This is a genomic window from Stenotrophomonas sp. YJH_SMC_131 (genome assembly GCF_059367975.1).
The window spans coordinates 342229-798072 of record NZ_JCAFRJ010000002.1 but is presented as its reverse complement, the minus strand read 5'-3'; the positions used below and the strand labels follow the sequence as shown (position 1 = coordinate 798072).

405 protein-coding genes, 10 tRNA genes and 2 pseudogenes (2 of these 417 cut by a window edge) are annotated in these 455844 nt (G+C 67.2%); 184 read left to right on the top strand and 233 right to left on the bottom strand.

What is annotated here, in order from left to right; genetic code table 11:
* The 4 genes from hutG to AC5P56_RS07425 all read left to right on the top strand — a co-directional run.
* Window positions 1-528: the 3' portion of an N-formylglutamate deformylase gene (gene hutG / locus AC5P56_RS07440; protein ID WP_495231519.1), read on the top strand. 327 nt of this gene lie to the left of the window's left edge; 528 of the gene's 855 nt are visible here — the last part of the coding sequence; the start codon falls outside the window, past its left edge; it ends in the stop codon at window positions 526-528.
* The gene (gene hutU / locus AC5P56_RS07435) at window positions 525-2192 is read left to right on the top strand and encodes a urocanate hydratase (protein WP_169411395.1); all 1668 of its coding nucleotides are present in this window, start codon (window positions 525-527) and stop codon (window positions 2190-2192) included. Before hutG ends, hutU begins: the two co-directional genes overlap by 4 nt.
* 148 nt (window positions 2193-2340) lie before the next feature.
* Window positions 2341-3777, top strand: a complete 1437-nt coding sequence (locus AC5P56_RS07430) for a serine hydrolase domain-containing protein (RefSeq protein WP_495231518.1) — start codon at window positions 2341-2343, stop codon at window positions 3775-3777.
* Window positions 3778-3971: 194 nt separating this feature from the next.
* A complete protein-coding gene (locus AC5P56_RS07425; RefSeq protein ID WP_288496554.1) occupies window positions 3972-6083 on the top strand; it encodes a TonB-dependent receptor family protein in 2112 nt (703 codons plus the stop codon).
* Between the two features lie 46 nt (window positions 6084-6129).
* On the opposite strand, the gene AC5P56_RS07420 is transcribed toward AC5P56_RS07425, so the two are convergent.
* Both AC5P56_RS07420 and AC5P56_RS07415 read right to left on the bottom strand, forming a co-directional pair.
* A complete protein-coding gene (locus AC5P56_RS07420; protein ID WP_014647630.1) occupies window positions 6130-6648 on the bottom strand; it encodes a hypothetical protein in 519 nt (172 codons plus the stop codon).
* Between the two features lie 142 nt (window positions 6649-6790).
* Window positions 6791-7335 (bottom strand): annotated as a pseudogene (locus AC5P56_RS07415) (hypothetical protein).
* A 205-nt stretch (window positions 7336-7540) separates the two neighbouring features.
* On the opposite strand from AC5P56_RS07415, the gene AC5P56_RS07410 reads away from it, so the two are divergent.
* On the top strand, window positions 7541-7864 hold the full coding sequence (locus AC5P56_RS07410; RefSeq protein ID WP_495231517.1) for a hypothetical protein: 324 nt from the start codon (window positions 7541-7543) through the stop codon (window positions 7862-7864).
* 34 nt (window positions 7865-7898) lie between these two features.
* On the opposite strand, the gene AC5P56_RS07405 is transcribed toward AC5P56_RS07410, so the two are convergent.
* The gene (locus AC5P56_RS07405) at window positions 7899-8474 is read right to left on the bottom strand and encodes a TetR/AcrR family transcriptional regulator (protein ID WP_049442476.1); all 576 of its coding nucleotides are present in this window, start codon (window positions 8472-8474) and stop codon (window positions 7899-7901) included.
* A gap of 69 nt (window positions 8475-8543) precedes the next feature.
* Here AC5P56_RS07405 and AC5P56_RS07400 point away from each other — a divergent pair, with 69 nt between their 5' ends.
* Window positions 8544-9089 carry a thioesterase family protein gene (locus AC5P56_RS07400; protein WP_046431478.1) on the top strand — a complete coding sequence of 182 codons (546 nt, stop codon included), beginning with the start codon at window positions 8544-8546 and terminating at the stop codon, window positions 9087-9089.
* Window positions 9090-9092: 3 nt separating this feature from the next.
* On the opposite strand, the gene AC5P56_RS07395 is transcribed toward AC5P56_RS07400, so the two are convergent.
* The 3 genes from AC5P56_RS07395 to AC5P56_RS07385 form a co-directional block, all read right to left on the bottom strand.
* Window positions 9093-9770: a hypothetical protein gene (locus tag AC5P56_RS07395; protein ID WP_169411406.1), complete on the bottom strand. Its 678-nt coding sequence runs from the start codon at window positions 9768-9770 to the stop codon at window positions 9093-9095.
* 141 nt (window positions 9771-9911) lie between these two features.
* On the bottom strand, window positions 9912-10694 hold the full coding sequence (locus tag AC5P56_RS07390; RefSeq protein WP_014647636.1) for an SGNH/GDSL hydrolase family protein: 783 nt from the start codon (window positions 10692-10694) through the stop codon (window positions 9912-9914).
* A 49-nt stretch (window positions 10695-10743) separates the two neighbouring features.
* Window positions 10744-11709: a DUF2268 domain-containing protein gene (locus AC5P56_RS07385; RefSeq protein WP_262224708.1), complete on the bottom strand. Its 966-nt coding sequence runs from the start codon at window positions 11707-11709 to the stop codon at window positions 10744-10746.
* Window positions 11710-11847: 138 nt separating this feature from the next.
* On the opposite strand from AC5P56_RS07385, the gene AC5P56_RS07380 reads away from it, so the two are divergent.
* Window positions 11848-12831, top strand: coding sequence for a membrane protein (locus AC5P56_RS07380; RefSeq protein WP_049442512.1), 984 nt, complete (start codon window positions 11848-11850; stop codon window positions 12829-12831).
* Between the two features lie 13 nt (window positions 12832-12844).
* Here AC5P56_RS07380 and AC5P56_RS07375 read toward each other — a convergent pair whose 3' ends face one another.
* The 4 genes from AC5P56_RS07375 to AC5P56_RS07360 all read right to left on the bottom strand — a co-directional run bounded on the left by AC5P56_RS07375 (window position 12845) and on the right by AC5P56_RS07360 (window position 17112).
* A complete protein-coding gene (locus tag AC5P56_RS07375; RefSeq protein WP_227863919.1) occupies window positions 12845-13165 on the bottom strand; it encodes a hypothetical protein in 321 nt (106 codons plus the stop codon).
* Between the two features lie 118 nt (window positions 13166-13283).
* On the bottom strand, window positions 13284-14096 hold the full coding sequence (locus tag AC5P56_RS07370) for a hypothetical protein (RefSeq protein ID WP_229653710.1): 813 nt from the start codon (window positions 14094-14096) through the stop codon (window positions 13284-13286).
* 55 nt (window positions 14097-14151) lie between these two features.
* Window positions 14152-16614, bottom strand: coding sequence for a S9 family peptidase (locus AC5P56_RS07365; RefSeq protein WP_111207043.1), 2463 nt, complete (start codon window positions 16612-16614; stop codon window positions 14152-14154).
* Window positions 16615-16782: 168 nt separating this feature from the next.
* Window positions 16783-17112, bottom strand: a complete 330-nt coding sequence (locus tag AC5P56_RS07360) for a hypothetical protein (protein WP_014647641.1) — start codon at window positions 17110-17112, stop codon at window positions 16783-16785.
* Window positions 17113-17579: 467 nt separating this feature from the next.
* On the opposite strand from AC5P56_RS07360, the gene AC5P56_RS07355 reads away from it, so the two are divergent.
* Together AC5P56_RS07355 and AC5P56_RS07350 are read left to right on the top strand one after the other, a co-directional pair.
* A complete protein-coding gene (locus tag AC5P56_RS07355; protein WP_046431494.1) occupies window positions 17580-18356 on the top strand; it encodes a HipA family kinase in 777 nt (258 codons plus the stop codon).
* On the top strand, window positions 18334-18726 hold the full coding sequence (locus tag AC5P56_RS07350; protein WP_014647643.1) for a DUF3037 domain-containing protein: 393 nt from the start codon (window positions 18334-18336) through the stop codon (window positions 18724-18726). The genes AC5P56_RS07355 and AC5P56_RS07350 overlap by 23 nt, the downstream gene beginning before the upstream one ends.
* A gap of 16 nt (window positions 18727-18742) precedes the next feature.
* Here AC5P56_RS07350 and AC5P56_RS07345 read toward each other — a convergent pair whose 3' ends face one another.
* The 3 genes from AC5P56_RS07345 to AC5P56_RS07335 all read right to left on the bottom strand — a co-directional run bounded on the left by AC5P56_RS07345 (window position 18743) and on the right by AC5P56_RS07335 (window position 21700).
* The gene (locus AC5P56_RS07345) at window positions 18743-20119 is read right to left on the bottom strand and encodes a serine hydrolase domain-containing protein (RefSeq protein WP_227863943.1); all 1377 of its coding nucleotides are present in this window, start codon (window positions 20117-20119) and stop codon (window positions 18743-18745) included.
* Window positions 20040-20732, bottom strand: coding sequence for a DUF4952 domain-containing protein (locus tag AC5P56_RS07340; RefSeq protein WP_227863922.1), 693 nt, complete (start codon window positions 20730-20732; stop codon window positions 20040-20042). Before AC5P56_RS07340 ends, AC5P56_RS07345 begins: the two co-directional genes overlap by 80 nt.
* Window positions 20733-20794: 62 nt before the next feature.
* Entirely contained in the window at window positions 20795-21700 is a 906-nt protein-coding gene (locus AC5P56_RS07335; RefSeq protein ID WP_495231516.1) for a LysR family transcriptional regulator, read from the bottom strand.
* A 119-nt stretch (window positions 21701-21819) separates the two neighbouring features.
* Between AC5P56_RS07335 and AC5P56_RS07330 the strand changes: the two genes are divergently transcribed.
* The gene (locus AC5P56_RS07330; protein WP_495231515.1) at window positions 21820-22809 is read left to right on the top strand and encodes a zinc-dependent alcohol dehydrogenase family protein; all 990 of its coding nucleotides are present in this window, start codon (window positions 21820-21822) and stop codon (window positions 22807-22809) included.
* 51 nt (window positions 22810-22860) lie between these two features.
* Here AC5P56_RS07330 and AC5P56_RS07325 read toward each other — a convergent pair whose 3' ends face one another.
* The 9 genes from AC5P56_RS07325 to ligA form a co-directional block, all read right to left on the bottom strand.
* Window positions 22861-24492: a peptidoglycan-binding domain-containing protein gene (locus AC5P56_RS07325; RefSeq protein WP_495231514.1), complete on the bottom strand. Its 1632-nt coding sequence runs from the start codon at window positions 24490-24492 to the stop codon at window positions 22861-22863.
* A gap of 47 nt (window positions 24493-24539) precedes the next feature.
* Window positions 24540-25628, bottom strand: coding sequence for a lysozyme inhibitor LprI family protein (locus tag AC5P56_RS07320; RefSeq protein ID WP_142234952.1), 1089 nt, complete (start codon window positions 25626-25628; stop codon window positions 24540-24542).
* Window positions 25629-25752: 124 nt separating this feature from the next.
* On the bottom strand, window positions 25753-28281 hold the full coding sequence (locus tag AC5P56_RS07315; protein ID WP_495231513.1) for a membrane-bound PQQ-dependent dehydrogenase, glucose/quinate/shikimate family: 2529 nt from the start codon (window positions 28279-28281) through the stop codon (window positions 25753-25755).
* Between the two features lie 131 nt (window positions 28282-28412).
* The gene (gene gyrA, locus AC5P56_RS07310; protein ID WP_495231512.1) at window positions 28413-31133 is read right to left on the bottom strand and encodes a DNA gyrase subunit A; all 2721 of its coding nucleotides are present in this window, start codon (window positions 31131-31133) and stop codon (window positions 28413-28415) included.
* A 297-nt stretch (window positions 31134-31430) separates the two neighbouring features.
* A complete protein-coding gene (mtnA, locus tag AC5P56_RS07305; protein ID WP_014647652.1) occupies window positions 31431-32495 on the bottom strand; it encodes an S-methyl-5-thioribose-1-phosphate isomerase in 1065 nt (354 codons plus the stop codon).
* 47 nt (window positions 32496-32542) lie between these two features.
* Window positions 32543-33274 carry a DUF3011 domain-containing protein gene (locus AC5P56_RS07300; RefSeq protein ID WP_014647653.1) on the bottom strand — a complete coding sequence of 244 codons (732 nt, stop codon included), beginning with the start codon at window positions 33272-33274 and terminating at the stop codon, window positions 32543-32545.
* A gap of 138 nt (window positions 33275-33412) precedes the next feature.
* Window positions 33413-34369: an EF-P lysine aminoacylase EpmA gene (epmA, locus tag AC5P56_RS07295; RefSeq protein WP_014647654.1), complete on the bottom strand. Its 957-nt coding sequence runs from the start codon at window positions 34367-34369 to the stop codon at window positions 33413-33415.
* Complete coding sequence (locus AC5P56_RS07290) at window positions 34366-34851, bottom strand: GNAT family N-acetyltransferase (protein ID WP_010480482.1); 486 nt, start codon at window positions 34849-34851, stop codon at window positions 34366-34368. The genes epmA and AC5P56_RS07290 overlap by 4 nt, the downstream gene beginning before the upstream one ends.
* A 48-nt stretch (window positions 34852-34899) precedes the next feature.
* On the bottom strand, window positions 34900-37371 hold the full coding sequence (gene ligA, locus AC5P56_RS07285; RefSeq protein ID WP_185741890.1) for an NAD-dependent DNA ligase LigA: 2472 nt from the start codon (window positions 37369-37371) through the stop codon (window positions 34900-34902).
* 224 nt (window positions 37372-37595) lie between these two features.
* On the opposite strand from ligA, the gene AC5P56_RS07280 reads away from it, so the two are divergent.
* Window positions 37596-38720, top strand: a complete 1125-nt coding sequence (locus tag AC5P56_RS07280; protein WP_142234956.1) for a pyridoxal phosphate-dependent aminotransferase — start codon at window positions 37596-37598, stop codon at window positions 38718-38720.
* 113 nt (window positions 38721-38833) lie between these two features.
* Here AC5P56_RS07280 and zipA read toward each other — a convergent pair whose 3' ends face one another.
* From zipA to AC5P56_RS07245, 7 genes are all read right to left on the bottom strand, one after another.
* On the bottom strand, window positions 38834-39571 hold the full coding sequence (gene zipA, locus AC5P56_RS07275; protein ID WP_014647658.1) for a cell division protein ZipA: 738 nt from the start codon (window positions 39569-39571) through the stop codon (window positions 38834-38836).
* A 46-nt stretch (window positions 39572-39617) separates the two neighbouring features.
* Window positions 39618-43121, bottom strand: coding sequence for a chromosome segregation protein SMC (gene smc / locus AC5P56_RS07270; protein ID WP_142234957.1), 3504 nt, complete (start codon window positions 43119-43121; stop codon window positions 39618-39620).
* A gap of 259 nt (window positions 43122-43380) precedes the next feature.
* Complete coding sequence (rplI, locus tag AC5P56_RS07265) at window positions 43381-43830, bottom strand: 50S ribosomal protein L9 (protein WP_014647660.1); 450 nt, start codon at window positions 43828-43830, stop codon at window positions 43381-43383.
* Window positions 43831-43935: 105 nt separating this feature from the next.
* The gene (gene rpsR, locus AC5P56_RS07260; protein WP_002804494.1) at window positions 43936-44166 is read right to left on the bottom strand and encodes a 30S ribosomal protein S18; all 231 of its coding nucleotides are present in this window, start codon (window positions 44164-44166) and stop codon (window positions 43936-43938) included.
* Window positions 44167-44177: 11 nt separating this feature from the next.
* Entirely contained in the window at window positions 44178-44615 is a 438-nt protein-coding gene (gene rpsF / locus AC5P56_RS07255; protein WP_006452997.1) for a 30S ribosomal protein S6, read from the bottom strand.
* Between the two features lie 186 nt (window positions 44616-44801).
* Window positions 44802-45344, bottom strand: coding sequence for a CbrC family protein (locus AC5P56_RS07250; protein ID WP_046431540.1), 543 nt, complete (start codon window positions 45342-45344; stop codon window positions 44802-44804).
* Between the two features lie 94 nt (window positions 45345-45438).
* On the bottom strand, window positions 45439-45777 hold the full coding sequence (locus AC5P56_RS07245; protein WP_046431542.1) for a HesB/IscA family protein: 339 nt from the start codon (window positions 45775-45777) through the stop codon (window positions 45439-45441).
* Window positions 45778-45905: 128 nt separating this feature from the next.
* Here AC5P56_RS07245 and asnS point away from each other — a divergent pair, with 128 nt between their 5' ends.
* The 12 genes from asnS (at window position 45906) to AC5P56_RS07185 (ending at window position 56447) form a co-directional block, all read left to right on the top strand.
* Window positions 45906-47300, top strand: a complete 1395-nt coding sequence (gene asnS / locus AC5P56_RS07240; protein ID WP_111207034.1) for an asparagine--tRNA ligase — start codon at window positions 45906-45908, stop codon at window positions 47298-47300.
* Window positions 47301-47330: 30 nt separating this feature from the next.
* Entirely contained in the window at window positions 47331-47630 is a 300-nt protein-coding gene (locus AC5P56_RS07235) for a hypothetical protein (RefSeq protein WP_005410232.1), read from the top strand.
* A 7-nt stretch (window positions 47631-47637) separates the two neighbouring features.
* Window positions 47638-47952, top strand: coding sequence for a hypothetical protein (locus AC5P56_RS07230; protein ID WP_006453002.1), 315 nt, complete (start codon window positions 47638-47640; stop codon window positions 47950-47952).
* Window positions 47953-47959: 7 nt separating this feature from the next.
* On the top strand, window positions 47960-48598 hold the full coding sequence (locus tag AC5P56_RS07225; protein WP_197606236.1) for an FMN-binding negative transcriptional regulator: 639 nt from the start codon (window positions 47960-47962) through the stop codon (window positions 48596-48598).
* A 72-nt stretch (window positions 48599-48670) separates the two neighbouring features.
* On the top strand, window positions 48671-49333 hold the full coding sequence (gene can, locus AC5P56_RS07220) for a carbonate dehydratase (protein WP_010480460.1): 663 nt from the start codon (window positions 48671-48673) through the stop codon (window positions 49331-49333).
* Window positions 49334-49352: 19 nt separating this feature from the next.
* Entirely contained in the window at window positions 49353-49874 is a 522-nt protein-coding gene (locus AC5P56_RS07215; RefSeq protein ID WP_041864228.1) for a 3-hydroxyanthranilate 3,4-dioxygenase, read from the top strand.
* A 203-nt stretch (window positions 49875-50077) separates the two neighbouring features.
* Complete coding sequence (gene kynU / locus AC5P56_RS07210) at window positions 50078-51352, top strand: kynureninase (protein WP_014647667.1); 1275 nt, start codon at window positions 50078-50080, stop codon at window positions 51350-51352.
* A gap of 31 nt (window positions 51353-51383) precedes the next feature.
* Window positions 51384-52751 carry an FAD-dependent oxidoreductase gene (locus tag AC5P56_RS07205; protein ID WP_014647668.1) on the top strand — a complete coding sequence of 456 codons (1368 nt, stop codon included), beginning with the start codon at window positions 51384-51386 and terminating at the stop codon, window positions 52749-52751.
* The gene (gene sbcB / locus AC5P56_RS07200) at window positions 52751-54190 is read left to right on the top strand and encodes an exodeoxyribonuclease I (protein WP_495227826.1); all 1440 of its coding nucleotides are present in this window, start codon (window positions 52751-52753) and stop codon (window positions 54188-54190) included. The genes AC5P56_RS07205 and sbcB overlap by 1 nt, the downstream gene beginning before the upstream one ends.
* A complete protein-coding gene (locus tag AC5P56_RS07195) occupies window positions 54187-54873 on the top strand; it encodes a DUF2461 domain-containing protein (protein ID WP_032962055.1) in 687 nt (228 codons plus the stop codon). Before sbcB ends, AC5P56_RS07195 begins: the two co-directional genes overlap by 4 nt.
* On the top strand, window positions 54873-55853 hold the full coding sequence (locus AC5P56_RS07190) for an aldo/keto reductase (protein ID WP_014647671.1): 981 nt from the start codon (window positions 54873-54875) through the stop codon (window positions 55851-55853). The genes AC5P56_RS07195 and AC5P56_RS07190 overlap by 1 nt, the downstream gene beginning before the upstream one ends.
* 42 nt (window positions 55854-55895) lie before the next feature.
* Window positions 55896-56447, top strand: coding sequence for a DUF2939 domain-containing protein (locus AC5P56_RS07185; RefSeq protein WP_111207031.1), 552 nt, complete (start codon window positions 55896-55898; stop codon window positions 56445-56447).
* A gap of 204 nt (window positions 56448-56651) precedes the next feature.
* Here the strand turns inward: AC5P56_RS07185 and AC5P56_RS07180 are convergent, their stop codons facing one another.
* The 3 genes from AC5P56_RS07180 to AC5P56_RS07170 form a co-directional block, all read right to left on the bottom strand.
* On the bottom strand, window positions 56652-57596 hold the full coding sequence (locus AC5P56_RS07180) for a 5'-nucleotidase (protein WP_005410242.1): 945 nt from the start codon (window positions 57594-57596) through the stop codon (window positions 56652-56654).
* Between the two features lie 47 nt (window positions 57597-57643).
* Window positions 57644-58417 (bottom strand): NAD kinase, encoded by a 774-nt coding sequence (locus tag AC5P56_RS07175; protein WP_032962058.1) that lies wholly within the window; start codon window positions 58415-58417, stop codon window positions 57644-57646.
* A 281-nt stretch (window positions 58418-58698) separates the two neighbouring features.
* A complete protein-coding gene (locus AC5P56_RS07170) occupies window positions 58699-63675 on the bottom strand; it encodes an NAD-glutamate dehydrogenase (RefSeq protein WP_046431556.1) in 4977 nt (1658 codons plus the stop codon).
* Window positions 63676-63925: 250 nt separating this feature from the next.
* On the opposite strand from AC5P56_RS07170, the gene AC5P56_RS07165 reads away from it, so the two are divergent.
* Genes AC5P56_RS07165 through AC5P56_RS07155 form a run of 3 tightly spaced genes read left to right on the top strand, consistent with a single transcriptional unit; the run spans window position 63926 to window position 69039 of the window.
* Window positions 63926-64582 (top strand): TetR/AcrR family transcriptional regulator, encoded by a 657-nt coding sequence (locus tag AC5P56_RS07165; RefSeq protein ID WP_046431559.1) that lies wholly within the window; start codon window positions 63926-63928, stop codon window positions 64580-64582.
* Window positions 64582-65850, top strand: coding sequence for an efflux RND transporter periplasmic adaptor subunit (locus AC5P56_RS07160; protein ID WP_197606701.1), 1269 nt, complete (start codon window positions 64582-64584; stop codon window positions 65848-65850). The genes AC5P56_RS07165 and AC5P56_RS07160 overlap by 1 nt, the downstream gene beginning before the upstream one ends.
* A 15-nt stretch (window positions 65851-65865) precedes the next feature.
* On the top strand, window positions 65866-69039 hold the full coding sequence (locus tag AC5P56_RS07155; RefSeq protein ID WP_046431562.1) for a multidrug efflux RND transporter permease subunit: 3174 nt from the start codon (window positions 65866-65868) through the stop codon (window positions 69037-69039).
* 151 nt (window positions 69040-69190) lie between these two features.
* On the opposite strand, the gene AC5P56_RS07150 is transcribed toward AC5P56_RS07155, so the two are convergent.
* Both AC5P56_RS07150 and AC5P56_RS07145 read right to left on the bottom strand, forming a co-directional pair.
* Window positions 69191-69478 carry a hypothetical protein gene (locus tag AC5P56_RS07150; protein ID WP_046431564.1) on the bottom strand — a complete coding sequence of 96 codons (288 nt, stop codon included), beginning with the start codon at window positions 69476-69478 and terminating at the stop codon, window positions 69191-69193.
* A 130-nt stretch (window positions 69479-69608) separates the two neighbouring features.
* Complete coding sequence (locus tag AC5P56_RS07145; RefSeq protein ID WP_014647680.1) at window positions 69609-70757, bottom strand: acyl-CoA dehydrogenase family protein; 1149 nt, start codon at window positions 70755-70757, stop codon at window positions 69609-69611.
* A gap of 153 nt (window positions 70758-70910) precedes the next feature.
* Between AC5P56_RS07145 and AC5P56_RS07140 the strand changes: the two genes are divergently transcribed.
* The 4 genes from AC5P56_RS07140 (at window position 70911) to AC5P56_RS07125 (ending at window position 76958) form a co-directional block, all read left to right on the top strand.
* Window positions 70911-71840, top strand: a complete 930-nt coding sequence (locus AC5P56_RS07140) for an ArsR/SmtB family transcription factor (RefSeq protein WP_014037755.1) — start codon at window positions 70911-70913, stop codon at window positions 71838-71840.
* A 13-nt stretch (window positions 71841-71853) separates the two neighbouring features.
* Window positions 71854-72945 (top strand): homocysteine S-methyltransferase family protein, encoded by a 1092-nt coding sequence (locus AC5P56_RS07135; protein ID WP_262224719.1) that lies wholly within the window; start codon window positions 71854-71856, stop codon window positions 72943-72945.
* A 57-nt stretch (window positions 72946-73002) separates the two neighbouring features.
* A complete protein-coding gene (metH, locus tag AC5P56_RS07130; protein WP_014647682.1) occupies window positions 73003-75687 on the top strand; it encodes a methionine synthase in 2685 nt (894 codons plus the stop codon).
* An 86-nt stretch (window positions 75688-75773) separates the two neighbouring features.
* The gene (locus AC5P56_RS07125; RefSeq protein WP_241887796.1) at window positions 75774-76958 is read left to right on the top strand and encodes an MFS transporter; all 1185 of its coding nucleotides are present in this window, start codon (window positions 75774-75776) and stop codon (window positions 76956-76958) included.
* A gap of 12 nt (window positions 76959-76970) precedes the next feature.
* On the opposite strand, the gene AC5P56_RS07120 is transcribed toward AC5P56_RS07125, so the two are convergent.
* The 6 genes from AC5P56_RS07120 to AC5P56_RS07095 all read right to left on the bottom strand — a co-directional run bounded on the left by AC5P56_RS07120 (window position 76971) and on the right by AC5P56_RS07095 (window position 83052).
* Window positions 76971-79043 (bottom strand): acyltransferase family protein, encoded by a 2073-nt coding sequence (locus AC5P56_RS07120; RefSeq protein ID WP_241887795.1) that lies wholly within the window; start codon window positions 79041-79043, stop codon window positions 76971-76973.
* A 48-nt stretch (window positions 79044-79091) separates the two neighbouring features.
* The gene (locus AC5P56_RS07115) at window positions 79092-79772 is read right to left on the bottom strand and encodes a DUF2058 domain-containing protein (RefSeq protein ID WP_495231511.1); all 681 of its coding nucleotides are present in this window, start codon (window positions 79770-79772) and stop codon (window positions 79092-79094) included.
* A 10-nt stretch (window positions 79773-79782) separates the two neighbouring features.
* Window positions 79783-80025: a SlyX family protein gene (locus AC5P56_RS07110; RefSeq protein ID WP_005410256.1), complete on the bottom strand. Its 243-nt coding sequence runs from the start codon at window positions 80023-80025 to the stop codon at window positions 79783-79785.
* On the bottom strand, window positions 80018-81367 hold the full coding sequence (locus AC5P56_RS07105; RefSeq protein WP_014647687.1) for a UDP-glucose dehydrogenase family protein: 1350 nt from the start codon (window positions 81365-81367) through the stop codon (window positions 80018-80020). The genes AC5P56_RS07110 and AC5P56_RS07105 overlap by 8 nt, the downstream gene beginning before the upstream one ends.
* A gap of 23 nt (window positions 81368-81390) precedes the next feature.
* Window positions 81391-82368: an FKBP-type peptidyl-prolyl cis-trans isomerase gene (locus tag AC5P56_RS07100; RefSeq protein ID WP_032962085.1), complete on the bottom strand. Its 978-nt coding sequence runs from the start codon at window positions 82366-82368 to the stop codon at window positions 81391-81393.
* Window positions 82369-82464: 96 nt separating this feature from the next.
* Complete coding sequence (locus AC5P56_RS07095; RefSeq protein ID WP_014647689.1) at window positions 82465-83052, bottom strand: glutathione peroxidase; 588 nt, start codon at window positions 83050-83052, stop codon at window positions 82465-82467.
* Window positions 83053-83417: 365 nt separating this feature from the next.
* Here AC5P56_RS07095 and AC5P56_RS07090 point away from each other — a divergent pair, with 365 nt between their 5' ends.
* From AC5P56_RS07090 to AC5P56_RS07060, 7 genes are all read left to right on the top strand, one after another.
* Entirely contained in the window at window positions 83418-83654 is a 237-nt protein-coding gene (locus AC5P56_RS07090) for a hypothetical protein (protein ID WP_111207022.1), read from the top strand.
* Window positions 83655-83656: 2 nt separating this feature from the next.
* A complete protein-coding gene (locus tag AC5P56_RS07085; RefSeq protein WP_005410261.1) occupies window positions 83657-84016 on the top strand; it encodes a GntR family transcriptional regulator in 360 nt (119 codons plus the stop codon).
* Window positions 84016-84891, top strand: a complete 876-nt coding sequence (locus AC5P56_RS07080; RefSeq protein ID WP_014647691.1) for an ABC transporter ATP-binding protein — start codon at window positions 84016-84018, stop codon at window positions 84889-84891. Before AC5P56_RS07085 ends, AC5P56_RS07080 begins: the two co-directional genes overlap by 1 nt.
* Window positions 84888-85916: an ABC-2 transporter permease gene (locus AC5P56_RS07075; RefSeq protein WP_014647692.1), complete on the top strand. Its 1029-nt coding sequence runs from the start codon at window positions 84888-84890 to the stop codon at window positions 85914-85916. Before AC5P56_RS07080 ends, AC5P56_RS07075 begins: the two co-directional genes overlap by 4 nt.
* A 26-nt stretch (window positions 85917-85942) precedes the next feature.
* Entirely contained in the window at window positions 85943-86830 is an 888-nt protein-coding gene (locus AC5P56_RS07070; protein WP_014647693.1) for a GIN domain-containing protein, read from the top strand.
* 30 nt (window positions 86831-86860) lie between these two features.
* Window positions 86861-87466, top strand: coding sequence for a YggN family protein (locus AC5P56_RS07065; RefSeq protein ID WP_049442450.1), 606 nt, complete (start codon window positions 86861-86863; stop codon window positions 87464-87466).
* Between the two features lie 106 nt (window positions 87467-87572).
* Window positions 87573-87998, top strand: coding sequence for a hypothetical protein (locus tag AC5P56_RS07060; RefSeq protein ID WP_014647695.1), 426 nt, complete (start codon window positions 87573-87575; stop codon window positions 87996-87998).
* Window positions 87999-88102: 104 nt separating this feature from the next.
* Here the strand turns inward: AC5P56_RS07060 and AC5P56_RS07055 are convergent, their stop codons facing one another.
* On the bottom strand, window positions 88103-89530 hold the full coding sequence (locus AC5P56_RS07055; RefSeq protein ID WP_032962093.1) for a class II fumarate hydratase: 1428 nt from the start codon (window positions 89528-89530) through the stop codon (window positions 88103-88105).
* A 292-nt stretch (window positions 89531-89822) separates the two neighbouring features.
* On the opposite strand from AC5P56_RS07055, the gene purB reads away from it, so the two are divergent.
* The 6 genes from purB to lpdA all read left to right on the top strand — a co-directional run bounded on the left by purB (window position 89823) and on the right by lpdA (window position 100010).
* Complete coding sequence (purB, locus tag AC5P56_RS07050; protein ID WP_111207021.1) at window positions 89823-91190, top strand: adenylosuccinate lyase; 1368 nt, start codon at window positions 89823-89825, stop codon at window positions 91188-91190.
* A gap of 752 nt (window positions 91191-91942) precedes the next feature.
* The gene (locus AC5P56_RS07045) at window positions 91943-93355 is read left to right on the top strand and encodes a ribosomal protein uL16 3-hydroxylase (RefSeq protein WP_495231510.1); all 1413 of its coding nucleotides are present in this window, start codon (window positions 91943-91945) and stop codon (window positions 93353-93355) included.
* A gap of 9 nt (window positions 93356-93364) precedes the next feature.
* Window positions 93365-94261 carry a GNAT family N-acetyltransferase gene (locus AC5P56_RS07040; RefSeq protein WP_069118377.1) on the top strand — a complete coding sequence of 299 codons (897 nt, stop codon included), beginning with the start codon at window positions 93365-93367 and terminating at the stop codon, window positions 94259-94261.
* A gap of 186 nt (window positions 94262-94447) precedes the next feature.
* Complete coding sequence (locus tag AC5P56_RS07035; protein ID WP_014647701.1) at window positions 94448-97279, top strand: 2-oxoglutarate dehydrogenase E1 component; 2832 nt, start codon at window positions 94448-94450, stop codon at window positions 97277-97279.
* A gap of 40 nt (window positions 97280-97319) precedes the next feature.
* Entirely contained in the window at window positions 97320-98510 is a 1191-nt protein-coding gene (gene sucB, locus AC5P56_RS07030; protein WP_180835898.1) for a dihydrolipoyllysine-residue succinyltransferase, read from the top strand.
* Window positions 98511-98573: 63 nt separating this feature from the next.
* Window positions 98574-100010, top strand: a complete 1437-nt coding sequence (gene lpdA / locus AC5P56_RS07025; protein ID WP_014647703.1) for a dihydrolipoyl dehydrogenase — start codon at window positions 98574-98576, stop codon at window positions 100008-100010.
* 148 nt (window positions 100011-100158) lie between these two features.
* On the opposite strand, the gene AC5P56_RS07020 is transcribed toward lpdA, so the two are convergent.
* The 11 genes from AC5P56_RS07020 to AC5P56_RS06970 form a co-directional block, all read right to left on the bottom strand.
* Entirely contained in the window at window positions 100159-100407 is a 249-nt protein-coding gene (locus AC5P56_RS07020) for a hypothetical protein (RefSeq protein WP_053495588.1), read from the bottom strand.
* Window positions 100404-100616: a hypothetical protein gene (locus AC5P56_RS07015; protein WP_032958903.1), complete on the bottom strand. Its 213-nt coding sequence runs from the start codon at window positions 100614-100616 to the stop codon at window positions 100404-100406. Before AC5P56_RS07015 ends, AC5P56_RS07020 begins: the two co-directional genes overlap by 4 nt.
* Before the next feature lie 210 nt (window positions 100617-100826).
* A complete protein-coding gene (locus AC5P56_RS07010) occupies window positions 100827-102419 on the bottom strand; it encodes an alkaline phosphatase D family protein (RefSeq protein WP_126411157.1) in 1593 nt (530 codons plus the stop codon).
* Window positions 102419-104656 (bottom strand): TonB-dependent receptor family protein, encoded by a 2238-nt coding sequence (locus AC5P56_RS07005; RefSeq protein ID WP_126411158.1) that lies wholly within the window; start codon window positions 104654-104656, stop codon window positions 102419-102421. Before AC5P56_RS07005 ends, AC5P56_RS07010 begins: the two co-directional genes overlap by 1 nt.
* 173 nt (window positions 104657-104829) lie before the next feature.
* The gene (locus AC5P56_RS07000; protein ID WP_014647708.1) at window positions 104830-106260 is read right to left on the bottom strand and encodes a replicative DNA helicase; all 1431 of its coding nucleotides are present in this window, start codon (window positions 106258-106260) and stop codon (window positions 104830-104832) included.
* A 298-nt stretch (window positions 106261-106558) separates the two neighbouring features.
* On the bottom strand, window positions 106559-107119 hold the full coding sequence (locus AC5P56_RS06995; protein WP_014647710.1) for an NADPH-dependent FMN reductase: 561 nt from the start codon (window positions 107117-107119) through the stop codon (window positions 106559-106561).
* A 66-nt stretch (window positions 107120-107185) separates the two neighbouring features.
* Window positions 107186-109129 (bottom strand): asparagine synthase (glutamine-hydrolyzing), encoded by a 1944-nt coding sequence (gene asnB, locus AC5P56_RS06990; RefSeq protein ID WP_049442440.1) that lies wholly within the window; start codon window positions 109127-109129, stop codon window positions 107186-107188.
* 3 nt (window positions 109130-109132) lie between these two features.
* Window positions 109133-111412: a thiamine pyrophosphate-dependent enzyme gene (locus AC5P56_RS06985; RefSeq protein ID WP_046431612.1), complete on the bottom strand. Its 2280-nt coding sequence runs from the start codon at window positions 111410-111412 to the stop codon at window positions 109133-109135.
* A 78-nt stretch (window positions 111413-111490) separates the two neighbouring features.
* Window positions 111491-112147 (bottom strand): glutathione S-transferase family protein, encoded by a 657-nt coding sequence (locus AC5P56_RS06980; protein ID WP_046431688.1) that lies wholly within the window; start codon window positions 112145-112147, stop codon window positions 111491-111493.
* A 176-nt stretch (window positions 112148-112323) separates the two neighbouring features.
* Window positions 112324-112866, bottom strand: a complete 543-nt coding sequence (locus AC5P56_RS06975) for a GNAT family N-acetyltransferase (RefSeq protein WP_053495598.1) — start codon at window positions 112864-112866, stop codon at window positions 112324-112326.
* 126 nt (window positions 112867-112992) lie between these two features.
* Complete coding sequence (locus AC5P56_RS06970) at window positions 112993-113838, bottom strand: glycine zipper 2TM domain-containing protein (protein ID WP_046431690.1); 846 nt, start codon at window positions 113836-113838, stop codon at window positions 112993-112995.
* Window positions 113839-114001: 163 nt separating this feature from the next.
* On the opposite strand from AC5P56_RS06970, the gene AC5P56_RS06965 reads away from it, so the two are divergent.
* Window positions 114002-114217: a DUF6116 family protein gene (locus AC5P56_RS06965; protein ID WP_014647716.1), complete on the top strand. Its 216-nt coding sequence runs from the start codon at window positions 114002-114004 to the stop codon at window positions 114215-114217.
* Window positions 114214-114987 (top strand): TatD family hydrolase, encoded by a 774-nt coding sequence (locus tag AC5P56_RS06960; protein ID WP_046431615.1) that lies wholly within the window; start codon window positions 114214-114216, stop codon window positions 114985-114987. The genes AC5P56_RS06965 and AC5P56_RS06960 overlap by 4 nt, the downstream gene beginning before the upstream one ends.
* 34 nt (window positions 114988-115021) lie before the next feature.
* Here AC5P56_RS06960 and AC5P56_RS06955 read toward each other — a convergent pair whose 3' ends face one another.
* The gene (locus tag AC5P56_RS06955) at window positions 115022-115846 is read right to left on the bottom strand and encodes a tRNA threonylcarbamoyladenosine dehydratase (protein WP_495231509.1); all 825 of its coding nucleotides are present in this window, start codon (window positions 115844-115846) and stop codon (window positions 115022-115024) included.
* A gap of 79 nt (window positions 115847-115925) precedes the next feature.
* On the opposite strand from AC5P56_RS06955, the gene AC5P56_RS06950 reads away from it, so the two are divergent.
* Both AC5P56_RS06950 and AC5P56_RS06945 read left to right on the top strand, forming a co-directional pair.
* Entirely contained in the window at window positions 115926-116360 is a 435-nt protein-coding gene (locus AC5P56_RS06950) for a cytochrome c (protein WP_014647719.1), read from the top strand.
* Window positions 116361-116496: 136 nt separating this feature from the next.
* Window positions 116497-116991: a glycine zipper 2TM domain-containing protein gene (locus tag AC5P56_RS06945; RefSeq protein ID WP_005417545.1), complete on the top strand. Its 495-nt coding sequence runs from the start codon at window positions 116497-116499 to the stop codon at window positions 116989-116991.
* A gap of 72 nt (window positions 116992-117063) precedes the next feature.
* Here the strand turns inward: AC5P56_RS06945 and AC5P56_RS06940 are convergent, their stop codons facing one another.
* Window positions 117064-117273 (bottom strand): cold-shock protein, encoded by a 210-nt coding sequence (locus tag AC5P56_RS06940; protein ID WP_014647720.1) that lies wholly within the window; start codon window positions 117271-117273, stop codon window positions 117064-117066.
* 235 nt (window positions 117274-117508) lie between these two features.
* Between AC5P56_RS06940 and AC5P56_RS06935 the strand changes: the two genes are divergently transcribed.
* The 3 genes from AC5P56_RS06935 to arsC all read left to right on the top strand — a co-directional run bounded on the left by AC5P56_RS06935 (window position 117509) and on the right by arsC (window position 119608).
* Window positions 117509-117994 (top strand): DUF456 domain-containing protein, encoded by a 486-nt coding sequence (locus AC5P56_RS06935; RefSeq protein ID WP_032958895.1) that lies wholly within the window; start codon window positions 117509-117511, stop codon window positions 117992-117994.
* A gap of 118 nt (window positions 117995-118112) precedes the next feature.
* Entirely contained in the window at window positions 118113-119267 is a 1155-nt protein-coding gene (locus AC5P56_RS06930; RefSeq protein ID WP_032958894.1) for a phospholipase A, read from the top strand.
* Window positions 119267-119608 (top strand): arsenate reductase (glutaredoxin), encoded by a 342-nt coding sequence (gene arsC / locus AC5P56_RS06925; RefSeq protein WP_014647723.1) that lies wholly within the window; start codon window positions 119267-119269, stop codon window positions 119606-119608. The genes AC5P56_RS06930 and arsC overlap by 1 nt, the downstream gene beginning before the upstream one ends.
* A gap of 71 nt (window positions 119609-119679) precedes the next feature.
* On the opposite strand, the gene AC5P56_RS06920 is transcribed toward arsC, so the two are convergent.
* The 3 genes from AC5P56_RS06920 to AC5P56_RS06910 all read right to left on the bottom strand — a co-directional run bounded on the left by AC5P56_RS06920 (window position 119680) and on the right by AC5P56_RS06910 (window position 122354).
* The gene (locus tag AC5P56_RS06920) at window positions 119680-120315 is read right to left on the bottom strand and encodes a glutathione S-transferase family protein (protein ID WP_329912822.1); all 636 of its coding nucleotides are present in this window, start codon (window positions 120313-120315) and stop codon (window positions 119680-119682) included.
* 57 nt (window positions 120316-120372) lie between these two features.
* The gene (locus AC5P56_RS06915; protein WP_014647725.1) at window positions 120373-120711 is read right to left on the bottom strand and encodes a hypothetical protein; all 339 of its coding nucleotides are present in this window, start codon (window positions 120709-120711) and stop codon (window positions 120373-120375) included.
* A gap of 125 nt (window positions 120712-120836) precedes the next feature.
* A complete protein-coding gene (locus AC5P56_RS06910) occupies window positions 120837-122354 on the bottom strand; it encodes a fumarate hydratase (RefSeq protein WP_014647726.1) in 1518 nt (505 codons plus the stop codon).
* 146 nt (window positions 122355-122500) lie between these two features.
* Here AC5P56_RS06910 and AC5P56_RS06905 point away from each other — a divergent pair, with 146 nt between their 5' ends.
* From AC5P56_RS06905 to AC5P56_RS06885, 5 genes are all read left to right on the top strand, one after another.
* Entirely contained in the window at window positions 122501-123385 is an 885-nt protein-coding gene (locus tag AC5P56_RS06905) for an RNA polymerase sigma-70 factor (protein ID WP_227864536.1), read from the top strand.
* Between the two features lie 57 nt (window positions 123386-123442).
* Window positions 123443-123907: a hypothetical protein gene (locus AC5P56_RS06900; RefSeq protein WP_227864535.1), complete on the top strand. Its 465-nt coding sequence runs from the start codon at window positions 123443-123445 to the stop codon at window positions 123905-123907.
* A 174-nt stretch (window positions 123908-124081) separates the two neighbouring features.
* On the top strand, window positions 124082-124534 hold the full coding sequence (locus AC5P56_RS06895) for a carboxymuconolactone decarboxylase family protein (RefSeq protein WP_134809081.1): 453 nt from the start codon (window positions 124082-124084) through the stop codon (window positions 124532-124534).
* Between the two features lie 188 nt (window positions 124535-124722).
* A complete protein-coding gene (locus AC5P56_RS06890) occupies window positions 124723-126594 on the top strand; it encodes an ABC transporter ATP-binding protein (RefSeq protein ID WP_049442434.1) in 1872 nt (623 codons plus the stop codon).
* 80 nt (window positions 126595-126674) lie between these two features.
* On the top strand, window positions 126675-127454 hold the full coding sequence (locus AC5P56_RS06885; protein WP_005417572.1) for a ferredoxin--NADP reductase: 780 nt from the start codon (window positions 126675-126677) through the stop codon (window positions 127452-127454).
* Between the two features lie 75 nt (window positions 127455-127529).
* Here the strand turns inward: AC5P56_RS06885 and AC5P56_RS06880 are convergent, their stop codons facing one another.
* Window positions 127530-128009: a glutathione peroxidase gene (locus AC5P56_RS06880; RefSeq protein ID WP_049439382.1), complete on the bottom strand. Its 480-nt coding sequence runs from the start codon at window positions 128007-128009 to the stop codon at window positions 127530-127532.
* A 130-nt stretch (window positions 128010-128139) separates the two neighbouring features.
* Here AC5P56_RS06880 and AC5P56_RS06875 point away from each other — a divergent pair, with 130 nt between their 5' ends.
* Entirely contained in the window at window positions 128140-130308 is a 2169-nt protein-coding gene (locus AC5P56_RS06875; protein WP_495231508.1) for a M3 family metallopeptidase, read from the top strand.
* A gap of 151 nt (window positions 130309-130459) precedes the next feature.
* Here the strand turns inward: AC5P56_RS06875 and cfa are convergent, their stop codons facing one another.
* From cfa to AC5P56_RS06860, 3 genes are read right to left on the bottom strand one after another with little or no spacing between them, the layout of a single operon-like run.
* A complete protein-coding gene (gene cfa / locus AC5P56_RS06870) occupies window positions 130460-131575 on the bottom strand; it encodes a cyclopropane fatty acyl phospholipid synthase (RefSeq protein ID WP_126411165.1) in 1116 nt (371 codons plus the stop codon).
* 19 nt (window positions 131576-131594) lie between these two features.
* Entirely contained in the window at window positions 131595-132476 is an 882-nt protein-coding gene (locus AC5P56_RS06865; RefSeq protein ID WP_134809088.1) for a DUF3298 and DUF4163 domain-containing protein, read from the bottom strand.
* 37 nt (window positions 132477-132513) lie between these two features.
* Entirely contained in the window at window positions 132514-132816 is a 303-nt protein-coding gene (locus AC5P56_RS06860) for a GNAT family N-acetyltransferase (protein ID WP_006455911.1), read from the bottom strand.
* 208 nt (window positions 132817-133024) lie between these two features.
* Between AC5P56_RS06860 and AC5P56_RS06855 the strand changes: the two genes are divergently transcribed.
* Entirely contained in the window at window positions 133025-133186 is a 162-nt protein-coding gene (locus AC5P56_RS06855) for a hypothetical protein (RefSeq protein ID WP_288496565.1), read from the top strand.
* Between the two features lie 43 nt (window positions 133187-133229).
* Here the strand turns inward: AC5P56_RS06855 and AC5P56_RS06850 are convergent, their stop codons facing one another.
* Both AC5P56_RS06850 and AC5P56_RS06845 read right to left on the bottom strand, forming a co-directional pair.
* On the bottom strand, window positions 133230-133856 hold the full coding sequence (locus AC5P56_RS06850; protein WP_014647735.1) for a rhomboid family intramembrane serine protease: 627 nt from the start codon (window positions 133854-133856) through the stop codon (window positions 133230-133232).
* Window positions 133857-133863: 7 nt separating this feature from the next.
* Window positions 133864-135429 carry a POT-type proton-dependent oligopeptide transporter gene (locus tag AC5P56_RS06845; RefSeq protein ID WP_014647736.1) on the bottom strand — a complete coding sequence of 522 codons (1566 nt, stop codon included), beginning with the start codon at window positions 135427-135429 and terminating at the stop codon, window positions 133864-133866.
* A gap of 162 nt (window positions 135430-135591) precedes the next feature.
* Here AC5P56_RS06845 and AC5P56_RS06840 point away from each other — a divergent pair, with 162 nt between their 5' ends.
* On the top strand, window positions 135592-136440 hold the full coding sequence (locus AC5P56_RS06840) for an endonuclease/exonuclease/phosphatase family protein (RefSeq protein ID WP_049405898.1): 849 nt from the start codon (window positions 135592-135594) through the stop codon (window positions 136438-136440).
* Window positions 136441-136571: 131 nt separating this feature from the next.
* On the opposite strand, the gene AC5P56_RS06835 is transcribed toward AC5P56_RS06840, so the two are convergent.
* A complete protein-coding gene (locus AC5P56_RS06835; protein ID WP_005410310.1) occupies window positions 136572-137183 on the bottom strand; it encodes a superoxide dismutase in 612 nt (203 codons plus the stop codon).
* 219 nt (window positions 137184-137402) lie between these two features.
* Between AC5P56_RS06835 and AC5P56_RS06830 the strand changes: the two genes are divergently transcribed.
* Window positions 137403-137855, top strand: a complete 453-nt coding sequence (locus AC5P56_RS06830; RefSeq protein ID WP_041863621.1) for a guanyl-specific ribonuclease — start codon at window positions 137403-137405, stop codon at window positions 137853-137855.
* Window positions 137855-138268: a barstar family protein gene (locus AC5P56_RS06825; RefSeq protein WP_014647739.1), complete on the top strand. Its 414-nt coding sequence runs from the start codon at window positions 137855-137857 to the stop codon at window positions 138266-138268. The genes AC5P56_RS06830 and AC5P56_RS06825 overlap by 1 nt, the downstream gene beginning before the upstream one ends.
* Before the next feature lie 83 nt (window positions 138269-138351).
* On the opposite strand, the gene AC5P56_RS06820 is transcribed toward AC5P56_RS06825, so the two are convergent.
* Entirely contained in the window at window positions 138352-140112 is a 1761-nt protein-coding gene (locus AC5P56_RS06820; protein WP_495231507.1) for a hypothetical protein, read from the bottom strand.
* 10 nt (window positions 140113-140122) lie between these two features.
* On the bottom strand, window positions 140123-140722 hold the full coding sequence (locus AC5P56_RS06815; RefSeq protein WP_014037813.1) for an NfuA family Fe-S biogenesis protein: 600 nt from the start codon (window positions 140720-140722) through the stop codon (window positions 140123-140125).
* 90 nt (window positions 140723-140812) lie between these two features.
* On the opposite strand from AC5P56_RS06815, the gene AC5P56_RS06810 reads away from it, so the two are divergent.
* The 3 genes from AC5P56_RS06810 (at window position 140813) to zupT (ending at window position 142484) form a co-directional block, all read left to right on the top strand.
* Window positions 140813-141163, top strand: coding sequence for a 4a-hydroxytetrahydrobiopterin dehydratase (locus AC5P56_RS06810; RefSeq protein ID WP_014647741.1), 351 nt, complete (start codon window positions 140813-140815; stop codon window positions 141161-141163).
* The gene (locus tag AC5P56_RS06805) at window positions 141160-141576 is read left to right on the top strand and encodes an energy transducer TonB (RefSeq protein ID WP_014647742.1); all 417 of its coding nucleotides are present in this window, start codon (window positions 141160-141162) and stop codon (window positions 141574-141576) included. Before AC5P56_RS06810 ends, AC5P56_RS06805 begins: the two co-directional genes overlap by 4 nt.
* Window positions 141577-141674: 98 nt before the next feature.
* Window positions 141675-142484: a zinc transporter ZupT gene (gene zupT / locus AC5P56_RS06800; RefSeq protein WP_014647743.1), complete on the top strand. Its 810-nt coding sequence runs from the start codon at window positions 141675-141677 to the stop codon at window positions 142482-142484.
* A 102-nt stretch (window positions 142485-142586) separates the two neighbouring features.
* Here the strand turns inward: zupT and AC5P56_RS06795 are convergent, their stop codons facing one another.
* A complete protein-coding gene (locus tag AC5P56_RS06795) occupies window positions 142587-143561 on the bottom strand; it encodes an RluA family pseudouridine synthase (RefSeq protein WP_495231506.1) in 975 nt (324 codons plus the stop codon).
* 407 nt (window positions 143562-143968) lie between these two features.
* Between AC5P56_RS06795 and rne the strand changes: the two genes are divergently transcribed.
* Window positions 143969-147241, top strand: a complete 3273-nt coding sequence (gene rne, locus AC5P56_RS06790) for a ribonuclease E (RefSeq protein WP_495231505.1) — start codon at window positions 143969-143971, stop codon at window positions 147239-147241.
* A gap of 169 nt (window positions 147242-147410) precedes the next feature.
* Here rne and AC5P56_RS06785 read toward each other — a convergent pair whose 3' ends face one another.
* The 10 genes from AC5P56_RS06785 to AC5P56_RS06740 all read right to left on the bottom strand — a co-directional run bounded on the left by AC5P56_RS06785 (window position 147411) and on the right by AC5P56_RS06740 (window position 161261).
* Window positions 147411-148298, bottom strand: coding sequence for an endonuclease/exonuclease/phosphatase family protein (locus AC5P56_RS06785; protein ID WP_495231504.1), 888 nt, complete (start codon window positions 148296-148298; stop codon window positions 147411-147413).
* Between the two features lie 2 nt (window positions 148299-148300).
* Complete coding sequence (locus AC5P56_RS06780; RefSeq protein ID WP_288496568.1) at window positions 148301-151468, bottom strand: discoidin domain-containing protein; 3168 nt, start codon at window positions 151466-151468, stop codon at window positions 148301-148303.
* The gene (locus AC5P56_RS06775; protein WP_006456347.1) at window positions 151465-152301 is read right to left on the bottom strand and encodes a carbohydrate ABC transporter permease; all 837 of its coding nucleotides are present in this window, start codon (window positions 152299-152301) and stop codon (window positions 151465-151467) included. The genes AC5P56_RS06780 and AC5P56_RS06775 overlap by 4 nt, the downstream gene beginning before the upstream one ends.
* A complete protein-coding gene (locus AC5P56_RS06770; protein WP_005410323.1) occupies window positions 152298-153179 on the bottom strand; it encodes a carbohydrate ABC transporter permease in 882 nt (293 codons plus the stop codon). The genes AC5P56_RS06775 and AC5P56_RS06770 overlap by 4 nt, the downstream gene beginning before the upstream one ends.
* The gene (locus AC5P56_RS06765) at window positions 153176-154516 is read right to left on the bottom strand and encodes a sugar ABC transporter substrate-binding protein (protein ID WP_495231503.1); all 1341 of its coding nucleotides are present in this window, start codon (window positions 154514-154516) and stop codon (window positions 153176-153178) included. The genes AC5P56_RS06770 and AC5P56_RS06765 overlap by 4 nt, the downstream gene beginning before the upstream one ends.
* A 4-nt stretch (window positions 154517-154520) precedes the next feature.
* Window positions 154521-156125 carry a glucoamylase family protein gene (locus tag AC5P56_RS06760; RefSeq protein WP_014647750.1) on the bottom strand — a complete coding sequence of 535 codons (1605 nt, stop codon included), beginning with the start codon at window positions 156123-156125 and terminating at the stop codon, window positions 154521-154523.
* Window positions 156126-156368: 243 nt separating this feature from the next.
* Window positions 156369-159425: a TonB-dependent receptor gene (locus AC5P56_RS06755; protein ID WP_032960107.1), complete on the bottom strand. Its 3057-nt coding sequence runs from the start codon at window positions 159423-159425 to the stop codon at window positions 156369-156371.
* Between the two features lie 78 nt (window positions 159426-159503).
* Entirely contained in the window at window positions 159504-160541 is a 1038-nt protein-coding gene (locus AC5P56_RS06750) for a LacI family DNA-binding transcriptional regulator (protein WP_049442422.1), read from the bottom strand.
* A 148-nt stretch (window positions 160542-160689) separates the two neighbouring features.
* Window positions 160690-160965 (bottom strand): BolA family protein, encoded by a 276-nt coding sequence (locus tag AC5P56_RS06745; RefSeq protein WP_014647753.1) that lies wholly within the window; start codon window positions 160963-160965, stop codon window positions 160690-160692.
* The gene (locus tag AC5P56_RS06740; protein WP_014037825.1) at window positions 160962-161261 is read right to left on the bottom strand and encodes a YciI family protein; all 300 of its coding nucleotides are present in this window, start codon (window positions 161259-161261) and stop codon (window positions 160962-160964) included. Before AC5P56_RS06740 ends, AC5P56_RS06745 begins: the two co-directional genes overlap by 4 nt.
* Before the next feature lie 375 nt (window positions 161262-161636).
* On the opposite strand from AC5P56_RS06740, the gene AC5P56_RS06735 reads away from it, so the two are divergent.
* Genes AC5P56_RS06735 through AC5P56_RS06725 form a run of 3 tightly spaced genes read left to right on the top strand, consistent with a single transcriptional unit; the run spans window position 161637 to window position 165064 of the window.
* Window positions 161637-162545: a segregation and condensation protein A gene (locus AC5P56_RS06735; protein ID WP_014647754.1), complete on the top strand. Its 909-nt coding sequence runs from the start codon at window positions 161637-161639 to the stop codon at window positions 162543-162545.
* 13 nt (window positions 162546-162558) lie between these two features.
* Window positions 162559-163434, top strand: a complete 876-nt coding sequence (gene scpB, locus AC5P56_RS06730) for an SMC-Scp complex subunit ScpB (protein ID WP_014647755.1) — start codon at window positions 162559-162561, stop codon at window positions 163432-163434.
* Window positions 163427-165064, top strand: coding sequence for a pseudouridine synthase (locus AC5P56_RS06725; protein ID WP_126411172.1), 1638 nt, complete (start codon window positions 163427-163429; stop codon window positions 165062-165064). The genes scpB and AC5P56_RS06725 overlap by 8 nt, the downstream gene beginning before the upstream one ends.
* 115 nt (window positions 165065-165179) lie before the next feature.
* Here AC5P56_RS06725 and AC5P56_RS06720 read toward each other — a convergent pair whose 3' ends face one another.
* Complete coding sequence (locus AC5P56_RS06720) at window positions 165180-165968, bottom strand: AraC family transcriptional regulator (RefSeq protein WP_241887532.1); 789 nt, start codon at window positions 165966-165968, stop codon at window positions 165180-165182.
* Window positions 165969-166058: 90 nt separating this feature from the next.
* On the opposite strand from AC5P56_RS06720, the gene AC5P56_RS06715 reads away from it, so the two are divergent.
* Window positions 166059-167189, top strand: coding sequence for an MFS transporter (locus tag AC5P56_RS06715; protein ID WP_241887530.1), 1131 nt, complete (start codon window positions 166059-166061; stop codon window positions 167187-167189).
* On the opposite strand, the gene AC5P56_RS06710 is transcribed toward AC5P56_RS06715, so the two are convergent.
* The 3 genes from AC5P56_RS06710 to AC5P56_RS06700 all read right to left on the bottom strand — a co-directional run bounded on the left by AC5P56_RS06710 (window position 167176) and on the right by AC5P56_RS06700 (window position 169691).
* Window positions 167176-167610 (bottom strand): hypothetical protein, encoded by a 435-nt coding sequence (locus AC5P56_RS06710; protein ID WP_241887528.1) that lies wholly within the window; start codon window positions 167608-167610, stop codon window positions 167176-167178. The genes AC5P56_RS06715 and AC5P56_RS06710 overlap by 14 nt on opposite strands.
* A 111-nt stretch (window positions 167611-167721) precedes the next feature.
* On the bottom strand, window positions 167722-168528 hold the full coding sequence (locus tag AC5P56_RS06705; protein WP_241887527.1) for an amidohydrolase: 807 nt from the start codon (window positions 168526-168528) through the stop codon (window positions 167722-167724).
* A 14-nt stretch (window positions 168529-168542) separates the two neighbouring features.
* Window positions 168543-169691: a pyridoxal phosphate-dependent aminotransferase gene (locus tag AC5P56_RS06700; protein ID WP_032960092.1), complete on the bottom strand. Its 1149-nt coding sequence runs from the start codon at window positions 169689-169691 to the stop codon at window positions 168543-168545.
* Between AC5P56_RS06700 and ccmA the strand changes: the two genes are divergently transcribed.
* The 11 genes from ccmA (at window position 169645) to AC5P56_RS06645 (ending at window position 178269) form a co-directional block, all read left to right on the top strand.
* Window positions 169645-170499: a heme ABC exporter ATP-binding protein CcmA gene (ccmA, locus tag AC5P56_RS06695; RefSeq protein ID WP_495202394.1), complete on the top strand. Its 855-nt coding sequence runs from the start codon at window positions 169645-169647 to the stop codon at window positions 170497-170499. The genes AC5P56_RS06700 and ccmA overlap by 47 nt on opposite strands.
* On the top strand, window positions 170496-171191 hold the full coding sequence (gene ccmB, locus AC5P56_RS06690) for a heme exporter protein CcmB (RefSeq protein ID WP_006456616.1): 696 nt from the start codon (window positions 170496-170498) through the stop codon (window positions 171189-171191). Before ccmA ends, ccmB begins: the two co-directional genes overlap by 4 nt.
* Window positions 171192-171234: 43 nt before the next feature.
* Entirely contained in the window at window positions 171235-172005 is a 771-nt protein-coding gene (gene ccmC / locus AC5P56_RS06685) for a heme ABC transporter permease CcmC (RefSeq protein WP_032960090.1), read from the top strand.
* On the top strand, window positions 172002-172190 hold the full coding sequence (gene ccmD, locus AC5P56_RS06680) for a heme exporter protein CcmD (protein ID WP_019660476.1): 189 nt from the start codon (window positions 172002-172004) through the stop codon (window positions 172188-172190). Before ccmC ends, ccmD begins: the two co-directional genes overlap by 4 nt.
* Window positions 172187-172648, top strand: a complete 462-nt coding sequence (gene ccmE, locus AC5P56_RS06675; RefSeq protein ID WP_075076334.1) for a cytochrome c maturation protein CcmE — start codon at window positions 172187-172189, stop codon at window positions 172646-172648. The genes ccmD and ccmE overlap by 4 nt, the downstream gene beginning before the upstream one ends.
* Window positions 172649-174568 (top strand): heme lyase CcmF/NrfE family subunit, encoded by a 1920-nt coding sequence (locus AC5P56_RS06670; protein WP_495231502.1) that lies wholly within the window; start codon window positions 172649-172651, stop codon window positions 174566-174568. It begins immediately after the preceding gene.
* An 8-nt stretch (window positions 174569-174576) separates the two neighbouring features.
* Window positions 174577-175194, top strand: a complete 618-nt coding sequence (locus AC5P56_RS06665) for a DsbE family thiol:disulfide interchange protein (RefSeq protein ID WP_014647766.1) — start codon at window positions 174577-174579, stop codon at window positions 175192-175194.
* Window positions 175195-175198: 4 nt separating this feature from the next.
* Window positions 175199-175648, top strand: a complete 450-nt coding sequence (locus tag AC5P56_RS06660) for a cytochrome c-type biogenesis protein (RefSeq protein ID WP_005417657.1) — start codon at window positions 175199-175201, stop codon at window positions 175646-175648.
* A complete protein-coding gene (locus AC5P56_RS06655; protein WP_495231501.1) occupies window positions 175642-176631 on the top strand; it encodes a tetratricopeptide repeat protein in 990 nt (329 codons plus the stop codon). The genes AC5P56_RS06660 and AC5P56_RS06655 overlap by 7 nt, the downstream gene beginning before the upstream one ends.
* A gap of 180 nt (window positions 176632-176811) precedes the next feature.
* Window positions 176812-177924, top strand: a complete 1113-nt coding sequence (gene metX / locus AC5P56_RS06650; RefSeq protein WP_032958152.1) for a homoserine O-acetyltransferase MetX — start codon at window positions 176812-176814, stop codon at window positions 177922-177924.
* On the top strand, window positions 177925-178269 hold the full coding sequence (locus AC5P56_RS06645; RefSeq protein ID WP_014647770.1) for a DUF1294 domain-containing protein: 345 nt from the start codon (window positions 177925-177927) through the stop codon (window positions 178267-178269).
* A gap of 112 nt (window positions 178270-178381) precedes the next feature.
* Here AC5P56_RS06645 and cydC read toward each other — a convergent pair whose 3' ends face one another.
* Window positions 178382-180061 carry a thiol reductant ABC exporter subunit CydC gene (gene cydC / locus AC5P56_RS06640; RefSeq protein ID WP_049442417.1) on the bottom strand — a complete coding sequence of 560 codons (1680 nt, stop codon included), beginning with the start codon at window positions 180059-180061 and terminating at the stop codon, window positions 178382-178384.
* Window positions 180058-181803: a thiol reductant ABC exporter subunit CydD gene (gene cydD, locus AC5P56_RS06635; RefSeq protein WP_049442416.1), complete on the bottom strand. Its 1746-nt coding sequence runs from the start codon at window positions 181801-181803 to the stop codon at window positions 180058-180060. The genes cydC and cydD overlap by 4 nt, the downstream gene beginning before the upstream one ends.
* Before the next feature lie 228 nt (window positions 181804-182031).
* Here cydD and AC5P56_RS06630 point away from each other — a divergent pair, with 228 nt between their 5' ends.
* The 10 genes from AC5P56_RS06630 (at window position 182032) to pgaD (ending at window position 192721) form a co-directional block, all read left to right on the top strand.
* Window positions 182032-183621, top strand: a complete 1590-nt coding sequence (locus AC5P56_RS06630) for a cytochrome ubiquinol oxidase subunit I (protein ID WP_005410352.1) — start codon at window positions 182032-182034, stop codon at window positions 183619-183621.
* Between the two features lie 15 nt (window positions 183622-183636).
* On the top strand, window positions 183637-184788 hold the full coding sequence (gene cydB, locus AC5P56_RS06625) for a cytochrome d ubiquinol oxidase subunit II (protein ID WP_014647773.1): 1152 nt from the start codon (window positions 183637-183639) through the stop codon (window positions 184786-184788).
* A gap of 58 nt (window positions 184789-184846) precedes the next feature.
* A complete protein-coding gene (gene cydX, locus AC5P56_RS06620) occupies window positions 184847-184963 on the top strand; it encodes a cytochrome bd-I oxidase subunit CydX (protein ID WP_005410354.1) in 117 nt (38 codons plus the stop codon).
* 55 nt (window positions 184964-185018) lie between these two features.
* A tRNA-Pro gene (locus AC5P56_RS06615) sits at window positions 185019-185095 on the top strand.
* A 140-nt stretch (window positions 185096-185235) separates the two neighbouring features.
* Window positions 185236-185312: transfer RNA gene (locus AC5P56_RS06610), tRNA-Pro, on the top strand.
* A gap of 221 nt (window positions 185313-185533) precedes the next feature.
* Entirely contained in the window at window positions 185534-186739 is a 1206-nt protein-coding gene (locus AC5P56_RS06605) for a CynX/NimT family MFS transporter (RefSeq protein WP_032956113.1), read from the top strand.
* Between the two features lie 341 nt (window positions 186740-187080).
* Window positions 187081-189108 carry a poly-beta-1,6 N-acetyl-D-glucosamine export porin PgaA gene (gene pgaA / locus AC5P56_RS06600; RefSeq protein ID WP_032956114.1) on the top strand — a complete coding sequence of 676 codons (2028 nt, stop codon included), beginning with the start codon at window positions 187081-187083 and terminating at the stop codon, window positions 189106-189108.
* Between the two features lies 1 nt (window position 189109).
* Entirely contained in the window at window positions 189110-190996 is a 1887-nt protein-coding gene (pgaB, locus tag AC5P56_RS06595; RefSeq protein ID WP_075076327.1) for a poly-beta-1,6-N-acetyl-D-glucosamine N-deacetylase PgaB, read from the top strand.
* Between the two features lie 7 nt (window positions 190997-191003).
* Window positions 191004-192254, top strand: a complete 1251-nt coding sequence (gene pgaC / locus AC5P56_RS06590; protein WP_172412062.1) for a poly-beta-1,6-N-acetyl-D-glucosamine synthase — start codon at window positions 191004-191006, stop codon at window positions 192252-192254.
* On the top strand, window positions 192251-192721 hold the full coding sequence (gene pgaD / locus AC5P56_RS06585; RefSeq protein ID WP_014647778.1) for a poly-beta-1,6-N-acetyl-D-glucosamine biosynthesis protein PgaD: 471 nt from the start codon (window positions 192251-192253) through the stop codon (window positions 192719-192721). Before pgaC ends, pgaD begins: the two co-directional genes overlap by 4 nt.
* Before the next feature lie 145 nt (window positions 192722-192866).
* Here the strand turns inward: pgaD and AC5P56_RS06580 are convergent, their stop codons facing one another.
* From AC5P56_RS06580 to AC5P56_RS06530, 11 genes are all read right to left on the bottom strand, one after another.
* Window positions 192867-194138, bottom strand: a complete 1272-nt coding sequence (locus tag AC5P56_RS06580) for a glutamate-5-semialdehyde dehydrogenase (RefSeq protein ID WP_014647779.1) — start codon at window positions 194136-194138, stop codon at window positions 192867-192869.
* Entirely contained in the window at window positions 194135-195292 is a 1158-nt protein-coding gene (proB, locus tag AC5P56_RS06575) for a glutamate 5-kinase (RefSeq protein WP_014647780.1), read from the bottom strand. Before proB ends, AC5P56_RS06580 begins: the two co-directional genes overlap by 4 nt.
* Window positions 195293-195303: 11 nt before the next feature.
* Complete coding sequence (locus AC5P56_RS06570) at window positions 195304-195567, bottom strand: YciI family protein (RefSeq protein ID WP_014647781.1); 264 nt, start codon at window positions 195565-195567, stop codon at window positions 195304-195306.
* Complete coding sequence (gene argH, locus AC5P56_RS06565) at window positions 195567-196862, bottom strand: argininosuccinate lyase (RefSeq protein WP_014647782.1); 1296 nt, start codon at window positions 196860-196862, stop codon at window positions 195567-195569. The genes AC5P56_RS06570 and argH overlap by 1 nt, the downstream gene beginning before the upstream one ends.
* 20 nt (window positions 196863-196882) lie before the next feature.
* On the bottom strand, window positions 196883-197836 hold the full coding sequence (argC, locus tag AC5P56_RS06560; RefSeq protein ID WP_046431732.1) for an N-acetyl-gamma-glutamyl-phosphate reductase: 954 nt from the start codon (window positions 197834-197836) through the stop codon (window positions 196883-196885).
* The gene (locus tag AC5P56_RS06555) at window positions 197833-198432 is read right to left on the bottom strand and encodes a GNAT family N-acetyltransferase (RefSeq protein WP_014647784.1); all 600 of its coding nucleotides are present in this window, start codon (window positions 198430-198432) and stop codon (window positions 197833-197835) included. The genes argC and AC5P56_RS06555 overlap by 4 nt, the downstream gene beginning before the upstream one ends.
* A 4-nt stretch (window positions 198433-198436) precedes the next feature.
* A complete protein-coding gene (locus tag AC5P56_RS06550; RefSeq protein WP_049406136.1) occupies window positions 198437-199765 on the bottom strand; it encodes an acetylglutamate kinase in 1329 nt (442 codons plus the stop codon).
* Window positions 199766-199840: 75 nt separating this feature from the next.
* Window positions 199841-200929 (bottom strand): acetylornithine deacetylase, encoded by a 1089-nt coding sequence (locus tag AC5P56_RS06545; protein WP_014647786.1) that lies wholly within the window; start codon window positions 200927-200929, stop codon window positions 199841-199843.
* A 151-nt stretch (window positions 200930-201080) separates the two neighbouring features.
* Window positions 201081-202277 carry an argininosuccinate synthase gene (locus tag AC5P56_RS06540; protein ID WP_014647787.1) on the bottom strand — a complete coding sequence of 399 codons (1197 nt, stop codon included), beginning with the start codon at window positions 202275-202277 and terminating at the stop codon, window positions 201081-201083.
* Window positions 202278-202396: 119 nt separating this feature from the next.
* The gene (locus tag AC5P56_RS06535) at window positions 202397-203407 is read right to left on the bottom strand and encodes an N-acetylornithine carbamoyltransferase (RefSeq protein WP_014647788.1); all 1011 of its coding nucleotides are present in this window, start codon (window positions 203405-203407) and stop codon (window positions 202397-202399) included.
* A 331-nt stretch (window positions 203408-203738) separates the two neighbouring features.
* Window positions 203739-204302 (bottom strand): glycine zipper 2TM domain-containing protein, encoded by a 564-nt coding sequence (locus tag AC5P56_RS06530; protein WP_014647790.1) that lies wholly within the window; start codon window positions 204300-204302, stop codon window positions 203739-203741.
* A 188-nt stretch (window positions 204303-204490) separates the two neighbouring features.
* Between AC5P56_RS06530 and cysS the strand changes: the two genes are divergently transcribed.
* From cysS to AC5P56_RS06515, 3 genes are read left to right on the top strand one after another with little or no spacing between them, the layout of a single operon-like run.
* A complete protein-coding gene (gene cysS, locus AC5P56_RS06525; protein ID WP_014647791.1) occupies window positions 204491-205867 on the top strand; it encodes a cysteine--tRNA ligase in 1377 nt (458 codons plus the stop codon).
* A 54-nt stretch (window positions 205868-205921) separates the two neighbouring features.
* On the top strand, window positions 205922-206374 hold the full coding sequence (locus tag AC5P56_RS06520; RefSeq protein WP_014647792.1) for a SufE family protein: 453 nt from the start codon (window positions 205922-205924) through the stop codon (window positions 206372-206374).
* A complete protein-coding gene (locus tag AC5P56_RS06515; protein WP_032956128.1) occupies window positions 206371-207618 on the top strand; it encodes an MFS transporter in 1248 nt (415 codons plus the stop codon). Before AC5P56_RS06520 ends, AC5P56_RS06515 begins: the two co-directional genes overlap by 4 nt.
* Before the next feature lie 546 nt (window positions 207619-208164).
* Here AC5P56_RS06515 and dksA read toward each other — a convergent pair.
* Window positions 208165-209391, bottom strand: a complete 1227-nt coding sequence (dksA, locus tag AC5P56_RS06510) for an RNA polymerase-binding protein DksA (RefSeq protein WP_014647794.1) — start codon at window positions 209389-209391, stop codon at window positions 208165-208167.
* Between the two features lie 271 nt (window positions 209392-209662).
* Here dksA and yidD point away from each other — a divergent pair, with 271 nt between their 5' ends.
* The 3 genes from yidD to AC5P56_RS06495 are packed head-to-tail and all read left to right on the top strand — an operon-like array spanning window position 209663 to window position 212110.
* On the top strand, window positions 209663-209917 hold the full coding sequence (yidD, locus tag AC5P56_RS06505; protein ID WP_014037867.1) for a membrane protein insertion efficiency factor YidD: 255 nt from the start codon (window positions 209663-209665) through the stop codon (window positions 209915-209917).
* Between the two features lies 1 nt (window position 209918).
* On the top strand, window positions 209919-211265 hold the full coding sequence (locus tag AC5P56_RS06500; protein ID WP_481443476.1) for a dihydroorotase: 1347 nt from the start codon (window positions 209919-209921) through the stop codon (window positions 211263-211265).
* Window positions 211265-212110: a M23 family metallopeptidase gene (locus AC5P56_RS06495; protein ID WP_014647797.1), complete on the top strand. Its 846-nt coding sequence runs from the start codon at window positions 211265-211267 to the stop codon at window positions 212108-212110. The genes AC5P56_RS06500 and AC5P56_RS06495 overlap by 1 nt, the downstream gene beginning before the upstream one ends.
* An 89-nt stretch (window positions 212111-212199) precedes the next feature.
* Here AC5P56_RS06495 and AC5P56_RS06490 read toward each other — a convergent pair whose 3' ends face one another.
* The 5 genes from AC5P56_RS06490 to efp form a co-directional block, all read right to left on the bottom strand.
* Complete coding sequence (locus AC5P56_RS06490) at window positions 212200-212904, bottom strand: squalene/phytoene synthase family protein (RefSeq protein ID WP_049442410.1); 705 nt, start codon at window positions 212902-212904, stop codon at window positions 212200-212202.
* Between the two features lie 11 nt (window positions 212905-212915).
* Complete coding sequence (locus tag AC5P56_RS06485) at window positions 212916-213611, bottom strand: phosphoglycolate phosphatase (RefSeq protein WP_197605046.1); 696 nt, start codon at window positions 213609-213611, stop codon at window positions 212916-212918.
* A complete protein-coding gene (gene ubiG / locus AC5P56_RS06480) occupies window positions 213608-214324 on the bottom strand; it encodes a bifunctional 2-polyprenyl-6-hydroxyphenol methylase/3-demethylubiquinol 3-O-methyltransferase UbiG (protein ID WP_014647800.1) in 717 nt (238 codons plus the stop codon). The genes AC5P56_RS06485 and ubiG overlap by 4 nt, the downstream gene beginning before the upstream one ends.
* 26 nt (window positions 214325-214350) lie before the next feature.
* Window positions 214351-215694, bottom strand: coding sequence for a TRZ/ATZ family hydrolase (locus AC5P56_RS06475; protein WP_495231500.1), 1344 nt, complete (start codon window positions 215692-215694; stop codon window positions 214351-214353).
* 206 nt (window positions 215695-215900) lie between these two features.
* Window positions 215901-216467 carry an elongation factor P gene (efp, locus tag AC5P56_RS06470; RefSeq protein WP_005410381.1) on the bottom strand — a complete coding sequence of 189 codons (567 nt, stop codon included), beginning with the start codon at window positions 216465-216467 and terminating at the stop codon, window positions 215901-215903.
* Between the two features lie 96 nt (window positions 216468-216563).
* Between efp and epmB the strand changes: the two genes are divergently transcribed.
* The gene (epmB, locus tag AC5P56_RS06465; protein ID WP_087948696.1) at window positions 216564-217604 is read left to right on the top strand and encodes an EF-P beta-lysylation protein EpmB; all 1041 of its coding nucleotides are present in this window, start codon (window positions 216564-216566) and stop codon (window positions 217602-217604) included.
* Window positions 217605-217671: 67 nt separating this feature from the next.
* Here the strand turns inward: epmB and AC5P56_RS06460 are convergent, their stop codons facing one another.
* From AC5P56_RS06460 to AC5P56_RS06450, 3 genes are all read right to left on the bottom strand, one after another.
* The gene (locus tag AC5P56_RS06460; protein WP_014647803.1) at window positions 217672-219798 is read right to left on the bottom strand and encodes a putative bifunctional diguanylate cyclase/phosphodiesterase; all 2127 of its coding nucleotides are present in this window, start codon (window positions 219796-219798) and stop codon (window positions 217672-217674) included.
* On the bottom strand, window positions 219795-220670 hold the full coding sequence (locus AC5P56_RS06455; protein ID WP_227864238.1) for a phosphate/phosphite/phosphonate ABC transporter substrate-binding protein: 876 nt from the start codon (window positions 220668-220670) through the stop codon (window positions 219795-219797). Before AC5P56_RS06455 ends, AC5P56_RS06460 begins: the two co-directional genes overlap by 4 nt.
* Before the next feature lie 103 nt (window positions 220671-220773).
* Window positions 220774-221544, bottom strand: a complete 771-nt coding sequence (locus tag AC5P56_RS06450) for an RNA methyltransferase (RefSeq protein WP_032956141.1) — start codon at window positions 221542-221544, stop codon at window positions 220774-220776.
* A 120-nt stretch (window positions 221545-221664) separates the two neighbouring features.
* On the opposite strand from AC5P56_RS06450, the gene AC5P56_RS06445 reads away from it, so the two are divergent.
* Complete coding sequence (locus tag AC5P56_RS06445; protein ID WP_005417749.1) at window positions 221665-222492, top strand: inositol monophosphatase family protein; 828 nt, start codon at window positions 221665-221667, stop codon at window positions 222490-222492.
* Between the two features lie 666 nt (window positions 222493-223158).
* Here the strand turns inward: AC5P56_RS06445 and htpX are convergent.
* Complete coding sequence (gene htpX / locus AC5P56_RS06440) at window positions 223159-224025, bottom strand: protease HtpX (RefSeq protein WP_014647806.1); 867 nt, start codon at window positions 224023-224025, stop codon at window positions 223159-223161.
* 93 nt (window positions 224026-224118) lie between these two features.
* On the opposite strand from htpX, the gene gluQRS reads away from it, so the two are divergent.
* From gluQRS to phaR, 3 genes are all read left to right on the top strand, one after another.
* On the top strand, window positions 224119-225039 hold the full coding sequence (gluQRS, locus tag AC5P56_RS06435) for a tRNA glutamyl-Q(34) synthetase GluQRS (protein ID WP_495231499.1): 921 nt from the start codon (window positions 224119-224121) through the stop codon (window positions 225037-225039).
* 17 nt (window positions 225040-225056) lie between these two features.
* On the top strand, window positions 225057-225797 hold the full coding sequence (locus AC5P56_RS06430) for a beta-ketoacyl-ACP reductase (RefSeq protein ID WP_014647808.1): 741 nt from the start codon (window positions 225057-225059) through the stop codon (window positions 225795-225797).
* A 182-nt stretch (window positions 225798-225979) separates the two neighbouring features.
* A complete protein-coding gene (phaR, locus tag AC5P56_RS06425) occupies window positions 225980-226513 on the top strand; it encodes a polyhydroxyalkanoate synthesis repressor PhaR (RefSeq protein ID WP_041864232.1) in 534 nt (177 codons plus the stop codon).
* A 74-nt stretch (window positions 226514-226587) separates the two neighbouring features.
* On the opposite strand, the gene AC5P56_RS06420 is transcribed toward phaR, so the two are convergent.
* From AC5P56_RS06420 to AC5P56_RS06395, 6 genes are all read right to left on the bottom strand, one after another.
* Complete coding sequence (locus AC5P56_RS06420; RefSeq protein ID WP_329768320.1) at window positions 226588-227550, bottom strand: TraB/GumN family protein; 963 nt, start codon at window positions 227548-227550, stop codon at window positions 226588-226590.
* Window positions 227551-227552: 2 nt separating this feature from the next.
* Entirely contained in the window at window positions 227553-228482 is a 930-nt protein-coding gene (locus AC5P56_RS06415) for a DUF1684 domain-containing protein (RefSeq protein WP_014647811.1), read from the bottom strand.
* An 11-nt stretch (window positions 228483-228493) separates the two neighbouring features.
* Entirely contained in the window at window positions 228494-230398 is a 1905-nt protein-coding gene (gene mutL, locus AC5P56_RS06410; protein ID WP_445391805.1) for a DNA mismatch repair endonuclease MutL, read from the bottom strand.
* Window positions 230399-230544: 146 nt separating this feature from the next.
* Complete coding sequence (locus AC5P56_RS06405; RefSeq protein WP_046431749.1) at window positions 230545-232113, bottom strand: N-acetylmuramoyl-L-alanine amidase; 1569 nt, start codon at window positions 232111-232113, stop codon at window positions 230545-230547.
* Window positions 232114-232195: 82 nt separating this feature from the next.
* On the bottom strand, window positions 232196-232678 hold the full coding sequence (tsaE, locus tag AC5P56_RS06400) for a tRNA (adenosine(37)-N6)-threonylcarbamoyltransferase complex ATPase subunit type 1 TsaE (RefSeq protein WP_049405932.1): 483 nt from the start codon (window positions 232676-232678) through the stop codon (window positions 232196-232198).
* Window positions 232675-234159 (bottom strand): NAD(P)H-hydrate dehydratase, encoded by a 1485-nt coding sequence (locus AC5P56_RS06395; RefSeq protein ID WP_262093558.1) that lies wholly within the window; start codon window positions 234157-234159, stop codon window positions 232675-232677. The genes tsaE and AC5P56_RS06395 overlap by 4 nt, the downstream gene beginning before the upstream one ends.
* A 23-nt stretch (window positions 234160-234182) precedes the next feature.
* Here AC5P56_RS06395 and queG point away from each other — a divergent pair, with 23 nt between their 5' ends.
* Together queG and xseA are read left to right on the top strand one after the other, a co-directional pair.
* Entirely contained in the window at window positions 234183-235253 is a 1071-nt protein-coding gene (gene queG / locus AC5P56_RS06390) for a tRNA epoxyqueuosine(34) reductase QueG (RefSeq protein ID WP_014647816.1), read from the top strand.
* 44 nt (window positions 235254-235297) lie between these two features.
* Complete coding sequence (xseA, locus tag AC5P56_RS06385) at window positions 235298-236629, top strand: exodeoxyribonuclease VII large subunit (RefSeq protein ID WP_046431756.1); 1332 nt, start codon at window positions 235298-235300, stop codon at window positions 236627-236629.
* A 628-nt stretch (window positions 236630-237257) separates the two neighbouring features.
* Here xseA and AC5P56_RS06380 read toward each other — a convergent pair.
* The gene (locus AC5P56_RS06380; RefSeq protein WP_495231498.1) at window positions 237258-238154 is read right to left on the bottom strand and encodes a M48 family metallopeptidase; all 897 of its coding nucleotides are present in this window, start codon (window positions 238152-238154) and stop codon (window positions 237258-237260) included.
* Between the two features lie 84 nt (window positions 238155-238238).
* Complete coding sequence (locus tag AC5P56_RS06375) at window positions 238239-240125, bottom strand: formylglycine-generating enzyme family protein (RefSeq protein WP_329768322.1); 1887 nt, start codon at window positions 240123-240125, stop codon at window positions 238239-238241.
* An 84-nt stretch (window positions 240126-240209) separates the two neighbouring features.
* Here AC5P56_RS06375 and rnd point away from each other — a divergent pair, with 84 nt between their 5' ends.
* Both rnd and AC5P56_RS06365 read left to right on the top strand, forming a co-directional pair.
* The gene (gene rnd / locus AC5P56_RS06370; RefSeq protein ID WP_014647819.1) at window positions 240210-241289 is read left to right on the top strand and encodes a ribonuclease D; all 1080 of its coding nucleotides are present in this window, start codon (window positions 240210-240212) and stop codon (window positions 241287-241289) included.
* Window positions 241290-241378: 89 nt separating this feature from the next.
* The gene (locus AC5P56_RS06365) at window positions 241379-242452 is read left to right on the top strand and encodes a hypothetical protein (protein WP_495231497.1); all 1074 of its coding nucleotides are present in this window, start codon (window positions 241379-241381) and stop codon (window positions 242450-242452) included.
* Window positions 242453-242523: 71 nt separating this feature from the next.
* Here the strand turns inward: AC5P56_RS06365 and AC5P56_RS06360 are convergent, their stop codons facing one another.
* Window positions 242524-244854, bottom strand: a complete 2331-nt coding sequence (locus AC5P56_RS06360) for a TonB-dependent receptor (RefSeq protein ID WP_046431763.1) — start codon at window positions 244852-244854, stop codon at window positions 242524-242526.
* Between the two features lie 231 nt (window positions 244855-245085).
* Between AC5P56_RS06360 and AC5P56_RS06355 the strand changes: the two genes are divergently transcribed.
* A tRNA-Ala gene (locus AC5P56_RS06355) sits at window positions 245086-245161 on the top strand.
* 61 nt (window positions 245162-245222) lie between these two features.
* On the opposite strand, the gene AC5P56_RS06350 is transcribed toward AC5P56_RS06355, so the two are convergent.
* Window positions 245223-245396 carry a hypothetical protein gene (locus AC5P56_RS06350; RefSeq protein WP_006457496.1) on the bottom strand — a complete coding sequence of 58 codons (174 nt, stop codon included), beginning with the start codon at window positions 245394-245396 and terminating at the stop codon, window positions 245223-245225.
* A 158-nt stretch (window positions 245397-245554) separates the two neighbouring features.
* Between AC5P56_RS06350 and AC5P56_RS06345 the strand changes: the two genes are divergently transcribed.
* Entirely contained in the window at window positions 245555-246040 is a 486-nt protein-coding gene (locus tag AC5P56_RS06345) for a hypothetical protein (protein WP_075076317.1), read from the top strand.
* Between the two features lie 6 nt (window positions 246041-246046).
* Here AC5P56_RS06345 and AC5P56_RS06340 read toward each other — a convergent pair whose 3' ends face one another.
* Window positions 246047-246808 carry an SDR family oxidoreductase gene (locus AC5P56_RS06340; protein ID WP_014647822.1) on the bottom strand — a complete coding sequence of 254 codons (762 nt, stop codon included), beginning with the start codon at window positions 246806-246808 and terminating at the stop codon, window positions 246047-246049.
* 132 nt (window positions 246809-246940) lie between these two features.
* Here AC5P56_RS06340 and AC5P56_RS06335 point away from each other — a divergent pair, with 132 nt between their 5' ends.
* On the top strand, window positions 246941-247783 hold the full coding sequence (locus tag AC5P56_RS06335; RefSeq protein ID WP_495231496.1) for a bifunctional transcriptional activator/DNA repair enzyme AdaA: 843 nt from the start codon (window positions 246941-246943) through the stop codon (window positions 247781-247783).
* 46 nt (window positions 247784-247829) lie between these two features.
* Here the strand turns inward: AC5P56_RS06335 and curA are convergent, their stop codons facing one another.
* The gene (curA, locus tag AC5P56_RS06330) at window positions 247830-248855 is read right to left on the bottom strand and encodes an NADPH-dependent curcumin/dihydrocurcumin reductase (protein WP_049442393.1); all 1026 of its coding nucleotides are present in this window, start codon (window positions 248853-248855) and stop codon (window positions 247830-247832) included.
* A gap of 334 nt (window positions 248856-249189) precedes the next feature.
* On the opposite strand from curA, the gene AC5P56_RS06325 reads away from it, so the two are divergent.
* From AC5P56_RS06325 to dxs, 7 genes are all read left to right on the top strand, one after another.
* Window positions 249190-249265, top strand: a tRNA-Phe gene (locus tag AC5P56_RS06325).
* Between the two features lie 72 nt (window positions 249266-249337).
* Window positions 249338-249413 (top strand) — tRNA-Phe (locus tag AC5P56_RS06320).
* A 142-nt stretch (window positions 249414-249555) separates the two neighbouring features.
* Complete coding sequence (locus AC5P56_RS06315) at window positions 249556-250107, top strand: lipocalin family protein (protein WP_049405026.1); 552 nt, start codon at window positions 249556-249558, stop codon at window positions 250105-250107.
* Window positions 250108-250272: 165 nt separating this feature from the next.
* Complete coding sequence (locus tag AC5P56_RS06310) at window positions 250273-250749, top strand: LEA/WHy family protein (protein ID WP_049442392.1); 477 nt, start codon at window positions 250273-250275, stop codon at window positions 250747-250749.
* 64 nt (window positions 250750-250813) lie between these two features.
* Window positions 250814-252604, top strand: a complete 1791-nt coding sequence (locus AC5P56_RS06305) for an acyl-CoA dehydrogenase C-terminal domain-containing protein (RefSeq protein ID WP_495231495.1) — start codon at window positions 250814-250816, stop codon at window positions 252602-252604.
* Between the two features lie 476 nt (window positions 252605-253080).
* Window positions 253081-253746 (top strand): HNH endonuclease, encoded by a 666-nt coding sequence (locus AC5P56_RS06300; RefSeq protein ID WP_032956174.1) that lies wholly within the window; start codon window positions 253081-253083, stop codon window positions 253744-253746.
* Window positions 253747-253851: 105 nt separating this feature from the next.
* Window positions 253852-255759, top strand: coding sequence for a 1-deoxy-D-xylulose-5-phosphate synthase (gene dxs, locus AC5P56_RS06295; RefSeq protein ID WP_032956193.1), 1908 nt, complete (start codon window positions 253852-253854; stop codon window positions 255757-255759).
* A gap of 139 nt (window positions 255760-255898) precedes the next feature.
* On the opposite strand, the gene AC5P56_RS06290 is transcribed toward dxs, so the two are convergent.
* The 3 genes from AC5P56_RS06290 to AC5P56_RS06280 form a co-directional block, all read right to left on the bottom strand.
* On the bottom strand, window positions 255899-256102 hold the full coding sequence (locus AC5P56_RS06290) for a hypothetical protein (RefSeq protein WP_005417823.1): 204 nt from the start codon (window positions 256100-256102) through the stop codon (window positions 255899-255901).
* Window positions 256103-256276: 174 nt separating this feature from the next.
* The gene (locus AC5P56_RS06285; RefSeq protein ID WP_032956176.1) at window positions 256277-256840 is read right to left on the bottom strand and encodes a DUF3011 domain-containing protein; all 564 of its coding nucleotides are present in this window, start codon (window positions 256838-256840) and stop codon (window positions 256277-256279) included.
* A 131-nt stretch (window positions 256841-256971) separates the two neighbouring features.
* A complete protein-coding gene (locus tag AC5P56_RS06280) occupies window positions 256972-257178 on the bottom strand; it encodes a hypothetical protein (protein WP_046431774.1) in 207 nt (68 codons plus the stop codon).
* 401 nt (window positions 257179-257579) lie between these two features.
* On the opposite strand from AC5P56_RS06280, the gene AC5P56_RS06275 reads away from it, so the two are divergent.
* The 4 genes from AC5P56_RS06275 to AC5P56_RS06260 all read left to right on the top strand — a co-directional run bounded on the left by AC5P56_RS06275 (window position 257580) and on the right by AC5P56_RS06260 (window position 259117).
* Window positions 257580-257861 (top strand): hypothetical protein, encoded by a 282-nt coding sequence (locus tag AC5P56_RS06275; protein WP_014647838.1) that lies wholly within the window; start codon window positions 257580-257582, stop codon window positions 257859-257861.
* 12 nt (window positions 257862-257873) lie between these two features.
* Window positions 257874-258107: a DUF1653 domain-containing protein gene (locus AC5P56_RS06270; protein ID WP_014647839.1), complete on the top strand. Its 234-nt coding sequence runs from the start codon at window positions 257874-257876 to the stop codon at window positions 258105-258107.
* 91 nt (window positions 258108-258198) lie between these two features.
* Window positions 258199-258771, top strand: a complete 573-nt coding sequence (locus AC5P56_RS06265) for a TetR/AcrR family transcriptional regulator (RefSeq protein ID WP_495231494.1) — start codon at window positions 258199-258201, stop codon at window positions 258769-258771.
* A 13-nt stretch (window positions 258772-258784) separates the two neighbouring features.
* Window positions 258785-259117, top strand: coding sequence for an SMR family transporter (locus AC5P56_RS06260; RefSeq protein WP_014647841.1), 333 nt, complete (start codon window positions 258785-258787; stop codon window positions 259115-259117).
* Window positions 259118-259139: 22 nt separating this feature from the next.
* Here the strand turns inward: AC5P56_RS06260 and AC5P56_RS06255 are convergent, their stop codons facing one another.
* Window positions 259140-259313 carry a DUF1328 domain-containing protein gene (locus tag AC5P56_RS06255; RefSeq protein ID WP_005417836.1) on the bottom strand — a complete coding sequence of 58 codons (174 nt, stop codon included), beginning with the start codon at window positions 259311-259313 and terminating at the stop codon, window positions 259140-259142.
* 94 nt (window positions 259314-259407) lie between these two features.
* On the bottom strand, window positions 259408-260049 hold the full coding sequence (locus AC5P56_RS06250) for a LysE family translocator (protein WP_032956184.1): 642 nt from the start codon (window positions 260047-260049) through the stop codon (window positions 259408-259410).
* 162 nt (window positions 260050-260211) lie between these two features.
* Here AC5P56_RS06250 and AC5P56_RS06245 point away from each other — a divergent pair, with 162 nt between their 5' ends.
* Complete coding sequence (locus tag AC5P56_RS06245; protein WP_032956186.1) at window positions 260212-260904, top strand: aspartate/glutamate racemase family protein; 693 nt, start codon at window positions 260212-260214, stop codon at window positions 260902-260904.
* Between the two features lie 12 nt (window positions 260905-260916).
* On the opposite strand, the gene AC5P56_RS06240 is transcribed toward AC5P56_RS06245, so the two are convergent.
* Window positions 260917-261312, bottom strand: a complete 396-nt coding sequence (locus AC5P56_RS06240) for a hypothetical protein (RefSeq protein ID WP_049442389.1) — start codon at window positions 261310-261312, stop codon at window positions 260917-260919.
* 241 nt (window positions 261313-261553) lie between these two features.
* On the opposite strand from AC5P56_RS06240, the gene AC5P56_RS06235 reads away from it, so the two are divergent.
* Both AC5P56_RS06235 and AC5P56_RS06230 read left to right on the top strand, forming a co-directional pair.
* Window positions 261554-262069, top strand: a complete 516-nt coding sequence (locus tag AC5P56_RS06235; RefSeq protein WP_046431780.1) for a DUF3011 domain-containing protein — start codon at window positions 261554-261556, stop codon at window positions 262067-262069.
* A gap of 86 nt (window positions 262070-262155) precedes the next feature.
* Complete coding sequence (locus AC5P56_RS06230; protein ID WP_049442388.1) at window positions 262156-262605, top strand: GNAT family N-acetyltransferase; 450 nt, start codon at window positions 262156-262158, stop codon at window positions 262603-262605.
* Here the strand turns inward: AC5P56_RS06230 and AC5P56_RS06225 are convergent.
* The 11 genes from AC5P56_RS06225 to thrS all read right to left on the bottom strand — a co-directional run bounded on the left by AC5P56_RS06225 (window position 262584) and on the right by thrS (window position 271033).
* The gene (locus AC5P56_RS06225) at window positions 262584-262925 is read right to left on the bottom strand and encodes a low molecular weight protein tyrosine phosphatase family protein (protein ID WP_049442387.1); all 342 of its coding nucleotides are present in this window, start codon (window positions 262923-262925) and stop codon (window positions 262584-262586) included. The genes AC5P56_RS06230 and AC5P56_RS06225 overlap by 22 nt on opposite strands.
* Window positions 262922-263122 (bottom strand): hypothetical protein, encoded by a 201-nt coding sequence (locus tag AC5P56_RS06220; protein WP_049442386.1) that lies wholly within the window; start codon window positions 263120-263122, stop codon window positions 262922-262924. The genes AC5P56_RS06225 and AC5P56_RS06220 overlap by 4 nt, the downstream gene beginning before the upstream one ends.
* Window positions 263123-263239: 117 nt before the next feature.
* A tRNA-Pro gene (locus AC5P56_RS06215) sits at window positions 263240-263316 on the bottom strand.
* 68 nt (window positions 263317-263384) lie between these two features.
* The gene (locus AC5P56_RS06210) at window positions 263385-263741 is read right to left on the bottom strand and encodes a MerR family transcriptional regulator (RefSeq protein ID WP_005410431.1); all 357 of its coding nucleotides are present in this window, start codon (window positions 263739-263741) and stop codon (window positions 263385-263387) included.
* Window positions 263722-264021, bottom strand: a complete 300-nt coding sequence (locus AC5P56_RS06205; RefSeq protein WP_005410432.1) for an integration host factor subunit alpha — start codon at window positions 264019-264021, stop codon at window positions 263722-263724. The genes AC5P56_RS06210 and AC5P56_RS06205 overlap by 20 nt, the downstream gene beginning before the upstream one ends.
* 27 nt (window positions 264022-264048) lie before the next feature.
* On the bottom strand, window positions 264049-266430 hold the full coding sequence (gene pheT, locus AC5P56_RS06200; protein ID WP_049442385.1) for a phenylalanine--tRNA ligase subunit beta: 2382 nt from the start codon (window positions 266428-266430) through the stop codon (window positions 264049-264051).
* A gap of 87 nt (window positions 266431-266517) precedes the next feature.
* Entirely contained in the window at window positions 266518-267513 is a 996-nt protein-coding gene (locus AC5P56_RS06195) for a phenylalanine--tRNA ligase subunit alpha (RefSeq protein WP_005417865.1), read from the bottom strand.
* A 193-nt stretch (window positions 267514-267706) separates the two neighbouring features.
* Window positions 267707-268066, bottom strand: coding sequence for a 50S ribosomal protein L20 (gene rplT / locus AC5P56_RS06190; RefSeq protein ID WP_005410435.1), 360 nt, complete (start codon window positions 268064-268066; stop codon window positions 267707-267709).
* An 11-nt stretch (window positions 268067-268077) separates the two neighbouring features.
* On the bottom strand, window positions 268078-268275 hold the full coding sequence (gene rpmI, locus AC5P56_RS06185; protein WP_005410436.1) for a 50S ribosomal protein L35: 198 nt from the start codon (window positions 268273-268275) through the stop codon (window positions 268078-268080).
* A gap of 265 nt (window positions 268276-268540) precedes the next feature.
* Window positions 268541-269083, bottom strand: a complete 543-nt coding sequence (infC, locus tag AC5P56_RS06180; protein ID WP_079222586.1) for a translation initiation factor IF-3 — start codon at window positions 269081-269083, stop codon at window positions 268541-268543.
* Between the two features lie 48 nt (window positions 269084-269131).
* Complete coding sequence (gene thrS / locus AC5P56_RS06175) at window positions 269132-271033, bottom strand: threonine--tRNA ligase (RefSeq protein ID WP_032957627.1); 1902 nt, start codon at window positions 271031-271033, stop codon at window positions 269132-269134.
* Between the two features lie 429 nt (window positions 271034-271462).
* Between thrS and AC5P56_RS06170 the strand changes: the two genes are divergently transcribed.
* The 3 genes from AC5P56_RS06170 to AC5P56_RS06160 are packed head-to-tail and all read left to right on the top strand — an operon-like array spanning window position 271463 to window position 273592.
* Entirely contained in the window at window positions 271463-271759 is a 297-nt protein-coding gene (locus AC5P56_RS06170; RefSeq protein WP_005410439.1) for a hypothetical protein, read from the top strand.
* A complete protein-coding gene (locus AC5P56_RS06165; RefSeq protein WP_032957460.1) occupies window positions 271759-272022 on the top strand; it encodes a hypothetical protein in 264 nt (87 codons plus the stop codon). The genes AC5P56_RS06170 and AC5P56_RS06165 overlap by 1 nt, the downstream gene beginning before the upstream one ends.
* Before the next feature lie 10 nt (window positions 272023-272032).
* Window positions 272033-273592, top strand: a complete 1560-nt coding sequence (locus AC5P56_RS06160) for a PepSY-associated TM helix domain-containing protein (RefSeq protein ID WP_049442384.1) — start codon at window positions 272033-272035, stop codon at window positions 273590-273592.
* A 24-nt stretch (window positions 273593-273616) separates the two neighbouring features.
* Here the strand turns inward: AC5P56_RS06160 and AC5P56_RS06155 are convergent, their stop codons facing one another.
* The 29 genes from AC5P56_RS06155 to AC5P56_RS06015 all read right to left on the bottom strand — a co-directional run bounded on the left by AC5P56_RS06155 (window position 273617) and on the right by AC5P56_RS06015 (window position 303507).
* The gene (locus AC5P56_RS06155) at window positions 273617-274021 is read right to left on the bottom strand and encodes a VOC family protein (RefSeq protein ID WP_032957457.1); all 405 of its coding nucleotides are present in this window, start codon (window positions 274019-274021) and stop codon (window positions 273617-273619) included.
* A 97-nt stretch (window positions 274022-274118) separates the two neighbouring features.
* A complete protein-coding gene (locus tag AC5P56_RS06150; RefSeq protein WP_049405013.1) occupies window positions 274119-275309 on the bottom strand; it encodes a glycoside hydrolase family 18 protein in 1191 nt (396 codons plus the stop codon).
* Between the two features lie 280 nt (window positions 275310-275589).
* The gene (pnp, locus tag AC5P56_RS06145) at window positions 275590-277698 is read right to left on the bottom strand and encodes a polyribonucleotide nucleotidyltransferase (RefSeq protein WP_046431803.1); all 2109 of its coding nucleotides are present in this window, start codon (window positions 277696-277698) and stop codon (window positions 275590-275592) included.
* 151 nt (window positions 277699-277849) lie between these two features.
* Window positions 277850-278110, bottom strand: coding sequence for a 30S ribosomal protein S15 (gene rpsO / locus AC5P56_RS06140; protein ID WP_005417886.1), 261 nt, complete (start codon window positions 278108-278110; stop codon window positions 277850-277852).
* A 173-nt stretch (window positions 278111-278283) separates the two neighbouring features.
* Window positions 278284-279192: a tRNA pseudouridine(55) synthase TruB gene (gene truB / locus AC5P56_RS06135; RefSeq protein ID WP_014647857.1), complete on the bottom strand. Its 909-nt coding sequence runs from the start codon at window positions 279190-279192 to the stop codon at window positions 278284-278286.
* 107 nt (window positions 279193-279299) lie between these two features.
* Entirely contained in the window at window positions 279300-279683 is a 384-nt protein-coding gene (rbfA, locus tag AC5P56_RS06130; protein WP_005410447.1) for a 30S ribosome-binding factor RbfA, read from the bottom strand.
* Between the two features lie 132 nt (window positions 279684-279815).
* Window positions 279816-282461: a translation initiation factor IF-2 gene (gene infB / locus AC5P56_RS06125; RefSeq protein WP_014647858.1), complete on the bottom strand. Its 2646-nt coding sequence runs from the start codon at window positions 282459-282461 to the stop codon at window positions 279816-279818.
* Between the two features lie 92 nt (window positions 282462-282553).
* Complete coding sequence (gene nusA / locus AC5P56_RS06120; RefSeq protein WP_014647859.1) at window positions 282554-284065, bottom strand: transcription termination factor NusA; 1512 nt, start codon at window positions 284063-284065, stop codon at window positions 282554-282556.
* Between the two features lie 4 nt (window positions 284066-284069).
* Entirely contained in the window at window positions 284070-284660 is a 591-nt protein-coding gene (gene rimP, locus AC5P56_RS06115) for a ribosome maturation factor RimP (protein WP_014647860.1), read from the bottom strand.
* Between the two features lie 366 nt (window positions 284661-285026).
* A tRNA-Met gene (locus AC5P56_RS06110) sits at window positions 285027-285103 on the bottom strand.
* Between the two features lie 82 nt (window positions 285104-285185).
* Window positions 285186-285262, bottom strand: a tRNA-Met gene (locus AC5P56_RS06105).
* A gap of 127 nt (window positions 285263-285389) precedes the next feature.
* Window positions 285390-286850, bottom strand: a complete 1461-nt coding sequence (gene nuoN / locus AC5P56_RS06100) for an NADH-quinone oxidoreductase subunit NuoN (protein ID WP_032957446.1) — start codon at window positions 286848-286850, stop codon at window positions 285390-285392.
* Window positions 286851-286865: 15 nt separating this feature from the next.
* Window positions 286866-288374, bottom strand: a complete 1509-nt coding sequence (locus AC5P56_RS06095) for an NADH-quinone oxidoreductase subunit M (protein ID WP_019660580.1) — start codon at window positions 288372-288374, stop codon at window positions 286866-286868.
* 23 nt (window positions 288375-288397) lie between these two features.
* Complete coding sequence (gene nuoL / locus AC5P56_RS06090; protein WP_134809121.1) at window positions 288398-290572, bottom strand: NADH-quinone oxidoreductase subunit L; 2175 nt, start codon at window positions 290570-290572, stop codon at window positions 288398-288400.
* A gap of 7 nt (window positions 290573-290579) precedes the next feature.
* Window positions 290580-290885 carry an NADH-quinone oxidoreductase subunit NuoK gene (gene nuoK, locus AC5P56_RS06085; protein WP_005417921.1) on the bottom strand — a complete coding sequence of 102 codons (306 nt, stop codon included), beginning with the start codon at window positions 290883-290885 and terminating at the stop codon, window positions 290580-290582.
* Window positions 290882-291538 carry an NADH-quinone oxidoreductase subunit J gene (locus AC5P56_RS06080; RefSeq protein WP_014647864.1) on the bottom strand — a complete coding sequence of 219 codons (657 nt, stop codon included), beginning with the start codon at window positions 291536-291538 and terminating at the stop codon, window positions 290882-290884. The genes nuoK and AC5P56_RS06080 overlap by 4 nt, the downstream gene beginning before the upstream one ends.
* Window positions 291539-291547: 9 nt before the next feature.
* Window positions 291548-292036: an NADH-quinone oxidoreductase subunit NuoI gene (nuoI, locus tag AC5P56_RS06075; protein ID WP_005410456.1), complete on the bottom strand. Its 489-nt coding sequence runs from the start codon at window positions 292034-292036 to the stop codon at window positions 291548-291550.
* A 4-nt stretch (window positions 292037-292040) separates the two neighbouring features.
* Window positions 292041-293135, bottom strand: coding sequence for an NADH-quinone oxidoreductase subunit NuoH (nuoH, locus tag AC5P56_RS06070; protein ID WP_014037948.1), 1095 nt, complete (start codon window positions 293133-293135; stop codon window positions 292041-292043).
* Window positions 293132-295366 (bottom strand): NADH-quinone oxidoreductase subunit NuoG, encoded by a 2235-nt coding sequence (gene nuoG, locus AC5P56_RS06065; protein WP_049442381.1) that lies wholly within the window; start codon window positions 295364-295366, stop codon window positions 293132-293134. Before nuoG ends, nuoH begins: the two co-directional genes overlap by 4 nt.
* On the bottom strand, window positions 295363-296703 hold the full coding sequence (gene nuoF, locus AC5P56_RS06060; RefSeq protein ID WP_014647866.1) for an NADH-quinone oxidoreductase subunit NuoF: 1341 nt from the start codon (window positions 296701-296703) through the stop codon (window positions 295363-295365). The genes nuoG and nuoF overlap by 4 nt, the downstream gene beginning before the upstream one ends.
* Before the next feature lie 4 nt (window positions 296704-296707).
* Complete coding sequence (gene nuoE / locus AC5P56_RS06055) at window positions 296708-297235, bottom strand: NADH-quinone oxidoreductase subunit NuoE (RefSeq protein ID WP_014647867.1); 528 nt, start codon at window positions 297233-297235, stop codon at window positions 296708-296710.
* Between the two features lie 97 nt (window positions 297236-297332).
* A complete protein-coding gene (locus AC5P56_RS06050) occupies window positions 297333-298640 on the bottom strand; it encodes an NADH-quinone oxidoreductase subunit D (protein WP_014647868.1) in 1308 nt (435 codons plus the stop codon).
* Window positions 298637-299386: an NADH-quinone oxidoreductase subunit C gene (locus tag AC5P56_RS06045; RefSeq protein ID WP_014647869.1), complete on the bottom strand. Its 750-nt coding sequence runs from the start codon at window positions 299384-299386 to the stop codon at window positions 298637-298639. The genes AC5P56_RS06050 and AC5P56_RS06045 overlap by 4 nt, the downstream gene beginning before the upstream one ends.
* Before the next feature lie 33 nt (window positions 299387-299419).
* Window positions 299420-299974, bottom strand: a complete 555-nt coding sequence (locus AC5P56_RS06040) for a NuoB/complex I 20 kDa subunit family protein (RefSeq protein WP_005417936.1) — start codon at window positions 299972-299974, stop codon at window positions 299420-299422.
* Entirely contained in the window at window positions 299965-300321 is a 357-nt protein-coding gene (locus tag AC5P56_RS06035; protein ID WP_008265012.1) for an NADH-quinone oxidoreductase subunit A, read from the bottom strand. Before AC5P56_RS06035 ends, AC5P56_RS06040 begins: the two co-directional genes overlap by 10 nt.
* 111 nt (window positions 300322-300432) lie before the next feature.
* Window positions 300433-300517, bottom strand: a tRNA-Leu gene (locus AC5P56_RS06030).
* Window positions 300518-300568: 51 nt separating this feature from the next.
* A complete protein-coding gene (gene secG, locus AC5P56_RS06025; RefSeq protein ID WP_014647871.1) occupies window positions 300569-301006 on the bottom strand; it encodes a preprotein translocase subunit SecG in 438 nt (145 codons plus the stop codon).
* Window positions 301007-301037: 31 nt separating this feature from the next.
* The gene (tpiA, locus tag AC5P56_RS06020; RefSeq protein WP_445391812.1) at window positions 301038-301793 is read right to left on the bottom strand and encodes a triose-phosphate isomerase; all 756 of its coding nucleotides are present in this window, start codon (window positions 301791-301793) and stop codon (window positions 301038-301040) included.
* Between the two features lie 778 nt (window positions 301794-302571).
* Window positions 302572-303507, bottom strand: coding sequence for an isopenicillin N synthase family dioxygenase (locus AC5P56_RS06015; RefSeq protein WP_014647873.1), 936 nt, complete (start codon window positions 303505-303507; stop codon window positions 302572-302574).
* 194 nt (window positions 303508-303701) lie between these two features.
* On the opposite strand from AC5P56_RS06015, the gene AC5P56_RS06010 reads away from it, so the two are divergent.
* From AC5P56_RS06010 to AC5P56_RS06000, 3 genes are read left to right on the top strand one after another with little or no spacing between them, the layout of a single operon-like run.
* The gene (locus AC5P56_RS06010) at window positions 303702-305579 is read left to right on the top strand and encodes a DUF3413 domain-containing protein (protein WP_197575503.1); all 1878 of its coding nucleotides are present in this window, start codon (window positions 303702-303704) and stop codon (window positions 305577-305579) included.
* Between the two features lie 20 nt (window positions 305580-305599).
* Window positions 305600-306745: a glycosyltransferase family 4 protein gene (locus AC5P56_RS06005; protein WP_014647875.1), complete on the top strand. Its 1146-nt coding sequence runs from the start codon at window positions 305600-305602 to the stop codon at window positions 306743-306745.
* The gene (locus AC5P56_RS06000) at window positions 306738-307595 is read left to right on the top strand and encodes a polysaccharide deacetylase family protein (protein WP_049407821.1); all 858 of its coding nucleotides are present in this window, start codon (window positions 306738-306740) and stop codon (window positions 307593-307595) included. The genes AC5P56_RS06005 and AC5P56_RS06000 overlap by 8 nt, the downstream gene beginning before the upstream one ends.
* 78 nt (window positions 307596-307673) lie before the next feature.
* Here the strand turns inward: AC5P56_RS06000 and glmM are convergent, their stop codons facing one another.
* From glmM to trpB, 5 genes are all read right to left on the bottom strand, one after another.
* Window positions 307674-309035, bottom strand: coding sequence for a phosphoglucosamine mutase (gene glmM / locus AC5P56_RS05995; RefSeq protein ID WP_014647877.1), 1362 nt, complete (start codon window positions 309033-309035; stop codon window positions 307674-307676).
* Window positions 309035-309910: an acetyl-CoA carboxylase, carboxyltransferase subunit beta gene (gene accD, locus AC5P56_RS05990; RefSeq protein ID WP_005410473.1), complete on the bottom strand. Its 876-nt coding sequence runs from the start codon at window positions 309908-309910 to the stop codon at window positions 309035-309037. Before accD ends, glmM begins: the two co-directional genes overlap by 1 nt.
* 260 nt (window positions 309911-310170) lie before the next feature.
* Window positions 310171-310980, bottom strand: coding sequence for a tryptophan synthase subunit alpha (gene trpA, locus AC5P56_RS05985; RefSeq protein WP_014647878.1), 810 nt, complete (start codon window positions 310978-310980; stop codon window positions 310171-310173).
* A 1-nt stretch (window position 310981) separates the two neighbouring features.
* Window positions 310982-311662, bottom strand: coding sequence for a hypothetical protein (locus AC5P56_RS05980; RefSeq protein WP_014647879.1), 681 nt, complete (start codon window positions 311660-311662; stop codon window positions 310982-310984).
* The gene (gene trpB / locus AC5P56_RS05975; protein ID WP_032957499.1) at window positions 311659-312876 is read right to left on the bottom strand and encodes a tryptophan synthase subunit beta; all 1218 of its coding nucleotides are present in this window, start codon (window positions 312874-312876) and stop codon (window positions 311659-311661) included. Before trpB ends, AC5P56_RS05980 begins: the two co-directional genes overlap by 4 nt.
* Before the next feature lie 97 nt (window positions 312877-312973).
* Between trpB and AC5P56_RS05970 the strand changes: the two genes are divergently transcribed.
* Window positions 312974-313861, top strand: a complete 888-nt coding sequence (locus AC5P56_RS05970) for a LysR family transcriptional regulator (protein WP_032957497.1) — start codon at window positions 312974-312976, stop codon at window positions 313859-313861.
* A 71-nt stretch (window positions 313862-313932) separates the two neighbouring features.
* Here AC5P56_RS05970 and AC5P56_RS05965 read toward each other — a convergent pair whose 3' ends face one another.
* The 13 genes from AC5P56_RS05965 to prmB form a co-directional block, all read right to left on the bottom strand.
* Window positions 313933-315042, bottom strand: coding sequence for a toxic anion resistance protein (locus AC5P56_RS05965; RefSeq protein WP_014647882.1), 1110 nt, complete (start codon window positions 315040-315042; stop codon window positions 313933-313935).
* A gap of 44 nt (window positions 315043-315086) precedes the next feature.
* On the bottom strand, window positions 315087-315788 hold the full coding sequence (locus AC5P56_RS05960; RefSeq protein ID WP_495231493.1) for a hypothetical protein: 702 nt from the start codon (window positions 315786-315788) through the stop codon (window positions 315087-315089).
* A gap of 2 nt (window positions 315789-315790) precedes the next feature.
* Window positions 315791-321178 carry a DNA repair ATPase gene (locus AC5P56_RS05955; protein ID WP_495231492.1) on the bottom strand — a complete coding sequence of 1796 codons (5388 nt, stop codon included), beginning with the start codon at window positions 321176-321178 and terminating at the stop codon, window positions 315791-315793.
* A gap of 85 nt (window positions 321179-321263) precedes the next feature.
* Window positions 321264-323282, bottom strand: coding sequence for a hypothetical protein (locus AC5P56_RS05950; protein WP_014647885.1), 2019 nt, complete (start codon window positions 323280-323282; stop codon window positions 321264-321266).
* Window positions 323279-323953: a hypothetical protein gene (locus tag AC5P56_RS05945; RefSeq protein ID WP_014647886.1), complete on the bottom strand. Its 675-nt coding sequence runs from the start codon at window positions 323951-323953 to the stop codon at window positions 323279-323281. The genes AC5P56_RS05950 and AC5P56_RS05945 overlap by 4 nt, the downstream gene beginning before the upstream one ends.
* A 168-nt stretch (window positions 323954-324121) precedes the next feature.
* Complete coding sequence (locus AC5P56_RS05940) at window positions 324122-324778, bottom strand: phosphoribosylanthranilate isomerase (RefSeq protein WP_014647887.1); 657 nt, start codon at window positions 324776-324778, stop codon at window positions 324122-324124.
* A complete protein-coding gene (gene truA / locus AC5P56_RS05935) occupies window positions 324775-325545 on the bottom strand; it encodes a tRNA pseudouridine(38-40) synthase TruA (protein ID WP_014647888.1) in 771 nt (256 codons plus the stop codon). Before truA ends, AC5P56_RS05940 begins: the two co-directional genes overlap by 4 nt.
* Before the next feature lie 32 nt (window positions 325546-325577).
* Window positions 325578-325940: a VOC family protein gene (locus AC5P56_RS05930; RefSeq protein WP_014647889.1), complete on the bottom strand. Its 363-nt coding sequence runs from the start codon at window positions 325938-325940 to the stop codon at window positions 325578-325580.
* 26 nt (window positions 325941-325966) lie between these two features.
* A complete protein-coding gene (locus AC5P56_RS05925) occupies window positions 325967-327979 on the bottom strand; it encodes a FimV/HubP family polar landmark protein (RefSeq protein WP_046431834.1) in 2013 nt (670 codons plus the stop codon).
* A gap of 145 nt (window positions 327980-328124) precedes the next feature.
* Entirely contained in the window at window positions 328125-329153 is a 1029-nt protein-coding gene (locus AC5P56_RS05920; RefSeq protein WP_014647891.1) for an aspartate-semialdehyde dehydrogenase, read from the bottom strand.
* Window positions 329154-329243: 90 nt separating this feature from the next.
* Window positions 329244-330281, bottom strand: coding sequence for a 2-hydroxyacid dehydrogenase (locus tag AC5P56_RS05915; RefSeq protein WP_197605854.1), 1038 nt, complete (start codon window positions 330279-330281; stop codon window positions 329244-329246).
* Window positions 330274-331377, bottom strand: a complete 1104-nt coding sequence (gene aroC, locus AC5P56_RS05910; protein WP_014647893.1) for a chorismate synthase — start codon at window positions 331375-331377, stop codon at window positions 330274-330276. The genes AC5P56_RS05915 and aroC overlap by 8 nt, the downstream gene beginning before the upstream one ends.
* The gene (gene prmB / locus AC5P56_RS05905) at window positions 331374-332303 is read right to left on the bottom strand and encodes a 50S ribosomal protein L3 N(5)-glutamine methyltransferase (protein WP_014647894.1); all 930 of its coding nucleotides are present in this window, start codon (window positions 332301-332303) and stop codon (window positions 331374-331376) included. Before prmB ends, aroC begins: the two co-directional genes overlap by 4 nt.
* Window positions 332304-332426: 123 nt before the next feature.
* On the opposite strand from prmB, the gene AC5P56_RS05900 reads away from it, so the two are divergent.
* Both AC5P56_RS05900 and asd read left to right on the top strand, forming a co-directional pair.
* Window positions 332427-333077 carry an SCO family protein gene (locus AC5P56_RS05900; protein ID WP_014647895.1) on the top strand — a complete coding sequence of 217 codons (651 nt, stop codon included), beginning with the start codon at window positions 332427-332429 and terminating at the stop codon, window positions 333075-333077.
* Complete coding sequence (gene asd, locus AC5P56_RS05895) at window positions 333074-333916, top strand: archaetidylserine decarboxylase (protein WP_126411216.1); 843 nt, start codon at window positions 333074-333076, stop codon at window positions 333914-333916. Before AC5P56_RS05900 ends, asd begins: the two co-directional genes overlap by 4 nt.
* A gap of 111 nt (window positions 333917-334027) precedes the next feature.
* On the opposite strand, the gene AC5P56_RS05890 is transcribed toward asd, so the two are convergent.
* Together AC5P56_RS05890 and AC5P56_RS05885 are read right to left on the bottom strand one after the other, a co-directional pair.
* Entirely contained in the window at window positions 334028-334375 is a 348-nt protein-coding gene (locus AC5P56_RS05890) for a ribonuclease E inhibitor RraB (RefSeq protein WP_046431838.1), read from the bottom strand.
* A 23-nt stretch (window positions 334376-334398) separates the two neighbouring features.
* Window positions 334399-336009, bottom strand: a complete 1611-nt coding sequence (locus AC5P56_RS05885; protein WP_014647898.1) for a transglycosylase SLT domain-containing protein — start codon at window positions 336007-336009, stop codon at window positions 334399-334401.
* Window positions 336010-336131: 122 nt separating this feature from the next.
* Here AC5P56_RS05885 and AC5P56_RS05880 point away from each other — a divergent pair, with 122 nt between their 5' ends.
* A complete protein-coding gene (locus tag AC5P56_RS05880; RefSeq protein WP_046431840.1) occupies window positions 336132-337637 on the top strand; it encodes a helicase HerA-like domain-containing protein in 1506 nt (501 codons plus the stop codon).
* Window positions 337638-337762: 125 nt separating this feature from the next.
* A complete protein-coding gene (gene greB, locus AC5P56_RS05875; protein WP_014647900.1) occupies window positions 337763-338269 on the top strand; it encodes a transcription elongation factor GreB in 507 nt (168 codons plus the stop codon).
* 87 nt (window positions 338270-338356) lie between these two features.
* Here the strand turns inward: greB and AC5P56_RS05870 are convergent, their stop codons facing one another.
* The 11 genes from AC5P56_RS05870 to AC5P56_RS05820 all read right to left on the bottom strand — a co-directional run bounded on the left by AC5P56_RS05870 (window position 338357) and on the right by AC5P56_RS05820 (window position 354036).
* Complete coding sequence (locus AC5P56_RS05870) at window positions 338357-339181, bottom strand: DUF3025 domain-containing protein (RefSeq protein WP_197605850.1); 825 nt, start codon at window positions 339179-339181, stop codon at window positions 338357-338359.
* A complete protein-coding gene (rimO, locus tag AC5P56_RS05865; protein WP_495231491.1) occupies window positions 339178-340539 on the bottom strand; it encodes a 30S ribosomal protein S12 methylthiotransferase RimO in 1362 nt (453 codons plus the stop codon). The genes AC5P56_RS05870 and rimO overlap by 4 nt, the downstream gene beginning before the upstream one ends.
* Before the next feature lie 188 nt (window positions 340540-340727).
* Window positions 340728-340943, bottom strand: coding sequence for a hypothetical protein (locus tag AC5P56_RS05860; protein ID WP_069116148.1), 216 nt, complete (start codon window positions 340941-340943; stop codon window positions 340728-340730).
* A gap of 87 nt (window positions 340944-341030) precedes the next feature.
* Window positions 341031-349307, bottom strand: coding sequence for a host specificity factor TipJ family phage tail protein (locus AC5P56_RS05855; protein WP_495231490.1), 8277 nt, complete (start codon window positions 349305-349307; stop codon window positions 341031-341033).
* Window positions 349298-349693, bottom strand: a complete 396-nt coding sequence (locus tag AC5P56_RS05850) for a hypothetical protein (RefSeq protein WP_014647904.1) — start codon at window positions 349691-349693, stop codon at window positions 349298-349300. Before AC5P56_RS05850 ends, AC5P56_RS05855 begins: the two co-directional genes overlap by 10 nt.
* Window positions 349693-350154 carry a DUF1833 family protein gene (locus AC5P56_RS05845; protein WP_014037987.1) on the bottom strand — a complete coding sequence of 154 codons (462 nt, stop codon included), beginning with the start codon at window positions 350152-350154 and terminating at the stop codon, window positions 349693-349695. Before AC5P56_RS05845 ends, AC5P56_RS05850 begins: the two co-directional genes overlap by 1 nt.
* A complete protein-coding gene (locus AC5P56_RS05840; protein WP_014647906.1) occupies window positions 350151-350504 on the bottom strand; it encodes a hypothetical protein in 354 nt (117 codons plus the stop codon). Before AC5P56_RS05840 ends, AC5P56_RS05845 begins: the two co-directional genes overlap by 4 nt.
* Window positions 350501-352816 carry a phage tail tape measure protein gene (locus AC5P56_RS05835; protein ID WP_069116152.1) on the bottom strand — a complete coding sequence of 772 codons (2316 nt, stop codon included), beginning with the start codon at window positions 352814-352816 and terminating at the stop codon, window positions 350501-350503. Before AC5P56_RS05835 ends, AC5P56_RS05840 begins: the two co-directional genes overlap by 4 nt.
* A gap of 94 nt (window positions 352817-352910) precedes the next feature.
* On the bottom strand, window positions 352911-353153 hold the full coding sequence (locus AC5P56_RS05830) for a phage tail assembly protein T (protein ID WP_495231489.1): 243 nt from the start codon (window positions 353151-353153) through the stop codon (window positions 352911-352913).
* A gap of 80 nt (window positions 353154-353233) precedes the next feature.
* Window positions 353234-353578 (bottom strand): hypothetical protein, encoded by a 345-nt coding sequence (locus AC5P56_RS05825; RefSeq protein WP_014647908.1) that lies wholly within the window; start codon window positions 353576-353578, stop codon window positions 353234-353236.
* The gene (locus AC5P56_RS05820) at window positions 353578-354036 is read right to left on the bottom strand and encodes a hypothetical protein (RefSeq protein WP_014037992.1); all 459 of its coding nucleotides are present in this window, start codon (window positions 354034-354036) and stop codon (window positions 353578-353580) included. The genes AC5P56_RS05825 and AC5P56_RS05820 overlap by 1 nt, the downstream gene beginning before the upstream one ends.
* Before the next feature lie 365 nt (window positions 354037-354401).
* Between AC5P56_RS05820 and AC5P56_RS05815 the strand changes: the two genes are divergently transcribed.
* The 3 genes from AC5P56_RS05815 to AC5P56_RS05805 are packed head-to-tail and all read left to right on the top strand — an operon-like array spanning window position 354402 to window position 355675.
* On the top strand, window positions 354402-355073 hold the full coding sequence (locus tag AC5P56_RS05815) for a dienelactone hydrolase family protein (RefSeq protein WP_495231488.1): 672 nt from the start codon (window positions 354402-354404) through the stop codon (window positions 355071-355073).
* Window positions 355070-355492, top strand: a complete 423-nt coding sequence (locus AC5P56_RS05810) for an HIT domain-containing protein (protein WP_014647910.1) — start codon at window positions 355070-355072, stop codon at window positions 355490-355492. Before AC5P56_RS05815 ends, AC5P56_RS05810 begins: the two co-directional genes overlap by 4 nt.
* Before the next feature lie 15 nt (window positions 355493-355507).
* A complete protein-coding gene (locus tag AC5P56_RS05805) occupies window positions 355508-355675 on the top strand; it encodes a LiaI-LiaF-like domain-containing protein (protein WP_005418011.1) in 168 nt (55 codons plus the stop codon).
* A 106-nt stretch (window positions 355676-355781) separates the two neighbouring features.
* Here the strand turns inward: AC5P56_RS05805 and dcd are convergent, their stop codons facing one another.
* Window positions 355782-356354, bottom strand: a complete 573-nt coding sequence (gene dcd, locus AC5P56_RS05800) for a dCTP deaminase (RefSeq protein WP_014037995.1) — start codon at window positions 356352-356354, stop codon at window positions 355782-355784.
* 78 nt (window positions 356355-356432) lie between these two features.
* Entirely contained in the window at window positions 356433-357287 is an 855-nt protein-coding gene (apbC, locus tag AC5P56_RS05795; RefSeq protein WP_014647911.1) for an iron-sulfur cluster carrier protein ApbC, read from the bottom strand.
* A 213-nt stretch (window positions 357288-357500) separates the two neighbouring features.
* Between apbC and AC5P56_RS05790 the strand changes: the two genes are divergently transcribed.
* The 7 genes from AC5P56_RS05790 to AC5P56_RS05760 all read left to right on the top strand — a co-directional run bounded on the left by AC5P56_RS05790 (window position 357501) and on the right by AC5P56_RS05760 (window position 372553).
* On the top strand, window positions 357501-360290 hold the full coding sequence (locus AC5P56_RS05790) for a TonB-dependent receptor plug domain-containing protein (protein ID WP_014647912.1): 2790 nt from the start codon (window positions 357501-357503) through the stop codon (window positions 360288-360290).
* A gap of 387 nt (window positions 360291-360677) precedes the next feature.
* On the top strand, window positions 360678-363656 hold the full coding sequence (locus AC5P56_RS05785; protein WP_014647913.1) for a TonB-dependent receptor plug domain-containing protein: 2979 nt from the start codon (window positions 360678-360680) through the stop codon (window positions 363654-363656).
* Between the two features lie 94 nt (window positions 363657-363750).
* Window positions 363751-365778 (top strand): alpha/beta hydrolase family protein, encoded by a 2028-nt coding sequence (locus AC5P56_RS05780; protein WP_014647914.1) that lies wholly within the window; start codon window positions 363751-363753, stop codon window positions 365776-365778.
* 172 nt (window positions 365779-365950) lie between these two features.
* Window positions 365951-368053, top strand: coding sequence for a M13 family metallopeptidase (locus AC5P56_RS05775; protein ID WP_032957470.1), 2103 nt, complete (start codon window positions 365951-365953; stop codon window positions 368051-368053).
* A gap of 215 nt (window positions 368054-368268) precedes the next feature.
* Entirely contained in the window at window positions 368269-370275 is a 2007-nt protein-coding gene (locus tag AC5P56_RS05770) for a M13 family metallopeptidase (protein WP_032957468.1), read from the top strand.
* A gap of 123 nt (window positions 370276-370398) precedes the next feature.
* Complete coding sequence (locus AC5P56_RS05765; protein ID WP_049442362.1) at window positions 370399-370893, top strand: VOC family protein; 495 nt, start codon at window positions 370399-370401, stop codon at window positions 370891-370893.
* 76 nt (window positions 370894-370969) lie between these two features.
* Window positions 370970-372553 carry a phytoene desaturase family protein gene (locus tag AC5P56_RS05760; protein ID WP_014647918.1) on the top strand — a complete coding sequence of 528 codons (1584 nt, stop codon included), beginning with the start codon at window positions 370970-370972 and terminating at the stop codon, window positions 372551-372553.
* Between the two features lie 140 nt (window positions 372554-372693).
* On the opposite strand, the gene AC5P56_RS05755 is transcribed toward AC5P56_RS05760, so the two are convergent.
* The 7 genes and pseudogenes from AC5P56_RS05755 to AC5P56_RS05725 all read right to left on the bottom strand — a co-directional run bounded on the left by AC5P56_RS05755 (window position 372694) and on the right by AC5P56_RS05725 (window position 378244).
* On the bottom strand, window positions 372694-373365 hold the full coding sequence (locus AC5P56_RS05755; RefSeq protein WP_126411223.1) for a rhomboid family intramembrane serine protease: 672 nt from the start codon (window positions 373363-373365) through the stop codon (window positions 372694-372696).
* 93 nt (window positions 373366-373458) lie between these two features.
* A complete protein-coding gene (locus AC5P56_RS05750) occupies window positions 373459-373887 on the bottom strand; it encodes an MGMT family protein (protein ID WP_401730001.1) in 429 nt (142 codons plus the stop codon).
* A complete protein-coding gene (locus AC5P56_RS05745) occupies window positions 373794-374714 on the bottom strand; it encodes a DMT family transporter (RefSeq protein WP_134809142.1) in 921 nt (306 codons plus the stop codon). Before AC5P56_RS05745 ends, AC5P56_RS05750 begins: the two co-directional genes overlap by 94 nt.
* A gap of 160 nt (window positions 374715-374874) precedes the next feature.
* Window positions 374875-376233 (bottom strand): glutathione-disulfide reductase, encoded by a 1359-nt coding sequence (gene gorA / locus AC5P56_RS05740; protein WP_049442360.1) that lies wholly within the window; start codon window positions 376231-376233, stop codon window positions 374875-374877.
* Window positions 376230-376391 (bottom strand): annotated as a pseudogene (locus AC5P56_RS05735) (amino acid dehydrogenase); the annotation flags it as partial. The gene gorA and the pseudogene AC5P56_RS05735, both read right to left, overlap by 4 nt.
* A gap of 26 nt (window positions 376392-376417) precedes the next feature.
* Window positions 376418-377662, bottom strand: a complete 1245-nt coding sequence (locus AC5P56_RS05730; RefSeq protein ID WP_288496722.1) for a DUF418 domain-containing protein — start codon at window positions 377660-377662, stop codon at window positions 376418-376420.
* Window positions 377663-377761: 99 nt separating this feature from the next.
* Window positions 377762-378244 carry an FKBP-type peptidyl-prolyl cis-trans isomerase gene (locus AC5P56_RS05725; RefSeq protein WP_014647924.1) on the bottom strand — a complete coding sequence of 161 codons (483 nt, stop codon included), beginning with the start codon at window positions 378242-378244 and terminating at the stop codon, window positions 377762-377764.
* Between the two features lie 111 nt (window positions 378245-378355).
* Here AC5P56_RS05725 and AC5P56_RS05720 point away from each other — a divergent pair, with 111 nt between their 5' ends.
* Window positions 378356-378895 carry a C40 family peptidase gene (locus AC5P56_RS05720; RefSeq protein ID WP_026347086.1) on the top strand — a complete coding sequence of 180 codons (540 nt, stop codon included), beginning with the start codon at window positions 378356-378358 and terminating at the stop codon, window positions 378893-378895.
* A gap of 130 nt (window positions 378896-379025) precedes the next feature.
* Entirely contained in the window at window positions 379026-379799 is a 774-nt protein-coding gene (locus AC5P56_RS05715; RefSeq protein ID WP_005414115.1) for a C40 family peptidase, read from the top strand.
* A gap of 216 nt (window positions 379800-380015) precedes the next feature.
* On the opposite strand, the gene AC5P56_RS05710 is transcribed toward AC5P56_RS05715, so the two are convergent.
* On the bottom strand, window positions 380016-381350 hold the full coding sequence (locus tag AC5P56_RS05710) for a dicarboxylate/amino acid:cation symporter (RefSeq protein ID WP_014647927.1): 1335 nt from the start codon (window positions 381348-381350) through the stop codon (window positions 380016-380018).
* Window positions 381351-381504: 154 nt separating this feature from the next.
* Here AC5P56_RS05710 and AC5P56_RS05705 point away from each other — a divergent pair, with 154 nt between their 5' ends.
* From AC5P56_RS05705 to AC5P56_RS05685, 5 genes are all read left to right on the top strand, one after another.
* Window positions 381505-383211 (top strand): alkaline phosphatase, encoded by a 1707-nt coding sequence (locus AC5P56_RS05705; protein WP_046431863.1) that lies wholly within the window; start codon window positions 381505-381507, stop codon window positions 383209-383211.
* Window positions 383208-383747, top strand: a complete 540-nt coding sequence (locus AC5P56_RS05700) for a WG repeat-containing protein (RefSeq protein WP_495231487.1) — start codon at window positions 383208-383210, stop codon at window positions 383745-383747. The genes AC5P56_RS05705 and AC5P56_RS05700 overlap by 4 nt, the downstream gene beginning before the upstream one ends.
* 554 nt (window positions 383748-384301) lie before the next feature.
* Window positions 384302-385588, top strand: coding sequence for a tRNA lysidine(34) synthetase TilS (gene tilS, locus AC5P56_RS05695; protein WP_288496723.1), 1287 nt, complete (start codon window positions 384302-384304; stop codon window positions 385586-385588).
* 36 nt (window positions 385589-385624) lie between these two features.
* Window positions 385625-385885, top strand: coding sequence for an exodeoxyribonuclease VII small subunit (locus AC5P56_RS05690; RefSeq protein ID WP_014647931.1), 261 nt, complete (start codon window positions 385625-385627; stop codon window positions 385883-385885).
* The gene (locus AC5P56_RS05685) at window positions 385875-386753 is read left to right on the top strand and encodes a polyprenyl synthetase family protein (protein WP_014647932.1); all 879 of its coding nucleotides are present in this window, start codon (window positions 385875-385877) and stop codon (window positions 386751-386753) included. Before AC5P56_RS05690 ends, AC5P56_RS05685 begins: the two co-directional genes overlap by 11 nt.
* Before the next feature lie 76 nt (window positions 386754-386829).
* Here the strand turns inward: AC5P56_RS05685 and AC5P56_RS05680 are convergent, their stop codons facing one another.
* Both AC5P56_RS05680 and pmbA read right to left on the bottom strand, forming a co-directional pair.
* Entirely contained in the window at window positions 386830-387201 is a 372-nt protein-coding gene (locus AC5P56_RS05680; RefSeq protein WP_014647933.1) for a DUF4870 domain-containing protein, read from the bottom strand.
* Between the two features lie 87 nt (window positions 387202-387288).
* The gene (gene pmbA / locus AC5P56_RS05675; protein ID WP_288496724.1) at window positions 387289-388656 is read right to left on the bottom strand and encodes a metalloprotease PmbA; all 1368 of its coding nucleotides are present in this window, start codon (window positions 388654-388656) and stop codon (window positions 387289-387291) included.
* Between the two features lie 68 nt (window positions 388657-388724).
* Between pmbA and yjgA the strand changes: the two genes are divergently transcribed.
* Window positions 388725-389312, top strand: coding sequence for a ribosome biogenesis factor YjgA (yjgA, locus tag AC5P56_RS05670; RefSeq protein ID WP_014647935.1), 588 nt, complete (start codon window positions 388725-388727; stop codon window positions 389310-389312).
* A 41-nt stretch (window positions 389313-389353) separates the two neighbouring features.
* On the opposite strand, the gene tldD is transcribed toward yjgA, so the two are convergent.
* From tldD to AC5P56_RS05650, 4 genes are read right to left on the bottom strand one after another with little or no spacing between them, the layout of a single operon-like run.
* On the bottom strand, window positions 389354-390799 hold the full coding sequence (gene tldD, locus AC5P56_RS05665) for a metalloprotease TldD (RefSeq protein ID WP_014647936.1): 1446 nt from the start codon (window positions 390797-390799) through the stop codon (window positions 389354-389356).
* Window positions 390800-390857: 58 nt separating this feature from the next.
* Entirely contained in the window at window positions 390858-394715 is a 3858-nt protein-coding gene (locus AC5P56_RS05660; RefSeq protein WP_288496725.1) for a YhdP family protein, read from the bottom strand.
* A gap of 30 nt (window positions 394716-394745) precedes the next feature.
* Complete coding sequence (gene rng, locus AC5P56_RS05655) at window positions 394746-396233, bottom strand: ribonuclease G (protein ID WP_005418079.1); 1488 nt, start codon at window positions 396231-396233, stop codon at window positions 394746-394748.
* The gene (locus AC5P56_RS05650) at window positions 396226-396834 is read right to left on the bottom strand and encodes a Maf family nucleotide pyrophosphatase (RefSeq protein WP_032961948.1); all 609 of its coding nucleotides are present in this window, start codon (window positions 396832-396834) and stop codon (window positions 396226-396228) included. The genes rng and AC5P56_RS05650 overlap by 8 nt, the downstream gene beginning before the upstream one ends.
* 129 nt (window positions 396835-396963) lie before the next feature.
* Between AC5P56_RS05650 and AC5P56_RS05645 the strand changes: the two genes are divergently transcribed.
* The 4 genes from AC5P56_RS05645 to arcD all read left to right on the top strand — a co-directional run bounded on the left by AC5P56_RS05645 (window position 396964) and on the right by arcD (window position 403152).
* Window positions 396964-397701 carry an SIMPL domain-containing protein gene (locus AC5P56_RS05645; RefSeq protein WP_046431870.1) on the top strand — a complete coding sequence of 246 codons (738 nt, stop codon included), beginning with the start codon at window positions 396964-396966 and terminating at the stop codon, window positions 397699-397701.
* Between the two features lie 218 nt (window positions 397702-397919).
* Window positions 397920-398570: an energy transducer TonB gene (locus tag AC5P56_RS05640; RefSeq protein WP_014647940.1), complete on the top strand. Its 651-nt coding sequence runs from the start codon at window positions 397920-397922 to the stop codon at window positions 398568-398570.
* Between the two features lie 197 nt (window positions 398571-398767).
* On the top strand, window positions 398768-401563 hold the full coding sequence (locus AC5P56_RS05635; RefSeq protein ID WP_014647941.1) for a TonB-dependent receptor: 2796 nt from the start codon (window positions 398768-398770) through the stop codon (window positions 401561-401563).
* A 167-nt stretch (window positions 401564-401730) separates the two neighbouring features.
* The gene (gene arcD / locus AC5P56_RS05630; protein WP_049442504.1) at window positions 401731-403152 is read left to right on the top strand and encodes an arginine-ornithine antiporter; all 1422 of its coding nucleotides are present in this window, start codon (window positions 401731-401733) and stop codon (window positions 403150-403152) included.
* Between the two features lie 49 nt (window positions 403153-403201).
* Here the strand turns inward: arcD and AC5P56_RS05625 are convergent, their stop codons facing one another.
* From AC5P56_RS05625 to AC5P56_RS05585, 9 genes are all read right to left on the bottom strand, one after another.
* Complete coding sequence (locus AC5P56_RS05625; protein ID WP_288496727.1) at window positions 403202-404167, bottom strand: alpha/beta hydrolase; 966 nt, start codon at window positions 404165-404167, stop codon at window positions 403202-403204.
* A 77-nt stretch (window positions 404168-404244) separates the two neighbouring features.
* A tRNA-Asn gene (locus AC5P56_RS05620) sits at window positions 404245-404321 on the bottom strand.
* 22 nt (window positions 404322-404343) lie between these two features.
* Window positions 404344-404814 carry a 23S rRNA (pseudouridine(1915)-N(3))-methyltransferase RlmH gene (gene rlmH / locus AC5P56_RS05615; RefSeq protein WP_005418108.1) on the bottom strand — a complete coding sequence of 157 codons (471 nt, stop codon included), beginning with the start codon at window positions 404812-404814 and terminating at the stop codon, window positions 404344-404346.
* 66 nt (window positions 404815-404880) lie between these two features.
* Window positions 404881-405291, bottom strand: coding sequence for a ribosome silencing factor (gene rsfS / locus AC5P56_RS05610; RefSeq protein WP_005418109.1), 411 nt, complete (start codon window positions 405289-405291; stop codon window positions 404881-404883).
* 58 nt (window positions 405292-405349) lie between these two features.
* A complete protein-coding gene (gene nadD, locus AC5P56_RS05605; protein WP_134809155.1) occupies window positions 405350-406015 on the bottom strand; it encodes a nicotinate-nucleotide adenylyltransferase in 666 nt (221 codons plus the stop codon).
* 3 nt (window positions 406016-406018) lie between these two features.
* Entirely contained in the window at window positions 406019-407056 is a 1038-nt protein-coding gene (gene holA, locus AC5P56_RS05600; RefSeq protein WP_032961944.1) for a DNA polymerase III subunit delta, read from the bottom strand.
* A gap of 12 nt (window positions 407057-407068) precedes the next feature.
* Window positions 407069-407644, bottom strand: coding sequence for an LPS-assembly lipoprotein LptE (locus AC5P56_RS05595; RefSeq protein ID WP_041863673.1), 576 nt, complete (start codon window positions 407642-407644; stop codon window positions 407069-407071).
* 137 nt (window positions 407645-407781) lie between these two features.
* Entirely contained in the window at window positions 407782-410424 is a 2643-nt protein-coding gene (leuS, locus tag AC5P56_RS05590; RefSeq protein WP_046431889.1) for a leucine--tRNA ligase, read from the bottom strand.
* A gap of 105 nt (window positions 410425-410529) precedes the next feature.
* Window positions 410530-411129, bottom strand: coding sequence for a DUF998 domain-containing protein (locus tag AC5P56_RS05585; protein WP_046431876.1), 600 nt, complete (start codon window positions 411127-411129; stop codon window positions 410530-410532).
* A gap of 323 nt (window positions 411130-411452) precedes the next feature.
* Here AC5P56_RS05585 and trxA point away from each other — a divergent pair, with 323 nt between their 5' ends.
* The 5 genes from trxA (at window position 411453) to AC5P56_RS05560 (ending at window position 417024) form a co-directional block, all read left to right on the top strand.
* Window positions 411453-412310 carry a thioredoxin gene (trxA, locus tag AC5P56_RS05580; protein WP_014038035.1) on the top strand — a complete coding sequence of 286 codons (858 nt, stop codon included), beginning with the start codon at window positions 411453-411455 and terminating at the stop codon, window positions 412308-412310.
* Between the two features lie 107 nt (window positions 412311-412417).
* The gene (locus AC5P56_RS05575) at window positions 412418-414118 is read left to right on the top strand and encodes a FecR family protein (protein WP_032961938.1); all 1701 of its coding nucleotides are present in this window, start codon (window positions 412418-412420) and stop codon (window positions 414116-414118) included.
* Window positions 414115-415740 (top strand): CHASE2 domain-containing protein, encoded by a 1626-nt coding sequence (locus AC5P56_RS05570; protein WP_069116173.1) that lies wholly within the window; start codon window positions 414115-414117, stop codon window positions 415738-415740. The genes AC5P56_RS05575 and AC5P56_RS05570 overlap by 4 nt, the downstream gene beginning before the upstream one ends.
* Window positions 415741-415807: 67 nt before the next feature.
* Window positions 415808-416260: a DUF4442 domain-containing protein gene (locus tag AC5P56_RS05565; protein WP_014647953.1), complete on the top strand. Its 453-nt coding sequence runs from the start codon at window positions 415808-415810 to the stop codon at window positions 416258-416260.
* A 47-nt stretch (window positions 416261-416307) separates the two neighbouring features.
* A complete protein-coding gene (locus AC5P56_RS05560; protein WP_126411233.1) occupies window positions 416308-417024 on the top strand; it encodes a hypothetical protein in 717 nt (238 codons plus the stop codon).
* 8 nt (window positions 417025-417032) lie between these two features.
* Here AC5P56_RS05560 and AC5P56_RS05555 read toward each other — a convergent pair whose 3' ends face one another.
* A complete protein-coding gene (locus AC5P56_RS05555) occupies window positions 417033-418349 on the bottom strand; it encodes a hypothetical protein (protein ID WP_126411234.1) in 1317 nt (438 codons plus the stop codon).
* A 76-nt stretch (window positions 418350-418425) separates the two neighbouring features.
* On the opposite strand from AC5P56_RS05555, the gene AC5P56_RS05550 reads away from it, so the two are divergent.
* The 9 genes from AC5P56_RS05550 (at window position 418426) to rnfB (ending at window position 427568) form a co-directional block, all read left to right on the top strand.
* The gene (locus AC5P56_RS05550) at window positions 418426-419109 is read left to right on the top strand and encodes a DUF502 domain-containing protein (RefSeq protein ID WP_014647956.1); all 684 of its coding nucleotides are present in this window, start codon (window positions 418426-418428) and stop codon (window positions 419107-419109) included.
* The gene (locus AC5P56_RS05545; protein ID WP_126411235.1) at window positions 419106-419891 is read left to right on the top strand and encodes a queuosine precursor transporter; all 786 of its coding nucleotides are present in this window, start codon (window positions 419106-419108) and stop codon (window positions 419889-419891) included. Before AC5P56_RS05550 ends, AC5P56_RS05545 begins: the two co-directional genes overlap by 4 nt.
* Window positions 419892-419985: 94 nt before the next feature.
* Entirely contained in the window at window positions 419986-421926 is a 1941-nt protein-coding gene (locus AC5P56_RS05540; RefSeq protein WP_111207089.1) for a DUF885 domain-containing protein, read from the top strand.
* A gap of 16 nt (window positions 421927-421942) precedes the next feature.
* Window positions 421943-423013: a serine hydrolase domain-containing protein gene (locus AC5P56_RS05535; RefSeq protein ID WP_046431895.1), complete on the top strand. Its 1071-nt coding sequence runs from the start codon at window positions 421943-421945 to the stop codon at window positions 423011-423013.
* Complete coding sequence (gene gloA2, locus AC5P56_RS05530; protein ID WP_014647959.1) at window positions 423010-423414, top strand: SMU1112c/YaeR family gloxylase I-like metalloprotein; 405 nt, start codon at window positions 423010-423012, stop codon at window positions 423412-423414. Before AC5P56_RS05535 ends, gloA2 begins: the two co-directional genes overlap by 4 nt.
* A 418-nt stretch (window positions 423415-423832) precedes the next feature.
* Entirely contained in the window at window positions 423833-424276 is a 444-nt protein-coding gene (locus tag AC5P56_RS05525) for a DUF2147 domain-containing protein (protein WP_032958676.1), read from the top strand.
* A gap of 102 nt (window positions 424277-424378) precedes the next feature.
* Window positions 424379-426460, top strand: coding sequence for a methionine--tRNA ligase (gene metG, locus AC5P56_RS05520; protein WP_014647960.1), 2082 nt, complete (start codon window positions 424379-424381; stop codon window positions 426458-426460).
* Between the two features lie 78 nt (window positions 426461-426538).
* Entirely contained in the window at window positions 426539-427129 is a 591-nt protein-coding gene (locus AC5P56_RS05515; protein WP_032958670.1) for an HAD family hydrolase, read from the top strand.
* Between the two features lie 25 nt (window positions 427130-427154).
* On the top strand, window positions 427155-427568 hold the full coding sequence (rnfB, locus tag AC5P56_RS05510) for an Rnf electron transport complex subunit RnfB (protein ID WP_014647962.1): 414 nt from the start codon (window positions 427155-427157) through the stop codon (window positions 427566-427568).
* 50 nt (window positions 427569-427618) lie between these two features.
* Here rnfB and AC5P56_RS05505 read toward each other — a convergent pair whose 3' ends face one another.
* Window positions 427619-427966 carry a RidA family protein gene (locus tag AC5P56_RS05505; RefSeq protein WP_005418155.1) on the bottom strand — a complete coding sequence of 116 codons (348 nt, stop codon included), beginning with the start codon at window positions 427964-427966 and terminating at the stop codon, window positions 427619-427621.
* 192 nt (window positions 427967-428158) lie between these two features.
* On the opposite strand from AC5P56_RS05505, the gene mprF reads away from it, so the two are divergent.
* Window positions 428159-430723: a bifunctional lysylphosphatidylglycerol flippase/synthetase MprF gene (mprF, locus tag AC5P56_RS05500; RefSeq protein ID WP_241887557.1), complete on the top strand. Its 2565-nt coding sequence runs from the start codon at window positions 428159-428161 to the stop codon at window positions 430721-430723.
* Window positions 430724-430847: 124 nt separating this feature from the next.
* Here mprF and AC5P56_RS05495 read toward each other — a convergent pair whose 3' ends face one another.
* The 4 genes from AC5P56_RS05495 to AC5P56_RS05480 all read right to left on the bottom strand — a co-directional run bounded on the left by AC5P56_RS05495 (window position 430848) and on the right by AC5P56_RS05480 (window position 433712).
* On the bottom strand, window positions 430848-432194 hold the full coding sequence (locus tag AC5P56_RS05495; RefSeq protein WP_032958666.1) for a virulence factor family protein: 1347 nt from the start codon (window positions 432192-432194) through the stop codon (window positions 430848-430850).
* A gap of 78 nt (window positions 432195-432272) precedes the next feature.
* Window positions 432273-432890, bottom strand: coding sequence for a DUF998 domain-containing protein (locus tag AC5P56_RS05490; RefSeq protein WP_046431904.1), 618 nt, complete (start codon window positions 432888-432890; stop codon window positions 432273-432275).
* Window positions 432887-433060, bottom strand: coding sequence for an oxidoreductase-like domain-containing protein (locus tag AC5P56_RS05485; RefSeq protein WP_032958663.1), 174 nt, complete (start codon window positions 433058-433060; stop codon window positions 432887-432889). The genes AC5P56_RS05490 and AC5P56_RS05485 overlap by 4 nt, the downstream gene beginning before the upstream one ends.
* A 49-nt stretch (window positions 433061-433109) precedes the next feature.
* Window positions 433110-433712, bottom strand: a complete 603-nt coding sequence (locus tag AC5P56_RS05480) for an HD domain-containing protein (protein ID WP_014647966.1) — start codon at window positions 433710-433712, stop codon at window positions 433110-433112.
* Between the two features lie 229 nt (window positions 433713-433941).
* Here AC5P56_RS05480 and AC5P56_RS05475 point away from each other — a divergent pair, with 229 nt between their 5' ends.
* Complete coding sequence (locus AC5P56_RS05475) at window positions 433942-435093, top strand: transglutaminase-like domain-containing protein (protein WP_445391826.1); 1152 nt, start codon at window positions 433942-433944, stop codon at window positions 435091-435093.
* A 7-nt stretch (window positions 435094-435100) separates the two neighbouring features.
* On the opposite strand, the gene AC5P56_RS05470 is transcribed toward AC5P56_RS05475, so the two are convergent.
* Window positions 435101-435436 carry a zinc ribbon domain-containing protein YjdM gene (locus tag AC5P56_RS05470; RefSeq protein ID WP_010482882.1) on the bottom strand — a complete coding sequence of 112 codons (336 nt, stop codon included), beginning with the start codon at window positions 435434-435436 and terminating at the stop codon, window positions 435101-435103.
* Between the two features lie 192 nt (window positions 435437-435628).
* Between AC5P56_RS05470 and AC5P56_RS05465 the strand changes: the two genes are divergently transcribed.
* From AC5P56_RS05465 to AC5P56_RS05455, 3 genes are all read left to right on the top strand, one after another.
* On the top strand, window positions 435629-436990 hold the full coding sequence (locus AC5P56_RS05465; RefSeq protein ID WP_142235308.1) for an Hsp70 family protein: 1362 nt from the start codon (window positions 435629-435631) through the stop codon (window positions 436988-436990).
* A gap of 229 nt (window positions 436991-437219) precedes the next feature.
* Window positions 437220-437513, top strand: coding sequence for a YkgJ family cysteine cluster protein (locus tag AC5P56_RS05460; RefSeq protein WP_053462562.1), 294 nt, complete (start codon window positions 437220-437222; stop codon window positions 437511-437513).
* Between the two features lie 11 nt (window positions 437514-437524).
* On the top strand, window positions 437525-437707 hold the full coding sequence (locus tag AC5P56_RS05455; protein ID WP_005410566.1) for a hypothetical protein: 183 nt from the start codon (window positions 437525-437527) through the stop codon (window positions 437705-437707).
* 49 nt (window positions 437708-437756) lie between these two features.
* On the opposite strand, the gene AC5P56_RS05450 is transcribed toward AC5P56_RS05455, so the two are convergent.
* From AC5P56_RS05450 to AC5P56_RS05440, 3 genes are read right to left on the bottom strand one after another with little or no spacing between them, the layout of a single operon-like run.
* The gene (locus AC5P56_RS05450; protein WP_288496732.1) at window positions 437757-438638 is read right to left on the bottom strand and encodes a DUF4097 family beta strand repeat-containing protein; all 882 of its coding nucleotides are present in this window, start codon (window positions 438636-438638) and stop codon (window positions 437757-437759) included.
* An 11-nt stretch (window positions 438639-438649) separates the two neighbouring features.
* On the bottom strand, window positions 438650-439183 hold the full coding sequence (locus tag AC5P56_RS05445; protein WP_046431913.1) for a hypothetical protein: 534 nt from the start codon (window positions 439181-439183) through the stop codon (window positions 438650-438652).
* Window positions 439180-439758 (bottom strand): RNA polymerase sigma factor, encoded by a 579-nt coding sequence (locus tag AC5P56_RS05440; protein WP_032958649.1) that lies wholly within the window; start codon window positions 439756-439758, stop codon window positions 439180-439182. The genes AC5P56_RS05445 and AC5P56_RS05440 overlap by 4 nt, the downstream gene beginning before the upstream one ends.
* 126 nt (window positions 439759-439884) lie before the next feature.
* On the opposite strand from AC5P56_RS05440, the gene AC5P56_RS05435 reads away from it, so the two are divergent.
* Together AC5P56_RS05435 and AC5P56_RS05430 are read left to right on the top strand one after the other, a co-directional pair.
* On the top strand, window positions 439885-440064 hold the full coding sequence (locus tag AC5P56_RS05435; RefSeq protein ID WP_262093176.1) for a hypothetical protein: 180 nt from the start codon (window positions 439885-439887) through the stop codon (window positions 440062-440064).
* Between the two features lie 35 nt (window positions 440065-440099).
* Entirely contained in the window at window positions 440100-440693 is a 594-nt protein-coding gene (locus AC5P56_RS05430) for a mechanosensitive ion channel family protein (protein ID WP_014647973.1), read from the top strand.
* Between the two features lie 206 nt (window positions 440694-440899).
* Here AC5P56_RS05430 and AC5P56_RS05425 read toward each other — a convergent pair whose 3' ends face one another.
* On the bottom strand, window positions 440900-441166 hold the full coding sequence (locus tag AC5P56_RS05425; RefSeq protein WP_014647974.1) for a DksA/TraR family C4-type zinc finger protein: 267 nt from the start codon (window positions 441164-441166) through the stop codon (window positions 440900-440902).
* 170 nt (window positions 441167-441336) lie between these two features.
* Entirely contained in the window at window positions 441337-441894 is a 558-nt protein-coding gene (locus AC5P56_RS05420) for a DUF2058 domain-containing protein (protein ID WP_111207092.1), read from the bottom strand.
* Between the two features lie 62 nt (window positions 441895-441956).
* On the opposite strand from AC5P56_RS05420, the gene AC5P56_RS05415 reads away from it, so the two are divergent.
* The 3 genes from AC5P56_RS05415 to AC5P56_RS05405 all read left to right on the top strand — a co-directional run bounded on the left by AC5P56_RS05415 (window position 441957) and on the right by AC5P56_RS05405 (window position 444904).
* Window positions 441957-442457 carry a M48 metallopeptidase family protein gene (locus AC5P56_RS05415; protein WP_111207093.1) on the top strand — a complete coding sequence of 167 codons (501 nt, stop codon included), beginning with the start codon at window positions 441957-441959 and terminating at the stop codon, window positions 442455-442457.
* A gap of 47 nt (window positions 442458-442504) precedes the next feature.
* On the top strand, window positions 442505-443203 hold the full coding sequence (locus AC5P56_RS05410; RefSeq protein WP_046431915.1) for an RNA pseudouridine synthase: 699 nt from the start codon (window positions 442505-442507) through the stop codon (window positions 443201-443203).
* Between the two features lie 108 nt (window positions 443204-443311).
* Entirely contained in the window at window positions 443312-444904 is a 1593-nt protein-coding gene (locus tag AC5P56_RS05405) for a phospholipase D family protein (RefSeq protein WP_049404698.1), read from the top strand.
* 3 nt (window positions 444905-444907) lie between these two features.
* On the opposite strand, the gene AC5P56_RS05400 is transcribed toward AC5P56_RS05405, so the two are convergent.
* Window positions 444908-445984 carry an HDOD domain-containing protein gene (locus tag AC5P56_RS05400; RefSeq protein WP_288496734.1) on the bottom strand — a complete coding sequence of 359 codons (1077 nt, stop codon included), beginning with the start codon at window positions 445982-445984 and terminating at the stop codon, window positions 444908-444910.
* Window positions 445985-446262: 278 nt separating this feature from the next.
* Between AC5P56_RS05400 and AC5P56_RS05395 the strand changes: the two genes are divergently transcribed.
* Entirely contained in the window at window positions 446263-447360 is a 1098-nt protein-coding gene (locus AC5P56_RS05395) for a Glu/Leu/Phe/Val dehydrogenase dimerization domain-containing protein (RefSeq protein WP_008264553.1), read from the top strand.
* A gap of 47 nt (window positions 447361-447407) precedes the next feature.
* On the opposite strand, the gene AC5P56_RS05390 is transcribed toward AC5P56_RS05395, so the two are convergent.
* A complete protein-coding gene (locus tag AC5P56_RS05390; protein ID WP_288496735.1) occupies window positions 447408-450251 on the bottom strand; it encodes an autotransporter serine protease in 2844 nt (947 codons plus the stop codon).
* A gap of 182 nt (window positions 450252-450433) precedes the next feature.
* Here AC5P56_RS05390 and AC5P56_RS05385 point away from each other — a divergent pair, with 182 nt between their 5' ends.
* The 3 genes from AC5P56_RS05385 to AC5P56_RS05375 all read left to right on the top strand — a co-directional run bounded on the left by AC5P56_RS05385 (window position 450434) and on the right by AC5P56_RS05375 (window position 452642).
* Complete coding sequence (locus tag AC5P56_RS05385; protein WP_049442340.1) at window positions 450434-451609, top strand: thiolase family protein; 1176 nt, start codon at window positions 450434-450436, stop codon at window positions 451607-451609.
* 124 nt (window positions 451610-451733) lie between these two features.
* Entirely contained in the window at window positions 451734-452075 is a 342-nt protein-coding gene (locus AC5P56_RS05380) for a hypothetical protein (protein WP_005418203.1), read from the top strand.
* Between the two features lie 156 nt (window positions 452076-452231).
* Window positions 452232-452642 (top strand): hypothetical protein, encoded by a 411-nt coding sequence (locus AC5P56_RS05375; protein ID WP_014647982.1) that lies wholly within the window; start codon window positions 452232-452234, stop codon window positions 452640-452642.
* A gap of 112 nt (window positions 452643-452754) precedes the next feature.
* Here the strand turns inward: AC5P56_RS05375 and AC5P56_RS05370 are convergent, their stop codons facing one another.
* On the bottom strand, window positions 452755-454392 hold the full coding sequence (locus AC5P56_RS05370; RefSeq protein ID WP_046431928.1) for an acyl-CoA dehydrogenase family protein: 1638 nt from the start codon (window positions 454390-454392) through the stop codon (window positions 452755-452757).
* Window positions 454393-454505: 113 nt separating this feature from the next.
* Here AC5P56_RS05370 and AC5P56_RS05365 point away from each other — a divergent pair, with 113 nt between their 5' ends.
* Window positions 454506-455504 (top strand): ligase-associated DNA damage response exonuclease, encoded by a 999-nt coding sequence (locus AC5P56_RS05365; RefSeq protein WP_288496736.1) that lies wholly within the window; start codon window positions 454506-454508, stop codon window positions 455502-455504.
* On the top strand, window positions 455501-455844 hold the start of the coding sequence (locus tag AC5P56_RS05360) for an ATP-dependent DNA ligase (protein ID WP_046431931.1). 1264 nt of this gene lie beyond the right edge of the window; 344 of the gene's 1608 nt are visible here — the first part of the coding sequence; it begins with the start codon at window positions 455501-455503; its stop codon lies off the right edge, out of view. The genes AC5P56_RS05365 and AC5P56_RS05360 overlap by 4 nt, the downstream gene beginning before the upstream one ends.

Genomic DNA, 455844 nt, shown 5'->3' with positions numbered 1-455844 from the left:
CGCGAACCGGACGAAGCGGAAATCGCCCGTCGCCGCGACACGTATTTCCTGCCTTACCACGATGCGCTGGCGGCGCAGATCACGCGCCTGCGCGCACGCCACGCTACCGTGGTGGTGTACGACGCGCACTCGATCCGCTCACACATCCCGCACCTGTTCGAAGGCGAGCTGCCGCAGTTCAACCTGGGTACCGCCGGCCCCTCCGGTGCACCGGACACCTCCTGCGACAACGCCTTGAGCGATGTGGTGGAGAACCTGCTGGCGCTCAGTGGCATGAGCCAGGTGCGCAACGGCCGCTTCAAGGGCGGCTGGATCACCCGCCACTACAGCAACATCCCGGGCGGCGTGCATAGCCTGCAGATGGAACTTGCCTGCCGCGGCTACATGCACGAGCCCCTGCCGGACCAGGTGGACGAACACAGCTGGCCCACCCCGCTCGACCCCGACCTCGCCGCACCACTGCGCCACACCCTGGCGCAGGTGCTCAACGCCTGCCTTGAATTCGCTACGAACCGGAGCGCCGCATGACCCGCAACGACCCATCCCGCACCGTCGCCGCGCCGACCGGCACCACGCTCAATGCCAAGAGCTGGCTGACCGAAGCACCGCTGCGCATGCTGATGAACAACCTGCACCCGGACGTGGCCGAGCGCCCGCAGGAACTGGTGGTGTACGGCGGCATCGGCCGCGCCGCGCGCGACTGGGAAAGCTTCGATGCCATCGTCGAGACGCTCAAGCGCCTGGACGACGACCAGACCCTGCTGGTGCAGTCGGGCAAGCCGGTAGGCGTGTTCCGCACCCACGCCGACGCGCCGCGCGTGCTGATCGCCAATTCCAACCTGGTGCCGCGCTGGGCCAACTGGGACCACTTCAACGAGCTGGATAAGAAGGGCCTGGCCATGTACGGCCAGATGACCGCCGGCAGCTGGATCTACATCGGTGCGCAGGGCATCGTGCAGGGCACCTACGAGACCTTCGTGGAAATGGGGCGCCAGCATTTCGGCGGCGACCTGACCGGGAAGTGGCTGTTCACCGGTGGCCTCGGCGGCATGGGTGGTGCACAGCCGCTGGCTGCCGTGATGGCCGGCGCCTCCTGCCTGGCCGTCGAGTGCCGCAAGAGCAGCATCGACATGCGCCTGCGCACCGGCTACCTCGACACCTGGACCGATAATCTGGACGAAGCGCTGCGCCTGATCGACGAGTCGTGCAAGGCAGGCACGCCGAAGTCGGTGGGCCTGCTCGGCAATGTGGCCGATGTGCTGGCCGAACTGCTCAAGCGCGGCGTGAAGCCGGACCTGCTGACCGACCAGACCTCCGCGCACGACCCGGTGAACGGCTACCTGCCGCAGGGCTGGACGGTCGAACAGTGGGATGAGAAGCGCGCTTCCGCCCCCAAGGAAGTGGAGAAGGCCGCGCGTGCATCGATGGCCAACCACATCCGCGCCATGCTCGGCTTCCATGCGCTGGGCGTGCCGACCGTGGACTACGGCAACAACCTGCGGCAGATGGCACTGGAAGAAGGCGTGTCCAATGCCTTCGATTTCCCGGGTTTCGTGCCGGCCTATATCCGTCCACTGTTCTGCCGCGGCATCGGCCCGTTCCGCTGGGCCGCACTGAGCGGTGATCCGGAAGACATCGCCAAGACCGATGCAAAGGTGAAGGAACTGATTCCGGACAACCCGCACCTGCACCGCTGGCTGGACATGGCCGCCGAGAAGATCAAGTTCCAGGGCCTGCCGGCACGCATCTGCTGGGTCGGCCTGGGTGATCGTGATCGCCTCGGCCTGGCCTTCAATGAAATGGTGGCCAACGGCGAACTGAAGGCACCGGTGGTGATCGGTCGTGACCATCTGGACAGCGGCAGCGTCGCCTCGCCGAACCGCGAAACCGAAGCGATGGCCGACGGCTCCGATGCGGTGTCCGACTGGCCGCTGCTGAACGCCCTGCTCAACACCGCCAGCGGCGCGACCTGGGTGTCGCTGCACCACGGTGGCGGCGTGGGCATGGGCTTCTCGCAGCACGCCGGCATGGTGATTGTCTGTGATGGCACCGAAGCGGCGGCGAAGCGGATTGGCCGCGTGCTGTGGAACGACCCGGCCACTGGCGTGATGCGCCATGCCGATGCGGGGTATGGCATCGCGATCGACTGCGCGAAGGAAAAGGGACTGGATCTGCCGGGAATCCTCGGCTGATCACGGAGGTACCGGCCAGCGGCCGGCACTACCGAAACGTGTGGTAGTGCCGGCCGCTGGCCGGCTCTCCCCGATGCGGGAATCGGCGGCCTTGACCCGCTCGTCGGTCGTGACCAACATGCGCCATCACCGCTGATGGATCACCGCGATGTACCGCACGCTCGCTGCCGCACTGCTCTGCACGCTGTTTGCGATCCCGCCCGCTTCGGCGCGTGACGTCCCCACCACTCTCTCCACTCAGCTCGACGCCCAACTGCAGAGCAACCGCGAGCGCTACGGCATTGCCGGCCAGGCGGTACTGGTCACACACAACGGCCAGGTGCTCTACCAGGGCGCCAGCGGTGAACGTGATCCCGCTGCCCATGCCCCTGCCACCGTCGAGACCATCTTCGCCGCGCAGTCGATGGCCAAGCTGCTGACCAGCACGCTGGTGATGCAACTGGTCGATCAGGGCAAGGTGGATCTGGATGCGCCGGCCAGCCGCTACGTGCCGGGCCTGCCGATTGCATGGCAGGCGATCCACGTGCGTGATTTCCTCAACCACAGCTCCGGCATCGGCGAGTACTACGACCGGGTGGATAACCGCTGGGTGAGCAAGGGCTACCCCGGTGTAGCGCCTGACCTTGCCGCTGCGCTGAAAGTCGCCGGCGCGGCACCGATGCAGTTCGCCACCGGCAGCCGCATGCAGTACACCCAGGCCAACTACCTGGTACTGACAGCGCTGCTGGAAGCACACTACCGCACGCCCTACCCGGCCATCGCGCGCGAACGCATCCTGCAGCCATTGAAGATGACCAGCACGTCATGGGGCATCGCCAACGTGCCGGTCGAGAGCGCGGCGGTGCCGTACATCGGCAAGGATGGCGCGTTGCAACCGGCCAATGAAGATCCCTGGCCCAACTACGGCTGGGGGCATGCCGACCTGCAGACCACCGTGGGCGACATGAACCGTTTCCTGCAGGCGCTGGCGACCGGCAAGCTGGTGCGCACGGCGACCCTGGAAAAACTCTGGCAGCCGCAGAAGCTGAGCGGTGGCGGCAGCAACTTCTTCTCCACCGGCTGGGACACCACCCGCAGCGACGGCTACACCCAGGTCGGCCACGATGGTGGCACCCGTGTACGTGCGCGATTGGCCTACAAGGGCACGCTGGCCAGCGGCTACTGGGTGTTCGTGTACCTGACCAATGGCAGCGCCCGCAATGTCTGGTCCAGCACGCTGGTGGAGAGCACGATGGCGGTGGTTGCGCCCGGGGAGTTTCCGCATGCGGTGTTGTCCGAGCGGCTGATCGGCTATGCGCTGGATGACAGCACCGATGCGAAACCGCAGATGCGTAGCTGGCTGCGCGACAGCAATGGCGTTCCCACCGGCGAACTGGAGCGTGCGATCAACGGTGATGGCTATGCCATCCGCGAAAGCCTCGGTGCACGCAAGGCGCTGAAGGTGTTCGCGCTGAACACCGAGCTGTATCCGCAGTCCGCCAACACGTGGGACAGCCTGGCCGAGTGCCACGCTGCATTGGGGGAGAGGGAAGCGGCTGATCGGCTGTACGCGAAGGCCAAGAAGCTGGCGAAGCCCTCGCCATAAACCCTGCTGTAGCGCCGAGCCCGTGCTCGGCTGATCTTCGCCGCGATGGCAGACAACCCGCGCTTCGCGCGATTAGCCGAGCGTGGGCTCGGCTCTACAGGAACACGGCGGGCGGCCATACGCCGCCGGCGGGTGACGCGGCGCTGTCGACCTGTTAACTTGCGCGCCACTTTCGTGGTTTACAGCATTCCCGCATGTCGCTTCCGTCGTACCGCCCTCACCCGTCGCTGCTGTTCCTGGCTGTTTCCCTCGCCCTGGCTTCCACCGCCGCCGCCGCCCCGCAGGCCACCACCCTCGATGCCGTGCAGGTCACCGCTGCCGCCGATGCCAGCGCGCAGGCGCGCGAGGCCCTGAAGCGCATCCCCGGCGCCAGCAACGTCATCGACGTGGCCAAGGCCGACAGCCGACTATCCACCAGCGCCGATGTGTTGGCCTACCAGCCGGGTATCAGCGCGCAGTCGCCGGGTAATGAGGGCACCAAGATCTCGATCCGTGGCTCGGGCATCAACCGGGGCCCGGGCGCGCACGCCTCGGGCATTGCGGTGTCGATCGACGGCCTGCCACTGACCGGCCCGGGCGGCACGCCCTACGAGCTGCTGGAACCGCTGTGGCTGTCGCGCGTGGAAGTCCTGCGGGGCGCCAACGGCTTCGAGCGCGGTGCGTTGGCGCTGGGCGGTGCCATCGACTACGTCAGCCGCAGCGGTCGTGATTCGGCGGGCGTGCAGCTGCACTACGAAGCCGGCAGCCGTGGCTACCAGAAGCGCGGCATCAGCTGGGGCGGCGTCAGTGGTGATGTCGACTACTTCCTGGCCTACACCGATACCGAATTCGACGGTTACCAGCGTCATGCGCGCGGCGACGGCAAGGGCGCGATGGCCAACATCGGCTGGCAGATCACGCCCGACCTGCAGACTCGTTTCTTCGTGCGCTACCGCGAAACCAATCATGAAACGCCCGGTCGCCTGACCCGCGATCAGATCCGTAACGATCCGCGTGCCGCGAATGCGGCCAACCTGGCCATCGATGCGCGTCGCCCGCAGCCGGGCAGCACCTGGGTGGGCAACGTCACCACGCTGCAGATCGATGAAGACTCCTCGTTGCAGGCCGGGCTGGTCTATCACAAGTACCCGATGGACTTGAACGAGAGCCTGTACCGGCAGCAGCTGGACTACGCCAACCTCAACGCCACGCTGGACTACCGCCGCCGCCACCGGCTGTTCGGCCTGGACAGCGAAACCACGGTCGGCCTGCGCGTCACCCACGATCTGGACGCCGATGTGCGCGAGTCGCTGCGCTTTGCCAGCAACGGCTATGCCGCCGGCACGCGCACGCGTGACTTCCGGCACCACGGCACCGACAGCACGCTGCACGTCGGCAACACCCTCACCTTCAATGACCGCCTGCGCATGCAGACCGGGCTGGCACTGATCAACACCCGTCGCGATGTGCAGGTGACCTGGCCGAGCAGCGGTGGCCGCCTGCGCGACCACGACTGGGACTACGCGCCGCGACTGGGCTTCACCTGGCAGCACAGCGCCCGGACCCAGTGGTTCGGCAACCTCAGCCGCTCGGTGGAGGCGCCGCACCCGTGGTCGATGATCTGGGGCTCGAACCAGTACTTCGGGCCAGGCAATGGCCCGTCTACCGGCCGCCAGCGCGCGCCGGTGCCGATGCAGAACCAGACCGCCACCACGCTGGAACTGGGCGCGCGCGGTGACGCGGCGCTGGGCCGCTGGGAACTGACCGGCTACTACGCGCACGTGAACCACGAACTGCTGAGCGTTGAACTGCAACCGGTGCCGAACCTGTTCATCGCCGAGAACAACGCCAGCCCCACCGTTCACCGCGGCATCGAGGCCGGATTGGACAGCACGCTGTGGCGGGCTGCACCGGGCCGGCTGTCGCTTCGCCAGGCCTATACCTTCAGCGATTTCCGCTACCGCCACGACGCGCGTTTCGGCAGCAACCGCCTGCCCGGCCTGCCGCGCCACGCCTACCAGGCCGAGCTGCGCTTCGATCACGCATCCGGCCTGTACGCCGCGCTCAATACCGAATACGCCTCGCGCATCGCCGTCGACTACGCCAACAGCTACTGGGCCGACAGCCACGTGATCTTCGGCAGCCGCATCGGCTACGACGCACCCGGTGGCCGCTGGCAGGCCTGGGCGGAGATGCGCAACCTCGGCAACCGCCACTACACCGCCACGGTCACGCCGGGCTACGACGACGTAGGCAGGGATATTGCCCGCTCGACGCCGGGCGAAGGCCGTGGCATCTACGCTGGTGTGCGTTTGCGGTTTGACTGATGACCGCAGGCGGCGCCGGGTGTGATCCGGCGCCGCCGTTCCAGTGTCAGCCGATACGCCAGGCCGGCAGGCGCTCGCTGCGCTTCCAGATGGAAGGCGCCAAGCCGATCAGCACCAGTGCCGCCAACCACTTCGGCGAGGTACTGAGCAGTGTCGAGGTGAGCGAGCCATCGGCGGGGGCGGCCATTTCCTGCCACGGGTTGTAGCCCAGGTAGACGACGCTGCCAGCCCACCACAGCAACGCCAGACCGACACCCACCAGCAGCAGGGCCAGCGTGCGGCAGGTCCAGCGCTGCGAGGTAGTGCCCCATTCCCGCGACGCCGCGGTCAGCAGGCCCACCACCAGCAGCGACACCAGTGCCACCAGGCCGATATCGACCTTGGTTCCAATGCGCTCATAGGTACAGGCGCGGCACTGCGCCTCTTCCGCGGCGGTGGCGGCTTCGGCGCCATCGGCCTGCCCGGCTGCGGGCTGCGCCAGTGCTGCAAACGGCAACAACGCCGCCAGCAGCGTCACCATGATCCAACGAAACAACGTCCTGTTCCTGCGTGCAGCGACATCCATGCGCTCTTCCTCGTCAGTGGTTGTGTGTCCCAGTGGGCGTCCGGCCATCCAGCGCCCCTGTTTCAGATGCAGTACGACAAGCTCCCGATAGGTGACACCGCCGGGACACGAATCCCGGCCGACCGCGATCATAGCCTACTGTTCAGTGCAGCTGAAAACGGGGCGGGTCCAGGCGATATGAAGGAGCCAACCGCACTCCCCCCCCCTGGATGACCTGCAGCAGATGGCTCGCACCCGGCACGCATTCCTGCGCGAGCCAGCCCAGTACGGCGAAAAACAGCAGCAGGCCGAGCAGCGGCCAGATCGTATGCGACACGCATACCCGCCACCATCCCTGTTCCTGCATGCCCTGCATGCGAGGCGATGGGCTGCCACCGCCCACATCCGGCGACAGTCCCTCCAGTACGTTGCCCAGCGCCAGCGGATCCAGATCCACACCAGCAGCAGGAACACGCCATAGGCCAGCAACACGGCCATCGGGTAGCGAAGCAACATCGCGTCGATGCCGGCCAGGCGCAGCAGGTACGAGGCAAGGAATCCGGCCGCACCGGTCAGGGCGACGATCAGGGCCATCTGCAGGCGTGGCCAACCCCGCTGCTGCAGGTGCTGGCGCGCACGCACGACTTCGCTGCCGTGGTTTACGGGCAATTTCAGTGGACCGCGTGAAAAATGGCGTGAGCGCTTCATTCCGCCGCCGGGGGCCGGAGGCAGCGCGGCCAGGGACTTCGGGAACCTGATGCTGCATGCGGACATCCTTGCCGGGCACGCGTAGGCGGTGGTGGACGGATTCCAGCGCGATGGGGCCGTGGGTCCATCACCCACAGGCCGCACTGGCGCCGGCCTTGTACCCGCGCGCCGGCGGCTGGATCATGACTTTCCGCTACGAAAAAGTATGCTCTACGGCATGCACGTCTCCCAGCTCACCCGCTCCACCGCCCTCGTGATGTTCGTTCCAATGATTGGCCTCGCCGGTTGGGGTTCGTGGTTTGGTAGCCTCTGCATCAGCGATGGCTGCCTCGGCGTCCTGGTGGCATGGCTTGCCGCCGTGGCCACCTTTGCGGTGCAGGCGTTGCTGGTGCTCCCGACGCATGCCTGGGCCCTCAAGCGGCAGGGATCCCCCGCCTCCCGCAGCTACCTGCGTTGGTTGGGCGCGTCGGCCATCGCTGCCTTCCTGCCCATCGGGCTCGGCTGGGGCTATCTGATGATCTTCCGATGACCTGCTGCGCGTCTTCCGCACGCGGATAGCCGGATCAAGGACGCGCGGCCGCCTTCAGCAACTGCGCGGCCACCTGGTCGAACGGGGCGATGTCCTGCAGTGCGCGGCACATCGCCACTGCGCCTTCCACGCTGGCAATCACCAGGCTGGCCAGCTCGCCCGCCGCTGCGGGGGCGCGCCCTTCAGCGACGAACGCCGAGGCGAGGTGCCCCTGCCAGCGCGCGAACACTTCGGCAGCAGCAACACGTGGCTGGCTGGGCACGGCCTCCACCGGCTCTTCCACTGCCGCGGCCAGCACCGGACAGCCCGCGCGGAACCCGGAACGCAGCAAGCGCTCACGCCACATCGCCAGGAACTGCTGCAGGCCCTGCACCGCCCCCCCCTTCAGCAGCTCCACCAGCAGCGCTTCTACCTTGTCGCCAGCCATGTGGGTGGCGCGCGCCAGCAACTCCTGCTTGCCGCCGGGAAAGTGGTGATAGGTGGAGCCCAGCGGTGCCTCGGCCAGCTTGGTCACCTCACGGATGCTGGTGGCATTGAGACCCACGCGCGCCAGCATCTGTGCCGCAGCATCAATCACGCGTTGTGGCGCATCAGAGGGACGCGGGCTCACGGCGGGCTCCTTGCTAAGACAGTCGTCATAGATTAGCGTACCGGCGATTCTATAACAGTCGTCATAACCATGAATCTCTGGTTCCGCCTGCTCCACCTGCTGCTGTACAGCCTGTTCCGGCCGAAGCTGGAGGCCCCGTTCGGGGTCTCGCGCCTGCAGTTCCGGGTGCTGCCCAACGATCTGGACAGCAACCTGCACATGACCAACGGTCGCTACTGGAACATCTTCGACCTGGGCCGGCTGGACCTGATCCTGCGCATGGGCCTGGGCCGGGTGGCGCTGCGCGAGAAGTGGGCGCCCATCGTAGGCGCCGGCACCATCCAGTTCCGTCGCGAGCTGAAGCCGTTCCAGCGCTTCACCCTGGAAACGCGCCTGGTGGGCTGGGTCGGCTCGCGCGGCATCATGGAGCAGCGCGTGCTGATCGGCGCCGAGCAGAAGATCGCCACGCGCGCGCTGCTGGTCACCGGCATCTACGACCGGCGTGCGCGGCAGTTCCTGGGCATGCCGAAGATGATGGAAGCGATCGGCGTGGTCGCCCCGCCGTCGCCGCCGCTCAGTGCGGCCGCCGAAGCGTTGCTGGCCGCCGATGCGGCGTTGAAGCAGGACGACGCCTGAGCTTCAGGGGGCCGCCACCGGCACCGCGTGCGGTTCGCGCGACACGACCTGGGTGCGCCCTCCCACGTGCAGCACGTACTCGAAGGACTGCCGCATGCGGCTGTATGCGCCGCCATCCGGCACGCCGTAGTTGGCACCCACGCTGAGGGTATGCCGGCCCGGCGGCAACGGCTTGAGCATTACCCAATAGCCGTCGGCGGCGGCCAGCCGAGAGTGTTCGTCGCCGGCATCCATGCGGAAGCAGCCTTCACTGCGGACCCGATGCCTGCGCATGTCGCCCAGCGGTTGGCCGTCCAGCAGCACCACCGCGCTGATCAGGTAATCGTTGTTGACCGCCGCCCCCGCCTGCAGCTCCTTGCAGGACACAGCCTCATCCACCTGGTAGTGCGCCATGTTGATGATCGGCAGCAACAGGTACTTGCCAGCCGGCACCACGCATTCGCGATGTGGCCGGAAACGGCCATTGGTGCCGGCCAGGTTCCAGACCGGGCCTTCCTGGCCCAGATCACACACACGGCCATCCGGGTCGAGATAGGGCGCGCCGCCCTGGGCGTCGGCCCAGCGCCACCAGCGGGCGGTCCATTCGGCCAACGAAACGCCGCCCACCGGTTCACGCGTCAGCGGCGAAGGCACCGCCGTGTCTGCACTGGACGCCGGCACGGCGGCCAGCAGCAAGGCCATCGTTGCGCCACTGCGGCAAAGCCATCCCTGGATTCCCTTCCGCATCACCCACCCCATCGTCCCTGGCGGCCACGCGGCGTGGCCAGCTTCGGCGCCACTGTACCTTGGCGGGCTGGATCCTGTGCAGTGCGGGTACTGTGCCTACTCCAGCGCCATTGCGCGCTTGACCGCCGCCTCGGCCAACGGCGCCATCACCGCATAGCCCTTCGCGGTGGGATGCACGCCGTCGTCGGCCAGCTGCGGATCCAGCCCTCCGGCGGCATTGGCCATCGGCGTGTAGTAGTCCAGATAGACCAGCTGCTTCGCATCGGCATAGCGCTTCAATGCCGCGTTCAATGCGCGCACCTTGGGCGCAGGTGCCGTGCCCGGCAACCACGGGTAATCGCTGACCGGCAGCACCGATGCCAGCACCACGGCAATGCCATGTGCACGAGCCAGGTCCACCATCGCGTGCAGGTTGTCTTCGATCATCGCCTGCGTGGACGGGCCGGTGTTGCCGGCGATGTCGTTGGTGCCAGCCAGGATCACCACCACCCGCGGCTTGAGTGCCAGCACGTCCTGCGGGAAACGCACCAGCATCTGCGCCGTGGTCTGGCCGCTGATCCCGCGATTGAGCCAACCCTTGCCGGGAAAGAACGTCGCGCTGCCCTCCCTGCCCCAGCCTTCGGTGATCGAGTCACCGAAGAGCACCACGCGTGGTTGCCCCGGTACGGCGGCAGGCAGTCGCGCGTTGGCATCGCGGTAACGCTGCAGTTCCGGCCAATCGGCCAGGCGCTGCTGCATGAAGCGCACCTCGTCCGGGCGCAGTCGCTCGACAGGTTCCACCAACAACGGGTTGACGGCGGGCACGTCGGCCGCCATTCCATGGGCGCTCATCGCGCTACCGAGGGCAACCGCGGCCAGGCCAGCGGACAAGGAACGCATGGGGTCTCTCCGTTGAATGTCTGCGCCAGTCTAGCGCGCGGCCCCGCGCTCAGCGTGCCGCCGACCGCGCCGCCACGCCGGTCACCTTGGCCGGCATCCACATGCCTGGCGTCCAGCCACTGGCGGCCAGGATCGCCTTCGGGTTGTCCTGCTGGATCAGCGCACGCACCGCGTCACGCTTGTCCTCGGCCTGCAGGTAATAGGCCTTGGCGATGCGATAGCCCACCCAGTAGCCCAGATCATAGGGTTCCTGCGAACCGGGCCTGTAGTTGTACAGCCACGGCGACAGATCGGTGCTGTCCACATCCAGTGCGAAGGCGCTTTCGATATGTACTTCCCGGCCACGGGTCCAGGCCGCGTGGCGACCGTTGCCGACATTGCCGGAAATCAGCTCGCCGATGAACTCGGCGATGCCTTCGCCCAGTGAAACACGCAGCACCGTCGCATGCGGGTCGCCCGGCTCGACGTCGGTCAGGCCGGTCTGCTGGATGTGCACGTACTCGTGCGCGATCACGTGCACGAAGCGGTCCTGCACATTGGGATTCATGAAATCGGCTGCGCACAGCGCTTCCAGGCCGATGATCACCCCGCTCTTGGAGGTCAACCCGACCGGTCGGCCGCGGCCGACCGCGATGGTCACCGGCGGAAACGCGGCCTGCGGATAGATCGCCTGCAGGTTGCCGAACACCTGCACCAGGCGCTGCTTCACCGCCGGCAGCTCTGCAAGGCAACCGCGTCCCTGCGCATACACCCCGGGCTGGCTGGCAATGGCCTCGGCCATACGCTCGGGCGTGACCCGGCGCGCCTTCGCCAGTTCACCCAGGCCCGGACTGCCTTCGGCCAAGTAACCGGCCAGCTGGGCGATGCTGGGCTTGCCGCCGGTGCTGTCGTAGAGCGCGTAGAAGCGGCTGGCATCGGTGGTGAGGATCTGCGGCCCCGGCGGGGTTCCCGCCGACGCCACGCCGACCGCCCCGGCACAGGCCAGGGCAAGCAGGCAACGCAGGAAACTGGACATCGCTCCGTCCTTGGTGGAGTGCATGCGAAGCGCGCAATCTACCACTCCGCCCCGGCCACCGCAGCGGGCACATGCAGGCCCTTCGGGGCTGTGCCAGACTCACTCAGGCACCTGCCATGGATGATGGAGCACCGCACGATGATGATCGTTCCCGCGTACTGGGCCGAAGCCCGCCTGCAGGCCCGTTTCCGTGGCCGGCCGATGGTCGTGCGCCGCTTCGGCTGGTCCGACGAGGGGCCTGCCCAAGCCCAGGCCCACGCCGACGCACGTGCCCATGAAGCCCTCAACGCCATCATCGCCGGGCAGGTGCTGCCGCGTCGCGAAGTGCGCAGCAACTACGGTGTGGAGGGCGTGCCGATCCGCGAGCAGATCGTACAGCGCGATGGCGATGTCATCATCACCCGCAACAGCTATGGCGCGCTGTGCCTCAACAGCCCCGACGTGCTGTTCGCCGACATCGACCATGCGCAGCCACCGGCTGGATGCGTGATACCGGCCATCGTCGCGGCGGTCGTACTGCTTGCCGGCGCCGTCATCGGCACCGTGCTCTGGCATTGGCTGGTGGGCCTGGTACTGGGCGTGGCGGCAGTGCTGCTGGTCAACGCGGCACTGCTGATGCGGCGGAAGCAGCGCCTGGCCGCTGCCGGCGGTGCTGAAGGGCTTGCGCTGAAGCGCGTGGACGCCTTCAGCGAGCAGCATCCCGATTGGCATCTGCGCGTCTACCGCACCCCGGCGGGGCTGCGCGTGCTGGCGATGCATGCCACGTTCTCACCCGAGGACGAGCAGCTCCAGTCATTCTTCAAGGCACTGGGCACCGACACCCTGTACGCGCGCATGTGCCGGCTGCAGCATTGCTTCCGTGCCCGACTGACACCGAAGCCGTGGCGCGTCGGCCTGCGTTATCGCATCAGGCCACCGGTGGCTGCGTGGTCAGCCGAACAGGCCAACAACCCGGACCGGTTGGCCTGGATTGCCGATTACGAAAAGAAGAGTGCCGGCTTCGCCGCCTGCGCCTACCTGCGCAGCTTCGGTGATACCACCCGGGTGCATGCCAAGGCCGAGCATGTGCGTGACCTGCATGACCGGCTGTCACGCGCGCAGGATCGCCTACCGCTGGCGTGAGAGTGGCAGACGCTCAATCAGCGCCCTGCACGAACGGCTGCCCTGCCAAGGTAGTGCCCAGCTGCACCGCGATCTGCTGCCCGCCCTTCTCGAAGATTGTCGCGCACTGCTTTCCGCCCTTCTGGCATCCGACTTCCGGAAAGCCCTCAAGTGACTCGGGGGCGCCCTGTGCCGGACTCGCCTGCCAGCCTGCCGCATCCAGCAGGCGCTTGGCCTTGGCATAGGGCATGCCGGCGATGATGCCCAATTGCGTCAGCTCAGCAGGAAACGACTGGGCATGGGCGGTTGAAACCAGGGCCAACGACAACGTTGCAGCAAGGAGAATGGCTTTCATCGCAGTGACCTGAAACGAGCTATCAGGTTCAGCCTAGATCATTTGCGTGGCGTGCGAATGTGCCGGTAACACGCCGTTACCGTGTCTCCACGGTTGATTTCAGGACATGCGCAATTGATCACATGGCGGATTCCCTGCCCCTGGCGCCACAGTCCAGCGACTCCATCGCGAGATCCCTGCGCAGCCGGTCATGCAACCAGCGCGTCTGGAAACGCCTGCGTGAGTCTTCCCCTTCCGGCAGCAGGGCAATCACCGCTTCGCTCAGTTCCGGGTGCCACTGCTCCTGCGCGTTGTCCAGGTCCTGCTGCTCGAAAACCACCGAGGGCAGGCGTTTCCAGGGCAGCATCATTACCTTCTGTGAGGTCGACACCAGCACCACATCCGGACGCCCCGGCCGGCTCACGACAACCGTCATCATCGGCACATCATCGGTCCAGAGCCCGGAGAAATGCCGGTCGACACGCGACTGCAGGCTCCGTCCGGACAGCGCCTTGCGCGCCCACGCGCGCTGCTGTGCGAACGAGCAGGCATCCGTGTCCAAGCTGTGCAGCCCCGGGTCCAGGGACAGTATTTCGGCGCGATCCAGCCGCGAAGCGATCCGCTGCACCGCGGCCGCCCTGGTCAGCGGGGCGGTCTGCAGCGCGGTGTCGAGCGCCGCCATGGCGCCAAACGGCAGCAGCTCCGGCAATCGCGCCTTGCCGTCGGGCCTCTCCACCACCTGCACGCGGGTGGTCAGGCCATAGGCATCGCGCCGGATCACCCAGTGCTCCGATACCGAGCCCCAGCCGTACCAGTCGTATCTCACATCGACGCTCATCTGTGGCTGTGCCGCCATCGCCGCAGACGATGCGCACACCGCTGTCAGTCCCAACAACCAAGTCTTCATGGAGCTGCCTTGCCTCTGGGGTTCCGACGAACGGCAGCCGAGCATGGGCTCGGCTCTACAGAATGCAGGAAGGCCGCTCTGAGGCGGCCTTCCTGTTCCTTCACTTGGCGTTCTTCACGTAGGTATCGAACCAGTTCAGCATTTCCGCCACCAACTGTTCGTTCGATTCCAACGCGGTGTACCAGTGCGGCTCGTTCGGCAGCATCACCAGCCGGGTGGTGCCGCCGTTGCCGCGGATCGCCTGGTACAGCTTGCGCGACTGGAACGGCTCGGTGCCCGGGTTGGCGTCGTCCTCGCCGTGGACCAGCAGCAGCGGCAGCTTGATCTTGTCGGCATAGAAGAACGGCGAGGCCTTCAGGTACACGTCCTGCGCCTGCCACACCGAGCGACGCTCGTTCTGGAAGCCGAACGGGGTAAAGGTCTTGTTGTACGAACCGCTGGTCGCCACACCGGCCTTGAACAGCTTGGTGTGCGCGATCAGGTTGGCGGTCATCAGGCCGCCGTGGCTGTGGCCGGTCACGCCGATGCGGTTGCGGTCAACCACGCCCATGTCCACGGCCTTGTCCACCGCCGCCTTGGCGTCGGCTTCCAGCTGCTCCAGGTAGGTGTCGTAGGCGTTCTTCGGATCGCCCACGATCGGGAACGAGGCGTTGTCGATGATCGCGTAGCCGGCCAGCAGCATCAGGCGGTACGGCTGCAGGCGGGTGAAGGTCTGCTGCGAACCGGACACCTGCCCCGCCTGCGCGGCGTTGGCGAAGTCGGCCGGATAGGCGTACAGGATCGCCGGCACGCGCTGGCCTTCCTTGTAGCCCGGCGGCGTGTACAGGGTGAACGACAGGTCCACGCCGTCGGCGCGCTTGTAGGTCACCAGCTGCTTCTTGATCTGGCGCACTTCCGGTGTCGGGTCGACCAGCTTGGTCAGTGCGGTCGCGGTGGACGCGAACTGCGCCTCGCCGGCCTTCGCATCAGCCACCGCCTCACCCTGCTGGCGGACGAAGGCATTCGGCGGATCGATCACCGACTGATGCCAGGTCAGGTAGCGGCCCGGCGTGTTGCTGAAACCGAGGAACTGTTCGTAGGCGTCTGCACTGCTGCGGAACAGGCGCTCGCTCTTCAACGTGGCCAGGTCGAGGCGGTCGAGGAACGGACGGTCGCCCTGCGGCGAGGCACCGCGGCCGCTGAGGAACACATGGTTGCCCTCACGGCGCACCACCTGCGCGCCATTCGGCAGGCGGGTGAAGACCAGATTGCCAGGGTTGCCGTACAGCTCATCGCTGGACATGTCCCACAGCAGGCGGCCTTCCTTCTTCGGCTGGTCCACATCCACGATGCGGGTCTGCATCCAGTGACGATTCTCGTCGTTCTCGTACTGGAAGGCCACGGCCGGATCGGCGGTCCACGCGAAGCCTTCGAAGCGCTGCGCGGTGCGGGTGATTTCGGTCGGCTTGCCGTTGAACGGCGCCTTCAGCATCAGCACGCGATCGCGATGCGGCACGTTGACCTTCCAGTCGCCCTTGTCCAGCGCTTCGGCGTAGACCAGGGTAGCCGGATCGGTGGCGCGCCAGTCGAAACCGCGCGGGCCTTCCGGCACGCCGTGCACCGGCACGCGGTCGGCCAGCGGGAGGCTGGCGATCGGCGTGCTGCGGCCACTGCTGATATCCAGCACGGCCACGTCGTTGGCGAAACGCTGGTAGGTCACCGCGTGCGAATACGGTGCCTTGATCGATTCAGTCAGCACGTGCACGCCATCGGGCGCGGCGCTGACTTCGTTGAACAGTGCCGGCTGCCCGACCGGGCGCACGCTGCCTGCGGCGGTATCTACCACGGCCAACTGCGAGGCACCGTAGTAAGCGAACAGCTTTTCGTCGTGCACGCTGGTCAGCGTGTCGCGGGCCTCATAGGTGCTGCTCTCGCCACTGCTGCCCAGCGACTCCTGTGCATCCGGGCCGGTCGGTACGCCGCCGTTGGAAGGTGCCGGGCCCTGGTTGGCCGGTACCAGTTTCACCAGCAGATTCTGGCTGCCGCCCAGCCACTGCACGGTGTAGCCGAAGATCGGGTTCAGCTGCACGTTCGGCACCTGCTTCACCTGCCCGGTGGCCGCATCGCCCACCCACAGCTGCACGCTGGTATCGACCGCATTCTGGAAGGCGAAATGGCTGCCATCGGCCGACCACAGCGCGCCGGTGGCACAGCCCTGCGGCAGGTTGACCTTGGTCTCCTTGCCACTGCCGATGTCGACCAGGGTGAAGTCGGCCACGCAGGCCGGAATGCCGTAGCCACCCGGGGTGTCATGGCGGCTGCGGTTCTTCGGCTCCAGCCGCACGCCGGCCAGCTTCAGGTAGGGCTGGGCCACGCGGCTGATCGAGGGGTAGGTCTGCGCGGTGGTCAGCAGCAGGCGCTGGCCGCCCGGGGCCACGTTCGGCGCCGGCGGTGGCGGTGCCTTCAGCACCTTGAGCAGGTGTTCCGGCGGCTTGGCGTAGTCGGCCAAGGCCGGGCCAGCGGCCAACAGGCCGACGGTGGCAACGGCAACAGCCGCCGCCAGAGAGGTTCGACGGATCAGCATCCTTATCCCCTGGGTGTGAATGGGTACCCGGAATCGGGCATGGACCCGAATCTAGCACCGCAGGGGATGGGATGAATGGGCCGGAAGGGCTAGAGGCCGGATGGGGCAAAGTGGGACACGCCCGGAGAGGCCGGCGATGGACCGGCATCTGCCAGGCGTGGTCTGTCGTCACTGCTGGGCGTGCAGGTCCCAGGCGGTCAGGTAATCGGGGTCGACCACGATCATGCCACTGTTCCGCATGCGGTATTCGCCTGGCTCGGCCCGCTGGTACTGGTCGAGCATGGGCGGCAGGTAGCGCTCATGACCATCGTCTTCGTCGGCCAGCACCACGCCTTCGTCGGCGCTGATGCGCAGCACGGTGCCCGCGTACTGCTCCAGACCCTGCACTTGGCCGTCGCCACCATAGCGGGTGACACCCACCAGCACGACCTTGCCGATCATTTCCTCGGCCTTGGCATCGTCCAGTGGGGGCAGCATGGCATTGAATTCGTCGTTCATCGGTGCACCTCCAAAGCCTGTGGGGATAGCGTGGGTTCGGCGGTCCCACGCTGCCAGCGTCGACGGCAACGCAGGAATCTCTCTCGGGGCGCAAGTAGCTGGATCGCAGGCCCGACCGGGCAACGCGGGGGTGCGATGGGTGAAAGGTGTCTGGAACTTGGCTGGAACTGCGGCGGATGGCCATCTGCGCCGATGGCGTGACCGTGTCAGGTCAAGATCAACACCACGCGTTGCGTTGCATACACGGTGAAGCGTGACAGCTGCACTGTAGTGGCATGAGCGCCTCCTGTTGAAGGTCACACGCGGGTGCGTTGCTCCGTTGGAACGAATGCTGCCACTCCACGCGGAAGGAACAAGTGAAGATTGCAGGCGACCTGCAACAAGCGGTTCGCGCGGTACCCGTTCATTAAGCTGGCGCCCCGCTCTGCTGCGGCACGCCTGCCCTGGCAGGACGCTAGAATGCGTCCATGCGCACCGTACATGCCCTCCGCTACATCACCCCGTTACGGGAAGGCGGCTCCCTGCCCGCCGTGGTCGAGACCGACGACGACGGCATGGCCGTGCTGAAATTCCGTGGAGCCGGCCAAGGCCCGAAGGCGTTGATCGCCGAGCTGATCGCCGGCGAGATGGCACGCACGCTGGGCCTGCCGATTCCGGAAATCCTGTTCGTCGAGCTGGACCGCGAGTTCGCCCGCACCGAGCCCGACCCGGAAATCCAGGAGCTGATCCGCGCCAGCGAGGGCCTGAACCTGGGCCTGGACTATCTGCCCGGTGCAATCAATTACGACCCGGCCGCGATGCCTGTGGATGCCGAGCTGGCCTCGCGCATCGTCTGGTTCGATGCATTCACCAGCAACGTCGATCGCACCACCCGCAACCCCAACCTGATGGTATGGCATCGCAAGCTGTACCTGATCGACCACGGTGCGGCCATGTACTTCCACCACGACTGGGCCAGCGCCGGCGATGCCTGCGAGAAGCCGTTCGTGCTGATCCGCGACCACGTGCTGCTGTCGTTCGCCAGCCGCATTGCCGAGGTGGACGCAGAACTGGCTGCGTGCCTGACCGATGCCGAAATCGAGCGCATCGTTGGCCTGGTGCCGGACAGCTGGCTGGTGGACGAACCGGCGTTCGACAGCCCACAGGCCTATCGCCAGGGCTACATCGACTATCTCAAGCACCGCCTGAAAGTGCGTGCGGTGTTCGTGCAGGAGGCCATCCGTGCCCACGCTGCACACGTATGACTATGCGGTCATCCGCGTCGTGCCGCGGGTGGAACGCGAGGAATTCATCAATGTCGGGGTGATCGTCTCCTGCCCTGGCGCGCGCCATCTGGAGGCGGCCATCGAAATCGATCCTGAGCGCCTGCGTGCCTTCGCGCCGGCGCTGGACCAGGACGCGCTGCAGCCATGGCTGGATGCAATCGTGGCCATCTGCCGTGGCGACGCCAGCGCCGGACCCATCGCAAAGCTGCCCGCGCGCGCCCGCTTTCATTTCCTCACCGCCAAGCGCAGCTCGGTTGTGCAGATGTCGAGCACGCATGTCGGCCGCACTGCGGACCCGGCGGGTGTGGTGGAACACTTGATGACGAAGATGGTGCGGGTACCGGAATGAACGGCACCTGCCGCATTCACAGTGGCAACCTTCGCGCGATGTAGTTGACCACATTACCGATCGCATCCGGATCGACATTGGCCAGGCCAACGATCACGTAGCCCTGCGCCGGCAGCACCACGATGGCACTGTTCGATCCGGGCGCACCGCCTTCGTGGCCGTACTGATGCTCCCTGCCCTCGCCCTGAACCACGAAACCAAAGCCATACCAGCCTTTGTGGTTCTGCGCCGTGGTGGCCTGCTGCAGCAATGCAGGTGAAACCAGCTTCCCGCCTTGCAGTGCCTCGGCGAATTTCACCATATCGGCCACTGTGCTGTAGCCACCACCGGCCGACATGCCGCGCCAGGGCAGCGACTTCGTTTCACGGACCCATTGCCCATCGTGCTTCGTGTAAGCGACGGCACGCTTTGGAACGCTCGCTGTTTCCGGCTCGAAGCCGGTGCCGGTCATGCCCACCGGGTGCAGGATGTGCTCCTCCACATATGCGTAGTACGACTGCCCCGATACCGCCTCGATGATGCGTCCCAATACGATGAAGCCATAGTTGGAGTAGCTGTCCTGGCTGCCGGGCGTGAACTGCGGCGCATCCCTGGCGAACCGCTGCACGTAGTCATCCAGCGTCTTCAGGGACGCGGAATACTGTTCGAAACCATCGCCAAAGAAGTCCCCCAGGCCACTGGTGTGTGACAGCAACTCGCGCACGGTCACGCTGCTGGCGACAGCCTTGTTCGGATAGTCCGGCAAGTGCTTGCCGATCGTGTCATCGAGACTGAGCCTGCCATCCTGCACCAGCTGCAGGATGGCCACGGCGGTGAACATCTTGTTGGAGGACGCAAGGCGGAACTGCGTCTCCACGCCCACTGCAATTCCAGTGCTGCGATCGGCATCACCACCGCGCCAGTCCAGCAGCACCTTCCCATTCTGTGCCACCTGCAACGCGCCCGACAGCGCGTCCTGTGCCCGCAGCGCCTCCAGCTTTGCTGTGACGTCGGCCATCAGGGCAGGCAATGCAACCCGTGCCGGCTTGTGCTTGTCCGGCGTTTCAGTGCCCTCGATCTGGAACTGCATCAGGTGCGACGGATTGGCCGGGTCCATGACGGCGGTCACCCACATCGCGCGTTCGTTCATCTGGCCCATCACCAGCAGCTTCGCTTGGCCGGGTGCACTCTCGGTTGATTCGAGTACGCGCAAGGGGCCTGTGCTTTCGCGGAACTCGAGATAGTCCTTGGGACCGCTGCCTTGCTTCTTCGCGTATCTATCGGCGAATGCCTGCAACCCCTCGAGGCTGCCCGCATTGAAGGCCGCAAGCCAGTCACCGATGGCGTCCTGCGCATGCGGATGTGCACGCACGCTGGAGGCGGCGCCCACTGCCGGAACAGCCCAAAGCGTCATCAGCACCGAACAGGCCAGTACTTTGCAGAGCAGCAGGCATCCAACAGCCTTCATGGCAGTTCCTTTGCGGGTATCCCTGGGCGCATCCTAGATCATGGAACCGCCCGCTGCATCCATGCCAGGGACCCTGCCGCAGCACCTCAGCCGTGACGATGAACGCCTCGATGCGATGCCAATCGCCCCGCTCATGCGGCAGCGATTCCACGCCCATGCCGATCTGGTACCTCACCGCATCCGGGCCGTCGCGCCAGTAGTACGGCGCGCCATTGCTCCAGCCGCAACAGGCGTAGCGCAATGCAGGCATGGCAAAGGTCTCGCGCAGATAGGCTTCCACCTTCACTGCCTGGGTACCTGGAACGCGGTAGTGGGCCTGCATGGGTTTGATGCAGGACGCGTCGTCCTGGCTGCAGCCGCTGTATTCCAGTCCCGCAGGCTTCCGGCCCATCGCCTGCAGGAAATCCTGGCATTCGATATCCGGTCGCGCCAGGCCATCCGCACGCCCCTGCGCTTCCCACGCGGCCAGCGCCTGCGCAGTCGTCTGCTGCGCAATCACGTTGGCGGCGAACAGCAATGCCGCCAGCCCCAGCAGCAAGCGCGCGCTACGCAGCGGCAACCGGCCAATCGTCTCAGGGCGATCCTTCGCAGGCAGTCACAGGAATGCCAACCGATGCCGTGCTATCGCCGTGCCATCGTCTGCTCGCTGAAGCGAGCCACGCAGAAGTCCAGGAAACTGCGCAGCTTGGGCGTCAGCTGGCGGTCGCGCGGGTACACCAGGTTGATCCACGTCGATACCGGCACGTAGTCCGGCAGCACTTCCACCAGTTCACCACGCGCCAGCGCGGCGGCAAGCATTTCATGGGGCTGCAGGATCAACCCCAGCCCACCGACTGCCGCGGTCAGCAGCGGCTCGGCTTGGTTGACCATGAAGCGGCTGGACACCGGCACGCTCAGCACGCTGCCGTCAGCATCGCGGAAGCTCCAGCGCGTGCGGATGATCGAATGCGCGAAGCCCAGGCACTCGTGCCGACTCAGATCGGCCGGATGGACAATGGCCGGGCGCGATGCGAGGTACGCCGGCGATGCACACAGCACCAGCGGATACGGCCCCAGGCGTCGCGCCACCAGCCCACTGTCGGCCAGATCACCGGTGCGGAATACCAGATCAAAGCCGTCCTCGACGATGTCCACCAGGCTGTTGGACAGGTTCAGATCAACCTGCACGTCCGGGTACTGCTGCAGGTAGGCCACCACCGCCGGCCCCAGTGCATGCACGCCGAAGGTGACCGGTGCGCTGACGCGCAGGCGCCCCATCGGCCGCCCGCGCGCTACTTCGGCCAGCTGCTCGGCGCCTTCCACCTCCTCCAGGATCACCCGCGCACGCGCCAGATAGGCCTGGCCGAAGTCGGTCAGGCTCTGCTTGCGCGTGGTGCGGTTGAGCAGGCGCACGCCCAGGTGTTGTTCCAGCGACTGCACGTGTTTGCCGACCAGCTGCGGCGACAGGCCCAGCGCGCCGGCGGCAGCGGCGAAGGAGCCGACCTCGGCCACTTTGACGAAGGTCCGCAGGGGAGCAATCAGGTCCATTGCAAACAATTGGTTTTCAATGAAACGCCAGATTACCCCTTATTCTGGAGGCAGGCCACGCGCACAGTAGCCTCCACCTTTCCGCCGGCCCCAGCGCCGGCCTTGCCCAGGAGCCCCCCATGAGCCAGGTTGTCCGCATCCACGAATATGGCAGCGCCGATGTGCTGCGCATCGACGACATCGATGTTCCCGCCCCCGCCGCCGAGGAGGTCCAGATCCGGGTCAAGGCCATCGGCCTGAACCGTGCCGAGGTGATGTTCCGCAACGGCGCCTATCTGCAGGAGGCGCAGTTCCCCAGCCGGCTGGGCTATGAAGCGGCCGGCATGGTCGAGGCGGTCGGCAGTGCGGTGAGCGGATTCACTGCTGGCGATGCGGTGAGCGTGGTGCCGCCGCTGGACATCGCCCGCTGGGGCACCTACGGCGAGCTGGCCAACGTGCCGGCACGACTGGTGGTCAAGCACCCGCAGGCGCTGGGCTTCGAAACGGCGGCTGCGGTGTGGATGCAGTACGTCACCGCCTGGGGCGCACTGTTGGAGCAGGCGCAGCTGGCCGCCGGGGATTCCGTCATCATCACCGCTGCCAGCAGCAGCGTCGGCCTGGCCGCGATCCAGATCGCCAATGCAGTGGGTGCCACGCCGATTGCGGTGACCCGTGGCGCGGGCAAGCGCCAGGCCTTGCTCGATGCCGGTGCCGCCCATGTCATCGCCACCCAGGAACAGGACCTGGCAGCCGAAGTGGCGCGCATCACCGGCGGTGCCGGCGCCCGCGTGGTGTTCGACCCGATCGGTGGCCCGCAGTTCGTGCCGCTGACCGAGGCAATGGCCCGTGGCGGCATCCTGCTGGAATACGGCGCGCTGAGCAGCGAACCCACCCCGTTCCCGTTGTTCAACGTGCTGGGCAAGTCGCTGACGCTGAAGGGCTACCTGTACTCGGAAATCGTCTCCGACGATGCCGCGCTGGCACGTGCCAAAGCGTTCATCGTCGACGGCCTGGACAAGGGCACGCTGGCGCCGAAGATCGCGAAGGTGTTCCCCTTCGCACAGATCCAGGACGCCCACCGCTACCTGGAATCGAACGAACAGATCGGCAAAGTGGTGGTGACGCTGTAAACACCCTGCCGGCAGCGACGGACCCACTGCGGGCACGTCGCTGCCGCAGGCTCAGGCCATTGAAGGCCCGCGGTTCTCATGCTGGCGGCTTTCGAGGGTGAGCTGGTGCTCGCGCTGCCGGTTGTCACCGGCCAGATCATTCACCGTTTCCTCCATCGAGCGCGCGGGCTGTGCCGTATCCACACTGGCGCGCTCACCAGGAATCAACCCGGCAACCCACAGGCGATCTCCGGCCATCATCACCCGGTCGACGCGCGCGGCATCATCGATGCCGTTGCGCTTGGACTCCAGCACTGCCTGCATGACGTGCTCGTCGCCGATGGTGCCAGGTACCCCCTGGCGGATGCGCTCGAACAGCGCGGCGTCCCTGGGCGACAGCGATTCCATGCCATTGGGCTGCGGTGCGGGCTCCGGCGCGGCCGGACCAGCGACCGGTGCATTCGCCGCTGCCTGCTGCCGCGCCTGCACCTGCTCCGGCTGGAACTCCGCCCGCGTATAGGGCGGACGCTGCGGCGGCCAGTTCTCCGCGCGGTCGAACTCGGTGGTCGGCGCATGCTCGCGAGCGACGGCGGCATCGTTCAACTGCCGGCGCGCATCCGTGTCGATGACGCCGCCGGGGCGCAGCGGCAGGCCATAGTCCTGCTGGAAGTTGCGCATGGCCGCCTGCATGCCGGCATCAAACGTGCGCGCATCGCGCTCGGCACGTGGGTTCGGTTCGGTCAGGTACCCCAACGCCTCCAGCTGCCGGCGCATTTCGAACACCGGCTCGCCCTTCTCACCGGGGCCCAGGTTGCCGTCGGCCAGCGGCCCGGTCAGGTCGGTCACCGTCCGGCGCTTGAAGTCCGGATCGACCGCCAGCGTGTCGCTGCGCATGCGTTCCAGCAGCGCAGCGTCGATGCGGCCATTGGCCGGGCTGATACCCCGCTCGGTCTGGAAGCGGCGCACGGCCTGCTCGGTGGAGGCGCCGAAATCACCGTCGGGCTTGATCGCGGCATTGGCGTTGTTGCGGATGTCCAAGCGCTGCAGGTACTGCTGCGCTTCCAGCACGTGCTGGTTGGCGTCACCCCGGTGCAGGTCCATCGCCCCGGCGGGCGCCTGGGGGGTCGGCACCGGCATCTGGAAGCCTGGTTGCTGCACACGCTGGACCAGGCCGGCAACCTGGGATTCCCATTCAGTGGCCCGTGTGGCGATGGCGTCTGGATAGGGACTGCCGTTGTTCAGCTCACCGCCATTGACCGAGGCCCGCGCCTGCCGGTAGTCGGCATGGTTGGCGTTGACGTTGTCGGACAGCCGCGCACCAAACAGGCCGTCGCGCATCCCCACCACCAGCACCTTGGTGGCGATGTCTGCCTGGGCAGCCCGTTCCGGATGCTCGACCAGCTCGCGGCCGATCCCCAGCGCCTCGCCCAGCCGCTCGTAGTTGTTGACGTGGGTGAGGTGGGCAAAGCCCCGGCCGAAGTACTCCTCGCCGCCGAAGTAGCGCAGATCCACCGCCTGCTTCCTGCCCCAGTCTTCCTCGGGCGCGGCGAAATCACGCGATTCGTGCTGCGCCGTGGCCAGCACATAGGCAATCTGCCGATGGTCGGCAATGCCGTTGTCGATGCAGGTACGCACGATCATCTCGACCGACTGGTCCCGGGTCAGGCCGAAGCCCGACCCACCTTTTCCATAGCCTTCGCTCATCCTTCAGCTCTCCAGTTCCGGAACGCATCCATTCGTCGGGGGAAGACCTACTTCAGCAGGTCCGGTTCGGTCGGGACCTCGCCCCTGCAGGTGTCATAGCGGCGCTGCAGCAACGTGCGAGTGCCGGTTCCGCGCAGCTGGATGACCTTGTCCTCGCGCTCGCACGGGCTGACCTTCGCGCGAAGCACGAACCGCCCATTGTCGATATGGTCGATGTCGCGCCCACCGATGGCCGCTTCCAACGCCTTGGCACGCACATAGCGGTTGCGCTTGGCATCGAACAGGTAGAACGCATGCACCGGAACGTTGTAGACACCGCTGTTGTCCTGCCACACCTGCAGGTCCGGCACGCCATCACCATTGAAATCCGAAACGGTCAGCAGCACGGCGGTCGCACCCTGGGCACCGGTGCCGGCGCGGGTCAGGCGCGGCTGCACGTCCGTGACCACCACGTTGCGCCCACCACGGGTCACGCCCATGCTCCGCACCTGGCAGGTCGTCACGTTGTCGGTGCCGCTGCAATCGGTCACCTGGAAGACCACCTGCAGTGCCGGTGTGAGCCTGCCCTCGCCGGGCCGCAGGACGATCCTGCCCTGCTTGTCGGGCGCGGCATCGGCGGCATGCACAGCGGCCTGCGCCGGCGCCGGGGCCGCCTTGGCTTCCGCCACCAGCGCCGCCGCACCGCCGCCCTGCAACTGGCGGGCACGCAGCAGGGTCATGTGCGTGCGGCACTGCTGTGAATCCAGCTGGGCAACGGCCGTGCTGCCTTCCGGGCACCGGCTGTCGCGCTGGTGCAGCCATTGCCGCTGCAGATCGCGCAGCACCTGCTGATCACTGGCGGTCAGTGTGGAGCGCGCCGCGCTGTAGGCGGCATTGAGTGCATCGTCGTGCACCTTGAGTTCAGCGTCGGCACAACGGCGACGGGCGTCCAGCGCGGTGCCTGCGGCCGCCATGCAGGGCGCATGGGCGGGGCTCAGAGAGCGCGCATCGCCTGCGATCAGTTCGGCACCGCTGGGCACCTTGCGTGCGGCGGGCTGGGGCGACGCCTGCGCGCTTGCCCACAGGCAAGGGCCAAGCAGAAGCAGTCCTGCCAGCAGCCGGGTGGCACGCCCCGGCAGGCGTTCGGAGTTCAGCATGCGTTTCCTTCCCTGGGGGCGTTGGCCGGCCCCGTCCTGTTCCGATGATGGATGCTGCCCGGTCGCCAGCGCAACTTCAGCGACCAGCGGTCACAGCCCGTAGGCCGCACTCAGGCCGGCAGCGCTATTTCGGCAGTGCGTAGGCCATCACGTAATCGCCCTTCGGCGTTTCCATGAAATGGTGGCCGCCAGCCATGATCACCACGTACTGGCGCCCGCCCTGCGCGTACACCATCGGATTGGCCTGGCCACCCGCGGGCAGCTTGGCATGCCACAGCTCCTTGCCGGTCTTCAGGTCGATGGCGCGCAGCAGGTCGTCGGTGGCGGCGGCGATGAAGATCACGCCGCTGGCGGTGACTACCGAACCGCCATTGTTCGGCGTGCCGATCTCGATGGGCAGGCCCGAACGGATGCCGAATGGTCCGTTGCCGCGCGCACTGCCGAACGGACGGTCCCACAGCAGCCTGCCGGTGCGCAGGTCGATGGCCCGGATGCCGCCATAGGGTGGCTGCTTGCACAGCAGACCAGTGAACGGCAGGCGCCAACCGGCGTTTACCTGGATGGCGTAGGGCGTGCCCACCTGTGGGTCGCCCGCGCCTTCGGCGCCGCCCTTGTCGAACCGGACCTTCTCGCGTGGCAGCCAGCCCAGCCTGTCGGCCTCGGCGCGTGGCACCAGCCGGTTGTAGTTGGGCATGTCGTTGTAGTTGGCCACGATCACGCCGCGGCGCGTATCGATGGACACACTTCCCCAATCCGAACCGCCGTTGTAGCCGGGATATTCGATGGAATGGCGATCACTGCTCGGCGAGGTGTAGAAGCCTTCGTAGTACGCCTTGCGGAACTGGATGCGGCAGATCAGCTGGTCGACCGGGGTGATGCCCCACATGTCGCGCTCGGTCAGGTCATGCTCCCGGCGCAGCGTGTGATACAGCGAGAACAGCTGCGTGGGTGAGCGTTGTTCCGGTTCGACACCGCCGACCGGCACCCTGCGCTCTTCGGCGGCGGTCAGCAGCTGGCCGTTGCGGCGGTCAAGGATGTAGAGATCACCCTGCTTGGTCGGCAGCAGGAGCGCCGGCACCTTGCCTGCCGCCGTCGGATAATCGATCAGGCTGGCCTGCGAACCCAGGTCGTAGTCCCACACATCCTTGCGCACCGCCTGGAAATGCCAGGCCGGCTTGCCCGTGGCCACATTGATCGCCACCAGCGACGTCGCGTAGCGGTTCTGGTTTTCCGTGCGTGAGCCACTCCAGTAATCGCCAGCGGAATTGCCCAGCGGCAGATAGACCAGCCCCAGCGCCTCATCACCGGTCGCGGTGGTCCACATGTTCGGCGTGCCGCGCGTGTAGGTCTGCTCATGCGGCGGCAGGCCGCTGCGTTCGGGCTGGTCCATGTCCCACGCCCAGCGCAGCTTGCCGGTGATCGCATCGTAGGCCTGGATCACGCCCGACGGCGCGTCGCGGCGCTGACCATCCAGCACCTGGTGGCCGGTGACGATCACCCCGCGCACGATGGCCGGTGGCGAGGTGATCGACACATAGCCCGGTGGCACCTCGCCCATGCCCAGAGTGATGTCGACCTGGCCGTTGTTGCCGAAATTCGCACAGGGGCGGCCACTGTCGGCATCCACCGCGATGATGCGCCCGTCCAGCGTGCCCTCGATGATGCGCGCCCAGCATGCCGGACGACTGCCGGGTGCAGCGCTGCGGGTGGCACTGGGCGGCGGTTCCGGCAACGCCAGATCAGCAGCGGCATCGGCCAATGCGGCATCGGCGAGGATCGGCGTGGCCGGTTGCTCGTAATAACTCACGCCACGGCAGGCGGCGGTGTATGGAATCGAAGCGTCCTTTACCTTCGGATCGAACCGCCACACTTCCTTGCCGCTGGCCGCATCCAGTGCGATCAGGCGGTTGCGGGCGGTGCACAGGTACAGACGGTCGCCGATCTTCAGTGGCGTGGTTTCCGCACCCCAGCGCTTCTTCGGCATATCGCCGGTGCGGAACTGCCAGGCCAGCTGCAGCGTGGCCACGTTGGCCGGGGTGATCTGCTGCAGCGGCGAATAGCGGGTGGCGGCATTGCTGCGCCCCCACGCCGGCCAGTCCCCTTCGGCAGGCTGGTCGGCCGGCTGCAGGCCGGTGGTGTCGCGGGTCGGTTCCAGCCCGACGCTGGCCGCGCCTTCCGGGAACGGCTGGTGCCCGTCCACTTCGCCGTGCGGCGCGAACGCCAATCCGAAGGCAGCGACGAACACCAGCATCAGCACGCCGGCCACGCTGCGCGACAGGCGCCTGGAAACCGGTTGGTGGAGGGTGGGCGCCAGCAGCGCCAGCACGATGCCAAGCGCGGTCACCAGGCCGAGCCGCGGTACCCAGCGCCAGTAGTCGCTGCCCGACTCCCACCAGGTCCACAACAGCGTACCGGCGAACACCAGCGCATACAGCAGCGCGCCGCTGCGGCGATTGCCGAACAACAGGAGGCCACTGGCCAGCAGGCCGGCCCCGGCGATGGCGTAGTACGCCGAGCCGCCCAGGCTGAGCAGCCATGCGCCGAGCCCGCCGATGACCAGGCCGAGCAGGACCAGCAGCAGCGACAGCACGGTAACGAGAGGATGCCGGGAGGCGCGGACGGGAGCAGGAGCGGACGGCGGCGTGGCGGACATCGTCGATCTCCGGGGGCAGCATGCGCCGTTATCCCACCGCCGACGTGAAGCGCGCGCGTATGTGCGGCATCCGGATACGACGACGCCGGCACAGGGCCGGCGTCGTCGCGTAGCTCAACCTTGCGGCAGGATCACTCCTGTGCGGCGTCCTCGCTGCTGGAAGCCGCCGGGGCGCCATCGGTCGTGGTCGTGGTCGGGGCAGGCACTGCCACCTCATCCTCGTCCTCGTCGATCGAGGCATCCATGCGCTCCACCGCCTGCAGCTTCTCGTCCTTGGACAGGCGGATCAGGGTCACGCCCTGGGTGTTGCGGCCGACGCGGCTGATTTCCGAGCCACGCGTACGCACCAGGGTGCCACCATCGGAGATCAGCAGGACTTCGTCGCTGGAGCCCATCAGCACTGCGGCGACCAGCTTGCCGTTGCGCTCGGTGGTCTGGATGCCGATCACGCCCTGCGTACCACGGCCCTTGCGCGGGTAGTCCGGCAGCGGGGTGCGCTTGCCGTAGCCGTTCTCGGTGGCGGTAAGGATGTACTGAACGCTGGCGTCGTCGGCGCCGTCGATCACCGCGTCGCCATTGGCAGCGGCTTCCTCGACACCGCTGTCGTCCTCGTTCTCGTCCTCGCTGCCACCGGCACTCTCGGCCACGATCAGGCTGACCACTTCCTCGCCCGGCGGCATCTTGATGCCGCGCACGCCGGTGGCGGTACGGCCCATCGAGCGGACCTTGTCTTCACCGAAGCGCACGGTCTTGCCGTTGGAGGCGAACAGCAGGATGTCGCGCTCGCCGTCGGTCAAGCCGACGCCGACCAGCGCATCGCCCTCGTCCAGGTTGATCGCGATCTTGCCGCGGGCCAGGCGGAAGGCGAACTCGCTCAGCGGGGTCTTCTTGACCGTACCGTTCTTCGTGGCGAAGAACACGAACTGGCCATCGGCGTACTCGCGCACCGGCAGCACGGCCTGCACGCGTTCGCCCGGCTCCAGCGGGATCCAGTTGATGATCGGACGGCCGCGGGCGTTGGAACCGGCTTCGGGCAGCTGGTAGACCGGCAGCCAGAACACCTTGCCCGAGCTGGTGAAGGTCAGCAGCGTGTCGTGCGTGTTGACCAGCCACAGCTGTTCGATGAAATCCTCTTCCTTGGTCGCCGCCGCGCTGCGGCCACGGCCACCACGGCGCTGTGCGCGGTATACGCTCACCGGCTGCCGCTTCACGTAACCGGCATGCGACACGGTAACCACCACGTCTTCCGGCGCGATCAGGTCGAGGATGTCCAGGTCCTCTTCGCTGTGGCGGATTTCGGTGCGACGTTCGTCGCCGAATTCGGCCTTGACGTTGACCAGCTCCTCGCGGATCACCTGCAGCAGGCGGTCGGGATCTTCCAGGATGTGGATCAGCCCGGCGATCACTTCCAGCAGCTGCTTGTACTCGTCGGTCAGGCGGTCCTGCTCCAGCCCGGTCAGGCGGTGCAGCCGCATTTCCAGGATCTGGGTGGCCTGGATCTCGGTCAGCTGGTAGCCGCCCTCGATCAGGCCCACGCCCTTGGGCAGGTCTTCCGGACGGGAGGCCTCGGCACCGGCCGCACCCAGCATCGCACCGACCAGGCCCGGCTCCCACACGCGGGCCAGCATGCGCTCGCGGGCTTCGTTCGGGTTCGGCGAGGTCTTGATCAGTTCGATCATCTCGTCGATGTTGGCCAACGCAACGGTCAGGCCTTCCAGCACGTGGGCACGGGCGCGCGCCTTGCGCAGCTCGAACACGGTGCGGCGGGTGACCACTTCGCGACGGTGGCGGACGAACGCCTCCAGCATCTGCTTGAGGTTCATCAACTGCGGGCGGCCATCGACCAGCGCCACCATGTTGATGCCGAACACCGATTCCATCTGCGTCTGCTGGTACAGGTTGTTCAGCACAACCTCGGCAGATTCACCGCGCTTGATCTCGATGTAGATGCGCATGCCGTCCTTGTCGGACTCATCGCGCAGCTCGCTGATGCCTTCGATCTTCTTTTCCTTGACCAGCTCGGCGATCTTCTCGATCAGACGCGCCTTGTTCACCTGGTAAGGAATTTCAGTGACGATGATCGATTCGCGGCCGTTGTCGGCCACTTCGATATCGGCCTTGGCACGGATGCGCACGCGGCCACGGCCGGTGCGGTAGCCGGCGACGATGCCGGCAGTGCCGTTGATGATGCCGGCAGTCGGGAAATCCGGGCCCGGGATGTATTCCATCAGGCCGTCGACATCGATGTCCGGGTTGTCGATCAGCGCGATGCAGGCGTTGATCGATTCGCTCAGGTTGTGCGGCGGAATGTTGGTCGCCATGCCCACCGCGATGCCAGCCGAACCATTGACCAGCAGGTTCGGGAACCGGGTCGGCATGACCGTCGGCTCCAGTTCCTTCTCATCGTAGTTAGGCTGGAAATCGACGGTTTCCTTGTCGATGTCCGCCATCAGCTCATGCGCCAGGCGCGACATGCGCGCCTCGGTGTATCGCATTGCTGCAGCGGAGTCGCCGTCGATCGAACCGAAGTTACCCTGGCCGTCGACCAGCATGTAGCGCAGCGAGAACGGCTGTGCCAAGCGCACCAGCGTGTCGTACACCGACTGATCGCCATGCGGGTGGTACTTACCGATGACGTCACCGACGATACGCGCCGACTTGAAGTAGGGCTTGTTGCTGTGCGCGTTGAGTTCGTTCATCGCGTACAGCACGCGGCGATGCACCGGCTTGAGGCCGTCGCGCGCATCCGGCAGCGCGCGGCCCACGATCACGCTCATGGCGTAATCGAGGTAGCTCTTGCGCATCTCGTCTTCCAGGTTGACCTGGATGATTTCCTTGGCGGTTTCTGCCATTCGGGTTCCGTTGTCTGGTAGCGGTCCAGTCCGGCGCAGCCCTCTGCGGGAGGGGGTCGCGCCGGAACCTCGATTCAACCTGTGGATACTACCACAACAGGCCGTTTTCCGCCTCCCTTTACGGGGATTTTACCGGCACAAATCAGGAACTTAGGGCCCCATACCGCCCCTGTAGAGCCGAGCCCATGCTCGGCTGCGCGAAATCAGTAGATCCACGCCGTGCGTGGATGAGGCCTGCCTGGGGTCAGAGCCCTTTCCTGCGAAAAGGGATCCGACCCCGGGACCTTCCTGCCCGCCTCAGCCGCCGAAGGCGGTGCGCATGTTCCCGGCGGTCGGGTTCAGGATGACCCCGCGCTCGGTCACGATGGCGTCGATCAGCTCGCCCGGGGTGACGTCGAACACCGGGTTCCAGGCAGCAATGCCCTCGGCGACGGTACGGGTACCCCCCACGCCGTACAGCTCGCCCGGGTCGCGCTGCTCGATCTCGATCTGGCTGCCGTCCACGGTCTCCATGTCCACGGTCGAGGACGGTGCGACCACCATGAACTTGACGCCGTGGTGGCGGGCGGCGATGGCCAGCTGGTAGGTGCCGATCTTGTTGGCGGTATCGCCATTGGCGCAGATGCGGTCCGCGCCCACGATCACCCATTGCACGGCGCCGGTCTTCATCAGGTGCGAGGCAGCCGAATCGGCGATCAGGGTGGCATCGATGCCGTCCTGCTGCAGTTCCCACACGGTCAGGCGTGCCCCCTGCAGCCACGGCCGGGTCTCGCCGGCGAACACGCGGGCGATGCGGTGCTGGGCCATGCCGGCGCGGATCACGCCCAGCGCGGTACCGAACCCCGCAGTGGCCAGCGAGCCGGTATTGCAGTGGGTCAGCACGCCGCTGCCAGCCTCGATCAGGCCCGCGCCCAGTGCACCCATGTGGCGGTTGGCGGCCAGGTCTTCCTCGGCGATGGCCTGCGCTTCCGATTCCAGCAACGCCTTCCAGTCGGCGCCGGCGGCGTTCAGGCAACGGCGCATGCGCGCCAGCGCCCAGGCCAGGTTGACCGCAGTCGGGCGCGATGCATTGAGGCGCTGCAGGGCCGGTTCCAGCTGCTGCAGGGCGTGCGCACCATCGGCGGCCTGCACCTCGCGTGCAGCCAGCACGACACCCCAGGCAGCGGCAATGCCGATCGCCGGCGCGCCACGCACGGTCAATGCGTGGATCGCGCTGGCAACCTCGTCGCTGTCATGGCAGACCACGTGCTCGACCACGAACGGCAGCTTGCGCTGGTCCAGCAGTTGCAGGGCATCGCCGGTCCACAGGATCGGGCGGATGTGGTCGTAACGGGCGTAGTCGATGTCAGAGGCAGTGTTCATGGGCCCATTGTAGGGCCACGCCCCGCAGGGTTGGAGCCTGCCCGGGCTCAATTCACCGAGAATTCGGCGCGGCAGCCGCCGTCCACCCAGATCCCGTTGCGGCTCCAGCCCCAGGTACTGCCTTCCTCGCAGGGCGTGCTGGACAGCTGCTCGGAGACCACGGCGCCAACCGAGATGCTGGCACCGCAGAAGCGCCGCTTCTTCGACTTCGATTCGCAGGTCAGGCGGCGCGGCATGTCGACGAAGCGGCCATCGTCATCGGCCACTTCGAAGTCACCCTGGCAGCCACGGCTGGTCCAGACTTCATTGCGCTTGTAGCCCCAGCCCTGCCCTTCGCGGCACGGCAACACCGACAACTGGCGCAGCAGGCGCACCGGCGCGCCATCGAGTCGTACCGGGCAACTCTGCGGACGGCCATTGGACTCGCAGCGCACCACACGGCGCACCAGGCGCTTGCCCGAGCTGTCAGCCGGCGGCGCCGCGCCCGCTGCGCGCCGGGCGCGGAACTCGGCACGGCAGCCCAGGGTGACCCACACACCACTGCGGTCAGTGCCCCACTCGCTGCCGCGGATGCAGCTGTTGCTGGACAGCTGGCGCACCAGGTCGACGCCGTTGGCAACCTCGATATCGCAGTGCACCCAACCCATGTCGCGTGATTCGCAGGTCACCACTTCATCGTCGTAGCCCACCTGCTGGGCCGACGCCGGCGACGGCAGCCAGGCACCCCAGAGCGCAATGGAGTACACCGGTGCAGCGACAACCGCGAACCACTTGACCAAAGCCTTCCCCAGCAGGAATGGATGAACTGGATGCCAGTGTCCGGCATTGGCCGTGATAAGAGCATCATCGTGCTTACCGACGCAAGCGCACCGAACCCGCGTTTCGTTCAGCCTGCGATGTTCAGCAACACGCGGGGATCACGCGTGGGCGAAGTCGTAGGCCAGCACATCGGCGATGCGTGGCGTGCGGTTCATCGCCATCAACAGGCGATCGACGCCCACCGCCACGCCAGCACAGGCAGGCATCGACGGCAACGCCGACAGCAGTGCCTCGTCCACGGCCGGCTGCACCTGTCCACGTTCGTGGCGGCGCTGCTGGTCCCGCTGGAACCGGGCGCGCTGCTCGTGGGCGTCGTTCAGTTCGTGATAGCCGTTGGCCAGCTCCACTGCACCCAGGTACAGCTCGAAACGCTCGGCCAGCGGCGGCGTGCCCGGACGGATGCGGGCCAGCGCGGCCTGGCTGGCCGGCCAGTCATGCACCACGGTCATCACCGCGTCATCGAACTGCGGCTGGATGTGGTGGGTCATCAACAGGTCCAGCCAGTCATCACGGGTCAACCCGACCGGGTCGATGTGCACGTCGCCAAGTGCAACACGCAGCGCGGCTTCATCGGCCTCGAACGGATCCAGGCCCACGTGCTGCTGGAACAGCTCGCGGTAACTCAACACACGCAGCGTTGCACGGCGTCCGACCAGGGCCAGCGCCTGGCCGACCAACTCGGCGGTTTCCTCCATCAACCGGTGGTGGTCCCAGCCGACCCGATACCACTCCAGCATGGTGAATTCCGGGTTGTGGCGGCCACCGGCCTCGCCGTTGCGGAACACCCGGCCCAGTTCGTAGCAGTCGCCCACACCGGCCGCCAGCAGGCGCTTGAGCGGATATTCCGGCGAAGTGCGCAGCCAGCGACGACGGCCACCGGCATCGACATGGCCGGTGAAATCGGTATGGAAGCTGTCGATGTTCGGCTCGGTGTTGCCTGCCACCGACAGGATCGGCGTTTCCACCTCCAGCACATCGCGCTCGGCGAAGAAGCGGCGCACCAGTGCATTGAGCGTGGCGCGCTGCTGCAGCGCGCGCAGCAGGGCCTCGCTCACAGGATGCCCTCCGGGCGCGGATGGTCGAGCGGCAGGGTCAGCAGATCGCGGGTGTCGTCGATGTAGCCGCTGGCCAGGTACAGGCGGCGGGCCAGTTCGTTGTGGTGGTTCACCTCCAGGCGCAGGCGGCTGACACCACGCCCGCGAGCGCGCTGTTCACAGATGGCCAGCGCCTGCTTGCCGCGACCACGACCGCGCGCGCGATGGCTCAGGTACAGCTCGTCCAGCAGCATGAAGTGGCCGCCCTGCTCCAGGCTGAAGCCCATCGCGATCACCGCGTAGCCGACCACCTCGCCGGCCTCGTCCAGCCACAGCAGCACTTCGCCATTGCGCGGATCGGCCAGCAGCGCGTCCACGCCGCGACGCACGCGCGCGTCATCGAAGTCGATCCTGTCTTCGGCGTAGAACTCGCGCATCAACGCGATCAACAGTTCTTCGTCGGCACGGGTGGCCAGGCGGAAATCCAGCGGGGCGGTCTGCATCGGTGTTCCTTCGTCTTTCATGCCGGGCGCCGGGCACCCGGCGGGTCATCATTCGTGTTCGGCGAGGTAGGCCAGCAGGCGGTCTTCGTCCCACACCGGCACGCCCAGCGATTGCGCCTTGTCCAGCTTGGAGCCGGCCTCGGTGCCGGCGACCACGAAGCTGGTCTTCTTCGACACGCTGCCGGAGACCTTGGCACCCAGCGCTTCCAGGCGTTCCTTGGCGGCATCGCGGGTGAGCTGGGCCAGGGTGCCGGTCAGCACCACGGTCTGCCCATCCAGCGGGCCGGCCACGATCTCGGCCAGCGCCGGCGCCTTGGCCAGGATCTGCTGCATCGCCTTCTCGGCTGCCAGCAGCATCGCGCCATGGCCATCGGCATCGAGCCAGTCGGCCAGACCGCGCGCAGTGTCGTCCGGCAGGCCGGCGTTGACGAACTGGCCATGCTCGGCATCCAGCACCGCCTGGGCACCCGGCAAGGCAGCCACCAGCTTCTCCGCACGCAGGCGGGTGATGCCGGGGATTTCCGATTCGACCAGCAGTTGCGCCAGATCCAGGCCTTCGCGCAGCTTGGCACTGGGCGCGTGCACATCACTGATGCGCACCTGCCCGACCTGCAGCAGGTCGTCGATGGCCTGCTGGTTGCCCTGCTGCTCGAAGAAATGGCCGAGAGAACGCGCCACTTCGCCACCGATGTCCGGCACGCGCTTGAACAACGGCCATGGCAGGTGGCGGATCAGTTCCAGGTCACCGAACCACTGCGCCAGCGCCTTGGCCGTGCTCTCGCCGACGTGCTCGATGCCAAGCGCGAACAGCAGGCGCTCCAGCGTGGCTGCGCGACTGGCGTCGATTGCCGCGATCAGGTTGTCGGCCCATCTGGTGGCGATCTTCTTCGTGTTCCATTCGAAGCTGGCCGGCTGTGCCAGCGCCTGCGCGCGCCACGCCGGATCGTTGCCATCCAGCTTGAGCACCGCATTGAGCACCGCGCCGCTGCCTTCTGCCGGCAGGTGCAGCTTCAGCGCGGCGGCCAGTGCGGAAGGGTCCTCGGCATCCAGCACCAGCTTCAGGTGCAACAGCTGGTCGCGGTTGAGCCGGTACAGATCGGCCACGCTCCTGACGATGCCGGCGTCGACCAGGGTTTCGATGTACTTGTCGCCGAGGCCGTCGATATCCATCGCACGGCGCGAAGCGAAATGGGCAATGGCCTCCTTGCGCTGCGCAGGGCAGGACAGTTCGCCCGAACAGCGCCACGCAGCTGCACCTTCCTCGCGCACGATTTCCGAGCCGCACACCGGGCAGCGCGTCGGCATCTGCCAGGGCGAGGTGCCCTGTGGACGGCGGTCGAGGATGACGCTGACCACTTCCGGAATCACGTCGCCAGCACGTCGCACGATCACGCTGTCACCGACACGCACATCGAGACGCGCGATCTGATCGGCATTGTGCAACGTGGCATTGGACACGATCACGCCGGCCACAGCCACCGGTGCCAGCCGCGCGACCGGCGTGGCGGCACCGGTGCGGCCGATCTGGATCTCGATCGCCTCCACCGTGGTGCTCTGTTCCTGCGCCGGGAACTTGTGCGCGATGGCCCAGCGCGGTGCACGCGAGACAAAACCCATGGCCTGCTGGCCGGCGCGGTCATCCAGCTTGTAGACCACACCATCGATGTCGAACGGCAGGCCATCGCGACGCTCGCCGATGTCACGGTAGTAGCCGAGCAGGCCGTCGGCGCCTTGCACCACCTTGCACAACCCGCTGACCGGGAAGCCCCAGGCGCCGAGCTGGGCCAGTGTGCCCGAATGGGTGTCCGGCAGCTCGCCGCCCTGCACTTCACCGGTGCCGTAGGCGAAGAAACTCAGCCGGCGCTGCGCACTGATCTTCGGATCGAGCTGGCGCAGTGAACCCGCTGCCGCGTTGCGCGGGTTGGCCAGCACCTTGCCGCCCTGCTGGCGCGCACGTTCGTTGTAGGCCTCGAAATCGGCGCGGGCCATGTACACCTCGCCACGCACCTCCAGCACATCCGGCCAGTCCTTGCCGTGCAGGCGCTTGGGAACATCGCCGATTTCACGCAGGTTGGCGGTCACGTCCTCGCCGGTACTGCCATCACCGCGGGTTGCGCCGAGTACGAAATGACCGTCCTCGTAGCGCAGGCTGATCGCCAGGCCATCCATCTTCGGTTCGGCCGAGAACTGCAGGCTGCGGCGGCCCAGGCGCTCATCGATGCGGCGCACGAAGTCGGCCACTTCCTCATCGCTGAAGGCATTGGACAGCGACAGCATCGGCACCGCATGGCGCACTTCGGGGAAGCGGCCGGACGGGCGTGCACCGACCTGTTGGGTCGGGCTGTCGGCACGGGCCAGTTCCGGGTGCTCGCGCTCCAACGCTTCCAGCTCGCGCACCATCCGGTCGTAGTCGACGTCGGGGATCTCCGGCGCGTCCAGCTCGTGGTAGGCGCGGTTGGCCTGGGCGATCTGCCGGCGGAGATCTTCGGCGCGTTCGGCGGGGCTGGGGCTCATCGGGATCCGGTGGTTCTGGGATGGCCGGGGATTCTACCGCGCCCGGCCGTCAGGCCCTGTAACGCCCCGCCCTTGCAGCGTCGAGCGTGCTCGACGGGCACTCCCCGCTCCGGTAGGTGCCAACCTTGGTTGGCACGTCTGTAGTCGAGCATGGCTCGACGCCACAAAAAGCACCTTGCCGCCCGCTCACGCCGGCGCTAGCGTGCGACGGCCCCATCGGAATCCTGCCCATGACCCTACCTGACTCCCGTAGACGCTTCCTGCAGCTGGCCGGTGCCAGCCTTGCCGTCGCCGGCAGCGGCCTGCCGCTGCGTGGCCAGGCCCAATCCGCGGCCACCGTCGGTGCGGCCCCTGCCGAAGGCGCGGTACTCCTGAACTTCAACGAATGCCCCTACGGCCCCTCCCCCGCTGCCCAGCAGGCGGCGCGCGACAGCATCGCCAGCTGCGGCCGCTACCGCTTCGCCCTGGCGGCACAGGTACGCGATGCCTTCATCGAGCAGGCCCGTATCCCGGCCGACCATGTGCGCCTCTATCCCGGCTCCAGCGAACCGTTGAACCGCGCCGCCACGTTGTGGACCGGCCCGCAGGCGGGACTGGTGGTGGCCGACCCCACCTTCGAGACCCTGGGCGAGGTCGCTGCCGCACATGGTGCACACGTGCAGAAGGTGCCGCTGCGCAATGACGGCGCACACGACCTGCGTGCGATGGTCGCAGCCGCGCATGCGCGCCCGACCGGGCTGCTGTACGTGTGCAATCCGAACAACCCGACCGGTTCGATCAGCCCACCGGATGAGCTCGCCTGGCTGCTGGCCCACAAGCCTGCTTCCACCCGCGTGCTGGTCGACGAGGCCTACCTGCAATACAGCGAGCAGCCCAGCCTGATCGCGCAGGTGGCGCAGCGCGACGATCTGATCGTACTGCGTACATTCTCCAAGCTGTACGGCATGGCCGGCCTGCGCCTGGGCCTGGCGGCTGCACATCCCGAGCGTCTGCGCGAGCTGGCCAGCCCCGGCGACAACCCGCTACCGGTGCCCGCGCTGGCGGCGGCGCTGGCCAGCCTGCAGGATCCGCAGCTGATTCCGCAGCGTCGCCTGCAGAACGCCAAGGTGCGCCAGGCCACCATCGCATGGCTGGGCAAGCGTGGTTTCAGCTGCCTGCCGTCGGAAGCGAACTGCTTCGTGGTCGACGTGCAACGCGACGGCAGCACGTTCGCCAAGACGATGGCCGACAACGGTGTGGTGATCGGGCGCAGCTGGCCGATCTGGCCGCAGCACGTGCGCGTGACCGTCGGCAGCGAGGACGAGATGGCCGCGTTCCGCCGCGCGTTTGCCAAGGTGGCCGGCGTACCGGCGTAGACCCCATCCACGCATTGCGTGGATCTACTGTTGTGGGTGCCGACCGTTGGTCGGGGTGGGTGCCGACCGTTGGTCGGGGTGGGTGCCGACCGTTGGTCGGCACGCCATGGCGCTCACCAGCGCGGGGTCTTGGTCAGCGGCGGCGCCTGGTGCTGGCGGTCGTAGGCGCGCAGCTCGTCACGGATGTGCGCGATGCGCTGGCGACCCAGGGCGTTGCGGCTGTCATCCAGCACCACGCCATCCAGCAGTTCGGCCATGCGCTGCACCGTCGGCAGCATCTTCTCCCAGGCATCCAGCGCGGTCAGCGGCGCCGGCAGGGTCAGGAAGAAGGCGATGGCCGGGGTTTCCATGGCACGGATGTTGGCCATGTCGAAGCTGCCTGGCTTCATGATGCTGGCCATCGAGAAGATCGGCCCGCGCTCGGGATGGCCTTCCACCAGACGGTGGAACACGTTCATGTGGCCGAACACCAGGCCGGTCTTCTCCGCCGCTACCACGATGTCTTCGCCGCGCAGCTGCTCGCCGGCACGGGCGGCCACGAACAGCGAAACGATCTTGTCGAAATCCTGGGTGGCGCGCTTGCCGAGATCGCTGGCGCCCGGGTCGGTATCGCCCAGGCCGAGTTCGGCCTGTTCGCCTTCCGTGCCCATGCCCGGTTCGACGCGGCCATCGGCCACGACAACGCCGTCCTCGCCCAATACCGGTTCGCGGCGCTCGCCGCTGGCCGGTTCCGCGCTTTCCACGCGGCGTCCCTGGGGCTTCTTCTTCGGACGGCCAAACAGGAAGATCGCGGCGATCAACAGCAGGCCGGCGGCCAGGATGCCGATGCGCAACAGTGCCGTGTCGGACATTCGATAGGTTCTCCGGCTAGTTCATTCAGGTAACTAGGATGGCACGTCAGGCCGCGCCCGCCAATCGCGCGGCTTCTTCCAGGTCCACGCTGACCAGGCGGCTGACGCCCGGTTCGCGCATGGTCACGCCCGAGAGCTGGTGCGCGGCCTCCATCGTCGCCTTGTTGTGGCTGACGAACAGGAACTGCACCTTCTCGCTCATTTCCTTGACCATGTTGGCCAACCGGCCGACGTTGGCTTCGTCCAGCGGCGCGTCCACCTCGTCCAGCAGGCAGAACGGCGCGGGGTTCAGCTGGAAGATGGCGAACACCAGCGCCACTGCCGTCATCGCCTTCTCGCCGCCGGACAGCAGCGAGATGCTGGACACGCGCTTGCCCGGCGGGCGCGCCATGATGGTCACACCGGTGTCGAGCAGGTCTTCACCGGTCAGCTCCAGGTAGGCGTGGCCGCCACCGAACAGGCGCGGGTACAGCGCCTGCACGCCAGCATTGACGCGGTCGAAGGTGTCCTTGAAACGGCCGCGGGTCTCGCGGTCGATCTTGCGGATGGCATCCTCGAGGGTTTCCAGCGCCGTAGTCAGGTCGGTGTGCTGCGAATCCAGGTAATCCGAGCGCTGCGAAGCCTCGCCGTACTCGTGGATGGCGGCCAGGTTGACCGGCTCCAGCCGGCGCATGCGTGCGTCGATCTGATGCACGGCCTGCTCCCAGTCGCCCAGGCGCGCATCCTCGGGCAGTGCGTTGAGCACGTCCTGCAGCACGAAGCCGGCCTTCTCCACCGCGCCCTGCAGGGTGTCCGCGCTCAGCACCAGCGCCTGCTGGTCCAGCTTGCGCTGCGAAATACGCTCGCGCTGGGCCAGCGCCTGTTCGTCGCGCTGGTGGCGGGTCTGCTCGTAGTTGCGCAGCTCGGCGTCGATGCCGTCCAGCAGCGTCCGCGCCTCGGTCAGCACGCGATCGGCGCGCACGCGCTCTTCCAGCGCGTTCTGGTGTTCGGCCTGCAGCGCTTCGACCGGCGAATCACCTTCGTCCAGCTGTGAATGCAGCTCGCCCAGCCGCGAATCCAGCTGCCCGCGCTGGGTGCCCATGCGCTCCAGCGCCTGGCTCAACGAGGCCAGCTGCGCACGCTGCGATTCCAGGGTCAGGGCCAGCGAATGCGAGCGCTCGCGCACTGCACGGGCAGCATCGCGGGCCAGGTCGCGCGCCTCGGTCAGCTGGCGGCGCTCGCCCTCCAGCCGCTGCCGGGTCGACTCCAGGTCACCCATGCTGCTGACCGCGTTCTCCAACCGCGAGCGCGCTTCGCGCGCCTGCGCGTTGTTGGCTTCAATCGTTTCCTGCAGTTGCTTCAGCTCGCCTTCGATGCGGTCGATGCGCGTGCGTGCAGCCTCTACCTTGCCCTGCTGGCCCTGCAGCTGGCCAGCCAGCTCGGACACCGCGCGATGGGCCTGGTACAGCGCACGCTGCGCGTCTTCGCGCTGCTGTTCAGCCGCCTGCAGCTGCTCGCGGAAACCGGCCAGCTGTTCTTCCAGCTCGGCCTCGCGGTCCTGCAGCTGCTCGATCTGCTCGCGCAGCTCGTTGATCTCGCGTTCGCGCAGCAGAGCGCCCTGCTGGGCTGCACCGGAGCGCGACACGCGCAGCCAGCCCTGGCCCAGGCGCTCGCCGCTCTGGGTGATGATCGAATCGCCTTCCGGAAGGCTGGCCTGCAGGGCCTTCGCCTCGGACAGGTCCTTGGCACCATGCAGGTGCGCCAGCAGGCGACGGATCGCCGCCGGGCCACGCACGCGTGCGGCCAGCGACGTCGGTGCAGCCTTGACCTCGGCATCCGCGCTGGCGACCAGCGCAATGTGGCCGTCGCCGAGTTCGCCGAGGGCGTTGACCAGGCTGCCCGGGTCATCGACCAGCACGCCTTCGATCAGCTGGCCGAGCGCACTTTCCACCGCGTTTTCCCAACCGGCATCGACGTCCAGGCGTTCGCCGACACGTGCCGCCGAATCCAGCCCGCGCGCCTTCAGCCACGCGACGGCCGCGCCCTGCTCCTGGCCCAGCGCGGCCTGCTGCAGGGTTTCCAGCGAGGCCAGGCGACCGCGCAGGCCGTTGGCCTGCTTGCGCAGTTCGGCCAGTTCGTTCTGGCCATTGCGCTGCTGTTCCTGCACGGCCGCCACGCCCTGCTTGCGCAGCTCGACGTCTTCGCTCAGTTCATCCAGCGCGGCCTTCTGCGTGTCGTGCTGCAGGTGCAGCTGCTCGAAGGCTTCTTCCAGCGCATCCACGTCCAGCCCGGCGCGCTCGGCGGCCAGGGCCTCGCGACGCCGGTCGGCGTCGAGGATCTGCTTGTCCAGGTAGTCCACGCGCGTGCGCTCGACATCACCGGCGCGCGACGCCTCCGAACTCTGCGAGGTGTGCTGCTCCCAGCGCTGCTGCCAACTGGCCAGCCGGTCTTCGGCCTCGCGCAGGCTTTCCTGCTTGATCTCGTTCTCTTCCTGCAGCGCTTCCAGCTGCGGGGTGGCGGCCTCCACTGCCTCGCGCAGCACCCTCAGTTTGGCCTCGTCGCCGCTGATGTGCTGGCCCAGTTCGGCCAGGGCCTGCTGGGTTTCATCGCGCGCCTTGTGCAGGCGCTGCGACAGCTCGCGCTGGTGCTGGATCTGCTGTTCCAGGCGCGCCAGCGTGCTTCCGACCTGGTAGACCGCGGCCTGCGCGGTGTTGAGCGCGTCGGCGGCCTCTTCGCGCCGCGCGCGCGAGGTCTCGATGCGGGCCTCGGCATCACGCTGGTCGGCGATCAGCTGCTGCAGCTTGGTCTCTTCCTGCGACAGGCCTTCGCGCAGCTTCGACAGGCGACCGTCGAGACCACGGAATTCCAGCGCCTTCCACTCGGCATCCTTGACCCGGCGCTCTTCCTGCAGGGCCTGGTACTGCTCGGCCTGCCTGGCCTGGCGCTTGAGGTGTTCGAGCTGCTTGCTGATCTCGTCGCGCAGGTCGCCCAGCCGGTCCAGGTTCTCGCGGGTGTGGCGGATGCGGGTCTCGGTCTCCTTGCGGCGCTCCTTGTACTTGGAGATGCCGGCTGCCTCTTCCAGGTACACGCGCAGGTCTTCCGGGCGCGCTTCGATGATCTGGCTGATCATGCCCTGCTCGATGATCGAGTAGCTGCGCGGGCCCAGGCCGGTGCCGAGGAACAGGTCGGTGATGTCGCGGCGGCGGCACTTGGTGCCGTTGAGGTAATAGTTGCTGGTGCCGTCGCGGCTGACCGTGCGCTTGACCGAGATTTCGTTGAACGAGGCGTATTCGCCGGAGATCGTGTGGTCGGAGTTGTCGAAGATCAGCTCGACGGTAGCCTGCGAGACCGGCTTGCGGGCATTGGACCCGGAGAAGATCACGTCGGTCAGCGAGTCGCCACGCAGGCGGCTGGCCGAACTCTCGCCCATGACCCAGCGCACGGCATCGATGATGTTCGACTTGCCGCAGCCATTGGGGCCCACCACGCCGGTCATGTTGGTCGGCAGGTGCAGGGTGGTCGGATCGACGAACGACTTGAAGCCGGACAGCTTGATCGTGGAAAGACGCATAGGGGTTCCGGACTGGGGCCGGCAAGCGGCCTGCGTTTACCCTCCAAGTCATTGATCCTGCTGGGATCGATGCCCGTGGAACGGGTGTGACGCCCTGAGTATACCGATGTGGCCGTGTTCTACGAATGGGCGTGGAACATTGTCCAGCCCCACCCCGTCGGCCGGACGTGGCCGCACGCCACGAAACGGAGCCATAAAACAAAACGGGCACCCTTGCGGGCGCCCGTTCTGCGGTGATGCCAGGCCTTGCGGCGTGGGATCAGGCTTCGGCGACGACGACGACCTTGACGGTGGTCTCGACGTCGGCGTGCAGGTGGATCAGCACGTCGTACTCGCCGATGTTGCGGAAGGCGCCTTCGCCCAGGATGACTTCGCTCTTGCTGACCGGCAGGCCGGCAGCGGTGAAGGCATCGGCGATTTCGCGGGCGCCGACCGAGCCGTACAGCTTGCCTTCGGTCGAAGCGTTGGCCGGGATGGTCACGCTCGCGCCGTCCAGCTTGGCCTTGCGGGCGTCAGCGTCGGCGTGGATGGCCTGGGCCTTGGCTTCGTATTCGGCGCGCTTGGCTTCGAACTCGGCCTTGTTGCTCTCGGTGGCCGGAACGGCCTTGCCCTGCGGCACGAGGAAGTTACGGCCGTAGCCCGGCTTCACGTCGACCAGGTCGCCCAGGTTGCCGAGGTTGGTGACTTTCTGCAGGAGGATCAGCTGCATGGTATTGCTCCAGATGAGTTATTCGTTAGCGAGGCGATGCCCCGCAACAAAGGCTGTCCGAATAGCTGGCACAGCGGCGGCGGCACCGGGCCGCCCCGCCGGGCATCAGACGTCGTGGTTGTCGGTGTACGGGATCAGGGCCAGGAAGCGAGCGCGCTTGACGGCGGTCGCCAGCTGGCGCTGGTACTTCGACTTGGTACCGGTGACGCGGCTCGGCACGATCTTGCCGTTCTCGGTCAGGTACTGGCGCAGGGTGTTGAGATCCTTGTAGTCGATCTCCTTCACACCTTCAGCCGTGAACTTGCAGAACTTGCGGCGACGGAAGAACTTGGACATGGGAAGGCTCCTTAGGCGGCGGAAGCGGCGTCGTCGCCGGCTTCGTTGTCAGCGGTGGTGGTGGACTCGCCTTCTTCGTCGTCACGACGACGGCGCTCACCGCGCTCCGGCTTGTCACCCTTCTCGTCCTTGCTCTTCATGATCAGCGACTGCTCGGTGTCAGCCTCGTCACGCTTGATGACCAGGTTGCGCAGCACGGCGTCGTTGAAGCGGAAGCTTTCGGTCAGTTCGTTCAGAACGGCCTGGTCGGCTTCGATGTTCATCAGCACGTAGTGGGCCTTCACCAGGTTCTGGATCGGGTACGCCAGCTGGCGGCGGCCCCAGTCTTCCAGACGGTGGATGGTGCCGTTGCCGTTCTCGACCAGCGACTTGTAGCGCTCGATCATGGCCGGGACCTGCTCGCTCTGGTCCGGGTGGACCATGAACACGATTTCGTAATGACGACTCATGTTTTTTTCTACCTTTCGGATGTGGCCTTGCGGCCGGACAGCCCCCCGCCGTTGAGACCGCGGTGGGGCAAGGATTCCCGCCGGGGAGGCAGGAAGCCGCGCATTATGCGGCAAGCGGCGCCACCGGGCAACCGGGCGCAGACCGGGCAACCTGAACGGGAGCGCCGGCCCATGTCCGGCACGTGCTCATTCCAGATCGACGTGAAGACGATGCTGGCCGCATTCCAGGCATTGGAACAGGCAGCCGACCATCATCCCGTCCCGGCTCAGATGCTCCAGCACCCAGTCGGCGTCGCGCGGATTGACCGCCGCCACGTCCGGCCGGACCTGGTCGAGGATCGGCAGCAGATCGTCGCTGCCGGCGTAGCCGAGGAAGGCGCAGGGCCGTTCGCAATGGCTCAACCAGACCGATTGCTGCCAGGAGGAGTAGCCCGGGGTGCGCTCGCAGACCTCCAGCAGCAGCTCACGGGCGATGGTCGGCGGCGGATCAGCCGGATCCGGGGATACCCCCTCGATATCGCTCCAGCCGGTGAACTCCCCCTCGTAACTGGCCGCAGCCCTGCCATCGGCGATACACCAGGGGCACAGGTAATCCGGGCGCAGGCGGGTGTAGAACGGTCCGCGATAGCGCAGTGCGCGCGCCTGGCCGCAGCAGTCGCAGATCCCCTCGACCTCTTCGAAGGAGAGCTCGTAGGCGTTGGGGTGATAGGTGAAAAGCGGTCGTTCCATCCGTGGGATCCCTGCCGAGCCCAGCGTGCCGACCAAGGTCGGCGCCCACCAGAGCGCGCCTGGTCAGCGCCGGGCCATGCCCGGTGGCGGGCCCTCAGGCCTTGTCGGCGTCGGTGGTGAAGCTCTCGCCGCAGCCACACTCGGCGGTGGCGTTCGGGTTGCTGAACGTGAAGGTCTCGCTCAGGCCGTGCTTGCCGAAGTCGATCACGGTGCCGTCCACCAGGGCCAGGCTCTTGGCGTCGACGTAGATCTTCACGCCCTCCTGCTCGAACACCGTGTCGCCCTCGCGCTCTTCGCGGGCCAGGTCGGTCACGTGGCCCCAGCCTGAGCAGCCGGTCTTGGTCACGCCGAAACGCAGGCCCAGCGCGCCGGGGGTCTGGGCGACGAAGCGCTGCACGCGCTCGAAGGCAATGGGGGTCAGGCTGACGGCCATGGGGCTACTCCAGAGGTACGGGGACATTATAAGGAGCCGTTGCCACGAAAAATGCCTCGCAAGCAGAACGCTGCAACCGGTAAACTCCCGTGTTCACAGATCGAGTCGATCAGCAGAGGATTCAAGTCATGACGGTGGTCAGCGTTGAACATGCGCTTGCCGGGAAGATCCCGGAAGGCGGCGAAGTCACGGTACGCGGATGGGTGCGCACGGTGCGCGGTTCCGCGAATCTGGCCTTCGTGAATGTGAGCGACGGCTCCTGCTTCGCCCCGATCCAGGTCGTGGCCGGCGACAGCCTGGCCAACTTCGATGAGATCAAGCGCCTGACCAGCGGCTGCTCGGTCATCGCCACCGGCACGCTGGTGAAGTCGCAGGGCAAGGGCCAGTCGTTCGAGATCCAGGCCAGCACGCTGGACGTGGTCGGCTGGGTCGAAGACCCGCTCACCTACCCGATCCAGCCCAAGCCGATGTCGCCGGAGTTCCTGCGCGAAGTGGCGCACCTGCGTCCGCGCACCAACCTGTTCGGCGCGGTCACCCGCATCCGCAACTGCCTGGCCCAGGCCGTGCACCGCTTCTTCCACGAGAACGGCTTCAACTGGATCAGCACCCCGATCATCACCACCTCCGACGCCGAAGGCGCCGGGCAGATGTTCCGTGTGTCCACCCTGGACATGGTGAACCTGCCGCGTGACGAGAAGGGCGCGATCGATTTCAGCCGCGACTTCTTCGGCAAGGAAACCTTCCTGACCGTGTCCGGCCAGCTGAACGTCGAGGCTTACTGCCTGGCGCTGAGCAAGGTCTACACCTTCGGCCCGACCTTCCGCGCCGAGAACAGCCACACCACCCGCCACCTGGCGGAGTTCTGGATGATCGAGCCGGAAATCGCCTTCGCCGACCTGGCCGAAGACGCGCGCCTGGCCGAAGAGTTCCTGAAGTACCTGTTCCGCGCAGTGCTGAACGAACGCAGCGACGACCTGGCCTTCATTGCCGAGCGCGTGGACAAGAACGCGATCACCAAGCTGGAAGACTTCATCAACGCACCGTTCGAGCGCATCGACTACACCGACGCGGTCAGCCTGCTGCAGAAGTCCGGCAGGAAGTTCGACTTCCCGGTCGAATGGGGCCTGGACCTGCAGACCGAGCACGAGCGCTGGCTGACCGAGGAACACGTCGGCCGCCCGGTGGTGGTGACCAACTATCCGGAGCACATCAAGGCCTTCTACATGCGCCTGAACGACGACGGCAAGACCGTTGCCGCGATGGACGTGCTGGCCCCGGGCATCGGCGAGATCATCGGCGGCAGCCAGCGCGAAGAGCGCCTGGACGTGCTGGACGCGCGCATGGCCCAGTTCGGCCTGGATCGCGAGCACTACAGCTGGTACCGCGATTTCCGCCGCTATGGTTCGGTGCCGCACGCCGGCTTCGGCCTGGGCTTCGAACGCCTGGTGGTGTACGTCTGCGGGCTGTCCAACATCCGCGATGCGATCCCGTACCCGCGCGCGCCGGGCAGCGCGGACTTCTAAGCCCCACACGACCACGGAGGTACCGCCCCCATGACCCTGTTCTTCGCCCTCTGTTTCGTCGGCGTTGCAGTGGCCGGGTTCAGTGCCTTCGTGATCTTCTGGCCGCTGACCCTGGTGCACGTGCGCGACCGCCATCCGGCGCTCGCCGCGCGCTTCGGCAGCGGCGCCTTCCTCAAGCCCGATGCCCTGGCCTGGCTGCTGCGACGCGACTATCGGCAGCAACCGGACCGCTCGCTGTCCGGGCTGGCGACACCGGCCTGGGTATCGCTGCTGACCCTGCTGGCCGGACTGGGCATGGCCGCCCTGCTCTGGCTGGCCTCGCTCTGGTAATACGCTCATGAATGACATCACCGCCTCGCGCGACAGCTGGTGGCTGGCCAGCCTCGGCAACACCCTCATCTGGGCGCGCCTGCGCGTTCGCCCGGCCGGCACTGCCGAAGTGCTCGACAGCGATGGCAACACGCTGAGCTACGACAGCGAAGACACCGCCCGTTCGCAGTTGTTCGACGCCGAGTTCGTCGAGTACGACGGCCTGGACGAGGAGGACGCACTGGTGCGCGGCTTCAGCCTGCACGAAGTGCAGCCGCCGCAGGCCGACAGCGACGAGGGCCTGCGTGGCCGCATGATCCAGTCACTCGGCGGGCGCGCCTGACCCCTGCATGTTCACCCCGCGCGCCTTCGCCGAGACCGACCTGCACTGGCTGGACCGCCTGCTGGCGCGCGACCCGTTCGTTACCGTGCTCACCCCCGGCAGCGATGGCCTGCCGGAGCTGACCCGGATGCCGGTGCTGTACCGGCGTGACGGCGACCAGATCGAACTGCGCGGCCACTGGGCCCGCGCCAACCCGCAGTCGCGCCACAGCGGCGCGGCCAAGGTGCTGGTCGATGGACCGCACGGTTACGTCTCCGCCAGCTGGTATCCGGACAAGGAGCCCGCCGCGCGGGTACCCACCTGGAACTACGCTGCTGCCGAGCTGCGTGGCCAGCTGCAGACCTTCGACGATGCCGGTGCGCTGGCGGAGCTGGTCGGCGCGATCAGCGACCGCTTCGAAGCCAGTGTCGGCCAGGCCTGGCAGTTCGATGCCACGCGTGCCGAACATGGCCCGGAGCTGCGCGCCATCATCGGCTTCCGTTTCCAGGTCGAACATGTGCAGATGAAGCTCAAGCTGAGCCAGAACCATCCCGACGCCAACCAGCGTGCGGTGATCGCCGAACTGGAACAGCTGGGCACCCCCTCTTCCACCGAGTTGGCGCAGTGGATGCGCTGGCACCGCGAACAGGCCGCCCGCAGCGACTGAACGCCGCAGATTCCCGCGACGACGCAGCCGGACGGCTGCGGCGCTCCCCCACCCCACGCCAGGGACCCGAACATGAAAGACATCCACAAGCTGCTGCAGAACAACCGCGACTGGGCCGACCGGATCGAGAAGGAAGACCCCGAGTTCTTCCACCAGCTGGCCAAGCAGCAGCACCCGGAATACCTGTGGATCGGCTGCTCCGATTCGCGCGTGCCGGCCAACCAGATCATCGGCATGGCCCCGGGCGAAGTGTTCGTGCACCGCAACGTCGCCAACGTGGTCGCGCACACCGACCTGAACTGCCTGAGCGTGGTGCAGTACGCGGTGGACCAGCTGAAGGTGAAGCACATCCTGATCGTTGGCCACTACGGCTGCGGCGGTGTGCATGCCTGCCTGCACAACACCCGCGTCGGCCTGGCCGACAACTGGCTGCGCCACGTCGGTGACGTGATGCAGAAGCACACTGGCATCCTCGATGCGATCGAGACCGATGAGCTCAAGCACGCGCGCCTGTGCGAACTGAACGTGATCGAGCAGGTGGCCAACCTGTGCCGCTCGACCATCGTGCAGGATGCGTGGGCCCGCGGCCAGAAGCTGATGGTGCATGGCTGGGTCTACAGCCTGAAGGACGGACGCGTGCGCGAGATGGGCATCGACGTCGGTTCGCAGGAAGAGCTGCAGCCTGCATATGAAAAGGCCCTGTCCTACATCCCGCGCAAGGGCAAGCGCGACTGATCCCTTACGGATGACCATCATGCTCGCTTCGCCGATCAACCTGCACGCCTGGATCGAAGAGAACCGCCACCTGCTGAAGCCGCCGGTGGGCAACAAGATGATCGACAACGGCGATTTCATCGTGATGGTGGTCGGCGGGCCGAATTCGCGCACCGACTATCACTACGACGAAGGCCCCGAGTGGTTCTACCAGCTCGAAGGCGAGATGGTGCTGAAGGTGCAGGAAGACGGCGCGGTGCGCGACATCCCGATCCGCGCCGGCGAGATCTTCCTGCTGCCGGCAAAGGTTCCGCACTCGCCGCGGCGCCCGCCCGGTGGCATCGGCCTGGTGGTCGAGCGCAAGCGCCTGCCGCACGAGATGGACGGCGTGATCTGGCACTGCGAGCGCTGCAACCACAAGCTGCACGAAGAGTTCTTCCCGCTGCAGAACATCGAGACCGACCTGCCCAAGGTGTTTGCGCGCTACCACGCCAGCCTGGAGCTGCGTACCTGCAGCCAGTGCGGGCACGTGGATCCGCTGCCGGTGCCGGCGGTGGGCTGAGTCCCGAACGGTAGTCGCCCACCTTGGTGGGCGCTTGCTTGCTCCCGCCCTGGTAGATGCCCACCTTGGTGGGCGCTTTCTTGTACGTGCGCCAACGAAGGTTGGCGACTACCGGATCACACGGCGCTGGTGCCGGGCCGGCTGCTACCGGGCCATGCCCCAGGCGCTACACTGGCGGTCCCGTTGCAGCCTGTTGCCCGACCATGTCCGACCTGCTCAGCCGCACCCACGCCATCGCCCTGGACGCCGCCGATCCGCTGCGCCCGCTGCGCAGTGAATTCCTGATTCCGCGCCATGAGGGCGGCGAGCAGACCTACTTCGTGGGCAACTCGCTGGGCCTGCAGCCGCGCGGCGCGCAGGCAGCGGTGCAGGAAGTGATGAAGCAGTGGGGCGAACTGGCGGTGGAAGGCCACTTCACCGGCCCGACGCAATGGCTGTCCTACCACCGCCTGGTGAGCGCGCAGCTGGCCCGCGTGGTTGGCGCGCTGCCCAGCGAAGTGGTGGCGATGAACACGCTGAGCGTAAACCTGCACCTGATGATGGTCAGCTTCTACCGGCCGACCACGCAGCGCCCGGTGATCCTGATGGAAGCCGGCGCGTTCCCGACCGATCGCCACGCGGTGGAAGCCCAGATCCGCTTCCATGGCTTCGACCCGGCCGAGTGCCTGGTGGAAGTGCAGCCGGACGAAGCCAACGGCACGATTTCACTGAACGCCATCGAGCGCGCCATGACCGAACACGGCCCGCGCCTGGCGCTGGTGCTGTGGCCTGGCGTGCAGTACCGCACCGGCCAGGCCTTCGACCTCGATGCGATCACCCGCGCCGCCCGCCTGCAGGGCGCACGCATCGGCTTCGACCTGGCGCACTCGGTCGGCAACCTGCCGCTGCGCCTGCATGACGTGGCCCCCGATTTCGCCGTGTGGTGCCATTACAAGTACCTCAACAGCGGCCCGGGCGCAGTGGCTGGCGCCTTCGTGCACGAGCGCCACCACCGCGATACCACCCTGCCGCGCTTTGCTGGCTGGTGGGGCCATGAGGAAGCCACCCGTTTCCAGATGGCGCCGCAGTTCACCCCGGCCATCGGCGCCGAGGGTTGGCAGCTGAGCAATCCACCGATCCTCGGCCTGGCACCGCTGCGTGCCTCGCTGGACCTGTTCGAGCGCGCCGGCATGGAGGCGCTGCGCAGCAAATCGCTGGCGCTCACCGGCATGCTCGAAGCGCTGGTGCGCGCACGCCTGCCGCAGGTGCTGGACATCATCACCCCGGCCGATCCGCAGCGCCGCGGCTGCCAGTTGTCGCTGCGCGTGATCGGTGGCCGCGAGCGTGGCCGCGCACTGTTCGAGCACCTGCGCGGCATCGGTGTGCTCGGCGACTGGCGCGAACCCGACGTGATCCGCATCTCGCCCACCCCGCTCTACAACCGCTACCTGGACGTGCACCACTTCGTCGAGGAAGTGGAAGCCTGGGCCGGCCTTTGAGCCGGTCCCTCCCCTGCTGCTGGACAGTTCGTTGATCGCACATGCTTCCCGCTCGTTGAGCATTATCGGTGCCGGCCTGGCCGGGTCCCTGCTGGCCATCCTGCTGTCGCGGCAAGGCTGGCGCATCACCCTGTACGAACGCCGCGGTGATCCGCGCGTGGCTGATTACGAGAGTGGCCGCTCGATCAACCTGGCATTGGCCGAGCGTGGGCGCAATGCGCTGCGCCAGGCGGGTGTGGAGGACGAAGTGATGGCACGCGCGGTGATGATGCGCGGCCGCATGGTGCACCCCCGCGACGGCGAACCGCAGCTGCAGCGCTATGGCCGTGATGACAGCGAAGTGATCTGGTCGATCCACCGCAGCGATCTGAACACCACGTTGCTGGAACTGGCCGAGCAGGCCGGCGCCACCGTGCACTTCCATCGGCGCCTGCACACCGTTGATTTCGACGCCGGTTACGCGCGTTTCATCGATGACCGCGACGACAGCCCGCACGACATCCGCTTCGACACCCTGATCGGTGCCGACGGCGCCGGTTCGGCCCTGCGCGCAGCGATGAACCGCCGTGCCCCGCTGGGCGAGGACATCGCCTTCCTCGACCACTCCTACAAGGAGCTGGAGATCCCTCCGGCCGCCGACGGCAGCTTCCGCATCGAGCGCAATGCGCTGCACATCTGGCCACGCGGCCATTACATGTGCATCGCCCTGCCCAACCACGAAGGCACCTTCACCGTCACCCTGTTCCTGCCCAACCAGGGCGATCCCAGCTTCGCCACGGTCAACACCGGCGCGCAGGCCGAGGCGCTGTTCGCACGGGAGTTCGCCGACACCCTGCCGCTGATCCCGAACCTGCGCGCGGACTGGGAACAGCACCCGCCGGGGCTGCTCGGCACGCTCACCCTGGAGCGCTGGCACCAGCACGGTCGCGCCGTACTGATCGGCGATGCCGCGCATGCGATGGTGCCGTTCCACGGCCAAGGCATGAACTGCGCGTTCGAGGACTGCGTTGCGCTGGCCCGCCACCTGATGGAAGCGGATGACCTGGAAGGCGCGTTCGCCGCGTTCGAAGCCGAGCGCAAGCCGAATGCACGTGCCATCCAGCAGATGGCGCTGGAGAACTACCTGGAGATGCGCGACCGTGTCGCCGATCCTGCGTTCCTGCTGCAGCGCGAACTGGAGCAGGAACTGCAGCGGCGCTGGCCGACCCGCTTCGTGCCGCACTACACGATGGTCACCTTCCTGCACACACCTTACGCCGAGGCGCTGCGCCGCACCGAACTGCAACGCGACATGCTGGTGGCCGCCACCACCGGTCACGATTCACTGGACAACATCGACTGGGCCGCGCTGGAAGCGCAGATCCACGCGCAGCTGCCGGTCCTGGAGGGCGCGCACTGATGGCCGACAGCTTCCTGTTCTACGACCTGGAAACCTTCGGCCAGGACCCGCGGCGCACGCGCATCTCGCAGTACGCCGCGATCCGTACCGATGCCGACCTCAACGAGATCGATACGCCGGTCAGCTTCTTCGTGCGCCCGGCCGATGACCTGCTGCCCTCACCGATGGCGACCCTGGTTACCGGCATCACCCCGCAGCAGGCCCTGGCCGAGGGGATCAGCGAGGCCGAGGCCTTCGACCGCATCAACGAACAGCTGTCGCGCCCCGGCACCTGCGCGCTGGGCTACAACACGCTGCGCTTCGACGATGAATTCGTCCGCTACGGGCTGTTCCGCAATTTCCACGACCCGTACGAGCGCGAGTGGCGCAACGGCAATTCGCGCTGGGACCTGCTGGACATGCTGCGCCTGATGCGCGCGATGCGCCCGGACGGCATCCAGTGGCCGCTGCGCGAGGACGGCGCCACCTCGTTCAAGCTCGAGCACCTGGCCGAGGCCAACAACGTGCGCGAGGGCGATGCGCACGAAGCGCTGTCCGACGTACGTGCCACCATCGGCATGGCACGCCTGTTCAAGCAGTCGCAGCCGCGCCTGTGGGAGTACGCGCTGAAGCTGCGTGACAAGCGCTTCGTCGGCGGCCTGCTGGACGTGGCCGCGATGAAGCCGGTACTGCACATTTCCATGCGCTACCCGGCCAGTCGCCTGTGCGCGGCGCCAGTACTCCCGCTGGCCGTGCACCCCACCATCAACAACCGGGTGATCGTGTTCGACCTGGAAGGCGAGATCGACGACCTGCTGAAACTGCCGGCCGAGGTGATCGCACAGCGCCTTTACCTGCGCGCCAGCGAGCTGCCCGAAGGCGTGGCGCGGGTGCCGCTGAAGGAAGTGCATCTGAACAAGGTGCCAGCGCTGATCGCCTGGAACCACCTGCGCGCCGATGACCACGCGCGCCTCGGCCTGGACGTGGCCGCGATCGAGGCCAAGGTGGAACGGCTGCGCGCGTTCGCCCCGCAGCTGGCCGAGAAGGCGCGCCAGGTCTACAACCAGCCCCGCGTCGCCACCGTGGCCGACGTCGATGCCTCGCTGTACGACGGTTTCCTCGGCAACGGCGACAAACCGCTGCTTGCGCTGGCACGCACCACCGCGCCCGAGCAGCTGGCCGCGCTGGAAGGCCGTTTCCGCGACCCGCGCCTGCCGGAGCTGCTGTTCCGCTACCGCGCGCGCAACCACCCCGACAGCCTCGCGCCGGCGGAACGCCAGCGCTGGCAGGATTACCGCCGCCAGCGCCTGCTCGGCGACGGCGGGCTGGGCGAACTCAACCTGCCCCAGTACCGGCAGCAGCTCGATGCACTGGCCGCCGAAGCGCCCGACGATGCGCGGCGCCAGGCCCTGCTGCAATCGCTGCGCGACTGGGGCCAGCACCTGCAGGAGACACTGTGAGCACCTACTTCTCGGACGCCAGTTTCAGGTTCCTGCGCAGCCTGGCGCGGCACAACGACAAGGCCTGGTTCAACGACCACCGCCAGCAGTATGAAGACCACGTACGGCAGCCGTTCCTGCGCCTGCTGGGCGACCTGCAACCGGCCCTGGCCGAGGTCAGCGAACACTTCCGTGCCGATACGCGCGGCGTCGGCGGCTCGCTGTTCCGCATCCACCGCGACGCGCGCTTCTCCAACGACAAGTCACCGTACAAGACCTGGCAGGGCGCACGCCTGTTCCATGAGCGCCGCCGTGAAGTAGCCGCGCCTTCGTTCTACGTGCACCTGCAGCCGGGCGAGAGCTTCGTCGGTGCCGGCCTGTGGCATCCGGAACCGGAAACCCAGCGCCGCGTGCGCCACTTCATCCTCGACAACCCGGGCAGCTGGAAGGCCGCCGCGCACGCACCGGGCCTGCGCAAGCGCTTCGATTTCGAGGAGAGCGAAAAGCTGGTGCGTCCGCCGCGTGGCTTCCCCGCCGACTTCGAGTTCATCGACGACCTCAAGCACCGCAACTGGGTGATGTGGCGCTCGCTGGACGACGCCACCATGACCGGTCCGCGCCTGCTGTCCACGCTGGGCAAGGATCTGGCCGCGCTCGGCCCGTTCGTCGACTACCTGTGCGCGGCGCTGGACCTGGAATTCTGATGCCATTGGCACAGCAACGCCGCACGCTGGGCCGCACCGGCCTGGCGGTTTCGCCGGTGGGCCTGGGCTGTTCCGGCTTCTGGGGGCATCGCCGATTCCCGGAACAATCGGCCGCGAACGTGGTCGAGCATGCACTGGCACAGGGCGTGAACCTGTTGGACACCGGCCACAACTACTCCGGTTTCCACGCCGAGCCGCGGCTGGGCCGCATCCTGCGCCCGTTGCTGAAACAATACCCGCGCGACGCGCTGGTGATTTCCAGCAAAGGCGGCACGCTGACCGGCCAGGCCGGCGTCAGCGGCGCCGAGCAACGCAATTTCTCCCCGGCAGCCATCATCGCCAGCTGCGAGGCTTCGCTGCGCAATCTCGGCCTGGATCACCTGGACATCTACCAGTTGCATGGCGCCAGCGAGCACGACATCAACGACGACCTGCTGGCCGCGCTGCAGCGCCTGCGCGAACGCGGGTTGATCCGGCACACCGGCATCAACACCCACTCGGCCTCGACCCTGCGCTGGATGATCGCCCATCCCGACGCCTTCGATGTGGTGCTGCTGGACTACAACGCCCTGCAGCAGGACCGCGAACCGCTGATCGACCAGTTGCAGGCGGTGGGCATCGGCGTGCTGGCCGGGACCGTGCTGGCGCAGGGCCACCTGCTGCCCGCGCGCCCGCGCCTGCCACGGCTGGCCGATGGCTGGTACCTGGCGCGCGCCTGGCTGAAGCCCAGCAGCCGGCAGCTGATGCGCAGTGCCCGCCAGATGCGCCGGGCAGTGGCCGCGATCCGCAGCCAACGCCCGGCCCAGACCGCCTTCGCCTATGCGCTGGGCCATCCCGGCGTGGCCAGCGGCATCCTTGGCACCACCCGTACCCGCAGCCTCGACGAGGTGCTGGCGACGCGGCTGGAAGCGCTGACCCCGGCCGAACGGCAACAGCTGGTCGATGCCTTCGGTGACGGCCGTGGCTCGCCCAGTCATTGAGTCTTCACCCGGCACTGCCGCCATTGCGGCAGTCTGGTCGGCATGAAGAAACTCACCGCACTCATTGTGCTGCTGGTCCTGGCCGTCGCGGCCTGGTGGTTCGGCGGCCCCTACATGACCGTCAATGGCCTGTCCAGGGCCATCGAGCAGCGCGACACCGCCCGCCTGGAGCGTTACGTCGACTTCCCCCGCGTGCGCAGCAGCCTGCGTGCGCAGCTCAACGACTACCTGGTGCGCCAGGCCGGCCCCGACGTGGCATCCAGCCCGTTCGGCGCCCTGCTCTATGGGCTGGGCGACCAGCTTGGCGGTGCCGCAGTGGAGACCATGGTGACCCCGACCGGGATCGGCGCGATGCTGCAGGGCCACGTGCTGTGGAAGCGTGGCCGCAATGAACTGCAGGGCGGCGATGCCTTCGGTGCGACCGAACCGGCGCGGCCGCTGAAGCATGCCGAGCATCATTTCGAGGCACTGGACCGATTCGTGATCGACGTCGATCGCGGCCCCGGCCAGCCACCGTTGAAGGTGGTGCTGGAGCCGCAGGGCCTGCGCTGGAAGGTGGTGGACCTGCAGCTGGGAATGTCGGGCAGCCCTTGATCGGACCCGTGGCCTGACGGCAGCGCCAACCAAGGTTGGCAACTACCGGGGCATGTGGCTCTGGTAGATGCCCACCTTGGTGGGCATGTGGCTCTGGTAGATGCCCACCTTGGTGGGCATGTGGCTCTGGTAGATGCCCACCTTGGTGGGCATGGGTCCTAGGCAGTGCCAACCAACGGTTGGCACCTACCGGTCGAGTCCGCCCTACCCCTCGTTGGCGACGCCGTGCGGCACGTGGCCGGCGGCCACATGCTCGCGGGCGCTGTCGATGTTGTGCTGCGAATCGTCGAAGAAGATGTCGGCACCGAAGGCCTGCAGGAACGGGCCCTTGTGACGGCCGCCCAGGAACAGTGCCTCGTCCAGGCGCACGCCCCACTCGCGCAGGGTGCGGATCACCCGCTCATGCGCCGGTGCCGAACGCGCGGTGACGAGCGCGGTACGGATCGGCGCGCTCTCGCCGGCCGGGAACACTTCCTGCAGCGTATGCAGGGCCGACAGGAAGCCACGGAAGGGACCGCCGCTGAGCGGCTCGCGGGCGCGCTCGCGCTCGTGGCGGCCAAACGCTTCCACGCCCTGCTCGCGCGAGATGCGCTCGCTCTCGTCACCGAAGATCACCGCGTCACCATCGAAGGCGATGCGCAGCTGGCCGGCCGGGCGACCAGTATCGATCTGGTCGGCGGCTGCCGCAGCGGTCTCGCCCGGCGGCTTGGGCAGGATGGTTGCCGCCGCGATGCCATGACGCAGCGCGCTGCGCACCGATTCGGGGTTGGCCGACAGGAACAGGTCGGTACCGAACGGCTTCACGTACGGCCAGGTCGGCTCGCCGGCGGTGAAGGTCGCGCGGATGATGCCCAGCCCATAGTGCTGGATCGAATTGAAGATGCGCAGGCCGGTATCGGCCGAGTTGCGCGACAGCAGGATCACCTCGACCCGCGGGTTCTCCGGGCTGGCGCCCTGGTTCAGCGCCAGCAGCTTGCGCACCACCGGGAAGGCCACGCCGGGGCCGAGGATATCGTCCTCGTGCTGGCGCTGGAATTCGGCGTAGGCCGCCACGCCATCACTTTCGAACAGCGCATGGCTTTCCTCGAGGTCGAACAGCGCGCGCGAGGTCACCGCGACGGTCAGCAAGCGGGGGGAGTTGTCGCCCATCGGTGGGGGTCCTTCAAGCGGTCGGCGGGGCCGGCCGCCCATTGTCCTCAAAAAACGAACTGTTCGCTCAGGATCCTGTCTTCCAGGTTGTGCTCCGGGTCGAACAGCAGGGTCACGCGGCGGTCCTTCGACTCGCGGATGGTCACCTCGACCACGTCGCGGGTCTCGTGCGAATCCGCCGTGACGCTGACCGGGCGCTTGTACGGATCGAGCACGCGGAAGCGCACCTCGGTATCGGCCTTGAGGATCGCCCCGCGCCAGCGACGCGGCCGGTACGGGGCCAACGGCGTCAGCGCGATGGTGTGCGAGCCCAGCGGCAATACCGGGCCATGCGCGGAATAGTTGTAGGCGGTGCTGCCCGCCGGGGTGGCCACCAGCACGCCGTCACCGATCAGCTCGGCCACGCGTTCCTGGCCGTTGAGGTCGATGCCGATATGCGCGGCCTGCCGGGTCTGGCGCAGCAGCGAGACATCGTTGTAGGCCAGCGAACCGGTACTGGTGCCCGACTCGGTCAGCGCCACCATTTCCAGCGGGCGCAGGTTGGCCGGTTCGGCACGCGCAATGCGGGCCTGCACGTCGTCGTCGCCGCGGTACTGGTTCATCAGGAAGCCGACGGTGCCCAGCTTCATGCCGAACACCGGCTTGCCCAGGTGCCCATGCCGATGCAGGGTCTGCAGCATGAAGCCGTCGCCCCCCAGCGGACACAGCACGTCGGCCTGCTCCGGCGCGTGATCGCCATAACGCGAGACCATCGCGGCGCGGGCCATCTGTGCAGGTTCGGTGGCGCTGGCCAGGAAAGCGATGCGGGGGGTGTCGCTCATCGGTGGATCCGGGTGGGTGTGCCAGCAAGAGCATACCCGGTAGTGCCGGCCGCTGGCCGGCAGCTGCACCCGATTGTGGTCCATGCGGTTGCCGGCCAGCGGCCGGCACTACCCGGCAATGCAGAACGGCCCCGCTTTCGCGGGGCCGTTCCTCCAACTGCTGCAGATCAGGAGCCCCCCTGAGTCAGGGGGGCGCGCCAACGGCGCGGGGGGCTGGGAGCATGGTTGGCATGGGGCCCACGGTTTGCAGGGCAAACCGTGGGGCGTCAGCGCGAATGCGCTTACGCACCATGCGCGGCCAGCTGACCCAGGCGCTGCACCGCGACCGAAACGGTCGGGTAGTCCAGGGTCTTCTGCTCGGCCAGTTCGGCCAGCATCGCCAGGGTGAAGCGCAGGCTGCTGTCGTCGCGACCCATCCAGGCCGCCACCTTTGCTTCGGCACTGCTGCCCTTGGTACCCAGCACCTGGCCCGCCAGATTGCGGTGGTTGGCGGCCAGCTCGTCACGCAGCACGCCACGTGCCACCGCGTGCCAACGGCCATTGACCTCCAGCGCATCGACCTGCTCGAACAGCCACGGCAGCTGCAGGGCATCGCCCAGGCGGAAGTGGACCTTGGACACGTCCACCGGCTTCAGCTTGCGGGTACGGGCCAGTTCGATGATGTCGAACGCCGGCTCCAGGAAGTGCAGTTCGGCCAGCTGCTGCGCCAGCGCGGACGGCAGGCCCTTTTCCTTCCACTCGGCCACCAGGGCTTCGTAGGTCGGACGCTGCGAATCCGGCAGCACACCCGAGGCAACGCGGATGTCGTTGAACGGGCCCTGGTAGCGGTTGACCGCTTCGGTGATGCCGGGCATCGCGCCGGGGCGCGACAGCAGCCAGCGCACGAACGAGCGCTGCAGCTTCCAGATCACTTCCAGGGCGTCGATCTGCACCGACTCCGGCACCTTGCCGTCGAGGGCATCGATCTGTGCCCACAGCGCGCGTGCATCCAGCGTTTCACGGCTGATGGTGTAGGCCTTGGCAACCTCGGCGATGGAACGGCCGGTGTCTTCCTGCATGCGCATCAGGAAGGTGGCGCCCATGCGGTTGATGGTCTGGTTGGTCACGGCCGTGGCGATGATTTCGCGCTTCAGGCGGTGACGCTCCATTGCGTCGGCATACTTCTTCTGCAGCGGGGTCGGGAAGTAGCGCTGCAGTTCCTTGGACAGGTACGGATCTTCCGGGATGTCCGAATCCAGCAGCTGGGCGAATGCCACCAGCTTGGAGTAGGACAGCAGCACCGACAGTTCCGGACGGGTCAGGCCCTGGCCGCGCGCCTTGCGCTGCGACAGCTCGGCATCGGACGGCAGGAACTCGATCTGGCGATCAAGCAGGCCCTGCTGTTCCAGGGTACGGATGAAGTGCTGCTTGGAACCCAGGCGCTTGACCGCCATCCGCTCCATCAGGCTCAGCGCCTGGTTCTGGCGGTAGTTGTCGTTGAGCACCAGCTCGGCGACTTCATCGGTCATCGAGGCCAGCAGCTTGTTGCGCTGCTCGACGGTCAGCTTCTTGGCCCGCACCACATCGTTGAGCAGGATCTTGATGTTGACTTCATGGTCGGAGGTGTCGACACCGGCCGAGTTGTCGATGAAGTCGGTGTTGAGCAGCACGCCGGCCTGCGCGGCTTCGATGCGGCCCAGCTGGGTCATGCCCAGGTTGCCGCCCTCGCCCACCACCTTGCAGCGCAGCTCGCCACCGTTCACGCGCAGCGCGTTGTTGGCACGGTCGCCGACATCGCTGTGCTGCTCGCTGGCGGCCTTGACGTAGGTACCGATGCCGCCGTTCCACAGCAGGTCGACCGGTGCCTTCAGGATCGCGCTCATCAGCTCGTTCGGCGACAGCGCCTTGACGTTCTCGTCCAGGCCCAGCGCTTCACGCACCTGCGGGGTGATCTCGATCGACTTCAGGCTGCGCGGGTACACGCCGCCGCCCTTGCTGATCAGCTTGGCATCGTAGTCCGCCCAGCTCGAACGCGGCACGGTGAACAGGCGCTCACGTTCGACGAACGTGGTGGCCGCGTCCGGGTTCGGGTCCAGGAAGATGTGGCGGTGATCGAACGCAGCCACCAGGCGGATGTGGCGCGACAGCAGCATGCCGTTGCCGAACACGTCGCCGGACATGTCGCCGACGCCGACCGCGGTGAAGTCCTGGCTCTGGCTGTCACGGCCCAGCGCACGGAAGTGGCGCTTGACCGACTCCCACGCACCGCGTGCGGTGATGCCCATGCCCTTGTGGTCGTAACCGACCGAACCACCGGAGGCGAACGCATCGCCCATCCAGAAGCCGTGCGCGATGGCCAGGCCGTTGGCGATGTCGGAGAACGTCGCAGTGCCCTTGTCGGCGGCCACCACCAGGTACGGATCGTCCATGTCGTGGCGCACGACATCCACCGGCGGCACGATCTTGTTGTTGACGATGTTGTCGGTGATGTCCAGCAGGCCCTGGATGAACAGCTTGTAGCAGGCCACGCCGTTGGCGAAGATCGCATCACGGTCGCCGTTCACCGGCGGGGTCTTGGCGAAGAAGCCGCCCTTCGCGCCGACCGGCACGATGACGGTGTTCTTGACCATCTGTGCCTTGACCAGGCCCAGCACTTCGGTACGGAAGTCTTCGCGACGGTCCGACCAGCGCAGGCCACCACGGGCGACCGCGCCGAAGCGCAGGTGGGTACCTTCCACGCGCGGGCCGTAGACGAAGATCTCGCGGTACGGGCGCGGCTTCGGCAGGTCCGGCACCAGCGCCGAATCGAACTTGAAGCTGATGACATGGCCGTGCTGGCCGTTGGCATCGGTCTGGTAGTAGCTGGTACGCAGGGTCGCGTCGATCACGCCCATGAACGAGCGCAGGATGCGGTCCTCGTCCAGGCTGGACACGCGGTCCATCAGCTTCAGCAGCGCATCGCGCGCGGCCTGCATCTGCGCGTCGCGGTCACCCTTGCGGGCGTCGACCACGGTCTTGAGCACCTTCAGGGTGGCATCGTCACCGGCAGCCAGCACGTCGAAGTGGGCCTTCAGCTGGGCCTGGCCGGCGGCGATGTCGTCCTTGCTTTCGTGGCCGGTGGCCGGATCGAAGCGGGCCTCGAACAGCTCGACCAGCAGGCGGGCCAGCAGCGGGTAGCGCGCGAAGGTGCCTTCCACGTAGGCCTGGGAGAACGGCACGCCGGTCTGCAGCAGGTACTTGCAGTAGCCGCGCAGCATGGCGACCTGGCGCCAGTGCAGGCCGGCAGCCAGCACCAAGCGGTTGAAGCCGTCGTTCTCGGCATCGCCGTGCCAGACGCGGGCGAAGGTCTCGCCGAAGGCTTCATCGACACTGGCGGCATCGATCGCGCCGGCGGTCGACTCGACCTCGAAGTCCTGCACGTACACCGGGGCGTTGTCGACCGACAGGCGGTACGGACGCTCGGCGATCACGCGCAGGCCCATGTTTTCCATCATCGGCAGCGCGTCCGACAGCGGAATGTCGTCCAGCTGGCGATACAGCTTCAGGCGCAGGCCATCACCGCTTTCGCGCGGCACGGCCTGCAGGCTCAGGCGCAGGTCGTCCGGGCCGGTCAGGGCGTCGAGCTGGCTGACATCGTTGGCGGCAACCGCGGTGCTGTTGTCTTCGATGTAGCCGGCCGGCAGCGCCTTGCCGATACGAGCGGCGATGCGCAGGCCTTCGGTCTCGCCGTGGCGGGCCACCAGCGCTTCGCGCAGGTCGTCCTGCCAGTTGCGCAGCACCTGGGCCAGCTTCTGCTCCAGTTCGGCGGTATCGACGTCGAGCATCTCACCCGGCTTCGGGCGCACGATCAGGTGCACCTGGGCCAGCGGCGATTCGCCCAGCACCACCGAGCTGTCGACGTACTCGCCGTGCAGCGCGTCCTTCAGCATCGCTTCGATGCGCAGGCGCACGTCGGTGTTGAAGCGCTCACGCGGCAGGTAGACCAGCGCGGAGATGAAACGGCTGTACTTGTCGCGGCGCAGGAACAGGCGGCTGCGCACGCGCTCCTGCAGGCCCAGCACGCCCATCGCGGTGCGGAACAGTTCGTCCTCGCTGGACTGGAACAGTTCTTCGCGCGGCAGGGTTTCCAGGATGTGGCGCAGGGCCTTGCCACTGTGACTGGCCGGGGCCAGGCCCGACTGCTTCATCACGTGCTCGTGGCGCTGGCGCACCAGCGGGATTTCCCACGGGCGGCGGTTGTAGGCGCTGGAGGTGAACAGGCCGAGGAAGCGCTGCTCGCCGATGATCTTGCCCTTGGCGTCGAATTCCAGCACGCCGATGTAATCCATGTAGCCAGCGCGATGCACGCGCGAACGGGCATTGGTCTTGGTCAGGATCAGCGCATCCTTCAGACCGGACGTGGTGTTCAGGCCCTGCGCGGCCAGGGTCTTGACCGGACGGGCGGCGGACTTGTCCTTGCCGCGCATCAGGCCCAGGCCGGTGTCGTTCAGCGGCGCCAGCACCTCTTCCTTGCCCTGCTTCTCGACGCGGTATTCGCGGTAGCCGAAGAAGGTGAAGTGGTTGTCGGCGGCCCAGCGCAGGAACTCCTGTGCTTCCTTGCGCGATGCGTCGTCGACCGGCAGCTGGCGGCTGCCGAGGTCGTCGGCCAGCGCCAGTGCCTTGTCCTTCATCGGCTGCCAGTCGCGCACGATCGCACGCACTTCGTCCAGCGCCTTGTTGATGGCCTGTTCGATGGCAGCCATGGCGTCGGCCGGCTGGCGGTCGATCTCCAGCAGCATCACCGACTCGGCATCGCCCTCGCCGACCTTGACCAGCTTGCCGGCCTTGTCGCGGGTGAAGCGCAGCACCGGGTGGCCCAGCACGTGGACACCCACGCCCTGCTCAGCCAGCGACATGGTGACGGTATCCACCAGGAACGGCATGTCGTCGTTGACGATCTGCAGCACGGTGTGCGGCGATTCCCAACCGTTGGCCTTCGCAGTCGGATTGAACACGCGGACGTTGGCCTTGCCGGCCTTGCGGGCACGGGCGAATTCCAGCGTCTCAGCCGCGAGCGCGGCCCACTCTTCAGCGCTGTGGTGCGGGAACTCGTCCGATTCCATGCGCTTGTAGAAGTCAGTGGCGAAGGCCACCGCTTCGGCCTGTGCGGCCGCGGGGTAGCGCTTGCGCAAGGCCGTGTACACCGGCTCCAGGGAGAAACCAGCGGTCACTGCGACCTCCGACTCTGCTGGTTTCGTCTTGTTTTTCACGGTCTTGGCTGCGGTTTTTTGCGGTTTCATGGCAGAGCGATGCGCTTGCTCAGTTGGGAAAATGAAATTGTAGCCCTACCGCACGAAAAGGCCTTGCTGCAGGACGGAATAAGCAGATTCGGGTTTGCTGCGGTTTAGACGCCTATTCAGTTCGCTCCGGTATGGAGCTGGCGCCTGCTTCAGCACTGCCGACAGGATCGGCAAAGCGTGTTACCGGAAGACACACGCGGCGACGCCGATTCGATTCCACAATCCTGAACTGGACGGTATAGTCCACCGCGTGAACCCGGCCTACCTCCCCGTTGCCCTCGACGCGCGCGATGAGCGCGTGTTCGATGCCGTGCGCAGGCTGCTGGCCGAGCAGGGCATGCAGATGAGCATGGACGCGGTGGCCCAGCATGCCGGCTGCTCCAAGCAGACCCTGTACTCGCGCTACGGCAGCAAGCAGGAACTGCTGCGCCGGGTGATGCAGCGCCACGTCGGCCACGCCACCGGGGCCATGCTGCGTGCACTCCGCGGTGACGACCTGCGTGCCAGCCTTCTCCAGTTCGCCACCGACTTCCTGGAGCATTTCAACCAACCGCACGTAGGACAGGCCTGCCGGCTGATTGCAGCCGAGGCAGCCCAGTTTCCCGAAGAGGCGCGTACGCTGTACCGGCACGGTGCCGGCGCGCTGACGCTTCATCTTGCTGAATGGATTGAAACCGTTTGCATGCAAGGCCAGCTCCGGCATGACGACCCGCACTTCATGGCCGAACTGCTGCTGAGCATGATCGCCGGTCAGGATTTCGACAAACAGCGCTTCCATACCCCCCATCGTGATGACGCGCTCCTGCGTCGGCGCTGGGCAGAGTTCTCCGTCGACAGCTTCCTGCGCGCGTTCGCGCCACAGCCGTCGCCGGCCCCGTCTACAAACCAACCCCGGAGTTCCTCCTGATGACCGCCCCACTCCGCACCCTTGCCTTGACGTGCGCCGTTGCTGTCGCGCTGGCTGCCTGCAAGAAGCCGGAACAGCAGACGCCCCCGCCGCCGGAGGTGGGCGTGATCGACGCCAAGCCGCAGACCCTGCCGCTGCAGCGCGAGCTGGTCGGCCGCCTGTCGCCGTTCCGCAGCGCCGACGTCCGCGCACGCGTACCCGGCGTGCTGCTCAAGCGCGTTTACCAGGAAGGTTCGCAGGTCAAGCAGGGCCAGACCCTGTTCCTGATCGACCCGGCGCCGTTGCGTGCCTCGCTCAACGCCTCCGAGGCCCAGCTGGCTTCGGCCCGCGCCACCTACGCCAATGCCAAGGTCGCCGCCGATCGCGCGCGCTCGCTGGCGCCGCAGCAGTTCGTCTCCAAGTCCGACCTGGACAACGCCGAATCGGCCGAGCGCACCGCCCTGGCCGCCGTCAAGCAGGCCGAAGCGGCAGTGACCTCTTCGCGGATCAACCTGGGCTACGCCGAAGTGACCGCGCCGATCAGTGGCGTGGCCAACAAGCAGCAGGTCACCGAGGGCGCGCTGGTCGGCCAGGGCGATGTGACCCTGCTGACCACCGTTGACCAGCTCGACCCGCTGTATGTGAACTTCTCGCTGAGCGTGGATGAGCTGACCCAGCTTCGCGCGCAGCAGGCCAAGGGCTCGCTGGCGCTGTCCGGCGACGGCAAGGCCACGGTCGACGTCAAGCTGGCCGACGGCAGCACCTATGGTGAGCCGGGCACGCTGGACTTCTCCTCGACCACGGTCGACCCGGCCACCGGTGCGGTGTCGCTGCGTGCGCTGCTGCCGAACCCCCAGCAGATCCTGCTGCCGGGCGCCTTCGTCAGCTTCCAGGCCAACCTGGGCGAGCGCAACAATGCCTACCTGGTGCCGCAGCAGGCGCTGCTGCGTGACACCACCGGCGGCTACGTGATGGTGGTCGGTGCCGACGGCAAGGTGGTGCGCAAGAACGTGAAGACCGATGGCGCGCAGAACGGCAACTGGCTGGTCAGCGACGGTCTGGCCGCCGGTGACAAGGTGATCGTGGCCGGCGTGCAGAAGGTCAAGGAAGGTGCACCGGCGGTGGCCAAGCCGTGGACCCCGGGGCAGGACGCCAACGGCAAGCCTGCCGCAGGCGGCGCCGCTCCGGCGGGCGCAGCACCGGCGGCAGGCAAGGCACCGGCCGACGCGGCCAAGCCGGAACAGGCCGATGCGGCCAAGCCGGCCGCCACCGATTCGAACAAGCAGTAACGGGAACCTTCCGTCATGCCTAAATTTTTCATCGAACATCCAGTCTTCGCCTGGGTGGTTGCGATCCTGATCTCGCTCAGCGGCGTGATCGCGATCCTCAACCTGGGCGTGGAGTCCTATCCCAACATCGCCCCGCCGCAGGTCACCGTCTCGGCGACCTACCCGGGCGCCAGCGCGGACACCACCGAGAAATCGGTCACCCAGGTGATCGAGCAGCAGCTGACCGGTATCGATCACCTGCTGTACTTCAGCTCCTCGTCGGCCTCCAACGGCCGCGCGCAGATCACCCTGACCTTCGAGACCGGCACCGATCCGGACATCGCCCAGGTGCAGGTGCAGAACAAGGTTTCGCTGGCCACGCCACGACTGCCTTCGGAAGTGACCCAGCAGGGCGTGGTGGTGGCCAAGGCCAATGCCGGCTTCCTGATGGTGGTGGCGCTGCAGTCCGATACCCCGACCATCAACCGTGACGCCCTGAACGACATCGTCGGCTCGCGCGTGCTCGACCAGGTCTCGCGTATCCCCGGCGTCGGCAGCACCCAGCAGTTCGGTTCCGAGTACGCCATGAACATCTGGCTGAACCCGGAGAAGATGCAGGGCTATGGCCTGTCGGCCAGCCAGGTACTGGCCGCGGTACGTGCGCAGAACGTGCAGTTCGCCGCCGGTGCGCTGGGTTCGGACCCGTCGCCGGAAGGCCAGCACTTCACCGCCACGGTCTCGGCCGAAGGCCGCTTCAGCTCGCCGCAGGAATTCGAGAACATCATCCTGCGCGCCAACGCCGATGGCTCGCGCGTGCTCCTCAAGGACATCGCCCGCGTCGCCTTCGGTGCCAACAACTACGGCTTCGACACCCAGTACAACGGCAAGCCGACCGGCGCCTTCGCCATCCAGCTGCTGCCGGGCGCCAACGCCCTGAACGTGGCCGAAGCGGTGCGCGCCAAGATGGACGAGCTGCAGCCCAGTTTCCCGTCCGGGGTGACCTGGTTCTCGCCGTACGACAGCACCACCTTCGTCAAGATCTCGATCCAGGAAGTGGTCAAGACCCTGTTTGAAGCGGTCCTGCTGGTGTTCCTGGTGATGCTGATCTTCCTGCAGAACTTCCGCGCCACACTGATCCCGACCCTGGTCATCCCCGTCGCCCTGCTCGGTACCTTCCTGGGCATGTGGATGATCGGCTTCACGATCAACCAGCTGACCCTGTTCGCGATGGTGCTGGCGATCGGCATCGTGGTCGACGATGCGATCGTGGTGATCGAGAACGTCGAACGCATCATGAGCGAGGAAGGCCTGGCGCCGAAGCCGGCCACGCAGAAGGCGATGACCCAGATCACCGGCGCGGTGGTGGCGATCACCGTCGTGCTGGCGGCGGTGTTCATCCCGTCCGCCCTGCAGGGCGGCGCCGCCGGTGAGATCTACAAGCAGTTCGCTCTGACCATCGCCATCTCGATGGCGTTCTCGGCGTTCCTGGCACTGGGCTTCACCCCGGCGCTGTGCGCGACCTTCCTCAAGCCGACGCACAACGACAACCCGAACATCGTCTACCGCACCTTCAACAAGTACTACGACAAGATCAGCCACACCTACGTGGGCCACATCACCTCAGCGGTGCGCCATGCGCCGCGCTGGATGATCCTGTTCGTGGTGCTGACCGCGCTGTGCGGCTTCCTGTTCACCCGCATGCCGGGCAGCTTCCTGCCGGAAGAAGACCAGGGCTATGCGCTGGCGATCGTGCAGCTGCCGCCGGGCTCGACCAAGGGCCAGACCAACGAAGTGTTCGCGCAGATGCGTGGCATCCTGGAAAAGCAGGATGGCTATGAAGGCATGCTGCAGGTGGCCGGCTTCAGCTTCGTCGGTTCCGGCGAGAACGTGGGCATGGGCTTCATCCGCCTGAAGCCGTGGGAGGAACGCAAGTTCACCGCGCCCGAGTTCATCCAGAACATGAACGGCGCGTTCTACGGCATCAAGGAAGCGCAGATCTTCGTGGTCAACCTGCCCACCGTGCAGGGCCTCGGCCAGTTCGGCGGCTTCGACATGTGGCTGCAGGACCGCAGTGGTGCCGGCTACGAACAGCTGACCCAGGCGCGCAACATCCTGCTGGGCAAGGCCGCGCAGAAGCCCGAAGCCCTGGTCGGCGTGCGTCCGAACGGGCTGGAGAACGCCCCGCAGCTGCAGCTGCACGTGGACCGCGTGCAGGCGCAGTCGATGGGCATGTCGGTGTCGGACGTGTACAGCACCATCCAGCTGATGCTGGCCCCGGTCTATGTCAACGACTTCTTCTACGAAGGCCGCATCAAGCGCGTGACCATGCAGGCCGATGGCCCGTACCGCACCGGCCAGGAGTCGCTGAAGAGCTTCTACAGCCCCTCCACCCTGACCCAGAACGCCGATGGCACCAACGCGATGATCCCGCTCAACACGGTGGTCAAGTCCGAATGGGTGTCGGCACCGCCGTCGCTGAGCCGCTACAACGGCTACTCGGCGATCAACATCGTCGGCTCGCAGGCCCCGGGCACAAGCTCGGGCGAAGCGATGCAGACCATGGAGAGCATCGTCAACGACGACCTGCCGGCCGGCTTCGGCTACGACTGGTCCGGCATGTCCTACCAGGAAATCCTGGCCGGCAATGCCGCCACGCTGCTGCTGGTGCTGTCCATCGTGGTGGTGTTCCTGTGCCTGGCCGCCCTGTATGAAAGCTGGTCGATCCCGGTGGCGGTGCTGCTGGTGGTGCCGCTGGGCGTGCTGGGCGCACTGGGCCTGTCGATGCTGCGCGGCCTGCCCAACGATCTGTTCTTCAAGATCGGCCTGATCACCGTGATCGGCCTGGCCGCGAAGAACGCGATCCTGATCGTGGAGTTCGCGGTGGAGCAGCGCGCAGCCGGCAAGAACCTGCGCGATGCCACCATCGAAGCGGCCCGCCTGCGCTTCCGCCCGATCCTGATGACCTCGTTCGCGTTCATCATGGGCGTGATCCCGATGGCGATCTCCACCGGCGCCGGCGCCAATTCCCGCCACGCCATCGGTACCGGCGTGATCGGCGGCATGCTGTTCGCCACCCTGCTCGGCCTGCTGATGATCCCGGTGTTCTTCGTGGTCGTGCGCCGCATGCTGGGCGACAAGCTGGATGAACCGTCCAAGGAGTTCATGGAACGCCAGCGCGACGCGGATGCTGCACACCGCCCGGATCGTTGATCCGGCAGTGCGCTGAAACGAAAAGGCCCCGGAGCGATCCGGGGCCTTTTTCTTGCCGCCTTTGAATTCATGCCCACCAAGGTTGGCATCTACCAGGGCAACGGCATGCCCGGTAGCCGCCAACCTTGGTGGGCTCCGTTCGAGTCACGTCTCAGCGCAACAGCGCGACCACCACGCACACTGCCACGATTACCAGTGCAGCCCACTGCATCGGCACGAAAAAGAAATGATGGGGCGCCACTTCGCCCTTCTGCCGGGGTGCCCGGTTGAGCCACAGGCCCAGCAGCACGTTCACCGCCGCGCCAATGCTGGCACCCAGCAACACCTGCGAGAGTGGGGTGTTGCCCTTGGGGCCTGCGTGCGGGAAGAAATACGCCAGCAGCAGGATCGCTGCGATCGGCGTGATCAGTGTCAGGATTCCCCAACCACGATAGATCATCTGTGCAGACCGTATGGAAACGGCCTGCATTGGAACAGATCCGGCATCGTTCGGCCAAGAGCACAGCGCATCCACGCGTGGCGCGGATCGACCGGCCGCGCCGCCCTTGCAGCGGCGCGGCCGTTGCGTCTCAGCGCAGCCCGGTTTCGTTGCGGGCGATCACCAGGCGCTGGATTTCCGAGGTGCCTTCATAGATCTCGGTGATCTTGGCATCACGGAAGTAACGCTCCAGCGGCATCTCCTTCGAGTACCCCATGCCGCCGTGGATCTGCACCGCCTGGTGGGTGATCCACATCGCCGCTTCCGAGGCGGTGAGCTTGGCGATGGCGGCTTCGTTGCTGAAGCGCTTGCCCTGGCCCTTCACCCAAGCCGCGCGCAACGTCAGCAGCAGCGCTGCATCCAGCTTGCACTTCATGTCGGCAATCTTGGCCTGGGTCATCTGGAAGGTGCCGATGGCGGCACCGAAGGCCTTGCGCTCCTTCACGTACTCCAGGGTCGCTTCATAGGCGGCACGGGCGATGCCGATGGCCTGCGAGGCGATACCGATGCGGCCGGCATCGAGCACGCTCATGGCGATCTTGAAGCCCTCGCCTTCCTGGCCCAGAACGTCCTCGGCCTGGGCCACGTAATCGTTGAACTCGATCTCGCAGGTGGCCGAGGCGCGGATGCCCAGCTTGGGCTCGGTCTTGCCACGACCGAAACCGGCCTTGTCGGTATCGATGATGAAGGCGGTGATGCCGCGCGCGCCCTTGTCCGGCTCGCTCATCGCGAACAGCACGATGTACTTGGCCACCGGGCCGGAGGTGATCCAGCTCTTCTTGCCATTGATGACGAAAGTGCCGTCGGCCTGTTTCACCGCGCGGCAGCGCATGGCAGTGGCATCGGAACCGGACTGCGGCTCGGTCAGCGCGAACGCGCCGATGGCGGTGCCTTCGGCGATGGCACGCACGTAGGTCTGCTTCTGCTGCTCGGTACCGTGGGTGAGGATGCCGTTGCAGAACAGCGAGTTGTTGACCGACATGATGGTCGAGTGAGCGGCGTCGGCGGCGGCGACCTCCACCATCGCCAGCACGTACGCAACCGGGTCCATGCCCGCACCGCCGTACTCGGTCGGCACTTCGATGCCCATCAGGCCGTTCTCGCCCAGCAGGCGGATGTTGTCCAGCGGGAACTCGCCGGTGCGGTCATGGTGCTCCGCGCTGGGGGCGATCTTTTCCTGCGCGATGCGCCGCGCCACGTCCTGCAGCATCAACTGCTCTTCGGTAAAGCTGAAATCCACAACACCCTCCCGGGTACATGAAGTTATGGGCCGCATACGGCGCGCCCAGGTGCTCCGATTGTACCGGGGGCCGGCTGTTTCCGTACGCTGGCGACTTGACCGCGGCAGGCCTTCTCGGCGAATATATCTCTATATCGCGATAGGTAGATATTTATGGATCTGGAAGACTGGTCGACCCGCCTGAAGGTGTTCGCCGATGCCACCCGCGTGCGCCTGCTGGCGCTGCTGGAGCAGGAGGAGCTGACCGTGGCCGAACTGTCGGCAATCACCCGGCTGGCGCAGCCGCGCGTGTCCACCCACCTGGCGCGCCTGAAGGAAGCCGGCCTGGTCCGCGACCGCCGTGCCGGCGTGTCGGCCTACTACCGTTTCGACGAAGCCCAGCTGGACCCGGCGCAGCGTGCATTGTGGCATGCCTTGAGCAACGGAAGCGACGACCCGTTGCTGCGCCAGGATGCCGAGCGCGTGGCTGCAGTGCTGGCCCATCGCGCCTCTGACCAGAACTGGGCCGACAGCGTGGCCGGCGACATGGAGCGCCACTACTCTCCGGGCCGTACCTGGGAGGCGCTGGCGCGCACCGCCTTGCCGTTGCTGGAGACCGGCGACGTGCTGGACATCGCCTCCGGTGACGGCGTGCTGGCCGAACTGGTCGCCCCCCACGCCAAGCGCTACATCTGCATCGATACCAGCGCGCGCGTGGTCGCCGCTGCCAGCGAGCGCCTGCGCCGGCTGCCCAATGTGGAAGTCCGCGAGGGTGACATGCATGCCCTGCCGTTCAAGGACGGCAGCTTCGACCTGGTGGTGCTGATGCACGCGCTGACCTACGCCAGCAAGCCGGCGCAGGCCGTAACCGAAGCCGCACGCGTGCTGCGCCCGGGCGGCCGCCTGCTGTTGTGCAGCCTGGCCCGTCACGAGCACAAGGCAGCGGTGGAGGCCTATGGTCACGTCAACCTCGGCTTCAGCGACAAGGAGCTGCGCAAGTTCGTCGACAAGGCCGGCCTGCAGGTGTCCAGCCTGGAAACGGTCACCCGCGAGAAGCGTCCGCCCCACTTCGAAGTGATTTCGCTGATCGCCAACAAGCCCTGAGCCCGAGACCACCATGCCCGCCCTGCCCTGGTTGCATCCTGATCGTGCCAACGCCCTGCTCGACGCCCTGCGCGAGCGGATCCTGATCATCGACGGCGCGATGGGCACGATGATCCAGCGCCATGGCCTGCAGGAAGACGACTACCGCGGCGAGCGATTCGCCGGTGGCTATGACCATGCGCACGGTCCCGGCTGCGACCACGGCACGCCTGAAGGCCATGACCTGAAGGGCAACAACGACCTGCTGCTGCTGACCCGGCCGCAGGTCATCGCCGACATCCATACCGCATACCTGGATGCCGGGGCGGATCTGGTCGAGACCAACACCTTCAACGCCACTTCGGTCAGCCAGGCCGACTACCACCTCGAACACCTGGTGTACGAGCTGAACAAGGCCGGCGCCGCCGTTGCACGCGCCTGCTGCGATGCGGTGGCTGCGGCCACGCCGGGCAAGCCGCGCTTCGTGATCGGGGTGATCGGTCCCACCAGCCGCACCGCTTCGATCAGTCCCGACGTCAACGATCCGGGCTTCCGCAACACCAGCTTCGACGAGTTGCGCGACACCTATCGCGAAGCCATCGAGGGCCTGATCGATGGCGGCGCCGACACCCTCATGGTCGAGACCATCTTCGACACGCTCAATGCCAAGGCCGCGCTGTATGCGCTGGAGGAGGCCTTCGACGCGCGTGGTGCACGCCTGCCGGTGATGATCTCCGGCACCATCACCGACGCCTCCGGGCGCACCCTGTCCGGGCAGACCGCCGAGGCCTTCCATGCGTCACTGGCGCATGCGCGCCCGCTGTCGATCGGCTTGAACTGCGCGCTGGGCGCCGAGGCGATGCGCCCGCACGTGGAAACCCTCTCGCAGGTCGCCGACTGTTACGTCAGCGCACATCCCAACGCGGGCCTGCCCAACGCCTTCGGCGAGTACGACGAAACGCCTGAAGAGATGGCCACCACCCTGCGCGGCTTCGCCGAGGATGGCCTGTTGAACCTGGTCGGCGGCTGCTGCGGCTCCACCCCCGACCACATCCGTGCGATCGCCCGCGCCGTGGCCGGGCTGCCGCCGCGCGGCCTGCCCGGTGTCCAGGAGCAGGCCGCATGAATGTCGCCGCCACCGTTCCGCACTTCCCGCCCTCCTGCTGTTGAGCCGACGCCTGCCATGACGCCTGTCCGCCCTACCCGCCTGTCCGGCCTGGAACCCCTGGTCATCACTCCGGACCTGCTGTTCATCAACGTCGGCGAACGCACCAACGTCACCGGCAGTGCGCAGTTCCGCAAGCTCATCAAGGAAGGCCGCTACGAAGAAGCGGTGGACGTGGCCCGCCAGCAGGTCGCCAGCGGCGCGCAGATCCTCGACGTCAACATGGACGAGGGCCTGATCGATTCGGAAGCGGCGATGACCCGCTACCTCAACCTGATCATGTCCGAGCCGGACATCGCCCGCATCCCGGTCATGGTCGACTCCTCCAAGTGGAGCGTGATCGAGGCCGGGCTGAAGTGCCTGCAGGGCAAGAGCGTGGTCAATTCGATCTCGCTGAAGGAAGGCGAGGCGCTGTTCCGCGAACACGCGCGCAAGGTCCTGCGCTATGGCGCCGCCGCGGTGGTCATGGCCTTCGATGAAAGCGGGCAGGCCGATACCTGCGCGCGCAAGGTCGAGATCTGCACCCGCGCCTACCGCATCCTGGTCGACGAGATCGGCTTTCCGCCGCAGGACATCATCTTCGACCCGAACATCTTCGCCGTCGCCACCGGCATCGAAGAGCACGACAACTATGCGGTGGACTTCATCGAAGCCACCCGCATCATCAAGCAGACCCTGCCGCACTGCCACGTCTCCGGCGGCGTCTCCAACGTCTCGTTCTCGTTCCGCGGCAACGAAACGGTGCGCCAGGCCATCCACTCGGTGTTCCTCTACCACGCCATCGCCGCCGGCATGGACATGGGCATCGTCAACGCCGGCGCCATGCCGATCTACGACGAGCTGGAGCCTGAGCTGCGCGAGCGCGTCGAGGACGTGATCCTCAACCGCCGCAGCGATGCCACCGAGCGCCTGCTGGAGATCGCCGAGCGCTACAAGGGCAGCAAGGGCGCGGCGAAGACCGAGGACCTGGCCTGGCGCGGGAAGCCGGTGGCGCAGCGCCTGGCACATGCGCTGGTGCACGGCCTGGATGCCTTTGTCGAGGAAGACACCGAGCTGGCCCGGCAGGCCTCCAGCCGCCCGCTGGACGTGATCGAGGGCCCGCTGATGGACGGCATGAACATCGTGGGCGACCTGTTCGGTGCCGGCAAGATGTTCCTGCCGCAGGTGGTGAAATCCGCACGCGTGATGAAGAAGGCGGTGGCCTACCTGCTGCCGTACATCGAGGCGGAGAAGGCACGCAGCGGTGATACCGCCAAGAGCAATGGCAAGATCATCATGGCCACGGTGAAGGGCGATGTGCATGACATCGGCAAGAACATCGTCGGCGTGGTCCTGGCCTGCAACAACTTCGAGGTGGTCGACCTGGGCGTGATGGTGCCGGCGCAGAAGATCCTCGATGCCGCCCGCGAGCACAACGCCGACCTGGTCGGCCTGTCCGGACTGATCACCCCGTCGCTGGAGGAGATGAGCCACGTCGCCCGCGAGATGGAGCGCCAGGGCTTCGACCTGCCGCTGCTGATCGGCGGCGCCACCACCTCGCGCGCGCACACCGCGCTGAAGATCGACCCGCACTACAAAGCGCCTACGGTGTGGGTGAAGGACGCCTCGCGCGCGGTGGGCGTGGCCCAGTCGCTGATCTCACGCGACCTGCGCGAAGCCTTCGTCGCGGCCAACGAGGCCGACTATGCCGAGATCCGCGCCCGCCACCGCAACCGTGGCGACGCCAAGCGCCTGGTGACGCTGGAACATGCGCGCGCGCAGAAATTCCAGGGCGGCTGGGACAGCTACACGCCACCGGCACCGGAACAACCCGGCCTGCACGTGTTCGATGACTACCCGCTGGACGAACTGGTCGACTACATCGACTGGACACCGTTCTTCCAGGCCTGGGAGCTGGCCGGCAAGTTCCCGGCCATCCTCACCGACGAGATCGTCGGCACCCAGGCCAGCGAGCTGTACCGCGATGCGCGCGCGATGCTCGAGCGCATCGTCGGCGAGAAGTGGCTGACGGCCAAGGCCGTGTTCGGCCTGTGGCCGGCCAACAGCATCGGCGACGACGTCCGCGTGCAGCACCCGCAGGGCGAAACCACCCTGCACTTCCTGCGCCAGCAGGTAGACAAGCCGGCCGAGCGCCCGGACTTCTGCCTGGCCGATTTCATCGCGCCCCTCGACAGTGGCAAGCAGGACTGGATCGGCGCGTTCGCAGTCACTGCCGGTATCGGCATCGACGCGCACGTCGCGCGCTTCGAGGCCGAGCATGACGACTACAACGCGATCCTGCTGAAGGCACTGGCCGACCGCCTCGCCGAGGCGCTGGCCGAGCGCCTGCACCAGCGCGTGCGTACCGAATTCTGGGGCCATGAGCGCGCCGAGGCGCTGGACAACGACGCCCTGATCGACGAGCAGTATCGCGGCATCCGGCCGGCGCCTGGCTATCCGGCCTGCCCGGAACACAGCGAGAAACGGCGCCTGTTCGACCTGCTGCAGGCCGAAGCAAACGCCGGCATGGAATTGACCGAGAGCTTCGCGATGCTGCCCACGGCCGCTGTCTCGGGCTACTACTTCAGCCATCCGCAGAGCCAGTACTTCGTGGTCGGCCGGCTCAGCCGCGAACAGGTCAGCGACTACGCCCGCCGCAAGGGCGTGGACCGTGCCCAGGCCGAACGCTGGCTGGCCTCCAACCTCGACTACGACCCCGAATGACACAAAAAGGGGACGGAGGGGATTAAGTCGTTTATGCATTCGCGACTTAATTCCCTCCGTCCCCTTTTTTGCCTCATCATTCCGCGATGACCGTTCCCGTTGCACGCCTCTCCAGCTTCTACCTGTTCTACTACGCGGCGCTGGGCGCGTTCACGCCGTACTGGAGCCTGTTCCTGACCGCGCGCGGCATGAGCGTGACGGCCATCAGCGTGATGATGGGCCTGTGGTACGCCACCCGCGTGATCGCGCCCAGCACCTGGACCTCGCTGGCGGCCGCATCGCCACGACCGATCCGCCTGCTGCGCGCGGGCTGCGTGCTGACCCTGCTCAGCTTCGCGGTATTCCTGCTGCCGCTGCCACAGACGTGGATGTACCCGGCGATGGTGGTGTTCTGCTTCTTCTACAACGCGGTGATGCCGCAGTTCGAGTCGATCACCCTCACCCATCTGGGCAACGACAGCCATCGCTACGGGTTGATCCGGGTCTGGGGCTCGCTCGGCTTCATCGCCGTCGTGACCCTGTTCGGCTGGCTGATCGAAGATGACGGCACGGCCAGCCACGCCGGGCTGCTGCCGTGGATGATGCTGCCACTGTTCGCGCTGCTGGTCGCCTCGGCCTTCAGCAACCACTACGCGCGCGGCATCGGCAAGACCGGCGGCGACGCCAGCGGCTTCTGGCAGATCGTGCGCCGACCGCCGGTGCTGGCGTTCTTCCTGGCCGCCTTCATGGAGCAACTGTCTTTCGGCCCGTACTACACGTTCTTTTCGGTCTACATGGACCATCACGGCTACCGCACCTCCACCCTGGGCCTGTTGTGGACCATCGGTGTGGTCTTCGAAGTGGGCGTGTTCTTCACCATCGGCCGCTTCTTCCGCCGCTATGACGCCAGCTGGATGCTGTTGATCGCGCTGGTCAGTTCCTGCCTGCGCTGGGCCGTGACCGCACTGTTCCCGGAAAACCTGCCGGTGATGCTGCTGGCGCAGAGCGCGCACGCGCTGGGCTTTGCGGCGTTCTTCGCAGCAGCGATGCAGATGCTGGCGACCTACTTCCCCGGTCGCCTCAATGGGCATGGCCAGGGGCTGCTGTACGGATTCTCGTCCGGTGTCGGCGGTGTGCTCGGCGCACTCATTGCCGGCCAACTGTGGAAGATCGACGATGGTCGCACCGCGTTCCTGGCCGGCAGCGGCTTCGCCCTGATTGGCGCCCTGCTCTGTTTCTTCGCACTGAGCCTGCCGCTCATACGTGCGCGACGGAACAGCCGCGTGCGCTGACCCCTGCCCGGCTCAGCGCTGCAACAGCACCTGTTGCAGCGAGGGCAGCAGCACCCGGTTGCCATGCGCACTGAGATGATCGCCATCGAAGAACAGCGGCCGCCCATCGCGCTGGGCTGGACATAACGCGTCGTCGCACAGCGCCGGCATCGGGTCCCACAGCACGCCACCTGGCAGTCCATCGACCACCTGCTGCAGGCTGCCCAGCATGGGTGCCCGCAACGTTTCCATCGCGACGCGCGTGCTGTCCAGGCCGTTGCGGCAGACCTCGTTGCGGGCATTGAAGCGGTCCGAGCAGCGATAAGGAGGCGCTGGCAGCACTGGCTTGGGCGCCTCCAGCACGATGCGCACGCCACGCTCGGCCAGGGGTCTCCACTGCGCGACCGCCTCGGCCACTTCGGCGTCGCGTCCTGCCGCGGCCTCTGCCGTCAGTTCGCCCGCCAGCTGCGCCTGCGCATCGAACAGCACGAACTGATCGGAAAGGCGTGGCACGCGCAACGACACCAGCACCACGGCATCCCCCGGCTGCGCACGCCGCACGATATCGGCGAACACCGCGGCGTCGAAATCAGCGCAACCGGCACCGGCACCGCGCCACTTCTGCAGGCTCACCTGCGGGCATCCGCCGCGGCCATAGAGGGAGACCGCCGAGCCGGTTTCCAGGGCCAGTCGCTGCAGCAGCTCGATGTAGGCCATCGCATGCGAATCACCAGCAACGAACACCCGCTTCGGCGCGCCAACCGGTAGCGGGCGGTCGCAGTCTCCACGGGCAAAGGTGCGCGCACTACCGCCTTCGAAACGATGCTTGGCGACCACCAGTGCGCACTCGGGATAGTCACCGGCCACGCTCTTGCCATTGGGGTACCAATCGGCCGGATGCCGGCTGACCGTACTCAACGACAGCCGCGGCGCCTGCAGGTAGAGCACTGTCTGGATGCCGGCGGCGCACAGCAGTACGACCGCGCCGGCCAGCACCCAACGCCCGGGACGCAGGCGCTGCGCCAACGTGCCGCGGAACGGCTGTTCCACCCAGCGCCACGACAGCCATGACAGCAGCAGCACCAACGCCATCGCGGTGGTCATCTGCAAGGGTGTCTGCAGGCCCACGGTCCAGCGCATCAGCACGAACACCGGCCAGTGCCACAGGTACAGCGAGTACGACAGCAGGCCGATACGGCGCATCGGGGCGCTGGCCAACAGGCGCGCCACCCATGCCTGCGGATGATGATGCAGCGCCCACAGCAGGCCCGCGGTGGCGAAGGCCGGCAGCACGCCGTCAGGCCACGGTGACCGCCCGGCACGCGCGGACCACAACGCCCACCCCAGCAGGCCCAGCGCCACCATGGCCAGCAGGGAGAACACCGGCGCGGCGCGCTTCAGTGCCTGGCCGGTTGCCGGGTCCAGCGATTCGCGCACATGCAGCAGCTGGAACAGCAGCACGCCCACCCCCAGTTGCCAGAGGCGGGTGCTGGTGGCATAGAACGCCCACGATGGCGGCGCCTCGCGCAGACCCAGCACCGCCGCATGCAGCAGCGACGCCATGCTGACCAGGGCGAACAGGCCCAGGCTGATCCAGCGCCCGCGTGCACCGCGCGCCCAAGCCAGGAACAGCAGCGGGAACAGCAGGTAGAACTGCTCTTCCACGCCCAGCGACCAGGTGTGGGTGTAGGGATTGAATTCGGCCCTGGGTGCGAAATAGTCGTTGCCGATCGCTGCCAGCACCCAGTTGCTGAAGCCGAAGAACGCCATCAGTCCGGTCCTGTCACTGGCTTCGCTGAGCCAGGACTCGGGAATGAACAGCACGCTTGCCACGGCAGTCAGCAACAGGCAGGCCAACAGCGCCGGCGCGATGCGACGGATGCGGCGCGCATAGAAGCGCAGCATCGACTGCCCCAGCGACAGCGGCGGCAGCCGGTGTACCGACGCGCTGACCACGAAACCGGAGATGACGAAGAACACATCCACGCCGGTGAACCCGCCTGGCAACCAGGCCGGGTCCAGGTGGAACACGATGACGGCCAGCACGGCGATCGCGCGCAGGCCGTCAATGTGCGGCACGTAGCCACGGCTTGGATCAGCGGTCATCCCTACCCCCACGGCCGCGACGGCAGCGCGCCCGCGGCGGTCACGCGTTTACCAGACCAGGTCGTCCGGCACCTGGTACTGCGGGTCCGCGTACGGATCTTCCTCGGCCGGCGCATTCGGATCGACCTTCAGCGCCACCGATGCGGCGAACACCGCCTCGCACTGCGCCAGCACCTCGGCGGTCACCAGCAGGTAGCGGCCATTGAGCTGGACCACACCCAGCTCACCGGCGTTGAGCGCGGTCAGCTGTTCGGCGGTCACATAGATGCGCTTGATCTTGCCGCCGTAGGGGAAGTGGCGGGCAATGTCCGCCGCTTCGGCATTCAGGCCCTTGTCCTTCAGCAGTTCTTCCAGCTTGGTCTTGGCCTCGCGGCGCACACGCGCCTCTTCCTGCTTCAGGCGCTCGGTTTCGATGCGCTCTTCCTTTTCCTTCTGCGCGCGGATGGCGTAGGCCTTGGCCAGGTCCATCTCTTCTGCGCTGCGCGGCTTGCGCGGGCCCTGCTGGCCCGGGCCACGCGACTGGCCGGGCTCGCCCGGGCCGCCATGGCCAGGACCGCGACGCTGGCCGGGCTTGTGCTCGCCCTTGCCAGCGCCCTGCGGCTTTCCATTGCCGTTGCCACCCTTGCCCTGCGGGCGGCCATCACGGCGGGGGCCATCATTCTTGCGCTCTGGCTTGGGCGCAGGCTTGAAGCCCAGGCCCATCAGCTGGTCACGGAGGGTATCGCTCATAGGATTCGGATCAGTAGTGCGGCGGCGGCGGTTCGCTCGCCGGATCGGAAGAATTCAGCGCGTTGCGGACCTTGCCCAGATCTTCCAGCAGCACGCGCAGCACGTCGGCGTTGCGCATGCCCTGCATGCGGGCATCGGCCAGCGCATCGCTCAGTTCGGCCAGCGCCTGTTCCTGGAAGGACACGCGCATTTCCAGTTCGACCAGGCGCGCTTCCAGCGCCTGCTCGCGTTCGGTTGGCAGCAGATCAGACATGCAGCGAGCGCCCCCGGCCAATGCCGTAATACGCCAGGCCCGCTGCTTCCACGTCCGCCGGCTCGTACAGGTTGCGGCCGTCGAACACCACCGCGTCCTTCAACTGCTCGCGCAGCGTCTGGAAATCGGGGCTGCGGAACTGCTTCCACTCGGTCACCACGACCAGTGCATCGGCGCCCTGCAGCGCCTCGCTGGCATTGCTGCAGAACACCAGGTCATCGCGTTCACCGAAGATGCGCTGCGCCTCATGCATCGCTTCCGGATCGTAGGCACGCACCGTCGCACCGCCTTCCCACAGTTGCGCCAGCAGGCGTCGGCTGGAGGCTTCGCGCATGTCGTCGGTGTTTGGCTTGAATGCCAGGCCCCACACGGCAAAGGTCTTGCCACGCACGCCTTCGTCCTCGCCCTTGTCGTAATGGCGCTGGACCAGGGCGAACAGATGGCCCTTCTGCGCATCGTTGACCGCTTCCACGGCGTTCAGCAGTTTAGGCTCCAGGCCGGCCTGCTGCGCGGTGCGGGCCAGCGCCTGCACATCCTTGGGGAAGCACGAGCCACCATAGCCGGCGCCCGGGTAGATGAAATGCCAGCCGATGCGCGGATCCGAGCCGATGCCCTGGCGGACCTGCTCCACATCGGCGCCGACACGTTCGGCGATGTTGGCGATTTCGTTCATGAACGAGATCTTGGTCGCCAGCATCGCGTTGGCGGCGTACTTGGTCAGCTCGGCCGAACGCACGTCCATTTCCACCACGCGGTCGTGGTTGCGGTTGAACGGTGCATACAGGCGCCGCATCACCGCCACCGACTCGGCGCTGGTCGCACCGATGATGATGCGATCCGGACGCATGCAGTCGGCAACGGCGTCGCCTTCCTTCAGGAATTCCGGGTTGGACACCACGTCGAAGGCGATGTCGGCGCCACGTGCCGCCAGCTCTGCGGCAATGGCGGCACGGACCTTGTCGGCGGTGCCCACCGGCACCGTCGACTTGTTGACCACCACGGTCGGCACGCTCATGTGCTGGCCGATGGTGCGGGCCACGGCCAGCACGTACTGCAGATCAGCGCTGCCATCCTCGTCCGGCGGCGTGCCGACGGCGATGAACACGACCTGGCCGTGGCCGATCGCGGCTGCGGCATCGGTGGTGAACGTCAGCCGCGACGCGGCGTGATTGGCCTTCACCATCGGTTCCAGGCCCGGCTCATAGATCGGGATGATGCCCTGGTTGAGGCCATCGACCTTGGCCTGGTCGATATCGACGCAGACCACCTGGTGGCCGACATCGGCCAGGCAGGTACCGGTCACCAGCCCTACGTAACCGGTACCGAAAATCGCAACGCGCATGTCCGTGCTGGCTCCGTGGTCGCTTACGGCAGGACGCCCAGCAGCTCGACGTCGAACGTCAGAGTCGCGTTCGGGCCGATCGGGCCACCCGGGGTGCCGTTCTCACCGTAGGCGAGCTCGCCCGGGATCCAGAAGCGGTACTTCGAACCGACCGGCATCAGCGCGACGCCTTCGGTCCAGCCCTTGATCACCTGGTCCAGGCCGAACTCGGCCGGCTGACGACCATAGGAGCTGTCGAACACGGTGCCGTTGAGCAGCTTGCCTTCGTAGTTCACGCGCACCTTGCTGCTCGGCAGCGGACGCTCGCCGCTGCCCGGGCGGATGACCTGGTACTGCAGGCCCGACGGGGTGGTCACCACGCCCGGCTGGGTCTTGTTCTTGGCCAGGAACGCATTGCCTTCCTCGCGGTTGGTCTGCGCGGCAGCGGCGGCCTTGGCCTGCATTTCGGCCTGCTTGCTGCCCATGAACGCCTGGATGGTGGCGGTCGCGTCAGCTTCCGTCATCTTCGGCTGACCCTTGCTCAGGCCGGTGCTGATCGCGTCAAACAGCGAGGCGACGTCGATGTCGTCCTTCAGCTGTGCCAGCGACGGGCCGACTGAGTAGGAACCGATCATCTGCGACACCTTGACGCGGTCGACCTTCGGCGGCTGCGAACCCGGCGCCATGCCCGGCACCTGCTGCCCGCTGCGGGCCATCACGACCTGACGCAGTGCGGCATCGGTGGCCTTGGCCTGTTCCTGGGTGATCTGCGGCTGCAGGCCTTCGAACGAACGTTCCACGGCGGTGCGCAGCGCGGCCACATCGATCTCATCGGCGATCGGGGTGAACGACTTGGCGACGTCCAGGCCGATGGCGTAGCCGAGCTTCTGCTTGGGGGAATTCAAGGTTGCGGTCTCCTTGGCGGCTGCGGGGGCAGCCGGTTGTTGCGACAGAGCGACACCCGAAGTGCCCATCGCCAGAATCAGAACCGACGCCGCGGCGCCGCGCATTCCCATCTTCATTCGCTGCATTCCTGGAAGTGTCTGGGCGCCGACGTCGGCGCGAAAAGAAGCATTGTCGCACGCATGCCGTCGATGTCGAGGCATCCGTGCCGGATATCAATGCGTAGGAGCGACGGCCAGCGCCTTGTCGATGGCGGCGGTCAGCTGTGGATCGTCCGGCGTCACCTTGCTGGCGAACTGGGCGATGACCTTGCCATCGCGGCCGACCAGATATTTGTGGAAGTTCCAGCCCGGCGCCACGCCGGTGGCTGCGGTCAACCGCTGGTACAGCGGCGTGGCCTCCGCACCGACGACGTGCACCTTCTCGAACATCGGGAACTTGACGCCATAGGTAAGCGTGCAGAAATCCTGGATCTGCTTCTCGTCACCCGGTTCCTGGCCCTTGAAATCGTTGGACGGGAAACCCAGCACGGCAAAGCCGCGGCCGGCATAACGCTTCTGCAGCGCCTCCAGGCCTTCGTACTGGGGGGTATAGCCGCACTTGCTTGCGGTATTGACCACCAGCAGCACCTGCCCGTGGTAGCGCTGCTGCAGGTTGACCTGCTGCTTGCTGGCCAGCGGGCGATAGTCCAGGTCCAGCAGATCGGCCGCCAGCACGTGGGCGGAACCGGCCAGGCCGGCCACCAGCAGGGTCAACAGGGACAGGCCGCGCAGTCGGCGCGGGACAACGGTCGGCAGGGGCATCGAGAGCAGTCCGCGGTAGCCATTCACAGGGCCGGCCGATAGCGGCCGGGAATCGGCCGAACTATAGCACCGGGCTCCGTTGCCCCTTGTTGCGGCGGGCGCCGGCGGCTTTGCGCGGCGTGGCCTTTCCCGGGAGGACCCACCCTCAACGGCGCAGGGATGACATAGCATGGACAACGCTGAATGGAAGGCAGGGCGTGATCGGCCCGCACGACAATTCCGTTTCCCTTTTCAATCAAGGGGATAAGGGGATATTTCAGCGGTTTGACCACCCCTGCCATCAGTTGGGCACGGCAAGGGGTTGCACGTGGGCGTGCCGGTGTTATAGTTGCATACAACACCAGTCACCTGAGACAGGGGGAGCCATGAACGCCCGGATCCGTCGCAACCTCGCCGCACCCGCGGCCGCTGCCGTTTCGACCCTGATCGTGCTGGCCTGGCTGGCCATGCCAACCGCTCCCGCCTCCGCCGACAGTGCGCAGGATGCATCCGTTTCGCCGGCCGGGAACGCCGATCCCTCCCCCTCTCCCCCGCGTCGGCTGCACAGCTCCCTGTCCATGCCGTATTTCTCGTTCGCACAGCCGCTGACCCCACGGAGCTGAATATGAGCGACATCCAGTGGAGCGACGGCGCTCCCATCTACCGTCAGTTGAAGGAGCGCGTGATCGCCATGATGCTCGACGGAATCCTCAAGCCGGGCGATGCCCTGCCTTCGGTGCGCCAGGTGGCCGCCGACTACCAGCTCAACCCCATCACCGTTTCGCGCGCTTACCAGGAACTGGCCGATGAAGGCCTGGTCGAGAAGCGCCGCGGCCTGGGCATGTTCATGACCGAGCAGGCGGCCACGCAGCTGCGCAGCAGCGAGCGCGAGCGCTTTCTCAACGAAGAATGGCCGGCGGTGCTGGAGCGCATCCAGCGCCTGGGCCTGAGCCTCGACGAATTGCTGCCCCAGGGGAAAGTCTGATGAATAGCACCGCAAGTGAACCGGTCATCACCGCCCGAGGCCTGCGCAAGGCCTACAAGACCACCGTGGCCCTCGACAATGCCAGCTTCAGCATTCCGAGCGGGCGCATCGTCGGCCTGATCGGGCCCAACGGCGCCGGCAAGACCACCGCGCTGAAGGCCATCCTCGGCCTGACCTCGGTGGAAGGTGAGTTGAGCGTGCTCGGCCGCGACCCGCGGCAGCACCGCGACGCGCTGATGAACGACATCTGCTTCATTGCCGACGTCGCCGTGCTGCCGCGCTGGCTGAAGGTCCGTGAAGCGATCGATTTCGTCGCCGGTGTCCATCCGCGCTTCGACCGTGCCCGCTGCGAGCGTTTCCTGGCCAACACCAAGCTGCAGCCGAAGCAGCGCGTGCGCGAACTGTCCAAGGGCATGATCGTGCAGCTGCACCTGGCGCTGGTGATGGCCATCGATGCGCGCATCCTGGTGCTGGACGAGCCCACCCTGGGCCTGGACATCCTGTACCGCAAGGAGTTCTACCAGCGCCTGCTGGAAGATTATTTCGACGAACAGAAGACCATCATCGTCACCACCCACCAGGTGGAGGAGATCGAGCACATCCTCAGCGACGTCATGTTCATCCGTGATGGTCGCATCGTGCTCGATGCAGAAATGGACGATGTCGGCCAGCGCTACACCGAGCTTCTGGTCAACGCCGACCAGCTGGAGACCGCGCGTGCGCTGAAGCCGATCGACGAGCGCAGCCTGACGTTCGGCAAGACCGTAATGCTGTTCGACGGTGTGCCGCGCACCCAGCTCTCCACCCTTGGCGAGACCCGCAGCCCGGGCCTGGCCGATCTGTTCGTCGCCATCATGAAGGGGACCTACGCATGACTGCCGTCAACCACCCCGTCAGCCCGATGGGCACCCTGCGCTGGCTGCTCAAGCGCGAGTACTGGGAGAACCGTGGCGGTTTCCTGTATGCGCCGCTGATCGCCGGCCTGATCTCGCTGGTGATGAGCACCGTCGGCATCGCCTTCGGCCTGTTTGCACTGAACCGTGCAGCACGCAACGGCGCACTGCATGTCGACGGCGAGAGCGTGAACATCAACGGCCTGGACCTGGCCCTGCTGACCCGCGACATCAGCGCCAAGGACCTGGCCGACCTCGGCAACGGCCTCGACCTGACCCTGGTGCTCAGCTCGGCCTGGCCGTTCCTGGTGCTGGCCTTCGTGGTGTTCTTCTACTGCCTGGGCGCCCTGTACGACGACCGTCGCGACCGCAGCATCCTGTTCTGGAAGTCGCTGCCGCTGTCGGACACCCAGACCGTGCTGTCCAAGGTGATCAGCGCACTGGTCGTGGCCCCGATGATCGCGGTGATCGCCGGCATCATCACCATGTTCGGCTTCATGCTGGTGATCAGCATCGTCGCGCTGATGCACGGTGGCAGCCCGATGACCCTGATCTGGGGTCCGGCCAGCCCGTTGACCCTGGCCGCCGGTCACCTGGCCTGGATTCCGGTCTACGCCCTGTGGGCCCTGCCCACCGCCGGCTGGCTGCTGCTGTGCTCGGCCTGGGCCCGTACCAAACCGTTCCTGTGGGCGGTGATGCTGCCGCTGTTCGCCGGCGTCATTGTCAGCACCACCAAGGTGATGCCGTTGATCGGCCTGACCACCGGCTGGTTCTGGCAGAACATCGTTGGCCGACTGCTGCTGGGCGGCGTGCCGGGCACCGACCTGGTGTATCGCCTCAGCGCCGAGGAAGGCACGCGTCGCGATCTCGAATCGGTGGTCAGCCTGATGTCGCCGGCCTCGCAGCTGAAGTCGCTGGCGATGCCGGAACTATGGATCGGTGCCGCCGTCGGTGTCGTGTTCATCGTCCTCGCCATCCGCCTGCGCAAGCGCGCCGGCGAGATCTGATTCCATCCGTCCCGGAGGCACCACCCATGCGTTCCCTGCTCGCCTGTTCTGCGTTGTTGCTGTTGCCTCTGTCGGCGCTGGCCGCCGATGCTCCGAACTGCAAGTTCACCGCCGCCCGCACGCTGAAGCTGGATGTGGCCGGCGCCAAGGCGGTGGTGCTGGAGGTGAACCAGCATGACCTGAAGGTCGTCGCCAGCAAGGGCGGTGGCCAGCTCGATGGCCGCGCCTGCGCCTCCAGCCAGGAATGGCTGGACCAGCTGGTACTGGAGCAGCGCAGGGAAGGCGACAAGCTGGTCGTCAGCCTGCGCCGCGACGGCCGCCACAGCGGCATCAGCCTGGGCAACAGCTATGCGTGGCTCGACATCCGCGGCAGCGTGCCCGACAACCTGCCCCTGCAGCTCAAGGTCGGCTCCGGCGATGCCAGCGTGGACAACGCCCAATCGCTCAGCGTGGACGTCGGCTCGGGCGACGCGATCGTTCGCGGCACCCGCGGCAGCATCCACGCAGCGGTGGGTTCGGGTGACCTGGACATCGACGGTGGCGGCTCGCTGAACCTGCTGTCGCTCGGCTCCGGCGACGTCAAGGCGCGCAACATTGGCGGCGATGCGGTCACCGGCACCGTCGGCTCCGGTGACCTGAAGATCAGCGATGTCCGCGGCAACGCCCGGCTGGACACGGTCGGTTCCGGCGACATCGGGTTCAAGCGCGTGCAAGGCAACGTCGAGGTCGGCGTGGTCGGCTCGGGCGATGTCGATCTGTCCGACATCGGCGGCAACGTGCACGTGCGCAGCCATGGTTCGGGTGACATCCAGGTCGACGGCGTGCGCGGCAGCCTGACCGTCGACCACAGCGGCAGCGGCGATGTCGGCCACCGCAACGTCGGCGGCACGGTCACCCTGCCCCGCAACAAGTAGCCGCCACCGGACCAATTCGAGGGAGTTGCCATGAACCTGCTGCGCCTGCTGCCTGCCACCCTGCTGTGCCTGCCGCTGATCGCCTGCGGCGGCACTTCTTCCACGCCCGACAAGACCGTCGGCAAAAGCGTCGCCGAAGCCACCAGCGGCGTCGGCCAGACCGTCAAGGAGGCCATGGTTGATGCCCGGAAGGACATTACCCAGGGCAACATCAACATCTCCGCCGACAAGCAGCCGCGTGCGGAGATCACGCCGGATGGCCACCTGCTGATCGACGGCAAGGACGTGCCGGCCAACGAGGCCCAGCGACAGCGGTTGCTGGAGTACCGCGGCCACGTCGTCGCCATTGCGATGGACGGCATGGATGTCGGCCTGGCCGGCGCCAAGCTCGGCGCCAGCGCTGCCGGAGAGGCACTGAAGGGCATCTTCAGCGGCGACAGCGAAGGCATCGAGAAGCGGATCAATGCCGAGGCCGAGAAGATCGAAGCCCAGGCCAAGCGCATCTGCAACCGCTTGCCGGCGATGCTGGCCAGCCAGCAGGCACTGGCGCGCGAGCTGCCGGCGTTCAAGCCCTACGCAACGATGGACCAGAGTGACGTCGACGACTGCGGCAAGGACACCGTGGTCCAACGCTAGGCCTGTGACAGATCAGCGCACCCGGCCGGCAGCGGCGCCCCGCTGCCGGCCGTCGTGCGCCGGCCGGCTTACAATGGCGGCCCCGGAGGCCCCCGAACCGAATGCCATGAAGAAGTTGTTCCTGCTGCTGGCCGCCCTGCTCTGCCTGGGCCTGGTCGGCTGTGACAAGGATTACCGCAACCACCGCGCCGAGCGCGGCAAGCCAAAGATCTCCGTCAGCGAAGGCATGGTCACTGTGCGTCGCCCGCCGGCGCCGAACATCATCATCCTCGGCGATGGTTCGATGAAGGTGGACGAGATCCAGATTCCGCTGGACGAGGCACAGAAGCAGATGCTGCAGACCATGTTCGGCAAGCTGCAGGTGCTGCGCCAGAACACCCTGGTCGCCGCCCCGGCCGATCCCAACATGCAGCCGGTGAAGATCCAGCCGCCGGAAGGCATGGAAGTGATCCCGGCCGACCTGGTCCAGCGCATCCCCGAGTTCAAGGACTACACCGACACCTTCGGCAACATCGTCGCCGACCGTCGCTGAAAAAACGCCGCCCCTGGGCGGCGTTTCCTCTTGTAGAACCGAGCCCATGCTCGGCCCAGGTCCAGGAAGCAACCGAGCATGGGCTCGGCCCTACGACCGGCAGATCAACCGCCGCCGCCACCGCCCCCCGCGTGGATGCCACCGGCAGTCAGTGCGGCCGGGTCCAGCAGGCGGCGCAGCTCGGCTTCATCCAGGCCGCTGTCCTCCAGCGCGACATCCAGCACCGGACGCTGCTCCTTGTAGGCACGCTTGGCAATCGCCGCCGCCTTCTCGTAGCCGATGATCGGGTTCAGCGCGGTGACCAGGATCGGGTTGCGCGCCAATGCTTCGGCAACGCGATCCTCACGCACCTTCAGCCCGGCAATCGCGCTGTCGGCCAGCAGGCGCGACACATTGGCCAGCAGGCCAATGCCATCCAGCAGGTTCACCGCGATCAGCGGCAGGGTGACATTGAGCTGGAAGTTGCCGGTCTGCCCGGCCACGGTGATCGCGGTGTGGTGGCCGATCACCTGCGCGCAGGCCATCACCGTCGCTTCCGGAATCACCGGGTTGACCTTGCCCGGCATGATCGAGCTGCCCGGCTGCAGCGCCGGCAGTTCGATCTCGCCCAGCCCGGCCAGCGGACCGGCGTTCATCCAGCGAAGATCGTTGGCGATCTTGATCAGCGCCACCGCCAGTGCATTGAGCTGGCCCGACAGTTCCACCGCGTCATCCTGCGCGGCCAGGCCCTCGAACTTGTTCTCGGCGCTGTCGAACTTGAACCCGGTCTGCTGCTTCAACGCCTTGGCCACCTGCGCGCCGAAGCGCGGGTCGGCATTGATGCCGGTACCGATGGCGGTGCCGCCCAGCGGCAGCCGGCGCACACGCTTGAGGCTGTCTTCGATGCGTTCCTGTGCCGAGGCCAGCTGTGCCGACCATGCGCCGAACTCCTGCTCGAAGGTCAGCGGCATCGCATCCATCAGGTGCGTGCGGCCGGTCTTGACCACCTTGCGCAGGCTGCGGCCCTTCTTGTCGAGGGTCTTGCGCAGGTGCACCAGCGCCGGCAGCAGCTGCTCATGTGCCGCCAGTACCGCCGATACGCGCAACGCGGTCGGGATCACGTCATTGGAGCTCTGCCCCTGGTTGACGTGGTCATTGGGGTGCACCGCGGTCTTGCCCGCCTTGCCGGCACGGTTGGCCAGGGTGGCGATGACCTCGTTGGCATTCATGTTCGAGGACGTGCCAGAACCGGTCTGGTAGACGTCGATCGGGAACTGCGCGTCCCAGGTGCCGGCGGCCACTTCGGCGGCAGCGGTCTGGATGGCCTTGGCCACGTTCTTGGGCAGATGGCCCAGCTCGGCGTTGACGCCAGCGGCAGCGCCCTTGACCAGGCCCAGGGCACGGATGAAACCGCGCGGCATGCGCTGGCCCGACACCGGGAAATTCTGCACGGCACGCTGGGTCTGCGCGCCCCACAGGGCGTCGGCAGGCACCTGCAGCTCGCCCATGCTGTCGTGTTCGATTCTGAAACCCTTGCTTGCAGCTCTGCTCATTGCATCAACTCCGCACTACTTCAGTTGGGGAAAGGGAAGCGGCGGCTGGCAGGGTGTCGCTTCCCGGGCTGGCGGCTGCGCCAACGATACTCCCTTGCCCGCAGCGTGGGATGACGAGGACGGGCCAGATCGTTCCGTCCGCAGGGCCGTGTTGTAGAGCCGAGCCCATGCTCGGCTGCCCGCGGGGCGCCGGATTCTCCGAAGCAGCCGAGCGTGGGCTCGGCTCTACAGGGCACGCCCCGCCGGCACGTCGTAGAATATCGGCCCCGCCGCTCGTCCCAGCCCTGCCGACATGTCCGATTCCGCCCTGCTCGCCCTGTCCCCGCTCGATGGCCGCTATGCCGGCAAGGTCGACGCCCTGCGCCCGATCTTCTCCGAGTACGGCCTGATCAAGGCCCGCATCACGGTCGAGGTGGAATGGCTGCTGGCCCTGGCCGCCGAGCCGGGCATCGTCGAACTGGCTCCGTTCTCCGACGCTGCCATCGCCCGCCTGCGCGCGCTGGCCGCCAGCTTCAGCCCGGCCCAGGCCGCGCGCGTGAAGGAGATCGAGCGCACCACCAACCATGACGTCAAGGCGGTGGAGTACTTCATCAAGGAACAGCTGAAGGACGACGCCGAGCTGGCCCCGGCGCTGGAATTCGTGCATTTCGCCTGCACCAGCGAAGACATCAACAACCTCAGCTACGGCCTGATGCTGGAACAGGCGCGCCGCGAGGTGCTGTTGCCGACCCTGGACGGCATCGCCAGCACCCTGCGCACCCTGGCCCACGCCGAGGCTGGCCAGCCGATGCTGTCGCGCACCCACGGCCAGACCGCCTCGCCGACCACCCTGGGCAAGGAGCTGGCCAACGTGGTCGCGCGCCTGGAGCGCCAGCGCCGGCAGATTGCCGCGGTCGAACTGACCGGCAAGATCAACGGCGCGGTGGGCAACTACAACGCCCACATCGCCAGCTACCCGGACGTGGACTGGCCAGCCTTCGCCGAGCGCTTCGTGACCGGCCTGGGCCTGGTGTTCAACCCGTACACCACGCAGATCGAGCCGCACGACAACATCGCCGAGATCGGTGATGCCGCACGCCGCGCCAACATCATCCTGATCGACCTGGCCCGTGACATCTGGGGCTACGTTTCGCTGGGCTACTTCAAGCAGCGCCTGAAGGAAGGCGAAGTTGGTTCGTCGACGATGCCGCACAAGGTCAACCCGATCGATTTCGAGAATGCGGAAGGCAACTTCGGCATCGCCAACGCGCTGTTCGAGCACTTCAGCGCGAAGCTGCCGATCAGCCGCTGGCAGCGTGACCTGACCGATTCCACCGTGCTGCGTGCGCTGGGCACCGCGTTCGGCCACAGCCAGGTGGCACTGGATTCGCTGGCCAAGGGCCTGGGCAAGCTGGAAGTGAACCCGCAGCGCCTGGATGCCGATCTGGACGCGGCCTGGGAAGTGCTGGCCGAGGCCGTGCAGACGGTGATGCGCCGCCACGGCCTGCCGAACCCGTACGAGCAGCTGAAGGCGCTGACCCGCGGCCAGGGCATCACCGCCGAGTCGATGCGTGCGTTCGTGCAGGGGCTGGAGCTGCCGACGGATGCGAAGCAGCGCCTGCTGGAGATGACCCCGGGCAGCTACACCGGCCTGGCTGAGTCGCTGGCGAAGAAGATTTAAGGGGATTCCTTTGCGGCGGCGGCCGCGGGCGCTGCCTGCGGCAGGCAACGGCAACGGCAACGGCAATAGCAACGTCAAGAGCGGCTCTGGATTGCTGCTAGCTGGGTGGGGCGGGAGGGGCCAGCGGGACACGCCGTGAACCCATCCATGGGGGCTCGATGGCGCCATCCATGGCGCCAACGGTCCCGCTGGCCCCTCCCGCCCCACCTCTGGCAGATTCCCGGTGACGGATCGAAGAGCATTGGGTTGTCGGGACGGAATTTGAAAGAGGGACGCGGCTTCGCCGCGTCCGTCTTTGTTTGAGGGTCTTTTGTAGAGCCGAGCCCGTGCTCGGCTGCTTTTGGGCGTGGGCAACAGCAAGCCGAGCGTGGGCTCGGCTCTACAAGGGCATGAGCAAGCGCAGCGCGCGACCCGCTGTTGCCTTTGATCTTCTTCTTCCATTCCGTGGCGGGCCGCGCAGGAAACTGTCAGGGGCCGGGCGGGTGGGCTGCGCGGGGGTGTCCGCCGCATGGATGCGGCGGCCAAGCTTACAGGGACGTACTTGCAGCGTCCCCCGCGCAGCCCACCCGCCCGGCCAAACCCGGCTTTTGCTTTCAGCGACCAACCCAGACCCCGCCACGAGGGGCTCCGCCGTTGGCCGGACACCCCGCGACAAACCACCGCACGTGCGCAATCCCGACGAACGGCGGACAATGGAACCCTTGGCGGCTCGCCACGCCGCCCCTCCCGCTTTCCGCTGCAAGGATTCCCCCATGGCCGCCCGCAAGTCCTCCGCCCCCCTGATCGAAGTCACCGCCCGCCCTGGCCAGCCGCTCGGCATGGCGCCGGCCACCTTCCTGCGCGACTTCTGGCAGAAGCGCCCGCTGCTGATCCGCAATGCCTTCCCGGATTTCCAGACCCCGGTACAGCCGGAAGACCTGGCCGGGCTGGCCTGCGAGGAAGGTGTGCTGGCGCGCCTGATCGAGCACGACAAGGCCCAGGACGGCTGGCGCGTGCGCACCGGCCCGTTCCAGGAAGACGTGTTCCCCGCCCTGCCCGACCACGACTGGACCCTGCTGGTGCAGGACGTGGACAAGTGGGACCCGGACGTGCGCGCCCTGATCGAGCACTTCAGCTTCCTGCCGCGCTGGCGCATGGATGACGTGATGATCAGCTTCGCCGCCACCGGCGGCTCGGTCGGCGCCCATGTCGACCAGTACGACGTGTTCCTGCTGCAGGCCCACGGCCACCGTCGCTGGCAGATCGATGCGAGCGAATCGATCAAGGGCAGGCAGCCGCCGCTGGGCTTCCGCCCGGACGTGGAGCTGAAACTGCTGAAGGTGTTCAAGCCCACCCACGACTGGGTGCTGGCGCCGGGCGACATGCTGTACCTGCCGCCGAACGTGCCGCACCACGGCGTCGCCGAAGACCCCTGCCTGACCTTCTCGTTCGGCATGCGTGCGCCGTCTTCTGCCGAGCTGATCAGCGACTATCTGGACACCCTGATCGCCGATGCCGATGAGAACATCCGCTACCAGGATGTCGACCTGAAGGTGCCGGCCGACCCGAACGAAATCGACACGGTGGCGATGGCGCGGGTGATCGCCGCCCTCAACGCCATCCGCATGAACGACCCGGACAAGCTGGGTGACTGGTTCGGCCGCTTCATCACCACCTACCGCGCCGCCGGCGAAGTGATGGCCCACCAGGCTGCGCCGGCCGCGGAGCAAGTGGTCGAAGCGCTGGCCTCGGGCATGCTGCTGCAGCGCCACCCGTGGGCCCGCCTGGCCTGGCGCCGGGCCAAGCGTGGCGCCAGCCTGTATGTCAGCGGCCAGGACTTCGCGCTGCCGGTGAAGGACGCGCAGCGACTGGCCGGCGCCGAGCAGCTCGACGCCGCCGCCTATCGCGGCCTGTCCGACAAGGGCCGTGCCGTGGTCCAGCAGCTGCTGGTCGGGGGTGTGTTCCAGCTGATCGACCCGAATGAGGTGTACGAGGCCGAAGACGAGGAAGACAGCGAGGATGCCGTGGTGCTCGGCGAGGTCGTCGAAGGCCGCGACCGCGTCGAGGCGATCGACGCCGACGCGGTGTCCGACGATGTCCACTCCGTGACCGTGCACGACGACGGTATCGAGGTCATCGTCAACTTCGAGGACGACGACGAAGACGACAGCACCGGCCGGGCCTGAGCCATCGTCATGATCCGGGTCCAGCAGGTCAGCCACGCCGACGCCCACGTTGCCATCCACGACGTGCGCCAACGCGTGTTCGTGCAGGAACAGGGCATCGCCGCCGAGCTGGAACGCGATGCGCTGGACCCGGTCAGTGCCCATGTGCTGGCACTGGACAGTGACGACCAGCCGGTCGGCACCGGCCGGCTGGCTCCGGACGGCCGCATCGGCCGCATGGCCGTGCTGGCCACCCATCGCAGCAACGGGGTCGGCGAGGCCCTGCTGGCTGCACTGGTCGAGGCCGGGCGCCGGCTCGGCTTGGCCGAACTGCACCTGCACGCCCAGCTGCCCGCGCGCGATTTCTATGCACGCCAGGGCTTCCTGCCCGAGGGCGAGGTGTTCGAGGAAGCCGGCATCGGACACCAGCAGATGCGCCGCCGGCTGGGCGTGGCCAGCGCCATCGACAGCCGCGCCGAGGCGGTGGCGATCACCACGGCCATCATCCACCGCGCCCGTCGCCAGCTGTGGCTGCACAGCCGCCAACTGGACCCGGGGCTGCTCGACGCGCCCCCGGTACAGTCCGCCCTGCGCCGCTTCGTCACCGCCCGCCACGACAAGCAGCTGCGGGTGATCGTGCACGACGCCGCCGCGATCGCGTCTGCCGGGTCGCCGCTGCTGGCGCTGGCCCAGCGCCTGCCCAGCGTGATCCAGTTCCGCGAGGTCAGCGATCCGGTCGACCGCGCGCTGGCCTCGGCCTGCCTGCTCAACGATGCGGGCGACTTCTACTTTCGTCTGATCGGCCATCGCCTCGACGGCGAGGCCGGCATCGCGCTGCCAGCACGTTCGCAGCCGTTCGAGCAGCAATTGCAGCGTGTCTGGGACCGTTCGCGCGTCTGCAGCGAACTGCGTGCGCTCGGCATCTGAGTCGGCACAGCCGACCGAACCTGTCTGGAACCGGCACCGGCGGACGCGGGATACCTGTGGTGGTGCCCCTTCGTGTCCGGTTGGGGGTACAATTTGGCTGTTTGAACGCGCCCGCGCAGGGCTATTCATCTTCCTGCCGGGTCCTTCTGAAGCCATACCCCACAAAGCGAATCAACACCCTCCATCGTGGACAATCAACTGAAGCAGTTTGCGCAATCTTCGCAACTCGCCGGCGGCAACGCCTCCTATGTCGAGGACCTGTACGAGCAGTACCTGGTCTCCCCGGATAGTGTCGATCCCAAATGGAAAACCTACTTCGACGGCTTCAAGGGCCGCGAAGCAGGTGACATTCCGCACTCGGCCGTCATCTCCCACATTGCGGACGCGGCCAAGGATGCGCTGAAGGCCGGTACCGGTAACGGTGCAGGCGACGAGCGCGAGCGCAATGTCGGTCGTCTGATCACCGCCTACCGTTCGCGCGGCCACCTGGACGCCCGCCTCGATCCGCTGGGCCTGGCCGCACCGGTCAACACCCCGGATCTGGGCCTGCCGTTCCACAGCCTGTCCGATGCCGACCTCAACAGCGAGTTCAGCACTGGCGGCGTCGGCGGCCAGCCGCGCATGAAGCTGCGCGACCTGCTGGCACGCCTGAAGGCGACCTACACCGGCTCGATCGGTGCGGAGTTCATGCACATCTCCGAGGTCGAGCAGCGCCAGTGGATCTACAAGAAGCTGGAAGCGGCCGGTGGCAACTACCAGCTGGACGCTGACACCCAGCGCCGCACCCTGGAGCGCCTGACTGCGGCCGAAGGCCTGGAGCGCTACCTGCACACCAAGTACGTCGGCCAGAAGCGGTTCTCGCTGGAAGGCGGCGATTCGCTGATCCCGATGATGGACACCATCATCCGCAACGCCGGCAAGGATGGCGTCAAGGATGTGGTGATCGGCATGGCCCACCGTGGCCGCCTGAACGTGCTGGTCAACACCCTGGGCAAGAACCCGCGCAAGCTGTTCGACGAGTTCGAAGGCAAGTTCGAGCACGACGAGCACGCCTCGGCCGGCGACGTGAAGTACCACATGGGCTTCTCCGCCGACGTCGCCACCGATGGCGGCCCGGTGCACCTGGCGCTGGCGTTCAACCCGTCGCACCTGGAAATCGCCGACCCGGTTGTGGCCGGTTCCGTGCGCTCGCGCCAGGAGCGCCGCAAGGACACGGCGCGCAAGCAGGTCATGCCGATCCTGATCCACGGCGACGCGGCCTTCTCCGGCCAGGGCGTGGTCATGGAACTGTTCCAGATGTCGCAGGCCCGCGGCTTCGCCGTCGGCGGCACCGTGCACATCGTGGTCAACAACCAGGTCGGCTTCACCACCTCCAACCCGCTGGATACGCGTTCCACGCGCTATGCCACCGACGTGGCGAAGATGATCGCCGCGCCGGTGCTGCACGTGAACGGCGATGACCCGGAAGCAGTGGTGTTCGCCGCACAGCTGGCCTTCGAGTTCCGCCAGACGTTCGCCAAGGACGTGGTCATCGACCTGATGTGCTACCGCCGCTGGGGCCACAACGAGGCCGACGAACCGGCGATCACCCAGCCGCTGATGTACCAGGTGATCCGCAAGCACCCGACCACCCGCGAGATGTACGCCGAGCAGCTGGAAAAGGCGGGCGTGATCGCCGCCGGCGCCGGCAAGGCGATGGTCGATGCCTACCGCGAGAAGCTGGACGCCGGTGAAGTGACCACCGAGCTGGCCAAGGTCGAGAAGACCCCGCCGAGCAGCCCGCTGTTCGTCGATTGGCCGAAGCTGCTGGAAGGCAAGCTGTCCGACCCGGTCTCGACCAAGGTCGAGAAGAACAAGCTGGTCGAGCTGGCCAAGCTGATCAACACCATTCCCGATGAAGTGCAGCTGCACTCGCGCGTGGCCAAGGTCTATGACGACCGCCGCAAGATGGCCGCCGGCGAGATCCCGGGCGACTGGGGCTTTGCCGAGAACCTGGCCTACGCCACCCTGCTCGACGAAGGCCATGCACTGCGCCTGGTCGGCCAGGACGTGGGCCGCGGTACGTTCACGCATCGCCACGCGATCCTGCACGACCAGAAGACCGACAACTACTACATGCCGCTGCGGCAGCTGGTGGATTCGCCGGAGAAGGCCACCGTCATCGATTCGCTGCTGAGCGAAGAAGCGGTGATGGCCTACGAGTACGGCTTCTCCACCACCGATCCGAACACGCTGTGCATCTGGGAAGGCCAGTTCGGCGACTTCGCCAACGGTGCCCAGGTGGTGATCGACCAGTTCATCGCCGCCGGTGAAGCCAAGTGGGGCCGCATTTCCGGCCTGACCCTGCTGCTGCCGCATGGCTATGAAGGGCAAGGCCCGGAACACAGCTCGGCGCGCCTGGAGCGCTTCCTGCAGCTGTGCGCGCTGGAGAACATGCTGGTGGTCGTGCCGTCGACCCCGGCCCAGGCCTTCCACATGCTGCGTCGCCAGCTGCACATGACCACCCGCAAGCCGCTGGTGGTGATGTCGCCGAAGTCGCTGCTGCGCCACAAGCTGGCCGTGTCGACCCTGGACGAGCTGGCCAACGGCGAGTTCCAGCACCTGATCGGCGACGCCAACGCAGACGCCAAGAAGGTCAAGCGCGTGGTGCTGTGCTCGGGCAAGGTCTATTACGACCTGCTGGAGGACCAGATCAAGCGTGGCCAGGACGACGTGGCGATCATCCGCGTGGAGCAGCTGTATCCGTTCCCGCGTGCGCTGCTGGCGGCCGAGCTGAAGAAGTACGGCAAGGCCACCGACGTGGTGTGGACGCAGGAAGAACCGCAGAACCAGGGCGCGTGGTACCAGATCCGCCACCATCTGCAGTTCTGCCTGGCCGATGGCCAGAACCTGCACTACGCCGGTCGCGCACGTTCGGCCTCGCCGGCTGCCGGTCACATGGCTGACCACGTCCGCGAGCAGCAGCAGCTGATCGCCGACGCACTGGTCAACCCGTTCAACGACACGTTCGCTGAATAATCCTCCCCCTATTTAGAAGACAAACCAGGAAGCTCCCGCAATGGCCACCGAAGTCAAAGCCCCGGTACTGCCCGAATCCGTCGCCGACGGCACCATCGCCACCTGGCACAAGAAGGTGGGCGACGCCGTCAAGCGCGACGAAAACCTGCTTGACCTGGAAACCGACAAGGTCGTCCTGGAAGTGCCGTCGCCGGTCGACGGCGTGCTGAAGGAAATCAAGTTCGCCGAAGGCTCGACCGTGACCTCCAGCCAGGTCGTGGCGATCATCGAGGAAGGCGCCGTTGCAGCTGCTCCGGCACCGACCGCCGAGGCCGCTCCGGCCGCCGCCGCTCCGGCTCCGGCCGCTGCCGCTGCGCCGGCCCCGGCCGCCAAGTCGGCCGCCGATGCGCTGCCGCCGGGCGCCCGCTTCACCGCCATCACTGAAGGCGTGAACCCGGCCGATGTCGACGGCACCGGCCGTCGCGGCGCGGTCACCAAGGAAGACATCGTCAACTTCGCCCGCAACGGCGGCGCCGGCAAGGCCGGTGGCGCACGCCCGGAAGAGCGCGTGCCGATGACCCGCATCCGCAAGCGCATCGCCGAGCGCCTGATGGAGTCGAAGAACTCCACCGCGATGCTGACCACCTTCAACGAAGTCGACCTGTCCAAGGTGTCGGCGGCGCGCAAGGAACTGCAGGACGAGTTCGTCAAGGCACACGGCATCAAGCTGGGCTTCATGAGCTTCTTCGTGAAGGCCGCCGCCAACGCGCTGCAGCGCTTCCCGCTGGTCAACGCCTCGATCGACGGCGACGACATCATCTATCACGGCTACTCGGACATCTCGATCGCCGTCTCGACCGAGAAGGGCCTGGTCACGCCGGTGCTGCGCAACGTCGAGCGCATGTCGTTCGCCGACATCGAGAAGACCATCGCCGACTACGCCAAGAAGGCCCGTGACGGCAAGCTGGGCCTGGAAGAACTGCAGGGCGGCACCTTCACCGTGACCAACGGCGGCACCTTCGGTTCGCTGCTGTCGACCCCGATCATCAACCCGCCGCAGAGCGCCATCCTGGGCATGCACGCCATCAAGGAGCGTCCGATCGCCCAGAACGGCCAGGTCGTGATCGCGCCGATGATGTACCTGGCGCTGTCCTACGACCACCGCATCATCGACGGCAAGGACTCGGTGCAGTTCCTGGTGGACATCAAGAACCAGCTGGAAAACCCGGGCCGCATGCTGTTCGGCCTGTAAGACACCTCCCGCCCCTCCGCGCCTGCGCGGAGGGGTTCTGGTAATGCATCAAGGAATAATTCAATGGCTGAACAATTCGACGTCGTCGTCATCGGTGCCGGCCCGGCCGGTTACCACGCTGCCATCCGCGCGGCCCAGCTGGGCCTGAAGACCGCCTGCATCGATGCAGCGCTGGGCAAGGACGGCAAGCCGGCCCTCGGCGGCACCTGCCTGCGCGTGGGCTGCATCCCGTCCAAGGCGCTGCTGGATTCCTCGCGCCAGTTCTGGAACATGGGCCACATCTTTGGCGACCACGGCATCAGCTTCAAGGATGCCAAGATCGACGTCGAGGCGATGGTTGGCCGCAAGGACAAGATCGTCAAGCAGTTCACCGGCGGCATCGGCATGCTGTTCAAGGCCAACAAGGTCGCCGCCTACTACGGCTTCGGTGAACTGCAGCCGGGCAACGTGGTCAAGGTCACCCAGCATGACGGTTCCATCGTCGAGCTGAAGGGCACCAACGTCATCATCGCGGCCGGTTCGGATTCGATCGAACTGCCGTTCGCCAAGTTCGACGGCGAGACCATCGTCGACAACGTTGGCGGCCTGGACTTCACCGAAGTGCCGAACCGCCTGGCCGTGATCGGCGCCGGCGTGATCGGCCTGGAACTGGGCAGCGTGTGGAAGCGCCTGGGCGCTGAAGTCACCATCCTGGAAGCCATGCCGGAGTTCCTGGCGGCTGCCGATGCCGAAGTGGCCAAGGCGGCTGCCAAGGAATTCAAGAAGCAGGGCCTGGACATCAAGCTCAATGCCAAGGTCTCCAAGACCGAGATCACCGGCAAGGGCAAGAAGAAGGAAGTCATCGTCACCTACACCGACGCGGAAGGCGAAAAGACCCTGACCGTGGACAAGCTGCTGGTGGCCGTTGGCCGTCGCGCCGCCACCAAGGGCCTGCTGGCCGAAGGCACCGGCGTCAAGATCAACGAGCGCGGCCAGATCGAAGTCGATGCGCACTGCCACACCGGCGTCAACGGTGTGTGGGCAGTCGGCGACTGCGTGCGCGGCCCGATGCTGGCGCACAAGGGCTTCGAGGAAGGCATCGCGGTGGCTGAGCTGATCGCCGGCCTGCCGGGCCACGTCAACTTCGACACCATCCCGTGGGTCATCTACACCGAACCGGAACTGGCCTGGGTCGGCAAGACCGAAGCGCAGCTGAAGGCCGAAGGCATTCCGTACAAGGCCGGCAGCTTCCCGTTCGCCGCCAACGGCCGTGCCGTGGCGATGATCGAGCCGGCAGGCTTCGTGAAGATCCTGGCCCATGCCGAAACCGATCGCATCCTCGGCATGCACCTGGTCGGCGCCAACGTCTCCGAGCTGGTGCACGAAGGCGTGCTGACCATGGAGTTCAGCGGTTCGGCCGATGACCTGGCCCGCATCTGCCACGCCCACCCGTCGCTGTCGGAAGTGGTCCACGACGCGGCGATGGCGGTCAGCAAGCGCGCCATCCACAAGGCGAACTGATCGGCATCATGGTAGGTGCCGACCGTTGGTCGGCACTCACCTGCAGACGAAAAACCCCGCCCCGGCGGGGTTTTTTGTTGCCCGTTTCCCTGTAGCGCCGAGCCCACGCTCGGCTGCCCTGCAAAGGCCGCCGAGCATGGGCTCGGCGCTACACCTTTCCAGCCGGCTTCTTCGGTGGATCCTCACAGACCCTGTGCTGTACCACCGTATCGCCGGCCTTCCATTGCTTGACCACCCGGCAGCGCGCCTCGGCTTTCGGCGCAGGGACCGCCGCTGCATTGGCTTCGTCAGCCGCAGCGCTCTGCTCGCGCTCCAGCCACGCCGACGGGGGTACCGGGGGTGCGGCCAGCACCGGGCCTGGCAACAGGACCAGACCGGCCAGCAGCACCCTCCTCATGCGGGAACCGCCCGGCCGCCAAGCAACCGCGCCGGCAGCATGAACAGCGCGCGCAGGAAGGCGAACAACGCCGAGAAGGTGATGCCGACCAGGCGGAACGGCAGGCTCAGCAGCCACACGAGCGGCCAGGCGATCAGGGCGAGGATCGCCAGCGGCCAGCACAGCACGAACAGCAGGCACCACACACCGAGCGCGAACAGGGTCTTCATCACGGTCTCCTTGGGGCGGCACCCTGCCGCCTGCGGACACCTTGGCGCCCTGCCCTCGCCGCCGGCAAACGGTTTGCGACGAAACCCGGGCTGGGGGCGATGAAATCCGGTGCAGGGCCGTCGTTGTAGAGCCGAGCCCGCGCTCGGCTGCTCTTCGTTGCGATCACAGAAAACCCGCGCTGCGCGCGACAGCCGAGCGTGGGCTCGGCTCTACAGGAGCTGCACCGCGCCCGGGCGGCCATGGGTCACTTGGAATCGCGCCGCGGTACGCACTGCGGCATCCGGGCGCAGCACGCTGTCGGCGAAGCGGAGCTCGGCGTCCACGGTCTGCCGGTTCAGCTGCAGCTCCCACCAGCCGCGGCGGTCGCCGTCGAAATAGCGGATATGCGGATTCTGCGGAATCGATGGCCCGTAGTACGGCCCGTACGGCGTGTCGTCGCCGCCACTGCTGATCGCCGGGGCGATGAATTCGGTGGCCACGACCGGCGCGCTGGCCGCGTCGAAATCCAGCTTCAGGTCATTGACGAAGGTGGAATGCCAGTCGCCGCCCAGCACGATGGCATTGCCCTGCCCGCCCGCCTGCATCGCCTGCAGCAGACGCCTGCGTGCGGCGGGATAGCCATCCCAGGCGTCGTTCCAGAAGCGCTCGCGTGGCGTGCCGCCGTCCAGCCGCAGCTGCGACATCAGCAGCTGCTGCACCACCACGTTCCAGCGCGTGCCCTGCGCGGCGGCCATCGACTGCGTGAACCACGCTTCCTGCCCCGTGCCGAGCATGCTCATGCGCGGATCCAGCGCCGCTTCGCAGCGCGGTGACTCGCCCACACCGCAGGGATTGGCCGGGCGGAACTGGCGGCAGTCGAGCAGGGTCAGCTGTGCCAGATCGCCGTAACGCAGGCGCCGGTGCACGCGCAGGCCGCCATTGCCCGCAGGCGTGCTGCGCATCGGCAGGTGTTCGTAGAACGCGCGGTAGGCCGCCGCGCGGCGAACGATGAAGTCCTCGATCGACACGCTGGGCTTCTCCGGATGGATGCCCGAGTAGTCGTTCTGCACCTCGTGATCGTCCCAGATCACCGCGAAGGCGTGTGCGGCATGGGCCGCCTGCAGATCTGGGTCGAGCTTGTACAGCGCGTACTGGTCACGGTAGCGCTCCAGGCTCACCGTCTCGCCACTGAAACGCGCCGCGTCCAGCATGGTGCCACGCACGTTCTGCAGCGGGCTGTATTCATACAGGTAGTCGCCGGCATGCAGCACGAGGTCGACATCGCTCCGTGCGATATCGCGCAGCACCGGATAGTAGCCACTGTTCCAGGCCTGGCAGGTGCACAGGGCCAGCCGCAGCTGCTGCAGCTGCGTGTCCGGTAGCGACGCGGTGCGGAAGTGGCCGACCGCGCTTTCCTCATCGCCATCGCAGGCGAAGCGGTAGTAGTAGTCGCGGCCCGGGCGCAGGCCATTGACCTCCACGTGCACCGAATGGGCCAGCTCCGGCACCGCGGCTGCAGTACCCCGCTGTACCAGCCGGCGCATGCCGGCGTCTTCGGCCACGAACCAGCGCACCGGCACCGCCCGCGACGGCATGCCGCCGCCGTTGAGCGGGTCCGGCGCCAGCCGCGTCCACAACACGGCCCCCTGTGGATCCGGATCACCGGCGGCGACACCAAGGGTGAACGGATCACGCCCCAGCCGCGGCCGTGGGCCGGCCGTGGCCAGCCCCGGCATCGCCGCCAGCGCGATCGCCGCCCCCGTGCCCTGCCACGCCATGCGCAGCAGGCGACGACGGCGTTCCGGATCCACAGGCCCGCGCATCAGAAGCGCACGGTGGCGGTGGCCATCATCTGGCGCGGCGCGCCGACCTGCATGGTCGCCAGGCTGCGGGTCGGGTCGGCGGCGTAGGTGCCGTTGGTGTTGATCGAGGACAGGTAGCGCTTGTCCGTCAGGTTGGTCAGGTTCAGCGACATGGTCAGGTTCTGCGCCGGGCCCAGCGCGCCGAAGTCATAGGCCACGGAGGCATTGACCAGCCAGTAGCTCGGCACCGACGCGTCGTTGGTATAGGTCACGTAGCGCTTGCCGACGTGGTTGGCCGACAGGCGCATGTCCCAGGGGCCCGGGGTCCAGGCCAGGGTGCTGGCGAACATCCATTCGGGGGTGTCGACGGTCTTCTTGCCGCGGGTCGGCACCACGCCATTGTTCACGTAGTCGTTGTCGTAGGTGCTGTCATTCCAGGACAGCGCGTTGGACCAGGCCAGGTCCTGCATCGGCTTCAGCTGCAGTGTCGCCTCGGCGCCGCGGCTGGTCACCGAACCTACGTTGGAGAACAGCGCCGGGCAGCCGAGGATGCCCACGCACTGGGCGATCGCCAGCAGGCGGTTGTCGAACTTGACGTCGTACACCGCAACCGAGGCTTCATAGCCCTTCCCGTAGCCGCGCCAGCCCAGTTCCAGGGTGCGTGACTGTTCCGGCTTCAGGTCCTGCGCGCTGGCATCGAACGCCGCCTGCGGCACGTTGAACGGGCTGCCCACGCCCAACGCGTAGGCGGCGATGTTCCTGGCGAACGAACCGAAGATCTCGTTGCCTTCGTTGAGCTTGAAGTTGAAACCCGCCTGAGGCAGCAGGCCCTTCTTCGAAGTCAGGCTGCTGTTGTTGGCATAGCTGCCCAGTGGCGTGCGCACGCGGGTGCGGGTGTGCGGCGACTTCGCACCGATGTCGATGGTCAGCCGGTCATCGAACAGGCGGAAGCGGTCCTGCACGTAGAACTGGCGGGTAATGGTGGTGTAGCGCTGGTGCCACACGCGCTGGTCCGGGTTGCGCAGGAAGAAGTCATCGGTGACCGGGCCGTCGATGTAGTAGAAGTTGCGCTGCACGCTGTGGCCGTTGTCCTCGTACCAGAGGCCGGCTTCCAGGTCGTGGCCACCGACGTTCCAGGTGAACGCCGAGGTCACGCCGGTACGGTCGATCGCGTACTCGGTGGTGCGGATCGAGATCGGAATCTCGCGACCGGTGCCCGGGTTGGACGGATTGGACGGGCTGAACCAGTGGCCCTGGCCACGGTTGCTGTGGTTGTAGACGTTGACCTTCAGCCGCATCGACTCGTTCAGGCCGAAATCGCCGGCGATGCTGGACAGGTCATCGTTGCGCAGGCCGTGGCCGGAGTAGTACGCATCCCAGGGGCTGTTGACGCCGCCCGTGAACCTGCCGCGCGCGGCGGCGACGGCACGATCCCAGTCCGGCGCGTAGTTGTCCCAGTCCCAGCCAAGGCGATCGATCATCTCCAGCGACAGGTCCTGGTAGTCCGCCTCGACGCGGCGCGAGGCGTTGAACAGCGCGGTGATCCTGCTGTCCGTTCCGAAATTGTAGGTGGCCTTGCCGTTGAACTGTTTCAGCTCCTGCGAGCCCTTGCCCTTCCACTTGTCGCCTTCGGAGTACACGCCGGACAGATAGGCCGCAAAGCCCTGGTGCTCACCCGTCTCCAGGCGCGCATAGCTGCGCCGCGCGCTGTCGCTGCCGAAGCCCTGCGCCAGCACCACGCCGTACTCGGTGGACGGATCGATCGAATAGAACTGGAACACGCCACCGAGGTTGCTGGTGGACGGCGTACCCAGCGCGCCGATGCCGGTGGACACTTCGGCTCCGCCCAGGTTCTCGCTGATCACGGCACGGCTGATGTGCAGGCCGTTGCTGTTGCCATAGGCCATGTTGCCCAGCGGGATGCCATCGAGCGTGTAGCCCAGGCGGCTCTGGTTGAAGCCACGCAGGCTGATGGTGGTGGACCATTCGTAGGCGCCGGTGGCATCGGCCGACTCGAAGTGAACGCCCGGCTTGCTGGCCAGCAGCTTCAGTGGGTTCGCACCGGGCGGCAGGATCTTCATGTCCTCGGCGGTCACGCGCTGCACCTGGCGGGCTTCGCCACGGCCGATCACCGAGATCGAATCGAGGGTGGTCGCCGACGGTGCGTCGGGGGCGGTTTCAGCGGCAGCGAGCGACGGCAGCGAAGCACAGACCAGCAGGGCCAGCAGATTGCGGCGAAGCGGAGCGTGGGACGACATGGAGGCGGATTCCTTGGGCACGCTGGACGCCGAAGGGCGGCGTCGAAGAGCAGCAGCGGCGGAATCGTAGAAGCGGCGCGTTACATGTCATTTACACGCCACATGCGGAATCCTTGCGTTCCGAATGGTTTACCGTCCGGAAGGCGATTGCCGGCCAGCGGCCGGCATGGCCGTTATTCGAACGAGCCGACCGAATCGTGGGCCAGGTTGTCGAAGCGGGTGTACTCGCCGAAGAACTTCAGCTTGCACGAGCCGGTCGGGCCACCACGGTGCTTGCCGATGATGATCTCGGCCAGGCCCTTGTCCGGCGAGTTTTCCTTGTTGTAGTAGTCGTCGCGGTAGATGAACACGATCATGTCCGCGTCCTGCTCGATTGCGCCCGACTCGCGAAGGTCGGCCATCACCGGGCGCTTGTCGGTACGCGTTTCCAGCGAGCGGTTGAGCTGTGACAGCGCGATCACCGGCACATTCAATTCCTTGGCCAGGCCCTTCAACGAACGCGAGATCTCCGAGATTTCGGTCGCGCGGTTTTCGCTGTTGCCGGGCACGCTCATCAGCTGCAGGTAGTCGATCACGATCAGGCCGAGGTCATGCTCGCGCTTGAGGCGGCGGCACTTGGAGCGCAGCACTTCCGGCGACACGCCCGGCGTATCGTCGATGAAGATCTTGGTTTCCTTCAGCATCTTGATCGCGCTGGTGACGCGGCTCCAGTCCTCGTCTTCCAGCTGGCCGGTACGCAGGCGCTGCGCGTTGATGCGGCCATTGGAGGAAATCAGGCGCATCGCCAGCTGCGATGCCGACATTTCCATCGAGAACACCGCCACGCCCTTCTTCGACTTGATCGCCGCGTACTCGGCGATGTTCAGCGCGAAGGTGGTCTTGCCCATGGCCGGGCGCGCCGCGAGGATGATCAGATCGGTCGGCTGCAGGCCGGCGGTCATCGCATCGAAATCGGTGTACCCGGTCGGCAGGCCGGTGATGTTGCCGCCGTTCTCGAAGCGGTTGCGCAGCTCCTCGAATGCATCCTTCAGCGCACCGGGCATGGCCACGAAATCGGTGCGACCACGTGCGCCCTGTTCGGCAATGGCGAACACGCTCTTTTCCGCCGAGGCCAGCAGCTCGCTGCTGTCGCGGCCTTCGGGCTGGAAACCGTCGTTGACGATGTCGGTGCCCACCTGGATCAGCTGGCGCAACACTGCCTTGTCACGCACGATCTCGGCGTAGGCCACGATGTTGGCAGCCGACGGCGTGGTACTGGCCAGTTCGATCAGGTAGGCGCCGTCGCCCACCAGTTCCATCTTGCCCTGCGACTCGAACCACTCGCCCAGGGTCACCGCATCGAACGGACGCTCGCGCTCGGAGAGCTCGCGGATCGCCCGATAGATCATCTGGTGGTCGCGACGGTAGAAGTCGCCTTCGGTCAGCTGGTCATTGACCCGGTCATACGCTTCGGGCGCCAGCATCAGCCCCCCCAGCACCGCCTGCTCGGCTTCCACCGAATGCGGCGGTACCCGCAACTGGTCGATGCGCGACTCGTCGCGATCGCGATCGAAGCCATCACCGCGCTCTCTGCGGTTGGAACGGAAGCCGGGACGAGCGGACATGCTGCGGTGTTTCCTGCAAAAGTGGGCCAGACGAGTGTAGGCATGCGCCGACCCCGGCGACCATGGACAAGCCTGTGGATAAGCCGTGGAGAAACGGGGGATATCCGCCGGCGCCTGGCCAGACTGGCGTGGGGGCGTCGCACTGCCTGCGACAGGCGCCATTGCGGCACCCGAGCGGAGCATTATCGCAGATCAGGCGCCACGGGTCGGAGCCCGTCGCTGCGCGTCAGGATCCGACCCCGGGGCGTGGTTGGGGTCGGATCCCTCTGCGACGCAGGGAACTCCGACCCCGCAGGCGTCAATCGCCCTTGACGTGCACCGCGATCAGCGCCAGGAACCGGTCCACGTAGCCCTGCAGGAACTTCTGCGTGCCCTCGTTGTGGATCGTGCCGTCGGCATCGATCAGGCCCTCCTTGAAGTGGATGAACGCCTCGGGCTGCCCAAGCACATGCATGTCCAGGAAGGCCAGGGTGTTGCGCAGGTGCTGCTGGGCCACGGCGGTACCGATCTGCCCGATGGAGGCGCCGATCACCGCCGCCGGCTTGCCGGCAAACGCACTGTCACCGTAGGGACGCGAGCCGATATCGATGGCGTTCTTGAGCACGCCCGGCACCGACCGGTTGTATTCGGGGGTGACGAACAGCACCGCGTCGGCGGCGCGCACCTGGTCCTTCAGCCGGGTACCCTGCGCCGGGTACTGCGCGTCGAAGTCCTGGTCATACAACGGCAGGTCGCCGATCTGCACGTACTGGAAGCGTGCGCGATCACCGGCGATCTTCTCCAGCGCATGGGCCAGCTTGCGGTTGCACGAGTCCTTGCGCAGGCTGCCGACGAACACGGCGATGGTGGGGACGGACATCGGGACATACTCCTCATGGTGCGGGAGGCCCAGCCTAGTCGCCGGGCCCGTGCAGGCCGGTGAAGATCAGCCGCCCACAATGCCTGCGCGCACCTGCCGCCAATGCGCCTGCCAGGCCTGGAACATCAGCACGTTCCACAGATGGGTATGCCACTTGCGCTGCCCTCCCAGGAACTGCTGCCACAGCGGCTGCACCGCCGCCGCCGACAGCACGCCCTCACGCTCCAGCCGCGCCGGCTGCAGCAGGTCCTCGGCCCAGGGCCGCAGGTCGCCTTTCAGCCAGTCACTGACCGGCGCGCCGAAACCGCGCTTGGGACGGTGCACCATCGAATGCGGCACGTAACGGCCCAGCACGCGCTTGAGCAGCACCTTGCTGGTGGTCTCGCTGCGCTTGAAGCCCAACGGCAGCGACCAGGCGAACTCGGCCACCCGCCAGTCCAGCAGCGGTGCGCGCGCCTCCAGGCTGACCGCCATCGAGGTGCGGTCGACCTTGCACAACAGATCGTCCGGCAGGTAGGTCACGAAATCGGCCAGCATCATCGCGTCGGCCGGCGTACCCGCGCCGTGCAGCGGATCGGCCAGGTCGTAGAAGCTGCCGGCGGCCCGCGCGCCGGTCACCGCCGCGGCCGGGTCGCGCCAGCGCGAGATGCGGTTGCGGTAGACGTCGCCGATGCCACGCGCACCGGTCTCGGCCAGCAGCGCGGCCAGGCCGCCGGTGCGCGAGGCTTCGCCCTGCTGCTGCGCACGCGCGCCCATCCAGCGCCGCAGCGGCCCCGGCACGCGGCCGAGCATCTGCCAGTTGCGCAGCGCGCGTACATACCGGGTATAGCCGAAGAACAGCTCATCGCCACCGTCACCAGACAGCGCCACGGTCACGCCCTGCCGCGCCAGCCGGGCGACCAGCGCGGTCGGCACCTGCGACGCGTCGGCAAAAGGCTCATCGAACATCGCCGGCAACTGCGGCACCACCGCCAGCGCGTCGGCGCCGCTGACGTACAACTCGGTATGGTCACAGCCCAGGTGGGCCGCCAGCTCCCGGGCCAGCGGCGCCTCGTCATGTCCCGAATCGGTGAAGCCGATGCTGAAGCTGTGCACCGGCTGCCCGCTCTGGGCCTGCATCAGCGACGCCACCAGTGAGGAATCGGTGCCACCAGACAGGAATACGCCGACCGGCACGTCGGCCACCATGCGTAGCGCCACCGCGTCGCGCAGCAGCGTGTCCAGCTGTTCCTCGGCGTCCTCGATGCGGCCCTGGAAGGGTGCGGCCAGCGCCGCCTGCATGCGCGCGCGCGCATCCCAGTACGGCCGCTGTGCCTGTTCCGGACGATGCGCGGATGCGCCGGCAGCGACGGCCGCCGCGTCCAGGCGCAACACCCGGCCCGGCATCAGCTTGTAGCAGCGCTGGTGGATGCTGTGCGGCGCCGGGATGTAATCCAGCCGCAGCAGCAAGGTGAGCGCATCGCGGTCGATGTCGTTGTCGAACGCCGGGTGCTGCCAGAGCGCCTTCAGTTCCGAACCGAACACCAGCGTGTCGCCGGCCCAGCCGTAGTACAGCGGCTTCTTGCCGACGCGATCGCGGGCCAGCCACAGGCAACGCTCCTGGCGGTCCCACAGCGCGATGGCGAACATGCCGTTGCAGCGCTGCAGGGTGTCTTCCACGCCCCATTGCAGGATCGCCGCCAGCAGTACTTCGGTGTCGGAATGGCCGCGGAAGGCATGCCCCAGCGGCTCCAGTTCCTCGCGCAGGGCGGCGAAGTTGTAGACCTCGCCGTTGTAGGCCATCACGTAGCGGCCGTCGGCCGAGGCCATCGGCTGGTGGCCCAGCGGGGACAGGTCGAGGATGCTCAGGCGGCGATGCGCCAGCGCGATGCCCGCCTCGGCATCGACCCAGCTGCCGCCATCATCGGGCCCGCGGTGGTGCAGCGCCAGGCCCATGGCCAGGGCCTGCGCCTGCAGCGCCTCGGCCGACGCCACCGGCGCCGGCAACAACATTCCCGCCAATCCACACATGCATCAGGGTTCCTGCGCCAGGTCGAGGGCGGCGCCAATCACCGCATTGTCGCTTGGAAGCCCGAACATTGCTGCCCCCGCCAGTGGCGTGTAGGTGTCGGCACCGCAGACCCGGCGCAACGGCAGATGGCCGAACCCGGCCTCGACCAGCGCGGTGACCACGCCCTCGCCCACCCCGCCGCTGTGGCGGCCTTCATCCAGCACCAGCACCCGCCGTGCGCTGGCGGCCTGGGCAGCGATGAAACCGGCGTCCAGCGGTACCAGCCAGCGCAGGTCGACCACCCGCACCTGCCAGCCCAGCTGCTGCTCGATCGCCCGCGATGCGCGCAATGCCATCGGCACGCCGTTGCCATAGGTATAGATCACCAGATCGCCGGCCTCCGGCGCATAGACCCGGCCCTCCCCCGGCACCAGCGACTGGCCCTGTGCGGGGAAGTCGAACAGCCACTGGCCATCGCCGGCTTCGTGCAGGTCCTTGCTCATGTACAACGCGATCGGCTCCAGGAACACCGCCACGCGCCCATCCACCCGCGCCAGTGCGGCCAGCGTGCGCAGCATCATCACCGCATCGTCGCCACGCGACGGGCAGCCCACCACCAGCCCCGGGATGTCGCGCAACGCGGTGATCGAGTTGTCGTTGTGGAAGTGGCCACCGAAGCCCTTCTGGTACCCCAGCCCGGCCACCCGCACCAGCATCGGGTTGCGGTACTGGTCGTTGGAGAAGAACTGCAGCGAACACGCTTCGCCGCGCACCTGGTCGATGGCGTTGTGCAGATAGGCCAGGTACTGGATCTCCGGAATCGGCAGCATGCCCAGGTTGGCCAGGCCCTGAGCCATGCCCAGGATCATGGTCTCGTCCAGCAGGGTGTTGAACACCCGGCGTGGGCCGAAGCGGCGCAGCAGATCCTTGGTGACGGTGTAGACACCGCCCTTCTGTGCGACGTCCTCACCGAACAGCAGGCTCTGCGGATACTTCGCCAGCAGTTCCTGCAGGGCATGGTTGATCTGGATCGCGAGGTGGCGTGGCGCCTGCCGTTCGGGCAACGCCTCCGCACCGCCATACAGCGCTTCACGCGTTCCGGCGGGCACCTCGCGCCGTGCTTCGGCCTGCACCGCAGCCGGCGTATAGGGCGCAAGCGGCTCCATCACTTCCCGCAGCGACTGCAGCTTCGGCCGTCCTTCGGCATCGGCGGCGGCGGCCATGCAGCGCGCGCGCATCGTCTCGTAGGCCACCTCGATGGCGGCCGCATCCATCCAGCCCGATTCCATCGCGATCTGTGCCGAGCGCAGCAGCGGATCCTGCGCCTCGGCCGCGCACAGCTCCGGCAACGCGCGCCATTCCACCTCGAAGTCGGTGCCGGCGTGCCCCATCAGGCGCGTGGTGCGCAGATGCAGGAAGGTCGGCCGCCGCGTACGCCGGCAGTGCTCCACCGCCGCCTGCACCTGCGCATGGCCGGTGGCCAGGTCGAGGCCATCGGCGTAGAAATAGTCCAGCCCGGGCTGACCGCTGAAGCGTTCGGCGATCCAGCCTTCAGGCGTTTTCACCGAGATGCCCAGGCCATTGTCCTCGCAGACGAACAGGACCGGTGCCGGCAGCTTCTGGTAGGCCGACCACATCGCGGTGTTGAACGCGGTCTGCGCGGTGGCATGGTTGGCCGAGGCGTCGCCGAACGAGCACAGTACGATGCTGTCGGCCGGAATGGGCAGTTCGTGGCCCAGCCGCTTGCCGCTTTCGAGGGCCAGCGCGGTGCCCAGCGCTTTCGGAAGATGCGAGGCGATGGTCGAGGTCTGCGGCAGCACCCACAACGGTTTGCTGCCCCACACCTTGTGCCGCCCACCGCTGGCCGGGTCATCGGCGCTGGCAGCAAAGGACAGCGCGGCATCGCGCAGCGGGTCGATCCCCGGCACCTGGCGTGAGCGCTCGGCCATGAAGGCACCGGAGCGATAGTGCAGGAATGCTGGATCCGTATGCCGGCAGGCCCGCGCCAGCAGCGCATTGCCTTCGTGGCCGGATGAACCGATGGTGTAGAAAACCTTGTTCTGCACGCGCAGCACGCGCGCCATCAGGTCCAGCTGGCGGCTGGCCAGTTGCGAATCGAACAGCTCGCCAAACGCGGCGGCGGTAAGCGTGCTGCCCGGCAGGATCGGCGCATCCGGCGCCGGGCGCGGGCGCGGGGTACCGCGCCAGCCACGCACCGCGTCGAGGAAATTGGCGTCGCACACGTCGGCGCGGTTGAGCACGCGCATGCGTGCGGGAATCGGATCTGGAACCACAGCGAACATCGAACACCCTCCGTGTCGTTGTTGCATTCCGCCCGGGGTTGGCCAGGCGCTACCCTGTGGGGATCACCTTGGTGAGAGTCATGCGGCCTCGAAGCGGGCGCGCACCTCGGCGGTCACCGCCGGCATCGGCAGGAAGCGCGGCTGCCCGCGCACGCGCTGCAACCAGGCGCGAACTTCCGGGAACGGCTGCAGGCTGATTCCACCCTCGCCTGCGACGTCGGTGTAGGCGAACAGCGCGATGTCGGCGATGCCGTACCCACTGCCGGTGAACCATTGCGCATCACGCAGGTGCTGCTCCATCACCGCCAGTGCAGCGGCGGCGCGCTCGTGCAGGCGTGGCAGTTCGGCGCGGCGCGGCGACCCAGGCGGGGTCCAGCCGCGGATGAAGCGCGCGACCGCTACGCACGGCTCGTGCGTGTACTGCTCGAAGAACATCCAGCTCAGTGCCTGCGCGCGCTCCCAGCCATCGGTGGGCAGGTAGGGCGTGCCTTCGGCCAGCCAGAAAAGGATCGCATTGGACTCGGTCAGCACGCGGCCATCGTCGCGGACGATCAACGGCACCTTGGCATTGGGATTGAGCGCGAGGAACTCAGGGGTGTGGGTCTGGCCGTGGGCACTGTCCACTTCCACCCAGCGGTAGCGGCTGCCGAGCTGCTCCAGCAGCAGGCGGACCTTGTGGCAATTGCCTGACACCGACATGCCGTGCACCGTCAACGGGACGCGCTCTTCCACCATTGCCTGCTCCCTCGGATCCGGCCGGCGGCCGGCTGCGTGCAGTCTGGCAAGCACGCCAGTGAATGCCAAGCGCGGGTGCAGCATGACTACACGGTAGTGCCGGCCGCTGGCCGGCATCCTCGATGCAGCTGGATCCAAGCGATTGCCGGCCAGCGGCCGGCACTACCAAGCCACGCTCAGCGCGCGCGTTGCCGCCACTGTTCGCGCGACTGGCCCCAGATCTGCATGGGCTTGTCGTTGTATGGCGCTGGCAACTCCCCCATGCGCAGCAGGGTGCTTCCCAGCTTGCGTGCCACGGCCCGCGAGTTGTCGTTGTCCTCGGCGATCGTGTGGATCACCTCAGCCCATCCCAGCGTATCGAACGCCCAGTCGATCGCCGCGACCGCCGCCTCCGGCGCATAGCCCCGGCCCCAGCTGGCATGACGGATGCCCCAACCAACCTCGGTACCCGGCCAGTCCTGCGGCTGCCACGGTCCCATCCGCCCGATCCAGTCGCCGCTGGATTTCTCGATCACGCTGAACATCGAGAAGCCGAACAGCTGCCAGGCGCCAGCCAGGCTGCAGAAACCGCGCCAGGCCACCGAGGGTGGCTGCACGCCGCCCAGGGTACGCATCGTGGCCTCGTCGGCGCAGAACGCCAGGTACGGCTCGTAGTCCTCGCGAAGCAGCGGGCGCAGGATCAGCCGCTCGGTTTCGATGCGCAGGTCGAAGATGCTCATGCCGGCTCCATGTCGAAGGGGGCACCCATGATGGAGGATGGCTTCCCTGCGCGGATGAATATCGCCGGTCGCAATGAAACGGGCCGGCATGAGCCGGCCCGTCAGGTACTGCATGCTGCGCCGGGATTACTGGCGCGTGGCTGCGGCAGTGGCACCGGCGGCAGCGGTCTGCGTGACCAGCTGGCCATCGACCACCGGCAGGCGATCGCTGGCCGGCTTGTTGTCCATGCGCACGGTCTTCTCCGCGCCGTCATAGCGGTAGGTCACGTTGTAACCCTTCACCACGTCGTTGGTACCCATGGCAATGCGGTTGCCCGGCTTGCTGGCCATGCGCATGGTGCCGGTGGTGCCATCCTCATTGCGATAGGTCACGTTGTAGCCGGTGACGCGGCTCGACTCGGAGGTGGCGGTCTCGGTGTGGCACTGGCGCTCGGTGCGGTTGACCACGCGGCCACCCACATGGCGCTTGTCGATCTGGTTGCCGATGAAGCCGCCGGCCACGGCACCGGCGGCGGTCGCGGCCTTCTTGCCGTTGCCGCCACCGACCTGGTTGCCGAGCAGGCCACCGACCACAGCGCCGACCACGGTGCCGCCGACGTTGCCATCACGTTCCGGCAGGCGTTCCTGCACCGTCACGTCCTGGCAGACCTCGTGCGGGGTCTGGGTGGTGGAGGTCTCGCGCACTGGATCGGTGCCGATCACAGTGGCGTAGGCCTTCTGCTTCTCGGTGATCGGGTCAACCTTCAGCACATCGGCATATTCAAGCCCGCGCGGCGCGGACGGGTCCAGCTTGTCACCACGTGCGCCGTCGTCAGAAGCGTTACCTTCAACGAGGCGCGATTCACCATTGGGGGTTCCGGCGCTGATGGAATCGGGCGACTTGTCACCACTCTTCATGAAGGCGGCGGTGGCGATGCCACCGACCAGCAGCGCGCCCGCTGCGACCAGGACAGTTGTAGTTGTGCTTTTCATGACCTGCTCCTTGCGGACCATCCGCAACGTTCTCGGGGCAGATTGCAGCATGCGCTGCCTGAACGGAATCTCCACATTTCCTGCTCATTCCGATAACCCATTCAGCATCGGGAAATGCTGGGCCCGTGGTAGCGTTTGCATATTCCCCACGAGGCTTCCCGCCATGGCCAACCCGATGCTGCTGCCGGTACTGCAATGGGCCCGCCGGCTGCGCTACCCCACCCTGTTCAAGCTCACCGCCGGCCTGTTCGTGCTGACCTTGTTCATCCCGGACCCGATCCCGTTCGTCGATGAGCTGGTGCTGGGCTTCGGCACGCTGCTGCTGGCCAACTGGAAGAGCCGCAACGCCGCAACACCTCCGCCGCTGGAACAGCGTTGAGCATCCTGGTTGACAGCCACTGCCATCTGGATGCCAGCGGGTTCGACCGTGACCGCGCTGCGGTGATCGAGCGTGCGCAGGCCGCGGGGGTGCGCCAGCAGGTGGTACCGGCGGTGACCGCGGCCAGCTGGCCGAAGCTGCGTGAGGTCTGCCAGCAGGCGCCGGGGCTGTACCCGGCCTACGGCCTGCATCCGATGTTCCTGGCCGATCACCAGCCCGGGCACCTGCCACTGCTGCGCGAGTGGATCGAGCGCGAACGCCCCTGTGCGATCGGCGAATGCGGCCTGGACTTCTTTGTCGAAGGGCTGGACGCCGACGCCCAGCAGGCGTATTTCATCGGCCAGCTGGAACTGGCCCGCGAATTCGAGTTGCCGGTGATCGTGCACGCGCGACGCGCGGTGGATGCGGTGATCGCCGCCATCCGCCGCGTCGGCGGCCTGCGCGGCGTGGTGCACAGCTTTTCCGGCAGCCCGGAACAGGCCGCGCAACTGCACAGGCAGGGCTTCCTGCTCGGCCTCGGTGGCCCACTGACCTACGATCGCGCGCAACGGCTGCAGCGGCTGGTGCGCGAGATGCCGCTGGAACAGCTGCTGCTGGAAACCGACGCGCCCGACCAGCCCGACGCCGGCATCCGCGGCCAGCGCAACGAGCCAGCGCGGCTGGCGACCATTGCCCGGCACGTGGCCGCACTGCGCGGGATGGAGCTGGAAGCCGTGGCCCAGGCCACGACGGAGAATGCGCGGCGATTGTTCGCGCTGCCGGCAATGTAACGGGTAGGTGCCGGCCGCTGGCCGGCACGATCCATCACACCGCGCTGGCCTCTACCGCATCCACCTTCACCTTCTTCGGCTCCAGCAGCATCTCCAGCGCCTTGCCAACCGCCGCGAAGGCGAACGCGCCGGTGATGTGGGTTGCCGCGCCCAGGCCGGCACCACAGTCCAGCTTCAACGCCGCATCGGCGCCCAGGTTCGGACGGATGCCGCAGACGCTGCCATCGGCCTGCGGGTACTTCACATTCTCCAGCGAATACACCGCCGGTACGCCGAAATAGCGCTTGGCGTTCTTCGGGAAGTTGAATTCGCTGCGCAGCTTCTTGCGGATCAGCGCCAGCATGGCGTCGTGCTCGGTGCGAGAGACATCGCGGATGCGCACCAGGGTCGGATCGGTACGGCCACCGGCGGCACCGACGGTCAGCAACGGCAGCTTGCGGCGGCGGCACCATGCGATCGTCTCGACCTTGACCCGGAAGCTGTCGCAGGCATCGATCACCAGATCGAACCCCCGGTCCAGCAGCGCGGCCATGTTGGACACGGTCAGGAATGCCTGCACCGCGTCGACCCCGATGTCCGGATTGATCGCACGGCAACGCTCGGCCATCGCCTCGGCCTTGTTGCGGCCGTAGTTGCCTTCCATCGCCGGCAGCTGCCGGTTGGTGTTGGACACGCAGATATCGTCGGCATCGATCAGGGTCAGGTGGCCGACGGCCGAACGGGCCAGCGCCTCCACCACCCACGAGCCGACGCCGCCCATGCCGACCACCGCCACGCGGCTGCCCTGCAGGCACTCGAGTGCACCCACGCCGTACAGCCGTTCGATGCCGGCGAAGCGTTGTTTGACCTGTTCGTTCATCGGGCTATTTTAACGTGCAGGTGCTGGCGCCCGCAGTACGCCGGTGTCGAACCCACCGTTGCACGCCCGGAGTGCCCGCATGAATGCCAGCCCGCCCCGCCGCCTGTCCAGCGCCCATCGCTACCTGTTCGTGCTCTGCCTGGGCCTGCTGATCGGCCTGATCGCCACGGTAATGGTCGGCCGCGCCCTGCAGGCGCGTCGCGATCCGTTCCCGGGCAGCCTGATGCAGGTGATGCAGCGGCAGTCACAGCTGCTGCAGCAGGCCCAGCTGCAGAACCGCTGCAGCCTGGCTGACAGCGTGCCGCGGCTGCAGGTGCTGCGCCTGCTGTCCAATGACCTGGACCAGGCGTTTCCCGGGCTGAAGGACAGTGCGCAGTTCCAGCAGCACGCCAGCCAGCTGCGCGGCAACCTCAACACGGCGCTGGCCTCACCCCCCGGCGACTGCAGGGCCCTCGCCCAGCTGGTGGAAACACTGCAGGCGGACTGCCGCGCCTGCCACCAGGATTTCCGCTGAGCCGCATTCATCCTGCAGCCGGGCAGCACGCACACGGTTGGCGCGTTGTTCACGTTCGAAAGGAGAGGATTCGTCCACCCTGCTGCACGACGCAGTACCACCCAACCCACCCGCCTTCACGGCCAGGAGACGCCCCATGAAGATCCAGCTCATCGCCGCCAGCGCCATCGCTACCCTCGCGCTGGCTGGCTGTGCCACCTCGCCCGGTTACAGCGGCGGTGGTTACAACAACGGCTACAACAACGGCGGCTACGGCAACAATGGCGGCTACAACCAGGGCCGTTGCGCTGACTGTGGCATCGTCACCCGCATCAACACCGTGCCCTCGGGCCGCACCGCGCCCAGCGCGACCGGCGCGATCCTCGGCGGCATCGTCGGCGCCGTGGCCGGCCATGAAATCTCCGACCACACCGGTGGCAGCCGTGGCAACAAGAACATCGCCGCCGCCGCAGGCGCGGTCGGTGGTGCCCTGGCCGGCAACCAGATCCAGAAGAACGTCACCAGCGATACCTATGACATCAGCGTGCGCATGGATGATGGCCGCACCATCGTGGTCAACCAGCGCGATCTCGGCGGCATCCGCGAGAACACCTACGTGCGCGTCGTCAATGGCAAGGTCATCCTGCGCTGACCTGCACCGGGCCAACGGCAAAGAAAAAGGCCCGCTTGCGCGGGCCTTTTTCATGCCGACGGGCGGCGGGTATTACACCGGCTGCACCTTGTCAGCCTGCAGGCCCTTCTGGCCCTGCACGACTTCGAAGCTCACAGTCTGGCCTTCCTTGAGGCTCTTGAAGCCCTGGGTCTCGATGGCGCGGAAGTGCACGAACACGTCCTCGCCATTCTGCCGGCTGATGAAGCCGAAGCCCTTCGCATCATTGAACCACTTTACGGTACCGGTCTCGCGCTCAGCCATCTCACTAACTCCCTTTGACTCTCTCTTGTTGTTGGAAACGCCCGGTGGGCGGCTGACAAGCAAGGGGGAAGCGAGGTGCATCGATGCAGCGGATCGGAAAGATCTTGCTTCATCAGGCCACGATCCACGGTGACCTTGCCAAGCTCAGCGACTGCAACTTAACCCGCCCAAAACGAAAAAGCAACTGGCAAAATCTTTCACTGTCAACCCCAAAACGGCCACCATACGGGACAGCATGGGACTCTCATTCATCTTATATCTGCTAGCGGTCATTTTTGTCCTGATCGGCATCGCCGGCATCATCCTGCCGGCCCTCCCGGGCATCCCGCTGGTGTTCATCGGGCTGCTGCTGGCGGCCTGGGCCGACGGCTTCGCCCACGTCGGCTGGCCCACCCTGGTCGCGCTGGGCGTGCTGACCCTGCTTTCACTGTTGGTGGACGTGCTCGCCACCGTAGTTGGCGCGCAGCGCGTCGGCGCCAGCCGCAAGGCCCTGTGGGGCACCTTCGTCGGCAGCATCGTCGGCCTGTTCTTCATGCCCATCGGCCTGTTTGCCGGACCGCTGGTCGGCGCCCTGCTCGGCGAGTACTGGCACACCCGCGAACTCGGCCGCTCGACCAAGGTGGGCCTGGCGACCTGGCTCGGCATCCTGCTCGGCCTGGCACTGAAACTGGCGGTGGTGATCGCGATGCTGGGCCTGTTCGCGTTCGCTTGGTTCTTCTAAGCCACCTAGCCTTCACGCCACGCGCACGCCGTGGCCGTGCATAAACGGTGGGGCTGGCCGCGATCCGGTGCAGCCGCCACACTGTGCGATTCCCGTATCCATCGAAGGGCCTGCTGCAATGACCCTCCCCACGCTGCTTCCCCGTCTGGCGCCGCTGGCGCTTGCCCTGGCCAGTGCACCGTTGGCTGCGCAGGAGTTCGCGCCCAGCGCCGACACCTCGCCGGCCGCCTGCGCGGCGATCACCACCGACGCGGCCCGCCTGGCCTGCTATGACCGCCTCTTCGGGCATACCCCGGAGGCCACCGCCGCCGCCGATGCCGCCGCCGAATCGGCTGCGCAGGCGCGCCGCGAGGAACGACAGACCGCGCGCGTGAGCCAGGGCGAGGAAAAGCTGCGCGAGCGGGTCAGCGACCTGTTCCGTCCGGCGGCACCGGACAGCGCGCTGGCCAATGCTGGCCGCGGTTCGCTGCTGGACAGCCGCTGGGAGCTGGCCGAGGACTCCAAGCTGGGGCCCTTCCAGCTGCGTGCCTACAAGCCGGTGTACCTGCTGCCGGCGTTCTGGACCAGCGACCGCAACACCACGCCGCATTCGCCGAACCCGGCCAACAGCGTGACGACCCCGCAGGTACTCGACAGTACCGAGCTGAAGTTCCAGATCAGCTTCAAGACCAAGATCGCAGAGAACCTGTTCGGCGACAACGGCGACATCTGGGCTGGCTACACCCAGAGTTCGCGCTGGCAGGCCTACAACAGCGAGGATTCGCGCCCGTTCCGCGAAACCAACTACGAACCCGAAGTGATGATGGTGTTCCGCAACGGCTACTCGATCGGTGGCTGGCGCGGGCGCATGACCGGCATCAGCCTCAACCACCAGTCCAACGGACGGGCCGATCCGCTCTCGCGCAGCTGGAACCGGGTCATGCTCAACATCGGCCTGGATCGCGAGAACTGGGCGCTGGTGCTGCGCCCGTGGTACCGCATCCCGGAAAGCCGCAGCGAAGACAATAATCCGGACATCGAGGATTACATGGGCCGGGGTGACGCGACCCTGATCTGGAACCGCAACGGGCATGAGGTCGCGCTGATGGCGCGTCATTCGCTGCGCACCGGCAGCCGCTCCCACGGTGCACTGCAGCTGGATTACGGCTTTCCGATCAGCAATCTGCTGCGTGGCCATGTGCAGGTCTTCGACGGCTATGGCGAGAGCATGATCGACTACAACCACAAGGCCACCTATGTGGGCGTGGGCGTGTCGCTGCTGGAGTGGTTCTGATGGACGTGACGATCTGGCACAACCCGGCCTGCAGCAACTCGCGCGGCGCACTGAAGCTGATCCGCGATGCGGGCTTCGACCCGGTGGTGATCGAGTACCTGGGCACCCCACCCGACGCGGCCACGCTGCGCCAGGTGCTGGCCGAGTCGGCCCTGAGCGCGCGCGACCTGGTGCGCAGCAAGGAGACCCAGTTCGCCGAACTCGGGCTGGAAGATGCCGACGATGCCACCCTGCTGGCTGCGATGGCCGAACACCCGCGCCTGATCAACCGCCCCGTGGTGCGCACGCCCAAGGGCACACGGCTGTGCCGCCCGCCGGAAACGGTGCTGGAGATCCTGTAACGGAAAAGGGGACGGAGGGGATTAAGTCGTTTGTGCACAAACGACTTAATCCCCTCCGTCCCCTTTTCTGGTTACCGCCAGTCGGTGATGCCTTCGCGGCGGTAGGCCTCGGCGAACGCCGGGCGCGCCTTCATCGAGGTGGCATGTGCCTTGAGCGACGGCCAGGTGTCACTGGGCTTGGGCATGTTGCGCGACCAGCGCATCAGCATCACCAGCATGTAGTCGACCACGCAGGGCGTGGCGCCCAGCAGGTAGGGCCCATGCGCCAGCAGGTGCGTGGCCACATGCTGCCAGGCCGCTTCCAGGCGCTGTCGCGCCATCTCGCGACTGGCCTCCACGTTTGCCTCGCCCGCCACCTCGTGCGGATAGAACCAGGCGCGATAGGCCGGCTGCAACGTATTGGCACACCAGAACATCCAGCGGTAGGCATCGGCGCGCTGCGGCGTGCCCAGTGCCGGCAACAAACCGGCGTCCGGATGGCGGTCGGCCAGGTACAGGGCGATCGCCGCCGCTTCAGTCAGTACCAGGCCATCGATCAGCAGCGTCGGCACCACGCCGGCCGGATTCAGTGCCAGGTACTCCGCCGACTTGTGCTCGCGCGCGTCGAAATCCAGCAGCACCAACTCGTGCTCGATGTCGAGCTCGATCAGCAGCCAGTGCACCACCAGCGCGGCGGTGCTTGTCGAACCATACAGCGTGGTGCTCATGCGGCGGATCCTGTGCAGGTGGGCCGGCCGATTATGCGCCCGTGCGGGAGCCGTCGCTCAGCCGCAGCTGCTCATGCAGGTATCGCGGCGCTCGCCACAGGACATCATCGGCGCGCGCAGCGTGCAGTCATGCGTCTTCAGTTCGCAGGCACGGCGCAGGTCCGGGTTGTCCACGTCCTTGCAGCGCTTGTCCGGCGCCGGCACCATCCGCTGCTCGCAATTGCTCTGGCGGCTGCCGAGAGAGTCATTCTGCGCCATGCAGCTGCGGTAGCTGGCCTGGCACTGCATGCGGCATTGCGCCGATGCAGGGAAATCCGCGCCTTCGTACGACGCCGGGGTGCTGCAGCCGGCCAGGGCCAGCAGCACGCCGGCCACGATGAAGCGATGCAGGGCCATGGACACGTCCTGTGCGAGGGTGTGCCAACCGTAGCAGAGCCAGGGCTACAGGCGCGTTAATCCTGCCTCCAGATACAGCAACGGCGCCACACGGGCGCCGTTGTCTGGACCGAAGCGTGCGGGAATTACTCCACCACCACCGGAATCTTGCCGATGCGGGCCTGCCACTCGCGCGGGCCGGTCTTGTGCACCGATTCGCCGGCGGAGTCGACGGCCACGGTCACTGGCATGTCCTGCACGGTGAACTCGTAGATCGCCTCCATGCCCAGGTCAGCGAAACCGACCACCTTGGCCGCCTTGATCGCCTTGGACACCAGGTAGGCCGAGCCACCGACGGCCATCAGGTAGGCCGACTTGTGCTTCTTGATCGCCTCGATCGCGGCCGGGCCGCGCTCGGCCTTGCCGACCATGCCCAGCAGGCCGGTCTGTGCCAGCACCTGCTCGGTGAACTTGTCCATGCGGGTCGCCGTGGTCGGGCCGGCCGGGCCCACCACTTCGTCACGCACCGGATCGACCGGGCCGACGTAGTAGATGAAGCGGCCCTTCAGATCGACCGGCAGCTGCTCGCCCTTGTTGAGCATGTCGACCATGCGCTTGTGCGCGGCGTCGCGGCCGGTGAGCAGCTTGCCGTTGAGCAGCAGGGTCTGGCCCGGCTTCCAGCTGGCCACGTCTTCCGGGGTAATCGTATCCAGGTCCACCCGGGTGCCCTTGGATGCGTCGTAGGTCAGCTTCGGCCAGTCTTCCAGCGACGGCGGGTCCAGCATCACCGGGCCGCTGCCATCCAGGGTGAAGTGCGCATGGCGGGTGGCCGCGCAGTTCGGGATCATCGCCACCGGCAGGTTGGCCGCGTGGGTCGGGTAGTCGTTGATCTTGATGTCGAGCACGGTGGTCAGGCCACCCAGGCCCTGCGCACCGATGCCCAGCGCGTTGACCTTCTCGTACAGCTCCAGGCGCAGCTCCTCGATGCGGTTGGACGCACCACGGGCCTGCAGCTCGGTGATGTCGATCGGCTCCATCAGCGCTTCCTTGGCCAGCAGCATCGCCTTCTCGGCGGTGCCACCGATGCCGATGCCCAGCATGCCCGGCGGGCACCAGCCGGCGCCCATGGTCGGCACGGTCTTCAGCACCCAGTCGACAATCGAGTCGGACGGATTGAGCATGGCGAACTTGGTCTTCGCTTCCGAACCACCGCCCTTGGCGGCGACGATCACGTCGACTTTGTTGCCCGGCACCACCTTGACGTTGACCACGCCCGGGGTGTTGTCCCTGGTGTTGATGCGCTTGCCTGCCGGATCGGCCAGCACCGAGGCGCGCAGCTTGTTGTCCGGGTGCATGTAGGCGCGGCGCACGCCTTCATTGGCCATGTCTTCCACGCCCATGGTGGCGTCATCCCAACGCACGTCCATGCCGATTTCCAGGAAAACGGTGACGATGCCGGTGTCCTGGCAGATCGGGCGGTGGCCCTCGGCGCACATGCGCGAATTGATCAGGATCTGCGCCATCGCTTCCTTCGCGGCCGGCGACTCCTCGCGCTCGTAGGCGGCGGCAAGGTTCTTGATGTAGTCGACCGGGTGGTAGTACGAGATGTACTGCAGCGCGTCGGCGATGGACTGGATGAGGTCTTCCTGCTTGATCGATGTCACGTCTTGCTCGCTTGCTCGAGGCTGGCGGGGGTAATCCACCCATTTTACCCCCTCCCCCGGCCCCGGGGTGGTAGTGCCGGCCGCTGGCCGGCAAGATTCCCCCGACGCTCTGTCACGCCACGCGCCACTGCGGCGTCCTTGCCCACATGAACGCCGAAACCGCTTTCCAGACCCACCGCCCGCGCCTGATGGCGCTGGCCTACCGCCTGCTCGGCAGCCGCACCGACGCCGAAGACGTGGTCCAGGACGCCTGGCTGCGCTGGTCCGGCGCCGATCCTGCGGCCGTCCGCGATGCCGAGGCCTGGCTGGTCACCACCACCACCCGGCTCGGCCTGGACCGGCTGCGTGCGGCCAAGCGCGAGCGCGTCCACTACGTCGGCCCATGGCTGGCCGAACCGCTGGCGGTCACCCTGGAGCCGGACCCGGCGCCCGGTCCGGCCCAGCTGCATGCGCTGGCCGACGACGTCTCGGTCGCTTTCCTGACCCTGCTCGAACAGCTCGGCCCGGAGGAACGCGCCGCCTTCCTGCTGAAGGAGGCGTTCGACCACGACTACCGTGAGATCGCCGAGCTGATCGGCCACAGCGAGGCCAACTGCCGGCAGCTGGTGCACCGTGCCCGGCAACGCCTGCAGGCCGGACGACCGCGCTTCAATGCCGATGCCAGCCAGCACCGGCAGCTGCTGGCGCGCTTCATGGAGGCCTCGCAGCGCGGCGACAGCGACGCGATCCAGGCCCTGCTGCACGCCAACGCGGTGCTGGTTTCCGACGGCGGTGGCGTGGTCACTGCGGCGGTGCGGCCGCTGCTGGGCGCCGAACGCATCGGCCGCCTGTTCTGGGCCATCGCCCGCCGCGGCGCGGTGCATCCCGCCCAGCTGGGCTACGTCAACGGCGAGCCGGCGATCCTGCGCTTCCAGGGTGAGCGCCTGCATTCGGTCACCACCATCGAAGTGGTCGATGGCCGCATCGCCAACGTGTACAGCGTGTTGAATCCGGAAAAGCTGCCGGGTATTCAAGGCGCACTCTCCGATTAGACATACGGACTTGGGCTTGGGCAATCTGTCAGCGCAATGGAAAGGAAACTGACGACAATGAATTCCAAGAAGCCAAGAAAGAGGATCAAAGTGAACGTCGGCGATGTATTTGCCGTACCGCTCAATGAAGTCGAGCTCGTTTTTGGCTATTTGCGCACTTACCAAGATCCGGACGTAGCGATCCTTCCATTCATTTCAAAGGGCAGAATGCTCCGTGACTGCGAACTTCCCACGTTGGAGAGCTTCATGGATGTACTGACTATTCGCACCGGAATTGAAAGAGGTGATTGGCCCAGAATCGCCTCTTTTCCTTTTCCGAATGAAGAATCAACTTGGGCACCACCAAGAAGGCAACTATCAACGATCCGTCCGGATGTCAGGCTCGTGGTAGTCAAGGGCAACTTTATTCCTGCTGAAAAATATGGCGAATGGGACACTCTACCCGTGCTCATCAAAGCCGATACTGGCCAATTGAAAGCGTTGATTCTCACGTCAGCAGCCGAGTTCCAAATGCTCACCTGAACGAGATCCCCCGCGGCTCGATGACGCTACAGGAGTCTTTGAGTTCGGTACTCGCACCTGGAGTCGCTCTTGGCCCGTCGTCATGTCGCTTTTGACCATTCGATGTCACGAACAGGGACGCCACGGCGTCCTGGTAGTGGAAAGGCGGCCACCGTGGCCGCCGTGGAGCCGAAAATGTCCGACCACGCCTCTCCCCGCGTCCCCTACACCCGCCTGGCCGCCGAGGCCTTCAAGGGCCTGCTGGCCACCAGCCAGGCCGTGCATGACAGCTCGATCGATCCGACCCTGATGGAACTGGTGTTCCTGCGCGTGTCGCAGCTCAACGGCTGCGGCTACTGCATGGACATGCACGGCACCGCGCTGCGCAAGGGCGGCATCGAGCCGCGCAAGCTGGACACGCTGCCGGCATGGCACGAGAGCCGCTTCTTCGACGAACGCGAGCGCGCGGCACTGGGCTGGGCCGAGGCGCTGACCCGGCTGACCGACGGCGCGCCGTCGCAGGCCGCGTTCGATGCCCTGGCACCGCACTTCGATGAGAAGGGCATCAGTGACCTGAGCATGGGCATCGCGGTGATCAATGCCTGGAACCGCCTCGGTGCGGGGTTGCTGCCGCCGCTGCCGGCCTGACCCACCCCGCCTTCGACAGTTCATCGGTGCTGCTGGTAGGTGTCGACCTTGGTCGGCACGCTGGATCCACGCAATGCGTGGATGCAGGAGGGTCAGATCCCTTCGCTTCGCGAAGGGATCTGACCCCGGTGCCGGCAACACGGCTGCACTGACTCCCCCTGCACGTATCACGCGCGCACAATACGCGCATGCCTGCCATCCCCACCGCTGGCGCTGCCGCCGCGAAGAAACCCAGCCTGCGCCAGCGCTTCAAGGCGATGCGCAACCTGCCGCCGTTCCTGCGCATGGTCTGGCAGACCAGCCCCGCGCTCACCCTGGCCAGCCTGGGGCTGCGCCTGATCCGTGCGCTGCTGCCGGTGGCGATGCTCTACGTCGGCAAGCTGATCATCGACAGCGCCCTGCGGCTGAGCCAGCACGATGCCGGCTTCCCGCCGCTGGGCGAGGCGCTGTCCAGCGGCCTGCTCAATCCACTGCTGGGCCTGCTGGCACTGGAATTCGGCCTGGCCATCGCCTCGGACCTGCTCGGCCGGCTGGTCAGCTATGCCGACGCTCTGCTTTCCGAACTGTTCGCCAACGCCACCAGCATCCGCCTGATGGAACACGCGGCGACGCTGGATCTGGAGGACTTCGAGGACCCGGACCTGCAGGACAAGCTGGACCGTGCACGGCGCCAGACCATGGGCCGGATGAACCTGATGAGCCAGCTGTTCGGCCAGGTGCAGGACGCGATCACCGTGGCCAGCCTCGCCGTTGGCCTGCTGGTCTACGCGCCGTGGCTGATCCTGCTGCTGGCGCTGGCACTGGTGCCGGCCTTCATCGGCGAATCGCACTTCAACGCGGCCGGCTACAGCCTCAACTTCCAGTGGACGCCCGAGCGCCGCCAGCTCGACTACCTGCGCCAGCTGGGCGCCAGCGTGGAAACGGCCAAGGAAGTGAAGATCTACAACCTGCACCGCTTCCTGGTGGAGCGCTACCGGCGCCTGTCGGTGGCATTGTTCCAGGCCAACCGCGCCCTGGCACGGCGCCGCGCGTTCTGGGGCACGCTGCTGGCTGCGCTGGGCACGCTGGGGTATTACACCGCCTACGCCTACATCGCATGGCGCACGGTGCGCGGGGACTTCTCGATCGGCGACCTGACCTTCCTCGCCGGCAGCTTCCTGCGCCTGCGCCAGCTGCTGGAAGGCCTGCTGATCGGCTTCTCGCAGGTGGCCAGCCAGGCGCTGTACCTGGATGACCTGTTCTCGTTCTTCCAGATCCAGCCGGAAATCCACTCGCGCGATGGGGCCGTGCGCGTGCCGCAGCCGATCCGCCAGGGCTTCGTGTTCGAGAACGTCGGCTTCCGCTACCCCGATGCCGAACAGTGGGCGGTGCGCCATCTGGATTTCCAGCTGCACGCCGGCGAAGTGCTGGCCCTGGTCGGCGAGAACGGCGCCGGCAAGACCACCCTGGTGAAGCTGCTGGCGCGGCTGTACGAACCGGACGAAGGCCGCATCCTGCTCGATGGCCGCGACCTGCGCGATTACGACCTGGATGACCTGCGCGCCAATCTCGGGGTGATCTTCCAGGATTTCGTGCGCTACAACCTCAGCGCCGGCGAGAACATCGGCGTCGGCCAGGTCGAGGCGATGGACGACCAGGCACGCATCGCTGACGCGGCGCGACGCGGCATGGCCGAGGAAGTGATCGACGACCTGCCCGGCGGCTACGACCAGCAGATCGGCCGCCGCTTCAAGCAGGGCGTGGACCTGTCCGGTGGCCAATGGCAGAAGATCGCCATTGCCCGCGCATGGATGCGCAATGCGCAGGTGATGATCCTGGATGAGCCAACGGCAGCGCTGGATGCCCGCAGTGAGTTCGAGGTGTTCCAGCGGTTCAGGGAACTGGCGGATAATCGCACCGCCGTACTGATTTCCCACCGCTTTTCCTCGGTACGCATGGCCGACCGCATCCTGGTGCTGGCCGATGGCCGGATCGAGGCCAGCGGTACCCATGCGCAGCTGATGGCGCAGGGCGGCCGCTATGCCGAGCTGTTCGAGCTGCAGGCGGCGGGTTACCGCTGAGAACGCCTCTCGTTCCACCCAATGAGAACTTGTCTCATTTGAGATAGAATCACCCCCGACGACTTTCGATAGATACGCCCATGTCCTCCGCTTTCGGCGCCGAAACGGTGCTTGAGGTCCGTCACTGGACCGATGCCTACTTCAGCTTCACCACCACCCGCGACAGCGGTTTCCGCTTCGAGAACGGCCAGTTCGTGATGATCGGCCTGGAAACCGAGGCGCGACCGCTGCTGCGCGCCTATTCCATTGCCAGTGCCAACTGGGAAGAACAGCTGGAGTTCTTCAGCATCAAGGTGCAGGACGGCCCGCTGACCTCGCGCCTGCAGCACATCAAGCCGGGCGACAAGGTACTGGTCGGCAAGAAGCCCACCGGCACCCTGCTGATCAGCGACCTGCATCCCGGCAGGAACCTGTACCTGCTGGGCACCGGCACCGGCCTGGCGCCGTGGCTGTCGGTCATCAAGGACCCGGAAACCTACGAGCGCTTCGAGAAGGTGATCCTGTGCCACGGCGTGCGCTACGAAAAGGACCTGGCCTACCGCGATTACTTCGAGAGGGAACTGCGCGAGCACGAGTTCCTCGGCGAGATGATCGGCGACAAGCTGCTGTACTACCCGGCCGTCACCCGCGAGCCGTTCGCCAACCAGGGCCGCCTGACCCAGCTGATGGAGAGCGGCGAGATGCAGCGCACCCTCGGCCTGCCGGAACTGAGCCCGGAAAACGACCGCGCGATGATCTGCGGCAGCCCGCAGATGCTGGCCGACCTTCGCACCGTGCTCGATGCCCGGGGTTTCCAGGTTTCGCCGCGCATCGGCCAACCGGGCCACTACGTGTTCGAGCGCGCGTTCGTCGAGAAGTGATGCTGCAATGGTAGTGCCGGCCGCTGGCCGGCGCTTCCTGGCCCACGGGGTTGCCGGCCAGCGGCCGGCACTACCTCACAGCAGCGCTTCGATCGCGCTGCGCAACTGCTCCGGCCGGGTGGTGGGCGCATGCCGCGACGCCACCTGCCCCTGGCGATCGACCAGGAACTTGCTGAAATTCCACTTGATGCGGGCACTGCCGAGCAGGCCACGCTTTTCGTGCGTCATCCAGGCCCACAACGGATCAGCGCCCTCGCCGTTGACCTCGATCTTCTCCGACAGCGGGAAGCTGACCGGATAGTCCAGCGAACAGAACTGGCGGATCTGCGCGGCATCACCGGGCTCCTGCGCGCCGAACTGGTTGCACGGGAAGCCGATCACCACCAGGCCGCGTTCGCGGTAGTCCTGCCACAACTGTTCCAGCCCGGTGTACTGCGGGGTGAAGCCACAGCGGCTGGCGACGTTGACCAGCAGCAACGCGCGCCCTTGGTACTGCGCCAGCGCCTGCGGATGGCCTTCGAGGTCACGGAAGCTGAAATCGTAGGCGGTGGTCATGGTGGCGGGCCGTGGGCGGTAAATGCATGGTACCCGCGCCCGGACCCGCCAGCATGCCTTTTGACACAAGTGCGGGCGCCGCCGGCCGGGTTACCCTCGGGCCCTTGTTTGCCTTACCGGAGTTCCTGCCTTGACCACCCGCCTTGCCCTTGCCGTGGCCATGTCCCTCGGCCTTGCCCTGCCCGCCTTCTCGGCCGGCGCCGCCACCCCGGCTGCCAGCACCAATGCCCAGCAGGCCAATCCGTTCTTCGCCGAAAGCCCGTTGCCCCTGCATTATCCGCAGTTCGACCGGATCAAGGACAGCGACTTCGCCCCGGCCTTCGACGCCGGCATGGCGCAGCAGCTGAAGGAAGTGGAAGCGATCGCCAACAACAAGGCCAAGCCGACCTTCGACAACACCATCATCGCCCTGGAAAAGAGCGGTGACATCCTCGACCGCGCGACCACCGTGTTCTTCAGCCTGGTCGGCGCCGATACCAATGACACCCGCAAGAAGCTGCAGGCCGACTACTCGGCGAAGTTTGCCGCGCACAGCGATGCGATCGCGCTGAACGGCAAGCTGTTCGCCCGCATCCAGGCGCTGTATGACACCCGCAGCCAGCTGGGCCTGGACGCCGAAGGTGTGCGCCTGGTCGAGAAGTACTACGACAACTACGTGCGCGCCGGTGCCAAGCTGTCCGAGGCCGACAAGGCCAAGTTGAAGGAGATGAACGCCGAGCTGGCCAACCTGGGCACCAGGTTCAGCCAGAACGTGCAGTCGGAAGTGAACGCTTCGGCAATCACCGTCGACGACATCAAGGCGCTGGACGGCCTGTCCAAGGAGCAGATCGCCGCCGCCGCCGAAGCCGCCAAGGCCCGCGGCCAGGACGGCAAGTACGTGATCACCCTGCTCAACACCACCGGCCAGCCGCCGCTGACCAACCTGGCCAACCGCGCCCTGCGCCAGAAGATCTACGAAGCATCGGTCAGCCGTGGCAGCCGTGGCGGTGAGTTCGACAACACCGCGCTGGTCTCGCGCATCATGCAGCTGCGTGCCGACAAGGCCAAGCTGATGGGCTTCCCGAACTTCGCGGCCTACAACCTGACCAACCAGACCGCCAAAACCCCCGAAGCGGTCAACGCGATGCTGGGCAAGCTGGCGCCGGCCGCGGTGGCCAACGCCAAGCGCGAAGCCGCTGACCTGCAGGCGATGATCGACCAGGAACAGAAGGCCGCAGGCAAGCCGACCTTCAAGCTGGAACCGTGGGACTGGGCCTTCTACAGCGAGAAGGTGCGCCAGGCCAAGTACAACTTCGACGAGTCGCAGCTGAAGCCGTACTTCGAAATGAAGAACGTGCTGGAGAACGGCGTGTTCCATGCCGCCAACCTGGAATTCGGCCTGACCTTCAAGCAGCGCACCGACCTGCCGGTCTATCACGATGACGTCACCGTCTACGACGTGTTCGATGCCGACGGCAGCCAGCTGGCGATCTTCATCTTCGACCCGTATGCACGCGCCTCCAAGCGCGGTGGCGCGTGGATGAACTCCTACGTCTCGCAGTCCAAGCTGACCGGCTTCAAGCCGGTGGTCGCCAATCACCTGAACATCCCGAAGCCGCCGGCCGGCCAGCCGACCCTGCTGACCTGGGATGAGGTGAACACCACCTTCCACGAGTTCGGCCACGCCCTGCACGGCATGTTCTCCAACGTGAAGTACCCCTACTTCTCGGGCACCTCGGTGCCGCGCGACTTCGTCGAGTTCCCCTCGCAGGTCAACGAGATGTGGGCCGACAACCCGGTCATCCTGAAGAACTACGCCAAGCACTACCAGAATGGTTCGGCGATGCCGCAGGCCCTGCTGGACAAGGTGATTGCCGCATCGAAGTTCAACCAGGGCTTTGCCACCACCGAATACCTGGGGGCGGCGATGCTGGACCAGAACTGGCACCAGATCGGCCCGGACCAGGTGCCGGCGGCCAAGGACGTGATGGCCTTCGAGCGCGCCGCGCTGGAGAAGGACGGCATCTACTACGCGCCGGTTCCGCCGCGCTACAAGACCCCGTACTTCAGCCACATCATGGGCGGCTACTCGGCCGGCTACTACGCCTACATCTGGTCGGAAGTGCTCGATGCCAACACCCAGAAGTGGTTCAAGGACAACGGCGGCCTGAGCCGCAAGAACGGCGACCACTTCCGCGCCACCCTGCTGTCCAAGGGCGGCAGCGTCGACGCGATGCAGCTGTTCCGCGATTTCGCCGGCCACGAGCCGCAGATCGAACCGCTGCTGGAAAAGCGTGGCCTGACCGGCGCCGGCAACTGATCGCCAGCGCAGTCGCCTGAAACGAAAACCGCCCGGGAGACCGGGCGGTTTTTTGTTGTGGTCGGGGTCAGAGCCCTCTTCTGCGAAAAGGGATCTGACCCCGGGGTCGGATCCCTTTCCGACGGAAAGGGCTCCGACCCCAGCCACGCCATCAACGCGGCGCCACGTACCCACCCGGCACGCCTTCCGGCGACAGCACCAGCTGCCACAGCTGCGCGTGCCGGCAGCGGAAGGTGGCCATCGACCCGGCCAGGTAGAAGCGCCACATGCGCCGGAAGTGCTCGTCGTAGTGCGCATCCAGCCGCGGCCACGCTGCTTCCACGTTGCGCCGCCATGCCTGCAGGGTCAGGTCGTAGTCGGTGCCGAAGTTGTGCCAGTCCTCCAGCACGAAACGGCCTTCGAACGCCTTGGTGATCTGCACCGCCGACGGCAGCATCGAGTTGGGGAAGATGTAGCGTGCAATCCATGGATCGGTGCGATGCCGTGAGACGTTGGTGCCGATGGTATGCAACAGCAGCAGGCCACGTGGCGACAGGCAGCGCTTGGCCACTTCGAAGAAACCGGCGTAGTTCTTGTCACCGACGTGCTCGAACATGCCGATCGAGAAGATCGCATCGAACGGTTCGTCCAGTTCACGGTAATCCTGCAGGCGGATCTCGATCGGCAGGCCAGCGCACAACTGCCGCGCGAACTCGGCCTGCTCCTGCGATATGGTCACGCCGACGCCGCTGACACCGTAGCGCTCGGCGGCGAACTTCAGGGCTTCGCCCCAACCGCAGCCAATGTCCAGCACGCGCTGGCCCGGGCGCAGGCCCAGCTTGCGGCAGACCAGGTCGAGCTTGGCCTCCTGTGCGGCGTCGAGGTCGTCGGCGTTGCGCCAATAGCCACAGCTGTAGACCAGGCGCTGGCCGAGCATGGCCTGGTAGAGATCATTGCCGAGGTCGTAATGGCGGCGACCGACTTCGTAACTGCCCTGCCCCGCCTGCAGGTTGAACAGGCGCGCCTTCAGCGCGTCTGCCACTTCGCGCCAGCCGTGCACCCGTTCATCCAGGTGCGCCTGCATCAGGTGGACGAGGAATTCATCCAGGACATTGGCATCCCACCACCCCTCCATGTAGCTCTCGCCCAGGCCGAGCGAGCCGTGGCCCATGACCCGCGCGAAAAAGCGCGGGTCATGCACCTGGATGTCCTGTGGCTGGGTGCCGCCGATGCGGACCCCGGCTTCGTGGAGCAGGCCGGCGACCCGCTCCTGCAACCCTGTATCCACGCCACCTCCTCGACTGCGGTCAACCGCGTGCGAACAGCTCCACGTAGTCCTTGGCCACGTGCGGCAACAGCACCGCTGCCGGTACATCGGCGGTCTGGGTGCCGTCCGAGTATGGACCCACCTGGTACGGCGGGAAAACAAAGCGCAGCGCGGTGATCTGCCCCTTGTCGTCGGTCAGTGGCTGGAACTGGCTGAAATTGTCGGCCTGCGGGCCGGTTCCGTCGGCGATCATGCGCGATGCGTTGCGCAGCGATTCCTGCAGCTGGGCCGGGTCCATGTCCTCGCCACTGAGGCGGGTGGCCACGCGTTCGCGCAACTGGTCGGCGACGAAATCGCTGATCGCCTTCCAGCCCTTGGCATCGGCCACAAGCTTTTCGGCGCTGAGCATCTGCTGCTGCTGCGGCAGCCACACGAAGCGCGCCACCAGCGGTTCGCCGTGGGCGCCACCCGTGTAGCGGCTGCCGTCGGCACTGACCACCACCAGCTGCGGGGTTTCAAGCAGCTTCTCGAAGCTCAGCGACAGCTCGTAGGGCATGGTCGGCTTGTCGTTGCCCAGCCCGTCCAGCGCCTGCTGCAGGTCGCTGCGCGCACTCGTGGCATAGCTCTGCAGCGCGCGGGCCAGGCCCGGATAACGGTCGATACCGGCCGGGTAGCTGATGCCCACCACTTCGCGCTCGTTGTTCTCGATCACGTCGCGCAGGTCCAGCGGCGCTTCCGTGGCCGGCGTTTCGCCCGCGGCCGTCGCCTCGGCGGCGGGCGCCGCGTCGGTCGCCGGTGCCGGCTCGCTTTCACGCTGGCAACCGGCCAGCAACAGCACGCCCACCACGCCGGCCAACACGCTGCCGTGCAATGGCCGGTTGTTTCCAATCTTCATCGGGATCCCCTGTTCATGTTTGTACATCATCGCCTGCCATGGCTGAAGCGTGACCCGCTGGCGTTCAGCCAACGAGCAGGTCGTGGTACTCCTCGTGGCGCTGCAGGAAGGCTTCGGCGTAGGAACATGCCGGCACCACCTTGTATTTCTGCTCGCGGGCGAAACGCAGTGCCACGCGGGTCAGCTCACCGGCGATGCCACGGCCGGCGATCGGCTCGGGCACCTCGGTATGGGTGATGACCATGCGCCTGCGCTTGATCTGGTAATCGAGCACCGCCAGCTGTCCGCGCACACGTGCGGTGAAGCGGTGGTTGGCCAGGTCGTGCTCGACCTCATAGGCCAGACCGGGGGGCGTGACCGAAGCCATGGAACTGTCTCCTGCGGCGACTGCGTGGATGGTGCGCAGCCGGGCGCCATGATCGCGTGAAGCCTGAACAGGGGCAAGTCCAGTCCATTCACGTCAGTTTTCGCCCTCAAGCTGGAGGCGGGCCGGCCGCTATCGCCTATGGAGGGGTACGGCCAGGCTGGCACGACCCTTGCGACCGTTGACCATGCGCACCACCGTGGAGGCTCCCATGCACACCAGCAATTCCCATTCCGATACCGACCGCGCCCTGCTGGAGGGCCTGCTGCAACTGGCGGTGGAAGGGCAGACCGAGGATCAGGATTTCCAGCGCATCGGCGAGGAAGTGTTCGCCCGCCTGCTGGATACCTACGGCCAGCAGACCGCAGCCTGACCCGGCCGGGGCGGATCGGACCCGATCCGCCCCGCTACCCGCATCAACCGCCGCCGAGGCGGAAGGTCGGGTTGGAGAGTTCGCGCAGGAAGTGGGTGAAGATGCTCGGCTGCATGGCCAGCATGAAGATCACGCCAAACGCCGCACCTGCCAGGTGCGCGCTGTGGTTGATGCGGTCGCCACCGCGCCTGTCCATCCAGATGCTGTAGCCGACGTAGAACGCGGCATAGATGATCGCCGGTGCCGGGATGAAGAACACCAGGATGATCGACCACGGCTTGATCAGGATGAAGGCGAACAGCACCGCCGATACCGCCCCGGACGCCCCGAGGCTGAGGTAGTTCGGGTTCTTCTGGTTCTTCAGGTAGCTGGGCAGGATCGAGACCAGCAGCGCGCCGATGTAGAACGCCGGGTAGGTCAGGTAGCTGCCGGTCAGCTGCACCATCACGCTCTCGATGAATCCCCCGAAGAAGAACAGGGTGATCATGTTGAAGATCAGGTGCGACCAGTCGGCGTGGATGAAGCCATAGGTCACCAGCCGGTCGTACTGGCGGTGACGGTCGATGGCCGGCGGCCACAGGATCAGGCGGTCGGCCAGCTTGCGGTTGTTGAACGCCATCCACGACAGGATGGCGGTGATGGCGATCAACAGCAGATTGACGGGGGTCATGTCAGGCTCAGGCGCTACGGTAGTTGTCGACCATACGATAGCGTTTCGCGTACCAACCGAAGGCCAACGCCGCGACGAAGGCGAAGCCGGCGAAGAAGAACATCAGGAACGCCGCCTCGCTCAGGCCCGTGCCCGCGATCTGGTGGGTGACCGTGTCGTTGCGCACCGCTGCGTTGGACAGCAGCACCCACAGGTTGCCGATGGTGGTGGTCAGGTTCCAGAAGCTCATCACCACGCCCTTCATCGCCTGCGGTGCCTGGCTGTAGGCGAACTCCAGGCCGGTGGCCGAGACCAGCACCTCACCGAAGGTCAGCAGCGCGTACGGCAGCATCTGCCAGAAGATCGACATGGCGTTGCCGCCGTCCATCACCACCTGGATGCCACCCACCACGATCCAGGCCAGGCCACTGAAGGCGATGCCGGCGGTCATGCGGCGCAGCGCGGTCGGTTCGAAGCCGAAGCGGCGCAGGGCCGGATACAGCACCAGGTTGTTGAACGGAATCAGGATCATCACCAGCAGCGGGTTCAGCGCCTGCATCTGCGAGGCGGTGAACCAGCTTGGCATCTGCATCTGCTGGCCCTGCAGGACCCAGGTCGAGGCCTTCTGGTCGAACAGCGAGAAGAACGGCGTGGTCAGCGCGAAGATCACCAGCACGCGCAGTACCGAGCGCACGCCTTCCACGGCTTCGGCCGGATGCTGGCCACGGGCGCGGTCCAGCTGCAGCCAGGTGCCGCCACCGATGCCGGCAAGGATGGCCACCAGCGCCAGGCACAGGCAGATCACGATGCCCAGCGAACCGACCAGGCCGAACGAGGCCACCGCCAGCGCCAGGCCAAGCACGGCGATCACCAGGCCCGGACGGCCCTGGCCAGCCACGCGCGTGGTCAGCGCGGTACGCACCACGTTGGCGAACGAATGCGGGTCCTTCGGCGGCAGCGGCACCAGCACGTAGCGCCTGCGGCCCAGCCAGAACACGAAGGTAGCGATGAACATCAGGATGCCCGGGATGCCGAACGCCCACTGCGGGCCCCAGTTCTTCAGCACCAGCGGGATCAGCAGCGAGGCGAACAGCGAGCCGAAGTTGATGATCCAGTAGAAGGCGTCGAAGACGATCTTGGCCAGGTGCTTGTTGCTCTGGTCGAACTGGTCGCCCATGAACGAGGCCACCAGCGGCTTGATGCCGCCGGCACCGAGCGCGATCAGGCCCAGGCCGAGGAAGAAGCCCTCGCGGCTGTTCTCGAACAGCGCCAGGCACAGGTGGCCGGCGCAGTAGACCAGGCTGAACCAGAGGATGGTGTGGTACTTGCCGAAGAACCGGTCGGCCAGCCAGCCACCGAGCAGCGGGAAGAAATACACGCCGATCATGAAGCTGTGCATGATGTCCTTGGCTTCACCGGCACGGCCTTCGGCAGTGATTTCCTGCAGCAGCAGCGAGGTGATCAGGAACTGCACCAGGATGTTGCGCATCCCGTAGAAACTGAACCGCTCGCAGGCCTCATTGCCGATGATGTACGGAATCTGGCGCGGCATCTTTCCCTGGCCGGCGATGGGGGCGACTGCGTCGTGGCTCATCCTGTAAGGCATTCCTGCAAAGCGAAAGGCGCAAGGTTACCGGAACCGGGGCTTGCGAAGCACGCTGCAGGGCTGCATGACAACGGTGCCAATCCATGGCAGGCAGTGCAGGCCCTGCCGGAAGTCACGGCACCTGCACGACAAAAGCGTAAACTTATCGTTATGCGCCCCCTCGCCCACGCCCGCCTCCTGCTCAGCTGCCTTGCGCTGTTGCTGGCGTTGCAGGCGCAGGCACGACCACAGGCGCCGGCCGCCGTTGCCAGCGAGAGCGACCCCAGGCAGCTGACGGTCGCCGCGCTGGAGCTGCCCAGCCGCGATGACGCGCAATGGAAGCAGCGCCGCGAGCAGGTCGCACAGCTGCTGACCGAGCTGCAGCCGGACGTGATCTCGGTGCAGCAGGTGCTGCAGCAGCAGGGCCGCAACCCGGCCTGCTGGCTGGCCAGCCGGCTGCGCTACAGCTGCGACTTCGTTACCGCCGATCCGCCCAGCCAGCCGCTGCGGCATGGCAACGCCATGCTGACCCGGCTGCCGGTCAGCGAGGACGGCGTGACCCTGCTGCATCCTCCCGGCACCTTCAGCGCGGCCGGCATGATGCGGCTGAGGCTGGGCGAGGCGCTGGTCAACATCTATGTGGCGCGGCTGCGCCCGGACCCGGACGAGGCCAGCGCCCGCCAGCACCAGACCAGCGACCTGATGACCTGGATCGGCGCCACCGCCGAAGGCATGCCGAGCCTGATTGCCGGCGATTTCTCGGCCAGCACGGTGGAACTGGTGCGCAGCACGCCGGGGTTCCAGCCGGCCCGGCGCAATCCCGGCGGCCGTGCCGAGGCGCCGGCGGCCAGTGGGGGCGGCAGCAGCGGCCACGGCCTGGATGTGCTGTTCCAGGTCAAGCATTTCGGCGGCATCCGCCAGCAGCCGATCCTGCTGCCGGCCGACGGCGACCTGCCCGGCCTGCGTCTGGGTGTGATGGCGACCCTGCGCCTGCAGGGCGATACGGCCACTGCGGAATAGGTAGTGCCGGCCGCTGGCCGGCTCCCCCGGTACTGCACGGTTGCCGGCCTGCGGCCGGCACTATCGAACGACTGCTGCAACAGAAAAGGCCGGGGTCTCCCCCGGCCTTCTCATGTCATCCCGTCACGCGATCAGGCGATCGCTTCCTGGTAACGGCGCTCGACTTCGTTCCAGTCGATGACGTTGAAGAACGCGCCGATGTATTCCGGGCGGCGGTTCTGGTACTTCAGGTAGTACGCGTGTTCCCACACGTCCAGGCCGAGGATGGGGGTGTTGCCTTCCATCAGCGGGCTGTCCTGGTTGCCGGTGCTCTCGACCACGACCTTCTTGTCCGGGGTCACGCTCAGCCACGCCCAGCCACTGCCGAAACGGGTCAGCGCGGCCTTGGTGAAGGCATCCTTGAACTTGTCGAAACCGCCCAGGTCCTTGTCGATGGCCTTGGCCACGTCGCCCACCGGGTTGCCGCCGGCATTGGGGGCCATCACGGTCCAGAACAGCGAGTGGTTGGCATGGCCACCACCGTTGTTGCGCACCGGGCCCTGCAGGTTCTCCGGCAGCGACTTGAGCTTCTTCACCAGCTCTTCGACCGGCAGGTCAGCGTACTCGGTGCCTTCCAGCGCCGCGTTGACGTTGTTGATGTAGGTCTGGTGATGCTTGGTGTGATGGATTTCCATCGTCGCCGCATCGATATGCGGTTCCAGCGCGTCGTAGGCGTAGGACAGCTTGGGCAGGGTGTAGGCCATGATGCATCTCCTGATTGCGAGGGCACCCGACGATGTCGGGCGGTGCGCGGTGAATGATGGGGACAGACCGCCAGATTACCAAGGGGGATGTAAAGGAAATTGCGTCCTGCCAGTGAGCACGACGGCAATTGTTACGCAGCAGTGACGCAGCGCGCTCCTCATGCACCGTGCAGCGCACAGGCGCTACAGTGCGTGTACTACCCTCGCCCGCCCCTGCCCATGCGCAACCCCCGGCTGCTGATCACCGCCATCGCCCTGCTGCTGCTCGGCCTGGTCGCCAACCATTTCCTGCAAAGGCCGCCAGCGCCGCAGTTCGCGCCCGACCTGCAGGGCACGCCTGTCGCGCGCGCGCCTGCCACCGCCTCGCCCGGCAAGGACAGCGGACTTCCCGCGTTCCTGCCCGCCGAAGCGCGCGCGACCATCGCCCTGATCCAGCGTGGCGGTCCATTCCCGCACCGCCAGGACGGCAGTACCTTCGGCAACCGCGAGCAGCAGCTGCCGCAGCGCGCGCGCGGCTACTACCGCGAATACACCGTCGACACCCCTGGCGCGCGTACGCGTGGCACGCGTCGCATCGTCACCGGCGGCGATCCGCCGGAAGCGTGGTACTACACCGACGACCATTACGCGTCATTCCGCAGCTTCACCGTACCGGCCCAGGGAGCGCAGTGATGAGCCACGATGATTTCGGCCTTGGCCTGCATGACATCAACAACGCCGGCGTCTACGCCATCGACAGCGACGACATCGGCGCACTGGCCGCGGCGATGCGCGATGCCGGTCTGAAAGTGATCCGCATCGATCTGGAGGGCGTCGCGGACAAGCGCACCCTGCTCGCCCGTTTGGCCGCACAGCTGGATTTCCCGGCCGGTTTCGGCGGCAACTGGGATGCGCTGTCGGACAACCTGCGCGACCTGCAATGGCTGCCGGCCAATGGCTACGCGCTGTTCCTGGCCGACGTGGACGCGCTGCGCGCCGGTCCGCAGAAGGACTTCGACACCCTGCTGGACGTGATGGACGAGACCAGCCGTGACTGGGTCGGCCGCGACGTACCGTTCTGGGTGTTCCTGTCGCAGAGCGCGTAAGGTCACTGCCTTGGCCGGCATGCACTGACGCCTTGGCAGAGGCCAAAGCGCGGGCCGGCCAGCACGTCGGCGCGGCCCCCTGCCTAGCGGCTCCCGTTGTCTTCCTGCAGTTCCTTCTTGAACGGGATGTCCGGCGGCGGTCGTGCCACGGCCGGCTGGTCCTGCATGTTGGGGTTGGTCAGGCCACAGCCGCCACCGGCCTGCAGGATCGAAATGACGCAGGAGATCCTTGTGTTGGTGCCCGGCAATGGAATCTCCATCGCCTTGACGCCCTTGCGCACCCATTCGGCCAGCAGCGATTCCTGCGGCACCCAGTATTTGTCGAACGAGGTCGGCGTGTAGTCGTACGGCGGGCGCTTCAGCCAGGTGCCGGACTGCGCAATGCGCTCCTTGCTCCAGCCGTCGTTGGCCCCACCGGGCGCACCGCGCGCGGCATGGCCATCGCCCTCCTGGCCAGGCACGCGCACGCTGCCATCGGCATTGAACAGGCCGCTGCCCTTGCCGGCGGTACTGGCCTGGCGGGTACCGTTGCTGCTGCCGTCGCGGTTGCGGCTGGAAGACCCCCAGTCATCGCCCTTGGCAGGTGTCGCCCAGTTGCCTGGATCAGGCGCCGGGCGCGCTCCCGCGTTTGCGGGTGTGCTGCTGGATGCTGACGGACGCGCGCTGCTGCTCGCCTGCGTCGCGCTGCCCTGGGCCGCAGTCGCAGGCGTCGCCGTGGCACTGCCACTGGAGGATGCCGGCGCTGCCACCGGTGCCGAGGCCACTTCACGTTCCCGCACCTGCACGTCGCGGCCAGTGGGCGCGCGTACGGCGGGCTCACGCCCGGCCACCGCCGCCATCCGCACCTGCGGATCGGCCACGGCCTGCACTTCACGTTCGCGCACCTGCACGTCCTGCTGCGGCACGCGCACCTGCACTTCCGCGTTGCGCAGCGGTTGGGGAGCCACCGGCGCGTCGACCGTACTGACTTCGCGTTCGCGCACCTGGATGTCACGCACCTGCGGCGTGCGCACGGCCAGTTCCGGGGTACGCACCGGGCTTGGTGTCGGCGGCGCCTGCACCGGCTGCACGCTGCGCTCGCGCACGGCGAGTGTGCTGTCACGCGGTACGACGCTGACTTCGGTGCGCGGCACACTGACCGGCGGCACCACGAAATCCGTGCTGGCCTGCGCCACTTCGGTGGCCTGGACGGGCGAAGGCGGCGGCGCGGCCACCGGCGCCGGCTCGGCGTCGGCCGGCGGTGGTGGAACGCTGGCGGTCGGCGCGGATGCCGGGGATGAGGCGGTGGTTTCGGCAGCCACCGGACGCGGCGCAGGGGCCGAGGCAGCGCCCGCCTCCTGGCCCGGCGCAACCCGACCTGCCGCCGCAGCCGCAGCCGCTTCGGCGCCCGGCTGATCGCCACCGCCTTCCTGCGACGCGCGGCCGACGAACTCCACCTGCACGCGCTCGCCCTCGGCGCCCTCTTCGTCCGGCGCGCTGGTACGGATCACCGCCACCCACAGCAACAGCACGAAGAACAGCAGATGCAGCAGTGCACTGACCAGTGCCGAGGTCCAGCGCATCCAGCGCTGGTCGCGCGGCGCGGCGTCCCAGTCCTGCCAGAACAATCGGCGCAGCGCCTGCCACGGCGACAGCCGCGGCGACTGGCCTGGCGGGCCCGGCAGCGGGCGCGGCAGGAAAACTGCGATCACCTCGCGGGCATGGAACGGCCGCGGCAGTGGCCCCAGCGAGCGCAGCCACAGCGCCCAGCCATAGGGCAGGCGCGTGGACTTCTCGAGGACGGCGCGGGGCTGCTGGCGCGCCAGCAGCAGATCAATGAGTTGCTCGGCCCGGGTCAGAGGCACGCGTCAGCGATCAGGCGACGTTGCCGCGCGGAATGTAAGGCGCGTGGCCGCTGTCATGATCGGTCGCGTCACGCACGGCGGTCACGCCCGGCACGCGGCCCATCAGGGTTTTTTCGATGCCCTGCTTGAGCGTCACATCGGCCATGCCGCAGCCCTGGCAGCCACCACCGAAGCGCAGCAGCACCACGCCGTCGGACGAGACTTCCTGCACGGCCACCTTGCCGCCATGCGAGGCCAGCTGCGGATTGACTTCGTTCTCCACCACCCAGTGCACGCGTTCGACCAGCGAGGCCGCATCACCCGGCGCTTCGCCCTTGATGCGCGGCGCCTTGATGGTCAGCTGCTGGGCACCGGCGGTGCCGGCGACGATGTCGATCTCGGCGCCATCGAGCCAGCCAACGCTGCCGGCGTCGACATAGAGGGTGAAACCATCGCAGTCCACCGCCCACTCGTCACCGAGCAGGTCGGTCGGTTCGGCGAATTCCAGCCGGGCATCGGCGCGCGGCGTACCGGGGTCAACCGCGCTCAGGCGCACGCCCATGCCGGGCACGCCCTCGCGTTCGATCAACTTGCGGAAATGGGTCTGGGCAGTGTCGGAGATCTGGATCATCAGGCTATTCTAGCCAAGTAAGCGTCAGCCGCTCATTCGGTTTATACACCGTCCGGCGCATTGTTCAGTCAACACGAGGTGGAGATTCCCATGGCCGACCTGATTCCACTGGCCCAGGCCCGTTGCGTGCCGCGCAAAGGCAGCGACCACAAGCTCGGCGAGGCCCGCCTGGCCGAACTGCTGCCGCAGGTTCCCGGCTGGGAGCTGAGCGAGGGTGACCAGGCCCTGTCGCGTACCTTCCGCTTCAAGGATTACTACGCCACCATGGCCTTCGTGAACGCGCTGGCCTGGATCGCCCACCGCGAGGACCACCACCCGGACCTGGGCGTGCACTACGACCGCGCGGTCGTGCGCTTCTCCACCCACGATGTGGGCGGGCTGAGCGAGAACGACTTCATCTGCGCGGCCAAGACTTCGGCCCTGACGGAGCAACTGCCATGAACGTACGTTTGCTGAGCCTGTCCCTGATCGCTGCGACCGGCCTGGCCGGCTGTGGCGCGTCCGAACCGCCGTCACCGCCACCACCGCCGCCGACCGAAGTGGCCGCGGTGAAGACGCCGCCGCCGCAGTACCCGCTGGAACTGGCCTGCATGGGCGTGGGCGGCACCAGCACCTTCAAGGTGACCATCGGCACCGACGGCAAGCCGAGCGAGGTTGCGCTGTTGACCGGGGCCGGCAACCCGCAGCTGGACGAACTGGCCAAGACCGCCGTGCAGGGCTGGCAGTTCAAGGCCGCCACCCGTAACGGCCAACCGGTGCCGGCCACCATCCAGGTTCCTGTCAGCTTCAACCCGCCACAGCCGAAGCCGGACCAGTGCTTCGCCATCGAAGAACGCCTGCGCCGCGGCGGCTGATCGCGCGCACCCCGACGGGGCCTGCCGACGCCCGCCTCGCCCTCGCCGCCCCGGCCCTGCCCGGGGCGGCTGTCTGTTGACCAGGATCGCGTGGGTTGATGCTGCAGATTCCCCCTGAAAACATCTGGATCGCACTGGCGGTCACGCTTGCCGCAGGCCTGGCCACCGCGATCGGCAGCCTGCTGGTGCTGTTCTCGCGCCGCCCCAGCCCGCGCCTGCTGGCGTTCGGCCTGGCCTTTGCCGGTGGCGCGATGGTCTATGTGTCGCTGTCGGAGATCCTCAACAAGTCCATTGCGTCGTTTGCACTGGCGTATGGCGAGCGCACCGGCTTCACCTACGGCACCCTGGCCTTCCTGCTGGGCGTGATCGTGATCGTACTGATCGACCACTTCATTCCCAATCCGCATGACAGCCTGGACAAACAGGACCCTGCGTTCCGCGAGAACAGCCGCGAGTACCTGAAGCGGGTCGCGCTGCTGACCTCGGTTGCGATCACCGCACACAATTTCCCGGAAGGGCTGGCGACCTTCTTCGCCACGCTGGAAAGCCCATCGGTGGGCATGCCACTGGCCTTCGCCATCGCCATCCACAACATTCCCGAGGGCATCGCGATCGCGGTGCCGGTGTACTTCGCCACCCAGAACAAGTTCTACGCGTTCAGTGCCAGCCTGCTGTCGGGCTTGGCCGAGCCCGTGGGCGCGGCGCTTGGCTACTGGCTGCTGTCAGGATCGCTGTCGCACGCCACGTTCGGCTGGGTGTTCGGCCTGATCGCCGGCGTGATGGTGTTCCTGGCGCTGGATGAGCTGCTGCCGGCGGCCAAGCGCTATGCCAAGGGCCACGAGACGGTTTACGGACTGGTGGCCGGCATGGGCACGCTGGCGATCAGCCTGGTGCTGTTCAAGTGGTGAGGGGTTCCCGGCTCGCCCTGTAGAGTCCAGCCATGCTCGACTGGCTTTCCGCGCGGCCCGACCGAGGCGCAGTCGAGCGTGACTCGACGCTACAGGAGATCCTTACTTCAGCCGGTCCAGCGCCTCGACCAGCTCATCCGCCAGCGGCGCGTTCAATACGTATGGGCTCTTGCCGTCATCCAGCGCGAACTCCAGCGAGGCCGCATGCAGGAACAAGCGCTTCAGCCCGATCTGCTCACGAAGCCGCTTGTTGACCGCTGGATCGCCGTATTTGTCGTCACCGGCCACCGGATGCCCCAGATGCTGGGCGTGCACGCGGATCTGGTGGGTGCGGCCGGTCTCGATGCGGACTTCGCAGTACGAATGGCCACCGCGGCGTTCCAGCACCCGGAAGTGGCTGATCGATTCCTTGCCGATCGCATTGACCTGCACATGGCGCTCGCCGCCCTGGCGCAGGCCCACGTGCAGCGGGGCGTCGACCGTCATCACGCCGTCGGGCATGCGCCCGGCCAGCAGGGTCAGGTAGCGCTTGCGGATGCCGGCGCCGTGGTCTTCACGCAGCAAGGCCTGCAGTTCGCTCAGCGCCGAGCGCTTCTTGGCCACGACCAGCAGGCCCGAGGTGTCGCGATCCAACCGGTGGACCAGCTCCAGGGTCTGCCCCGGGCGCAGCGCGCGCAGCGTCTCGATGGCGCCGAAGCTGATGCCGCTGCCGCCGTGGCTGGCCACGCCGGTCGGCTTGTTCAGGGCCAGCAGGCGGGCGTCCTCGAAGACGATGGCCTGCTCCAGGCGGCGCATGAACGCCTCCGGCGGACCGGCATTGTCTCCTTCCTCAGTGAGACGGACCGGCGGCACGCGCACCTCGTCACCGGCCTCGAGCTTGCGTTCGGCCTTGGCGCGGCCACCGTTCACCCGAACCTGGCCACTGCGCACCAGCTTGTAGACCAGGCTGCGCGGGGCGCCCTTCAGCTGGCCGAGCAGGAAGTTGTCCAGGCGCTGGCCGGCGCGGTCGGCGGGAACGGTGATCATGCGCACGGAAGGCTTGTCGCCAGCGGGTTTGGTGGGGTCTTGGACGGTCATCAGGCTGTTTATTCTGTTACACTCGGGGGGCGAGATAAGGGATTGATTTCGTTGGAAGTTACTCAGGGCCAGAAGCCCAGCTTCCGACGAATCCGGCACAGTGCGCGACCACCGCCCGCGGGGCGGCCATGTTAGCGGCTCACCGGCCTTCCCGGCCATCGCCGGATGCCTGACACGCAACCGTGCTGAACATGTCCCGCGTGGCGCTCCAGCCTGGCTGACAGCTGCCTGCGGCCTGTAACACCCCAAAACCCATAAGAGTGAAGCGCTCCCGCGGCCTGCCGTGGTGTCGTAGCGCTGGAAACCCAAGCCGCCCTCCCCGCGCTTGCGCGAATGGGCGGCGAACCGTGTCCAGAGGCGAAACCCCATGGCGTTCCGCGCGGTAGCCGCTTGCGAGGAACGCAACAATGAAGCGAATGCTGATCAACGCCACGCAGGCTGAAGAGCTGCGTGTTGCCATCGTGGATGGCCAGTCGTTGTATGACATCGACATCGAACAGCCGTCGAAGGAACAGAAGAAGTCCAACATCTATAAGGGCCGGATCTTCCGCATCGAGCCCTCGCTGGAAGCCGCCTTCGTCGAGTACGGCGGTGGCCGCCATGGCTTCCTGCCGCTGAAGGAAATCTCCCGCGACTACTTCCAGGCCGGTGTCGACCACAACAAGGCCGGCATCCGCGAGCTGCTGAAGGAAGGCCAGGAGATCGTCGTCCAGGTCGACAAGGAAGAGCGTGGCAACAAGGGCGCCGCCCTGACCACGTTCATCTCGCTGGCCGGCCGCTACATGGTGCTGATGCCGAACTCGCCCAGCGCAGGCGGCGTTTCCCGTCGCATCGAGGGCGAAGACCGGGCCGCGCTGAAGGACGCCCTGGACAAGCTGAACATTCCCGACGACATGGGCGTGATCATCCGTACCGCCGGCGTCGGCCGCGATGCGGAAGAGCTGCAGTGGGACCTGGACTACCTGCTCAATGTCTGGCGCGCCATCGCCGAAGCCGCACTGAGCAAGCCGGCTCCGTTCCTGATCTACCAGGAATCGCGCCTGATCGTGCGCGCCCTGCGTGACTACCTGCGCGCCGACATCGGCGAGATCCTGGTGGACACCGAGGAGATGTACGAGCACGCCCGCGAGTTCATGCAGCAGGTGATGCCGCAGACCCTGCGCAAGCTCAAGCATTACAAGGACGACATCCCGCTGTTCAACCGCTTCCAGATCGAGTCGCAGATCGAGGGCGCCTACGAGCGCAACGTGCGCCTGCCGTCGGGCGGCTCGATCGTGGTCGACCAGACCGAAGCGCTGACCGCGGTCGACGTCAATTCCTCGCGCGCCACCAAGGGCAGCGACATCGAGGACACCGCGTTCCAGACCAACCTGGAAGCGGCCGAGGAAGTGGCCCGCCAGCTGCGCCTGCGCGACCTGGGCGGCCTGGTGGTGATCGACTTCATCGACATGGCCTCCAACAAGCACCAGCGCGAGGTCGAGAACCGCCTGGCCAACGCGCTGAAGTACGACCGTGCGCGCGTCCAGGTCGGCCGCATCTCGCGCTTCGGCCTGCTGGAAATGAGCCGCCAGCGCCTGCGCCCGAGCCTGGGTGAATCCAGCCAGATCGTCTGCCCGCGTTGCGACGGCCACGGCCGCATGCGCAGCGTCGAGTCGCTGTCGCTGTCGATCATCCGCGTTGCCGAAGAGCATGCGATGAAGGAAAACACCGGGCAGGTGCTGGTCCAGGCGCCGGTGGAGATCGCCAATTACCTGCTGAACGAAAAGCGCAGTGCCCTGCGCGAGATCGAGCAGCGCCACGAGGCGCCGATCGTGATCGTCGCCGACGAGCAGCTGCACACCCCGCACTACACCGTCACCCGCCTGCGCGAGAACGAGCTGGGTGAAGAGAGCAACAAGCCCAGTTACCAGCGCGGCACCCCGCGCAAGCTGCCGGTGCATGCCCTGACCAAGGGCCAGCTGAACATCCCGCCGCCGGCGGTGACCCAGGTCAAGCACACCTCCCCCGCCCCGGTGCGCGAGGAAGTGGAGCCGGCCGCAGCGGCACCGGCCCCGGTCGTGGCAGCGCCGGTTGCAGCGGCCCCGAGCGGCGGCGTGATCGGTTGGCTCAAGCGCGTGTTCGGTGGCGAACCGGCGCCGGCACCGGCACCGGCGGCTCCTGTTGCCCGCCAGCAGCAGGACGGCGGCCGCAAGGACCGCAACAAGGATCGCAACAAGGACCGCAAGGATCGCCGCGACGACAACCGTGGCAACGGCAACGCTCAGCAGCAGAAGGATGGCGGCAACCGCAAGGAGCGCGGTGAGCAGCGCAAGGACGGCCGCAACGGCAACAACGGCAATGCCCAGCAGCAGCCGCAGCAGGGCAGGCAGAAGGAGCCTCAGCAGAAGGACGGCCAGCAGCCGCATCAGCAGAACAAGCCGCGCAACGAGCAGCAGGGCCAGAACCAGAACCAGCAGCAGCCGAAGCTGAAGCAGCCCAAGCAGCCGCGCCAGCCGCAGGACGGTGACAAGCCGGCCGAGAAGCCGCAGCGCAGCACCGCCGAGGCACCGGCCGAGGCCGTGACCGCGGCTGCCGCCGTGGCCGCCACGGCGGTCGCCGCCAATGGGGTGACCGCTCAGGAAGCCACTGCGCCGGTGGCGCCGGTTGCGCCGGCCGCCTCCGCTCCGGCGGAAGCCACTGCACCGGCCGACACCACTGCCAACGCCGGCAACGGGGCCGAGGCGATTGCCGTGACCGGTGAAGAGGCTGCTGTCGACGCCAACGGCGAGCAGGCCGGTGAAGGCGCGACCCGCCGCCGCCGTGGCCGTCGTGGTGGCCGTCGCCGCCGTCGTGGTGGCGCCGAGAACGCTGCCGGCGGCGATGGCCTGGGCGATGATCAGGACGACGCGGACGACAGTGATGACACCGATGCCGCTGATGTCGCCGAGCAGAGCAACGACAGCGTCGCCGGGACCACTCCGGTCGCCGCTGCGCAGCCGGCCCGTTCGCAACCGGAATTCGATTTCGATGACGAAGTCGAACCGACCGCTGCCGAATCCGGAAAGCCGGTCCGTGCCGCCGCCGCTGTTGTCGCCGCGCCGGTCGCGGTGGTGAGCAGCGCCGTGGTCGATGCCGCTGCACCGGTGGTGGCCGAGGTACAGGCCCCGATCAATACCGTGGCCAAGGCCGAACCGGCATCTTCGCCGGTGCAGACCAGCATGCTCGATGCCATCGACGCGGCGACCCCGGCCCAGCCGGTGGTGGCTGCAGCACCGGCGGTCGAAGCCAAGCCGGTCGTGGTTGAGGCTGCCCCGGCCGTTGAAGCCACTCCGGTGGTCGAAGTGAAGCCGGTCCTGGTCGAGGCTGCTCCGGTCGTGGAATCGAAGCCGGAGGTTGTTGCAGCGGCCCCGGTGGCTGAAGCCGAACCGCTGGCCGTTGAGGCCGCCCCGGTGGTGGAGGCCGCTCCCGCGGTTGAAGCCAAGCCGGTTGTCGAGACCGCACCGGTCGCCGAACAGCCAGTCGCTCCGGTGGCAGTTGAAGCCGCACCGGTGGAAGCTGCGGCCCCGGTCGCCGATGCGGTGGTGACGCCGTCGATCGATCCGGTCGCCGATGGTCACGCCGATGCCGCCGCCCAGGCGGCCGAAGCCAAGGCCGACGAAGAAGACGAAGACGCCGCCAAGCGCACGCCGCCGGCGAACTGATCGCGATCTGGTCGCGTGAAAAGGAACGGCGGGGATCGATGATCCCCGCCGTTTCTGTTTGTGCGCCGGGCGCGCGCAGCGCTCTGGTAGAGGCCAACCTTGGTTGACGCCGTTGTTCGAGCGAACGCGGACACGTCCGTGCCAACCAAGGTTGGCACCTACCAGGACATCAGCGCGTCGGCGCGAACTGCAACCGGGTCCACACGCCGTAGTGGTCCGAGGCCCAGCGACCGCTGTCATCGGGCTGGTCGAACAGGAGCTTCGCTTCGCGCGCGACCATCCGGTCCTGCTGGAAGAAGATGTGGTCGATACGCGAAGGTGCCTGGTAATAGTGCCGGTTCAAGGTGCTGACCCCGGCCAGGTCGGTGTTGACGTGCACGCTGCCATAGCTGTCGCCGTAATGGCTGCGCAGCTCGCTCAGGTCACCTGCGTCCACCAGCGCATTGAAGTCGCCCGCGATCACCACCGGCGCGCCGGCCGAGGTAGCGGTGATGAAGCGCAGCAGGTCCTCGACCTGGGTACGGCGGATGCGCTGACCACTCTCGTCGTTGCGCTCGTTGAGATGCGTGGCGTAGACGTTCACCGGCGTGCCGTCGACGTCGATGCGCAGGTGGGCCACCGTGCGGTAGTCGTCCAATGGCAGCAGCAGATGGTCCCCCTGGGCGAGGATCGGCCGCCGGGTCAGCAACGCATTGCCGTAACGCTTCGGCGCACCCACCGGATCGGTGGACACGAATACGTACTTGTAGCCGAGTTGGCTGGCCAGCCACTGCGCCTGGTTGCGCACGTTGCGGCGCTGGATCACCTCCTGCAGCGCGATGGCATCGGGCTGCAGGCGCTTGAGTTCGGCCAGGATGGTACGGCGGCGGCTTGGCCAGTCTTCGCGGTCATGATGGAGGTTGAAGGTGACCATGCTCATGCCTGGCGCGCTGGCGATGTCCACCGCTGGCGATGCGACCTGCGGCACCGCCGCCAGCGTCAGCCCTGGCAATACCAATGCAATGGCCAGCCCCAGGGCGCGCACCGTCGCACGCGCTCCCTCCCCTTGTTGCTTCATCGTTACTGCCCCTTGCGCTCGGCGCGGCGCACCGCGCCCGGTACATCGATCTCGACCCGTGCCGGCAGCTGGTGCACGTGCAGTTCCTTGTTGATCCATTCGGCCGCTTCGCCGTTGATGGTCGCCTCGCCCGGATCACCGGCGTACGGCCACGGCAACACCACGCCACCGACCGGTGGCACCAGGCCCGGCTGCACCTCCAGCACCAGCTGCTTGTCGCTGCGCTGCAGGCGGTAATTGAGCTGGCCCTGCGGCGTGCGAAGGCCCTGCACGGCAATGCCCTCGCCCTGCAGCCAGGCCGTCGGGATGCCGGCGGCCAACACCAGCGCATCGTCCATGTCACGACTGTAGGCGAACATGTCCAGGGCCGAGCGCACGAAGTCCGAGGCGACCCAGGCATGCGGCAGGTCACCGACGAAGAACGGCTTGCGCGGCGTGCGCGAGACCACTTCGGCCCACTGGTTCCAGGCCTGCGGCGCACGGTCCTTGAAGAAGAACTCGGTCGCCTGCCAGGCGCGATCGCGCCAGCCCAGGCGAACGAAGGCGGCCACGTTGCGCCATTCGTACGGCGTGTAGTCCTTCCACTCGCGCTTGCCATCGCGGCGGGCCACGAATTCCTTCCAGTAGCGCTCGAAGGTCGCCTCCAACGCCTGCTGCGACAGCCGGCCCTGCTCGCCGCCCGGCGCCAGCGCGATGGTGGTCGAGGTCGCGTCGAAATCGCCCAGCTCGGCCGAGCCCGGCAGGTAGTCGATGTTGTGCTGCTGCATCGCCGACAGCAGTGACGCCTGCAGGTCATCACGGAACTGGTCACGCGACTCGGCGATCTGCATCGCTTCGACCTTGCCCAGCTGGGCCGCCAGCGATGCTGCGTCCTTGTAGCCGCGCAACGCCCAGAAATTATCCCAGTACGAATGCATCGGCTTGGCCGAATAGCCTTCGTGGCTGATCGAGGCCGGCATCATCCCGTAGAACGCCGGATTGCGCGCACGGTTCTCTTCGGTACGCTCGCTGGCACGCAGCTGCTCCATGTAGCTGTAGGCGCCCTGCACGTGCGGCCACATCAGCTCGGCGAAGGTGCTGTCGCCGGTATAGCGCCCATATTCGGCGATGCTGTAGATCAGCTCACCGTGGCTGTCATTCTCCGGCACCGGGTCGCTGCCGCGCGCATCGACACAGCACGGCACCTTGCCGTTCTCGAACTGGTAAGGCGCATACCAGTTGATGTAGTCACGCACGGCATCGCTGCGCCCCATGCGCAGCAGGCCTTCGGAAATCATCGCGCCGTCGCGGATCCAGCTGCGCGCGTACGAGCGCGTGCCCGGCTGCAGGCGCGGGCCGACCCGCGAGATCAGCATGTGCGCCACGGCGGTGCGCAGGGTGTCGACCAGGGCCTGGCCTGCCGCCGGCACCTGCAGCGAGACCACGCCCAGCGCGTGCCGCCACTGTTCGGCCACCTGCGCCTGCGCCTTGGCCACGTCCAGCGCCTGCGGCGCCCAGCTCCCGGTCTGCGGCAGCACCACTGCCACTTCGCGGCTCTGCCCGGGTTCCAGCTTGATCGTATACAGCAGCGCACCGGACGCCATGCCGGTACTGTCCTTCACTGCCGTAGTGGCCGGATACTTTCCGGACGCAAGATGCATCGCATCGAGCTTGCCATCGAACGTGCTGGCGAAACGGGCATCGGGCACCTGCAGTGGATAGATGCGCGGCTCGCCGTTGATGCGTACCAGCTGTTCGCCCACGTCCAGCGCATCGATGCGGCTGAAGCCGCCGACGGTGTTGAGGAACTGGGTCGGCGGGTTGACCTGCCAGGGGCGGATCGCCAGCGCCAGGGTGTACTCGTGCGCCACCTTGTCCGGATTGCTCAGCCGGTAGCGGCCGATCAACTGCGCGCGCTCCGGCGTGCCCTGCACGAAGCTGGTCACCGCCAGGCCGGCCTTCTCGTGCACCCAGTCGACGTTGGCGATCGGAAGATAGTGGTCCTGCAGCGACTGGGTAGTGGCCACCTTCGACCAGTCCAGCAGCTTGCCGTCGAGGCGGATGAACGGCTCGATGCTGAAGCTGCCCTTGGCCGGCTCCAGCGCACCGTCCTCGCTGATCAGCGCCTGTTCCTGGCCGCCATCGAGGCCGAGCAGGGTCCAGTACGGCTGTTCGCCCACATACGCACGCGGCAGCGAACCGCGCGGCAGGTCGGCCGCCACCGAGGACAGGAAGGCGTTCGGCGTGGCGGCGAACGCCAGCGGCTTGAGCGTGATGTCACGGATGCCATAGCGCCAGTTCGGGCCATCGAGCAGATCGAAACGCACGTAGCGTGCGTCGGTGTCCGGCAGCGCCAGCCAGTCGCGGCCACCCGCACCGCCGGTCACCTCGCGCACAGTGCGCCAGTCCCGGCCATCTTCGGACGTCCGCACGGTGTAACGATTGGCTTCCAGGTTCGGCAGCCAGTCGATCACCGCACCGCCGATCTCGCGGCTCTTGTGCAGGTCGAGGCTGATGGTCTGCTGCTTGACCCCGCCGCTGATCCAGAACGTATCGCCCTTGCCATCGATCATGCGGTCCTGCAGCGCGGTGGCGGTATCGGCGATGACCGATGGCACCAGTGCCGAATCATCCTGCGGTGGCAGGCCCTGCAGGGTCAGCTTGTCGAAGCACACCGTGCCGCGGCCACCGACCTTGCTGTAGATCGTGAACTCGACCGCGGCGCTGCGCGCCATCTCCTTCTCGGGCGACGGCCCCCACGCCTTGTCGATCTGGCGACGCCGGTATTCGACCGGTGTCCACGCCTTGGGGAAGCTGTAGCCCGGGCGGTTGACCCACCAGACGTTGTCGCCGCTGGCATCGATCAGCTTGAACTGCAGGTCGTTGGCCGGCGAATCACCACGCAGCTGGAAGCCGAAACGGTAGTTGACCGGGTAGTCGATGTTCAGCGCGCGGCGGATGCCGACGTAGCCGGAGACCTTGTGGAAATCATAGTCCAGGCACAGGGCACGGCCGCCGCCGGCGCCGCTGACCGGCCGCAGCGAACCACTGACCTGGTCGGACAGCACCAGTTTCCAGGCGCCGATATCGTCGAAGTCGTCCAGCACCTTCGGCGCCGGCAGTGCCGGTGGTGCGGCGATCGCCAGGGAGGTCCACAACAGTCCCAGTCCAACGGCGATCGCTCGCTTCATCCCTTGACGCTCCCCAGCAACAGACCTTGGATGTAGTACCGCTGCAGCACCAGGAACAGCGCCAGCACCGGAACCACGGTGACCACCGCGCCAGCCATCATCATTTCCACGTCCATGATGTGTTCGCGCGAGAGGGTGGCCAGCGCCACCGGCAAAGTGTAGTGCTCCTGGTCGGTCAACACGATCAGCGGCCACATGAAATCGTTCCATGCGCCCATGAAGGTGAAGATCGCCAGGGTCACCAGCACCGGCTTGAGCATCGGCAGCACGATCTGGAAGAAGATGCGCAGCTCCCCTGCCCCGTCGATGCGCGCCGCTTCCAGCAGTTCGTCCGGGATCGAACGTGCGTACTGGCGTACCAGGAAGATGCCGAACACGCTGGCCAGCGCCGGCACGATCACGCCGCCGAAGCTGTTGACCAGCCCCAGCTGCTTCATCAGCAGGAACAGTGGCAGCATCGCCACCTGCGCTGGAATCACCAGCGCCGCCATCAGTACCTGGAACAGGCGCTCGCGGCCGACGAAGTTGAGCTTGGCGAAAGCGTAACCGGCCATGGTGTTGAGCAGCAGCGAGCCGATCGTGATGCCCAGCGACACCAGCAGGCTGTTGGCAAAGTTGCCGCCCATGCCGGTGCGCGCGAACAGTTCATGGTAGTTGTGCGTGGTGATGCTCGAAGGCAGCAGCGGCGGCGGGAAATGGCTGGCCTCGCCCTGCGGCATGAACGAGACCGAGACCATCCACAGCAGCGGTGCCAGGCTGACCAGGGCCAGCACCAGCAACGCACCATTGATCATCCACGGGTACCAGCGCGACTGGCCGATTTCACGACTCATACCAACTGCCTCTTGCGGCCGAAACGCAGCATCACGGTGGTCACCGCCAGGATGATCAGGAACAGCAGGAACGCCACGGCGGAGGCACGTCCCAGGTTCCACCACTTGAAGCCTTCCTCGAACATGAAATACAGCACGCTGACGGTGCTCTGCAGTGGGTCGCCGCGGGTCATCACGTAGGGTTCGGCGAACAGCTGGAAGTAGCCGGACACGGTAATCACCCCGACCACCAGCAGCACCGGGCCGAGCATCGGCAGGGTGATGTGCAGGAACTGCTTCCAGCGCGAGGCACCATCGATGCGCGCCGCTTCGTACAGGTCATGCGGGATCGCCTGCAGGCCGGCCAGGAAGATCACCATGTTGTAGCCGAAGTTCTTCCACACCGCGAACAGCATGATGGTCGGCATCGCCCAGTTGGGATCACCCAGCCAGTCGATCGGGCTGATGCCCAGATGGCCCAGGCCGTAGTTCACCAGGCCATAGCTGGTATGGAACAGGTAGCGCCAGATCACCGCCACCGCCACCAGCGTGGTCACCACCGGCGCGAACAGGGCCGTGCGGAACAGGGCCTTGAAGCGCGCGGCCGGTGCATTGAGCAGCATCGCCGCGCCCAGCGACACGCCGATCGACAACGGCACGCCGATCAGCACGAAGTAGGTGGTGTTCCACAGCGACTTCCAGAACATCGGCGTCTGCAGCAGGTCGATGTAGTTGCCCAGGCCGACGAAGCGCAGGTTGCTGCTATCGGCCAGTGCATAGAGGTCGAAGTCGGTCACGCTCAGTGCAAGCGCCGAGGCGACCGGCAGGCCGAAGAACACGCCCAGCACGATCAGCGAGGGGCCGGCGAAGATCCAGCCGGCCAGCGAAGTACGTTTCATTGCGCCCTCCCGGCGGCCACGGCGCTGCTCGATTGCGGCGACGGCGCGCGCTCCTGCAGGCGTTGTTGTTCATGCATCCAGCGGCGCTTGACCAGCACCTTGTCCACGCGCTGGTCCAGCTCTTCCACGGCCTTGTCCTGCGGCAGGCCACCGCGCACCACCTTTTCGGTGACGATGCGCATTTCCTGCACGATGCGCTCCCATTCGAGCACCTTCGGCGTCGGCCTGACCCGCTCCAGCTGATCGCGGAACGCGGCCGCCAGCGGGTCATTGGCCAGCGACGGCGTGTTCCACGCACTGCGGCGCGGCGGCAGGTCGCCAATGATCGAATGGAAGCGTGCCTGGATTTCCGGCCGCGACAGGAATTCGATCAGCTTCCAGGACGCCTCCTTCTGCTGCGACTTGCGGAAGATCACCAGGCTGGTACCACCGGCGATGCCCGCGCCCGGACCGTCCGGCCCCGGCAGCGCGGCGGTGCCCCACTGCCCTTCCAGTTCCTTCGGCTGCAGCTTCTTGAACTCGCGGATGTTCCAGGGGCCGGAGATGTAGAACACGTTGAAGCCGCGGAAGAATTCGTCCCAGACATTGGAGATCTGCGTCTCGGACATCTTCGGCGCCCAGCCCTGCTCGAACATGTTGGCGTAGAAGCCCAGCGTGCGGCGGAACCCCGGGCTGGAGAAATTGCCCCGGGTGTCGTCGTCACGCAGCAGCGGGTCGGGCTGCTGCAAGGCCAGCGACAGCTGCTGCTCGAACTCGTTGATCGGCATCAGCACCGCGTAGCGGCTCGGGCCCTGCATGCGCTTGATCGCCGCCATCTGCTCTTCCCATTCCTGCCACGTACGCGGCGGGTGGTCGTAGCCGGCCTTGGCCAGCAGGTCCTTGCGGTAGTAGATCAGGCGCGTATCGACGTACCACGGCACGCCGACCAGCCCGCCGTGGATCACGTTGGTATCCCAGATGCCCTGGAAGTAGTCCTTCGGGTCGACCACGGTGGAGCGCTGCACGAACGGCTGCAGCGGGGTCAGCGCGTCGAGTTCGGCGAACTCCGGCACCCAGGTGTTGCCAAGCTGGCACACGTCCGGCAGGCCGTCGGCGGCGAACGCGGTCAGCAGCTTCTCATGCGCAGCGGTCCACGGGATGTTCTGCACATCCACCTTGATGCCGGGGTTTTCGGCCTCGAATTCGTGGATCAGCTCGCTGACCACCTCGGCTTCGCGGCCCATCGCCCAGAAGCGCACGGTGGTGGTGCCCGGTTCGGTACGGGCGCAGCCGGCCACGGCCAACGCGGCCAGGGCAGGCAGCGCCCAGCGGCGCAGGCGGTCGATCCAGTTCGGCATTGGGCTACTTGCCCTGGCCTGTGGTGCGGTTGGCATTGTTCTTCTGTTCCTGCGCGGCAGCCGCGCGTGATTCGGCGATACCCACCGCGCGTGCTGCCGCGGCCTTTTCGTCTTTCTGCAGTTCCAGCGGCTGGAACGAGCCTTCCGGCGCCAGCCAGCCACCGCTGAACCCGGCCCGCTCCAGGCCCTTGCGGATGTACGGGTTCTTCTTCATCACTTCCCAGACGAAGTCATCGCGGTAGTTGGCGATCATGGTCAGGATCGGGCCCTGGTCGATGGCGATGTAGTCGCTGGCGACCCAGCCGCGATCGGGAACCAGGCGACCGGTCTTGATCGGGATGTCGTAGTTGAAGCTGGGGTTGAACGAATCCAGGAAGCCGTAGCTGGAATAGATGTAGTCGCCAAAGCGCTTGTGCATCTCCAGCGTGGCCGGGATCACCTGCTCGGGGGCGAACACCACCGAGGCGATCGCAGCGGTCGGGGCGATGGTGCCGTCATCGAAGTTCTCGCGCAGGCCGGCGCCGCGCGAGGAGTAGTGGCGGAACTGGCGCTGCTCGCCGCGGTACTCCTGCGTGGTGTTCTGCGGACCATCGCTGGCGGTCAGGCCCCACACGTTCTCGCCATACTCCTTCCACTGCATCGGGTTGGCGATGGCATATTCGCGCTGGGCCAGCGCGGCCGACCGGCTGTTGAGGAAATAGGTGCTGCCGCGCTCGCGCATGTAAGCGTCCTGGATGTCGCGGAAGTCGATCCAGACGTGGCTGTACTGGTGGCCGAACAGCGGGCCGAAGGACAGGTATTCCTGGCCCTGGTAGACGCCCCAGTCGTTGTCGTAGGTACGCGTCCACACCGTCCACGCGTCCGGGCTGACCGGGTGCGTCGGCGAGCCCAGGGCGAGGATGTACACCATCATCGCCTCGTTGTAGCCCATCCAGTCGTGGTCGATGAAACCGCTCTCCGGGAACCAGCCCATCGAGATCAGCGGTGCACGCTGCTGCAGCCACGGCCAGTCGACCTTCTTGTACAACGTATCGGCGATCTGGCGGATTTCCTTCTCGCGCGGATCATCACCGTCGTAGTACGACTGCGCGAACAGCACGCCCATCATCAGCAGCGCGGTATCCACCGATGACAGCTCGACCCAGCTGTCGTAGCGACGGCCTTCCTGCATGTCCAGGAAGTGGTAGTAGAAGCCCTTGTAACCGGCCTTGCCGGTGCGCTGCGGGCCCATCGGCACGTCGCGGAAGAACTTCAGCGTGGTCAGCGTGCGGTCGATCGCCTGGTTGCGGCTGACCCAGCCGTTCTCGATGCCGATCGGATAGGCGGTCAGCGCGAAGCCGACCGAGGCGATGCTGGCGAACGGCCGCGACGGGTAGCGGTCCGGGGTCAGCCCGTTGACCTCGTTGGTGGTATCCCAGAAGAACTGGAAGGTGCGGCGCTCGATGTCATCGAACAGCGGCGGCAGCTCAGGCTTCATGGGCCGAGGCGGTGCATCGGCCTCGATCAGGATCACCGGCGGGCGCGGTTTGGCAGGTTCCTGCTGGGCCGGCTGGCAGGCGGCCACGGCCAGGCTCAGCGCTGCGGCGGACAACAGATGGCGTGCCTGCATGGCGCGGTTCCTCCGGTGGTCTGATCGATGGGAAAGCATACCGTCCAATGATCTGAAATCGTTTACAAGGTGTGTGCTTAAAAAACCACGAAAAACGTGGCCTGACACCGCGATCATTGCCCACGCCGCTGCCCCCTGGCCGGCAGCGGCGTGGGCAATGGACCGGCACGGGGCCGGCCATTGCCGTTTTCACCGATGCCGCCAGCGAGCCGGCGGCATCGGGTCATGCATCACCGCCCGGGCTTAGAAGCGGAAGCCCACTTCGGCCTTGACCTGGCGCGGAGTACCGATGATGTCGCCGGTCTCGTTGTAGCTGGCCTGCAGCTTGCCGTTGGTCTTGACGTAGTTGTAGGTGGAGAAGTTGTCGAAGTTGAACACGTTGATGATGTCCAGGCGGGCGTACAGCTCAGTGTTGCCCGGCATCTTGAACGTCTTCGTCGCCTGCAGGTCGACCGAACGGTAGCCGAAGATCTTGCCGCCCACCAGGAACTTGCCGGTTGCGTTGGGCACGGCCGCCTGCGGAGTCGGCAGCGTGTAGCCGCTGGCCTGCATCACCGGGTACCAGTCGTTGACGGCGGTCGGGGTGGCCAGGGTGATCTTGCCGCCGAAGGTGATGCCCCAGAAGCCCGCGTACGAACCGGTCACCACCAGGCGGTGGCGCGGCGCGCCGTTGGAACGGATGGTCGGGTAATCACCGATCAGACCGCGATCAAAGGCGTACTTCTCGTTGATGTCACGGTTGTGGCGCGCGGTGGTCCAGGTATAGGCGATCGAGGTGCCCCAACCGCTTTCCTTGGTGAACGGCTTCTGTGCCGACAGCAGGACCTGGGTGGCACGGGTCTTGATGCCCTGCTGGCCGATGATCAGGCTGCCGAAGCCCGGCACGTTGCAGCTCCAAGCCTGGCTCAGGCCCGGGGAGGTGCCACCACACAGGCGCGGATCATCGAAGAACTGGCCGGTCGGGTAGCGGTTGCCCAGGGTGAAGGCGAAGCCGTCGTAGCTCAGGGTTCGAGCGATGGTGGCGTCGGTCAGCCAGTCGCCGATCTGGTTGCTCATGCCCAGGCTGAACTGATCCGAGTACGGCGCCTTCAGCTTGTTGTTCAGCAGGTCCACTTCCAGGCCGGCATTGCTGGTCGCGCCGACCAGTGCCTGCAGGTTGCCGATGCCGTTGAGCAGGTTCGGGTTCCAGTCATAGCAGGCGGCCTGGCCGTTGATGCAGGCGCCGGTGGCCGGGTTGCGGAAGTAGATGGTCGGCTGCGGCAGGGCCAGCTTGGTGGTTTCCAGCTGCAGGTTGTCGAACAGGTCACGGTCGTAGGAACGGCCGGCACCACCATGGATCACGTGCTGCTCGTCGGCATTGATGTCATACGAGAAGCCCAGGCGCGGCTGCCAGGCATCCTTGAATGCCTTGCGGTTGTGACCGTTGCTGATGTAGTCGCTGATGTCCAGGCCGCCCAGTGCCAGCGAATCGGCATAGGTCTGGCCGGCCGGAGCGCGCGGATCCTGCGAATAGATGGCGTCGACCACCTGCTGCGGGGTCACGAAGTCCAGGTAGGACGGGGTCTTTTCGTAGTCCCAGCGCAGGCCGATGTTCAGCTGCAGGTGGTCATTGACCTGCCAGTCGTCCTGGATGAACACGCCGTACTGCTTGGACTTCGAACGCACTTCGCCGGACACGCCGGTCACGCCGGTCACCGGCTTGACGAACTGCGCCTTGTACGGAATGGAATCGGGGAAGTCCGGATCACCCAGCGAGTAGGTGAAGGTCGGGTTGATCTGCGCCGCATCGGACGCGTACAGGTCGATCTGCTTGTACTTCACGCCCATCTTGATGGTGTGGTCGCCCGCCCACTGGATGCCATCCAGGGTCAGGTTGTCTTCGATCGACCAGCCCTTCTGGCCCTTCACCTGCGAATCCAGTGCCGAGGCGCCACCGATCTTCACGATGGTGCGGTCTTCCGGGCCGTCCGGTGCGGTGTAGGTGATGCCGTTGGCCAGCGTCAGCGGGGTCGGATTGTTGAACGAATCTTCGTGGGTGACCATCAACTCGTTGTAGTAGCGCTCACCGCTGTGGTTCCAGCGCAGGGCATAACGACGGTCGGTGTTGACCACTTCACGGCCGGCTTCCGGCGAGGTCTGGCCGCTGAACTGCGACTGGGTTTCGTCGCGGTCCTGGAAGGTCAGCTCGATGCGGTCGTTGTCGGTCGGCTCGAAGTCGATCTTGCCGAAGATCAGATCCTGCTGGAACGGCTGGCTGGCCGGGCCGAGGCCGGCGGCACCGGCGGGCGGCAGCAGGCCGGCAGCGCCGGTGACCGCGCCATCCGGCGCGATGGTGACCGGCAGGTCGAAGCGCTTGGCTTCGTAGGTCACGAAGAAGTGCGCCTTGTCCTGGATGATCGGGCCGCCCAGGGCGAAGCCGTATTCCTTCTCGGCCGAGACCATCTTTTCCTTGCCACCCTGGCGCTCTGCCGGGGTCTTGGCACGCATGTCTTCATCGGTGTAGCGGTAGAACGCCTCGCCCTTGAACTCATTGGTGCCGGACTTGGTCGCAGCCGTCACGGCGGCGCTCGACACCTGGCCGTACTCGGCCTTGTAGTTGCCGCTGATGACCTTGTATTCGCCGATGGCCAGCTGCGGGAACGGGTTGCCGGCGCTGCCGGACTGGCCGGCCACGCCGCCGCCCTTGACGTAGCTCTTCTGGCCTACGCCGTCGATGTACACGTTGGTGCCGTCGGCATTGGTGGCGCCGCCGCGCAGCGAGGTGTTGCCCTTGGCATCGCGGGTGAAGATCAGGCCTGGCACCGCGTCGGCGAACTCCAGGAAGTTGCGCGACACCTGCGGGGTGGTCTGGATCTGCTGCAGGCTGACGGTCTTGCCGACTTCGGAGGTGCGCACTTCCTGCAGCAGGGTCGGCGCGACGACGTTGACGGTGTCCAGGTTGGTGGCCGCGGTCGAACCGGGGGTGCTGCTGGCGGCACCGGCAAAGTTCAGCGTCGCGGTCGAGGCCACGGTGACGGTGACCTTCTGGGTCTGGCCGTTGGCAACCACGTCATAGGTACCCGGGTCCAGGCCCATCAGCGAGTAGCTGCCGTCGGCGCGGATGGTGCCACGGCGGACGGTACCGGTGGCCACGTTGGTGGCGGTCACTTCGGTACCTGCCTGGGCGCCGGCAACTTGGCCGCGCAGGCTGGCGTTGGCCGACTGCGCCATGACGTTGGGGGCGGCAGCCAGCATCAGGCAGCTGACCAGTGCGGTGCTCAGCAGCCGGCGCGCCGGCATGCGGAAGGTGGTATGCATCATCAACTCAATCTCCGGGTGGCGGTAACCGCTTGCGCGGTCCCTGCGATCAGTCAAAAAAAAGAAGGAACGCCTCTGGCTTCAATGGCCGGATGGCGGAGTGGTGGAATCGCGAACTATCAAGCGGGGAACCAGGGTCTGCTTGTCCCCTGTCCCATCCGTGGAGGTGCCGTCCATCAACTGCATCAGACGCGTCATGGCCCGGTCGCCGAGCTCGGCGATGCTGACCTGCATGGTGGTCAGCGACGGGTGGACGAAACGCGCCAGTGGAATGTCATCGAAACCTGCCAGGGCAACATCGGCCGGCACACGGACACCAGCCTGCGTGAACGCATACAGGCAGCCCAGGGCCATCATGTCGTTGGCGGCGAACACGGCATCGGGCAGCGCTCCGGCTGCCAGCAACTCCTGACCGGCGCGATGGCCGGAAGCTTCGTCGAAATCACCGGGCAGCTCGATGCCCTCGGCGTCACTGCCAAACGCTACCAGCGCGTCACGGAAGCCGCGCAGGCGCTCGCGCGCGTCGAAGTTGAGGTCCGGGCCAGAAATGAAGGCAATGCGGCGGTGGCCGGCGTCCAGCAGGTGGCGGGTCATCGCCATCGCACCGGCGTGGTCGTCGATGCTGAGCACCGGATGGTCCTGCCCGGGCAGATAGGTGTTGATCAACACCGTCGGCAGCGACTGCGGCAGGTTGTCGGTCAGGAAGCCCGGGCTCTCGGCATAGGGCGAGAGCACCAGCAGGCCGTCGACGCGGCCGCGCATGGCACGCAGGGCGGCGCCCTGCTGTTCCTGGTCGCCGTGGTAGCTGGACACCAGCAGGTGCTGGCGGCGGTTGCGGGCCACGCCGTCGATGCCGCGCATCAGTTCGGAGAAGAATTCGCCGTACAGGTCAGGCAGCACCACGCCCACCGTATTGGTGCGGCGGCTGCTCAGGCTGCGGGCGGCGGCATGCGGGGTGTAACGCAGCCGTGCGGCCACCTCCAGCACAAGCTGGCGGACCGGTTCGGCGACATTTTCATGCCCGTTGAGCGCGCGGGAAACCGTGGCCACGGAGACCCGGGCTTCGCGTGCGACGTCTTTGATTGTGATAGCTGCCTTGTTCACGAAGCCGCCCTCCACGGCTTGGACCTACCAGCATTGGCGCGGAATGTAAGCGTTTCCATCTGGGCTTGTAAACAGTCCGTTAGGCGGATGTCCCGAAATGGACATGAAAACCTGTCCGTGGCCAGGCCCTTGCGGACCCGCCAGGACAGTGCGGGACAAGGGCTCAGCCCTGTTCTGACGGGGTATGTGCGCGGATGGACAGCGCGTGGATATCGGTGTCCATCATCGACCCCAGCGCGGCATAGACCGCGCGATGCCGGGCCAACGGAGCCAGTCCGGCGAAGCGTTCACTCACCACATGAACGTTGAAATGGCCGCGCCCGTCGCGCGCGCCGGCATGGCCGGCATGGCGATGGCTGTCATCCTCGATCTCGAGCACGCTGGGTGCCAGCGCCTGCTGCAGCGCATCACGGATCCGCTCGATCCGTTCCGCGTTCACGGCAGGACCTTGCGGAACGGGCGTACCTGCACGCGGGTGTAGACGCCGGCAGCCACGTACGGGTCGGCATCGGCCCAGGCCTGGGCCTGCGGCAACGACTCGAACTGCGCGATCACCACCGAGCCGCTGAAACCGGCCGGGCCCGGGTCTTCACTGTCCACCGCCGGGCACGGGCCGGCCAGCAGCAGGCGTCCCTCGTCGCGCAGCGCGTGCAGCCGCGCCAGGTGTTCCGGCCGCGCCTGCAGCCGCTGCGCCAGCACATCCTGGCCGTCATACCCTTCGATCACATACCACACCGGCATTTCCTCGCTTGCGTTGTCGGGTCCGCAGATTCTAGCCAATGCAGCCCCCGCCCCGGTCCGGCTGGACACTGGCGCGGCAAAGGCTTACCCTAGACTCCATTGCACGTGGCTGGATGCAGCGGCCCGTCGGTTTTTGCGGCCAACGCAGCCCCCGACGACCGTCCCGCTGCTTCAAACCGGACCACCCGGCCGGGCCACGTAGACGACCTCCCCGTAGTTCTGTCGCTGCCGTTTACCGCGGCGCGTCCCGCTGTTTGATATGTGTGGAATCGCGCCGATCCCGGCGTGTCTGGCGCCTTGGGGCTCCGTGGCGTTGGCCCGGCGAACCCGGTGCCGCGACTGGTCCGTTGCAATCCTGATCTCCATTAGATGACTTCCGAACTCGCGCTCGACGCGAACCCGCCAACCCGGCCGCCCGCCCCCCAGCAGCAGGAAATGCCGCTGGCCGTGGTGCATGGGCAACCGGTCCTGCAGATTCCGCAGGACCTGTACATCCCGCCGGACGCGCTGGAAGTCATCCTGGATGCCTTTGAAGGCCCGCTGGACCTGCTGCTGTACCTGATCCGCCGCCAGAACCTGGATGTACTGGACATTCCCGTTGCCGAGATCACCCGGCAGTACGTGGAGTACATCACCGTGATGCGCGAGCTGCGCTTCGAGCTGGCGGCCGAATACCTGGTGATGGCCGCGATCCTGGCCGAGGTGAAGTCGCGGATGCTGCTGCCGCGCCCGGTCAGCGAGGAAGGCGATGAAGCCGACCCGCGCGCCGAACTGGTGCGCCGGCTGCAGGAGTACGAACGCTTCAAGCAGGCCGCCGAGAACATCGACGCCCTGCCCCGCCAGGACCGCGATACCACCGTGGCACATGCCTTCATGCCCGAACGTGCCACGGTGAAGCTGCCGCCGCCGGTGGACCTGAAGGAAATGCTGCTGGCCCTGCACGACGTGCTCAAGCGTGCCGAGCTGTTCAGCGGCCACGCCATCAAGCGTGAGGCACTGAGCGTGCGGCAACGCATGGGCGAAGTGCTGGGACGCCTGGAAGATGGCAAGTTCTATCGTTTTGAAGGGCTGTTCACCGCCGAAGAAGGCAAGCTGGGCGTGCTGGTCACGTTCCTGGCGGTGCTGGAGCTGGCCAAGGAACAGCTGCTGGACATCGTCCAGGAAGAACCGCTGGCGCCGATCTACGTGAAGTCGCTGGCGGCCGGCAACACCAATGCCCCGCTGCAGTTCAGCAGCGAGTTCGACGACAACGACGACGACGCCAATGCAGACGAGTGAGCGCTGACTGCCGATGGATCAATCGCTGATCAACCGCATTGTCGAGGGTGCCCTGCTGGCTTCCAGCCAGCCGCTCACCCTGGCCCAGCTGAAGGACCTGTTCCCGGAAGAGGAACCGGCACCGCCGGGCAGCATCGAACGTGCGCTGGAACGCCTGCGCGAGGCCTGCGAAGGCCGCGGCGTGGAACTGGTCGAGGTCGCCTCCGGCTTCCGCTACCAGGTCACCGGCGAAGTGCATGGCTGGATCAGCCGGCTGTGGACCGAACGCAAGACCCGCTACACCCGTGCCACCCTGGAAACCCTGGCGCTGATCGCCTACCGGCAACCGATCACCCGCGGCGAAATCGAACAGGTGCGCGGCGTGGCGGTCAGCAGCAACATCATCCAGGCGCTGGAAGAACGCGAGTGGATCCGCGTGGTCGGCCACCGCGACGTGCCCGGCAAACCGGCGCTGTTCGGCACCACCAAGGGCTTCCTGGACTACTTCGGGCTGAAGCGGCTGGACGAACTGCCGCCGCTGTCGGAGCTGAAGGACCTGGGCGAGCTGGAACCGCAGCTTGCCCTGGACCGCGATGCGCCGGCCGTCGCCGGTGCCGAGGGTCCGGACATCTCGGCCGGCGCCGATGGCGCTGCCGCGAACGATGATGCCAGCCTGGCCGGCAGTGACACCCCCGATTCCGCCGATGCAGCCCCTGCGTCGGCCACCGATGAGCAAGCACCTTCGCCCCTCGATGATGGGCACCCCGATTCCGCGCCGGGCGAGCGCGCGGTGCCCCTGAACGAACGCGAAGACAACGCCGTCGCGATGACGACCGTGGCTGTTGACCAAGCCGATTCCGAACCAGAGGCCGACCTCGAAACCGTCGGCCGGAGCAAAACTGATGAGTGACACCCCCCGTAACAAGCTCTCGCTGAAGCGCGAAGCCACCTCCGAACAGTTCAAGCTGGAAGAACGCCTGCACAAGGTGCTCGCCCAGGCCGGCCTCGGCTCGCGCCGCGCGCTGGAACAGCGCATCGCCGAAGGCCTGGTCAAGGTCAACGGTGAAGTCGCGCAGACCGGCATGTCGGTCAAGAGCGGCGACAAGATCGAACTGGATGGCCGCGGCTTCGTCGCCACCGCCCTGGCCGAGCCGTCGCGCGTGCTGGTCTACAACAAGCCGGAAGGCGAAGTGACCACCCGCGATGATCCGGAAGGCCGCCCGACCGTGTTCGAGTCGCTGCCGCCGCTGAAGGGCGCGCGCTGGATCGCCATCGGCCGCCTGGACATCAACACCACCGGCCTGCTGCTGGCCACCACCGACGGTGAGCTGGCCAACGCCATGATGCACCCGTCGTTCGAGGTCGAGCGCGAGTACGTGGTGCGCGTGCGTGCGCCGGAAGGCGAGGAAAAGGTCTCTGACGCCATCGTCGACCGCCTCACCCGTGGCGTCGCGCTGGAAGACGGCCCGGCCAAGTTCGATGAGATCGAACGCATCGGCGGCACCGATTCGCACGACTGGTTCCGCGTCGTGGTGAAGGAAGGCCGCAACCGCGAAGTGCGCCGGCTGTGGGAGTCGCAGGGCTGCCAGGTCAGCCGCCTGAAGCGCACCCGCTATGGCAAGGTGAGCCTGCCGCGCGAACTGGCCCGTGGCCATTCGGTGGAACTGGGCACCACGCAGGTTGAAGCCCTGCGCGCCCAGCTGAAGCTGGAAGAAGGCGCACCGTCGGCACTGACGCTGCAGCCGGTGATCGGCCAGCGCCGCGCGGCCAAGACCACCGTGCGCGTGCGCGAAGGTGGCCGTGGCAACGCCTACGTCAACGGCCACAACACCGCCGACGAAGGCCGCGAGCTGCGTCGTTTCGACAACGTCCGCGAAGACCGCGGCCGTGGTCGCGGCGGCAAGGGTGGCGGCTTCAAGGGCGGCCTGACGGTCAGCGGTGAAGCGGCAGCCAAGCAGTCGCAGAAGCCGTTCAAGCAGCGCGCCCAGAAGAATGATCGTTCGCTGCCGGAAGGCAATCCGGCCGCGTTCCGCACCTGGTACGTGCCGGATGGCGTGAGCACCGGCCCGAGCGGCCATCGCAACGCCGGCCCGGGCGCACGCGGCCCCGGTGCCCGTGGTCCGGGTGCAGGCGGCCAGGGCCGTCCGTACGGCAAGCCGAAGGGCCCGGGCGCAGGCGCCGGTGGCGGCCAGGGCCGTGGCGGCTTTGGTGGTGAAGGCCGTGGCGGCGCAGGCGGCCAGGGTCGTCCGGCCGGTGCGGGCAACCGCTCGCAGGGCCAGGGCAACAAGCACCCGTACGGTCATCCGGGCAACGCGCCGAGCTTCCCGTCCGACCACGCCACGCCGGGCTTCAACCCGTATGGCAGCCCGAAGCCTGCACAGGGCGCCCGTCCGGGCGGTCGCGGTCCGGGCGGTGGCAACCACCGTGGCCCGGGTGGTAACCGTGGCCCCGGTGGTCCGGGTGGCAACCGAGGCCCGGGCGGCCCCGGTGGCAACCGCGGTCCCGGCGGCCCGCGCCGCAGCGGCCCGCGCGGCGGCTGATCGGCAGCCACGTTGAAATGCAGAACCCCGGCTCCGGCCGGGGTTTTTCTTTGAAAAGGGGACGGAGGGGATTAAGTCGTTTTCGCCACGCTGTGCGTCGAAGGGCGAAAGCGACTTAATCCCCTCCGTCCCCTTTTGCGTGGCGCTGGAAAGCGGCGGGCGTGGTCCCGGTCATGCTGCGGAAAAAGGCGATGAACGGACTCTCGGCGGAAAAACCAGTGTCCTGCGCAACGTGCCCGATGCGATGGCCAAGCAGCAGCAGCTCCATGGCGCGCATCAGGCGCCATTGCTGGCGCCAGGCCTGGTAGCCCATGCCGGTGTCGCGTTGCATCAACCGGCCGACCGTGCGCACGCTCAGGCCCGCACGCGCAGCGAGCTCACCCAGTTCAGGCGGCAACTGCTCGGCCAGCGGCAGGCAGCGCGCGATGCGTGGATCGCGTGGCAGCGGCAGGTCCATCGGCGCCACCGGTGCGGCGGCGATCTCCAGCACGCACAACGCCAATTGATGGTGCGCGCGCGGCGCCCGCCAGTCACGGTCGAACGGCGCCTGCGCGATCGGTTCCAGCAATGCCTGCAGCAGGGGACCGACGCCGATGATCGCCGGCTGCTGCGGCAGCCGTGCCGACAACGTGGCATCGAAATACAGCGAGCGGTAGTCCACGGCCTGGCGCATCTGTGCGCGATGGCGCAGGCCGCCGGGAATCCATGCCGCGCGCGAGGGCGGCAGCAGGCTGATGCGGTCGCCGAAGGTCAGCCGCGTGCAGCCCTGCCGGGTGTACAGCAACTGCGCGCGCGCGTGCTGGTGCCAACCCGAATCATGATCGGCCAGCGACGACGCGATGCCCAGCACCGGTGCGCTCCAGGCATCCGCATCGAAGTGCGCATCCGGTTGCAGCCACGCCATGTCCGATTTCATCTATTTGCTGGCCGGACCGACAGAGTGCGCCACTACGCCGGCCACCACAATACGCGGCCCTGTTTGCGGAGCACCCGCATGTCGCGTCGCCTGTTGTTGCTCACCATCGCGCTGCTGATGTTCCCCCAGTTGGCGCAGACCCTGTACAGCCCGGCCCTGGCCGACCTCGCCGGGCGCTTCGCACTGCCCCCCGGCGCCGCCAGCCAGGCCATGAGCCTGTACCTGTTCGGTTTTGCTGCCGGTGTCCTGCTATGGGGACGGCTGGCCGACCATGTCGGTCGTCGCCCTGCCCTGCTCTGCGGCCTGGCCGTGTTCGTACTGGCCGCCTGCGGCGGCCTGCTGGCCAGCACGTTCGGCCAGGTCCTGCTGGCGCAGGCACTGGCCGCACTGGGTGCGGCGGCGGCCTCGGTGGTAACCCAGACCGTACTGCGCGACCACCTGAAGGGTCCGGCGTTGGCGCAGGCGTTCTCGTGGATCGGCGTGGCGCTGGCCTTGAGCCCGGCGATCGGGCTGGCACTGGGTGTGCTGCTGGTGGACAGCCATGGCTATGCCGGCGTGCAGGCCGGCCTGCTGCTGATGGTCAGCCTGCTGATGCTCGGATGCGCAACGGGCCTGCGCGAGAGCCGCCCTGCGAAAGTCGCGCACACCCCCATGCTTCCACTGTTGTGGCAACTGCTGCGTGATCGCTGGATCTGGTCACAGGCGCTGCTGGTGATGGCGTTCAACGTGGCGATGTACAGCTGGTACGCGCTGGGCCCGTTCGTATTCGAACGCCTGCACTGGCCGCTGGCCTGGTTCGGTGCCAGCGGCGCGCTGCTGGCGCTCGGCTCGGCGCTGGGTGCATGGGGCAATGCTCGCCTGCTGCGCGCAGGCGTTACCTCCGCCACGCGCATCCGGCTCGCCGCAGGGCTGGTGCTGGCCGGTGGGCTGTTGGCTGCCTTGCTGCACAATCAGCCGGCACTGGTCGCGGCGATGGTACCGGTGGTGGCCGGGTTCGGCCTGGCCATTCCCAATGTGCTGGGCCAGGCCCTGCGCGGATACCCGCACTGCCTGGGCAGCGCGGGCGCCCTGTTCGGCCTGCTCTACTACCTGTTGATCGGCGTGGCGATGGCCGTGGTCGGTGCACTGCAACTGCTGGCACCGACACTCATCGTGTGCGGCCTGCTTGCCCTGTGGCTGCAGCGGCCGGCACGGCTCAGCGCCGGCTGATGGTGAAGGCGGCGCCGTCCACGCCCAGATCCCAGCCCTTGCCGGTGCCGGACAGGGCCAGCGAGATGTCGCCCTTGGTCATCACCTGCGCGTTGCTGGACTTCACGGCACCCGCATGCGCGCCAACCGAGGCGTAGGTGCCCAGCAGCTCGTCGACGCTGACGGCGCCGGTGAAGCTGCCACGGCCATTGGTGATCTTCGACTTGCCCACGGTCAGGCCGCCGCCCTTCACTTCGATACGCACCGGCAGGCTGGTGCCGTTGCTGCAGCTGACCGTGCCGTTGCCGGAAGCGGTCTTGTAGATCAGTGACCAGCCGGACAGGTTGTAGCGCAGCTGGCAATCGAGGTTGCCGGCGGCGTGCGCGGCCGGGGCCAGCGTGGCAGCGGACAGGGCCAGCAGCAGGGCGAAGGGCTTGTTCATGGCAGGACTTCCAGTTCGGTCGGACTGCCGGCGAATCTAGCAGCGCGCGCGTGCACGTTGGATGCAGGCGCGCGCGCTGCGTGGCAGGCATTCAGCCGCCGTCGTGCTGTTTCAGGCCTGCTCGTCCAGATGGAAGGCATCAGCATCGAGCATCGCCGGGAAACGCGCGCGATGTGCAGCCAGTGCTTCGGCCGAAATGGTGGTGGTCACCACCTGTTCGCGTTCGCGGATCTCCACCTGCGGCTGGCCGAGGAAGTCGATCACCGCGCTGTCGCCGGCGTAGTGCAGCTGGTTGCCGTCCACGCCGACGCGGTTCACCGCCGCCACGAAGCACAGGTTCTCGATCGCCCGCGCACGCAGCAGGGTCTTCCATGCATAGGCGCGCGCCGACGGCCAGTTGGCGACGAAGATCTGCAGGTCGAAATCCAGCTGCTGCGGGCGTTCGACGTTGTAGCGGTTGCGGCAGAACACCGGGAAGCGCAGGTCGTAGCAGACCTGCGGATTGATCCGCCAGCCCTTCCATTCCACGCTCAGGCGCTCACGGCCGGCGGCATAGCGCTCGTGCTCACCGCCGTAACGGAACAGGTGGCGCTTGTCGTAGTACTGCAGGCCGCCCTCTGGCGTTGCGAACAGCAGGCGGTTGTAGACGCCGTTGCCCTCGCGCAGCTGCACGCTGCCGATCACCGCCGCGTTCAGGGCCTGGGCCTGTTCGCGCACCCAGGCCACGGTCGGGCCGTCCATGCCTTCGGCCTGGGCAATGGCCTCGTTGGAGAAGCCACTGGTGAAGGTCTCCGGCAGGATCACCAGGTCGGTGGTGCCGGCCAGCGGTGCCAGCAGCGCGCCGTAGTAGGCGCGGTTGCCGGCCGGGTCATGCCAGCGGGTGTCGCCCTGGACGAGGGAAATGCGCAGGTCCTGCATGTCCGTGTCTCCGCTCACAGCAGGCGCAGGCGTTCGATCGCCGCGTCCATGGTCGCTTCGTTCTTGGCAAAGCACAGGCGCACCAGGCGCTGGCCGGCCGGCGGAGTCTCATAGAACGGCGACAGCGGAATGGCGGTGACGCCCTTCTCGATGGTCAGCCACTTCACGAACTCATGGTCCGGCAGGTCGCTGATCGCCGAATAGTCGACCAGCTGGAAGTAGCCACCCGGGACCGGCAGCGCTTTCAGGCGGGTGCCGGCCAGCTGCTCACGGAAGCGGTCGCGCTTGGCCTGGTAGAACGCGCCCAGTTCCAGGTGGTGTTCGGGTTCGTCGCGGATCATCGCGGCGAAGCCATGCTGCGCCGGGCCGAAGCTGGTGAAGGTGTTGTACTGGTGCACCTTGCGGAACTCGGCGGTCAGCGCCGGCGGGGCGATCGCATAGCCGATCTTCCAGCCGGTGCAGTGGTAGGTCTTGCCGAAGCTGGAGATGACGAACGCGCGCTCGCGCAGTTCCGGGTAGCGCAGCGCCGATTCATGGCGGCGGCCGTCGTAGATGATGTGTTCGTACACCTCATCGGAGATCAGGTAGATCTGCGTGCCGCGCAGCAGTTCGGCCAGCGCCTGCATGTCCTGCGCCGACAGCATCGCACCGGACGGATTGTGCGGGGTGTTGACGATCAGCATGCGGGTGCGCGGGGTGATCGCTGCGCGCACGCGGTCCCAATCGACCGCGAACGTCTGCGGATCGAGCGACACATGTACGGCCCTGGCTCCGGCCAGGTCGATCGCCGGTTCGTAGCAGTCATACGCCGGGTCCAGCACGATCACTTCCTCGCCGGCACGCACCACGGCGTGGATGGCGTTGAAGATGGCCTCGGTGCCACCGCTGGTGACGGTGATCTCGCTGTCCGCATCGACCTGCGCGCCGTAGCAGTCCAGCACCTTCTGTGCGATGGCCTGGCGCAGCGGCGCCACGCCGGTCATCGGCGGGTACTGGTTCAGCCCGGCGGCCATCGCCCTGGCGGTCTCGTCGATCAGGCGCTGCGGCGCCGAAAAGTCCGGGAAACCCTGGCCCAGGTTGACCGCGCCGTGTTCGGCGGCGAGCTGGGACATCACGGTGAAGATCGTGGTACCGACCTTGGGCAGCTTGGTGGTGGGTTGCATCGGCCTGGGCTGTGGGGGAACAGACCTGCGAGTTTACGCAATCCGCGCGTCGGTAGTGCCGGCCGCCGGCCGGCAACCTCGGCTGGCAGATGGCGAAATTGCCGGCCAGCGGCCGGCACTGCCATCGGCATTCACCGCTACAATTGCCGCCGCACTCCGGCATGAAGACCTTTGCCCCTTGAACACCCCTGCATTGCTGGCTGCCAGCGGCCTGAGCTTCTCCCGCAATGACGAGCCGGTGTTCGGCCCGCTGGACTTCCATGTGGACGCCGGCGAAGCCCTGCTGGTGCAGGGCGGCAATGGCGCCGGCAAGACCACCCTGCTGCGCGTGCTGGCCGGCCTGGCCCGGCCCGGTGCCGGCCAGGTGCGGATCGACGGCAAGCCGGCCAGCAATGCCGAGCGCGCGCGCTATGTCGCCTACCTCAGCCACCTGCCAGCGCTGAAACCGGACCTCGGCACGCTGGAAAACCTGCATTTCCTGTGCGGCCTGCACGGACGGCGTGCGCGGCAGATGCCTGGCAACGCGCTGGCCATCGTCGGCCTGGCCGGTTATGAGGACACCCTGGTACGGCATCTGTCGGCCGGACAGAAGCGGCGGCTGGCACTGGCGCGCATCTGGCTGTCGCCGGCACCGTTGTGGCTGCTGGACGAACCCTATGCCAACCTCGACCTGGAGGGCATCACCCTGGTCAACCGGATGATCTCGGCGCACCTGCGCGCCGGCGGCGCTGCGCTGGTCACCACCCACGGTGCCTATGCCGCACCGCCGGTGCGCACCCGCCAGCTCGACCTCGGCGGTGCCGCGTGATCGCGCCGGGCACCGAACCGGGCCTGTGGCAGACCGCAGGCGCCCTGCTCAAGCGCGACCTGCGCCTGCTCTGGCGCCGCCGCGGCGATGCGCTGCAACCGCTGCTGTTCGCGGTGCTGGTAGTGGTGCTGTTCGCCCTGGCCCAGGGCCGCGAACCACAGCTGTTGGCCGCCACCGCCGGTGCAGTGCTGTGGCTGGCCGTGCTGCTGGCCGGACAGCTGTCGCTGGATTCGCTGTTCCGTTCCGACGCCGAGGATGGCTCGCTGGAACAATGGCTGCTGGCGCCGGTGCCGCTGGCCTGGCTGGTGCTGGTGCGCGTGCTGCTGCATTGGGCCACCACTGCGCTGCCGCTGATCGTGGTCAGCCCGCTGCTGGCCGAAATGCTGCATCTGCCGCATGACCAGCTGCCGATGTTGCTGGCATCGTTGCTGCTGGGCACGCCGTTGCTGAGCCTGATCGGTGGCGTGGTCGCCGCGCTGACCGTAGGCATCCGACGCTCTGGTATTCTCGTGGCGCTGCTGTCGTTGCCGCTGTACGTGCCGGTGCTGGTGTTCGGCGCAGGCAGCCTGGCGGCAGCCGGACGCGGACAGGATCCGGTCGGTGCGCTGCTGATGCTGGGCGCCGGCCTGCTGGTCGCGCTGGTGCTGGCGCCGCTGGCCACTGCCGCTGCAATACGTATTTCTCTGAGTTGACCGAGCTGAGAGCCAATCCACCCCTGCTGGATAGCCGCCACGCATGAATCCGATTGTCCGCTGGTTCCACCAACTCGGTTCGCCCCCCACGTTCGACCGTTTCGCTGCCCGCTGGTCGCGGGTGTTCTACCTCGCGGCGGTGCCGGTGCTGCTGGTCGGCATGTGGCAGGCGCTGCTGGTGGTGCCACCGGAAGCCAAGCAGCTGGACAGCTTCCGCATCCTCTACATCCACGTGCCCAGTGCCTGGATGAGCCTGTTCGTCTTCGCGCTGATGGCGCTGTATGCGGCCATCGCACTGGTCTGGCGGATCAAGGTCTGCGAGATCCTGGCCATGGCCTGCGCGCCGATGGGCGCCGGCTTCACCCTGATCACCCTGTTGACCGGCAGCATCTGGGGCAAGGGCACCTGGGGCACCTGGTGGGACTGGGACCCGCGCATGACCAGCGAACTGGTACTGCTGTTCCTGTACCTGGGCGTGATCGGCCTGTACCACGCCATCGAGGACCGCCGCAGCGCCGCGCGCGCCGCTGGCCTGCTGGCCATTGTCGGTGTCAGCCTGCTGCCGGTGATCCGCTACTCGGTGGACTGGTGGGGCGGCCTGCACCAGCGCCAGTCGATCAACGTATTCGGTGAATCGGCGATCAGCAGCGCGATGATCGCGCCGCTGTGGTGGATGGTGATCGGCACCAAGTTCTGGTTCGCCGGTTCGGTGCTGGCCAAGGCCCGCGCCGACAATCTCGACCGCGAGGCCGGCAAGGCCTGGGTCGGCGGCCGCGTCGATGCCGGACGCCCGGCCCGGGAGGCCCAGCCATGACCCACCTGCCCTATGTGATCGGTGCCTACGCGGTGTTCGTGCTGGTGCTCGGCGCCGATGCCATCGGTTCGTGGCTGCGCCTGCGCGTGGCGCGCCGGCTGGCACTGGCCCGCCAGCAGCGCCAGCAGACCCGCGCCGGCAGGCAGGACGCAGCGACGCCGTTGTCGACGGAGCTGGAACGATGACCCCGGTACAGCGCCGCCGCCTGGTGTGGGTGCTGCTGGCCCTGCTCGCCTCCGGCCTGGCCACCGCACTGGTGGCGATGGCACTGGAGCGCAACATCGCCTACCTGTACACGCCGTCGGAAGTGCTGCGCGGCGATGTCGATGCACAGTCGCGCTTCCGCCTCGGTGGCATGGTGGTGAAAGGTTCCTTCAACCGACCGGTCGGCTCGCTGGAGGCGCGCTTCGAGGTGACCGACGGCGACGCGCAGCTGGCGGTGACCACGTCGCGGATCCTGCCGGACATGTTCGCCGAAGGCACGGCGGTGGTCGCCAGCGGCCGCCTGCAGGACGGCACCTTCGTCGCCGACGAGGTGCTGGCCAAGCACGATGAGAAGTACGTGCCGAAGGAAGTGGCCGACAAGATGGGCGACGCCCATCGCAAGCACGACGTGCCGATGACGGCACCCGAGGTGCGCTGAGTGCTGCCCGAACTGGGTCAGATCCTGCTGCTGTGCGCGTTGCTGGCCTCGCTGCTGCAGGCCGGCCTGCCGCTGGTCGGTGCGCATCGCAACAACACCGCGTGGATGGCGGTGGCACGGCCGGCCGCGTTCGCACAGCTGCTGTTGCTCGCCGGCGCTTTCGCGGTACTGACCGCCGCGTTCGTGCAGCAGGATTTTTCGGTGCGCTACGTGGCCGAGAACTCCAATTCGCTGCTGCCGATGGTCTACCGCTACTCGGCGGTCTGGGGCGCGCACGAGGGCTCGCTGCTGATGTGGGCGCTGGTGCTGGCGCTGTGGACCGGCGCGGTGGCGCTGTTCTCGCGGCACTTGCCCGCACCGGTGCAGGCGCGCGTGCTGGCGGTGATGGGCGTGGTCAGCGTCGGCTTCCTCGCCTTCCTGATCTTCACCTCCAACCCGTTCCTGCGCCTGAACCCGGCACCGCTGGAAGGCCGCGACCTCAATCCGCTGCTGCAGGACCCGGGGCTGATCATCCATCCGCCCATGCTGTACCTGGGCTATGTCGGCTTCGCGGTGCCGTTCGCCTTCGCGGTTGCCGCACTGCTGGAAGGCCGCGTCGACGCACGCTGGCTGCGCTGGACGCGGCCATGGACCAACGTCGCCTGGGGCTTCCTGACCCTTGGCATCGCGCTGGGCAGCTGGTGGGCCTATTACGAGCTGGGCTGGGGCGGCTGGTGGTTCTGGGACCCGGTGGAGAACGCCAGCTTCATGCCGTGGCTGGTCGGTGCGGCATTGATCCATTCGCAGGCCGTCACTGAAAAGCGCGGCACCTTCGGCAGCTGGACCCTGCTGCTGGCGATCGCCGCCTTCGCGCTGTCGCTGCTGGGCACGTTCCTGGTGCGCTCCGGCGTGCTGACCAGCGTGCATTCGTTCGCCGCCGATCCCTCGCGCGGCTTGTTCATCCTGGCGTTCCTGTCGGTGCTGGTCGGTGGCAGCCTGCTGCTGTACGCGCTGCGTGCCAGCCAGCTGAGCGTGGATGCCGAGGACCCACGCCGTGGCTTCACCGCCACCTCGCGCGAGACCCTGCTGCTGGCCAACAACCTGCTGCTGGCCACCGCCTGCGCGATGGTGCTGCTCGGCACGCTGTACCCGCTGCTGGCCGATGCGCTGTCGCTGGGCAAGATCTCGGTCGGCCCGCCCTACTTCGGCAGCCTGTTCCTGCTGCTGATGGCACCGATGATCCTGCTGCTGCCGTTTGGCCCGCTGGTGAAATGGCAGCGTGACCAGCCCTCGCGCGCCTTCGCGCTGCTGGCACCGTGGCTGGGCCTGGCGCTGCTGCTGGGCGCGCTGGCCTGGTGGCAGGCGCCGCAGAACGGCTGGAAGGCCGGCATCGGCGTGGCCGCTGCGGCCTGGGTCGCGCTCGGCACCGCACGCTTCGTCTGGCAGCGCCTGCGCGGCAATGGCCGCTTCACCGCCGAAATGCTCGGCATGATCGTCGCCCACGCCGGCATTGCCGTGTTCCTGGCCGGCGCGCTGCTGGTGGAGGCGCTGAACGTGCAGCGCGAAGTGGCGCTGGCACCGGGCCAGCAGCTGGTGGTCGGTCGCCACGAAGTGCGCTTCGAAGGCGTGGACCATCGCGAAGGCCCCAACTTCATCGCCGACCGCGGCCGCCTGCGCGTGTTCCGCAACGGCCGCGAGCTGGCCCTGCTGCACCCGGAGAAGCGCCAGTACGCCAGCGGCGGCCAGGTGATGACCGAGGCCGGCATCGATGCACGCTTCAATGGTGATGTCTACGTGGCATTGGGCGAGCCGCTGGGCAACAATGCATGGGCGGTCCGGGTGCACATCAAGCCGTACGTGCGCTGGATCTGGCTGGGCGCGCTGTTGATGGCCCTGGGCGGATTCATCACCGCCGCCGATCGCCGTTTCCGTCGTCCGTAGGAGTTCCCATGTCCGAGTCCCCCACCCCGCGTCCCTCCCGCCCGCTGCCGCCGGTAGCCATCGTGATCGGCGTGCTGTTCTTCTTCGGCCTGCTCGGGCTGATGATCTACGGGGTGATGAAATCAGGCGATCCGCAGCGCGACGTACTGCCGTCGGCACTGATCGACAAACCGGCGCCGGCATTCGCGCTGCCGGTGCTGCACGACCCGGAAATGATCGTGCACAGCGACGACCTGCGCGGCGCGCCCTACCTGCTGAACGTGTGGGGCAGCTGGTGCGCGGCCTGCCGCGAAGAACACCCGGTGCTGACCCGCTTCGCGGAAAGCAAGCGTGTGCGCGTGATCGGCTACAACTGGAAGGACGACCCGACCGACGCGCTGCACTGGCTGGAACAGCTGGGCAACCCGTTCATGGTCGTGCTCAGCGATGTCGAGGGCCGTACCGCGATCGACTGGGGCGTGACCGCCGCACCGGAAACCTTCCTGGTCGATGGCAGCGGCATCGTGCGCTGGAAGTACAGCGGTGCGATGACCCAGCGCGTGGTCGACGAGAAGCTGATCCCGGCGCTGCAGAAGATCGAGAAGGCCCAGGGCAGTGCCGGCAACACCCTGCATACGGCGCCCTGAACCCATGCGCTGGCTGCTGGCGTTGCTGCTCCTGATGCTGCCGCTGGCCGCGCTGGCCCAGCAGCCGCTGCACGATCCGCAGCCGCTGCAGTTCCGCGATGACGCCGAGGAACGCCGCTTCCATGACCTGGCCGCGCAGCTGCGCTGCGTGCAGTGCCAGAACCAGTCGCTGGCCGATTCGAACGCGCAGATCGCCCAGGACCTGCGCCGCGAGGTGCTGCAGCTGATGCAGCAGGGCCACGACGACGCACAGATCAAGCAGTTCCTGGTCGCGCGCTACGGTGAGTTCGTGCTCTATCAACCACCGTTGCAGCCGGGCACCTGGCTGCTGTGGGGTGGCCCCCTGCTGGTGCTCGGCGCCGGTGCACTGGTAGTGCTGGGCATCGTCCGCCGACGTGGACGCACCGTCGGCGCGGCGCCGGCCGGCAAGGCCGATGAAGGAGACGAATGGTGAACCATTGGCTGCCGATGCTGGCCGGGCTGGTCGCCGCGCTGATGGCAGCGCTGGTGCTGTGGCCACTGCGCCAGCGCGGTCGGCGCGGTTTCGTGGTCGGCGTGCTCGCGCTGGGCGTGGCCGGTGCCTGCCTGTATCTGCTGGTCGGTGACCCAAGGGCGGCACAGGTACAACCGACCCCGTCGGCAGCCACCCTGCGCGATGGCGTGCAGGCCCTGCAGGATGCACTGAAGCGCGACCCTCAGCGTGCCGATGGCTGGGCATTGCTCGGGCGTTCGCAGGCCGAACTGGGCAATGCCTCAGCTGCGGCAGACGCCTTCGCGAAGGCCGCCGCATTGGCACCGGATGACCCGGGCGTGCTGGTGGAAGCCGCGCAGGCGCGCGCGCAGGCTGATGCCGGCAAGCAGTTCGATGACACCGCAATGGCCTGGTTGCAGCAGGCGCGCGCACAGGCTCCCGATGCCGAGCGCGCCAGCTGGCTGCTGGGCATCGCCCTGCGCCAGCGCGGAAGGAACGCCGAGGCCGCGGATGTGTGGAGCGGCCTGCTGCCACGACTGGAGCCGGGTGCCGCGCAGGCGCTGCAGGCACAGATCGCCATCGCGCGCGAGGCCGCTGGCCAGGCGCCCGATGCTGGCGCTGCGGCGCCACCGGCGCTGCTGCAGGTGCGCGTGCAGCTGCCGGCACTGAAGAACGCCGAGTGGCCAGCCAGCACCCAGGTGTTCGTGCTGGCCCGTGCCGTCGGCGGCCCGCCGATGCCGGTGGCCGCTCGCAAGCTGCCGCTGAGCGGATTCCCGGACACGGTCGGGCTGGGCGACGGTGACAGCCCGATGCCGACCGCACCGCTGTCGGCCCATCGCGAAGTGGAAGTGGTGGCACGCATCTCACGCAGCGGCAGCGCCAACCGCAGCGAGGACGACCTGCAGAGCGTTCCGGTGAAGGTAAGCCTGCCCCACGACGGTGTTGTGGAGCTGCGCTTCCCTTGACCTGTAGAGCCGAGCCGATGCTCGGCTGCCCGGCGCCGGCAACTCAACCGCAGCCGAGCATGGGCTCGGCTCTACAGTAGATCCACGCCATGCGTGGATGCGACGGTCCGATCCGCGTCCATCCATCCATGGAAACCAGCGTGTCGCCAGCTCCACATGCAGCCCCGCTAGAATGACTGCATGACCGAATTCATCCCGCCCGGCACCCGCTTCCACGCCCTGCCCTCGCCGTTCCCGTTCAAGCGCGGTGGCGCCCTTCATGGCGCACGGGTGGCTTACGAGACCTGGGGAACGCTGGCCGCTGACGCCGGCAATGCGATCCTGATCGTGACCGGCCTGTCGCCGGATGCGCATGCGGCGGCCAACGAGGCCAATCCTGCGCCGGGCTGGTGGGAAGCGATGGTTGGCCCCGGCAAACCCATCGATACCCGCCGCTGGTTCGTGGTCTGCGTGAATTCGCTGGGCAGCTGCAAGGGATCGACCGGCCCCGCCTCGATCAACCCGGCCAGCGCTGAGCCCTACCGCCTGGACTTCCCCGAGCTGTCGATCGAAGACGGCGCTCGCGCCGCGATCGAAGTCGTGCGTGCGCTGGGCATCGCGCAGCTGGCCTGCGTGGTCGGCAATTCCATGGGCGGGATGACCGCGCTGGCCGTGCTGATGCTGCACCCGGGCATCGCGCGCAGCCACGTCAACATTTCCGGCAGTGCGCAGGCGCTGCCGTTCTCGATCGCGATCCGCTCGCTGCAGCGCGAGGCCATCCGTCTCGACCCGCGCTGGAATGGCGGCCACTACGACGATGCCGAGTACCCCGAGTCCGGCATGCGCATGGCGCGCAAGCTGGGCGTGATCACCTACCGCTCGGCACTGGAATGGGATGGCCGCTTCGGCCGCGTGCGGCTGGATTCGGACCAGGCCGACGACGATCCGTTCGGGCTGGAATTCCAGGTGGAAAGCTATCTGGAAGGCCACGCACGGCGCTTCGTGCGTTTCTTCGATCCCAACTGCTATCTGTACCTGAGCCGTTCGATGGACTGGTTCGACCTGGCCGAGTACGCCGACGGCGACGTGCTGGCCGGGCTGGCGAAGATCCGGGTGGAGAAGGCACTGGCGATCGGCGCCAACACCGACATCCTGTTCCCGGTGCAGCAGCAGCAACAGGTCGCCGACGGCCTGCGTGCCGGCGGTGCCGATGCGCGCTTCATCGGCCTGGAATCGCCACAGGGCCATGATGCCTTCCTCGTCGATTTCGAGCGTTTCGGCCCGGCCGTGCGCGGCTTCCTCGACGCGCTGTAAGTGGCGTGGCGGCGTAACCTCGCGCTGGCCGCCTTCGGCGCGCTGACCGCCTTGATGATCAGCGGTGTGCTGCCGTTGTGGCTGGGTGGCTGGTGCCTGCTGGCCAGTGCGGTGTCGTTCGGCCTCTATGGCCATGACAAGCGCGCGGCGCAGCGAAAGCGATGGCGCATTCCCGAGCGCACCCTGCAGCTGCTGGCCTTCGCCGGAGGCTGGCCCGGCGCGCTGCTGGGCCAGGCGCTGTTCCGCCACAAGCATCGCAAAGCCGCATTCCAGTGGGTGTTCTGGCTGTGCGTGCTGGCCAACGTGGCCTCGATCGCGGTGATGCTGCGCGAGTTCTCCCATTGACCGGCCTGTAGAGCCGAGCCCATGCTCGGCTGGCTTGCTTCCGGAGCCGAGCATGGGCTCGGCTCTACAGTAGATCCACGCCATGCGTGGATGTGCCGACCAAGGTCGGCATCTACCGAAGCACTTCGCGCTCCAACACCCCATCGCGCAACCGGTACTGCGCATCGACCACGCCTTCGGGCAGGTCGTCGTGGGTGATCATCAGCAGGCTGCGCCCGTCCAGCAACCCGGAAAGGTCCTGCAACAGCGCACGTGCGGTATCCACGTCCAGGCCTTCGGTGGGTTCGTCCAGCAGCAGGATCGGCGCATTGCGCAGCAGCGCGCGCGCCAGTGCCAACCGCCGCGCCTGGCCGGCCGACATCGTCGCGCCGTTCTCGCCCACCCAGGCCTGCAGGCCACCGTTGCGCTCGGCCCAGTCGCCCAGGCGCACGCGACGCAGGACCGCCCACAACGCGGCATCACGGGCGTCGGGATCCCCCAGCCGCAGGTTCTCGGCCACGGTACCGGCAAACACCGGTGCGTTCTGCGGAAGCCAGGCCAGCTGGCGGTGCCACTCGGCCTGGGCGACGTCGCGCAGGTCGCGTCCGCCATAGGTGATTCGCCCCTGTTGCGGATCCCACAACCGCAGCAGCAGGCTGGACAGCGTGGTCTTGCCACTGCCGCTGTCGCCACGGATCGCGATGCGTTCCCCCGGCGCCAGGGTCAGCTGCAGGCCGGACAACACCGGCCGCGCGGCACCTGGCCACTGGAAGTGCACGTCATCCCAATGCACGCGCGCCGCCTGGGGTACCGGCTGCGGCGTCTGCGGATCCTCCACCGTCGGCGGTTGTTCGACGATGGTCTGCAGGCGGTCGGCAGCAATGCGCCCGGACTGCAGCGACTGCCAGGCCAGGCCCATGCCGGCCCAAAGTTCGATCAGCGCCACGGTCAGGAAGACGAGGCCCGCGGCCATTTCCGGCGCGATGTGCTGCTGTTCGGCGGCGTGCAGGGCCAACGCCAGCATCGCCACCAGGCCCAGCCCCGCCACCAGGCCGTGCAGGGTCGAGGCCGCGATCAGGCGCCAACGCCGACGACGATCACGCGAGGCCAGCTGCTTGGCGGCCACGCGTACCTTCAGCTGCCAAGCCGCATCGGCATGCAGCGCAGCCAGGTCACCGGCCCCCTCCAGCCCTTCGAATGCAGCGGTGCGCAACGCCGCGCGGTGCGCGGCACGATCGGCCTCTTCGTCGTCATGGCCACGCACGCCCAGCCACGGCACGCCGAAGGCGATCAGCAGCGCCAGCACCGCCAGCAGTACCGCCGCCGAGGGCAGGATCAGCGCTGCCGAGGCAACCGCCACCAGCGACAGCGCGCCCAGCGCCACCAGCGGCCCGATCGCACGCACCAGCAGCCCATCCACTTCGCCGATGTCCCCCAGCAGCCGCGCCAGCAGCTCGCCGGTGCGCGTGGCGCCCAATCGTGCCGGCGCCAGTGGCAGCGCGCGGCGGAAGAACCACACGCGCAGGTCGCGGGCGATGCGCAGCGTGGCATCGTGGCCGACCAGCTTTTCGAAGTAGCGCGACACGATGCGCGCCATGGTCAGGCCACGGATGCCGGCCGAGGGTGAGAAGAAGTTGAAGCCCTGGCCGAGGCCGGCCGCACCGGCCAGCGCGGCCGCCGTGAGGAAACCACCGGACAGGCCCAGCAGCGCCGTGCCGGCCAGCATCGTGGTCCACAGCAGCAGCAGGGTCAGCAACAGGCGCGGCCGGTGCCGCAGGAATATCGCGCGCAGCGAATCAGGCGAACGGCTCATGCGCGCACCGCCTGTGCCGGCTCGACCAGGCGGCCTTCCGGCAACAGCAGGCAACGATCGGCCCAGGCGATCACCGCCGGGCTGTGGGTGGCGACCACTACGCTGCGCCCGCGTGCATACGCGGCCAGACTGCGCAGCAGCGCCGCCTCGGTATCGGCATCGAGGAACGCGGTGGGTTCGTCCAGCAGCAGCACCTGCGGGTCGCGCAGCAGCAGGCGGGCCAAGCCGATGCGGCGCGCTTCGCCACCGGACAGGCCGAAACCACGCTCGCCGATCACCGTATCCAGCCCCTGCGGCAGGCGCTGTGCGAACTGCAGTACCTGCGAGGCCTCGGCCACCGCGCGCAGGCGCGCATCGCTGGCGCCGGGATCGGCCAGGCGCAGGTTGTCGGCGATGCTGCCGTGGAACAGGTACGGTCGCTGGCTGGCATAGGCCACCTGCACGCCGGGGCGCAGCTGCAGCTTGCCGGCACGCGGCGGCAACCAACCGGCCAGCGCCTCCAGCAGCGTGCTTTTGCCGGACCCGCTGGGACCGACCAGGGCTAGGCGCTGGCCCGGCTCCAGCAGCAGGTCCAGATCCCGCAGCACATCCTGCGGCGCCCCCAACGGGCGCAGTACCAGCCCTTGCGCCTGCAGTGGCGGCAAGGCGGCCTCGGCCGGCTCCACCGCCAGTGGCGCAACCTCGTTCTCGATCAGGCCCTGCTCGTCCGGCAGCGACTGCAGCAGGCGTTCCACTTCGGCGGCGGCGGCCAGTGCATTGGCGCGATCATGGTAGTGCGCAGCCAGCCGTCGCAGCGGCGCATAGAACTCCGGCGCCAGCAGCAGGCAGAACAGGCCCGCACCCAGCGTCGGCACCGCTGCATGCAGCGACATCATGCCCAGATAGCTCAGGCCCAGGTACAGCGCCACCATCGCCACGCTCACCGAGGCGAAGAATTCCAGCACGGTGGACGACAGGAAGGCGATGCGCAGCACCTTCAGGGTGCGCACGCGCACGCCTTCGGCGGCGGCCTCGATGCCGGCCAGTTCGGCTTCGCCGCGGCCATACAGGCGCAGCAGGCCCAGGCCCTTGATGCGGTCGGCGAAGTGGCCGCTCATGCGCGCCAGCTCGCCCAGCTGCGCGCGCCCGGCGGCTTCAGCACCCCAGCCCACCAGCATCATGAAGAACGGCACCAGCGGCGCGGTGAACAGCAGGATCAGCGCCACCACCCAGTCCACCCAGGCGACAGCGGCCAGGATCAGCAGCGGCACCACCACCACTTCGGTGCGCACCGGCAGGAAGCCGCTGTAATAGCTCTCGATCGCATCACCGTGATGCAGCATCAGTTCGCCCAGTTCACCGGTGCGGCGCTGCCGCAGCCAGAGCGGGCCCTGGCCCAGCAGGCGCGCGAACACGCGTTCGCGCAATGCCAGCCGGGCGGCGTCGGCCACGTCACCGGCGGCGGCCTGGGTGGCGCTGCCCAGCAGGGTGCGCAGCACCAGGATCACCGCCAATCCCGCCAGCACCGGCAGGCCAGAGGCCAGCGGCACGCGCTCCACCAGCACCTGCTGCACCAGCCAGGCGATGGCGGCAGCCTGCCCGATCAACAGCGCGCCGGACAGGCTGATGCACAGCGCGGCCAGGCGCTGGCGGCCCCGGGCGGAGCGTGCCAGGTCGGCCAGCCAGGCCGTGCGCACACGCCGCTGGCGGGCGGTTTCAGCATCCGGGGACAGGCCGTCAGGGGTCGTTTCGGCAGCGCTCAAGAGGTCTTCACGGGCAGCGGGGGAGACACGGCATTGTAGGCGCAGGCAATAGCCCGCCCCTGCGGCCGGCGGTCGCAGTCTTCATCAGGTTGGCATACGATCAACCGGGGCACCTGTTCATACATTGATCTGGATCAAGGCTGTTTGAAGTAGTCGGTCACATCATTCACGTCGTAGACCACCCTTCCCGCCACCTGCAACGGCACTATCCAACGAGGTAGCCAGGCCATGATTGATCAGACAGTCGTAGAACTGTCGCGGCTGCAATTCGCGCTGACCGCGATGTACCACTTCCTATTCGTACCGCTCACCCTCGGCCTGTCCTTCATGGTGGCCATCATGGAGAGCGTGTACGTGATGACCGGCAAGGAGATCTGGCGCAGGATGACCCTGTTCTGGGGCGTCCTGTTCGGCATCAACTTCGCCATGGGCGTTGCCACCGGCATCGTCATGGAATTCCAGTTCGGCATGAACTGGTCCTACTACAGCCACTACGTGGGTGACATCTTCGGTGCGCCACTGGCGATCGAAGGCCTGATGGCGTTCTTCCTGGAAGCGACCTTCGTCGGCCTGTTCTTCTTCGGCTGGAACCGCCTGAGCAAGGTCAAGCACCTGATGGTGACCTGGCTGATGGCGCTGGGGACCAACCTGTCGGCGATCTGGATCCTGGTGGCCAATGGCTGGATGCAGAACCCGACCGGCGCGGTGTTCAACCCGGAAACCATGCGCATGGAAGTGGTCGACTTCATGGCGGTGGTGTTCAACCCGGTGGCGCAGGCCAAGTTCGTGCACACCGTCAGCGCCGGCTACGTGACCGGTGCGGTGTTCGTGATGGCGATCAGCGCCCTGTTCCTGCTGCGCAACAAGCACAAGGACCTGGCCCGTCGTTCGTTTGCGGTGGCCGCGGCGTTCGGCCTGCTGTCATCGCTGTCGGTGGTCGTGCTGGGTGACGAGAGCGGTTACGCCGCCAGCGAACACCAGAAGATGAAGCTGGCCGCGATCGAGGCGATGTGGGAGACCGAGCGTGCGCCGGCCGACTTCACCGCCTTCGGCATCCCCAACCAGGAGACTCACCAGAACGACTACGCGGTGAAGATCCCCTACCTGATGGGCCTGATCGCCACCCGCTCGTTGAACCAGCCGATTCCCGGCATCCTGGAACTGGTCGAGCGCGCCGAACACCGCGTGCGTGGCGGCCAGCTGGCCTACGGTGCATTGGAACGCCTGCGCGCCAACAAGAACGACGTTGAAGCGCGCGAGATGTTCGACCGCCACTGGCAGGACCTGGGCCACGGCCTGCTGCTCAAGCGCTATCGCGATGACATCCTCAACGCCACCCCGCAGGAGATCTCGCAGGCGGCGATGGACACGGTGCCGCGCGTGATGCCGTTGTTCTGGACCTTCCGCGTGATGGCCGGCCTGGGCTTCTACCTGATCGCCTTCTTCGCACTGGCCTTCTACTACTCGTGCCGCAACAACTTCCAGGACAAGCGCTGGTTCCTCAAGCTGGCCCTGTGGACGCTGCCGGCACCGTGGATCGCGATCGAGTGCGGCTGGTTCGTGGCCGAGTATGGTCGCCAGCCGTGGGCGGTCGATGGCGTGCTGCCGACCTTCTATGCGGCGTCGGGCCTGGCCCTGCATGAAATCGTGCTGACCCTGGCCGGCTTCACTGCCATCTACACCGCGCTGATCGTGGTCGAGATCAAGCTGATGCTCAAGGCGATCCGCAAGGGTCCGGACGAGGTGCTGCCGTCGCTGCAGTCGCCCCAGCCGCATGCTTCCCACAATGCCTCGGCGCCGGCCGCCGGCCAGGCCTGAGGCAGGAGAACCAAGATGGATTTCATTCTTCTGGACTACACCACGCTGCGCGTGATCTGGTGGCTGCTGCTCGGCATCCTGCTGATCGGTTTCGCCGTGATGGATGGTTTCGACCTGGGCGTGGGCACCCTGCTGCCCTTCGTCGCCCGCAACGACGCTGAGCGCCGGCTGGTGATCAATACCATTGGTCCGGTCTGGGAAGGCAACCAGGTGTGGCTGATCCTGGGCGGCGGCGCGATCTTCGCCGCCTGGCCGCCGCTCTACGCGGTCAGCTTCTCCGGGTTCTACCTGGCGATGTTCGTGATCCTGTTCGCCCTGATCCTGCGTCCGGTCGGCTTCAAGTTCCGCAGCAAGATGCCCAGCGAGCGCTGGCGCAACACCTGGGACTGGGCGCTCTTCATCGGTGGCTTCATACCGGCGCTGATCATGGGCGTGGCGGTGGGCAACGTGGTGCTGGGCGTGCCGTTCCACTTCGATGACAGCATGCGCATCTTCTACACCGGCTCGTTCTTCGGCCTGCTGATGCCCTTCGCACTGCTGGCCGGCCTGCTCAGCGTGTCGATGCTGGTCGCCCACGGTGCCGCCATGCTGGTGCTGAAGACCGACGGCCCGGTGGCCGAGCGTGCGGCCCGCTTCGGCAGCATCGCCGCGATCATCGCTTTCGTGCTCTTTGCGGTCGGCGGCGCCTGGGTGGCCTTCGGCCTGCCGGGTTACCAGATCACTTCGCAGGTGGTCACCGACGGCGCCACCAATCCGCTGCTGAAGACCGCCGAACTCGGCGCCGCCGGTGGCTGGATGCGCAACTACAGCACGATGCCGGCCACGATCCTGGCCCCGCTGCTCGGCCTGGCCGGCCTGCTCGCCAGTGCGGTGCTGCTGCGTGCCCGCCGCGGCGGCCTGGCCTTCATTGCCTCCGGTGCGGCCATCGCCGGCATCATCCTGACCGTCGGCTTCGCCATCTTCCCGTTCCTGCTGCCGTCCTCGAGCCAGCCCACCTCCAGCCTGACCGTGTGGGATGCCTCGTCCAGCCACCTGACCCTGTGGATCATGCTGCTGGCCACGGCGGTGTTCCTGCCGATCATCCTCGCCTACACCACCTGGGTGTACCGCGTGCTGAAGGGCAAGACCACCACCGAAGAGATGGGCAACAACCCGAACGCGTATTGATTGCTTGCACGTGTGCCGACCAACGGTCGGCACCTACCCGGAATGAAGGAGACTGATCATGTGGTATTTCGCCTGGATTCTCGGTGCCGGCCTCGCCTCGACGGTGGCCATCCTCAACGGCATGTGGTTCGAAGCCCGCGAGCAGAACCGCATCGAGAAAGAAAATCGTCGCTGAGCTGTAAAAAAACCTTGCCGCCTTGGCCTTCACACGGTATCTTAGGCGGCTCCTTCGGGGTGTAGCTCAGTCTGGTAGAGCGCTACGTTCGGGACGTAGAGGTCGCAGGTTCGAATCCTGTCTCCCCGACCACTTCGGTGGTCGCATTGAAGCCTGGTGAAGTCGTCCAGGCTTTTTTGTTCCCTGAAGTGGCACTGCTTCGGCAGTGTGAAGAAAACAGCATTCACCCCTTGCCGCCATCGGGGTGAATCGCTAGAATAGGCGGCTCCCTTCGGGGTGTAGCTCAGTCTGGTAGAGCGCTACGTTCGGGACGTAGAGGTCGCAGGTTCGAATCCTGTCTCCCCGACCACTTCGGTGGTCACCAAGAAGCCTGGAAGACATCACTGTCCTCCGGGTTTTTTTGTATCAGGCACCTGCCCGCCCGCATGACGGGACCTTGCCGGAGCCCGCACGTACAATGGCCGCGCTGCCGGCCCGCCAGCAGCCCCTCCCCCACCTGCCGCTTCGGCGTAGACCGATGCCGGCGCTGCATGCCATTGCCCCGGCGTGCGACACCTGCAAGGACCACCGATGAGTTCCTCCCCTTCCGATTCGCCGTCGCTGCTGCACGGCCGCGTCCTCGCATTCGCCGCGATCCTGCTGGCAGCGATCAACCTGCGCACCGCGGTCACCTCGATCACTCCGCTGCTGGACGTGCTCGGCCAGCAGTTCGGTTTCGGTACCACCATGACCGGCGTGCTGGGCATGCTGCCGACCGCGTCGTTCGCACTGTTCGGCGTGGCCACGCCGGCACTGGCGCGGCGCCTCGGGCTGGAGCGCACCACGCTGCTGGCGATGGTGATGGCGATGGCCGGCCTGCTGCTGCGTTCCAGCGCCGGCAACGTCGGCACGCTGCTGTTGGGTTCGGTGGTGGCACTGGCCGGCATGGGCATCGGCAACGTGGTGGTGCCGCCGCTGGTGAAGCGCTATTTCGCCAACAAGGTCGGCACCATGAGCACGCTCTACATCAGCGTGCTGCAGCTGGGCACGATGCTGCCGGCACTGCTGGCGGTGCCGGTGGCCAACGCCGCAGGCTGGCGCGTGTCGCTGGGCATGTGGGCGCTGCTGGCGCTGGCTGCCGCACTGCCGTGGCTGGTGCTGGCCACGCGCGCGCCGAAGCCGCAGTCCGACGTGTCCGATCCGACCGCGCAGCCGCACGGCAAGGTCTGGCGCACGTCACTGGGCTGGAGCATGACGCTGATGTTCGGCATGACCTCGCTGATGACCTACTCGATGTTCACCTGGCTGCCGCGCATCGTGGTCGAGGCCGGTGGCACGCCCGCGTTCGGTGGCGTGATGGTCGCCGTGTTCTCGGCGCTGGGCCTGCTGCCATCGCTGGTCATTCCGTCGATGGCGGTGCGCATGCAGAACCCGTTCCCGCTGGTGCTGATCGGCTTTTTCTCGTTCGTGATCGCCTTCACCGGCCTGCTGCTGGCACCGATGAAGGCCCCCCTGCTGTGGGCCTGCCTGCTCGGCGTCGGCCCATCCACCTTCCCGCTGGCACTGACCCTGATCAACCTGCGCACCCGCACCCCGACCGGCTCGGCGGCGCTGTCCGGCTTCATGCAGGGCGTGGGCTACAGCTTCAGCTGCCTGGGCCCGTTCCTGGTCGGCTGGCTGCACACGGTCAGCGACGGCTGGACCCTCCCGTTCAGCTTCCTGTTCGGCTGCGCCGCCCTGATGCTGTGCGCCTCGTGGGTGGCCTGCAAGCCGCGCAAGCTGGAAGATCTCTGGTAAGCCACGTGGGGCCCGCAACCGGGCCCACCTACCATTCGTCAGCCCGTCTGCGCATTTTGACGCCGGGCTGACAATTCCGGGCGGATAGTGCCCACGAATGCCCATCCTTGCCGCGTGCCGGCATCGGGCATGGGGGCGGCAGCGCCGCCCGGGCCACCACTCGGTGTGCGGGGGACTTCGTTTCAGACAAGACATCGCAGGTCGCTGTCCGGGTTGTATCCGTCTTCGCTGGGCGGGAATGCACGAAGGGAGTGACGCGGGCCACGGCCACGCCAAAAGCTGGCATGTGATGTGCGTCACATTTTTCAGGTTGTCTGGTTCGGAAGCCAAGGGGGTCCCCAATGGTTGTCCACCGCCGGCTGGCGCTCTGCGTCGGCCTCGCCTGCACCGCCCTGGCCTGGGCCAGCAGCGCTGCCCCGCCCGACCGCGAAGCAGCGTTGGCCGAGATCGGCCGCTATCGAGACCAGGCGCGTTGGCTGGACGCCCTGGGCGCGATCGAGCGCGCCAGCCAACAGCAACCCAACGACGACCTGCTGTTCAAGCTGCGCGTATTGACGCTGGGCGACATCGGCAACGCCTGGCGTGCGTGGGAGCTGTACCAGCAGCGCCCGCAACTGTTCGACGCTGCGCAGAAACAGCGCCTGGAGGGCGACTACCTGGCCAAGCTGGTGGTCTGGAGCCTGGCCTACAGCAGCAGCGAGGACAGCCGCCTGGAAGAAGCCGAATCGACCCTGGCCCGCATGCAGCGCTACCTCGGCGGCGAAGGCACCCCGCCCTCGCAGGCACCACTGCGGATCCGCATGGACCGTCTGATCCTGCTCAACCGGCTGGGCCGCCATGCACAGGTCCGCGAGGAAGCGCGGGCACTGCAGGCCGAAGGCCACACCCTGCCCGACTACGTGCTGCCCGCAGTGGGCGATTCGTTGATGGGCACCCTGCACCCGGAAGAAGCCATCCCGGTGCTGCAGGCGGCCGTCGCTGGCGACCCGACGCGCGACGCCTCGCATTCGGAACTGGCTTACGCCTACCTGGAAAGCGAGCAGCAGGAAAAAGCCATCGACCTGCTGCAGGCATGGCGCGACAAGGAGCCGGCGTGGCGCTGGAGCAACGGCAAGTCGCCGTACGCGAACTGGTCGCGCTACGAGGCCGATCTCAACCTGGCGATGGTGCGCGCCTACAGCGGCGACCTGCACACCGCGCAGCACGACCTGGAGTCGATGGTCGAGATCGCACCCGGCAACGGCGGGCTGCAGAGTGCGCTGGGCAGCGTCTACATGATGCGCGGCTGGCCACGCCGGGCGCTGCAGCGCCAGCAGATGGCACACGCGCTCGATCCGCGGGACATCGAACCGCGGCTGGGCATGGAAGAGGCCTATGTCGCCCTGCAGCGCGACGACCTGGCGCGGCCGCTGCACGATGACCTGGTCGCACGCTACCCCACCCAGCCGGCAGTCGAACGCATGGACCAGGCCTGGCGCGCGCATCGCGGCTGGCAGCTGAAGGCATGGACCGACATCGGCCGCAGCTCCGGGGGCGGTGGTACTTCGCCCCTGGGCAACAACGACCGCCACTACGGCGTGGACGTGGAGACGCCGGTCCTTGATGACCGCTGGCGGTTGTTCGCCCTCGCCGACCGTCGCGTGACCGACTTCCAGGACCAGCGCATCGATCCCCTGTGGCTGGGTGCGGGCGTGCGTTACCGCTTCGGGCAGCTGGATGCGGAAGCGGCGGTCCTGCGCGCCAACGATCACATCGGCGACACCGGCCTGCGCGTCGGCGTCGGCTGGCAGTTCAACGATTCCTGGCACGCCGGCGTGGTGGTCGCACGCAATGACCCGGAGGCCTCGATGCAGGCGCGCGCGGCCGGCATCACCGCCGACAGCGTGAGCGCACAGGTGGACTACCGGCGCAGCGAGCTCACCCACTGGACGTTCGGCGCGAGCCGCTTCCGCTATGACGACGGCAACCACCGCGAGCTGTTCGGCACCAGCGTCCAACAGCGCCTGCTGACCCGCCCACGCTGGCTGGTCGATGGCCTGGCCAGTGCCTACACCAGTCGCGGCAGCCGCGATGATGCGCCCTACTTCAACCCGAAGCGCGACCGCATGGTCGAGATCGGCCTGCGCATCGACCAGCAGCTGTGGCGGCACTACGAGCGCCACTTCCGGCACCGGCTGACCGTCTCGCTGGGCGACTACTGGCAGGACGGCTTCGGCAGCGCGTTGGTGCCGTCGGTGTCCTACATGCACGAGTGGCAGCTGGGCCCTGGCCGCGTGTTCGAGTATGGCGTGCGGTGGTCACGACCGGTCTACGACGGCCATCGCGAGCGCCATATCGGCTTCGAAGCCGCATTGCGCTGGGGAGACTGACATGGCCCGCTTCCTGCGACTGATCGTGCTCCTGCTGCTGGCCTGCGTGCCACCGGCGTTCGCGCAGCAGCCCCTGCATCTTGATGCGATCGACAACGGCCTGCTGATCCTCAGCTACCACGACATCCGCGACAAGGTGGCCGCCAAGGGTGATGCCGATTCCTATGCGGTGAGCACGCAGAACTTCGCCGCGCACCTGGACTGGCTGGGCGCGCACGGCTACCACCCGGTTTCGCTGTCGCAGCTGATCGAGGCCTCGCAGGGCCGCGCCACGCTGCCTCCCAAGCCGGTGCTGCTGACCTTCGACGATGGCCTGCGCAGCGTCTACGACAAGGCGTTCCCGCTGCTGCAGGCCTACCACTACCCGGCCCTGGTGGCGGTGATCACCGATTACGTGGACATGGCACCGGGCCGCACCATCGACTACGGCTACCGCCCGTTCGGCCACGATGACTTCGTGACCTGGGCGCAGCTGAAGCAGATGCACGACAGTGGCCTGATCGAAGTGGCCAGCCATACCGACGACCTGCACCACGGCGTGCTTGCCAATCCGCAGGGAAACTCCACGCCCGCCGTGGTCACCCGCATCTACACCCCGGCCACGCGCAGCTACGAGAGCGGGACACAGTATGAGCAGCGCCTGCGCACTGATCTTTCGCGCAGCGTGCAGCGCATCCAGCAGCACCTGGGCGTGCGCCCGCGCGCCATCGTCTGGCCATATGCCGCGTACAACCAGTTGAGCAACGACATCGCCGAGCAGCTGGGCATGCCGGTTTCGTTCGACCTGGAAGGCCGTAGCACGCCAGTGGCCAGCGACCTGCACGGGCTGGCACGATTGCTGGTGAGCAACAACCCGACCGTGGAAGGCCTGGCCTACGAACTGCGCCGAGACGTGGCGCTCGATGGCATCCGCGCCCTGCAGATCGATCTGGATGATATGTATGACCCGGATCCAGCGCAGCAGGCACGCAATCTCGATGCATTGATCGAGCGGGTCAAGCGCATCGCGCCGACCCATGTCTATCTGCAGGCCTTTGCCGACCCGGACGGCAACAACACCGCCGATGCGCTGTATTTCCCGAACCGGCACATGCCGATGCGGGCGGACCTGTTCAGCCGCGTCGCCTGGCAGCTGAAATCCCGCGCGGGCGTGAAGGTCTACGCGTGGTTGCCAGTGCTCGGCTTCGAACTGCCCGACCCGGAGCAGCGCAAGGTGCTGGCGATCCGCAATGGGGATGCCGACGGCATGTACCGGTTGGATTTCACCAACCCGAAGGCCAGGCAGATCATGCTCGACATCTACGAGGACCTGGCGGTCAATTCCTACTTCGAAGGCCTGCTGTTCCATGACGACGGCTACCTGCGCGACACCGAGCTGCCCGCCCTGGCGGCCGGCGAAGATGGCAGCGCACGTACCCAGGCACTGATCGACTTCACCCTGGCCCTGCGCAACAGCGCGCAGCGCTGGCGGCCGAAACTGGCAACGGTGCGCAACCTGTATGCCGAGCCGGTACTCCGCCCGCAGAGCGAAGCCTGGTTCGCGCAGCGCCTGGACCTGTTCAACAAGGCCTACGACCAGACGGCGCTGATGGCGATGCCGTGGATGGAAGGCAGCAGGCACCCCGAGCGCTGGCTCGACCAGTTGCTGGCCGCGGTACGCGCGCACGACCCGCAGCTTCAGCACACGCTGTTCGAGCTGCAGACCGTCGATTGGCGCAGCGGGCAGCCGATTCCCGCCGGGCGCCTGCGTGCGCAGATCCGCCAGTTGCAGGCGCAGGGCGTGCACCACTTCGCCTGGTACCCCGATGACTTCATCGCCGACCAGCCCTCCACCCGCGATGCCCGCGCGGCAATGTCCGCCGGCAACTTCCCGTACCCGGAGAAGTGACGTGGACATGCATCCGCTGCTGCAGGTCCTGTTCCAGTTCGCCTTCTACTACCCGATGGTGATGGCGTTCTTCTGGATGTCCGGTGGCCTGTACTACTACTTCCGGCGCGAGCGTCACTCACGTCCGCGCAACGATCCGCCCTTGATGATCGCCCCTCCCTTCGCGACCTTGCTGGTGCCCTGCCACAACGAAGCAGAAAACCTGGACGACACGCTCACTGCGGCGCTGGCCCAGCGCTACCCCGCCGATTACGAAGTGATCGCCATCGACGATGGCAGCAGCGATGACACCGGCGCACGGCTGGATGCGCTGGCGGCAAGGCATCCACGGCTTCGCGTGCTGCACCTGGACCGCAACCTGGGCAAGGCCAATGCGCTGCGCATGGGCGCACTGGCCGCACGCTCGGAGTACCTGGTGTGCATCGATGGCGATGCGATGCTGGAAGAGCATGCACTGCACTGGATGGTCTGGCACCTGGTCAGTGGCAACCGGGTCGGTGCGGTCACCGGCAACCCGCGCATCCGCAACCGCTCCACCCTGCTCGGACGCCTGCAGGTGGCGGAATTCTCCTCGATCATCGGCATGATCAAGCGGGCACAGCGCGTGTATGGCCGCATCTTCACCATCTCCGGCGTGATCGCCGGCTTCCGCCGCACTGCCCTGCACCAGGTCGGCTGGTGGTCGGATGACATGGTGACCGAGGACATCGACATCAGCTGGCGCCTGCAGCGCGCGCACTGGGACATCCGCTACGAACCCAATGCGCTGTGCTTCATCCTGATGCCGGAGACGCTCAAGGGCCTCTGGCGGCAGCGCCTGCGCTGGGCCCAGGGCGGCGTGGAAGTGATGCTGCGCCACGCGCGCTCGCTGCTGCACTGGAAAGAGCGGCGCATGTGGGGCGTGCTGCTGGAGTACGTGTTGAGCGTGGTCTGGGCCTACACGATGCTGTTCATCGTGCTGCTGTGGGCACTGGGCAAGTTCATCGAGCTGCCGCCGCAGCTGCATATCGCCAGCCTGCTGCCGGAGTGGCATGGCGTGATCCTGGCGCTGGTCTGCCTGCTGCAGTTCGCCAGCAGCCTGATCATCGACCGGCGTTACGAAACACAGATTGGACGCAATTACTTCTGGGTCATCTGGTACCCGATGGCGTACTGGCTGATCAGCCTTTCCACCACCCTGGTGGCGCTGCCCAAGACGCTGCTGCGCCGTCGCAGCAAGCGCGCCACCTGGACCAGCCCTGACCGGGGGATCCGATGAACGCGCAACGCCCGTCCAACCGCTTCGACTCGCGGATGATCCGCAAGCCGCATCGCCAGCCACACTTCCAGCGCACGGCCTGGGGCTTCGTCACCCTGGCGTTCTGGGGCTTCTACTTCTATCTGTGGGCCCCCCTGGTAACCCTGCTCTCGTGGTTGATCGGTGGCCAGCTGGCCTGGCGGCAGCTCTACGAACGGCAGAACCAGTTCGACCCGTACGTGCTGGTCGCGCTGCCATTGATGCTGCTGTGCGCCAGCGTGCTGCTGATCGCCTGGGCCGAGTACAACCGCGCCCGCTTCCGTGGCCGCGAACGCCGCCTGCCGCGGCCCCTGGCCAGCCTCAACGAAGTGGCCGCCGATCTGGGCGCCAGCACCGGGCTGGCCGAACGCCTGATGGGCTGCAAGGCCGCCACGCTGCACATGGATGATCACGCACGGCCGGTCGGCATCCGCCGCGAGGTGGTGTAACCCCACGACCTGGTAGCTGCCGACCTTGGTCGGCACCGGAGCCTGGTAGCTGCCGACCTTGGTCGGCGCTTGGGCCTGGTAGCTGCCGGCCTTGGTCGGCACCGGGGTTTGCCGCGAAGAGCATCTACGCGCCGCGTGGATCCACTTATGTACGCGTCTGCCCTTCACCGCGCACGACAAATCGTTCAACGGTGAGGGCTTCCAAGCCCATCGGGCCGTAGGCGTGCAGGCGCGTGGTGGAAATACCGATCTCACTGCCCAGGCCCAGCTGGCCACCATCGGAGAAGCGCGACGAAGCGTTGACCATCACCACCGCCGAGCGCAGCGCGTTGACGAAGCGCTCGGCGTGGCCGGTGTCCTCGGTGGCGATCACTTCGGTGTGGTCGGAGGTATAGGTGCGGATGTGCGCGATGGCTGCATCAAGATCATCGACCACGCGCACCGCCAGCACCAGATCGAGGAACTCGGCGGCGTAATCCTCCTCGGTCGCCGCCGTGCTGCCCGGCAGCAACGGCTGCGCCTGCGCATCGGCGCGCAGCTGCACCCCACGCTCACCCAGCGCCTGCGCCACGCGCGGCAGGAACGCGTCAGCCACGGCGCGGTGCACCAGCAGCGTCTCCAGCGAATTGCACGCCGCCGGCCGGCTGCACTTGCCGTCCACCAGCAGGTCGATGGCCTTGCCGAGGTCGGCGCTGGCGTCCACGAACAGGTGGCACACCCCCTTGTAATGCTTGATCACCGGCACGCGCGCGTGCTCGGCCACGAAACGGATCAGGCCTTCGCCGCCACGCGGAATGGCCAGGTCGATCAGCTCATGCAGCTGCAGCAGTTCCAGCATCGCCTCGCGGCGCAGGTCGGTGAGCACGGTCACCGCCGCCGGCGGTACGCCGTTGGCCTTCAATGCACCGGCCAGCGCCTGGGCGATGGCGGTATTGGAGTGGATCGCTTCGGAACCACCGCGCAGGATCACGCCATTGCCGGCCTTCAGGCACAGCGCGGCGGCTTCGGCCGTCACGTTCGGGCGCGCCTCATAGATCATCGCGATCACGCCCAGCGGCACGCGCACCTTCTGCACGCGGATGCCGTTGGGACGCACGTCGTCGCGGGTGACCTGGCCGACCGGGTCAGGCAGCGCGGCCACCTCGCGTACCGCCTCGGCCATCGCGAACAGCCGCGGCGGGTCCAGTGCGAGGCGGTCGAGCATGGCACTGCCAACGCCCTTGTCGCGCGCGGCGGCGAGGTCGCGTGCGTTGCCGGCCAGGATCAGTCCGGCATTTACTTCCAGGGCCTGCGCCATCGCCAGCAGCAGCGTGCGTCGCGCCGCACTGTCCAGGCCGGCAACGATCTGCGCTGCATCACGGCAGGCGCGCGCCTGGGCTTCGATTTCGCTCATCGGGGTGTCCTTCAAACCGGTCATGGCAGCACCAGGTCGTCACGATGGACGACGCTGCCGCCGTAGTTGTAGCCCAGCACGGCCTGGATGTCGCGCGAATGATGGCCGGCGATCCGGCGCACGTCGTCGGCCGCGTACTGGCTGACGCCGCGGGCGACACAGACACGCCCCTGCGGTGCGATCCAGCACACCTGCACCATGTCGCCGCGCCGGAATGCCCCCTCGGCAGCGGTGATGCCGCCGGGCAGCAGCGAGGCGCCCTTCTCCCGCATCGCCTGTGCCGCACCGGCATCGACGACGATCGCGCCCTCGGCCAGCGGCGCGTGCCGCAGCCAGTGCTTGCGGGCAGCCTCGCGGCTGCGTGCGGCGTGGATGCGGGTGCCGAACAGGCGGTCCTGCGCCAGCGCGCGCACCACATCGCTGCTGCGGCCGTTGAACAGGTAGGTCTCGATGCCGAGGCGGCCCGCCTTGGCCGCCGCCTCCAGCTTGGTACGCATGCCGCCGGTGCCGGCGCGCGAGCCGGCGCCGCCGGCCATCGCCAGCACATCGTCACTCAGTTCCGGCACGTCGTGCAGTGGCCGCGCGTCGGCCACGGTGCGCGGATCTGCGCTGTACAGGCCGTCGATGTCGGTGGCGATGAACAGTGCATCGGCATCGACCAGCGCGGCCACGGTCGCGGCCAGGTTGTCGTTGTCACCGAGCTTGAGCTCGTCCACCGATACGGTGTCGTTCTCGTTGACCACCGGCAGCGCACCCAGCCGCAGCAGTTCGCTCAGCGTGGCGCGTGCATTGAGGTAGCGGCGGCGGTTGCGCAGGTCGTCGTGGGTCAGCAGCACCTGCGCCACCGGGCGCTCGAAGAAGCGCTGCCAGAGCCCGATCAGCTGCGCCTGGCCGAGCGCGGCCAGGGCCTGGCGCGCCGCCATCGCCGCACCGGGTTCATCGGCCCGCGGCAGGATCGCGCGCCCCGCCGCAACCGCGCCGGAGGAGACGATCACCACCTCGCGCCCAGCCAGTACGTTGGCGGATACAAACTGGGCCAGGCCCAGCGCGTGGCGTGGCGACAGGCCGCCACCATCGGCCGCCAGCAGGCTGCTGCCAACCTTCAGCACCGCACGCCGCCATGGCGGCAGCGCCTGTTGCGGGAACGGCGAAGCGACGGTGGCGGCGTGCAGGGTCATCGGTCAGGGCCTCAGCGGGTATTCCATTCGTGCACGGTCAGCTCGGAAGCGTGCATCGTCACCAGGGGATCGGTGGCGACGATGGCCCGCGCCTGTTCCAGGCTCTCGACATTGCACAGCACATAGGCGCCACCGCTGCCATCGGCGAAACCACCGGTCAGCTGCAGCTTTCCCTGTGCCTGCAACGCCTCGAGGAAATCGCGGTGCGGCTGCACCGCCGCATCGTTGAAGTCCGGCCGGCGCATCGCCATCACCAGATAGACAGTGCCCGCCATCAGGACAGCGCCTGCCAGCGTGCGCGCAGTTCGTCCAGGCGCAGATCGGCAGCCGAGCCCGGCGATACCCGCGCAGCCAGGCTGCCTTCCGGGGTACGTCCCTGCCCTGCGCTGTCGGCACCGGCTGCAGCGGCCTTGTAGGCCTCGCGGAACGGCACACCGGCCACCGCCGCTTCCACGGCGACGTCGGTGGCATACATGCCCGAATCGATCGCTGCGCGCAGCCTGTCGTCACGCCACTCCAGATTGGCCAGCAGCGCCGGCAGCAGTTCCAGCGCGGCCAGGCCACGGCCGAAGCCGTGGAAGATGGCGCCCTTGGACGACTGCAGGTCACGGTGATAACCCGAAGGCAGCGACAGCAGCTGCTCGATCTCGGTGCGCGCGGCGGCGACGCTGGCGTGGGTCGCACGCATCAGCTCGATCACGTCCGGGTTGCGCTTGTTGGGCATGATCGAACTGCCGGTGGTGTACTGCGCCGGCAGCGCGACGAAGCCGAACTCGGCGCTGGTGAACAGCGACAGGTCCCAGGCGATGCGGCGCAGGTCCAGCGTAGCGCCACCGAGTGCTTCCAGCGCGGCCAGCTCGAACTTGCCGCGCGACAGCTGTGCGTAGATCGGCGAGATCTGCATGCGCGCGAAACCGAGCGCGGCCGTGGTGTGCTCGCGGTCCAGCGGCAGGTTCACCCCGTAGCCGGCGGCGGTGCCGAGCGGATTGGCGTCGACCAGCGCATGGGTGTCACGGGCGCGGATGGCGTTGTCGATAAAGGCCTCGGCCCATCCGGCCCACCACATGCCAGCCGAAGAGACCACGGCGCGCTGGATATGGGTATAGCCGGGAATCGGCAGGTCCTTCTCGGCCTGCGCACGGTCCAGCGCGATCTTGGCCACGTCGGTGCTGAGCCCGGCCACGCGCAGCAGCTTCTCCTTCAGCCACAGGCGGGTGGCGACCAGGATCTGGTCATTGCGGCTGCGGCCGGTGTGGATCTTGCGGCCAGCGTCGCCGAGGCGTTCGGTCAAACGCGCTTCGATTGCTGAGTGACCGTCTTCGTACTGCGTATCCAGCACGAAGCGGCCTTCACGGAAATCCTGCGCCAGCACGTCGAGCTCGCGCAGCAGGCCTGCCAGCTCGTCGGCGCTGAGGATGCCGATGTGCTGCAGGCCCTGCGCATGCGCGGCGCTGGCAGCGATGTCATGCAGGAAGAACTCGCGGTCGAGGATCACGTCGTCGCCGGCGAGGAAGGTCTGGATCTGGGCGTCGACAGCGACGCCGGGCTTCTGCCAAAGAAGGTCTGCCATGGGGGCTCCGGAAGGCGTGTTCAGTGCGGGATCGACGTCAGTTCGTCGATGCCCAGCGCAAGGTTGAGGTTCTGCATGGCCTGGGTGGCCGCGCCCTTGAGCAGGTTGTCCAGGGTCGCCACCACCACCACCCGCTTTCCGCCCGGGGCCAGGGTGAAGCCACCGACCTGGGCACCGTGGCGGCCGGCGATGCGGCTGACCCACGGCGCTTCATCCACCACTTCGATCAGGGGTTCGCCGGCATAGGCCTGCTGGAAGCGCTCGACGATCTGTTCGCGGGTCTGCACGCGGTTCAGCCACAGGTTGGCGGTCAGCGTGATGCCGCGGAAATGCGGCGCGACGTGCGGCATGAACTCGACGGCCACGCCCAGCTGCACCGACACCTCGCGCTCGTGCACGTGGTTGGTCAGCGCATACGGCATCAGGTTGTCGGCCAGCAGTTCGACGTTGTTCTTGTCCGACGGCGTGGTACCGGCACCGGAGTAGCCGGAGACACCGAAGCACTGCGGCGGGCCGGCCAGCAGGTCCAGCAGCGGATGCACCGCCAGCTGCATCGCCGTGGCATAGCAGCCCGGGTTGCTGATGTGCTTCTGGCCGTTGTAGCGGCCGCGGGTCAGCTCCGGCAGGCCGTAATACCAGCTGTTGTCGAAGCGGTAGTCGGCCGAGAGATCGACGATGACGGTGTCCGGCTTGGCGGCTTCAAGCGCGGCCACGAACGGTGCGGCCAGGCCGTTGGGCAGGGCCAGGATCACCGCGTCCACGGCTTTGGCGGCCACCGCGTCGGCATCCAGGTTCTCGTACTGCAGCTCGCCCTGGAATTCCGGGTGGTGGTCGGACAGGCGCTGCCCGGCGCGCTCGCGCGAGGAGACGAAGGCCAGTTCCAGGCGCGGATGGGCGGCCACCAGCTTGATCAGCTCGGCGCCGGTATGGCCGCGGGCCCCGACGATGCCCAGGGTGAAAGTCGAATCGTTCATGCGTGGCTGTCCAGGCGGTACTGCAGGTGGCGCTTCACGCCCTGCCATTCCGCATCGATGATGGAGAAGATGACGGTGTCGCGCGGCGTGCCGTCGGCGTGCCGCTTGTGGTTGCGCAGCACGCCATCCTGCTTGGCGCCGAGGCGTGCGATGGCGGTGCGCGAGGTGAAGTTGAACCAGCTGGTCTCGAACACGACGCTCAGGCACTGCAACCGCTCGAACGCGTGGCTGAGCAGCATCAGCTTGGTCTCGGTGTTGACCCCGGTGCGTTGCGCAGACTCGCCATACCAGGTGTAACCGATACTCAGGCGCGGCACGTCCGCTTGCAGATCGTAGTAGCGGGTGGTGCCGACAATCTGGTCGTTGGCATCGAACACCACGAACGGCAGCACCCTGCCTTCGGCCTGCGCCTGCAGCGCTGCCTGCACGTAGCCGGCCATGGTCTTCGCATCGGGCACCTGGGTGTACCAGAGCCTGGACAACGCGCCATCGCCAAGCGCGCCGCGCAGGCCATCGATATGCCCCATCTGCAGCGGCTCCAGCCGCGCATGGGTGCCCGCCAGCGTAGGGACCTTGGTCCAGTCGGCATGGTTCATGTGTTCAGCCCTGCAGGCTCGGCGCGCGCCGGGCGCAATGGTCGACATAGGTCTTGATCCGGTCGATGCCGTCGGCGCCGAACCAGAACACCTTCCAGTGGTCCTGCTTGTAGCAGCCGTCGGATTCAGCGTAATAGAAGTGGTTGATCGGATTGCCATGGCGCGAACGCCAGAACAGCTGCGGGGTTTCCTCCAGCATCACGTTCCAGACCGCGCGGCCCAGGCCCTCGCCCTGCGCATCGTCGAGCACGGCGAACTTGTCCAGGTACACGCCCTCGGCCTCGTCGGTGAGGATCACCGCGGTGCGGTAGTTCTCGCTGACGTAGGCGCGCAGCAGCTTCGTCTTTTCGAAGTACTCCGGCACCAGGGTGCGGCCGAAGCTGGATTCGATCAGGCCCTTCAGGCGCGGCAGGTCCAGCGCGTTCCAGGCGGTGGCGCGCAGCACCTTCTCGCCCTTGCGCACCAGCGTGCCCGACCCCTTGTGGGTGAACAGTTCCTTGGCCAGGTCGGCCGGGCGCGTGATCGACACCGACGATTCCAGCGGCAGGCGATCGAGCAGATCCTTGATCTGTTCGATCTTCACCTTCATGCCGCCGTGGATCCACGGCTGCGCGATCAGGTGGTCGTACTCGGTGGACAGGTTGATCGAATCGATCACGTTGCCCTGCTCGTCCAGCAGGCCGCCAGTGCCGGTCAGGAAGATGATCTTGTATGGCTGCAGTTCCTGCACCAGCTCGTTGGCGGCGAAGTCGGCGTTGACGTTGAGGATCTGGCCGCCAGCGGTCTCGCCCAGGCTGGTGATGACCGGGATCGACCCGGCACGCAGGCTGGCCTCGATCGGTGCCAGGTTGACCTTCTTCACCTCGCCGACCAGGCCGTAGGTGTCCACGTCCAGGTACTCGGCCTCGAACACGCCGCCGGTGATCGAGGTGGCGCGCGCGCCGTTCTGCTGCAGCGCCTCGACCAGGCGCAGGTTGGACTGCTGGAACACCCGGCGCACGATCGCCAGCGCTTCCGGCGACGTCACGCGCAGGCCGTTGACGGTCTGCTTCTCGATGCCGGCGGCCGACAGTTCGGCATCCAGCTGCGGGCCGGCACCGTGCAGCACGATCGGGGTCAGCCCGACTTCCTGCAGGAACGACAGCGAAGAGGTCAGCGCGTCGAGGTCGTCGCGCAGCACCGCGCCGCCGACCTTGACCACGGCGAAGCGCTTGGCGTCCAGCTGCGAGAAGCGCTTGAGGTACTGGCTGATCTCCTTCGCGCTGGCCATGCTGGAAAGCAGGCGCACGATGGTCTGGCGGGTCTGGCGGTGGGGCTGGAGGGCAGGAGACATTTCGGTTTCGTCACAGGCGGCGGTCGCCGCGTTGCAGTTCCACCCGGCCAGGGCCGGGCGGCGTTGTAGGGTCGATCAGGCGCCGGCGGCGATGATGCGATGCACGGCGTCGGTGTAGCGCTGCAGCTGCTCCAGCGTCACGAACTCATCAGCGGTGTGGGCCTGGGCGATGTCGCCCGGGCCGAACACCAGCGTGGTGTAGCCACCGGCGGAGAACAGCGAGGCCTCGGTCCAGAAGTCCACCGCGTTGCCGATCGGCAGCTCCAGCGCATCGGCCACATCGCGCGCCAGCAGGCGGCGGTTCTCGGCCTCGGCGATGTCACCGGCCGGCAGGCTGGGGCCACGGAACGTTTCGGTGAAAACGGCGGCTTCCGGTTCGGCGAAACCGGCGAAGGTCGCCAGCAGGCCATCGATGTCCATCGACGGCAGCGGGCGGAACCCGAAGCGCACCTCAGCAGCCGGTGCGATCATGTTGGCCTTGATCCCGCCTTCGACGCGACCGATGTTGAAGCGCAGCCCGGTCAGCCCGCCGAAGCGGGCCGAGGCCAGCGATTCCACATGGTCCAGTGCACGGTTGCCCCAGCGCATGGCCTGGTGCAGCGCGCTGGCGGCCGCGTCCTGCTTGCCGGACGCATGGCCGGCGCGGCCGGCGAACTGCATCAGCACCGAGCTGATGCCACGATGCGCCAGCACCGCTTCACTCATGGTCGGCTCGGCCACCAGCACCGCTTCATACGGCAGGCCACGGGCCAGGAACGCGGCGATACAGCGCGGATCGTTGGCTTCCTCGTCGCTGGAGAACAGGAAGGCGGCATCGCCATCGCTGGCATTGGCCGCCGCCACCAGCGCAGCGGCGGCGCCCTTGATGTCACACACGCCCAGGCCGACCACGCGGTCGTCCAGGCGGCGCATCACATGCGGGTCGGCACTCCAGTGCGGCGAGTCCGGCACGGTGTCCAGGTGCACGTTGAACAGATACTTCGGCGTCCCGCGCACGGCGTACAGGCTGACTGCGCCCGCGCCATGGTCGATCACCTCGACGTTGAAGCCGGGCAGGTTGTCGCGCAGGTAATCGAAGATGCCACCGGTGGTGATCGCACGCGGCGGGTTGCGGGTGTCGAAGGACACCAGGGCCTGCAGGTGATCGAGCGTCTGTTCAAGCATGTGTCTGAATATCCGTAGGGTTCGAAATCGGTAGTGCCGGCCGCTGGCCGGCTCCGCAATGATCCAGCCGTGCCACGAGCCGGCCAGCGGCCGGCACTACCCTCCATCGACGTTGCGAGGCGCCGGCCAGCGGCCGGCACCCCGTCACAGGTCAACCGCGGTTGACCTGCGCGTAAACGGTGGAGCTCATGCCGAACAGCTTGATGAAGCCTTCAGCCTCCTCCACGCCCCAGTCGGCCGACTGCGCGTAGGTGGCGCCCTTGGTGTTGAGCAGGTGCGGCGACTTCACGGCCACCGCATCGACGCGGCCACCACGGGTTTCCAGCACCACTTCGCCGTTGACCTTGGCCTGCGAGGACTTCAGGAAGGCTTCGATGTCGGTCTTCAGCGGGTCGTGGTAGAAGCCTTCGTACACCAGCTCCACCCACTTGCGCGCCACGTCCGGCTTGAAGCGGTTCTGCTGCTTGGTCAGCACCGCATCTTCCAGCGCACGGTGTGCGGCCAGCAGCGAAACCAGGCCCGGGGCCTCGAACACGATGCGGCCCTTCAGGCCGATCACGGTGTCGCCGGTGTAGACGCCGCGGCCCACGCCGTACGGCGCGAACAGCTTGTTGAGCTGGGCCAGGATCTGGTCGCCCGGCAGCGCCTTGCCGTCCAGTTCGACGGCTTCGCCTTCAACGAACTTCAGGGTCACGGTCAGGGCCTGCTCCGGCCACTCGCTGCGCGGTGCGCACCAGCCACGCGCGCCCTCGCCCGGAGCTTCCCAACGGTCGATCTCGCCGCCGGACATGGTCAGGCCCAGCAGGTTCTCGTTGATGGTGTAGGCCTGCTGCTTGGCGCGCACGCCGAAGCCACGCTCTTCCAGGTACTTCTGCTCGTAGGCGCGGGTCTGGGTGTGTTCCTTCTGGATCTCGCGGATCGGCGCGATGATCTGGTAGTCGCCCAGCGCCTTCACGGCCAGGTCGAAGCGGACCTGGTCGTTGCCCATGCCGGTGCAACCGTGGGCGATGATGTTGGTGCCCAGCTCGGCAGCACGCTTCAGCGCGGCATCGACGATCAGGTAGCGGTCCGAGACCAGCAGCGGGTACTGGCCCTGGTAGCCTTCGCCGGCCCACACGAACGGCTTGACGAAGCCTTCCCAGATGGCCGGGCCACCGTTGACGGTAAGGTGGCTCGCCACGCCCAGTTCGGCGGCGCGCTTCTCGATGAAGTCACGCTCTTCATCATCGACGCCGCCGGTGTCGGCGAACACGGTGTGCACGTTGTAGCCGCGCTCCTGCAGGTACGGCACGCAGAAGCTGGTATCCAGGCCGCCGGAGAAGGCGAGAACGACGTCTTTGTTGCTCATGGGGGTCAGGTCCACTTGGGGGATGGGAATTCGGTAGAGCCGACCGTTGGTCGGCTGGAATATTGGATGCGCCACTGCGGGAGCAGCCGACCAACGGTCGGCTCTACCCCTTGTTCGATCTAGCGCCCGGCAACCGCCGCCATGATCGCCTTCTGCACGTGCAGGCGGTTCTCGGCCTCGTTGATGGCGATGCACTGCGGCGAATCCATCACCGCGTCGGTGGCCTTCACGTTGCGGCGCAGCGGCAAGCAGTGGCTGAACACACCATTGTTGGTCAGCGCCATCTTCCGCTCGTCCACGATGAAGTGCTTGAACTGGTCGCGGATCGGCTTCTCCGGTTCCCAGTTGCCGAAGAACGGCAGCGCGCCCCAGCTCTTGGCGTAGACCACGTCGGCGCCGGCGTAGGCGCTGTCGATGTCATGGCTGATCTTCAGCGAGCCGCCGCTCTCGGCCACGTTCTGCTCGGCCCAGCCCATGTAACGCTCGTCGAGGATGTAGTCGGCGGTCGGGCACAGCAGGGTCACGTCCATGCCCATGCGGGTGGCGATGGTCAGCGCCGAATTGGCAACGGCGGTGTTCAGCGGCTTGGGGTGGTAGGTCCAGGTCAGCACGTACTTCTTGCCACGCAGGTCCTGGGTGCCGAAGTGCTCCTGCAGGGCCATGATGTGGGCCAGCTCCTGGCACGGGTGGGTGATGGTCTCCATGTTGATGACCGGCACCGGCGAGTACCTGGCGAAGCTGTTGAGGACGATGTCCTGGCGGTCGTAGGCCCAGTCGATGAACTTGGGGAACGCACGCACGGCGATGATGTCGCAGTAACGACCCAGCACCTTGGCCACTTCGGCGATGTGCTCTTCGGTATCGCCGTCCATCACCGTGCCGAGGTTGAACTCGATCGGCCACGCATCCTTGCCCGGCTGCAGCACCACCGCGTGGGCACCGAGCTGGAACGCGCCCAGTTCGAAGCTGGTGCGGGTGCGCATGGACGGGTTGAAGAACACCAGCGCGATCGACTTGCCCTTGAGCTGGTCGCCGAGCTTGTTGCGCTTGAACAGCGCCGCCTGGGTCAACAGCGCGTCGAGATCGCTGCGGCTCCAGTCCTGGGTGTTCAGGAAGTGCTTGGGGGACATCATCTTTCCTTGCGTGGCGGCGCCGGTTTCGACGCGGTGGAAGGGAAAACAGGAATCAAAGGTGGAGCGGGAAGGTTGCAGTTGCAGCTTTCAGAAGATGCATATTTGAAGCGCGGAAACGAAAAAACCCAGCCGGCGGGCTGGGTTTTTTCGGACGAACAGCAAAAAGCTCCGGTTACCCAGCGAGGATGTGGGGTTCCGGTCGACGCGCACGCGAGGTCATGCCCGACGCCTGTCGGGCTGCGCTGCTGTCGTGCTGGAAGTCGGTGAGCTTCATGGTCAACCATCTTTGCATGCGGCCGAGGCCGGCGCAAGGGCCGGGGTCCCAGAATCAGGGATTGCTGGCCGTGCCCTGCTCCGGGCCGACCCAGGGCGTGATCGACACCCGGATCTTGAGCCGGTTGCCGGGGTCTTCCGGCAGCCGCGAACGGTACTTGGTGCCCTTGTAGACGTAATCCACGTCGTAGGCGATGGGCCGGCGGAATTCACGCCCCACCGGCACGATGCGGCAGTCGCGGGTCAGCATCGGGCCAGTGTTGGCCGGTGCCGGGGCCGGCGTCTCGGCTCCGGGCTCCTCAACGGCCTCTTCGTCGCTGCGCTTGAACATCGAGCGCACCGAGTCCCAGAAGCGGCTGATCCGGCCCTTGTCCTCGACCGGCTCCTCGCCGGTCACGTTCACCGGGGCCAGGGTCCGGGTCGACACCGGCTCGCAGTGCTCCTCGGTGCGGGTCGCGCGCAGGGTCTGGAACACCGGCTCCACGTTCAGCACCTGGGCGTAGTCGAACTTCACGTTCTCAACGATCACCACCCGGTTGCGGGGCTCGGCCTCCTGCGCCAGCACCACGGCGGGCAGCGCCGACAGGCAGGCCAGGGTCAGCAACGCGGTGGATTTCATTGGCGACGGGAGCAAGGACACGGCAATAGTGTAGGCAGTGGCGAGCGCAAGGGGCTGAACATTACCCGTCCACGCCGCTCCTGCCCACCCCACCCCGGGTGGCCCCGGCGTCCACCGGTGGCAACGGGTGCCCCCAAAGGGGGCCGACACGTTCTAAAATCACAGGCTTGTCCCCCAGCCACAGCCCCATGACCCTGCGCCTGCACAACAACCTGACTCGCCAGCTCGAACCGTTCACCCCGCTCGATCCGGCCTGTCCGACCCTGTATGTGTGCGGCCCGACGGTCTACAACTACGTGCACATCGGCAACGCCCGTGGCCCGGTGGTGTTCGGGGTGCTGGCCGACCTGCTGCGGCGCCGTTTCGGTGGCCTGCGCTACGCGCGCAACATCACCGACGTGGACGACAAGATCAACACCGCCGCGCGCGAGCAGGGCGTACCGATCAGCACCATCACCGACAGGTTCGCCGCCGCCTACCGTGAGGACATGGCCGCGCTGGGCGTGGTGCCGCCGGACATCGAGCCGGAGGTGACCGCGCACATTCCGCAGATCATCACCATGATCGAGCAGCTGATCGCCAACGGGCATGCCTACGCTGCCGAAGGCCACGTGCTGTTCGCGGTGGCCAGCTTCGATGGCTACGGCAAGCTCTCGCGCCGCGATCCGGACGAAATGCTGGCCGGCGCCCGTGTCGACGTGGCCCCGTACAAGCGTGATCCGGGTGATTTCGTGCTGTGGAAGCCGTCCAGCGACGACCTGCCCGGCTGGGCGTCGCCCTGGGGCCGTGGCCGCCCGGGCTGGCACATCGAGTGCTCGGCAATGGCCGCCGCCCACCTGGGCGAGACCATCGACATCCATGCCGGCGGCGTCGACCTGCAGTTCCCGCACCACGAGAACGAGCTTGCGCAGAGCGAGTGCGCCCACGGCGGCAAGATCTTCGCCCGCTTCTGGCTGCACAACGGCATGCTCAACTTCGGCGGCGCCAAGATGAGCAAGTCGCTGGGCAACATCGAGCGCGTGCACGACCTGGTGCGCCAGCACCCGCCGGAAGCACTGCGCCTGGCCCTGCTGTCGGCCCACTACCGGCAACCGCTGGACTGGTCCGATGGCCTGATCGAACAGTCGGTGCGCACCCTGGACCGCCTGTACGGCACCTTGCGCGAACTGGCTTCAGTCGAGGCGGTCGTTGCGATCCCGGCCACGGTCGAAGCGACTCTGGATGACGATCTGAACACCCCGCAGGCACTGGCCGAAGTGGCCCGCATCGCCGCCGATGCGCGTCGTGCCACCGATCCGGCCGAGCAGGCGCGCCTGAAGGGTGAACTGCTCGGCGCCGGACTGGCACTGGGCCTGCTGCAGGCCGATCCAGCGCAGTGGTTCGGCACTGCGGCCAGCGACGGCGGCGACGATGCCCGCATCCAGGGCCTGATCGATGAGCGTGCCGCTGCCAAGAAGGCGCGCGACTTCGCCCGTTCCGACGCCATCCGCGACCAGCTGGCCGCCGAAGGCATCGTGCTGGAAGACACCCCGCAGGGCGTGCGCTGGTCGCGCAAGCGCGGCTGACCCGCCCTGCCCCGTGGCCGGTACGCCGGCCACGCCCCCACCGTAGAGACTGTTGTGACCGACTCCCCGTTCCCGCTTGAACCCACCGCCGCCGAGGCACAGGCCGCCATCGCCGAGGAATTCGGCTTCTTCGGCGACTGGTCCGAGCGCTACCAGTACCTGATCGACCTCGGCCGCAAGCTGCCGGCCTTCCCGGAAGAATGGAAGACCGAAGAGCATCGCCTGCTCGGCTGCCAGTCGATGGTCTGGATCGTGCCCGAAGGCAACGCGCAGTCGCTGCGCTTCCATGCCATCAGTGATTCGGCGATTGTCTCCGGCCTGATCTTCCTGGCCCTGCGTGTGTACTCCGGGCGCTCGGCGCAGGAGATCCTGGCTACCGAGCCGAGCTACATCCAGGACATCGGCCTGGCCCGCCACCTCTCGCCGACCCGCAGCAACGGCGTGGCGGCGATGCTGGCCTTCATCCGCGAGACCGCGCAGGCCCAGCTGCAGCGCGACCCGTCGTGAGCGAGCCTGCCACAGCCGAAGACAGCGCGCTGGGCCTGCTGTCCCGGCCCGGTTTCGCCAGGCTGCTGGCGTACCGCATCTTCGCGATGCTGTCCTACCAGGTGGTCGCGGTCACCGTCGGCTGGCACATCTACGAAGTCACCCGCAATCCGTTCTCGCTGGGCCTGATCGGCCTGGCCGAGGTGCTGCCGTTCTTCTGCGTGGCGCCGTTCGCCGGTTACCTGGTGGATCACCTGCCGCGCCGCCGCCTGGGCATGGTCGCCTGTTGCGGACTGATCGCCACCGCACTGGTATTGACCAGCGTGGCCATGGGCTGGCTGCCGATCGACGGCGTGTGGCCGATCTACGCAGCCATTGCGCTGACCGGCATGGTCCGCGCCTTCCTGTCGCCGATCTACAACGCCCTGTTCGCCCGCGTACTGGCCCGTGACCAGTTCGCGCGTGGCGCCGGCCTGGGCGCGGTGGTATTCCAGGCCGGCATGATCGCCGGCCCGGCACTGGGCGGCGTGCTGGTCGGCTTCGGTGGCAAGGGCCTGTCCTACGCGGTGGCCACCGCCTTCGCGCTGGTGGCGATGGCCTGTCTGGCCACGCTGAAAGTGGAGGAGCCGGTGCACACCGGCCCTGCCGCGCCGATCTTCAAGAGCATCGCCGAAGGCGCGCGCTTCGTGGTCGGCAACCGGATCATGGTCGGCGCGATGGCGCTGGACATGTTCTCGGTGCTGCTGGGCGGCGTGGTGGCGATGCTGCCGGCGTTCCTGCACGAAATCCTGCACCACGGCCCGGAAGGCCTGGGCATCCTGCGCGCGATGCCGGCGCTGGGCTCGGTGTGCGTGGGCCTGTGGCTGGCCCGCCACCCGCTGCACCGCAATGCCGGCCGCGTGCTGCTGTTCGCGGTGGCCGGCTTCGGCCTGTGCGTGATCAGCTTCGGGCTGTCGCAGCACTTCTGGCTGTCGGCGCTGATCCTGCTGTTCTACGGCGCCTTCGATGGCGTCTCGGTGGTGATCCGCTCGACCATCCTGCAGCTGGCCACGCCGGAAGAAATGCGCGGTCGCGTATCGTCGATCAACGGCATCTTCATCAGTTCGTCCAACGAGCTGGGCGCGTTCTATGCCGGCACGATGGCGAAGCTGCTCGGCCTGGTACCGGCCGTGGTGCTGGGCGGGTTCGCGGTGCTGAGCGTGGCCGGGATCACCGCGTGGAAGAACCCGACGCTGCGGAAGTTGAATCTTCGCGACCTGCAGTGAGCCTGTAGAGCCGAGCCCATGCTCGGCTGCGTATTTCCGTGCGCCCACGCGCCGGGCCATGCCCGGCGGGCTCTTTCCGCGACCGCGGTGGGGTGTCACGTTTCTTTTCGCGCGAAAAGAAAAGTAACCAAAGAAACACGCCGCCATCCGCGAGCCGGCGCTGCGCGCCGGTGCCCTGTGCTCCTCGGTGAATCAGGGGACGACGCAGAGAGCCAGCCGACCAGCAGTCGGCTCTACAGGATAGAGCCGCCTCTTCGCCCCTGATTCCCCTGCGGTGCTCGGCTCGCTACAAGGCGGACTCAACAGCCGCGAGCGCACGCATGACCGCTCCTGATAGAGCCAAGCCATGCTTGGCTGCCTTTGCTTTTGCTTTTGCTCTTCCTTGCCCTCCGGCTTCGGCCTGAGCCGAGCGTGGGCTCGGCTCTACATCGGACCCACCCGCAGGCTCCACCCGATACCCGGAAGGCGCTCTACACAGCCAACTCGAACCCAACAAAAAACCCGGCCGAAGCCGGGTTTTCTGCATGACCAGACAACGATCAGGAATCAGTCGCCCTGCTGCTTCTGCAGATGCTCCCAACGCTCCTGGGCATCGATGGTGCGCTCGGCGGTCAGGCGCGCCTCCAGGCGCTCCAGGCCGATTTCTTCGCCGGTGTCGACGCAGTAACCGTAGTCGCCCGCTTCCAGGCGCTTCAGGGTGCTGTCGATCTTGCCGATCAGCTTGCGGTAGCGGTCGCGGGTACGCAGTTCCAGCGAGTTCTCGGTTTCGCGGGTCGCGCGCTCGGCTTCGTCGCCGATGTCACGCACTTCCTCGCGCAGGTTCTCGATGGTCTGCTTGGACTCTTCCACCAGGTCCGCGCGCCAGTTCTGCAGGCGCTGGCGGAAATACTCCTGCTGCAGCGGGCTCATGTATTCCTCTTCCGAGGACGGCTTGTAGCCAGCCGGCAGGATCGGGCGGCCGGTGGCCTCGTCGGTCTTGTATTCGACCACCTTGTACTTGCTGCGCGGGGCCGGTGCTGCCGAGCGGGCGGCGACGGCCACGGCAACCTTGCCGACAGGGCGCGACACGGTCTTCGGGGCGGAATCGGATTTCACGGCGGTTTTGGCAGGCGATTTCGAAACGGGCACGGGATTCTTGGATTGCGGGGCCTTCGAAGCGGCAGGAGCGGCGGCCGGGGCCGGCTTGGGGGCCGGTTGGGCTGCTGCCACTGCCACGGTCTTGGCCGGGACAGGCTTGGCCGGAGCCGGCTTGGCAGCAGGCTTCGGTGCGGACTTCACTACTGGGGCCGGGGCCGGCTTTACGGCCGGTGCGGCAACATTCTTGGCAACCTTCTTTGCAGCGGCAGGCGTGGCGACCGGCTTGGCCGCAGCCACCTTCTTTGCCGCCGGCTTGGCGACCGGCTTGGCTGCAGCCTTCTTCACCACCGCCTTCGGCGCCGGCTTGGCTGCTGCCTTCTTGACCACCGGCTTGGCGACGGTCTTCTTCACCGGCGCAGCCTTGCTGACGGCCTTTTTCACCGGCGCCTTCTTGCTGGCAGCGGCTGGCTTGGCCTTGGCGGGCGCAGCGGCCTTCTTCGCCACCGGCTTGGTTGCCTTGACCGGCGTTTTCTTTGCGGTGGCCTTCCTGGCCGCCGGTTGCGAGGACGCTGCCTTGGTCGCCGGCTTGCTCGCCGGCTTCTTGGCAACGGGCTTTGCCGCCAACTTCTTCACAACAGGCTTGGCGGTTTTCTTGGCGGCCGTTGCGGCCTTCTTTGCAGTTTTTTTAGCAGCCACGAAACGCTCTTCCTTGGATTCCCCGGGGCCCGGGAAAGCGGGCCTTTATAGCCTACCCGACCCGCAGCAGCAACCTCGGCACCCTGCTCCATTCAGTCCTGGAGCCAAGGCGCCCAATGGGCAGTCCGACGAACACGGACCGCCTTGCGCGGTACGGAACCTGGCCAGCACCCGACGGTGCTGGTACCGGTCGCAGGCCATCGGCGACATGCGACCAACGGCCCATCCTGCACAAATGCGGCCTTCATGCCAACTGGCATAAGATGACTGGGTGATCTCGCGCCTGCTCATCGCCCTGCTGCGCTTCTACAAGCGCTTCATCAGCCCCTTGCTGGGGCCCCGCTGCCGTTTCGTGCCGAGCTGTTCTGAATACGCGATGGACGCGATCTCGCGGCACGGCCCGCTGCGCGGCAGCTGGCTGGCTGCGCGCAGGCTGGGCCGCTGCCACCCGTTCCATCCCGGCGGCTTCGACCCCGTGCCCGAGTCCCCCAACGCCCCCTCTTGCCGTTGCACAGGAAAACATTGACATGTCCTCCACCCTCATCACCAATGCCCGCATGGTCAACGAAGGCCGCACCTTCGACGGCGACCTGCGCATCGAGAACGGCCGCATCGCGCAGATCGGCAACGGGCTGGCGCCGCGCGACGGCGAGCAGGTGGTGGACGCGGCCGGGCGCTGGCTGCTCCCGGGCATGATCGATGACCAGGTGCACTTCCGCGAACCGGGCCTGACCCACAAGGGCGACATCGCCAGCGAATCGGCGGCGGCCGTGGCCGGTGGCCTGACCAGCTTCATGGACATGCCCAACACCAACCCGCCGACGCTGGATTCGACCATCCTGGAAGCCAAGTACGAGCTCGCGCGCGGCCGCGCCTGGGCCAACTACGGCTTCTACCACGGCGCCAGCAATGACAACCTGGACGCCATCCGTGCGCTGGACCCGAAGAAGGCGCCGGGCGTGAAGGTGTTCATGGGTGCTTCGACCGGCAACATGCTGGTCGACAACCCCGAAACGCTGGACGCGATCTTCCGCGAATGCCCGACCCCGATCATCACGCACTGCGAAGACACGCCGATGATCGATGCCAACCTGAAGGCCTTCCAGGAAAAGTACGGCGATGCGCTGACCCCGGACATGCACCCGGACATCCGCTCGCGCGAAGCCTGCATCAAGTCGACCCGCCTGGCGATGTCGCTGGCGCGCAAACACGGCACCCGCCTGCACGTGCTGCACATCTCCACCGCCGATGAACTGGCGCTGTTCGAGAAGGGCCCGCTGATCCGCGCCGATGGCAGCCGCAAGCAGATCACCGCTGAAACCTGCGTGCACTTCCTGCACTTCGCGCGCCCGGACTATGCGACCAAGGGCAACCTGATCAAGTGCAACCCGGCCATCAAGGAAGTGTCCGACCGCGAGGCGATCACCGCTGCGCTGGCCGCCGACGTGCTGGACGTGCTGGCTACCGACCACGCGCCGCACACCTGGGAAGAGAAGCAGAAGCCCTACGCGCAGGCCCCCTCCGGCCTGCCACTGGTGCAGTACGCGCTGGTGGCCGCGCTGGAGCGCGTGCACGAAGGCAAGCTGACCCGCGAGCAGGTGGTGCAGAAGTTCGCCCACGCCCCGGCGCAGCTGTTCGACGTGGAAGAACGTGGTTTCCTGCGCGAAGGCTACTTCGCCGATCTGGTCCTGGTCGAAGACGTGCCGTTCACGGTCAAGCGCGAGGACGTGCTGTCCAAGTGCGGCTGGTCGCCGTTTGAGGGCACCACCTTCCGTTCGCGCGTCGCCTCCACCTGGGTCAACGGCCAGTTGGTGTGGGACGGCAGCAACCTGGTGGGCGAACCCGCCGGCCAGCGCATGACCTACGACCGCTGATGCGCTCGGCACTTCTGATCGGGTCGCTGCTGGCCGCGCCCCTGTTTTCCGTACCCGCGGCGCAGGCGCAGGATGGCATTGGCAGCCTGATCGACAGCCGCGTGGTGTTCCCGGCCAGTGCGTCGCAGGGCGCACTGGTGATCGGCAAGGTTCCCGCCGGCAGCCGCGTGCAGTACGCCGGTCGCCAGCTGCGGGTGAGCGGCTACGGCAGCGTGGTGTTCGGCATCGGCCGTGACGAGAAGGGCCCGCTGCGCGTGCAGGTGCAGCGCCCCGATGGTGGCAGCGAGACCGCGACCATTGCGGTGACGCCGCGCGACTGGCCCACAGAGCGGGTCAATGGCGTGCCGCCGAAGACGGTCAACCCGCCGCCGGCAATTGCCGAGCGGATCAAGCGCGAACAGGCGCAGGTGACTGCCGCACGCGCCCGCGATGACGACCGCACCGACTTCACCCAGACCTTCATCTGGCCGGTGCAGGGCCGCATCAGCGGCCGCTTCGGCAATGCCCGCGTGTACAACGGCCAGCCCGGTGCCGGTCATTCCGGCATGGACATCGCGGTGCCGACCGGCACGCCGGTGAAAGCACCGGCCGCCGGCATCGTCACCTTCGCCGGCCCGGACCTGTACCTGACCGGCGGCACGTTGCTGCTCGACCACGGCTTCGGGGTCAGCTCCAACTTCCTGCACCTCTCGCGCATCGACGTAAAGGTCGGCGACCGGGTTGAACAGGGCCAGGTGATCGCTGCGGTCGGCGCCACCGGCCGTGCCACCGGCCCGCACCTGCACTGGGGCATGAACTGGTTCGAGACCCGTATCGACCCGCTGCTGGTGCTGGAGCGCAAGTAACGGTAGTGCCGGCCGCTGGCCGGCAACCTCATCCTCTTCCGCGCCCTGCTGGATGCCGGCCAGCGGCCGGCACTACCAGGTACGTTGGATCAACCGCGCGCGGCCCACCACACGCGCAGCAGGGTGCGCACCGGGGTGGCCTCGATCGGCTTGCCTGCGGCCTGTGCCGCCACCCGCGCACGCGCCAGGCTGGACCACACACGGCGCGGGCGCGGGCCGGGCACGCGGGTGCCCCACCCCTTCAACAGATGCTGCGCCCAGCGCTGTGCGGCATTGCTGGCGTCCTCGTCCAGCAGGCTGCGCGGCACACCGGCCACGCCAGCGTCCTGCAGGCGCTGCGCCAGGGTCTGCAGCTGCACCGCACGACCGGCGCCGGTGCGCGGCTTGTCAGCGAACAAGGCCGCCTCCACCGCGGCTACGGCCTCGGCGTAGTTCGCCAGCGCGCGCTCGGCGCCGGCCGCATCCAGCGCGACCGTGCGCGCTTCAACCAGATCCGGAAGTGCTTCGGCCAACTGGGCCCATGGCGCACGCACCGGCTCCAGCAGCCTGCCCAGCGGATGGCGCGAGCGATGTCCCGACCAGCTGCGCAGCTCCTCGCCCCACCACGCCAGCTTGGCGTCGGCCGGCAGCGGATCGCCGCTGGTGTTGAGCATGTCGTCGAACTCCTGCAGCAGCGCGAACCACGCCACTGCGAGCTCGCGTTGCGATTCGGCCACGAACGGGGCGGCCACTGACCATTCTGGCCAACGGCTGCGCCACTTGTCGAGGAAACTGTCCAGCGCGGTACTGCTCACTACACCATTCCTTACGGCTGGGCCGGGGCTGCCGGCCGGGTCGGCCAGAGACTGGCCAGTTGCAGAAGTTCAGCGTTCTCGACCAGCACGTCGGCCTGCCAGGCCAGCGGATCGTCGCTGTGCAGGCGGTAGCCCCACAGGGCTGCCACCGACGGCATGGCCGCGGCCCGCGCGGCGATGATGTCGCGCTCGTCGTCACCCACGTACACGCAGTCTTCGGCGGCAACGCCAATGGCCTGCGCAGCGTGCAGCAGCGGCAGCGGGTGAGGTTTGCGCTCGGCCAGGCTGTCACCGCCGACCAGCACTGCACAGCGCTGCTGCCAGCCGTGCTGCGGCAGGATCAGCCGCGCCAGGTACTCGGGCTTGTTGGTGACGATGCCCCACACGGTGCCGGCGTCATCCAGCGCGGCAAGCATGCCGGCCACGCCATCGAACAGCACCGCGTGCTGGCCGATCAGCGCTTCGTAGCGCTGCAGGAATTCCGGAATCAGTGCATCTCGCGCAGCGGCATCCAGGTCCGGGAAAGCGGCCCCGACCATCGCGCGCGAGCCCTTGGAGACCACCGGGCGCAGCACCGCCGGATTGATCGGCGCACGACCACGCTCGGCCAGCATCGCGTTGCAGGTGGCGACGAAGTCCGGCGCGCTGTCCAGCAGGGTGCCGTCCAGGTCGAACAGCACCGCACGCGGGAAGCGGGCGGCGGTCATGCCGGCTTGACCGCGTAGGCCAGGTAGTTGATGTCGGTGCGGCTGCTCAGGCGGGCATGGTTGCGCCACGGCTCGTAGGCCATGCCGCTGACATCTACCAGCTGCAGGTCGGCCTCGCGCAGCCAGCGCGCCAGCTCGGCCGGCTTGATGAATTCCTGGTAGTGGTGCGTGCCCTTGGGCAGCAGGCGCGCCACGTACTCGGCGCCGACGATCGCCACCGCGAACGCGGCGGCGGTGCGGTTGATGGTCGACAGGAACAGGTGGCCGCCCGGCTTCAGCAGGCGCTTGCAGGCCTCGATGATCGCGCCCGGGTCCGGCACGTGCTCCAGCATTTCCATGCAGGTGACCACGTCGAAGCTGCCCGGCTGCTCGGCGGCCAGATCCTCGGCCGCCTGCACCCGGTAATCGACCTGGGCGCCGCTTTCCAGCGCATGCAGGCGCGCGACCTTGACCAGCTCCGGGGCCAGGTCGATGGCGGTGACGTCAGCACCGGCCTGGGCCAGCGCTTCGCTCAACAGGCCGCCACCGCAGCCGATGTCGAGCACGCGGGCGCCGCGCAGCGGCACGCGGTCAGCCACGTACTGCAGGCGCACCGGATTCAGCGCATGCAGCGGCTTCTGCGGGCCGTCAGCGTCCCACCAGCGGTTGGCCAGCGCAGCGAACTTGTCCAGCTCGGCCTGATCGAAATTTGAGGAAGCGTGGGGGGCAGTCATGGGGGATGTCCTTGCGGCGCCAGGGTTCAGGCGCGGATATGGCGGATGCGCTCGCGCCACTGGCGCGCGTTGGCGATGATGCCCGGCAGGTCCATGCCGACCAGCTCGCGCTGCACCAGCTTCGGCTTGCCGGCGATCCAGACATCGCTGACCTGCTGGCGGCCGGTGGCGTACACCAGCTGCGACAGCACGTTGTGCAGCGGCTGTGTTTCCAGCGCGGACAGATCAACGCAGACCAGGTCGGCCTGCTTGCCGACTTCGATCGAGCCGATGCGGTCGCCGAAGCCCAGCGCGCGTGCGCCACCCAGCGTGGACGCGCGCAGCGTGGTTGCCGCGTCCAGTGCAGTGGCGTCGTCGGCCACGGCCTTGGCCAGGATCGCCGCGGTGCGGTTCTCGCTGAACATGTCCAGATCGTTGTTGCTGGCGCAGCCATCGGTACCGATCGCCAGGTTCACGCCTGCGCGCTGCAGGGCGCAGGCCGGGCAGAAACCGGAGGCCAGCTTCAGGTTGGATTCCGGGCAATGCACCACGCTGACGCCACGTTCGGCGCACAGGTGGATTTCCGCATCGGTCAGCTGGGTCATGTGCACCGCGATCAGGCGGTCGTTGACCAGGCCGAGCCGATCCAGCCGCGCCAGCGGGCGCTGGCCGTGCAGCCTGATCGAATCGTTGATTTCCTGCGCGGTCTCGTGGGTGTGCAGGTGCACCTGCATGTCGAGCTGGTCGGACAGCATCCGTACCCGCTCGAAGTTGGCATCATTGACCGTGTAAGGCGCATGCGGCGCGAACGCGGTGCCGATCAGCGGATCGGTGCGCCACTGGTCGTGCAGTTCACCGGCCTTGGCGAAGTACTCGTCGTCGCTCTTGGCCCAGGCGGTGGGGAAATCGATGATGACCGCGCCCACCAGCGCGCGGAAACCGTGTTTCTTGTAGACCGCGGCCTGCACGTCGCCGAAGAAGTAGTTCTCGTTGGCGCAGGTGGTGCCGCCGCGCAGCATCTCGGCGATGGCCAGGGTGGTACCGTCGGCAACGAATTCGGGGCCGATCACCGCCGCTTCCACCGGCCAGATGTGCTGCTGCAGCCAGGTCATCAGCGGCAGGTCGTCGGCAACGCCGCGCAGCAGGGTCATCGGGTTGTGCGTGTGCGCGTTGACCAGGCCCGGCATCAGCGCAGCCTCGGGTCGGCTCACCACCTGGGTGGCGCGGAAGCGTGCGCGCGCCTCGGCACGCGGCAGGATGGCCACGATCTCGCTGCCACGCACGGCAACGGCATGGTCTTCCAGCACCACCGCATGCGGCTCGATCGGAACGACGTAACCGGCTTCGATGAGCAGGTCGCAGGCTTCGGGGAGGTGCGGGCTATCGCTCATGCGGGCTCACTGGCTGGGGGGCGGCGAGATACTTCTGGGGGACACGCCCCTGAGTCAGGGGCTGCCGCGAAGCGGCGGGGTCTGGAGACCCGTGAAGCGGGGCCCATGATCTGCCGAAGCAGATCATGGGAGCGCCAGCGCGAATGTGCTGGCGCGTACCCGGCCAGCGGCCGGCACTACCGCAAGGTCGGCCTATGGCCGGAACCTTACTTGACGCGTGCGGAGTATTCGCCCGAACGGGTGTCGACGCGGATCACTTCGTCCTGGTTGACGAACAGCGGCACGCGGACCACGGCGCCGGTTTCCAGGGTGGCCGGCTTGCCGCCGCCGCCCGAGGTGTCGCCACGGACGCCCGGATCGGTTTCGGTGATCTTCAGTTCGACGAAGTTCGGCGGCTGCACGAAGATCGGCTCACCGTTCCACAGGGTGACCACGCAGGACTCTTCGCCCTTCAGCCACTTTTCGGCGCCGCCCATGCCGGCCTTGGTGGCCTGGACCTGCTCGAAGGATTCCGGGTCCATGAAGTGCCAGTACTCACCGTCGCTGTACATGAAGTTCATGTCGGTATCGACGACGTCGGCTGCATCCAGCGAGTCGGTCGACTTCATGGTCACTTCCTGGGTACGGCCGTCCTTGATCAGGCGGTACTTCACGCGGGTGAAGGCCTGGCCCTTGCCCGGCTTGACGTATTCGGTGTCGATGATGACGGCCGGTTGGTTGTTGACCAGGATCTTCATCCCGTTCTTGACGTCGTTCATGCCGTAGCTGGCCATGCGTAAACTCCTGAGTGGCAAAAACGCCGCGGGTGCGGCGAGCCGTTAGAATGGAAAGCCCACCGGGTGCCGGTGGGCGACTGTTTTTCTGCCCCCATGATAACCGCAGGCCCCCTCTCCATGCAGCTTTCCGCCTTCCCCCGGCCCCAGTCGCCAGGCGCGCCCGCGCGCTGGCAGCAGCTCTGGCGCCAGGCGCTGCGCGACCCGCACGCCCTGCTGGCCCGGCTGCAGCTGGACCCGGCCGCGCTGGGTGTCTCGGAGGCGGCCATTGCCCAGTTCGCGCTGCGCGTGCCGGAGGGCTTCGTGGCGCGCATGCGCGTGGGCGACGCGGCCGACCCGCTGCTGCGCCAGGTGCTGCCCGTCGACGAGGAAATGCGCCCGGCACCCGGGTTCAGTTTCGATGCGGTGGGTGATGGTGCCGCCAGGAAGGCCACCGGCGTCATCCAGAAGTACCGTGGACGCGCCCTGCTGGTCGCCACCGGCAGTTGCGCGATCAACTGCCGCTACTGCTTCCGCCGCCACTTCGACTATGCCGCGGAAAACGCCGCCAAGGGCGGCTGGCAGGAGGCCGTAGCGGCCATCGCGGCCGACCCGGACATCGACGAGGTCATCCTGTCCGGCGGCGACCCGCTGTCACTGGCCACGCACAAGCTGGCCGAGCTGACCGATGCGCTGCGCGCGATCCCGCACATCCGCCGCCTGCGCATCCACACCCGGCTGCCGATCGTGCTGCCGGAGCGCGTGGACGAGGAGCTGCTGGCCTGGCTGGGCAGCCTGCCGTGGCCGCTGGCGATCGTGGTCCACGCCAACCATGCCAATGAGTTCGACGCCAGCGTGGACGCTGCGATGAGCCGCCTGCGCGGCGTCGGCGCCCAGCTGCTGAACCAGGCCGTCCTGCTGCGCGGGGTCAACGACAGCGTGCAGGCCCTGCAGGACCTGAGCGAGCGCAGCTTCGCCGCCGGCGTGCTGCCCTATTACCTGCACCAGCTGGACCGGGTCGAGGGCGTGGCCCACTTCGAAGTGGACGACAGCCAGGCCAAGGCGCTGATTGCCGGCCTGACCGCACGCCTGTCCGGCTACCTGATTCCCAAGCTGGTGCGCGAACTGCCCGGCGACCCGAGCAAGCGCCCGCTGTAATTCCGCAGGGGGTCAGATCCCTTTTTCCTGCGGAAAAGGGATCTGACCCCGACACAACAACCGTCGGTCAGAGACCCGATTCGATCATCCGCACCACTTCGGTGGCGGTCACCGGGTGGCTCAGCCAGTAGCCCTGGCCAAGATCGCAGCCGCGCTGCACCAGCAGTTCGAACTGCGCCTGCTGCTCGATGCCTTCGGCCACCACCGTGATGCCCAGCGCGTGGGCCATGGCGATGATGGCCGTGGTCAGTGCCAGATCGTCGGGATCGCGCTGCATGTCGGCCACGAAACTCTTGTCGATCTTCACGCCGTCCACCGGCACCTGGCGCAGGTGGCTGAGACCGGAGAAGCCCGTTCCGAAATCATCCAGCCAGACCTTCACGCCGGTGCGGTGCAGCTTGTCCAGCAGCTGCGCGGCAACCATCTCGTCGCCGATCACTGCGGTTTCGGTCAGCTCCAGGTGCAGGCGCGAGGCCGGTAGCCCGGACTCATGCAGGCACTGTGCAACCAGCGCCGGCAGCTCGCCGCCGCGCAGCTGCCGCGGTGATACGTTCACCGACACGAACAGATCGTCGCCGCCCGCACCCCGTGGCCACTGCGAGGCTTCCATGCAGGCCGCACGCAGCACCTTCGGGCCGATGATCTCGATCAGCCCGCTCTGCTCGGCCACTTCGATGAACACCGACGGCGGAATCGTACCCAGGGTCGGATGCTGCCAGCGCAGCAGCACTTCGACGCCGACCATGCGGCGGTCGCGCATGCGGAAGATCGGCTGGTAGGCCAGGCGCAGCTCGCCGCGCTCCCAGGCCCCGCGCAGTTCCTGCTCCATGTGCACGCGGCGCTCGACCGCATGGTCCATCGCCCGGCTGTAATGGCGGTAGCAGTTCTTGCCGGCCATCTTCGCCTGGTACATGGCGATGTCGCCGTTCTTCAGCAGCGTGGTCGCATCGGCGGCATCGTCCGGGAACAGGGTCACGCCGATCGAGGTCCCCAGGAACAGCTCCCTGCCCTGTACCACCAGCGGCTTGCCCAGTTCGCGCACCAGCACCTCGGCCAGCAGCCGGGCGTTCGCGGCCACGTCGCCATCGCCGACCAGGATCACGAACTCGTCGCCGCCGAAGCGGGCCAGCAGCGCCTCATCGCCTCCCGCTTCGGCAACCGCGCGCCCGATGCGCTGTGCGAACTGCAACAGCGCTTCGTCACCGGCCTCGTGGCCGAGGGTATCGTTGACGCGCTTGAAGTCGTCGATATCGGCGAACAGCAGGCCCAGCCGATGATTGGATGCGCGCGCCGCCATCAGGCGATGGTCCAGTGCTTCCCGGAACGCCAGCCGGTTGGTCAACCCGGTCAGCGCATCGGTATAGGCCATGCGCCGCACCTCGCGGTCATGGCGGGCGATGGAATCGCGCATCCGGGCAAAGCCGCGCACCAGCTCGCCGACCTCGTCATTGCGGGTGTTCTCGGCCAGCGGCGCCTGGTAGTCGCCAGCCTCGATGCGGCGTGCCGCAGCGGCCAGGTCCCGGATCGGCGCCACCAGGGTGCGCTGCACGTACAGGATCACCGCCACGCCGATCACCACCAGCAGGCCCAGCATCAGCAGCAGCCAGCCCAGGTGGCGGCTGCCGACCTGCTGCAGGCGCTCGCCGAGCGTGGCATTGGCTGCCTGTTCGCGCTGCTGCACCTCGTCCAGCGCCATGCCGACGCGGACGCCGCCGATGCGCTGGTTGCCGACCATGATCGGCATGGTGTTGTCGAGCACCTTGGGCGATTCCTGCACCACCAGCGCCTGCGCCACCGCGGCCTTGGGAGCGAGCGGGTCGGCCATCGGCTGGCCGAAGCCGGACACCTCGATCGAGCCGTCATGCACCAGCCGGCCACGGTCGTCGAACACCAGCACATAGCGCACGACCGGCTGCCGTGCGGTGCTGCGCACCAGCGCACCGACCTGGTCCAGGTCGCGGTAGTACAACGGGTTGGCCAGCGCGTCGGACAGCTCGCGCGCCATCGCTTCGCCGCGGCTGCGCACGCTGCGGTCGAACAGTTCATGGATGACGCCACCACTGAGGTTGCGCACCTCGCCCTGCATCGCCGCCTGCCGCCCCAGCAACACTGCCAGGATCGCCACCACCACGACCATCGCCCCGCCCATCGCGAGCAGGAACCGGGCCTGCATTCCCGAGCCGAGCCACTTCATTCCACTTCCATCCGCACGCGCGTCAATCCTTGTTTCAATTCATCCAGCCGCTGCTGCGCATGCGCATCGACGCGGTGGAAACCGGAAGTACCGAAAAACCGATGCAACGCCCCCTGCGCCTGCGGGTCACTGGCCGCCTGCAGCAGGACGTCCTGCAGCCGGTCACGCACCCGCGGGTCGAGGTCGGCGCGCACCATCTCCACCGCCCGCGGGTAGGGCCTGGTGCGCAGCAGCTCGCGGAAGTCGCGCCGGAATGCCGCCGGCATCCGTCGCTCGTCGTTCCAGTCCACGCTGCTCACCGCCCCCACGTCAACCACGCCCTTGTGCACGAACGTAGCGATGTTCAACTCGCTGCGCGCGAACACATACCCCACACTGTCCCGGCCCGGCATGTCCCACACGCCGGCCAGGATCTGCGGCGCCAGCCCCTCCTGCAGCAGCGTCATCACCGGCACCAGGTAGGCACTGGTGGACGCCGTGTTCTGCAACGCCAGGCGATGCCCACGCATATCCTGGATGCGCTGGACCGGACTGTCGCGGCGCACGAAGAACACGGTCTGGTACTCACGCACACCATTGCGCTCGGTCAGCAACAACGGCCGCGCGCCACTGCGCTGGCCGAGTGCCACCGCCGTACCCGACGTTTCCGTGACCCAGTCGACCCGCCCCCGCCGCAGATAGCTGGCCATCTGCTGCGGGTCGCGCGCCATCAGGATCCGCCCCTCCTTGATGCCGACGTCATGCATGCGTGCCACCACATAGTCCAGCAACGGCTGCAGCTGCTCGTAATGGGCCTTGGGATCATCGCTGATCCGGCCCAGCACCAGCACCGGGTCCGGTGCTGCATGCACCGTCCCGGCCAGCAGGATCATGACCAGGCTCAGCAGTCCCCTCTGCACTGCCCTTCGCAGACCCGACACAGGCTTCATCCCCCCTGGGTATCCGGACAGACTACCCGAAAAAATGAGAACGTCGTCAGCTGTCCTTGTTGCCCGCTTGTGCCAGTCGCGCCATGCGCTGGGTGTCGGCCAGGATGCCGCGCAACAGGCGCACTTCCTGCTCGCTCGGCTCGCTGCGCAGGAACAGGCGGCGCAGCTTGCGCATCGCTGATTCCGGTGCGCGGCCCTTGTGGAAATCGATCTCGTCCAAGGTGTCGCCGAGCTGGGCGAAGAAGCTCTCCATCTGCTCATGGCTGGCGGCCTGTTCGCGGAAACCCGGCTCGGCGTCGGCGGCCGGCTGCGCGCCCAGCAGCTGCATGCGCGTTTCATAGGCCAGCACCTGCACCGCGGCTGCCAGGTTGAGCGAGCTGAACGCCGGGTCGGATGGAATATGCACCGCCGCATGGCAGAGCTGCAGTTCCTCGTTGGTCAGCCCGGTGCGCTCGCGACCGAACACCAGCGCCACCTCGGCGCCCTCGCCCGCCTTGGCCACCGCACGGGCGGCGGCATCGGCCGGCAGGTACTCCTCCAGCTGGACGCGGCGGGCACGGGCGGTGCAGCCCAGCACCAGTCGGCAATCGGCCACGGCCTCGGCCAGGGTGGCCACCACCGGGGCGTCCCCCAGCACGTCTTCGGCACCGGCCGAGCGGCGGAAAGCCTCCTCGTCCAGCGGTTTTTCGGGGGCGACCAGCACCAGGCGGGCCAGGCCCATGGTCTTCAGGGCACGGGCGGCAGCGCCCATGTTGCCGGGGTGCTGGGTACCGACCAGGACGAATCGGAGGCGGGTGGCGGCGGGAAACTGGGACATGAACAGGGAAAAGGTCGAGCTGGACGATGACCAATGGTAAACTGTGCGGCCGGCCACTGCGCCGGACCCGCTCTTTTCCCCCGCCAGTCCATCTCTTCTGCCTTTCCGGGAGCCCACGCCATGCAGAAACCCGCCGTCACCGTCATGGTCAAGGCCGCCCGCCTCGCCGGCAACGTCCTGTTGCGCAACATCAACAAGCTCGAGGCACTGAACGTGGTGCAGAAGGGCCGGATGGACTACGCCAGCGAAGTGGATGCGGACGCGGAAAAGGTCATCGTCAAGGAACTCAAGCGCGCTTACCCGGACTACGGCATCTTCGGCGAAGAAGGTGGCGTGCAGGGCGAGCGCCGCCAGATGTGGGTCATCGACCCGCTGGACGGCACCAGCAATTACCTGCGCGGCGTGCCGCACTACTGCGTGTCGATCGCCCTGGTCGAGAATGGCGAACCGACCGATGCGGTCATCTTCGACCCGCTGCGCAATGAACTGTTCACCGCAAGCCGTGGCGCTGGCGCCGTGCTGAACGACCGCCGCATCCGCGTGGCCGATCGCAAGGACCTGGAAGGCACGATGATCCACACCGGCTTCGCGCCGCGCGAGCGCAGCCGTGCCAGCGCCCAGCTGAAGGCGGTTGACGCCCTGCTGGTGCACGGCGAGGACATCCGCCGCACCGGCTCGGCCGCACTGGACCTGGCCTACGTGGCCTGCGGCCGCGCCGACGCCTACTTCGAAGCCGGCGTGAAGGCGTGGGACATCGCCGCCGGCCTGCTGCTGGTCCGCGAGGCGGGTGGCAAGGTCTGCGACTTCAAGGGCGCGACCCTGGGCCGCATGGACAACCGTGGCCCGGAGACCCACCAGATCGTGGCCGGCAACCTGAAGGTGGCCGAGTCGCTGCAGAAGGTGCTGGTCAACACCGGCTATGCGGCGGAGTTCGACGCGAAGTTCTGAGGTTTCGCGTAATGCGGTTCATGGAGACGGCACCTGCGAGGGTGCCGTTTTCGTTTGCGCGCACGGAGAGTCGTTTCCGCGACCGCGGAGGGGTGTCACTTTCTTTGCGCGCAAAGAAAGTAACCAAAGAAACGCTCCGCCGGCCGCGAGCCGTCGCTACGCGACGGTTCCCTGCGCTTCTCGGAGAATCAGGGGACGGCGCCGAACTCGCTGCGCTCAGACACCGGCGCCTCTTCGCCCCTGATTCCCCTGCGATGCTCGGCTCGCTCAAGGCGGACTGGAAGGTCAAGATCAAGAACAACAGCATCCACGCGTCGCGAAGATGTACTGGGTGCAGCTGTGGCATTTGACCTTGGGTCCGCCTTGAGCGAGCCGAGCACCGCAGGTCCGGCGAGGGCGAAGAGGTGCGGGTGTCTGAGCGCAGCGAGTTCCCGCACCGTCCCTCGACGGGCAGAGGAGCGCAGGGTACCGGCGTGCGCAGCACGTCGGCTCGCGCCCCGGCGGCGTGTTTCTTTGGTTACTTTCTTTGCACGAGCAAAGAAAGTGACACCTCCCCGCAGGCGCGGAAACGATCCGCCGGGCACGATCCGGCATCAGCAATGCATCGCGCAAACAAAAACGCCCGGCGCGGGGCCAGGCGTTCCTGCACTACCGTGGAGCGGTGGCTTACGCCGCCGTCGACGCCCGCAGCGCGGCGATGCGCTCTTCCAGCGGCGGGTGGCTCATGAACAGCTTCTTGGCCGTCGAACCGGAAATGCCGAAGGCGGCAATCTGGGTCGGCAGCGTGCTCTGGCCGTGGTTGAGCTGCAGGCGCTCCAGCGCGGCGATCATCTTCTGGCGGCCCGCCAGCGAGGCACCACCCGCATCGGCACGGAACTCGCGGTGGCGCGAGAACCACATCGAGATCATCGTGGCGAACAGGCCGAACACCATCTCCAGCACGAACACGATGATGTAGTAGGCGAAGCCGCGGCCGCCGCCTTCGCGGTTGCCCGACAGCGCGCTGTCGATGATGCCGCCGACCACGCGGGCCAGCACGATCACGAAGGTGTTCAACACGCCCTGCAGCAGTGCCATGGTGATCATGTCACCGTTGGCGACGTGGGCGATCTCGTGGCCCAGCACCGCTTCGGCCTCGTCTTCACTCATGTTGTGCAGCAGGCCGGTGGACACCGCCACCAGCGCGTTGTTGCGGTTGGCACCGGTGGCGAAGGCATTGATCTCCGGGCCGTCATAGACCGCCACCTCGGGCATGCCGATGCCGGCCGCCTTGGCCTGCCGTTCGACGGTGGCCAGCAGCCAGCGCTCGGTCTGGTTGCGCGGCTCGGTGATCACCACCGCACCGGTGGAGCGCTTGGCCATCCACTTGGACAGCAGCAGCGAGATGAAGGAGCCACCGAAGCCGAAGATCGCGGCCATGACCAGCAGGCCACTCATCTGGCTCGGATTGACCCCCAGCAACGACATCACGATGCTGGCGAGGATCAGGACCGCGAAGTTGGTCGCCAGGAACAGGGCAATGCGGGTAAACATGGGAAAATCCGGCTCGGAAGGGGTCGATACCAGTCAATTTGCGGTGTGGTCAGCTTGAATTCAAGCGCCAACCTGACCGACGATTCAGCCAGCATGACCTCCCCCATTTCCTGCGGCCGCTTCGCGCCCTCGCCGACCGGCCTGCTCCACCCCGGATCCCTGCTTGCCGCCTTCGGCAGCTGGCTGCTCGCCCGCCATCACGGCGGCCTGTGGCGGCTGCGCATTGAAGACGTCGATCCGCCGCGCACGGTGCCTGGCGCCGCGGAGGCACAACTGCAGGCGCTGGCCGCCTTCGGCCTCACCCATGACGGCCCGGTCCTGTGGCAGAGCGCGCGCGGGGAGGCCTACCAGGCCGCGCTCGACGTGCTGCTGGCCAGCGATCTGGCCTTTGTCTGCCACTGCAGCCGCAGCGAACTGGCCGCCAGCGGCGGCATCCACCACCGCTGCGTTGCGCGACAGCCACGACCGGACCCTGCCGTCCGCTTCCGCGTGCCACGCGGCAGCATCGTGCACTTCAATGATGGCCTGCGCGGGCCGCAGCACCAGGACGTGCATGCCGAGGTTGGCGACTTCGTGCTGCGCCGTGCAGATGGCTGCTGGGCCTACCAGTTGGCCGTGGTGGTCGATGACGCCGAACAGGGCGTGACCGAAGTGGTGCGCGGCGCCGACCTGCTCGATTCCACCGCGCGGCAGATCCTGCTGCAGCAGGCGCTGGGCCTGGCCGTGCCACGCTACTGGCACCTGCCGCTGCTGCTCGATGCACCGGGGCACAAACTGTCCAAGTCGCTGGCGTCGCTGCCGGTGGACAGCACGCGGCCGGTGCCGGTATTGCGCGCGCTCTGGCAGCTGCTGGACCAGGCGCCTGCCGCACTGGACGGCGCCGATGACCGGGATGCGCTGCTGGAGGCTGCGCAACGGGCGTTCGACCCGGCGCGGCTGCCGCGGACCGACATCCTGTTGCCGGCCGGCGCACTTTCCGCGCCGATGTTGCAGAATCCCCCTTCCCCCACCTGATACCCGGACAGCACTCCATGACATCTCGCGTCGCACTGGTCACCGGCGGAACCGGCGGCATCGGTACCGCCATCTGCCAACGCCTGGCCGACCAGGGCCACCGGGTCGCCACCAACTACCGCGACGAGGCCAAGGCCCGCGCCTGGCAGCAGGCGATGACCGAGCGCGGCTACCACGTGGCGATCTTCCCGGGCGATGTCTCCGATCCGGACAGCGCCGAAGCACTCGTGCGCGCCGTCGAGGCCGAGCTGGGCCCGGTCGAGATCCTGGTCAACAACGCCGGCATCACCCGTGACACCACCTTCCACCGCATGCGCGCGGACCAGTGGCACGATGTGATCAACACCAATCTCAACTCGGTGTTCAACGTCACCCGGCCGGTCATCGAGGGCATGCGCCGCCGCGGCTGGGGCCGGGTCATCCAGATCAGCTCGATCAACGGCCTGAAGGGCCAGTACGGCCAGGCCAACTACGCTGCGGCCAAGGCCGGCATGCACGGCTTCACCATCTCGCTGGCCCGCGAGAACGCCGGCTTCGGCATCACTGTCAACACCATTTCGCCCGGCTACGTCGCCACCGACATGGTGATGGCGGTTCCGGAGGACGTGCGCGCCAAGATCATCGCCGACATCCCGACCGGACGCCTCGGCAAGCCGGAAGAAATCGCCTATGGCGTGTCCTTCCTGGTGGCCGAGGAAGCCTCGTGGATCACCGGCAGCAACCTGGACATCAACGGCGGCCACCACATGGGCTGGTGAGCCGCGCACGGGGCGCCGCGGCATGCACCGGCGGCCCCTGCCGATGGTCATGCTGCGCAGCACGCAAACCCTTGTTGCGCAACATGATCGCCCCTGAAAGCCAAGCCTGGCGGGGGCTGGGGCGGTTGCAACCGCTGCTGCACTGCGCCATGCTGCGCGTCTACTGTGACGAGTACCGCTTCATGGCTGCGACCCGCATCATCAAGAAGTATCCGAACCGCCGTCTCTACGACACCGAGATCTCCAGCTACATCACCATCGAGGACGTGCGCCAGCTGATCCTGGATGGTGAAGACTTCGAAGTCCGCGACGCCAAGAGCGGCGACGACCTCACTCGATCGGTCCTGCTGCAGATCATCGCCGACCAGGAACAGGACGGCGAACCGATGCTGTCCACCCAGCTGCTGAGCCAGCTGATCCGCTTCTACGGCGATTCCCTGCAGGGCTTCATGGGCAACTATCTGGAGCGCAGCATGCAGGTCTTCCTCGACCAGCAGCAGCAGTTCCGCCAGCAGATGGGCAACCTGCTGGGCCAGACCCCGTGGGCGATGATGAACCAGCTGACCGAGCGCAACCTGGAGTTGTGGCAGGAGTTCCAGCGCAGCATGGGCAGCGGTTTCGGTGGCCCGCGCCCCGGCGGTACCGGAACGGGAACCGGCACCGGCAACAAGCCCGGCGAACCGGGCACCGGCACCGGCGGCAAGACCCGCCGCTGAACGGCAGCTACGGCTGATACGAAAACGGCGCGCCCCTGGCGCGCCGTTCTGTTTGGCATCGCGCCAACGATGCGTCAGCGTTGCGCCTTGCACCCCGTGCACACGCGCTCGACCTTGTAGCCCTTGGCCTTCAGCTTCTCGACCACGCCATCACTGCCCAGCAGGTGCAGCGTGCCGACCACCACCAGCGTACCGCCCTGCCCGGCCTGCAGGTACGGCTGCAGCTTCGGCACCCAGGCATCGTTGCGCCCGGTGTTGATGCGCTGGTACAGCTGCGGATACTGCTGGCGCATCTCCGCCGCCATCTTGGTCCACAGCAGGCGCTCGTCGCCGCGACGCCATGCATCATGCAGCAGCCGCGCCTGCTCATCGGCCTTGCCGGCCTGGTCCAGCGCTTCGGCCAGCATCTGCCGCTGCTCCTGCACCGTCATCCCGTCAAGCATGCCGATCTGGGTATCGATGTCCTCCAGGCCCGCCGTCTTGCGACCGGTCTTCTGCGCACGCTCCATGAAGTGACGGTCCAGGCCCAGCGCCGGGTCCAGGCCCAGCTTCTGCATCTGCCCGACCGAAATGCTCAGGCCGACAAACCAGGCCTTCATGCCCTGCATCTGCGCCAGCGGCAGCTGGTTCTGGGCAGCAAAGGCCTGCAGCTTCTGCCAGGTCGGCGCATCCAGATCACGCTTCAGCTCGCTGCCATCGGTGCGGGTCGCGGCCTGCACCATGCGGCTGGCCAGCTGCGGCGACTGCATGTCTTCCGGCGACAGCTCGAACACCACCCGCTGCGAGGCCTCGAACGCCTGCTCGACATCGGGCGACAGCGGGTAGTCCTGCGGCTTCAGCAGGTGGAACGACCCCAGCAGGTAGACGCGTGCATCGCCCGGGCCGGTGACTTTCCACAACAGCGGTACGGGCGGCTTGGCCGCCGCGGCGGTCGCGGCCGCAGCCGTGGTGCCCGGCGCATCGCGGGCAGTGGCCAGGGGTGCCATCGCGCACGCCGCCATCAGCAGCGCGGCACGGAACAGGTGTTTGATCGGCATGGTCAGCCTTCTCCTTCAGGCAGGTGGTACGCCTTCTCGCCCGCTTCCACGCGCAGATCCAGCCGGTTTTCCGGTGGCGCCAGCGGACAGGTGGCGTAGGCGGTGAACGCGCACGGCGGGTTGTAGGCATGGTTGAAATCGATGCGCACGGTGCCGTCTGCGGCGGGCGCATCGGTATCCAGGTAGCGCCCGGCCGGATAGCTGCCGCGGCCGCTGGTGCGGTCGGCGAAGATCAGGAACAGCGGCTGCCCGGGCGCACCGATCGCTTCCAGCCGCCAGCTGCGACCATCGCGTTCGAACTCGACCGCGCCGGCATTGGGCATCTCGGTGGTCAGGCCGGTGATGTCGACGATCGGCAGGGTCTTGCCCGGCGGGTGCGCGATGAAGCGCGCCTGCACCTGCCAGTCCACGCCGCCCGGCCAGTACTGCAGGCCGGCAAAGTCACGCCGCGCAGGCGCATCGGCATGCTTGACCCGCAGCGCGTCCCGCGGCCCCCGGCGGATGATGCTGAGCTGGCCCTTGCCGCCATCGAAGGCCAGCAGCGTCGGTTGCGCGTCCTTGTCGGTGTCAACGCGGATGCGGCCGCGCACCGGCAGGCCATCATGACTGACATCGACACCGGCTTCAGGCGTGAACCACCACTGCGTCCCTTCGCGACGCAGCAGGCCCAGCTTGTCCGGGCCAACCGTCAGGCGGATGCCGTTGGTAGCGCCGCTGCCAACGAAATGCGATTTGTTCTGCAGCCAGTGCAGGCCCACCAGCGCCGTCCAGCCATCGGGCCGGGTCAGGTCCTGGTAGCGCGCTACACGCCATTGTTGCTGCGCGGCCGCGTAGGCCGGATCTTCAGCGGCCGTCGGCACCGGCGGTGTTGCCGGGCTGCAGGCGGCCAACACCACGGCGGCCAGCAGGCCCGCCATTCCCCGATAACGCATCGATGCTCCCCTCAACGTCCGCGCAGGAACCAGCGGTCGATCTCCGCCAGCGAAAAACGGGCCCAGGTCGGTCGGCCGTGGTTGCACTGGCCGGACCGTTCGGTGATTTCCATGTCGCGCAGCAGCGCGTTCATTTCCGGCAGGGTCAAGCGCCGGTTGGCACGCACCGCGCCGTGGCAGGCCATGGTCGAAAGCAGTTCGTCGCGTGCACTGGCCACGCGGCGGCTCTGGCCATGCTCGCGCAGGTCGGTCAGCACGTCGCGCAGCAGCCCTTCCGGTTCGGCATGCGCCAACAATGCCGGAATACTGCGCACGTGCAGCGAACCGCGGCCGGCACGGGTCACCTCGAAGCCGAGCGCCGCCAGGGTTTCAGCTTCGCTCTCGGCGGTGTCGGCCTCGCGCTCGCCCACTGCCAGCGTGATCGGCACCAGCAACGGCTGCGACTGCAGGCCGATGCCATCGTGCGCGTTCTTCAGGCGCTCGTAGCCGATGCGTTCGTGGGCCGCATGCATGTCGACCACGATCAGGCCTTCGGCGTTCTCGGCCAGGATGTAGATGCCATGCAGCTGCGCGATCGCATAGCCCAGCGGCGGCACGCCTGCGTCGGCACTGGTGACCGGCAGTCCGTTCTCGGTCGGCATCGGCGGCAGCGCAGCACCGCGCTCGGCGCCGGCCGGTGCGGCATACAGCGCGGCATAGGCAGCCGGTGCATCGGCCACCTGCAGGCCCAGCGGCTGCTGCGGGCGCCATCCGGAGAATCCGCCACCACCACCTCCCGAGCCGGCACCCGGCGCGGGCCCACGCACCAGCCCGAATCCCGACGCGCCTGCGCTCGATGCCATCGGCATGGCCGTGGCATCCACCGGCTGCGCAGCACCGGCACCGATCTCCTGCGCCGACATGCCGGCGCGGGTATCGGCCAGCGCATCCTTCAGCGTGCGGTAGACGAAATCATGGACCAGCCGCGAATCACGGAAGCGCACTTCGTGCTTGGCAGGGTGCACGTTGACGTCGACGCGGGTCGGATCCAGTTCCAGGAACAGCACATAGGCCGGCTGGCGGCCGTGGTACAGCACATCGCCGTAGGCCATCTTCACTGCGTGGGCGACGCTGCGGTCACGCACCGAGCGACCGTTGACGTACAGGTACTGCTGGTCGGCGCTCGCGCGCGAATAATGCGGCTGCGCGATCCAGCCATGCAGGCGCAGTCCGGCACCGCTGTGGTCCACGCGCACGGCCTGGTTGGCGAAATCCTCGCCCAGCGTTTCGGCAAGGCGTGTATCGGAATACAGATCGCCCGGCTTGTAACGACGCGAGGCCTTGCCGTTGTGCGACACGCGCAGCTCGACATCCGGCCGTGCCAGCGCCAGCGAACGCAGCCACTCTTCGATATGGCCCAGTTCGGTGCGCTCGGCGCGCAGGAACTTGCGCCGCGCCGGCACGTTGTAGAACAGCTCGCGCACTTCCACCGTGGTGCCCGGCGCGTGCGCGCGCGGGGTCACCTCGCCGATCTTGCCGCCTTCGATCTGCAACGCCGAACCGTGCTCGTCATGCGCGCGGCGCGAGGCCAGGGTGAAGCGGCTGACCGAGGCGATCGAAGGCAGCGCTTCACCGCGGAACCCCAGCGTTGCCACCGATTCCAGATCGTCCAGGTCGGCGATCTTGCTGGTGGCGTGGCGCGATACCGCCAGCGGCAGCTGCTCCGGTGCGATGCCGCTGCCATTGTCACGGATGCGGATCAGGCGCACACCGCCCTCTTCCAGATCGATGTCGACGCGGCTGGCGCCGGCATCGATCGCGTTCTCGACCAGTTCCTTGACCACCGACGCGGGCCGTTCGACCACTTCGCCAGCGGCGATCTGGTTGATGAGGATCTCCGGCAACGGCCGGATCGGGCGCGGACCGGGCGCGCTCATGGGAGGTGATGGGCAGCAGACTTCATGGGTCGATGATAGCGGAGCTGCCGAGGATAGAGTCGAGCCATGCTCGACTGCGGGCTACCGACAAGGCCCAGTCGAGCGCGGCTCGACTCTACGGAAAGCAGCAACCCGCCTTCGGCGGCTTACTTGCTGCCGCCGGCCATGGTGCCGGCCGCGTCGATCTCGGCCTGGGCGCGGGCCGCATACAACGTCCCCGGCGGCGGCTGGCGGCTGAAGAAGGTGTGCACGCCGTCCAGCACGGCGCCAGCGATCTTGCGCTGGTACGCCGGGTCCATCAGGCGGCGTTCTTCATCCGGATTGGAGATGAACGCGGTTTCCACCAGCATCGCCGGCATGTCCGAGGTGCGCAGCACCGCGAAGTTGGCGCGCTCGATGTTCGGCTTGTGGTTGTTGCCGATCCGCTTCAGGCCGCCCAGCACGTGGCCGGCCGCGTCTTCGGACGCCTTCATGTAGCCGCTCTGCGCCAGGTCCAGCAGCACGTTGGCCAGGGTGCCTTCGGTCTGCTGCAGGCGCACGCCACCGACCAGGTCGGCCGCGTTTTCCTTGTCCGCCAGCCAGCGGGCGCGCTGCGAAGAGGCGCCCTTGGTCGACAGCACGTAGACCGATGAGCCCGTGGCCGAGCGGTTTTCGGCCGCGTCGGCATGGATCGAGATGAAGATGTCCGCCTTGTTCGCACGCGCCTTCTGCGCACGCATAGGCAGCGGAATGAACACGTCGCTGTCGCGCGTCAGGTAGGCCTTCAGGCCTGGCGTGGCGTTGACCTGGCGGGCCAGCTCGCGCGCCACTGCCAGAGTGACATCCTTCTCGCGCTTGCCGGTCGGGCCGATCGCACCCGGGTCCTGGCCGCCGTGTCCGGGATCGATCGCCACCACCAGGTGGCGCATGCCCGCCTGCATGCGGATACGCGACGCATCGCTGGGCATGACAGGACGCGGCGGTTCCACCGGCGTCGGTGCCGGTGTAGGCACGGTGGCCGGCGGCGTGGTCACCACCGCTGCGGTGCGCTGGCCGGCGAGGATCGCGGCCGGCGAGGACGACGGCGTGCTGCTGGCGGTGACACCGGCCGCAGCAACCTGGGCCGGCGCGGTGGTCGGTGCCGGGGTCGGCGTGGCTGGTGCGGCGGCAGTGGCGCTGGCCTGCTGCTGTACCTGTGCGGTCAGCAGGGCCGTGGCACGCGCGGCATCGGTGCGCGACTGCGCGCTCTCGGCCGGAGTCGGTACAGGTGCAGCTCCCGCCGCGGGCGCCTGCGGCTGGACGGCTGGCGTCGCCGCCGGGCGGCTGCTGGCCACGGCCGGGCCATCGCCCGGCCATTCGATCACCAGCTTGGATTCATTGCCCTCGCGCTGCATCTGCGGGCGGAACGGCGCCACCGATTCGGCGAGGTCGAAAACGACGCGGAACGTGCCCGGGACCGGCTGTCCGGTACGCACCGCCGTGACCACGCCCTGCGCGGCCGGCATCTTCAGGTTGCGTATGGCGCTGGAGTCGGGGAAATCGACCACCAGGCGGTTCGGGCCGGCCAGCGACAGGGTCTTGTAGCCGCCACTGCCGACCAGCGAGATCTCGGCACGGGTGCCGGTAGCGCCGGTGTTCAGCAGGACCTGTCGGACTTCACCCGCCCACGCACTGACGCTCGCCAGACCCAGTCCGACGGCGGCACAGATGGCGATGAGACGGTTCCCCGGGCGCATGGCTCAGGATTCAATCACCGCGCTGAACGGAATGCAACACCTTTTTCCTTAATAATCCGTAACCTGCCGGTCTTTGTTCTCGTCAGCCGACAGAAATGGCCTGCAAGTCGCCCCCTTGCGGCAACCGTTCCAGCCATTCATGTCCTACGTCGCTGGCCCCAGTGAGACGGACGCGTCGTCCCTGCCCCTCGATCTCCAGCGCCACCACCAGGTCGGTCGGCGGCAGCGCGCCGGCGCCCCGTTCCGGCCATTCGACCAGCCACAGCACCGCGCTGCCCTCGTCCAGGCCGAGGAAATCCAGCTCACCGGCCTGGCCGATGCGATACAGGTCCAGGTGCCACGCCTCGCCGCCACTGGCCAGCGGATAGCGCTCGACCAGGGTGTAGGTGGGGCTGCGGATCGCGCCCTGCACGCCCAGCGCGCGCAGCAGCGCGCGGGCCGTGGTGGACTTGCCGGCACCCAGGTCGCCGCGCAGTTCGATCAGCGCCTGCGGCGGCCGGGTGGCCGCCAGCCACTGCCCGAGCAGTTCGGTGGCGTCGCTGTCGGCAAGGAAGAATTCGGTCATGGGGAGAGGTCCGGGTTGGCCAGTCGCCGCAGCGGCGCCAGCAGATCAGTAGGAAGCAGGCCGCGCGCGCCATCGGCGGCAGCTGCATCGCCCGCCAGCGCATGCAGCAGCGCGCCCGCGGCCGCGGCATCGAAGGCCGCAAGGCCCTGCGCGCGCAGGCTGGCGATGATGCCGGTGAGCAGGTCGCCCATGCCTCCCACGGCCATCCCTGGGTTACCGGCAGCGATCAACCGGGGCGTTTTCCCAGGCGCTGCCACGATGCTGCCAGCGCCCTTCAGCACCACCACGGCATGGAAGCGCTCGGCCAGCATGTGCGCACAGGTGTAGCGGTCGGCCTGGATTTCAGCCGTGCTGCAGCCGAGCAGGCGCGCGGCCTCGCCCGGGTGCGGTGTGAGAATGGCATCGGGCAACGCGCGCGGATCCTGCGCCAGCAGGTTCAGGGCGTCAGCATCGACCACCAATGGCTTGTTGCTGGCCAGCACCCGCGCAAACAAGGCGCGTGCCCATTCGTCCTGGCCCAGACCGGGCCCGATCGCCACCACCTTCGCCTTGTCCAGCAGCGCCGGCAGCACATCGCCATCTTCCAGTGCATGGGTCATGGCCTCGGGCAACCGGGCCAGCAGTGGACCGACGTGGTCGCGGCGGGTGCCCAGGCTCAACAGCCCCGCACCCGCGCGCAAGGCGGCTTCGGCCGCCATCGCGATGGCACCGCCGCTGCCATGGTTGCCGCCGACGCACAGCACGTGCCCGGATTCGCCCTTGTGGGTATTGGCGCGGCGCGGTGGCAACAGGGCCCGCAACCTCACCTGCGTCCAGTGCTCCGCAGCGGGTACCACGCCTTGCCAGGCCGCCGCGGGCAACAGCAGGGGCGCCAGGACCTTGTGCCCGCAATGATCCAGCGCATCGCCGGAATACAGCCCGCGATGCGCCACGATGAACTGCAGGGTCAGTGCAGCGCGCACTGCTACGCCCGGCACCGCCCCACGGTCGGCATCGACGCCACTGGGAACATCCAGCGCCAGCACCGGCGCAGTCTGCGCGTTGAGCGCGGTAATCAACGCCTGCGCCGTACCCTCCGGCGCGCGATCAAAGCCCAGCCCGAACAGGGCATCGACCCAGACGTCGGCCTCGGGCAGCATGCCGTCGAAATCGGTGATGGTGCCGCCGCCGGACCTGAATTCAGATGCTGCACGCTGTGCCAGCGCGGTCGAGGGCGGCCTGCCCGGCAGGGCGATCACTGTCACCTCGCGCCCGGCCTGCAGCGCGTGACGGGCCAGCACATGGCCATCGCCCCCATTGTTGCCAGCGCCGACCACCACGCCGATCCGCCGCGCCTGGGGCCAATGCTGCAGCAGGCACTGCCAGGCGGCCTGGCCGGCCTGCGCCATCAGGCCCCAGCCGCCGTCGGCGGCCAACGCCGAGGCCTGCGCATCAAGCGCACGCGCGGCAGCGGAATCGAACAGATCGGCAAGGTTGGCCATGCAGGGATTTTATACTGGTGCACATGTCCCCCGCCCCCACCCCTGTCGATCCGGTCCAGGCCGTGCAGCGCATCCGCGAACTGGCGCGTGCGCATGGCTTCCAGCGCTGCGGCATCGCTGGTATCGAACTGGGCGAGGATGAAGCGCACCTGGCCGACTGGCTGGGCCAGGGCCTGTACGGCACGATGGACTGGATGGCGCGCCACGGCACCTTGCGCGCGCGACCGGCCGAGCTGCTGCCCGGCACCGTGCGCGTGATTTCAGTGGGCATGGACTACAGCCACAAGGACGACACCGAAGCCTGGGCGACCCTGGCCGACCCGGGCCGCGCCTACGTGGCGCGCTACGCGCTGGGCCGCGACTATCACAAGCTGATGCGCAACCGCCTGCAGAAGCTGGCGACGCAGATCAACGATGAAGTAGCGCCACTGGGCTACCGCGTGTTCGTCGATTCCGCCCCCGTGCTGGAACGCGCACTGGCGCGCAACGCCGGCCTCGGCTGGATCGGAAAGCACACGTGCCTGATCGACCGCCATGGCGGTTCATGGTTCTTCATCGGCGAGATCTACATCGACATCCCGTTGCCGATCGACACGCCGGCCACGGCGCACTGCGGCACCTGCACGCGTTGCATCGATGTCTGCCCGACCCAGGCCATCACCGGTCCGCAGCGGCTGGACGCGCGGCGCTGCATTTCCTACCTGACCATCGAGCACGACGGCACCATTCCCGAAGACATGCGTCCGTTGATCGGCAACCGCATCTACGGCTGCGACGACTGCCAGCTGGTCTGCCCCTGGAACAAGTTCGCCAAGCGCACCGACGAAGCCGATTTCCGCGCGCGCAACAACCTCGATACCGCGCGCCTGGACCAGCTGTTCGCCTGGGACGAGGCCGAGTTCCTGCGCCGCACCGAGGGCAGCCCGATCCGCCGCAGCGGGCACGAGCGCTGGCTGCGCAACATCGCCGTGGCACTGGGCAACGCACCGTCCTCGGCCGAAGCATTGGCCGCGTTGCAGACCCGCGTCGATGATCCCTCGCCGCTGGTGCGTGAACACGTGCAGTGGGCGCTGGGCCAGCACACGGCGCGCTGACGTGCGATCCTGAGCCCCCGCTCCACCCGCAGCACGCCGTTCCCATGCAGCCACGCAACAACGACATTTTCACCCCCAGCCAGCTCAACACCCTGGCCCGCGACCTGCTGGAAGGCAGTTTCCCGGCGATCTGGGTCGAGGCCGAACTGGGCAGCGTGGCGCGTCCTGCCTCCGGTCACCTGTATTTCACCCTGAAGGACGCGCGTGCGCAGCTGCGTGCCGCAATGTTCCGGATGAAGGCGCAGTACCTGAAGTTCGTGCCGCGCGAAGGCATGCGCGTGCTGGTGCGCGGCAAGGTGACCCTGTACGACGCCCGTGGCGAGTACCAGATGGTGCTGGACCACATGGAAGAGGCGGGCGAAGGCGCACTGCGCCGCGCCTTCGAGGAACTGAAGGCACGGCTGGAGGCTGAGGGCCTGTTCGACCCGGCGCGCAAACGGCCACTGCCGGCGCATGTACAACGTCTGGCAGTGATCACCTCGCCGACCGGCGCCGCCGTGCGCGATGTGCTGAGCGTGCTCGGCCGCCGTTTCCCGCTGCTGGAAGTCGACCTGCTGCCGACCCTGGTGCAGGGCAGCAGCGCCGCCGCGCAGATCACCCGCCTGCTGCAGGCGGCCGATGCCAGTGGTCGCTACGACGTGATCCTGCTGACCCGCGGCGGCGGTTCGCTGGAAGACCTGTGGGCCTTCAATGACGAAGCCCTGGCCCGTGCGATCGCCGCCAGCCACACCCCAGTGGTTTCGGCGGTCGGCCACGAAACCGACTTCAGCCTCAGCGACTTCGCCGCCGACCTGCGTGCACCGACGCCTTCGGTGGCAGCTGAACTGCTGGTACCCGACCAGCGCGAACTGGCACTGCGCCTGCGCCGCACGGCCGCGCGCATGGTGCAGCTGCAACGGCATGCGATGCAGCAGGCGATGCAGCGCGCCGACCGCGCCCTGCTGCGCCTGAACGCCCAGAGCCCGCAGGCGCGGCTGGACTTGTTGCGCCGACGCCAGCTGGATCTGGGCCGGCGCCTGCATGCGGCGTTCAACCAGCAGCAGGAGCGCCGCGCCGCGCGCCTGCGTCATGCGGCGGCAGTGCTGCGCGGGCACCATCCGCAGCGCCAGCTCGATGCGATGCAGCGCCGTCTGGCTGCCCTGCGCGGGCGGCCGCAGGCCGCGATGCAGCGCCTGCTGGAGCGCGATGCACTGCGACTGCGCGGACTGGCGCGTTCACTTGAAGCAGTCAGCCCGCTGGCGACCGTGGCGCGTGGCTACAGCATCCTGACCCGCAGCGATGACGGTACGCTGGTGCGAAAGCTTGATCAGGTACAGTCCGGTGACGCCCTGCAGGCCCGCGTCGGCGACGGCGTGATCGACGTACAGGTCAAGTAAGGGGCGTTCGGCAGGGCTGCGCCCTGCACCTGCGGTAGTGCCGGCCGCTGGCCGGCAACCTCAACAGCAACAGCAAAAGCGGCTCTGGATTGCTGATGGTTTGGTGGGGCGGTGTGGCTGTGCAGGACACGCCGTAAACCCCGCTGCGCGGTCCGGCCCAGCCGCCGGCGGCTGTGCGTTCGGGCGCTTGCGAAGCAGTGCTTCGCAAGCAAAGCGCCCTCACCCTTGGGGGCTCGATGGCACCAACGGTCCTGCACAGCCACACCGCCCCACCTCTGACAGATTCCGATGACTGTTGGTAGGTGTCGAGCTTGGTCGACACGGTAGATCCTGTCAGATATCGAATCAATTCGGGGTCAGATCCGTTTTCCTACGGAAAACGGATCTGACCCCAAGAGCATTTCCGACAGACCGCAGCAAACTGTCGAAGGCGGGGTGGGTCCGGTTGCGGGAGTGTCCGCGGCATGGATGCCGCGGCCAAGCCCCCATGGAAGGGTTTACGGCGTCTCCCGCAACCGGACCCACCCCGCCATCCCTCAGGAAACCCGCTTCCGCTGTTGCTGCTGCCGGCCAGCGGCCGGCACTACCTACCGCGGGTGCAGGGCTGCAAGCCCTGCCGCCCCTCCCCCTACTTTGCCTGCTCGCAGAACTTCTGCCGGTACTCGAGCGCCTTCGGCATCAGCGCCTGCAGGTTCTGGATGCGGGTACCCGGGTTCGGGTGGGTGGAGGCGAACTCCGGCGGCGCCTGGCCGCCACTGGCCTGGCCCATGCGCTGCCACAGCGGCACCGCCTCGCGGGGATCGAAGCAGGCCGCTGCGGCCAGCATCAGCCCCACTTCATCGGCCTGCATCTCGTGGCTGCGCGCATAGGGCAGCAGGTAGCCGTAGCCCATCGCCGACATCATCATCTGTTGCTGCTGCGCATCCATGCCGCTGGCGGCACCAGCCATCTGCCCGATCTGGGTCAGCTTCTGCTGCGCCATCCGCTGTGCACCATGGCGTAGAAGCGCATGGGCGATCTCATGGCCCATCACCACCGCCATCGCGTCACGCGTACGCGCCACCGGCACCAGGCCGGTGTAGACCGCCATCTTGCCACCCGGCAGGCAGAACGCATTGGCCTGCTCGGACGGGATCACATTCACTTCCCACTGGAAATTCCGCGCGAAATGCGCCGGCTGCACGCCGTGCTCCTGTGCCAGCGCGGTCTCCACCACGTCCACCTTGGCGATCAGGCGCTGGGCGATGTCGCGCACATCACGCGCGATCGGCGCATTCGGATCCATCGGCCGTTCCTGCGACAGGATCTGCTGGTAGGCCTGCAGCCCGAGCGCGGTCTCCTGGCGCGCATCCAGGCTGCTGTCGATCATCACCTTCTCGCCAGTGTAGGGATCGACCGTGCGATTGGAGAACCAGTAGAACACCGCATAGCCCGCTGCCAGCAGCAGCACCCACCAGCGGATGTTGCCGAACAGGCCGCGCCGCTGCGGGCCTTGCGGCGAGCGGGAAAAGGGATCGTTGCGCATCGGTGTCTTCCAGCAGGCCCCGCCGGCCGGCGGGCACGGCGCAATCTTAGTGCGCGGACGCCAGCAGCGGGTGAAGCCCGATGCTCAGATGCCCCGCACCAGACGGAAGCCGATGCGCGCGTTGGTGGTGTCCGAGTCCTGCGATTGCCGCCAGGCCGCACGGGTCTGCTCGGGCGCATTGGCCCAGTTGCCGCCCCGGATCACCCGCGACCGGCAGCCCGGGTTGAACCAGGCGACACCATCGGACGGCGCACGCCGGTAGCTGGCATGCCAGCAGTCGGCCACCCACTCGCTGAGATTGCCGGCCATGTCGTGCAGGCCGAAGGCATTGGCTTGGAAACTGGCCACCGGCGCGGGCCCCCACCAGCCATCGCCATAGCCGACGAAGGCGTTGTGCCAGTGCCGCCCCGAGGGCGAGACATCCTTGCTGCCGGTGAAGTTGCCAGCGCCGGGCGGCGGCGTGCCGGCGTCGCCCCACGGATAACGGCCACTGCTGCCGGCACGCAGCGCGTACTCGAATTCGGCCTCGCTGGGCAGCCGGTAGCTGCGTCCTGTCTGCTCGGACAGCCACGCCGCGTAGTTTTCGGCATCACGCACGCTCACATGCATCACCGGCGAATTGCCCAGTGCGCGCGCGCCATCGTAATCGGAACGCCAGTCCACACCGCTGCGGCGGATGAAATTGCCGCTGCGCTCGTCATAGACCACCGAGTGGCCGCGCCGGGTCGCACGCGGCCGCGCATTGGTCGACTTCACATAGCGCTCGAAATCACTGACCGTGATCTCGGTGATCGCCATCGCAAACCCGCGGTCGAAGCGCACATAATGCGAGGGCCGCTCGGCATCGCTGGCACCGGGCTCGGCATCACCCGCGCCCATCTGGAAGCCACCATGCGGCACCACGATCATCTGCGGGCCGCGCCCGCCATCGCGCATGGCGTCGCTGAACACCTGCCCGGGACGGAAGCTGCCGTAATGGGTGGCCAGGTCGATGCGTTCGCGCAACTGGGCCACCACCGCATCCCCTGGCAAGGCGATGCGCAGGGCCTCGGCCAGCTTCTCGCGCGCCGGCTTCAGGCCCTGTGGCGTCGCCAGTTCGCGAAGGCCATCATCGCGCAGCTGCAGCAGTGCCGCCGCGCGGATCTGTTCGATACGTTCGAAGGCATCGGCAATGGCCGGTGATGAGTCACGGACCTTGCTGGCTTCGGCCAGCCAGGTGCCGGCGCTGGCAAAGTCACGCACCCGCGCCGCGTCCTCGGCACGGCGGATCAGGCCACTCTCGGCCGCCGCCAGGCCCTGCCGTGCCCGGCTGTTGTGTTCATCCAGGGCCAGCGCTTCACGGAAGTTGCCGATCGCTCCGTCACCGTCCTCACCGATCCGCCCCGAACGCAGGTCTTCCTCGCCGGCACGGTTGTAGGCCACCACGCGCTGGGCGAGCTCCACCCGTCCCTGCAGCGCGCGAACCTTCTCATCCTTCGGCGCCAGGGTCAGCAGCACCAGTGCCTGGCGGCTGGCCTCGGCCAGCGCCTCGCGCTGCTGCAGCGGCCGGACCAGCAGGGCATCGGCCTGCTGCTGAAGGCGCTGGCGGGCGCGCTGCAGGCCGTTGCGGGCTTGGCGGTCATCCGGGTCTTCTTCCTGCACCGCCAGCCACAGCGGAACCGCCGCGTCGGCGTCCTCGTACAGGCGCCCTTCGGCGAACGCCTTCTCGGCCGCGCGACGCAGCTGGGCCAGGCTGCGCCCCTGCCGATCGACCCGCGGTGGCGTCCACCGCTGCACATCCTCGGCGGCATCCTCACCGGCGATGGTGACGCTGCCCTGCGCCGCCTCCTGCGTCGCGTCCGCCTGCATGCCTTGCTGCGGCCGTGCGTCTTCGCCAGCAGCCGGTCCCGGCTCCGGTGTCGCCGAGGGCGACGGCGTGCAGCCGGCCAGGGCCAGGGCGGTGCACAGCACGGACGACAGCGGAAAACGCAAGCAGGATCTCCTTCGGCACGGATGCGGACCGACGTTAGGCTATTCTCCCCTGCCTGAGCAAACCCGAGTAGTAGGCCCTGACCCGTGGCAATCTGGATCACCACCCCCGCCGAGCTGGATCCGTACTTCCAGCAGCGTCCGGCCCGCATCGGCCTGGACACCGAATTCATCCGTGAACGCACCTTCTGGCCGCAGTTGGCCTTGGTGCAGATGGCGGTCGGGCAGGACATCCTGCTGATCGACCCCCTGATTCCCGGCATGACGGAGGCGCTGGCGCCGTGGCTGGCCGATGAATCGATCGTCAAGGTGATGCACAGCGCCAGCGAAGACCTGGTCGCCTTCAAGTGGGCCTGCGGCGTGTTGCCACGTCCGCTGTTCGACACCCAGATCGGCGCCTCGCTGGCCGGCATCGGTGGCGGTATGGGCTACCAGAAGCTGGTCGCGGAAATCACCGGCGTGGCGCTGGCCAAGGGCGAAACCCGTTCGGACTGGATGCGCCGCCCGTTGTCCGAGTCGCAGCTGCAGTACGCCGCCGACGATGTCGAGCACCTGTTCGCGCTGCATGACGCCATCGATGCCAGGTTGCAGGCGCTGGGCCGCCAGCAGTGGCTGCACGACGACGGCGAGCGCCTCTTGGCCAGCGTCGCCAATGACGAAGACCGTTGGCCGCACCTGGCGATGCGCTCGGCGCAGTTCCTCGACACGGCCGCACAGCATCGGCTGCTGCGTCTGCTGCGCTGGCGCGATGTGCAGGCACGCAGCAGCGACCGCCCGCGCAGCTGGATCCTGGACAACGAACTGGCCGCCACGCTGGCACGCACGCCACCGGCCGATGCCGCCGCACTGGGCAAGCTGTTCGAACAGTTCCCGAAGGCACCGCGCAAGCTCGCGGGCGCTGTGTGGCAGGCGCTGGATACGCCGCTGGCCGATGAGGCCGAAGCACCGCTGGCGCTGCCGGCCAACGACAGCAACAAGCAGGCACTGAAGAAGCTGCAGGACGCGGTCGCCGAGCGCAGCCGCGAACTGGGCCTGCCGGATGGCGTATTGGCCTCACGCAAGCATCTGGAAAGCTATCTGGAACGCCGCCAGTGGCCGGCCGCACTGGCCGGCTGGCGCCAGCAAGAGCTGGAAGCGCGGCTGCAGGCGCTGCTGCCGGCACGCTGAAGCACCGGGCGCCGGACCACGCCGGCGCCATGCACCTTGAGCCTGCAGGGGCCGTGCTAGGGTTTACCGGTACTGACAAGGAGACGTCGATGCAGACCCTCAAGATCGCGACCGCCTGCGCACTGCTGCTAACCACGTTGGGCCTGGCATGCTCTGGGCAGGCCGCACCGCTTTCCTATGCACAGGAAAGGGAGAACACAGCCAAGCTGGTGGACATCATTGACGGTGCCACCCGCGACGGTCTGGTTGCCGTGCTGGTGCCGGCCCCGTATGTCGTGCACAACGGCGGGCCAGGCATCGGCTCTCCGGTCCCCGGCTTTCATCTGGGCAAGCGCTCGACCGACCTGCCCGGGTTCTCGACGCGGGTGTCCTTCCAGCACAAGGACATTCCCTCCCAGGGCTATGTGCAGCTGTTCAACACCAACGAACTGGAAACCGGCCCGCAGCGGACGGTGTTGATGGACGTGTTCGAGGTGCATCTGATTCCGCCGGGCACCTATCTGCTGAACGGTGCGGAGAACTACCGCCTGAACACCCGCGTGGCCAAGCTGAAGCCGCTGGGGGCTACGGACGAAGTATCGAAGGACATCGGCGCCACCCGCCTGGCCGACGTCGATTACCGTTTCTATTCCTGGAAGAAGGTCTGGGTACCACCCGGCGTCCTGACCGATCAGCACTCCCAGCAGGTCTGCATCTCGGTGCATGTGGCCTCCGGCAACTGCGTGGCATGGGGCACCCAGAACTACGAAACCTCGCGCCCGACCGAAGGCTACTGGGATGACAGGATCGTCCCTGAAGACATCCCTGCCGTACGCATCCAGGCGGTCATTGCCAAGGCCCACGCGCCACTGGCCTTCACTGCCCGCGAAGGGCAGATCCTGCTCAGCCCCTTCATTGTTGCCGCCGACGGCGATATCGATTTCAACGCGAACGACTGCGCACCGGTCGACAAGCTGACGGGATGCGCCCTGCGCCGCTTCACGGTGCACTACCAACCCGCGCCGCTGGACGCTGCACGCAAGCACATCGCAATCACCTCGCGCGGCCTCAACGGCAAGCAGCGCAAGGTACTGGAGCGGATGGAGGCGATGCAGCTGCAGGTGCTGGGCCCCAGTGCGCCGTCCGATGCAGCGCTGGGCAAGGGCGTCAGCGCCACGCCGTGAGCACGGATGATGCCGAGCAACGAAAAACGGCGCTCGATGAGCGCCGTTTCCGTTACACGACGGGGTAAGCCTTACCAGTTCATGTTCAACGAGACACCGACGGTGCGCGGTTCGTTGTAGACCGCGGCCATGTAGTTCTCGATCACACCCTTGAGGTTCTTCTCGTTGGTGATGTTGCGCGCGAACAGCGCCACTTCATAGGCACCGTAGTTGCCCGAGTAGCCGATCTTCAGGCCGCCCTCGAAATCACCCTTGGAGTTGAACTCCTTGCTGTCGTACAGCACGAAGCTGGTGTAGCCCTGCTTGTTCCAGTCGGTGGACACGAACATGGTGCCCGCGTCGCTGACCGGGAAGTCGTAGCGGGCGGCCAGGTTGACGTTGTACTTCGGCGCGTTCGGCAGCGGGTTGCCGTCGATCTGCGCGAAGGTGTTGGCACCGACCTTGATGGTCGGGTCATTCACCGTGCACACCACCTTGCCGTTGAGGCCGCAGACCTGCGCGTAGACGCGCTTGTCCTTGATCTCGCTGTGCAGCAGGCTGACGCCGGCGCTCAGGGTCAGGTTCGGGATCGGGCGCAGCTCCATGTCCGCTTCGAAACCGTAGGCCTTGGCCTTGTCGGCATTGAACAGCACGCCGTTGCCGTCCGAATCGTTGCCGTTGAGCTGGATGTCATTGACGGTGTAGGTGAACGCGGTGGCGTTCAGGCGCAGGCGATTGTCCCACAGGCTGCTCTTCACGCCGGCTTCCCAGGACAGGATGGTCTCGGAATCGGCGGTGGTGAAGTCGGCATTGAACACCGCCGAACGGCCCTGGATGGTCGGGCCGCGGAAGCCGCGTGCGACCTTCGCATAGACGCTCACGTCCGGCGTGATCTGGTACATCGCGCTCAGATCCCAGCTCGGGGTGGTGTCGGACATCTTGACGTCGGTGCGGCCCTTGTAGGTCACCACGCCGGCGGCGGTGTCAGCGGTCTTCAGCAGGCGGGTGTGCTTCTCGTCCTTGGTCTGGCGCAGGCCGGCCGTGACGGTGAACTTGTCGGTGAAGGCGTAGCTCAGCTGGCCGAAACCGGCCCACGAGGTGTTCTTGTTGCGCAGGCGCACCCAGTTGTTCGGGTTGCGGGCCGCACCCTGCAGGAACCACGCACGCTGGTAGAAGTCGGTGGTGTCGCTGCCGTTGAAGTAGAACGCACCGGCCTGCCACTGCAGGGCGCTGTCGTCATGGCTGGCCAGGCGGAATTCCTGGGTCCACTGGTCCAGGTCGCGGATGCGGCCCATCGACTGGCCGTAGCCGTTCGGCACGCCGTTGACCGGGAAGTTCACCGCAGCGCCGCCGTCGGTGTCGCCACGGCTGTAGCCGGAGGTGGTTTCGTAGGCGGTGATCGAGGTGAAGTCGATCGCGCCGAAGTCGTAACGCGCCTTCACCGAGCCACCGTAGGTCTTGTAGGCCTGCGGGTTGTTGTCGGCTTCGTCGTAGGCGACCTGGTCGCGCGGCACGTCGGTCTTGTTCGAGCCCTTGGTCAGCGCACCACGCAGGAACAGGGTCGAGGTGCCTTCGTAATCACGGGCGTGGGCCGAGGCCAGGATCGAGAACTGGTCGCTCGGGGTCAGCAGCAGCTGCGCGCGCACGTTGCGGTCATCGAAGCCGCCCATGGCGTTCTTCTTCGGGCTGACCGTGCCGTCAGCGCTCGGGCCCTTGTAGGTGTTGTCAACGTAGTCGTCGCGGTGCTGGTACAGCGCCGACACGCGGAACGAGGCGATGTCGTTGATCGGGCCGCCAAAGCCGCCGTCGATCGACACGCTGTTGTAGGTCGCATAGCTGGCGCTGACGCGGCCGGTGTAGTCCTGGGTCGGCTTCAGCGTGTCGAACTTGATGATGCCGGCGGTGGTGTTGCGGCCGAACAGCGAGCCCTGCGGGCCGCGCAGCACTTCCACCTGGTCCACGTCATAGACCGGGTTGGACTTCAGCACCACGTGCTCCAGCACCACGTCGTCCTGGATGATCGACACCGGCTGCGAGGCACCCAGGTAGAAGTCGATGTTGCCCAGGCCGCGGATATAGAAGCGCGGGAAGATGCGGCCGGTGGTGGTTTCCGCATACAGGCTCGGCACGCGGCCGGACAGCGCCAGCAGGGTGTCGTCGCCGCCGGCGGTGAAGTCGCGCATGCGCTCGCCCTGCACCACGCCCACCGAGACCGGCACTTCCTGCAGGTTCTGCTCGCGGTGCTCGGCGGTCACGGTGATCGTGTCCAGGCCCGTCGGGGTCGGCGCGCTGTCCTGCGCGGCGGCACCAAAGCTGCCGACCAGGGCCAGGCCGGCACAGGCCAGGGCCAGCGGATGGCGGCGGAAGGAAACGAAGGAAGACGACATACCCGACAGGCGGCGGGAATCGGAATGGGAGGGCATGGAATGCTCTGAGGAGGCGTCCGTGCGGCCTGCGCGAGCCGGGCGGCAAAAAGGAGGAGAACTGCGCAAGCCGCCATTATCCCCCAAATTGTTACGATTTCGTTGCGCGGCATCCGGGCCCGACAAACCGGACGGTTTCGGCACAGTGCACGCCTTCATGCCACGCCGTCCGGCACATCCCGGATCGGCTTGGCAAGGCGCAGCCAGTTGGATACACTGAAGCCCTGCCGTGGGGCCATAGCTCAGCTGGGAGAGCGCGTCGTTCGCAATGACGAGGTCAGGAGTTCGATCCTCCTTGGCTCCACCACTCATTAAGAAGACCCGCCGATCGTCGCGATCTGCGGGTTTTTTCTTGCATCGATCACGAGTCAGGCAGGTTCCTGATCCCCGTCCTTGCGGCGTGGACCACGCGAATGCGTATCACGCACCTGCTGATCGCGCTGCCCCGGCCGCTGCTTTGCCACGTCCTCCTGCGCCCTGTCCTGACGGCTTTCCTGTACGCCCTGTTTCGGATCGCCAGGGTCTTTGTCGCGCTCGCTCATCGAAGTCTCCTGTGCCGGCGAAGGCCGATCAGGACTTCACGCTAGAGGCTGCGCAGTGATCCGCAGGTCAGGCCCGCGCGAACAGCGTGTGCAGTTCCGCTTGCCGCCGCAGCTCACGGCTCTGCAGAATCCGGACCAACATGCCCAGCCAGTCCGCGATGTCACCTCCCGCCCAGCACGCCGCGCGTACGCTGCCAATGCGCCTCGATCCAGCGGACGGCAGCATCCAGCTCGGCCACCTGACGACGTTGATCTGCCCCACCCTTTCACTGGAGGAGGCGCGCATCGCCTTCGCCACGCTGATGCATGGCGAGCGCGATGCCGGCACCGGCTATCACTGGCTCAGCCTGCACCGGGTCAGTCTGGGCGGTGCGCCCGCCGGCATCAGCCTGTGCTTCCACGGGCAACAGCTCGACATGGTGACGATCGGCGTCGATCTGCCGGGTGCGACACTGGAAGACGGCTGGCCGACCCAGGTCGCGATCGATGCCGAAGTCGCTTTCATGCGTCGCACCTTGGCCACGGCTCTGGGGCGCAAACTGGCAGGTGGCCGCGCCCGGTTCGAGTGGGGCGAGGCATGGGCCCGGTTCGACCCGAAAGGCTTCATGGCCAGCAGCGGTATCCGCTACACGCCGCGCTCATGACGCCGCTCAGGTACGGGTGATCGACACTCCACCTTCAACACGCATCGCGGTACCGGTAACGAAACTGCTTTCATCGCTGGCCAGGAACAGCGCCGCGTTGGCGATCTCCTCCGGCTCGGCCATGCGCTTGAGTGCGTGCAGCGAGCGCACGAAGTCGCGAGCATCGCCGGTGGGTGCGGCCTGCCGGCCCATCTCGGTATCGGTACCGCCAGGCAGCAGCACGTTGCTGCGTACGCCACGCGCGCCGTACTCGGCGGCGATCACCTGGCTCAGGCCGATCAGTCCGGCCTTGCTCGACGCGTAGGCGGCCATGCCCGGGAAGCCCACGGTATGGCCGACAAAGGTACCGACAAACACCAGCGAGCCACCCCCGCGTGCCAGCAATGCCGGCAACTGCGCGCGTGCGGCATGGAAGGCGGCGTCGAGATTGGTGGCCATCACCTCGCGCCACGCATCCGCCGGGAACTCTGCTGCCGGCACGCCGGGGCCGAGCATGCCGGCATTGTTGAGCGCGATGTCCAGGCCTCCGAATGACTGTTGGGCCAGATCCACCAGCGCCTGCGCCGTGCCCGGATCAGCCACATCGGCGGCATGCATCACCACCTCGCCGCCGGCGCCACGGATCTGCTCGGCCAGTGCGTGCAGCGGTTGCGGCCGCCGCGCATTGAGCACCAGTTTTGCCCCTTCGGCAGCAAAGCGCAGGGCGCTGGCACGACCAATGCCAGCGCTGGCACCGGTGATGAGGGCGATCTTGTTGTTCAGGCGCATGAGGGTGGTACCGGTTGTGGAGTGGCCGCCACGATGCCGCGCCTCCGGCCCACCAACACTCCGTTTCCGGGCCTCGCGGCCAGGTGCAGGAAACGGAGTTTCCGCAGAACCGGCACGTGCCAGAATCCTCCCATGGACAGCACCGCCACCACCGCCCTCGACGCCCGCGTCGAACGGGTCTGCCGCCATCTGCAGGCCAGCCTCGACGAGCCCTCGCTGCAGGAGCTGGCCGACATCGCCGGCTGCAGCCCGACGCGCCTGCATCGCCTGTTCAAACAGGCCACCGGGCTGACCCCCAAGCAGTACGCTGCCGCGCTGCGCGCCGGCCGCCTGCGCACCGGGCTCGAACAGCAGGAGCGCATCACCGATGCCTTCCACGATGCCGGCTTCGGCTCCAGCGGGCGCTTCTACGAGAACGCACCGAAGTTGCTGGGCATGACTCCCAAGCAATGGCGCGCAGGTGGTCGCGGCGAAGTCATCCACTTCGCGCTTGCCGAAAGCTCACTGGGCAGCGTGCTGGTGGCCAGCAGCGCCACCGGCGTGGTCGCGATCCTGCTCGGCGACGATCCGGAGGCGCTGCTGCAGTCACTGCAGCAACGCTTCCGCCAGGCCGAACTGGTCGGTGCCGACCACGGCTATGAGCAACTGGTGGCACAGGTGGTGGGCCTGGTCGAGGATCCCTCGCGAGGCGCCACACTGCCGCTGGATATCCGCGGCACCGCCTTCCAGCAGCGGGTATGGCAGGCACTGCAGCAGATTCCGCGCGGCCAGACCGCGTCGTATGCGGATATTGCCGCGCATATCGGTGCACCACGCTCGAGTCGTGCGGTGGCACGTGCCTGCGCGAGCAATCCATTGGCGGTAGCCGTGCCCTGCCACCGCGTGGTGCGCCGCGACGGTGACCTGTCCGGCTATGCCTGGGGCGTTGCGCGCAAGCGCGAACTGCTGCGCCGGGAAAAGGTCGCCAACGGCTGACGCCACCCGATAGCCGCCGACCTTGGTCGGCACACCCACCAAGCACTCAATCCAGCTTCACCACCAGCTTGCCGAAGTTGCGCCCCTGCAACAGCCCGAAGAACGCCTCCGGCGCCTTCTCCAGACCTTCCACCACATCCTCGCGGTACTGGATGCGGCCCTCGCGCAGCCACTGCGGCATCTCGCGTTCGAAGTCCGGCCACAGGTGGTTGAAGTCGTGCACGATGAAACCACGCACGGTCAGGCGCTGGCGCAGGATCTGGCTGAACAGTGACGGCAGCCGATCCGGGCCAGGCTGCTCGACGCCCCGCTCGTTGTAGGTAGCGATGGTGCCGCAGACCGGAATGCGGGCGAAGTCGTTGAGCAGCGGCAGCACCGCATCCAGCACATGGCCGCCGACATTCTCGAAGTACACGTCGATGCCCGCAGGCACTGCCGCGCGCAGCTGGTCCGCAAAATCAGCCACGCGATGATCCAGCGCCACGTCCACGCCCAGCGTCTGCAGATAGGCACGCTTGGCCTCGCCACCGGCGATGGCGACCACGCGCGCGCCCTGCAGCTTGGCCAGCTGCGCCACGGTCGCGCCCACCGGCCCGGTCGCGGCGGCTACCACCAACGTCTCGCCCGGCTTCAGACGGGCGATTTCATGCAGGCTGGAATAGGCGGTGAAGCCGGGCATGCCATATACCCCCAGCGCCGTACTGAGCGGCAGCCCGGCCGGATCCAGACGACGCCCCAGCGCCTTGGCCGGCAGCACCGCGTGGGTCTGCCAGCCACCCGGCGCCAGCACCAGCTCGCCTGCGGTTACGCCCTCGGCCTTGGATTGCAGCACCTCGGCCACGGTCTGGCCTTCCATCACCGCCCCTACCGCCACCGGCGCGGCATACGACGGGCCCTCGTCCATGCGTCCTCGCATGTACGGGTCCAACGAAAGGTAGCGGTTGCGCAGCAGCACTTCGCCCTCGGCCAGTGCCGGCAGCGCAACCTGTTCCAGGCGGAAATTGGCTGCATTTGGCGCCCCCTGCGGGCGCGAGGCAAGCACGATGCGGGACGCGGTGGAGGAATCGGACATGGCCAGGTCTCTGCTGTTGCCAGCATCGGGAAAGGACTGCCGACACTACGCTGCGGCGATCCCCGATGGCGGCCACGAAAACAGCGTTCCATTGCCCGGACCCGCGCGGGTCCGGCGCACCCCCTGCCCTTGCAGCTTTGGCGAACGCGGCGACCTGCTGATTTCCACCGCAGACGACAATCGATGGGGCACGCCCCGCCCCACAACGGAGGATCAAGCACTTGCGAGCGCGCAGAGGGCAATGTGAAGAAATCTTGGCAAAACGCTTGCCGAAGGCAGCCGACCTCCGTAATATACGCGTCCTTGGCAGCGACCTCGCTGCAACGAAACATGTGGCCGAGTAGCTCAGTTGGTAGAGCAGGGGATTGAAAATCCCCGTGTCGGCGGTTCGATTCCGTCTTCGGCCACCACTTTCGAAGGCCTGCAGAAATGCGGGTCTTTTTTTTCCGGAAACCGCACTCACCGCGGTAGCCACACAATTTGGCCGAGTAGCTCAGTTGGTAGAGCAGGGGATTGAAAATCCCCGTGTCGGCGGTTCGATTCCGTCTTCGGCCACCATCTTCAGAGACCTGCAGAAATGCAGGTCTTTTTTTTATTCGCGCTTCGCGCAAGCGGCGACCACCGTGGCTCGGTTGACGAAACATTTACACCGGCACGGGCCGCGGCACCTACGCTCCAGACTCCTGCCTGGAGCCTGCCGATGCATCTGCGCCCCGCCCTGCTCGCCTGCCTGCTGCTGGCCGCCTTCCCGGTGATCGCCACTGAACCGGTGCGCGCGGTCGAGCACCTGGACATTGATCGCTACGCGGGCCAATGGCACGAGATCGCGCATCTTCCAGTCTCGTTCCAGAAGCAGTGCGTGGGCGACATCACCGCCAACTATGGCCTGCGCCGCGACGGCCGCATCAGCGTCACCAATGCCTGCCGCAAGGGTGACGGCGAGCGCGTGGTCGCCGAAGGCGTGGCACGCCCGGTGGCCGGCCATCCCGGGCAACTGCAGGTGCGCTTCGTCCCCGACTGGCTGAGCTGGGCGCCCCTGGTCTGGGCCGACTACTGGGTGCTGGCGCTGGACCCGGACTATCAATGGGCCCTGGTCGGCGAACCCGGCCGCAAGTATCTGTGGATCCTCTCGCGCCTGCCGGAGATGGAGCGCGATCGGTTCGAACAGTTGAAAGCCAAGGCCGAGTCGATGGGGTACGACCTCGGGCCACTGCGCCTGATGGCCCCGCTGCGCGATCCCGCGGCCGACTGAACCGCTTCGCATCCGGCGCATCGTGCGCGCGCCATCCGGCGTTGTGCATGCCCGACCGCCATCTTCACGCGCTACCCTCTGCGGACGGGTCGCTCCGGGCGATCCATAAAACCATACGCCGTAGTATGCTTACCCCAACGCACCCCCTCCAGAGGACTTGCGCCCATGCTCCACCGCTTCCGTACCGCCTTGATCGTCCTGTGCACCCTCGCCCTTGTTGCCTGCAGCGACGGCATCGTCAAGCGTGTTTCGGAACCGGCGGCCAGCCTGCAGCAGCTGACCGTGCGTGCCGACGGCAACTGGACCGTGGCCCTGCGCCTGCAGAACTTCAGCTCGATGCCGATGACCTTCGATGATGTCTCACTGGCGCTGACCGTCGGCGACAGCGATGCCGGCACCCTGCAGGTCAAGCCCGGCATCTCCATCGGCGGCACCTCCGCCGACGTCATCAATGTCGACCTCGTGCCCAGCTCGACCGCGCGCCTGGTGGTGGCCGACGCGCTGGCCAGCAACCGCACCCTGGCCTACGCCCTGAAGGGAACGGTGGCGGCCACGCCGCAGGAAAAGAAGCAGCGCAGCTTCGACATCAGCAGCCGCAGCACCCTCAACCAGGCCCCCGGCCTGCCCGGCGTGCTGCGCTGAACCCGCCTTTCGTCGCGGCGCCCGGCGCCGCTCCCCTCTGCCCTGATCAAATCGAGACGTACCGATGAGCAGCTACACCGCCCCGCTTTCCGACCTCCGTTTCGCCCTGCACGACGTGCTCAAGGTCGAACCCCTGTTCGCCCGCCTGGGCTTCACCGACGCCACCGCCGACGTGGTCGATGCCGTGCTGGAGGAAGCCGGCCGCTTCAGCGCCACCGTGCTGGCCCCGCTCAACAGCGTCGGCGACGAGATCGGCTGCGTACTCGACCAGGCCACCGGTGAAGTGACCACCCCGCCCGGCTTCAAGCAGGCCTACGACCAGTTCGTCGATGGCGGCTGGACCGGCCTGACCGCCTCGCCGGAGCTGGGCGGCCAGGGCCTGCCGCACACCCTGGGGGTGCCGCTCAACGAAATGATCAACGCCGCCAACCTGGCGTGGGGCAACTTCCCGCTGCTCTCGCACGGCGCCATTGAAGCGCTGAAGCAGCACGGCGAGGCGTGGCAGCACGACGCCTTCCTCAAGCCGCTGATCGAAGGCCGCTGGACCGGCACGATGTGCCTGACCGAGCCGCACTGCGGCACCGACCTGGGCCTGCTCAAGACCAAGGCCGAGCCGAACGCCGACGGCAGCTACTCGATCACCGGCACCAAGATCTTCATCACCGCCGGGGAGCACGACCTGACCGGGAACATCGTGCACCTGGTGCTGGCCAAGCTGCCCGACGCCCCTTCGGGCGCCAAGGGCATCTCGCTGTTCGTCACCCCGAAGTTCAAGGTCGACCGCGATGGCAACGTCGGCGAGCGCAATGCACTGCGCTGTGGCTCGATCGAACACAAGATGGGCATCAAGGGGTCGGTCACCTGCGTGATGAACTTCGATGGTGCGCAGGGTTACCTGGTCGGCCAGCCGCACAAGGGCCTGCAGGCCATGTTCACCATGATGAACACCGCGCGCCTGGGTGTCGGCCTGCAGGGCATCGGCCTGTCCGAGCGCGCCTACCAGAACGCACTGAAGTACAGCCGTGAGCGCCTGCAGTCGCGCGCCCTGAGCGGCGCCAGGTTCCCGGAGAAGCCGGCCGACCCGATCCTGGTCCACCCGGACGTGCGTCGCATGCTGCTGACCGTGAAGTCGCTGGTCGAAGGCAGCCGCCTGCTGGCGCTGCATGCCGCCACCCTGATCGACATCGCCCACCACGCCCAGGATGCCGCCGAGCGCGAGCGCGCCGACACCCTGGTGAGCTTCCTGACCCCGATCTCCAAGGCCTGCCAGACCGAATGGGGCATCGAGAACACCTACAACGCCCTGCAGTGCTTCGGTGGCCACGGCTACATCCGCGAGCACGGCATGGAGCAGCTGGCCCGCGATGCACGCATCACCACGCTGTATGAAGGCACCACCGGCATCCAGGCGCTGGACCTGATCGGCCGCAAGACCGCATCCAGCCAGGGCGCCGGCCTGAAGCTGATGCTGGCCGAGATCGAAGCCTTCGCCAAGGAACACGAGGGCGACGAAGCGCTGGCCGAGTTCATCGGCCCGCTGCGCGCCAAGGCCGCCGAATGGGGCAAGCTGACGATGGACGTGCTGCAGCGCGCGGCCGCCAATCCCGACGAACTGGGCGCGGCCAGCTACGACTACCTGTTCTATTCGGGTTACGTGGTGCTGGCCTACTGGTGGGCCCGCAGCGTGGCCGCCGCCGATGCCAGCGCGCACGGCGCCGCCTTCGCCCAGGGCAAGCGCGAGACCGCACGGTTCTACTTCGCCCGCGTGCTGCCGCGCACCCTCAGCCACGCCGCCGCGATCCAGGCCGGCGCCGCGCCGCTGATGGCCATGGACGACGAGCGCTTCGGCGCCTGAGCCGGGCTTCGGCCGGCACCCGCGGTAGTGCCGGCCGCTGGCCGGCAACCGCAATAGCAACAGCTGGATCCCGGTGGATGGCGGGGCGGTGTGGGCTGGCAGGACACGCCGTAAACCCCGCTCCGCGGTCCGGCCCAGCCGCTGGCGACTGTGCCTTCGGGCGCTTGCGAAGCAGTGCTTCGCAAGCAAAGCGCCCTCACCCCTGGGGGCTCGATGGCGCCCTCCATGGCGCCAACGGTCCTGCCAACCCACACCGCCCCGCCTCTGACAGTTCCCCGCGATCTGCGTAGATCCACGCCACGCGTGGATGGAAACCACCGAAATCCATCTGGGGAAAAGCCCCCCCTTTGTTAAGGGGGGCGCACCGACAGGTGCGGGGGATAGGAGGAATGCGCGGACCTGAATCATTGCGATTTGGGTTTCGCCCTCCGGGCGATACCCAAATCGCAATGATTCAGGTATAAGCTGTTCTCCCGATGGAGACAGACACTACACGCTTGGGTCTGATCGAAGCCGGAGCTCCGTTTTCTGCTCCGGGCGCCGAAGCATCGCCCAACGCCACGACGCTGCATCGCCCCGGTTCGGTCCGGCTGCTCTCGCTTGATGCCCACGGACGCGTACTGGACTGGATCACCTGGCAGGATGCGGCCTGCCTCTACGCCCGCGAGGCGGTGGCCTGGACGCTCGGCGACCCCTGCCTGCACATCCACGGCGGCACCAACCGCTTCAGCGGCCTGCAGAGCGGCATGGACCTGCACCCGATCATCGCCGCCCGCGGCCACGCCCGCTCCCGTGCGATCGACCCGACGCCGAACCTGACCAACCAGGCCCTTTTCGCCCGCGACGCCCATCTGTGCATGTACTGCGGCCAGCAGTTCAGCCGCCCCACGCTCACCCGCGATCACGTCATGCCGCTGTCCAAGGGCGGCCTGGACTGCTGGGAAAACGTGGTCACCGCCTGCTTCCACTGCAATTCGCGCAAGAGCGACCGCACCCCGCAGCAGGCCGGCATGCCCCTGCTGGCAGTGCCCTACCGGCCCAGCTGGATCGAGCACCTGATCCTGTCCAACCGCAACATCCTGGCCGACCAGATGGCCTTCCTGAAGGCGCAATTGCCCAAGCGCTCGAAACTGAGCACCTGAACGCCTGAAAATGCAACCCTCACCGTCCTGTCACGGACGGCGGCGTTTGCTTGCCCCACCCCCGTTTGAGGGCGAAAATGGGCGTTCAGAAAAAGTGCGAACATGATGATCGACTCTGCCCGCTATCCCCGCCTCGCGCGCATCCAGACGCCGGATGACCTGCGCACGTTCGACGAATCCGAATTGAGGGCGGTTGCCGACGAACTGCGCGCCTACCTCATTGAATCGGTGGGCAAGAGTGGCGGCCACTTCGCCGCCGGCCTGGGCGTGATCGAGCTCACCGTGGCCCTGCACTACCTGTACCAGACACCGCACGACCAGCTGGTCTGGGACGTCGGCCATCAGACTTACCCGCACAAGATCCTGACCGGCCGCCGCGACGAGATCCACACCGTCAAGCAGAAGGACGGCATCGCGCCGTTCCCGAAGCGCGAGGAAAGCGAGTACGACACTTTTGGTGTCGGCCACTCCTCGACCTCGATCTCGGCCGCACTGGGCATGGCCATCGCCCGCCAGTCCGAAGGCGACGACCGCAAGATCGTGGCGGTGATCGGTGACGGCGCGATGACCGCCGGCATGGCGTTCGAAGCGCTGATGCACGCTGGCGGCATGGAGCCGGAGCCGAACCTGCTGGTGATCCTCAACGACAACAACATGTCGATCTCCGAGGCCGTGGGCGGCCTGACCAAGATGCTGGGCCGCGCCACCGGCAGCCGCACGCTCAACGCGCTGCGCGAAGGCGGCAAGAAGATTCTCGGTGACAAGAAGAACAATCCGGCACGCTTCGTGAAACGCTGGGAAGAACACTGGAAGGGCATGTTCGTGCCTTCCACGATGTTTGAGGAAATGGGCTTCCACTACACCGGCCCGATCGACGGCCACGACATGCCCGCCCTGCTGTCCACGCTGAAGACGCTGCGCGCCTCCAAGGGCCCGAAGCTGCTGCATGTGATGACCACCAAGGGCAAGGGTTACGAGCCGGCCGAGGGCGACCAGATCGGTTACCACGCCGTGGGCCCGTTCGATCCGGACAAGGGCCTGGTGGCCAAGGCCGGGGCCAAGAAGCCGACCTACACCGATGTATTCAGCGACTGGCTGTGCGATGCCGCCGCCGCCGAGCCGCGCCTGTACGGCATCACCCCGGCGATGCGCGAAGGCTCCGGCCTGGTGCGTTTCAGCAAGGAATACCCGCAGCGCTATTTCGACGTGGCGATTGCCGAACAGCATGCGGTCACCCTCGCCGCCGGCATGGCCACACAGGGTGGCAAGCCGGTGGTGGCGATCTACTCGACCTTCCTGCAGCGCGCGTACGACCAGCTGGTACATGACGTGGCCATCCAGGACCTGGACGTGCTGTTCGCGATCGACCGCGCCGGCGTGGTCGGCCCGGACGGTGCGACCCACGCCGGCAACCTCGACCTGAGCTTCCTGCGCTGCGTGCCGAACCTGGTGGTGATGGCACCGTCCAACGAAGCCGAGTGCCGGCAGATGCTAAGCACCGGCCTGCAGCACCCGGGCCCGGCCGCCGTGCGCTACCCGCGCGGCACCGGCACCGGCGTTGCAGCCGGCACCGACCTGTCGACCCTGCCGATCGGCAAGGGCGAACTGCGCCTGCAGGGCAGCCGCATTGCCCTGCTCGCCTTCGGCAGCACCGTGGCCGCCGCCGAGCAGGTCGGCCGCGAACTGGGCCTGAGCGTGGTCAACATGCGTTTCATCAAGCCGCTGGACCGCGAGCTGGTGCTGGCTGTCGCCGCCCAGCATGAGGGCCTGGTGACGATCGAAGACAACGTGGTGGCCGGTGGCGCCGGCTCCGGTGTTGGTGAACTGCTCAATGCCGAAGGCGTGCTGCGTCCGATCCTGCACCTGGGGCTGCCCGACAGCTACCAGCACCATGCCAGCCGCGAAGACCTGCTGGCCGAAGCCGGCATCGACGCCGCCGGCATCCGCGCCGCTGTGCTCAAGCGCTGGCCGCAGCTCGCCGCAGGTACCCCGCCGCTCAGCGCGGCAGGCTGAGGCCGATCACCACCCGGTAGATCCACACAGGGCGCAATGGGCGCGGACAGCGTCCGCACCCTCCAGGCTCGAAACGCGTAGATCCACGCCATGCGTGGATGATGGAATTCCGGGTGCCTGCCTTGGCAGGCACCCGCGCTCAGCCGTAACTGACCGCTTCGACGAACGCGCCGCTGGCTTCCACGCGCACGGCCGCACGCTGACCGGTGTCGACAAAGTGCAGGCGGGCCAGAGTCTCGGCGAAGTCGTAGGCGCGGGCGCCATCGCGGAACTCGATCGGCTCCGGCCGGTCCGGATGCAGCACGCGCCACTGGCGCTGTTCGCATTGCAGGCGGATCAACATGCAGCTCACTCCTTGAGGCAGCGTATCGATGGCGGCGGGATGCCCATGCCGGCTATGGCACACGGCACCGCTGAGATTCAGGGCACGCAACGTGCCCTGATCGCAGACAATACGGCGTTCAAAATGTGAGCTGTATCAGATTATTCTGATTTTCATGGGCTGAACCCGTAAAGCTCAGTTCACCTGGAACTGCGCCCGGCAGCCATCACTCACCCAGATGCCGCGGCGATCCCAGCCCCAGCTCTGGCCTTCGATGCAGGCGCTGCGTGAGTCCTGGCGGATCAGGCGCACACCCCGGCGGATGCGCGCATCGCAGTACTCCTGCCGATGTCCATTGGAATGGCAGGTGACCACATCGCCGCCGCCCCATCCGTTGCCATTGCCATTGCCCCAGCCGCCACCATTGCCACCCCAGCCGCCACCGCGGCGGTATTCACCGACGAATTCGGCACGGCACCCCTGTGTGACCCAGACGCCGTTGCGCGACTGGCCCCAGGTCTCACCTTCCACACAGGGCGAACCGGACAACTGGCGGATCAACCGCGCGCGGCCGTCCAGGCGGCACTCATTGCTGCGATTCTTGACCGACTCGCAGCGCACGATGCCACTGCCATCGCGGCCACCATAGCGGTCGTCGTCATAGCCGTAGCCATAGCTCTGCGCCTGGGCGCCGCCGGCCGCCGCCAGCATCGGCAACAGGGTGCAGGCCAGGGTGCGCCAAGTGAGTGCCTTGCCCATCGAGATCTCCAGATGAATACGATGGCGCAAGCATCCGGGATTCACGGCCCGGCGCACAGAGGGGAGCGCAACGGCAGTTTTTCCCCATTCAAACAACGCAACCGGACCTGACTGCGTCACAGTTGCTGGCGTCACTCTCCGACGTGAAGCGCGTCTACCGTGTTGCCAAGCGCCTCGACCCGCACCGTGCTGCGCTGGCCGGTGCGGCGGTGATGCTCCAGGGCCAGCGCGGCGGCGGCGTCAAAGGCGTCGGCGCCACGTGCGTAGCGGGTGGCCTCGCGTGCCTGCGGGTGCAGTACGGACCAGCGCTGGGCAGTGCATTGGACGGTGATGACCATGGGGAGGCTCCTGCGGATAAAGGGTGCGGTGGCAGGCAGACGTGCCGCTCGCCGTTACACCATCAGGCTAGCGACCGCCTCCGGGATGGCCTATCAGATTTGTACGAAAATGCCGCGCCTTTGGGTCGGAACTTCGCCTCATCACATCCCTGAGTCCGTTTAGCTCGTTCATTCCGTGATCCTTGTCACGGAGTCAGCTGGGCTTCACACTACCATCATCAACAGGGGCCCCTTCCACATGCGCACCTTCTTCTCGCACCAGCGTTCGACGTTGCTGAAGTTCTATTTCGTGGCCAGCTATCTGATTCTGATCGAAGAGTTGGTCCGCGCCGCCGTGCATTGAGCGCTTGCTGACGGGCTATTTGCGACAGAATATGTTGCTTTACGCACGGAGCTCGCGCATGAAGGTGCTTCTTCTGATTCCAGCGCTGCTGGTTCTGGCCGCATGCGCGAGCCCGGACAATGCAGCCCCGCGTGCCGACGGCAAGCCTTCGACAACCATGCCCAAGGTAGGCGGCGATCGCGACGCGCACGGCTGCATCGGCTCGGCCGGCTACCAGTGGTGCGAACACAGCCAGCGCTGCGAGCGGCCCTGGGAGCTGGCACAGGCACACGGCCTGGCCAACAGCGCCGAGGCCATCGACGCGTACTGCGCCACGCCCGCCAGCCCGGCGCGCAAGTGAGCACGACCCGTCATGGCTGAGCTGAGTCCCCTGCCCGACCTCGCCCGTGGCCGGTATCGCCACTTCAAGGGCGGCGAATACGAAGTGATCGACATCGTCCGCAGCAGCGAGACGCTGGAACCATTGGTGCTGTACCGCGCACTCTACGGCGAAGGCGGCCTGTGGGTACGCCCCTACCCGATGTTCGTCGAGCAGGTCCCAGGCAAACACGGCCCGCAGGCGCGTTTCGCACGCATCGACGATTGATCCGGCTCCCACCGGGCGGTGGCCGATGGTCGCGCCGGTGACGCGATCCGGCTGCGCTACAATCATACCGTCCAGTCGGTTTCTTCCCATCATGTCCCCGCCCCCTCCCCGCTCGCGGCGCAAAGCGCCCGACAGCGTGCGCCAGTCATTGCTGCACGCCACCATCGCCGTGATTGGCCAGAACGGGCTGGCGGCACTGACCGTGCAGGATGTCGCGCGCGTGGCCGGGGTCAGCAAGGGCGCGTTGTTCCACCATTTCAGCAGCAAGCAGGCGCTGGTCGATGAAGCCATCGGCGCACTCATCGGCGAATTCGAGGCGCGTGTGCGCACGCTCCTGCAGGACGGCACGCCCGGCCACGGCTGCTTCAGCCGCGCCTATGTGCGGGCCAACTTCGAGCACCTGCTGCAGCAGGAACAGGACAACGACGTCGGCCTGACCCTGGGCAACCTGATGGAGCCGGCCCTGCTGGCGCACTGGCGCGACTGGAAGCGCGCGATGCTGGCCGAGTTCCCCGGCGAGGCGGGCGATCCGCGCCTGTACGCGGCACGCTGCGCGGCCGATGGCTATTGGGCCACCGCCTATGGTCGGCCGCTGGACGAAGCAGAGCGCCTCAATGCGCTGGCGATGGCCGAGCAGGCCCTCAAGCTGTGCGACCTGCAGTGACCCGGAGCCCGCGATGAACCCCTATATCTACCTGGCCGCCGCCATCGTGCTGGAAGTGATTGCCACGTCGCTGCTGAAGGCCTCGGACGGCATGAGCCGGCTGTGGCCGACACTGGGCGCGCTGGTCGGCTACGGGCTGTGCTTCTACCTGCTGTCGGTCACCATGAAGTCGGTGCCGACCGGCATCGCCTATGCGATCTGGTCCGGCGTCGGCATCGTGCTGATCTCGCTGATCGGCCTGGTGGTGTTCAAGCAGCGGCTGGATGCAGCTGCGCTGGCCGGCATCGCGCTGATCTGCGCCGGCGTGCTGGTGATCAACCTGTTCTCGCGCAGCAGCGCGCACTGAACACGCTGCTGCGCGACAGGTGCTAGCTGACCTTCTTCGCCACGCTCATGCCGATCAGGAACAGCACCACGGCAATGATGATGCCGGCCCAGAACAGGAACTTGGCGATGCCCACAGCGGCACCGGCGATGCCGCCGAAGCCCAGCACGCCGGCGATGATGCCGATGATGGCGAAAATGATGGCCCACTTGATCATGTCAGTCCTTACCCCGCGGGGAACGCAAACGGTGTGATCAGGCTAGGCCGCAGCCGATGCGGCAGTCGTGAAAAGGCCGCGTGTGCGGCGTGAATCAGCGCGGCCGGAAGCGCAGCAGCGCCACCGCGAAGGCCAGGAACACGCTTCCCACCAGCCGGTCGAACCAGCGCCGTGCGAATGGCTTTGCAAGCCAACGACGCAGGCCGTGGCCACCGGCGGCGTACATCACGTACCAGAACAGTTCGCAGGCCGCGAAGGTCGCCACCAGCACGCTGTACTGCACGGCCTGGCTACGCGACGGATCAACGAACTGCGGCAGGAACGCCGCGGCGAACAACAACAGCTTGGGGTTGCTCAGGCCAACCCACAGGCCGCCACGGAATACCGTCGCTGCGCCATGTACCGGCGCCAGTGTGACCTCTGCAGCATCGGCCACCGCGGGTGCCGGGCGGCAGCTGTCACGCCACGCCTTGATGCCAAGCCAGGCCAGGTAGGCCACACCGAGATAGCGCAGCACTTCGAACAGCATCGGCGAGGAGTGCAGCAACGCGCTCAGGCCCGCAGCGGATGCGGCCAGCACCAGCAGCATCGCCAGCAGGCAGCCGGCCATGGCCGGCACGCTGCCACGGAACCCCAGCCCGACGCTGCGCCCGAGGATGTGCAGCATGTTCGGCCCGGGCGTCCCGCACAGCACGAAGACCGTGGCCAGGAACCACCACCAGGTATGCAGGGCCATTGCCGGTTTCCACTTCAGAAGACGGCACCAGCATAGGGCACCCATGCAGGACGCGGCACATACAGCGGGCGGTGGATGCGACGGTTACAGATGCCGGCGCCCGTGCACGGCAGCGCCACTGCCATCTGTGCTGCAATGGCCGTCTCTGGCTTGGAGCAGTGCATGAAGACCCTTGGCCTGATCGGCGGCATGAGCTGGGAAAGCTCGGCGCAGTACTACCGGCTCATCAACGAGGCGGTGCGGCATCGCCTCGGTGGCGCGCATTCGGCGCAACTGCTGCTGTGGTCGGTGGATTTCGCCGGCATCAAGCAGCTGCAGCACGACGGCCAATGGGATCTGCTGGGCAACCACATGCTCGATGCTGCACGGCGGCTGCAGGCCGGTGGCGCCGAGCTGCTGGTGATCTGCACCAACACCATGCACACGCTGGCCGGCCGGATCGAAGCCGGATGCCCGCTGCCCCTGCTGCATATCGCGGACCCGACCGCCGCGGCGATCCTGCAGGCCGGCATCCGCAAGGTGGGACTGCTCGGCACCGCCTTCACCATGGAGCAGGCGTTCTACCGCGACCGGCTGCAGGACCGCTTCGGGCTGGAGGTACTGGTTCCGGAGGCCGATGATCGCCGCAGCGTGCACGACATCATCTACCAGGAGCTGATCTGCGGCGTGGTCAGCGAGCATTCGCGGCAGGCATACGCCGGCGTGATCGCGCGCCTGGTTGCACGCGGCGCCGAAGCGATCATCCTCGGCTGTACCGAAATCATGTTGCTGGTCCGCGCCGAGGACAGCCCGGTGCCGCTGTTCGACACCACCACCCTGCACGCCCTGGCGGCGGTGGATGCGGCACTGGCCTGACCCTGCGCGCTGTCAGTCTTCGCGCTGCACTTCCAGTGCGGTGATCAACCAGTCGACCACGGCCTGCGAATCACACAGGAAGAAGATGGCATCGCCCGAACGCGCCTCGGTCAGCAGCCGATAGACGGTAATCGCCACTGCCGACTGGTTGGCGATGAACACCTCCGGGCTGCGCGGTCCCTCGCTGTGGCCGGCCACGGCATGCAGCGCCTTGCGCGCAGCCACGGTGGCGGGCGGGTCCGCGCTGCGGGCCAGTTCCGGCCCGCGCAGGCCCCACGCAATGAACACATGCTTGCCCTTGAACGTGGTGTCCAGGACACGCACCTGCCCGGCCTCTGCGCCAGCCGAGCGATGAATGACGGTACTGCTGATCAACGCAACCCCCTGTGGTCGTCGTGGTCCGCGCATCCTCCTCCACACGCCGGCTGCACGCCAGTGACGGCAGCCACAGGCTGGGCCGGCAAGCGTGGGAGAGATGTAAGAAGGTGTAAGCCGATGCGATCGGATGTGCCGCGATGATAAGGGATGTAAGGCTCTGCATGGGCCGGTGCACACTACTAAATCCCCACTGAGCCAACGCCGGAACGATCCGTTCCGAGGGCCCCGGGCTGGTCCATTCTTGCGGCCCGTTCCCCTGCCGAGGCCCCCCATGACCCATCGCCTGCTGCTGCCGATTGCCCTCCCCACCCTGGCCCTGCTGCTGGCCGCCACCACGGTGGCCGCCCAGGATTACGACAGCGATCCCATTGCGCCGCTGCGCTGCGAATCGCAGTTCAACAAGACCCAGCAGTGCCCGATCGAAGGCCGCATGCGCCTGGCCAGGCAGCTGTCGGTCACCCGCTGCGTAGAGGACCAGAACTGGGGCCAGAGCCGCCGCATGCTCTGGGTCACCGACGGCTGTCGCGCCGAGTTCGTGGCCGACGGACAGGGACGCGGCCGCTGGCCGGGGCGCGGCCGTGACCGTGACCGCGATGACGATGGCGAGCGCCTGGTCTGCGAGTCCTACGAGCAGAAGGACAAGGAATGCCGCATCCGTGTGCGCCACGAGGTACGCCTGGTCAAGCAGAAGTCGGTGACACCGTGCGTCGAGGATCGCAACTGGGGCTGGGACCGCCGCGGCGTGTGGGTCAGCGACGGCTGCCGTGCCGAGTTCCGTGTGTATTGACTGCCGACCACACGCTGGCTGTGGCGGATGCGCAGACACGGCCGACGCGATCGATAGACTGGGCGCACCCAGCCCAGGAGCCTTCGATGGTGCCGCCCGATCCCTCCTCGACGATGTTGCACATCCGCGAGGCAATGCCCGCCGACGTTTCCGCGTTGATCGCGCTCGACAGCGTTGCGGTCCACGATCCGCAACGCGCACGGCAGATCAGCGACTGGCAGGCCAATGGTGGCATGCACGTGGCCGAATGGGCCGGCCAGCTGGCCGGTTACCTGGCCATCCACCATCACTTCTTCGGCGAAGCCTTCGTCGAGATGCTGATGGTGGCGCGCGAACAACGCAGCCAGGGCGTCGGCGCCGCCCTGCTGCGCCATGCCATCGCGCTGCACGGCCACGGCAGGCTGTTCACTTCGACCAATGCTTCCAATACCGGCATGCAACGCCTGCTCGCCGCTTCGGGTTTCATCGACAGCGGCATCGTGCACGGATTGGACGAAGGCGATCCGGAACTGATCTACCGCTTTGCCGGCAGCTGATCGAGATACGTGGTCACCTTTGCATCCAGCAGGTCCATCAACAGCGGATCCATGCAGCGATAGTCGTCGGGGATATCCAGGCAATGCAGGCGCTTGTGTTCCAGCAGGCGCGCATAGGCGGCCTGCAGGCGATGCTGGTGCTTGGCCTCCATCACGAAGATGACATCGGCCCAGCGGATATCCGCCGGGCCGATGGGGCGTCGTGCATGCGGGCTGGTGCCGGCCGACAGCGCAGCGAAGCCGGGTCGCCGTCGCCACATGGCTTCGGCGGTCGGGCTGCGCAGCTGGTTGCGGCTGCAGACGAACAGCAGGTTGATCATTCCTGTTCCTGCAGTTGGCGGGCGCTGAGGACCGGATAGGTGAAGCCCAGCTGGCGTGCGCGCGCGAGCTTGGCATCGCGCGTATACAGCAGCTTCCAGTTCTTCTCGGGCTTGTAGCTGTAGGCGGTCGTGGCGCGGTCGCCACCACGGTTGCGAGCCTGGCTGCGACGCCAGGCACGGCTTCTTGCAGAATCCATGATGTGTTCTCGTGAGTACCGGGTTCAGCAGCCGCGGTAGTACGAGTGGCGCGCAGCATACACCGCACGCACAAAAAAGCCCACGCATCGCTGCGCGGGCTTCTTGATTCATCACAGTGGTCGGGACGGCCGGATTCGAACCGACGACCCTCTGCCCCCCAGGCAGATGCGCTACCAGGCTGCGCTACGCCCCGACTGATGCTGCGATGTGCCCGCCACTGCGGCGGGCCGTGAAGTATAGCGGATTACGATGGAAATGGGATCAGCGGCGCAGCAACTGCAGCACTTCTTCCAGCTCCATGCGCACCTGCTTGATGATCTGGTTGCTCAGCGCCGATTCCTCGCGGGCATCGGGGCCGTCCAGACGCAGGCGTGCACCACCGATCGTGTAGCCCTGTTCGTACAGCAGGCTGCGGATCTGCCGCACCATCAGCACGTCGTGGCGCTGGTAGTAGCGGCGGTTGCCTCGGCGCTTGGCCGGCTCAAGGCTGGGAAACTCGGTTTCCCAGTAGCGCAGGACATGCGGCTTGACGTCGCACAGCTCGCTGACTTCACCGATGGTGAAGTAGCGCTTGGCCGGGATCGGCGGTAGTTCGCGGTTACTGCCCGGATCCAGCATAAGCTTCCACCCTCTCCTTGAGCTTCTGGCCCGGACGGAAGGTGACCACCGTACGGGCGGAAATCGGAATTTCCTCGCCGGTCTTGGGGTTGCGACCCGGGCGCTGGTTCTTGCGCCGCAGATCGAAATTGCCGAAGCCCGACAGCTTCACCTGACGTCCCTGTTCCAATGCTTCACGCAGCACATCGAAAAACGCGTCGACGAATTCCTTGGCTTCCCGCTTGTTCAGACCGACTTCGTCGAACAGCTTTTCCGCCATCTCCGCCTTGGTCAATGCCATTGCCTGCTACCCCCGAGTGCTGCCCGCTCAGCCGCGGATCCGGGCGTGGTGTTCACGCTCGATGGCAGTGACCGCCTCGGCCACCACCGCATCCACGTCGCGGTCCGTCAGAGTGCGCGACTTGTCCTGCAAAATCAAGCCCATAGCGAGACTCTTGAATCCCGGCTCGACGCCCTGGCCGACGTAACGGTCGAACAGGTTCAGGTCGCGCAGCAGCGGGCCGGCGGCCTGGCGGACGGTGGCCGCCAGATCGGCCCAGGCCACCTGTTCAGGCACCAGGAACGCCAGGTCGCGACGCACCGCCGGGAAGCGCGACAGCTCGCCGGCGCGCGGCAGTCGGCGGGCCGTCAGCGGCTCCAGGTCCAGCTCGAAGGCGTAGACGTCGGCTTCGATATCCATCGCCCGGGTCAGTCGCGGGTGGATCTGGCCGATCCAGCCGATCGCCACGCCATCGCGGTACACCTCGGCCGAACGCGCCGGGTGACCGTAGGCGCGGACGGACGGGCGGAACTCCAGCTGCGCGCCACTGGCGGCCGCCAGCGACTCCAGGTCGCCCTTCAGGTCATGGAAGTCGACCTTGCGGGTCGGCAGGCCCCACTGCACCGCCTGCGCCTCACCGCAGACCGCAGCGGCCACGCGCGGGGTTTCCAGCGGTGCCGGCTGGCCGTCTCCGGCCTGCTGGGCGAACACGCGGCCGAGCTCGAACAGGCGCACACGGCCCAACTGGCGGGCGGCGTTGCGGCCCAACGTGGCGACCAGGCCCGGCAGCAGCGACGGGCGCATCACCGCCAGTTCGGCCGACAGCGGGTTGGCCAGCGGCACCAGGCCGTCGCGCAGCTGCCACTGGGTCAGCAGCGCGTCGTCGACGAAGGCGAAATTGACGGTTTCCTGCTGGTCACGGGCGATCAGCTGGCGGCGCACGCTCAGCGCGTCCAGCTGGGTCTCGCTCGGCATCGCCACGCGCGAGGCACCGCCCGGCAGCGTGGTCGGGATCTGCTCGTAACCGTGGATGCGGGCCAGCTCTTCGATCAGGTCTTCTTCGATGGCGATGTCGAAGCGGCGGCTCGGCGCGACCACCTGCCAGCCATCGGCGGCGGCGACCACGTCCATGCCCAGCGCGCGCAGGATGCGCTCGACTTCCGCATCGTCGATGGTGATGCCGAGCACGCGGGTGATGCGGGCGCGGCGCAGCACGATGGTCGCTGGCTGCGGCAGATCGGCTTCACGCACGGCCTCGGTGACCGGTGCCGGGGTACCGCCGGCCAGGTCCAGCACCAGGCGGGTGGCGTACTCGATCGCGGTGCGCGGCAGCGCCGGATCGACGCCGCGCTCGAAGCGATGGCCGGCATCGGTGTGCAGGCCAAGCTTGCGGCCACGACCCATGATCGCGGCCGGCGCGAAGTGCGCGGCTTCCAGGAACACGGCGGTGGTCGCGTCGGTGACGCGGGTGTCGAAGCCGCCCATCAGGCCGGCCAGGCCGACCGCGCGGTCAGCGTCGGTGACCACCAGGAAGCTGTCGTCCAGCGCAGCATCGCGGCCGTCCAGCAGCTTCAGCGTCTCGCCCGCGCGCGAACGCCGCACGGCGATGCTGCCCTGCAGGGTGCCCAGGTCGTAGGCGTGCATCGGCTGGCCCAGCTCCAGCATCACATACTGGGTGATGTCGACCAGCAGCGAGACCGGACGCACGCCACTGCGGCGCAGGCGCTCGGCCATCCACAACGGGGTCTTGGCGGCAGCATTGACGCCTTCGATGACACGGCCCAGGTAACGCGGCGCTTCGGCGCCGGCGTCGAGCTGGATGCTCAGCTCACGGCTGCCGACTGCCGGAATGGCGTCGGCAGCGAAGTCCAGCACTTCACTGCGGGTGGCGGCGGCGACGTCGTAGGCGATGCCGCGCAGGCTGAAGCAGTCGGCGCGGTTCGGGGTCAGCTTGATCTCGATGCTGGCATCCGGCAGGCCCAGGTACTCGACCAGGGTCTGGCCGACCGGTGCGTCGTCGGGCAGTTCCAGCAGGCCGGAAGCATCGTTGTCCAGGCCCAGTTCCTTGGCCGAGCACAGCATGCCGTTGGACTCGACGCCACGCAGCTTGGCCGGCTTGATCTTCAGCTCGCCGATCTGCGCACCGACCATCGCCAGCGGCGCGACCAGGCCCGGGCGCGCGTTCGGGGCGCCGCACACGATCTGCAGCAGTTCGCCCTGCCCGGCATCAACCCTGCACACCTGCAGGCGATCCGCTTCCGGATGGCGCACCGCGTCGACGATGCGTGCCACGACCACGTGGTCGAGGCCTTCGCCCAGCGCGGTCACGTCTTCCACTTCCAGGCCGATGGCGGTCAGCACTGCACTCAGTTCATCGCGCGAAGCGCCGGTCGGGACGTGGCTGCGCAGCCAGTTTTCGGAGAATTTCATGGTGTCATCCTGGTGGGCCCGGCGCATGCGCCTGGGCCTGCGAATTTGGGAGCAGCCGAGCATGGCTCGGCCCTACACGGTTGCGGCTTACGCGAACTGTTTCAGGAACCGCACGTCGTTCTCGAAGAACGCACGCAGGTCGTTGACGCCGTAGCGCAGCATTGCAAAGCGCTCCACGCCCATGCCGAAGGCGAAGCCGGTGTAGCGCTCCGGATCGATGCCGACGTTGCGCAGCACGTTCGGATGGACCATGCCGCAGCCCAGCACTTCCAGCCAGCGGGTGCTGCCATCGGGCTGCTGCCAGGCGATGTCCACTTCCGCGCCCGGCTCAACGAACGGGAAATAGCTGGGGCGGAAGCGCATTTCGAAATCGCGCTCGAAGAAGGCGCGCACGAACTCGGCCAGCGTGCCCTTCAGGTCGGCGAAGGTCGAATGCTCGTCCACCAGCAGGCCTTCCACCTGATGGAACATCGGCGAATGGGTCTGGTCGCTGTCGCTGCGGTACACCTTGCCGGCGGCGATCATGCGCAGCGGCGGCGCGTGGTCACCCATGTAGCGCACCTGCACGCCGGAGGTGTGCGTGCGCAGCAGGCGGCCGTCGCCGAAGTAGAAGGTGTCGTGCATGGCGCGCGCCGGATGGTGCGGCGGGAAGTTCAGCGCCTCGAAGTTGTGCCAGTCGTCCTCGATCTCCGGCCCTTCCGACAGCTCGTAGCCCAGCCGGCCGAAGATGCCAGTGATGCGCTCCAGGGTGCGGGTGATCGGATGCAGGCCGGCGCGGTCGCCGTTGCGACCCGGCAGGGTGATGTCGATGGCTTCGGCGGCCAGGCGTGCATCCAGTGCCGCATCTTCCAGCAGCGCCTTGCGCTCGCCGAGCGCGCGGGTCAGCGCGTCGCGGGCCTGGTTGATCGCTTCACCGGCGGCCTTGCGCTCGTCGGCCGGCAGGGCGCCGAGCTGCTTGAGCTGCGAGGTGATGCTGCCACTCTTGCCAAGCAGGGCCACGCGCAGCTGTTCCAGCACGTCGGGGCTCTGTGCGGCGGCCACATCGGCCAGCGCCTGGGTGGTGAGGGATTGGATGTCGCTCATGGGGGGCCGGAACTCCAGTCGATCTGCCATCGCGATGCGCGAAGGGCCGACCCCTGTCGCCACCGCCGTCCCCGCGCTGCCGCCATGGCCTCGCCGGGACCCAAAAAAGAATGGGGAAGGACTTGCGCCCTTCCCCATGCATTGCCTTGACCTGACACCGTTCCGGATGAACGGTTACGGCATCGGGAAGGACTTATGCCGCCAGCGCGCCCTTGGCCTTTTCGGCCAGCGCAGCAAAACCGGCTGCGTCGTGCACGGCGATGTCAGCCAGGACCTTGCGGTCCAGGGTGATGCCGGCCTTCAGCAGACCGTTCATGAAGCGGCTGTAGCTCAGGCCGTTGATGCGGGCAGCCGCATTGATACGGGTGATCCACAGCGAACGGAAGTTGCGCTTCTTCTGCTTACGGCCGATGTAGGCGTACTGCTGTGCCTTGATGACCGCCTGCTTGGCGACGCGGAAGACCTTGCGGCGGGCGTTGTAATAGCCCTTGGCGAGATCCAGAATCTTCTTGTGGCGGCGACGCGCCTGTACGCCACGCTTAACTCGTGCCATTTTTCAGTTCCTCAGAGGTAAGGGAGCATGCGGTCCAGACGGCCTGCGTCTTCTGCACGGACATGGCCCGTCTGACGCAGATTACGCTTACGCTTGGTCGCTTTCTTCGTGAGGATGTGGCTACGGTTGGCGTGGCCGCACTTGTACTTGCCCGAGGCGGTCTTGCGGAAACGCTTGGCCGCTGCCCGGTTGGTCTTGATCTTGGGCATTGCAATGTCCTTGATGGGATTTGACCCTGGTTTCTGACTGATCTGGCGGCGGCCTGGGCCGCTCTTTCCGTCCTGCCATGATCGGCGTACGACCCGTCCTGGGTGGGTCGAGCCGGGCATGATACAGGCAAAACCGCCTTGCCACCAGCCCCAGCACCCCTTGCGCCGGCATTTCACCGGCATCCTGCAAAAGCAAAGGGACGCCAGTGGCGTCCCCTTACCCTGAACCATTCAGCCAGGCGCCCCGGAGGCGGCCCGTCAGGCCTCAGGTCTTCTTCTTCGGCGCGATCATCATGACCATCTGACGCCCTTCCAGGCGCGGACGGGATTCAATGACGATGTCCTCGCCCAGATCGGTCTCGATCCGGTTGGCCATTTCGCGACCCAGTTCCTGGTGGCTCATTTCACGGCCACGGAAACGGATGTTGACCTTGATCTTGTCGCCTTCTTCAAGGAACCCGCGCATCTTGCGCAGCTTGATCTGGTAGTCGCCCTCGTCCGTGACCGGACGGAACTTCACTTCCTTGATCTCGACCTGCTTGGTCTTCTTCTTGGCCTCGCTGGCCTTCTTCTGCGCTTCGAACTTGAACTTGCCGAAGTCCATGATCTTGCAGACCGGCGGATCGGCCTGCGGCTGGATTTCGACCAGGTCTAGGCCTTCATCTTCGGCCATGGACAGCGCTTCGTCGCGCGACAACACGCCGATCATTTCTCCGTCACTGCCGATCACGCGGACGCGCGGCACACGGATTTCCTGATTCTTGCGGTTCTGTTTGTTGTCAGGGGTGCTGATATTACGTTCTCCCAAGGGTATCGAACCGGTCCGGGTGCCTGTGCCCCCGGACCGGACCTTTGCTTACGCGCCCTCGGCCTGGAGCCGCTCGATGAAGGCCTGCAGGCTCATGCTGCCCAGGTCTTCGCCAGAACGCGTACGCACCGCCACAGCCCCATTTTCCTTCTCGCGGTCACCAATGACCAGCAGGTAGGGCACGCGCTGCAACGTATGCTCGCGGATTTTATAGCCGATCTTCTCGTTACGCAAATCCGAGCTGACGCGGAAGCCTTGCTCCGCAAGGGTTTTGGTCACGCCCGAGACGTAGTCGGCCTGGGCGTCGGTGATGTTGGCCACCACCACCTGGGTCGGCGCCAGCCAGGCCGGGAACTGGCCGGCATGGTGCTCGATCAGGATGCCCAGGAAGCGCTCCATCGAGCCGACGATGGCGCGATGCAGCATGACCGGGTGCTTCTTCTGGCTGTTCTCGTCCACGTACTCGGCGCCCAGGCGGCCCGGCATCATGAAGTCGACCTGCATCGTGCCCAGCTGCCAGGTACGGCCGATGGCGTCCTTCAGGTGGTACTCGATCTTCGGGCCGTAGAAGGCGCCCTCGCCCGGCAGCTCCTGCCATTCCACGCCACAGGCGGACAGCGCCGAACGCAGTGCGCCCTCGGCCTTGTCCCAGGTGGCGTCGTCGCCCAGGCGCGATTCCGGACGCAGCGCGATCTTGATCTGGATCTCGTCGAAGCCGAAGTGCTGGTAGACCGCCAGCGCCTGCTGGTGGAACGCGGTCACTTCCGATTCGATCTGGCTCTCGGTGCAGAACACATGGCCGTCGTCCTGGGTGAAACCACGCACGCGCAGGATGCCGTGCAGCGCGCCGGACGGCTCGTTGCGGTGGCAGGAACCGAACTCACCGTAGCGGATCGGCAGGTCGCGGTAGCTGTGCAGGCCCTGGTTGAACACCTGGATATGGCCCGGGCAGTTCATCGGCTTGACCGCGTAGGTGCGCTTCTCCGACTCGGTGAAGAACATGTTGTCCTGGTAGTTGTCCCAGTGGCCGGACTTCTTCCACAGGCTCACGTCCAGGATCTGCGGGCAGCGCACTTCGCCGTAGCCGCTGCTGCGGTAGACCTTGCGCATGTACTGCTCGACCACCTGCCACAACGCCCAGCCCTTCGGGTGCCAGAACACCAGGCCCGGCGCCTCTTCCTGCAGGTGGAACAGGTCCTGCTGCTTGCCGATGCGGCGGTGGTCGCGCATCTCGGCTTCCTCGATGCGCTTGATGTACGCCTCGAGCTGCTTCTTGTCGGCCCAGGCGGTGCCGTAGATGCGCTGCAGCTGTTCGTTCTGCGCATCGCCGCGCCAGTAGGCGCCGGAGATGCGGGTCAGCTTGAAGGCCTTCAGGAAGCGCGTGTTCGGCACGTGCGGGCCGCGGCACATGTCCACGTATTCCTGGTGGTAGTACATGCCCATCGCCTGGATGTCGTCGGACATGTCCTCGATCAGGCGCAGCTTGTAGTCCTCGCCACGGGCCTTGAAGATCTCGATCACTTCGGCGCGCGGCGTCATCTTCTTGATGACGTCGTAATCCTGGGCGATCAGCTCACCCATGCGCTTCTCGATCGCGGCCATGTCGTCCGGGGTGAACGGGCGCTCGGAATAGATGTCGTAATAGAAGCCCTCGGCGATCACCGGGCCGATCACCATCTTCACGTCCGGGTACAGCTGCTTGACGGCGTGGCCGACCAGATGGGCGCAGGAGTGGCGGATGATCTCCACGCCCTCCTCGTCCTTGGCGGTGATGATGCGCAGGCTGGCATCGTGGTCGATGACGTCACTGGCATCGACCAGCACACCATCGACCGAACCGGCGATGGTGGCCTTGGCCAGGCCGGCACCGATCGACTGGGCGACGTCCATGACGCTGACGGGGTTTTCGAACTCGCGGCGGCTGCCGTCGGGAAGGGTAATGTTGATCATCGCATTGGCTTCGTGCGGGGCCCGCTGGGCGGGCTGGAAAGCGTTCCCGGGCCATTGCCCGGGCAATAAAAAAGCGCCGCGAGGGCGCCTGGAACACAGGGCCTTCGGGGGCAGGTCAACAGTGGGCGGTGGTAGTGCTCATGTCGCACGCTCGGCCGGCGCTGGGCGCGGGCCACCTTGTTCCAGTCAGGGTTCTGCGACGATCTTAAACCAGCACACCGGAAAGCCCAAGGCCTACCGTACGGTCCGCTGAATGGTCCTCGCTGGCGGCGTGAAAACGCAATGATTACCATGTCCGCGCAGCCCGCCCCGTGCCAGCCTGCCCGCTTCCCCCCAGGATCTCGTGATGCGCCACCCGCTCCGACCGGCTCACGCCGGCCCCGCCCGTGCCCCGCGTTCGCTGGCCCGCTGCCATGGCGGCCGCCCGCAATGATCACCGTCGGCCTTTCCACGCTGGGCTTCTGCAGCCTGGGCATGCTGGCAGCGATGTTCTCGGCACTGGCCTTCTATGCCGCCTCGCCGCACTGCCGCTGGCCCCGCCTGCGCCGCGCCGGCCGCCTCGGCCGCCAGATCGGCCTGGTCGCCGCGGCTGCCGCATTGTGGCTGTGGATGGCCGAACTCGGCTTTGCCGCTGGCCTGGTGGCGATGCTGTGCACCTGGATGCTGGCCGCGATGCTGCTGCCGGCACTGGCCGCCTGGCATCGCCCGGGCACGGAGTCGCCCTGATGTGGCCGCGCGCCTTCGCCGGCATCGTGGCCGGCTTCTTGCTGGCCGCCGCCGCGACCGGGCTGGTGACGTGGTTGCCGCCGGGCCCCTGGCAGAACGCGCTGGTGCCCAGCCTGATCACGTTCATCCCGCTGTGGATGCTGGCTGCCCTGTGGGCGTTCAGCTTCCGCAGCGCGCTGCGCGCCTGGGTGACACTGGCCGGCAGCGCTGCGGCCGGCTTCGCCGTGCTGACGCTGCTGCGCCTGACCGGCGCGGTGCAATGAGACTCCCCCCATGAAGTTCAGCTCGCAGACCCTGCGTACGTTCACCACCCTGCACACCTGGGTCGGCCTGGTTGCCGGCTTCGGCCTGTTCGTGGCCTTCTACGCGGGTGCGCTGACCCTGTTCCACCACGACCTGCCGCTGTGGCAGACGCCCGGTGCAGCCACCGCGTTGCCGGCGGGCCTGGACGATGCGCAGTACCTGCTGGAAGACGTGCTGGCGGCACACCCGGAAGCCCGCCGCCACGTCGGCATGACGTTCCCCGGCGCCGAACATCCGCAACCCCTGGCCTACTGGCAGGCCGACGACGGCAGCTGGCGCTATGCCTGGCCGGGCCAGATCGCCGGCAGCCCGACGCCGCCACAGACCGGGCTGGCCGAACTGGTCAACGAACTGCATTACAGCCTCGGACTACCGGTGGCCGGCATCTACGTGATGGGCATCGTCAGCCTGCTGTATGGCATGGCGCTGCTGAGCGGCCTGGTGATCCACCTGCCGAAGCTGTTCGGCGACCTGTTCGCGCTGCGTCCGGGCCGCAACCTGAAGCAGCTGTGGCAGGACGCGCACAACGTGATCGGCGTGCTCAGCCTGCCCTTCCACCTGATGTTCGCGGTCACTGGCGCCCTGCTCTGCCTGGTGTTCGTGCAGATGGCCCTGCTCAATCCACTGATCTACGACGGCAAGGCCCTGCAGGCGGTACCGACTGCAATGGACACCGCGCCGGTGCGCGACGCCAGTGGCATCCCGGCACCGCCGGGCAGCCTGCGCCTGCTGCATGCGCGCGCGCTTGAAGTAGCACGCGCACAGGGCGTGGCCAACTTCGAGCCGGCCTACCTGAAGCTGGCCAACGCCGGCGATGCCAGCGCCACGATCGAGATCACGGGCGAATCCACCGGCACACTCGGGCCGCTCGGTTCGGTGGCCCTGGACGTGGCCACTGGCAACGTCCTGGCCTCCCAGCTGCCGGGCCAGCGCGATGCCAACCATGCCACGCTCAGCGCCGCCTATGCCCTGCACTTCGGCGAGTTCGGCAACGGCGTGGTGGTCTGGCTGTACTTCCTGCTCGGCCTCGGCGGTGCGTTCCTGTTCTACTCCGGCAACCTGTTGTGGATCGAGTCGCGGCGCAAGCGTCGCCAGCCGCAACAGCCGCGTGCTGGGGTGAACATGGCACGGGCCACGGTTGGCGTGTGCATCGGCCTGTGCGTGGCGATCTCGGTCGCTTTCATCACCGCGCTGGTGCTGGAGCGGTTGGCACCGTCGGCGGTCGACCATGGCATCCGCTGGGCCTGCTTCGGCAGCTGGGCAGCCTGTGCGCTGTGGGCTGCACTGCGCCGCCCCGCGCAGGCGGCGCGCGAGCTGCTGTGGACCGCAGCGCTCAGCACTGCACTGGTGCCGGTCCTGCACGGCGCACTCAATGGTGACTGGCTGTGGCGCGCCGCCGCGCGTGGCCATTGGCCGCTGTTCTGGGTCGATGCCATCGCGCTGGCCATGGCCTTCGGCTTCGCTCGCCTGGCCGTCGCCAGCCAGCGCCGCGCCCGCAACGGCGACCCCAACAGCGTCTGGGCCAACTAAGCCTTCACCGGGCATGGCCCGGCGCTACCGCTGCGGGTGTTCTTCGCCCGGGTAACGACTCACTTCGATCAGGTTGCCATCCGGGTCGCGGAAGTACACCGATTCGATCGGTCCCAGCGCACCGGTACGTGTGGCCGGCCCCTCCTCCACCACGATGGCCTGCGCCTGCAGGTGCGCCAGCACATCGACCATTGCCGTATGCGTGACCAGGCACAGATCGGCACTGCCCGGCGTGGGTCGCAGCGCATGCGGCTGCAGTGGCGCGCTGGCCGGATGCAGGTTGATCTTCTGCTGGCCGAACTGCAGCGCGGTACGGCCAGCGCCGAAGCGCACGACCTGCATGCCGAGCACGCGCTGGTAGAAGTCACAGCTGCGTTCGATGTCGGCGACGGTGAGGACCAGGTGGTCCAGGCGTTCGAGATGGATCATGCCCAAAGCGTAGCGCCGCCGGCGTCGTCGCAATGTGCGGTGTCGGGCCGATGGCGTTGCCGCCTGGCGCCGGGCATGGCCCGGCGCCACCAGTGACTCAATCGCCGATGCGCGCCTTCTGCCACGGGCCGAGCATCGCGTTGAGCAGGCTGGCCTGCTCGTCGTCGCCGGTCAGCTCCCACATGAACACCCCGGCCAGGCCCTGCTCGCGGGCGAACCGGGCACGCAGGCCGATCGAGCGCGGGTCTTCATAGCTGATGAAGATCTTCTGCACGGCGTTGTACAGCCACGGGCTCTGCGCCTGCGGCTGCCAGTGCTTCACCCAACCCGGCTGGTCGAGATAGCGCGCCTTGATCACCCGCCAGTCGCCGGCGTCGGCCGGTGCGCTGTAGGGCTGATACAGGCCATCCGGCGCATCGCCGGTGACCTTGAAGCCGCGCCCATAGAACGGCACGCCCAGCACCAGCTTGTCGGCCGGCACACCGTGCTCGCGGTAGTACTGCACCGCGCCGGCCACGTTGTTCCAGCGCCGCAGCTCCGGCGCCAGCGGATCGGCCGGCACTTCATGCAGGGGCGCATTGAAGGTCGACACCGATGAGAAGCCGGTGCCCATGTCATAGCTCATCAGGTTGATGAAATCGAACACCTTGGCCAGCGCCGGCAGGTCGTAGCTCGCCGCCGGATCATAGGGGCCATCGGTCTGGAGGCGACCGGCGGCCAGCGCGGCGCTCAGCAGCATTGGCTGCCCCACCTTGCGCCCGTGCGCGTCGAGTGCCACGCGGAACGCCTGCGCGAGCCTGGTCAGGTTGGCGCGATCCTGCGGGCGATGCGCCAGCTCCTTCGGCCCGCCACTGACCGGGAACTCCCAGTCGATATCCACACCATCGAAGCTGCCGGCATGGTGATCGAAGAACAGTGCCATGCATGAGTCCACCAGGCGCTTGCGGCTGGCCTCGGTCAACGCTGCATCGGAGAACCCACCCGCACCCCAGCCACCGATCGAAATCAGCGTGCGCAGGTGCGGATGCGCCTTCTTGAGCTCGGCCAGCGCGGCGAAGTTCTTCGGCGCTTCCGCGCCGACCGCGCAGCGGCCGTCCTCGATGGTGGAGAACGCATAGAACAGATGGGTCAGGCGCTCGGCGGGAATGCTCGACACCGGATAGCGCTCGGCCGAGCCGCCGGGGTAGTAGGCACCGAAGATCGGCGGCGGCGCCGGCGCAGCGCGCGCAGCGATGGGCACGGCACCGGCGATCAGCACGGCAAGGACGGCCACGGTCTGGCGGAACATGGGATCTCCCGGTTCGAAGGCGCCGCCACGTTAGCAAACCGATGTGGCTGTGGGACGGTTGTCGCGGCATGTCGTCCCGTGGACATTCGTGATCCGCGCAACCGTGACAGAACGATGGCCACGTGGCGGCGCTCACGCACTGCAGCAGGACATGCAGCGACCTGGATGAGCGGCACTGCATGACATCAAGGCAAAGAAAAAGCGGGCCGAAGCCCGCTTTTTCATTTGCGAAAGCGTGAGGACCGACGGGCCTCACCCACCGCACAATCAGCAGTACCGATTATTCGGCGCTGACGGCGTCGCCTTCTTCCACGGCCTTCATCGACAGGCGGATACGGCCCTGCTTGTCGACTTCCAGCACCTTGACCTTGACCACATCGCCTTCCTTCAGCACGTCGCCGACCTTCTCGACGCGATCGCTGGAGATCTGCGACACGTGGACCAGACCGTCCTTGCCCGGCAGGATCGTGACGAACGCACCGAAGTCCATGATCTTGGCGACCTTGCCTTCGTAGATGCGGCCCGGCTCGACGTCCGAGGTGATCTGCTCGATGCGGGCCTTGGCGGCCTGGGCAGCGATGGCATTGACCGAAGCGATGACGATGGTGCCGTCATCCTGGATGTCGATCTGGGTGCCGGTTTCCTTGGTGATGGCCTGGATGGTCGAGCCACCCTTGCCGATCACTTCGCGGATCTTGTCCGGGTGGATCTTGATGGTCAGCAGGCGCGGCGCGTAGTCGGACAGCTCTTCACGCGGAGCGGTCAGGCCGTGGGCCATTTCGCCCAGGATGTGCAGACGACCAGCCTTGGCCTGCTGCAGAGCCTGCTTCATGATCTCTTCGGTGATGCCTTCGATCTTGATGTCCATCTGCAGGGCGGAAATGCCCTCAGCGGTACCGGCCACCTTGAAGTCCATGTCGCCCAGGTGATCTTCGTCACCCAGGATGTCGGACAGGACGACGAAGCGCTCGCCTTCCTTGACCAGGCCCATGGCGATACCGGCCACCGGCGCCTTCACCGGCACGCCGGCGTCCATCAGGGCCAGCGACGAGCCGCAGACCGATGCCATCGACGAGGAACCGTTCGACTCGGTGATTTCCGAGACGACGCGGATGGTGTACGGGAAGGATTCCAGCGACGGCATGACAGCCAGCACGCCGCGCTTGGCCAGGCGACCGTGGCCGATTTCGCGGCGCTTCGGGCCCATCATGCGGCCGCACTCACCCACCGAGAACGGAGGGAAGTTGTAGTGGAACAGGAAGTTTTCCTTGTACTCACCGGCAACGGCGTCAATGACCTGGCCGTCACGGGCGGTGCCCAGGGTGATGGTCACGATGGCCTGGGTTTCGCCACGGGTGAACAGCGAGGAACCGTGGGTACGCGGCAGCACGCCGGTCTTCACGGTGATCGGGCGGACGGTGTCCAGCGCACGGCCGTCGATACGGACCTTGGTGTCCAGCACCGAGTCACGCATGGTGCGGTATTCCAGCTCGCCGAATTCCTTCGACAGCTCGGCCGGGTTCCAGCCTTCAGCGGCCACGCGACCAGCCAGGGCTTCGAACACGTCCTTCTTGATCGCCGAGATGGCGTCGCGGCGCTGCAGCTTGTCACGCACCTGGAAGGCTTCGCCCAGGCGCGGGCCGATGGCTTCCTTCAGGGCGGAGATCAGCGCTTCGTTCTTGGCCGGGGCTTCCCAGGTCGACGGCTTGGTGCCGGCTTCGACGGTCAGCTCGTTGATCGCGTTGATGACCTTCTGCATTTCGCGGTGACCGAAGGTCACGGCGCCCAGCATCACTTCTTCGGACAGCAGCGCGGCTTCGGATTCAACCATCAGCACGGCGTTGGAGGTACCGGCGACGACCAGCTCCAGCTGCGAGTCAGCCAGTTCGCTGACGGTCGGGTTCAGGATGTACTCGCCGTTCTTGTAACCGACCTTGGCCGCGCCGATCGGACCCATGAACGGGGTGCCAGCCAGGGCCAGGGCAGCCGAAGCACCGATCAGGGCCGGGATGTCACCGTCCACGTCCGGGTTCAGCGACATCACCGTGGCGATGATCTGCACTTCGTTCTTGTAGTCTTCCGGGAACAGCGGGCGGATCGGACGGTCGATCAGACGCGAGATCAGGGTTTCCTTCTCGGTCGCACGGCCTTCGCGCTTGAAGAAACCACCCGGGATACGGCCGCCGGCGTAGAACTTTTCCTGATAATCGACGGTCAGCGGGAAGAAGTCCTGGCCTTCGCGCGCGCTCTTGGCGGCGACGGCGGTGACCAGCAGTACGGTGTCGTCCATCTTGACGATGACGGCGCCGCTGGCCTGACGGGCGACTTCGCCGGTCTCAAGCGTGACGGTGTGCTTGCCGTACTGGAAGGTTTTGGTGATTTTTGCCACGGAGGGTGTCCTTGGGGATGCTGTCTGCGAATTTGGACCGTCGGCGACCCTTGCCGCCAGCGGGTGGCCGGATCGTTCCGGCCTGAATCGGGGATTGCGGTACTACAAAACAAAACCGCGGCGCATCGCTGCGCCGCGGGGGATTCGTTGCTTAGCGACGCAGGCCAAGCTTCTCGATCAGGGCCTTGTAGCGCTCGACGTCCTTCTTCTTCAGGTAGTCGAGCAGGCTGCGACGGCGGTTGACCATCTGCAGCAGGCCGCGGCGGCTGTGGTGGTCCTTCTTGTGGGTCTTGAAGTGGCCGGTCAGCAGTTCGATGCGGGCGGTCAGCAGTGCAACCTGGACTTCCGGGGAGCCGGTGTCAGCCGCGCTGCGCTTGTTGTCTTCAATGACCTTCTGGGTGTCGATCGACATTTCTTTTTTCTCTGTGATGCGTGGCCGGCAGGAACGCGCTTCGCGCACCGCCAGGCTCGCCGTGGACTACGAGGATGAAACCTGCGCGAGGCAGGTTGCCGGAAAACGGCCGCGAAATTGTAACGGCCGGGGGCGTCCGGGACAAGGACCGGGGCTGAACCGGCAGGCCCCGGTCAGAGGTTGAAACGGCGCTGCGGGGCCAGCAGGCCACTCTCGTCGACCTGGCCCAGGCCCTGGACAGCATCGTCCGGACCGAACACGGCCACCAGGCCGCGCGGCCAGGACAGGTCGCGCTGGCGCTGGCCCACGCAGAACCGGTGGGCCTGGTCGGCGTCCAGGTCGACCCTCGGGTATTCAGCCAGGCCGGCCGCCAGCGGCAGCAGCAACGCGTCCATGCCAGCCTCGTCACCGGCCTCGACCATCGCCCGCAGCTGGTCCAGGGTGACCATGGCAGGCTCGCGGAACGGCTCGACCCAGAGCCGGCGCAGCGCGCTGATGTGGGCGCCACAGCCCAGGCGTTCGCCGAGGTCGCGGGCCAGGCTGCGGATATAGGTGCCGGAACCACAGGTCACGCGCAGCCGCAGCCGTTCCGGCTGCTGCTCCAGCACCTCGATGGCGTGTACCTGCACCTCGCGTTCGGGCGCTTCGATGACGTCACCGCGGCGGGCCTTCACATACAGCGGTTCACCGCCCTGCTTCAGCGCCGAATAGATCGGGGCACGCTGGCGGATGGTGCCGGTCAGCGGCGCCAGCGCAGCCTGCAGGGCCTGGGCACTGATCGCCGGCACCGGGCGCTGCAGCAGTACCTGGCCTTCGGCATCGTCGGTATCGGTGGTCTGGCCGAGCACGATCTCGGCGTCGTAGGCCTTGGCCGAACCCAGCAGCAGGCCGGCGATCTTGGTCGCCTCGCCGAAACACAGCGGCAGCAGGCCGGTGGCCAGCGGGTCGAGGCTGCCGGTATGGCCGCCCTTCTCGGCGCGGAACAGGCGGCGCGCCACCTGCAGGGCGGCGTTGGAGCTCATGCCGGTCGACTTGTCGAGCAGCAGGATGCCATCCAGGCGACGGAACTGAATTCGGGTCATGACAGGAAAGTGTTGGGACGGGCCATGCTCGGCTGCCGCAGCGCGGCCTGCATCAGACATCGCGCAGCCGGAATGCAGCAACGCCGGGCATGCCCGGCGTCGCGCGGTTATTCTTCGTCGCTCTCGCGACGCTTCTCGGCGGCCAGCGTGTCGGGCAGGTCGCGCAGGATGTTGTCGATGTGCTCACCACGATCGACCGAGTCATCGTAGTGGAAATGCAGCTCCGGCACGTGGCGCAGCTTCATCGCGCGGGCCAGGTCCATGCGCAGGCGGTAGCCCAGTTCCTTCAGGCCGGCCACGGCTTCAGCCGAACGTTCCGGCATCAGCGCGGTGACGAACACCTTGGCATGGGCCATGTCGCGGGTGATTTCCACGTCGGACACGCTCACCGAGGGCAACCCGTGCTCGCGCACGGCGTTGTGCACCAGGGTGCCGAGTTCACGGCGCAGCTGGGCGGAGACACGGTCGGTTCGATGGAAAGTCTTGGGCACGAGGAGCTCTTGGTTCAGTTGTCGCCCGACCAACGGTCGGGCACTACCTTTGATTCGATTGTCGCCCGACCAACGGTCGGGCGCTACAGGTACATGGTGGGGCCCGACCGTTGGTCGGGCCACCTTGCAGCATTACAGGGTGCGCGGCACTTCGATACGTTCGAAGCACTCGATCTGGTCACCCGGCTTGACGTCGTTGTAGGCCTTCACCGCGATACCGCATTCGGTACCGTTGCGGACTTCCTCGACGTTCTCCTTGAAGCGACGCAGCGATTCCAGCTCGCCCTCGAAGATCACCACGCTGTCGCGCAGGACGCGGATCGGCTTGTTGCGCTTGACCACACCCTCGATGACCATGCAGCCGGCGACGGCACCCAGCTTCGAGCTGCGGAAGACGTCGCGGACCTCGGCGATACCGATGATCTCTTCGCGGATCTCCACGCCCAGCAGACCGGAGGCCACCTGCTTCACCTGGTCGATCACGTCATAGATGATCGAGAAGTAACGCAGGTCGACACCATTGGATTCGATGATGCGACGGGCCGAAGCGTCCGCACGCACGTTGAAGCCGATGACGGTGGCCTTCGAAGCGGCGGCCGAGTTGGCGTCCGACTCGGTGATGCCACCCACGCCGGAGTGGATCACGTTGATGCGGATGTCTTCGTTGGACAGCGCGACCAGTGCCTGGCTCAGCGCCTGCACCGAACCCTGCACGTCGGCCTTGATGACCAGGTTGAGGACCTGCTGGCCCTCGCCCTTGCCCAGGGTCGCCATGATGTCTTCCATGCGGCTGCCAGCGGTGGCCACCAGGCGCGATTCACGGCGCTTGGTCTCGCGCTGCTGGGCAACGTCCTTGGCCAGGCGCTCGTCCTCGACGACCACGAAGTCGTCACCAGCTTCCGGCACGCCGGACAGGCCCAGGACCTGCACCGGGATGGACGGGCCGGCGAACTCCGGCTGCTTGCCGGTTTCGTCGAACAGCGCACGCACGCGGCCGTACTGGATGCCGCACACCAGGTAGTCGCCCTTCTTCAGGCGGCCCTGCTGCACCAGCACCGTCGCGACCGGGCCGCGGCCCTTGTCCAGCGACGATTCGATCACCACGCCCGAGGCGCGGCCTTCATCGACCGCCTTCAGTTCCAGCAGTTCGGCCTGGATCGAGATGGCGTCCAGCAGGTCGTCGATGCCCAGGCCGGTCTTGGCCGAGATCTCCACCATCTGGGTGTCACCACCGAAGTCTTCGGCCACGACCTGCTCGGACAGCAGTTCGTTCTTGACCCGCATCGGATCCGCGTCGGACTTGTCGATCTTGTTGATCGCCACGATCAGCGGCACACCCGCCGAACGGGCGTGCTGGATCGCTTCCTTGGTCTGCGGCATGACGCCGTCATCGGCGGCCACGACCAGCACCACGATGTCGGTCAGCTTGGCGCCGCGCGCACGCATCGAGGTGAAGGCGGCGTGGCCCGGGGTGTCCAGGAAGCTGATCACGCCCTTCGGCGTATCGACGTGGTAAGCGCCGATGTGCTGGGTGATGCCACCCGCTTCGCCGGTGGCGACCTTGGTGCGGCGGATGTAATCCAGCAGCGAGGTCTTGCCGTGGTCGACGTGGCCCATGATGGTGACCACCGGCGGACGCTGGGTGGCTTCGCCCTGGTTTTCACCGGTCGAGGCCAGCAGTGCGTCTTCGGCGTCGTTGTCGTTGGCACGGATCGCCTTGTGGCCGAGTTCTTCGGTCACCAGTGCGGCGGTGTCGTGGTCGATGGACTGGGTGATGGTCGCCATCACGCCCATCTTGAACAGCGCCTTGACCACCTCGCCGCCCTTCAGCGCCAGCTTCTGCGCTAGGTCGGCCACGGTGATGGTGTCGCCGATCGCCACTTCACGCACCACCGGTGCGGTCGGACGCTCGAAGGCGTGCGGGCCGGCATTGTTGCCACCGCGCGACATGTCGCGACGGCCACCGGCCTGGTTGCGCCCGCCCGGACGACCCCGGGTGTTGCTGTTGTTGCTGTTGCCACGACGCGCACGGTCGGCGGCCGACAGGTGCATCTGGCCGGCGAAACGGTCACCCGGGCCACGCTCGTTGCGCGGCGCGCTGCGGTTGTTGCGATCGTCGTTGCGCGGCGGCGGCGGTGCACCACGCGGCGCAGCCGGGGCTGCGGCCGGGGTGCGCGGCGGGCGCGGCGCGGTTTCGTCGATCGGAGCACGCTTGGGCTTGCTGGCAGCCAGCGTCTCGGCCGCCTTGGCGGCAGCCGCAGCTTCCTCGGCAGCCTTCTTCTCGGCCTCGGCGCGTTCCTTGGCGGCGGCCTCTTCCTCACGGGCACGGACGATGGCTTCGTCGCGCAGACGATCCTTCTCGGCCAGGGCCTGCTGTTCGGCAAGGTTGCGGGCGCGCGACTCTTCCAGCTTGCGCAGGATGTCGGCGCGCTCTTCGTCCGGGGTCATGGCGCGAGCACCATCCTTGACGTAGGTACGCTTCTGGCGCACCTCGACATTCACGGTCGTCTTGCTGCGACCGGAATTGACCGTCACTTCCTGCTGCTTCCGGCGGTTGAGCGTGATCTTCTTCGCAGACTGATCGGTCTCTTCCGGGGCCTGCTCGGGCTTGCCGTGCGAACGACGAAGGAAGCCCAGGAGCTTCACCTTCTCGGAGCTGGTCACGACCTGGTCGGGACCGCTGAACTTCATGCCGGCACCGGCCAGCTGTTCCAGCAGTTTTTCGACCGGCGTGTTGACCAGTTCGGCAAGCTTGCGGATGGTGGTTTGCTGCGACATTCGGATCCTATGATCTTGTGGGCGCCCCCCCGCATGTGGAGGTGGCGCGGATTCTACGCCCTGAGCGGCTCAGGGCCCTGTTCATTGCCGGCTCATTCGCCGCGTTCCAGTCGGGCGATCTCCTCGGCTCGGGCGGCCAGGATCAGCGCGGCGGCGCGCGCCTGATCCAGTCCTTCGATGCCGAAGTCCATGACCTCGTCGGCGGCCAGGTCGGACAGATCCTCGCTGGTACGCACGCCGTGGCCGGCCAGCGCGTATGCGGTGGCTTCGTCCATGCCCTTCAGGGACAGCAGGTCCTGCGCCGGCTGGCCGTCTTCAAGGCCTTCCTCGACTGCCAGGGCCTCATTGAGCAGCGCATCGCGGGCACGAGCGCGCAGCTCTTCGACGATGTCCTCGTCGAAACCTTCCACGGCCAGCAGTTCGCCGACCGGGACATATGCGATTTCCTCGACGGTGCCGAAGCCTTCGCTGACCAGGATGCCGGCGATTTCCTCGTCCACTTCCAGCTTGTCCATGAACAGCTGGCGGGCCGCAGCCTGCTCGGCTTCCGACTTGGCGGTGACCTGGTCCTGGGTCATCACGTTGAGCTGCCAGCCGGTCAGGCGGCTGGCCAGGCGCACGTTCTGGCCGCCCTTGCCGATCGCCTGGGCCAGGCGGTCTTCGGCAACGGCCAGGTCCATCGAGTGCTTGTCTTCGTCGACGATGATCGACTGCACTTCGGCCGGCGCCATCGCGTTGATGACGAAGTTGGCCGGGTTGTCGTTCCACAGCACGATGTCCACGCGCTCGCCATTGAGCTCGTTGGACACGGCCTGCACGCGCGAACCGCGCATGCCGATGCAGGCGCCGATCGGATCGGTGCGCTGGTCGTGGGCCAGCACGGCGATCTTGGCGCGGTCGCCCGGGTCACGTGCACAGGCCTTGATTTCCACCAGGCCCTGGCCGACTTCCGGCACTTCCAGCTTGAACAGCTCGATCATGAATTCCGGGGCGGCACGGCTGATGAACAGCTGCGGGCCACGCGGCTCCGAGCGCACTTCGGCCAGGTAGCCGCGCACGCGGTCACCGGCGCGCAGCACGTCGCGCGGGATGCCCTTGTCCTTCGGGATGAAGCCTTCGGCGTTGCCGCCGAGGTCGACATAGATGTTGCCGCGCTCGGCGCGCTTGACCACGCCGGTGATCAGCTCACCCACGCGATCCTTCCACGCATCCACGACCTGCTGGCGCTCGGCTTCGCGCACGCGCTGGACGATGACCTGCTTGGCGGCCTGGGCAGCGATGCGGCCGAAATCCGGGTTCTCGATCTGCTCTTCGATGTAGTCACCGACCTCGACGCCTTCGGCTTCATCGACGGCGTCCATCAGGCGGATCTGGCGGTCCGGCGATTCCATGACCACGTCATCGGCCACCACTTCCCAGCGGCGGAAGGTTTCGTAGCTGCCGTCCTTGTGGTCGATGACCACGCGGGTCAGTACTTCCTCGTCGGGATAGCGCTTCTTCGCTGCCGAGGCCAGGGCGGCCTCGATGGCATCGAAGATCACTTCACGCGGCACGCCCTTCTCGTTGGCGACTGCGTCGACTACCAGCAACAGTTCCTTGCTCATTGGCTCACTCCGCGCGCGGCTTCTTTGCCGCCGGCTCGTTGGAAGAAGAATTCGTGTTCGGCTTCGGACGCTTCGGTGCCGGACCGGTCGGCTTGCTCGGGGCCAGCCCCAGCGCCACCCAGTCGGGCATGATCCGTGCCTTGTCGATGTTGTCGGCCGACACGACCACTTCGGCCTTGTCGACGATGAAAGTGATGGTCCCCGCCGCCTCGTCGGTCGCCTCGATACGACCCTGCAGGCGACGACGGTTGTCCTGCGGCAGCTTCAGCGTGACCTTGGCCGATTCGCCGAGGTGACGGCCGAACTGCTCCAGGCTGAACAGCGGACGGTCGACGCCCGGCGAGGACACTTCCAGCGTGTAATTGCCGCTGATCGGGTCCTCGACGTCCAGCTGCGCCGACACTTCGCGGCTGACCCGCTCGCAGTCGTCGACATTGATGATGCGCTCGGGCTGTTCAGCCAGCGGCACGTCGATGTAAAGGCGCAGGGTCGCACCGCCGGGGGCCGGCAGATACTCAACGCCCAGCAGCTCCAGGCCCAGCGACACAACGGTCGGGGCGAGCAGATTCGCGATGTCGGTTGCCTTGTCGCTCACAGCCTGCCTTGATCTCTATGGTTGGGTGCCGGCCTTGGCCGGCGTGGAAACGTGACGCCCCGGAAACGACAAAGGGCCCGTTGGGCCCCTTTTCCGGAAAGACTCCGGTGACTGGATTCCGGTTGCAACCTGCATTGCCTGCCGGTTGCGGCCCTCCTTCCGGGTCCGGACTCCCGCTGGGAGGCCGCCTTCAGGGGTACTGCTAGGCCGCTGATGATAGCGACTGCACCGCGCTGGTGCAAGGTGCGGACCCGGGTCAGATCCCTTTTCCCGTGGATAAGGGATCTGACCCCGATCACGCAGAAACAACGCAGACCCCAAAGAAAAACGCCCTCGAAGCAGGACTTCGAAGGCGATCTCTTTACTTGGTAGCGGGGGCAGGATTTGAACCTGCGACCTTCGGGTTATGAGCCCGACGAGCTGCCAGACTGCTCCACCCCGCATCAGAAGCGGAATCATGAGGCATTGCTGCGACAAATGCAAGCTTTCCCTCATTCATCGAACCGGTTGGCGCCGATCCGACGTTGGTAGCGGGGGCAGGATTTGAACCTGCGACCTTCGGGTTATGAGCCCGACGAGCTGCCAGACTGCTCCACCCCGCACCGGAAGTGTTTGAACTGCTGCCCTGCTCTTTCGAGGAGGGCTACCGCAACGATGTTCTGGCTGAACCGCTGCAGTGACAACTCAGGCTGCGCATATTACACGAATCGCGCAGCTTTGTGTCAACTTTTATGCAAGATGCGCAAATGCCTGCTGGCACCAGACCATGATCGGGTTCCAGGCCAGGCCCAGCGCGAGCAGCGCCAGGGCATTCACGCCCAGCACCACGCCCAGCACGCGGTCGTTGCTGCGCGGCATGGCCTCGCCCACCGGCTCATCGAAGTACATGACCTTGATGACGCGCAGGTAGTAGAAGCAGCCGACCACGGCGCACAGCACGCCGAGGATGGCCAGCCACAGCAGGCCGCCGTTGACGGCCGCGCCCAGCACCGCCAGCTTGGTCCAGAAGCCCAGGAACGGCGGGATGCCGGCCAGCGACGCCATGATGCACAGCACCAGGCCGGCCATCCACGGGTTGCGGGCGTTCAGGCCCTTGAAGTCCTCGATGTTCTCGGCTTCAAAGCCGGCACGCGACAGCGCGATGATCGCGCCGAAGGCGGCGGTGGACATGATCGCGTAAGCCAGTGCGTAGAACAGCGCGGCGGCGTAGCCCTGCGAACCGCCACCGGCGATGCCCATCAGCAGGAAGCCGATGTGCGAGACGGTGGAGAACGCCAGCATGCGCTTGAGGTTGCTCTGCGCGATGGCCATCAGGTTGCCGATGACCAGCGATACCGCGGCCAGGCCGGCAATCAGCAGCTGCAGTTCGGTCGACAGCGGGCCCACGCCCATTTCCAGCAGGCGGTAGGCCATGCCGAACGCGGCCAGCTTCGGCGCCGAGCTGATGAACAGTGCGATCGGTGCCGGGGCACCCTGGTACACGTCCGGCAGCCACATGTGGAACGGCGCGGCACCCAGCTTGAAGGCGACGCCGGCGATCATGAACACCGCACCGGTGATCAGCAGCACGCGCTCTTCCGAGTGCGGGATGGCCTCGCGGATCACATCCAGGTGCAGGCTGCCGGTGGCGCCGTAGATCAGCGACATGCCGTAGAGCAGCAGGCCCGAGGCCAGCGAACCCAGCACGATGTACTTCATCGCCGCCTCCGAGGCCAGGCCGCTTTCGCGGTTGCTGGCGACCAGGGCGTAGGAGCACAGCGCCAGCAGTTCCAGGCCCAGGTAGACCATCAGCAGGCTGCCGGCCGAGACCAGGATCATCATGCCGGCGGTGCCGAACAGGATCAGCACCGGGATCTCGCCCTGGAACAGGTCGCGATCACGCAGGTAGCGCCAGCCGTAGACCAGGGTCAGGCCGCTGAGCAGCACGATTCCGGTCTTCATCACGTCCGCGGCGGTATCGCGCACGAACATGCCATGGAAGACCTCCCCCTGCCCGCCCACGCCGGTGGCCAGCATGAACAGCACCACGGCCAGCGCAGCGAGCGAGAACAGGTGGGTGACGATCTTGTTCCGGTTGCTGACGAACAGGTCGAGGATCATCAGGGCGAAGGCGCTGCCGATCAGCACCAGCTCGGGAGCGAGCGGTGGCAGGTCAGCGGCGGTCAATGGCAGCAGCGGCGAGGTGGTCATCATCAAATCCTGGAATTACAGCAGCTTGCTGGATGCGATCTGCATCGCCAGCTTCGCGATCGAGGGCTCCATCAGGTCGGTCAGCGGCTTGGGGTAGATGCCCAGGGCCAGCACGCCGATGGCGAACACGCCCAGCACCAGCCATTCGCGGCCGTTGATGTCCTTCAGTTCGGCAACATGGCTGTTGGCCACTTCACCGAAGAAGATGCGCTTGTACAGCCACAGGGTGTAGGCGGCGCCGATGATCAGGGTGGTGGCCGCGCCCAGGGCGATCCACGGATTACGCTGGAAGGCCGAGAGGATGACCATGAACTCGCCAACGAAACCGCTGGTACCCGGCAGGCCCGCGTTGGCCATGAAGAACAGCATCGCGAAGGTGGCGAACCACGGCATCACGTTGACCACGCCGCCGTAATCGGCGATGCGGCGGCTGTGCATGCGGTCGTACAGCACGCCGACGCAGGAGAACATCGCGCCGGACACGAAGCCGTGCGAGATCATCTGCACCATGGCGCCCTGCAGGCCCAGGCGGGCGGCATCGGCGTTGCCGGCTTCGCGCACCAGCCACAGGGCGATGAAGGTGCCCAGGGTGACAAAGCCCATGTGCGCGATCGACGAATAGGCGATCAGCTTCTTCATGTCGTCCTGCACCAGGGCGACCAGGCCGACGTAGATCACCGCGATCAGCGACAGCGCGATCACCAGCCAGGCCCATTCCTGCGACGCGTCCGGGACGATCGGCAGGTTGAAGCGCAGGAAGCCGTAGCCACCGATCTTCAGGGCGATCGCGGCCAGGATCACCGAACCGGCGGTCGGCGCTTCCACGTGGGCGTCCGGCAGCCAGGTGTGGACCGGGAACATCGGCACCTTGACCGCGAAGGCGATCAGGAAGGCGAAGAAGATCCAGGTCTGCTCCTTGGCCGACAGCGGCAGCGCGTACAGGTCGGCCAGCTGGAAGCTGCCGCCCTTCATGTACAGGTAGATCAGCGCCACCAGCATCAGCACCGAGCCGAGGAAGGTGTACAGGAAGAACTTCAGCGCGGCGTAGATGCGGCGCGGACCGCCCCAGACACCGATGATCAGGAACATCGGGATCAGCATCGCTTCGAAGAACACGTAGAACAGCATTGCGTCCGTCGCGGCGAAGATGCCGACGGTGACACCTTCCAGGATCAGGAAGGCCGCCACGTACTGGTTCACGCGCTTGTCGATGGCGCTCCAGGCGCCGATCAGGGCAAGCACGCTGACCAGGGTGGTCAGCAGGATCAGCGCCACGGCAATGCCGTCCACGCCCAGGTTGTAGCCGATCTTGTACGCCGGGATCCAGGCATGGGTCTCGACGAACTGCAGACCATCGACGCCTGCGTTGTAGCCGCTCAGCAGCGAGAGGCTCGCCACGAAGGTCAGCACCGCTACGCCCAGCGACGCCCAGCGGGCGGTCTGCGCATCACGGATCGCAAGGATCAGGGCACCACCGATGATCGGCAGCCAGATGAGGACACTGAGTAGAGGCCAGTTCGACACGTCTTCTTATTCCGTACAGGTCATCAACGCAGGTAATGCATCAGCACGCCCAGCAGGGCAATCAGGCCGATGATCATCGCGAAGGCGTAGTGATAGAGGAAACCGGATTGGGTACGACGCAGCACGCCGGCTGCGACGTCCACAACACGTGCCGAGAGATTGACCACGCCGTCGACGATGTTGCTGTCGATCCAGCGCGAGACCTTGCCCAGCTTGACGCTGCCACCGGCAAAGCCATCGATCCACAGCTTGTCGAAGCCGTACTTGTTTTCAAGCACCGACACCAGCGGAGCAAAGGTCTTGCGGGCCTTGCCCGACAGGTCCGGCTTCCACAGGTAGAACAGTGCGGCCAGCAGGAAGCCCGCAACGGTCAGCATGAACGCCGGAGCCATCATGCCATGCAGCGCGAAGGCGACCGGGCCATGGAACTCCTCACCCAGGAAGCCGATGGTGTTCTTGGCCGGATCGTAGAAGTCGACGATGCCGGTGAAGAACGTGTGCGCCTGGCCCTTGATGGCATCGTGCGCGTGGTTGCCGGCCCAGTCGGTGCCGTACAGCATCGGGCCGATGCTGAAGAAACCGATGGCGATCGACGGGATGGCCAGCAGGATCAGCGGCAGGGTCACCACCCACGGGGTTTCGTGCGGCTCGTGCGGACCGTGGCCATGGCCGTGGTCGTCGTGGCCATCACCATGGTGTGCATCGCCGTGGTGGGCGTCGGCGGCGTGGTGATCGTCATGGCCGTGGCCGTGATCGTCATGCGCGTCGCGGAAACGCTCCTTGCCGTGGAAGGTCAGGAACAGCAGGCGGAAGCTGTAGAAGCTGGTGACGATCACGCCACCCAGCACCGCCCAGTAGCCATAGGTGGCCACCCAGTTGTTGGACAGGTGCGCGTGCAGCTCGGCCGCCTCGATGATGGTGTCCTTCGAGTAGAAGCCGGAGAAGAACGGCGTGCCGACCAGCGCCAGGGTACCGATCCACATGGTGATGAAGGTGATCGGCATGTACTTGCGCAGGCCGCCCATCTTGCGCATGTCCTGCTCGTGGTGCATCGCGATGATGACCGAGCCGGCGCCCAGGAACAGCAGGGCCTTGAAGAAGGCGTGGGTCATCAGGTGGAACACGGCAGCCGAATAGGCCGACACGCCCAGTGCAACCGTCATGTAGCCCAGCTGCGACAGGGTCGAGTACGCGACCACGCGCTTGATGTCGTTCTGCACGATGCCGATCAGGCCAGTGAAGAACGCGGTGGTGGCACCGATGAACAGCACGAAGTTCAGCGCGGTCTGCGACAGCTCGAACAGCGGCGACATGCGGGTGACCATGAAGATACCGGCGGTCACCATCGTCGCGGCGTGGATCAGTGCCGAGATCGGGGTCGGGCCTTCCATCGAGTCCGGCAGCCACACGTGCAGCGGGACCTGGGCCGACTTGCCCATGGCACCGATGAACAGGCAGATGCAGATGACGGTGGCGATCGACCAGATCACCGGCTCGTTCAGCAGCTGCATGCCCAGCAGCGTGCCGTCCCAGATCTGCAGCTGGGCGCGCGGGTCGGCCAGCATGCCGGCCTGCGAGAACACCTGCGAGTAGTCCAGGGTGCCGAACACCCACAGCACGCCGGCGATGCCCAGCAGGAAGCCGAAGTCACCGACGCGGTTGACCAGGAACGCCTTCATGTTGGCGAAGATCGCGGTCGGGCGCTTGAACCAGAAGCCGATCAGCAGGTACGACACCAGGCCCACCGCTTCCCAGCCGAAGAACAGCTGCAGGAAGTTGTTGCTCATCACCAGGGTGAGCATCGAGAAGGTGAACAGCGAGATGTAGCTGAAGAACCGCTGGTAGCCCGGATCGTCCTGCATGTAGCCGATCGTGTAGATGTGGACCAGCAGCGACACGAAGGTCACCACCACCATCATCATCGCGGTCAGCTTGTCGACCATGAAACCGACGTGGGCCGAGTACTGGCCGACTTCGAAGAACGTGTAGATGTTCTGGTTGAACGGCTGCGCCCCGCCCCACAGCAGCTGGTAGAGCGTATACATCGACAGGCCGCAGGCCACCGCGACGCCGAGGATGGTGATGGTCTGCGCGCCGAAGCGCTTGACCTGGCGACCGAACAGGCCGGCGATGATGCTGCCGAACAGCGGTGCGAGCACCACTGCGATCAACAGACTCTTGGAGAGAGTGATTTCCATCTGTGGATCAGCCCTTCAACGAATCGACTTCGCCGACATTGATCGTGCGGCGTGTACGGAACAGGGTCACCAGGATCGCCAGGCCGATGGCGGCTTCCGCGGCGGCGACGGTCAGGATGAAGAACACGAACAGCTGGCCGGACGGATCGCCCAGCTGACGCGAGAAGCCGACGAAGTTGATGTTCACCGACAGCAGCATCAGCTCGATCGACATCAGCAGGACGATGACGTTCTTCCGGTTGAGGAAGATACCGGCCAGGCTGATGGCGAACAGCACCGCGCCCAGCGCGAGGATATGGCCAAGGGTGATCACGGCTGGGTCTCCTCGCCGGCGACCGGCTTGCTGTTGCTGTGCACGACCGGTGCTTCGGCACCCATCTTGACCATGCGCAGGCGCTGGCCGGCCTTGACCATGGTCTGCTGGCCCGGGTTCTGGCTCTTCACGCCGGTACGGCGACGCAGGGTCAGCATCACGGCGGCAACCACGGCCACGGTCAGGATGACGGCGGCGAACTCGAACGGCAGCAGGTACTCGGTGAACAGCGTGCGTGCCAGCCAGGTGATGTTGGAGCTGTCGGCGGCGACCGCAGCGGCGTTGTCGGCCGGGAACGGCGTGACCGAACGCGCCTTGACCCCGATCAGGATCAGCATCTGCGCCAGCATCGCGACCGCGACAATCAGGCCGACCGGCAGGTAGCGCACCCAGCCCTCACGCAGCTTGGTGGGGTCGATGTCCAGCATCATCACCACGAACAGGAACAGCACCATCACCGCACCGACGTAGACCAGCACCAGCGCCACACCGAGGAACTCGGCGCCCACCAGCAGCCACACGCAGGCGATGGAGAAGAAGGTCAGCACCAGGCAGAGCACGGCGTGAACCGGGTTGCGCACGCTGATCACCGCACCGGCCGAAACCGTTGCCGCGATGGCGAACACCCAGAAAGCGATATTTACCCAATCCATCTCTCGACCTCAGCGGTAAGCGGCATCGGCGGCGCGACGCTCGGCGATCTCGTTTTCGAGACGGTCGCCCAGGGCCAGCAGCTGCGGCTTGGTAACGATGTTTTCGCCACGATTCTCGAAGTGGTACTCGAGGATGTGGGTTTCGACGATCGAGTCCACCGGGCAGCTTTCCTCACAGAAGCCACAGAAGATGCACTTGAACAGGTCGATGTCATAACGCGTGGTGCGGCGGGTGCCGTCCTCGCGCTTGGCCGAGTCGATGGTGATGGCCAGCGCCGGGCACACCGCTTCGCACAGCTTGCAGGCGATGCAGCGCTCTTCGCCGTTGGGATAACGGCGCAGCGCATGCAGGCCACGGAAGCGCGGCGACTGCGGGAACTTCTCCATCGGGTACATCATCGTGTACTTCGGCTTGAAGCTGTACTTCAGCGTCAGCCAGAGGCCCGCCAGCAGTTCGAGCAGCAGCAGGCTCTTGAAGTAATGGGTAATCCTGTTCATCACTTTAGACGCCCTTTTGAATCACGCCGAAGAACACCATGACGGCGGTAACCGCGATCCACAGAATGGCCAGCGGGATGAAGACCTTCCAGCCCAGGCGCATGATCTGGTCGTAGCGGAAGCGCGGGAAGCTGGCACGGAACCAGATGTAGGCACTGGCGAAGAAGAACACCTTGACGAACAGCCACGGCGCGCCCCCCTTCCAGATCCAGTCGACCAGCGGCGAGACATCGCCGAAGTTGACCCAGCCCTGGACCGGGCTCAGCCAGCCGCCGAGGAAGAAGATCGAGATCAGGAAGCTGATCAGGATCATGTTCGCGTATTCGGCCAGGAAGAACAGGGCGAAGGCACCGCCGGAGTATTCGACCATGTGGCCGGCGACGATTTCCGATTCGCCTTCCACCACGTCGAACGGCGCGCGGTTGGTTTCAGCCACGCCCGAGACCCAGTAGATGACGAACAGCGGGAACAGCGGCAGCAGGAACCAGTCGAAGAAGCCGGAACTGCCGGCCTGCGCCATCACGATGTTGCTCAGGTTCAGGCTGCCCGAGGCGATCATCACGCCGACCAGGGCGAAGCCCATGGCGATTTCATAGCTGATCATCTGCGCCGAGGCGCGCATCGCCCCCAGGAACGCATACTTCGAGTTGGACGCCCAACCGGCCAGGATGATGCCGTAGATGCCCAGCGAGGTCATCGCCAGCAGGTACAGCAGGCCGGCGTTGGCGTTGGACAGCACGATCTGCGAATCGAAGGGCACCACCGACCAGGCCGCGAAGGCCGGGGCCAGGGTGATCAGCGGGGCCAGCAGGTAGATCGCCTTGTTGGCGCTGCTCGGCTGGACCACTTCCTTGAACAGCAGCTTGAAGACGTCGGCGAAGGCCTGGAAGATGCCCATGCCCACGTACATCGGGCCGTGGCGGACGTGCATCCAGCCGATCAGCTTGCGTTCCCAGACCACGTAGAAGGCCACCGAGATGATCACCGGAACGGCGATCACCAGGATCTTCAGGATGATCCAGATCAGCGCGCCGATGTCACCGAGGCCCAGCAGCCACTGGTGCAGCGGGTCGACCGCGTTCAACAGCAATTCGTTCATGCAGCCACCACCGATACGCGAGCGGCACCCAGCGGCGCGGTCGCGCCGTGGCCCGATTCAATCCAGACCGAACCCGCAGCGACGCGGGCGTCGACCACCACCGGCAGGGTGGCCTTGCCGGCATCGGTGCCGACCTTGGCCATCTGCCCTTCCTGCAGCTGCAGGCGAGCGGCATCTTCAGCGTTCAGCACGATGCGCGGGGCGTTGTTGAGCGGATGCGACTGCAGCGCCGGGGCGCGACGGACCACCGCATCGGTGCGGTAGATCGCGGCGGTCGAAGCCACTTCCAGGCCTTCGCCGGCAACCACCGGCTGCGCCGAAGCGGCAACGGTGACCGGTACCGGGGCCAGGCTGGCGCGCAGGCCGGCCAGGTCGGTGAAGTCGAAACCGGCCACGGCCAGCTCGCCGCCCAGGGCGCGCAGCACGCGCCAGCCTTCACGGGCCTCGCCCGGCAGCTTGCCGCCGGCACGGGCCGACTGCTCGCGACCATCAAGGTTGGTCAGGGTGGCGTCGATTTCCGGCAGCGCACCGATCGGCAGGATCACGTCGGCGACGTCGCGGGTCGAGGCACAGGCGAACTGGCTGAAAGCCACCACCTGGGCACCGGCCAGCGCCTTGCGCGCGGCAGGTGCATCGGCGAAGTCCAGGCCCGGCTCCAGGCCGTACACCACATAGGCCTGGCGCGGCTGCGCCAGCATCGCGGCGACGTCCTTGCCAGCCGGCAGCACACCGGCGCGGGTCAGGCCAACGGCGTTGGCGCCCTGCGGGATGCGGCACAGCTTGGCACCGGTGGCGGCGGCGAACTCACGCGCAGCAGCGCGGATCGCGGCAGCCTGCGGGTGGTTTTCGGCGATGCCACCGACGATCAGCACGGTGTTGTTGCCGCCCTGCACTGCCGAACGCAGCTCGGCGTTGGCCAGCGCGTCGACGAACTTGGACGGTGCGACGATCTGCTTGCCGGCGATGCTGAAGGCGAAGTCGAAGTCCACCGGGTTGACGACATGGATCTTCGCGCCCTTGGTGGTCTGCGCCTTGCGCAGGCGGGCGTGCAGCAGCGGCAGTTCGTGGCGGATGTTGCTGCCCAGAACGACGATGCGGTCAGCGCCTTCGATTTCGGCCAGCGGCAGGCCGAACACTTCGGCGGTTGCGGCGTCGGAGAAATCGCGGTTGTTGATGCGGTGGTCGATGTTGCCCGTGCCCAGGCCCTTGGCCAGGCGGGCCAGCAACGCGCCTTCCTCGTTGGAGGTGGACGGGTGCACCAGCACGCCCAGGTTGTCGCCCTGGTTCGCCTTGAGGATCTCGGCGGCCGCGGCCAGGCCTTCGGCCCAGCTCACTTCCTTCCACTCGCCATTGACCTTGCGCAGCGGCTTGACCGCACGGTCTTCGCTGTACAGGCCCTGGTGCGAGTAGCGGTCACGGTCGGACAGCCAGCACTCGTTCACGGCTTCGTTGTCGCGCGGCACGGTGCGCAGCACTTCACCGCGACGCACGTGCAGGAACAGGTTCGAACCCATCGCGTCGTGGTAGCCCAGCGATTCGCGCGCGGTCAGTTCCCACGGACGGGCGCGGAACTGGAACACCTTGTTGGTCAGCGCGCCGACCGGGCAGACGTCGACGACGTTGCCGGACAGCTCGGTGGTCAGCGGCTTGCCGTCGAAGGTGCCGATCTGCAGGTTCTCACCGCGGTACATGCCACCCAGTTCGTAGGTACCAGCAACGTCGGCGGTGAAGCGGACGCAGCGGGTGCACTGGATGCAGCGGGTCATCTCGGTAGCGACCAGCGGGCCCATGTCCTCGTCCGGCACCACGCGCTTGCGCTCGTTGAAGCGGCTGACCGAACGGCCATAGCCCAACGATACGTCCTGCAGCTCGCACTCGCCGCCCTGATCGCAGATCGGGCAGTCCAGCGGGTGGTTGATGAGCAGGAACTCCATCACCGAGCGCTGGAACTTCAGTGCCTTCTCGCTGCGGGTGGCGACCTTCATGCCGTCCATCACCGGGGTGGCGCAGGCCGGCGCCGGCTTCGGCGACTTCTCCACGTCCACCAGGCACATGCGGCAGTTGGCGGCGATCGGCAGCTTCTCGTGGTAGCAGAAGCGCGGAATCGGAATACCGGCCTTGTCGGCCGCCTGGATGATCATCGAACCCTTGGGCACGACCAGCGACTTGCCATCGATCTCGATGGTCACGTGATCCGGTGGCACGTTCGGGTTTACGGGTTGCGCGCTCATGCGGCGGCTGCCTCCACCTTCTTGCCGTCAACCATCGAATGACCGTTGACGATGTAGTACTCGAATTCGTCCCAGAACTGGCGCAGGAAGCCCTGGATGGGCCATGCAGCCGCTTCACCGAACGCACAGATGGTGTGGCCTTCGATCTGCCCCGCCACCGCCTTCAGCTGGTGCAGGTCTTCCATCGTGGCCTTGCCGGCGACGATGCGCTCCAGCACGCGGTGCATCCAGCCGGTACCTTCACGGCACGGGGTGCACTGGCCGCAGGATTCCTTGTGGAAGAACTGGCTGATGCGGCAGGCGAACTTGACGCAGCAGACGCTGTCGTCGAGCACCACGATCGCGCCCGAACCCAGGCCGGAGCCCAGTGCACGGATGGTGTCGTAGTCCATCGGCAGGTCCTCCAGCTCGGCCGCGGTCAGCACCGGCATCGACACGCCGCCCGGGATCGCGCCCTTCAGCGTGCGGCCCGGACGCAGGCCACCGGCCATTTCCAGCAGGTCGTGGAATTTGGTGCCGAGCGGCACTTCGAAGTTGCCGCCGTTCTGCACGCAGCCGGACACCGAGAAGCACTTCGGACCGCCGTTGGCGGTCAGGCTCAGGCCCTTGAACCACTCCGGACCGTTGCGGATGATCGCCGGCACCGAACCGTAGGTTTCGGTGTTGTTGATCGTCGACGGCTTGCCATACAGGCCGAAATTGGCCGGGAACGGCGGCTTGTAGCGCGGCTGGCCCTTCTTGCCTTCCAGCGATTCCATCAGCGCGGTTTCTTCGCCGCAGATGTAGGCGCCGGCGCCCAGCGCACCGTAGATGTCGATGTCCACGCCGCTGCCGAGGATGTTCTTGCCCAGCCAGCCGTTCGCATAGGCGTCGGCCAGGGCCTGCTCGAAGTGCTCGAACGGCTCGTGGTGGAACTCACCGCGCAGGTAGTTGTAACCCACGGTCGAACCGGTGGCGTAGCAGGCAATCGCCATGCCTTCCACCACCGAATGCGGGTTGTAACGCAGGATGTCGCGGTCCTTGCAGGTGCCCGGCTCGGATTCGTCCGAGTTGCAGAGGATGTACTTCTGCATGTTGCCCTTGGGCATGAAGGACCACTTCAGGCCGGTCGGGAAGCCTGCGCCACCGCGGCCGCGCAGGCCCGAGGCCTTGACCATCTCGATGACCTGCTCCGGCGGGATCTTCTCTTCGAGGATCTTGCGCAGGGCGGCGTAGCCACCGGTCTTCAGGTAGCTTTCGTACGACCACGGGGTGTCGTAATGCAGGGTGGTGTAGACCACCTGGTGCGGCAGCGGCGCGGGGCCGACCGGACCCTTGGATTCGTGGTGATGTGCCATGCCCTTACTCCAGCCCGTCCAGCAGCTCGTCGACCTTTTCCAGGGTCAGACGCTCATGGTAGTGACCGTTGATGACCATCATCGGCGCGCCGCCACAACCGGCCAGGCACTCTTCCTCGCGCTTGAGGTAGACGCGGCCATCCGGGGTCGATTCACCGTGCTTGATGCCCAGCTTCTTCTCGCAATGGCGGACGATGTCCTCGGCGCCATTGAGCCAGCAGCTGATGTTGGTGCAGATGGCCACGTTGTTGCGGCCCACCTTCTCGGTCTCGAACATCGAGTAGAAGCTGGCGACCTCGTAGGCCCACACCGGCGGCAGGTCGAGGTACTTGGCGACGGCGGCGATCAGCTCGTCGGTCAGCCAGCCCTGGTTCTGCTCCTGGGCCGCATGCAGGCCCTGCAGCACGGCAGAGCGCTTGCGGTCCGGCGGGAACTTGGACAGCCAGTGATCGATGTGAGCGCGGGTCTTGTCGCTCAGCACCACCATCGGGTCGACGTCGCGCGCCGCCTCGAAATTACCTGTCGCCTTCATCGGCCGACCTCAGCGAAATGCATAACGTGAAATTCCAGAAACTGCGGCGCCGGCTTGCGCCGGCTGCCTGCAGCGGGCGTTGGCGTGGCGGACGGCATTACCGGTCAACCTCGCCGAACACCAGGTCATAGGTACCGATCATCGCCACCACGTCGGCCAGCATGTGGCCGCGCACGATCGAATCGATCGAGGACAGGTGGGCGAAGCCCGGTGCGCGCAGGTGCACGCGGAAGGGCTTGTTGGCGCCATCGGAGACCAGGTAGCAGCCGAATTCGCCCTTGGGCGCTTCCACGGCCGCATAGGTTTCACCCGCCGGTACGCAATAGCCTTCGCTGAACAGCTTGAAGTGGTGGATCAGCGCTTCCATGTCGTCCTTCATGTCCTCGCGCTTGGGCGGAGCGACCTTGAAGTTCTTGACCATGACCGGGCCGGGGTTGGCCTTCAGCCACGCCACGCACTGCTTGATGATGCGGTTGGATTCGCGCATTTCGGCGACGCGGACCAGGTAGCGGTCGTAGCAGTCGCCTTCCTTGCCCAGCGGGATGTCGAAATCGACAGCATCGTACTTGGCGTACGGGCGCTTCTTGCGCAGGTCCCAGGCCACGCCCGAGCCACGCAGCATCACGCCGGTCATGCCCCACTGGTGCGCCAGTTCCGGAGTGACCACGCCGATGCCGACGGTACGCTGCTTCCAGATGCGGTTGTCGGTCAGCAGGGTTTCGTATTCGTCGACGCGCTTGGGGAACTCGACGGTGAAGTTCTCCAGGAAGTCCAGCAGCGAGCCTTCGCGTGAAGCATTGAGCTGCTTCAGCGCCTTGCCCTTGTGCCAGCGCGATTCCTTGTACTTCGGCATGTGGTCCGGCAGGTCGCGGTAGACACCGCCCGGGCGGTAGTACGCCGCGTGCATGCGCGCGCCGGAGACCGCTTCATAGCAGTCCATCAGCTCTTCGCGCTCACGGAAGGCATACAGCATCACGGCCATCGCACCCAGGTCGAGCGCGTTGGAGCCCAGCCACATCAGGTGGTTGAGGATGCGGGTGATCTCGTCGTACATGGTGCGGATGTACTGCGCACGCTCCGGCGCCTCGATGCCCATCAGGGTCTCGATCGCGCGCACGTAGGCGTGCTCGTTGCACATCATCGACACGTAGTCGAGGCGATCCATGTAGCCGATCGACTGGTTGAACGGCTTGGACTCGGCCAGCTTCTCGGTGCCACGGTGCAGCAGACCCACGTGCGGGTCGGCACGCATGATGGTTTCGCCGTCCATTTCCAGGATCAGGCGCAGCACACCGTGAGCGGCCGGATGCTGCGGGCCGAAGTTCATGGTGTAGTTGCGGATTTCCTGCCGGCTTTCGGCGGCGTTGCTGGCGAACGCTTCGCCGGCCTGGTGTACGTGGCTCACTTCACTGCCTCCTGCGCGCGCTCACCGGCTGCGGTCTGCAGACGGGCGTCGTCACGGATCACGCGCGGCACGCCGACACGCGGCTCCACCGAGGTGACCGGTTCGTAGATCACGCGCTTCTTTTCTTCGTCGTAGCGGACTTCGACATTGCCGATCAGCGGGAAGTCCTTGCGGAACGGATGGCCGACGAAACCGTAGTCGGTCAGGATCCGGCGCAGGTCCGGGTGGCCTTCGAAGATCACGCCGTACAGGTCGAACGCTTCGCGCTCGAACCAGTTCAGGCCCGGCCACACGCTGGTCAGCGAGGACACCACCGGCAGCGCTTCGTCAGGGGCGAAGCAGCGCAGGTGCATCATCAGGTTGTGCTGGTACGAGCGCAGCTGGGCGACCACGGCGAAACGCTGGGTCGGCATGTGCTGCGGGCGGGCACCGTCGGCACCGTTTTCCTCGGTGGGGAACTCGCCCCACGCGAAGCGGCCTTGGGCCTTGCCTTCGACGCCACGGCTGAAGCCCTGCGAGGACACGTCGGCGGTGTCCCATTCGTCGGAGCCATAACCGAGGTAGTCGACGCCGCACAGATCCACGGCCTGCTCGAAACCAAACTCGTCACGCAGCGCCAGGGCGGTGGCGTGCCACTCGGCGGCAGGCACTTCCAGCGTCACTTCGCCGCGGGGTTCGACCACGATGACCTTCGCACCAGCGAAACGTGCGGAGAGTCGGTCGATGAAGGATGCTTGCTCTGCCATGGGGGCTTGGCGCGCTCTTGTCAGGTGAAGGGGTCAGCGGGCGATGGTCTGTGTACGCCAGATCTTCTTCTGCAGCTGCAGGATCCCGTACACCAGCGCCTCGGCGGTCGGCGGGCAGCCCGGGACGTAGACGTCCACCGGCACCACGCGATCACAGCCGCGCACGACAGAATAGGAGTAGTGGTAATAGCCACCACCGTTGGCACAGCTACCCATCGAGATGACCCACTTCGGGTCCGGCATCTGGTCGTAGACCTTGCGCAGCGCCGGGGCCATCTTGTTGACCAGGGTACCGGCCACGATCATCACGTCGGACTGACGCGGCGACGGGCGGAACACCACGCCGTAACGGTCAAGGTCCAGGCGCGCGGCGCCGGCGTGCATCATCTCGACCGCGCAGCAGGCCAGGCCGAAGGTCATCGGCCACATCGAGCCGGTGCGCGCCCAGTTCAGCAGTGCGTCGACGCTGGTGGTGACGAAGCCCTTTTCCAGCAGCGGGTTGTCGCCTTCCGGCCGCAGGATGTCATCAACCCGGCCTTCCGGCGACGGGTTGTTCATGAGGCCATCGAGAGTCTGAATCACTCCCATTCCAGCGCTCCCTTCTTCCAGACGTAAATGAAACCGAGGAACAGCATGCCGACGAACAGGCCCATGGTGATGAGCGAACGGGCGCCCAGCTCCATGAAGACCTGGGTCCACGGCACGATGAAGATGATTTCCAGGTCGAAGACGATGAACTGGATCGCGATCAGGTAGTAGCGCACGTCGAACTTCATGCGCGCGTCTTCGAAGGCCTCGAAGCCGCACTCGTACGGCGACAGCTTTTCCAGATCGGGGCGGCGGGGACCGAGGAATCGACCAACCAGCATCAGCGTAATGCCGATACCGGTGGCAACGATCAGAAACAGCAGAGAAGGCAAATATTCGGCCAGCACAGCGATTCTCTCTTGCCTCTGCCGCCGCGCCTGCAGGCGCTTTGGCATGGGGGAGTGGACGGGAACCTGCCTGGCGCCTTGCGCGCCAGGCGAACCCGCTTTACTTACAAATGGTGCCCAAGAGGGGACTCGAACCCCTACGACTTGCGTCGCTACCACCTCAAGGTAGTGCGTCTACCAATTCCGCCACCTGGGCAAACGATCACATCAGACTATCTTCCCGATGCGCCGCGTATTGTAACCGGCTTCAGTGTTTCTGGGAGCCTTCCGAAGGCTTTTCTTCACCAGAAACCGAAGATTCCGCCTGAGCCGGCACATTCGCCGCCGGAACCGGGGCGGCCGGGACCGGATCGGCCTTCGGAACGGCCGGCAGTTCGCCCGCCGGAGCCGCCGGCGCGCTGGCCGCCGGGGCGGACATCAGGCCCAGGTCCTGGTCGGCCGCCGGACGGGTGCCGTGACCGGCATACCAGGCCATGAAGAGACTGATGCCGAAGAACACGACGGCCAGCCACTTGGTCGACTTGGACAGGAAGTTCGAGGCGCCACGCGCACCGAACACCGTGCCCGAGGCGCCGGCACCAAAGCCCGAACCCGCCGCCGCACCCGAGCCACGCTGCATCAGGATCAGCGCGATCATGGCCACAGCGACCAGCACGTAGACGACATTGAGGATCAACATCAGCATTGGAAACCGCCCTCGGACAATACTTCTAGGATTAGTTCGCGGCCGCCGCCCGTGCGATGGCCAGGAAGTCCGCGGCCACCAGGGAGGCGCCGCCGACCAGCCCACCATCGACATCCGGCTGCGCGAACAGTTCCCCGGCATTGTCGGGCTTCACGCTACCGCCGTAAACAATGGGCAGTGAATCAGCAATTCTAGCATCGAAGCGCGCAACTTCGCCACGGATGAACGCGTGCACCTGCTGTGCCTGCTCCTTTGTAGCAGTACGGCCGGTACCGATGGCCCAGACCGGCTCGTAGGCGACCACGGCCTTGGCAAAGCCGGCCGCGCCGACCAGTTCCAGCACCGGCGCCAGCTGGCTGGCGATGACCGCTTCGGTCTGCCCGGCCTCGCGCTGCTCCAGGGTCTCGCCCACGCACAGCACCGGCACCAGGCCGGCATGCTGGGCGGCGGCGAACTTGCGCGCGACCAGCTCGCTGCTTTCATGGTGATACTGGCGGCGCTCGGAATGGCCGACCAGGCCATAGCGGGCCCCGACCTCGACCAGCATGGCCGCGCAGACCTCGCCGGTATAGGCGCCCTTCTCGTTGCTGCTCACGTCCTGCGCGCCGAAGGCCAGGCCGGTCTCGCCGAAGTCCTCGACCAGCTCGCCCAGGTACGGCAGCGGCGGCAGGATCACCACGTCCACCCCCTCCAGCGGCAGCCCGGCAGCCACCTGCCCCAGCAGTTCATTGGAGAATTGACGGCTGCCATGCAGCTTCCAGTTTCCGGCGACGATCTTGCGGCGCATGAGCGGGTGGCTCCTGTGTGAAGTCAGCCGGTCATGATACCCGTTGCGGCAAAATCCGTTTCATTGTAAGCGGTTACATGGATTTTCAGCCAACGGCGCAGCCCCTCGTGGCGGAGGGGGGGCGGGGTTTGGTTGGTCGCGGAGAGCCCGGCTAGATCTGGGGCTTGGCCGGGCGGGTGGGACTGCGCAGGGGGCGCTGCAAGTACGTCCATGTAAGCTCGATCGCCGCTTGCTCGTGTGCGCTGTCCTGCGCACACGGCAAGACCGGGATTGGGCGTCCTGCCCAACCCGCCCGAGGCATGCCTCGGGCCCATGCGGCTCACGCCCCTGCGCAGCCCCACCCGCCCGGCCTCTGACACAGTCCGGCGGTTCCGCCCGCCACGGGAAGAAAAAAGAAGAGCAAGAGCAAAGACAAAAGCTGCATTCCGGGTTGATGCTGGCTGGACCAACCCCCTACCCCACTTCGATCCGAGAGATCTCATCCACGCATGGCGTGGATCTACCGTGTCGAGCAAGGTCGACACCCACCAACCGTCACCGGGAAACTGTCGAAGGCGGGGAGGTGTCGGATGGCGGGGTGTCCGCGGCATGGATGCCGCGGCCAAGCCCCCAGGGATGGGTTTACGGCGTCCCCGCCATCCGACACCTCCCCGCCTCCCCACGGAACACCCCAGAGCCGCTTTGGCTTTGGACTTGCCGGCCAGCGGCCGGCACTACCGCGGGTGCAGGGTGCAACCCTGCAAAGAAAAAGGCCGCCTTTCGGCGGCCTCACTTTTCTTTACTTCAGCTTGATCTCGCGCAGGCGTTCCTCGAGGAAGCCGTGGGCGGTGATCGCCTCCGGATACCGGCTCGGGTTCTCCGGGGTGATGCACGAGGGCAGCACGTCGATCAGGTAGTCCGGGTTCGGGTGCAGGAAGAACGGCACCGAGTAGCGCGGCTGGCGCGCCAGGTCACCCGGGGGGTTGACCACGCGGTGGATGGTCGACGGATACACGTGGTTGGTCAGGCGCTGCAGCATGTCGCCGATGTTGACCACGATCGTGTCCGCATCTGACGTAAATGGCACCCACTCGCCGTCATGCGACTGCACTTCCAGGCCTGCGGCACTGGCGCCGACCAGCAGGGTGATGAAGTTGATGTCGCCATGGGCACCGGCACGCACGTTCGGGATGTCGTCAGTGGTGATCGGCGGGTAGTGGATCGGGCGCAGGATCGAGTTGCCGAAGTTGGTCTTGTCGGCGAAGAAGTCTTCCGGCAGGCCAATGTGCAGGGCCAACGCGGACAACACGCGCGACCCCAGGTTGTCCAGCGCCTGATACAGGCCGTAACCGCGCTCACGGAAACCTTCGACCTCGGCCGGCCACAGGTTCGGCGCCATCACGTCCCGGTACTTGGAATCGTCGGCGATCTCGCGGCCGATGTGCCAGAACTCCTTCAGGTCGAAATGCTTGGAGCCCTTGGCGGTTTCCACGCCGAACGGGGTGTAGCCGCGGGCGCCGCCGCTGCCGGCCACGTGGTACTTGCGCTTGACCTCTTCCGGCAGGGCGAAGAAAGCCTTGAAGGCATCGTAGGCCGCGTCGATGTCGGCCTGCGGGATGCCGTGGTTACGGATGCCCGCGAATCCCCATTGGCGGTAGGCCGCGCCCAGCTCGGCCACGAAGGCCTCGCGGTCGCTGTCGAAACGGGTGATGTCGAGGGTGGGGATCTGGCTCACAGCGGTTCCTGGCTTGTCGTTGGGTCTGAGGGGGCCAACGCATTCATGGCCCGCCTGAACATTGTGACAGATCGCCCGGGGGACGCCACTCGATACACGGAAACAAACCGATACAATGCGCGACCCGCGCGCGGAGCAACGCTTCCGTCACGTTGGCCCCGCCCCTCTCCTGCACCCCCTGAACCTGCCCCACCATGCCCGCAGCTGCCCCTGCCGCCCCTGCCATTGAAGGTTCCGCCAGGCGCTGGCGGCGGCTGGCCTGGTGGTCGCTGTTCATCGCCGGCAATGCGGTACTGGCCGCGGCGATTGCGCTGGGCAATGTACCGCTGCGTGACAATCCGGGCGGCGGCGCCGGCCTGGCCTATCTGGCGGTCGCCCTGCCCGGCCACCTGCTCGCGTTCGGTGTGCTGGCCGGCCTGCTGCCGCTGCTGCTGGGCCTGTGGCCACGCAGCGCGCGTACGCTGAGCATCAGCGCGGCCGTGCTGCAGGGCCTGTGGCTGTGCCTGCTGCTGGTCGACGCCAAGGTCTTCACCCTGTACCGCTTCCACCTCAATGCCATGGTCGTGAACATGGTGTTCGGCGGCGCCCTGCAGGACCAGGTTGCCCTGTCCTGGAAGACCTGGCTGCAGGTCGGCCTGCTGGTTGCCGCGGTCTTCACCGCCGAGGGCCTGCTGGCCTGGGCGTGCTGGAAACTGCTGCCGGCCGCGCCGCGCCGTCGACGGGTGCTGCAGGCCTGGGCGGTGGTCGCGCTGCTGATGGCCGGCGGCCAGGTCGCCACGGCCTACTACGACGCCCGCGGCGACCGTGATGTGATCGCGCAGTGGAACTACCTGCCGTGGGCGCAGCCGATCACGGCCAAGAGCTTCATGCGGCGCCTGGGCGTGGTCAGCCAACAGCACGCCGGCCTGCCCGACCCGCGCCATGCGCAGCTGCTGTACCCGCTGCATCCGCTGCGCTGCCAGAGCCCACATCGTCCCAACGTACTGATGGTGGTACTGGAGTCGCTGCGCCACGATGTGCTGACACCGCAGCTGATGCCCAACACGTCGACGCTGGCGCAGGATGCGCGCGTCTTCGACCACCATTTCAGCACCGGCAATGCCACCCGCTACGGCCTGTTCGGGCTGCTCTACGGCCTGCCCGGCGGCTATTGGCCGAGCATGCTTGACGAGCAGCGTGGCTCGCAGCTGTTCCAGGTGCTGGGCCAGCAGGGCTACGACCTGCACCTGTACGGCAGTGCGCCGTTGTACAGCCCGGAGTTCGATCGCACGGTGTTCGCCGATGTCCGCGACCAGCTGCACCAGGGGCCGGCAGCGCTGAAGTCAGACGGCCGCGACCGCGCGATCATCAGTGCGCTGCAGCAGGACATCCGCGCCAGCCAGGCCGCGCAGCGCCCGTGGTTCGGCTTCGTGTTCCTCGACTCCACCCATGCGCCCTACCACATGCCCGAGGGCTATCCGGCGGTGGCCACACCGATGGCCGCCGATATCGATTTCCTCAAATTCGGCCCGGAGCATGACCCGACGCCGGAACTCAACCGCTACCGCACCGCCGTGCACTATGCCGACAGCCTGATCGGCTCGCTGCTGGACGACCTGCGCGCACAGGGCCTGGCCGAGGACACCATCGTGCTGGTCACCGGTGACCATGCCGAAGAGTTCAACGACCTCAAGCTGAACTACTGGGGCCACAACGGCAACTTCTCCGACTATCAGCTGCAGGTCCCGTTCGTGCTGCATTGGCCGGGCAAGGCCGCTGGCCACGACGCACGCACCAGCTCGCACGAAGACTGGGTGCCGACACTGATGCGCCACGCACTGGGTTGCGAGAACGCACTGGCCGATTACAGCACCGGCCAGGACCTGCTGGCCGAGCCGCAGGGCACGCGTGCGCTGGTGGTCGAAAGCTGGTCGCAGCGCGCGGTGCGCCATGGCGATGCCATCTATGTGTTCGACAAGTTCGGCAACGCCACCGCCCTGGACCTGCGCTACCGGCCGCTGCCACAGCAGGCGCCCGATGCGGCCGCCGTACGCACTGCATGGGAAGCGCTGACCCGCTTCCGCAACCGCTGACCCTCAAGGATCGATCCTGCATGAACCGTCCGCTGCGCATCCTGCACACTGAAGCCGCCAAGGGAATGGGCGGGCAGGAGATCTACATCTTCCGCCACATGCAGGTGATGCGCGCGCGTGGCCACGAGGTGGCGCTGCTGTGCCAGCCCGAAGCGCGACTGGCCCAGCTGGCACGCGATGATGGTTTCACCGTGCATACCCTGCGCATGGGTGGCCTGCTGCGCCTGCTGCGCGGCATCTGGTCGGTCTCGCGCCTGGTGCGCCGCGAACGCTATGACGTGGTCAACACCACCAGCCGCCGTGACGCACTGATCGCCGCCGCCGGTGCACGCCTGGGCGGCACGCCGCTGGTGGTGCGCTCGCGCCACCTGATGAGCCCGGTCAACTCGCTGCTGACCTATACCGGCCTGCCGCACCGGGTGCTGACCGTCAGCAGCTTCGTCAAGCAGTTGCTGGCCGCGCGCGGCATTCCGGCCGAACACATCGGTATCGTGCCGCCCATCGCGGTCCCGCCGCGCTGGAGCGAAATCCGCAAGGACGACCCCTGGCAATGCCTGCAGGAGGTACGCGCGGACGTGCGCGCCGAACTCGGCTTCGGCGAACAGGACATCGTGGTCGGTTGCGTGGCGGTGCTGCGCGAACCCAAGGGTCATGCCGACCTGCTGCAGGCGATGGTACCGCTGTGCAAGACGCACCCGAACCTGCACCTGGTGGTGGTCGGCGATGGCCAGCCGGTCATGGACCGGCTGCAGGCGCTGCGCGACGAGCACGGGCTGCAGCAGCAGGTCCATCTGCTCGGCTATCGCGATGGCGCATGCCGGCTGATGGCTGGCTTCGACATCTTCGCGCTGGCATCGCACAAGGAAGCGGCCGGTACCGTCTTCCTGGAGGCCGCCTATGTCGGGGTGCCGATCGTGGCCACGCGGGTGGGTGGCGTGCCGGAGATGGTGGTGGATGGCAGCAATGCGATCCTCACCCGGCTGGGCGACAATGCAGCCCTGACAGGCGCCCTGCGCCTGCTGGTGGACGATCCGGAACGGCGGCGGCAGATGGGCCGCGCCGGGTGGGACTGGATGCGCAGCGCGCACCGGTTCACTCCCGACGGCCACGGTGAGACCACCGAACACTATTACCACCAGTGGCTGAAGGAGCTGGGACATGGCTGATGCCCGAACCGTACCGGTGCTGATGCACCACCACGTCAGTCCGTCGCCGGGCATGATCACCGTGTCACCGGAGAATTTCGAAAGCCAGATCGCGTGGCTGGCCGGCAACGGCTGGACGTCGCTGACACTGGACCAGTACGCCGGCTTCCTGGCCGGCAAGCCGGTGCCGCGCAAGTCGATCGTGATCACCTTCGACGATGGCTACCTGGACAACTGGGTGTATGCGCACCCGATCCTGCAGAAGTACGGCATGCACGCGGTGGTGTTCGTGGTCACCGGCTGGATGGGCGAAGGCCCGGAGCGGCCCCACGCCGGGCTTGCCGGGGCAACGTTGCCTGCCACGCCGGACCATCGCGGCTGCGAAGCGGCGATCTACGAGCAGAACCGCAGCGACGACGTGATGATGCGCTGGAGCGAAGCGCGCGCGGCCATCGCCGCCGGCACCTTCGAAGTGCATTGCCACACCCATACCCACACCCGCTGGCTGCGCCGCGACGACCTGGACCGCGCACAGCGCCGTGCCGGCCTGAGCCACGACCTGGCAGTCTCGCGCGACGTCCTGCAGGACAAGCTTGGCGAGGTGTCCGATACGCTGTGCTGGCCCTACGGCGATTTCGACCAGGACCACATCGAGGTGGCGCGCGAGCACGGCTTCCGCTACCTGCATACCACCCACCCGTTCGGACGCAATGTGGTGGGCGGCGACCCGGAGCGCATCTATCGTTTCGCGATCCGCAACCGCCCGGCCAGCTGGCTGCGAAAACGCATCGCACAGAGCTACAACCCGCTGATCGCACCGCTGTTCAATGGCTTCAAGGCACGCCAGAAGAAGATGGTGCCGGGGCCGTAGGCAACCCACCGCCCTGCCCCTTCAACGAAAACGCCCCGGCATTCCGGGGCGTTTTCGTTGGGCAGATGTGCAGCGGCCTCAGGCGGCGGCTTCACGTACCGCCGCGGACAGTCGATCCAGCGTGTCCTGCATCAGCGTCGCATCATCGGCTTCGACCGTGACCCGCACCACCGGCTCGGTACCGGACGGGCGCAGGAACGCACGGCCACGGCCGGCCACCGACTGCTGCGCGACAGCCAGCGCGGCCTGCACGCTGCCGGCCTGCACCGTGGCCTTGGCCGAGACATTGCCCAACCGCACGTTGACCGTCTTCTGCGGCACCCGCACCAGTCCTTCCAGCGCCTGGCGCAGGGTCTGCCCGCTGTTGCGCAATGCCACCAGCACCTGCAGCGCGCTGACGATGCCGTCGCCGGTGGTGGCCCGATCCAGGCACAGCAGGTGGCCGGAGGCTTCACCGCCGAGCACGCCGCCGCCTTCCATCAGCGCCTGGTGCACGTAGCGATCGCCGACATTGCTGCGCACGAACGGAATCTGCAGGTCGGCAAATGCCTTCTCGACGCCGTAGTTGCTCATCAGCGTGCCGACCACCGGGCCGCGCAGGCGGCCTTCGGCTTTCCATGCACGGGCCAGGATATACAGCAGGTCATCGCCGTCGACCGGGTTGCCCTGGTCGTCGGCCATCAGCACGCGGTCGCCATCCCCATCGAAGGCGATGCCGAGATCGGCGCGGGTTTCGCGGACCTTGGCCGCCAGGTTGTCGATGTGGGTGGAACCCACGCCGGCGTTGATGTTGACGCCGTTGGGCTCGGCACCAATGCCGATCACCTCGGCGCCCAGTTCACGGAACAGCAGCGGCGCGATCTGGTAGGTGGCGCCGTGCGCGCAGTCCAGCACCAGGCGCACGCCACGCAGGTCGAACGCGCGCGGCACGCTGGCCTTGCAGAACTCGATGTAGCGGCCGACCGCTTCGCGCGCACGCGACGCCTTGCCCAGCTTTTCCGATTCGGCGGTGGTGAACGGGATGTCCAGCGCCGCTTCCAGGGCCAGCTCGGTGGCATCGTCGAGCTTCTCGCCCTGGGCGGAGAAGAACTTGATGCCGTTGTCGTAGTGCGGGTTGTGCGAGGCGCTGATGACGATGCCAGCGTCCACGCCAAGCGTACGGGTCAGGAACGCCACCGCCGGGGTCGGCATCGGCCCCAGCAGCTGCACGTCCGCACCGGCGGCGACCAGGCCGGCTTCCAGTGCCGCTTCGAACATGTAACCGGAGATGCGGGTGTCCTTGCCGATCACCACGATCGGCCGGCGCCCATCCTGGCCGCGCTGGTCGACCAGGACACGGCCCAGGGCGTTGCCCAGGCGCAGCACGAAGTCGGCCGAGATCACGCCCTGGCCGACCCGTCCACGGATGCCATCAGTACCGAAGTACTTGCGGCCTCCCATCAAGCCACCTCCGGCGCCGGCTGACGGCCCAGCATTGCCAGCAGATCGGACAGGCGGTCGCGCATTTCGCGACGGTCGCAGATCTGGTCGATGGCGCCGTGCTCCAGCAGGAATTCCGAGCGCTGGAAGCCTTCCGGCAGCTTCTCGCGCACGGTCTGCTCGATCACGCGCGGGCCGGCGAAGCCGATCAGCGCCTGCGGCTCGGCGATGTTGATGTCACCCAGCATCGCGAAGGAGGCCGACACGCCGCCGGTGGTCGGATGGGTCAGCACCGAGATGTACGGCAGGCCGGCTTCACGCAGCTTGCCCAGCGCGGCCGAGGTCTTGGCCATCTGCATCAGCGAGAACAGGCCTTCCTGCATGCGGGCGCCACCGCTCTGCGAGAAGCACACGTAGGGCGCACCGATCTCGACCGCGGTTTCTGCGGCCAGTGCGAAACGCTCGCCGACCACCGAGCCCATCGAGCCGCCCATGAAGGCGAAGTCGAACGACGATGCCACCAGCGCACGGCCCTTGAGCAGGCCGCGCATGGCGATCAGCGCGTCGTACTCGCCGGTGTTCTTCTGCGCGATCTTGATGCGCTCGCTGTACTTCTTCTGGTCCTTGAACTTGAGCAGGTCGGTCGGCCCCAGGCGCGCACCGATCTCGGTGGTGCTGTCGGCATCGAACAGGGCAGCCAGGCGCGCACGCGCACGGATCGCCATGTGATGGCCGCACTTCGGGCAGACTTCCAGGTTCTCTTCCAGTTCCGGACGGTACAACGCGCTGCCGCAGTTGCTGCACTTTTCCCACAGGCCCTCGGGGACACTGCGCTTCTTGCTGGGGGTGTTGTCGGTGCGGATGCCGGACGGCATCAACTTGCTGAGCCAACTCATGCGGGAGGACACTTCCGTTCAGGGCGGCCCGGGGGCCGCAAAGGCGGACAGTCTAGCTCCGCTTTCCCCGCCCGTGCACCCCCTTGCCAGCCACGGGGCAGCCGGAAAAAACCATGCTGGGACGTACGTTTAGGTGCTGGGCGGTGCCCGCCGCTGGCCGGCAGCCCTTGCGTGCAGACCGATGGGTAGTGCCGGCCGCTGGCCGGCAGCCCTTGCACGCGAGCCCTCAGGAGGATGCCGGCCAGTGGCCGGCACTACCGTTACGCGTCCAGCGCCTGCCGCAGCGGGGCGAGGAAGGCCCGGGCGTGCTGCGCGGCCTCTTCCGCCGAGCCCGCTTCGGCCAGCGCCGCCACCAGCGCGCTGCCCACCACCACGCCGTCGGCCTGGCGGGCCATGGCCGCGGCACTGGCGGCATCCTTGATGCCGAAGCCCGCCACCACCGGCACCGACGCACGCGCGCGCAACGCCTGCAGGCGGGCACTGGCGGCATCGCTGTCCAGGCGCTCGGACGCGCCGGTGACACCGGCAAAGCTGACGTAGTAGAGATAGCCACGGGCCAGCGCCAGCAGCTTGTCGGCTCGCGCCTCACTGGTGGTCGGCGACGCCAGCAGTACCAGCGCAAGGCCGGCTGCGTCGAACGCCTGCTGGGCGTCGCCCGCTTCTTCCGGCGGCAGGTCGACCAGCAGCACGCCGTCCACGCCGGCGTCGACGGCGGCCTTGGCGAAGGCCGCGTAACCGTGGATCTCCACCGGGTTCAGGTAGCCCATCAGCACCACGGGGGTCTGCGCATCGCGCTCGCGGAACTGCGCCACGGCCTGCAGGACGTAGCGGCTGCCGGCGCCGCGCGCCAGCGCGCGCTCGGAGCTGCGCTGGATGGTCGGGCCATCGGCCATCGGGTCGGAGAACGGCACGCCCAGTTCAATCACGTCGGCGCCGGCGTCGACCAGTGCGTGCATGACCGGCACGGTGGCCTCCAGCGAGGGATCACCGGCCGTGACGAAGGGGATCAGCGCCTTGCGCTGCTGTTCGCGCAGACGCTGGAAACAGGCATCGAGTCGGGATACGGACATTTCAGGCACATCCTTCAATCAGTTCAATCGCATCGCTGGTTCCCCAGTACATCTGGGTGACCCGCCCTTCAAACAGTTCCACGCGGATACCCAGGTCCGAACCCGGGTCCTGCCAGGTGAGGTACTCGCCCTGGTCACCGTCGTAGGCATGCGGGCTGGATACCGGCGGCTTCGGGAACTGGGCCATGGCCTGGGCGCGGGTCATGCCGACACGCAGGCCGAACGGACCGGGCTGCTGGGTCGGCGCCCCGCTGTCCGGATCCAGGCCGAGATCGAAACGGACGACGCGATCTTCATCGGTCATCATCGACACGCCGGGCGGCAGCCCCTTGCCGTCGTAGTACTCGCAACTGCCGCCGATGGCTTCGACCGCCCCTTGCGCGGTCCACGGCCCGAGTGCCTTCAGATCGCTCATGTGCTGGCCGATCAGCACCTCGCCGGCATGGTCCAGCGCCACCGAGACCACCGCAGGCGCGCCATCGCTGTCCATATCTTCCGTGGACGGCGGATCGACGATCGGCGCACGTGCCATCGGGTCGAGGTCATCATTCGCGGCCGCCTGCTGTGCCGGCTGCGTGGTGGCCTTGGCGGCCGGTGCCAGCAGCGGCGGCTCCGGCGGCTGGCACGCGGCCAACCCCAGCGCCAGCAGCAGCACGCCACTGTTGCGCAGCAGCGCGCTCACAGCACCAGCCCTTCGCGCGCGGCGATGGTATGCACATCCTTGTCGCCACGGCCGGACAGATTGCACAGCACGATCTGGTCACGCGGACGCTCACGCGCCAGCTTGATCGCCTGCGCCAGCGCATGGCTGGACTCCAGCGCCGGCAGGATGCCCTCGGTATGCGCCAGCAGGTGGAAGGCCTGCAGTGCTTCGTCATCGGTGATGCCGAGGTAGCGCGCGCGGCCGGTATCGGCCAGGAATGCGTGTTCGGGGCCGACGCCCGGATAGTCCAGGCCGGCCGACACCGAATGGGTCTCGATGATCTGGCCGTCGTCGTCGCACAGTACATAGGTGCGGTTGCCATGCAGCACGCCCGGGCGACCGGCGGCGATCGATGCAGCATGGCGACCGGTGCTGATGCCATCACCTGCGGCCTCGGCGCCGACGATCTCGACCTGGCGGTCGTTGAGGAAGGCATGGAACAGGCCGATGGCATTGCTGCCGCCGCCGACGCAGGCAGTGATCGCATCGGGCAGGCGGCCGTACTCGGCCAGCATCTGCTCGCGTGCCTCGCGGCCGACGATGGCGTTGAAGTCGCGCACCATGCGCGGATAGGGATCCGGACCGGCGACCGTACCGATGATGTAGAAGGTGTCCTGCACATTGGTCACCCAGTCGCGCATCGCTTCGTTGAGCGCGTCCTTCAAAGTGGCCGAACCGGAGGTGACCGGCACCACCGTCGCGCCGAGCAGCTTCATGCGGTAGACGTTGATCTTCTGCCGCTCGATGTCGGTGGCGCCCATGTACACCACGCATTCCAGGCCCAACCGCGCGGCAACCGTGGCGCTGGCCACGCCGTGCTGGCCGGCACCGGTCTCGGCGATGATGCGCTTCTTGCCCATCCGCGCCGCCAGCAGCGCCTGGCCGATGGTGTTGTTGATCTTGTGCGCGCCGGTGTGGTTCAGGTCTTCGCGCTTGAGCAGGATCTGCGCGCCGCCGACATGGTCGCTCAGCCGCTGGGCGTGGTAGATCGGGCTCGGCCGGCCCACGTAGTGGGCCAGGTCGCGGTCGTAGGCGGCCTGGAAGGCCGGATCCTGGCGGGCCTGGTCATAGGCCTGGGCGAGTTCCTGCAGCGGGCCGACCAGGGTTTCGGCAACGAAGCTGCCACCGTAGCGGCCGAAATGGCCCTGGGCATCCGGGAAGGCGTGGTAGTCGGCAATGGGGGAGGCAGACATGGAAGCGACCGCTGGTTCGAGACAGGTGGATACTCTAGCGCACGGGTCGTGACCGGAAAATGGATATTATTTGGCATATACCGTCAGGAAATCTCACATGAGCCGTTCGCTGTTGCCACCGCTCAATGCGCTGCGCGCGTTCGAGGCCACCGCCCGCCTGGGCGGGGTTGGCCGCGCCGCGCAGGACCTGCACGTGACCCACGGCGCGGTCAGCCGCCAGCTGAAGCTGCTGGAAGACCACCTCGGCCTGGCGCTGTTCCAGCGGGCCGGTCGCGGCCTGCGCCTGACCGCTGCGGGCACGCGCCTGCAGGCAGCGTGCAGCGAGGCCTTCAGCGGCATCGAAGACTGCGTGCGCGAACTGCGCCGGCCGACGGCGGCCCCGGCGCTGGTGCTGGGCTGCAGCGGCAGCGTGCTGGCGCGCTGGATGATTCCGCGCCTGCCCGCACTTCAGGCCGCCCTGCCCGGCGTACGCCTGCAGTGGTCGGCGCTGGATGGCAGCTTCACCGAGGCGCAGGCCGCACTGGACGCGGTGCTGCTGCTGGCGCAGGGGCCGTGGCCCCGGGGCTGGCAGGTGCGTGAGCTGGCGCCGGAACGGGTCGGCGTGGTGGTGGCCCCCTCGCATCCGGCCGCGCAGCGACTGCGGCATGTGCCGCCTTCGGCGCTGCTGCAGGAGACGCTGCTGCACACCAGCTCACGGCCGCAGGCATGGCCGGCGTGGGCGCAAGCGCACGATCTGGACACCTCGAAGCTGCAGCTGGGTACTGCCTTCGAACACCTGTACTACCTGCTGGAGGCAGCGGTGGCCGGGCTGGGCCCGGCGATCGCACCCGAGCCCCTGGTGGCCGAGGACCTGGCCGCCGGGCGACTGGTCGCGCCGTGGGGATTTGCCGCCACCGGTGGCTTCTGGGTGCTGGCGCGACCGGATGGACCGGCAGATGGGCGCGTGGATGCGCTGGCCGACTGGCTGGGCCAGCAACTGCGCTGACAACAAAAAGGGGACGGAGGGGATTAAGTCGCAAGTGGCACAAACGACTTAATCCCCTCCGTCCCCTTTTTTCAGCTGGCAGTCGGGGTGGCCAGTCGCTGCTGCAGGTCTTCGCGCAGGCGCGACAGCTCGACTTCGGCCTGCTGCCGCTGCTGCATTCCTTCGCGATGGATGCTGCGCACTTCCTCGACCGTGGCGATCAACTGGTCGTGCACGTGGCGCAGCGTGGCCACGTCGATCACGCCGCGCTGGTTGCTGCGCGCGGTATCCACCGAGGCCTGGCGCAGCAGGTCGGCGTTGCGGCGCATCAGCTCGTTGGTGGCATCGTCGATGGCAGTGGACAGCTCGACCGCGGCCTTCTGCTCACCCAGCGAAAGCTGGATGGCGAACTGGCGCTTCCACGACGGGATGGTGATCTCGCGCACCGTGTTGAACTTCTCGATCAGCTGCAGCGCGTTGGCCTGGATCAGGCGGATCATCGGCAGCGACTGGTCGGCCGCATGCTGCATCAGCTGCAGGTCGGACACGCGCTTTTCGAGGAGGCGGATCGCGTTGTCGACTTCGCTCTGGCGGATGCGCTGCTGCGGATCCTCACTGCCCTGCCCGGCCTGCTGCTCGGCCTGCAGTTCGGCCAGGCGCTGCTTGCCGGCCGCAGCATACAGGCCCAGCGCATGGCGTTCTTCGCGGACGATGTCATGCATGCGGTCGAACTCGCCCACGCGCTTGCCCATCAACGCCTGCTGCACACCGACATCACCCAGCAGCTGCTCGATCTGCGCATTGGTGTCGCTGAACTTCTGCACCAGCTCGCCCTTGGATACGCGCAGGCGGTCGATCAGGCCACCGATCACCGGCACCTTCGACCGCTGCGCGAAGCCGTCCAGCTTCAGGCTGCGTGCGATGCGCACCACTTCGCCCAGTTTCTCGCCGCTGGCATCGAGGTCACGATTGCGCACCTGGTCCAGCAACTGGCTGGAAAACGCCGCGGTGCGCGTGGCCGCTTCGCGACCGAAGACCTGCAGGTTGCCCGGGCGCAGATCATCCAGCTCCAGACGGATCTCGGCGATGCGCGGCAGATCCTCGCGGACCAGGCCAAGCGCCTGCAATGCGCCTTCATCGAGCGGAACGGCGGTAGTCGTGCCGGGCACGAGGGCACCGGGGGTCTGGCTGTCCTGGGTCATCGGGCAGTCTCCTTGCAGTTGGGTAAGCGGCAGCGGCGGCCGGCTCAAGGCAGTTTAGCCTGAGCCGCCGCGACCTCGTCATCGATCTGTGCGTGCAGCGTGGCGGCCTTCGCCGCCAATGTGGCGCCGGCCGCGGCCTGGCCCGCCGCGGCGGCCTGCCGCCAGGCTGGCAACAGGACGTCATGGATGCGCGCGAAGCGTTGCAGCAGCACGTTGTCCTGGTCCTGCAGGAGCTGCCACTGGCCGGCCTCGAGACGGCGCAGCGTGGCCAGCCGGCGCAGGTGATCGAGCCGTTGCGACAGCGCGGCCTGGCCGGCGGTATCCAGCGACGCCAGCCGCACCGCTGCCAGCTCGACCCAGGCGTCCAGCGCTGCGGCCGCCGCTGAATGTCCGGCGATGGCCATGGCCCGCAGCTGCAGTTGCTGCTGCAGCTGCTGGGCCTGCTCGCGCGCCTGCAGGGCCAGCACGCCCAGCTGCGACTGCAGCGCACGTCCTTCCGCCTCGCGATCGACATCGCGCCCCAGCAGGCGGCCCCACCAGCCCGCCTGCTGCCGGATCTGTGCCGGGTTATCGGCCTGCAGGGCCAGCGCGATGCGTGCCAGTGCGGCCACCAGCCCTGCGCCCGCGCCCGGCGGCAACGGTGTTTCGCGCCGTGCCAGCGCCTGCAGCAACGGCGCACCATAGTCGGCCAGCGCGGCGACATCGGCCGTGTCCGGCAAGCTCGGTGGCGGCAGTGGCGCCTGCATGGTCACGGCAGCGGCGGCGGCTTCGGTGTCGTCGCTGGAATCTCCTCACCGTCGTCCGGCGGCAACGACTCGCCGTAGAAGTGACGCATCAGCGCCTCATCCAGCGCGCGCTCCTCCGGCGTCGTGGCACGGCGCACACGCGCACGCTGCGCCACCGCACTGTTCGGCACCCCACGCTCGACCTGCTGCCGCGCCCAGCCGGCGAACGCGGCCAGGGTCTGCGACACCTGTGCCTGCTGCGCCTGCGATGCCGCCAACAGTTCCACCAACGGTGCCAGGCCAGCCTGCAGGTCGTCGGCCAGGACCGTCGTCGGCACACTGGCGGCTGCCGCGACCGGCACCGGCGCGGCGGCCGGACGTGTTTCAGAAAGACGATGCAGGGCCTCCAGCAACGCCGGCCACGGTGCCGGGTCGGCAACGGCAATCGGTTCCGGCGTCGGCGGTGGAAGCTGCAGGGCGGTGGCGATGTCGGCCAGCTGCGCGACCACGCGCCCGCCGACATCGCTGTCGTCGGCCCCCATGGCCTTGTTGCGCAGGAAGTCGCGCTTGATCTGCGTCCAGCGTTGCGCCTGCGTGTCGTCCAGCACGCCGCGCAGCTCGGCCAGCTTCAACAGGTTTTCTTCGGCGCCGGTGGTCAGCAGCTGTGCCTCGCCCAGGTAGTGGTCGGAGATCAACTGCTGCAGCTCGTCCTCGTTCATCACCGGCGAGATCTTCTCGGCCAGCTTGTTCATGTTGCGGTAGCTACCCTGCAGCCGGAACGGCGGCTCGGTGCGGTAGCGGTCGTCCTGCGCGGCACTGGCGATGTACTGCTGGTTGACGCGGTAGACCACGTCGCGCACGCGCAGCATGCGCTGCAGGGTGGCGGTGATTTCGTTGATCTCCGCGCTGCTGTAGGCGTGGCTCAGGCCGTTGGTCGAGACCTCCTTGCCCATCGCCCGGTCGACCAGCGTGTACAGGTCAGCCATGTCGCGCGTAGCCAGCGGCGCCAGCACCGGGTTGGAAGTCAGGCTGTTCTCGATGTAGCTGAGGGTAAAGGCCGCCTCCATGCCACCGAGCACATCACCCAGGTTGTAGATGTCGGCACGGTTGGCCAGCATGTCCGGAATCTTGAACACCTCGCCGGACTCGGTATACGGGTTGCCGGCCATCACCACGCAGAATTTCTTGCCGCGCATGTCGTAGGTGCGGGTGCGACCGCGCCACACACCTTCGATACGGCGGGTGCCATCGCACAGAGAGATGAACTTCTGCAGGAACTCCGGATGGGTGTGCTGGATGTCGTCCACATACAGCATGGTGTTGTTGCCCATTTCCAGCGCCAGGTTGAGCTTCTCCAGCTCCTGCCGCGAGGTCGCGTCCGGTGCCTGGGCCGGGTCCAGCGACCGCACCTCGTGACCCAGCGCCGGGCCGTTGATCTTCATGAAGACCAGGCCCAGGCGGTGCGCCACGTATTCCATCAGCGTGGTCTTGCCGTAGCCGGGCGGCGAAATCATCATCAGCAGGCCCATCAGGTCGCTGCGCTTGTTCTCGCCGACCGTGCCCATCTGCTTGGCCAGGTTGTCACCGATCACGCCCAGGTAGACATCATTGATCAGCTTGTTGCGTACGAACGAGGACAGCGGCCGCGCCTTGAACTCGGAAAGCCGCAAGGTCTCGCGCTCGCGGCCGATGATGCCCTGGCGCAGCGCCTGGTAGGCATGGAACGCTGGCACGAAATGACGCAGGTGCTGCTTCAGGCGCGCCAGGAAATCATCCAGCGATACCACCAGCGTGCCGTTGCTGATGCGTGCGTGTTCACCCAGCAGGCCACTGACCTCCGCCTGCAGCGCGGCGTCGCTGGCACGGGTACGCAGCTGGCGCTGCACCAGCAGCAGTGCTGCAGCCTCGTCGACGTAGCCGGCATGCGGGGCATGCGCCGGCATCCGCGCCAGCGCCCGCAGCCACTGACCGGCCAGCGCCCAGCGCGTGGCCAGCGGATCCTGGCTGCGCTGCAGGGCGCGTTCGACCGCCTCGCGTTGCCCGGCCTGTTCCAGCTGCCGAGCCAGTGCCTCCAGCAGCGCTACCGCATGGCGGCTGCTGCTGAACACCGGTTCGCCGGCCGCCAGTTCCTCGCCCAGATAAGCGGCCGCGGCCTCTGCGGCATCGGCATCGAACGGCAACGCGTGGGATTGCGCATACGCCAGCAGTGCCTCGGCCATTTCCGCACGCAACGCCAGGCGCCCTTCGTCGGACCCCAGCAGGCGTGCCAGCGCTTCAGCACCCATCTGGCGGGCCGGCCATTGCGCCACCGCTTCGCGCCGCTGCTCGGCAGCCCAGAACAGCACCGCCAGCGCACGCACCCGTGGTGCATGCCGCAGGCTGCCGGCCGCCTGCTGCAAGGGCAGCAACGCACGCAGGATCAGCGCGGCATCATGGTCATGGATGCCGCGCTCGTAGCCTTCGCGGTAGCGCGGTGCGGCAAACGCACGCACGCGCTGGTCCAGTGCTTCGGGCGTGGCGACGTCGTGCTGCAGCGTGGCCAGGTCAAGCCCGTCGCTCCCCTCCTGCGCGGCCATCAACAGGCTGCCGGCAAGATACTCGCCGCGATACAGTGCAGGTGATTCGGAGTCCAGGGTGACCGGCCAGAACGGCTTCAGCGCATCCAGCTCCGGATCGTGCAGGGTCTCCAGGAAGTCGGTGCCGGTCAGATGGATCGCCAGCGTGTCACCACGCGGCAGCAGGGTCAGGTCCAGCGCCTGGGTGTTGACGCTGAAGCGATGGCGCGGCCCCAGCCGCACCACGTTGCCGCCCGCCTCGTACAGATCACTGCGGTCACGCAGCTGGCGCACCGCCTGGTCACGCACGCCCTTCAGGCGCGCTTCGATGTCGTCGGCCTTGACGTTGTCATGCAACGCGCGCAGGCGTTCGGCCAGCTCACGCAGCTTGAGGATCAGCGGATCGCCGGCAAAGAACGCATTGAGCTCATCGGCGGTGGCGAAGCGCTCGGTGCGCTTGGCCAGGCCATCGAGGATGCGGCTGGCCGCATCCAGCACCGAACGTGCCTTGCGCTGGCGGTCATCCAGCAGCGCCTGCTTGTGCGTTTCGAAGGCTTCAACCAGCTCTTCGCGCTTGCTCAGGATGTCGCCGAGGAACTGCTCGTGTTCGCCGAACTGGCTCTCCAGCTCCTCCAGCTGCACCAGCAGGCGCGACAGCTGCTCGTCGGCACGCTCCGGGTCCGTGGCCAGCGCCAGCGCGCTGGTGATCGACTGCGAGAACAGCGCGAACTGCGCGGCGAACTGCGCCACGGCCTCGGCTGAGCCGAGCGACCTGCGGCGCTGATCGGCACGCGCGCGGGCCTGGTTGAGGCGGCCGTACAGCACCGAAATGGACTCGACCACGCGGGTGCGGGCGGTGGCATCGTCCACCTTCAGGCCGGCCATCAGTTCAGACAGCATATCCAGATCGGCCGCCATCCCGCGCAGCCCCTCCAGCTGCTCATCCAGCTGGCGGGCACTCTGCGCCTGCTGCGCAGCTTCATCCAGCGCCTGCAGGCGCGTGGTCAGCGGCACCAGCGCGGCATCGCCGGCGAGGAAGTCACCCGTGGCGGCGCCGACATGATCCTGCGCCTCCACCAGCTCGGCCGTCATCGTCTCGATGCGCGCGGTGTCGATGTAACGCAGCTCGCGGATGGTCAGCAGCCGTCCACGCAATGCGGTGATCGCATTGAGGGCCTCGACGAAGGCCTGCACCTCGTTCCAGTTCTGCGGCTGCAGCCGGCCCAGCAGCGCCTTGTGCGCGGCCTCTGCCTCGACCATCGCCTGCGCCGACTGCTGGCGGATCGACTGCACCTTCTCGTACTCGTCCAGCACCGATTCGCCGGTGGCGCTGATCTGCCGCAGCAGCGCCTCGGCGCCATCGCAGGCCGCGTCGCCCAACCAGTGGTGGGCATCGAACAGGCGCCGGGTGTCGGCCACCAGGCGCTGGTAGCGCTGCACCGACACGTCCTGGCCATCGATCTCGCGCGCCAGGTTGAACAGGTTGGAGATGCCCCGCACCAGTTCGGCATTGCCGATGCGGCCCATGAAGGTGTTGCCGGGTGGCCGGCTTGCAGCAAACTCGTCACTGCTGAACGGGGTCTGCCAGACCTGCATCGGATGGATGCGGGTCGGTTCGCTGCCTTCGGCATGGAACAGCACCATGCGCCCGTCCTGCATCAAGGCGTAGCCATGGCCGAACACCGGGTTCTGCAGCACGCGCTGGATGGTGTTGTAGACGAACAGCGCCGAGCGCCCGCCTTCGCGCTCGTAGAAGATGTACAGCACGTCCTCGCCGTTGGGCGAACGGATGCTGCGCTTGAACTGCATGCCGGCCATCGAGGCGTCGAACGCCTTGTGCTCGCCGCCCTGCAGGTAATAGCCACCCGGGAAGATCACGCCGTGGTCTTCGGGCAGCTGCACGCAGGCCTGCACGATCGCATCGTTGCGCACGATGCCGCCGGTCAGCGTGTTGTAGATCAGCCCGCGCCACTCCGTCTCGCGGTACGGCAGCACTTTCAGCAGCACCAGCGAGCCGACCCGGGCGAACTCGAACTGGGCGTCGTCCAGCGACTGCGTGCTGTCCTCCACCGGTTCGCTGTAGATGCCCTGCCCTGTCTCGGTGTTGTTCTCGACCTTGATCGTGAGGTCGCCGCCGGTGGTCTCCACGAACAGGGTATCGAGGATGTTCAGGTGCGAATGGCGGCCATTGACCGCCAGGTCGCGGGTCGCCCGGGTCCATTCGAAGTCGAACGGCGGCGGCAGTGCGATATCGCGCTCACCGCGCGCATCCAGATAGGTCAGTTCGCCATCGCGCGACAGCGCCCAGCGGAACACGCGCACGTCGCTGCTGCGCTCACCGATCTGGAACGACGCCAGCAGCTTGTCCCCCACCACGATCAGCTGCAGCAGGCGCGCGTGCTTGTAGTAGGCGTACAGTTCGTTGAAGTCGTGCACGAAGCCGGGCTGGTCGAGGAAGCTGCCCTTCAGCTCCAGCGCCGCCACGTCGTAGCCGTCGCTGCCCTGCACCAGCCGGTACAGGCCGAACACGTCCTCGATGCGGGTCTGGGTCTTCAGCCCGATGAACACGTTGTAGCCGAACAGCAGGCGGTCCGGCCCGACCTGCACGATGTCACGGCCGACGCAGTTGTTTTCGCTGCGGATGCGGAAGCGACCGACCACCTCCAGGCGGCTGTCGCCGAACTCGGCCAGGCGCTGGCGGTTGAGCGTTTCGGCCAGGCCCTGCAGGCGCTGGCCCTGCTCGGCCAGGCGGCGGCGCAGGACTTCATAGGCACCGCCCTGGGCAACGGCCTGGTCGACGGTAGTGCCGCCGGCCTCCGGTGCAGTGGATTCGGCGGACGGATGGGTATCAGACATCAGCAGGCTTCCGGCTCACGGGCGGACGGCCGCGGTTGCGGCCGACGCGGGCGGGCGATGGCCGCAGCAGCCATCGCCCGATGCATCAACGGGCGCTGTCGACCACGGTGGCCGACACGGTCGGCACCGCTTCGGCATCCTCGGCGATCTGGCGCGGCGCCGGTTCGGCCACGGCCACGCCCAGGTAGCGCTGCATCAGCTCCTGCACGATCGGGCTCTTGCCGGCAAAGCCTTCGATCGACTTGCCCAGCGACACTGCCTTGACCAGGTTCTCGAACATGCCGCCGTCGCCACCGACCAGATCGATATCGGCATTGCGCAGCGCGCTGGCGATGACGTTGGCGTTCTCGCGCGAGACTTCCTTGCCGGCTTCGATCGAGGCCAGCGCCTGCTTCAGGCTGTTGTCCAGCATCATGCGGAACTCTTCGTGGCCACGTGCCTGGTCGCTCAGCGAAGCGATCGCTTCGAACTTGCGCACCAGGCCTTCGGCCTCGGCCAGCAGCTTCTTCTGCACCACGCCGGCTTCGGCGTTGCCCAGCGATTCGGTGGCGGTGGCACGGGCCAGGCCCATCTTCTCCTCACCCTGCGCCTGCGCCTGCAGGGTCTCGGCCAGCACGCGGGCTTCGTTGCTGCCCTGCTTCAGGCTGGCTTCGGCCTTGGCTTCGATCACGCGGGCCTCGGCGATGCCGACCTTCTCGATGGCCAGTGCCGAAGCTTCACGCACCTGCGCTTCGGCCAGGCCCGGTGCGGCCTGCTCGGCGCGCAGCGCGTCGGCCAGCAGGCGCTTGGCTTCGGCCTGCTTGCCGGCTGCTTCGTGTTCGGCCTGGGCCAGCGTGGTCAGTTCCACTGCGCGGTGCTTGGAAGCGGTCTCGCGTGCCTGCGCTTCCTTTACCTCGCGCACCAGCGATTCCTGTGCCTTGGCCTCGGCTTCCAGGATCAGCACCTGCTTCTGGCGGTCGGCCTCGGAGACCTCGCGCACTTCCTTGATGCGCTCTTCCTCCTGCGCCACGGTCTTGTCGATGGAGATGCGTTCGCGGGTGATGTTGGCCACGTCCATCTTGCCCTGCTCGACCACCTTGTCGCGCTCCACGCCCTGCAGCTGCACTTCGCGGTCGGTGGTGACCTGCTCAAGCTGGCGTGCGCGCTCCACGCGCTCGGCCTCGATGGCCACGGCACGCTGGCGGTTCTGCTCGGCCACTTCCACTTCGCGCAGGCGGTTCTGGTCGCGGATCTCGATCAGCTGCTGTGCTTCGATGCGGGCGTTCTCGGACAGCTGGCGCTGCTCTTCCTGCACCTTGGCGGTCTCGGCCTCCTCGCGCGCGCGGATGGTCTCGATCTCGCGCTTCTGGCGTGCTTCGGCTTCGGCCTGCTGGCGTTCCAGCGCCAGCAGCGCTTCACGCGCTTCCACGTTCTTCTTGGTGATGGCGAGCTTCTCGTTCTGCTCCAGCTCGTTGGTCACCACGTTCTGCGCGGCGGTCAGCTCGGTGATCTTGCGGATACCCTGCGCGTCAAGGATGTTGAACTGGTCCAGCAGCGCCTTCGGGGTCTGCTCCAGGTAATCGATCGCCACGTCTTCCAGCACATAGCCGTTGAGGTCGTTGCCGATCACCGCGATGATCTCGTCGCGGAACTCCTGGCGCTTCTCGAACAGTTCGGTGAAGTCGAACTTCTTGCCGACCGTCTTCAACGCTTCGGAGAACTTGGCGTTGAACAGCTCATCGACGGCATGCTTGTCCGACGCACGGTCGGCACCGATGGCCTTGGCCACGCGCAGCACGTCGGCCTGGGTCTCGTTCACCCGCAGGTAGAAGGCCACGGCGATGTCGGCACGCATGTTGTCGCGGCAGATCAGGCCTTCCTTGCCACGGCGGTCGATCTGCAGGGTGATCAGGCTGATCCGCATCAGCTCGGCGCGGTACAGCACCGGGATGATCAGCGCGCCGGTGAAGTGCACCTTGGGCGTGGAGCTCATGTCGTTGACGATCAGGGCCACGCCCTGGTCGACCTTGCGGTAGAAGGCCTTGAACAGCCCGGCCACGCCCAGCAGCAGGACGAGCAGGCCGCCGGCGACGGCCAGGAACGGTAAGAGGGATGCCAACGTCATTGATGAGTCTCCTTGTTGCCCGGAAGCAGGTTGTCCTGGAAATCGAGGGCGATCGCATCGGCGCGGACCACCCGGTAATAGTGTTGTTCGGCCATGTGCTCAACCAGCACGATGCGCTCGCCACGCTGCAGTTCGATGTCGCTGCGGATCTGCAGCACCAGCCCGGCGCCGCCATCATCGACCGTGGCATGACCGCTGCGTGCGTCCACCTTCGGCGACGCGACCACGCCGGCCCGGCCGAGCAGCGATGCCTGCGGCACCGGCCGCAGGCGCAGCAGGAAGCGCCGGACCGGGCGCAGGATCAGCGCGATGAGCGGTACCGCTGGCAGCGGTGCCAGCACCGCCACGAGCGTACCCAGGCCCCAGCGCAGCAGGTCCGGCAGCGGCAGCAGTACGAACAGATGGATGAAATAGGTGATGAGCCAGCCGAACAGGCTCAGCAGGGTGACCACCACCATGATCGGGACGCCACCCAGGCCCCAGCGCGCCAGCATGGCCGACAGGCCACTGAGGTCGGTCCCCGCCTCGAGCGCGCCATCGGCGCCGAGATTGCCAAAACCGTCATCGACCAGGCCGAACGCCGCAACCGCCCAATACATCACCGACACCAACAGCAGAATGCTGTACGGCAGCGTCGGGTAACCGAGTACGACGGTGAGAAACTCCTGCATCGCTTGCCTTCCTGGGCTGTGGGCGGCGGCCACCCGTTCGGGGCGCGCCGCGCGCGTCCCGTCGATCCCCGCGCCAGCCCTCATGGCAGGCGCGCTTGGGACCATCCTATGTGAAGAATGCGTGCAGGCTCAAATCCAGGTCCAAATCACGGCAAATAGTGACGCCAATCACTCGAGAACCGTGCAATCGGCGCGGCGCACTTCCTCGACGAAGGTGCGCATCTTGTAGCCGTCCTTGATGCCCGGCTCCAGTTCGATGCCACTGGAGACATCCACGCCCCACGGCAGGGTACCCAGCACCGCGTCGTAGACGTTTTCCGGGTTCAGGCCGCCGGCCAGCAGGAACGGGCGATGCAGGCCGGTCGGGATCCGGCCCCAGTCAAAGGCCACGCCGGTGCCGCCACCGCCGCCCGGCGCGTGGCTGTCGAACAGAAAGCCGGCGGCGCTGGGATAGCGCAGCTGCAGGGTGCGGGCGTTGATCTCTTCACGGCCGCCCATGGCGATCGCCTTCAGGTACGGCATGTTGAAGCTGCGGCAGAAGCTCTCGTCTTCCTCGCCGTGGAACTGCAGCAGGGTCGGTCGTACCGTGCGCAGCACCTCGCGCACTTCTTCCTTGCTGTTGTTGCGGAACAACGCCACCACGTCGACCATGGGCGCGATCGCCTGGCGCATCGCGCGTGCCTCGGCCGGAGCGACCCGGCGGCTGCTTTCACGGGCGAAGATGAAACCCACCGCGTCCACGCCCAGCTCACCGGCCAGGCGGACGTCGCCGGCCCGGGTCATGCCACAGAACTTGATGCGCGTGCGGTAGTAGGAGCGGCTCATAGCGTGACCTCGGCGGGCAGATGCCAGTTGTCGGGGTACAGGGGCCCGAGGAACACCAGGCCCTGCGGCGGTGCGGTGGGACCGGCTACGGTGCGATCGCGCCCGGCCAGCAGTTCGGCGATCCATTCCACCGGCTTCTCGCCACTGCCCACCAGGATCAGCGATCCGACGATATTGCGGACCATGTGATGAAGGAATGCATTGCCCTGCACGGCGACCTCGATCACCTCGCCCTGGCGGCTGACCTGCAGTGACTGCAGTTCACGCCGTGCATGCAGCGCCTGGCACTGCACCGAGCGGAACGCGCTGAAGTCGTTCTCGCCTAGCAGGGCCTGGCCGGCGGCATGCATCAGGCCCGCGTCCAGCGCACGGCGCTCCCAGCTGAGGGTCTGCCGCTGCAGCGCCGGCCGCACTTCGCGGTTGAGCAGGCGATAACGGTAACGGCGTGCCCGCGCCGAGAAGCGGGCGTGGAAATCATCGGCCACGGGCACGCACCAGCGCACCGCGATCGAGCGCGGCAGGCGGGTGGTGGTGCCCAGCATCCAGGCGCGCGGATCGCGCACCACGTCGGTGTCGAAATGCACGACCTGGCACTGGCCGTGCACGCCGGCATCGGTGCGACCGGCACAGACCACCTGCAGCGGCGCATCGGCCACCGACGACAGGGCCTGCTCAAGGCTGGCCTGCACGCTGGGACCACCCTCGCCCAGGTTCTGCCAGCCCCTGAAATCGCTGCCGTCGTACTCGACGCCAAGCGCGTAACGCATGTGCTACCTCGATGTTGCGGGAGGGGCGGCGCTCAGGCCGGATCGCGTTCGGACCAGACCGCCAGTTCGTTGCCACCGGGCTCGACGAACTGGAAGCGGCTGCCACCGGGGAAAGAAAACACCGGCCGTACGATCTCGCCGCCAGCGTCGCGCACCGCTGCCTCGATGGGCGCCAGCTGGTCGGCATACAGCACCAGCAGCGGCGCGCCGCTGTCACTGGCTCGTTGCGGCTGGCCGCGGAAGAAGCCACCCTGCAGGCGGCCATCGTCGAAGGCGGTGTAGTCGCTGCCATAGTCGACGAACGACCACCCGAACACCTTTTCGAAGAAGGCGCGGCTGTCGGCCGGGTCACTGGAGGCGAATTCAACGTAGTCGATACGGCGCTCGCGGCTCATGGCACGGTCCTTGTCGGCGGGTTCGGTCACGGCAGGCGGGCCAGCAGTTCGCGAGCCTGGGCCTGGCAGTGCAGGTCGCCGCCCTCGGCCACTTCCAGCAGCAACGTCCGTGCGGTCTGCGCATCGCCCAGGTCGAGGTAGGCGATGGCCAGTTCCAGGCGTTCCTGCCCGGCGCGCGGCGCCCAGCCGGCATCGCTGGCCGGCGCGGCAGTACCGTCTTCATGCGCGGCCGCGGCCAGCGCGTCGTGCGGTGCCGCGCTCGAATCCCCGCCGTCATGATGCTCGGCCGGCAGGTCGAACACGCCGCGGAACTGCGGCTGCTGTTCGGCGTGCAGCGCGTAGTCCGGTACTGCGATCTCGTCAGGGACCGCCTGCGCGGGCGGCTCATCCTGCACGGGGGTGTCCTGCATGGCCACCGGCTCGTCCCAGCGCGGCAGGTCGGTCACGGCCCCGGGCAGCTCCACCACTTCGTCATCGCGCAGCGTCTGCGCCTGCCAGTCAGTCTGGGCGGCGACGTCGGCGACCGCTTCGGCAGCCACGTCATCCTGCACCTCGGCTTCGGTCGCCCAGGCAGGCATCGCCGGTTCCTGGCGGCCACTGTCGGACACCGCCGTCGACCACGAAGACTGCTCGGCCAGCGTATCCAGCGCCGCGCCGGCCGGTACCGCAGCGGCCAGGCCGGCGGCGTCGCCTTCCTCGCGCAGCGGCGGCAGTGGCGACGGCTTGCGACGACGCAGCAGCCAGGCCGCGCCGGCCGCCAGCAACAGCACCGGCAGACCCAGCCAGTACCACGGCGTTGCCGCATCGCGGGCATCCGGTGCCTGCGCCAGGCGCTGCTGCGCCGCGGCCAGGTCGTTGTCCTTCATCGCGATCAGCGACTGCTGCTGTTCCTTGAGTTTTTCCAGGTCGGCCACCCGCTGCTTCAGCTCGCCGATCTCGGCATCGCGGGTCGCGATGTCCTCGCGTGCCTGGCGCAGTTGTTCGTTGCCCAGCATGTCACCCTCGCTGCCGGCTGCAGTGCCGGTGGTTGTGCCCGCGTGCGCGGCGTCGGAGGCCAGCGCCGGAGCGATTTCAAGTCGTGCCCCAGTGGCCGCAGCCGGGGAAGAAGCCTTCGTGGTTCCCGCCGTGGCGACCGGGGCGACAGTACCCGCCGGTTGCGGCACGGTGCGCGCCTGACGCCACTGTGCGGCATGCTCGCGCACCAGCGCGGCGGCCTCGGCGGCATCGACCGCCGCCAGTGCATCGCTGCCGGGCATACGCAGCACGGCGCCCTGCCTGAGCAGGTTGACGTTGCCACGGATGAAGGCCTCCGGGTTGGCCCGCAGCAGCGCAATCATTGCGCGGTCGCGGCTGACCTGGTTGCCGCGGGCCACCACGCTGGCGATCTGCGACAAGGTCTGCCCACGCTGGACGGTAACGCTGCCATCGGCTGCCGGTGCGGCAGCGGGTGCAGCCACTGCACGCGGGCGAGCCGGTGCGGGTGCCGGCGTGGTGGCGGTGGACGGCGCAGGCGCGCTCACGCTCTCCGCGGCGGCGGGCGCCGGGGCGGCCTCACGGGCGATGGTGTTGGAGAGCGTACCTGCGGGTGCAACGATTTCCGGCTCGGCCACGGCCAGTGCGCTGGACGGTGCATCGACCAGCGCCGAGTACTCGCGCACCAGGCGGCCCTGGCCCCAGTCCGCCTCGATCAGGAAGCTCAGCGACGGGGTCTCGACCGGCGTCTGCGAGGTCACCCGCACCACTGCCCTGCCCTGCGCATTGCGGGTCAGTTCGAACTGCAGTTCGCCGACCAGCCCGGTCGGCCGCTGCAGGCCGACGCGCTCGAAGGTGACCGGTGAGGCCAACGCGACACGCAGGTTCTCCAGCTCGGACGGATCGGCCGAGACCACCGGGATTTCGGCCAGCAGGGGCTGGCCCGGCTTGGACAGGACACGGATGTCGCCCAAGCCCAGGGCAAGCGCCGAACTGCTGGCCAGGGCCAGCAGCGCGGTGGAAAGATAGAGGAGGGGGCGCTTTGCGCCCCTGGCCCGTTTGTTCATGGCGACACTATAAAGCGTGCGGACCGCGGTCCGCACCCACCGATGGGGACCTTCGGTAGTGCCGGCCGCTGGCCGGCAGACACGCACGTGCCATCAGGGCAATGCCGGCCAGCGGCCGGCACTACCGGTGAGGCAACCGCTGTGATCAGCGCTGCTCGGCGGCGACCAGCTCGGCCAGCTGCACGGCATTCAGGGCGGCGCCCTTGCGCACGTTGTCCGATACGATCCACAGGTTCAGGCCGCGCGGGTGCGACAGGTCCTCACGGATGCGGCCGACGTACACCGCGTCGGTGCCCGAGGCGTGGGTGACCGGGGTCGGGTAGCCACCGGCCTCGTGACGGTCCACCACTTCGATGCCCGGCGACTGCTCCAGCAGCGCACGTGCTTCGGCCACGGTGACCTTGTCGCGGGTTTCGATCGCCACCGACTCGGAATGGCCGTAGAACACCGGCACGCGCACTGCGGTCGGGTTCACCAGGATGCTGTCGTCGCCGAGGATCTTGCGGGTCTCCCAGATCAGCTTCATTTCTTCCTTGGTGAAGCCGTTGTCCTGGAAGTCGTCGATGTGCGGGATCAGGTTGAAGGCGATCTGCACCGGGAAGCGCTGCGGATCGATCTCCTGGAAGCTCAGCAGCTGGCCGGTCTGCTTGCCCAGCTCCTCGGTGGCCGAACGACCACCGCCGGACACCGACTGGTAGGTGGAGACGTTGATGCGCTCGATGCCGTACTTGCGGTGCAGCGGCGCCAGCGCCACCAGCATCTGCATGGTCGAGCAGTTCGGATTGGCGATGATGCCGCGCGGACGGTTGGCGACCTGTTCCGGGTTGACTTCGGACACCACCAGCGGCACGTCATCGTCGTAACGGAAGGCCGAGGAGTTGTCGATCACCACCGCACCTGCGGCGGCGAACTTCGGTGCGTATTCCTTGGACACGCTGCCACCGGCCGAGAACAGCGCGATCTCGACGCCGGCCGGATCGAAGGTGGCCAGGTCCTGGACCGTGACCTTCTGGCCGTTGAACTCGATCTCGCCACCGGCCGAACGCTCGGAGGCCAGGACGCTCAGGGTACCGACCGGGAAATCACGCTCGGCCAGGATCGACAACATGGTCTCGCCGACGGCGCCGGTGGCACCGACGACGGCGACGTGGAAACTGCGCTGTGCATTGCTCATGGGGGAACTCTCACGAAAACGGGAATGGGGAAAAACACGCACGACAGCTGGGTTCGGGGAACCTCCTCAAGCGGGGCGCGCGGAGGTTCCCTATCGTTTCCCGGTTTTTTTGCCCAGCGTCACGCGCGCGGCCATCGCCGCGTCAGCGTTGATCGCGCTCGGCATCCGCGACGGGCCGCCGTCCAGGCCGAGCCCGGCAAGCAGATTATCCACGGCCAGCTGTACCATCGCCGTGCGCGTGGCCAGCGAGGCGCTGCCGATATGCGGAGTGAGCACGACGTTGCGCAGCGCCAGCAGTTCCGGGCGTACCGTTGGCTCGCCTTCGTACACATCCAGACCCGCCGCAGCCAGGCGACCGTTGGCCAGCGCATCGGCCAGCGCGATCTCATCGACCAGGCCACCGCGGGCGATATTCACCAGCGTCGCCGACGGCTTCATCTTCGCCAGTGCGGCGGCATCGATCAGATGATGCGAGGCCGGCGTGTACGGCAGCACCAGCAGCAGGTGGTCGGACTGTGCCAGCAGCGTATCCAGGTCCACATAGGTCGCGCCCACTTCCGCCTCGGTCGCCGCCGGCAGCTGCGACCGGTTGTGGTACAGCACCTTCATGCCGAAACCGTGCGCGCCGCGACGGGCGATGCCCTGGCCGATGCGGCCCATGCCAAGGATGCCCAGCGTGCTGCCGTGGATATCGGCACCGAGCATGGTCTGGAACGACCACTGCTGCCACTGCCCTTCGCGCAGCCAGCGCTCGGACTCGGTGATGCGGCGCGCGGTGGCCATCAGCAGGGCGAAACCGAGATCGGCGGTGGTTTCGGTCAGGACGTCCGGTGTGTTGCTGGCCAGGATGCCGGCGGCGCTGAGCGCGTCGACGTCCAGGTTGTTGTAGCCCACCCCGACATTGGCGATCACCTGCAGCTGCGCGGCGCCGGCCACCTGGGCCGCGCCGATGCGCTCGTTGAGCGTGATGATCGCGCCGTCGGCGCTGGCCAGTTGTCCGGCGATCTGGTCCGGCGCCCAGGCGGTGACGGTGTCGGTGCTGCGCAGCTGCACGCGATCGCGCAGCGGCGCGATGGCCGTGTCGATCAGCGGCTGGCTCACCCACACGGTCGGCCGCGTGTCAGCCATCGATCTGCCCGGGAATGCGCGGGGTGATCGTGCCGACATCGCCGCACTGCGCGCGGTGGCGCAGCGCCTGGTCCATCAGCACCATCGCTACCATCGCCTCGGCGATCGGGGTGGCGCGGATGCCGACGCAGGGGTCGTGGCGGCCGGTGGTGACCACCTCGACCACGTTGCCGGACGTATCCAGCGACGGGCCCGGCAGGCGCAGGCTGGAGGTCGGCTTCAACGCGATCGAGGCGACCACCGGCTGGCCGGTGGAAATGCCACCGAGGATGCCACCCGCATGATTGCTGGCGAAGCCCTGCGGGGTCAGCAGGTCGCGGTGTTCGGTGCCCTTCTGCGCGGCGCTGGCGAAACCGTCGCCGATCTCCACGCCCTTCACCGCGTTGATGCTCATCAGCGCGGCAGCCAGTTCACCGTCGAGTTTGCCGTAGATCGGCTCACCCCAGCCCGGCGGCACATTGTCGGCGACCACGTCCACGCGCGCGCCGACCGAATCTCCGGACTTGCGCAGCGCGTCCATGTACGCCTCCAGTTCGGGCACCTGTGCAGCGTGCGGCCAGAAGAACGGGTTGTCTTCCACCGCCGACCAGTCGAAACCGGCCGGGGTGATGTCGCCCAGCTGCGACAGGTAGCCACGCACGGTGACGCCGAAGCGCTCGGCCAGCCACTTCTTGGCGACCACGCCAGCGGCCACGCGCATGGTGGTCTCGCGTGCCGAGGAACGGCCGCCACCGCGCGGGTCGCGGATGCCGTACTTGTGCCAGTAGCTGTAGTCGGCATGGCCCGGCCGGAACTGCTGGCCGATGTTGGCGTAATCCTTGCTGCGCTGGTCGGTGTTGCGGATCAGCAGCGCGATCGGGGTGCCGGTGGTCAGGCCCTCGTACACGCCGGACAGGATCTCGACCTCGTCGGCCTCGCGCCGCGCCGAAGTATGCCGGCTCTTGCCGGTGGCGCGGCGCTGCAGGTCGTGGGCGAATTCGGCCGCGTCCAGCGCCAGCCCCGGCGGGCAGCCATCGATCACGCAGCCGATGGCCGGCCCGTGCGACTCGCCGAACGTGGTGACGGTGAACAGCTTGCCGAACGAATTGGAGCTCACGGGCGCTGCGCCGCCAGTTCGGTGATGCGTGCGCTGTGGGCGATCAGCTCGCGGCATTCAACCGCGAAGATACCCATCTGGCCGACCTTGAATTCGATCCAGGCGAAATCGACTTCCGGCAGCAGCTTGACCAGATGCTGCTCGGATTCGCCCACTTCACAGATCAGCAGGCCGTCCTCGCTCAGGTGCAGCGGGGCATCGCGCAGGATCTTCAGCACCAGGTCCAGGCCGTCGTCGCCGGCACGCAGGCCCATCTCCGGCTCGTAGGAGTATTCCTGCGGCAGGGCATCGGTCTCGTCGTTGGTGACGTATGGCGGATTGGTGACGATCAGGTCGTAGTGGCGGCCGGACAGGCCGTTGAACAGGTCCGACTTGATCAGGGTGACGTTGTGCGCCTGCAGGCGCTCCTTGTTTTCTTCGGCCAGCGACAGTGCATCGTCGCTCAGGTCGACGCCGTCCACCTGCCAGTTCGGGTAGTAGTGGCCCATGGCGATGGCGATGCAGCCCGAACCGGTGCACAGGTCCAGTGCACGGTACACGTCGCGGCCGGCCAGCCACGGCTCGAAGCCGCATTCGATCAGTTCGGCGATCGGCGAGCGCGGTACCAGGGCGCGCTTGTCGCTCTTGAAGCTCAATCCTGCAAACCAGGCCTCACCGGTCAGGTAGGCGGCCGGGATGCGTTCATCGATGCGGCGCTGGAACAGCTCCAGCACGCGCAGCTTTTCGGCCTGCAGCAGGCGCGCCTGGCCGTAGGCCGGGCCGAGGTCGTGCGGCAGGTGCAGGCTGTGCAGCACCAGCTGGGTGGCCTCGTCCAGCGCGTTGTCGTAGCTGTGCCCGAAGGTCAGCCCGGCTTCGTTGAAACGGCTGGTGCCGTAGCGGATCAGATCGATGATCGTGTGGAGTTCGGCGGCCGTTTCAGCGGTCATGGCGGTACTGCGGGCAAAGTGGCCCCCGATTATAGGGGCTGGCGCCCGTGGCGGCATCCGTTGCGGCGGAAACGATTCGGGCCACAGCCGGTATGATGGGGCCCACTTCGCGCGGGAGCCCCCATGTTCAATCGCAACGCCGGCATCATCCTGCTGATCGCCCTGGCGGCGGGTCTCGGCCTGCTGGCCGCCCAGCAGGTGTTCGCGCCGAAGCCGCCGGCCAATGCCCCGGCCACCGAAGCGATCACGCTGTATCCGCAGCCGCGCGAACTGCCTGACTTCAACCTGGCCCAGTCCGACGGCACCCGCCTGATCCCGGGCGAACTGAAGGGCCACTGGACCCTGGTGTTCCTGGGCTTCACCTTCTGCCCGGACGTCTGCCCGACCACGCTGGCCGCGCTGGCCGGCGCGCAGAACCAGTGGGAAGCCCTGCCCGACAGCCTGCGCCCACGCGTGCTGTTCATCTCGGTCGACCCCGACCGCGACAGCGCCACCCGCCTGGGCGAGTACGTGCACGGCTTCCACAAGGACACCCTGGCCGCCACCGCTGACGTTCCCTCGCTGGAGCGCTTCGCCACCTCGTTGGGCTTCGTGTTCCAGAAGGTGCCGGGCAAGCATTTCGACGAGAACCCCGAGGATTACACGGTCGAGCATTCGGCCAGCCTGGCCGTGCTCGACCCGCAGGGCCGCCTCGCCGGCCTGGTACGCCCCCCGTTCAACGCGCCGGCGATCGCCCGCGACCTGCAGAAGCTGACCGAGAAAACCGCCCCATGAGCCTCACCACCGCCCTGACGTATGCCCTGCCCCACCGCCTGCTGTCCTCGATGGCGCGTTCGCTGGCGTACTCGGACGATCCGCGCGTGTCGCGCTGGCTGATCGACACGGTCACCCGCAAGTTCAACGTCAACCTGGACGAAGCGGCCAACCCGGACCCGCGCAGCTATGCGACCTTCAACCAGTTCTTCACCCGTGCGCTGAAGCCGGGCGCACGCGTGGCCGATGCCGATCCGCGCAGCCTGGTGATGCCGGCCGACGGCCGCATCAGCCAGCTCGGCAGGATCGAGGCCGGCCGCATTTTCCAGGCCAAGGGCCAGTCGTTCACCGCCGCCGAACTGCTGGGCGGCGACGAGGATGCCAAGCCGTACAACGACGGCCTGTACGCCACCGTGTACCTGTCCCCGCGCGACTACCACCGCGTGCACATGCCCTGGACCGGCACCCTGCGTGAAACCGTGCACGTGCCAGGGCGCCTGTTCAGTGTCGGCCCGGCGGCCGTCAACGGCGTACCGCGCCTGTTCGCACGCAACGAACGCCTGGTCTGCCATTTCGATACCAGCTTCGGCCCGATGGTCAGCGTGATGGTCGGTGCACTGCTGGTGTCCGGCGTGGAAACCGTGTGGAGCGGCGAGGAGATTCCGCACTACGGCGACCGCATCACCCGCAAGGACTACCGCGGCCAGGGCATCAGGCTGGAGCGTTTTGCCGAGATGGCACGCTTCAACTATGGCTCGACCGTGATCGTGCTGCTGCCGCCGGGCGTGGCCGAATTCGCCCCGCAGCTGGGCGCCGAAAGCCCGGTACAGCTGGGCCAGGCCCTGGCGAAGCTGCGCTGATAAAAAGGGGACGGAGGGGATTAAGTCGTTTATGCATAAACGACTTAATCCCCTCCGTCCCCTTTTCCACAACGGGATGCCGGCCAGCGGCCGGCACTACCGGTACGCGCGTTACTGCAGGGCCGGGGCCGGGCCGACGTCCATGCCGTCGTAGTCTTCCACGCCCTTCTCCGCGGCCAGCGCTGCGAATTCCTGGTTGCGACGGTCCAGCGAGGCTTCGTCGTGGATCTCCACGCGCTCCACATGCAGCACGTGGAACGGCGCGTCACCCTCTTCCGGATCTTGTTCGAACAGTTCCACGAAGGTGTAGCCCTGCGCCTGCAGGTGCTCTGCCAGTGCCTGCAACGGCTCAGCAGTGGAGTGCACGAAGAAGTACCCCCACAGCAACGGGCCGTTGATGTCCCAGTCGGTGTTTTCGCGGAGGTTGGCGAACAGGTTGCGGGTGTCTTCGAGATCCATGCGGGTTCCAGGGGTCGGGGGAATTACTTGTCGCAGCCCTGCAGCTTCAGCGTCTGGCCGTGACGCAGGCTGTAGGCCGGGGCCTTCAGGCCGTTGGCGCGGGCCAGGGTCGGCACGTCGCACTGGAACTTCGCCGCGATGGCGCCCAGGGTCTCGCCCTTGCCCACCTTGTGGCTGCGCACCGGCTTCGGGCGCGCGGCCGGCGCCGGGCGAGGCGTCGCCACCGCCGCCACCGGCGTGGTCGGCACACTGGTGGAGGCCGCAGCGTCGGCCACCGGCACCACGCCGCCCACGGCGACGCTGCCGGTGTAGCTGGCCGCGGTCGGGCGCTTGATCGCCGCGTTCAGATCGGCGGTGATCAGGGTGCGGGCCAGGTCGGCACGCGGGCCACTGACGCAGTTGCGCTGGTACAGCCCGGCGATGCGGGTGGTGGCGTTGATCAGGGTGCCGGCCGGAATCCAGCCATCGGCTTCATAGCGCGGGTTGAGGTTGCGCAGCGCGCGCATGTAGCCATCACGGGTGCCGTGGCTGCCCAGGCAGATGGTCAGTTCATAGATGGTGGTGGACTTGGCCAGGCGCAGCGTGGCCGGCTGCGCGCTGATCTTCGGGAACTCCACGCCATACTGCTGCGGGTGCAGGAAGATCCAGGCCGCGGCAATCACCATCGGCACATAGTCCTTGGTCTCGCCCGGGAACTGGTTGTAGACACTGTCGGTCCAGAAGCTCTGGCCGGCGCTCTGCTTGAACACGCGTGCGGCACGGCCTTCGCCACCGTTGTAGGCGGCCACCGACATTTCCACGTTGTTGTTCAGTTCGCGCAGGCGTTCGTTGAGGTAGCTGGCGCTGGCCTCGGCGGCGCTGCGCGCATCGAAGCGCGTGTCGAAGCCGGTGCCATCCGGGCCGAGGCCGAAGCGACGGCCAGTGGCCGGCATGAACTGCATCAGGCCGGCGGCGCCGGCACGCGAGGAGGCGTGCACGCGGCCGTTGGATTCCTTGGCCATGATGCCGAACAGCAGCGCCTCGGGCAGGCCACGCTTCTCCCACTCCGGCCACATCACCGCGCGCAGGTTCTGGTAGTTCTCGTAGCTGGTCAGCAGCGCAGGACGCATGTCGGTCAGCCAGCGACGGATGCCGGCCTGCACCGCCGGGTTGTACTCGACCATGCTGTCGAAGGCGTGCCGCTTGTCGTTCAGCAGCGCGGCAGCGCGCGCGGCCTCGGGCACATCCGCGGTCAGCGGGCCGATGTGATCCGGGTCGGCTTCCAGGCGGTCACCCCCCTCGTCGGCCACGTCATCGCTGGCAGCGGCATCGGCGTCGTGCTTGAGCAGGCGCTTGTAGCTGGCCAGCAGGGTGCCCATCTGGCAGCCCTTCTGCTTCACGCAGTCGTTGAGGACATCTTCCATGTCCTCCAGCGCGGCGTCGGCCTCGTTGCTGCCCTTGGGGTCGGCATTGGCGACCAGCAGCAGGGCGTCGCTGTAGCGCTTTTCGGCGACGGTCATGCGCTGCTGCAGCGCATCCACCTTCACCTTGTCCCGGGCCGAAACCCGCTGCGCATGGGCGTCGGGCGCCAGGGAAACCAGGCCGGCCAGGGCCAGCAGCGGCCAACCGCGGGAAATCAGGACAGGAACGGGCATTGATGGCACTGTGTGCGAAACAGGCAGGCAGAGTAGCGGCGCCGCCAAGGTCCGGGCAAGCCGACCTTCGGACCGTCACTGCCGGCGGTTAACATTGGGCTATTCATCACAAGGGCTGGACCATGGATCCGATTCTGCTCGGCAAAGGCATTACCGACGATATTGCCGTCACCCTGCTGCCGAAACTCGGCAACCGCCACGGCCTGGTGGCCGGCGCCACCGGTACCGGCAAGACCGTGACCCTGATGACGCTGGCCGAGGGCTTCTCGCGACTGGGCGTGCCGGTGTTCCTGGCCGATGTGAAGGGCGATGTCTCCGGCCTGGCCGTGCCCGGCAGCGGCGCCGAGAACCTGCTCCAGCGTGCCGCCGAGATCGGCGTGGCCGACTATGCGCCGGCCGCCAGCCCCACCCTCTTCTGGGACCTGTACGGCAAGCTGGGCCACCCGGTGCGCACCACCGTCAGCGAAATGGGCCCGACCCTGCTGGCGCGCATCCTCGAGTTGAACGACACCCAGTCCGGCGTGCTCGACATCGTGTTCAAGCTGGCCGACGACCGCGGCCTGCTACTGCTGGACATGGACGACCTGCGCGCCCTGCTCGGCCTCGTCGCCGAGGAGCGCAAGGACATCTCCACCGAGTACGGCCTGGTCAGCGCGCAGTCGATCGCCGCGATCCAGCGTTCGGTGCTGCGCCTGGCGCAGGACGGTGGCGAGCACTTCTTCGGCGAACCTGCGCTGGAGCTGGCCGACATCATGCGCGTCAACCACGACGGCCGCGGCATGATCGGCATCCTCGCCGCCGACCAGCTGGTACTCAAGCCCAAGCTGTACTCCACCTTCCTGCTGTGGCTGCTGTCGGAGCTGTTCGAGCAGCTGCCGGAAGTGGGCGACCTGGACAAGCCGAAGCTGGTCTTCATCTTCGACGAGGCACACCTGCTGTTCGACGATGCGCCGCCATCGCTGGTGCAGCGCATCGAGCAGGTGGTGCGCCTGATACGCTCCAAGGGCGTGGGCGTGTATTTCTGCTCGCAGTTCCCCGACGACGTGCCAGGCAACATCCTCGGCCAGCTCGGCAACCGCGTGCAGCACGCACTGCGCGCGTTCACCCCGCGCGACCAGAAGGCGGTGAAGACCGCGGCCGAAACCTTCGTGCCGAACCCGAAGCTGGACGTGGCCAAGGTGCTGAGCCAGCTCGGCACTGGTGAGGCCCTGGTCTCCACGCTGCAGGACAAGGGCATCCCGATGCCGGTGCAGCAGACGATGATCGCGCCGCCACGCTGCCGGATGGGGCCGATCACCGAAGCCGAGCGCGCCCAGGTGCGTGCCGGCAGCCCGGTCGGCAGTCGCTACGACACCGCGATCAACCGCGAATCGGCCGCCGAACTACTGGCCCAGCGTGCACAGAAGACTGTCGAACAGGCGCAGGCGCCGGCCGCGCGCAGCCGCGAACAGGACGAAGCGCAGGAAGGCGGTTTCGGCCAGGCGATCAAGGATGCGATCTTCGGCACCAAGCGCCGCCAGGGCATGATCGAGACGATGGCCAAGCAGACCACGCGCACCGTCGGCACCAAGCTGGGCAACCAGATCGTGCGCGGCATCCTGGGTGGCATCTTCGGCGGAAAGCGTTGATCTGCCACGGCCGGGGTCAGAGCCCTTTCCGCTGGAAAGGGATCTGACCCCAGGGTCGGATCCCCCCGCCAGGGAGGGCTCCGACCCCGCTCCCCGTTCGTCATCCAGAAAAGAAGTCGTATTGCATGTCGCGTTGGCGTCCCCCCGCAGAAAAAAGCACGGCCCTGATCACCGCCTCCGGGCATGCCCGGCTGAAGGCCGAACTGGATGAGCTGTGGCGCGTGCGCCGCCCGGAGGTGGTGAAGGCACTGGCCGCGGCCGCCGCGGAAGGTGACCGCTCCGAGAACGCTGAATACACCTATCGCAAGAAGCAGCTGGGCGAGATCGACCGTCGCGTGCGCTACCTGACCAAGCGGCTGGAATCACTGCGCGTGGTCGACACCACGCCGACCGACCCGCTGGCGGTGTTCTTCGGCGCATGGGTGGAACTGGAGAATGTGGACAGTGGCGAGACCAGCCGCTATCGCATTGTCGGGCCGGATGAGACCGATGCCGGGCTGGGCTGGATCAGCATCGATTCGCCGTTGGCGCGGGCGCTGCTGAAGAAGCGACTGGATGATGAATTCTCGGTGGAGCTGCCCGGCGGGCAATTCACCTTTGCGGTGATCGGGGTGGAGTACGCGCCGTTGTAGAGTCGAGTCATGCCCGACCTCGCTGCCGTTGTAGAGCCGAGCCCATGCTCGTCTGATGGGCAAACGCAGCCGAGCATGGGCTCGGCTCTACAACGGCGGCGGGTATGTGCGCCCTGCGCGCAACGGGCGGAAATACCCGGCATTGCGATAGAAGGCGGAATCGTGCACGCCGTGCCAGCCAGGAACACCGGCCAACGGCAGGGGCCGCAGCTGCAGCGGATCGGTCACTGCCCTGCCTTCGGCAATGGCCGCAGTCACCGCGTCAACGCAGGCAGCATCGGCATCACCCTGCACCACCACGCACTTGCCCACCAGCAATCGCCCCGGCAGCAGTGCCTGTTCCATCAACGCGTGCCCGAATACCGTGGCAATGGCGATGTCACCGCTCTGCCAGCGCGTTGGCTCGAACAACGCAGGCCAGTCATGCCCATCCCACGCGCGCAGCAACGTGACATCCCCCACACGCACGATCACGCCGGTTTCGTCGAACTGGGTCAAGGCGGCCTGCGCGCGGTTGCGCTGGCCGGGTGGCATGGCTTCGATATGCCGGCACTGCTGCACGTTGAGTGCCCGCTTGAGCTGCGGGTGGGAGGCCCACACCAGCGCGTTGAACAGGTCGTGCCAGTTGTCGGCACGGGTGGCGATGCGCCCCTGCGCGATGCGGGCCTCGTAGTGCAGGCCATCGGCCAGCAACGCGGCATCCTGTTCGACCAGCTGCCAACCCGGCAGGGACAGGCGTGCGTCAAGCGCCGCGATGGACGGCCAGTGGGGGCCATCCAGCAGATCACGGAAATCCTGCAGCCCGGCAAACAGCGGCTGCGCGAACACCTGCGGATCGATCGCCGCACGTGGCGGCGGTACGAAGCGCCGGACGCCGCCCCCGTCATTGGCGGCGGTCGTCGCTGCGGTCACAGCATCTTGAGGTCGAATGCCGGGCGGGGAGCGGCGGGCAGCGCGTCACCGTACAGGTCGTGCTCGTCGCTCTCGGTGATTTCCACGTCGACGAAGTCGCCCACGCGCAGCGGCACCTGGTCGGCGTTCTGGATGTGCACCAGTCCGTCGATCTCCGGCGCATCGGCCCTGGAACGGGCCACGGCGATATCGCCTTCGATGGCGTCGACCAGGCACTGCTGCACGGTGCCGATCTTGGCCTCCAGGCGTGCGGCGGAGATCTGCGCCTGCTTCTCCATGAAGCGGGCCAGACGCTCCTGCTTCACTTCCTCCGGCACAGCATCGGGCAGATCGTTGGCGGTGGCCCCCTCGACCGGCGAATAGGCGAACGCGCCCACGCGATCCAGCTGCGCTTCGTCGAGGAACGACAGCAGTTCTTCGAACTCGGACTCGGTCTCGCCCGGGAAGCCGACGATGAAGGTCGAACGCACGGTGATGTCCGGCGCGATACGGCGCCAGTTCTGCACGCGCTCCAGGGTCTTCTCGACCGCACCGGGGCGCTTCATCAGGCGCAGGATGCGCGGACTCGCATGCTGGAACGGGATGTCCAGGTACGGCAGGATGCGGTTCTCGGCCATCAGCGGCACCACTTCGTCCACGTGCGGATACGGGTAGACGTAGTGCATGCGCACCCACGCATCCAGCTCGGACAGGCCTTCGCACAGCGCCTTCAGGCGGGTCTGGTAGGCCTTGTCGCGCCACATCTTCTCGGCGTACTTCACGTCCACGCCGTAGGCAGAGGTGTCCTGCGAAACCACCAGCAGCTCACGCACGCCACCACGCACCAGGCGCTCGGCTTCGCGCAGCACCTCATCCACCGGGCGCGAGACCAGCTTGCCGCGCATCGACGGAATGATGCAGAAGCTGCACGTGTGGTTGCAGCCTTCGGAAATCTTCAGGTAGGCGTAATGGCGCGGGGTCAGCTTGATGCCGTAGTCGGGCACCAGGTCCACGAACGGATCGTGCTTGGGCGGCAGTGCTTCATGCACCGCTTCCATCACGCTCTGATAATCCTGCGGGCCGGACACCGCCAGCACGTTGGGGTACGCCTCGCGGATCTGCTCAGGGCGCTTGCCCAGGCAGCCGGTGACGATGACCTTGCCGTTCTGGTTCATCGCCTCGCCAATGGCATCCAGCGACTCGGTCACCGCCGAATCGATGAAGCCACAGGTGTTGACCACCACCACGTCGGCCGAATCGTAGGACGGGACGATGTCGTAGCCTTCCGAGCGGAGCTGGGTGAGGATGCGCTCGGAATCGACGAGGGCCTTCGGGCAGCCAAGGCTGACGAAGCCGACTTTGGGGTTCAGCTGGGACATGGAATCGCGGGACTCTGGGGGCCTGGGCCCCTGCCGGCATGGCAGGGGTACCTGGGGGCCGGGGCCTGAAAGGGCGCCAGTATACCGGGCTTCGGGCCAGCGCCCTGAATCGCCGCTGCCGCCTGCGGCGCCTGGCCCGTGAAGGGTCAGTACCCGGTCATATCCAGCACCACTGCAACCGCCCGGTCTCAGCCAGCGGCTGTTTCAATGGGCAGCGCTTCTTCCACCTCGATCGCCTCGAACCGGTACAGTGCCCCGAACTTCAAGGCATACGCATCCAGCGGCGATACCGGGATCACCATCTGCGGAAGAAGGTTCTCGCCCTCCGGCCGGAAATGCAGATTGACCACCCCCGACTGCTCCACTGCGCGGGTCAGCAGGACAAGACGTGCGTTGAACTTCATGTTGGATCTCCAAAAAAAGGGCCGCATCCACCGGCGGCCCGAACGGTTTTCATGCAGGGCACCCACCGCGACGGGCAGGTGCACGGGTCACCACACGCCCATGCGCACGCGCAGGCGTCCGGCTTCGTCATAGACCCGCCAGTTGCCATCGCTGTACTCGGTACGACGCCCGCCACCGGGGGCACTGACACTGAACGCGTCGGCCACCACATCGAATCGCGAGACCTGGCCGCTGGACGCCAGTTGCACGCCCCCTACCCGGCCATCTGCACGGACGTTGACCGACCACTGCGCAGAAGACTCGGTGCCTCCGGCCGACCAGGTGGGCGGGGCGGTTGCTGCCGCGTCCACCTGGCTGAGCATCGGGCGGAACATCCAGAAATAGGGCGTGTTTCCACCGGTGCCGATCACGATCACGCGAAAGCGAGCGAAGGTCGCCGTGGCGGGCGCCTTGGTGATCAGGAACGTGCGCGTCAAGCGGTCGAGCGTGATCGGGGTTCCGGTATCGCTCCTCACGCCCGGGCTGTGCACCAGCCCCAGGTGATTGCCGGCCGCATCGAAGAACGTCATCTCCAGCTTGGCTTCCACGCGATGGGTATTGATCCAGGCGGACGCGCAATAGGTCTTGCCGCCTTCGATGGCGATGTCGTACTCGGTTCCCCACCATGCCATTTCGCCTGCTGCGACGACGCCGGGCGTCACCGCGCCCAGCCCGAAGATCCCCTGCGGATGCCAGTTGTCATCGCCGGTGGGGTTGCCCAGTTCGGTCCACCGCCCGTTCGGATTACTGCCCCAGCCCCACCCCGAGCGCTGCCAGAAGGGGAACGTGGTGTTCATCAGCAGGTTGCCACCGGCGCCCAGATTCTTGACCTGTGCCTGCATGCTGGTGACCACGGCTGCATCCGCCTTGCCACCCAGTGAGGCCTGCACGCCATCGATCCGCCCGGACAGCGCGGTCAGTTGCGTACCCTGCTGGCTGACCTGGCTGTTCAGCTGCGAGAAGCCGCTGGCCGATACATCGCCCACCTGGGTCTTGAGCTGGGTCAGGTCACGCGCGGTGGTGTCCAGCTTGGTGCCCTGCTGGCTTACCGAGGTGCTCAGCCCCGTGATGGCCGAGGCATTGGCATCGTTGGCCACCTGGTCGGTGATGTCATAGACCTGGACGCTGTCCACCCGCACCTGACCGTTGTCGGGATGAACATAGAGGTTCAAGCGCCAGGCATCGATGCCGCTGTTGAAGGCATCGAAGTCGAACGATCGGGTCTCGAACGCCTCCACCGCGAACACGGCACGCAGATCCTGGTAGGACTGCTGGCCTGCCGCATTCTTGCGATATATCCGCACCAGCAGATTGTTGGCGCCGCCAGCACCGCAGGCGCGGACGATCACCCGCAGGCGGCGCGCGCCGTTGATCGGCACCCATTTGCCACCGTTGGCCTGCAGGGTCGGATTCACGTTCGTGTAGCGGTTGAGCAGCACACCTGGGCGTCCGTCGCCGTTGACCGTACTCCACACCGCCCCATTGGCCGCCGCCGATGCCGTCCACCCCCCCAGCCCTTCGGCGAAGTCGGGATTGGGCAGCAGGCCGCTTCCGGTGTTGAGCACGCCCTTCAGCCCGCTGGACAGGTCGGTGAGCTGCTGCGCCTGCGCGTCGACCTTCGTGCCCTGCTGATCGACTTTGGTGGTCAGCGCGGTCACCGCGGTGGCCGTGGCAGCGGCGCTCTGCTGCGCGGCGTAGGCGTCGGTGACATCGATCATGCGGATGTCGTCCACCTGCACGCGCACGCCCACTTCGCGCGCACCACTTCCTCCCGGAATGCTGACCAGCATCCGCCACTTCGCCGCAGACGCGGCGGTGTTCAGGTAGCCGCTGACCTTGGTCCAGCCATCCTTGCGCAGCGAGGCCAGTGCGTAAGCCTGCAAGGGCCACGAATTCTCCGCGTTGGCTTCGTTGGTGGTCTGCCAGCCCACCCGGATGGAACCACCGGTCGGCTGGATACTGTCCGGATGCAGGCGGGCGTAGTACTCCACATAGATGCGGCGATTGCCGGTGATGGGGGTCCACTGCCCGAAGTACAGGTCCGCATTGGTGTTCGGGCTGGTGTTGGCCGCAACGTTCACATCCAGACCGCGCTCACCGGTCCGGCGAGCATCGGCGCGGACGGTGTAGATCGTGCCCGCCGCACTGCCCAGCAGCTGGCCATCCTGGAACGTTTCGAACGCACCCAGCGGGAACAGGCTGTCGCTGCCATTGAGGACCGACTGCACGTCCGACTGCAGCTTGAGCACACTGGACGCACTGCTGGTGACACGATCGCCCAGCTGCACCACGTCGCTGCGCAGGTTGGCGATGGCCGTCGCGTTGCCGGCGATGTCCTGCGCATCGGTGATGTCGTAGAACTCGATCCGGTCGAACAGCACCTTGCCGCCGGCGTTGGTCAGATGCACCTGCGGCATGATCTCGTTGCGATCCTGCGCGGCAGACCATTCGGCCGTGTAGGTTTTCCAGGACGCATCGGACAGGTTCAGCGTCACGTCGGCATGGCTTTCGCCTGTACCCGTGGTTCGCACGCGCAACCGGCAGACCAGGGTCGCCGTGGCTTCATCAAAGGCGCGAGCCACCATCACCAGTCGGTACCGGCGCGACCGCCCCGCAACCACCGGCAACCACCGCGCGTCATTGGCCGTGATGAAGGGGTTCTGCCCGGCCTGCGGCCCATGCGTCATCAGCAACGCATCACCACTCTGGCCCGATGCCTTCACCCACTCCACGGTGTTGGCCGACACGGTACGGGTCAGCGTCCACCAGGCGGCACTGCCAGCAAAGTTACTGTTGCGCAGCACGTTGTCGCTGCTGGTCACCGAGGTGTCGACCCGCGCGGTCAGGCTGGTCAGGCTGTCGGCGGCGGACACCAGGTCGGTACCGAGCTTGCTGACGTCGGTGCGCAGCCCGGTCAAGGCGTCCGCATTGCTCCGCGCCGTACGATCGAGCATCGACGAATCCTGCGATCCGGTCGGCACGCCATTGAGCACGGTGACGGTCATTTCCACCCACATGCCAGTACGGCCGGTCTCCGGCAAGGGCGACAGGATCTGCCTGCCACCGCCGGCACCACTCCTGCGCCGCCCGATCATCACCAGCATCCGCGACCCCGACAGGGCCGCCAGGTTTTCCTGTGACAGGCCCGCGTCCAGCAGGCGGGTGCGCAGGCCACTGGTGTCGCTGTTGCTGGCACTACTGATCGCCCCCACTGCATCGGACGTATAGGCAATGAAGTACTGGTTGTCCTTCAGCGTCTGGTCGTACCAGGTGTTGAAGCGGGCCGACTCGCTCTGCAGATTGCCATGGGTATCGAACACCGCCGTATCGGTGATGCTGTTGTCCGCATTGATGATGCCCACCCGCAGCCCCCGGTTGGCGCCCATGCCCGGCACGATGCTGCCATTGGCACGGTACACACCCGATGCTCGGGGGCCACCGGTGGGCCAGGCGAGGATATGTGCGTTGGCGATGATGTTGTAGGCCACCATGTTGCCGATGCCCGAGGCCAGCCGGGTGACGTCCTCGGCGGCACTGCTCAGCTTGCCATCGATCTGTTCCACCCTGGTCGACAGGCCACTGACCGCCGCAGCGTTCGCGTCGACATCGGTCACATCCTCCACCCACAGATCGTCCAGCCACAACGTGCCGGCCGTGCCATTGCGATTGATCGTGACCTTGATGCCCTGCACCGTGCCGGTAGGCGGCAACGTCACGAAGGTCTCGGTCTTGACCCAGTCCACCGATTTCGGGAACGACTGCGTGGCGCCGCCCATCAGGTTGCCGTTGTGGTCGGCGACGCGCAGCTTGGTATTGTCGGCGGTGCCGTCGAAGTCCTCGCTGGTCCGCGTCCAGCACGACACTCGATAGCGACGGCCGGCGGTCAGGGTGATGACGCGCCCCTCATTGACCGCGGCGCTGACCACCGTATTGCTTCCGCCCGCATAGGGCTCCGCCTTCCAGCACAGGCTGTTGCCGCGGCCCTCGCGCACCACCGATGCTGCGGTGGTGTTGAAGAACGTCCAGCCGGTGCCAGCGCCCAGGTTGAAGTCGCCATTGAGCGCGAGGTTGCTGCCCGCGCCCATCACCGCTTCCATGCGACTCTTCAGCTGCACCAGGTCCTGGCTGCTGCTGGTAACCCGGCCATCGAGCTGCCCGACTTCGGTCTTCAACGCATTGAAGGCGCTGGATCCGATCTTGTCCCCCATCGTGGCATCGAGGCTGTCCACGCGCCGCCCCAGCGCGGTGTCAGCGGTCACCATCGCCTGCTGCAGGCTGCTGACACTGGCACTGGTGGCCAGCGCGCCGGTGCCTGCCGGCATCCGTGCCTGGAGTGCCTGGATCGACTGCGCGTTGACCTGGTCGCCACTCAGCCGTGCGGTCTTCTCGGCCGCGATCAGGCCCTGGCTGACCCCTGCCAGGTCACCGCCCTCGTAGCTGCCGCGCAACTGCACGGCCAGCGACTCGCGCCGGCCCGCTTCGCTGCTGTCTGCTGCGACGCGTGCAGTGGCTTCGTCCTGCAACATGGCCACCGACGCACCCGGCGTCGGGCGGCCGATCGCCACCCAGTCCAGCAGGAAGTAGTCGGCATCGGTCTGCGCCTTGGACAGATCCAGGCGGATCTGGTCGACGATGGTCCCGTTCCATGGAATGTTGTCCACGTCCAGCGTCGCGATGCCGTTGCTGTCATAGCTTGGCTCCGCGAACTGCACCATGCGTGCGTTGTCCCACGACTGGCCGGGACCATTCCACAGCAGGCGCCCGTCCCAGGCAGGACTGCCCACCTTGCGGATGCGCAGCTTGACGAAGCGGTGCGCCGCGCCCTGGACATCCTGGCCGCGCGGGCTCGTCACGAAGGCGTCGCTGGCATGGTTGGCCGGGCGCAGCCAGCCCTCCACCAGCGTTGGACTGCCGCCATTCGCGCCCCAACCTTCCACGCTGCTGTCGAAGTACCAGATGCGCTTGCTGTCGAACTGCACGCCACTGCCTGCCGACAGCTGGCTCACCATGCGGGTCAGGTTCTCCACATCCGACCGGCGCTCGCTGGTTTCGCGGGTCACCGCCGTGGTCAGCTCGGTGCGGGTATTCAGATCGCCGGCAGCACGGTCCAGCACTTCGCGCGCCAGGCCATCGGTGTTCGCCTTGAGCGCCTGCGCCTGCTGGTCCAGCCGTTCGGCCTGGCCGGCAAGTCGTTGGGCGCTGGCGGTGATCTGGTCCTGCAGGCGCAGCGATTCGCTACGCAGCGCCTCGGCTGCACGGGTGGCGGCGGCCAGGTCGCTGTCGATGCGGGCGTTGATTTCCTTGCCCAGGTCCTGCTTGACCGATTCGACCACACCGCCGATTCCCTCCAGCGTCTGCCCGGTATTGCGCCCCAGCGAGCGTCGCAGGTAGCGGGCACCGACGGACAGCACGCCAGCGGTGTTGCGACTGCGGCACGCAAACGTCCAGCTGCCCGCCTCTGGCAATACGGCTTCGATTGCGGAGGTGAAGAAGCCACCGGCATCGCCCAGCGGGGTCATGTGCTCCCACAGCGGGTTGTCGATACTGCCGGCGGTATAGCGGATTTCCACGCCGGCGAAATCAGCCGACTGCACGGTGTCGCCGGAGAAGCCCCACACATACCGGCGCACGCCACCGCTGAGCTCTTCGATGTCGAACAGATCGACCAGGACCGGCGGCGCATCGGCACCCAGCGTGGTGTACTGGGTGGACACGGCAACGCCGGCACGGCCATCGGGGCTGTACGGACGAACGACCACCGGATAGGTACCCGCTCCGGGAATCGCCCAGCTCGCTGATCGCGTGGTGGTGCGTGCCACTTCCTCCAGCGCGGCATTGCCGTCTGGATCGGACAGGACCCGCGTTTCGCCGGTGGGTCCACTGATATCGAAGCTGGCCTGCAGTTCGGTATGCACGCTGCCACCCCGGCTGACCTGGCGCTCGACCACCTTCAGATTGCTGGCCACCGGCCGGGTCTGCAGCGAGGATTCATTCGACGGCGGCACATACTGCCCGGTCCGCACGTAGTGCCAGAACTCGGGCCCCTCCTGCACCACCTCCACAGCGGCGCCCTTCAGGTCACCTTCCGGGCGGATGCCGGTCACGCGCACGCGGGTACCCGGCGTCTGCTTGAAGTCGTAGATCCAGATCGTGTCGTGTGCAGGATTGCCGTCGTTGTGGCCCGGCAGCGGTGCATCTGCCGGCCACGGATCGGCCAGCACCAGCCTGTCACTTGGCTCAGCGCCCGGAACCACGCGCAGTACGCGGTAGACACGCTCGCCTGGAATACGCAGGCCGATGAACGCACTGCCCAGCGAAGGTGCCGGGACCGTCTCGTCCAGTTGCAGCGTGGCAACGCCTGCAGCGTCGACGGCGGCATCGATCAGGCGGCCACCGAAGCCCCACTGGGTAAGGTCGTGCTGCAACGCCAGCACCGACAACCGCGAGTAGGCCAGGTGCTCGATGTCGGTGCTGTAGCTGATCGACTTGTATTGATAGACGCTCTGCGCCAGATGCCAACGCGCCAGCATCGCGGCATGGGCTTCGGAGCTGACGCCCTCACCGGTGATCTTGGCCGGATTGAGCATCACCTCCACGCCCGGCGCCGGCACGCGCAGCGTCGCCGCCTTCCAGGTGCGGCGGTCCAGGTAGCTGTACTCGATGCCGTCGGCAGCGTTGGCCAGGGTGTAATCGACCTGGAACTGGCCCTTCTTGATCGTGGCCATGTTGACCACGCCGGACAGGGGCTGCTCATCGGCCGCCCAGGCCACGCCCAGCCGGCCCTTGGCCCAGGTCACCTGGCCGAAGCCGGCCAGCGCGATGGCGTCGAGCACTGCCTGGTGGCTGCGCACCTCGGTCAGCCAGTAGTCGTAGCCCAGCGCGTTGTCCGCGCAGTGCAGCATGAAGGCTTTCAGGCTTTCGATATCGATGCGCCGGTCGGCCATGCCCAGGCCGGCGATGCGCTTGCCGTTCTCATCATGGATGCCACGCGCGTAGGCCAGGATCTGTGCGCCCGGGTTGCTGGTTTCCTCGGTCACCCAGCCGGCCGCTTCACCCTTCCACACCGGAATCGGTCGCGCATGAGCCACGCAGCGGATCTCATCCGGGGTGCCATTGAGCTGGCCGGACGCCTTCATCTGCAGGCCGATGGCAGGAATGCCGGCATGGCTGGCGTCGTCGCGCTGCACGCTGACCAGCGTGGTCCAGGTGAAATTCGCCTGCGCGCCACTGCCATCGGTGTTCTGCCCGGCCACGCGTACGCGCACGTCGTACTGGCCCAGCTCCACGTCGCGGCCGTAGCTGACGCGGCGCGCCTTCTGCGTGCGTCCCACGACGCTGTAATTGCCGAACGACTGCCAGGCATCGGAGCCGACCGGCCGGTACTGGATCTGGATCTGCTCGCGGTTGTCCTTGTCCTTGCCCTTGGACGTGGTATCCCACAGCCGGAACTCGATGTTCACCTGCAGGCGCAGAGAGTCAGCGGAGCTGGTGCGCTCCACCCACGGGCTGGCCACGTGCTTGGCATCGCTGCCGGTATCGAGCAGCTGCGCGCCTTCAATCACATCAGCGTTGCTGTACAGCGGAATCGCTTCGTCGGGCATCTGCGGGAAGCCGCGGAACCAGGTGCGCACGCCTTCGTAGCTGGACAGCGCCGAATCACCGTTCTGCAGGGCCTCCACCCGGCCAACGTTGATGCCCGGGCTGAGGGTCAGGCCGACGTACTGCTCATCGCCCTCGAACCAGGTATAGGGGCGGCTGATCAGGTCCGGAGCGAGGCGCGTGGAACCGAACAGCAGGCCCAGCGGTTCATAGGCGCGCACACGGTTGCGCGGCGCTGCCAGGGAATACGCCGTGTCGGCGACACCGCCGCCACCGGGCTTGGGCGGCTTCGGCGTGAGAACCTTGTTGATCAGCACGCTGCCGGCCACGTAGACCGCGGATGCGGCCAGCGTGCCGTACGTGCCTGCGATGGCGCCTGCGCCCCAGGCGGAACCGGCCACCAGCGTGCCGATGCCGAAGGTGAAATAGGTCAGCGCGATCATCGCCACCAGCGGAATCACCGCCTTGCCCACCACGCTGCGCACTTCGATCAACTGGCCATGGCGCGGTCGCGTGTGCATCCACTGCTCGCGCGGCACCTCCAGCCCGTCAACGCAGACCTGCCATGCGCGGCCATCGAGCCCGTCTACATGGCGCATGAGGAATGCGTACAGGCTTTCACCCGGGCGCAGTTCGACCGGCACGTTGCGCTGGCCATCCAGCAGCACCGGGTGCGGGGTGATGATGAGGCGGCCGTCGACCGCCGGTTGTGGTGTCAGTTCCATGCGTAGTATCCCTCGATCCTCAGCCCAAATCCGGGCAGGTCACGAACGCGGTGCAGCACGCTGCAGCCGTTCGTTTCGTTGCTGTGCAAGACCCAGCCCTCATGAGCCAGGAAAAAGAAAACCCCGGCGTGGCCGGGGTTGTGTTGTCCGCGTTCGATCATCAGTACCAGGTCGCCGTCCTGTGGAGGGCCCTCGCGAGGTACCGCCTGCGCGCGCGACAATGCGCCCAGCTCGGCCGAGCCGCGCCGCCCGCGCGGCCGGCGTCCGGGCAGTGCCACTTCACGGGCGAACAGCGCCCGCTGCACCTGCATCACCAGGTCGGCGCAGTCGCACGCTGCTTCGTCATAGGGGATGCCCACCCATCGCTCGACGTCGACCAGGCGCATCAGAAGATTCCCGGCAGCGTGAACGGATTGGCATGCAGCAGCACGGCCTGCTGGCGCATCAGGAAGTCGACACCACACTGGGCACTGACCGTGCGCGTGTTGACCGACACCTGGGTCATCGGCAGGTCGTACTCGGCCTCGATGGCATCCGGATCGGCGCGATCGGTCAGCATCAACCGTGCGGTCACCATCTCTCCGGGGGCAAGCCCTTCCAGGTCCTCGGTGAGTGCGCGGCCGATGTTGTCGATCACCAGCTGCGCGCGCGGTGCCTGTCCACTGACATCGTCGGGAAGCTGGAAGCCGAACGGTGCGGCAATGAACTCCCTGCCGTTGCTGGTCCAGTTGACGTTGTCGTTGACGATCCGCAACACCTCCGGCATCGACGGCGCCGACACTTCCAACAGCATCAGCGGTCCCTGGGTGTCGGCCAGGCGCTGGCGGCGCTCATGGAAGGAACTCATCGCATGTACTCCAGTACAAGATCGCGCTTGGAGAAGCGGAACCGGGTGTTCAGTGGCACCAGGCGGCCGATGCCCTGCGGGAAGCGGGCGCTGATCGGCTGCCCGGTCCGCGGGTGCTCCATCGTGAACCAGCCGACGCGACCGACATCGTGCAGGTACCACGCTTCGAATGCCTCGGCGTCAGCCGCGGTGCGGAACTGCACCGAGGCGTACACGTTCTTCATCACCCGGCTGTTGAGCGCGCGCATCTTGCTGGGGCCGCGCTCCATCTCGGTCCGCTCTTCCGAAGCGACGATCTCCTCGCCGTAATCCGCAAAGCGGATTTCTGCATATTCTGGCCAACTGCTCATCCCACTGCCTCCGTCCATCCGTATCGGGCCCGTCCAATGGCGCCCAGCTCACCACCGTTGAGGCTGTCGCCCACGATGTCGATCACCAGCCGCCGTACTTCGCTGCCATCGGGCATGCGCTGCCGCTCTTCCCGGGTGTTGACCCGGCTTTCGCCGTAGTTGTTGATTTCCACATTCATCCCACCCTCGCCGGCACGGGCGATCGGTACCTGCACATAACCCCCGCTATCACCACCGGACAGGCCATTGCCGGTTCGCAGCGAAGTGCGCAGGGCGAAGAATGCCGATGGGCCGCCGAGCGCAGCCATGTCTTCCTGGCTGAGCACGCCCTCGCCCTTGTGGACGATGCCGGCCGGCTCGTACTTGCCCCCTGGGCCCGTGTAGCCGCCGATGGAAAAACCGGTGATCTTCGGCCCGAACATCTGCCCGATCGAACTGATCAGCCCACTGACCATCTGTTTGGCTGCCACGCGCGCCAGATCGGCGATGATCGAGTCGGCGAGGTCGGAGAAGGACAGCTTTCCGGTCTGGGCAAACTTGACCAGACTGTCTTCCAACCCGCCCAGTGCATTACTGAAGACGCCGTGGCTCAACTCGGCGGCATTGGCCGCGGCATCGGCATAGTCCTCGAACGCCCGCATTGCGCCGTTCTTCCAATCGGACTGGTATGCCTTCTTGTTCTCCTGGAACTCTGCCTCGCGTTGCAGTGACTGTTCATGGAATGCATCGAGCTCGGCCAGCCGGGCTCTGTAGCGCTCCGACTCGATGACCTTGCCGTCCTCACCACGCGACTCGTCGTCCAGCGCGCGCTTTCGATTGTCCCGATCCTCATCCAGAGCGGAACGGCGTTGCATGCGATCCACGCTCGCTGCGCCATGGCCGATGCCGAACAGCGCCTGGTCGTTGCCGCGCTGCTGTGCATGCGCCGCCTGCTGGAGCTCCCGCTGCAGCTTCAGCAGATCCTGCTGGGCCTTCTTCGACGCTTCAGCGGCTGCCGCTTCCTTGGCCAGGGCCACCGCGGCGTCCAGCGAGGCCTTCACCCGCAGTTGCTTCTGCTCGCTGAGCTTCTTCTCGGCATGCTCCATCTCGTCAAGGAGGGTGACCTGCAGCTTTTCCGCCTCTGTCATCCCCTCCTTCAGCTTCTGCCGCACCCGGTCCTGGGCGATCTGCTTCTCGATGCGATCCATCAGCCCGGCGTACGCATCAGCCTGCTCGTGCACGCCCCTGACCGACTGCTGGGCGGCCTGCTGCTGTTCGCGGAACTGGGCCTTGCGTTCGATGTCGGCCTTCTTGCGCGCGGCATCCCTGTTGAACTCTGCGCGCTGGGCCGGGTCCATCTTGTCCGGGCCGCCCCTTGCGTTGATCTCCGCGCCGCGTTCAGCCATCCAGGCCGCGTACTCGCCACGGGTCAGCCGGATCCACTCGACCTCGTCCCGCCACGCCTCTCCGCGCATGGCGCCCAGCATGCCGTTGAAGGCATCGGTCGCCTTCAATGCGTTCCATTGCGTCGCACCCAGAGACGCGATGAGCTGGTCAAGCGTCTGGTTGTCCACGTTCTGGATGGCCGCGGCAATCGCATTGAACAGCTTCTCGTCGAGGGCGCCCCTGATCGTTTCTTTCAGGCCACGGAACTTCTCCTGGACCGGCGCGACCTCCGCCTGGAACGCTTCCAGGTTCGCCCTGGCCTTCTCCAGCTCGGCGTAGTCCGAGGCTGCACTCAGGCCCGCCCCTTCCCGTCCCGATCGCTGGCCATGACTCACTCGGCCTTCCCAATGGACGACCGAGCCCTGCAGCGCCTTCTCGCGTGCCTCCAGCTCGCGCAGCGCCCTGGCCTGCTCATGCAGCGTGGCGACCGCCTGCTCCAGGGGCAGCGTGCCCGCGCCCATGCCCAGGCCGGCCTGGTCCATCGAGAACGACATCTGCTGCAGCGACTGCATCTGCTCCTTGTACTCGCTGCGCGCACGTTCGGACGCCTTGACCATGTCCAGGTACGCTTCGCCCAGCTTCTGCACCGACGCGATGGCGATGCCCCATGGGCCACCGGCGGCCGTCAGCAGGCCGCTACCAAGCTCCTTCAAGCCGCTGCCGAGCACATCGCCGCCGACGTTGGCCTTTGCCTTTGTCGCGGCCTTGCCCGTTGCGCCCTCCGGTGCCGCATGCACGCGCGCCAGCGCGGCGGCCGTCCGCTCGGCCTCCGCGCGCAGTGTCTTGAGATTCTGCGTTGCCAGGCGGCTGGCCTCCGCCATTGCGGTACGGAAGCCCGTCGTGTTGACCCGCAGTACTACGTCTAGATTCTGGTTAGTGGACGCCATACGCGTTCCTCCAAGAATGATGAGGGGCCCCGCAGGGCCCCAGGTTCGATTGCATGCCACGCATCGGAGAAGCAATGCCCTGCCCCGCCCGGAATCACGCCGCAGCGTTGCGCCGCGATGCGCTGCCGAACAGTTCCAGCAGCTGCTGCGAGCGCTCCTTTGCCGCCCTCGCCGGCGACGCACGCGGTCGCACCAGCAGGAAGTCGTCGGCAGTGGTCGTATTGCCGTGCACCTGCGCCAGCACACTGGTCAGCTGGGCGAGCATCCCCTGAAGGGGCTGGTCCAACGGCTCCAGGCGTGCGAACGCATACATCTCCGAGAGCTGGCGGGAAGTCACTCCCGCCAGCAGGTGGTCCGGATGCGGGAGGCCCAGCCTCCACGCGATCCGGAACTGAAGCCGGCGCTCAGGCCGGCGGATCAGTTTTTTTCCAGCTCTCCCACGGCCGCATCGCCGAGCGCATTGAGCGTCTGCGCGACACGGAACACGCGATCCAGCGCCGCGGCCGATTTCGTGCCCAGCTGGGCCACCTCATGGTCGGAGAACAGGCGCTCGCCCATTTCATCGACCAGGCACAGGCCGACGAATCGCGCGCGGAAGTCATCCACCTTGGGCGTGTCACCGCCATAGGTCTCCTGCTCCCAGCGATCACGGTCACGCGCCGACATCATCGCCACGCGCACGCTGCCGCCCCATTCGGGTACGGCGACGTCCTCGTGCCGGCGATCCTGCGCGTCCAGGATCTGCTGCTTGCCCAGCAGCATCACGGGGTGCCGCCAGCGGCCACGGTTACCAGCGCGAACTCACGCGGCAGCAGGTCCGCAGTGAACGTCAGCACCTGGTTGGTGCCCGGGGCCACGTTGAAGGCGGCGACCTTGGCGACGAAGGTAGCGGCATCGCCGGTGGGCAGCACCATCAGGAAGTGCAGGTCGGCATCCGGATCGGCGTCGCGCAGGATCTCCTGGCCTGCCGAGCTGCCGACCGGCCAGCGGTGGCCGGACACCTGCACGGCCTGGCCGCCGGACAGACCCGCGATGTTCTCCATCTGCTTGGAACGCAGGTTGGTGGCATCAAGGGTGTTGGCCTGGCCGCGGCCGAACGGGAAGGCGGTCAGGCCGTCGATTTCGGTATAGCCGGCCGGATTGTTCGGCGCGGTCGGGGCGGTACCGGCCTTCACGTACAGCGCGGAGTCCTGGGCGGAAATGGCTTGATTGATGGACATGGTGTTGAATCTCCTGGAAATGAAAAAGCCGCCTTGCGGCGGCTGGGGTTCGGGGTGATCAGGCTCGGGGCTGCCTGCAGTGGGTCATCGTGGCTGGCCCGTCACAGCCACCGGTTGCGCGTTGCGACCCGCAACACGCGGACAACAAAAAAGCCCCCGGCTCGCGCCGGAGGCTTGTATGTCATCGTGGCTGAAAGCTTAGGCTGCGGGTGTGCACCGGTCAATGCAGAAACAGCCCTCTGCACCGCCTTGGGAACGCACTGCCGCAAACCCGCAGCCACCCGATCCGGCACAGCCGCTGACGCCGCGCTAACCGGCGCAGCGCCGACAATGCAGCTCTGTTCCCAGCAACGAGGAAGATGACGATGGCCGAGTGGATCACCCTGGATACGCATCACGGCCCGGTACGGGCCTGGCAGGCCCTGCCGGACGGCACCGCGCGCGGCGGACTGGTGGTGGTGCAGGAAATCTTCGGCGCCAACCCGCACATCCGCAGCGTGGCCGAGCGCTTCGCAGCCGAAGGCTATGCGGTGCTGGCGCCCTCGTTCTTCGACCTGGTCGACGGCCCCGACGCCGACCCGGATGCGCTGCCCTACGACGCCGAGGGCGTGAAGCAGGGCCTGGAACGGGTCGGCGCGCTGGGCATGGAACGGGCGCTGGAGGTCGTGCGCGCGGCGGCCACCCGGCTGGCGCCCTACGGCAAGGTCGGCACCGTCGGCTACTGCTGGGGCGGCACGGTGGCGATGCTGTCCGCACTGCGCCTGGGGCTGCCGTCGGTCAGCTACTACGGTGCGCGCAACGTGCAGTTCCTCGACGAGGCGCCCAAGGCCCCGGTGATCTTCCACTTCGGCGCCCAGGACCACAGCATCCCGCCGGAAGCGGTCCAGGCCCACCGCGAGAAGCTGCCGCAGATGGCCACCTACGTCTATCCGGCCGATCACGCCTTCAACCGGGAGGTCGGACATGCGTATGATCCAGACAGCGCCGCCCTGGCGCTGCAACGCACCCTGGACTTCTTCTCGGAGCATCTTGGATGAGCGAATTCGAACTCGATTCACGCCTGGCCACCGATAGCGTGCTGGTGGCGGAAGGACCGTTGTCGCAAGTGCGGCTGATGAACGACGAACGATTCCCCTGGCTGGTGCTGGTACCGCGCCTGGCCGGGGTGACCGAGTGGATCGAGCTGGACGGCGAGCAGCAGGACAAGCTGCGCACCGAGCTCAACCGCGCCTGCAAGGCCCTGAAGGGCGCAGACGGGGTGGAGAAGATCAACATCGGGGCGCTGGGCAACATCGTGCGCCAGCTGCACTTCCATGTCATCGGCCGCCATGACGGTGATCCGGCCTGGCCGGGCCCGGTCTGGGGCAGTGGCCCGGCGCACCGCTACGAGCCGGCGGCGCTGGACCAGCATGTCGCCTACTGGAAGGAACGGCTAGGATATCCGGCCCAGTCCTGAGCCTTCGCCGACCCGATGCGATTCAACCTCGTTGCCGCCGTCCTGCTGATCCTGATCGGCCTGTTCATGCTCGCCAGCAATCTCGGCTGGACGCACCTGAACCTGTCCAAGCTGCTGTTGACCTGGTGGCCGGTGGCCCTGGTTGGTGTCGGCATCGCGATGCTGTTCGGTCGCGGCAAATAAGGAAGGCGGCGCATTGCGCCGCCTTCCCTCATGTAGAGCCGAGCCATGCTCGGCTTCAATGCAGGGCAACCGAGCATGGCTCGGCTCTACAAATCGCCTGCAATCGTCAGGTCCGCGGCAGGGTCACGCCGGTCTGGCCCTGGTACTTGCCGCCACGGTCGCGGTAGGACGTCTCGCAGACGTCATCGGCGGCCGCCTGGAAGAACAGCATCTGTGCCACGCCTTCGTTGGCGTAGATGCGCGCCGGCAGCGGCGTGGTGTTGCTGAATTCCAAGGTGACGTGGCCTTCCCATTCCGGCTCCAGCGGCGTCACGTTGACGATGATGCCGCAGCGCGCGTAGGTGCTCTTGCCCAGGCACACCACCAGGGTATCGCGCGGGATGCGGAAGTACTCGACGGTACGCGCCAGCGCGAAGCTGTTCGGCGGGATGATGCATTCGTCGGCGGTGATGTCGACGAAGCTGCCCGAGTCGAAGTGCTTGGGATCGACGATCGTCGAGTTGATGTTGGTGAACACCTTGAACTCGCGCGAGCAGCGCACGTCGTAGCCATAGCTGGACGTGCCATAGCTGACGATGCGCTGGCCGTTGGCCTGCTTCACCTGCCCGGCCTCGAACGGCTCGATCATGCCGTGCTGCTCGGACATGCGGCGGATCCAACGGTCACTCTTGATGCTCATGCTTTGTCCTGGGGGTACGAGGGGGCGCGAGGATTCTAGCAGGGGCCCGGCCTCGGCCGGCGGCCCCTGCCCCGGCCCTTACAGCAGCGACGACAGGATCGGGATCGAAGCCCGCGGGCGCCTGCCCACTTCCTCGATCAGGCGCTGTGCGGCATGGCGGTAGGCCTGGGCCGGCGCCGAATCCGGCTGGGCGACGGTGATCGGGGTGCCTGCATCGCCCTGTTCACGGATGCCGATCTGCAGGGGCAGAGAGCCCAGCAGCGGCACGCCGTACTGGGCGGCCATGCGCTCGCCGCCGCCCTCGCCGAACAGGTGCTCGATGTGCCCGCAACTGCTGCAGGTGTGCACCGCCATGTTCTCGACGATGCCCAGCACCGGCACCTCGACCTTCTCGAACATCTTCAGCGCTTTCTTCGCGTCCAGCGTGGCGATGTCCTGCGGCGTGGTGACGATCACCGCACCGGCCAGCGGAATCTTCTGGGTCAGGGTCAGCTGGATGTCACCGGTGCCCGGCGGCAGGTCGATCAGCAGGAAATCCAGGTCGTCCCACAGGGTGTCGTTGAACAGCTGGGTCATCGCCGAGGTGGCCATCGGGCCCCGCCAGATCATCGGCGTGTCCTCTTCGATCAGGTAGCCGATCGACATGGTGTCCACGCCAAAGGCACGCAACGGCTCGATGCTCTTGTTGTCCGGGCTTTCCGGGCGACCGGACAGGCCCAGCATGGCCGGCACGCTCGGCCCGTAGATGTCCGCATCGAGCACGCCCACGCGCGCACCGAGCTGCTGCAGCGCCACGGCCAGGTTCACCGAGGTGGTGGACTTGCCGACGCCGCCCTTGCCCGAACCGACCGCGATCACGTTGCGGATGCGGGCATGCGGCGTAAGTCCCTTCTGGACCTGGCTGACATGGGGACGGCGGGGAGAACTGTTCACAACGGGCACCGGCGGGGTCAGGGGGATAACCCGACATCATACAAGCTGGATGCAAGCTGACTGAAATTCAGGAATGCGACAGATTCGTGCACAGATTGTTAAGTTCATGTTACGTTCGATGAGCACTGTTTTGAGCTGCGGAGCCGGATATTCCAGCCCGCGCGATGGCGCATGCGCAGTGCCGTTTTTGTTTTTGCTCTCCAATGGAATTACATGAAACACGTCAGCAATACCGCACGTCGCAACACGCTCGCCGTCGCCCTGATGTCCGCTCTGATGGCCGCCGCCCCGGCAATGGCCCAGGACAAGGCGACCAACCTGGACAAGATCACCGTCACCGGTTCGCTGATCCCGCAGACCCAGGTCGAAACCCAGACCCCGGTGATGTCCATCACCGCCGAAGACATCCAGACCCGCGGCTTCAGCAGCGTTGCTGAAGTTCTGCAGCAGTCGTCGCTGACCACCGGCGGCCTGCAGGGTGGACAGACCTCGGGTGCGTTCACCCAGGGCGCCGAAGCCGCCGGCATGTTCGGCCTGAACCCGGGCTACACCAAGTACCTGATCAACGGCCGCCCGATGCTCTCGTATCCGGCGCTGTACAACGGCAGCGAGTCGTTCAACAACATCAGCGGCATTCCGATCGACATCGTCGAGCGCATCGAGGTCCTGCCGGGCGGCCAGTCGTCGCTGTACGGCTCGGACGCGATCGCCGGCGTGGTCAACATCATCCTGAAGGAACGCATGGACGGCGGCACGATGTCGATCCGTGGCGGCACCTACACCGAAGGTGGTGGCAGCAACATCCGCTTCAGCGCCGCCAAGGGCTTCAACGCATTCGACGACCGCTTCCACGCGCTGGTCAACGTGCAGATCGAAAACGGCAGCCCGATCTGGGGCTACCAGCGTGACATCACCAAGCAGAACAACCCGGTCGGCTATACCGCACAGCTGCCGTCGAACGACTTTGCCGTCATCGGCAACGCCGACAACAAGCTGTACATGATGGACCCGACCCGCTGCGCCAACGTCGCAGGCCTGTACGACGGCACCACCACCGTCGGCAAGCGTGCATCGGGCGAATCGTGCGGCTCGGTGTACAGCGCCGGCTACAAGACCCTGAAGAACGGCAAGAACAGCGGCCAGTTCTACTCGTCGATGACCTTCGACGTGAACGACAACTTCCAGCTGTTCGCCGATGTGCTGTACAGCAAGGAAAAGACCGAGTTCACCTCCGGCTCCAGCGCCCTGTGGTGGGGCACCAAGTCGGTGATGGGCGGCTTCTACGACCAGGGCCTGGGCAAGGTCGTGAACCTGCAGCGCGCCTTCGCACCGGAAGAAATCGGCCCGGGCCACTACAACAACATCCTGAACTCCGATGAGAGCCGTTCCTACCAGGTCACCCTGGGTGGCAAGGGCATGGTCGGCGACTGGGACTACAGCGCCAGCTTCACCCGCGGCGAATACCGCCTGGACCAGAACCGCTTCGCGCGCTGGAAGGACAAGATCGAAGGCTTCTTCGGCGACACCGTGCTGGGCCCGCGCCTGGGTACCACCGCTGATGGCTTCGGCATCTACAACCCGGACTACGCCGCGTTCTACTCGCCGATCACCCCGGACCAGTTCGCCAGCTTCACCGGCTATGGCACCCACCGCAGCAAGACCTGGCAGAACCTGGGTCGCGTGCAGGTGACCAACGGGTCGCTGTTCTCCCTGCCGGGCGGCGACGCCGGCCTGGCCGTGGTGCTGGAAGGTGGCAGCGAAGGTTGGGATTACTCGCCCGACCAGGCCTTCGTCGATGGTAACGCCTGGGGCGCCACCGCCGTGGCCGGTGCCGGCCACCGCAGCAACTACGCGGTGACCAGCGAACTGCGCATGCCGGTGTTCGAGTCGCTGACCATCAGCGCCTCGGGCCGCTACGACGCCTTCAAGATCGCCGACAAGACCGTTGACAAGGCCACCTACAGCATCGGCCTGGAATACCGCCCGGTTGAGAGCCTGCTGCTGCGCGGCAAGTACGGCACCGCATTCCGTGCGCCGACCCTGTCCGATGCCTTCCAGGGCATGAGCGGCTCGTTCGCCTCCGGCCAGAACGACTACTACCGCTGCAGCCAGATGGGCTACGCGCTGCGTGACGAAGCCTGCTCGTTCTACAAGACCACCTCGGTGTACAGCGAAAAGTCCGGCAACCCGGACCTGAAGCCGATCACCGCCGACGTGTGGAGCGCGGGCGTGGTGTGGGCCCCGGTGAGCAACTTCTCGCTGTCGGTCGACTACTACAACTGGAAGATCAAGAACGAGGTCAAGACCCTGAGCACCGACCAGCTGCTGCTGGCCGAGTACCAGTGCCGCAACGGCCTGCCGAACAACACCTCGGCCAGCTGCCAGAACGTGACCGACTGGGTGTCCCGCGACGCCGGTGGCAACCTGGCCCGCGTGTACACTCCGAAGCTCAACGTGGCCAGCCAGAACCTGGAAGCGGTGACCGTCGGCGCCAAGTACCAGCAGGACCTGGGCCGCTTCGGTTCGCTGATGTTCTCGGGCAACTACACCAACATGCTGAAGCGTGAAGTGGTGCCGCTGCCGGGCGCACAGAAGCTGGATCTGCTGAGCGATCCGTACAACATGTGGTACTACGACAACTTCGCCAAGGTGCGCGGCGATGTGTCGGTGGGCTGGGCCATCTCCAAGTTCACCACCACCCTGTACGCCAACTACGTCGGCAGCACCCCGAACTACCTGGCCTACACCGGCCGCAGCTATGACTACGTCCACTCCTCCGGCGCCAAGGCCGGCAAGTGGGGCTCGTACACCACCTACAACATGAGCCTGAACTACCAGGCGCAGGACGATCTGACCCTGTCGCTGATGGTCAACAACGTGTTCAACAAGCTGCCGGAAGGCCAGCGTTACAACTACCCGGGCAACGAATCGACCCCGTTCAACGACGGCTTCTACAGCGTCTACGGCCGTCAGATCTCGGCCCAGGTCAAGTACGACTTCTGATCCCGTCGTATTCCGGACTGCGTGTCTGGACCAGGCCCCGCTTCGGCGGGGCCTTTTTTTGTCCGTCGCACAGCACGGCCACATCCCGTTCACGGTTCAGACACGTTTGACATGAACCGAAACAAATCAATACGTATCAATGAGATGAAGGAGAAATGGGCGCTCCTGTCACTGCAAGGCGCGCCCATCACCCACAGCTTCATGACTCCCTCGTGAACGTTTGACAGGCTCGGTTAATGTCGTGTTAATCTCGGGTCATCGGCACGTGAAGCCGGTACCAGCGCCGGGTGGCAGCACGCTGCCGACCCCGGGCAAGGGGCACACGGAGACGCCGACAAGGACCTGTCCCGGTGTACGACGCAATCATTCGATTCAAGGGGATTTCAGATGATCAATCGCAAGTCGCTCAGCAAGCACCCGCTGAGCTTCGCCCTCGCCTCCGCCGTGCTGCTCGCTGCGGCTGCCCCGGCGATCGCACAGGACGCCTCGGGCTCGACGCAGACCACCGAAGAGGCATCCAAGTCCAAGGCCACCAATCTGGATACGGTGACCGTCACCGGCTCGCGCATCAGCCGCGACGTGTTCAACTCGGTCTCGCCGGTGCAGGTCGTCACCCGTGAAGAAACCACCCTGGCCGGCTTCAACTCGACCACGGCGGCCCTGCAGAGCACCGCGGTCACCGCCGGTGCGGCGCAGATCAACAACGCCTATGGCGGCTACGTCACCGACGGTGGCCCGGGCGCCAACACCCTGGGCCTGCGCGGCCTCGGCCCGACCCGCACCCTGATCCTGCTCAATGGCCGCCGCGTGTCGCCGGCCGGTACCCGCGGCTCGGTGGGCTCGACCGACCTGAACGTGCTGCCGAACTCGATCGTCGACCGCGTCGAAATCCTGAAGGACGGTGCGTCCTCGATCTACGGCTCCGACGCCGTTGCCGGCGTAATCAACATCATCACCAAGAAGAAGGTCGATGGCGTCAGCTTCGAAGCACAGCACAACGCCACCGATGGCGGCGGCGGTGAAGAGCGCCGTTACTCCATCATGTTCGGTGCCACCGGCGAGCGCTCGCACTTCTCCGGCTCCTATGAGTACTACACCCGCAACGAGCTGACCCTGGCCGACCGCAGCTGGGCCGGTGGCTGCCCGACCGACATGTACCGCGACATCGACGCGGGCGACTATTGGGGCAGCGGCGACTTCATCGACCCGCTGACCGGCAAGCCGAAGTGCTGGTCGCTCGATGCCGGCGGCACCACGCTGAACACCATCGGCACCAACACCCGTACCGGTGTTGCGGCCCCGGGCGGCGCCGGCACCCGCTTCAACCGCTGGCGCCCGAATGCGGCCATCACCACCGGCCTGGTGGGCTACGAAGGCGTGGACCTGAACACCCGCGACACCTTCGATCCGGCCATGCGCAACCAGTCGCTGATCTCGCCGACCAAGACCCACACCCTGTACCTGCAGGGTGGCTTCGACCTCAACGCACTGGGCGATGCCGAGCTGTACTACGAGTTCCTGGGCAACAAGCGCAAGTCGACCCAGACCGGCTATCGCCAGCTGACCCTGGACTATGCCGTGGGCAGCCCGCTGATCCCGGCCAACCTGCGTGACAGCGTTGCCGGTGCTCCGACCGACCAGACCAGCGGCAAGAACCTGGGCGTGCGTGCGTTCATCGGTTTCGGCAACGACACCAACAAGCAGAACGTCGACTTCCTGCGCTTCAATGCCGGCCTGCGTGGCCACCTGAGCTCGGAGTGGAACTATGACTTCAACGTCATGCACTCGCGCAGCGACGCCGACTACACCTTCGAGAGCTTCCTGACCAGCCGCCTGCGCCAGAGCCTGGACGTGGTCTCCAACGGTGCCGGTGGCTATGTCTGCCGGGACGGTTCCAACGGCTGCATCGCCGCGCCGGCGCTGAACACCAACACCATCGGTGGCAAGCTGCCGCAGGACTGGAAGGACTGGGTGTTCGTGCCGGTCACCGGCAACACGCTGTACAAGGAAACGACGGTCAACTTCAACGTCAACGGCCCGCTGTTCGACATGCCGTACGGTTCGGCCGGTGGTGCATTCGGCGTCGAGTACCGCAAGGCACGCATCGACGACACCCCGTCGCCGTACTCGATCAATGCCGACCTGTACAACCTGACCAACGCCACTCCGACCCGCGGTTCGGACTCGGTGTTCGAAGCCTACGGCGAACTGGAACTGCCGCTGCTGTCCGGCGTCACCGCTGCCGAGGAACTGACGGTCAACCTGTCCGGCCGCTACACCGACTACAAGTCCTACGGCTCGGATGAGACCTACAAGATCGGCGCGCTGTGGACCCCGGTGAAGTGGCTGTCGTTCCGTGCGTCGTACGGCACCTCCTACCGCGCACCGGCGCTGTTCGAACAGTTCCTGGGCGGCACCACCGGCTTCCTGAGCAGCAGTGCCGACCCCTGCAACGAGTATGGTGATCGCAACCCGAGCTCGCCGCGTTACCAGAACTGCGCATCGCTGGGCCTGGCACCGGACTACCTGGCCACCCAGGGCGTGACCGTGGTCACCCAGGGTGGTGCCGAGGCCGGCCTGGAAGCCGAAACCTCCAAGGCCAAGACCTTGGGCGTGGTGATCCAGCCGGAATTCGGCAGCGGCTTCGGTGACCTGTCCTTCGCCGCCGACTACTTCGACATCGAAGTGAAGAACGGCGTCGACAGCGCGGGCGGCGCGAACATCCTGTCGCGCTGCTACGACAGCGGCAGTGCCGACTTCTCCTCCGGTTCGGGTCTGTGCCGCCTGGTGGCCCGCAACCCGGTCAACAACCAACTGGTGGTGACCAACGGCTTCATCAACCTGTCCACCGACAAGGTCCGTGGCCTGGACTTCACCACCCGCTATGTCCGCGAAATCGGCCCGGGCACCCTGCGCACCACGCTGCAGTTCACCCACTACCTGGAACAGGCCAGCAAGGTCTTCTCCGACGATCCGCTGGTGGACTACAACGGCATGCTGTCGCGTCCGGAAAACACCGCCTCGCTGGACCTGAGCTACAAGTGGAAGAACTGGCAGGTGCGTTACGGCCTGGACTGGATCGACAAGATGGACAGCTACGCGTACTACGAGGAGCGCAACCCGGGTGACTTCGATCCGGCCACCTCGGCGTACAAGCTGTACACCCCGAACTACTTCCTGCAGGCCATCTCGGTGAAGTATGAAGCGGACAAGTGGTCGGTCACCGGTGGCGTGCGCAACTTCGCCGACCGCAAGCCGCCGACCATCTCGCAGGGTGTCTACAGCACCGTCGGCAACGCGCTGCTGTACAGCGGCTTCGACTACTTCGGTCGCAGCTACTTCCTGAACATCACGCGTTCGTTCTGATCCTGCTCCCTGCAACCGCCGCCCTTCGGGGCGGCGGTTCCATTTCAGGCACCGGATTCTCCGCAAGCCGGTGCCAACGCATTCCGAGGTTGCAATGAAGCGAGCCCTGCTGCTGGCGGCCCTGGCCAGCCTTTCACCGTTGCTGCACGCCAAGCCTGTGGCGCCCACCATCGAACAGATGGCCGCCTTCCCGGCCATCTCCAGCCTGTCGTTGTCACCAGACGGAAAACACATCGCCGGCCTTCGCGCCGATGGCGAGGAGCGCGTGATCGTGGTTTGGCGGACCGATGCACTGGACAAGCCACCCACGGTGATCGGCGCCAACCGCATGAAGTTCCAGAGCGTGTCGTTCATCAAGAACGGACAGCTGGCCGTCGTGCTGTGGCAACCCTACGACCTGCGCGCCGACCGGGTGACCAAGACCTTCGTCAGCAAGTTCTTCATCACCGACATCGAAGGCAAGCAGTGGAAGGAGCCGATCACGCCGCCGCGCGCCTCCAGTCGCAATGAAGAGCTCGAGCAGGCACTGGCCAACGCCACGGTGCTCGACACCCTGCCCAACGATCCCGACCACATCCTGGTGGTCAACGGTTCGGGCAGCAGTTCCGGTGACGTCTACAAGGTCGACCTGCGCAACTTCACCTCCCAGCGCATCCAGAAGACCGAAGAGCGCGTGGCGGGCTATATCACCGACCTGGACAGTGAACTGCGGGCACGCCTGCGGCAGGACGTCGACGGTACCGGCGCCTACGTCGCCACCGAGTTCCGCTCGCCTGCCAACGGTGCCTGGGAGGAGCATTTCCGCTCCTACGTGAAGAACCGCGACGTCAACCAGGTGATCGGCTTTGCCGATGATCCGAACATCGCGTTCGTACTCAGCAATGTCGGCCGCGACAAATCAATCGTCTACGAGTACGACATCACGGCCCGCAAGCAGAAGGAAGTGCTGTTCGAGCACAAACTGTTCAACGCCGGCTCGATGCTGATCAACCGCCACCGGAGCGGTGCGGTACCCTTCGGCGAGATCATGGGAATCGGCTACGCCGGTCCGCGCGGCGACGACATCCAGTGGACCTCTCCGCGCATGAAGGCCCTGGACCAGGGGCTGCGCCAGGCGCTTGGCATCCGCCAGGAGCCGCTGGCGATGGTCGATACCGCGAACGGCCAGCGCTACACCGCCAACTACGATACAGGCCTGAGCTACCGCATCGTCGACTACACCGCCGATCTTTCCAATGTGCTGGTGGCTACCTCCGGCCCTTCCAACCCGCCCGAGTATCACCTGCTGCACGACGGCAAGCTGACCCTGCTGGCCAAGACCTATCCGCAGATCCAGCCAGCCGCGCTGGGCACCACCCGGCTGGTCTACTACAAGGCACGCGACGGGCTGGACATTCCGGCATTCCTGACCACGCCCAGCACCGAGCTGTGCGGTGCCGGCCCGTGGAAAGCCGTGGTGCATCCGCACGGCGGCCCGTGGGCACGCGATGGCATGGACTTCGACGGCTCGATGTGGGTACCGCTGATGGCATCACGCTGCATGGCGGTCCTGCGCCCCCAGTTCCGCGGCTCGGCCGACTGGGGCCGCAAGCTGTGGATGGCCGGTGATGCCGAATGGGGCCAGAAGATGCAGGACGACAAGGACGATGGCGCGCAGTGGATGATCGACCAGAAGATCGCCCAGCCCGGCCACATCGCCATGTTCGGCTTCTCCTATGGCGGCTACTCGGCGTTCGCGGCTTCGGTGCGTCCCAATGGCCTGTACAAGTGCGCCATCGCCGGTGCCGGCGTTTCGGACATCAAGAAGATCTGGTCGCGCTTCTATACCAACCCGTTCTTCCGCCAGGCCCAGGCGCCGACCGTGGCCGGCCTCAACCCGGTCGACAAGGCCGGTGAAATGAAGATTCCATTGATGGTCTACCACGGTGACCGCGACCGCACGGTGCCGATCGAGCAGTCGGAGTGGTTCGTGAACAAGGCCAGGGGTTCGGGGCAGCCGGTCGAGTTCCACGCCATCGCCGACTACGCGCATGGTCCCGCCTGGACCCGCGCGATCATGGGTGACCAGCTCAGGCTGATCGACGACTACCTGGGCAAGGGCTGCGGCGGCGGCGGCCTGTAAGCCGCACCGCTTCCTGCAAGGGCGCCCACGGGGCGCCCTTGCACGTTCTGGCCCTTGCGCCCGGACATGACCTTCGACACCCTTGCAGGCCAGGCCGGCGGCGTATCGTTCGGCCCACGGCCGTACCTGCGGCTTCTCCCTGACTCACTCGGCCTGGAGGCCAAGAATAGTGATGACGCGCACTCCCAAGATCGTCCTGCTCAGCCTGGCCGTGTCGGCCGTGCTGGCCGGCTGCGGCAAGAACGAAACCCCGGCCAAGGATGCCGCGACCCCCGCCCCGGCCACCGCCGAAGCCACCACCTACAAGCTGGACGACAGCAAGCTGCCGGCCTACAACGCCTTCCAGCCGAGCGACCTGGACACCACCAAGGACGCGTGCACCGCCTTCGGCGACTACGTCAACAGCAAGTGGCTGGCCGCCAATGAAATCCCGGGCGACCGCACCAGCTGGGGCGCGTTCACCATCCTCGACGAGCGTTCGGTGGCCGTGCAGCACCAGCTGGCCGAACAGGTTGCGCAGGTCAAGAACCCGAACCACATCGAGAAGATCGTCGGCGACCTGTGGGCCACCGGCATGGACGAAGCCAAGATCAACGCCCAGGGCATCGAGCCGCTGAAGGCCGACCTGGCTGCGATCGACGGCCTGCAGGACAAGGCGGCCATCGCCAACTACCTGCGCACCAGCGCCGCCAAGGGTGACAACCTCCTGTTCGGCTTCGGCGCTGAAGCCGACTTCAAGAACTCCGGGGTGAACATGGCCTATGCCAGCCAGGGCGGCCTGGGCCTGCCGGATACCACCTACTACACCGATGCCAAGAACGCCGACAAGCTGAAGGCCTATCAGGCGCATGTCGCCAAGGTGCTGGAGCTGTCCGGCGTGGCCGCGGCCGATGCAGCCAAGCAGGCCGAGGACGTGGTCAAGTTCGAAACCCGCCTGGCCAAGGCCTCCAAGTCGCGCGTGGAGCTGTCGCGCAACGTCGAGCTGTACTACAACCCGGTCACCCTGGCCGACGCCGACAAGCTGACCCCGAACTTCAGCTGGACCGAGTTCTTCAAGTCGCAGGGCGTGGCCGCGCCGGAGAAGTTCTCGCTGGCCATGCCGGCCTTCCATGAGGAAGTGAGCAAGTCGCTGGCCGACACCGATCCGTCGGTGTGGCGCGCCTACCTGCGCTTCCACACCGTGGACAGCGCCTCGCCGTACCTGGCCGATGCCTTCGTGCAGGAGAACTACGAGTTCTACGGCAAGACCCTCAACGGCCAGAAGGAGCAGAAGCCGCGCTGGAAGCGTGTGCTGGGCACCATCGAAAACGATGCCGGTGAAGCCTTCGGCCAGCTGTACGTGAAGGTTGCCTTCTCGCCGGAAGCCAAGGCGAAGATGGAAGAACTGGTGAAGAACCTGGCCGCCTCGCTGAAGGACCGCATCCAGGGCCTGAGCTGGATGAGCGAGGAAACCAAGGCCAAGGCCATCGCCAAGTGGGAAACCTTCACCCCGAAGATCGGTTACCCGGACAAGTGGCGCGACTGGTCGGGCCTGCAGACCCAGCGCGACAGCTACCTGGGCAACGTGCGCGCGGCCAACGAGTTCAACTACAAGTTCAACCTGTCCAAGATCGGCAAGCCGGTGGACAAGACCGAGTGGGGCATGACCCCGCAGACCGTCAACGCCTACTACAACCCGCTGCAGAACGAGATCGTGTTCCCGGCCGCCATCCTGCAGCCGCCGTTCTTCGATCCGAAGGCCGACGACGCGCTGAACTACGGCGGCATCGGTGCGGTGATCGGCCATGAGATGACCCACGGTTACGACGACCAGGGCGCACGCTTCGGGCCGACCGGCAACATGGAAGACTGGTGGACCCCGGCCGACAAGAAGAACTTCGAAGGCCTCACCGGCAAGCTGGTCAAGCAGTTCGACCAGTACAAGGTCGACGGCCAGGCAGTGAACGGCCACCTGACCCTGGGCGAGAACATCGCCGACCTGGGCGGCCTGGCCACCGCCTACGACGCCCTGCAGAAGGCCACCGCCGGCAAGGAAGATGCGAAGGTCGACGGCTTCACCCGCGACCAGCGCTTCTTCTTCAACTGGGCCACCGTGTGGCGCACCAAGTACACCCCGGAAAACGCCAAGGTCCGCCTGGCCACCGACCCGCACGCCCCGGCGCAGTTCCGCGCCATGGGTGCGCCGTCGAACCTGCCGACCTTCGCTGCCGCGTTCCAGTGCAAGGCCGGTTCGCCGATGGCCCGCACCGGCGAGCAGCAGGTGGTGATCTGGTAAGCCACGGCTGACGCTGCGGCAGACCTGCAAAGGCCCGGGAATCCCGGGCCTTTGTTTTTCACAGCGCCCGTCATCCACGCATGGCCCAGGCCGTTGGTAGATGCCGGCCCTGGTCGGCGCACGGCCCGGCGGCGCCACCGTGACGCGTGCATGCCGCGCCCATGCACGGCTTGCTATAGTGCGCGCGCCCTCAATCCATCACGGATTCGTTCCACATGCCCAATTTCCGTCCGCTTGCCATCGCCCTGGGCATCAGCCTGGCGACGCTGGTCCCGACCCACGATGCGTTCGCCGCCAAGAAGAAGGCCGCGCGCGCCCCGGCCGTCAGCGCCCAGTGCAGCGACTTCTACGACGCCACCAACGCAGGCTGGCTGAAGGCCAACCCGGTGCCGCAGACCGGTGCCACCACCGCGCTCGGCCAGCTGGTCGAGCGCAGCCGCCAGCAGCAGCGTGAACTGCTCGACGCCGCGATGAAGTCGCCGCAGGGCAACGTGCAGAAGCTGCTGGGCGACTTCTGGGCCAGCGGCCTGGACGAAGCCGCCGTGGAAGCGGACGGCTCCAACCCGATCGCGCCGCTACTGACCCGCATCAACGCCATCAAGAAGGCCAAGGATGTGCCGGCCTCGATCGCCGCGCTGCACCAGGTGGGCATCCCGGTGGCCTTCAACTTCGGCCCGGACGTCGACCTGAAGGCACTGGACCGCCACATCGGTTACTTCATGCAGGGCGGCATGGGCCTGCCGGACCCGGCGTTCTATACCCGCACCGACGCCGATACCGTGGCGCTGATGGGGCGCTACCGCAACTACGTCAAGCAGATCCTGGCGCTGACCGGCACCCCGGCGGCCAGGCTCGATGCCGAATCGCAGGCGGTGATCGCGCTGGAGACCGAGCTGGCGCGCAATGCGCAGTCGCTGGCCGGCATCAACAACCCGTTCAACAACTACGCGCCGATCTCCACCAAGGAGCTCAACAGCCGTTACCGCAACCTGCAGCTGGACGCGTTCCTGAAGGCACAGGGCGTGGACGACGACCTGGTCTCGCTGGCCGACCCGGGCCTGTTCAAGCAGCTCGATGGCATGGTCACCAAGCTCAAGCCGGACCAGTGGAAGGCCTACCTGCGCTGGCGCGTGGGCGACTCGATGGCACCGTACCTGTCCAAGGCCTACCGCGACGCGGAGTTTGAATTCCGTGGCCGCGTGCTGCGTGGCGAAACGCTGCCGCCGCAGCGCTGGGAAGACGTGCTGGAGGCGATCAACGTGGCCGCCGGCCCGATGGTCGGCCGCGAATATGCGGCCCGTTACCTGTCGGCCGAAGACCGTCGCCAGGCGGCGTGGATCGTCGACAAGCTGCGCGAAGTGCAGATCGAGGCGGTCAAGAACAACAGCTGGATGAGCGCCGAAGCCAAGACCGAAGCGCAGGCCAAGCTGGCTGCGCTGAAGATCGAGATCGGCACCCCGTTGCGCGACCTCGACTACAGCGTGCAGCCGATGGGCCGCGGTTCGTTCGGCGGCAACATGCTGATCGCGTCGACCTGGCGCCACCGCGAGGAAATGAAGCGCATCGGCAAGGGCAACGCCGACCGCCGCTGGGACGTGCTGCCGCAGCAGCCGTCGCTGGCCTACGACCTGGCACAGAACCGCCTGATCGTTACCGCGGCGATCCTGCAGGGCCCGGTGTTCAATGCCAAGGCCGACGCCGCCGACAAGTTCGGCAGCTTCGGTGGCCTGGTCGGCCATGAGCTGACCCGTGCGATCGACGCCAAGGGTGCACTGGTCGACGCCAAGGGCGAACTGCGCAGCTGGTGGACCCCGGCCGACAAGACCGCCTGGACCCTGCTTGGCAACCGCGTGGCCGCGCAGTACAGCGCCTACGATTTCCCGGGCGTGAAGGGTGCCAAGGTCAACGGCACGCTCACCCAGGAAGAGAACCTGGCCGACATCGCCGGTCTGGAACTGGCCTGGGCGGCCTATACCGCGCAGGAGCCGAAGGCCAAGCCGGCACAGCAGCAGGGCTTCTTCCGCGCCTGGTCGGCGTTGTGGGCACAGCAGCTGTCGCCGAACGAGGCGGTGCGCCGCCTGACCGCCGACATCCGCGCGCCGGGCCTGTGGCGCAGCAACGGCACGCTGGCCAACCTGCCGGCATTCGGTGCCACCTTCAGCTGCAAGGCCGGCCAGCCGATGCAGCGCAGCGAAGCCGACCAGATCAAGGTCTGGCGCTGAGCCACGCGCACTACCCGTAGTACAGGGGGCGCCTTCGGGCGCCCTTTTTTGCGGGTGCAGCACGATCCCGGGTTAACACCGCGCGTGCTATCGCTGCGGCTTCGTCCATCGCGGAGCCCCGACATGGCACACAAGAACACGATCTGCCTCTGGTACGACAACGGCGCGCTCGAGGCCGCCACCTTCTACGCCAGCATCCTGCCCGACAGCGCGGTGATCGCCGTGCATCGCGCCCCCGGCGACTTTCCGGATGGCAAGGAAGGCAACGTGCTGACGGTCGAGTTCACGGTCTGCGGCATTCCCTGCGTCGGCCTCAACGGCGGCACCGCGTTCAAGCACAGTGAAGCGTTTTCCTTCCAGATCCAGACCGAGGACCAGGCCGAGACCGACCGCCTGTGGGATGCGATCGTCGGCAACGGTGGACAGGAAAGCCAATGCGGCTGGTGCAAGGATCGCTGGGGCATCTCCTGGCAGATCAGCCCGCGCATGTTGATCGAAGCCGTGACCAGCAAGGACAAGGCATTGGCCAAGCGCGCCTTCAACGCGATGATGCCGATGAAGAAGATCGACATCGCCACCATCGAAGCGGCAATCAAAAAAGGGGACGGAGGGGATTAAGTCGTTTCTCCCCATGCCCCGTGTGCAGATGCAGATTGCGACTTAATCCCCTCCGTCCCCTTTTTGCGAGGTGTTGATGTCCTGGGATGCGATCGTCGTTGGTGGCGGCCACAACGGCCTGGTCTGCGCGGCCTATCTGGCGCGCGCTGGAAAGAAGGTGCTGGTGCTGGAACGTCGTGGCGTTCTCGGCGGTGCTGCAGTCACCGAGGAATTCCATCCCGGCTTCCGCAACTCGGTGGCGTCGTACACGGTGTCCCTGCTGCAGCCCAAGGTGATCGACGACCTGCAACTGCATGCGCATGGGCTGCGCATCATCAATCGCCCGGTCAACAACTTCCTGCCGATGGAGGATGGTCGTTACCTGCTGTCGGCACCGGGCCGCACCCAGGCAGAGGTCGCGAAGTTCTCCGAGCGGGATGCGCAGCGGCTACCCGAATACGAAGCGCGCCTGGAGATCTTCGCCGATGTGCTGCGCGCGTGGGCCCTGCGCGCGCCACCGGATGCCGGCGTTGCGGGTGGTTGGCGCGCGTTGCCTGCGCTGTGGCAGATGGGTCGTCTTGGTCGTGAACTGGCCACGCTGGATGCCTCGCTACGGCAGGAGCTGCTGGACCTGTTCACGCTGTCGGCAGCCGAGTATCTGGATCGCTGGTTCGAAAGCGAACCGATCAAGGCGCTGTTCGGCTTCGATGGCATCGTCGGCAACTACGCAAGCCCCTATACACCGGGCAGTGCCTACGTACTGCTGCACCACGTATTCGGCCAGTGCAATGGCGTGAAGGGTGCGTGGGGCCATGCGATCGGCGGCATGGGCGCGATCAGCCAGGCGATTGCAGCCTCGGCACGCGAGGCCGGAGCGGAACTGCGCGTGGAGGCCGGCGTGCAGCGCGTGCGAATCGAACAGGGCCGCGCGGTGGGCGTCGAACTGGCCAACGGCGAGATCCTGCGCGCACGCACGGTGGTCGCCAATGTCAATCCGAAACTGCTGTACGAACAATTGCTGGAACCGGCACAGGTACCCAACGCGACACGCGAACGCATGGCGAACTGGCGCTGCGGTTCCGGCACGTTCCGGATGAACGTGGCGCTGTCGCGGCTGCCGGAGTTCCGCGCCCTGCCCGGGCCCGGCGATCACCTCAGCGCCGGCATCATCATGGCACCCAGCCTGGATTACATGGACCGCGCCTGGCTGGATGCGCGCCGCGACGGTTGGGCGCGCGAACCGATCGTGGAAATGCTGATTCCGAGCACGCTGGACGATTCGCTGGCGCCGCCCGGGCAGCACGTGGCCAGCCTGTTCTGCCAGCATGTGGCGCCGGTGTTGCCTGAAGGCCGCCATTGGGACGATCACCGGGAGACCGTGGCCGACCTGATGATCGCCACCGTCGAACGGCATGCGCCCGGCTTCACCGCCAGCGTGCTCGGTCGGCAGGTGCTGTCGCCGCTGGATCTGGAACGCACCTTCGGCCTGGTCGGCGGCGACATCTTCCACGGCGCACTGAGCGCCAACCAGCTGTTCTCGGCACGGCCGATGGTCGGCCAGGCCGGCTATCGTGGCGCCCTGCCCGGGCTGTACCTGTGCGGTTCGGGCACACACCCCGGCGGCGGCGTCACCGGTGCACCGGGGCACAACGCGGCGCAGGTGGTGTTGCAGGATCTGTAGAGGCGTGCCGACCAACGGTCGGCACCTGCAGCGTCAAATGATCCCATTCAAAGCGTGCCAGCCAGGGTTGGCACCTGCCCGCGTGGGAGAAGGCGTGCCGACCAACGGTCGGCACCTGCAGCGTCAAATGATCCTTCGGATCATTTGACGCTGCGCAGATGGTTCGGGCGCTTCGGTGGGCCGGGCGGGCGGCGCCTGAACGGCGGCTGCCCGCGCCAGTAGCGGATCAGCAACCAGCCGAACAGCATGCCGCCGAGGTGCGCGAAGTGGGCCACGCCCGGCTGCCAGCCGGTCATGCCCAGCACCAGCTCGCCCACACCGAACAGGATCACGAAAGTGCGCGCCTTCATCGGGATCGGCGGGAACAGCAGCATCACCCGCTGGTTCGGGAACAGCATGCCGTAGGCCAGCAGCAGGCCGAACACGCCGCCGGAGGCGCCCAGCACCGTGGCAGGGTTTTCCAGCAGCGTACCCACCAGCAGCTGGCAGACACCGGCACCGGCCACGCACACCAGGTAGTACAGCAGGAAGCGCTTCTCGCCCCAGGTCTGCTCCAGCGGCGCGCCGAACATGAAGACCGCCAGCATGTTGAAGAACAGATGGCCGAAGCTGCCATGCAGGAAACCGTAGGTCAGCAGCTGCCAAGGCTGGAAGTTGCCACCCGGCGAGAACGCGTCGAAGCCCTGCTGCAACGGTTGCAGCATGAACGGCTCGAAGGTCTGCATGCCGAGCAGGAACGGCTGCTGCAGCAGGAACAGGATCGCGTTGGCGATCAGCAGGGCCTTGGTGACGGTTGGCAGTCGCGGGAACATGGGAGCACCGGCATGGAACGGCCTCCATCATAGCCGCAGCATCGTGTCTTGTTGGCGACCCGCAGGTCCGGCCTGTTCAGTCGCCAGCGGTGCTCAGCCCGGGCCCCACACCGCTGCGTCCAGCGCCGCCGCCGGATCGGTCGCCGGCATCCGCACCCGGCCGTTCTCCACCCGCACACCCTCGGCGCGCAACCGTTGTGACTGCTCGCGCCAGCCGGCCGACCCTTCTTCCATGGCAATGCGCCCGTCCGAGCGCAGCACGCGGTGCCAGGGCAGGTCCGGGTCGTCGTTCTGGCCCAGGATGCGTGCGGTCAGGCGTGCACGCCCGGGCAGGCCCGCGCGCATCGCCACCTGGCCGTAGCCCATCACCTGCCCCGCCGGGATTGCGCGGATCACCGCCAGGATGCGCGCACGCGCCTGCTCCGGCGTCAGCGCCGCAGGCGGGTCACCAGCAGAACGCCGATCAGCACCAGCACGGTGCCGGCGATCTGCGCCGGCCCCATCGGTTCGTCGAGCAGCCATAGGCTCATCACGATGGTGGAAACAGGGCCCAGCATACCGACCTGCGCGGCCAGCGACGAACCCACGCGCTGCACCGCCAGCATGATCGCCAGCACCGGCAGCACCGTGCACACGGTGGCATTGACCAACGACAGCCACTGCACCGGCGCCGGTGCCTGCCACAGCAGCGGCAGCGGATGGGTCACCGCGAAATGCAGCAGCACCAGCACGCTGGCCACGCAACTGGCATAGGCGGTCAGCCGCACCGCACCGATGCGCGCGACCACCTGCCCACTGCCGAACAGGTACAGCGCATAGCTGAGGGCACTGCCCAGCACCAGCAGGCTGCCGACGATGATCTGCCCACCCTCGCGATGCAGATCGTGGCCGAAGGCCAGCAGCACGCCGAGGTAGCTCAGCACCAGCGCACCGATCTGCCAGCGGCCCGGCCGCTGGCGCGCCAGCAGCACGTTGATCAGCAGTACCAGGGTCGGGTTCAAGTACAGGATCAGCCGCTCCAGGGTCACGCTGATGTACTGCAGTCCCTGGAAGTCGAGCAGGCTGGACAGGTAGTAGCCGGTGAAGCCCAGCCACAGCACGCGGGCACGGTCGGCCCAGGACAACGGCTCGGCCCGGCGCGCGGCCCACGCTGCCATCAACGCGAACAGGGGCAGCGCCATCAGCATGCGCAGGGCGAGCAGCGTGGTGGCATCGACGCCGTGGCGCAGGCCGAGCTTGACGATGATCGCCTTGCCCGACGCGGCGATGGCGCCGATCGCCGCCAGGCCGATGCCGCCCAGCGCAATGCGTGGGGAAGCAGTGGCGATGCGGGAAGCGGGAGTGGACATCAGGACGACGGCGGGCCGCGCAGAGCGGCCCGGTAAGGCGTGGGGGACGCTCATTGTCGCATGGGGGCGCCCGCTGCCCTGTAGAGCCGAGCCTGCGCTCGGCGTCGCCAGGCCGGGGCGAAAGGCTGCCGAGCAGGGCTCGGCCCCACAACATCCCGGCTCAGCGCATCAGCACCACTTCTTCGGCCGAGGTCGGGTGGATCGCCACGGTGTCGTCGAACTGGGCCTTGGTCGCGCCCATCTTCACCGCCACCGCAAAGCCCTGCAGGATCTCGTCGGCCGCTTCGCCCAGCAGGTGGATGCCTACCACGCGTTCTTCCGGGCCGGCACAGACCATCTTGAACAGGCTGCGCTGGGTACCATTGGCCAGCGCCTGCAGCATCGGGCGGAAGCGGCTGTGGTAGACGCTCACCTGGTCGAAACGCCGGCGCGCTTCTTCCTCGCTCATGCCCACCGCGCCCAGCGGCGGATGCGAGAACACCACGCTGGCCACGTTCTCGTAATCCATTTTGGACTGCGGGCGCCCCCCGAACAGGCGGTCCATCAGCCGCCGCGAAGCGGCCACCGCCACCGGGGTCAGGCCGACCTTGCCGGCGATGTCACCGACCGCGTGCACGCTCGGCACGCGGGTGGTCTGCCACTCGTCCACCTGCACCTGGTCGTGCTCGCCGATGTCGATGCCGAGCGCTTCCAGACCCAGGCCACGGCTGTTGCCGCGGCGGCCGGCAGCGAAGAACACCGCATCGAACACACTGTCGATCGGGCCGTCATGGCCGAACGCCCGCACGCGCTCGCCATCGCGCTGCAGTTCGCGCAGGCGATAGTCGAAATGGATCCGCACGCCCTGCTGTTTCAGGTTCTCGGCCAGCTGATCGGTCAGCTCGTAATCGAAGCGCTCCAGCAGGCGCTTGCCGCGCACCAGCAGGCTCACGCGGCTGCCGAGCGCCTGCAGCAGGCCAGCCAGCTCCACCGCGATGTAACCACCACCGATGATCGCCACCTCGGCCGGCGCCGCACGCAGGTCGAAGAAATCGTCGGAGACCAGGCCCAGCTCCGCGCCGGGAATATCCGGACGCAGTGGATGCGCGCCAGTGGCGATCAGGATGTGTTCGGCGCTGTAGTGCACGCCATCACTGCAGGCCACGGTGTGCGCATCAAGCAGATGGCCACGTGCCGGAATGCGCACCACGCCGGTTTCGTCCAGGCGCTTGTGGTAGCTGGTGTGGATGTTGCTGATGTAGGCCTGGCGATGGATCACCAGTTCCTTCCACGACAGCGCCGGGCGTGCCTCGACATCGAAGCCCATCGCATTGGCCAGGCCGATGCGCTCGTGCAGGTCGGCCGCCAGCCACATCGCCTTCTTCGGCACGCAGCCGACATTGACACAGGTTCCGCCCAGTTCGCCGGGTTCCAGCATTGCCACGCGCTTGCCGTGCTGCGCGGCGCGGATCGCGCCGGCCAGGCCGGCGGAGCCGCCGCCAAGGACGATCAGGTCGTAATCATAGGATGCAGTGCTCATCGGAATCGCTCGGGTCGGTAAGGGGCAGGATCGATCGCTGGCGTGTGGCCGCAGACGAGATCGGCGATCCGCTGGCCGATGCCGGCGCTCATGCTGAGGCCGAGCATGCCATGCCCCGCTGCAGGCCAGACGTGAGGATGCGCGGGCGCGCGGCCGATCGGCACAGCGCGTGCGCGCTCATCGCTCACCCCTGCTTCGTCCTGTGCCGCATCGGTGGCCACTGCCGGTAGGTCATTGCACGCCACAGCCATTCCATCGGACCAAAGCGGAAGCGCGCCAGCCACGCGTGCGAAACAGCCACCTGCACGGCAAACAACAGCAGCGCGAACAGCAGCTGCACGCTGCGCGGCATCATCTCGAACCTGCCCAGGCCGTAGTGGTAGAAGGTCCAGGTACACAGCAGCGACTGGCCAAGATAGTGGGTCAACGCCATGCGCCCCACCGGCGCCAGCCACGCCAGCCGCGTGCGCCAGTGCACGATCCACGCCAGGTAGCCCAGGCACATCGGCAGCCCGCCAACCGTGACCAGGGCCATCGCCGCGGTCACCGGCAGGTTGTAGGCGCCGGGTGCAAGGTAGGGTTTCCAGGCAACCCCCAGCAGCGTGACCAGCAGCCCCAGCGGCAGTGCGATCCAGCGCAGCGACGCGTACAGCCGCGGGAAGCGCTCCGGCGTCGCCAGCGCGCCACTGCCGGCGAACCAGCTGCCGAGCAGGAACATGCCCAGCACTTCCGGGCCGCTGATCAGCAACGCGCCCATCGAGGTGCCGAACTCGCTCAGGCGCTGCACAGTGGCCTGCGCCCAGCTGCCCTGCCCGTACACCTGCCGCTGCAGGTCGATGCTCTGCTGCGCCTCGGCAAGCATGCCCTGCACCTCTTCGGCCGACGCCATCGACACCATCGCACCCACCAGCAGCATCATCGCTACACCGCCGAGGTAGACGATCACGCCCATCCACGGCAGCCAGCTGCGCGGCGCCTCGCGGCAGGCCAGCAACGGCAACGAGACCAGCGCATACATCACCAGGATGTCGCCGGACCAGACCAGCAGTGCATGGCACAGGCCGATCAGCAGCAGGCCGGCGCTGCGGCGCAGGTAGAACGGGGTGAAGTCGCGCCCGGCCACCTCGGCGCGTTGTGCCATCACCGCAAAGCCGGCACCGAACAGCAGCGAGAACAGGGTGAAGAACTTGCCCTGCACGAACACATAGACGAAGGCGTCGGCCCAGTAATCGATGCCCCGCCAGTGCACGTCAATGCCGGTGAAGGCCAGGTCCAGCGGGCCGCTGAAAGCCTCGATGTTCATCAGCAGGATGCCCAGCAGCGCAGCACCACGCAGCACGTCCAGCACGGCGATGCGTTCGCCGGAAGCCACCGGCTGCAGGGAAGGAGAAGCGGCGTTCACGGGGCGTCCGTCAGGCAGGTCCGCCATTATGCCGCCGGCCCGTGCACCATGGATGGCCGCGGCGTGTTCCAGAAACGCAACGGCCCGCCGAAGCGGGCCATTGCTGCCATCACGATCGCGCTGCGATCAGTGCTGGTGACCGCCGTCGCCGTGGACGTGGCCGTGGTCCAGCTCTTCCTTGCCGGCTTCGCGCACGTCGACGATTTCGACGTCGAAGTGCAGGTCCTTGCCAGCCATCGGATGGTTCAGGTCAACGTCGACGACGCTCATGCCGACCTTCTGCACGGTCACCGCACGCGGGCCGAAGTTGGTCTGCAGCACGACCTGCTGGCCCGGCGCCAGCTTGGTATTGCCGAAGTGCTTCTTCGGCACGCGCTGGGACAGGCCCTCACGACGCTCGCCGTAGGCATCGGCCGCCTTGACGTCGACGTTGAAGGTCGCGCCGGCTTCCTTGTCCATCATGGCGTTTTCCAGGCCCGGGATGATGTTGCCGTGACCGATCAGGATCGCCAGCGGCTCGCCGCGGTCCTTGGACGATTCGATCGGCTCCTGGCCGACTTCGGAAACGGTGTAGTGGAAGCGGACAACGCGGTCTTTTTCGATCTTCATGCGCAACTCTGTCTGGATCTGCCGGAGGCAGGCGGGTTGGGGCGGGTTGTCGCCCGGCGGGGACGCCGCCATCATGACGGCCAATCCAAGGTGGCGCATTATCCGGAGATCATGCACATCACGCCAGTTTCGTCCGGCCAGCGCCGGTTTCTCGCCCCGGCCCTGCTGCTGGCCCTGCCCCTGTTGATGACCGCCTGTGGCGGTGGCAAGGCCACCCGCCCGGCCCCGCCCCCGCCCACGGCGAACTGGCCAAAGACCGTGCCGGACAACCCCGAGGCTGCCAACTCGGTGCTGATGCGCGCCATCAGCCTGGTCGGCACGCCCTACCGCTATGGCGGCAACACCCCGGATTCGGGCTTCGACTGCAGCGGCCTGGTCGCTTATGTCTATCGCGAGATGCTGGACCTGCGGCTGCCGCGCACCTCCCGCGACCTGGCGGCGGTGCAGGGCCCGAAGATCGACCCGCAGCGCCTGGCCACCGGCGACCTGGTGTTCTTCGGCAGCCGCGGCAGCGTCACCCACGTCGGTATTTATGTAGGTGAAGGGCGTTTCGTGCATGCGCCGAGCACCGGCGGCACCGTGCGCCTGGACTCGCTCAGCGGTCCCTACTGGAAGGACCACTACACAGGGGCGAAACGCGTCCTTCGCTAAAATGAACAGGCGATATATTCAAAACTGTGACGAACATCACTGTGCAACTAACGAATTACTAACGGAATTTTTAACTTATCCGCGCTTTTACAGGGCATGATGCCCCATCGTTTTTTCCTGTGACCGACGCGTGACGACTGACGACCTGAAAAGCGAAGGCCAGACTTCCGTATCTTCACGTAGTGCCCGCCCGCTGTTGCTTGGCCTGGCACTGTGTCTGACCAGCCTTCCGGCCTGGTCGCAGACTGCTCCGAACCGTTCCGATGTGACCCCGGCCCCGGTGGCCGAGAGCACCGCCCGACCGGCCGCCAAGGCCGAGGCTGCCGCTCCGCAGCGCAGCCGCGTCGATGCCGCCGCCAGTGCCACGCTGGCCGCCCTGCTGCCGCACCTGGCCGCCAACGACACCATTCCGCTGATGGACCGCTCGGCCGTGGTGGCCGGCGACCTCAGCCGCCTGCTCGCCAACTACGACACCAGCAGCGCCGCCAATGGCAGCGTCGTCGGCACCGCCGCCGACAACGGCAAGGTGCAGTCGCTGCTGCGCCGCGCGATGACCCTGCTGGGCACCCCGTACCGTTGGGGTGGCAGCAACCCGGACAGCGGTTTCGACTGCAGCGGCCTGGTCGGTTATGTGTTCCGTTCGGCCCTGGGCATCGAACTTCCGCGCGTCTCGCGCGAGATGGCCCACGATGACAATGCCGAACTGATCAACGACCGCACCGCGCTGGCCGCGGGTGATCTGGTGTTCTTCGGCCGCAAGGGCCGCGTCGACCACGTCGGCATCTACGTCGGCGATGGCCGTTTCCTGCATGCGCCGAGCTCGGGCAAGGACGTCCGCGTGGACACCCTGCTCAGTGGCTACTGGGGCAACAAGTTCATGCAGGCCCGCCGGGTCGACCTCTGACCGGCTGGCGTCACAGCGCCGCCTGATACGCAAAGCAAAGCCGCTGCCCTGCAGCGGCTTTTTTGTTGGGCCCGCGTAATGGTGGGTAGCTGCCGACCTTGGTCGGCACCGCCTCCATCCACGCATGGCGTGGATCTACCACGGCCGGCAGCGCGTCAGCCATCTCCCAAACGAAAGGCCCGCCGGTCAGGGCGGGCCTTTCATCTCCACGCAACCTCAGCTGCGTGGCGGTGTCGGGTCAGGATCGTCCACGCCCACGTTGCTGGACGGATTGTCATACACCGCCTGGTCCAGCAGCCCGGTTTCCTTGGCCACGATCACCGGCACCAGCATCTGGCCGGTCACATTCGTCATCGTGCGCATCATGTCGAGGATGCGGTCGATGGCATACAGATAGCCGATGGTCTCCAGCGGCAGGTTGGCTGCGCTCAGCACCACCGTGGCCATGATCACCGCGGTACCCGGCACGCCGGCCGTACCGAAGCTGCCCAGCACCGAGGCGATCAGCACCACCACGTACTGCTCCGGGGTCAGCGGCACACCGCTGTACTGCGCGATGAACACCGCGCACAGCGCCGGATAGATCGCGCCGCAGCCATCCATCTTGATGCTGGCGCCCAGCGGCACCGCGAATGAACCGTAGTCCTTGTTCACGCCCAGGTTGTGGGTGATCGAACGCAGCGCCACCGGCATCGCGGCGAAGCTGGACGAGCTGACGAAGGCCACCTGCATGCCCGGCGCCGCGCCGCGGAAGAACTTCAGCGGGTTCAGGCCGTGCGCCAGCAGCAGCGCGCTGTAGACCACCACGATGTGCAGGGCGCAGGCCACGTACAGGGCCAGCACGAAATGGCCCAGCGGCAGCAGCTTTTCGAAGCCATAACTGCCGACCAGGCCGGCGATCAGGCCGAAGGTACCGATCGGGGTGACTTCCAGCACGAAGCGGGTCACCTGGATCATGATGTCGCTCATCTGGCCGACCAGCTTGCGCGCCTCGGTCACCTTCTCGCCCAGCTTGACGATGGCAAAGCCCACCAGGCCTGCGAAGAAGATCACCGGCAGGATCGAGCCGCGACCGGCCGCCAGCACAGTCTCACCGGCCGCATTGACCTTGGTACCGATGCCGGACAGCGCGTAGAAGACATTGGCCGGCACCACGTCCAGCAGCACCTGCACCACACTGGGCACTTCGCGCGGCACGTAGTTGCTGGCCATTGTCAGCTGCAGCCCGCCGGCACCGGGCTGCAGCACGGTCCCCACGCCCAGCCCAACGCATACCGCCAGCGCCGCGGTGATCACGAACCAGAGGAAGGTGCGGCCACTGAGCGCGGCGACCGACTTCTGCCCGTGCAGCGACGAGATTGCGTTGATGACCGCGAAGAACACCAGCGGCACGGCGATCATCTTGATCAGGGTGACGTACAGCTCACCGAGCGGGCCGAACCACGTTTCCGCGGCCGGGCCAAGCGCCCAGCCGGCCAGCGCGCCGAGCACGAAGCCACCGACCACGCGCTGCCAGAATGGAATCCGCAGCCAGGCAGAGACCAGCTTCATAGGCAATCCAGAGGGGAAGGAAGGGATGCTGGCACGATAGCCCAAGGCGGCCCGCAGAACGACCGCCCGGCCGGCAAATCAGTGTGTCATCGGCGTGCCTTGCAGGGGCGGGCATAATGAACGTCCCGTTACAGTTTGTGAGATCCCAGCGTCCATGCGCCGTTCCGTCTCCCTGTTGGCCGCCTGCGCCACCACCCTGCTGCTGGGCGCCTGCGCCAGCACCACCCCCGCCTCTGCCCCGGCCGGCCTGAAGGTCGCCGTCGACCCGGTCGCCCATCCGGCCGGCGAGACCCCGCAATGGTGGTACCGCAGTGGCGCCGCCCAGGCCGCCGCCAACGGCGCGATGTCCGGCAAGGCGAAGAACGTCATCCTGTTCCTCGGCGACGGCATGAGCCTGACCACCGTGGCCGCCTCGCGCATCTACGAAGGCCAGCAGAAGGGTGGCTCGGGCGAGGAGAACCTGCTGTCCTGGGAGCGCTTCCCGGCCACGGCGTTCAGCAAGACTTACAACACCGATTCGCAGACGCCGGATTCGGCCGGCACCATGACCGCCATCACCACCGGCGTGAAGACCCACATGGGCGCGATCGGTGTCAGCGCCGGCAGCCGCACCGACTGCGCCGACAGCCTGTCCAAGGGCCTGCTGACCTGGCTGCAGCTGGCCGACAGCGCCGGCCTGGCCACTGGCGTGGTGTCCACCGCGCGCCTGACCCATGCCACCCCCGCCGCCACCTACGCGCACTCGCCCGAGCGCAACTGGGAAAACGACACCGACCTGACTGAAGCGGCCAAGGCTGCAGGCTGCAAGGACATCGCACAGCAGCTGCTGTCGACCTCGCGTTATGGGCGCGGCCCGCTGGTCGCTCTCGGCGGCGGTCGCGGTGAATTCACCACCGTGGAAGAGCGCGATCCGGAATACGACGACAAGGTCGGCCAGCGCCTGGATGGCCGCAGCCTGGTGCAGGAATGGCAGCAGGCGCACCCGCAGGGTGCCTACGTGTGGAACAGCAAGCAGCTGGCGGCGGCCGCCAATGCGCCGGCCATCCTCGGCCTGTTCGAACCGGACCACATGCGCTACGAATACGAGCGCCCGCAGGATCCGGGCGGTGAGCCGAGCCTGGCCGAACTGACGGCTGCAGCGATCAGGAATCTGGCCAGGCACCAGGAAGGCTACGTGCTGATGATCGAAGGCGCGCGCATCGACCACGCCAACCACAGCGGCAACGCCTTCCGTGCACTGACCGAGACCGTGGCGCTGTCCGACGCGGTGCGCGTGGCCAACGAGCTGACCTCGGCCGACGACACCCTGATCATCGTCACCGCCGACCACTCGCATACGCTGAACTTCGTCGGCTACCCGGCACGTGGCAATCCGATCCTGGGCAAGGTGAAGGACAAGGGCGGCGAAGATGGTGCCGGCAAGCTGGACTACGCGCTGGACGGCACCGGCCAGCCGTACACCACGCTGAGCTATGCCAACGGCCCGGGCCATACCGGCAGCAGCAACCAGCAGCCGGCCGGCCCGAAGCGTTACCCGCACAACCCGAGCAGCTTCGAACCGGCCAACGGCCGCCCGAACCTGCGCGAGGTCGACACCGAGCATCCGGACTACATGCAGGAAGCACTGGTGCCGATGAAGTCCGAATCGCACGGTGGTGAGGATGTCGGCATCTGGGCGCGTGGCCCGGGCAGCAAGGCGATCCGCGGCACGCTGGAACAGAACGCGATCTACCACATGATCGTGCAGGCCACCCCGGCCCTGCGCGAGCGCCTGTGCCAGGCCGGCACCTGCGATGACAAGGGCGTGCCGGTGCAGCTGCCGGCACCGACGGCCTTCGAGCGCAAGGCCGAGGCCAAGTGATCGTGCGGCAGGCCCGCCTCGACCGCGGCCGCTTCGCGCGGTCGCTGGTCCTGCTCGGCGTACTGGCCGGTTCCAGCGCGCTGGCGCAGGCGCCGGCCTGCCAGCTGCTGACCGACGAACACGGGTTGTGGCCGCTGCCCAACTGCGAGGTGGTCGATCACCGGCCGAAGATCAGCGCCGATGCGCTGAAGAACCTGAACTACGACGACCACGGCCTGGCCGTGGTGTATGCCGACCAGGGCTTCCACTACGTCGACCGCAAGGGCCGCAGCCTGCCTGTGCTGACCTGGGACAACGGCCCGGAAACACCGCAGGAAGGCCGGCTGCGCGGCCGCGTCGGCAACCGCGTCGGCTACTTCGACCTGACGTTCCGCCAGGTGGTGCCCGGCACCTTCGATTTCGGGTGGCCGTTCCAGGATGGCGTGGCCGAGGTCTGCAACGGCTGTCGGCGCGGCACGCCGGATGCCGATGGCCACACGCCGATGGAAGGCGGGGAGTGGTTCCGCATCGACCGCGCGGGCCGTCGGGTGAAGTAGGTTTTTCGGCAGGGCTGCGCCCTGCACCTGCCGATGCAACGGCAACGGCCGAAGCAACAGCAACAGCAACAGCGTGCATTCCGTGGGATGGCGGGGCGGCCGGCAACCACGGCGGTTGCTGTTGCTCCTGGTAGGTGTCGAGCTTGGTCGACACGATTTTTCTCTCAGATATCGAATTGAATACGGGGTCAGATCCGTTTTCCGCAGGAAAACGGATCTGACCCCAAGAGCCATTCCGACAGTTCGCAGGAAACTGCCAAAGGCGGGATGGGTCCGGTTGCGGGAGTGTCCGCGGCATGGATGCCGCGGCCAAGCCCCCATGGGTGAGGGCGCTTTGCTTGCGAAGCACTGCTTCGCAAGCGCCCGAACGCACAGCCGCCAGCGGCTGGGCCGGCCTGGGGGTTTACGGCGTCTCCCGCAACCGGACCCACCCCGCCCACCCTCAGGAAACCAGCTTCTGCTGTTGCTGTTGCTGTTGCCGTTGCCGTTGCCGTTGCTCTGGATCGTAGCGGGTGCAGGGCGCAGCCCTGCCGAGCAACCCTATACTTGCCGCCGTGACTGCCTTCCCTGCCCTCGTTCCGCTGGATGCGCCACTGCTGGTGGGCTACAGCGGCGGTGTCGACTCGACCGTGCTGCTGCACTGGCTGTGGCGCAGCGCCAAGGCCTCCGGCACGGCGCTGCGCGCGGTGCACGTGCACCATGGCCTGCACCCCGATGCGGACGACTGGGTGCTGCATTGCCAGCAGCAATGCGCAGCGCTGGGCATCGAACTGGCCGTGCATCGCGTGCAGATCGACCCCACATCGGGCCTGGGCCTCGAAGGCGCAGCACGGCAGGCGCGACGCGCCGCGTTCGCCACCGAACTGCGCGACGGCGAAACACTGGCGCTGGCGCAGCACCTGGACGACCAGGCTGAGACCTTCCTGCTGCGTGCCCTGCGTGGCTCCGGCGTCGATGGTCTTGCCGCGATGTCCGCAGACAGCCGCGTAGGCGAACACCGTGTGTGGCGACCGCTGCTGGCGGTGCCGCGCCGTGCGCTGCTCGATTACGCGCACCAGCACGCGCTGCGCTGGGTTGAAGACCCCAGCAACGCCGACGACCACGCCGATCGCAATTTCCTGCGCCTGCAGGTGCTGCCGTTGCTGCGCCAGCGCTGGCCGCACACCGCCGCGGCATTGGCGGGCAGCGCCCTGCATTGCCGGCAGACCCGCGAACTGCTGGACGAGGAGGACGCCGAGCTGATCGTGCATCTGGAGGTGGCACCGCGTGTGCTGTCGCTGCAGCTGCTGCGCCAGGTGTCACCGGGCCGCGCCGCGCGCGTGCTGCGTGCCTGGGTGATCGGCCATGGGGCCGCCCCACTGCCGGCCACGGTGCTGCAGCAGGCGCTGGACGAGCTGCTACCAGCCAGCAACGATCGCCAGGCGCGGGTGCGCTGGCACGATCATGCCATCCAGCAATGGCGCGATCACGCCTATCTCCTGCCCGCGCAACTGCCGGCGCTTCCCCATGATTGGCAGGCCGGATGGGATGGACGCGCGCCATTGGCGCTGCCCGATGGCGGTCAGCTGCACCTGCACGGCGCCGAGGCCTTCGAACGGCCGCTCCAGGTCCGTGCGCGTGTGGGCGGCGAACGCATCCTGCTGCCCGGTCGCCAGCATTCGCATGCGCTGAAGGACTGCCTGCAACGCGAACACCTTGCCCCCTGGCGACGCGCCCAGCTGCCGCTGGTCTTCGATGGAGCGCAGCTGCTTGCCGCCGCCGACGTGGTCATCGCAGCTGCCCTGCAGGCCTGGTTGCAGGCCCACGACGCGCAGCTGCAGTGGCGTCCCGGCGGCTGGTGAATTGACCCCCGCGCGCAGCCCGTCCACACTTGCCGCATGGCCAAGAAGTCCCCCGAAAACGCCTCCCCGGTCGCCCAGTTCGAGCAGTCGCTCGAATCGCTGGAACAGTTGGTGGAGCAGATGGAAACCGGCGAGCTGAGCCTGGAAGCGTCGCTCAGTGCTTACGAACGCGGTGTCGGTCTGTACCGTCAGTGCCAGCAGGCGCTGGAGCAGGCCGAATTGCGCGTGCGCCTGCTCAGCGATCCGGCCCAGCCGGAAACGGCCGAGCCTTTCGATCCGCCCAACCATGACGGCTGAAGCCCTGTTCGCGCGCTGGCGCGACCGTATCGAAAGCCAGCTCGATGCCGCCCTGCCCTCGCCCGCCGAAGCACCGCAGCGCCTGCACCAGGCCATGCGCTATTCGGTGCTGGGCGGTGGCAAACGCATGCGCCCGCTGCTGGTGTATGCCAGTGGCCACCTGTTCGGCGCGCAGCCGGAACAGCTGGACGCGGCGGCGATGGCTGTCGAGCTGATCCACGCCTATTCGCTGGTGCATGACGACCTGCCGGCGATGGACGACGACGCCCTGCGCCGCGGCAAGCCGACCACCCACATCGCCTTCGACGAAGCCACCGCGATCCTGGCCGGCGACGCCCTGCAGACGCGTGCCTTCGGCCTGCTGGCCGATGCGCCGCTGCCGGCCACGCTGCGCGTGGCCTGCCTGCAGACCCTCGCTCACGCGTCCGGCGCCTCCGGCATGTGCGGTGGCCAGGCGCTGGACATCGATGCCACCGGCCAGCAGCAGACCCTGGCGGCACTGACCCGCATGCATGCGCTGAAGACCGGCGCGCTGATCCGTGCAGCGGTGCGCATGGGGGCGCTGTGCGGCCAGGCCCACGAGCCGCAGCTGGCCCAGCTCGACAGTTTCGCCGATGCACTCGGCCTGGCCTTCCAGGTCCGCGATGACATCCTCGATGTCGAAGCCAGTTCCGAACAGCTGGGCAAGACCGCCGGCAAGGACGAGGCGCAGGACAAGAGCACCTTCCCCGCGCTGCTCGGCATGGACGGCGCGAAGGCGCAGCTGCGCGAACTGGCCGCACGCATGCAGGCCACGTTGGCCGGCCATGGCGAAGAGGCCGATGCGCTGCGCGCGCTGGCAACGCTGGCGGTGGAACGCGATCACTGATCGCCGCCGGTGACGCTGCCCTCAAACAGGAACGCCCGGCAATGCCGGGCGTTCCTGCTTGCGCATGCGGCCGGTATTACTTGATCAGGCGCAGGGTGAACGGGTAGCGATAGGCTTCGCCGTTGTTGGCCTTGACTGCGGCAATGATGCAGAACACCAGGTTGATGATGCCCACGATCGGCGCCAGGATGCCGCCGATGATCACCACCATCAGGATGATGCTGATGACCATGGCGATGGTCACGGTGATCTGGAAGTTCAGCGCTTCCTTGGCCTGGTCGGTCACGAAGGCCTTGCTGGCGTCATCCTTGTTGATCAGCCAGATGATCAGGGCGCCGATGAACCAGGTGAAGATGCCCAGCAGGTGCGCAGCCAGCGCCATGGTGCGCTGGTCGGCCGGGGCATCGGTGGTTGCCGGCGGCGGCGGGACGTTATCGAATTCGCTCACGACAAAACTCCTTTTCATTGGGTGGTCTTGACCCACCAGCACCAAGCTGGTTGCGTCAGGCGCGCATAGCTTACGTCATCAATGCCATCAATCATTACCGGCGACGGTCATCCGCCCCAGCAGGATCGAACCGGTCCGGATGTGCGAGCGCGTGTCGACGTCGCTGCCGACCGCCTCGATGCTGCTGAACATCTCGCGCAGGTTGCCGGCGATGGTGACGCCGTCCACCGGGTACTGGATCTCGCCGTTCTCGACACAGAAGCCGCCCGCGCCTCGTGAGTAATCGCCGGTCACCCCGTTCACGCCCTGCCCCATCAGCTCGGTCACCAGCAGGCCGTCACCCATCTGCCGGGCGATCTCTTCCAGCGAGCCGGCATTGGCCGCCAGCTGCAGGTTGTGCACGCCGCCAGCATTGGCGGTGGTCTGCAGGCCCAGCTTGCGCGCCGAATAGCTGCCCAGCACGTAGCGCTGCAGTACGCCGTCACGGACCAGCGCCGAACTACGGGTGGCCACGCCGTCGCCGTCGAAGGCGGCCGAGCGCAGGCCACGGCGCAGGTGCGGCAGCTCGTCGATCTGCATCCATTCCGGGAACAGGCGTTGGCCGACGCTGTCCAGCAGGAAGCTGGCCTGGCGGTACAAGGCGCCGCCGGACACCGCCGACAGCAGGTGGCCGACCAGGCTGCGCGCCACTTCCGGGGCGAACAGCACCGGCATGCTGCCAGTAGCCAGTGAACGCGGCTGCAGGCGGGCCACGGTGCGCTCGGCGGCACGACGGCCGACCCGGCCCACGTCTTCCAGGTCCTCCCGGGCAAGCGCGCTGGTGTACCAGCCATCGCGCTGCATGCCATCGCCCTGCCCGGCGATCAGCGCGCAGCCGACCGAATGGTGGGTGCCGCGCTCACGACCAAAGAAACCATGCGAATTGGCATACACCGACAGGCTCTGCATGCTCGACACCGATGCGCCGTCGGAATTGCGGATCTGCGCGTCGGCCTCGCGACCGGCCGCCTCGCAGGCCAGGGCCAGGTCCACCGCCTCATCGGCCTGCAGCGCCCACGGGTGCCAACCGTCCAGCTCCGGGAAGTCGGTGGCCATCAGTGCGGCCTCGGCCAGGCCGGCAGCCGGGTCATCCTCGGTATGCCGGGCAATCGCGCAGGCCTGCTCGACCGTAGCGGCCAGGCTGGCCTCGTTCAGGTCACCGGTGCTGGCACTGCCCTTGCGCTGGCCGAAATAGACGGTCACGGCGATGCCGCGGTCACGCGTGGACTGCACGGTCTCGACCTCGCCGAGGCGGACATTGACCTCCAGTCCGCGGTCCTCGCTGCAACTGACCTCGGCCTGGCTGGCGCCCAGCGCGCGGGCGCGGTCGAGCAGCTGCTGGGAGAGGTCGGCCAGCCGTTCCAGCCGGGCCGGGCTGTCGTCGCCGACGGCCACTTCAGGGGCGATCACGTTCAATGCTTTATCCTGTACAGGTTGGGCCCGGCATCACGCCGGGCGACTTTTTTTGAGATCAGGTAGGGACGATGCGCGGACGCGACGAAGAAACCGGTGAATTCCACGACAAGAGCCGCAGCCAGAACCGGCGCGACGCGCTCGACGTCCTGGCCCTGGGCGAGAAGCTGGTGTCGTTGACCCCGGCCCAGCTGGCGCGCCTGCCGATCCCGGAAGACCTGCTGCCGCATATCGCCGAGTGCAAGCGCATCACCGCCCACATCGCCCACAAGCGCCAGCTGGCGTTCCTGGCCAAGCACATGCGCCGCGAGGACGAGGCAACGCTGGACGCGATCCGCGATGCGCTGGACGCCAACAGCGAGACTGGCCGCCGCGAAGTGGCGATGATGCACCGCGTGGAAGACTGGCGCGACCGCCTGTTGGCCGACGGTGACAAGGCGCTGGCCGCCCTGCTTGACGACTACCCGCAGGCCGACCGCCAGCAGCTGCGCACCCTGGTACGCAACGCGCAGGCCGAAAAGGCGAAGAACAAGCCGCCGCGCGCCTACCGCGAGATCTTCCAGGTGCTGCGTACGCTGATGCTGCCGGCGGCGCTGGGCTTGAAGACGGCAGGCGACGAACACGCCGGCGATCCGGTCGACGAGGCCGACGAGGACTGAGTCCGCGCCGGCCCGGGCGGTGGCCGCGGCCATCGCCACGCTCAGGCCTGCGTACCGCCGACGGTGATGCCCTCGATCAACAGCGAGGGCTGGCCGACACCCACGGGCACACTCTGCCCGTCCTTGCCGCAGATGCCCACGCCCTCGTCCAGGGCCAGATCGTTGCCGACCATGCGCACCTTCTGCATGGTCTCCGGGCCGTTGCCGATCAGGGTCGCGCCCTTCACCGGGGTGGTGATGCGGCCATCCTCGATCAGGTAGGCCTCGGTGGCCGAGAACACGTACTTGCCGCTGGTGATGTCGACCTGGCCACCGCCGAAGTTCACCGCGTACAGGCCCTTCTTCACCGAACGGATCATCTCCTGCGGGTCGTGCTCGCCGGCGCGCATGTAGGTGTTGGTCATGCGTGGCATGGTCAGGTGCGCGAACGATTCGCGGCGCCCGTTGCCGGTCGGGGCCATGCCCATCAGCCGCGCGTTGAGGCTGTCCTGCATGTAGCCGACCAGGATGCCGTCCTCGATCAGCGGGGTGCACTGGCTCGGGTGGCCTTCGTCGTCGATGTTCAACGAACCGCGGCGACCGTCGAGGGTGCCGTCGTCGACGATGGTCACCCCCGGTGCGGCGACGCGCTCGCCGATGCGGCCGGCGTAGACGCTGGTGCCCTTGCGGTTGAAGTCGCCTTCCAGGCCGTGGCCGACCGCTTCGTGCAGCAACACGCCCGGCCAACCCGGGCCGAGCACCACCGGCATCATGCCGGCCGGCGCCGGCACCGCGTCCAGGTTCACCAGCGCCTGGCGCAGCGCTTCCTGGGCCAGGGCTTCGGGGCGGCCGCTGGCGAACAGCGCTTCGTAGCCATAACGGCCACCACCACCGGCGTAGCCGGACTCGCGACGGCCGTTGTGTTCGACGATGACCTGCACGTTCAGGCGTACCAGCGGGCGCACGTCGGCCGCCAGCACGCCGTCGCTGCGGGCGATCAGCACCGTATCGACGCCGCCGGACAGGCTCACCATCACCTGCTTCACGCGCGGGTCGGCGGCACGCAGGTAGCCATCCAGGCGCTTGAGCACCTCGACCTTGGCCTCGTTGCCGATGCCGTCGATCGGGTCCAGCGCCGGGTACAGCGCGCGCGCATTGCCGCGCAGCAGCGAACGTCCGGTCTGCGCACCGCCCTCGCGCGAGATCGCGCGCGCCGACTGCGCCGCCGCCAGCAGCGCATCGGCATGGATGTCATCGGAGTAGGCGAAGCCGGTCTTCTCGCCGGAAATCGCCCGCACGCCCACGCCCTGCTCGATGGAATGGGCGCCGTCCTTGACGATGCCGTCTTCCACGCTCCAGCTCTCGCGGCGGGCGTGCTGGAAATAAAGGTCGCCGAAGTCGACACCAGGGCCGAGCAGCTGCCCGAAGGTGCGCTCCAGGCCGGCGGTATCCAGGCCGCCGGGGCGCAGCAGGCGGTCTTGGGCAAGCGTCAGGGCGATATCAGTCATGGTTTCGATCTGGGGGTGCGGGGGCGCTCAGGCAAGCCCCGTGAACAGGAAGCCGTGCTCAGCGCAAGCGCGGCAGGTCGGTGACGGTCGGCGGAATGGCCGGTGCAGGTGCCGGCACGGGCGGTGATGGGGTCTTGTCGCGGCTGCGCTCGATCACTTCCACCTTCGGCTCCTTCCATGGACCGGTCACCTTGTAGGTACGGGCGCCAATCTCGCCCAGCGGCTTGGACAATACCGCATTGGTGGCCGCGCCCAGCGCCGCCCCCACCGGGCCGCCGGCCACCGCACCGACCACGGTCAGCAGGTTGCCCGCGCGCGGGTTGACGTCGATGGTCTGGTCGAACTGCTGGTTGCGCAGGTCGGCCTGGCCACGGATGGTGATGTTGGCCGCCGGGCCTTCGATCAGCACCTTGTCGGTGCGCGCCATGCCCTGACCGAACTGCATGCTGCCCTCGATCTGGTTGAACGCGAAGCCCTTGGAGAAGAAGTCGCGGAAATCGAACATCAGCCGCCGCGGCAGCTGCGCGACGCTGAGCAGGCCCAGCACGCGGCCGGCGCCCGGCTCCAGCTCCAGCAGCTGGCCATTGCGCGCATGCAGGTCGAGGCTGCCCTGCAGGTTGCCCAGCTGGAAGTCCGACGGCCCCCCGCTCCAGGCCGCCTGCAGCTGCGCCTGGCCGGAACCGCCGCGCAGCTGGCCGCCGTAATCAAGGTTCTGCATCAGCCCGCCCAGGTCCTCGCTGCGCACCTGCGCGGTCAGTTCGGTACGGGCGCCGCCCGTACGGCCGAGCCAGCGGCCGGTGATGTCGATTTCCTGGTCCGGCGCGCGGAAGCGCAACGCGTCCACGTTCAGGCCGTTGGCCAGTGGGCGCGTGCGCAGCACCGCCTGGCCCAGCACCACCTTGCCGAACTTCAGGTCGGCGATGTCCAGCGCGAACGGCGGCAGCGTGGCCGGGTCCATGTCATTGGCACCGGCCTGTACCCGCGCCGGCGCGGCGGCCGCACCCGGTGCCGCCGGCAGTGACTGCCAGTGCACCCGGTCAAGCTGGCCGCTGATGGTGCCGCCGTCGGCGTTGGGTACGGTCAGGCGGCCGGCCAGCGACGGCCCGTCCAGGCGCACGTCCAGTGCCTGCGGGCCCGGGTGCAGCTGCAGCCGGGTCTGCTCGAAGACTCCGCCGATCAGCTTGAGCTGGCCGACCTGCACGTCGACCGCGCGCAGCGGCATCGCGTCGTCGTCACTCCCACCGCGCGCCAGGCTGATCCACTCCAGCGCATCCAGGGTCGGGCTGCGGCCATTGACCGTCAGTCCGCTCGCCGGCGGCTCGCGGTCGACATGGTCGCTGCCCAGCGTGACCTGCACACCGGTCTGGTTGTTGTGGCTGCGCGCGGCCAGGGCCAGGCGCTGGCCGAACGCCACATCGATGCGGCCGGCGCCCATCGGCAGCTGCGCGGCCACCGTGGTCGCCAGCGGCTCGGCGGCCGGCTTGTCCAGCGGCGCCGGCAGGTCGAGCCGGGTGCCGACCAGGTCCGAACTCAGTCGCAGCTCGCTCGGCGGCGCAGGCGCGCCGGGCGCCACCTTGGGCAGGTTGACGCCGATGGTCCAGGCCGAATTGCCGTTGATGTAAGGCTTGAGCCAGGCCATCTCCGGAGCACGGTCGATCAGCACGCTGGCATCGAGGCGGGCGGTCAGCTGCGACTCGAAGGCGCGCGTGCTGTCATGCACGTAACCTCCGGCACGCAGGCTCAGCCGTCCTTCCTGGCCGAGGTGGCGCACCGCCAGGTCCTCGGCGCCGAAACCGCCATTGCTGTAGCGCGCCTGCCCGTGCATGTTGTCAAAGGTCAGCTGGAAGCGCTTGTCGACCAGCTTCACGCCGGCCAGATCGACCGTGCCCTGCAGGTGGCCCTCGCCCTCGTCCTGATGCAGCGGCTGCAGCAGATCGAAGGTCACATGGGCCGGACCACTGGCGACCAGATTGTCCAGCGTATCGCCGTAATCCTTGTGCAACGGGCTCTGGCGCAGCATCGCCAGCAGCTTGCCGGCCTCGCTCGGCGCGTCGGCACGTACGTACAACGGCTGGTGCCCGAAGTCCGGAATGCCCGCTTCGAATTTCTGTACCGCCACGCCGGCAAGATCACCCCGTCCACGCATGTCGAAGCCAGGGCCGATGAAGGCGATGTCGGCGTCGACCTGGCTCATCAGCGGCCAGTCGTGCTGGAAGCGGATGTCGCCATTGGTGATGTGGCCGGTGGCCTCGAAGCGGCCATCATTGTTGTCGAACGGCCAGTCGTCCAGGTCACCGGTGACCAGGCCGACGCCATTGCGCACCTGGCCGCCAGCCAGCGCCATGTCCAGCCAGTCGGTGGCGCCCTTGCTCATCTTGGAGTGGATCCAGAAGCGCTTGGCCGCCGTCATCGGCACGTCGTCCAGCTTCGCGGCCAGCTGCAGCCACGGCCGCGTGCCGTCGCCCTGGAACCAGACCCCGCCGCGCACGTCGGCCGCGTAGTCGGTGCCGTCCACACGCATCGCCGGCGTCCCGATCCGCCAACCACCGCCCTCGTCGCGCCAGCCCACGATCTGTCCGGCCAGGTGCAGGTCATGGCGCACGCCGAAGCCGGTCGGCCAATCGAACTGCAGCTGCCGTTGCGGTTGCAGCTGCAGGCTGAAGCCGTCGGCGTCGCCTTCAAAGCGCCCGCCCAGGCCGCGCAGGCCGGGCGAGTTGCCCACGCTGGCGAAACCCAGCGACTGCAGTTCACCCTGCGCCCACAGGGGGCCATCGCGTTCGCCCGACAGCTGCAACGCGCGCACGTCCAGCTGCGGCCTGGACAGGAACAGCCAGCGACGCAGGCCCGGCTCAAGGCGATCACTCAGGGCCAGCGCACGCAGTGCGATGCCGGCCTGCACTTCACCGGAACGGACCTGCAGCTGTTTGCCGACCTGCAGCTGCAGGCCATCGAGGCGCTGCTCGCCGTCTTCATTCTTCAGCCGCAGCTGCGGTACCTGCAGCGCCCAGCCCTCGGCCTGGCGCTGCCAGCGCAGGCGGGCCTGCAGTCGCTGCAGCTGCAGCTGCGGCGCCGCCATGCCGGGTATCGGTGCGCCATCAATGCGCACGTCGCGCAGGTCCGAATCCGTGGTCAGCGCCACCGGCGCGAAATCGCGCAGGGTCAACCACAGGTTCAACTCGCCCTTGCCCTCGCGCAGGCGCACGCCGCCAGCCGCCAGCAAGGGCGCCCAGGCGTGGAAATCGACCGGGTCGGCGCCCAGCCAGGCCTCGCCGTTGCCGCGCGCACGGTCCACGTCCAGCACCGCGGTCAGCGGCAGCGCTTCGGGCTGCGCCCAGGCGCGTACGCCCACGCGCAGGCGATCGCCATTGACCCGCATGCGCAGGTCGATGCGCGGCAGCGTGGTGTCGATGCCCAACGTCGGCGCGTGCACGCCCAGGCGCCCTCCGATCACCTGCAGCTCGCCCAGCCGGCGCAGCGCATCCAGCGGATCGCCGCCGTTGTCCGATTGCGGCAGCCCGCGCACCGTCCAGCGTCCGTCCTCGCCCTGCTGCAGATCCAGCGCCAGGCCACGCAGGCGCAGCTCGGTCAGCGAGCGCCCGGGCAGCAGCCCGCTGTACATCGATACCAGCACCTCGGCCTCGCCGATCGCCAGGCCCTGCCCGGCGCCGATGCGCAGGCCTTTCAGCTGCAGCAGCGGGCCACGACGGGTCCAGGCGGTCTGCAGCTGGTCGAAACGCACCGGCTGGCCGGCACGCTCGCTCAGCCAGGCGGCGATCCTGTCAGGATGACGCTCGGCCAGCGGCAGCAGCTGGCTGAGCGTGCCCACCAGCAGTGCAAGCCCGACCAGGCCCACCGCACAGGCGGCAATGAAATGACGGCGGATCCTTCGCAGTCGCAGGCGCGGCGGCGCGCTCATCGGCCACCGCCGGCCTGCAGCCGGCGAGGATCAGAGCAGAACGACATCGAATTGCTCCTGCAGGTACTGCTCGTCCGCCTGGAAGCGGATGCTCTTGCCGAGGAACTCTTCCAGCTCGGCCACCGCCGAGGATTCCTCATCGGTAATGCGCGCGACCACCTTGGTCGAGGCGATCACCAGCAGGCGCGCAGCATCGAACTGGCGCACGGCACGGGTGATCTCGCGGAAGATCTCATAGGTCACCGTCTCGGTGGTCTTGATGCTGCCGCGGCCGCTGCACTGCGGGCAGGTCTCCGACAGCTGGCGCTCCAGGCTTTCCACCGTACGCTTGCGGGTCATCTCCACCAGGCCCAGCGGCGAGAAATCATAGACCGTGGTCTTGGCATGGTCGCGGGCCAGCGCCTTTTCCAGCGTGCGCAGCACCTGGCGACGATGCTCCGCATCATCCATGTCGATGAAGTCGATGATGATGATGCCGCCCAGGTTGCGCAACCGCAGCTGCCGCGCCACCGCCTGCGCCGCTTCCAGGTTGGTGCGGAACACCGTTTCTTCCAGGTTGCGCTGGCCGAGGAACGAGCCGGTGTTGACGTCGATGGTGGTCATCGCCTCGGTCTGGTCGATCACCAGGTAGCCACCGGATTTCAGCGGCACCTGCTTGTCCAGCGCGCGGCCGATCTCGTCCTCCACGCCGAACATGTCGAAGATCGGGCGGTCACCGGAGTACAGCTCCAGCTTCTCGGCCAGCACCGGCATGTACTTGGCGACGAAGGCCTGCAGTTGGCCGAAGGTCTCCTTCGAGTCCACCTTCACCTTGTCCACGTCCTTGCGGATCAGGTCGCGCACCGACCGCAGCGGCAGGCTCAGGTCTTCATAGATGATGCTGCACGACGGCGCTTCGCGGCCGCGGCGCTCGACCACGTTCCACACGCGCGACAGGTAGGCGATGTCCTCGGCGATGGCCTCGGCCGGCTGCCCTTCGGCGTTGGTGCGCACGATGTAGCCGTAGCCGCCGTGCTGCGCCGACAACTCGGTCACCAGCGCCTTCAGGCGGGCGCGCTCGGTTTCATCCTCGATGCGCGCGGACACCCCCACCACCTTGGACTGCGGCAGCAGCACCATGTAGCGCGAGGGAATGCTGATCTGCGTGGTCAGGCGTGCACCCTTGGTGCCGATCGGGTCCTTCACCACCTGCACCACGATGTCCTGGCCGTCACGCAGCAGCTCGACGATCGGCACGCTGGCCGGCGGCGGCAGCGTCGTGTTCTCGGTGTCGGCACTGGCCACCGGGGCCGGGCGCACCACGTCGTTGGCGTGCAGGAACGCGGCGCGCTCCAGGCCGACCTCGACGAACGCGGCCTGCATGCCGGGCATGACCCGCTGCACCTTGCCCTTGTAGATGTTGCCGACCACACCCCGGCGCCAGCCGCGCTCGATGTGCAGTTCCTGCAGCATGCCGTTCTCGATCACCGCGACCCGGGTTTCGCGGGGGGTCACATTGACCAGGATTTCCTCAGACATCGGCAGCCTCCCTGGCGGCATCGGCAGTGGGGGCCGGCACGCCACAGCGCGCCAGCAGACGATCGGTATGCAGCAATGGCAGCCCCATGACGCCGGAGTAGCTGCCGGAAAGATGTTCGATCCAGCGCTCGGCCCCGCCCTGGATGGCGTAGGCCCCGGCCTTGTCCAACGGCTCGCCGGTGGCGACATAGGCGGCGATGTCGGCGGCGGCGATCGGGGCAAAGGTCACTTCGGAAATGACCAGTTCGCTGTCCAGCCCGTCGGCGCCGACCACCACCACCGCAGTCATCACCTGGTGGGTGCGCCCGGCCAGACGCGCCAGCATCGCGCGCGCGCCGGCGGCGTCGGCCGGCTTGCCGAACACTTCACCGTCCAGCACCACCTCGGTGTCCGAGCCGAGCACCCGCGCCTGCGGGTCCTCGGCCAGCACCCGGGCCAGCCCGGCGCGCGCCTTGTCGGCGGCGACCCGGCACACATACTGTTCGGCACTCTCGGTCGCGGCGCGCTGCTCGACGACCTCCAGGTCCAGGGCCTGGAAGGGGCGTCCGAGTCGGGCCAGCAACTGGTTGCGTCGGGGGGAGCGGGAAGCAAGATAGAGCATCGGCACAGCATAACCTGAGCCCGTCACCTGAATCGTCGGCAACCCGTTACGGAACGCGTACAACCCCTTACAGGCTCACAGCGCGTTCATCGCTACGACACCACCCTCACCGCACAACAAGGAGATCCCATGCGCCTGACCGCCACCCCGCTGCTGCTCGCCCTGTCCCTCGCCCTTGGAACCTCGATGACCGCCCATGCCGCCCCGTCGTCGCCGTCGATCGCCGCCGCGGCCGAAGGCACCCTGCTGAACATTTCGGCCAACGCCGAGGCCACCCGCGTGCCGGACGTCGCCACCCTGTCGGCCGGCGTGGTCACCCAGGCCGCCGACGGCAACAGCGCCATGCGCCAGAACGCCCAGCAGATGGACAAGGTGCTGGCCGCGATCAAGGCCGCCGGCATCGCCGAGCGCGACGTGCAGACCAGCGGCGTCAGCCTCAACCCGCAGTACCGCTATGCCGACAACGAGGCGCCGAAGATCACCGGCTACCAGGCCAGCAACACGGTCAGCCTGAAGGTCCGTGACATCGCCAAGCTCGGCAAGGTGCTCGATGCGCTGGCCGCTCAGGGCGCCAACCAGATCAACGGCCCCAGCTTCGAGATCGACCAGCCCGAACCGGTCTATGACGAAGCCCGCCTGGCCGCGCTGAAGAAGGCCCAGGCCCGCGCCCAGACCTATGCCAAGTCGCTGGGCCTGCAGGTGCGCCGCATCGTCAGCATCTCCGAGAACAGCAGCGGCGGTTTCCGCCCGATGACGATGATGCGCACCATGGCGGCCGGTGCGGCGATGGACAAGGCCACCCCGGTCGCACCGGGTGAATCGACCCTCTCGGTCAACCTGGACGTGGTGTTCGAACTGGGCCGCTGATCGCGTCCGCCACGGTCGACGACACAGGCGGGTCCCGCAGGGGGCCCGCCTTTTTCGTGCCCCCGCCGACACTGGCTGAAGGCCAGCCCAACGATCATGCCCCTGCCTCTAGGCAGTAGCCGTCATGCCGCGCTACTGATGGACTGCCAGCCGCGTGCGGCAACCCCGCCACGGGCCCTGGTGCGTTGAGGACTTCGTCACTGGCATGGAGGTGGATCATGGTTCGTACGTACCCCGTTGCATCCCTGCATTTCGACCCCGCCCGGGTGGCCGCCTGGAGCGCGGCGATCGCCCTGCACCTGCTGGCCTTCCTGTTGCTGCTCATCCCTGCGACCTACCAGGCCGTGCAGGTCCCGCGTGAAAAGACGCCGGTCCGGCTGATCGAGAAGATCCCGCCACCGCCAACGCCGCCGGTTCCGGTCCCGCCCAAGGAGATCGTCCAGGTGGTGCCGAAACCGCGAACGCAGCCGGTGGTACCGCCACTGCCGGCGCCCACCGCGACCGTGGAGGAGACCCAGGGCATCGCGCTGCCGGCCGCCGAACCGGCTCCGCCGCAGCTGGCGCCCAGCATCGACACGTCCACCCCTCTGGCCGGCGCCCAGCTGCAGTACCGCAGCGCCCCGCCGCCGACCTACCCCATCCAGTCCCTGCGCAACCACGAACAGGGAACAGTGCTGTTGCGGGTGGAAGTGGACAGCCATGGCCAACCGGTCGCGGTCAGCGTCGAGCGCAGCAGCGGCTCGCGCAACCTGGACCAGGCCGCCCGCCAGCAGGTGCTCCGGCACTGGCGCTTCGAGCCTGCCCAGCGTGACGGCGTGGCAGTTCCGGCCATCGGCCTGGTACCGGTACAGTTCTCGCTGCCCGACTGAGCCCCACCACCGGCCCGGCCTCGCGCCGGGCCGGTCCCTGCCGCTGCCCGGGAAATGCGGACAGGCCAGGGACCAAGCGTTACCGATTAAGCAAAATTTCACGACTTCGTCACCTGCAGGAAACCTAGATTGGCGCGTCCCGGTATCGATCCGGCGACAGCCCTCAACGCTACGGTTTTCCAGTTAGGAGAGAAGCTGTGAAACACCCGATCCAACGGCCCGCCAGCCGCCGCCGCAGCACCCTGGCATCGTCCATCACCCACATCCTCACCGGCGGCGCCCTGCTGCTGGCCGGCGCCGTCGCTTCCTCCTCCGCCTTCGCGCAGGAAAAGGCCACCAACCTCGACCGCATCACGGTCACCGGCTCCAACATCCCGCGCACCAACACCGAGACACCGTCGCCGGTGCAGGTGGTGACCCGCCAGGAAATCGACCGCACCGGCAAGACCTCGCTGGCCGAGTACCTGCAGACCATCACCGCCGATGGCGCCGGCTCGATTCCCAAGACCTTCGGCAACGGTTTCGCCGGCGGTGGTGCCGGCATTTCGCTGCGCGGCCTGGGCGCCGGCTCGACGCTGGTACTGTTGAACGGCCGCCGCATGGCCACCTATGGCCTGGCCGATGACGGACAGAAGGTCTTCACCGACCTCAGCACCATTCCGCTCGATGCCGTCGAGCGCGTGGAAGTCCTGAAGGACGGCGCTTCGGCGATCTACGGCTCCGATGCCATCGCCGGCGTGGTCAACATCATCCTGCGCAGCGACTTCCAGGGCGCCATCCTGCGTGGCTCCTACGGCCTGTCCGGTGACAGCGATGGCGACGCCCGGAAGGCAACCCTGACCGCCGGTACCGGTGACCTGGCCACCGATGGCTGGAACGCCTTCTTCAGCCTGGACGTTGGCAAGACCGACGCGATCAAGATCAGCGACCGCAAGAACCGCAAGTGGATCGGTACCGGTGACACCCGCCCGTGGGGCTATGACAAGACCGCCCAGTTCCTCGGCGGTGCCTACACCCGTGGTGGCACCTCCGGCGGTTCCGGCCCGAACGGCTCCTACCTCGACGCCACCGGCCATCTGGTGCCGCTGCCGGGTTGCGCCGGCCTGACCACCATCGGTGGGCAGACCCCGGCCAGCATCGCCGCCGATGGCTGCCTGTGGGATCCGGCGCAGCAGTACCGCGACCTGATTCCGGAAGAGAAGTACGTCAACGTGTTCGGTCGCGCCAGCTTCGCCTTCGGTGAAGGCGGCGAGATCTACACCGAGATCGGCTACTCGAAGAAGGAAACCATCTTCAGCAACACCCCGTCCGGCGTGTCGGGCGGCTGGGGCTATCCGGGCGGCCCGGTCAATGCCAACAGTGGCCCCGGTGCCACCGTGCTGGGCCCGAACCATCCCGACAACCCGACCCCGGGCACGGCGCGCCGCGTGCGTTACTCGGCCTGGGATGTCGGCCCGCGCGTGACCGACAACACCAATGAGTTCAACCGCTTCCTGGTCGGCATCAAGGGCAACTGGGGCGACTGGAGCTACGACACCGCCTACCTGCACTCGGGCACCGACCTGACCAACAAGCGCACCGGCTTCCTGCGCTACAGCGCCGTCCAGTGTGCACTGGGCAATGCCAACTGCGCCGGTGGCGTGTGGCGTATCGGTGATGATGCCGGCAAGAACTCGCAGGCGCTGTACGACTACATCTCGCCCACGATCAGCGCCCGCGCCAAGTCCAGCCTGGACATGTTCGACTTCACCGTCTCGCGCAGCCTGATGGACCTGAAGGGTGGTCCGCTGGGCCTGGCGATCGGTACCGAGTGGCGCAAGACCAGCAACAGCCTGACCCCGCAGACCTACACCGACCAGGGCGACATCATCGGCCTGGGCTACTCGGCCTATGACGGCACCCAGAACGTCTACGCCGGCTACGTCGAACTGTCGGCACCGGTGCTGGAACAGCTGGAACTGTCCGGCGCCCTGCGTTACGACAAGTACGAAAGCGGCGAAGGCAAGGCTACGCCGAAGCTGGGCGTGAAGTGGACCCCGGCCGACTGGATCGCCCTGCGCGCCAGCTACGCCGAAGGTTTCCGCGCGCCGAACCCGGCCGAGAACGGTGACGGTGGCCTGGCCGCCTTCTCCACTGCGGTCGACCCGGTGCGTTGCCAGATCAGCGGCGGCGCTGCCAGCGAATGTGGCGCCAATTCGGTGGCGATCATCACCAAGCCGAACAAGCTGCTGAAGCCGGAAGAGTCCAAGAGCTACTCGGTCGGCATCGTGCTGCAGCCGACTTCGACCACCTCGATGACCGTCGATGCCTGGCAGATCAAGCGTACCAACGAGATCGTGCAGGGCAGCACGGCGGCGGCGATCCTGGCCGGCAACGTGCTGCGCGACAGCAACAATCTCAATGGCGTGGCCAACAGCGGCACCATCCTGGCGGTCAACACCGGCTACGTGAATGCCAGCTCGTCGCGCGTGCGCGGTATCGATACCGATATCCGCCAGACCTTCGAGATCGGCCCGGGCCAGCTGGAGCTGGACCTGCAGTGGAGCCACATCCTGAAGTTCGAGCGCACCGAAGGCGGCGACACGGTTGATTACGTGGGTACCCACGGCAACTGCGACGTCACCAACTGCATCGGTACGCCGAAGGACAAGGTCAACTTCGGCACCACCTGGAAGCAGGGCCCGTGGAGCGTCAGCGGCATCGTCAACTACATCAGCAAGATGGACAACATCGACAGCCGTGGTGGCAGCTACCTGGCCTTCTACGCTGACGGTACGCCGGTGAAGAAGATCTCTTCGTTCACCACGATGGACCTGTCCGGTCGCTGGAGCATCAACGACTCGTTCGAACTCAACGCCTCGGTGGCCAACGTGTTCGACCGCATCGCCCCGCTCGATCCGACCACCTACGGCGCGGTGAACTACAACCCGATGCACTTCTCCGGTGCGCTGGGCCGTTACTACACCGTCGGCTTCAAGTACACGTTCAAGTAAGACCGGTTGCAGCGTCACCTTCGAAGGCCCGGGCCGTTGCCCGGGCCTTCGTCGTTTTCACGCGGGCCGGTTCCTGCAGGCTGGCGCTTGCCTGCTGACTCTTGCGGACATGTTCACGAGGACATGGCTACCGTATGCTCGCGGCATTCGCGCCGCAGGGGATCTCCATGGCCGCGACATCGCAACGGCTGGGCCTGCCCGCGTTGACTGCACTGGTAGTCGGCTCGATGATCGGCGCCGGCATCTTTTCACTGCCGCAGAACGTCGCGCGCAGCGCCGGCCCGGCCGCCGCCTTGATCGGCTGGGCGGTCAGTGGCGCCGGCATGCTGATGCTGGCCTTCGTGTTCCAGGCCCTGGCCAATCGTCGCCCCGACCTGGATACCGGCATCTACGCCTATGCGCGCGAAGGCTTCGGCAACTACATCGGCTTCTCCGCGGCGTGGGGCTACTGGGTGGCGTCGGTGCTCGGCAACGCCAGCTTCTTCGTACTGATCTTCAGTGGCCTCGGCCACTTCGTGCCGGTCTTCGGTGAAGGCAATACACCCGCCGCCGTAGCCGCTTCATCACTGCTGCTGTGGACCGTGCACCTGCTGGTGCTGCGCGGCCTGCGCACGGCCGCCATCGTCAACGGCCTGGTGACGGTGGCCAAGCTGCTGCCCATCGCGTTGTTCCTGATCCTGGCGGCGGGCGCGTTCCGCATGGACGTGTTCCGCGCCGATTTCCTCGGTACGCCCGCACTCGGCGACCTCGGCCAGCAGTTGCGCGGCATGATGCTGGTGACCGTGTGGGTGTTCATCGGCATCGAAGGGGCCAGCATCTATTCGCGGCGTGCCGCGCGCCGTGCCGACGTCGGCCGTGCCACGGTGATCGGTTTCCTCGGGGTCTGGCTGCTGCTGGTACTGGTCAGCCTGCTGTCGATGGGCGTGCTGTCGCAGGCCGAGCTTGCCGGGCTGCCCAACCCGTCGATGGCCTACGTGCTGCGCGCCATCGTCGGCGAATGGGGCGCGACGGTGATCATCATCGGTTCGATCGTCTCCGTGCTCGGCGCATTGCTGGCCTGGGTGCTGCTGTGCGCCGAAGTGCTGTATGCCGCCGCCGGTGATGGCACCATGCCGGCCTTCCTCGGCCGCGAGAACGCGCGTGGCGTGCCGGCCAATGCACTGTGGTTGAGCAATGGCCTGATCCAGTTGTTCCTGCTGATGGTGCTGGTCAGTTCGGGCAGCTACACCGGGCTGGTGCTGCTCGCTGCGTCGATGAGCCTGGTGCCCTACTTCCTGTCCACCGCGTTTGGCGTGCAGCTGGCCTGGCGCGGGCAGGCCTACGCCGGCGAACCAGGCGTGCGCTGGCGCGATTTCGGGGTCGCACTGCTGGCCAGCGCCTATGCGCTGTGGCTGGTGTATGCCGGCGGCCTGGACAACCTGCTGCTGTCGGTACTGCTGTACGTGCCCGGCGTGGTGTTGTTCGCTTTGACCCGGCGCCAGCGCGGCGAGCGGGTATTCACGCGCTGGGAGTGGGTACTGTTCGGCGCGATCCTGGCGGTGGCGATCGCCACGCTGGTGGCCTTCTGCAGAGGTGAGCTGGCACTGTAGAGCCGAGCCCGCGCTCGGCTTCACACAGGCAGCCGAGCATGGCTCGGCTCTACAACTGGCGATCCGCCAGCATGCCGATATCCTGCATCCAGCGCTCGGCCAGCTGCGGCCACGCCGCGACCGGTGCATCCTTCATGCGCAGCCCGAATGCGTGGCCGCCGCGTGCAAACAGATGCATTTCCACCGGCGCGCCCGCGTCCGCCAGGGCACGGTAATAGGCCAGCGATTCGCGCACGTCATCGGTGCGATCGTCGGTGGCCTGCGCGATGAACGTCGGCGGCACCTTGTCATCCACGGTGATGTCCCTGACCAGCGACAATCCCTTCCCGTGCCCTGCCCGCAGGTGCCCGGAATACATCACCATCGCGAAATCGGGACGGCTGGGTTGCTCATCCGCAGCATCGACCGGCGCGTAGCTGCGCAGCGCGTGCGTGCTCAGTCCCGCCACCACGTGACCACCGGCGGAAAAGCCGATCGCCCCGATCCGCTTGGGATTGATTGACCAGCGCTCGGCCTGTGCGCGCAGCAGGCCCATTGCACGCTGTGCATCCTGCAGGGCCATCGGCACTTTCGGAATGTCGCGGCAGTTGCACTCGGGGTCCCAGTTCGGGCCAGAGGCTGGCACCCGGTACTTCAGCAATGCACAGGTGATGCCCTGTGCGGTCAGCCAGCCGCAGATCTCGCTGCCTTCCAGGTCCATCGCCAGCACCCGATAGCCTCCGCCAGGCACCACCATCACTGCGGTGCCGGTGGCCGGTCCCTTCGGTGGAAACACGGTGAGGGTCGGCGCAGCGACGTTCTGCAGCATCATCCAGTGTTCGCCACTGGCTTCGGAGATCACTTCGCTGACCTGCTCGGGCCCCTTCAACTTCGGCGGCGCGATCACCGTGCCCTGCGGCCACAACGGAAGCTCGGTGGTGCCCTGTGGCGGATGCCAGGTGGAAGGCGCGGCCTTCGTTGTGGCGAACGGCACCATCGCCAGCAGCAGGAAGCTCGAGGACAGCAGCACGCGCATGATCGGCATCCATGGTTGCAGCAGCAGAGTGTAGCGACAAAAAAAAACCTGCATCTTGCGATGCAGGTTTCTCAAGGTGGCGCCCGAAGTTGGACTCGAACCAACGACCCCCTGATTAACAGTCAAGTGCTCTAACCGGCTGAGCTATTCGGGCAGACGACTAGTATAACCACTCTTCACGCGCGATGGTAGGGGTGATTGGCAATCATTGCGGCGGCCCGATACAGCTGCTCGGCCACCACCAGGCGCACCAGCATGTGCGGCAGCGTCAGCGGTCCGATCGACCACTTCTCATCGGCCAGCGCGGACACCTCCGGCGAATGCCCTTCCGGGCCACCAATCAGGAACGCCAGGTCGCGGCCCTGCCCGCGCCAATGCTCCAGGCGCTGTGCCAGCTGTTCGGAACTCAGCTGTCGTCCTGGCACATCCAGTGCCACCACATAGGCGTTCTTCGGCAGCGCAGCGATGACCCGCTTGCCTTCATCTTCAGTGGCGCGGCGCGGATCACGTCCCTTGCCGCGCAAGCCGGGCTCGATTTCCACCAGCTCGAACGGCAGCCAGTGCGACAGCCGCTTCTGGTACTCGGCGAAGCCCTGCGCGACCCAGCTGGGCGCGCGTTCACCGGTGGCGATCAGGCGGGCTTTCATCTACACGGTCCTCCAAAACGTCGACGGCGCCATCGGCGCCGTCGAAGGGATGCATCAACGTGCGGCTCAGGCCACTTCGTCGTCGCTGGACGGCGGCTGGTCGCCAACGGTCCACAGGCGCTCGAGGGCGTAGAACTCACGCACGCGCGGCAGCATCACATGGACGATCACGTCGCCCAGATCGACCAGCACCCACTCGGCTTCGCGCTCGCCTTCAACACCCAGCGGCATCACGTCGATGTTCTTGGCGAAGCGCACGACTTCATCGGCGATCGACTTGACGTGGCGGGTCGAGGTGCCCGAAACGACGATCATGTAGTCGGCAACGCTGGACCGGCCGCGCACGTCGATCTCGACCAGGTCCTTGGCCTTCAGGTCTTCGGTGGCTTGGCGGACGCTGGCCAGCAGTTCCGGCACGGACGGCGGCGGGCTGGGCAGATCGACCTTGATGGTCTGGGGCTGGGTCTGGTTGCTCAAAATGGATCGACTCGATAAACGTGGGGGCGATTATACGGGGATGGCACGGCGGCGCCATTCACGCTGTGGCCGGGCGGTACAGCCCGTGTGCAGCGACGTAGTCCGCGACAGCCGGCGGCAGCAGGGCGCGCCAGGGGCCACAGGCGGCGATCTGCGAGCGCACGGCGCTGGCCGATTCCTCGCGCAGCGGGTGGTGCAGGCGCAGGATGCGTCCGGCCGGGCTGGCGAACAGGGCCTGTTCGTTGTCGGCCCAGCGCCCCTGCAGGGCACGCCCCAGTTCACCGTCGATCGACGCCTGCAGCGGGCTGCCCGGCCGCTCGGCCACCACGAAGTGGGCCAGCCCGAACAGGGCCTCCCATTCGTGCCAGCCGGACAGGCCCAGCAGGCTGTCGGCGCCCACCAGCCAGGCCAGTGGCCGGCTTGGGCCCAGCTCGCCGCGCAGCTCGCGCAGGGTATCGACGGTGTAGGACGGACGACCGGGATAGCGCGTGGCACGGTCCAGTTCACGACGGTCCAGCAGCAGGCCCGGTTCGTCGCCGATGGCCAGCGACAACATGGTGCAGCGCTGCTCGGCGGTAGCGCCGGGCACCGCACGGTGCGGCGGATCGCCTGCCGGCAACATGCGCACGGCCACCTGCAGTTCGTCCCGGGCGGCTCGCGCGATTGCCAGATGCCCCAGGTGCACCGGATCGAAGGTGCCCCCGTAATAGATCCGCAGGCTCATCGTTCAGGCCCGCGCCAGCAGGCGCACGGCACGCGGTTCGGCCACGGCCACCAGCAGGCGCTCCAGCGCCAGCCAGGCATCGCCGTCGGCCCGCCCCTTGGCGATGCGGTCGACCAGCCCGGCTTCGGCCACGAAGCGTTCCCAGCGCTTGCCTTCCGGGTGCCGCTGCAGCGCGCGCTTGTAGGGCGCCTGCCGTGATTCCCAGATGCCACGCGATTTCATTTCGGCGGCCAGGTTGCCGCCACGGGCCTGCACACGGGCCAGGCCGGCACCGGCCAGCAGTTCACGGATCACGATCGGCATCAGTGCGGCCACCGCTTCGCCTTCGCCGCGCAGGCCAGCCAGCATGCGCAGCACGGCCGGCGGCTGGCCGGAGAACGTCGCCTCCACCAGCCGGAACACGTCGTAGCGGGCAGCGTCAGCCACCAGCGATTCCATCCGCTCCACATCCAGCGGCTGGCCATCGGCCAACAGCGCCAGCTTGTCGATTTCCTGGGCGGCGGCCAGCAGGTTGCCCTCCACCCGCTCGGCCAGGCGTTGCACGGCGGCCGGGTCGGCACGCAGGCCCTTGCCGCGCAGGCGGCGCTCGATCCAGTCCGGCAGTTCGTGCGGCTTGATCGCCCAGGCCACCGACAGCACGCCGATGCGGCTGACCGCCTCGGCCCACTTGCCCTGATGGGCCTTGCTCCATTCATTGGCGGTGATCATCAGCACCACGTCCGGCGCCGGATTGGCGCAGAACTGGCTGATCACTTCGGCGCCGTCCTTGCCGGGCTTGCCGCTGGGCAGGCGCACCTCGACCAGGCGGCGGGCGCTGAACAGGCTGGGCGCATTGAAGCTGGCGTCGAGCTGGTTCCAGTCGAAATCCCGCCCGTCGGCGTCGAACACTTCGCGTTCGCCGATGCCGGAGGCGCGCGCGCGCGCGCGGACGGCATCTGCCGCCTCCAGCACGCGCAGGGTTTCCGGGCCTGCGATCAGGTACACCGGCGCCAACGGGGTGTCAGCGCCCTGGCTGGCCAGCTGCTCCGGACGCAGTTCCATCGTCGCTGCCGCTCAGTGCTTGGCGTCGGCGGCCGGCACCGCACCCTCGATCGGCTTGGCCTTCGGCGCGGACAGGCTGCCGCCCTTCTCGATCTCGGCGCGGACCACGCTGTCGATACGGCGGATGATCGAGGCGGACATTTCCCGGCGCAGCTCCGTGGCCAGGATTTCGCGTTCGGTGGTGGTACCGGTGGCGTCGGTCGGCGGCGACACATAGTCGCGCGACAGTTCGATCACCTGCTGCGGCACCAGTTCGCTGCCATCCTCGCGACGGAAGATGAAGATCACCGCGTAGCGCAGGCTGTATTCCTGTGCGCGGCCCTGCGAGTCGATGGCGATCGGCAGGTCACCCCAGCGCTCGGACAGCACCTGCAGCTGGGCGTTGGGTCCCTTGCTGTCCTCATCGGCCAGCTTGGCACCGGAGGCCAGCAGGCTGCGGTTGAGCAGCTTGACCAGTTCACTGTACGGGGCGGTGGAGACCACCTTCACCGGGGCAGTGTCGGTCGGCAGCATCAGCTTGTTGCGCAGATGGAAACCGCAGCCGGCGAGGCCGAGGACAAGAACGAGGGCAAGCAGGATTCGGGTCATGGAGACAGTCTGGCGGAGCCGGGCGATCACGGCAACACACAGCGTGCCCGAAGCCGCGTGAATGCAGGGCCATCAGGCGCCCGGCCCTGCTCATGAAATGGCACCGGCCACCGCGCGGGTGACCGGTGCCGGGGACATCAGGCAGCGACGATGTTCACGATCTTGCCCGGGACGATGATGATCTTGCGCACCGTCAGGCCTTCCATGAACCTGGCCGCGTTGGGCTCGGCCAGGGCCAGCGCCTCGACCTGCTCGCGCGCGGCATCGGCCGCCACCTCGATGGTGCCACGCAGCTTGCCGTTGACCTGCACCGCCAGGGTCAGCGCATCGCGCACCAGCGCGCTGCTGTCGGCCTGCGGGAACGGCTGGTCTTCCAGCAGCGTCTCGCCATGACCCAGCACCTGCCACAGGGCGTGGCTGGCATGCGGGGTGATCGGGTTGAGCAGCAGCACGATCGCCTGTAGCGCTTCCTGGCGCACCGCGCGGCCCTGCTCGCTGCCATCCTCGAACTTGGCCAGCGCGTTCATCAGCTCCATCACCGCAGCGATCGCGGTATTGAAGCTGTGGCGGCGGCCATAGTCGTCACCGACCTTGCCGATGGTTTCATGGGTCTTGCGGCGCAGCGCCTTCTGGTTGGCATCCAGCGCCGCGGCATCCAGCGCCGGGGCGGCACCGTCGGCAGCGTGCTTCTGCACCTGGGCCCAGAGGCGGCGCAGGAAGCGGGCCATGCCGTCCACGCCGGCTTCGTTCCACTCCAGCGACTGTTCCGGCGGTGCGGCGAACATCGAGAACAGGCGCACGGTATCGGCGCCGTACTTGCCGACCATCGCCTGCGGGTCCACGCCGTTGTTCTTCGACTTGGACATCTTCTCGGTACCACCGACCACCACCGGCTGGCCGTCGGCGATCAGGGTGGCGCCGGTGATGCGGCCGCGCTCGTCGCGCTGCACTTCCACGTCGGCCGGGTTGATCCAGTCCTTCGAGCCGTCCGGGTTCGGGCGGTAATAGGTTTCGGCGATCACCATGCCCTGGCACAGCAGGTTGCGCGCCGGTTCGTTGCTGTCCACCATCCGCGCGTCGCGCAGCAGCTTGTGGTAGAAACGGAAATACATCAGGTGCAGGATCGCGTGCTCGATGCCACCGATGTACTGGTCCACCGGCAGCCAGTAGTTGCCGCGCTTGTCGACCGCATCACGGGCACCCGGCGAGGTGTAGCGGGCGTAGTACCAGCTCGACTCCATGAAGGTGTCGAAGGTGTCGGTCTCGCGCTCGGCCGCGCCGCCGCAATCCGGGCAGGTGGTCTTGCGCCATTCCGGGTCGGTCTTGATCGGCGAGCCGGTACCGGCGAAGGCCACGTCTTCCGGCAGCACCACCGGCAGCTGCTCTTCCGGCACCGGCACCGCGCCGCACTTGGCGCAGTAGATCACCGGAATCGGGCAGCCCCAGTAGCGCTGGCGGCTCACGCCCCAGTCGCGCAGGCGGTAGTTGACGCGGCGCTGGCCCTGGGCCTTGCGCTCGAAACGTTCGGCCAGGGCTTCAAAGGCGCCCTGGAAATCCAGGCCGTCGAACTCGGCCGAGTTCACCAGCTCGAAGGCACGGCTCTTGTCGCTGTACCAGTCCTGCCAGCGGCTACCGTCCCAGTTGCGCTCCTCTTCGGTGCGCGCATCCTTCAGCGCGATCACCTGCTTGATCGGCAGGCCGTACTTGTTGGCCACTTCGTTGTCGCGCTGGTCATGGCCCGGAACGGCCATCACCGCGCCGGTGCCGTAGCCCATCAGCACGAAGTTGGCGACCCACACCGGCACCGGCTCGCCGGTGACCGGATGCAGCGCGCGCAGGCCGGTGTCCATGCCGCGCTTTTCCTGGGTTTCCAGTTCAGCCTCGGACACGCCACCCTGCTTCAGGTCGGCCAGCATCGCCGCCAGCTCCGGGTTGTTCTTCGCCGCATGCAGCGCCAGCGGGTGCTCGGCGGCGATCGACACGAAGGTCACGCCCATCACCGTGTCCGGGCGGGTGGTGAACACGCGCAGCGGGTCCAGCGCGCTGCCATCGACATCGCGCACATCGAACTGGATCTCCAGGCCCTCGGAACGGCCGATCCAGTTGCGCTGCATGGTCTTGACCGATTCCGGCCAGCCGTCCAGCTCGTCCAGGCCGTCCAGCAGTTCCTGGGCGTAGTCGGTGATGCGCAGGAACCATTGCGGGATCTCGCGCTTCTCCACCAGCGCACCGGAGCGCCAGCCGCGGCCGTCGATGACCTGCTCGTTGGCCAGCACGGTCTGGTCGACCGGGTCCCAGTTCACCACCGCGTTGCGGCGGTAGGCCAGGCCCTTGCGCATCAGGCGGGTGAACATGCGCTGCTCGTGGACGTAATAGTCCGGACGGCAGGTGGCGAACTCGCGCGACCAGTCGATGGCATAGCCCAGCGACTTCAGCTGGCTGCGCATGTGGTCGATGTTCTTGTAGGTCCACGCCGCCGGCGCGGTCTTGTTCTTGATCGCAGCGTTTTCCGCCGGCAGGCCGAACGCGTCCCAGCCCATCGGCTGCAGCACGTTGTGGCCGGTCATGCGCTTGTAGCGGCTGATCACGTCGCCGATCGTGTAATTGCGCACGTGGCCCATGTGCAGCGCACCGGACGGGTACGGAAGCATCGACAGGCAGTAGTACTTCGGCTTGTCCGAAGTCTCGTCGACCTCGAAGGCACGGGTGGCGTCCCAGTACTGCTGGGCGGCGGATTCAACCTGCTGCGGGTCGTAGGCGTTGGTTTCAGCGCTGGTCATGGAACACGCGGATGCGGCGGCAAAGCGGTACAGCGTACCGCAGTGCGGCAAATGGCTCCAATCCTGCCTGCCGGACGCCGGCGCCGCGGCGCTCGGGGAGGCGTCTCAGCGCGGACGCGACAGCGGCAGGGCCGCCGCCAGCCAGACCAGCCAGCAGGCGAACGCGAGCCGTTGTGCCATCGGCGCCGGCAGTGTGCCCTGCAGGGCGAACGCCGCCAGCGCGGCCAGCACGCCGCAGCCCAGGGCCACTGCGCCCGAGGCCCGGCCATGCGCCTGGCGCAGATGGGACACGCCCAGCAGCACGGTGCCGGCGACGAAACCCAGCACCCAGATCATCCAGGCGCTGGCATGCAGCTGGCTGGCGGGCCCATGCAGGTCATCCACGTCCAGTGGCAGCAGCCCCATCGCGGCAAAGGCCAGACCGGCCAGCAGCAGCATCTGGCTGCCGACCCGTGGCGCCCAGCCAGCAGTGGCCGGCAGACTGCGGCGCAGGCGTTCAGCCACCGCCACCGCCAGCACGCCGGGCAGCACGAAACCCAGCAGATTGAAGGCCAGCGCATGCGGTACACCGCGCGCACCCAGCAGCGCCACCGGGTGGCGAGCCTGGGCATAGCCGTCCAGGCCGGCACCGAAGCCGGCCACGGCCAGGACGAATACGACTGCCGCAAGCAGCCCCAACCAACGATCAAGCCGGACCACGGACATTGCGCGCAATCACCCGGAAAGGAATGGACCACGGCATTGTCGCGGCAGCGGCGCGATGCGCCAAGCGCGGCGCATTTCAGAGCACTTCAATATCCGCCTGCTGCGCCTACCGTGATGCTCGAGGCATGGCAGTTCCGCCCTGTCGCAAGCGCGCCTCCCCATCGAAGCCTGTCGCCTCCGGCTAGTGGGTGATCCACACGCTGCACTGCGCCCCTGCCGGCCCGCCAGCACCACTCGAGGGCGTACTCCGTGATGGCAGGGTTGAGACCGACATCGATCGTCACCATAGAATCGGTCTCCAGATGCCAAGCGATGCCTCCCCCATGACCGAGACGACCTACGTATTCGACGCCACCACTGCGACCTTCGAGGCCGAAGTCCTGCAGAAGTCGCTGCAGACGCCGGTGCTGGTCGACTTCTGGGCCACCTGGTGCGGGCCGTGCAAGACCCTGGGCCCGATGCTGGAAAAGCTGGCTGCCGAGTACAACGGCGCTTTCGAGCTGGCCAAGGTCGATGTCGACAAGGAACAGCAGATCGCGGCGGCCTTCCAGATCCGCTCGGTGCCCACCGTGTTCCTGGTCAAGGGCGGCCAGCTGGTGGACGGCTTCCCCGGCGCCATTCCGGAAGGCCAGCTGCGTGAATTCCTGGCCCAGCACGGCATCGTGCCGGCCGATGTCGGCGATGCCGCCCCTGAAGATGACGCCCCGCTGGACCCGCAGGCGCAGGTCGACGTACTGCGCGCGCAGATCGCCGCCGAGCCGGACAAGGATGAGCTGAAGCTCGACCTGGCCCTGGCCCTGCTGCAGATCGGCGGCGTGGACGAGGCCGGTACCCTGATCGACGGCCTGCCGGCCAATCTGGCCACCGACGACCGCGCCGTGCGCGCCCGTGCCCGCCTGGCCTTCGCCGCTGCGCTGAAGGATGCCCCGGCGGCCGAGGTGCTGGAGGCCCGCATCGCCGCTGATGGCAAGGATCTCAAGGCCCGCCACCTGCGCGGCGTGCAGCTGCTGCTGGGCGGGCATGACGAGGCCGCCCTGGCGCAGTTCCTGGAAATGCTGCGGATCGACCGTGGATTCGAGGAGGGCCTGCCACGCAAAGCCTTGATCGACGCCTTCAATGTGATCTCCGACGAGGACCTTGTGGGCCAGTACCGCCGCAGGATGGCGTCGCTGCTGTTCTGAACGGAAGCCCGCTCCGTTCAGAATCCCTGCACTGAACGCGGGCAATAATGCGCGCGCTGGCGGCCTTGCGGTCGCCACGATCCGTTCGGGGGGATGAGGTCGGGGCCATGGGGTCTTGCAGCTGCACCCCCGCATTGCCGGGATTGCAAACTGTGACCGTCGTCCGCTCTCTGTCGTTCGCCATGCGTTTAACGGGCGCCCTGCTCTGCGCCCTCCTCCTGCCGCCTGCCATCGCCGGCGCCCAGGACTGGAACTACCGGGTCCGGCCCGGCGACACCCTGTGGGACCTGGGTGGGCTGTACCTGAAACCCTCGGTACGCTGGCAGCAGCTGCAGCAGCACAACCGCATCGACAACCCCTACCAGTTGCCGCCGGGCCAGCTGCTGCGCTTCCCGATCAGCTGGCTGCGCACCGAACCGGCGCCGGCCCGGGTGCTGTCGGTGCGCGGCAAGGTCGAGCTGTCCGGTGCCGATGGCACGGCGACCCGTGCGCTCCAGGCCGGCGAGCAGCTGCATATCGGTGACACCGTGGAAACCGAGGGCGATTCCAGCATCACGCTGGAATTCGCCGATGCCTCGCGCCTGCAGCTGCGCGAATACTCGCGCCTGCGCCTGGACCAGCTCAGCCGCTATGGCCACACCGGCATGGTCGACACCCGCCTGCGCCTGCAGCAGGGGCGCGCCAGCAACCGGGTGACGCCGGCGCGCGGCCCGGCCTCGCGCTACATCATCGATGCACCCACCGCGACCAGCAGCGTGCGCGGCACGGTGTTCCGGGTCAGCGCCGGGGATACCGGGCACGTCGGCGCCACCGAGGTCCTGCAGGGCAAGGTGCAGGTCGGCAACCCCCATGGCCAGCGGCTGGTACGGCCGGGGCAGTCCACCCGCAGCAGCAGCGCCGATGCGGCCCCCGCCGCGGTCTCGGCCCTGCTGCCGGCGCCGGCGCTGCGCAATGACGCGCTGCGCCTGGCGCCGCTGCCGACCCTGCTTGCCTGGGAACCGGTCACTGGCGCCGATCACTACCGGGTGGAAGTGGTGCAGGCGGCAACGCCGGAGATCCTGCTGTTCGCCACCACCACCGCCGACACCCGGTTGGCGATCGGCGACCTGCCGCCCGGCCAGCTGCGCCTCCTGTTGCGCGCGGTCGACGCACAGGGCGTCGAAGGCCTGGATGCGAGCGCCGATTTCGAGCTCAGTGACCAGCCACCGCCGCCGCTGACCGTATCGCCGCTGCATGGGCAGACGATCAACAGCGACCGCCCGCGCTTCCGCTGGAGCCAGGCCCCCGGTGCACGCAGCAGCGTGCTGCAGATCGCCGCCGAACCCAGCTTCCGGCAGCCACTGCAGGAGCAGGCTACCCATGCGACCGACCTGCGCCTGGCGCAACCGCTGCCGCCCGGACAGTACTACTGGCGCGTGGCCTCGCGCGATGCCGAAGGCCACCAGGGCCGCTATGGCCAGGCGCTGCCGCTGCAGCTGAGCAACGAGCCGGTGGACCCGGCACTGCAACCGCCCGAGGCCGCGCACGGCGAGCTCACCCTGCGCTGGCAGGCCGGCAGCGAAGGACAGCGCTACCGGGTGCAGGTGGATCGCCGCGGTGACTTCAAGGCCCCATTGATCGATGAAACCGTGGCCCAGCCGCAGGTGAGCTTCAAGCGCCCGTGGAGCGGCACGCTGCACGTGCGCGTGCAGTACATCGACGATGACGGCCACGCCGGCGAGTTCTCCCCTGCCCAGCAGATCCCGTTGCCATGCCGCCTGTGCTACGGCGCCGGTGGCGGTGCACTGCTGCTCTGGTTGTTGTTGTGAGGCGCTCGCCGCTGCCATGGTCGAAGCGGATCCTGCTGGCCCTGCTGGCCGGCGTGCTGACCATCGTGGCCAGCCAGGGCCAATGGCTGTGGCGGCAGGACGAGGCGGCCTATGACGCACTGGTCGGCAACTGGGACTACCGCCCCGACCCCAGCGTGCTGATCGTGGCCATCGACGAAGGCAGCCTGCAGCGTATCGGCCAGTGGCCCTGGCCGCGCTCGGTGCATGCCCGCCTGCTGGACCGCCTGACCGATGCCGGCGCCGAACGCGTTGCGCTGGACCTGATGCTGTCCGAACCCGACCGTCGCGACAGCCGCCAGGATGATGAGCTGGCGGCCGCGATCCGACGCAACGGCCGGGTGGTGCTGCCGGTGCTGGCGGCACCGGCGGCCGGCGACCGCATGGCCGAGGAAATGCTGCCGATCCCGCAGATCGCCGCCAGTGCTGCCGCGATCGGCCACACCGATGTCGAGGTGGATGGGGACGGCGTCGCCCGCGGCGTCTATCTGCACGCCGGTATCGGACGGCCGCACTGGCCGGCACTGGGCCTGGCACTGGCCGACCTGCCGGCGGGTGCGGTACGCGGCCTGCCCGACCCCGACCCGGCGCTGGGCTCGCCCTATCAATGGCGTCGCGATGATTACGTGCGCGTGCGCTACGCCGGCCCGCCCGAGCGGCTGCCGCAGGTGTCCTATGCGGACGTGCTCGATGGGCACGTGGATGGAGCGATGCTGCATGGCCGCCGCATCGTGGTCGGGATGACGGCCAGCGGCATCGCGCCTCGCCTGCTGACCCCGACCACCCGCGAGTTCTGGATGAGCGGCAGCGAGTACCAGGCCAACATCACCTCGATGCTGCTGCAGCACAAGCAGATCGACGTGCTGCCGCACGCCTGGCAGCACGCCATCAGTGGCGTGCTGGTGGCGCTGTGCGTGATCCTGCTCGGCCTGCGCCTGCCGTGGCTGGTCGCGCTGTGTTCGCTGCCGATGCCGCCGCTGCTGAGCTGGCTGCTGCTGCGCACCGGTGACCTGTGGTGGGCACCGGCCAGCGCGATGCTGGGCGTGGTGCTGGCACTGCTGGTCTGGGCGGTGTGGCGGATCTCGGCCTGGCACCGCCTGGCCAACCGCGATGCCCTCACCGGCCTGGGCAACCGCCTGCGCTTCGAGCAGTCACTGCAGCAGGAATGCGACGCCGCGCGGCGCAGTGGCAAGCCATTGAGCCTGGCGCTGATCGACGTCGACCACTTCAAGCGCCACAACGACCGCCATGGCCACCAGGTCGGTGACCGCGTGCTGCGTGATGTCGCCCGCCTGATCGGCGCCCATGCGCGCCGCCCGCGCGACATGGCGGCGCGCTACGGTGGCGACGAATTCGCACTGGTGCTGCCGGATACGCCGGCCGAGGGCGCGCGCCGGGTGATCGAGGACCTGATTGCCTGCGTGCGTGCACTGCCGGCGCCGGGCGATGGCAGCGATGACGGCGTCACGCTCACCATCGGGGTATTCACCCGCGTGCCCGACGGTGACCTGCAACCGCACCATTTCGTGGAAGGCGCCGACACCGCCCTGTACCAGGCCAAGGCCAACGGCCGCGACGGGTTCATGATCGACGGCGGGACGTGACTCCCGGGGTGCAACATACGCATGCGAATGGTTAGACTGGGCACCTCGCCTCGCGCCCCGGACCCGCATGAACGCCCGCCTGTTCCGCTTCGGCATCAACCTCTGGCCGCCGTTCCTGTTCACCGGCATCCACGTCACCCGGATCACGCCCGATTACCGGCAGATCGACGTGGCACTGCGACTGCGGCCGTGGAACCGCAATTACGTGGGCACGCATTTCGGCGGCAGCCTGTTCGCGATGACCGATCCATTCTGGATGCTGGGCCTGCTGCACATCCTCGGCCGTGACTATTACGTTTGGGACCGGGCCGGTGCGATCGATTTCCTCAAGCCTGGCCGGGGCACGGTGCGCACTTCGTTCCGCATCGATGATGCACTGCTGGCCGAACTGCGTGCCGAAGCGGCCGGCGGCGAAAAGGTGCTGCGCTGGTTCAGCAACGATGTCGTCGACGAAAGCGGCGAAGTGGTCGCCCAGGTACGCAAGCAGGTGTACCTGCGGTTGAAGCCGCACGCACGCTGATCCAGCACGCGCGCGCTATCCTCGGCCTCCCTGCCATGGAGGCTCCGATGCGCCCGTATGCGCTTGCCACACTGCTGACCCTGCTGTCCTTCACCACCCACGCCCTCGACCTGCCACCGGTGCAGTATCCGACGCTGCCGGCCCAGGCGGCCAATGCCGCCGGTTTCGTCCCCCAGGGCTGGGCACTTGAATCGAGCGTCGAAGGCGATCTCGACCAGGATGGCCGCGCGGACCTGGTGCTGGTGCTGCGTCAGCAGGCGCCACGCAACGTCATCGAGCACGATGGCTTGGGTCCCTCGCCGTACGACAGCAACCCGCGCATTCTCGCCGTGGCGTGGTCGCGCCCGTCAGGCTACGTGCTGGCGGTGCAGGACCACCAGCTGATACCACGCCCGGACAATCCGGTGATGAGCGACCCGCTCGAAGACGGCGGCGTCAGCATCCAGCGGGGCACCCTGAAGGTCGCACTGTTTTCATTCGCCAGCGCGGGCAGCTGGTCAATGGGCACGACCGCCTTTACCTTCCGTTGGCAGGACGATGCCTTTGCGCTGATCGGCTACGACCAGAATTCGGTGATGCGCAATTCCGGGCAGACCGAGTCGGTGAGCGTGAACTTCTCCACCGGCAGGGTAAAGCGGAGCGAAGGCAGCATCGAGGACGACAAGGACAGCGTGCACTGGGAGGCCCTGCACAGCCGCCGCCGCTGGACGCTGCAGACCATTGGTGATGGCTGGGCATTCGATCCGCTGGCGGGCAGCGACTGAGACGCTGCTCAGTCGCGCGCAGCAGCGGCCGGGGCGTTCTCCATCACCAGCGGCACCGACAGCCATGGGCTCTCGTCGGTGCTGCGCGACGGTGAACGCCGCGGCACCTGCAGACGGCGGCCATCGGCCGACAGCTGCGGTGCCCGCACCGGCGAGCGGAACTGCGCAGGCAGGCGCTGCAGCGCATCCACCGGATCCTGCGCCTGCTGCCGCAGCCAGCGCTGCGCGCCGATCAGCCGCACCATCGCGGCGGCATCCTGGGTCCGTGACGAATAGGCCGGATAGACCGGGCGGGCAATATCGGTCAGCACGCACCCCAGGATGTTCGACAGGCAGCCAAAGTCATGCTGCGGCGGTGCCGGCACCGGCAGCGGGCGATCCGCTTCCAGCGCCGCCATCGCCGCCGCGCCGCAGGCCCAGCCCAGATTGCCCGCCGCGCGCGCCAGGGTGCTGCTGCGATCCAGGACCAGCACCCCGCTGAATTCCTGCGCCGAAGTTTCGATCGCAGCCCGGCTCATCGCGTACTCACCCTGCATCGCACGGCACAGGCTCTGTTCGGCGGCCAGCATCGGCTGCATTGCCTGATCGCATTCCGCTGGCAACGGATGGTCGGCCGGCAGTTCGACCAGCATGTCGGCCAGCAGTTGGGCATTGGCCTGCACCAGGCTGGCACCGATGATGCTCTCCACCAGGTAACTGCCGCCCGTCACCAGCCGCCGGCCCAGCTGAAGCCCCCTGCAACTGCCACGCAGCGCACCGTCGATATCGCCCTGCACATAGGCCAGCGCGCGTGCGCTGGTGGCATCGATCATCAGGCCATAGGTCGGCATCGGCACCAGGATGCCGTCGCCCTTGGGCCGGAATGGCGACACGAAGTGGTCCGCATCGGCCAGCTGGTCCAGGCGCGCATGCAGCTGCTGGTGGCCAGCGTGGGCATCGACGAAGCGCTGCGGGTCGGCGCGCACCTGGCCCAGGCAGTCACTGGCGGTCGGCCCGCAGCTGGCCGCCGGTCGTGATCGCAGCGCGTCATGGTCCTCCGCCAGCTGCGGTCCGGCGCCGCCATTGCCGCGCGGATCGGCCTCCCAACGCTGCACGTCGCGGGCCAGGGCCTGTTCGCGCTGGCGCGCGTCCAGATCGTCGAACGCGAGCGTCCACAGCAGCGCAAAACCGTTGTGGCCGTGGACAGGCAGGCGGGCCTGCAGGCGCTGCTGGGCCTGTAGCCGCGATTCCGGCACCGGCCACATGCGCGAGGCGCACCACACCACGATGGCCAGCACCAGAAGGCCTGCCAGGGTCCAACCCAGTCCGCGCAGAATCTTCAACACAGCTTCCCTTCCATGTGCCGTTGCCGCAGTCGATTGCTCAGCGTAATCGAGCGGCCGTGACCGCTACAATGCGCACATGTCGCTCGAAGCCCCCGCCCTGGTCCCCCGCCCCTCCCTGCAGCGCCTGTTCCTGACCGGCCTGCTGACCCTGCTGCCGATCTGGCTGACCTGGGTCGTGGTCAAGTTCGTGTTCGTGCTGCTGTCGGGCATTTCCAGCCCGTTGGTGGTGCCACTTTCCGAGCAGATCGCGACAAGCTTTCCGCACTACCTCGGCTGGGTCCGGGCCGAGTGGATCCAGAACACCATCGCCCTGCTGGCCACCCTGCTGGTGATCCTGGCGGTGGGCGTGGCCAGCCGCCGCGTGCTGGGCCAGCGCCTGCTGCGCTGGGTCGGCGCGGTCATCAAGCGCATTCCGCTGGCCAGCATCATCTACGACAGCGCCAAGAAGCTGCTGGACATGCTGCAGACCGAACCGGGCAGCACCCAGCGCGTGGTGCTGATCGACTTCCCGCACCGCGACATGAAGTCGGTCGGGCTGGTCACCCGCGTGATCAAGGAACACGGCACCGACCGTGAACTGGCCGCGGTGTACGTGCCAACCACGCCGAACCCGACTTCGGGTTACCTGGAAATCGTGCCGGTGGAACTGCTGACCCCGACCGACTGGACCGTCGACCAGGCCATGAGCTTCATCATTTCCGGCGGCGCCGTCGCGCCGTCCAGCGTTCCGTTCACGCGCGCCGGCGATCGCAGCGAATGACCGCGGCGCCGATCGAGCGCCCGTTGCAGGACCGCGCGGTCCTGCTGTTCATCGTGCTGGCTGCGTTCTTCTGCGGCAATGCGGTGCTGGCCGAACTGATCGGAGTGAAGATCTTCGCGCTGGAAGACACCCTCGGCATCGATCCGCTGAACTGGAACCTGTTCGGCCAGACTGGTTCGCTCAGCTTCACCGCCGGCACCCTGCTATGGCCGGTGGTGTTCATCATGACCGACACCATCAACGAGTTCTTCGGCAAGCGCGGCGTGCGCTTCATCTCGTGGCTGGCCGTGGTCCTGATCGCCTATGGCTTCCTGTTCGCCTTCGCGGCGATCTCGCTGGCGCCGGCCAGCTGGTGGGTCACCTCCATGGACGGGCACGGCGTGCCGGACTACCAGGCCGCATTCGCAGCGGTGTTCGGCCAGGGCATGTGGACCATCGCCGGTTCACTGGTGGCCTTCCTGCTCGGCCAGCTGATCGACGTGGCGGTGTTCCATCGCATCCGCCAGGCCACCGGCGAGCGCCACGTGTGGCTGCGTGCGACCGGGTCCACCGCGATCTCGCAGGTGGTGGACAGCTTCGTGGTGATCTGGATCGCCTTCGTGCTCGGCCCGCAGCACTGGCCGACCTCGCTGTTCCTGGCCGTCAGCAGCGTCAACTACATCTACAAGATGGGCTTTGCAATTGCCCTGATTCCGGTGCTGTACCTGATGCGGCGTGCGATCACCCGCTATCTGGGCGCAGACAGGGCCGCTGCGCTGCGCGCGGCGGCGGCGGCTGACTGAAGCCCCAGCGGCGGCAAGCTGACTGCGCCTTCACGCTGGCCGTACGCGGCCGGATCGTGCAAGCTCCACGGTCTGTGTTCCACGGAAGCTCCTGATGCCGCATCCCACCCGCGCCCTGGCCGCCGCCATCGCCGCGTTGTTCCTGTTCAGTGCCGTGCCGTCGGCCGAAGCAGCGAAAAAGAAGGCCAGCCGCCCTGCCGCCGCGCAGACCCGCCAGGCTGCCAAGCCCAAGGCCAGGCCCGCCCGCGCCACCGCACCGGCGCGTGGCAGCTCGGCACGCCGCGCCGCGCCGCGTCCGGTGGCGCCGGCCCGTGCCGTACCCAAGCAGGTACAGCTGGAGCGCCTGTACGACGAGTACTGGGATGCCTCGATGCGGTTGAACCCGCTGCAGGCCACCTTCCAGGGCGAATCCCGCTACAACGACCAGCTGCCCAACATCCTGTCCGCCGCCTGGCGCCAGCAGTCGCACGACTTCACCACGCAATGGCTGGGCAAGGTCGAGAAGCTCGGCAGTGATGGCCTGCAGGGCCAGGACCTGCTCAGCTACGAGATCTTCGTGCGCGACGCACGCGCCTCGCTGGCCGCCGAGCGCTACCCGAGCTGGATGATGCCGATCAGCCAGTACTACAACATCGGCAGCATCATGGCGATCCTCGGTGCCGGTGCCGGCGCGCAGCCATTCAACACCGTGCAGGACTACGACACCTGGTCGCGCCGTTCGCTGGGCATTCCCGAACTGTTCGACCAGGCCATCGACAACATGCGCCAAGGCATGAAGGCCGGCGTGGTACAGCCGCGCGACCTGATGGAAAAAGTGCTGCCGCAACTGGATGCGGTGATCAAGCCGACCGCCGAAGAGAGCATCTTCTGGTCGCCGATCCGCACCATGCCCAACACCATCCCGGCCGAGGACAAGGCGCGCATCAGCGCCGAGTACAAGCGCATGATCGAACTGCGCATCATGCCGGCCTATCGCGCCCTGCGCGGCTTCATCGCCACCGAATACCTGCCGGCCACGCGCGCCAGCAGCGGCCTGGGCGCACTGCCCGATGGCCAGGCCTGGTACGCCAGCCTGATCGTGCAGACCACCGCCAGCGACCAGACCGCCGCGCAGCTGCACGCGCTGGGCGAACAACGCGTGCAGGAACTGCAGGCGCAGATCGCCACGGTGATGAAGGATGCCAAGCTGCGCGGCACCCCCACCAAGCTGCTGCGCAGCATGCGCAACGACCGCCAGTTCCAGTACGGCGATGCCAATGCGCTGATCAACCGTTACCGCCAGGTGCAGCAGCAGGTCAACGCACGCCTGCCGCAGGTGCTGGATACCTTGCCCAAGGCGCCGCTGGACGTACGCGCGGTGGAACCGGAGCGTGCGCTCACCGCCGCTGCCGCTGCCTACCAGCCGGCACTGCCCGGGCAATCCGCGGTGCTGTACGTGAACACCCGCGACCTGCCCGGCCGCAAGCGCTGGACCGTGCCGGTGCAGTACCTGCATGAAGCGATCCCCGGCCACCACGTGCAGCTGGGCCTGCAACAGGAGCTGGCCAAGCTGCCGCGCTTCCGCCGCCTCGGTGGCGATCTCGCCTTCGTCGAAGGCTGGGGCCTGTACGCCGAAACGCTGGGCGAGGACCTGGGCATCTACACCGATCCCTACGACCGCATCGGCTACCTGTACTCGCGCCTGCTGCGCGCCGCCCGCGTGGTGGCCGATACCGGCGTGAATGCCCAGGGCTGGAGCAAGCAGCAGGCTGTCACCTACCTGCAGAAGACCGTGGACATGAGCAGCGACGATGCCAACGCCGAAGTCGAGCGGGTCATGGCCCAGCCTGGCCAGGCACTGTCGAACGTGGCCGGCCTGACCACCATTGTCGCCCTGCGCGACAAGGCCAGGGCGCGCCAGGGCGCCGCCTTCGACCTGCGCCGCTTCCACGCCGAACTGCTGAAGGACGGCTCGATGCCGCTGGACGTGCTGGACCGCAAGATGGAACGCTGGATGGCCCAGCCGGCCAGCGCCACGCCCGCCCCGTCACCCTGAGCCTTCCGGAGCCGCCATGCGTCCTGCCGTCGCCCTGTTCGCCGCCGTGCTGGGCCTGCTGCCGCTGGCCACCGTTGCCGCACCGGTGCTGGCCCCACCGGATGCGGGCATCGACGGCCTGATGCAGGCCTACGACGGCCAGGTGCCCGGCGCCGCCGTACTGGTGCTGCATGACGGCAAACCGGTATTCCGGCGCGGCTATGGCCTGGCGGTGGTGGAGGACGGCACGGCGGTCACCGCGGCCAGCAACTTCCGGCTGGCCTCGGTCAGCAAGCAGTTCACCGCTGCGGCGGTGTTGCTGCTGGTGGAAGATGGCCGGCTCGGGCTGGACCAACCTGCCCGGCAATGGCTGCCCGAACTGCCCCCGGCTGCGGCCGCCATCACCATCCGCCAGCTGCTCTCGCATACCGGTGGCCTGCCCGACTACGAAGACCTGATGGACCCGGCTGATGCTCGGCAGGTGCATGACGCCGATGTGCTGACCCTGCTGTCGCGCCAGGACCGGCTGAACTTCGCGCCCGGCACGCAGTACCACTACAGCAACAGCGGCTATGCGCTGCTGGCACTGATCGTCGGCCGCGCCTCCGGCCAGGATTTCGCAGCCTTCCTGCAACAGCGCATCTTCCGCCCGCTGGGCATGGCCCACACCGTGGCCCATCAGGACGGCATCGATACCATCGCCGCACGCGCCTATGGCTACAGCTGGATCGATGGCCGTTGGCGGCGCACCGACCAGAGCACCACCAGCGCCGTGCTCGGCGATGGCGGCATCTATTCCTCGCTGGACGACCTGGCCCGCTGGGATGCGGCGCTGTACGACGACCGCCTGCTGTCGAAGGCCTCGCGCCGCGCGATGTTCAGCCCCGCCACATCGACGCCCGAACCGGATGTACCGCACTACGGGTTCGGCTGGCGGCTGAATGGCCCCGTGCAATGGCACAGCGGCGAGAGCATCGGCTTCCGCAACGTGATCGTGCGCCACCCGGAAAAACACCTGACCGTGATCGTTCTGACCAACCGCAACGACCCCGAACCCTATCCGCTGGCGCTGAAGATCGCCCAGCGCTGGCTGGACACCCTGCAATGACCGCCGATTCCGGTGCCCTGCTGGGCATCCACCACGCCGCACTGATCTGCAGCGACTACGCACGTTCAAAAGACTTCTACGTGCGCATCCTCGGCCTGCGCGTGCTGGCCGAGAACCACCGCGCCGCGCGCGATTCCTGGAAGCTGGACCTGGCCCTGCCCGACGGCGGCCAGCTGGAACTGTTCTCCTTCCCCTCGCCGCCGCCCCGTCCCAGCCGCCCGGAAGCCCAGGGCCTGCGCCACCTCGCGTTCCGCGTGGCCACGCTGGAACCCTTCATCCAGCGCCTGTCAGCGCACGGCGTAGTGTGCGAACCGATCCGCGTGGACGAGTACACCGGCCGCCGCTTCACCTTCTTCGCCGACCCCGACGACCTGCCGCTGGAGCTGTACGAAGCCGGTTGACGTCCCCGGGGGTCAGATCCCTTTTCCGACGGAAAAGGGATCTGACCCCATCGCCGCCACCGGAAACGTCATCCACGCATGGCATGGATCTGTGTCGACCAAGGTCGACACCCACCAACCGCACCAGCACCGGCAGATCGCCGGAAACTGTCGAAGGAGGGGCATTGTGGGTTTGCGGGGTGTGAGCCGCATGGATGCGGCGACCAAGCCCCCAGGGACGGGTTTACGGCGGCCCCGCAAACCCACAGTGCCCCGCCATCCCTCAGCAAGTCCGCTTTTGCTGTTGCTCCGGCTGTTGCGGCTGCCTCCGCAGGTGCAGGGCGCAGCCCTGCAAAGCCCCCCTTCCCCATACCCCGCCGAATGGGTATACAGTCGACCCATGCCGGCACCGTGCCGGAATGAACCCTGGGAGGGGACCATGCGCAACACCTTCAAGACCCTGCTGCTGGCACTGCCGCTGTGCCTGGCCGCCCTGTCGGCCCAGGCCGCCGACGGCGCCGCCGGCCGCTGGAAGACCATCGACGACAAGACCGGCAAGGTGAAGTCGATCGTCGAGATCAGCCAAGCCGCCAACGGCACCCTGACCGGCAAGGTGGTCGACATCCTGCACTCGGACAAGGGCCCGAACCCGGTCTGCGATGGATGTGAAGGCGCCAACAGGAACAAGCCGGTGAAGGGCATGACCATCCTCTGGAACCTGAAGGCCGATGGCGCCAACAAGTGGTCCGGCGGCACCATCCTCGACCCGGCCAACGGCAAGACCTACAAGTCGAAGATGGAGCTGCAGCCGGGTGGCACCAGGCTGGACGTGTCCGGCTGCATCGCCTTCATCTGCCGCGCGCAGACCTGGCAGCGCGAGTAAGCGCCCCGGCCCCCGCTTCATCCCCGTGACCCGGCCCCGGCCGGGTCACGTCGTTGCGGGCATGCGATACTCTGCGGTTCCCCTCGGCTTCACCCCGCGACCATGACCCGTACCGCGCTCGTCACCACCGCCCTGCCCTACGCCAACGGCCCGCTGCATCTGGGCCACCTGGTCGGCTACATCCAGGCCGACATCTGGGTGCGTGCGCGGCGAATGAGCGGCGGCAAGGCCTGGTTCGTCTGCGCCGACGACACCCACGGCACGCCGATCATGCTGGCCGCGGAAAAGGCCGGGGTCACCCCGGAAACCTTCATCGCCAACATCCAGGCCAGCCACGAACGTGACTTCGCCGCCTTCGGCGTGGCCTTCGACCACTACGACTCGACCAACTCGGCGGCCAACAAGGCACTGACCGAGCAGTTCTACCTGAAGCTGGAAGCGGCCGGCCACATCAGCCGCCGTTCGGTCGCCCAGTTCTACGACCCGGCCAAGGGCATGTTCCTGCCCGACCGCTACGTCAAGGGCATCTGCCCGAACTGCGGCAGCCCCGACCAGTACGGCGACAACTGCGAAGTCTGCGGCGCGACCTATGCACCGACCGACCTGAAGGAGCCGCGTTCGGTCATCTCCGGCGCCACGCCGGAAATGCGCGATTCGGAGCACTTCTTCTTCGAGGTGGGCCACTTCGATGCATTCCTGCGCGAATGGCTGGCCGGCGATGTCGCCCTGCCGGGCGTGAAGGCCAAGCTGGGTGAGTGGCTCAACGCCGAAGGTGGCCTGCGCGCGTGGGACATCTCGCGCGATGCGCCGTACTTCGGTTTCCAGATTCCCGGCCAGCCGGGCAAGTACTTCTATGTCTGGCTGGATGCGCCGATCGGCTACCTGTCCAGCTTCCAGACCCTGTGCGGCAAGCTCGGCGAAGACTTCGAAGCGCACCTGCGCGCCGGCACCGCCACCGAACTGCACCACTTCATCGGCAAGGACATCGTCAACTTCCACGGCCTGTTCTGGCCGGCGGTGCTGCACGGTACCGGCCACCGCGCGCCGACCCGCCTGCACGTCAACGGCTACCTGACCGTGGACGGTGCCAAGATGAGCAAATCGCGCGGCACCTTCGTGATGGCGCGTACCTTCCTCGATGCCGGCCTGGAGCCGGAAGCGCTGCGCTACTACTACGCCGCCAAGTCCGGCGGTGGCGTCGACGATCTTGACCTGAACCTGGGTGATTTCATCGCCCGCGTCAACGCCGACCTGGTCGGCAAGTTCGTCAACCTGGCCAGCCGCTGCGCCGGCTTCATCAGCAAGCGCTTCGACGGCCAGCTGGCCGCGCAGCTGCCCGACGCGGCGCAGTACCAGCGCTTCGTCGACGGCCTGGCGCCGATCCGCGAAGCCTACGAGCGCAACGACCCGGCTGCGGCGATCCGCCTGACCATGACCCTGGCCGACGAAGCCAACCGCTACATCGACGACGTCAAGCCGTGGGTCATCGCCAAGCAGGAAGGCGCCGACGCGCAGCTGCAGGCCGTGTGCAGCCAGGGCCTGAACCTGTTCCGCGTGCTGGTCACCGCACTGAAGCCGGTGCTGCCGGCCACCGCCGCGCAGGCCGAGGCCTTCCTGGCCGCGCCGGTCAATGACTGGACCGAACTGGCACAGCCGCTGCTGGGCCACCGCATCACCGACTACACCCCGCTGTTCACCCGTATCGACCCGAAGAAGATTGACGCCATGATCGACGCCTCCAAGGACACCCTGCAGCCGGCCGCCGCTGCCGCCCCCGCCGCCAGGACCGACGCCGCCAAGCCGGCCACACCGGCCCCGGCCAAGGACGACGCGAAGAGCGCCGATGCTCCGGCCTATATCGGCATCGACGATTTCGCCAAGCTCGACCTGCGCATCGGCAAGGTGCTGGTGTGCGAGTTCGTGGAAGGTTCGGACAAGCTGCTGCGCTTCGAACTGGATGCCGGCGAACTGGGCAAGCGCCAGATCTTCTCCGGCATCCGTGGCAGCTACGGCGAGCCGGAAGCCCTGGTCGGTCGCAGCGTGGTGTTCATCGCCAACCTGGCCCCGCGCAAGATGCGCTTCGGCCTGAGCGAAGGCATGATCCTGTCGGCCGGTTTCGACGGCGGCGCGCTGGCGCTGCTGGACGCCGACAGCGGCGCGCAGCCGGGCATGCCGGTCCGCTGATGCCTGCAGCGGGCGCGGCCACCGCCGCGCCTGCCGGCAGCATCGGCCAGCGGAGGCAACGCGATGGGAAGCAATGGAATGGAACTGGCGCTGTTCGACTTCGACCACACCGTGACCACCTGCGATACCTATGGCCGTTTCCTGCGCCGCGTGGCCACCGCCGAACAGCTGGCGCAGGCGTGGTGGAAGGTCGGCCCGTGGCTGGCCGCATACAAGCTGAAACTGATCTCGGCCGAACGCATCCGTGCACGCGTCACCCGCCTGACCTTCAGCAACCGCCACAGCGATGACATCGCCACGCTGGCCGCAGGCTTCTCGCGTGAGTTCCTGCCCGAGGTGGTGCGCCCGGAAATGCTGGAGCAGATCCGCTGGCACAGGGAACAGCAGCATACCGTGGTGATCGTGTCCGGCTCGCTCGACCTGTACCTGCGGCCATGGTGCGAGCAGCTGGGCCTGCAGCTGATCTGCAACCGGCTGGAAAGCCAGGACGGCCGCCTGACCGGTCGCTATGCCGGTGGCGACTGCGGCCCGCGCAAGGTCGAGCACATCCGTCGCCAGTTCGATCTGTCCCGCTACGTGCGCATCCATGCCTACGGTGACAGTTCCGAAGACAAGCCGATGCTGGCGCTGGCCCACGAGCGCTGGTTCCGTGGCAAACCCCTGAAGTAACCCCGACGCGCAGCCTTCGCCACGCATGAGCCTGATCCCGCCCCTGACCGAACGCCTCGACCGCCTGCTGCCGCAGACCCAATGCGGGCAGTGCGGCTACGACGGCTGCCGCCCATATGCGCAGGCGATGGCGCGCGGCGAGGTGGGCGTGGACCGCTGCCCGCCGGGCGGCGATGCCGGCGCGCGCGCGCTGGCGCAGGTACTGGGCGTGCCTGCCATTCCGTTTGATCGTTCGCGTGGCGAACACAAGGTGCCGCAGGTGGCGCTGATCGTGGAAGCCGACTGCATCGGCTGCACCAAGTGCATCCAGGCCTGCCCGGTGGACGCCATCGTCGGCGGCGCCAAGTACATGCACACGGTCATCGCCGATCTGTGCACCGGTTGCGAACTGTGCATTCCGCCGTGCCCGGTGGACTGCATCGAGTTGCTGCCCCTGTAACAGGGGTCGGATCCCTTTCCGCGGGAAAGGGATCCGACCCCATCCCGCAGTTATGGCACGGCCGCCGTCACCACGATCTCGACCTTCCACTCGGCGTGGGCCAGCTTGGCTTCGAAGGTTGCGCGGGCCGGGGTCGCGCCCTCGACCACCCACTCGTCCCACGCCTTGTTCATGCCGTCGAAGTCGGCGATATCGGCCAGGAACACTTCCGCGCGCAGCACGTGCTGGCGATCACTGGCGACCAGTGCCAGCAGCTTGTCGATCTCCGCCAGCACCTGCCGGGTCTGCCCGGTGATGTCCTGGCTCGTGTCTTCCGGAATCTGGCCGGAGAGGTAGGCGACCTTGTTGTACACGGTCATTTCGGACATGCGCGGTCCGACGTCGTAACGCTCCATCATGGGCGTGGCTCCTGCGGGTGATCAGGCCTGCATTGTCCTCCAATCCGGTCGACGGTGGGTGCACGGGCACCTTCCGCGACACGTCACTACCGGGCTCCGACGGTCCCACTGGTCAAATGACGATGACAGGCGCACGATGCGCCACGCCCGCGTTGACACCGCCCTCGCCCCTCCTGCCGCACCCTTGCGCCGATGACCGTCCCCGTCGATTCCACCACTGCCCCTTCCACGCCAGCCTGGAAGCGGGTTGCCACCATCGTCATCCCGCTGCTGATCCTCGCCCTGGCCCTGCACGGCCTGGCCAACGAGTTCGACGAGCACGGCTACCGGGCCATCCGCCAGGCGTTCCGCCAGCTCAGTGGCATGCAGATCGCGCTCACCGTGGTACTCGGCCTGGCCAGTTACGCCTGCCTGATCGGCTTCGATGCCATCGGCCTGCGTCGCAGCGGCATCCGCGTGCACCCTGCGCGAGTCGGCATCACCGCGTTCCTTGCGCACACGCTGGGCCAGACCGTGGGCTTTGCCGCGTTGACCGGCGGCGCGGTGCGCCTGCGTGGCTACCGCAGCGCCGGCCTGGACCTGGCGCAGATCGGCCAGGTGGTGCTGATGAGCACGCTCGGCTTCGTGTTCGGGGCATGGCTGCTGATCAGCGTGGCACTGTGCATGGAACCTGCAGCGGCAGCGTTGGCATTGCCATTGAATCCCGATGCCGTGCGCATCGTCGGCATCGTCGCCCTGCTCGCATATCTCGGCACCGTGCTGCTGGTCGGCCGCGATGGACGGCAGTTCAGCGTGTTCGGCCATGCGTTGTGGCTGCCCGACCGCCGCACCATGATCGGCGTCACCGTGCTGAGCGTGATCGAACTGGTGCTGGCCAGTGCCGCGTTCTACGTGCTGCTGCCGGACTCCACGCCGACCGGACTGCCCGGCTTCGTCGGCCTGTACCTGGTGGCCGTGCTGGCCGGCCTGGTCTCGACCGTGCCCGCCGGCCTTGGCGTGTTCGAGTGGAGCCTGCTGAAGCTGTTACCGCAGGTGGCACCGGCGGCGGTGCTGGCAGCGGCGCTGATCTACCGCGTCACCTACTACGTGCTGCCGCTGGTGCTGGCCACCCTGCTCGCGCTCGCGCCCGCCCTGCGCCAACCGCTGCAGGCCAGCGCCGGGGCAACCCGTGCGGGCTGGAACGCGCTGCGCCCGTGGCTGCCGCAGATCATCGCGCTGGCGGTGTTCAGCATCGGCGCCGCACTGGTCATCGACGGCACGCTGCCGACGCCACGCCGTCACCTGGTCAATGCCTCGCTGCCGATCCTGGAGACCTCGCACCTGATCGGCAGCCTCAGCGGCGTCGCACTGCTGCTGATCGGCCAGGGCCTGGCCCGGCGCAGCCACGCCGCGTGGGTGCTGGCGATGGCGGTGTGCATGATCACCCCGCTGCCGCTGTGGCTGCGGGGTGGCCAACTGTTGATCGCCGTCTCGGCAGTGCTGGTTGCGATGGCACTGTGGGCCGCACGTCGCGAGTTCTACCGTCAGGGCGCGCTGCTGGACGAAGCCTGGTCATGGCCGTGGCTGCGCAACCTCGGCCTGGTGCTGGTCGCGGTCACCTGGCTGCTGTTCTTCACCTACAGCCATGTCGAGTACCAGAACGAGCTGTGGTGGCAGTTTGCGATATCCGGCAACGCACCACGCGCGCTGCGCGCGTTGCTGGTCGTGGCGATCGCGCTGGTGATGTTCGGCCTGGCGCGGCTGCTGCACAGCACGCGCAGCCCGCTGCCAGCCGCCGACGAGGCCACGCTGCAATCACTGGCGCCGGTACTGGCCGGTGCCACCGATACCCAGGCCTGCCTGGTGCTGACCGCCGACAAGGCGGTGCTGCGCGACGAGGCGAAACAGGGCTTCGTGATGATGCAGCGCTACGGCGGTTCGCTGATCGCGATGGGCGATCCCGTCGGCCCGCCGGAGGTCGCCCGCGCATTGATCTGGCGCTTCCGCGAGGAAGCCGACCGGCTCGGCCTGCGCCCGGTGTTCTACCAGGTCGGCGAGTCCTACTGGCAGACCTACCTCGACCTGGGCCTGGGCCTGGTCAAGCTGGGCGAAGAAGCGATGGTGCCGCTGCACGATTTCGGCCTGGAAGGCCGCGAACGTGCGGACCTGCGCCAGGCCTGGAACCGCGGCAAGCGCGGCGGCCTGTCCTTCCGTGTGGCACCGGTGGAGGAAATTCCCAGCCTGCTGCCGCGCCTGCACGCGATCTCCAACGCGTGGCTGGAAGACAAGGCCGGCGACGAAAAGGGCTTTTCGCTGGGCAGCTACGACCCGGATTACCTGGTGCGGTTCCCGGTGGCACTGGTCGAGGCCGAAGGCCAGATCGTGGCGTTCGCCAACCTGTGGCAGGCGCCGGCCGGTGCCGAGCTGTCGGTGGACCTGATGCGCCACGTCAACGAGGCGCCGAAGGGCACGATGGACTTCCTCTTCATCGAGCTGTTCCTGTGGGGCCGCGCGCAGGGCTATGCACGCTTCTCGCTGGGCATGGCGCCACTGTCCGGGCTGGCACAGCATCGCCTGGCCGGCCGCTGGAACCGCCTGGCCGGCCTGCTGGCGCGGCATGGCGAACGCTTCTACGGCTTCAGTGGCCTGCGCCGCTTCAAGTCGAAGTTCGACCCGCAGTGGCGGCCACGCTATCTCGCTGCGCCGGGTGGCATGCACCTGCCGGCCGCACTGCTGGATGCCACGCGCCTGATCTCGCTGGACCCGCGGCGCAACTGAAGCCCCGTACCACCAGGCATACCCGGCGCCACCTGTCGCCCGGTAGGTGTCGACCTTGGTCGACACGCTCATCCCCAAGGCGCCCTCAGCCCCAGCGCCGACCAAGGTCGGCGTCTACCAAGCGCTACATACCGCCCTTGAGGATCACCTCGGCCAGCCGATCATAGTCACCACCGAAATGGTGGTCACCCGGCAGCTTCACCTTCTTCACACCGTCATTGGCCGGCAGGTCCGGGCACAGTGCGTCCTCATCCTTGTCGCCGTACACGCACAGCGTTTTCTCCGCCGGCAGTCTGGCCACTTCCGGCGCGATCGGCAGGCCGTCGCCGCCGCCGCCCAGCCAGTTGCTGACGTGGAACTCGAAGTCGGCCTTCTTGCCTACCGACAGCAGCACGATGCGATCCAGCGCTGCACGGGTATCGGCATCGAGCTGGTTGATGGTCGCCGGCAGCACGTCGGCCCCCTGCGAGAAACCGATCAGCATCACCTTGTCGCGGTGCCACTGCTGGCGGTAGTGATCGATGATCTTCTGCAGGTCAGCAGCGAAGCCCTTCGGCGTGCGCTCGCTCCAGAAGTAGCGCAGCGAGTCGATGCCGACCACGGCCACGCCGTGCTCGTTGAGCGACGACGCCACGTCCTTGTCCAGGCCGGCCCAGCCACCATCACCGGAGACGAACACGGCCAGCGTGTCGCCGTTGCCGGTCGACGGTACTTCCACCACCGGCAGGCCCTTCAGCGCGGCCGGCGGCGGTGCCAGGCTGACGCCTGCCTGCGCACCCATCACCCGCGCTGCAGCCACCAGGCCCGGTGAGGCATCACCACGCGCCGTGCGCTTGAACTCGCGCGCCATCGCCACCTGCTGCACGAAACCGCTGGCCTCGCCCGCCTTGCAGCCGTGATCACCGGCTGCACTCAACCACGGGAAGTTCAGTTCGGCGGGTTGCAGCGTGTTGCGCTTCACGCCATCGCCGCAGACCATGCGCTCGTGGTTGTGGTCCGGGCAGAAACCAGTGGTGAGCAGGCCGGCGAACACCTGCGTATCGGCCTGCGCAGCCAGCGCATAGGCCATTTCAGCGCCTTCGCCATCGCCGCCGACCAGCGGCAGGTGGTACCCGGGCAGATGCAGCGAGGCCTGCAGCCAGCGCGAGAAATTCTCGACATCGCCGGAACCGAACGAACAGGTCGGGTTGCCTTCGCGCTTGAGCACGCCGCGCAGGTGCGCGATGTCCACGGCGGCGACCATCGCACCGTCGGCACGCAGGGCCTCGATCGGCAGACGGCTGGTATCGCCACCGGGAGTCGGTTCGTGGAACCAGATCACCACCCGCTGCGGGGTACCGGCCGGCATATGCACCGGAATCTGTTCGAACCGCCCGTGGCTGAACTGCTGCACGGTCGCTGCCGCGGTTGCCGGCAGTGCGGCCAGCGCCAGCACCACGCCCATTACCCTGCCCAGCCCTGCACGCTTCATATCGCAGCCCCGATGGAATGCGCACACGATACGCTGCCTCCACGTGCACGGCACGTACCGGTGCAGGCCGTTGGGGTTTCAGCAGGCTGCGGCGCGACGACTGCGCCGATACAGCGCCACCGCCAGATACAGCAGCCAGCCCACGATCACCACGATCACCACTTTCTGCCCCAGCCCGCGCGGCGGCCCGCCACGCCACAGCACGTGCAGCCACAGCAGCACGAAGGCCAGCCAGGCCCAGCCCCAGAGCAGGCCGGCGGCGGATTGCCAGCCCGGTTCGCGGCGCAGGTACCAGGCCTGCAGCAGCATGCCGACGCTGGCACACAGGAACGCAGTGTTGGCCGCCAACCCGTGGATGAACGGTGCCAGCAGCGGGGTTGCTTCGGGCAGCCAGCTGTCACCGATGGCGACCGTGGCCAGGCCCAGCGCCGAGACCGTGAACAGCAGCGGCGCCGCCGCGCTGCGCCGCGGGCCGATGCTGCCGCGATAAAGGGCGATGCCGAGCAGGGTGATCGCCAGTGCCAGCAGGCAGTACGCCGCACGCAACGCCAGCCCCCACGGCCCGTGCAGGTAGAGGCTGAGCGTGGCCCGCACCCAGTCCAGGTCGGTGCGTGCGAACTGGGTCCACAGCGCGGTAACCAGGAACAGAACCAGGGCTGCCAGCGCCAGCAGCGCCGCCGGACGCGCGCGGCTCATGCGGAGGCTTCCGGGTGCCGCGCCTGCCATTCGGCCAACGCCTTGCGATAGCGCTGCAGCTCGTCGGCATACAGGTCCAGCACGCACAGCGGGCAACCGCTGCCACAGCATTCGTTGGGACCGGGCTCTTCCGGCGGCAGCGGACGGGGATCGGGATCAGGGACGGACACGGTTGGAAGCGGCAATCGGTGGAAACGGGCCCCAGTGTAGCGGGCTGGCTCAGCGACCCAGCTGCCGCCGCAGGTTGTCGCGCGCGGCCGCGTCGAGGCGCTGGTGGAAGAACTCGCTGAGGAAGATGCGCGGTGCGCGCAGCAGGCCCTGCAGGAAACGGCGGCGGCCAGCGCGATACAGGAAGCCCGGCACCACGCCCTTGTACTCTTCGGCCACGCCCCGGTCATAGGCGGTGAACACCGGTTCCGGCGCGGCCAGGATCGCCATGTCGCAGTCCAGGAACAGCGCGGCCTCGGCATCGACATCGTCCGGGCCGAGCGCGCCATGGCGGGCGGTCAGCAGGATCAGCTGCTCGACCCGGGCGGCATCGACAGCGGCGAGTTCCGGCGCCTGCGTGATCGCCTGCAGGGCCATCTGCGCCGAACGTGCTTCGTTGTCCTTTCGCCCCGCCACGTAGATCGCATCGTGGTAGAGCACGGCCAGGTAGACCTCGGCCGGCTGCTGCCAGCCGGGGCCGTCGGCAACCTCCTGGCAGTGCTGCAGCACCGCGCGCACGTGGCCGAAGTGATGGTAGGCGCGTGGTGGCGTTGCATAGCTGTCCTGCAGCGCCTGCCACTGCGCCGGAGCGAGCGTCAGCGGGGAAAAGTCCATGCCCGGATCATCCCGCCTGCGCGGTTGACGGGCAAGCTGTCGCTTTTTTCACCACGTCCTCACAACGCCCTTCGCACTAGGCCGCAACGCGGTTGTCCACAGCTTTCCCGAGCGCTGGTCCACACCGGTTGTGGATGAACGTGCGGACCGACCAACGGTCGCTGCAGCGGTGCGCGCACAGGTCTACACTCGCCTCAGGCGGGAGCGCCCGCCGCTGCCGGGAGCCGTCATGTACCGTCCTGCCGCCCGATTCGTTCTGCTCGCACTGGCCGCATTGGCAGCACCGTCCGCGATCGCACAGGATCATCCGGGAACGGCCGCGCCGCTGGCCGTTGCCAGCACCGCCACTCCGGCGATGCCGACGCCGCAGCAGGTGTTCGCGATTCCAGCGGCGATGCGCGACATGCTGCGCACGCAGGTGATCAATCACGGTTACTCCCGCGAGCAGCGCCTGCAGGCGCTGGTGGAGATGATCTTCGACCGCCACGGTCTGGACCTGCAGTACGACGCCGATGCGACCTTCACCGTCAGCGAGATCTGGCAGCAGCGGCGCGCCAACTGCCTGGCCTTTACCCTGATGTTCGTCGCGCTGGCACGCGAAGCCGGCATCCAGGCACGCGTGCAGGAAGTCGGCCAGGTCGTGTCGTGGTACCAGGACCAGGCCCAGGGCCTGGTCTACAGCGTCGGCCACGTCAATGCCGGGGTCGGCTTCGCCGGCCGCTTCGCCACCGTCGATCTGGATCGCAACGTGCTGTACGACCGCCGCGGGCCGCTGCCGATCAGCCAGGCACGGGCATTGGCACACTTCTACAACAACCGCGGCGCCGAACGCATGGCCAGCGGCGATCTGGTGGGTGCACGCACCTTCTTCAATGCCGCGCTGGCACAGGACAACAGCTTCGCCGCCACCTGGAACAACCTGGGCGTGCTGGAAAACCGTACGGGCGATACCGCCGCCGCGCGCCGGGCATTGGAAACGGCGCTGCGACTGGACGGCCGCCAGGACGCTGCACTGACCAACGCCAGCGCGCTGTACCGGAAGCTGGGCATGGTCATGCAGGCGCAGGCGCTGGAGCAGCGCCTGCAGTCGGTGCAGCGCGAGGATCCGTTCGCGCAGTACATGCTCGGCGCCGAGGCCGAACGCGCCGGCCGACTGGATCAGGCGATCCGCTATTACCGGCAGGCCGTGCGCCTGTACGACACCGCACACCAGTTCCACTTCGGGCTGGCGCGGGCCTATTTCCTGGCCGGCCAGCTCAGGCGCGCCGATCGTGAACTGCTGCGCGCGCAGGCGCTGGGCGGTGCCCCGCAGCAGGCGCGCTACCAGGCCAAGCTGGACAGCCTGGCCCGCTGGCGCGCACAGCAGCAGGCCAGGCGCTGAAGGCCGGTCAGGCCTTCTTGAGGAAGCAGGTCTTCAGGACAAGGCCCTTGATCTTGTCCGAGTTGCCTTCGATGTGCTCGGCATCGTCCTCGACCAGGCGGATGTTGCGGATCACGGTGCCCTGCTTGAGCGGGATCGAGGAACCCTTCACCTTCAGGTCCTTGATCACGGTGACGGTGTCACCGGCCTGCAGGGTATTGCCGTTGCTGTCACGCACGACCAGGGTCGAACCGGCACTTTCCTCGGCGGTCCATTCGAAGCCGCAGTCGGCGCAGATCCACAGCGCGCCATCGGCATAGGTGTTTTCCAGGGTGCACTGCGGGCAGGCGGGGGCAGAAGACATCAGCAAGTACCTCAAAGTGAATCAACAGCCGCCATTGTAACCGCCCGGCTCGCCTGCCCTTTTCCGGGCGGCGCCCGGCTCCCGGCTTGACCCGATCCGGCCTCCCGATACGGAATGGGAGGCCGCAGGAACTTGCAGTCGGCGGCGAACTGCAGCAGAGTGCGCGGCCCCTGATCGCCCCCGGAACTCCCCATGCGCCTCGGCATCGACTTCGGTACCAGCAACTCCGCCGCCGCCATCGTGCATGAGGGAACACTGCTGCCGATCCGCTTCGGCGACGCCGAGCAGTTCCGCACCAGTGTGTACTTCCCCGGCGTGGTGCCCGACCCGGACGACTTCCAGCTCGACGACGGCCAGGAACACCAGCTGCAGCAGATGATCGACAGCGCCGCGCGCGCGGCGCGTGCCGCCGGCCAGGAACGCGCGCCGCAGGCGCTGCGCCGCGAAGCCCTGCGCGCGCTGCGCCGGGAATGGATGGAAGCCCGCGCCGGCAAGGAACGCAGCGCCAACGACCTGCTGCAGAACGCGGTCTACGGCGACGAAGCGCTGGAAGCCTATTTCGAGGAACACGAAGGCAACCTGGTGCAGAGCCCGAAGTCGATGCTCGGCTACAACCTGCACCCGCGCGCGAAGCAGACCATCACCGGCATCGCCGCGCACATCCTCGAACACATCCGCCTGACCGCCAGTGCCCAGCTCGGCCGGCCGCTGCGCGCCGCCCTGCTCGGGCGCCCGGTGCAGTTCCGCAGTTCGATCGGCGCAGCCGGCAACGACCAGGCGCTGGACATCCTGCGTGAAGCGGCCACCCAGGCCGGCTTCGACCAGGTTGATTTCCTCGAGGAGCCAGCCGCGGCGGCCATGCATTACCACGCCGAAAGCCGCGAGCGGCACCAGGCGGTGATCGTCGATATCGGCGGCGGCACCACCGACATCGCCCATGCCGAAGTCGGCGGCGACGACGCCCCGCGCATCCACCGCGCCTGGGGTATCGCCCGCGGCGGCACCGACATCGACCTGGCGCTGAGCCTGTCCAGCTACATGCCGCTGTTCGGCCGCGGCATCACCCGCGTACCGGCCCACCACTACGTGGAAGCGGCCACCGTGCAGGACATGACCCGCCAGCGCGAATTCCGCCTGCACAAGTACGACCATGTCGACGCGCCCTGGGGCGAGCGCCTGCAGGCACTGCAGGACACCGGCAACACCGCCCGCCTGTACCGTGACGTGGAACGCGCCAAGATCGCCCTCAGCGCTGCCAGCGAGCACCGCAGCACGCTGGACTACATCGCCCGCGACCTGCATGCCGACAGCAGCGCCGACGGCCTGGCCGCCGCCGCCCATGGCTACCTGGAGCAGATCCGCGAGCTGCTGGCCCAGGTCCGCAGCGACATCGGCGGCGACCCGGATGCCGTGTTCCTGACCGGTGGCATGTCCCGCGCCGGCTACCTGCGCCAGGCGGTGGCGGCCGCCTTCCCGGGCGCCCGCATGGTCCACGGCGAGCCCTCGCTGGGCGTGGTCCAGGGCCTTGCGCTGGCGGCAGCCAGCCAGGATTAACAAAACGTTACGCGGTCTAAGTTACTCTTGGTCGGCTAGAACCCTGCTGCCCCTTCCACCGGCCATGCCGGTGTGTGTCCACGGTGCAGCCTGGCCCGCCCAGCGGGCCTAGCGGCCATGCCTTCCTGGCTCGTTCATGGTCCGCGCAGCACCTGAGCCGCCATTGAGACCCGCTTTGGGCACCCGCCAGGCCCCTGAGGCCTTACAACCTGACGCAGCACCTGCACCCATCGACTGCCGCCGTTGTGACGCGGTCTGTTGCCGGTTGCCCGTGCTGCTGCAGCCCGGCGACCACGTGCCCGGCCAGTTCCTGTCACGCGACACCCACGGCCGTGCCGTGATGGCGCGCAACGAGGAAGGCTGGTGCGCGGCGATCGATCCCTATCACCTGCGCTGCACGATCTATTCGCAGCGCCCGGCGATCTGCCGCCAGTTCTCGATGGGCGGCGATGACTGCCGCCGCGAGCGGCAGGACTACCTGCGCCAGGCCGATGCCTGGGCGCTTTCCTCCCCTTCCACCTGACAGGAGCAACCATGCCCCGCAAGGCAAAGACCCCCGCGAAGGCCAGCAACAGCATCCGCAGCGAACGCAAGGGCGCGGCCGCCAGCACCGTGGTCAGCAGCGATTCGATCGCTTCGGACCTGGCAGCGTTCCGCAAGGCCGGTGGCAAGATCGAAGTCCTCGGCACTACCTGGGCGCTGAAGAAAGCCAGCTGACCCAGCTCCGACCGCGGCGGCGCTGCCGCCGCGGCCTGCCGGACCGCGCTCAGCGATCCAGGCGTACCCGCACACTGCCCGAATGCGACTGGATGCGGATGTCACCGTCGCCATTGCCGAGCCGAGTATCGAGATGGCTGCCGGGGCCGTAGCGCGGCCGTTCCACCTGGCCGGCGTCGCTGTTGATCGACCCGCTGAAGCTGTTCACCGACAGCTGCGCCGAAACCGTGCGTGGCAGGCGCAGGTTGACCGACGCGCTCACCGATTCGACATTGATACGGCCCCCCGGCGCCAGCCCGGCCGCCGACAGGTCGATGCTGCCCGACACGGTTTCCACCGCCAGCCGCTGCACCCGCCCGGCATCGACCTCGACCCGGCCGGATACCGTCTGTGCACCGATGTCACCGGACACGCCGCCGCCGGCTTCGATGCGGCCACTGACCGTGTTCACGTCCAGCTTCGGCGTCTGCAGGCGCGCGATGACACCGCCGCTGACCGTATTGAGCTTGCTGTCGCCGCTGCGACCGGAGGCGCTCAGGCTGCCGCTGACCGTGTCGGCCTGCAGGCGGCGCACATCGATGCCGCTGATGTCCTGGCTGGCACTGACCGTACTCAGCAGCAGTTCCACCGAGCGCGGCACGTTCAGCACCAGCGTCGCGCCGCCGTTGTTGTTGCGACGCGGATACTCGATCTCCCAGCGCACGCGGTTGGCACTCTTCTCCTGGCGCAGCTGCAGGCCATCGCTTAGCGTACCGGTGAGCTGCACGTCGTTGCGGTCCCAGCCACGCACGCTCACTTTGCCGGCCACGTTGCTCAGTTCGATGCGGCCGCCGGCGGCCAGGCTGTGGCGCTCGTCGATCCGTGTGTCAGCCAGGGCCACCGCGGGCAGCAGCAACAGCGCGGCGCAGCAGGTCATCAGGGTTCGTGTCATCGGGGGTCTCCTCAGGTCGTCAGGCCGGACTCGGCGGCATAGGCCGCCTGCCGGGTCAATTCCAGCCGCAGCGCATAGGTGCGCTTGAGCTGGCCAAGCAGATGCGGCGCGCGTGGATCCTGCGCCAGCGCGGCCCGGATCTGTGCCGCGCTTTCATCGAGTTCGTGCAGCGCCGGCTGCCATTCCGGCGCCCGGCCTGCGGGCAACGAGGCCACTGCCTGCTGGTACTGCTCGGTCATCGCCGCGGCCTGCAGTTGCAGGGTAGACGGCACCGGCGCGTCCGGTTGCGCATGGCGCCACGGCGCCACCGCGTAGAGCGCCAGGCTTGCGGCCAGTGCGGCCCCCACCGGCAACCACCAGCGCCGGCGCGAACGCCCCGGCAGCACCACCACGTTGCCGGTCGGCGCAGGCGCCGCCTGTGGTTCACGCGGCGGCAGCTGCGCCGACAACCGCGCCCAGCCATCGGCGGGCAGGCCGCGTTCGGAAGGCAGCGCGCGCAGTCGGGCCACCAGATCGTGGTCGGAATCGTGTTCGTGTGTACTCATGTCATGTCTCCCAGCCGTGCGCGCAACAGGCCGCGCGCACGATGCAACTGTGCCTTGGAGCTGCCGACGGCCATCTGCAGCTGCGCGGCGATCTCCTGGTGTTTCCAGCCCTCGATGTCATGCAGCACCAGTACCGCGCGCGCCCTCGGCGGCAGCGTCGCCAGCGCGCGCTCCAGGTCGCGCTCGGTACCGGCGCAGCGGTCGTGTACGGCCAGTTCCTGCAGTCCTCCGTCCACATCATCAAGACTGTCGTGGTCCTGCCCGGCGGCGCGCCCACGCAGTTCCATCAGCGCAGCGTTGACGCCCAGGCGATGCAGCCAGGTCGACAGGCTGCTCTCGAAACGGAACCCCGGCAGCGCCTTCCACGCCTGCAGGAAGGCTTCCTGCAAGGCGTCTTCGGCACGCGCCTGCTGGCCCCCGCACAGCCGCCACAGCACGGCGAACACGCGCGGTGCATGCCGCCGGTACAGCAGTTCATAGGCCGAGGTATCGCCGGCGGCGGCCGCCCGCACCAGGGCGGGTTCATCGACGGCGTCGTGGGCGGCAGGCGGCGCGGGCATGGTGGTGTCGAGCATATCGCTTGGATGCGGCGGCCCGGGAAAAGGTTTAGAGCCGGACGACGATCACTGCCGTGCAACCTTTTCGACACCTGCTGCATCCATGGAAGGTCCTTCGCGAAATTGCCGTCCAGGAGTCCTGCCATGTCCAGCCCAACCTGCGCCGCCCTGCTGGTGATCGCCGCCTGCGTCGTGCTGCAGGCACTGGGCCTGTCGCTGCAGCTGCACCCCGGTAACGGCCGTGCCTGCCTGCAACAGCATCGCCAGGCGCTGATGTGCCTGGCCTGGGCCCCGGCGGTCGAATCCCCGGCACGCGCCGGGTAACATCGAAGGTCGTTATTGCCACCTGTTGTCGCCCCATGATGTTGTCGCTGAAGGATCACCTGCCGCCCTGGACCCACCCGTGGTTGAACTACGCCGGCGTCGCCCTGCAGATCGTAGGGGTGCTTCTGGTCGCGTGGCTCCTGCGCGTGCTCGCCCGGCGCCTGATCCGCCGCTTCGCCGAGCACTACACGTTGCCGCCCGAGATGGTGATGGGCGCGCGCCGGATCACCAGTTTCGTGGTCTATTTCAGTGCCCTGCTGTACATCCTCAGCCTGCTCGGCGCGAAGCCCTCGGTGCTGTGGACCGCGTTCACCGGCTTCGCGGCCGTGGGCGCGGTGGCCTTCTTCGCGGCCTGGAGCGTGCTGTCCAACATCTTCTGCACGCTGCTGATCTTCACCACCCGCCCGTTCCGCCTGCACGACTACATCGAAGTGCTGGAGAACGGCGAGAAGCCGGGCCTGAAGGGCCGGGTGATCGACGTGAACCTGATCTACACCACGCTGCAGGAGACCGGCGAGGGCCACGAGGGCACGGTGCTGCAGCTGCCGAACAACCTGTTCTTCCAGCGCACGGTACGGCGCTGGCGTGACCCGGCGCAGGCCCCCGGCGGCATCCAGGGCGACGGTTGAGGGTGGAGTTTTCGGCAGGGCTGCGCCCTGCACCTGCAGAGGCCGAAGCCGAAGCCGAAGCAAGATCAAGAGCGGCATTCCGTGGGATGGCGGGGCGGTGTGGGTCCGGTTGAGGGGGGCCAGATCAGTGAGCGCCATGGATGGCGCCTTTGATGTTGACGTTGCTTCTGCAGGTGCAGGGCGCAGCCCTGCAATAAAACACCCCTTTACCTCAGCTGGCTGTCCTTGCTGCCACGCCGGTTGTACCCGGCATGCGCCTGGTCTTCGTCGTCCCGCGCCTGCTGGCACGCAACGCACAATCGCACACCAGGCACAGCCTGGCGCCGCGCCAACGGGATCGGCGCGTCGCATTCCTCACAGTGTTCCAGACCGGGTCCCTCGCGCAGCTGGCGCCGCGCGCGGGCGATCGCGTCGTCGACGGTGGCGTCGATCTGGTCCTGGACCGCGCCGTCTCCTGCCCAACCGGTGGCCATGGCTATCCTCCGCAGGTGTGTCGCCCGATATGGGGACGATACACCCCGGCAAAAAGGAAGGCCTTCATGTAGAGCCGAGCCATGCTCGGCTGCTCTTCAGGATGCCAAACAGAACGCCGACGGATCCGATCAGGCCGATTGCGGCTTAATCCCCTCCGTCCCCTTTTTGCTTACCAGACCAGGTCGTCGGGCACCTGGAACTGCGCGTAATAGGCGTCGTCTTCTGCGTTGCCGGTGGAGATCTCGGCGGTCGAGCCCGGCTGGCCGTGGTCGACGATGATTGCTTCGGGTGCGCGTTCACGCACCTTTTCGGCGGCGGCGCGGGGCAGCAACACATAGCCCTCGCCGTGGGCGACGATGACCAGCACGCCCACCGACAGCGCCTTGCGCAGCTTGGGGTCGATCAGCAGGGTACGGATCGCCGCGCCATCGCTGAAGCGGTACTCGTCGTCGCCCTTATGGGGTACGGCATGGGCCGTGATGATCTGCCTGGCCTGGGCCTTCTGTTCAGCCTGCCTGGCCTGGGCATTGCGTTCGGCGGCCAGTGCGCGGTCGCGCTCGACCTTCTCGGCGCGGGCACGTTCAGCCTCGCGCTGGACCTCGGCCGAGGTCGATTCGGCCTTGCCCTGGCGGGCCTTGGCCTGCTCGCGTGCGGCGGCGCTGGCCTGCGACTTCTTGGCCAGGCCGGCCTTGAGCAATTGTTCCTGCAGCGCGTTGGGCTTTGCCATGGTCGGTGCGTACCGCGTGTAATCTTGGATGCCCCATTCTACCGACGCCCCGCCGGCCCTGCATGGCAGTCCTGAAGTACCTCACCGGTTATCCCGAACCCCTGGTTGCCCAGGTCAGCGAGCTGCTGGCGCAGGGCAGGCTCGGCCCCTGGCTGCAGCAGCGCTACCCCGACCCGCACGAGGTGCGCAGCGACCGCCAGCTGTACGACTACACCCAGGAGCTGAAGGACCGTTACCTGCGCAAGTCGGTGCCGCTCAACAAGGTCTGCTACGACAATACGCTGGAAGTGATCAAGCACGCGCTGGGCACCCACACCGCCATCTCCCGCGTGCACGGCGGCCGCCTCAAGGCCAGCCGCGAGATCCGCATCGCTACCGTGTTCCGCCAGGCACCCGCGGCGTTCCTGCGCATGATCGTGGTGCATGAGCTGGCCCACCTGAAGGAAGCCGACCACAACAAGGCCTTCTACCAGCTGTGCCAGCACATGGAGCCGGAGTACCTGCAGCTGGAGTTCGATACCCGCCTGTACCTGACCGAGCTGGCCAACCGCGGCCAGCGCTGACCGGCCGCAGCAGCTACACTGCGCGCCCCCTGCCCGACCTGCCTGCCATGGAACCGATCCGTCTCGACAAACGCCTGTCCGCCCTGCTCGGCATCCCGCGCGGCGAAGCGCGGCGCTACATCGAAGGCGGCTGGGTCACGGTCAACGGCGACGTGGTGGAACAGCCGCAGCGCCCGGTCGATGGCAGCGCGGTGATCGTGGTGGCCGAACAGGCCAGCGATGAAAAGGCCGAGCGGGTCAGCATGCTGCTGCACAAGCCGGCCGGTGTCGCCGCCGAAACCCTGTGTGCCCTGGTCAGCAGTGACAGCCGCAGCGAACTTGATGCCAGCGACATCCGTCCGTTGCAGCGTCACTTCCACGGCCTGCAGCTGGCCGCCTCGCTGCCGGCCAGCGACAGCGGGCTGGTGGTGGTCAGCCAGGATCCGGCCACGCTGGCCCACCTGCAGCGCAACCTGGGCCGTACCGAGCAGGAATACCTGATCGAAGTGGCCGAAGGCGGTCCCGAGCGCGGGCCGTGGCTGATGGCGCGGCTGCAGCAGGAATCGGGCGGCGCCAAGGTCAGCTGGCAGAGCGAGCAGCGCCTGCGCTTCGCCGGCAAGGGCCTGACGGCCAAGGGGCTGCGTGTGGCGGTCAGCGCCGCCGGCCTGCAGGTCACGGCCGTGCGCCGCCTGCGTATCGGACGCGTGGCGCTGGGGCCGCTGCCGCCGGGGCAGTGGCGCTACCTGGGCAGCGACGAGCGGTTCTGAGGTGTGCGGGTCAGGGCCCTTTCCCGTGGAGAGGGATCCGGGGGTCGGATCCCGTGCCGAAGGCAGGGGCTCTGACCCCCTGTCGATCCTGCAGGCATTCCTTCACGCATGGCGTGGCTCTACCATCGGGGCATGAGCCTGCCCAAGCCGCTGTGGCGACGCCTGCTGCGTGTTGCTGCGATCATCCTCGCCGTGCTGGTGCTGCTGGTCCTGTCCGGGCTGCTGCTGGCCGACCATCTCACGCCGCAGGCGCATGGCGCGCCTTCGCACGTGCTGCCGCTGCAGCCGGCACAGACCCGCATCGACCAGCAGATCGTGCCGCTGCAGGCGGCCCATCCCGGCCAGTCGGGCGTGGCCTTCCTCAGCGATGGCATGGATGCCTTCGCCGCCCGCGCGATGATCACCACCCAGGCCGGCCGCAGCCTGGACCTGCAGTACTACATCTGGCACGACGACCTGATCGGCCACCTGATGGCCAAGGCGCTGTACGACGCCGCCGAGCGCGGCGTGCGCGTGCGCATCCTGCTCGATGACATGAATGCCAAGGACAAGGACGCGCTGATGATGGCGCTCGATGCCCATCCGAACATCGAGATCCGCCTGTACAACCCGTTCCGCAACCGGACCGGCATCCTGCGCATGGTGGAGATGGTGCAGCGCTTCTTCAGCGTGAACCACCGCATGCACAACAAGAGCTGGATCGCCGATGGCCGCGTCGCAATCGTCGGTGGCCGCAACATCGGCGAGGAGTACTTCAGCGCGCGCACCGACGTGAACTTCCAGGATCTGGACCTGCTGGTCGCCGGCCCCGCCGTGGAGCAGGCCAACCGGATCTTCGACGACTACTGGAACAGCGAAACCGCCATTCCGGTATCCGCGCTTGCCTTCCATACCGACGCACAACTGCGCCTGCTGGTGCGCGAATCGGACCACGAGGCGCAGCGGGACGTGGCCCGCCCCTACCTTGCGCGCGTGGCCGAATCACGCCAGCGGCAGCGCCCGAGCCCCGAGCCGTTGCACTGGAGCGGTGCCGTGCGCATCGTGTCGGACCCGCCGATGAAGCACCGCAGGGATGATCGCGCCACCTGGCTGGTGTCGACCCTGATCAGCGAGCTGCAGGCCGCCCGGCACAAGGCCCTGTTGATCTCGCCCTACTTCGTGCCCGGCAACGAGGGCCTCGATGGCTTTTCGGCAATGGCCGGGCGGGGCGTGCAGGTGGGCGTGGTCACCAACTCGCTGGCCGCCAACGACGTCGCCGCCGTGCACGGGGGCTACATGGGCTACCGCGTGCCACTGCTGGAAGCCGGCGTCCACCTGTACGAGCTGAAGGCACAGGGTCAGTCGGGCGATGCCGGCGTGTTCGGCAGCAGCGGCGCGAGCCTGCACACCAAGGCATTCCTGATCGATGACCGCCGCGGTTTCGTCGGCTCCTTCAACCTGGACCCGCGCTCGGCCTACCTGAACACTGAAATGGGTGTGCTGTTCGACGATCCGGTGCTGGGTACACAGCTGCGGGACGAATACCTGCGCCTGGCTGACCCCAGGCACAGCTGGTGGCTGGCACTGGACGACCGCCGCCGGTTGCGCTGGCTGGAGCGCGAACCGCCACCGCACTGGGTGGAGGCCGAGCCAGGGGCAACGGCGCGCAAGCGCTGGTTGTCGCGGGTGATCAGCTGGCTGCCGGTGGAATCGCAGCTGTAGCGCTCAGGACGCCGGAGTGGCCTCATCCTGTCCGGCCTCGTCCAGCGTTTCCACGTTGCGCCCATGCAGGCGCCGCCAGATCCAGCGCAATGCATGCGGCGGTGCCGAGGGCAGCTGCTCCAGCAGGGCCAGCATGCGGCTCTGGCTGGCATGCCCATGGCGGCACAACAGGCTGGCCGCTGCGGCCGCGCTCGCCAGGCGCAGGCTGTCGGCCAACGATCCTTCCGCATCCACCGCCAAGGCCTGGTGAACCGGCTCAGGCAACTCCCATGCGGCAGCGACCCGCTGCGCCAGCGGCAACGACCACTGCTGCAACAGCTGCAGGGCCAACGCCGGCTCCACGGGCTCGCCACGGGCCTGTGCCTCCTGCAGCAGCTGGCGCATCACCAGCGCCGCACCCAGCCCCTGCACCAGGCCCAGCCACTGCGCGGCGAAGGCATCGCCGAAGGTGACCGTGCGTGCGTGGTCGGCCGCTGCACGCGATGCCAGCAGTGCGTGCTCCCAGATGATCGCGCTGAACTGCGGGAACACCTCGCATTGCACCTGCATCACCGGCTGCACCAGTACCGCACTGATGATCTGGCGCACGCCCTCGGTGCCGACCAGGGTCACCGCCCGCTGCAGGCTCTCTACCGGGCGCTCGTGGACCTTGTAGGCCGGGCTGTTGGCGATGCGCAGCAGGTTGCCGGTCAGCACCGGGTCCTGGCCGATGATCGCGGCCATCACCCGGGCCGAGGCGGCATCGTCGTTGACGGTCTGGATCAGCTGCGGCAGCAGCTGCGGCCGGCGGGGCAGCTGCCTGGCCGCCCAGTCGCGGTCCTGCAGCGCGCGCGCCACCGCCTCGCCCAGGCCTGGGTCCTGCAGCGGCGTTGGCTCGCCGGCCAGCCGTGGGTACAACGCAAGCGCATGCAGCCCGCGTTGCAGGTGAGCGGCGATCTCCGGCGACGGCAGCGCCTCGCCCTGCAGGCTTGCGGCTGCGGCGGCCACCGCCTGGCGGGATGCGGCAACCAGCCGCGCCGGTGCCGTCCCGGTCGAACGTGTCAGCCAGCCGCGCAGCGATCTCCACCATGCCGCTGTCATCGCCGCCCGTCCTGTCGTTGTGATGCCCTTGCCGTCACTGACCGCCCTGCCTCTTCACGCCCATCCGGCCACCCGCCGTCGTCGCAGCATCGGCCGCACTTTCATCTTCTTTAACCTGGCGGCCGCCGACGTCGACGGCAACGGCCGGGCGAATGGACTAGAATGGCGCCGCGCGACCCGTCCCCCAGCCATGACGACGTCGCTTTTTTTGTTTTGGGACCCTACCGTTCACTGGCCGTTCGCTGCAGTTCGCCGCTGTTCGCGCCATCGGAGACGCCATGCTATTCGAAACCCTCGCCACCACCGGCCACGAACAAGTGGTGTTCTGCCACAACCACGATGCCGGCCTGAAGGCGATCATCGCCATTCACAACACCACCCTGGGCCCGGCCCTGGGCGGCGTGCGCATGCGCCCCTACGCCAGCACCGACGAGGCACTGGCCGACGTGCTGCGGCTGAGCCGGACGATGACCTACAAGAATGCGCTGGCCGGCCTCAACGTCGGTGGCGGCAAGGCGGTGATCATCGGCGACCCGAAGGTGGACAAGACCGAGGTGCTGTTCCGCGCCTTCGGCCGTTACGTCGACTCGCTGGGCGGCCGCTACATCACCGCCGAAGACGTCGGCACCGACGTCAACGACATGGAGAACATCTACCTGGAGAGCCAGTTCGTGACCGGCGTGCACCAGGTCCATGGCGGCTCCGGCGATCCGGCCCCGTTCACCGCCTACGGTGCGCTGCAGGCGCTGATGGCGGCGATGCGCTTCAAGTTCGGCCACGAGGAAGTGGGCAAGACCAGCATCGCGGTGCAGGGCCTGGGCCACATCGGCATGGAGCTGGTGAAACTGCTGCGCGACCGCGGTGCCAAGCTGTATGTCACCGACCTGGACAGCGCACTGGTTGATCGCGCGGTCAGCGATTTCGGCGCCGAAGCGGTCAAGCCCGACGAGATCCACGAAGTGAACGCCGACGTGTTCGCACCGTGCGCGCTGGAAGGCGCCATCAACGCCGACACCCTGCCGCGGATCAAGGCCAAGATCATCTGCGGTACCGCCAACAACCAGCTGTCGAGCCTGGAAATCGGCGATGAACTGCACGCGCGCGGCATCCTGTATGCGCCGGACTATGCGGTCAACGCTGGCGGCGTGATGAACGTGTCGCTGGAGATCGATGGCTACAACCGCGAACGCGCGATGCGCCTGATCCGCAGCATCTATCACAACCTCACCCGCATCTTCGAACTGTCGCAGCGCGAGAACATCGCGCCGCAGCGTGCGGCCGACCGCATCGCCGAAAGCCGCATCCTGTCGATCGGCAAGCTGAAGATGCCGCTGGGCCGCAGCACCCCGCGCCTGGGCAACCTGCGCGGCGGCTGAGCCTGCCGATGTCGCGCCGGAGCTGACGTCCCGGCGCGACCTCCCGCTCAGAACCCGGTGCTGTAGCGCAGCGCCGCCTGGCGCGCGCCCTCGCCACCGACGCGCTGGTCGAAGCCCAGGCTCAGGCGGCCATTGCGGCCCCACCACGACTCCAGCGCCACGCCGAACAGCGCACTGCCACGCGGTGCGTCCCATCCCGCCAGGGGTGCCCAGGCATCGACACCAACGAAGCTGGCCTGCCAGTCCGCATCGGCACCGTCGAGCCGTTGCTGCCACTCGGCGTGCCCGCGCAGCGTCCAGCGCCCCCAGCCGCGCTCGCCGCGGATACCGGCCAGCATCTGGCTGCGCTGCACGCGGTTGGCGTCGCCACGCAGGCCGAAGCCGAAACCACCCAGCTCATTGAAGGCATCGGTATCCACGCGCGTGGTGCTGGCACCCAGATACGGTGTCAACGACGCGCCCGCGCGGCCGAAACGATAGCCGCCTTCGACGCTGGCACTGCTGAAGCGTCCGCCGTAACGTGCGGAAACACCATAGGCACCGGCGCCCAGCAGCAACTGGCGATCCAGCGCACGGGTGAACTGGCCGCTGCCGACCTGCGCCAGCGCATAGCCCCGGCCCAGGTTCCAACCGGCGTACAACTGTGCCTGCGCCTGGCGATCACGCCCACGATCGCCGCCGAAGCTGCTGCCACCATTGCTGCGGGTCTCGCCAAAGGCCACGCCCATCAGCCCATTGCTGCCCAGCGGCAGGTCCTGGCCGGCCATCCAGCCACGGCTGTCGGCGGCATTGCCGGCAAAACTGCCCTGCCCGGCCTCACCGAGCGCGCTCTGCCAGGCCCCGCGCAGGCGCGGCGCCGCCTGCACGCGATCGAAGCGCTCGGCGATCGCACGGCGCGACATGTCGATGCTGTCGAAGGTGGCCGACTCGGCCCGCGCATGCGCCTGCCCGGACAGGCTCTGCAGGCTGGCTGCCAGGCCCTCGCTGCCACCGCCGGTCCACTGCAGCGCACCGGCCGCCGTGCCGAAGGCCGAGCCCTGCAGCGCAGGACTGCCATCGAGTGCGCTGAACGCATCTTCCAGTCGTTGCGCCGCGGACTGCGCCGAGGCCGCGAGCCCGGTCGCCGCCGCCGTCACGCTCACCTGGGTCAGGTTCAACCAGGCAGTGTTGCTGTCATAGCCATAGCTGCTCTGCAGCAGCGACAGGCCCTGCAGGCCGCTGGAGGAGGCCGGGCTGCTGAAGGTGCCGCTCAGGCCGCCGGCCGCATGGACCAGGTCCTGGCGGCTGCCGTTCTGCGGCACGTAGCCGGAGACGAAGCCATGCACGCGCACGCCACCATTGATCGAGGCCGTGCCGGTCACCTGCAGCGCATTGGCACCGAGCGCGATCATCAACTGGCCACCCGCCTGCTGCGTGTAGTTGCCCTCGATGGTGCCGGTGGTGCTGCCGGTGGTCAGGAACACGCTGCTGCCGTTGACCACGTTGCCGATCACGCGCGGCGTGCCGCCATTGAACTGCAGGCCGGTCGAATCCGGGTCGGGCTGGCCGAGGATGGTCACGTTGGAACGGATGACACCGCCGTTCTGCAGCGACAGGATGCCGCGTTCGATGCGGGTGGCGCCGCTGTAGCTGTTGTTGCCTGCGAGCACCAGGGTGCCCCCGCCCTGCTTGACCAGGCCGCCGCTGCCGACGATGTCGTTGCTCCACAGCGAGCCGCTCGATGGCGCATCGACATTGGCCACTACATCACCCCAGTCGAAGCGGCCCGGGCCCTTGATCGCCCGCGAGATGTCGAGCAGGCCGTAGCCGAACACCGCATCCACGCCGGGCGCGCCGATGTCCTTGGCCGTGCCCAGCAGGGTCTGCCGCACCAGGTTGTTGTCGAAGTACGGGTAGCGCTGCCAGACCAGCGCGGCGGCGCCGGAGATCAACGGGGCGGCGAAGGACGTCCCGTAGTTCCAGTAGTAGGTGCTGCCATTGGCATCGGGATAGACCGCGCTGCCCGGCGCCGCCAGGCAATAGCGCGCCGCCTGCCCGCAGGCATTGGCGTAGCTGGCCAGCGTGCCCGGTGCATAGGGATCCACTGCGGTCGCCACCAGCCAACCGCGCTCCAGGTCGGCCGCCGGCAGCGAGCCGGCAACGCCCAGCTGGCTGGGCAGGGCGGCCAGGCTGCTCGGTTCGGTGCGCGCATCGTTGCCGGCCGCGAACACCACCAGGCCGCCATGGTTGATGACGAACGGACGGTACTCGGCCGCCACCTGCGCGGTGGTCGGCAGGTCGGTCCAGTACAGGCCGCCCCACGAGTTGTTCATCACCTTCACGTTGTAGCTGATCAGGTCCTGGTGGACCTGCGCCACGCCCAGCGGACCGCTGAAGGAATTGCCCTTGCCGCTGCCGTCATCGACCGGCGGCTTGTCGGCGATGATCCGCGCCGAAACGATCTGCGCACCGGGGGCGATGCCGCCCGGCCAGGTTCCCACCGGCGCGCCGGCGGCCAGGCTGGCTACCGCCGTGCCGTGGCCCACCACGTCGTCCACCAGCAGGTTGTTGCGCGCCGGATCAATGTAGTTGAGGTTGCCCACCACCCGCCCGTTCAATGCCGCTGCGTTGCGCTGCACGCCCGAGTCGACGATGCCGATGCGCACGCCCTGCCCGGTCAGGCCGACGGCCTGTGCGGCACGCGCATTGGTCACTGACAGGTGCGCGTCGAAGGCCGGTTCCTGCGGCTTGGCCGGAGGCGGTGCCGTCGGAGGGGGCGTCGTTGGGGGTGTGGGGGTGGTCGGAGGGGGATCGATGCGGACGTTGCCGCCGCCTCCGCCGCCGCCACATGCCGTCATTGCCATCGCCAGCGCCGTTGCCAGCGCGGACCTAACCATCGTCGTGCGTTCCATCGATTCCTTCCCATGAACGTTGACCTGCCTACATCCCGGCAGGCGTGCGGTGCCGCCCAGCGGCGGCCCTCCCCGACCCTCTATACTTGGGCCGACCCCCACGCAGTCTGCCGGGAAACCGGGGCGCTTCCAACGTCCGCGGTCTCCTTTCCGAACATTGCTTACGCATCAACGAGATTGCCATGTCCAACATCGTCATCGCCGCCGCCAAGCGCACCGCCATCGGCTCCTTCCTCGGCCAGTTCAACGGCGTGCCGACCCCCACCCTCGGCGCGGCCGCCATCGCTGCCGCCCTGGAACAGTCGGGCGTACCGGCCAGCGACGTCTCCGAGGTCCTCATGGGCTGCGTGCTGCCGGCCAACCTCGGCCAGGCGCCCGCCCGCCAGGCGGCGATCGCCGCCGGCATTCCGCTGTCGACCGGCGCCACCACCCTCAACAAGGTGTGCGGCTCGGGCATGAAGACCATCATGCTCGGCCATGACCTGATCAAGGCCGGTTCGGCCAGCATCGTGGTCGCCGGTGGCATGGAATCGATGTCCAACGCCCCGCACCTGCTGCCGAACTCGCGTACCGGCAACCGCTTCGGCAACTTCCAGGCGGTCGACCACATGGCCCACGACGGCCTGGTCAACGCCTATGACGGCAAGGCCATGGGCGAATTCGCCGAATGCGCCGTGGACAAGTACCAGTTCAGCCGCGAGGAGCAGGACGCCTACGCGATCGAATCGGTCAAGCGCGCGCAGGCCGCACAGGCCAACGGTGCGTTCGCCGACGAGATCGTCGCGGTGAAGGTAGCCACCCGCAAGGGTGACGTCGAGGTCGCCACCGACGAGCAGCCGGGGCGCTCGGATATCGCCAAGATCCCGAGCCTGCGTCCGGCCTTCAAGAAGGACGGCAGCGTCACCGCCGCCAGTTCCTCCAGCATCTCCGACGGCGCCGCCGCGGTGGTCCTGCTGACCGAGGAAGACGCGGCCGCCCGTGGCATCACTCCGCTGGCCCGCATCGTCGGCCACGCCACCCATTCGCAGGAACCGGAGTGGTTCACCACCGCCCCGATCGGCGCGATCCACACGCTGCTGGCCAAGACCGGCTGGTCGCTGGACCAGATCGACCTGTTCGAGATCAACGAGGCCTTTGCCGTGGTGGCAATGGCGCCGATGCGTGAGCTGGGCATCCCGCACGACAAGCTGAACGTGAATGGCGGTGCCTGCGCGCTGGGTCATCCCATCGGTGCCTCCGGTGCACGCCTGGTGGTGACCCTGGTCAACGCCCTGCGCACGCGCGGTGGCAAGCGCGGCATTGCCACCCTGTGCATCGGTGGCGGCGAAGCAACGGCAATCGCCATCGAATTGATTTAAAAAGATTTAACGATGATTTCGCAAAAATGAATGCGGGATCGCTTGACACCCAATCTTGGCTTGTCATCATGTTGTCGGCGCGCAGCATGCGCGTTGCCTAATTCTAACGACGAGGATTTACACAATGAGCATCAACAAGCTGCTGGTCGCGATGTCCCTGGCTCTGGCCCTGGCCGCCTGCTCGAAGCAGGAAGCTGCCCAGGACGCCGCTGCTTCGGCCAACGAAGCCGCCACCGAAGCCCAGGCTGCTGCCGACCAGGCCGCCGCTGCCGGCGCCCAGACCGCCGACGCTGCCCAGCAGGCTGCCAACACCGCCGCCACCGCTGCTGACGCTGCGACCGACGCTGCTGCCAACACCGCTGCTGCCGCGACCGACGCTGCTGCTGGCGAAGCCAAGGACGCTGCCAAGGCTGCCGAAGCTACCGCTGAGCAGGCCAAGGACGCTGCTGAAGAAGCCAAGAAGTAATAACTTCTTTCTTCACGCTGTTCCGGAAAAGCCGCTGGTTCGCCAGCGGCTTTTTCTTTGCGCCACTGCGACCTCGCGGCGCGGGCATCGCGACCCCGCCTTCACAACGGCATGAATAGGCTGGCGTCCCCATCCATTGCAGTACCGGAGACCGCCATGAAGATTCGCCCGATCACCACCACCCTGCTGGCCGCCTCCCTGCTGCTGGCCCTGGCCGCCTGCAAGGGCCCGGAAGCCGAACAGGCCAAGCAGGACGCGCAGCAGGCCGCTGACAGCGCCGGCGCGGCTGCCCGCGATGCCGTCGACAAGGCGGCAGAAGCTACCCGTGACGCCGCCGACAAGACCGCTGCAGCCTCCGAGCAGGCCGCCGCCGATACCCAGCAGGCGCTGGACAAGGCTGCAGACGCCACCGCCAACGCTGCCGACAAGGCCAAGGACGCCGCAACCGACGCCGCCGCACACGCCAGCGACGCGACTGCCAACGCCGCACAGAAGGTGGCCGACAAGGCCCGCGATGTCGCCAATGACGCGAAGGCGAACGCCGCCAAGGAAGAAGCCAAGCACTGAGGCGTACCGGCAGCCAGGCATGGGCCCGGCGCTACAGGAAAAGCCGCGGCACTGCCGCGGCTTTTCTGCTTTTCGCTTTGCGTTTTTTCCGTTGATTCCGTGGTGGGCGCTCCTACGGCAGCGCGCGCACCAGCATCGCCGACAGATCCACGCCCGTCGGCAGGGTCCCGAACACCAGCCCATGCTCCGCTTGCAGCCGGCTGCGCACGAACGCCTCTGCCATCGGACTTTGCGCACGCAACAGCAGCGCGGCCTGCAACAACAGCACTGTGCGCTCGCAGAACAGCCGCGCCTGCGACTCATCCGGTGGCGGTGCTGCTGCCCACCGCTGCAAAGCCGCTGCGTAGCGCGCATCACGATCGGCCACCGCCGCCAGTTCAGCGCGCAGCGCCGCCAGCGCCTCCGGTTCGCGCGCCAGCGCGCGCAGCACGTCCAGACACTGGATGTTGCCGCTTCCTTCCCAGATCGAATTCAACGGTGCCTGCCGGTACAGCCGCGGCAGCATCGATTCCTCCACATAGCCCGCGCCGCCCAGGCATTCCTGTGCTTCATTGACGAAGGCCGGCGCGCGCTTGCACAACCAGTACTTGCCCAGCGCCGTCCCCACACGCGCCAACGCCGCTTCGTTGGCATCCACGCCGGCCCGGTCCACCGCACGCGCGATGCGCATCGACAGCACTGTGGCCGCTTCCGACTCCAGTGCCAGGTCGGCCAGCACATTGGTCATCAACGGGTGCTCGACCAGCAGCTTGCCGAACGTGCGGCGATGACGTGCGTGATGCAGCGCCTGCGCCAGCGCCATGCGCATTTCCGCCGCCGCGCCCAGCATGCAGTCCAGGCGGGTCATCATCACCATGCCGATGATGGTGGCCACGCCCCGCCCCTCCTCGCCCACGCGCCACGCCTGTGCCCCGCAGAACTCGACTTCGCTGGAGGCATTGGCCCAATCGCCAAGCTTGTCCTTCAAGCGCATCAACCGGAATGCGTTGCGGTCGCCGTCGGCCAGCCGGCGCGGCATCAGCAGGCAGGTCAGTCCTCCCGGCGCCTGCGCCAGCACCAGGAAGCCATCGCACATCGGTGCGGAAAAGAACCACTTGTGACCGACCAGGCGATAGCGCTCGCCATCGATCGGTTCAGCGCGCGTGCTGTTGGCACGCACATCCGAGCCTCCCTGCTTCTCGGTCATGCCCATGCCCAGCGTGATGCCGGCCTTGTCCGCCACCGGTACATCGCGCGGGTCATAGACCGGCGCTGCGGCCTTGCGCGCCCACTCGGCCAGGTGCGGCTGCGTGTGCAGCACCGCAACTGCCGCATGGGTCATCGTCAACGGGCAACTGGTGCCAGCCTCGGCCTGGTGGTGCAGGTAGCTCAACACCGCGCGCGCGACATGCCCGCCCGGTTGCGGCTCGTGCCAGGACAACCCGGCGACCCCGTGCGATTTCGCTGTGCCCATCAACTGGTGATAGGCCGGATGGAACTCCACCGTATCGATGCGATGGCCCTGCGCATCATGCGTGCGCAGGCGCGGCCGATCGCGGTTGGCATCGAAGCCGAGCCGGTACAGTTCGTCACCCGCCAGCGCGCCATAGACCGCCAGCCGCGGCGCAAAGCCGCCAGCGCCTTCGCGCTGCACCGCCTCCATCAGCGCCACGTCATCGGTCCACAACTGGCGCCCCGCGAACGACGGCGGCTGGTTCAGCACCACATGGGTTTCGTAGGGCGCATTGCTGCTGAAGCTGGGTCCACTCATCCGGTCCGTCCTGGCGGCAAGAGATCTGCGGTTCGATTGTGCCGCATCGCCTGCCAAGCCCGTGTTCAGGCCGATTCTCACCCTGTGCACGAGCGGCCGGCCACAGTGACCGCATGGCAGTCAATGACGATCTGGTGGTCCTGCGCCCCGAAGGGCTGTACTGCGCCGCCGGTGATTTCCACATCGATCCCTGGCGACCGGTCCCGCGCGCGGTCATCACCCATGGCCACGGCGATCACGCACGCCCGGGCATGGGCGAGTACCACTGCAGCGACGGCAGCCTGCCGATCCTGCGCTGGCGCCTGGGCGATGTGCCGGTGCAGGCGCATGCCGAGGGCGTGCCGTTCCGCCTGGGCCGGGTGCAGGTATCGCTGCATCCCGCCGGCCATGTACTGGGGTCTTCGCAGGTGCGCATCGACGACGGGCAGCAGGTCTGGGTGGCGTCCGGCGACTACAAACGCCAGCCTGATCCAACCTGTGCGCCGTTCGAAGTGGTGCCCTGCGATACCTTCATCACCGAGGCCACCTTTGCCCTGCCGATCTATCGTTGGCCGGACACGCCCAGCGTCGCTGCGGAGATCGTGGCGTGGCGACGCGAATGCGAACAGCGCGGCGAAGCTGCCATCCTGCTGTGCTATGCACTGGGCAAGGCGCAGCGGGTACTGGCCGAACTGCTGCCGCTGGACGATCGCCCGGCCTGGCTGCACGGTGCCATCGCCAATGGTGTGGAGGTGTATCGGCAGGCCAACGTGCCAATGCTGGAGACGCTGGCGGTGGCCGAGCAGGGTCGCCAGCCGGATGCCGCCGGCCAGTTGATCCTCGCCCCGCCCTCGGCCGCCGGCACACCGTGGATGCGCCGCTTCGGCCGCTACCAGCTGGGCTTCGCATCGGGCTGGATGCAGCTGCGCGGCAACCGGCGTCGCCGCAACGTCGATCGTGGCTTCGTCATTTCCGATCACGTCGATTGGCCCGCACTGCTGCAGACCATCGAACAGACCGGCGCGCAGCGGGTGATCGCCACCCATGGCAATACCGATGCGTTGATTCCCTTCCTGCGAGAGCGCGGCGTAGCGGCTGAAGCCCTCCGTACCGATTTCGGGAGCGAGGAATGAAGGCCTTCGCGGCGCTCTACCAGCGCCTGGACCGCAGCACCGCCACGCTGGACAAGCGTGCGGCATTGATCGATTACTTCCGCCAGGCAGGCGCGCACGATGCGGCGTGGGCGCTGTACCTGCTCAGCGGTGGCAAGGTGGGCGGCGCACGCCGCAAGATCGCCGCCAGTGGCGAACTGCGCGCCTGGATTGCCGAAGAATCCGGCTTGCCGCCATGGCTGGTGGAAGACAGCTATGCGCAGGTCGGTGACCTGGCCGAAACGTTGACCCTGCTGCTGGATGATCCATCCCAGCCGGCCGCCGACCGTGCGTTGGCGGATTGGATCGAACAGCATCTGCT

Bases quoted from the DNA above. Each gene is read 5' to 3' on its own strand.
- AC5P56_RS07015 (WP_032958903.1), bottom strand. From the start codon at position 100,616: ATGAAGACCCTGTTCGCGCTCGGTGTGTGGTGCCTGCTGTTCGTGCTG.
- asnB (WP_049442440.1), bottom strand. From the start codon at position 109,129: ATGTGTGGATTGGCGGGAATGTTGTTGCCGGCGCCGGTGGCGTCGGCC.
- AC5P56_RS05850 (WP_014647904.1), bottom strand. From the start codon at position 349,693: ATGCGCCTGGTCGACGTCGAGCGATGGGTGGGCATCCCCTATGACGAA.
- AC5P56_RS07090 (WP_111207022.1), top strand. From the start codon at position 83,418: ATGAACGCCCGGATCCGTCGCAACCTCGCCGCACCCGCGGCCGCTGCC.
- AC5P56_RS06655 (WP_495231501.1), top strand. From the start codon at position 175,642: ATGGTGAACCATTGGCTGCCGATGCTGGCCGGGCTGGTCGCCGCGCTG.
- AC5P56_RS07060 (WP_014647695.1), top strand. From the start codon at position 87,573: ATGAAGAAGTTGTTCCTGCTGCTGGCCGCCCTGCTCTGCCTGGGCCTG.
- AC5P56_RS06940 (WP_014647720.1), bottom strand. From the start codon at position 117,273: ATGGCTGAGCGCGAGACCGGTACCGTAAAGTGGTTCAATGATGCGAAG.
- AC5P56_RS06165 (WP_032957460.1), top strand. From the start codon at position 271,759: ATGTGGCCGCGCGCCTTCGCCGGCATCGTGGCCGGCTTCTTGCTGGCC.
- AC5P56_RS07070 (WP_014647693.1), top strand. From the start codon at position 85,943: ATGCGTTCCCTGCTCGCCTGTTCTGCGTTGTTGCTGTTGCCTCTGTCG.
- AC5P56_RS06430 (WP_014647808.1), top strand. From the start codon at position 225,057: ATGACATCTCGCGTCGCACTGGTCACCGGCGGAACCGGCGGCATCGGT.
- can (WP_010480460.1), top strand. From the start codon at position 48,671: ATGAAAGACATCCACAAGCTGCTGCAGAACAACCGCGACTGGGCCGAC.
- leuS (WP_046431889.1), bottom strand. From the start codon at position 410,424: ATGACCAGCGCTGAAACCAACGCCTACGACCCGCAGCAGGTTGAATCC.
- metG (WP_014647960.1), top strand. From the start codon at position 424,379: ATGACCCGTACCGCGCTCGTCACCACCGCCCTGCCCTACGCCAACGGC.
- AC5P56_RS07355 (WP_046431494.1), top strand. From the start codon at position 17,580: ATGCGCACCGTACATGCCCTCCGCTACATCACCCCGTTACGGGAAGGC.
- accD (WP_005410473.1), bottom strand. From the start codon at position 309,910: ATGAGTTGGCTCAGCAAGTTGATGCCGTCCGGCATCCGCACCGACAAC.
- AC5P56_RS05490 (WP_046431904.1), bottom strand. From the start codon at position 432,890: ATGAGCCGCGCGCGTCCGGCGGCGCTGCTGGCGCTGGCAGCCCTGGTT.
- yjgA (WP_014647935.1), top strand. From the start codon at position 388,725: ATGCGCGGACGCGACGAAGAAACCGGTGAATTCCACGACAAGAGCCGC.
- AC5P56_RS05440 (WP_032958649.1), bottom strand. From the start codon at position 439,758: ATGCTCGACACCACCATGCCCGCGCCGCCTGCCGCCCACGACGCCGTC.
- AC5P56_RS05595 (WP_041863673.1), bottom strand. From the start codon at position 407,644: ATGACCCGAATCCTGCTTGCCCTCGTTCTTGTCCTCGGCCTCGCCGGC.
- AC5P56_RS06970 (WP_046431690.1), bottom strand. From the start codon at position 113,838: ATGAAAAGCACAACTACAACTGTCCTGGTCGCAGCGGGCGCGCTGCTG.
- pgaB (WP_075076327.1), top strand. From the start codon at position 189,110: ATGGCCCGCTTCCTGCGACTGATCGTGCTCCTGCTGCTGGCCTGCGTG.
- AC5P56_RS06040 (WP_005417936.1), bottom strand. From the start codon at position 299,974: ATGGGAGTGATTCAGACTCTCGATGGCCTCATGAACAACCCGTCGCCG.
- AC5P56_RS05825 (WP_014647908.1), bottom strand. From the start codon at position 353,578: ATGCTGCTGGGCAAGCAGCAGATCCTGGACGCGCAGGATCGCCGGCAC.
- AC5P56_RS05690 (WP_014647931.1), top strand. From the start codon at position 385,625: ATGGCCAAGAAGTCCCCCGAAAACGCCTCCCCGGTCGCCCAGTTCGAG.
- rlmH (WP_005418108.1), bottom strand. From the start codon at position 404,814: ATGAAAGCCCGCCTGATCGCCACCGGTGAACGCGCGCCCAGCTGGGTC.
- AC5P56_RS06250 (WP_032956184.1), bottom strand. From the start codon at position 260,049: ATGGCCCTGCATACCTGGTGGTGGTTCCTGGCCACGGTCTTCGTGCTG.
- zupT (WP_014647743.1), top strand. From the start codon at position 141,675: ATGCTGCAGATTCCCCCTGAAAACATCTGGATCGCACTGGCGGTCACG.
- AC5P56_RS07290 (WP_010480482.1), bottom strand. From the start codon at position 34,851: ATGCAGACCGCCCCGCTGGATTTCCGCCTGGCCACCCGTGCCGACGAA.
- AC5P56_RS07385 (WP_262224708.1), bottom strand. From the start codon at position 11,709: ATGTCCAGTTTCCTGCGTTGCCTGCTTGCCCTGGCCTGTGCCGGGGCG.
- AC5P56_RS06725 (WP_126411172.1), top strand. From the start codon at position 163,427: ATGAGTGACACCCCCCGTAACAAGCTCTCGCTGAAGCGCGAAGCCACC.
- AC5P56_RS06905 (WP_227864536.1), top strand. From the start codon at position 122,501: ATGAACGCCGAAACCGCTTTCCAGACCCACCGCCCGCGCCTGATGGCG.
- AC5P56_RS06240 (WP_049442389.1), bottom strand. From the start codon at position 261,312: ATGCGCGGACCACGACGACCACAGGGGGTTGCGTTGATCAGCAGTACC.
- AC5P56_RS05475 (WP_445391826.1), top strand. From the start codon at position 433,942: ATGTACCGTCCTGCCGCCCGATTCGTTCTGCTCGCACTGGCCGCATTG.
- lpdA (WP_014647703.1), top strand. From the start codon at position 98,574: ATGGCTGAACAATTCGACGTCGTCGTCATCGGTGCCGGCCCGGCCGGT.
- AC5P56_RS06045 (WP_014647869.1), bottom strand. From the start codon at position 299,386: ATGGCAGAGCAAGCATCCTTCATCGACCGACTCTCCGCACGTTTCGCT.
- AC5P56_RS05640 (WP_014647940.1), top strand. From the start codon at position 397,920: ATGGTTCGTACGTACCCCGTTGCATCCCTGCATTTCGACCCCGCCCGG.
- AC5P56_RS05585 (WP_046431876.1), bottom strand. From the start codon at position 411,129: ATGTCCGTGGTCCGGCTTGATCGTTGGTTGGGGCTGCTTGCGGCAGTC.
- AC5P56_RS07140 (WP_014037755.1), top strand. From the start codon at position 70,911: ATGGATCTGGAAGACTGGTCGACCCGCCTGAAGGTGTTCGCCGATGCC.
- AC5P56_RS06230 (WP_049442388.1), top strand. From the start codon at position 262,156: ATGGTGCCGCCCGATCCCTCCTCGACGATGTTGCACATCCGCGAGGCA.
- mtnA (WP_014647652.1), bottom strand. From the start codon at position 32,495: ATGAACACTGCCTCTGACATCGACTACGCCCGTTACGACCACATCCGC.
- AC5P56_RS06160 (WP_049442384.1), top strand. From the start codon at position 272,033: ATGAAGTTCAGCTCGCAGACCCTGCGTACGTTCACCACCCTGCACACC.
- AC5P56_RS06260 (WP_014647841.1), top strand. From the start codon at position 258,785: ATGAACCCCTATATCTACCTGGCCGCCGCCATCGTGCTGGAAGTGATT.
- AC5P56_RS06420 (WP_329768320.1), bottom strand. From the start codon at position 227,550: ATGCCGATCAAACACCTGTTCCGTGCCGCGCTGCTGATGGCGGCGTGC.
- AC5P56_RS05970 (WP_032957497.1), top strand. From the start codon at position 312,974: ATGAGCCGTTCGCTGTTGCCACCGCTCAATGCGCTGCGCGCGTTCGAG.
- AC5P56_RS06920 (WP_329912822.1), bottom strand. From the start codon at position 120,315: ATGAGCACCACGCTGTATGGTTCGACAAGCACCGCCGCGCTGGTGGTG.
- AC5P56_RS06660 (WP_005417657.1), top strand. From the start codon at position 175,199: ATGCGCTGGCTGCTGGCGTTGCTGCTCCTGATGCTGCCGCTGGCCGCG.
- AC5P56_RS07320 (WP_142234952.1), bottom strand. From the start codon at position 25,628: ATGCTGAACTCCGAACGCCTGCCGGGGCGTGCCACCCGGCTGCTGGCA.
- rplT (WP_005410435.1), bottom strand. From the start codon at position 268,066: ATGGCACGAGTTAAGCGTGGCGTACAGGCGCGTCGCCGCCACAAGAAG.
- AC5P56_RS06000 (WP_049407821.1), top strand. From the start codon at position 306,738: ATGGCTGATGCCCGAACCGTACCGGTGCTGATGCACCACCACGTCAGT.
- AC5P56_RS07215 (WP_041864228.1), top strand. From the start codon at position 49,353: ATGCTCGCTTCGCCGATCAACCTGCACGCCTGGATCGAAGAGAACCGC.
- AC5P56_RS06835 (WP_005410310.1), bottom strand. From the start codon at position 137,183: ATGGCCTACACCCTGCCCAAGCTGTCCTACGCCTACGACGCGCTGGAA.
- AC5P56_RS06710 (WP_241887528.1), bottom strand. From the start codon at position 167,610: ATGAACAAGCCCTTCGCCCTGCTGCTGGCCCTGTCCGCTGCCACGCTG.
- AC5P56_RS05880 (WP_046431840.1), top strand. From the start codon at position 336,132: ATGGATCCGATTCTGCTCGGCAAAGGCATTACCGACGATATTGCCGTC.
- AC5P56_RS05550 (WP_014647956.1), top strand. From the start codon at position 418,426: ATGTCGCTCGAAGCCCCCGCCCTGGTCCCCCGCCCCTCCCTGCAGCGC.
- AC5P56_RS06450 (WP_032956141.1), bottom strand. From the start codon at position 221,544: ATGTCCCAGTTTCCCGCCGCCACCCGCCTCCGATTCGTCCTGGTCGGT.
- gluQRS (WP_495231499.1), top strand. From the start codon at position 224,119: ATGACCTCCCCCATTTCCTGCGGCCGCTTCGCGCCCTCGCCGACCGGC.
- AC5P56_RS05860 (WP_069116148.1), bottom strand. From the start codon at position 340,943: ATGAAGTTCAACGCACGTCTTGTCCTGCTGACCCGCGCAGTGGAGCAG.
- AC5P56_RS06830 (WP_041863621.1), top strand. From the start codon at position 137,403: ATGCGCAACCCCCGGCTGCTGATCACCGCCATCGCCCTGCTGCTGCTC.
- AC5P56_RS05395 (WP_008264553.1), top strand. From the start codon at position 446,263: ATGCTATTCGAAACCCTCGCCACCACCGGCCACGAACAAGTGGTGTTC.
- AC5P56_RS06310 (WP_049442392.1), top strand. From the start codon at position 250,273: ATGCTCCACCGCTTCCGTACCGCCTTGATCGTCCTGTGCACCCTCGCC.
- AC5P56_RS06630 (WP_005410352.1), top strand. From the start codon at position 182,032: ATGATTGATCAGACAGTCGTAGAACTGTCGCGGCTGCAATTCGCGCTG.
- AC5P56_RS07225 (WP_197606236.1), top strand. From the start codon at position 47,960: ATGTTCACCCCGCGCGCCTTCGCCGAGACCGACCTGCACTGGCTGGAC.
- AC5P56_RS06405 (WP_046431749.1), bottom strand. From the start codon at position 232,113: ATGCGCCCGGGGAACCGTCTCATCGCCATCTGTGCCGCCGTCGGACTG.
- AC5P56_RS05370 (WP_046431928.1), bottom strand. From the start codon at position 454,392: ATGAGTGGACCCAGCTTCAGCAGCAATGCGCCCTACGAAACCCATGTG.
- AC5P56_RS06825 (WP_014647739.1), top strand. From the start codon at position 137,855: ATGAGCCACGATGATTTCGGCCTTGGCCTGCATGACATCAACAACGCC.
- AC5P56_RS07020 (WP_053495588.1), bottom strand. From the start codon at position 100,407: ATGAGGAGGGTGCTGCTGGCCGGTCTGGTCCTGTTGCCAGGCCCGGTG.
- AC5P56_RS07150 (WP_046431564.1), bottom strand. From the start codon at position 69,478: ATGATCTATCGTGGTTGGGGAATCCTGACACTGATCACGCCGATCGCA.
- AC5P56_RS05885 (WP_014647898.1), bottom strand. From the start codon at position 336,009: ATGCCCGTTCCTGTCCTGATTTCCCGCGGTTGGCCGCTGCTGGCCCTG.
- AC5P56_RS07235 (WP_005410232.1), top strand. From the start codon at position 47,331: ATGACCCTGTTCTTCGCCCTCTGTTTCGTCGGCGTTGCAGTGGCCGGG.
- AC5P56_RS05900 (WP_014647895.1), top strand. From the start codon at position 332,427: ATGTTCAATCGCAACGCCGGCATCATCCTGCTGATCGCCCTGGCGGCG.
- AC5P56_RS06460 (WP_014647803.1), bottom strand. From the start codon at position 219,798: ATGAAGTGGCTCGGCTCGGGAATGCAGGCCCGGTTCCTGCTCGCGATG.
- AC5P56_RS06665 (WP_014647766.1), top strand. From the start codon at position 174,577: ATGTCCGAGTCCCCCACCCCGCGTCCCTCCCGCCCGCTGCCGCCGGTA.
- AC5P56_RS07075 (WP_014647692.1), top strand. From the start codon at position 84,888: ATGACTGCCGTCAACCACCCCGTCAGCCCGATGGGCACCCTGCGCTGG.
- AC5P56_RS06150 (WP_049405013.1), bottom strand. From the start codon at position 275,309: ATGTTCCGCCAGACCGTGGCCGTCCTTGCCGTGCTGATCGCCGGTGCC.
- AC5P56_RS06885 (WP_005417572.1), top strand. From the start codon at position 126,675: ATGTCCTCCGCTTTCGGCGCCGAAACGGTGCTTGAGGTCCGTCACTGG.
- AC5P56_RS05725 (WP_014647924.1), bottom strand. From the start codon at position 378,244: ATGAAGATCGAAAAAGACCGCGTTGTCCGCTTCCACTACACCGTTTCC.
- AC5P56_RS06235 (WP_046431780.1), top strand. From the start codon at position 261,554: ATGACCCATCGCCTGCTGCTGCCGATTGCCCTCCCCACCCTGGCCCTG.
- trxA (WP_014038035.1), top strand. From the start codon at position 411,453: ATGACCGAGACGACCTACGTATTCGACGCCACCACTGCGACCTTCGAG.
- AC5P56_RS07190 (WP_014647671.1), top strand. From the start codon at position 54,873: ATGCCATTGGCACAGCAACGCCGCACGCTGGGCCGCACCGGCCTGGCG.
- AC5P56_RS07335 (WP_495231516.1), bottom strand. From the start codon at position 21,700: ATGGACCTGATTGCTCCCCTGCGGACCTTCGTCAAAGTGGCCGAGGTC.
- rplI (WP_014647660.1), bottom strand. From the start codon at position 43,830: ATGCAGCTGATCCTCCTGCAGAAAGTCACCAACCTCGGCAACCTGGGC.
- AC5P56_RS05415 (WP_111207093.1), top strand. From the start codon at position 441,957: ATGGCAGTCCTGAAGTACCTCACCGGTTATCCCGAACCCCTGGTTGCC.
- AC5P56_RS05785 (WP_014647913.1), top strand. From the start codon at position 360,678: ATGATCAATCGCAAGTCGCTCAGCAAGCACCCGCTGAGCTTCGCCCTC.
- AC5P56_RS06280 (WP_046431774.1), bottom strand. From the start codon at position 257,178: ATGGTCATCACCGTCCAATGCACTGCCCAGCGCTGGTCCGTACTGCAC.
- sbcB (WP_495227826.1), top strand. From the start codon at position 52,751: ATGGCCGACAGCTTCCTGTTCTACGACCTGGAAACCTTCGGCCAGGAC.
- nuoI (WP_005410456.1), bottom strand. From the start codon at position 292,036: ATGAACAGGATTACCCATTACTTCAAGAGCCTGCTGCTGCTCGAACTG.
- AC5P56_RS06555 (WP_014647784.1), bottom strand. From the start codon at position 198,432: ATGAACCATGCCGACTGGACCAAGGTCCCTACGCTGGCGGGCACCCAT.
- zipA (WP_014647658.1), bottom strand. From the start codon at position 39,571: ATGTCCGACACGGCACTGTTGCGCATCGGCATCCTGGCCGCCGGCCTG.
- AC5P56_RS06205 (WP_005410432.1), bottom strand. From the start codon at position 264,021: ATGGCATTGACCAAGGCGGAGATGGCGGAAAAGCTGTTCGACGAAGTC.
- AC5P56_RS07345 (WP_227863943.1), bottom strand. From the start codon at position 20,119: ATGACGCTTTGGGCTGTTCCGGCAGTGGGCGCCGCCTCCAGCGTGCGT.
- AC5P56_RS06220 (WP_049442386.1), bottom strand. From the start codon at position 263,122: ATGGATTCTGCAAGAAGCCGTGCCTGGCGTCGCAGCCAGGCTCGCAAC.
- argH (WP_014647782.1), bottom strand. From the start codon at position 196,862: ATGGCAGACCTTCTTTGGCAGAAGCCCGGCGTCGCTGTCGACGCCCAG.
- mutL (WP_445391805.1), bottom strand. From the start codon at position 230,398: ATGAGCGCGCCCGGTCCGCGCCCGATCCGGCCGTTGCCGGAGATCCTC.
- AC5P56_RS06300 (WP_032956174.1), top strand. From the start codon at position 253,081: ATGGAGACAGACACTACACGCTTGGGTCTGATCGAAGCCGGAGCTCCG.
- curA (WP_049442393.1), bottom strand. From the start codon at position 248,855: ATGTCCGATTCCTCCACCGCGTCCCGCATCGTGCTTGCCTCGCGCCCG.
- cydC (WP_049442417.1), bottom strand. From the start codon at position 180,061: ATGAGCCGTTCGCCTGATTCGCTGCGCGCGATATTCCTGCGGCACCGG.
- AC5P56_RS06850 (WP_014647735.1), bottom strand. From the start codon at position 133,856: ATGACCCCCGTCAATCTGCTGTTGATCGCCATCACCGCCATCCTGTCG.
- AC5P56_RS06810 (WP_014647741.1), top strand. From the start codon at position 140,813: ATGGCCGACCTGATTCCACTGGCCCAGGCCCGTTGCGTGCCGCGCAAA.
- AC5P56_RS05480 (WP_014647966.1), bottom strand. From the start codon at position 433,712: ATGGACTTTTCCCCGCTGACGCTCGCTCCGGCGCAGTGGCAGGCGCTG.
- AC5P56_RS06735 (WP_014647754.1), top strand. From the start codon at position 161,637: ATGACTTCCGAACTCGCGCTCGACGCGAACCCGCCAACCCGGCCGCCC.
- sucB (WP_180835898.1), top strand. From the start codon at position 97,320: ATGGCCACCGAAGTCAAAGCCCCGGTACTGCCCGAATCCGTCGCCGAC.
- AC5P56_RS05925 (WP_046431834.1), bottom strand. From the start codon at position 327,979: ATGAACAAACGGGCCAGGGGCGCAAAGCGCCCCCTCCTCTATCTTTCC.
- AC5P56_RS07400 (WP_046431478.1), top strand. From the start codon at position 8,544: ATGAATCTCTGGTTCCGCCTGCTCCACCTGCTGCTGTACAGCCTGTTC.
- prmB (WP_014647894.1), bottom strand. From the start codon at position 332,303: ATGACCGCTGAAACGGCCGCCGAACTCCACACGATCATCGATCTGATC.
- AC5P56_RS07055 (WP_032962093.1), bottom strand. From the start codon at position 89,530: ATGAGCAGAGCTGCAAGCAAGGGTTTCAGAATCGAACACGACAGCATG.
- glmM (WP_014647877.1), bottom strand. From the start codon at position 309,035: ATGGGAGGCCGCAAGTACTTCGGTACTGATGGCATCCGTGGACGGGTC.
- AC5P56_RS05720 (WP_026347086.1), top strand. From the start codon at position 378,356: ATGCACATCACGCCAGTTTCGTCCGGCCAGCGCCGGTTTCTCGCCCCG.
- AC5P56_RS07040 (WP_069118377.1), top strand. From the start codon at position 93,365: ATGATCCGGGTCCAGCAGGTCAGCCACGCCGACGCCCACGTTGCCATC.
- ccmD (WP_019660476.1), top strand. From the start codon at position 172,002: ATGACCCACCTGCCCTATGTGATCGGTGCCTACGCGGTGTTCGTGCTG.
- AC5P56_RS06415 (WP_014647811.1), bottom strand. From the start codon at position 228,482: ATGCGTTATCGGGGAATGGCGGGCCTGCTGGCCGCCGTGGTGTTGGCC.
- AC5P56_RS06570 (WP_014647781.1), bottom strand. From the start codon at position 195,567: ATGGCGGGCACTGTCTATCTGGTGATGGCGATGCGCCGGCCGGACTTC.
- AC5P56_RS06305 (WP_495231495.1), top strand. From the start codon at position 250,814: ATGAGCAGCTACACCGCCCCGCTTTCCGACCTCCGTTTCGCCCTGCAC.
- AC5P56_RS07160 (WP_197606701.1), top strand. From the start codon at position 64,582: ATGACCGCCCCACTCCGCACCCTTGCCTTGACGTGCGCCGTTGCTGTC.
- gyrA (WP_495231512.1), bottom strand. From the start codon at position 31,133: ATGGCAGAAACCGCCAAGGAAATCATCCAGGTCAACCTGGAAGACGAG.
- pheT (WP_049442385.1), bottom strand. From the start codon at position 266,430: ATGAAATTCTCCGAAAACTGGCTGCGCAGCCACGTCCCGACCGGCGCT.
- arcD (WP_049442504.1), top strand. From the start codon at position 401,731: ATGGCCGCGACATCGCAACGGCTGGGCCTGCCCGCGTTGACTGCACTG.
- AC5P56_RS06345 (WP_075076317.1), top strand. From the start codon at position 245,555: ATGTCACCTCCCGCCCAGCACGCCGCGCGTACGCTGCCAATGCGCCTC.
- AC5P56_RS06880 (WP_049439382.1), bottom strand. From the start codon at position 128,009: ATGACCACCGCCTACGATTTCAGCTTCCGTGACCTCGAAGGCCATCCG.
- AC5P56_RS06980 (WP_046431688.1), bottom strand. From the start codon at position 112,147: ATGGTGGAAGAGCGCGTCCCGTTGACGGTGCACGGCATGTCGGTGTCA.
- AC5P56_RS05385 (WP_049442340.1), top strand. From the start codon at position 450,434: ATGTCCAACATCGTCATCGCCGCCGCCAAGCGCACCGCCATCGGCTCC.
- AC5P56_RS05400 (WP_288496734.1), bottom strand. From the start codon at position 445,984: ATGACAGCGGCATGGTGGAGATCGCTGCGCGGCTGGCTGACACGTTCG.
- AC5P56_RS05525 (WP_032958676.1), top strand. From the start codon at position 423,833: ATGCGCAACACCTTCAAGACCCTGCTGCTGGCACTGCCGCTGTGCCTG.
- AC5P56_RS07325 (WP_495231514.1), bottom strand. From the start codon at position 24,492: ATGAGCGAAGGCTATGGAAAAGGTGGGTCGGGCTTCGGCCTGACCCGG.
- AC5P56_RS05765 (WP_049442362.1), top strand. From the start codon at position 370,399: ATGGCACACAAGAACACGATCTGCCTCTGGTACGACAACGGCGCGCTC.
- nusA (WP_014647859.1), bottom strand. From the start codon at position 284,065: ATGAGCAAGGAACTGTTGCTGGTAGTCGACGCAGTCGCCAACGAGAAG.
- hutU (WP_169411395.1), top strand. From the start codon at position 525: ATGACCCGCAACGACCCATCCCGCACCGTCGCCGCGCCGACCGGCACC.
- AC5P56_RS05545 (WP_126411235.1), top strand. From the start codon at position 419,106: ATGACCGCGGCGCCGATCGAGCGCCCGTTGCAGGACCGCGCGGTCCTG.
- AC5P56_RS06995 (WP_014647710.1), bottom strand. From the start codon at position 107,119: ATGTCCGTCCCCACCATCGCCGTGTTCGTCGGCAGCCTGCGCAAGGAC.
- rpsR (WP_002804494.1), bottom strand. From the start codon at position 44,166: ATGTCCAAGTTCTTCCGTCGCCGCAAGTTCTGCAAGTTCACGGCTGAA.
- AC5P56_RS06955 (WP_495231509.1), bottom strand. From the start codon at position 115,846: ATGAACGAACAGGTCAAACAACGCTTCGCCGGCATCGAACGGCTGTAC.
- AC5P56_RS07065 (WP_049442450.1), top strand. From the start codon at position 86,861: ATGAACCTGCTGCGCCTGCTGCCTGCCACCCTGCTGTGCCTGCCGCTG.
- dcd (WP_014037995.1), bottom strand. From the start codon at position 356,354: ATGAGCATCAAGAGTGACCGTTGGATCCGCCGCATGTCCGAGCAGCAC.
- AC5P56_RS05775 (WP_032957470.1), top strand. From the start codon at position 365,951: ATGACGCGCACTCCCAAGATCGTCCTGCTCAGCCTGGCCGTGTCGGCC.
- AC5P56_RS06845 (WP_014647736.1), bottom strand. From the start codon at position 135,429: ATGAGCCACGACGCAGTCGCCCCCATCGCCGGCCAGGGAAAGATGCCG.
- AC5P56_RS06775 (WP_006456347.1), bottom strand. From the start codon at position 152,301: ATGAGTCGTGAAATCGGCCAGTCGCGCTGGTACCCGTGGATGATCAAT.
- AC5P56_RS06720 (WP_241887532.1), bottom strand. From the start codon at position 165,968: ATGGCGTGGCTGCAACCGGATGCGCACTTCGATGCGGATGCCTGGAGC.
- AC5P56_RS07365 (WP_111207043.1), bottom strand. From the start codon at position 16,614: ATGCTGATCCGTCGAACCTCTCTGGCGGCGGCTGTTGCCGTTGCCACC.
- AC5P56_RS05390 (WP_288496735.1), bottom strand. From the start codon at position 450,251: ATGGAACGCACGACGATGGTTAGGTCCGCGCTGGCAACGGCGCTGGCG.
- AC5P56_RS05960 (WP_495231493.1), bottom strand. From the start codon at position 315,788: ATGCAGGCGCCACTGCCGCCACCGAGCTTGCCGGACACGGCCGATGTC.
- AC5P56_RS06550 (WP_049406136.1), bottom strand. From the start codon at position 199,765: ATGTCTCCTGCCCTCCAGCCCCACCGCCAGACCCGCCAGACCATCGTG.
- AC5P56_RS06485 (WP_197605046.1), bottom strand. From the start codon at position 213,611: ATGACCGCCGCCCGCTTCCCGCGTGCGGTGCTGTTCGACCTGGACGGC.
- AC5P56_RS07120 (WP_241887795.1), bottom strand. From the start codon at position 79,043: ATGACCGCTGATCCAAGCCGTGGCTACGTGCCGCACATTGACGGCCTG.
- AC5P56_RS05965 (WP_014647882.1), bottom strand. From the start codon at position 315,042: ATGACCCAGGACAGCCAGACCCCCGGTGCCCTCGTGCCCGGCACGACT.
- AC5P56_RS05380 (WP_005418203.1), top strand. From the start codon at position 451,734: ATGAGCATCAACAAGCTGCTGGTCGCGATGTCCCTGGCTCTGGCCCTG.
- pgaA (WP_032956114.1), top strand. From the start codon at position 187,081: ATGGTTGTCCACCGCCGGCTGGCGCTCTGCGTCGGCCTCGCCTGCACC.
- AC5P56_RS05405 (WP_049404698.1), top strand. From the start codon at position 443,312: ATGGCGTGGCTCTACCATCGGGGCATGAGCCTGCCCAAGCCGCTGTGG.
- AC5P56_RS06010 (WP_197575503.1), top strand. From the start codon at position 303,702: ATGCCCGCAGCTGCCCCTGCCGCCCCTGCCATTGAAGGTTCCGCCAGG.
- AC5P56_RS05955 (WP_495231492.1), bottom strand. From the start codon at position 321,178: ATGTCTGATACCCATCCGTCCGCCGAATCCACTGCACCGGAGGCCGGC.
- AC5P56_RS07185 (WP_111207031.1), top strand. From the start codon at position 55,896: ATGAAGAAACTCACCGCACTCATTGTGCTGCTGGTCCTGGCCGTCGCG.
- cydB (WP_014647773.1), top strand. From the start codon at position 183,637: ATGGATTTCATTCTTCTGGACTACACCACGCTGCGCGTGATCTGGTGG.
- AC5P56_RS05430 (WP_014647973.1), top strand. From the start codon at position 440,100: ATGATGTTGTCGCTGAAGGATCACCTGCCGCCCTGGACCCACCCGTGG.
- AC5P56_RS06350 (WP_006457496.1), bottom strand. From the start codon at position 245,396: ATGAGCGAGCGCGACAAAGACCCTGGCGATCCGAAACAGGGCGTACAG.
- AC5P56_RS06265 (WP_495231494.1), top strand. From the start codon at position 258,199: ATGTCCCCGCCCCCTCCCCGCTCGCGGCGCAAAGCGCCCGACAGCGTG.
- ubiG (WP_014647800.1), bottom strand. From the start codon at position 214,324: ATGACTGCCCCCCACGCTTCCTCAAATTTCGATCAGGCCGAGCTGGAC.
- AC5P56_RS07125 (WP_241887796.1), top strand. From the start codon at position 75,774: ATGACCGTTCCCGTTGCACGCCTCTCCAGCTTCTACCTGTTCTACTAC.
- AC5P56_RS06170 (WP_005410439.1), top strand. From the start codon at position 271,463: ATGATCACCGTCGGCCTTTCCACGCTGGGCTTCTGCAGCCTGGGCATG.
- AC5P56_RS05450 (WP_288496732.1), bottom strand. From the start codon at position 438,638: ATGACACGAACCCTGATGACCTGCTGCGCCGCGCTGTTGCTGCTGCCC.
- rpsF (WP_006452997.1), bottom strand. From the start codon at position 44,615: ATGAGTCGTCATTACGAAATCGTGTTCATGGTCCACCCGGACCAGAGC.
- AC5P56_RS05435 (WP_262093176.1), top strand. From the start codon at position 439,885: ATGTCCAGCCCAACCTGCGCCGCCCTGCTGGTGATCGCCGCCTGCGTC.
- AC5P56_RS07080 (WP_014647691.1), top strand. From the start codon at position 84,016: ATGAATAGCACCGCAAGTGAACCGGTCATCACCGCCCGAGGCCTGCGC.
- AC5P56_RS06895 (WP_134809081.1), top strand. From the start codon at position 124,082: ATGTCCGACCACGCCTCTCCCCGCGTCCCCTACACCCGCCTGGCCGCC.
- rnfB (WP_014647962.1), top strand. From the start codon at position 427,155: ATGAGCCTGATCCCGCCCCTGACCGAACGCCTCGACCGCCTGCTGCCG.
- AC5P56_RS05375 (WP_014647982.1), top strand. From the start codon at position 452,232: ATGAAGATTCGCCCGATCACCACCACCCTGCTGGCCGCCTCCCTGCTG.
- nuoL (WP_134809121.1), bottom strand. From the start codon at position 290,572: ATGGAAATCACTCTCTCCAAGAGTCTGTTGATCGCAGTGGTGCTCGCA.
- tsaE (WP_049405932.1), bottom strand. From the start codon at position 232,678: ATGACCGAATTCTTCCTTGCCGACAGCGACGCCACCGAACTGCTCGGG.
- metH (WP_014647682.1), top strand. From the start codon at position 73,003: ATGACGCCTGTCCGCCCTACCCGCCTGTCCGGCCTGGAACCCCTGGTC.
- AC5P56_RS06965 (WP_014647716.1), top strand. From the start codon at position 114,002: ATGGCCAACCCGATGCTGCTGCCGGTACTGCAATGGGCCCGCCGGCTG.
- AC5P56_RS05710 (WP_014647927.1), bottom strand. From the start codon at position 381,350: ATGAAGCTGGTCTCTGCCTGGCTGCGGATTCCATTCTGGCAGCGCGTG.
- AC5P56_RS07180 (WP_005410242.1), bottom strand. From the start codon at position 57,596: ATGGGCGACAACTCCCCCCGCTTGCTGACCGTCGCGGTGACCTCGCGC.
- AC5P56_RS06950 (WP_014647719.1), top strand. From the start codon at position 115,926: ATGAATGCCAGCCCGCCCCGCCGCCTGTCCAGCGCCCATCGCTACCTG.
- AC5P56_RS06915 (WP_014647725.1), bottom strand. From the start codon at position 120,711: ATGGCCCTGCATCGCTTCATCGTGGCCGGCGTGCTGCTGGCCCTGGCC.
- AC5P56_RS05855 (WP_495231490.1), bottom strand. From the start codon at position 349,307: ATGGAACTGACACCACAACCGGCGGTCGACGGCCGCCTCATCATCACC.
- AC5P56_RS05650 (WP_032961948.1), bottom strand. From the start codon at position 396,834: ATGCTCTATCTTGCTTCCCGCTCCCCCCGACGCAACCAGTTGCTGGCC.
- AC5P56_RS06700 (WP_032960092.1), bottom strand. From the start codon at position 169,691: ATGCAACCCACCACCAAGCTGCCCAAGGTCGGTACCACGATCTTCACC.
- AC5P56_RS05820 (WP_014037992.1), bottom strand. From the start codon at position 354,036: ATGTCCATCAATCAAGCCATTTCCGCCCAGGACTCCGCGCTGTACGTG.
- AC5P56_RS05420 (WP_111207092.1), bottom strand. From the start codon at position 441,894: ATGGCAAAGCCCAACGCGCTGCAGGAACAATTGCTCAAGGCCGGCCTG.
- cysS (WP_014647791.1), top strand. From the start codon at position 204,491: ATGACCCTGCGCCTGCACAACAACCTGACTCGCCAGCTCGAACCGTTC.
- AC5P56_RS06535 (WP_014647788.1), bottom strand. From the start codon at position 203,407: ATGTCCCCCAAGCACTTCCTGAACACCCAGGACTGGAGCCGCAGCGAT.
- AC5P56_RS06890 (WP_049442434.1), top strand. From the start codon at position 124,723: ATGCCTGCCATCCCCACCGCTGGCGCTGCCGCCGCGAAGAAACCCAGC.
- AC5P56_RS06765 (WP_495231503.1), bottom strand. From the start codon at position 154,516: ATGCCGAACTGGATCGACCGCCTGCGCCGCTGGGCGCTGCCTGCCCTG.
- AC5P56_RS07315 (WP_495231513.1), bottom strand. From the start codon at position 28,281: ATGTCCGCCACGCCGCCGTCCGCTCCTGCTCCCGTCCGCGCCTCCCGG.
- efp (WP_005410381.1), bottom strand. From the start codon at position 216,467: ATGGCCAGCTACGGCATGAACGACGTCAAGAACGGGATGAAGATCCTG.
- AC5P56_RS05915 (WP_197605854.1), bottom strand. From the start codon at position 330,281: ATGGCTGACACGCGGCCGACCGTGTGGGTGAGCCAGCCGCTGATCGAC.
- kynU (WP_014647667.1), top strand. From the start codon at position 50,078: ATGTCCGACCTGCTCAGCCGCACCCACGCCATCGCCCTGGACGCCGCC.
- AC5P56_RS07425 (WP_288496554.1), top strand. From the start codon at position 3,972: ATGTCGCTTCCGTCGTACCGCCCTCACCCGTCGCTGCTGTTCCTGGCT.
- AC5P56_RS05790 (WP_014647912.1), top strand. From the start codon at position 357,501: ATGAAACACGTCAGCAATACCGCACGTCGCAACACGCTCGCCGTCGCC.
- AC5P56_RS07005 (WP_126411158.1), bottom strand. From the start codon at position 104,656: ATGTCGTCCCACGCTCCGCTTCGCCGCAATCTGCTGGCCCTGCTGGTC.
- AC5P56_RS05560 (WP_126411233.1), top strand. From the start codon at position 416,308: ATGCGCCCGTATGCGCTTGCCACACTGCTGACCCTGCTGTCCTTCACC.
- AC5P56_RS06005 (WP_014647875.1), top strand. From the start codon at position 305,600: ATGAACCGTCCGCTGCGCATCCTGCACACTGAAGCCGCCAAGGGAATG.
- AC5P56_RS06495 (WP_014647797.1), top strand. From the start codon at position 211,265: ATGCGCTCGGCACTTCTGATCGGGTCGCTGCTGGCCGCGCCCCTGTTT.
- AC5P56_RS06785 (WP_495231504.1), bottom strand. From the start codon at position 148,298: ATGAAGCAACAAGGGGAGGGAGCGCGTGCGACGGTGCGCGCCCTGGGG.
- AC5P56_RS05780 (WP_014647914.1), top strand. From the start codon at position 363,751: ATGAAGCGAGCCCTGCTGCTGGCGGCCCTGGCCAGCCTTTCACCGTTG.
- AC5P56_RS07430 (WP_495231518.1), top strand. From the start codon at position 2,341: ATGTACCGCACGCTCGCTGCCGCACTGCTCTGCACGCTGTTTGCGATC.
- AC5P56_RS06500 (WP_481443476.1), top strand. From the start codon at position 209,919: ATGTCCTCCACCCTCATCACCAATGCCCGCATGGTCAACGAAGGCCGC.
- AC5P56_RS06715 (WP_241887530.1), top strand. From the start codon at position 166,059: ATGTCGCGTCGCCTGTTGTTGCTCACCATCGCGCTGCTGATGTTCCCC.
- arsC (WP_014647723.1), top strand. From the start codon at position 119,267: ATGGACGTGACGATCTGGCACAACCCGGCCTGCAGCAACTCGCGCGGC.
- ccmE (WP_075076334.1), top strand. From the start codon at position 172,187: ATGACCCCGGTACAGCGCCGCCGCCTGGTGTGGGTGCTGCTGGCCCTG.
- AC5P56_RS07095 (WP_014647689.1), bottom strand. From the start codon at position 83,052: ATGCCCCTGCCGACCGTTGTCCCGCGCCGACTGCGCGGCCTGTCCCTG.
- AC5P56_RS06210 (WP_005410431.1), bottom strand. From the start codon at position 263,741: ATGCTGGATCCGGGCAGTAACCGCGAACTACCGCCGATCCCGGCCAAG.
- nuoN (WP_032957446.1), bottom strand. From the start codon at position 286,850: ATGACCACCTCGCCGCTGCTGCCATTGACCGCCGCTGACCTGCCACCG.
- AC5P56_RS06945 (WP_005417545.1), top strand. From the start codon at position 116,497: ATGAAGATCCAGCTCATCGCCGCCAGCGCCATCGCTACCCTCGCGCTG.
- AC5P56_RS05455 (WP_005410566.1), top strand. From the start codon at position 437,525: ATGCCCCGCAAGGCAAAGACCCCCGCGAAGGCCAGCAACAGCATCCGC.
- mprF (WP_241887557.1), top strand. From the start codon at position 428,159: ATGACCGTCCCCGTCGATTCCACCACTGCCCCTTCCACGCCAGCCTGG.
- AC5P56_RS06155 (WP_032957457.1), bottom strand. From the start codon at position 274,021: ATGATCCATCTCGAACGCCTGGACCACCTGGTCCTCACCGTCGCCGAC.
- AC5P56_RS05425 (WP_014647974.1), bottom strand. From the start codon at position 441,166: ATGGCCACCGGTTGGGCAGGAGACGGCGCGGTCCAGGACCAGATCGAC.
- AC5P56_RS06360 (WP_046431763.1), bottom strand. From the start codon at position 244,854: ATGCCCTCCCATTCCGATTCCCGCCGCCTGTCGGGTATGTCGTCTTCC.
- AC5P56_RS05810 (WP_014647910.1), top strand. From the start codon at position 355,070: ATGAGCGAATTCGAACTCGATTCACGCCTGGCCACCGATAGCGTGCTG.
- AC5P56_RS06080 (WP_014647864.1), bottom strand. From the start codon at position 291,538: ATGGATTGGGTAAATATCGCTTTCTGGGTGTTCGCCATCGCGGCAACG.
- epmB (WP_087948696.1), top strand. From the start codon at position 216,564: ATGATAACCGCAGGCCCCCTCTCCATGCAGCTTTCCGCCTTCCCCCGG.
- argC (WP_046431732.1), bottom strand. From the start codon at position 197,836: ATGAACGATTCGACTTTCACCCTGGGCATCGTCGGGGCCCGCGGCCAT.
- AC5P56_RS07360 (WP_014647641.1), bottom strand. From the start codon at position 17,112: ATGAACGACGAATTCAATGCCATGCTGCCCCCACTGGACGATGCCAAG.
- AC5P56_RS06770 (WP_005410323.1), bottom strand. From the start codon at position 153,179: ATGAAACGTACTTCGCTGGCCGGCTGGATCTTCGCCGGCCCCTCGCTG.
- rng (WP_005418079.1), bottom strand. From the start codon at position 396,233: ATGTCTGAGGAAATCCTGGTCAATGTGACCCCCCGCGAAACCCGGGTC.
- AC5P56_RS06935 (WP_032958895.1), top strand. From the start codon at position 117,509: ATGGGACTCTCATTCATCTTATATCTGCTAGCGGTCATTTTTGTCCTG.
- AC5P56_RS06705 (WP_241887527.1), bottom strand. From the start codon at position 168,528: ATGCAGGACCTGCGCATTTCCCTCGTCCAGGGCGACACCCGCTGGCAT.
- AC5P56_RS07370 (WP_229653710.1), bottom strand. From the start codon at position 14,096: ATGCTCGGCTGCCGTTCGTCGGAACCCCAGAGGCAAGGCAGCTCCATG.
- AC5P56_RS05685 (WP_014647932.1), top strand. From the start codon at position 385,875: ATGACGGCTGAAGCCCTGTTCGCGCGCTGGCGCGACCGTATCGAAAGC.
- AC5P56_RS07085 (WP_005410261.1), top strand. From the start codon at position 83,657: ATGAGCGACATCCAGTGGAGCGACGGCGCTCCCATCTACCGTCAGTTG.
- AC5P56_RS07010 (WP_126411157.1), bottom strand. From the start codon at position 102,419: ATGCGCGGGCCTGTGGATCCGGAACGCCGTCGTCGCCTGCTGCGCATG.
- AC5P56_RS06840 (WP_049405898.1), top strand. From the start codon at position 135,592: ATGCGCCCCCTCGCCCACGCCCGCCTCCTGCTCAGCTGCCTTGCGCTG.
- nuoF (WP_014647866.1), bottom strand. From the start codon at position 296,703: ATGGCACATCACCACGAATCCAAGGGTCCGGTCGGCCCCGCGCCGCTG.
- AC5P56_RS05495 (WP_032958666.1), bottom strand. From the start codon at position 432,194: ATGAAGCGTGCAGGGCTGGGCAGGGTAATGGGCGTGGTGCTGGCGCTG.
- trpA (WP_014647878.1), bottom strand. From the start codon at position 310,980: ATGTCCGTATCCCGACTCGATGCCTGTTTCCAGCGTCTGCGCGAACAG.
- phaR (WP_041864232.1), top strand. From the start codon at position 225,980: ATGGCTGCGACCCGCATCATCAAGAAGTATCCGAACCGCCGTCTCTAC.
- queG (WP_014647816.1), top strand. From the start codon at position 234,183: ATGTCCCCCGCCCCCACCCCTGTCGATCCGGTCCAGGCCGTGCAGCGC.
- AC5P56_RS05755 (WP_126411223.1), bottom strand. From the start codon at position 373,365: ATGTTCCCGCGACTGCCAACCGTCACCAAGGCCCTGCTGATCGCCAAC.
- dxs (WP_032956193.1), top strand. From the start codon at position 253,852: ATGATCGACTCTGCCCGCTATCCCCGCCTCGCGCGCATCCAGACGCCG.
- AC5P56_RS05805 (WP_005418011.1), top strand. From the start codon at position 355,508: ATGCGATTCAACCTCGTTGCCGCCGTCCTGCTGATCCTGATCGGCCTG.
- AC5P56_RS06255 (WP_005417836.1), bottom strand. From the start codon at position 259,313: ATGATCAAGTGGGCCATCATTTTCGCCATCATCGGCATCATCGCCGGC.
- AC5P56_RS05760 (WP_014647918.1), top strand. From the start codon at position 370,970: ATGTCCTGGGATGCGATCGTCGTTGGTGGCGGCCACAACGGCCTGGTC.
- AC5P56_RS06805 (WP_014647742.1), top strand. From the start codon at position 141,160: ATGAACGTACGTTTGCTGAGCCTGTCCCTGATCGCTGCGACCGGCCTG.
- AC5P56_RS07175 (WP_032962058.1), bottom strand. From the start codon at position 58,417: ATGAGCGACACCCCCCGCATCGCTTTCCTGGCCAGCGCCACCGAACCT.
- AC5P56_RS07045 (WP_495231510.1), top strand. From the start codon at position 91,943: ATGGCCGCCCGCAAGTCCTCCGCCCCCCTGATCGAAGTCACCGCCCGC.
- ccmC (WP_032960090.1), top strand. From the start codon at position 171,235: ATGAATCCGATTGTCCGCTGGTTCCACCAACTCGGTTCGCCCCCCACG.
- AC5P56_RS06245 (WP_032956186.1), top strand. From the start codon at position 260,212: ATGAAGACCCTTGGCCTGATCGGCGGCATGAGCTGGGAAAGCTCGGCG.
- metX (WP_032958152.1), top strand. From the start codon at position 176,812: ATGACCGAATTCATCCCGCCCGGCACCCGCTTCCACGCCCTGCCCTCG.
- AC5P56_RS06270 (WP_014647839.1), top strand. From the start codon at position 257,874: ATGGCTGAGCTGAGTCCCCTGCCCGACCTCGCCCGTGGCCGGTATCGC.
- AC5P56_RS06285 (WP_032956176.1), bottom strand. From the start codon at position 256,840: ATGGGCAAGGCACTCACTTGGCGCACCCTGGCCTGCACCCTGTTGCCG.
- AC5P56_RS05540 (WP_111207089.1), top strand. From the start codon at position 419,986: ATGCCGCATCCCACCCGCGCCCTGGCCGCCGCCATCGCCGCGTTGTTC.
- AC5P56_RS05950 (WP_014647885.1), bottom strand. From the start codon at position 323,282: ATGACGTTGGCATCCCTCTTACCGTTCCTGGCCGTCGCCGGCGGCCTG.
- AC5P56_RS05945 (WP_014647886.1), bottom strand. From the start codon at position 323,953: ATGCAGGAGTTTCTCACCGTCGTACTCGGTTACCCGACGCTGCCGTAC.
- asnS (WP_111207034.1), top strand. From the start codon at position 45,906: ATGACGGTGGTCAGCGTTGAACATGCGCTTGCCGGGAAGATCCCGGAA.
- AC5P56_RS05705 (WP_046431863.1), top strand. From the start codon at position 381,505: ATGCGCCGTTCCGTCTCCCTGTTGGCCGCCTGCGCCACCACCCTGCTG.
- gorA (WP_049442360.1), bottom strand. From the start codon at position 376,233: ATGAGCACTGCATCCTATGATTACGACCTGATCGTCCTTGGCGGCGGC.
- AC5P56_RS06445 (WP_005417749.1), top strand. From the start codon at position 221,665: ATGCAGAAACCCGCCGTCACCGTCATGGTCAAGGCCGCCCGCCTCGCC.
- AC5P56_RS06795 (WP_495231506.1), bottom strand. From the start codon at position 143,561: ATGACCGTCCAAGACCCCACCAAACCCGCTGGCGACAAGCCTTCCGTG.
- AC5P56_RS05840 (WP_014647906.1), bottom strand. From the start codon at position 350,504: ATGAGCAGTTGGCCAGAATATGCAGAAATCCGCTTTGCGGATTACGGC.
- xseA (WP_046431756.1), top strand. From the start codon at position 235,298: ATGCAGCCACGCAACAACGACATTTTCACCCCCAGCCAGCTCAACACC.
- AC5P56_RS05465 (WP_142235308.1), top strand. From the start codon at position 435,629: ATGCGCCTCGGCATCGACTTCGGTACCAGCAACTCCGCCGCCGCCATC.
- AC5P56_RS07245 (WP_046431542.1), bottom strand. From the start codon at position 45,777: ATGGCCGTCAGCCTGACCCCCATTGCCTTCGAGCGCGTGCAGCGCTTC.
- AC5P56_RS07110 (WP_005410256.1), bottom strand. From the start codon at position 80,025: ATGTCTGATCTGCTGCCAACCGAACGCGAGCAGGCGCTGGAAGCGCGC.
- AC5P56_RS07390 (WP_014647636.1), bottom strand. From the start codon at position 10,694: ATGCGTTCCTTGTCCGCTGGCCTGGCCGCGGTTGCCCTCGGTAGCGCG.
- nuoG (WP_049442381.1), bottom strand. From the start codon at position 295,366: ATGAGCGCGCAACCCGTAAACCCGAACGTGCCACCGGATCACGTGACC.
- AC5P56_RS05445 (WP_046431913.1), bottom strand. From the start codon at position 439,183: ATGAGTACACACGAACACGATTCCGACCACGATCTGGTGGCCCGACTG.
- AC5P56_RS05890 (WP_046431838.1), bottom strand. From the start codon at position 334,375: ATGGATCTCGAAGACACCCGCAACCTGTTCGCCAACCTCCGCGAAAAC.
- AC5P56_RS07330 (WP_495231515.1), top strand. From the start codon at position 21,820: ATGAGCCAGGTTGTCCGCATCCACGAATATGGCAGCGCCGATGTGCTG.
- AC5P56_RS05815 (WP_495231488.1), top strand. From the start codon at position 354,402: ATGGCCGAGTGGATCACCCTGGATACGCATCACGGCCCGGTACGGGCC.
- gloA2 (WP_014647959.1), top strand. From the start codon at position 423,010: ATGACCGCCGATTCCGGTGCCCTGCTGGGCATCCACCACGCCGCACTG.
- AC5P56_RS06395 (WP_262093558.1), bottom strand. From the start codon at position 234,159: ATGGCCAACCTTGCCGATCTGTTCGATTCCGCTGCCGCGCGTGCGCTT.
- AC5P56_RS07380 (WP_049442512.1), top strand. From the start codon at position 11,848: ATGATGATCGTTCCCGCGTACTGGGCCGAAGCCCGCCTGCAGGCCCGT.
- rimO (WP_495231491.1), bottom strand. From the start codon at position 340,539: ATGTCCCAGCTGAACCCCAAAGTCGGCTTCGTCAGCCTTGGCTGCCCG.
- AC5P56_RS05410 (WP_046431915.1), top strand. From the start codon at position 442,505: ATGGAACCGATCCGTCTCGACAAACGCCTGTCCGCCCTGCTCGGCATC.
- rpmI (WP_005410436.1), bottom strand. From the start codon at position 268,275: ATGCCCAAGATCAAGACCAACCGGGCAGCGGCCAAGCGTTTCCGCAAG.
- AC5P56_RS05645 (WP_046431870.1), top strand. From the start codon at position 396,964: ATGCGCCTGACCGCCACCCCGCTGCTGCTCGCCCTGTCCCTCGCCCTT.
- AC5P56_RS05835 (WP_069116152.1), bottom strand. From the start codon at position 352,816: ATGGCGTCCACTAACCAGAATCTAGACGTAGTACTGCGGGTCAACACG.
- asd (WP_126411216.1), top strand. From the start codon at position 333,074: ATGAGCCTCACCACCGCCCTGACGTATGCCCTGCCCCACCGCCTGCTG.
- AC5P56_RS05660 (WP_288496725.1), bottom strand. From the start codon at position 394,715: ATGAGCGCGCCGCCGCGCCTGCGACTGCGAAGGATCCGCCGTCATTTC.
- trpB (WP_032957499.1), bottom strand. From the start codon at position 312,876: ATGTCTGCCTCCCCCATTGCCGACTACCACGCCTTCCCGGATGCCCAG.
- AC5P56_RS05930 (WP_014647889.1), bottom strand. From the start codon at position 325,940: ATGAGCCGCGAGCGCCGTATCGACTACGTTGAATTCGCCTCCAGTGAC.
- AC5P56_RS06335 (WP_495231496.1), top strand. From the start codon at position 246,941: ATGGACAGCACCGCCACCACCGCCCTCGACGCCCGCGTCGAACGGGTC.
- AC5P56_RS06865 (WP_134809088.1), bottom strand. From the start codon at position 132,476: ATGTACAAACATGAACAGGGGATCCCGATGAAGATTGGAAACAACCGG.
- AC5P56_RS07135 (WP_262224719.1), top strand. From the start codon at position 71,854: ATGCCCGCCCTGCCCTGGTTGCATCCTGATCGTGCCAACGCCCTGCTC.
- AC5P56_RS07395 (WP_169411406.1), bottom strand. From the start codon at position 9,770: ATGGCCTTGCTGCTGGCCGCCGTGCCGGCGTCCAGTGCAGACACGGCG.
- AC5P56_RS06380 (WP_495231498.1), bottom strand. From the start codon at position 238,154: ATGCGCAACGATCCCTTTTCCCGCTCGCCGCAAGGCCCGCAGCGGCGC.
- scpB (WP_014647755.1), top strand. From the start codon at position 162,559: ATGGATCAATCGCTGATCAACCGCATTGTCGAGGGTGCCCTGCTGGCT.
- nadD (WP_134809155.1), bottom strand. From the start codon at position 406,015: ATGAGCCTGCGGATCTATTACGGGGGCACCTTCGATCCGGTGCACCTG.
- AC5P56_RS06605 (WP_032956113.1), top strand. From the start codon at position 185,534: ATGAGTTCCTCCCCTTCCGATTCGCCGTCGCTGCTGCACGGCCGCGTC.
- rne (WP_495231505.1), top strand. From the start codon at position 143,969: ATGAAGCGAATGCTGATCAACGCCACGCAGGCTGAAGAGCTGCGTGTT.
- AC5P56_RS06580 (WP_014647779.1), bottom strand. From the start codon at position 194,138: ATGACCGGTTTGAAGGACACCCCGATGAGCGAAATCGAAGCCCAGGCG.
- AC5P56_RS06975 (WP_053495598.1), bottom strand. From the start codon at position 112,866: ATGAGCATCTTCGACCTGCGCATCGAAACCGAGCGGCTGATCCTGCGC.
- tldD (WP_014647936.1), bottom strand. From the start codon at position 390,799: ATGACTGATATCGCCCTGACGCTTGCCCAAGACCGCCTGCTGCGCCCC.
- AC5P56_RS05575 (WP_032961938.1), top strand. From the start codon at position 412,418: ATGGGGTCTTGCAGCTGCACCCCCGCATTGCCGGGATTGCAAACTGTG.
- AC5P56_RS05920 (WP_014647891.1), bottom strand. From the start codon at position 329,153: ATGAGCAATGCACAGCGCAGTTTCCACGTCGCCGTCGTCGGTGCCACC.
- pgaC (WP_172412062.1), top strand. From the start codon at position 191,004: ATGCATCCGCTGCTGCAGGTCCTGTTCCAGTTCGCCTTCTACTACCCG.
- AC5P56_RS06900 (WP_227864535.1), top strand. From the start codon at position 123,443: ATGAATTCCAAGAAGCCAAGAAAGAGGATCAAAGTGAACGTCGGCGAT.
- AC5P56_RS05515 (WP_032958670.1), top strand. From the start codon at position 426,539: ATGGAACTGGCGCTGTTCGACTTCGACCACACCGTGACCACCTGCGAT.
- smc (WP_142234957.1), bottom strand. From the start codon at position 43,121: ATGCGTCTTTCCACGATCAAGCTGTCCGGCTTCAAGTCGTTCGTCGAT.
- AC5P56_RS06340 (WP_014647822.1), bottom strand. From the start codon at position 246,808: ATGCGCCTGAACAACAAGATCGCCCTCATCACCGGTGCCAGCGCTGGC.
- cydX (WP_005410354.1), top strand. From the start codon at position 184,847: ATGTGGTATTTCGCCTGGATTCTCGGTGCCGGCCTCGCCTCGACGGTG.
- AC5P56_RS06780 (WP_288496568.1), bottom strand. From the start codon at position 151,468: ATGAAGCGAGCGATCGCCGTTGGACTGGGACTGTTGTGGACCTCCCTG.
- truB (WP_014647857.1), bottom strand. From the start codon at position 279,192: ATGACCCGAATTCAGTTCCGTCGCCTGGATGGCATCCTGCTGCTCGAC.
- AC5P56_RS07155 (WP_046431562.1), top strand. From the start codon at position 65,866: ATGCCTAAATTTTTCATCGAACATCCAGTCTTCGCCTGGGTGGTTGCG.
- AC5P56_RS06275 (WP_014647838.1), top strand. From the start codon at position 257,580: ATGAAGGTGCTTCTTCTGATTCCAGCGCTGCTGGTTCTGGCCGCATGC.
- tpiA (WP_445391812.1), bottom strand. From the start codon at position 301,793: ATGCGCCGCAAGATCGTCGCCGGAAACTGGAAGCTGCATGGCAGCCGT.
- AC5P56_RS05565 (WP_014647953.1), top strand. From the start codon at position 415,808: ATGAACGCCCGCCTGTTCCGCTTCGGCATCAACCTCTGGCCGCCGTTC.
- rpsO (WP_005417886.1), bottom strand. From the start codon at position 278,110: ATGTCGATCGACACCCAGAAGGTCATTGAAGACAACAAGCGCAGCGCG.
- truA (WP_014647888.1), bottom strand. From the start codon at position 325,545: ATGCGTTACGCGCTTGGCGTCGAGTACGACGGCAGCGATTTCAGGGGC.
- AC5P56_RS05750 (WP_401730001.1), bottom strand. From the start codon at position 373,887: ATGGCTGCTCGACGAACCGATGGGGCCGGCGCAGATCGCCGGCACCGT.
- holA (WP_032961944.1), bottom strand. From the start codon at position 407,056: ATGGAACTGCGTCCGGAGCAGCTGGCCAGCCAGGGCGCTGACACCCCG.
- secG (WP_014647871.1), bottom strand. From the start codon at position 301,006: ATGCTGATGTTGATCCTCAATGTCGTCTACGTGCTGGTCGCTGTGGCC.
- nuoE (WP_014647867.1), bottom strand. From the start codon at position 297,235: ATGAAGGCGACAGGTAATTTCGAGGCGGCGCGCGACGTCGACCCGATG.
- AC5P56_RS06545 (WP_014647786.1), bottom strand. From the start codon at position 200,929: ATGCTTGAACAGACGCTCGATCACCTGCAGGCCCTGGTGTCCTTCGAC.
- AC5P56_RS06860 (WP_006455911.1), bottom strand. From the start codon at position 132,816: ATGGCTTCGGTCACGCCCCCCGGTCTGGCCTATGAGGTCGAGCACGAC.
- AC5P56_RS06855 (WP_288496565.1), top strand. From the start codon at position 133,025: ATGCACACCAGCAATTCCCATTCCGATACCGACCGCGCCCTGCTGGAG.
- nuoH (WP_014037948.1), bottom strand. From the start codon at position 293,135: ATGAACGAATTGCTGTTGAACGCGGTCGACCCGCTGCACCAGTGGCTG.
- AC5P56_RS06540 (WP_014647787.1), bottom strand. From the start codon at position 202,277: ATGAGCAACAAAGACGTCGTTCTCGCCTTCTCCGGCGGCCTGGATACC.
- AC5P56_RS05940 (WP_014647887.1), bottom strand. From the start codon at position 324,778: ATGAGCCGCTCCTACTACCGCACGCGCATCAAGTTCTGTGGCATGACC.
- infB (WP_014647858.1), bottom strand. From the start codon at position 282,461: ATGTCGCAGCAAACCACCATCCGCAAGCTTGCCGAACTGGTCAACACG.
- AC5P56_RS07115 (WP_495231511.1), bottom strand. From the start codon at position 79,772: ATGAGCGATACCCTCCGTGACCAGCTGATGGGCCTGGGCTTCAAGCCT.
- pgaD (WP_014647778.1), top strand. From the start codon at position 192,251: ATGAACGCGCAACGCCCGTCCAACCGCTTCGACTCGCGGATGATCCGC.
- AC5P56_RS06930 (WP_032958894.1), top strand. From the start codon at position 118,113: ATGACCCTCCCCACGCTGCTTCCCCGTCTGGCGCCGCTGGCGCTTGCC.
- AC5P56_RS06365 (WP_495231497.1), top strand. From the start codon at position 241,379: ATGCAGACCCTCAAGATCGCGACCGCCTGCGCACTGCTGCTAACCACG.
- AC5P56_RS06195 (WP_005417865.1), bottom strand. From the start codon at position 267,513: ATGAGCGACATCCAATCCCTCACCACCCAGGCGCTGGCCGATGTGGCC.
- proB (WP_014647780.1), bottom strand. From the start codon at position 195,292: ATGACCCTGCACGCCGCCACCGTCGCTTCGCCGTTCCCGCAACAGGCG.
- AC5P56_RS05770 (WP_032957468.1), top strand. From the start codon at position 368,269: ATGCCCAATTTCCGTCCGCTTGCCATCGCCCTGGGCATCAGCCTGGCG.
- greB (WP_014647900.1), top strand. From the start codon at position 337,763: ATGTCGCGTTGGCGTCCCCCCGCAGAAAAAAGCACGGCCCTGATCACC.
- AC5P56_RS06290 (WP_005417823.1), bottom strand. From the start codon at position 256,102: ATGTTGATCCGCCTGCAATGCGAACAGCGCCAGTGGCGCGTGCTGCAT.
- AC5P56_RS06530 (WP_014647790.1), bottom strand. From the start codon at position 204,302: ATGAAATCCACCGCGTTGCTGACCCTGGCCTGCCTGTCGGCGCTGCCC.
- AC5P56_RS06815 (WP_014037813.1), bottom strand. From the start codon at position 140,722: ATGATCCAGATCTCCGACACTGCCCAGACCCATTTCCGCAAGTTGATC.
- AC5P56_RS05470 (WP_010482882.1), bottom strand. From the start codon at position 435,436: ATGTCTTCTGCCCCCGCCTGCCCGCAGTGCACCCTGGAAAACACCTAT.
- AC5P56_RS06475 (WP_495231500.1), bottom strand. From the start codon at position 215,694: ATGAGCGATAGCCCGCACCTCCCCGAAGCCTGCGACCTGCTCATCGAA.
- AC5P56_RS07250 (WP_046431540.1), bottom strand. From the start codon at position 45,344: ATGGAACGACCGCTTTTCACCTATCACCCCAACGCCTACGAGCTCTCC.
- AC5P56_RS07000 (WP_014647708.1), bottom strand. From the start codon at position 106,260: ATGTCCGCTCGTCCCGGCTTCCGTTCCAACCGCAGAGAGCGCGGTGAT.
- AC5P56_RS07170 (WP_046431556.1), bottom strand. From the start codon at position 63,675: ATGAAACCGCAAAAAACCGCAGCCAAGACCGTGAAAAACAAGACGAAA.
- AC5P56_RS06225 (WP_049442387.1), bottom strand. From the start codon at position 262,925: ATGATCAACCTGCTGTTCGTCTGCAGCCGCAACCAGCTGCGCAGCCCG.
- AC5P56_RS05730 (WP_288496722.1), bottom strand. From the start codon at position 377,662: ATGGCGGACCTGCCTGACGGACGCCCCGTGAACGCCGCTTCTCCTTCC.
- AC5P56_RS05625 (WP_288496727.1), bottom strand. From the start codon at position 404,167: ATGCGCGTGCTGCTGTCCTCGAGCTTCCTGCTGCTGGCGATGGTGCCG.
- AC5P56_RS06755 (WP_032960107.1), bottom strand. From the start codon at position 159,425: ATGATGCATACCACCTTCCGCATGCCGGCGCGCCGGCTGCTGAGCACC.
- AC5P56_RS05365 (WP_288496736.1), top strand. From the start codon at position 454,506: ATGGCAGTCAATGACGATCTGGTGGTCCTGCGCCCCGAAGGGCTGTAC.
- AC5P56_RS06455 (WP_227864238.1), bottom strand. From the start codon at position 220,670: ATGATCCTGCTGGCCGGGACGGTGCATGCAGCACCGGACCCGGTGCTG.
- AC5P56_RS05745 (WP_134809142.1), bottom strand. From the start codon at position 374,714: ATGTCCACTCCCGCTTCCCGCATCGCCACTGCTTCCCCACGCATTGCG.
- AC5P56_RS07280 (WP_142234956.1), top strand. From the start codon at position 37,596: ATGACCCTACCTGACTCCCGTAGACGCTTCCTGCAGCTGGCCGGTGCC.
- htpX (WP_014647806.1), bottom strand. From the start codon at position 224,025: ATGTTTACCCGCATTGCCCTGTTCCTGGCGACCAACTTCGCGGTCCTG.
- AC5P56_RS07230 (WP_006453002.1), top strand. From the start codon at position 47,638: ATGAATGACATCACCGCCTCGCGCGACAGCTGGTGGCTGGCCAGCCTC.
- AC5P56_RS05505 (WP_005418155.1), bottom strand. From the start codon at position 427,966: ATGATGGAGCGTTACGACGTCGGACCGCGCATGTCCGAAATGACCGTG.
- thrS (WP_032957627.1), bottom strand. From the start codon at position 271,033: ATGATCAACATTACCCTTCCCGACGGCAGCCGCCGCGAGTTCGAAAAC.
- AC5P56_RS07375 (WP_227863919.1), bottom strand. From the start codon at position 13,165: ATGAAAGCCATTCTCCTTGCTGCAACGTTGTCGTTGGCCCTGGTTTCA.
- AC5P56_RS06985 (WP_046431612.1), bottom strand. From the start codon at position 111,412: ATGTTCGCTGTGGTTCCAGATCCGATTCCCGCACGCATGCGCGTGCTC.
- AC5P56_RS07100 (WP_032962085.1), bottom strand. From the start codon at position 82,368: ATGAAGATGGGAATGCGCGGCGCCGCGGCGTCGGTTCTGATTCTGGCG.
- AC5P56_RS06760 (WP_014647750.1), bottom strand. From the start codon at position 156,125: ATGCAGGCACGCCATCTGTTGTCCGCCGCAGCGCTGAGCCTGGCCGTG.
- AC5P56_RS05845 (WP_014037987.1), bottom strand. From the start codon at position 350,154: ATGAGTTCCTTCCATGAGCGCCGCCAGCGCCTGGCCGACACCCAGGGA.
- AC5P56_RS05535 (WP_046431895.1), top strand. From the start codon at position 421,943: ATGCGTCCTGCCGTCGCCCTGTTCGCCGCCGTGCTGGGCCTGCTGCCG.
- AC5P56_RS07105 (WP_014647687.1), bottom strand. From the start codon at position 81,367: ATGCGCGTTGCGATTTTCGGTACCGGTTACGTAGGGCTGGTGACCGGT.
- AC5P56_RS06315 (WP_049405026.1), top strand. From the start codon at position 249,556: ATGCATCTGCGCCCCGCCCTGCTCGCCTGCCTGCTGCTGGCCGCCTTC.
- AC5P56_RS07420 (WP_014647630.1), bottom strand. From the start codon at position 6,648: ATGGATGTCGCTGCACGCAGGAACAGGACGTTGTTTCGTTGGATCATG.
- AC5P56_RS07410 (WP_495231517.1), top strand. From the start codon at position 7,541: ATGCTCTACGGCATGCACGTCTCCCAGCTCACCCGCTCCACCGCCCTC.
- purB (WP_111207021.1), top strand. From the start codon at position 89,823: ATGTCCGATTCCGCCCTGCTCGCCCTGTCCCCGCTCGATGGCCGCTAT.